The sequence below is a fragment of the Klebsiella sp. MPUS7 genome (assembly GCF_009905335.1).
GTDB classification, from domain to species: Bacteria; Pseudomonadota; Gammaproteobacteria; order Enterobacterales; family Enterobacteriaceae; genus Klebsiella; species Klebsiella grimontii.
In genome coordinates, this window is sequence record NZ_CP047604.1 from 2298169 (window position 1) to 2755627 (window position 457459).

435 protein-coding genes, 3 tRNA genes, 1 other RNA gene and 4 pseudogenes (2 of these 443 running past the window's edge) are annotated in these 457459 nt (G+C 56.2%); 231 read left to right on the forward strand and 212 right to left on the reverse strand.

Translation table 11 applies throughout. From position 1 onward, the window contains the following. A protein-coding gene (gene ppsA, locus GUC22_RS10800) for a phosphoenolpyruvate synthase (protein ID WP_049088739.1) crosses the window boundary here: on the forward strand, nt 1-1671 show its 3' portion. Its footprint begins 708 nt before the window's first position; the window shows 1671 of its 2379 coding nt (coding positions 709-2379); its start codon lies beyond the left edge, outside the window; its stop codon occupies nt 1669-1671. Between the two features lie 79 nt (nt 1672-1750). On the opposite strand, the gene rprA is transcribed toward ppsA, so the two are convergent. Beyond that, nucleotides 1751-1858, reverse strand: an RNA gene (rprA, locus tag GUC22_RS10805) — antisense sRNA RprA. Nucleotides 1859-2071: 213 nt separating this feature from the next. After that, nucleotides 2072-3193, reverse strand: coding sequence for an AI-2E family transporter YdiK (gene ydiK / locus GUC22_RS10810; RefSeq protein WP_064342833.1), 1122 nt, complete (start codon nt 3191-3193; stop codon nt 2072-2074). Between the two features lie 203 nt (nt 3194-3396). Here ydiK and GUC22_RS10815 point away from each other — a divergent pair, with 203 nt between their 5' ends. The 3 genes from GUC22_RS10815 to GUC22_RS10825 all read left to right on the forward strand — a co-directional run bounded on the left by GUC22_RS10815 (nt 3397) and on the right by GUC22_RS10825 (nt 7445). Further along, entirely contained in the window at nt 3397-6453 is a 3057-nt protein-coding gene (locus tag GUC22_RS10815) for an FAD-binding and (Fe-S)-binding domain-containing protein (protein WP_024357892.1), read from the forward strand. After that, on the forward strand, nt 6450-6860 hold the full coding sequence (gene menI / locus GUC22_RS10820; RefSeq protein WP_004132130.1) for a 1,4-dihydroxy-2-naphthoyl-CoA hydrolase: 411 nt from the start codon (nt 6450-6452) through the stop codon (nt 6858-6860). Before GUC22_RS10815 ends, menI begins: the two co-directional genes overlap by 4 nt. Nucleotides 6861-7196: 336 nt before the next feature. Continuing rightward, the gene (locus GUC22_RS10825; RefSeq protein WP_004102935.1) at nt 7197-7445 is read left to right on the forward strand and encodes a GlsB/YeaQ/YmgE family stress response membrane protein; all 249 of its coding nucleotides are present in this window, start codon (nt 7197-7199) and stop codon (nt 7443-7445) included. Nucleotides 7446-7962: 517 nt separating this feature from the next. Here GUC22_RS10825 and GUC22_RS10830 read toward each other — a convergent pair. Both GUC22_RS10830 and GUC22_RS10835 read right to left on the reverse strand, forming a co-directional pair. Beyond that, nucleotides 7963-8592, reverse strand: coding sequence for a helix-turn-helix domain-containing protein (locus tag GUC22_RS10830; protein ID WP_004132907.1), 630 nt, complete (start codon nt 8590-8592; stop codon nt 7963-7965). Between the two features lie 79 nt (nt 8593-8671). Further along, a complete protein-coding gene (locus GUC22_RS10835) occupies nt 8672-9331 on the reverse strand; it encodes a winged helix-turn-helix transcriptional regulator (protein WP_004132909.1) in 660 nt (219 codons plus the stop codon). A 432-nt stretch (nt 9332-9763) separates the two neighbouring features. On the opposite strand from GUC22_RS10835, the gene GUC22_RS10840 reads away from it, so the two are divergent. From GUC22_RS10840 to ldtE, 12 genes are all read left to right on the forward strand, one after another. Next, nucleotides 9764-10294, forward strand: a complete 531-nt coding sequence (locus GUC22_RS10840; protein WP_082237049.1) for a fimbrial protein — start codon at nt 9764-9766, stop codon at nt 10292-10294. 58 nt (nt 10295-10352) lie between these two features. Next, nucleotides 10353-11030: a molecular chaperone gene (locus GUC22_RS10845; RefSeq protein ID WP_098363474.1), complete on the forward strand. Its 678-nt coding sequence runs from the start codon at nt 10353-10355 to the stop codon at nt 11028-11030. A 44-nt stretch (nt 11031-11074) separates the two neighbouring features. Then, nucleotides 11075-13618: a fimbria/pilus outer membrane usher protein gene (locus GUC22_RS10850; protein ID WP_154932451.1), complete on the forward strand. Its 2544-nt coding sequence runs from the start codon at nt 11075-11077 to the stop codon at nt 13616-13618. Between the two features lie 2 nt (nt 13619-13620). Further along, complete coding sequence (locus GUC22_RS10855; protein WP_049088735.1) at nt 13621-14568, forward strand: fimbrial protein; 948 nt, start codon at nt 13621-13623, stop codon at nt 14566-14568. An 11-nt stretch (nt 14569-14579) separates the two neighbouring features. Further along, a complete protein-coding gene (locus tag GUC22_RS10860; protein ID WP_049088734.1) occupies nt 14580-15092 on the forward strand; it encodes a fimbrial protein in 513 nt (170 codons plus the stop codon). A 442-nt stretch (nt 15093-15534) separates the two neighbouring features. Further along, the gene (gene sufA, locus GUC22_RS10865; RefSeq protein ID WP_004119171.1) at nt 15535-15912 is read left to right on the forward strand and encodes a Fe-S cluster assembly scaffold SufA; all 378 of its coding nucleotides are present in this window, start codon (nt 15535-15537) and stop codon (nt 15910-15912) included. 2 nt (nt 15913-15914) lie between these two features. After that, nucleotides 15915-17402: a Fe-S cluster assembly protein SufB gene (gene sufB / locus GUC22_RS10870; protein WP_049085414.1), complete on the forward strand. Its 1488-nt coding sequence runs from the start codon at nt 15915-15917 to the stop codon at nt 17400-17402. Between the two features lie 16 nt (nt 17403-17418). Then, nucleotides 17419-18165, forward strand: a complete 747-nt coding sequence (gene sufC, locus GUC22_RS10875; RefSeq protein ID WP_148865701.1) for a Fe-S cluster assembly ATPase SufC — start codon at nt 17419-17421, stop codon at nt 18163-18165. Beyond that, nucleotides 18140-19414 carry a Fe-S cluster assembly protein SufD gene (gene sufD, locus GUC22_RS10880; RefSeq protein ID WP_101867915.1) on the forward strand — a complete coding sequence of 425 codons (1275 nt, stop codon included), beginning with the start codon at nt 18140-18142 and terminating at the stop codon, nt 19412-19414. The genes sufC and sufD overlap by 26 nt, the downstream gene beginning before the upstream one ends. Further along, nucleotides 19411-20631: a cysteine desulfurase SufS gene (gene sufS, locus GUC22_RS10885; RefSeq protein ID WP_064342828.1), complete on the forward strand. Its 1221-nt coding sequence runs from the start codon at nt 19411-19413 to the stop codon at nt 20629-20631. Before sufD ends, sufS begins: the two co-directional genes overlap by 4 nt. An 11-nt stretch (nt 20632-20642) precedes the next feature. After that, nucleotides 20643-21059: a cysteine desulfuration protein SufE gene (gene sufE / locus GUC22_RS10890; protein WP_024357900.1), complete on the forward strand. Its 417-nt coding sequence runs from the start codon at nt 20643-20645 to the stop codon at nt 21057-21059. A gap of 101 nt (nt 21060-21160) precedes the next feature. Beyond that, entirely contained in the window at nt 21161-22144 is a 984-nt protein-coding gene (ldtE, locus tag GUC22_RS10895; RefSeq protein WP_049086017.1) for a L,D-transpeptidase LdtE, read from the forward strand. A 64-nt stretch (nt 22145-22208) separates the two neighbouring features. On the opposite strand, the gene lpp is transcribed toward ldtE, so the two are convergent. Further along, entirely contained in the window at nt 22209-22445 is a 237-nt protein-coding gene (lpp, locus tag GUC22_RS10900) for a murein lipoprotein Lpp (RefSeq protein WP_003029373.1), read from the reverse strand. Between the two features lie 311 nt (nt 22446-22756). Further along, nucleotides 22757-24169: a pyruvate kinase PykF gene (gene pykF, locus GUC22_RS10905; RefSeq protein WP_004119183.1), complete on the reverse strand. Its 1413-nt coding sequence runs from the start codon at nt 24167-24169 to the stop codon at nt 22757-22759. A gap of 509 nt (nt 24170-24678) precedes the next feature. Between pykF and fumD the strand changes: the two genes are divergently transcribed. Continuing rightward, entirely contained in the window at nt 24679-24891 is a 213-nt protein-coding gene (fumD, locus tag GUC22_RS10910; RefSeq protein ID WP_004132406.1) for a fumarate hydratase FumD, read from the forward strand. Nucleotides 24892-24917: 26 nt separating this feature from the next. Here fumD and GUC22_RS10915 read toward each other — a convergent pair whose 3' ends face one another. Continuing rightward, nucleotides 24918-25556 carry a TetR/AcrR family transcriptional regulator gene (locus GUC22_RS10915; RefSeq protein WP_004132404.1) on the reverse strand — a complete coding sequence of 213 codons (639 nt, stop codon included), beginning with the start codon at nt 25554-25556 and terminating at the stop codon, nt 24918-24920. 126 nt (nt 25557-25682) lie between these two features. On the opposite strand from GUC22_RS10915, the gene GUC22_RS10920 reads away from it, so the two are divergent. The 3 genes from GUC22_RS10920 (at nt 25683) to GUC22_RS10930 (ending at nt 29803) form a co-directional block, all read left to right on the forward strand. Then, nucleotides 25683-27536, forward strand: coding sequence for a bifunctional sugar phosphate isomerase/epimerase/4-hydroxyphenylpyruvate dioxygenase family protein (locus GUC22_RS10920; RefSeq protein ID WP_154948035.1), 1854 nt, complete (start codon nt 25683-25685; stop codon nt 27534-27536). Nucleotides 27537-27615: 79 nt separating this feature from the next. Continuing rightward, nucleotides 27616-28935, forward strand: coding sequence for an MFS transporter (locus GUC22_RS10925; protein WP_024357903.1), 1320 nt, complete (start codon nt 27616-27618; stop codon nt 28933-28935). 31 nt (nt 28936-28966) lie between these two features. Then, nucleotides 28967-29803, forward strand: a complete 837-nt coding sequence (locus tag GUC22_RS10930) for a shikimate dehydrogenase family protein (protein ID WP_064342825.1) — start codon at nt 28967-28969, stop codon at nt 29801-29803. A 63-nt stretch (nt 29804-29866) separates the two neighbouring features. Here GUC22_RS10930 and GUC22_RS10935 read toward each other — a convergent pair whose 3' ends face one another. After that, nucleotides 29867-30673, reverse strand: a complete 807-nt coding sequence (locus tag GUC22_RS10935) for a DNA-binding transcriptional regulator (RefSeq protein ID WP_049088730.1) — start codon at nt 30671-30673, stop codon at nt 29867-29869. A 190-nt stretch (nt 30674-30863) separates the two neighbouring features. Here GUC22_RS10935 and GUC22_RS10940 point away from each other — a divergent pair, with 190 nt between their 5' ends. From GUC22_RS10940 to GUC22_RS27415, 9 genes and pseudogenes are all read left to right on the forward strand, one after another. Beyond that, nucleotides 30864-32531, forward strand: a complete 1668-nt coding sequence (locus tag GUC22_RS10940) for a bifunctional 3-(3-hydroxy-phenyl)propionate/3-hydroxycinnamic acid hydroxylase (RefSeq protein WP_160183509.1) — start codon at nt 30864-30866, stop codon at nt 32529-32531. A gap of 1 nt (nt 32532) precedes the next feature. Then, entirely contained in the window at nt 32533-33477 is a 945-nt protein-coding gene (mhpB, locus tag GUC22_RS10945; RefSeq protein ID WP_004132396.1) for a 2,3-dihydroxyphenylpropionate/2,3-dihydroxicinnamic acid 1,2-dioxygenase, read from the forward strand. Between the two features lie 17 nt (nt 33478-33494). After that, nucleotides 33495-34361, forward strand: a complete 867-nt coding sequence (gene mhpC, locus GUC22_RS10950; RefSeq protein ID WP_064342823.1) for a 2-hydroxy-6-oxonona-2,4-dienedioate hydrolase — start codon at nt 33495-33497, stop codon at nt 34359-34361. A 9-nt stretch (nt 34362-34370) separates the two neighbouring features. Next, nucleotides 34371-35177, forward strand: a complete 807-nt coding sequence (gene mhpD / locus GUC22_RS10955; protein ID WP_024357908.1) for a 2-keto-4-pentenoate hydratase — start codon at nt 34371-34373, stop codon at nt 35175-35177. Beyond that, on the forward strand, nt 35170-36120 hold the full coding sequence (gene mhpF / locus GUC22_RS10960) for an acetaldehyde dehydrogenase (RefSeq protein WP_064342822.1): 951 nt from the start codon (nt 35170-35172) through the stop codon (nt 36118-36120). The genes mhpD and mhpF overlap by 8 nt, the downstream gene beginning before the upstream one ends. Continuing rightward, the gene (gene mhpE, locus GUC22_RS10965; protein ID WP_024357910.1) at nt 36117-37133 is read left to right on the forward strand and encodes a 4-hydroxy-2-oxovalerate aldolase; all 1017 of its coding nucleotides are present in this window, start codon (nt 36117-36119) and stop codon (nt 37131-37133) included. The genes mhpF and mhpE overlap by 4 nt, the downstream gene beginning before the upstream one ends. A 74-nt stretch (nt 37134-37207) precedes the next feature. Continuing rightward, nucleotides 37208-38404 (forward strand): 3-(3-hydroxy-phenyl)propionate transporter MhpT, encoded by a 1197-nt coding sequence (gene mhpT / locus GUC22_RS10970; protein WP_160183510.1) that lies wholly within the window; start codon nt 37208-37210, stop codon nt 38402-38404. A gap of 177 nt (nt 38405-38581) precedes the next feature. Beyond that, entirely contained in the window at nt 38582-39316 is a 735-nt protein-coding gene (locus GUC22_RS10975) for a polyphenol oxidase family protein (protein ID WP_101868162.1), read from the forward strand. Nucleotides 39317-39322: 6 nt separating this feature from the next. After that, nucleotides 39323-39575 (forward strand): annotated as a pseudogene (locus GUC22_RS27415) (DUF1996 domain-containing protein); the annotation flags it as partial. Between the two features lie 259 nt (nt 39576-39834). On the opposite strand, the gene GUC22_RS10985 reads toward GUC22_RS27415, so the two are convergent. Further along, nucleotides 39835-41415 carry a rhodanese homology domain-containing protein gene (locus tag GUC22_RS10985; protein ID WP_160183511.1) on the reverse strand — a complete coding sequence of 527 codons (1581 nt, stop codon included), beginning with the start codon at nt 41413-41415 and terminating at the stop codon, nt 39835-39837. Nucleotide 41416: 1 nt separating this feature from the next. Next, nucleotides 41417-42013 (reverse strand): cysteine dioxygenase, encoded by a 597-nt coding sequence (locus GUC22_RS10990; protein WP_049088724.1) that lies wholly within the window; start codon nt 42011-42013, stop codon nt 41417-41419. 107 nt (nt 42014-42120) lie between these two features. On the opposite strand from GUC22_RS10990, the gene GUC22_RS10995 reads away from it, so the two are divergent. From GUC22_RS10995 to GUC22_RS11025, 7 genes and pseudogenes are all read left to right on the forward strand, one after another. Then, nucleotides 42121-43014 (forward strand): LysR family transcriptional regulator, encoded by an 894-nt coding sequence (locus GUC22_RS10995; RefSeq protein ID WP_160183512.1) that lies wholly within the window; start codon nt 42121-42123, stop codon nt 43012-43014. Between the two features lie 145 nt (nt 43015-43159). Then, nucleotides 43160-44264: pseudogene (locus tag GUC22_RS11000) on the forward strand (LLM class flavin-dependent oxidoreductase). Nucleotides 44265-44298: 34 nt separating this feature from the next. Then, nucleotides 44299-45387, forward strand: coding sequence for an acyl-CoA dehydrogenase family protein (locus GUC22_RS11005; RefSeq protein WP_049103592.1), 1089 nt, complete (start codon nt 44299-44301; stop codon nt 45385-45387). Between the two features lie 11 nt (nt 45388-45398). Then, entirely contained in the window at nt 45399-46373 is a 975-nt protein-coding gene (locus GUC22_RS11010) for an ABC transporter substrate-binding protein (protein ID WP_049086804.1), read from the forward strand. Then, nucleotides 46370-47407, forward strand: a complete 1038-nt coding sequence (locus GUC22_RS11015) for an ABC transporter substrate-binding protein (protein ID WP_004139957.1) — start codon at nt 46370-46372, stop codon at nt 47405-47407. The genes GUC22_RS11010 and GUC22_RS11015 overlap by 4 nt, the downstream gene beginning before the upstream one ends. Further along, complete coding sequence (locus GUC22_RS11020; RefSeq protein ID WP_024357917.1) at nt 47388-48383, forward strand: ABC transporter permease; 996 nt, start codon at nt 47388-47390, stop codon at nt 48381-48383. Before GUC22_RS11015 ends, GUC22_RS11020 begins: the two co-directional genes overlap by 20 nt. Beyond that, entirely contained in the window at nt 48377-49165 is a 789-nt protein-coding gene (locus GUC22_RS11025; RefSeq protein ID WP_098065622.1) for an ABC transporter ATP-binding protein, read from the forward strand. Before GUC22_RS11020 ends, GUC22_RS11025 begins: the two co-directional genes overlap by 7 nt. A gap of 195 nt (nt 49166-49360) precedes the next feature. Here GUC22_RS11025 and GUC22_RS11030 read toward each other — a convergent pair whose 3' ends face one another. Then, nucleotides 49361-51382 carry a TonB-dependent siderophore receptor gene (locus tag GUC22_RS11030; protein WP_171820841.1) on the reverse strand — a complete coding sequence of 674 codons (2022 nt, stop codon included), beginning with the start codon at nt 51380-51382 and terminating at the stop codon, nt 49361-49363. Nucleotides 51383-51938: 556 nt separating this feature from the next. On the opposite strand from GUC22_RS11030, the gene GUC22_RS11035 reads away from it, so the two are divergent. The 8 genes and pseudogenes from GUC22_RS11035 (at nt 51939) to GUC22_RS11070 (ending at nt 59093) form a co-directional block, all read left to right on the forward strand. Further along, the gene (locus GUC22_RS11035) at nt 51939-52760 is read left to right on the forward strand and encodes an ABC transporter ATP-binding protein (RefSeq protein WP_024357919.1); all 822 of its coding nucleotides are present in this window, start codon (nt 51939-51941) and stop codon (nt 52758-52760) included. Further along, on the forward strand, nt 52757-53782 hold the full coding sequence (locus tag GUC22_RS11040) for a FecCD family ABC transporter permease (RefSeq protein WP_160183513.1): 1026 nt from the start codon (nt 52757-52759) through the stop codon (nt 53780-53782). The genes GUC22_RS11035 and GUC22_RS11040 overlap by 4 nt, the downstream gene beginning before the upstream one ends. Next, a complete protein-coding gene (locus tag GUC22_RS11045; protein WP_049131282.1) occupies nt 53779-54831 on the forward strand; it encodes a FecCD family ABC transporter permease in 1053 nt (350 codons plus the stop codon). The genes GUC22_RS11040 and GUC22_RS11045 overlap by 4 nt, the downstream gene beginning before the upstream one ends. Continuing rightward, nucleotides 54822-55795, forward strand: a pseudogene (locus GUC22_RS11050) (ABC transporter substrate-binding protein); the annotation flags it as partial. The gene GUC22_RS11045 and the pseudogene GUC22_RS11050, both read left to right, overlap by 10 nt. Continuing rightward, nucleotides 55792-56691, forward strand: coding sequence for a MurR/RpiR family transcriptional regulator (locus tag GUC22_RS11055; protein ID WP_049131281.1), 900 nt, complete (start codon nt 55792-55794; stop codon nt 56689-56691). The pseudogene GUC22_RS11050 and the gene GUC22_RS11055, both read left to right, overlap by 4 nt. Nucleotides 56692-56786: 95 nt before the next feature. Next, the gene (locus GUC22_RS11060) at nt 56787-57554 is read left to right on the forward strand and encodes a basic amino acid ABC transporter substrate-binding protein (RefSeq protein WP_004139585.1); all 768 of its coding nucleotides are present in this window, start codon (nt 56787-56789) and stop codon (nt 57552-57554) included. Between the two features lie 65 nt (nt 57555-57619). Beyond that, on the forward strand, nt 57620-58384 hold the full coding sequence (locus GUC22_RS11065) for an amino acid ABC transporter permease (RefSeq protein ID WP_004113535.1): 765 nt from the start codon (nt 57620-57622) through the stop codon (nt 58382-58384). Further along, nucleotides 58371-59093 (forward strand): amino acid ABC transporter ATP-binding protein, encoded by a 723-nt coding sequence (locus tag GUC22_RS11070; RefSeq protein WP_024357923.1) that lies wholly within the window; start codon nt 58371-58373, stop codon nt 59091-59093. The genes GUC22_RS11065 and GUC22_RS11070 overlap by 14 nt, the downstream gene beginning before the upstream one ends. A gap of 100 nt (nt 59094-59193) precedes the next feature. On the opposite strand, the gene GUC22_RS11075 is transcribed toward GUC22_RS11070, so the two are convergent. Beyond that, nucleotides 59194-60399: an MFS transporter gene (locus GUC22_RS11075; protein ID WP_004139588.1), complete on the reverse strand. Its 1206-nt coding sequence runs from the start codon at nt 60397-60399 to the stop codon at nt 59194-59196. A 283-nt stretch (nt 60400-60682) separates the two neighbouring features. On the opposite strand from GUC22_RS11075, the gene GUC22_RS11080 reads away from it, so the two are divergent. Further along, nucleotides 60683-61834, forward strand: a complete 1152-nt coding sequence (locus GUC22_RS11080; RefSeq protein WP_064342815.1) for a M20 aminoacylase family protein — start codon at nt 60683-60685, stop codon at nt 61832-61834. 151 nt (nt 61835-61985) lie between these two features. On the opposite strand, the gene fdhF is transcribed toward GUC22_RS11080, so the two are convergent. The 7 genes from fdhF to ptsP (GUC22_RS11115) form a co-directional block, all read right to left on the reverse strand. Next, nucleotides 61986-64136 carry a formate dehydrogenase subunit alpha gene (gene fdhF, locus GUC22_RS11085; RefSeq protein WP_160183514.1) on the reverse strand — a complete coding sequence of 717 codons (2151 nt, stop codon included), beginning with the start codon at nt 64134-64136 and terminating at the stop codon, nt 61986-61988. Between the two features lie 237 nt (nt 64137-64373). Beyond that, entirely contained in the window at nt 64374-65456 is a 1083-nt protein-coding gene (locus tag GUC22_RS11090) for a malate/lactate/ureidoglycolate dehydrogenase (RefSeq protein ID WP_049087086.1), read from the reverse strand. A 281-nt stretch (nt 65457-65737) separates the two neighbouring features. After that, complete coding sequence (gene tal, locus GUC22_RS11095) at nt 65738-66688, reverse strand: transaldolase (protein WP_024357927.1); 951 nt, start codon at nt 66686-66688, stop codon at nt 65738-65740. Between the two features lie 86 nt (nt 66689-66774). Continuing rightward, complete coding sequence (locus GUC22_RS11100; RefSeq protein ID WP_024357928.1) at nt 66775-68028, reverse strand: class II D-tagatose-bisphosphate aldolase non-catalytic subunit; 1254 nt, start codon at nt 68026-68028, stop codon at nt 66775-66777. Between the two features lie 9 nt (nt 68029-68037). Next, complete coding sequence (locus GUC22_RS11105) at nt 68038-69141, reverse strand: PTS fructose transporter subunit IIC (protein ID WP_024357929.1); 1104 nt, start codon at nt 69139-69141, stop codon at nt 68038-68040. A 163-nt stretch (nt 69142-69304) separates the two neighbouring features. Then, a complete protein-coding gene (locus tag GUC22_RS11110; RefSeq protein WP_024357930.1) occupies nt 69305-69625 on the reverse strand; it encodes a PTS fructose transporter subunit IIB in 321 nt (106 codons plus the stop codon). A gap of 44 nt (nt 69626-69669) precedes the next feature. Next, nucleotides 69670-72180 (reverse strand): phosphoenolpyruvate--protein phosphotransferase, encoded by a 2511-nt coding sequence (gene ptsP, locus GUC22_RS11115; protein WP_049131285.1) that lies wholly within the window; start codon nt 72178-72180, stop codon nt 69670-69672. A gap of 336 nt (nt 72181-72516) precedes the next feature. Here ptsP (GUC22_RS11115) and GUC22_RS11120 point away from each other — a divergent pair, with 336 nt between their 5' ends. The 3 genes from GUC22_RS11120 to GUC22_RS11130 are packed head-to-tail and all read left to right on the forward strand — an operon-like array spanning nt 72517 to nt 75973. Continuing rightward, on the forward strand, nt 72517-73182 hold the full coding sequence (locus GUC22_RS11120; RefSeq protein WP_024357932.1) for an HAD-IA family hydrolase: 666 nt from the start codon (nt 72517-72519) through the stop codon (nt 73180-73182). Further along, nucleotides 73183-75177, forward strand: a complete 1995-nt coding sequence (tkt, locus tag GUC22_RS11125; protein WP_024357933.1) for a transketolase — start codon at nt 73183-73185, stop codon at nt 75175-75177. 55 nt (nt 75178-75232) lie between these two features. Then, on the forward strand, nt 75233-75973 hold the full coding sequence (locus GUC22_RS11130) for a phosphatase (RefSeq protein WP_116943542.1): 741 nt from the start codon (nt 75233-75235) through the stop codon (nt 75971-75973). An 81-nt stretch (nt 75974-76054) separates the two neighbouring features. Here GUC22_RS11130 and GUC22_RS11135 read toward each other — a convergent pair whose 3' ends face one another. The 4 genes from GUC22_RS11135 to ptsP (GUC22_RS11150) are packed head-to-tail and all read right to left on the reverse strand — an operon-like array spanning nt 76055 to nt 80841. After that, nucleotides 76055-76444, reverse strand: a complete 390-nt coding sequence (locus GUC22_RS11135) for a PTS fructose transporter subunit IIB (RefSeq protein WP_024357935.1) — start codon at nt 76442-76444, stop codon at nt 76055-76057. After that, nucleotides 76441-77295: an AraC family transcriptional regulator gene (locus tag GUC22_RS11140; RefSeq protein WP_024357936.1), complete on the reverse strand. Its 855-nt coding sequence runs from the start codon at nt 77293-77295 to the stop codon at nt 76441-76443. Before GUC22_RS11140 ends, GUC22_RS11135 begins: the two co-directional genes overlap by 4 nt. 1 nt (nt 77296) lies before the next feature. Next, a complete protein-coding gene (locus GUC22_RS11145) occupies nt 77297-78280 on the reverse strand; it encodes a PTS fructose transporter subunit IIC (protein ID WP_236044171.1) in 984 nt (327 codons plus the stop codon). Between the two features lie 59 nt (nt 78281-78339). Beyond that, nucleotides 78340-80841 (reverse strand): phosphoenolpyruvate--protein phosphotransferase, encoded by a 2502-nt coding sequence (ptsP, locus tag GUC22_RS11150; protein ID WP_160183515.1) that lies wholly within the window; start codon nt 80839-80841, stop codon nt 78340-78342. A 548-nt stretch (nt 80842-81389) separates the two neighbouring features. Between ptsP (GUC22_RS11150) and GUC22_RS11155 the strand changes: the two genes are divergently transcribed. The 3 genes from GUC22_RS11155 (at nt 81390) to GUC22_RS11165 (ending at nt 85382) form a co-directional block, all read left to right on the forward strand. Beyond that, entirely contained in the window at nt 81390-82478 is a 1089-nt protein-coding gene (locus GUC22_RS11155) for an ABC transporter substrate-binding protein (protein WP_024357939.1), read from the forward strand. Nucleotides 82479-82549: 71 nt separating this feature from the next. Continuing rightward, nucleotides 82550-84319 (forward strand): ABC transporter permease, encoded by a 1770-nt coding sequence (locus GUC22_RS11160; protein ID WP_024357940.1) that lies wholly within the window; start codon nt 82550-82552, stop codon nt 84317-84319. Then, a complete protein-coding gene (locus GUC22_RS11165) occupies nt 84312-85382 on the forward strand; it encodes an ABC transporter ATP-binding protein (RefSeq protein WP_049085105.1) in 1071 nt (356 codons plus the stop codon). The genes GUC22_RS11160 and GUC22_RS11165 overlap by 8 nt, the downstream gene beginning before the upstream one ends. A 57-nt stretch (nt 85383-85439) precedes the next feature. Here the strand turns inward: GUC22_RS11165 and GUC22_RS11170 are convergent, their stop codons facing one another. From GUC22_RS11170 to budA, 3 genes are read right to left on the reverse strand one after another with little or no spacing between them, the layout of a single operon-like run. After that, nucleotides 85440-86210: a (S)-acetoin forming diacetyl reductase gene (locus GUC22_RS11170; protein WP_049085106.1), complete on the reverse strand. Its 771-nt coding sequence runs from the start codon at nt 86208-86210 to the stop codon at nt 85440-85442. A gap of 23 nt (nt 86211-86233) precedes the next feature. After that, entirely contained in the window at nt 86234-87913 is a 1680-nt protein-coding gene (gene alsS / locus GUC22_RS11175) for an acetolactate synthase AlsS (RefSeq protein ID WP_024357943.1), read from the reverse strand. 10 nt (nt 87914-87923) lie between these two features. Beyond that, nucleotides 87924-88703: an acetolactate decarboxylase gene (gene budA / locus GUC22_RS11180; RefSeq protein ID WP_004119304.1), complete on the reverse strand. Its 780-nt coding sequence runs from the start codon at nt 88701-88703 to the stop codon at nt 87924-87926. A 106-nt stretch (nt 88704-88809) separates the two neighbouring features. Between budA and GUC22_RS11185 the strand changes: the two genes are divergently transcribed. Further along, entirely contained in the window at nt 88810-89682 is an 873-nt protein-coding gene (locus tag GUC22_RS11185) for a LysR family transcriptional regulator (protein ID WP_024357944.1), read from the forward strand. Between the two features lie 48 nt (nt 89683-89730). Here GUC22_RS11185 and cspF read toward each other — a convergent pair whose 3' ends face one another. Further along, complete coding sequence (gene cspF, locus GUC22_RS11190; RefSeq protein ID WP_004136705.1) at nt 89731-89943, reverse strand: cold shock-like protein CspF; 213 nt, start codon at nt 89941-89943, stop codon at nt 89731-89733. A gap of 170 nt (nt 89944-90113) precedes the next feature. Further along, a complete protein-coding gene (locus GUC22_RS27420; RefSeq protein ID WP_216356110.1) occupies nt 90114-90284 on the reverse strand; it encodes a YnfU family zinc-binding protein in 171 nt (56 codons plus the stop codon). A gap of 468 nt (nt 90285-90752) precedes the next feature. On the opposite strand from GUC22_RS27420, the gene GUC22_RS11195 reads away from it, so the two are divergent. Both GUC22_RS11195 and GUC22_RS11200 read left to right on the forward strand, forming a co-directional pair. Continuing rightward, nucleotides 90753-91940 carry a trans-sulfuration enzyme family protein gene (locus tag GUC22_RS11195; protein WP_024357945.1) on the forward strand — a complete coding sequence of 396 codons (1188 nt, stop codon included), beginning with the start codon at nt 90753-90755 and terminating at the stop codon, nt 91938-91940. Then, nucleotides 91933-93351, forward strand: coding sequence for a Na+/H+ antiporter NhaC family protein (locus GUC22_RS11200; RefSeq protein ID WP_160183516.1), 1419 nt, complete (start codon nt 91933-91935; stop codon nt 93349-93351). The genes GUC22_RS11195 and GUC22_RS11200 overlap by 8 nt, the downstream gene beginning before the upstream one ends. A gap of 92 nt (nt 93352-93443) precedes the next feature. Here GUC22_RS11200 and GUC22_RS11205 read toward each other — a convergent pair whose 3' ends face one another. Beyond that, entirely contained in the window at nt 93444-94781 is a 1338-nt protein-coding gene (locus tag GUC22_RS11205) for a serine dehydratase subunit alpha family protein (protein WP_004136709.1), read from the reverse strand. A gap of 277 nt (nt 94782-95058) precedes the next feature. After that, entirely contained in the window at nt 95059-95199 is a 141-nt protein-coding gene (locus GUC22_RS11210) for a hypothetical protein (protein ID WP_098067567.1), read from the reverse strand. A 306-nt stretch (nt 95200-95505) separates the two neighbouring features. On the opposite strand from GUC22_RS11210, the gene GUC22_RS11215 reads away from it, so the two are divergent. After that, the gene (locus tag GUC22_RS11215; RefSeq protein ID WP_004136711.1) at nt 95506-96414 is read left to right on the forward strand and encodes a DUF535 family protein; all 909 of its coding nucleotides are present in this window, start codon (nt 95506-95508) and stop codon (nt 96412-96414) included. A gap of 792 nt (nt 96415-97206) precedes the next feature. Continuing rightward, entirely contained in the window at nt 97207-99612 is a 2406-nt protein-coding gene (locus GUC22_RS11220; protein ID WP_049088711.1) for a membrane-bound PQQ-dependent dehydrogenase, glucose/quinate/shikimate family, read from the forward strand. 74 nt (nt 99613-99686) lie between these two features. Here the strand turns inward: GUC22_RS11220 and GUC22_RS11225 are convergent, their stop codons facing one another. The 11 genes from GUC22_RS11225 to GUC22_RS11275 all read right to left on the reverse strand — a co-directional run bounded on the left by GUC22_RS11225 (nt 99687) and on the right by GUC22_RS11275 (nt 110596). After that, nucleotides 99687-100652, reverse strand: coding sequence for an ABC transporter ATP-binding protein (locus GUC22_RS11225; protein ID WP_160183517.1), 966 nt, complete (start codon nt 100650-100652; stop codon nt 99687-99689). After that, nucleotides 100649-101629, reverse strand: a complete 981-nt coding sequence (locus GUC22_RS11230) for an ABC transporter ATP-binding protein (protein WP_160183518.1) — start codon at nt 101627-101629, stop codon at nt 100649-100651. The genes GUC22_RS11225 and GUC22_RS11230 overlap by 4 nt, the downstream gene beginning before the upstream one ends. Continuing rightward, complete coding sequence (gene opp4C, locus GUC22_RS11235) at nt 101626-102573, reverse strand: oligopeptide ABC transporter permease (RefSeq protein ID WP_049131269.1); 948 nt, start codon at nt 102571-102573, stop codon at nt 101626-101628. Before opp4C ends, GUC22_RS11230 begins: the two co-directional genes overlap by 4 nt. Next, complete coding sequence (locus GUC22_RS11240; RefSeq protein ID WP_004136715.1) at nt 102573-103532, reverse strand: ABC transporter permease; 960 nt, start codon at nt 103530-103532, stop codon at nt 102573-102575. Before GUC22_RS11240 ends, opp4C begins: the two co-directional genes overlap by 1 nt. Nucleotides 103533-103574: 42 nt before the next feature. Next, nucleotides 103575-105278 (reverse strand): ABC transporter substrate-binding protein, encoded by a 1704-nt coding sequence (locus GUC22_RS11245; RefSeq protein ID WP_064411041.1) that lies wholly within the window; start codon nt 105276-105278, stop codon nt 103575-103577. Between the two features lie 149 nt (nt 105279-105427). Continuing rightward, entirely contained in the window at nt 105428-106474 is a 1047-nt protein-coding gene (locus tag GUC22_RS11250) for a methionine ABC transporter ATP-binding protein (protein ID WP_024357951.1), read from the reverse strand. Nucleotides 106475-106536: 62 nt separating this feature from the next. After that, nucleotides 106537-107313, reverse strand: coding sequence for a MetQ/NlpA family ABC transporter substrate-binding protein (locus tag GUC22_RS11255; protein WP_004136719.1), 777 nt, complete (start codon nt 107311-107313; stop codon nt 106537-106539). A 22-nt stretch (nt 107314-107335) separates the two neighbouring features. Continuing rightward, nucleotides 107336-108010, reverse strand: a complete 675-nt coding sequence (locus GUC22_RS11260) for a methionine ABC transporter permease (protein WP_004136721.1) — start codon at nt 108008-108010, stop codon at nt 107336-107338. Nucleotide 108011: 1 nt separating this feature from the next. Further along, nucleotides 108012-109235: an SfnB family sulfur acquisition oxidoreductase gene (locus tag GUC22_RS11265; RefSeq protein ID WP_098140769.1), complete on the reverse strand. Its 1224-nt coding sequence runs from the start codon at nt 109233-109235 to the stop codon at nt 108012-108014. Nucleotides 109236-109543: 308 nt separating this feature from the next. Continuing rightward, nucleotides 109544-110182 carry a CatA-like O-acetyltransferase, family 1 gene (locus GUC22_RS11270; protein ID WP_024357953.1) on the reverse strand — a complete coding sequence of 213 codons (639 nt, stop codon included), beginning with the start codon at nt 110180-110182 and terminating at the stop codon, nt 109544-109546. A gap of 30 nt (nt 110183-110212) precedes the next feature. Beyond that, nucleotides 110213-110596 carry a VOC family protein gene (locus GUC22_RS11275; RefSeq protein WP_004136727.1) on the reverse strand — a complete coding sequence of 128 codons (384 nt, stop codon included), beginning with the start codon at nt 110594-110596 and terminating at the stop codon, nt 110213-110215. A gap of 93 nt (nt 110597-110689) precedes the next feature. Here GUC22_RS11275 and GUC22_RS11280 point away from each other — a divergent pair, with 93 nt between their 5' ends. After that, complete coding sequence (locus GUC22_RS11280; protein ID WP_004136729.1) at nt 110690-111460, forward strand: DeoR/GlpR family DNA-binding transcription regulator; 771 nt, start codon at nt 110690-110692, stop codon at nt 111458-111460. A gap of 9 nt (nt 111461-111469) precedes the next feature. Here GUC22_RS11280 and GUC22_RS11285 read toward each other — a convergent pair whose 3' ends face one another. Then, entirely contained in the window at nt 111470-112099 is a 630-nt protein-coding gene (locus GUC22_RS11285; RefSeq protein WP_049131263.1) for a LysE family translocator, read from the reverse strand. A gap of 225 nt (nt 112100-112324) precedes the next feature. Between GUC22_RS11285 and GUC22_RS11290 the strand changes: the two genes are divergently transcribed. After that, the gene (locus tag GUC22_RS11290; protein WP_004136733.1) at nt 112325-112960 is read left to right on the forward strand and encodes a carbonic anhydrase; all 636 of its coding nucleotides are present in this window, start codon (nt 112325-112327) and stop codon (nt 112958-112960) included. An 88-nt stretch (nt 112961-113048) separates the two neighbouring features. Next, nucleotides 113049-113855: an MBL fold metallo-hydrolase gene (locus tag GUC22_RS11295; RefSeq protein ID WP_024357955.1), complete on the forward strand. Its 807-nt coding sequence runs from the start codon at nt 113049-113051 to the stop codon at nt 113853-113855. An 18-nt stretch (nt 113856-113873) separates the two neighbouring features. Here GUC22_RS11295 and GUC22_RS11300 read toward each other — a convergent pair whose 3' ends face one another. After that, complete coding sequence (locus tag GUC22_RS11300; protein WP_160183519.1) at nt 113874-114758, reverse strand: SDR family oxidoreductase; 885 nt, start codon at nt 114756-114758, stop codon at nt 113874-113876. Nucleotides 114759-115131: 373 nt separating this feature from the next. Between GUC22_RS11300 and GUC22_RS11305 the strand changes: the two genes are divergently transcribed. Further along, the gene (locus tag GUC22_RS11305; protein WP_004136740.1) at nt 115132-115524 is read left to right on the forward strand and encodes a YdeI family stress tolerance OB fold protein; all 393 of its coding nucleotides are present in this window, start codon (nt 115132-115134) and stop codon (nt 115522-115524) included. A gap of 21 nt (nt 115525-115545) precedes the next feature. After that, a complete protein-coding gene (locus GUC22_RS27270; RefSeq protein WP_165775015.1) occupies nt 115546-115695 on the forward strand; it encodes a hypothetical protein in 150 nt (49 codons plus the stop codon). A 27-nt stretch (nt 115696-115722) separates the two neighbouring features. On the opposite strand, the gene GUC22_RS11310 is transcribed toward GUC22_RS27270, so the two are convergent. Both GUC22_RS11310 and GUC22_RS11315 read right to left on the reverse strand, forming a co-directional pair. Continuing rightward, nucleotides 115723-117333 carry an FAD-NAD(P)-binding protein gene (locus GUC22_RS11310; protein ID WP_064342806.1) on the reverse strand — a complete coding sequence of 537 codons (1611 nt, stop codon included), beginning with the start codon at nt 117331-117333 and terminating at the stop codon, nt 115723-115725. Between the two features lie 182 nt (nt 117334-117515). Beyond that, on the reverse strand, nt 117516-117665 hold the full coding sequence (locus GUC22_RS11315; RefSeq protein ID WP_223226848.1) for a carbohydrate porin: 150 nt from the start codon (nt 117663-117665) through the stop codon (nt 117516-117518). Between the two features lie 325 nt (nt 117666-117990). Here GUC22_RS11315 and GUC22_RS11320 point away from each other — a divergent pair, with 325 nt between their 5' ends. From GUC22_RS11320 to GUC22_RS11335, 4 genes are read left to right on the forward strand one after another with little or no spacing between them, the layout of a single operon-like run. Next, on the forward strand, nt 117991-118494 hold the full coding sequence (locus GUC22_RS11320) for a hypothetical protein (RefSeq protein WP_160183520.1): 504 nt from the start codon (nt 117991-117993) through the stop codon (nt 118492-118494). Nucleotides 118495-118503: 9 nt separating this feature from the next. Continuing rightward, complete coding sequence (locus GUC22_RS11325; RefSeq protein WP_004136748.1) at nt 118504-118950, forward strand: DUF421 domain-containing protein; 447 nt, start codon at nt 118504-118506, stop codon at nt 118948-118950. Between the two features lie 12 nt (nt 118951-118962). Then, nucleotides 118963-119481 carry a 2-oxo-tetronate isomerase gene (locus tag GUC22_RS11330; RefSeq protein ID WP_004136749.1) on the forward strand — a complete coding sequence of 173 codons (519 nt, stop codon included), beginning with the start codon at nt 118963-118965 and terminating at the stop codon, nt 119479-119481. Nucleotides 119482-119505: 24 nt separating this feature from the next. Beyond that, complete coding sequence (locus GUC22_RS11335; RefSeq protein ID WP_024357959.1) at nt 119506-120495, forward strand: SDR family oxidoreductase; 990 nt, start codon at nt 119506-119508, stop codon at nt 120493-120495. Here the strand turns inward: GUC22_RS11335 and GUC22_RS11340 are convergent. From GUC22_RS11340 to mdtK, 11 genes are all read right to left on the reverse strand, one after another. Next, a complete protein-coding gene (locus GUC22_RS11340) occupies nt 120492-122117 on the reverse strand; it encodes an alpha-amylase family protein (protein ID WP_049088703.1) in 1626 nt (541 codons plus the stop codon). The genes GUC22_RS11335 and GUC22_RS11340 overlap by 4 nt on opposite strands. An 8-nt stretch (nt 122118-122125) precedes the next feature. Beyond that, nucleotides 122126-123136 carry a cytochrome d ubiquinol oxidase subunit II gene (gene cydB / locus GUC22_RS11345; protein ID WP_024357961.1) on the reverse strand — a complete coding sequence of 337 codons (1011 nt, stop codon included), beginning with the start codon at nt 123134-123136 and terminating at the stop codon, nt 122126-122128. Further along, the gene (locus GUC22_RS11350) at nt 123136-124539 is read right to left on the reverse strand and encodes a cytochrome ubiquinol oxidase subunit I (RefSeq protein WP_024357962.1); all 1404 of its coding nucleotides are present in this window, start codon (nt 124537-124539) and stop codon (nt 123136-123138) included. Before GUC22_RS11350 ends, cydB begins: the two co-directional genes overlap by 1 nt. Nucleotides 124540-124610: 71 nt before the next feature. Beyond that, complete coding sequence (locus GUC22_RS11355; protein WP_004136760.1) at nt 124611-125483, reverse strand: manganese catalase family protein; 873 nt, start codon at nt 125481-125483, stop codon at nt 124611-124613. A gap of 19 nt (nt 125484-125502) precedes the next feature. After that, a complete protein-coding gene (locus GUC22_RS11360) occupies nt 125503-126009 on the reverse strand; it encodes a ferritin-like domain-containing protein (protein WP_004136762.1) in 507 nt (168 codons plus the stop codon). A 32-nt stretch (nt 126010-126041) separates the two neighbouring features. After that, on the reverse strand, nt 126042-126539 hold the full coding sequence (locus tag GUC22_RS11365) for a ferritin-like domain-containing protein (protein ID WP_004136765.1): 498 nt from the start codon (nt 126537-126539) through the stop codon (nt 126042-126044). Between the two features lie 90 nt (nt 126540-126629). After that, nucleotides 126630-126815: a general stress protein gene (locus tag GUC22_RS11370; protein ID WP_004136767.1), complete on the reverse strand. Its 186-nt coding sequence runs from the start codon at nt 126813-126815 to the stop codon at nt 126630-126632. 442 nt (nt 126816-127257) lie between these two features. Then, a tRNA-Val gene (locus GUC22_RS11375) sits at nt 127258-127334 on the reverse strand. 4 nt (nt 127335-127338) lie between these two features. After that, nucleotides 127339-127415, reverse strand: a tRNA-Val gene (locus GUC22_RS11380). Between the two features lie 4 nt (nt 127416-127419). Then, nucleotides 127420-127496: transfer RNA gene (locus GUC22_RS11385), tRNA-Val, on the reverse strand. A 197-nt stretch (nt 127497-127693) separates the two neighbouring features. Further along, the gene (mdtK, locus tag GUC22_RS11390; protein WP_024357964.1) at nt 127694-129067 is read right to left on the reverse strand and encodes an MdtK family multidrug efflux MATE transporter; all 1374 of its coding nucleotides are present in this window, start codon (nt 129065-129067) and stop codon (nt 127694-127696) included. 230 nt (nt 129068-129297) lie between these two features. Here mdtK and GUC22_RS11395 point away from each other — a divergent pair, with 230 nt between their 5' ends. After that, nucleotides 129298-129939 (forward strand): riboflavin synthase, encoded by a 642-nt coding sequence (locus tag GUC22_RS11395; RefSeq protein ID WP_024357965.1) that lies wholly within the window; start codon nt 129298-129300, stop codon nt 129937-129939. Between the two features lie 31 nt (nt 129940-129970). Here the strand turns inward: GUC22_RS11395 and cfa are convergent, their stop codons facing one another. Both cfa and punC read right to left on the reverse strand, forming a co-directional pair. Continuing rightward, nucleotides 129971-131122 carry a cyclopropane fatty acyl phospholipid synthase gene (cfa, locus tag GUC22_RS11400; RefSeq protein ID WP_004136772.1) on the reverse strand — a complete coding sequence of 384 codons (1152 nt, stop codon included), beginning with the start codon at nt 131120-131122 and terminating at the stop codon, nt 129971-129973. Between the two features lie 298 nt (nt 131123-131420). Next, the gene (gene punC / locus GUC22_RS11405; protein ID WP_024357966.1) at nt 131421-132605 is read right to left on the reverse strand and encodes a purine nucleoside transporter PunC; all 1185 of its coding nucleotides are present in this window, start codon (nt 132603-132605) and stop codon (nt 131421-131423) included. A 111-nt stretch (nt 132606-132716) separates the two neighbouring features. On the opposite strand from punC, the gene punR reads away from it, so the two are divergent. Next, nucleotides 132717-133628, forward strand: a complete 912-nt coding sequence (gene punR / locus GUC22_RS11410; protein ID WP_004119464.1) for a DNA-binding transcriptional activator PunR — start codon at nt 132717-132719, stop codon at nt 133626-133628. Nucleotides 133629-133646: 18 nt separating this feature from the next. On the opposite strand, the gene purR is transcribed toward punR, so the two are convergent. Further along, nucleotides 133647-134672 carry an HTH-type transcriptional repressor PurR gene (gene purR / locus GUC22_RS11415; RefSeq protein WP_004119465.1) on the reverse strand — a complete coding sequence of 342 codons (1026 nt, stop codon included), beginning with the start codon at nt 134670-134672 and terminating at the stop codon, nt 133647-133649. A 296-nt stretch (nt 134673-134968) separates the two neighbouring features. Between purR and GUC22_RS11420 the strand changes: the two genes are divergently transcribed. After that, entirely contained in the window at nt 134969-135058 is a 90-nt protein-coding gene (locus GUC22_RS11420; RefSeq protein ID WP_049250536.1) for a YnhF family membrane protein, read from the forward strand. A gap of 165 nt (nt 135059-135223) precedes the next feature. Beyond that, complete coding sequence (locus GUC22_RS11425; protein WP_064371808.1) at nt 135224-136390, forward strand: MFS transporter; 1167 nt, start codon at nt 135224-135226, stop codon at nt 136388-136390. 56 nt (nt 136391-136446) lie between these two features. On the opposite strand, the gene sodB is transcribed toward GUC22_RS11425, so the two are convergent. Both sodB and GUC22_RS11435 read right to left on the reverse strand, forming a co-directional pair. Continuing rightward, nucleotides 136447-137028, reverse strand: a complete 582-nt coding sequence (sodB, locus tag GUC22_RS11430) for a superoxide dismutase [Fe] (RefSeq protein ID WP_004119467.1) — start codon at nt 137026-137028, stop codon at nt 136447-136449. A 121-nt stretch (nt 137029-137149) separates the two neighbouring features. After that, nucleotides 137150-138004, reverse strand: coding sequence for a C40 family peptidase (locus GUC22_RS11435; protein ID WP_049130938.1), 855 nt, complete (start codon nt 138002-138004; stop codon nt 137150-137152). A 339-nt stretch (nt 138005-138343) separates the two neighbouring features. Here GUC22_RS11435 and grxD point away from each other — a divergent pair, with 339 nt between their 5' ends. Continuing rightward, nucleotides 138344-138691 (forward strand): monothiol glutaredoxin 4, encoded by a 348-nt coding sequence (grxD, locus tag GUC22_RS11440; protein ID WP_004119469.1) that lies wholly within the window; start codon nt 138344-138346, stop codon nt 138689-138691. Between the two features lie 52 nt (nt 138692-138743). Here the strand turns inward: grxD and rnt are convergent, their stop codons facing one another. The 4 genes from rnt to GUC22_RS11460 all read right to left on the reverse strand — a co-directional run bounded on the left by rnt (nt 138744) and on the right by GUC22_RS11460 (nt 141732). After that, nucleotides 138744-139388 (reverse strand): ribonuclease T, encoded by a 645-nt coding sequence (gene rnt / locus GUC22_RS11445; RefSeq protein ID WP_004136784.1) that lies wholly within the window; start codon nt 139386-139388, stop codon nt 138744-138746. Nucleotides 139389-139494: 106 nt separating this feature from the next. After that, the gene (gene gloA / locus GUC22_RS11450) at nt 139495-139902 is read right to left on the reverse strand and encodes a lactoylglutathione lyase (protein ID WP_004119471.1); all 408 of its coding nucleotides are present in this window, start codon (nt 139900-139902) and stop codon (nt 139495-139497) included. Between the two features lie 79 nt (nt 139903-139981). Further along, on the reverse strand, nt 139982-141079 hold the full coding sequence (locus tag GUC22_RS11455; protein WP_024357970.1) for an alkene reductase: 1098 nt from the start codon (nt 141077-141079) through the stop codon (nt 139982-139984). A 53-nt stretch (nt 141080-141132) separates the two neighbouring features. Further along, a complete protein-coding gene (locus GUC22_RS11460) occupies nt 141133-141732 on the reverse strand; it encodes a TetR/AcrR family transcriptional regulator (RefSeq protein WP_024357971.1) in 600 nt (199 codons plus the stop codon). Nucleotides 141733-141853: 121 nt separating this feature from the next. Here GUC22_RS11460 and GUC22_RS11465 point away from each other — a divergent pair, with 121 nt between their 5' ends. The 3 genes from GUC22_RS11465 to sodC are packed head-to-tail and all read left to right on the forward strand — an operon-like array spanning nt 141854 to nt 143640. Beyond that, nucleotides 141854-142114, forward strand: coding sequence for a DUF1289 domain-containing protein (locus tag GUC22_RS11465; RefSeq protein ID WP_165909784.1), 261 nt, complete (start codon nt 141854-141856; stop codon nt 142112-142114). 48 nt (nt 142115-142162) lie between these two features. Further along, a complete protein-coding gene (locus tag GUC22_RS11470) occupies nt 142163-143059 on the forward strand; it encodes an aldo/keto reductase (RefSeq protein ID WP_064342803.1) in 897 nt (298 codons plus the stop codon). 59 nt (nt 143060-143118) lie between these two features. Next, complete coding sequence (gene sodC / locus GUC22_RS11475) at nt 143119-143640, forward strand: superoxide dismutase [Cu-Zn] SodC (protein ID WP_049085879.1); 522 nt, start codon at nt 143119-143121, stop codon at nt 143638-143640. Here the strand turns inward: sodC and GUC22_RS11480 are convergent. Genes GUC22_RS11480 through GUC22_RS11490 form a run of 3 tightly spaced genes read right to left on the reverse strand, consistent with a single transcriptional unit; the run spans nt 143633 to nt 146800 of the window. Then, a complete protein-coding gene (locus GUC22_RS11480) occupies nt 143633-145657 on the reverse strand; it encodes an FUSC family protein (RefSeq protein WP_064342802.1) in 2025 nt (674 codons plus the stop codon). The two genes, sodC and GUC22_RS11480, sit on opposite strands and share 8 nt — an antisense overlap. Beyond that, on the reverse strand, nt 145657-146553 hold the full coding sequence (locus GUC22_RS11485) for an HlyD family secretion protein (RefSeq protein ID WP_004136796.1): 897 nt from the start codon (nt 146551-146553) through the stop codon (nt 145657-145659). The genes GUC22_RS11480 and GUC22_RS11485 overlap by 1 nt, the downstream gene beginning before the upstream one ends. A 10-nt stretch (nt 146554-146563) precedes the next feature. Next, nucleotides 146564-146800 (reverse strand): DUF1656 domain-containing protein, encoded by a 237-nt coding sequence (locus GUC22_RS11490; RefSeq protein ID WP_004119481.1) that lies wholly within the window; start codon nt 146798-146800, stop codon nt 146564-146566. A gap of 171 nt (nt 146801-146971) precedes the next feature. Here GUC22_RS11490 and slyA point away from each other — a divergent pair, with 171 nt between their 5' ends. Further along, a complete protein-coding gene (gene slyA, locus GUC22_RS11495; protein WP_029669661.1) occupies nt 146972-147412 on the forward strand; it encodes a transcriptional regulator SlyA in 441 nt (146 codons plus the stop codon). 41 nt (nt 147413-147453) lie between these two features. Here the strand turns inward: slyA and GUC22_RS11500 are convergent, their stop codons facing one another. Beyond that, nucleotides 147454-148806, reverse strand: a complete 1353-nt coding sequence (locus GUC22_RS11500; RefSeq protein WP_024357976.1) for a GGDEF domain-containing protein — start codon at nt 148804-148806, stop codon at nt 147454-147456. A 225-nt stretch (nt 148807-149031) separates the two neighbouring features. After that, nucleotides 149032-149499, reverse strand: a complete 468-nt coding sequence (slyB, locus tag GUC22_RS11505; RefSeq protein ID WP_004851450.1) for an outer membrane lipoprotein SlyB — start codon at nt 149497-149499, stop codon at nt 149032-149034. Between the two features lie 270 nt (nt 149500-149769). Between slyB and anmK the strand changes: the two genes are divergently transcribed. The 5 genes from anmK (at nt 149770) to pdxY (ending at nt 154474) form a co-directional block, all read left to right on the forward strand. After that, on the forward strand, nt 149770-150894 hold the full coding sequence (gene anmK, locus GUC22_RS11510; protein WP_160183521.1) for an anhydro-N-acetylmuramic acid kinase: 1125 nt from the start codon (nt 149770-149772) through the stop codon (nt 150892-150894). 92 nt (nt 150895-150986) lie between these two features. Beyond that, complete coding sequence (mliC, locus tag GUC22_RS11515) at nt 150987-151310, forward strand: C-type lysozyme inhibitor (protein ID WP_004136809.1); 324 nt, start codon at nt 150987-150989, stop codon at nt 151308-151310. 57 nt (nt 151311-151367) lie between these two features. Beyond that, nucleotides 151368-152024, forward strand: coding sequence for a pyridoxamine 5'-phosphate oxidase (gene pdxH, locus GUC22_RS11520; RefSeq protein ID WP_004119519.1), 657 nt, complete (start codon nt 151368-151370; stop codon nt 152022-152024). Nucleotides 152025-152277: 253 nt separating this feature from the next. Further along, nucleotides 152278-153552 carry a tyrosine--tRNA ligase gene (gene tyrS, locus GUC22_RS11525; protein WP_024357979.1) on the forward strand — a complete coding sequence of 425 codons (1275 nt, stop codon included), beginning with the start codon at nt 152278-152280 and terminating at the stop codon, nt 153550-153552. Nucleotides 153553-153613: 61 nt separating this feature from the next. Further along, entirely contained in the window at nt 153614-154474 is an 861-nt protein-coding gene (gene pdxY, locus GUC22_RS11530) for a pyridoxal kinase PdxY (RefSeq protein ID WP_004136812.1), read from the forward strand. Nucleotides 154475-154521: 47 nt separating this feature from the next. Here pdxY and gstA read toward each other — a convergent pair whose 3' ends face one another. From gstA to blr, 13 genes are all read right to left on the reverse strand, one after another. Further along, nucleotides 154522-155127, reverse strand: coding sequence for a glutathione transferase GstA (gene gstA, locus GUC22_RS11535; protein ID WP_004136813.1), 606 nt, complete (start codon nt 155125-155127; stop codon nt 154522-154524). Nucleotides 155128-155235: 108 nt separating this feature from the next. After that, nucleotides 155236-156741 (reverse strand): dipeptide/tripeptide permease DtpA, encoded by a 1506-nt coding sequence (gene dtpA / locus GUC22_RS11540; protein WP_024357981.1) that lies wholly within the window; start codon nt 156739-156741, stop codon nt 155236-155238. Between the two features lie 596 nt (nt 156742-157337). Further along, nucleotides 157338-157973, reverse strand: coding sequence for an endonuclease III (gene nth, locus GUC22_RS11545; protein ID WP_004132317.1), 636 nt, complete (start codon nt 157971-157973; stop codon nt 157338-157340). Nucleotide 157974: 1 nt separating this feature from the next. Then, nucleotides 157975-158673 carry an electron transport complex subunit E gene (locus tag GUC22_RS11550; protein WP_160183522.1) on the reverse strand — a complete coding sequence of 233 codons (699 nt, stop codon included), beginning with the start codon at nt 158671-158673 and terminating at the stop codon, nt 157975-157977. A 3-nt stretch (nt 158674-158676) separates the two neighbouring features. Beyond that, nucleotides 158677-159297 (reverse strand): electron transport complex subunit RsxG, encoded by a 621-nt coding sequence (gene rsxG, locus GUC22_RS11555; protein WP_004132321.1) that lies wholly within the window; start codon nt 159295-159297, stop codon nt 158677-158679. Between the two features lie 10 nt (nt 159298-159307). Then, entirely contained in the window at nt 159308-160360 is a 1053-nt protein-coding gene (gene rsxD, locus GUC22_RS11560) for an electron transport complex subunit RsxD (protein WP_024357983.1), read from the reverse strand. Beyond that, complete coding sequence (rsxC, locus tag GUC22_RS11565) at nt 160361-162625, reverse strand: electron transport complex subunit RsxC (RefSeq protein ID WP_160183523.1); 2265 nt, start codon at nt 162623-162625, stop codon at nt 160361-160363. Beyond that, nucleotides 162618-163196, reverse strand: a complete 579-nt coding sequence (gene rsxB, locus GUC22_RS11570) for an electron transport complex subunit RsxB (RefSeq protein WP_024357985.1) — start codon at nt 163194-163196, stop codon at nt 162618-162620. Before rsxB ends, rsxC begins: the two co-directional genes overlap by 8 nt. Beyond that, nucleotides 163196-163777 (reverse strand): electron transport complex subunit RsxA, encoded by a 582-nt coding sequence (gene rsxA, locus GUC22_RS11575; RefSeq protein ID WP_004102633.1) that lies wholly within the window; start codon nt 163775-163777, stop codon nt 163196-163198. Before rsxA ends, rsxB begins: the two co-directional genes overlap by 1 nt. A 77-nt stretch (nt 163778-163854) precedes the next feature. Beyond that, complete coding sequence (locus GUC22_RS11580) at nt 163855-164295, reverse strand: DUF2569 domain-containing protein (RefSeq protein WP_024357986.1); 441 nt, start codon at nt 164293-164295, stop codon at nt 163855-163857. A gap of 79 nt (nt 164296-164374) precedes the next feature. Next, complete coding sequence (gene ydgT / locus GUC22_RS11585) at nt 164375-164590, reverse strand: transcription modulator YdgT (protein ID WP_004134363.1); 216 nt, start codon at nt 164588-164590, stop codon at nt 164375-164377. A gap of 220 nt (nt 164591-164810) precedes the next feature. Continuing rightward, nucleotides 164811-166181, reverse strand: a complete 1371-nt coding sequence (locus GUC22_RS11590; RefSeq protein ID WP_160183524.1) for a GH1 family beta-glucosidase — start codon at nt 166179-166181, stop codon at nt 164811-164813. Between the two features lie 103 nt (nt 166182-166284). Next, on the reverse strand, nt 166285-166434 hold the full coding sequence (blr, locus tag GUC22_RS11595; RefSeq protein WP_004119556.1) for a division septum protein Blr: 150 nt from the start codon (nt 166432-166434) through the stop codon (nt 166285-166287). A gap of 177 nt (nt 166435-166611) precedes the next feature. Between blr and GUC22_RS11600 the strand changes: the two genes are divergently transcribed. After that, nucleotides 166612-167652 (forward strand): oxidoreductase, encoded by a 1041-nt coding sequence (locus GUC22_RS11600; RefSeq protein ID WP_024357988.1) that lies wholly within the window; start codon nt 166612-166614, stop codon nt 167650-167652. 56 nt (nt 167653-167708) lie between these two features. Here GUC22_RS11600 and add read toward each other — a convergent pair whose 3' ends face one another. Then, nucleotides 167709-168710: an adenosine deaminase gene (add, locus tag GUC22_RS11605; RefSeq protein ID WP_154915212.1), complete on the reverse strand. Its 1002-nt coding sequence runs from the start codon at nt 168708-168710 to the stop codon at nt 167709-167711. A gap of 272 nt (nt 168711-168982) precedes the next feature. On the opposite strand from add, the gene metQ reads away from it, so the two are divergent. Next, nucleotides 168983-169795 (forward strand): methionine ABC transporter substrate-binding lipoprotein MetQ, encoded by an 813-nt coding sequence (metQ, locus tag GUC22_RS11610; RefSeq protein ID WP_024357990.1) that lies wholly within the window; start codon nt 168983-168985, stop codon nt 169793-169795. A gap of 77 nt (nt 169796-169872) precedes the next feature. On the opposite strand, the gene yedF is transcribed toward metQ, so the two are convergent. The 5 genes from yedF to malX all read right to left on the reverse strand — a co-directional run bounded on the left by yedF (nt 169873) and on the right by malX (nt 174841). Further along, complete coding sequence (yedF, locus tag GUC22_RS11615; protein WP_004134369.1) at nt 169873-170106, reverse strand: sulfurtransferase-like selenium metabolism protein YedF; 234 nt, start codon at nt 170104-170106, stop codon at nt 169873-169875. Next, nucleotides 170103-171314, reverse strand: a complete 1212-nt coding sequence (gene yedE / locus GUC22_RS11620) for a selenium metabolism membrane protein YedE/FdhT (protein ID WP_004134371.1) — start codon at nt 171312-171314, stop codon at nt 170103-170105. Before yedE ends, yedF begins: the two co-directional genes overlap by 4 nt. 188 nt (nt 171315-171502) lie before the next feature. After that, on the reverse strand, nt 171503-171706 hold the full coding sequence (ydfZ, locus tag GUC22_RS11625) for a putative selenium delivery protein YdfZ (protein ID WP_004134374.1): 204 nt from the start codon (nt 171704-171706) through the stop codon (nt 171503-171505). 315 nt (nt 171707-172021) lie between these two features. Beyond that, nucleotides 172022-173200, reverse strand: coding sequence for a MalY/PatB family protein (locus GUC22_RS11630; protein WP_154915213.1), 1179 nt, complete (start codon nt 173198-173200; stop codon nt 172022-172024). 48 nt (nt 173201-173248) lie between these two features. Continuing rightward, complete coding sequence (gene malX / locus GUC22_RS11635; protein ID WP_004134377.1) at nt 173249-174841, reverse strand: maltose/glucose-specific PTS transporter subunit IIBC; 1593 nt, start codon at nt 174839-174841, stop codon at nt 173249-173251. 174 nt (nt 174842-175015) lie between these two features. On the opposite strand from malX, the gene GUC22_RS11640 reads away from it, so the two are divergent. Then, the gene (locus tag GUC22_RS11640) at nt 175016-176044 is read left to right on the forward strand and encodes a Mal regulon transcriptional regulator MalI (RefSeq protein ID WP_024357992.1); all 1029 of its coding nucleotides are present in this window, start codon (nt 175016-175018) and stop codon (nt 176042-176044) included. A 25-nt stretch (nt 176045-176069) separates the two neighbouring features. Here the strand turns inward: GUC22_RS11640 and GUC22_RS11645 are convergent, their stop codons facing one another. Together GUC22_RS11645 and manA are read right to left on the reverse strand one after the other, a co-directional pair. After that, nucleotides 176070-177632, reverse strand: a complete 1563-nt coding sequence (locus GUC22_RS11645; protein ID WP_024357993.1) for a YdgA family protein — start codon at nt 177630-177632, stop codon at nt 176070-176072. Nucleotides 177633-177730: 98 nt separating this feature from the next. Further along, entirely contained in the window at nt 177731-178909 is a 1179-nt protein-coding gene (gene manA, locus GUC22_RS11650) for a mannose-6-phosphate isomerase (protein WP_024357994.1), read from the reverse strand. A 197-nt stretch (nt 178910-179106) separates the two neighbouring features. Between manA and fumA (GUC22_RS11655) the strand changes: the two genes are divergently transcribed. Beyond that, complete coding sequence (gene fumA / locus GUC22_RS11655) at nt 179107-180753, forward strand: class I fumarate hydratase FumA (protein ID WP_024357995.1); 1647 nt, start codon at nt 179107-179109, stop codon at nt 180751-180753. Nucleotides 180754-180895: 142 nt separating this feature from the next. Then, a complete protein-coding gene (fumC, locus tag GUC22_RS11660; RefSeq protein ID WP_024357996.1) occupies nt 180896-182296 on the forward strand; it encodes a class II fumarate hydratase in 1401 nt (466 codons plus the stop codon). Here the strand turns inward: fumC and tus are convergent. From tus to iraM, 5 genes are all read right to left on the reverse strand, one after another. Then, nucleotides 182286-183218, reverse strand: coding sequence for a DNA replication terminus site-binding protein (tus, locus tag GUC22_RS11665; protein WP_004134391.1), 933 nt, complete (start codon nt 183216-183218; stop codon nt 182286-182288). The genes fumC and tus overlap by 11 nt on opposite strands. A 74-nt stretch (nt 183219-183292) precedes the next feature. Continuing rightward, nucleotides 183293-184594: a two-component system sensor histidine kinase RstB gene (gene rstB / locus GUC22_RS11670; protein ID WP_024357998.1), complete on the reverse strand. Its 1302-nt coding sequence runs from the start codon at nt 184592-184594 to the stop codon at nt 183293-183295. 479 nt (nt 184595-185073) lie between these two features. Beyond that, entirely contained in the window at nt 185074-186846 is a 1773-nt protein-coding gene (locus GUC22_RS11675; RefSeq protein WP_131929830.1) for a GGDEF domain-containing phosphodiesterase, read from the reverse strand. Between the two features lie 251 nt (nt 186847-187097). Further along, the gene (gene rstA, locus GUC22_RS11680) at nt 187098-187814 is read right to left on the reverse strand and encodes a two-component system response regulator RstA (protein WP_116943529.1); all 717 of its coding nucleotides are present in this window, start codon (nt 187812-187814) and stop codon (nt 187098-187100) included. A gap of 337 nt (nt 187815-188151) precedes the next feature. After that, complete coding sequence (gene iraM, locus GUC22_RS11685) at nt 188152-188499, reverse strand: anti-adapter protein IraM (protein ID WP_049085423.1); 348 nt, start codon at nt 188497-188499, stop codon at nt 188152-188154. A gap of 991 nt (nt 188500-189490) precedes the next feature. Here iraM and GUC22_RS11690 point away from each other — a divergent pair. Further along, entirely contained in the window at nt 189491-189826 is a 336-nt protein-coding gene (locus GUC22_RS11690) for a GlpM family protein (protein ID WP_004119621.1), read from the forward strand. On the opposite strand, the gene folM is transcribed toward GUC22_RS11690, so the two are convergent. The 3 genes from folM to ydgH form a co-directional block, all read right to left on the reverse strand. Further along, nucleotides 189823-190548: a dihydromonapterin reductase gene (gene folM / locus GUC22_RS11695; RefSeq protein WP_004134410.1), complete on the reverse strand. Its 726-nt coding sequence runs from the start codon at nt 190546-190548 to the stop codon at nt 189823-189825. The genes GUC22_RS11690 and folM overlap by 4 nt on opposite strands. Nucleotides 190549-190584: 36 nt before the next feature. Then, entirely contained in the window at nt 190585-191967 is a 1383-nt protein-coding gene (locus tag GUC22_RS11700) for an amino acid permease (RefSeq protein ID WP_131929832.1), read from the reverse strand. Nucleotides 191968-192146: 179 nt separating this feature from the next. After that, nucleotides 192147-193097, reverse strand: a complete 951-nt coding sequence (gene ydgH, locus GUC22_RS11705; RefSeq protein WP_004134413.1) for a DUF1471 family protein YdgH — start codon at nt 193095-193097, stop codon at nt 192147-192149. Nucleotides 193098-193619: 522 nt separating this feature from the next. Between ydgH and pntA the strand changes: the two genes are divergently transcribed. From pntA to GUC22_RS11720, 3 genes are all read left to right on the forward strand, one after another. After that, complete coding sequence (gene pntA / locus GUC22_RS11710) at nt 193620-195149, forward strand: Re/Si-specific NAD(P)(+) transhydrogenase subunit alpha (protein WP_024358002.1); 1530 nt, start codon at nt 193620-193622, stop codon at nt 195147-195149. 10 nt (nt 195150-195159) lie between these two features. Next, nucleotides 195160-196548: a Re/Si-specific NAD(P)(+) transhydrogenase subunit beta gene (gene pntB / locus GUC22_RS11715; protein ID WP_148865653.1), complete on the forward strand. Its 1389-nt coding sequence runs from the start codon at nt 195160-195162 to the stop codon at nt 196546-196548. A gap of 145 nt (nt 196549-196693) precedes the next feature. Next, nucleotides 196694-196882, forward strand: coding sequence for a YdiH family protein (locus GUC22_RS11720; protein WP_004102581.1), 189 nt, complete (start codon nt 196694-196696; stop codon nt 196880-196882). A gap of 127 nt (nt 196883-197009) precedes the next feature. On the opposite strand, the gene uspE is transcribed toward GUC22_RS11720, so the two are convergent. The 6 genes from uspE to GUC22_RS11750 form a co-directional block, all read right to left on the reverse strand. Beyond that, on the reverse strand, nt 197010-197960 hold the full coding sequence (uspE, locus tag GUC22_RS11725) for a universal stress protein UspE (RefSeq protein ID WP_024358004.1): 951 nt from the start codon (nt 197958-197960) through the stop codon (nt 197010-197012). Between the two features lie 138 nt (nt 197961-198098). Beyond that, nucleotides 198099-198851, reverse strand: coding sequence for a fumarate/nitrate reduction transcriptional regulator Fnr (gene fnr, locus GUC22_RS11730; RefSeq protein ID WP_004102577.1), 753 nt, complete (start codon nt 198849-198851; stop codon nt 198099-198101). Between the two features lie 194 nt (nt 198852-199045). Next, nucleotides 199046-199561 (reverse strand): methylated-DNA--[protein]-cysteine S-methyltransferase, encoded by a 516-nt coding sequence (ogt, locus tag GUC22_RS11735; RefSeq protein WP_064342792.1) that lies wholly within the window; start codon nt 199559-199561, stop codon nt 199046-199048. A gap of 453 nt (nt 199562-200014) precedes the next feature. Then, nucleotides 200015-201541, reverse strand: a complete 1527-nt coding sequence (gene abgT, locus GUC22_RS11740; protein WP_049085797.1) for a p-aminobenzoyl-glutamate transporter — start codon at nt 201539-201541, stop codon at nt 200015-200017. Nucleotides 201542-201652: 111 nt separating this feature from the next. Beyond that, a complete protein-coding gene (locus tag GUC22_RS11745; protein WP_024358007.1) occupies nt 201653-203098 on the reverse strand; it encodes a M20 family metallopeptidase in 1446 nt (481 codons plus the stop codon). Continuing rightward, nucleotides 203098-204408, reverse strand: a complete 1311-nt coding sequence (locus GUC22_RS11750; RefSeq protein WP_024358008.1) for a M20 family metallo-hydrolase — start codon at nt 204406-204408, stop codon at nt 203098-203100. Before GUC22_RS11750 ends, GUC22_RS11745 begins: the two co-directional genes overlap by 1 nt. 166 nt (nt 204409-204574) lie before the next feature. Between GUC22_RS11750 and GUC22_RS11755 the strand changes: the two genes are divergently transcribed. Together GUC22_RS11755 and smrA are read left to right on the forward strand one after the other, a co-directional pair. Further along, the gene (locus GUC22_RS11755) at nt 204575-205483 is read left to right on the forward strand and encodes a LysR family transcriptional regulator (protein WP_004135566.1); all 909 of its coding nucleotides are present in this window, start codon (nt 204575-204577) and stop codon (nt 205481-205483) included. Nucleotides 205484-205584: 101 nt separating this feature from the next. Beyond that, a complete protein-coding gene (gene smrA, locus GUC22_RS11760; RefSeq protein ID WP_004135568.1) occupies nt 205585-206148 on the forward strand; it encodes a DNA endonuclease SmrA in 564 nt (187 codons plus the stop codon). Here the strand turns inward: smrA and GUC22_RS11765 are convergent. Next, complete coding sequence (locus tag GUC22_RS11765; protein WP_004135569.1) at nt 206145-206951, reverse strand: IclR family transcriptional regulator C-terminal domain-containing protein; 807 nt, start codon at nt 206949-206951, stop codon at nt 206145-206147. The two genes, smrA and GUC22_RS11765, sit on opposite strands and share 4 nt — an antisense overlap. A 167-nt stretch (nt 206952-207118) precedes the next feature. On the opposite strand from GUC22_RS11765, the gene GUC22_RS11770 reads away from it, so the two are divergent. The 6 genes from GUC22_RS11770 to pcaC are packed head-to-tail and all read left to right on the forward strand — an operon-like array spanning nt 207119 to nt 212177. Continuing rightward, nucleotides 207119-207805: a 3-oxoacid CoA-transferase subunit A gene (locus GUC22_RS11770; protein WP_024358011.1), complete on the forward strand. Its 687-nt coding sequence runs from the start codon at nt 207119-207121 to the stop codon at nt 207803-207805. Between the two features lie 10 nt (nt 207806-207815). Beyond that, nucleotides 207816-208472, forward strand: coding sequence for a 3-oxoacid CoA-transferase subunit B (locus GUC22_RS11775; RefSeq protein ID WP_004119648.1), 657 nt, complete (start codon nt 207816-207818; stop codon nt 208470-208472). A gap of 10 nt (nt 208473-208482) precedes the next feature. Then, nucleotides 208483-209685, forward strand: coding sequence for a 3-oxoadipyl-CoA thiolase (gene pcaF, locus GUC22_RS11780; RefSeq protein ID WP_102649682.1), 1203 nt, complete (start codon nt 208483-208485; stop codon nt 209683-209685). 9 nt (nt 209686-209694) lie between these two features. After that, entirely contained in the window at nt 209695-211047 is a 1353-nt protein-coding gene (locus GUC22_RS11785; RefSeq protein ID WP_049086808.1) for a 3-carboxy-cis,cis-muconate cycloisomerase, read from the forward strand. Further along, a complete protein-coding gene (gene pcaD / locus GUC22_RS11790; RefSeq protein ID WP_098362760.1) occupies nt 211037-211804 on the forward strand; it encodes a 3-oxoadipate enol-lactonase in 768 nt (255 codons plus the stop codon). The genes GUC22_RS11785 and pcaD overlap by 11 nt, the downstream gene beginning before the upstream one ends. After that, entirely contained in the window at nt 211794-212177 is a 384-nt protein-coding gene (gene pcaC, locus GUC22_RS11795; RefSeq protein ID WP_049086811.1) for a 4-carboxymuconolactone decarboxylase, read from the forward strand. The genes pcaD and pcaC overlap by 11 nt, the downstream gene beginning before the upstream one ends. An 83-nt stretch (nt 212178-212260) precedes the next feature. On the opposite strand, the gene fumA (GUC22_RS11800) is transcribed toward pcaC, so the two are convergent. Together fumA (GUC22_RS11800) and GUC22_RS11805 are read right to left on the reverse strand one after the other, a co-directional pair. Beyond that, nucleotides 212261-213916: a class I fumarate hydratase FumA gene (fumA, locus tag GUC22_RS11800; protein WP_134878421.1), complete on the reverse strand. Its 1656-nt coding sequence runs from the start codon at nt 213914-213916 to the stop codon at nt 212261-212263. 52 nt (nt 213917-213968) lie between these two features. Continuing rightward, nucleotides 213969-215474 carry an anion permease gene (locus GUC22_RS11805; protein ID WP_024358016.1) on the reverse strand — a complete coding sequence of 502 codons (1506 nt, stop codon included), beginning with the start codon at nt 215472-215474 and terminating at the stop codon, nt 213969-213971. Between the two features lie 627 nt (nt 215475-216101). Here GUC22_RS11805 and GUC22_RS11810 point away from each other — a divergent pair. Then, nucleotides 216102-218879 (forward strand): flavocytochrome c, encoded by a 2778-nt coding sequence (locus tag GUC22_RS11810; RefSeq protein WP_160183888.1) that lies wholly within the window; start codon nt 216102-216104, stop codon nt 218877-218879. A 67-nt stretch (nt 218880-218946) separates the two neighbouring features. Then, a complete protein-coding gene (locus tag GUC22_RS11815) occupies nt 218947-219897 on the forward strand; it encodes an FAD:protein FMN transferase (protein ID WP_160183525.1) in 951 nt (316 codons plus the stop codon). Here GUC22_RS11815 and dcuR read toward each other — a convergent pair. The 3 genes from dcuR to GUC22_RS11830 all read right to left on the reverse strand — a co-directional run bounded on the left by dcuR (nt 219878) and on the right by GUC22_RS11830 (nt 223217). Beyond that, nucleotides 219878-220597, reverse strand: coding sequence for a two-component system response regulator DcuR (gene dcuR, locus GUC22_RS11820; RefSeq protein ID WP_004119659.1), 720 nt, complete (start codon nt 220595-220597; stop codon nt 219878-219880). The two genes, GUC22_RS11815 and dcuR, sit on opposite strands and share 20 nt — an antisense overlap. After that, nucleotides 220594-222213 carry a sensor histidine kinase gene (locus GUC22_RS11825; protein ID WP_032711022.1) on the reverse strand — a complete coding sequence of 540 codons (1620 nt, stop codon included), beginning with the start codon at nt 222211-222213 and terminating at the stop codon, nt 220594-220596. The genes dcuR and GUC22_RS11825 overlap by 4 nt, the downstream gene beginning before the upstream one ends. A 107-nt stretch (nt 222214-222320) precedes the next feature. Further along, nucleotides 222321-223217, reverse strand: a complete 897-nt coding sequence (locus tag GUC22_RS11830; protein ID WP_098065847.1) for a LysR family transcriptional regulator — start codon at nt 223215-223217, stop codon at nt 222321-222323. Between the two features lie 107 nt (nt 223218-223324). Here GUC22_RS11830 and GUC22_RS11835 point away from each other — a divergent pair, with 107 nt between their 5' ends. From GUC22_RS11835 to GUC22_RS11850, 4 genes are all read left to right on the forward strand, one after another. Beyond that, nucleotides 223325-224065 (forward strand): SDR family oxidoreductase, encoded by a 741-nt coding sequence (locus GUC22_RS11835; protein ID WP_049088930.1) that lies wholly within the window; start codon nt 223325-223327, stop codon nt 224063-224065. Between the two features lie 222 nt (nt 224066-224287). After that, nucleotides 224288-225193: an N-acetylmuramic acid 6-phosphate etherase gene (locus GUC22_RS11840; protein WP_160183526.1), complete on the forward strand. Its 906-nt coding sequence runs from the start codon at nt 224288-224290 to the stop codon at nt 225191-225193. Nucleotides 225194-225523: 330 nt separating this feature from the next. Beyond that, complete coding sequence (gene mqo, locus GUC22_RS11845; protein ID WP_236039683.1) at nt 225524-227134, forward strand: malate dehydrogenase (quinone); 1611 nt, start codon at nt 225524-225526, stop codon at nt 227132-227134. A 215-nt stretch (nt 227135-227349) separates the two neighbouring features. Further along, on the forward strand, nt 227350-228276 hold the full coding sequence (locus GUC22_RS11850) for a LysR substrate-binding domain-containing protein (protein WP_004135593.1): 927 nt from the start codon (nt 227350-227352) through the stop codon (nt 228274-228276). Here GUC22_RS11850 and mdcH read toward each other — a convergent pair. The 9 genes from mdcH to GUC22_RS11895 form a co-directional block, all read right to left on the reverse strand. Further along, nucleotides 228266-229168, reverse strand: a complete 903-nt coding sequence (gene mdcH, locus GUC22_RS11855) for a malonate decarboxylase subunit epsilon (RefSeq protein ID WP_082237101.1) — start codon at nt 229166-229168, stop codon at nt 228266-228268. The two genes, GUC22_RS11850 and mdcH, sit on opposite strands and share 11 nt — an antisense overlap. Then, nucleotides 229165-229785 (reverse strand): malonate decarboxylase holo-ACP synthase, encoded by a 621-nt coding sequence (locus GUC22_RS11860; RefSeq protein ID WP_024358024.1) that lies wholly within the window; start codon nt 229783-229785, stop codon nt 229165-229167. The genes mdcH and GUC22_RS11860 overlap by 4 nt, the downstream gene beginning before the upstream one ends. A gap of 2 nt (nt 229786-229787) precedes the next feature. Continuing rightward, nucleotides 229788-230747, reverse strand: a complete 960-nt coding sequence (locus tag GUC22_RS11865) for an AEC family transporter (protein ID WP_148855182.1) — start codon at nt 230745-230747, stop codon at nt 229788-229790. Nucleotides 230748-230876: 129 nt separating this feature from the next. Beyond that, nucleotides 230877-231677 carry a biotin-independent malonate decarboxylase subunit gamma gene (mdcE, locus tag GUC22_RS11870; RefSeq protein ID WP_049086383.1) on the reverse strand — a complete coding sequence of 267 codons (801 nt, stop codon included), beginning with the start codon at nt 231675-231677 and terminating at the stop codon, nt 230877-230879. After that, on the reverse strand, nt 231677-232510 hold the full coding sequence (locus GUC22_RS11875; protein ID WP_004135604.1) for a biotin-independent malonate decarboxylase subunit beta: 834 nt from the start codon (nt 232508-232510) through the stop codon (nt 231677-231679). Before GUC22_RS11875 ends, mdcE begins: the two co-directional genes overlap by 1 nt. Further along, a complete protein-coding gene (mdcC, locus tag GUC22_RS11880) occupies nt 232503-232802 on the reverse strand; it encodes a malonate decarboxylase acyl carrier protein (protein WP_004135606.1) in 300 nt (99 codons plus the stop codon). Before mdcC ends, GUC22_RS11875 begins: the two co-directional genes overlap by 8 nt. 17 nt (nt 232803-232819) lie before the next feature. Continuing rightward, nucleotides 232820-233662 (reverse strand): triphosphoribosyl-dephospho-CoA synthase, encoded by an 843-nt coding sequence (locus tag GUC22_RS11885; protein WP_064342759.1) that lies wholly within the window; start codon nt 233660-233662, stop codon nt 232820-232822. Then, nucleotides 233662-235317, reverse strand: coding sequence for a malonate decarboxylase subunit alpha (gene mdcA / locus GUC22_RS11890; protein ID WP_064342758.1), 1656 nt, complete (start codon nt 235315-235317; stop codon nt 233662-233664). Before mdcA ends, GUC22_RS11885 begins: the two co-directional genes overlap by 1 nt. 320 nt (nt 235318-235637) lie before the next feature. Further along, nucleotides 235638-236672 (reverse strand): AI-2E family transporter, encoded by a 1035-nt coding sequence (locus tag GUC22_RS11895; protein ID WP_004135610.1) that lies wholly within the window; start codon nt 236670-236672, stop codon nt 235638-235640. A gap of 525 nt (nt 236673-237197) precedes the next feature. Here GUC22_RS11895 and mdtJ point away from each other — a divergent pair. The 3 genes from mdtJ to GUC22_RS11910 all read left to right on the forward strand — a co-directional run bounded on the left by mdtJ (nt 237198) and on the right by GUC22_RS11910 (nt 240138). Next, nucleotides 237198-237560, forward strand: a complete 363-nt coding sequence (mdtJ, locus tag GUC22_RS11900; RefSeq protein ID WP_004135616.1) for a multidrug/spermidine efflux SMR transporter subunit MdtJ — start codon at nt 237198-237200, stop codon at nt 237558-237560. Next, the gene (mdtI, locus tag GUC22_RS11905; protein ID WP_004119685.1) at nt 237547-237876 is read left to right on the forward strand and encodes a multidrug/spermidine efflux SMR transporter subunit MdtI; all 330 of its coding nucleotides are present in this window, start codon (nt 237547-237549) and stop codon (nt 237874-237876) included. The genes mdtJ and mdtI overlap by 14 nt, the downstream gene beginning before the upstream one ends. A 105-nt stretch (nt 237877-237981) precedes the next feature. After that, the gene (locus GUC22_RS11910) at nt 237982-240138 is read left to right on the forward strand and encodes a putative bifunctional diguanylate cyclase/phosphodiesterase (protein WP_142476390.1); all 2157 of its coding nucleotides are present in this window, start codon (nt 237982-237984) and stop codon (nt 240136-240138) included. Between the two features lie 4 nt (nt 240139-240142). Here GUC22_RS11910 and GUC22_RS11915 read toward each other — a convergent pair whose 3' ends face one another. From GUC22_RS11915 to GUC22_RS11935, 5 genes are all read right to left on the reverse strand, one after another. Then, the gene (locus GUC22_RS11915; RefSeq protein ID WP_004135618.1) at nt 240143-240955 is read right to left on the reverse strand and encodes a trypsin-like serine peptidase; all 813 of its coding nucleotides are present in this window, start codon (nt 240953-240955) and stop codon (nt 240143-240145) included. 576 nt (nt 240956-241531) lie between these two features. Then, the gene (locus tag GUC22_RS11920) at nt 241532-241750 is read right to left on the reverse strand and encodes a hypothetical protein (protein ID WP_004135619.1); all 219 of its coding nucleotides are present in this window, start codon (nt 241748-241750) and stop codon (nt 241532-241534) included. Nucleotides 241751-241995: 245 nt separating this feature from the next. Then, nucleotides 241996-242130: a hypothetical protein gene (locus GUC22_RS27510; RefSeq protein ID WP_255256974.1), complete on the reverse strand. Its 135-nt coding sequence runs from the start codon at nt 242128-242130 to the stop codon at nt 241996-241998. An 18-nt stretch (nt 242131-242148) separates the two neighbouring features. Further along, nucleotides 242149-242574 carry an acid resistance repetitive basic protein Asr gene (gene asr, locus GUC22_RS11930; protein ID WP_004135622.1) on the reverse strand — a complete coding sequence of 142 codons (426 nt, stop codon included), beginning with the start codon at nt 242572-242574 and terminating at the stop codon, nt 242149-242151. Between the two features lie 176 nt (nt 242575-242750). Further along, a complete protein-coding gene (locus GUC22_RS11935; protein ID WP_004135623.1) occupies nt 242751-244238 on the reverse strand; it encodes a carboxypeptidase M32 in 1488 nt (495 codons plus the stop codon). Nucleotides 244239-244529: 291 nt separating this feature from the next. Between GUC22_RS11935 and GUC22_RS27425 the strand changes: the two genes are divergently transcribed. Next, nucleotides 244530-244622 (forward strand): KPN_01571 family protein, encoded by a 93-nt coding sequence (locus GUC22_RS27425; RefSeq protein ID WP_004119695.1) that lies wholly within the window; start codon nt 244530-244532, stop codon nt 244620-244622. 35 nt (nt 244623-244657) lie between these two features. Here GUC22_RS27425 and GUC22_RS11940 read toward each other — a convergent pair whose 3' ends face one another. Next, nucleotides 244658-245908, reverse strand: coding sequence for an MFS transporter (locus GUC22_RS11940; RefSeq protein WP_004135626.1), 1251 nt, complete (start codon nt 245906-245908; stop codon nt 244658-244660). 118 nt (nt 245909-246026) lie between these two features. Between GUC22_RS11940 and GUC22_RS11945 the strand changes: the two genes are divergently transcribed. The 3 genes from GUC22_RS11945 (at nt 246027) to bioD (ending at nt 249097) form a co-directional block, all read left to right on the forward strand. Then, nucleotides 246027-246920 (forward strand): LysR family transcriptional regulator, encoded by an 894-nt coding sequence (locus GUC22_RS11945; RefSeq protein WP_160183527.1) that lies wholly within the window; start codon nt 246027-246029, stop codon nt 246918-246920. 133 nt (nt 246921-247053) lie between these two features. Next, nucleotides 247054-248274 (forward strand): sugar metabolism global transcriptional regulator Mlc, encoded by a 1221-nt coding sequence (gene mlc / locus GUC22_RS11950; RefSeq protein ID WP_004135633.1) that lies wholly within the window; start codon nt 247054-247056, stop codon nt 248272-248274. A 127-nt stretch (nt 248275-248401) separates the two neighbouring features. Continuing rightward, nucleotides 248402-249097, forward strand: a complete 696-nt coding sequence (gene bioD / locus GUC22_RS11955; RefSeq protein ID WP_004119700.1) for a dethiobiotin synthase — start codon at nt 248402-248404, stop codon at nt 249095-249097. On the opposite strand, the gene clcB is transcribed toward bioD, so the two are convergent. The 6 genes from clcB to GUC22_RS11985 all read right to left on the reverse strand — a co-directional run bounded on the left by clcB (nt 249050) and on the right by GUC22_RS11985 (nt 255457). Then, nucleotides 249050-250345 (reverse strand): voltage-gated ClC-type chloride channel ClcB, encoded by a 1296-nt coding sequence (clcB, locus tag GUC22_RS11960; protein WP_154926016.1) that lies wholly within the window; start codon nt 250343-250345, stop codon nt 249050-249052. The genes bioD and clcB overlap by 48 nt on opposite strands. A 139-nt stretch (nt 250346-250484) precedes the next feature. Continuing rightward, entirely contained in the window at nt 250485-251093 is a 609-nt protein-coding gene (gene dmsD / locus GUC22_RS11965) for a Tat proofreading chaperone DmsD (RefSeq protein WP_154948783.1), read from the reverse strand. Nucleotides 251094-251134: 41 nt separating this feature from the next. Then, nucleotides 251135-251992, reverse strand: a complete 858-nt coding sequence (locus GUC22_RS11970) for a DmsC/YnfH family molybdoenzyme membrane anchor subunit (RefSeq protein WP_004135637.1) — start codon at nt 251990-251992, stop codon at nt 251135-251137. Between the two features lies 1 nt (nt 251993). Continuing rightward, on the reverse strand, nt 251994-252611 hold the full coding sequence (locus GUC22_RS11975; protein ID WP_024358034.1) for a DMSO/selenate family reductase complex B subunit: 618 nt from the start codon (nt 252609-252611) through the stop codon (nt 251994-251996). Between the two features lie 10 nt (nt 252612-252621). Continuing rightward, nucleotides 252622-255057, reverse strand: a complete 2436-nt coding sequence (gene ynfE, locus GUC22_RS11980) for a selenate/tellurate reductase subunit YnfE (RefSeq protein WP_024358035.1) — start codon at nt 255055-255057, stop codon at nt 252622-252624. A 148-nt stretch (nt 255058-255205) separates the two neighbouring features. Continuing rightward, nucleotides 255206-255457, reverse strand: coding sequence for a DUF1161 domain-containing protein (locus GUC22_RS11985; protein WP_004135639.1), 252 nt, complete (start codon nt 255455-255457; stop codon nt 255206-255208). A gap of 102 nt (nt 255458-255559) precedes the next feature. Between GUC22_RS11985 and GUC22_RS11990 the strand changes: the two genes are divergently transcribed. Continuing rightward, a complete protein-coding gene (locus GUC22_RS11990) occupies nt 255560-256270 on the forward strand; it encodes a YnfC family lipoprotein (RefSeq protein WP_004135640.1) in 711 nt (236 codons plus the stop codon). Here GUC22_RS11990 and speG read toward each other — a convergent pair. Beyond that, nucleotides 256264-256824: a spermidine N1-acetyltransferase gene (speG, locus tag GUC22_RS11995; RefSeq protein WP_024358037.1), complete on the reverse strand. Its 561-nt coding sequence runs from the start codon at nt 256822-256824 to the stop codon at nt 256264-256266. The two genes, GUC22_RS11990 and speG, sit on opposite strands and share 7 nt — an antisense overlap. A 60-nt stretch (nt 256825-256884) precedes the next feature. After that, a complete protein-coding gene (locus tag GUC22_RS12000) occupies nt 256885-257226 on the reverse strand; it encodes a DUF1283 family protein (RefSeq protein WP_004135642.1) in 342 nt (113 codons plus the stop codon). 136 nt (nt 257227-257362) lie between these two features. Here GUC22_RS12000 and GUC22_RS12005 point away from each other — a divergent pair, with 136 nt between their 5' ends. The 6 genes from GUC22_RS12005 (at nt 257363) to GUC22_RS12030 (ending at nt 263961) form a co-directional block, all read left to right on the forward strand. Then, on the forward strand, nt 257363-257689 hold the full coding sequence (locus tag GUC22_RS12005) for a YnfA family protein (RefSeq protein ID WP_024358038.1): 327 nt from the start codon (nt 257363-257365) through the stop codon (nt 257687-257689). Between the two features lie 208 nt (nt 257690-257897). Further along, nucleotides 257898-259112, forward strand: a complete 1215-nt coding sequence (gene rspA / locus GUC22_RS12010; protein ID WP_004119717.1) for a starvation-sensing protein RspA — start codon at nt 257898-257900, stop codon at nt 259110-259112. A 14-nt stretch (nt 259113-259126) separates the two neighbouring features. Beyond that, entirely contained in the window at nt 259127-260143 is a 1017-nt protein-coding gene (locus GUC22_RS12015) for a Zn-dependent oxidoreductase (RefSeq protein ID WP_024358039.1), read from the forward strand. A gap of 46 nt (nt 260144-260189) precedes the next feature. After that, a complete protein-coding gene (locus GUC22_RS12020; RefSeq protein ID WP_071830661.1) occupies nt 260190-261566 on the forward strand; it encodes an MFS transporter in 1377 nt (458 codons plus the stop codon). A gap of 223 nt (nt 261567-261789) precedes the next feature. Next, the gene (locus GUC22_RS12025) at nt 261790-263253 is read left to right on the forward strand and encodes a mannitol dehydrogenase family protein (RefSeq protein WP_024358040.1); all 1464 of its coding nucleotides are present in this window, start codon (nt 261790-261792) and stop codon (nt 263251-263253) included. Between the two features lie 276 nt (nt 263254-263529). Then, nucleotides 263530-263961, forward strand: coding sequence for a universal stress protein (locus tag GUC22_RS12030; RefSeq protein ID WP_004119728.1), 432 nt, complete (start codon nt 263530-263532; stop codon nt 263959-263961). 51 nt (nt 263962-264012) lie between these two features. On the opposite strand, the gene GUC22_RS12035 is transcribed toward GUC22_RS12030, so the two are convergent. Both GUC22_RS12035 and ydfG read right to left on the reverse strand, forming a co-directional pair. Continuing rightward, nucleotides 264013-264699: a GntR family transcriptional regulator gene (locus GUC22_RS12035; protein ID WP_004136262.1), complete on the reverse strand. Its 687-nt coding sequence runs from the start codon at nt 264697-264699 to the stop codon at nt 264013-264015. Nucleotides 264700-264789: 90 nt separating this feature from the next. Then, on the reverse strand, nt 264790-265539 hold the full coding sequence (ydfG, locus tag GUC22_RS12040) for a bifunctional NADP-dependent 3-hydroxy acid dehydrogenase/3-hydroxypropionate dehydrogenase YdfG (RefSeq protein ID WP_004119732.1): 750 nt from the start codon (nt 265537-265539) through the stop codon (nt 264790-264792). Between the two features lie 172 nt (nt 265540-265711). Between ydfG and dcp the strand changes: the two genes are divergently transcribed. Further along, nucleotides 265712-267754, forward strand: a complete 2043-nt coding sequence (gene dcp / locus GUC22_RS12045) for a peptidyl-dipeptidase Dcp (RefSeq protein ID WP_160183528.1) — start codon at nt 265712-265714, stop codon at nt 267752-267754. Nucleotides 267755-268182: 428 nt separating this feature from the next. On the opposite strand, the gene GUC22_RS12050 is transcribed toward dcp, so the two are convergent. From GUC22_RS12050 to GUC22_RS12060, 3 genes are all read right to left on the reverse strand, one after another. Beyond that, nucleotides 268183-268794, reverse strand: a complete 612-nt coding sequence (locus tag GUC22_RS12050) for a hypothetical protein (protein ID WP_049089007.1) — start codon at nt 268792-268794, stop codon at nt 268183-268185. Nucleotides 268795-269119: 325 nt separating this feature from the next. After that, on the reverse strand, nt 269120-269596 hold the full coding sequence (locus GUC22_RS12055; RefSeq protein WP_004136265.1) for a cold-shock protein: 477 nt from the start codon (nt 269594-269596) through the stop codon (nt 269120-269122). Between the two features lie 114 nt (nt 269597-269710). Beyond that, nucleotides 269711-270250: a DUF2058 domain-containing protein gene (locus tag GUC22_RS12060; protein WP_004136266.1), complete on the reverse strand. Its 540-nt coding sequence runs from the start codon at nt 270248-270250 to the stop codon at nt 269711-269713. A 163-nt stretch (nt 270251-270413) separates the two neighbouring features. Here GUC22_RS12060 and GUC22_RS12065 point away from each other — a divergent pair, with 163 nt between their 5' ends. Further along, nucleotides 270414-270725, forward strand: coding sequence for a hypothetical protein (locus GUC22_RS12065; protein ID WP_049089008.1), 312 nt, complete (start codon nt 270414-270416; stop codon nt 270723-270725). Nucleotides 270726-270787: 62 nt separating this feature from the next. On the opposite strand, the gene GUC22_RS12070 is transcribed toward GUC22_RS12065, so the two are convergent. Beyond that, nucleotides 270788-271060: a DUF883 family protein gene (locus GUC22_RS12070; protein ID WP_004136268.1), complete on the reverse strand. Its 273-nt coding sequence runs from the start codon at nt 271058-271060 to the stop codon at nt 270788-270790. A 380-nt stretch (nt 271061-271440) separates the two neighbouring features. Here GUC22_RS12070 and GUC22_RS12075 point away from each other — a divergent pair, with 380 nt between their 5' ends. The 3 genes from GUC22_RS12075 (at nt 271441) to GUC22_RS12085 (ending at nt 273175) form a co-directional block, all read left to right on the forward strand. Continuing rightward, the gene (locus tag GUC22_RS12075; RefSeq protein ID WP_004136271.1) at nt 271441-271695 is read left to right on the forward strand and encodes a hypothetical protein; all 255 of its coding nucleotides are present in this window, start codon (nt 271441-271443) and stop codon (nt 271693-271695) included. Nucleotides 271696-271723: 28 nt separating this feature from the next. Then, complete coding sequence (locus GUC22_RS12080) at nt 271724-271984, forward strand: hypothetical protein (protein ID WP_004136273.1); 261 nt, start codon at nt 271724-271726, stop codon at nt 271982-271984. Nucleotides 271985-272086: 102 nt separating this feature from the next. Continuing rightward, nucleotides 272087-273175, forward strand: coding sequence for an AAA family ATPase (locus GUC22_RS12085; protein ID WP_049086495.1), 1089 nt, complete (start codon nt 272087-272089; stop codon nt 273173-273175). Between the two features lie 62 nt (nt 273176-273237). Here GUC22_RS12085 and GUC22_RS12090 read toward each other — a convergent pair whose 3' ends face one another. Together GUC22_RS12090 and GUC22_RS12095 are read right to left on the reverse strand one after the other, a co-directional pair. Further along, on the reverse strand, nt 273238-274488 hold the full coding sequence (locus GUC22_RS12090) for an MFS transporter (RefSeq protein ID WP_160183529.1): 1251 nt from the start codon (nt 274486-274488) through the stop codon (nt 273238-273240). 55 nt (nt 274489-274543) lie between these two features. Next, nucleotides 274544-277651, reverse strand: coding sequence for a beta-galactosidase (locus tag GUC22_RS12095; RefSeq protein WP_160183530.1), 3108 nt, complete (start codon nt 277649-277651; stop codon nt 274544-274546). A gap of 209 nt (nt 277652-277860) precedes the next feature. Between GUC22_RS12095 and GUC22_RS12100 the strand changes: the two genes are divergently transcribed. The 3 genes from GUC22_RS12100 (at nt 277861) to GUC22_RS12110 (ending at nt 281109) form a co-directional block, all read left to right on the forward strand. Continuing rightward, complete coding sequence (locus GUC22_RS12100) at nt 277861-278931, forward strand: LacI family DNA-binding transcriptional regulator (RefSeq protein ID WP_024358044.1); 1071 nt, start codon at nt 277861-277863, stop codon at nt 278929-278931. 386 nt (nt 278932-279317) lie between these two features. Continuing rightward, nucleotides 279318-279752: a GNAT family N-acetyltransferase gene (locus tag GUC22_RS12105; protein WP_064342750.1), complete on the forward strand. Its 435-nt coding sequence runs from the start codon at nt 279318-279320 to the stop codon at nt 279750-279752. Nucleotides 279753-279891: 139 nt separating this feature from the next. Further along, the gene (locus GUC22_RS12110) at nt 279892-281109 is read left to right on the forward strand and encodes a diguanylate phosphodiesterase (RefSeq protein ID WP_049085585.1); all 1218 of its coding nucleotides are present in this window, start codon (nt 279892-279894) and stop codon (nt 281107-281109) included. Nucleotides 281110-281304: 195 nt separating this feature from the next. Here the strand turns inward: GUC22_RS12110 and iraP are convergent, their stop codons facing one another. Beyond that, nucleotides 281305-281616 carry an anti-adapter protein IraP gene (iraP, locus tag GUC22_RS12115; RefSeq protein WP_024358046.1) on the reverse strand — a complete coding sequence of 104 codons (312 nt, stop codon included), beginning with the start codon at nt 281614-281616 and terminating at the stop codon, nt 281305-281307. A 593-nt stretch (nt 281617-282209) separates the two neighbouring features. Here iraP and GUC22_RS12120 point away from each other — a divergent pair. Together GUC22_RS12120 and GUC22_RS12125 are read left to right on the forward strand one after the other, a co-directional pair. Continuing rightward, nucleotides 282210-283187: a DUF1852 domain-containing protein gene (locus tag GUC22_RS12120; protein WP_024358047.1), complete on the forward strand. Its 978-nt coding sequence runs from the start codon at nt 282210-282212 to the stop codon at nt 283185-283187. 27 nt (nt 283188-283214) lie between these two features. After that, the gene (locus GUC22_RS12125; protein ID WP_004136288.1) at nt 283215-284246 is read left to right on the forward strand and encodes a methionine synthase; all 1032 of its coding nucleotides are present in this window, start codon (nt 283215-283217) and stop codon (nt 284244-284246) included. A 145-nt stretch (nt 284247-284391) separates the two neighbouring features. Here GUC22_RS12125 and GUC22_RS12130 read toward each other — a convergent pair whose 3' ends face one another. After that, nucleotides 284392-284670, reverse strand: a complete 279-nt coding sequence (locus GUC22_RS12130) for a hypothetical protein (RefSeq protein WP_004136290.1) — start codon at nt 284668-284670, stop codon at nt 284392-284394. A gap of 144 nt (nt 284671-284814) precedes the next feature. Beyond that, a complete protein-coding gene (locus tag GUC22_RS12135) occupies nt 284815-285303 on the reverse strand; it encodes a DinB family protein (protein ID WP_116954145.1) in 489 nt (162 codons plus the stop codon). A 413-nt stretch (nt 285304-285716) separates the two neighbouring features. Between GUC22_RS12135 and GUC22_RS12140 the strand changes: the two genes are divergently transcribed. From GUC22_RS12140 to GUC22_RS12165, 6 genes are all read left to right on the forward strand, one after another. Continuing rightward, nucleotides 285717-287393, forward strand: a complete 1677-nt coding sequence (locus GUC22_RS12140; RefSeq protein WP_116943639.1) for a ShlB/FhaC/HecB family hemolysin secretion/activation protein — start codon at nt 285717-285719, stop codon at nt 287391-287393. A gap of 53 nt (nt 287394-287446) precedes the next feature. Continuing rightward, nucleotides 287447-292714, forward strand: coding sequence for a DUF637 domain-containing protein (locus GUC22_RS12145; RefSeq protein ID WP_224393339.1), 5268 nt, complete (start codon nt 287447-287449; stop codon nt 292712-292714). 11 nt (nt 292715-292725) lie between these two features. Continuing rightward, a complete protein-coding gene (locus tag GUC22_RS12150; RefSeq protein WP_064342747.1) occupies nt 292726-293007 on the forward strand; it encodes a hypothetical protein in 282 nt (93 codons plus the stop codon). 288 nt (nt 293008-293295) lie between these two features. Then, a complete protein-coding gene (locus GUC22_RS12155; RefSeq protein ID WP_224375422.1) occupies nt 293296-293841 on the forward strand; it encodes a hypothetical protein in 546 nt (181 codons plus the stop codon). A gap of 324 nt (nt 293842-294165) precedes the next feature. Further along, nucleotides 294166-294471: a DUF596 domain-containing protein gene (locus GUC22_RS12160; RefSeq protein ID WP_102649760.1), complete on the forward strand. Its 306-nt coding sequence runs from the start codon at nt 294166-294168 to the stop codon at nt 294469-294471. Nucleotides 294472-294739: 268 nt separating this feature from the next. Beyond that, nucleotides 294740-295075, forward strand: coding sequence for a hypothetical protein (locus tag GUC22_RS12165; protein WP_049089017.1), 336 nt, complete (start codon nt 294740-294742; stop codon nt 295073-295075). A 192-nt stretch (nt 295076-295267) separates the two neighbouring features. On the opposite strand, the gene mgtS is transcribed toward GUC22_RS12165, so the two are convergent. Continuing rightward, entirely contained in the window at nt 295268-295363 is a 96-nt protein-coding gene (gene mgtS / locus GUC22_RS12170) for a protein MgtS (protein ID WP_049089018.1), read from the reverse strand. A 556-nt stretch (nt 295364-295919) separates the two neighbouring features. Between mgtS and GUC22_RS27515 the strand changes: the two genes are divergently transcribed. Next, nucleotides 295920-296045, forward strand: a complete 126-nt coding sequence (locus tag GUC22_RS27515) for a hypothetical protein (RefSeq protein ID WP_098065871.1) — start codon at nt 295920-295922, stop codon at nt 296043-296045. 196 nt (nt 296046-296241) lie between these two features. Here GUC22_RS27515 and ftrA read toward each other — a convergent pair whose 3' ends face one another. Next, entirely contained in the window at nt 296242-297249 is a 1008-nt protein-coding gene (ftrA, locus tag GUC22_RS12175) for a transcriptional regulator FtrA (RefSeq protein WP_064342744.1), read from the reverse strand. A gap of 67 nt (nt 297250-297316) precedes the next feature. On the opposite strand from ftrA, the gene GUC22_RS12180 reads away from it, so the two are divergent. The 7 genes from GUC22_RS12180 to urtE all read left to right on the forward strand — a co-directional run bounded on the left by GUC22_RS12180 (nt 297317) and on the right by urtE (nt 304647). Continuing rightward, nucleotides 297317-297709, forward strand: coding sequence for a rhodanese-like domain-containing protein (locus tag GUC22_RS12180; RefSeq protein ID WP_004136302.1), 393 nt, complete (start codon nt 297317-297319; stop codon nt 297707-297709). 149 nt (nt 297710-297858) lie between these two features. Then, nucleotides 297859-298962, forward strand: coding sequence for a cobalamin-independent methionine synthase II family protein (locus GUC22_RS12185; RefSeq protein ID WP_004136304.1), 1104 nt, complete (start codon nt 297859-297861; stop codon nt 298960-298962). A 176-nt stretch (nt 298963-299138) separates the two neighbouring features. Next, nucleotides 299139-300410, forward strand: coding sequence for an urea ABC transporter substrate-binding protein (gene urtA / locus GUC22_RS12190; RefSeq protein ID WP_004136305.1), 1272 nt, complete (start codon nt 299139-299141; stop codon nt 300408-300410). A gap of 84 nt (nt 300411-300494) precedes the next feature. Beyond that, a complete protein-coding gene (gene urtB, locus GUC22_RS12195) occupies nt 300495-302069 on the forward strand; it encodes an urea ABC transporter permease subunit UrtB (RefSeq protein ID WP_004136307.1) in 1575 nt (524 codons plus the stop codon). Next, nucleotides 302069-303142, forward strand: a complete 1074-nt coding sequence (gene urtC, locus GUC22_RS12200) for an urea ABC transporter permease subunit UrtC (RefSeq protein WP_024358055.1) — start codon at nt 302069-302071, stop codon at nt 303140-303142. Before urtB ends, urtC begins: the two co-directional genes overlap by 1 nt. Beyond that, entirely contained in the window at nt 303142-303939 is a 798-nt protein-coding gene (gene urtD / locus GUC22_RS12205) for an urea ABC transporter ATP-binding protein UrtD (protein WP_024358056.1), read from the forward strand. Before urtC ends, urtD begins: the two co-directional genes overlap by 1 nt. A gap of 9 nt (nt 303940-303948) precedes the next feature. Then, nucleotides 303949-304647, forward strand: a complete 699-nt coding sequence (urtE, locus tag GUC22_RS12210; RefSeq protein ID WP_014229495.1) for an urea ABC transporter ATP-binding subunit UrtE — start codon at nt 303949-303951, stop codon at nt 304645-304647. Between the two features lie 115 nt (nt 304648-304762). Here the strand turns inward: urtE and GUC22_RS12215 are convergent, their stop codons facing one another. Both GUC22_RS12215 and ydeE read right to left on the reverse strand, forming a co-directional pair. After that, nucleotides 304763-305233 (reverse strand): helix-turn-helix domain-containing protein, encoded by a 471-nt coding sequence (locus GUC22_RS12215; RefSeq protein ID WP_024358057.1) that lies wholly within the window; start codon nt 305231-305233, stop codon nt 304763-304765. A gap of 117 nt (nt 305234-305350) precedes the next feature. Further along, nucleotides 305351-306544, reverse strand: coding sequence for an efflux MFS transporter YdeE (ydeE, locus tag GUC22_RS12220; protein ID WP_024358058.1), 1194 nt, complete (start codon nt 306542-306544; stop codon nt 305351-305353). Between the two features lie 192 nt (nt 306545-306736). Here ydeE and eamA point away from each other — a divergent pair, with 192 nt between their 5' ends. Beyond that, complete coding sequence (gene eamA / locus GUC22_RS12225) at nt 306737-307636, forward strand: O-acetylserine/cysteine exporter (protein WP_024358059.1); 900 nt, start codon at nt 306737-306739, stop codon at nt 307634-307636. A 32-nt stretch (nt 307637-307668) separates the two neighbouring features. On the opposite strand, the gene marB is transcribed toward eamA, so the two are convergent. Genes marB through marR form a run of 3 tightly spaced genes read right to left on the reverse strand, consistent with a single transcriptional unit; the run spans nt 307669 to nt 308750 of the window. Then, on the reverse strand, nt 307669-307887 hold the full coding sequence (gene marB / locus GUC22_RS12230; RefSeq protein WP_004119836.1) for a multiple antibiotic resistance protein MarB: 219 nt from the start codon (nt 307885-307887) through the stop codon (nt 307669-307671). A 30-nt stretch (nt 307888-307917) separates the two neighbouring features. After that, nucleotides 307918-308298, reverse strand: a complete 381-nt coding sequence (marA, locus tag GUC22_RS12235; protein ID WP_004102351.1) for an MDR efflux pump AcrAB transcriptional activator MarA — start codon at nt 308296-308298, stop codon at nt 307918-307920. A gap of 17 nt (nt 308299-308315) precedes the next feature. Beyond that, nucleotides 308316-308750, reverse strand: coding sequence for a multiple antibiotic resistance transcriptional regulator MarR (marR, locus tag GUC22_RS12240; protein WP_004102349.1), 435 nt, complete (start codon nt 308748-308750; stop codon nt 308316-308318). A 261-nt stretch (nt 308751-309011) separates the two neighbouring features. Here marR and GUC22_RS12245 point away from each other — a divergent pair, with 261 nt between their 5' ends. Further along, on the forward strand, nt 309012-309680 hold the full coding sequence (locus GUC22_RS12245; RefSeq protein WP_160183531.1) for a MarC family NAAT transporter: 669 nt from the start codon (nt 309012-309014) through the stop codon (nt 309678-309680). 73 nt (nt 309681-309753) lie between these two features. Here GUC22_RS12245 and GUC22_RS12250 read toward each other — a convergent pair whose 3' ends face one another. Then, nucleotides 309754-310953: a sugar transporter gene (locus tag GUC22_RS12250; protein WP_024358060.1), complete on the reverse strand. Its 1200-nt coding sequence runs from the start codon at nt 310951-310953 to the stop codon at nt 309754-309756. A gap of 205 nt (nt 310954-311158) precedes the next feature. Here GUC22_RS12250 and GUC22_RS12255 point away from each other — a divergent pair, with 205 nt between their 5' ends. Continuing rightward, complete coding sequence (locus GUC22_RS12255; protein ID WP_160183532.1) at nt 311159-311950, forward strand: PhzF family phenazine biosynthesis protein; 792 nt, start codon at nt 311159-311161, stop codon at nt 311948-311950. Nucleotides 311951-311959: 9 nt separating this feature from the next. Next, nucleotides 311960-312748: a PhzF family phenazine biosynthesis protein gene (locus tag GUC22_RS12260; RefSeq protein ID WP_004132759.1), complete on the forward strand. Its 789-nt coding sequence runs from the start codon at nt 311960-311962 to the stop codon at nt 312746-312748. 142 nt (nt 312749-312890) lie between these two features. On the opposite strand, the gene GUC22_RS12265 is transcribed toward GUC22_RS12260, so the two are convergent. The 6 genes from GUC22_RS12265 to GUC22_RS12290 form a co-directional block, all read right to left on the reverse strand. Then, nucleotides 312891-314171 carry an SLC13 family permease gene (locus tag GUC22_RS12265; RefSeq protein ID WP_004132757.1) on the reverse strand — a complete coding sequence of 427 codons (1281 nt, stop codon included), beginning with the start codon at nt 314169-314171 and terminating at the stop codon, nt 312891-312893. 19 nt (nt 314172-314190) lie between these two features. Beyond that, a complete protein-coding gene (locus GUC22_RS12270) occupies nt 314191-314661 on the reverse strand; it encodes a YhcH/YjgK/YiaL family protein (RefSeq protein ID WP_049131136.1) in 471 nt (156 codons plus the stop codon). Further along, a complete protein-coding gene (locus GUC22_RS12275) occupies nt 314658-315830 on the reverse strand; it encodes a sialidase family protein (protein WP_049131139.1) in 1173 nt (390 codons plus the stop codon). The genes GUC22_RS12270 and GUC22_RS12275 overlap by 4 nt, the downstream gene beginning before the upstream one ends. A gap of 28 nt (nt 315831-315858) precedes the next feature. Beyond that, nucleotides 315859-316620 (reverse strand): TerC family protein, encoded by a 762-nt coding sequence (locus GUC22_RS12280; protein WP_160183533.1) that lies wholly within the window; start codon nt 316618-316620, stop codon nt 315859-315861. 111 nt (nt 316621-316731) lie between these two features. Continuing rightward, complete coding sequence (locus GUC22_RS12285) at nt 316732-317616, reverse strand: dihydrodipicolinate synthase family protein (protein WP_004132750.1); 885 nt, start codon at nt 317614-317616, stop codon at nt 316732-316734. 18 nt (nt 317617-317634) lie between these two features. Then, entirely contained in the window at nt 317635-318780 is a 1146-nt protein-coding gene (locus tag GUC22_RS12290) for an iron-containing alcohol dehydrogenase (protein ID WP_004132747.1), read from the reverse strand. 176 nt (nt 318781-318956) lie between these two features. Between GUC22_RS12290 and dtnK the strand changes: the two genes are divergently transcribed. The 3 genes from dtnK to GUC22_RS12305 are packed head-to-tail and all read left to right on the forward strand — an operon-like array spanning nt 318957 to nt 321937. Beyond that, entirely contained in the window at nt 318957-320195 is a 1239-nt protein-coding gene (dtnK, locus tag GUC22_RS12295; RefSeq protein ID WP_116943642.1) for a D-threonate kinase, read from the forward strand. Beyond that, a complete protein-coding gene (locus GUC22_RS12300; RefSeq protein WP_024358065.1) occupies nt 320188-321174 on the forward strand; it encodes a D-threonate 4-phosphate dehydrogenase in 987 nt (328 codons plus the stop codon). The genes dtnK and GUC22_RS12300 overlap by 8 nt, the downstream gene beginning before the upstream one ends. A gap of 1 nt (nt 321175) precedes the next feature. Next, nucleotides 321176-321937, forward strand: a complete 762-nt coding sequence (locus GUC22_RS12305) for a DeoR/GlpR family DNA-binding transcription regulator (RefSeq protein ID WP_024358066.1) — start codon at nt 321176-321178, stop codon at nt 321935-321937. A 12-nt stretch (nt 321938-321949) separates the two neighbouring features. Here GUC22_RS12305 and GUC22_RS12310 read toward each other — a convergent pair whose 3' ends face one another. Next, nucleotides 321950-322894, reverse strand: a complete 945-nt coding sequence (locus tag GUC22_RS12310; RefSeq protein WP_049085886.1) for an L-lactate dehydrogenase — start codon at nt 322892-322894, stop codon at nt 321950-321952. A 145-nt stretch (nt 322895-323039) separates the two neighbouring features. Between GUC22_RS12310 and GUC22_RS12315 the strand changes: the two genes are divergently transcribed. Beyond that, nucleotides 323040-323522, forward strand: a complete 483-nt coding sequence (locus GUC22_RS12315; RefSeq protein WP_049085887.1) for a GNAT family N-acetyltransferase — start codon at nt 323040-323042, stop codon at nt 323520-323522. On the opposite strand, the gene ptrR is transcribed toward GUC22_RS12315, so the two are convergent. Next, nucleotides 323476-324354: a putrescine utilization regulator PtrR gene (gene ptrR / locus GUC22_RS12320; protein WP_004135506.1), complete on the reverse strand. Its 879-nt coding sequence runs from the start codon at nt 324352-324354 to the stop codon at nt 323476-323478. The genes GUC22_RS12315 and ptrR overlap by 47 nt on opposite strands. 102 nt (nt 324355-324456) lie before the next feature. Between ptrR and sad the strand changes: the two genes are divergently transcribed. The 7 genes from sad to GUC22_RS12355 all read left to right on the forward strand — a co-directional run bounded on the left by sad (nt 324457) and on the right by GUC22_RS12355 (nt 331799). Then, on the forward strand, nt 324457-325845 hold the full coding sequence (gene sad, locus GUC22_RS12325) for a succinate-semialdehyde dehydrogenase (RefSeq protein ID WP_177897790.1): 1389 nt from the start codon (nt 324457-324459) through the stop codon (nt 325843-325845). Nucleotides 325846-326049: 204 nt separating this feature from the next. Further along, nucleotides 326050-326976, forward strand: a complete 927-nt coding sequence (glsB, locus tag GUC22_RS12330; RefSeq protein ID WP_004135510.1) for a glutaminase B — start codon at nt 326050-326052, stop codon at nt 326974-326976. Next, nucleotides 326976-327350, forward strand: a complete 375-nt coding sequence (locus tag GUC22_RS12335) for a DUF4186 domain-containing protein (RefSeq protein WP_064342739.1) — start codon at nt 326976-326978, stop codon at nt 327348-327350. Before glsB ends, GUC22_RS12335 begins: the two co-directional genes overlap by 1 nt. A 107-nt stretch (nt 327351-327457) precedes the next feature. After that, the gene (locus GUC22_RS12340) at nt 327458-328870 is read left to right on the forward strand and encodes a GGDEF domain-containing protein (protein ID WP_024358070.1); all 1413 of its coding nucleotides are present in this window, start codon (nt 327458-327460) and stop codon (nt 328868-328870) included. A 90-nt stretch (nt 328871-328960) separates the two neighbouring features. Then, the gene (locus GUC22_RS12345; protein WP_004135516.1) at nt 328961-329491 is read left to right on the forward strand and encodes a GNAT family N-acetyltransferase; all 531 of its coding nucleotides are present in this window, start codon (nt 328961-328963) and stop codon (nt 329489-329491) included. A 111-nt stretch (nt 329492-329602) separates the two neighbouring features. Further along, nucleotides 329603-331054 (forward strand): tagaturonate reductase, encoded by a 1452-nt coding sequence (locus GUC22_RS12350; RefSeq protein WP_024358071.1) that lies wholly within the window; start codon nt 329603-329605, stop codon nt 331052-331054. Between the two features lie 304 nt (nt 331055-331358). Next, nucleotides 331359-331799 carry a GNAT family N-acetyltransferase gene (locus GUC22_RS12355; RefSeq protein ID WP_024358072.1) on the forward strand — a complete coding sequence of 147 codons (441 nt, stop codon included), beginning with the start codon at nt 331359-331361 and terminating at the stop codon, nt 331797-331799. A gap of 244 nt (nt 331800-332043) precedes the next feature. On the opposite strand, the gene tam is transcribed toward GUC22_RS12355, so the two are convergent. After that, on the reverse strand, nt 332044-332796 hold the full coding sequence (tam, locus tag GUC22_RS12365) for a trans-aconitate 2-methyltransferase (protein ID WP_004135522.1): 753 nt from the start codon (nt 332794-332796) through the stop codon (nt 332044-332046). Nucleotides 332797-332980: 184 nt separating this feature from the next. Here tam and GUC22_RS12370 point away from each other — a divergent pair, with 184 nt between their 5' ends. From GUC22_RS12370 to GUC22_RS12395, 6 genes are all read left to right on the forward strand, one after another. Further along, nucleotides 332981-333781 carry an MBL fold metallo-hydrolase gene (locus tag GUC22_RS12370; RefSeq protein WP_049089030.1) on the forward strand — a complete coding sequence of 267 codons (801 nt, stop codon included), beginning with the start codon at nt 332981-332983 and terminating at the stop codon, nt 333779-333781. 240 nt (nt 333782-334021) lie between these two features. Next, nucleotides 334022-334441 carry a hypothetical protein gene (locus tag GUC22_RS12375; protein ID WP_004135527.1) on the forward strand — a complete coding sequence of 140 codons (420 nt, stop codon included), beginning with the start codon at nt 334022-334024 and terminating at the stop codon, nt 334439-334441. A 72-nt stretch (nt 334442-334513) separates the two neighbouring features. Beyond that, a complete protein-coding gene (locus GUC22_RS12380) occupies nt 334514-334882 on the forward strand; it encodes a copper-binding protein (RefSeq protein WP_004135529.1) in 369 nt (122 codons plus the stop codon). Nucleotides 334883-334895: 13 nt separating this feature from the next. After that, nucleotides 334896-336143, forward strand: coding sequence for a TolC family protein (locus GUC22_RS12385; protein WP_160183534.1), 1248 nt, complete (start codon nt 334896-334898; stop codon nt 336141-336143). After that, entirely contained in the window at nt 336143-337612 is a 1470-nt protein-coding gene (locus GUC22_RS12390) for an efflux RND transporter periplasmic adaptor subunit (protein ID WP_160183535.1), read from the forward strand. The genes GUC22_RS12385 and GUC22_RS12390 overlap by 1 nt, the downstream gene beginning before the upstream one ends. Further along, entirely contained in the window at nt 337609-340722 is a 3114-nt protein-coding gene (locus GUC22_RS12395; RefSeq protein ID WP_160183536.1) for an efflux RND transporter permease subunit, read from the forward strand. Before GUC22_RS12390 ends, GUC22_RS12395 begins: the two co-directional genes overlap by 4 nt. A 35-nt stretch (nt 340723-340757) precedes the next feature. On the opposite strand, the gene GUC22_RS12400 is transcribed toward GUC22_RS12395, so the two are convergent. Then, on the reverse strand, nt 340758-341048 hold the full coding sequence (locus GUC22_RS12400; protein WP_004119983.1) for a hypothetical protein: 291 nt from the start codon (nt 341046-341048) through the stop codon (nt 340758-340760). 300 nt (nt 341049-341348) lie between these two features. Here GUC22_RS12400 and GUC22_RS12405 point away from each other — a divergent pair, with 300 nt between their 5' ends. The 5 genes from GUC22_RS12405 (at nt 341349) to GUC22_RS12425 (ending at nt 346758) form a co-directional block, all read left to right on the forward strand. Next, nucleotides 341349-341795, forward strand: coding sequence for a VOC family protein (locus tag GUC22_RS12405; RefSeq protein ID WP_004135534.1), 447 nt, complete (start codon nt 341349-341351; stop codon nt 341793-341795). After that, nucleotides 341792-342370 (forward strand): GNAT family N-acetyltransferase, encoded by a 579-nt coding sequence (locus GUC22_RS12410; RefSeq protein WP_201746410.1) that lies wholly within the window; start codon nt 341792-341794, stop codon nt 342368-342370. The genes GUC22_RS12405 and GUC22_RS12410 overlap by 4 nt, the downstream gene beginning before the upstream one ends. Next, a complete protein-coding gene (locus tag GUC22_RS12415; RefSeq protein WP_004135538.1) occupies nt 342364-342582 on the forward strand; it encodes a hypothetical protein in 219 nt (72 codons plus the stop codon). The genes GUC22_RS12410 and GUC22_RS12415 overlap by 7 nt, the downstream gene beginning before the upstream one ends. 668 nt (nt 342583-343250) lie before the next feature. Next, the gene (locus GUC22_RS12420) at nt 343251-344492 is read left to right on the forward strand and encodes a multidrug effflux MFS transporter (RefSeq protein WP_004135540.1); all 1242 of its coding nucleotides are present in this window, start codon (nt 343251-343253) and stop codon (nt 344490-344492) included. Nucleotides 344493-344496: 4 nt separating this feature from the next. After that, nucleotides 344497-346758 carry an ATP-binding cassette domain-containing protein gene (locus GUC22_RS12425; protein WP_160183537.1) on the forward strand — a complete coding sequence of 754 codons (2262 nt, stop codon included), beginning with the start codon at nt 344497-344499 and terminating at the stop codon, nt 346756-346758. Nucleotides 346759-346845: 87 nt separating this feature from the next. Here GUC22_RS12425 and GUC22_RS12430 read toward each other — a convergent pair whose 3' ends face one another. From GUC22_RS12430 to GUC22_RS12450, 5 genes are read right to left on the reverse strand one after another with little or no spacing between them, the layout of a single operon-like run. After that, nucleotides 346846-348360 (reverse strand): 4-hydroxyphenylacetate 3-hydroxylase family protein, encoded by a 1515-nt coding sequence (locus tag GUC22_RS12430; protein WP_154975815.1) that lies wholly within the window; start codon nt 348358-348360, stop codon nt 346846-346848. 38 nt (nt 348361-348398) lie between these two features. Beyond that, nucleotides 348399-350354 (reverse strand): anthranilate synthase family protein, encoded by a 1956-nt coding sequence (locus tag GUC22_RS12435; RefSeq protein ID WP_224232389.1) that lies wholly within the window; start codon nt 350352-350354, stop codon nt 348399-348401. Between the two features lie 23 nt (nt 350355-350377). Continuing rightward, nucleotides 350378-351010, reverse strand: a complete 633-nt coding sequence (locus GUC22_RS12440) for an isochorismatase family protein (protein ID WP_004135549.1) — start codon at nt 351008-351010, stop codon at nt 350378-350380. A gap of 18 nt (nt 351011-351028) precedes the next feature. Further along, complete coding sequence (locus GUC22_RS12445) at nt 351029-351814, reverse strand: 2,3-dihydro-2,3-dihydroxybenzoate dehydrogenase (RefSeq protein WP_004135551.1); 786 nt, start codon at nt 351812-351814, stop codon at nt 351029-351031. After that, nucleotides 351804-352973 (reverse strand): 3-deoxy-7-phosphoheptulonate synthase, encoded by a 1170-nt coding sequence (locus GUC22_RS12450; protein WP_102649771.1) that lies wholly within the window; start codon nt 352971-352973, stop codon nt 351804-351806. The genes GUC22_RS12445 and GUC22_RS12450 overlap by 11 nt, the downstream gene beginning before the upstream one ends. Nucleotides 352974-353429: 456 nt before the next feature. Between GUC22_RS12450 and GUC22_RS12455 the strand changes: the two genes are divergently transcribed. The 7 genes from GUC22_RS12455 (at nt 353430) to GUC22_RS12485 (ending at nt 363092) form a co-directional block, all read left to right on the forward strand. Next, nucleotides 353430-354950 (forward strand): amino acid adenylation domain-containing protein, encoded by a 1521-nt coding sequence (locus tag GUC22_RS12455; protein ID WP_004135553.1) that lies wholly within the window; start codon nt 353430-353432, stop codon nt 354948-354950. Nucleotides 354951-354952: 2 nt separating this feature from the next. Next, nucleotides 354953-355183, forward strand: a complete 231-nt coding sequence (locus tag GUC22_RS12460) for an acyl carrier protein (protein WP_004135554.1) — start codon at nt 354953-354955, stop codon at nt 355181-355183. A gap of 65 nt (nt 355184-355248) precedes the next feature. Further along, nucleotides 355249-359619: a non-ribosomal peptide synthetase gene (locus tag GUC22_RS12465; protein WP_160183538.1), complete on the forward strand. Its 4371-nt coding sequence runs from the start codon at nt 355249-355251 to the stop codon at nt 359617-359619. Nucleotides 359620-359655: 36 nt separating this feature from the next. Continuing rightward, a complete protein-coding gene (locus GUC22_RS12470) occupies nt 359656-360048 on the forward strand; it encodes a nuclear transport factor 2 family protein (protein WP_024358088.1) in 393 nt (130 codons plus the stop codon). 114 nt (nt 360049-360162) lie between these two features. Next, nucleotides 360163-360660: a MarR family winged helix-turn-helix transcriptional regulator gene (locus GUC22_RS12475; protein WP_024358089.1), complete on the forward strand. Its 498-nt coding sequence runs from the start codon at nt 360163-360165 to the stop codon at nt 360658-360660. A gap of 429 nt (nt 360661-361089) precedes the next feature. Then, on the forward strand, nt 361090-361710 hold the full coding sequence (locus GUC22_RS12480) for a LysE family translocator (RefSeq protein WP_049086540.1): 621 nt from the start codon (nt 361090-361092) through the stop codon (nt 361708-361710). Between the two features lie 194 nt (nt 361711-361904). Beyond that, nucleotides 361905-363092 (forward strand): YbfB/YjiJ family MFS transporter, encoded by a 1188-nt coding sequence (locus tag GUC22_RS12485; RefSeq protein ID WP_049130281.1) that lies wholly within the window; start codon nt 361905-361907, stop codon nt 363090-363092. Here the strand turns inward: GUC22_RS12485 and GUC22_RS12490 are convergent. Further along, entirely contained in the window at nt 363075-363911 is an 837-nt protein-coding gene (locus tag GUC22_RS12490; protein ID WP_160183539.1) for a LysR substrate-binding domain-containing protein, read from the reverse strand. The genes GUC22_RS12485 and GUC22_RS12490 overlap by 18 nt on opposite strands. Nucleotides 363912-364003: 92 nt before the next feature. On the opposite strand from GUC22_RS12490, the gene GUC22_RS12495 reads away from it, so the two are divergent. After that, a complete protein-coding gene (locus tag GUC22_RS12495; RefSeq protein ID WP_024358093.1) occupies nt 364004-365050 on the forward strand; it encodes an NAD(P)H-dependent flavin oxidoreductase in 1047 nt (348 codons plus the stop codon). 31 nt (nt 365051-365081) lie between these two features. Here GUC22_RS12495 and GUC22_RS12500 read toward each other — a convergent pair whose 3' ends face one another. From GUC22_RS12500 to GUC22_RS12515, 4 genes are read right to left on the reverse strand one after another with little or no spacing between them, the layout of a single operon-like run. Further along, nucleotides 365082-365741, reverse strand: a complete 660-nt coding sequence (locus GUC22_RS12500; RefSeq protein ID WP_162685384.1) for a methionine ABC transporter permease — start codon at nt 365739-365741, stop codon at nt 365082-365084. Then, nucleotides 365738-366529: a methionine ABC transporter ATP-binding protein gene (locus tag GUC22_RS12505; protein WP_004134108.1), complete on the reverse strand. Its 792-nt coding sequence runs from the start codon at nt 366527-366529 to the stop codon at nt 365738-365740. The genes GUC22_RS12500 and GUC22_RS12505 overlap by 4 nt, the downstream gene beginning before the upstream one ends. Then, entirely contained in the window at nt 366526-367332 is an 807-nt protein-coding gene (locus tag GUC22_RS12510; RefSeq protein ID WP_004134110.1) for a MetQ/NlpA family ABC transporter substrate-binding protein, read from the reverse strand. The genes GUC22_RS12505 and GUC22_RS12510 overlap by 4 nt, the downstream gene beginning before the upstream one ends. Before the next feature lie 29 nt (nt 367333-367361). After that, the gene (locus tag GUC22_RS12515; RefSeq protein ID WP_160183540.1) at nt 367362-368390 is read right to left on the reverse strand and encodes an isopenicillin N synthase family dioxygenase; all 1029 of its coding nucleotides are present in this window, start codon (nt 368388-368390) and stop codon (nt 367362-367364) included. 270 nt (nt 368391-368660) lie between these two features. Here GUC22_RS12515 and GUC22_RS12520 point away from each other — a divergent pair, with 270 nt between their 5' ends. Further along, nucleotides 368661-368936, forward strand: a complete 276-nt coding sequence (locus tag GUC22_RS12520) for a VF530 family DNA-binding protein (RefSeq protein WP_049130285.1) — start codon at nt 368661-368663, stop codon at nt 368934-368936. A 41-nt stretch (nt 368937-368977) separates the two neighbouring features. Here the strand turns inward: GUC22_RS12520 and GUC22_RS12525 are convergent, their stop codons facing one another. Both GUC22_RS12525 and GUC22_RS12530 read right to left on the reverse strand, forming a co-directional pair. Beyond that, nucleotides 368978-369166: a hypothetical protein gene (locus GUC22_RS12525; RefSeq protein WP_004134116.1), complete on the reverse strand. Its 189-nt coding sequence runs from the start codon at nt 369164-369166 to the stop codon at nt 368978-368980. A gap of 71 nt (nt 369167-369237) precedes the next feature. Continuing rightward, the gene (locus GUC22_RS12530; protein ID WP_004120044.1) at nt 369238-369447 is read right to left on the reverse strand and encodes a YdgH/BhsA/McbA-like domain containing protein; all 210 of its coding nucleotides are present in this window, start codon (nt 369445-369447) and stop codon (nt 369238-369240) included. Nucleotides 369448-369782: 335 nt separating this feature from the next. On the opposite strand from GUC22_RS12530, the gene GUC22_RS12535 reads away from it, so the two are divergent. Genes GUC22_RS12535 through GUC22_RS12565 form a run of 7 tightly spaced genes read left to right on the forward strand, consistent with a single transcriptional unit; the run spans nt 369783 to nt 374912 of the window. Next, nucleotides 369783-370523, forward strand: coding sequence for an amino acid ABC transporter ATP-binding protein (locus GUC22_RS12535; RefSeq protein WP_154911030.1), 741 nt, complete (start codon nt 369783-369785; stop codon nt 370521-370523). A gap of 8 nt (nt 370524-370531) precedes the next feature. After that, a complete protein-coding gene (locus GUC22_RS12540) occupies nt 370532-371230 on the forward strand; it encodes an amino acid ABC transporter permease (protein ID WP_024358098.1) in 699 nt (232 codons plus the stop codon). A gap of 9 nt (nt 371231-371239) precedes the next feature. Beyond that, entirely contained in the window at nt 371240-371992 is a 753-nt protein-coding gene (locus GUC22_RS12545; RefSeq protein WP_064342730.1) for an amino acid ABC transporter permease, read from the forward strand. Then, a complete protein-coding gene (locus GUC22_RS12550; RefSeq protein WP_049130288.1) occupies nt 371982-372824 on the forward strand; it encodes a transporter substrate-binding domain-containing protein in 843 nt (280 codons plus the stop codon). Before GUC22_RS12545 ends, GUC22_RS12550 begins: the two co-directional genes overlap by 11 nt. A 4-nt stretch (nt 372825-372828) precedes the next feature. Beyond that, the gene (locus tag GUC22_RS12555) at nt 372829-373359 is read left to right on the forward strand and encodes an L-2-amino-thiazoline-4-carboxylic acid hydrolase (RefSeq protein ID WP_024358100.1); all 531 of its coding nucleotides are present in this window, start codon (nt 372829-372831) and stop codon (nt 373357-373359) included. Then, on the forward strand, nt 373356-374111 hold the full coding sequence (locus tag GUC22_RS12560) for a VOC family protein (protein WP_024358101.1): 756 nt from the start codon (nt 373356-373358) through the stop codon (nt 374109-374111). Before GUC22_RS12555 ends, GUC22_RS12560 begins: the two co-directional genes overlap by 4 nt. 12 nt (nt 374112-374123) lie before the next feature. After that, complete coding sequence (locus GUC22_RS12565; RefSeq protein WP_024358102.1) at nt 374124-374912, forward strand: pyrroline-5-carboxylate reductase family protein; 789 nt, start codon at nt 374124-374126, stop codon at nt 374910-374912. On the opposite strand, the gene GUC22_RS12570 is transcribed toward GUC22_RS12565, so the two are convergent. After that, nucleotides 374909-375865 carry an AraC family transcriptional regulator gene (locus GUC22_RS12570; protein WP_004134130.1) on the reverse strand — a complete coding sequence of 319 codons (957 nt, stop codon included), beginning with the start codon at nt 375863-375865 and terminating at the stop codon, nt 374909-374911. The two genes, GUC22_RS12565 and GUC22_RS12570, sit on opposite strands and share 4 nt — an antisense overlap. A 108-nt stretch (nt 375866-375973) precedes the next feature. Here GUC22_RS12570 and GUC22_RS12575 point away from each other — a divergent pair, with 108 nt between their 5' ends. Then, nucleotides 375974-377173, forward strand: a complete 1200-nt coding sequence (locus GUC22_RS12575) for an MFS transporter (RefSeq protein ID WP_004120066.1) — start codon at nt 375974-375976, stop codon at nt 377171-377173. 217 nt (nt 377174-377390) lie between these two features. On the opposite strand, the gene GUC22_RS12580 is transcribed toward GUC22_RS12575, so the two are convergent. Genes GUC22_RS12580 through celB form a run of 3 tightly spaced genes read right to left on the reverse strand, consistent with a single transcriptional unit; the run spans nt 377391 to nt 381129 of the window. Continuing rightward, on the reverse strand, nt 377391-378848 hold the full coding sequence (locus GUC22_RS12580; protein ID WP_160183541.1) for a leucyl aminopeptidase family protein: 1458 nt from the start codon (nt 378846-378848) through the stop codon (nt 377391-377393). 3 nt (nt 378849-378851) lie between these two features. Then, a complete protein-coding gene (locus GUC22_RS12585; RefSeq protein ID WP_004134354.1) occupies nt 378852-379805 on the reverse strand; it encodes a N(4)-(beta-N-acetylglucosaminyl)-L-asparaginase in 954 nt (317 codons plus the stop codon). A 4-nt stretch (nt 379806-379809) separates the two neighbouring features. Then, the gene (gene celB, locus GUC22_RS12590; protein WP_004120071.1) at nt 379810-381129 is read right to left on the reverse strand and encodes a PTS cellobiose transporter subunit IIC; all 1320 of its coding nucleotides are present in this window, start codon (nt 381127-381129) and stop codon (nt 379810-379812) included. Between the two features lie 154 nt (nt 381130-381283). Between celB and GUC22_RS12595 the strand changes: the two genes are divergently transcribed. Next, on the forward strand, nt 381284-382132 hold the full coding sequence (locus tag GUC22_RS12595) for an XRE family transcriptional regulator (protein ID WP_154930693.1): 849 nt from the start codon (nt 381284-381286) through the stop codon (nt 382130-382132). 138 nt (nt 382133-382270) lie between these two features. Here the strand turns inward: GUC22_RS12595 and GUC22_RS12600 are convergent, their stop codons facing one another. Continuing rightward, nucleotides 382271-382600 (reverse strand): NIPSNAP family protein, encoded by a 330-nt coding sequence (locus GUC22_RS12600; protein ID WP_049085317.1) that lies wholly within the window; start codon nt 382598-382600, stop codon nt 382271-382273. A 288-nt stretch (nt 382601-382888) separates the two neighbouring features. Here GUC22_RS12600 and GUC22_RS12605 point away from each other — a divergent pair, with 288 nt between their 5' ends. The 5 genes from GUC22_RS12605 (at nt 382889) to ompC (ending at nt 388593) form a co-directional block, all read left to right on the forward strand. Next, on the forward strand, nt 382889-383698 hold the full coding sequence (locus GUC22_RS12605) for an ABC transporter ATP-binding protein (protein WP_004136324.1): 810 nt from the start codon (nt 382889-382891) through the stop codon (nt 383696-383698). Nucleotides 383699-383722: 24 nt separating this feature from the next. Next, nucleotides 383723-384679, forward strand: a complete 957-nt coding sequence (locus GUC22_RS12610) for an ABC transporter substrate-binding protein (RefSeq protein WP_160183542.1) — start codon at nt 383723-383725, stop codon at nt 384677-384679. Beyond that, the gene (locus GUC22_RS12615; protein WP_024358107.1) at nt 384676-385683 is read left to right on the forward strand and encodes a FecCD family ABC transporter permease; all 1008 of its coding nucleotides are present in this window, start codon (nt 384676-384678) and stop codon (nt 385681-385683) included. The genes GUC22_RS12610 and GUC22_RS12615 overlap by 4 nt, the downstream gene beginning before the upstream one ends. Before the next feature lie 427 nt (nt 385684-386110). Further along, a complete protein-coding gene (locus tag GUC22_RS12620; RefSeq protein ID WP_004136330.1) occupies nt 386111-386617 on the forward strand; it encodes a hypothetical protein in 507 nt (168 codons plus the stop codon). Between the two features lie 890 nt (nt 386618-387507). After that, nucleotides 387508-388593, forward strand: a complete 1086-nt coding sequence (gene ompC / locus GUC22_RS12625; protein ID WP_004136332.1) for a porin OmpC — start codon at nt 387508-387510, stop codon at nt 388591-388593. Between the two features lie 120 nt (nt 388594-388713). Here ompC and GUC22_RS12630 read toward each other — a convergent pair whose 3' ends face one another. The 13 genes from GUC22_RS12630 to GUC22_RS12685 all read right to left on the reverse strand — a co-directional run bounded on the left by GUC22_RS12630 (nt 388714) and on the right by GUC22_RS12685 (nt 402672). Further along, nucleotides 388714-389976: a PTS galactitol transporter subunit IIC gene (locus tag GUC22_RS12630; RefSeq protein ID WP_004136334.1), complete on the reverse strand. Its 1263-nt coding sequence runs from the start codon at nt 389974-389976 to the stop codon at nt 388714-388716. Nucleotides 389977-390063: 87 nt separating this feature from the next. Further along, nucleotides 390064-391059 (reverse strand): 2-hydroxyacid dehydrogenase, encoded by a 996-nt coding sequence (locus GUC22_RS12635; RefSeq protein WP_004136336.1) that lies wholly within the window; start codon nt 391057-391059, stop codon nt 390064-390066. A 16-nt stretch (nt 391060-391075) separates the two neighbouring features. Beyond that, nucleotides 391076-391837 carry an SDR family NAD(P)-dependent oxidoreductase gene (locus GUC22_RS12640; protein ID WP_024358109.1) on the reverse strand — a complete coding sequence of 254 codons (762 nt, stop codon included), beginning with the start codon at nt 391835-391837 and terminating at the stop codon, nt 391076-391078. Nucleotides 391838-391848: 11 nt separating this feature from the next. After that, nucleotides 391849-393387 carry an FGGY-family carbohydrate kinase gene (locus GUC22_RS12645; RefSeq protein ID WP_004136338.1) on the reverse strand — a complete coding sequence of 513 codons (1539 nt, stop codon included), beginning with the start codon at nt 393385-393387 and terminating at the stop codon, nt 391849-391851. Between the two features lie 20 nt (nt 393388-393407). Further along, nucleotides 393408-393959 carry a glycerol-3-phosphate responsive antiterminator gene (locus GUC22_RS12650; protein WP_004136340.1) on the reverse strand — a complete coding sequence of 184 codons (552 nt, stop codon included), beginning with the start codon at nt 393957-393959 and terminating at the stop codon, nt 393408-393410. 16 nt (nt 393960-393975) lie between these two features. Further along, complete coding sequence (locus GUC22_RS12655; RefSeq protein WP_004136342.1) at nt 393976-394764, reverse strand: class I fructose-bisphosphate aldolase; 789 nt, start codon at nt 394762-394764, stop codon at nt 393976-393978. Nucleotides 394765-395077: 313 nt separating this feature from the next. Next, complete coding sequence (locus tag GUC22_RS27280; protein ID WP_165775014.1) at nt 395078-395218, reverse strand: hypothetical protein; 141 nt, start codon at nt 395216-395218, stop codon at nt 395078-395080. Between the two features lie 219 nt (nt 395219-395437). Continuing rightward, entirely contained in the window at nt 395438-396382 is a 945-nt protein-coding gene (locus GUC22_RS12660) for a carbohydrate kinase family protein (RefSeq protein ID WP_064362157.1), read from the reverse strand. Further along, nucleotides 396382-397749 (reverse strand): hypothetical protein, encoded by a 1368-nt coding sequence (locus tag GUC22_RS12665; RefSeq protein WP_049100439.1) that lies wholly within the window; start codon nt 397747-397749, stop codon nt 396382-396384. The genes GUC22_RS12660 and GUC22_RS12665 overlap by 1 nt, the downstream gene beginning before the upstream one ends. Nucleotides 397750-397826: 77 nt before the next feature. Further along, a complete protein-coding gene (locus tag GUC22_RS12670) occupies nt 397827-398846 on the reverse strand; it encodes an ABC transporter permease subunit (RefSeq protein WP_004120114.1) in 1020 nt (339 codons plus the stop codon). Beyond that, on the reverse strand, nt 398833-400365 hold the full coding sequence (locus GUC22_RS12675) for a sugar ABC transporter ATP-binding protein (protein WP_004136348.1): 1533 nt from the start codon (nt 400363-400365) through the stop codon (nt 398833-398835). The genes GUC22_RS12670 and GUC22_RS12675 overlap by 14 nt, the downstream gene beginning before the upstream one ends. Before the next feature lie 66 nt (nt 400366-400431). Further along, on the reverse strand, nt 400432-401385 hold the full coding sequence (locus GUC22_RS12680) for an ABC transporter substrate-binding protein (protein ID WP_160183543.1): 954 nt from the start codon (nt 401383-401385) through the stop codon (nt 400432-400434). Nucleotides 401386-401640: 255 nt separating this feature from the next. Beyond that, the gene (locus tag GUC22_RS12685; RefSeq protein WP_160183544.1) at nt 401641-402672 is read right to left on the reverse strand and encodes a LacI family DNA-binding transcriptional regulator; all 1032 of its coding nucleotides are present in this window, start codon (nt 402670-402672) and stop codon (nt 401641-401643) included. Nucleotides 402673-403038: 366 nt separating this feature from the next. Here GUC22_RS12685 and GUC22_RS12690 point away from each other — a divergent pair, with 366 nt between their 5' ends. Beyond that, nucleotides 403039-403665 (forward strand): DUF1062 domain-containing protein, encoded by a 627-nt coding sequence (locus GUC22_RS12690; protein WP_064371774.1) that lies wholly within the window; start codon nt 403039-403041, stop codon nt 403663-403665. Nucleotides 403666-403873: 208 nt separating this feature from the next. Next, nucleotides 403874-404476 carry a DJ-1/PfpI family protein gene (locus tag GUC22_RS12695; protein WP_155037206.1) on the forward strand — a complete coding sequence of 201 codons (603 nt, stop codon included), beginning with the start codon at nt 403874-403876 and terminating at the stop codon, nt 404474-404476. A 180-nt stretch (nt 404477-404656) separates the two neighbouring features. On the opposite strand, the gene GUC22_RS12700 is transcribed toward GUC22_RS12695, so the two are convergent. The 3 genes from GUC22_RS12700 to GUC22_RS12710 all read right to left on the reverse strand — a co-directional run bounded on the left by GUC22_RS12700 (nt 404657) and on the right by GUC22_RS12710 (nt 406354). Then, nucleotides 404657-405049 carry a VOC family protein gene (locus GUC22_RS12700; protein ID WP_004136358.1) on the reverse strand — a complete coding sequence of 131 codons (393 nt, stop codon included), beginning with the start codon at nt 405047-405049 and terminating at the stop codon, nt 404657-404659. A gap of 133 nt (nt 405050-405182) precedes the next feature. Further along, nucleotides 405183-405755 carry a DUF1349 domain-containing protein gene (locus tag GUC22_RS12705; protein WP_004136360.1) on the reverse strand — a complete coding sequence of 191 codons (573 nt, stop codon included), beginning with the start codon at nt 405753-405755 and terminating at the stop codon, nt 405183-405185. Beyond that, on the reverse strand, nt 405755-406354 hold the full coding sequence (locus tag GUC22_RS12710; RefSeq protein WP_004136362.1) for a dienelactone hydrolase family protein: 600 nt from the start codon (nt 406352-406354) through the stop codon (nt 405755-405757). Before GUC22_RS12710 ends, GUC22_RS12705 begins: the two co-directional genes overlap by 1 nt. Nucleotides 406355-406564: 210 nt before the next feature. Between GUC22_RS12710 and GUC22_RS12715 the strand changes: the two genes are divergently transcribed. From GUC22_RS12715 to GUC22_RS12735, 5 genes are all read left to right on the forward strand, one after another. Then, nucleotides 406565-407473 carry a LysR family transcriptional regulator gene (locus GUC22_RS12715; protein WP_004136364.1) on the forward strand — a complete coding sequence of 303 codons (909 nt, stop codon included), beginning with the start codon at nt 406565-406567 and terminating at the stop codon, nt 407471-407473. Nucleotides 407474-407571: 98 nt separating this feature from the next. Beyond that, entirely contained in the window at nt 407572-408168 is a 597-nt protein-coding gene (locus tag GUC22_RS12720) for an NAD(P)H-dependent oxidoreductase (RefSeq protein WP_024358121.1), read from the forward strand. Nucleotides 408169-408189: 21 nt separating this feature from the next. Continuing rightward, nucleotides 408190-408990: a carboxymuconolactone decarboxylase family protein gene (locus GUC22_RS12725; RefSeq protein WP_154932979.1), complete on the forward strand. Its 801-nt coding sequence runs from the start codon at nt 408190-408192 to the stop codon at nt 408988-408990. A gap of 4 nt (nt 408991-408994) precedes the next feature. Then, complete coding sequence (locus GUC22_RS12730) at nt 408995-409429, forward strand: cyclophilin-like fold protein (RefSeq protein ID WP_024358123.1); 435 nt, start codon at nt 408995-408997, stop codon at nt 409427-409429. Nucleotides 409430-409731: 302 nt separating this feature from the next. After that, the gene (locus tag GUC22_RS12735) at nt 409732-410568 is read left to right on the forward strand and encodes an alpha/beta fold hydrolase (protein WP_004136371.1); all 837 of its coding nucleotides are present in this window, start codon (nt 409732-409734) and stop codon (nt 410566-410568) included. A 45-nt stretch (nt 410569-410613) separates the two neighbouring features. Here the strand turns inward: GUC22_RS12735 and GUC22_RS12740 are convergent, their stop codons facing one another. After that, entirely contained in the window at nt 410614-410838 is a 225-nt protein-coding gene (locus tag GUC22_RS12740) for a YdcH family protein (protein ID WP_004136373.1), read from the reverse strand. Nucleotides 410839-410984: 146 nt separating this feature from the next. On the opposite strand from GUC22_RS12740, the gene GUC22_RS12745 reads away from it, so the two are divergent. Next, entirely contained in the window at nt 410985-411878 is an 894-nt protein-coding gene (locus GUC22_RS12745) for an oxidoreductase (protein WP_064342724.1), read from the forward strand. 36 nt (nt 411879-411914) lie between these two features. Here the strand turns inward: GUC22_RS12745 and GUC22_RS12750 are convergent, their stop codons facing one another. Then, entirely contained in the window at nt 411915-412163 is a 249-nt protein-coding gene (locus GUC22_RS12750) for a hypothetical protein (RefSeq protein ID WP_004136375.1), read from the reverse strand. A 435-nt stretch (nt 412164-412598) separates the two neighbouring features. On the opposite strand from GUC22_RS12750, the gene GUC22_RS12755 reads away from it, so the two are divergent. From GUC22_RS12755 to GUC22_RS12785, 7 genes are read left to right on the forward strand one after another with little or no spacing between them, the layout of a single operon-like run. Then, nucleotides 412599-413570, forward strand: a complete 972-nt coding sequence (locus GUC22_RS12755) for a phosphotriesterase (protein ID WP_024358125.1) — start codon at nt 412599-412601, stop codon at nt 413568-413570. Nucleotides 413571-413579: 9 nt separating this feature from the next. Beyond that, nucleotides 413580-414320 (forward strand): creatininase family protein, encoded by a 741-nt coding sequence (locus GUC22_RS12760; RefSeq protein WP_024358126.1) that lies wholly within the window; start codon nt 413580-413582, stop codon nt 414318-414320. Next, nucleotides 414313-414756, forward strand: coding sequence for a PTS sugar transporter subunit IIA (locus GUC22_RS12765; protein WP_004136382.1), 444 nt, complete (start codon nt 414313-414315; stop codon nt 414754-414756). The genes GUC22_RS12760 and GUC22_RS12765 overlap by 8 nt, the downstream gene beginning before the upstream one ends. A 25-nt stretch (nt 414757-414781) precedes the next feature. Further along, complete coding sequence (locus tag GUC22_RS12770; RefSeq protein ID WP_004136384.1) at nt 414782-415069, forward strand: PTS sugar transporter subunit IIB; 288 nt, start codon at nt 414782-414784, stop codon at nt 415067-415069. After that, the gene (locus GUC22_RS12775; protein ID WP_049089761.1) at nt 415066-416376 is read left to right on the forward strand and encodes a PTS ascorbate transporter subunit IIC; all 1311 of its coding nucleotides are present in this window, start codon (nt 415066-415068) and stop codon (nt 416374-416376) included. Before GUC22_RS12770 ends, GUC22_RS12775 begins: the two co-directional genes overlap by 4 nt. Nucleotides 416377-416392: 16 nt before the next feature. Further along, nucleotides 416393-417133, forward strand: coding sequence for a sugar isomerase domain-containing protein (locus GUC22_RS12780; RefSeq protein ID WP_064342721.1), 741 nt, complete (start codon nt 416393-416395; stop codon nt 417131-417133). 14 nt (nt 417134-417147) lie between these two features. After that, nucleotides 417148-417903 (forward strand): GntR family transcriptional regulator, encoded by a 756-nt coding sequence (locus GUC22_RS12785; protein ID WP_049086351.1) that lies wholly within the window; start codon nt 417148-417150, stop codon nt 417901-417903. A gap of 126 nt (nt 417904-418029) precedes the next feature. Here the strand turns inward: GUC22_RS12785 and GUC22_RS12790 are convergent, their stop codons facing one another. Next, on the reverse strand, nt 418030-419085 hold the full coding sequence (locus GUC22_RS12790) for an SDR family oxidoreductase (protein ID WP_024358130.1): 1056 nt from the start codon (nt 419083-419085) through the stop codon (nt 418030-418032). A gap of 96 nt (nt 419086-419181) precedes the next feature. Between GUC22_RS12790 and GUC22_RS12795 the strand changes: the two genes are divergently transcribed. Further along, a complete protein-coding gene (locus GUC22_RS12795; protein WP_049089764.1) occupies nt 419182-420069 on the forward strand; it encodes a LysR family transcriptional regulator in 888 nt (295 codons plus the stop codon). A 73-nt stretch (nt 420070-420142) separates the two neighbouring features. After that, nucleotides 420143-420811 carry a class I SAM-dependent methyltransferase gene (locus tag GUC22_RS12800; RefSeq protein WP_064342720.1) on the forward strand — a complete coding sequence of 223 codons (669 nt, stop codon included), beginning with the start codon at nt 420143-420145 and terminating at the stop codon, nt 420809-420811. A 112-nt stretch (nt 420812-420923) separates the two neighbouring features. Here the strand turns inward: GUC22_RS12800 and GUC22_RS12805 are convergent, their stop codons facing one another. Beyond that, complete coding sequence (locus tag GUC22_RS12805; protein WP_064342719.1) at nt 420924-421160, reverse strand: tautomerase family protein; 237 nt, start codon at nt 421158-421160, stop codon at nt 420924-420926. A 61-nt stretch (nt 421161-421221) separates the two neighbouring features. On the opposite strand from GUC22_RS12805, the gene GUC22_RS12810 reads away from it, so the two are divergent. The 3 genes from GUC22_RS12810 to map all read left to right on the forward strand — a co-directional run bounded on the left by GUC22_RS12810 (nt 421222) and on the right by map (nt 422755). Continuing rightward, nucleotides 421222-421689: a winged helix-turn-helix transcriptional regulator gene (locus GUC22_RS12810; protein WP_024358132.1), complete on the forward strand. Its 468-nt coding sequence runs from the start codon at nt 421222-421224 to the stop codon at nt 421687-421689. Nucleotides 421690-421776: 87 nt separating this feature from the next. Further along, nucleotides 421777-421995 (forward strand): ParD-like family protein, encoded by a 219-nt coding sequence (locus GUC22_RS12815; RefSeq protein WP_004102160.1) that lies wholly within the window; start codon nt 421777-421779, stop codon nt 421993-421995. Next, entirely contained in the window at nt 421976-422755 is a 780-nt protein-coding gene (gene map, locus GUC22_RS12820; protein ID WP_160183545.1) for a type I methionyl aminopeptidase, read from the forward strand. Before GUC22_RS12815 ends, map begins: the two co-directional genes overlap by 20 nt. 49 nt (nt 422756-422804) lie before the next feature. Here map and GUC22_RS12825 read toward each other — a convergent pair whose 3' ends face one another. Continuing rightward, complete coding sequence (locus GUC22_RS12825; RefSeq protein WP_004136405.1) at nt 422805-424127, reverse strand: NAD(P)/FAD-dependent oxidoreductase; 1323 nt, start codon at nt 424125-424127, stop codon at nt 422805-422807. Between the two features lie 919 nt (nt 424128-425046). Here GUC22_RS12825 and GUC22_RS12830 point away from each other — a divergent pair. The 13 genes from GUC22_RS12830 (at nt 425047) to GUC22_RS12890 (ending at nt 436451) form a co-directional block, all read left to right on the forward strand. Then, a complete protein-coding gene (locus GUC22_RS12830; RefSeq protein ID WP_004136407.1) occupies nt 425047-425592 on the forward strand; it encodes a fimbrial protein in 546 nt (181 codons plus the stop codon). Between the two features lie 67 nt (nt 425593-425659). Then, complete coding sequence (locus GUC22_RS12835; protein ID WP_024358135.1) at nt 425660-426193, forward strand: fimbrial protein; 534 nt, start codon at nt 425660-425662, stop codon at nt 426191-426193. 111 nt (nt 426194-426304) lie between these two features. Continuing rightward, on the forward strand, nt 426305-428806 hold the full coding sequence (locus GUC22_RS12840; RefSeq protein ID WP_160183546.1) for a fimbria/pilus outer membrane usher protein: 2502 nt from the start codon (nt 426305-426307) through the stop codon (nt 428804-428806). 19 nt (nt 428807-428825) lie between these two features. Further along, a complete protein-coding gene (locus GUC22_RS12845) occupies nt 428826-429560 on the forward strand; it encodes a fimbria/pilus periplasmic chaperone (protein ID WP_160183547.1) in 735 nt (244 codons plus the stop codon). A gap of 32 nt (nt 429561-429592) precedes the next feature. Then, the gene (locus GUC22_RS12850; protein ID WP_004136415.1) at nt 429593-430186 is read left to right on the forward strand and encodes a fimbrial protein; all 594 of its coding nucleotides are present in this window, start codon (nt 429593-429595) and stop codon (nt 430184-430186) included. Beyond that, a complete protein-coding gene (locus GUC22_RS12855) occupies nt 430186-430710 on the forward strand; it encodes a fimbrial protein (protein ID WP_004136417.1) in 525 nt (174 codons plus the stop codon). Before GUC22_RS12850 ends, GUC22_RS12855 begins: the two co-directional genes overlap by 1 nt. A 12-nt stretch (nt 430711-430722) precedes the next feature. After that, a complete protein-coding gene (locus GUC22_RS12860) occupies nt 430723-431475 on the forward strand; it encodes a fimbria/pilus periplasmic chaperone (protein WP_142476417.1) in 753 nt (250 codons plus the stop codon). 13 nt (nt 431476-431488) lie between these two features. Beyond that, nucleotides 431489-431995: a fimbrial protein gene (locus GUC22_RS12865; protein WP_148677672.1), complete on the forward strand. Its 507-nt coding sequence runs from the start codon at nt 431489-431491 to the stop codon at nt 431993-431995. Between the two features lie 10 nt (nt 431996-432005). After that, a complete protein-coding gene (locus tag GUC22_RS12870) occupies nt 432006-432521 on the forward strand; it encodes a fimbrial protein (protein WP_004136423.1) in 516 nt (171 codons plus the stop codon). Between the two features lie 44 nt (nt 432522-432565). Beyond that, nucleotides 432566-433525: a hypothetical protein gene (locus GUC22_RS12875; RefSeq protein WP_141528278.1), complete on the forward strand. Its 960-nt coding sequence runs from the start codon at nt 432566-432568 to the stop codon at nt 433523-433525. A 105-nt stretch (nt 433526-433630) separates the two neighbouring features. Next, a complete protein-coding gene (locus tag GUC22_RS12880) occupies nt 433631-434053 on the forward strand; it encodes a hypothetical protein (RefSeq protein WP_224231806.1) in 423 nt (140 codons plus the stop codon). Next, on the forward strand, nt 434050-435336 hold the full coding sequence (locus GUC22_RS12885; protein WP_160183548.1) for an FKBP-type peptidyl-prolyl cis-trans isomerase N-terminal domain-containing protein: 1287 nt from the start codon (nt 434050-434052) through the stop codon (nt 435334-435336). The genes GUC22_RS12880 and GUC22_RS12885 overlap by 4 nt, the downstream gene beginning before the upstream one ends. Before the next feature lie 140 nt (nt 435337-435476). Continuing rightward, nucleotides 435477-436451, forward strand: coding sequence for a helix-turn-helix domain-containing protein (locus tag GUC22_RS12890; protein WP_024358139.1), 975 nt, complete (start codon nt 435477-435479; stop codon nt 436449-436451). 314 nt (nt 436452-436765) lie between these two features. On the opposite strand, the gene GUC22_RS12895 is transcribed toward GUC22_RS12890, so the two are convergent. Next, a complete protein-coding gene (locus GUC22_RS12895) occupies nt 436766-437269 on the reverse strand; it encodes a hypothetical protein (RefSeq protein WP_160183549.1) in 504 nt (167 codons plus the stop codon). A 176-nt stretch (nt 437270-437445) separates the two neighbouring features. Here GUC22_RS12895 and ttrS point away from each other — a divergent pair, with 176 nt between their 5' ends. The 4 genes from ttrS (at nt 437446) to GUC22_RS12915 (ending at nt 443003) form a co-directional block, all read left to right on the forward strand. Continuing rightward, complete coding sequence (gene ttrS, locus GUC22_RS12900) at nt 437446-439218, forward strand: tetrathionate respiration histidine kinase TtrS (protein WP_148865844.1); 1773 nt, start codon at nt 437446-437448, stop codon at nt 439216-439218. Next, nucleotides 439193-439780: a tetrathionate respiration response regulator TtrR gene (gene ttrR / locus GUC22_RS12905; RefSeq protein ID WP_024358141.1), complete on the forward strand. Its 588-nt coding sequence runs from the start codon at nt 439193-439195 to the stop codon at nt 439778-439780. Before ttrS ends, ttrR begins: the two co-directional genes overlap by 26 nt. Nucleotides 439781-439939: 159 nt before the next feature. Continuing rightward, nucleotides 439940-440998, forward strand: coding sequence for a YncE family protein (locus tag GUC22_RS12910; protein ID WP_064371771.1), 1059 nt, complete (start codon nt 439940-439942; stop codon nt 440996-440998). Nucleotides 440999-441038: 40 nt separating this feature from the next. Then, nucleotides 441039-443003, forward strand: a complete 1965-nt coding sequence (locus GUC22_RS12915; protein ID WP_413773954.1) for a TonB-dependent receptor domain-containing protein — start codon at nt 441039-441041, stop codon at nt 443001-443003. 62 nt (nt 443004-443065) lie between these two features. Here GUC22_RS12915 and tolA read toward each other — a convergent pair whose 3' ends face one another. The 7 genes and pseudogenes from tolA to GUC22_RS12950 all read right to left on the reverse strand — a co-directional run bounded on the left by tolA (nt 443066) and on the right by GUC22_RS12950 (nt 449800). Next, nucleotides 443066-443494 (reverse strand): cell envelope integrity protein TolA, encoded by a 429-nt coding sequence (gene tolA / locus GUC22_RS12920; RefSeq protein WP_154963562.1) that lies wholly within the window; start codon nt 443492-443494, stop codon nt 443066-443068. 140 nt (nt 443495-443634) lie between these two features. Then, nucleotides 443635-444778 (reverse strand): annotated as a pseudogene (locus GUC22_RS12925) (M20 family metallopeptidase). Next, on the reverse strand, nt 444778-445533 hold the full coding sequence (locus GUC22_RS12930) for a glutamine amidotransferase (protein ID WP_024358145.1): 756 nt from the start codon (nt 445531-445533) through the stop codon (nt 444778-444780). Before GUC22_RS12930 ends, GUC22_RS12925 begins: the two are co-directional and overlap by 1 nt. Nucleotides 445534-445546: 13 nt before the next feature. After that, nucleotides 445547-446626 (reverse strand): phosphotriesterase, encoded by a 1080-nt coding sequence (locus GUC22_RS12935; RefSeq protein WP_160183552.1) that lies wholly within the window; start codon nt 446624-446626, stop codon nt 445547-445549. A 3-nt stretch (nt 446627-446629) separates the two neighbouring features. After that, nucleotides 446630-447631 carry an ABC transporter permease gene (locus GUC22_RS12940; protein ID WP_004136967.1) on the reverse strand — a complete coding sequence of 334 codons (1002 nt, stop codon included), beginning with the start codon at nt 447629-447631 and terminating at the stop codon, nt 446630-446632. Between the two features lie 18 nt (nt 447632-447649). Then, complete coding sequence (locus tag GUC22_RS12945) at nt 447650-448396, reverse strand: ATP-binding cassette domain-containing protein (protein ID WP_024358147.1); 747 nt, start codon at nt 448394-448396, stop codon at nt 447650-447652. Nucleotides 448397-448777: 381 nt separating this feature from the next. Beyond that, nucleotides 448778-449800: a LacI family DNA-binding transcriptional regulator gene (locus GUC22_RS12950; protein ID WP_024358148.1), complete on the reverse strand. Its 1023-nt coding sequence runs from the start codon at nt 449798-449800 to the stop codon at nt 448778-448780. A 344-nt stretch (nt 449801-450144) separates the two neighbouring features. On the opposite strand from GUC22_RS12950, the gene GUC22_RS12955 reads away from it, so the two are divergent. Beyond that, on the forward strand, nt 450145-451098 hold the full coding sequence (locus tag GUC22_RS12955; protein WP_160183553.1) for a substrate-binding domain-containing protein: 954 nt from the start codon (nt 450145-450147) through the stop codon (nt 451096-451098). Nucleotide 451099: 1 nt separating this feature from the next. Here GUC22_RS12955 and GUC22_RS12960 read toward each other — a convergent pair whose 3' ends face one another. Next, on the reverse strand, nt 451100-451972 hold the full coding sequence (locus GUC22_RS12960) for a PfkB family carbohydrate kinase (RefSeq protein WP_049130314.1): 873 nt from the start codon (nt 451970-451972) through the stop codon (nt 451100-451102). Between the two features lie 26 nt (nt 451973-451998). Here GUC22_RS12960 and GUC22_RS12965 point away from each other — a divergent pair, with 26 nt between their 5' ends. From GUC22_RS12965 to GUC22_RS12975, 3 genes are all read left to right on the forward strand, one after another. Continuing rightward, nucleotides 451999-452844, forward strand: coding sequence for a BtpA/SgcQ family protein (locus GUC22_RS12965; protein ID WP_024358151.1), 846 nt, complete (start codon nt 451999-452001; stop codon nt 452842-452844). Continuing rightward, nucleotides 452844-453488, forward strand: coding sequence for a TenA family protein (locus GUC22_RS12970; RefSeq protein ID WP_160183554.1), 645 nt, complete (start codon nt 452844-452846; stop codon nt 453486-453488). The genes GUC22_RS12965 and GUC22_RS12970 overlap by 1 nt, the downstream gene beginning before the upstream one ends. Before the next feature lie 88 nt (nt 453489-453576). Next, nucleotides 453577-454137: a nucleotidyltransferase family protein gene (locus GUC22_RS12975; protein WP_049089790.1), complete on the forward strand. Its 561-nt coding sequence runs from the start codon at nt 453577-453579 to the stop codon at nt 454135-454137. A gap of 28 nt (nt 454138-454165) precedes the next feature. On the opposite strand, the gene GUC22_RS12980 is transcribed toward GUC22_RS12975, so the two are convergent. Then, nucleotides 454166-454699 carry a cysteine hydrolase family protein gene (locus tag GUC22_RS12980; RefSeq protein ID WP_004136989.1) on the reverse strand — a complete coding sequence of 178 codons (534 nt, stop codon included), beginning with the start codon at nt 454697-454699 and terminating at the stop codon, nt 454166-454168. A 476-nt stretch (nt 454700-455175) separates the two neighbouring features. On the opposite strand from GUC22_RS12980, the gene lysM reads away from it, so the two are divergent. Continuing rightward, entirely contained in the window at nt 455176-455625 is a 450-nt protein-coding gene (lysM, locus tag GUC22_RS12985; protein WP_004136991.1) for a peptidoglycan-binding protein LysM, read from the forward strand. Between the two features lie 161 nt (nt 455626-455786). Here lysM and fyuA read toward each other — a convergent pair whose 3' ends face one another. Further along, nucleotides 455787-457459 carry the 3' portion of a siderophore yersiniabactin receptor FyuA gene (fyuA, locus tag GUC22_RS12990; protein WP_160183555.1) on the reverse strand. Its footprint extends 349 nt past the window's final position, so 1673 of the gene's 2022 nt are visible here — the last part of the coding sequence; its start codon lies off the right edge, out of view; it ends in the stop codon at nt 455787-455789.

Sequence of the window (457459 nt, forward strand, 5' to 3'; positions counted from 1 at the left end):
AACCCCGATGAGTTCTACGTCCATAAACCGACGCTGGAAGCGGGCCGTCCGGCCATCGTCCGCCGCACCATGGGGTCGAAAAAGATCCGCATGGTTTACGCCCCTACCCAGGAGCACGGCAAGCAGGTGCGTATCGAAGACGTGCCGCAGGCGCAGCGCGACGTTTTCTCGTTGACCGATGCGGAAGTGCAGGAGCTGGCGCAGCAGGCGCTACAAATCGAAAAACACTACAACCGCCCAATGGATATCGAGTGGGCGAAGGATGGTCATACCGGTAAGCTATTTATCGTGCAGGCCCGTCCGGAAACCGTCCGTTCGCGCGGCCAGGTCATGGAGCGTTATACCCTCCATGCGCAAGGACAGATTATTTCGGAAGGGCGCGCTATCGGCCATCGCATCGGCGCGGGTCCGGTAAAGGTCATTCACGATATCAGCGAAATGAACCGCATCGAGCCCGGCGACGTGCTGGTGACCGACATGACCGACCCGGACTGGGAACCGATCATGAAAAAAGCGGCGGCGATCGTCACCAACCGCGGCGGGCGTACCTGTCATGCGGCGATTATCGCGCGTGAGCTGGGGATCCCGGCGGTGGTTGGCTGCGGCAACGCCACCGATCGCATCCAGGAAAACCAGAACGTGACCGTCTCCTGCGCGGAAGGTGATACCGGCTACGTGTATGCCGAAATCCTCGACTTCAGCGTGAAGAGCTCCAGCGTTGGCACGATGCCGGATCTGCCGCTGAAGATCATGATGAACGTCGGCAACCCGGACCGCGCCTTTGACTTTGCCTGCCTGCCGAACGAAGGCGTAGGCCTGGCGCGACTGGAGTTCATCATCAACCGTATGATCGGCGTCCACCCGCGCGCGTTGCTGGAGTTCGACGATCAGGAGCCGGGTTTGCAGAACGAAATCCGCGAGCTGATGAAAGGCTACGACTCGCCGAGAGAGTTTTACGTCGGTCGCCTGACGGAAGGGATCTCGACGCTGGGCGCGGCATTCTTCCCGAAACGAGTGATTGTGCGTCTTTCCGACTTTAAATCTAACGAATACGCCAATCTGGTCGGCGGCGAACGTTATGAGCCGGAAGAGGAGAACCCGATGCTGGGCTTCCGCGGGGCCGGCCGCTATGTGTCCGAAAGCTTCCGCGACTGCTTCGCGTTGGAATGTGAAGCGGTTAAACGGGTGCGTAACGACATGGGGCTGACCAACGTCGAAATCATGGTGCCGTTTGTCCGCACCGTCGCGCAGGCAAAAGCGGTAGTTGAAGAGCTGGAACGCCAGGGCCTCAAGCGCGGCGAAAACGGCCTGAAGCTGATTATGATGTGTGAAATCCCATCGAATGCGCTGCTGGCTGAACAGTTCCTCGAATACTTCGACGGCTTCTCTATCGGATCTAACGATATGACGCAGCTGGCGCTGGGCCTGGACCGTGACTCCGGCGTGGTCTCCGAACTGTTCGATGAGCGTAACGACGCGGTGAAAGCGCTGCTGTCGATGGCCATTCGCGCGGCGAAGAAACAGGGCAAATATGTCGGTATCTGCGGGCAGGGTCCGTCCGACCACGAAGATTTTGCCGCCTGGCTGATGGAAGAGGGGATCGATAGCCTGTCTCTGAACCCGGATACGGTCGTGCAAACCTGGCTCGGCCTGGCGGAATTGAATAAGTAAGTTCGCGCCGGATTCTCGCTAAAAAGACCATCCCCGTCAGCAGTGGCGGGGATTTTTTTGGGGGGGGAGCAGAAAACGGACAAAAAAAAGCCCATCGTGGGAGATGGGCAAAGACTACACACAGCAATTCGTTGTTTCACTCAGGGGATTTCCATGCTTATAAATCAATATGTTGATTTATAACCGTGAGCTAATACTAGGCACTGAGGCTTTTTGCGTCGATCGGATTCCTCTCAATAGTTAAATTAAGGTAAAGAATCTGTGCAGCAAATAGGGTTAGCAGGCAGAGGAATGCGGGATGCGGTGAGAGATAGATTAGTATTTCTTAATATTTTAGATTGTCCCGCTCGATGGCTATCACGGGCGCAATGGGGAAAGGCGGGTTTCCCCGCCTTTTCGCTTACTTCTCCTGCGAGGCTCGCGTATTCAGCTCGCTCAGTTCTTCAAGCACCAGATCGGGGTCTTTCGGCGGCGGCGGCGCTTCGTTAACCCACGCATCGTACAGCCGCCAGGAGACCGCCAGCAGTACCGGACCGATAAACAGTCCTATCATGCCGAACGCCACCAGACCGCCGATAACGCCGGAAAGAATCAGAATCATCGGCAGGTCGGCGCCCATGCGAATCAGCAGCGGACGAATAAAGTTATCCATGGTGCCGACGACGCAGCTCCAGACCAGCAGCACGGTGCCCCAGGTGGTATCGCCGCTCCAGTACAGCCAGATAATTGACGGTACCAGGACCAGCAGGGGTCCCAGCTGTACGAGGCAGGTGAAGATCATCACCACGGTGAGCAGCGCGGCGTAGGGCACGCCGCTGACTGCAAGGCCAATACCGCCAAGCACCGCCTGGGCCAGCGCGGTAACGACCACCCCCAGCGCTACGGCGCGAATCGCCTGTCCGGCGAGGATCACCGCCGCGTCGCCGCGTTTGGACGCCAGGCGGGTGGCAAAATGACGGAAGCCATAGGCGACCTGTTCGCCGCGCCAGTACAGCAGGGCGCTGAACAGCAGCATCAGTCCGCAATAGACCAGCAGCTTGCCGATATGCGCCGCCTGGCCGACAAACCACGTGGTGGTGGTGCCAAGATAGGGGCGAATTTTGACCATAATCGCCGTTCCCCCCATCTCCAGTAAGTTATGCCAGCCGGTATACAGCTTATCGCCGATTAGCGGAACGCTATTTAGCCACGCCAGGTCCGGCGGCGTAAAGTTGCCGCTGGTAATCACTTTTATTAATGGCGTGCTGTTATCGACCAGGCTATTGACCAGCAGCGCAATAGGGATAACGAACAGTAAAAAGAGCAGTAGCGTCATCACCAGCACCGCCAGGGCGCGCTTGCCGAACAGCAGGCGCTGCAGGCGCAAAAGTACCGGCCAGGTGGCGATAACCACGGTACCGGCCCAGGCGAATGACAGGATAAAAGGCTGCACGACCCACAGACAGGAAATAATAATCAGGGACAAAAACAGCACCGACAGCAGAACTTGCGGTATGTCCCGGGGCTGATTGGGGTTAATCATAGTGAAGTTTTACCTTTGCAGTCGCGTCAAAAGGCTGACGCAGCGTAATTCCATGTACTGATAATAATATCAATATGTTCGCGCGCCTGATTTTGCCCTTAATTCTGGCGGGCGCATATGAAAAAAATGTGATAAAAAGTTGAGGGCACTACGCAAACGTTTAATCACTTACAACACAACATAGTCAGGCAGGGTCGAGCGTCATGATCCCACAGATTTCTCAAGCGCCAGGTGTCGTTCAACTGGTGCTGAATTTTTTGCAGGTACTGGAGCAACAAGGTTTTACCGGGGATACCGCCACCAGCTATGCCGACAGGCTAACGATGGCGACTGATAACAGTGTATATCAACTGTTGCCGGATGCGATTATATTCCCTCGTTCCACGGCGGACGTGGCTCTGCTGGCCAGGCTGGCGGCGGAAGAGCGTTTTAAATCACTGATCTTTACCCCGCGCGGGGGCGGTACCGGCACCAACGGTCAGGCGCTGAACGCCGGGATCATCGTCGATATGTCCCGCTATATGAACCGCATTATAGAAATCAACCCGGAAGAAGGGTGGGTGCGGGTGGAAGCCGGGGTCATTAAAGACCAGCTTAATCAATTCCTTAAGCCATACGGTTACTTTTTCGCGCCGGAGCTGTCGACCAGCAACCGCGCCACGCTTGGCGGGATGATCAACACCGATGCTTCCGGGCAGGGCTCGCTGGTCTACGGCAAAACGTCCGACCACGTGCTGGGGGTGCGCTCGGTGCTGATCGGCGGCGACATTCTTGATACCCAGCCGATTCCGGTAGCGTTGGCGGAAACGCTAAGCGCTCAGCAGTCGGCTATCGGGCGTATTTACCGCACTGTCTATCAGCGCTGCAAAGCGCAGCGCCAGCTGGTTATCGATAAATTTCCCAAACTCAACCGCTTCCTCACGGGCTACGATCTGCGCCACGTCTTTAATGACGAGATGAGCGAATTCGATCTCACCCGCATTCTGACCGGTTCCGAAGGGACGCTGGCGTTTATCACCGAAGCGCGGCTGGATATCACCCGTTTGCCGAAAGTGCGTCGACTGGTCAACGTGAAGTACGACTCCTTTAACTCCGCGCTGCGTAACGCGCCGTTTATGGTTGAAGCCAGGGCGCTCTCGGTCGAAACCGTCGACTCGAAAGTGCTTAATCTGGCGCGCGAAGATATCGTCTGGCATTCGGTCAGCGAGCTCATTACCGACGTGGCGGATAAAGAGATGCTGGGGCTGAATATCGTCGAATTCGCCGGTGACGACGTCGAGCTGATTGATAGCCAGGTGACGGCGCTGTGCCAGCGTCTGGATGAGTTGATATCGCGCAACGAAGCGGGCGTCATCGGCTGGCAGGTTTGTCACGATCTCGACGGCGTGGAGCGCATCTACGCGATGCGTAAAAAAGCGGTCGGCCTGCTGGGTAATGCCAAAGGGGCCGCCAAGCCGATACCGTTCGCCGAAGATACCTGCGTGCCGCCGGAGCATCTGGCCGACTATATTGCGGAATTTCGCGCGCTGCTCGACGGCCACGGGCTGAGCTACGGCATGTTTGGCCATGTGGATGCCGGCGTGCTGCACGTGCGTCCGGCGCTGGATATGTGCGATCCGCAGCAGGAGATGCTGATGAAGCGGATCTCCGATGACGTCGTAGCGTTAACCGCTAAGTATGGCGGCCTGCTGTGGGGGGAACACGGGAAAGGCTTCCGCGCCGAATATAGTCCGGCGTTCTTTGGCGAAGCGTTATTTGGCGAGTTGCGCAAGATTAAAGCCGCCTTTGACCCGGATAACCGCCTTAACCCGGGTAAAATCTGCCCGCCTGAAGGCGTTGACGCGCCGATGATGAAGGTGGATGCGGTTAAGCGCGGCACATTCGATCGGCAGATTCCCATCGCTGTGCGCAGCTCATGGCGCGGGGCGATGGAGTGTAACGGCAACGGCCTGTGCTTCAACTTTGATGCCAAAAGCCCGATGTGTCCGTCGATGAAGGTCAGCAATCACCGTATCCACTCGCCGAAAGGCCGGGCTACGCTGGTGCGCGAATGGCTGCGGCTGCTGGCGGACCGCGGTATCGACCCCAATCAGCTGGAAAAAGACCTGCCGGAAAAGCGCGCCAGCCTGCGTACCCTGGTGGAACGTACCCGCAATAGCTGGCATGCGCGGAAGGGAGAGTACGATTTCTCTCATGAGGTTAAGGAGGCGATGTCCGGCTGTTTGGCCTGTAAAGCCTGCTCGACCCAATGCCCGATTAAAATTGACGTCCCGGAGTTTCGTTCGCGTTTCCTCCAGCTTTACCACAGCCGCTATTTGCGCCCGGTCCGCGACCATCTGGTGGCGACGGTTGAATCCTACGCGCCGCTGATGGCGCATGCGCCGAAGACCTTTAACTTCTTTATTAACCAGCCGTGGATGCGCAAGCTGTCGGAAAAGCATATCGGTATGGTCGATCTCCCGCTGCTCTCCGTGCCGTCGCTGAAGCAGCAGATGGTTGGCCACCGTTCGGCGAATACCACGCTGGAGCAGTTGGAAGAACTGAGCGCAGAGCAGAAAGCGAAAATGGTGCTGGTAGTTCAGGATCCGTTTACCAGCTACTACGATGCGCAGGTGGTCGCCGATTTTGTTCGCCTGGTTGAGAAGGTGGGCTACCAGCCGGTATTGCTGCCGTTTTCGCCAAACGGTAAGGCGCAGCATATTAAGGGCTTCCTGACGCGATTCGCGCGCACCGCGCAGAAAACCGCCGATTTCCTTAACCGGGTGGCCGAGCTCGGCATGCCGATGGTGGGGGTCGATCCGGCGCTGGTGCTCTGCTACCGCGATGAATATAACCAGGTCCTCGGCGACAAGCGCGGCGATTTCCGCGTCATGCTGGTGCACGAGTGGCTGCCTCAGGCGCTGTCGGAAACCGCGGCCCAGGATAAAGGCGGCGAGTCGTGGTATCTGTTTGGCCACTGTACCGAGGTGACGGCGCTTCCCGCGTCCACCCGGCAGTGGGCGGATATCTTCGCCCGCTTTGGCGCGAAGCTGGAAAACGTTAGCGTGGGCTGCTGCGGCATGGCAGGTACCTACGGTCATGAAGTGAAGAACCACGCCAACTCGCTGGCGATCTACGCGCTCTCGTGGCAGCAGGCGATGGAGCGGTTGCCGCGCAATCGCTGCCTGGTCACCGGCTACTCCTGTCGTAGCCAGGTGAAGCGTATTGAAGGCAGCGGCGTACGCCACCCGCTGCAGGCGCTACTGGAGATTATGGGATGATTTGGAAACGTCACAGCACCCTGGAACAGCTGAACGCGATGGGCGAGGGGAACATGGTCGGTCTGCTGGATATCCGCTTCGAGGCGATAACCGACGACGCCATCATTGCCACCATGCCGGTAGATAGCCGCACCCATCAGCCGTTTGGCTTGCTGCACGGCGGCGCGTCGGTGGTTTTAGCGGAAACGTTAGGTTCGGTCGCGGGCTATCTGTGCAGCGAAGGCGAGCAGAAGGTGGTGGGGCTGGAGGTGAACGCCAACCACATTCGTTCGGTGCGCAGCGGCAGGGTTCGCGGCGTGTGCCGGGCGCTGCACGTTGGCGCCCGTCACCAGGTGTGGCAAATCGAAATCTCTGATCAACAGGGGCGCCTTTGCTGTTCGTCACGGCTAACCACCGCCGTGATCTAAGTTAACCAGGGGGGATTCCCCCCCTTACAGCTTTTGTATCCCCGGAACAACTATCATCGAAACGCCCGGGCGTTTTTACTAAGCCTCATTGCGTTGCCACTTCAACTATTCATACGAAAATTCCTGGTATATCTCCGTTCCGCGCAAGTTTAATAGCCCGCGGCGCGATGCCTACGCGTGCTGCTTATTTGACCGCCACGCTCGCAGGGCGTAGACCATTATCTCTCCGGTGGCAAGTATATAAATATCAAATATAAATTTCTCAAACATCACTAATAATTATGCTAATCTTTTATATACCAGAGATTTACAAGTAACGAGAGGATGGAGTTAGCTATGGGTATCATTTCATGGATCATTTTTGGCCTTATTGCCGGTATTTTAGCCAAGTGGATTATGCCGGGGAAAGACGGCGGCGGATTTATCGTTACCGTAATTCTCGGTGTCATCGGTGCAGTTGTCGGGGGTTGGATTAGTACTTTCTTCGGCTTTGGCCGTGTAGATGGTTTTAATTTCGGCAGCTTTGTCGTGGCGGTGATTGGCGCGCTGGTGGTCCTGTTTATCTACAGAAAGATCAGGAGCTAATTCGCGCTCCGTATCAGCTATGCCATAAAGTGAAGAGGCTGCCGCCATTGTCGGCAGCCTTTTTTAATATCCTGCCAATGCCTGTCCGGGCAATATCGCCTCTCTGAATCCTTGACCCAATATGCGCTCACCGGCCCGGTACGACGTCGGCCGGGGCCTGTTCCTTCATCAATATAAAGATCTGTCCGGCGACGGCGAGGCTCACGGATTTTTCGAGGGAAGAGGTTAATCGAGCAAAACGCTAATAATTAACAATACGACCATACACATCGACATGACATCTGTTTCTATTTCCATAATTCAGTACTACACAGGTTCCCGAACGGTCGCCGTTGCGACATTGCGTTAAAAGATGAAGGAAATTTAGCAGCGCATTCTACATGAGCCAGCCAGCAGTGAATAAATCTTTATTTTTGTGAAACGACAATACTTATAATGAAAACGAATAGAATTCGTTTCATGAATGCATTGGGCTGGCGACCGGATTGAGAGAAGAGCGCATGCTCAATCCTGTTAATCAGTACTTAGCAGGAAGCTTGTTGATTTTTATCAGTTTTCCCTCTTCCATTTCGATGAAGCCGCCGGTTTTTAGATCGGCCAGAATGCGCATAACGCCGCTACGGGAAAGCTGGGTTTTCTCCCGGATATAACGTTCAGCCGTCACGCTGTGCCGATAATCCGCTTCTTCCTCCATTAGCCTGAGCAACTGCTGGCGAATCATCTCGTAGGCCGTTGGCGCCCCCTGGGGCATGACGTTGTGATAGAGGCGGTTATAGACAAACATCAGCTGTTTAGAAAGTAATCCCCATAGCGCCTTCTCTTTAATAATTTCCTCGACGCGATCGGTGGTAAGAACGCCAATCAGGCACGGCGTGACGGTTTTAAAATAATCATTGAAGTAAATGTCTGTCAGGTTAGCGAGGCCGAAAATCGCGGGGCTGCGCGAAGTGGAAAGCATCATATCGTCACTTCTGCGGTATAACGCTATTGTCCCTTCAAGAATGAGATAACACATCCCTTGACCCTTCACCTGAAGGTCAAATCGCTCACCACGCCCTGTACTGTACGGAGTGCAGTATGGCTGTAAATGAGAAATAAACTCCTGTGCGTAAGGTGAGCCGCGAAATGCTTGCTTTGCCGATGACATAGTCAGAAATTCCTGAAGAGGATCGGACTTATTATAACCTTGCGCTTATCTCTTGCCACCCCCGCAGTTAATGGCACAATCAGTATTTCCGCGGTAGGTGGTGGATGTCGATCAGTACGCCGCGTTCCATCGTTATGTATTTACCCGTTCTTAGCTCCGCCAGAATGCGCATCACGCCGCTGCGGGAAAGATAGGTTCGGCTTTTGATATAGGCCGCCGCGGTGGTATTTTTCCTGATAGCTTCGGGCTCTTGCATTAATTCAACAAGTTGAAAGCGGATGATATCGTAGGCCGACATTTGCGATATCTGGGCGCAATGTTCATAGACCCGTGATGCGGTATAGATCAGCAGCTTTGAAAAATGCTCCCATAGATTTTGCTGCGCCACCACGCGATTAAAACAGTCCAGCGAAACGGCCGCGATTTCCGATGTTTCCAGAACTCTGACATACAGGCGTTCGGAGGAAAACTGGCTACATACGCCGAGAAGAAAGGGCGATGACTCGGAGTTTAAAACAATACCATCGCCACGACGATGCAAAGCAACGCTGCCGTGGATAAGTAAAAAACACTGCCGAACTTCATTATCGTAATAATGGACGATATCGCCTTTTGATACAATTCGCCTCTCGGCATGCGGCAGAATATTATCGATTAACCTTTCAATGTGCTTAAAGGGTTTTATACTCAGAACCTCAGCAGGCTCATTGCAGAGTTCAGGAATAATTCGCGTATTCATAAGATACCTCACTAACTTATGCGATCGTTTTTTGATCGATGTTGGGAATTATCTTAAAAAACATCATTTCAGGGAATGTTTACGTTAGGTCTATTAATAGACCGATCATGAATTTTCTCTTAACTAATTGATTTAATTGTTTTCGTGTTTTGGTCCAAAAATAGACTGGGAGACGTTTGATTAAGGAGTTCCTTAATTTAATTGTTTTATTTTTGTTAACTTTGAGTCTACGGGTAGACCGCGAAATAGATTGTGTGCTGAAAAGTAGTTGTATAAATTTTGTCTCGTCGGCAGGGGTAATCCGGTTTGAATAAAGCGTTTCAGTGGTGAGTGATATACCACTGGTTCCCGGCAATATATTAAAGCAATGGCAAGATGCGGACATTAAGTGTTTTGCCTGAATGTCAATAAAGTAAAACAGGATATGGCGTTATGAAAAAGACAATTGTTATTGCTATGCTTGCAGCAGGTTCTGCATTATCTATGAGTCATGCTTTCGCAGCAGCGGGTACCGTTAATTTTAATGGCAATATTTTGGATGCCGCCTGCGACATCGATGTCGCGTCTAAAAATCAGGTCGTGGTGTTGGGCGATTATTATAAAACTGAATTCCCGGCAGCCGGTTCCAGAACCGCCGCGACGAAATTCGATATTATTTTGAAAAACTGTCCGGCAACTGTTATCAATGCCAAAGTGCGCTTCGATGGAACCCCCGATTTAAGCAATTCCAGCCTGCTGGCAATTGATTCGTCGGTTCCTGGCGCTGCCACCGGCGTCGCAATTAACCTAATGACGGCGGATAAAGCCGACCTGCCTCTGCACGGCAGCAACGGTTATTCTTATACTCTCAGCAGCACCGCTGATAATACGCTGAATTTTTATGCTCAGTATCAATCGACTAATGCGGCGGTGGTCGCCGGTCCAGCTAACTCGGTCGCTAACTTCTCCGTAGTTTATAACTAAGTTTTTTGCAGTAATCAGTAGGGGGCCGGCCCGGCCCCTTTGTTTTAAGAGGTATACAATGCGTTTTATCAGAACATTTGGCCTGGCGATGACAATATTAACGCTGATGCAGGCGAGCGCTATCGCCGGAGTTATTATTGGCGGCACGCGGATCATTTTCGATGGTGCGAAAAAAGAATCCTCCATCAGCGTTAATAATCCTGACACGACGCCTTATTTAATTCAATCATGGATAGATGAGCGAGACGGGGGGGCTGGTAAAACGCCTTTTATTATTACGCCTCCGCTGTACCGTCTGGATAGCGGACAAAAAAATATTGAACGAATTGTCGCGATAGGTTCACTGCCTCAAACGCAAGAAAGCTTGTTCTGGGTGAATATTAAAGCAATTCCCTCGGCATCAAAGCAGATGAACTCCCTGCAAATTGCCGTGAAAACGCGGATCAAACTGATTTACCGACCCGTCACTCTTCGTGGGTCAACGCCGGAAGAACAGGCGAATAAGCTCACCTGGCAAAGAAGCGGCGATGAACTTCAGGTGAATAACCCAACGCCTTACGTCATTAACTTCAATGAAATTAGCGTGGGCGGGAAAGCGCTGGCGCAGGTGTCGTATGTTTTGCCTGCTTCGACAGCCCGGTTCCCATTGCCGGAGGGGGCCGCCGGTAATGCCCTGACATTTAAAATCATTAATGACTATGGTAGCCCCGGAGCATCACATCAAGCCAACTTGTAACCCCTGAACACATGGCCCGTCCTGCGTTAAATAGGTTAATAGCGATGACAATAAAAAATAATAAATTGCGACCTGCGCGTCTGGCGACGCTTATCGCCTTCGCGTTTACCGGTATTTCACAGGAGCTGTATGCCAGTGATTCGTTTAATACGGCGCTGGTAGAACTGGATAACCCCGGGGTGGGCAAAGCGGATTTATCGGCTTTCGAGTCTGGCTCCCAGGCGCCGGGAACATACCACGTGGATATTATTCTTGATGACCAGCTAATGGATACCCGGGATATTCCTTTTGCGATGGCAAAGACCGCTGACGGTAGTGAAGCATTACAGCCCTGTTTGAGCATTGAACTCTTAAAACAGTGGGGCGTGAAAACCGATCTTTTTCCCCAGTTGGCGGTAGAAGAAAGTGATTGCGCCAATCTCCAGGCGATTCCGCAGGCCAGCGCCGATTTTCAGTTTGGCGCCCAGCGGCTGGTCATCAGCATTCCCCAGGCGGCGATCAGCCTGCCGGCAAGGGGCTATGTGCCGCCGGAAATGTGGGATGAGGGGATTACTGCGGCCATGCTCAATTACAGCCTGAGCGGAGCAAACAATTGGGCGAAAACGGGTCAAGGCGCCAGCAGCGACAGCCAGTATGCGAACCTGCGTCCGGGTATCAATATCGGGCCGTGGCGTTTTCGCAACTACACCACCTGGTCACGGGAATCCTCCGGCCAGGATAAATGGGATACCGTTTATACCTACGCACAGCGCGCCATTATTCCGCTGAAAGGCCAGCTTACCGTCGGGGACAGCTCCGCGCCTGCCGATGTGTTTGACAGTATGCCGTTTCGCGGCGGCCAGCTGGCGTCAGATGACGATATGTTACCGGATTCTCTTAAGGGCTATGCGCCCGTGGTGCGCGGTATTGCTCGAACCAATGCGCAGGTCGTGGTGCGCCAGAACGGCTATCAGATCTACCAAAGCTACGTTGCGCCGGGGGCGTTTGAGATTAGGGATATGTATCCCACCGGCGGCGCGGGCGACCTCGACGTGACGATTAAAGAAGCCGATGGCAGCGAACAGCACTTCACGCTGCCCTACGCCTCGCTGCCGGTATTGCAACGGGAAGGGCGCTTAAAATACGCCATCACCGGCGGGCAATATCGCTCCTATAACAGCAGCGTGGATAAGACCCCTTTCGGGCAAGCCACCGCAATTTATGGTCTGCAGCACGGCATTACCCTCTATGGCGGCCTGCAAGAGTCAAGCAAATACCAGTCGCTTGCCTTTGGCGTGGGCAAAAATATGGGAGCGTTAGGCGCTATCTCCGCCGACGTTACTCAGGGCTGGTCAACGCCGGATAAAAAGGAAAAATCACAGGGCCAATCCTGGCGAGCGCGTTATAGCAAAAACTTCGCCGGGACCGGGACCCACTTTTCCATTGCGGGCTACCGCTATTCGACCAGCGGCTATTACGGGATGCAGGAAGTCCTCGATTCATATGGCGACAGCAGCGCGCTGCAGGAGCGCAGGCGCAACCGCGCGGAGCTGACGATGAGCCAGACGCTGAGTCGTGAGCTGGGGTCGCTTACCCTCAGCGCGGCGCGGGAAGACTACTGGAATTCCGCCAGGTCGATGGCTTCCTGGAGCGTCGGATACAACAACTACTGGCGCAATATTAGCTACGGCCTGACCTGGACATACAGCAGAAATGGCAGCGCTGCGTCATACGACGGCGGGCGCGGGCGAAACAGCGACCATGACCAGCAGTTGGCGTTTAACGTCAGCGTACCGCTGGAGAAATTCCTCCCGCAAACGTGGGCCAGCTATGGCATGAACGCCAGCAAGAATAACGGAACGACGCACAACATCGGCATCAACGGCGTCGCGCTGGAAAACAACTCGCTGAACTGGAACGTACAGCAGGGTTACGGTACGAATGGCGTGGGTTACATCGGCAATATGAACGGTGACTATAAAGCCACGTACGGCGAAGTGACGGCGGGCTATAGCTACGACAGAAATAGCGAGCGGCTTAATTATGGTCTGCAGGGCGGCGTTATCGCCCACGCCGACGGCATCACGCTTTCTCAACCGCTCGGTGAAACCAACGTCTTAATCAAAGCTCCCGGCGCGTACGGCCTGAATATTCGCAATCAACCCGGCGCGCGCACCGACTACCGGGGATATACGGTGGTCAGCAATATTTCCGTCTATCGGAAAAACGACCTGACGCTCGACCCGCAAAGTATGCCTGATGATGTCGAGCTGGAGATCAACACCGATACGGTCACGCCGACGCGAGGCGCGGTGGTGAGGGCCGATTACCTTGCAAAAGTGGGGCGCCGGGTACTCATGACCTTAACGGACAATAACCACTTTGTGCCGTTTGGCGCCGTGGTGACGCTTGCTGATGGTAATCAAAGCAGCTTTATCGTCGGCGATCGCGGCCAGGTTTTTTTAAGCGGAATGCCCGAACAGGGGGCGATAGTCGCAACATGGGGCCGCCAGTCCAGCCAACAGTGCCGTGCTGATTTCAGCCTGCCGCAACAATCAACCTACGCTGGAATAACCGAAGTTAGCGCCAGTTGTCATCAGGAACGTTAAAAATGAGATTGATTTATTCTGTTATTTTGCTCGGCTTAATGGCCGGATGGAATAGCGCGCGTGCCGGAACCTGCACGACAATTATCCCGCAGCTCTCCACGCTGTCTGTGGGAACCCTTACCGTACAGCGTGATGCGCCGGTCGGAACGGTTATTTTTTCTCGTAACGCGACGATAACCAGCTCTTATTTAACCGGATGCACCAACCCATTAATGCTTGGGTTTAGCATGCGCTACCTTAGCGCGACGCCGAGTAGCTACGGTAATCATGTTTACGCCACCAATGTCGCGGGGATTGGTATTCGCTTCTCTTCCGGGAATTACTTTGAAAACCCGAGTAATACCTTTTCTTATGAAGCGCAGTCCTCCTACGTGGAGTGGTGGGGCGGTAAAATTGAGCTGGTGGTCACCGGCCAGGTGTCGTCGGGCGCATTAACGCCGGGAACGATCGGCGTGGTGACGCTACAGGGCAGCGACGGCGTCTACCGTGACGGCCTGACCACCAACCTCACCGATGGGACCATTAACGCGCTGGCCTGCAATATCACGACGTCTCAACTGACCTTCCCGATTGGCGATATTTCAGCGGCAACGTTCGGCTCGGCCGTCGGCACCACGCCTGCGGGCGCGCAGAATACGCAGAATCTGGGATTAAGCTGCAGCGCCGGAACCAATATTAATGTATCGCTGAGCGGCGTACAGCATCCGGACGTTGCCGATACCAGCGTCATGGCATTAACGGGGCAGGGCAGCGCCGGGACGGCAAAAGGCGTGGGAGTCCAGCTTTTATATAACGGCGCTCCGTTGGCTATCAATAGCCCGCTGTTCTTAAAACGCTCTGCGGGCGGCCAGGAAACGCTGCCGTTGACGGCCCGTTATTACCAGACCTTAACGTCCGTTGAGTCAGGCTCGGCAAACGCGACCGCCACGCTGAATTTGACGTACCAGTAACAGGTGAAAAAATGAAAATACTCCACAAAAAAATGCTTCTTCTGGCTTTTCTGTGCTGGAAAGCGTTTTCTGCCGACAGCGTGAGCGTAGGCGTAACGGGAAATATTGTTGCCTCGCCCTGTATATTTAATGGCGGAAATAGCAACCTCAATGTCAATCTTGGCGATATTCAGGCAACAAATATGGTTACGCCAGGGTCATCCTCCGACCCGGTGGCCTTTAATTTGCTGTTTACCAACTGCCCGGCGGGAACGCGCAGCGTAACGACCTCCTTCACCGGAAACCCGGATCCGGTTGCCGGCCCTGACTATTATATGAATAGCGGTACCGCAACAAACGTGGCGATCGCGATGAGCGAAGCGGGCAGCGGCGCGCTAAAGGGGACGGGTTCCAGTATTATGCGCAACATCGCGGCAGACAGAACCGCCACCCTGGCCATGCAGGCCTCGGTTAAATCGATGTCAGGGGGCGCGACGCCCGGCAGCGTGAGTGCCGTTGTGGTCATGACGCTACAGTACAATTAAACCGGCAACCGTGTCAGCGCGACGCCGGTTACGTATTTTTTTATGGAATCGTCGTGACGCTGCGTCGTTCTATTCCCGCCGTTAGTCAGGCCTTTTCGGCCTCATAGCCGGTAAAGCTCCCACTTTTCTACCCGTAATAGGCGACGGTAAGTCTGTTGCCTTCCACGGCGGGTTGTATGCAAGGCAAATCATCTATCTCAAAAATAGGTATTTTCGATGCATATTTTAATTTTCCAGCAACTTCTGCCTTCCACCCCATAAAATACATTATTAATCAAAGTATTGAACAATTTATTCCATCTCCGATATCTCTCCTGTCAGGGTCTATGCTTATAAAAAGAGCCTGATGGGGGAATACCCCTTCTTCGGATGGGTTGAAGTGATAATCATTATCACTAACATAGCGGTATGTCCCGATGGCGTCAACCTATGAGGTAGAGCGATGAATTCACATGCAGGAACTTTCAATCCCGAAGATTTTAGCTGGCGTGGGCTGGTCATGACTCCAGCCGCCGCCGCCCATATTCGCGATCTGGTCCGCAAACAGCCTGATATGCAGGGGCTGCGCCTGGGGGTTAAAACCAGCGGCTGCGCCGGTTTTGGCTACGTTCTCGAATTAATCGCTGAACCGGCGAAAGACGACCTGCTCTTTGAGCGCGACGGCGCGAAGCTATGGGCGCCGCTGCAGGCCATGCCGTTTATTGATGGCACCGAACTCGATTACGTTCGCGAAGGCTTAAATCAAATCTTCAAATTCCATAATCCAAAAGCCCAGCACGAATGCGGCTGCGGCGAAAGTTTTGGCGTTCAGGCGGAGTAACTATGTCTCGTAATACTGAAGCAACCGACGATGTCAAAACCTGGAGCGGCGGGCCACTCAACTATAAAGAAGGCTTTTTCACGCAGCTGCAGACCGATGAGCTGGCGAAAGGCATAAACGAAGAGGTGGTTCGGGCGATTTCCGCGCGCCGCAATGAGCCGGAATGGATGCTGGAGTTTCGTCTGAACGCGTTTAAGGCCTGGCAGGCGATGGAAGAGCCGCACTGGCTGAAGGCGCACTACGACAAGCTGAACTATCAGGATTACAGCTATTACTCGGCGCCCTCCTGCGGCAACTGCGATGACGGCTGCGCCTCTGAGCCTGGCGCTTTGCAGCAGACGGGCTCCAGCGCGTTTTTGACCAATGAAGTTGAAGAGGCGTTCAATCTCCTCGGCGTGCCGGTGCGCGAGGGGCGGGAAGTGGCGGTCGATGCCATTTTTGACTCGGTTTCCGTCGCTACCACCTATCGCGAAAAGTTGGCGGAGCAGGGGATTATCTTCTGTTCGTTCGGCGAGGCGATCCACGATCACCCGGAACTGGTGCAGAAATACCTCGGCACCGTGGTGCCGGGCAACGACAACTTCTTTGCCGCACTCAACGCGGCGGTGGCCTCCGACGGGACCTTTATCTATGTTCCTAAAGGCGTACGCTGCCCGATGGAGCTGTCGACCTATTTCCGCATCAACGCGGAAAAAACCGGCCAGTTCGAGCGCACCATTCTGGTCGCCGACGAAGGCAGCTATGTAAGCTACATTGAAGGCTGCTCGGCGCCGGTACGCGATAGCTACCAGCTGCACGCGGCGGTGGTTGAAGTGATCATTCATAAGGACGCCGAGGTGAAGTACTCCACGGTGCAAAACTGGTTCCCCGGCGACAACAACACCGGCGGGATCCTTAACTTCGTCACCAAGCGCGCGCTGTGCGAGGGCGAGAACAGCAAAATGTCGTGGACCCAGTCGGAAACCGGCTCGGCGATCACCTGGAAATATCCAAGCTGTATTCTGCGCGGGGATAACTCCATCGGCGAGTTCTTCTCGGTGGCGCTGACCAGCGGCCATCAGCAGGCGGATACGGGGACCAAGATGATCCATATCGGTAAAAACACCCGCTCGACGATTATCTCGAAGGGGATTTCTGCCGGCCACAGCCAGAACAGCTATCGCGGGCTGGTCAAAATCATGCCCACCGCAACCAACGCGCGCAACTTCACCCAGTGTGATTCGATGCTGATTGGTCCGGACAGCGGGGCGCATACCTTCCCTTACGTGGAATGCCGGAACAACAGCGCGCATCTGGAGCATGAAGCGACCACGTCGCGGATCGGCGAAGATCAGCTGTTTTACTGCCTGCAGCGCGGCATCAGCGAGGATGATGCGATTTCGATGATCGTCAACGGTTTCTGTAAGGACGTTTTCTCAGAGCTGCCGCTGGAGTTTGCCGTAGAAGCGCAGAAATTACTGGCGATTAGTCTTGAACACAGCGTCGGCTGATAACAAAGGAAATAAGATGTTAAGTATTAAAAATTTGCAGGTCGCCGTCGAAGACAAAGAGATCCTGCGCGGACTGAATCTGGACGTTCGCCCCGGCGAAGTGCACGCCATTATGGGGCCGAACGGCTCCGGGAAAAGTACGCTCTCCGCCACCCTGGCCGGACGCGAAGACTATGAAGTGACCGGCGGTAGCGTGGAGTTTAAAGGCAAAGATCTGCTGGAACTCGCCCCGGAGGATCGCGCCGGCGAAGGCATCTTTATGGCCTTCCAGTATCCGGTGGAAATTCCCGGCGTCAGCAATCAGTTTTTCCTGCAAACCGCGCTGAACGCCGTGCGTCGCTACCGCGGCCAGGAGCAGCTTGACCGCTTTGACTTCCAGGACCTGATGGAAGAGAAAATTAAGCTGCTGAAAATGCCCGAGGATCTGCTGACCCGTTCGGTTAACGTCGGCTTCTCCGGCGGCGAGAAAAAGCGCAACGATATCCTGCAGATGGCGGTACTGGAACCGGAGCTGTGCATCCTCGACGAGTCCGACTCCGGGCTGGATATCGACGCGCTGAAGATTGTCTCTGACGGCGTTAACGCCCTGCGCGACGGCAAGCGCGCGTTTATTATCGTCACCCACTATCAGCGCATTCTCGACTATATCAAGCCGGATTACGTCCACGTGCTGTACCAGGGGCGGATCGTCAAATCCGGCGACTTTACTCTGGTCAAACAACTGGAGGAGCAGGGCTATGGCTGGCTTACCGAACAGCAGTAACGCGCTGCAGCAGTGGCACCATCTGTTTGAGTCGCAAAGCGGGCAGCGCAGCCCGCAGGCGCATCAGCATCTGCAACAGCTGCTGCGGCTGGGCCTGCCGACGCGTAAACATGAAAACTGGAAATATACGCCGCTGGACGCGTTACTGAATCAGACCTTTGTCGCCGCTCAGCCGCAGGCGCTGACGGCGGCCCAGCGAGACGCGCAGGCGCTAACGGTGGAGGCATGGCGCCTGGTGTTTGTCGACGGTCAGTTTAGCGACAACCTGAGCGACGATCTGGCCGCCAGCGGCTATGAAGTGCAGGTGGATAACGAGCGTCAGCATCTGCCTGACGCCGTTCAGCCCGAAGTCTTTCTGCATTTGACCGAAAGCCTGGCAACCACCGTCACCCACATCCGGGTCAGGCGCAACCAGCGCCCGCAAAAACCGCTGCTGATTATGCACCTGACGCGCGGGCTGGCGAGCGATGAAATGAATACCGCCCACTATCGCCATCATCTGGAGCTGGAGAGCGGCGCGCAGGCGACCATCATCGAACATTATCTGAGCCTCAACGACCAGCGCCACTTTACCGGCGCAAGGCTGACGATGACCGTGGCGGATAACGCCCACCTGCAGCATATCAAGCTGGCGTTTGAGAATGCGCAAAGCTACCACTTTGCCCACAACGACCTGGCGCTCGGGCGCGACAGCTCCGCCTTCAGCAGCAGTTTTCTCCTCGGGAGCGCGGTGCTCCGCCACCACACCAGCACGCGGCTGAACGGAGAAAACAGCAACCTGCGGATTAACTCGCTGGCGATGCCGGTCAACGGCGAAGTCTGCGACAGCCGCACCTGGCTCGATCATAAAGTCGGATACTGCAACAGCCGCCAGCTGCATAAAACCATCGTCAACGACAAAGGGCGGGCGGTATTTAACGGCCTGATAAACGTCGCGCCGCATGCGATCAAAACCGATGGCCAGATGACCAACAACAACCTGCTGCTTGGCCGCTTATCGGAAGTGGATACCAAACCGCAGCTGGAGATTTACGCTGATGACGTGAAGTGCAGTCACGGCGCGACCATTGGGCGCATCGATGATGAACAGCTGTTTTATCTGCGCTCGCGCGGCATTACGCAGCAGGCGGCGCAGCAGATGATTCTTTACGCCTTTGCCGCCGAGCTCACCGAAGCGATCGATGATGAGGCGCTCAGGCAGCAGATACTGGCGCGTATCGGCCAGCGTCTGCCGGGAGGTAACCTATGACATTTTCTGTGCAACGCGTGCGCGCGGATTTTCCGCTACTCCACCGCGAGGTGAACGGCCAGCCGCTAGCCTATCTCGATAGCGCCGCCAGCGCGCAGAAGCCGGAAGCGGTAATTAACGCCGAGGCGGGATTTTACCGCCACGGCTATGCGGCGGTGCATCGCGGCATTCATACGCTCAGCGCGGAAGCCACGGCGCGCATGGAGCAGGTGCGCCAGCAGGCGGCGACGTTCCTCAACGCCAGCTCGGCGGAAGAGGTAGTGTTTGTTCGCGGCACCACGGAAGGCATTAACCTCGTGGCCAACAGCTGGGGGAACGCCAACGTCGGCGCCGGCGACAATATCATCGTCAGCGCGATGGAACATCACGCTAATATTGTGCCATGGCAGATGCTGTGCGCCAGAGTAGGCGCGCAGCTGAGGGTGATCCCGCTGAATCAGGACGGTACCCTGCAGCTGGATGCGATCCCCGGCCTGTTTGACGATCGCACCCGCCTGCTGGCCATCACCCAGGTGTCTAACGTGCTGGGAACCGAAAACCCGATCGCCGCCCTGGCCGCTTTAGCCCATCAGCATGGCGCGAAGGTGCTGGTGGACGGCGCGCAGGCGGTCATGCACCATCCGGTTGATGTTCAGGCGCTGGACTGCGATTTTTACGCCTTCTCCGCGCACAAGCTGTATGGCCCCACCGGGATCGGCGTACTCTACGTCAAACAGGACATTTTGCAGGCGATGCCGCCGTGGGAAGGGGGCGGATCGATGATCGCCACCGTCAGCCTGACGGAAGGCACCACCTGGGCAAAAGCGCCGTGGCGCTTCGAGGCGGGAACGCCGAATACCGGCGGCATCATTGGACTGGGCGCGGCGCTGGATTACGTCAGCGCGCTGGGGCTGACGCAAATCGCGGAATATGAACAAACCCTGATGCGCTACGCGCTGCAGGCGCTGGAGAGCGTGGCGGATTTAACCCTGTACGGCCCGCCAAATCGCCTGGGAGTGATTGCCTTTAATCTCGGCAAACATCATGCCTACGATGTCGGCAGCTTCCTGGATAACTACGGCATCGCGGTGCGGACCGGGCACCACTGCGCCATGCCGCTCATGGCGTTCTACGGCGTCCCTGCCATGTGCCGGGCATCGCTGGCGATGTACAATACCACGGAAGAGGTGGACCGGCTGGTAGCGGGCCTGCAGCGGATCCACAAATTATTAAGCTAAAGGAAGTGACTATGGCGGCGTTACCGGACAGAGACAAACTGCTGCGCAACTTTAGCCGTTGCGCGAACTGGGAAGAGAAATATCTCTATATTATTGAACTGGGACAGCGCCTGGCGCCGCTGAGCCCGGAGGAACACAGCGCGCAGAACATCATTCAGGGCTGCCAGAGTCAGGTGTGGATCGTGATGGCGCAGGAGCCGGGGGGGGCTATTGCGCTTCGCGGCGACAGCGACGCGGCCATCGTGAAAGGACTTATCGCGGTGGTATTTATCCTTTATGACCAGATGACGGCTAAGGATATCACCGCTTTTGACGTGCGCCCGTGGTTTGAAAAAATGGCCTTGACGCAGCATCTTACCCCCTCGCGCTCGCAAGGACTGGAAGCCATGATCCGCGCAATTCGCGCGAAAGCTGCAAATCTTAGCTAGAATAAAACAGTAGATTTCATTCTGTTATGCACGACGGGAGGCTAGCCTCCCGTCGTGCATAACAGGCTTGGCGTTTTATCAGCGAAAGAAGGAATCTCAGTATGAAACGCGCTTCTCTTATCACCCTGGCTCTTCTGAGCGCCCTCAGCGCGTCACACGCAGCCTGGGCCGTTGATTACCCCCTTCCTCCTGCCAATAGTCGTCTGATTGGTGAGAACCAGTTCTGGACGGTACAGGAGGGCGACCGCAACCTGCAGGCGATTGCCCGTCGTTTTGATACGGCGGCGATGCTGATCCTCGAAGCGAACGATACCATTGCGCCGGTGCAGCCTAAACCGGGTACACAGGTGCTGATACCCTCGCAGATGCTGCTACCGGACGTGCCGCGTGAGGGCATCGTCGTCAACCTGGCGGAACTGCGCCTCTACTACTTCCCGCCGGGAATGAATCAGGTGCAGGTTTATCCCCTGGGGATTGGTCAGCAGGGGCTGGAGACGCCGGAGATGACCACCCGTATCGGGCAGAAAATCCCGAACCCCACCTGGACGCCGACGGCGGGCATCCGCGCCCGCTCGCTGGAGAAGGGGATTAAACTGCCGCCGGTGGTGCCCGCAGGGCCGAATAACCCGCTAGGTCGCTATGCGCTGCGTCTGGCGTACGGCAACGGTGAATATCTTATTCATGGCACCAGCGCGCCGGACAGCGTCGGTCTGCGCGTAAGCTCCGGCTGCATGCGCATGAACGCGGCGGACATCCAGGCGTTATTCAATCAGGTGAAAAGCGGCACCCCGGTGCGGATAATCAACCAGCCGGTCAAATTCGCCGTGGAGCCGGACGGTAAGCGCTATGTTGAAGTTCATCGCCCGCTGACGCCGGATGAGAGCAGCAACGCGCAGACCATGGCCTATACGCTTCCGGCGGAGTTTCATCAGTTTGCGGGGGATAAAGCGGTTGACGAGGCGCAGCTTAAACGCGCGCTGACCAGACGAGCAGGCTATCCGGTGGCGATCTCCGCGGGTGAAAGCGCCGCGTCGGGCCTGTCGGTACAGAATACGCCGCTGGATGAAGCGAAAAGCGTGCAGTAGGCGGGGATGCGGAAGACAAAAAAAATGGCGCACAATGTGCGCCATTTTTATTACACAGATACTATTACTTACGGTATTTAGTAGCTGCGTTGTCCAGACGCTGGTTAGCGCGAGCTGCGTCATCTTTAGCAGCCTGAACGTCGGAACGCATTGCGTTCACGTCGTTGCTCAGCTGGTCAACTTTAGCGTTCAGAGTCTGAACGTCAGAAGACAGCTGATCGATTTTAGCATTGCTGGAGCAACCAGCCAGCAGAGTAGAACCCAGGATTACCGCGCCCAGTACCAGTTTAGTACGATTCATTATTAATACCCTCTAGATTGAGTTAATCTCCATGTAGCGTTACAAGTATTACACAAACTTTTTTGTGATGAGAATATTTTTTTACCTGAATACGCTTATTTTTGATCGTTCGCTCAAAGAAGCATCGAAATCATCACGTAACTTTAAAAAGGCGAGTGAAAACAGCGCGCTTCCATCGGATTCATCTTAGATAATCTCGCGTTAAATAGTAAATTCCGATTTGCATTTTTATTAATAGCGGCTAGTGCCGGAATAAAAAAAAGCGCCCCGAGAGGCGCTTTTAAAGGAAATACTAATTAACCTGTAAATTATTACAGCACGTGCACGGAAGCGGTATTGGTGGTTCCGCTCGGGACTAACGCGCCGGAAACCATAACAACCACGTCGCCTTTACGCGCCAGACCGCTCTGCAGCGCCAGTTCTTTACCCTGGATGTAGAACGCATCGGTAGAGGAGATATCTTCAACCAGCTGTGCCACAACGCCTTTGCTCAGCACCAGCTGACGCGCGGTGGTTTCGTTGGTGGTCAGCGCCAGGATAGTGGCATCCGGGAAGTATTTACGTACGGCGCGCGCGGATTTACCGCCCTGGGTTGCCACAACGATCAGCGGCGCTTCCAGTTTTTCAGCCGTTTCTACCGCACCGCGGCACACCGCTTCGGTGATGCGCAGCTTACGGTTGTCGTTGTTGTACTCAAGACGGCTGGTCATGACGCGGTCGGTACGTTCGCAGATGGTCGCCATGATGGTGACCGCTTCCAGCGGGTATTTACCTTTCGCGGATTCGCCGGACAGCATAACTGCGTCGGTGCCGTCGAGGATGGCGTTGGCCACGTCGCCTGCTTCCGCACGGGTCGGACGCGGGTTTTTGATCATGGAATCCAGCATCTGGGTCGCGGTGATAACGACTTTACGCGCGCGGATACATTTCTCGATCATCATCTTCTGCGCGAAGATAACTTCTTCAACCGGGATTTCAACGCCCAGGTCGCCACGGGCTACCATGATGCCGTCAGAGGCTTCGAGGATTTCGTCGAAGTTGTTCAGGCCTTCCTGGTTTTCGATTTTGGAGATGATCTGGATCTTCTCGCCGCCGTGGGCTTTCAGGTGCTCACGGATTTCAACAACGTCAGAACGCTTACGGATAAAGGATGCCGCAACAAAGTCAACGCCCTGTTCGCAACCGAAGATCAGGTCCTGTTTGTCTTTTTCAGCCAGCGCCGGCAGCGCGATAGATACGCCCGGCAGGTTAACGCCTTTGTTCTCGCCGAGGTCGCCGTTGTTCAGCACTTTACAAACAACTTTGTTGCCTTCGATAGCGGTCACTTCCATACCGATCAGACCATCGTCAACCAGTACCGTGTTGCCAACGCTCAGGTCGCTGGTGAAGCCTTCATAGGTCACCGCAACGATTTCGTTATTACCGACAACGGATTTATCGGTGGTGAAGGTGAAGGTCTGGCCTGCTTTCAGGGAGACGTCGTTGCCGCCTTCCAGCTTAATGGTACGGATTTCCGGACCTTTGGTGTCCAGCAGGATTGCCGCTTTCTTACCGGTTTTACTCATCACATTGCGCAGATTCTGGATGCGCTGACCGTGTTCCGCATAGTCACCGTGAGAGAAGTTCAGACGCATAACGTTCATGCCCGCGTCCAGCATTTTGGTCAACATCTCTTCGGATTCGGTTTTCGGACCGATGGTGCAAACAATTTTGGTCTTTTTCATGACAGTTTAATCTTTAAGTTGTGAAGGATAGGGATGGGGAATCTGACTCCGTGGGCGCACTGCCGCAGAGTTAAACCTGTATTACGAAAGTTGCTATGCCACGCTCTAAGGATAGGTGACAACAAAAGAGCGTGCAGAAGAATGTGTGCTGGCGGTTCAGCCCATGAAAAGAGGCAACGTGTTATGCGTTTAGTCATGCAATCCAATGCGCTGAAACCATTCAATAAGAATTTGTTGGGCATTATACGTTGCCCAATCCAAAAAAGAAAATGAAAACCATGTTTCATTTCTATAGTTACATACTTAACAAAATGCAAACTAATCCTATGCTTATGCGCAACACATTTTTTCATCACCTGACAAGATAAAGAGGGTGGAAACGCGGGTTTATTCACAAGTTTGGCCGGGAAAATCGGTCTCTGAGGCGAAAACGGCGCGCTGGTTTGCTTTAAGCGGGAAATATATCAATAATGATTTGATTGATAATGAAAATTTGAGAGCGGAATACGATGGGAAACACAGCCAAAGATGAGGCGTTGTATCAGGAAATGTGCCGGGTGGTCGGTAAAGTCGTGCTGGAGATGCGCGACCTGGGCCAGGAGCCGAAGCATATCGTTATCGCCGGCGTGGTGCGTACCGCCCTCGCGAACCCAAAGGTCAAACGTTCCGCCCTGACGCAGGAAGCGATGGAGAAGGTGGTCCACGCGCTTTCCGGAAGCTAGACGCCTCCGGGCACTACCCGCGCGCTTCAGGAAATCACGAAGCGGATCACCGCTTTTACCGCAATATCGCAGTGGTGGGCGACCATGGCCTCATCATCGATCGCCGGCATCGGATCGTCCAGGTACAGGCTGCTAAAGGTATAAAAGTTCGACACCTGATAGAAGCTAAAGCTGCTGATCAATCGATGCACATCGCGCGCTTCCAGCCCCGCCTGAAACACGCCTTGTCGCTGACCGCGCTGAAGAATATCTTCCAGAATCGACAGGGCGGTGCGGTTTAGCGGTTTCAGCTGGCCCGAGCTTTTCAGCCACTTCCCGCGCTGCATGTTTTCCATACAGATGACCCGCATATAGTCGGCGTGGGTGGCGTGATAGCGCACGCTCCACTTCACCAGCTGCACCAGCGCCTCGACCGGCGGCACGTTTTCCAGCCCAAGCTGCTGCTCGGTTTCGCGGATCCTTGCGTAGACGTGCTGCAGCACGGCCTGATAAAGCTGCTCTTTGGTCTTGAAGTAATAGACCACCATGCGTTTGGTGGTCTGCGCTTCGGTGGCGATTTGCTCCATCCGCGCCCCCGACAGTCCATGCTCGGCGAAAACGGTAATGGCGGCGGCGAAGATCCGCTCTTTCAGAGACTGCGCTTCATCATGAGCAACGACGGACATAACGGCTCCTTTTCTTGAGATGCAAAAAATACACATATTGATCACAATTTAGCAACCAATCATGGCGCGATTGAACCAAATGATACATATTCAGGTCATTACCTCAGCCAATGACCCGAGGACACTATGTTGCGCTCCATCGCCACCGTCTCGATCTCCGGTACCTTACCCGAAAAGCTCCATGCCATCGCGGCGGCAGGCTATCAGGGCGTCGAAATCTTCGAAAACGATCTGCTCTATTATACCGGTACCCCGGCTGATATCCGCCACCTGGCGGCAGATTTAGGGCTAAAAATCACGCTTTTTCAACCGTTTCGTGATTTTGAAGGCGCCAGCCGCAGCCAGTTCGCCGTCAATATGGAACGCGCCAGGCGCAAATTTGCGCTTATGCATGAGTTGGGCTGCGACACTATGCTGCTGTGCAGCAACGTTCAGCCGGACTGTTCCGCCGACGTCGAGCTGCAGATCGCGGATTTGCGCGCCCTGGCTGAACTGGCGGAGCAGGAACAAATCCGCATCGGCTACGAGGCGCTGGCCTGGGGCACCCACGTCAACCGTTGGCATCAGGCCTGGTCACGGGTCAAAAGCGTCAACAGTCCGGCGCTGGGCATTGTGCTCGATAGCTTCCACGTGCTGGCGCGCGGCGACACGCTGCAGCGGCTAGGGGAAGTACCGCCGGAGAAAATCACCTTTGTGCAGATGGCCGATGCGCCGCTGATGAAAATGGATATTCTGGAGTGGAGCCGGCACTTCCGCTGCTTTCCCGCTCAGGGGCAGCTGCCGCTGGTGGATTTTGCCTGCGATCTTACCCGCTGCGGCTATCGCGGTCCCTGGTCGCTGGAAATTTTCAACGACAGCTTCCGGGCGTCGCCCAACGGCGCGACGGCGAAAGATGGCTATCGCTCGCTGCTGTGGCTGGAAGAGCAGGTCCGTCAGCGGCTACCGGAAAGCCGGGCGCCGCTTTTTGCTCCCGTTGAACTGCCCCTCTACGCCGGGCTGGAGTTTATCGAGTTTGCCACCGCGCCGGCGCAGGCGGGCGAGCTCGGACAAAGGCTGGCGCAGCTCGGCTTTGCCGAGGAGGGGAGCCATCGCTCAAAACGGGTCTCCCTCTGGCGCAACGGCGGGGCGCGGGTGGTAGTCAACGCCCAGCCGCACAGCTGGGCCGACCATTTTCACCAGCGTCACGGGGTTTCCCTCTGCGCCATGGCGCTGCGCGTCAGTCAGAGCGCGGCGATCGTGGAACGCGCCCGCGCATACGGCTACGCCACCTGGCAGGGCGATGCCGGGCCGAATGAAAGCCCGATCCCGGCGGTTTGCGCGCCGGACGGCAGCCTTATTTATCTGATTGAGGTGGGGGATGACATCTATACCCGCGATTTTCATCTGCGCGCGAACCTCACGCCGCGCGACGATTATCAGGGTATCGATCATCTGGCTCTCGGCATGGAAGCGGACAGCCGCGATAACTGGATCATTTTTTTCCGCAGCGTTTTCGGCTTTATCCTCGAGCATGAACAAACGCTACCCGATCCGTACGGGCTGGTGCGCAGCCTGGCGGTACGCAGTCCGCAGGGCGACATTCGCCTCGCGCTCAATATTTCGCAAAGCCGCGCCACGCAAATTGCCCGTTCGGTCGCCTGTTATCAGGGCGCCGGTTTACAGCACGCGGCGTTTGCCTGCCGCGATTTACCCGCCACGCTCGCCAGCCTGCCGCAGATTGCGGTCGAGGCGCTGCCCATCCCGGCGAACTATTATGACGATCTGCTGGCCCGTTTTGGCGAAGACGCTCAGGTTAACCTTTTGAAGAATCATCAGATTCTTTATGACCGCGATGGAGACGGCGGGGAGTTCCTGCATCTTTATACCCGCCCATTTTCTGCCGGACGCTTTTTCTTTGAATTGACCGAGCGGCGCAACGGTTACGCACTTTATGGTGCTGTAAATGCAGCTGTACGCTTGTCAGCAATGCAGTACACCTAGTAATGTAGCAGATGGTTCACAACCCAACGTCGCAAACACAATAACAACATCCGGCTGTACCCTATGACAGGAAACGACTATGAACTCTTATAGCCATAATCAGACGACGGCGGCCTCCGCGTCCGGCGCGCGGCCTTCCCGGCGGCGTATCGGTATCCTTGCGCTGCTGGCGGTCGGCACCATGATCAACTATCTCGACCGCACGGTGCTGGGTATCGCCGCGCCGCAGCTGACCGCAGAGCTGGGGATTGATGCCGCGATGATGGGCATCGTATTCTCCGCCTTCGCCTGGACCTACGCGCTGGCGCAGATCCCCGGCGGCATCTTCCTTGACCGCTTTGGTAATAAAGTCACCTATTTTCTGGCGCTGACCCTGTGGTCGTTATTCACCCTGTTCCACGGCATGGCGGTTGGCCTGAAAAGTCTGCTGCTGTGCCGCTTTGGCCTCGGCGTCAGCGAAGCACCCTGTTTCCCGGTAAACAGCCGGGTAGTGAGCGCCTGGTTTCCGCAGCAGGAGCGCGCCAAGGCGACGGCGGTCTATACCGTCGGCGAATATCTCGGGCTGGCCTGCTTTGCGCCGCTGCTGTTCTGGATAATGGGCAGCTTCGGCTGGCGAGCGCTGTTTATTAGCGTCGGCGCCGCCGGGGTGTTGTTTGCGCTGGTGTGGTGGCGCTGCTACCGCGAGCCGCATGAGGATAAACATCTCAATCAGCTGGAGCGCGAGCACATTATCAACGGTGGCGGAATGTCCACCGGCGCGGAGCAGCATACCGCCTTTAGCTGGCCGCTGGTTCGCCAGCTGCTGGCTAAACGGCAGATCCTCGGCGCCAGCATCGGGCAGTTCGCCGGTAATACGGTGCTGGTCTTCTTCCTCACCTGGTTCCCGACCTATCTGGCCACCGAGCGCCATATGCCGTGGATCAAAGTCGGCTTCTTCGCCATCATGCCGTTTCTCGCGGCGGCGGGCGGCGTCATGTTCGGCGGCTGGGTCTCGGATAAGCTGCTGAAGGCCACCGGCTCGGCAAACCTCGGGCGTAAGCTGCCGATTATCGCCGGTCTGCTGATGGCGAGCACCATTATCGCCGCCAACTGGCTGACCAGCGATCTGGCGGTGATCCTGGTGATGTCGTTCGCCTTCTTTGGTCAGGGGATGGTTGGACTGGGCTGGACGTTAATCTCCGATATCGCGCCGAAGGGCCTTGGCGGACTGACCGGCGGCCTGTTTAACTTCTGCGCTAACCTTGCCGGGATCCTGACGCCGCTGATTATCGGTTTTATCGTTGCGGCCTCCGGCAACTTCTTTTACGCGCTGATTTATATCGGCGGCGCCGCGCTGCTGGGCGTAGCGGCCTATCTGTTTATTCTCGGCGATGTTAAACGTATCGAACTTTCGCAGTAGCGCAGTAGCGCAGTAGCAAAAGGAGCAGCAAATGGTGATTAGTGGAAATACGCGGCTGATAGCGCATCTTGGCTACCCGACCGCGAAGTTTAAAGCGCCGATGATTTACAACCCGTGGCTGGTTCATCAGCAGGTTGACGCCAAAGTGGTGCCGATGGGCGTGAAGCCTGAGGATTATGCCGCCTTTGTGCCGATGCTGTTTAAGATGACCAATATTATTGGCGCGCTGGTCACCATGCCGCACAAAATCGCCACCTGCGGGCTGGTGCAGCGTCTGAGCCCGACGGCGGCGATAGCGGGGGCGTGCAACGCGATTCGTGCCGAAGCCGACGGTACGCTGAGCGGCGATATGTTTGACGGCGAAGGCTTTGTCCTCGGTATTAAACGTAAAGGTTTCCAGACGCGAGGGGCGCGGGCGCTGGTGGTGGGCAGCGGCGGCGTCGGCTCGGCTATTGCCGCTTCGCTGGCGGCGGCGGGCGTCAGCGCGCTGACGTTGTACGACGTCCGTTCGCGGACGGCTGAAGCGCTGGCCGGGCGTCTGCTTCAGCACTATCCTCGGCTGGATATTACGCTGATGCGGCGCGATCCGCAGGGGCACGATCTGGTGGTCAACGCCACGCCGCTGGGGATGAAAGAGGGCGATCCGCTGCCGTTAGATCCGCAGCGCCTGACGCCGGGCACCTTTGTCGGCGAAGTGGTCATGGCCCAGGAATTCACCCCGTTATTGCAGGCGGCGCGGGCGGCGGGCTGCCCCATACAGCGCGGCACCGACATGCTGTTTGAGATGATCCCCGCTTACCTTCGTTTCTTCAATCTGCCGGTGGCGACGCCGGAACAGCTGCGCGAGCTGGCGGAAATTCGCTACTGAAGCCGGAACTGCGCCAGGCCTGCCGGAGATATCTGCCAGGCCTGGGTTCCTTTCAGAACCAGCCTATCCGTAAAAAACCTCTTCATCGGACATCCGTTCCTCAATCTGACCGGCGACCTTTTGCAACGAGGCGAGGTACTTTTGCGCCGCCTGGTCGATAGTCATGGCCTGGGCCATATACACCAGGTTCAGGCAGCCGATAACCCGCAGCTGGCGGCGAATGGGGACGGCAATGGAGGCGATTTTCTCCTCCTGCTGCCAGCCGCGAAAGTTTTCACCGTAGCCGTTTTGCCGGGTGCGTTCGAGGATGGCGGCCAGCTTCTCCGGCTCGCGCGCCAGCTGATACTCCGCTTCCGGCCGGGCGGCCAGCATCTCAACGATCGGGCTTCGTTCATGCTCCGGGGCGAAGGCCAGCCAGGTTAATCCGGAGGCGGTCAGCAGCAGCGGCAGTCGGCGGCCGACCATCGCCCGGTGGAAGGAGAGGCGGCTGAAGCGGTGGGTAGTTTCGCGCACGACCATCGCATCGACGTCGAGAGTCGTGATATCGGTAGGCCATAAAACCTCCCGCAACAGCTCGCCAAGCAGCGGCGTGGCGAGGGCAGAAATCCAATGTTCGTCACGAAATCCCTCACTTAACTGACGCACTTTAATCGTCAATCGGAAGCTGTCATCGGAGCGGCTGCGGCGCACATATCCCTCATCCTGTAGCGTTTCCAGTAGCCGCCTGACGGTGGTGCGGTGCAGGCCGCTAAACTCGGCCAGGGTGCCAACCGTCGCGCCTCCGTCGAATTTATTTAACAAATTTAATAACAATAAGCCGCGGCTTAAACCGCGTACCGTTTTGTAATCCGCCGACGCATCTTGGTCCATACTGCCTCAATAAACATCAAATTAAACAATGATGTGCACCTGGTGCACGTTAGGTGATGTTTTGATTGTAGCGCAAATCACCGCCCCTATACTGACCTCACTATAAAAATAAATTCACATTTAGTTAACAAATTACCGCGTTGATTTTTCTGCAATGTTGGTAATGCGTCCGAAGCGTGAGGTTTTGAAAATGACAACATCTAATCCTGATATTCAACCGGCCGTACAGCACACCGCCCAGGTTGCGATTGTCGGCGCCGGTCCGGTGGGCCTGGCGATCGCCAACTACCTCGGGCAAATGGGCGTGAGCGTCCTGCTGATTGAGAAGCTCGAGTCGCTGATCGACTATCCCCGCGCCATCGGTATTGACGATGAGTCGCTGCGGGCAATGCAGGCGGTGGGGCTGGTAGACAAGGTGTTGCCGCACACCACGCCGTGGCACGCGATGCGCTTCATGACGCCGAAAGGGCGCTGCTTTGCCGATATCCAGCCGATGACCGACGAGTTTGGCTGGTCGCGGCGTAACGCGTTTATTCAGCCGCAGGTTGATGGGGTGCTGTACGCAGGCCTGAGCCGCTTCCCCAACGTGCGTTGCCTGTTTTCCCGTGAAGTGGAGGCTTTTAGCCAGAATGGTGACAACGTCACGTTAAATCTCAAAGGCAGCGCTGGCGAACATGAAACCGTACGCGCCGACTGGCTGGTGGCCTGCGACGGTGGAGCGAGCCTGATTCGCTGCACGCTCAATATCCCCTTCGAAGGGAAAACCGCGTCGAATCAGTGGATTGTTATCGATATTGCCAACGACCCGCTGGCGACGCCGCACGTCTATCTGTGCTGCGATCCGGTGCGCCCGTACGTGTCAGCCGCGCTGCCGCACGGGGTACGGCGCTTTGAATTTATGGTGATGCCCGGCGAAACCGAGGCCCAGCTCAGCGAGCCGCACAAGATGCGCCAGCTGCTGAGCAAGGTGCTGCCGGACCCGGACAACGTCGAACCGATCCGCCAGCGCGTCTACACCCATAACGCGCGTATCGCCGAACGCTTTCGCGTCGATCGCGTGCTGCTGGCGGGCGACGCCGCGCACATCATGCCGGTGTGGCAGGGGCAAGGCTATAACAGCGGCATGCGCGACGCCTTTAACCTGGCGTGGAAGCTGGCGCTGGTGGTGAACGGCAAAGCTGGCGAAGCGCTGCTCGACAGCTACCAGCAGGAGCGGCGCGATCACGCCAAAGCGATGATCGACCTGTCGGTGACCGCTGGCAACGTGCTGGCGCCGCCGAAACGCTGGCACGGCACGGTGCGCGACGGCATTTCGTGGCTGCTCAACTATCTGCCGCCGGTCAAACGCTACTTCCTTGAAATGCGCTTCAAGCCGATGCCGCAGTATCGCGAAGGCGCGCTGCTGGTGGAAGGCGAAGGCAAAACGTCCCCGGTAGGCAAAATGTTTATCCAGCCGAAGGTCACGCTGGAGGACGGTCAGGTGACGCTGCTGGATGAGGTGATTGGCGCGAACTTTGCCATCATCGCCTGGGGCTGCAACCCGCTATGGGGGCTTAACGACGAGCAGATAGCCCGCTGGCGCGCCGTCGGCGTGCGGTTTATCCAGGTGGTGCCGGAGGTGCAGATTCATTGCGATCAGGACAACGTACCCGGCGTCATCCGCCTTGGCGATACGCAAAACCGCCTGAAAAGCTGGTTCGCGCAGCACGATACCGCCATCGCCGTGGTGCGTCCGGACCGCTTTGTCGCCACCGTGGCCATCCCGCAAACCCTGAGCAAAAAGCTCGACGCGCTGGCAAGCAAGATGCGGCTGGCGGCCTCCGCGCAGGCGGCAACGACGATTGAACAGGTGGCCTGATATGAACGCGTATCTTCATTGCCTCTCGCATACCCCGCTGGTGGGCTACGTTGACCCGGAACAGGCGGTGCTGGACGAAGTGAACGGCACCATCGCCGACGCGCGGGCGCGCATTGCCGCCTTCGACCCGGAGCTGGTGGTGCTGTTTGCCCCCGATCACTACAACGGCTTTTTCTACGATGTGATGCCACCGTTTTGTTTAGGCATCGGGGCGACCTCTATCGGCGACTTCAGCAGCGCCAGCGGCGTTTTGCCGGTGCCGACGGCGCTGGCGGAGGCCTGCGCCCACGCGGTGATCAAGGACGGTATCGATCTGGCGGTTTCCTACTGCATGCAGGTGGACCACGGCTTTGCGCAGCCGCTGGAGTTCCTGCTCGGCGGGCTCGACAGGCTGCCGGTTCTGCCGGTGTTTATCAACGGCGTCGCCTCGCCGCTGCCGGGCTTTCAGCGTACCCGCATGCTGGGCGAAGCCATCGGCCGCTTTCTGACCACCCTCAATAAGCGGGTATTAATTCTCGGCTCCGGCGGCCTGTCGCATCAGCCGCCGGTACCGGAGCTGGCGAAGGCCGATGCCCCTATGCGCGACCGGCTGCTGGGCAGCGGCAGGCAGCTGCCGCCGGACGAGCGTGAACTGCGCCAGCAGCGGGTGATTAGCGCGGCGAAACGGTTTATCGAGGACCAGCACTCGCTCTATCCGCTCAACCCGGTCTGGGATAACCGCTTTATGAGCCTGCTGGAGCAGGGGCGGCTGACGGAGCTGGACGCCATCAGTAACGAAGAGCTGTCGGCGATGGCCGGGAAATCAACGCACGAAATTAAAACCTGGGTGGCCGCATTTGCCGCGCTATCCGCATTTGGCCGCTGGCGCTGCGAAGGTCGCTATTACCGACCAATCCCCGAGTGGATTGCCGGGTTTGGCTCGCTGAGCGCCGCCGCGCAGAACTGAATTAACGGGAGAAGATGATGAGCTACCAACCGCAAACCGAAGCCGCCACCAGCCGTTTCCTCAACGTTGAGGAGAACGGAGAGACATTACGCATCCATTTTAACGACTGCGGGCAGGGGGATGAAACCGTGGTCCTGCTGCACGGTTCAGGTCCTGGCGCCACCGGCTGGGCCAACTTTAGCCGCAATATCGACCCGCTGGTGGAGGCGGGCTACCGGGTCATTTTGCTGGACTGCCCCGGCTGGGGAAAAAGCGATTCAATCGTCAATAGCGGCTCGCGTTCCGACCTGAATGCCCGGGTGCTGAAAAGCGTCGTCGACCAGCTGGATATCAGCAAAGTACATCTGCTGGGCAACTCGATGGGCGGCCACAGCGCGGTGGCTTTCACCCTGACCTGGCCGGAGCGCGTCGGCAAACTGGTGCTGATGGGCGGCGGAACCGGCGGCATGAGCCTATTTACGCCGATGCCGACGGAAGGCATCAAGCTGCTGAACGGCCTGTACCGTGAGCCGACCATCGAAAACCTGAAAAAGATGATGAATATCTTTGTCTTCGATACCCGCGATTTGACCGACGCGCTGTTTGCAGCGCGCCTCAACAATATGCTGTCGCGCCGGGAGCATCTGGATAACTTCGTCAAAAGCCTGGAAGCCAACCCGAAGCAGTTCCCGGATTTTAGCCCGCGTCTCGGCGAAATCCGCGCGCAGACCCTGATCGTCTGGGGGCGTAACGATCGCTTTGTACCGATGGACGCCGGGCTGCGCCTGCTGGCGGGCATTAACGGTTCCGAGCTGCATATCTATCGCGACTGCGGCCACTGGGCCCAGTGGGAGCACGCGGAGAGCTTTAACCAGCTGGTGCTCGATTTTCTGGGGCGTCCCTGAGGAATCCTGATGACAACTTTATCTCTTGAACAACTGGCGCAGCGGCTGCGCGATGCCGAAACGCGCGGCCAGGCCATTGAACCGCTGCGCGATACGCTCGGCGTTGACAATGCGGAAGCGGCCTACGCCATCCAGCGGATGAACGTGCAGCACCACGTGGCGAACGGCCGCCGGGTGGTGGGGCGCAAGGTGGGACTGACCCACCCGAAAGTGCAGCAGCAGTTGGGCGTTGATCAGCCGGACTTCGGCACCCTGTTTGCCGATATGTGCTACGGCGATAACGCCGAGGTCCCGTTCTCCCGGGTGCTGCAGCCGAAGGTGGAGGCCGAAATCGCCCTGCTGCTGAAGCGCGATCTGCCGCATGCCGATACCACCTTTGATGAGCTGTACGCCGCCATCGACTGGGTACTGCCGGCGCTGGAAGTGGTCGGCAGCCGTATTCGCGACTGGTCGATTGGCTTCGTCGATACGGTCGCCGATAACGCCTCCTGCGGCGTTTACGTGCTGGGCAGCCCGGCGCGGCGCCCGGACGGGCTGGACCTGAAAAACTGCGCGATGCGCATGACCCGTAACGAGGAAGAGGTCTCCAGCGGGCGGGGCAGCGAATGTCTCGGTCATCCGCTGAACGCGGCGGTGTGGCTGGCGCGCAAAATGGCCAGCCTCGGCGAGCCGCTGCGGGCGGGCGATATCGTGCTCACCGGGGCATTAGGCCCGATGGTGGCGATTAACGCCGGCGATCGCTTTGCCGCCCATATCGACGGTTTAGGTTCAGTGGCGGCGACCTTTGTCGCCAAAGAGGAAGAGAGTGATGAGTAAACGTAAAGTCGCCATTATCGGCTCCGGTAATATCGGCACCGATTTAATGATCAAAATTCTGCGCCACGGGCAGCATCTGGAAATGGCGGTAATGGTCGGCATCGACCCGGAATCCGACGGCCTGGCCCGCGCCCGGCGCATGGGCGTCGCCACCACGCACCAGGGGGTGGGCGGCCTGATGCAGATGGCCGAATTCGCCGATATCGATTTTGTTTTTGATGCCACCAGCGCCGGGGCGCATGTGAAAAACGACGCCGCGCTGCGCGAAGCTAAACCGGGGATCCGGGTGATCGACCTGACCCCGGCGGCCATCGGCCCGTACTGTGTGCCGGTGGTCAACCTCGAGGCCAACCTTGCGGAGGGTAACGTCAATATGGTCACCTGCGGCGGCCAGGCGACGATCCCGATGGTGGCGGCGGTCTCCCGGGTGGCAAAAGTGTACTATGCGGAGATCATCGCCTCGATTGCCAGCAAATCCGCCGGGCCGGGGACGCGCGCCAATATAGATGAGTTCACCGAGACCACCTCGCAGGCCATCGAGAAAGTCGGCGGGGCGGCGAAAGGCAAAGCGATTATCGTGCTGAACCCGGCGGAACCGCCGCTGATGATGCGCGATACCGTTTATGTTCTGAGCGAAGCGGCATCACAGCAGGACATTGCCGCTTCGATCGCCGAGATGGCGGCGGCGGTGCAGGCTTATGTGCCGGGGTATCGCCTGAAGCAGCAGGTGCAGTTTGAGGTGATCCCGGAAGATAAACCGGTAAACCTGCCGGGCGTCGGCCGCTTCTCCGGCCTGAAAACGGCGGTTTACCTTGAGGTCGAAGGGGCGGCGCACTATCTGCCAGCCTACGCGGGCAACCTCGATATTATGACGTCGGCGGCGCTGGCGACGGCGGAGAAAATGGCCCAGGCGATGAACGACGCGGCGGGAGAAGCAGCATGAACGGTAAAAAACTCTATATCTCGGACGTGACCCTACGCGACGGAATGCACGCGATTCGCCATCAGTACTCGCTCGACAATGTGCGCCAGATTGCCCGCGCGCTGGACAGCGCGGGCGTTGATTCGATAGAAGTGGCCCACGGCGACGGGCTGCAGGGCTCCAGCTTTAACTACGGCTTCGGCGCGCACAGCGACCTGGAGTGGATTGAAGCGGCGGCGGAGTCGGTCAGCCAGGCGAAAATCGCCACCTTATTGTTGCCCGGCATTGGCACGTTGCACGATCTGAAAAACGCCTATCAGGCCGGGGCGCGGGTGGTGCGGGTGGCGACCCACTGCACCGAGGCGGATGTCTCGGCGCAGCATATCGCCTTCGCCCGCGAGCTGGGCATGGACACCGTCGGCTTTCTGATGATGAGCCATATGACAGCCCCGGAGCAGCTGGCGCAGCAGGCGCTGAAGATGGAGTCCTACGGCGCGACCTGTATCTACGTGGTCGATTCCGGGGGGGCGATGAATATGCGCGATATCCGCGATCGCTTTCGCGCCCTCAAGGCGGTGCTGAAGCCGGAAACCGCCACCGGGATGCACGCGCACCATAATCTGAGCCTCGGCGTCGCCAACTCGATCGCCGCGGTGGAAGAGGGCTGCGACCGTATCGACGCCAGCCTGGCGGGAATGGGGGCCGGGGCGGGCAACGCGCCGCTGGAGGTGTTTATCGCCGCCGCCGACAAGCTCGGCTGGAATCACGGTACCGATCTGTATGCGCTGATGAACGCCGCCGATGAGCTGGTGCGCCCGCTGCAGGATCGCCCGGTGCGGGTTGACCGCGAAACCCTGGCGCTGGGCTACGCCGGGGTTTACTCCAGCTTTCTGCGCCACAGCGAAGCGGCCGCCGGGCGCTACGGCCTGAGCGCGGTGGATATTCTCGTCGAACTCGGCAAGCGGCGGATGGTGGGCGGTCAGGAAGATATGATCGTCGACGTCGCGCTGGATCTGCTTAAGCGTAAAAAATAAAAGCAACGCGCGGCTGGCAACGTATCAGCCGCCATGCACCTGCTCCGCTTGTCCGGATATCGCAAAGGTACCCTATGACCCAAACAACGACTGCAAGCAATTCGCGCCAGATGGTAACCGTCGGGCTCTGTTTTATGGTGGCCCTGATGGAAGGGCTGGATCTGCAGGCGGCGGGGATTGCCGCCGTGGGCATGGCGCAGGCGTTCGCGCTGGATAAAATGCAGATGGGCTGGATTTTCAGCGCCGGGATCCTCGGCCTGCTGCCCGGCGCGCTGGCGGGCGGCATGCTGGCGGATCGCTACGGCCGCAAGCGTATTCTGCTGGGCTCGGTGCTGCTCTTCGGCCTGTTCTCGATCGCCACCGCGCTGGCGTGGAACTATCCGACGCTGCTGCTGGCGCGACTGCTGACCGGCGTCGGGCTGGGCGCGGCGCTGCCGAATCTGATTGCGCTCACCTCCGAGGCCGCTGGTCCACGCTTTCGCGGCAGGGCGGTCAGCCTGATGTACTGCGGCGTGCCCATTGGCGCGGCGCTGGCGGCGGCGCTGGGCTTTTTCGGCCTCGCCGCCGCCTGGCAAACGGTATTCTGGGTCGGCGGTATCGTTCCGCTGCTGCTGGTGCCGTTGCTGCTGCGCTGGCTGCCTGAATCGCCGGTTTTTCAGCGCAGCGCGCAGGGCGTGCCGCTACGCGCGCTTCTCGCGCCGGGCAACGCTACCGCCACGCTGCTGCTGTGGCTGTGCTACTTCTTCACGCTGCTGGTGGTCTATATGCTGATCAACTGGCTGCCGATGCTGTTAGTCGGCCAGGGATTCAGCGCCAGCGAGGCGGCGGGGGTGATGTTTGTCCTGCAGTTTGGCGCCGCCTGCGGCACGCTGCTGCTGGGGGCGCTGATGGATAAGCTCAGCCCGCTATGGATGTCGCTGCTGATCTACAGCGGTATGCTGGCGTCGCTGCTGGCGCTGGGCACCGCGACCTCGCTCGCCGCGATGCTCTTTTCCGGCTTCGTCGCCGGGCTGTTTGCCACCGGCGGGCAGAGCGTGCTTTACGCGCTGGCTCCGCTGTTCTATCGCACCGAAATTCGCGCCACCGGCGTGGGGACGGCGGTGGCGATCGGTCGTCTCGGCGCGATGAGCGGCCCGCTGCTGGCGGGCAAAATGCTGGCGTTGGGCACCGGCACGGTTGGCGTGATGGCAGCTTCCGCGCCCGGCATTTTGCTGGCAGGCGTAGCGGTGTTCTGGCTGATGAACCGCCAAAAGCGCGCCGCGCTGGCCTGAGCATTTTCGTTTATTCCCGGGGGCGGCGCGGTAAACCCGCGCCTTGCCCGGGCTACCGGCCCGCAGAAGCTTGTTGCTTGTAGCCCGGCTAAGCGTAGCGCGAGCCGGGGAGCCGCCTTGCGCATCTCTCCACTTTGGCATACGTTAAATCATCATCCACTGATTCTTCCGGGCATCATGTCTTTTACCTCCCGTTTATTAAGCGATATCCCCGGCATCCGCTACGCCTTCCTCGACGTGCATGAAACCGCCGCCTTTCCCTATAGCGAAATGGCGCCGGTTAAACTGGTTCACGGCAATATCGTGCATGAGTATCGCGCGCCGCAGGTGGAGCGACCCCACGCCGATGCGATGTTTACCGCCGTCAGCGGGCAGAAGGTGGGCGTGGTGACCGCCGACTGCCTGCCGCTGCTGATGGCGTCGCGCGACGGGCGCTATGTCTGCAGCGTGCACGCAGGCTGGCGCGGCGCGGCCAGCGGGATTATCGAAAATAGCCTTGCGCTGTTTCAGCGTTATCACGTCGACCCGCAAGATCTGGTGGTGGTGAGCGGGCCGCATATTCATGCCTGCTGCTATGAAGTCACTGGCGACTTCTACCCGGCGCTGCTGGCGATGCCCGCCGGCGAACTGGCGAAACGCCATCGGCAACAGCTTTTCCTGCCCCAGCAGGCGGCGTCCGTGGGACAACAGGCGAAAGCGAGCGGTGACGACAATTTTTGGTTCGATCTGCGGGCCTTTGCGCGTCTCCTGCTGCGCGGGGCGGGCGTGCCGGATGAAAATATGGAGTGGCTGGGGAGCTGTACCTACTGTACGCCCCAACTGCTGGGGTCGTTTCGCCGGCGTACGCATTTTCCGGCGCCGAAGTCATTTCAGTATTCATGGATCATGCGCGAGCCTGATGAGACGAAATGATGTTTGATGATGTGTAACATCGGCGGTCGTTGGCTATCAGACCTCCCGGAAACCACCTGCGATAACAAAGCCGATAGCTCCGCCTACTGGGCTCCGTCGCTGAAGCTGCCGGCTGGACAGGCGAAACCTACTATCAGACAAGCAAAGTGGAACAGCATCCGCTGCAAGCGTTCCCGGCGGGTCTCAAACTACGTGCGGGCGACCATCGCGGTTCGGTCTCCCGCTAACGGAATACGGTTTTTGCGCCAACGGCAAAGGTAATGGACGGCGATAAGCGTCAAGAGCGCTGGGGCATTATTGATACCGCCCCGGAAACCTGGCGGTCAGCGATAACGCCGCAACTTGCCCGGGCTAGCGGATCGTAGATGGCGGTGGGCTTGTAGCCCGGGTAGGCGCTTTGCGCCGCCCCCGGGAGTGAGGGTATTTCCCGGTGGCGATGCTGTGTACCTGCCCAGGCGACCGGATCGCAGATGTCGGTGGACTCGTAGCCCCGCTAAGCGCAGCGCGAGCGGGGGAATTTACAACACCGTAAACCCGTGCGTGTCATCGCGCTTGAGCTGTTCAACCAGGCCGAACTCCCAGTCGAGGTAGGCCTGCATTGCCGCGGGGGAGTTATCGGTGCCTTCATACGGGCGTTGATAGCGATCGCTGCGCGGCGTCGCCAGATGCGTCTCGCCGTGCTCCAGCGCCAGCCCGGCGTCAATCCACGCCAGGGTGCCGCCGCTCAGCAGCCGCACCGGTTTACCGGTTAACGCCGCCACCTCAGGCGCCGCGTAGCGGGCCAGCAGGCTGCTGCCGCAGGTGACAACGTAACGTTCGGCTGAAGGGATAACCTCCAGCGCCTGGCGCAGCTGCGAACGTATTAGCCAGTAAGCGCCGGGAATGTGCCGGGCGACATAGTTGGCGCTGGTGGTGAAATCTAGCACTACGGTCCCCGGTTCTCGCAGCTGTTGCGCCAGCTGCGGCGCAGAGATCTCCTCCACCTGCGAACCCGGCGGTACGCGGCCCGCTGGGGTTCCGCGCTCGCTAAAATCTTCCGCGCGCGCATCGCGCAAGACCGCCACCTCCCAGCCCATCTGCGCCAGCCAGGACGCCGTTATCGGCGCGCGAATCTCGTCATCGGCAACCAGCACAATACGCGCCCCGCGCACGCTGGCGAAATGGTCGGTCTCCTGCACCAGCTGCCCGCCGGGCGCGCTGACGCTCTGTGGCAGATGGCCCGCGGCGTACTCTTCCGGACTCCGGACGTCGAACAGATAGGTGGTGCGTGCGGGCTGCCGCAGCCAGCGCTGGAGGGTGGGGCTATCGATAAAGGCGACTCCGGCGCGCTCCGCTACCTGTCTCACCGTCGCCGCGCGTTCGGCTGGGGCGCGAAAATCGGCGTCATAGCGCCGCTGCTGGCCGCGCTCAAGGTCAAACCCGGCTAAGGTCCAGCCGATGGTGCCATTGCGTAGCGCATAGACCGGATTGGGCAAACCGGCATTGCGCAGCGACTGCGTGCCGATAATGCTGCGCGTGCGCCCGGCGCAGTTGACGATCACCGTCGCCTGCGATGATGGAACCAGCCCCTCAATGCGCAGCGCCAACTCCCCGCCGGGCACGCTGATGCTGCCGGGAATATTCATGGTTTGATACTCATCGAAACGGCGCGCATCGACCACCACCACCTCCTGTGAGCTATCGAGCAGCGCTTTCACTTCCCCGGCGCTCAGCGAAGGGGTATGCCGCTCGCTCTCCACCAGCTCGCCGAACGCTTTGCTCGGCGAATTGACGTCCTGAAACAGTTCCCCGCCGCTGCGCTGCCAGCCCGACAGGCCGCCTTCCAGCAGGGCGACATCTTCGTAGCCCCAGCTCTGCAGGCGTTCAACGGCCCGCTCCGCCAGGCCTTCGCCGCCGTCATAGACGGTAATCGGCGTCGTCAGGCGCGGTACGCGCCGAAAAATGTCCAGCTCCAGCTTGCTGAGCGGCAGATTGGCGGCAAACAGCGGATGGCTGCGGGCAAAGTCGGCCTCTTCGCGAACATCGATCAGCGCCAGCTCCGCGCCGTCAAGCAGAGCCTGGCGCAGCTGCGCGGCCGGACGATAAGAACAGGTGGGCATATTAATTATCCTTTGAGAGATCCCAGATATTGGGTAAGTGGCGGTTGGAGTAACCGGAGACAAAAGGTTTGACGAGGCCTTCCGGGGTATATACCGCGCGCCTGACGCCGCCGATATTGCCGCCGTAAACGTGGATACTGATCGAGACCCGGTCCGCCAGGGCGTTGCTCACCCGGTGAATATCGCCGTCGCGGGAAGAGACTTTTTCCACTTCGCCGGGGGAGAGGCGTTCGGCAACGCCGCTAACCACCGGCAGGCCGCGCTCGTCCAGGCGGTAGCGCTGATTCTCCTCCGCGCCGCGCAGCATGCCGATGGCGCCCCACACCCGATGGTCGTGAATCGGCGTCGATTGCCCCGGTCCCCAGACGAAGCTGACGATAGAGAAACGCTGTCCGGAGTCAACATGCAGCAGGTACTGCTGATAGTGATGGGGATGCGGCAGGGTGTACTCTTCCGGCAGCCAGTCATCTTTTTTCACCAGCGCGGCCAGGCGCAGAGCTACGGCGTCGAGCAGGGCCGTCTCGTCGGCAAACTCGCGATGCAGGGCATCAAGGTCTTGAATAAACTGGCGTAATTTTTCCACTCGCGGTGCGGTCATGGTCGCTTCCTGTTGTCGGGACTGGTCTTTACGCTAGCAAAGGCGTTAATATAATTAAAATGCAATTTCCGCATATATTAATATGCAAAAATCACATTAAGGACGCTATGCGCATTGACGACATCGACGCACTGCTGGCCACCGTGCAGTTTTCCTCGCTTAACCAGGCCGCGGAATATCTTGGTATTACCCAATCGGCGATTACCCGTCGTCTGCAGCGTCTGGAACACACCCTCGACGTGACGCTGCTGGAGCGTCAGACCCGGCCGCTCACCCTGACCGCCGCCGGGCACCGGGTTTACGAGCAGTGTTTGAGCATCAAGCGGGAGACCAAAAAGCTGTACGGCCTGCTCGACCCCGAAGCGGAGCCGCACGGTATTCTGCGTCTCGGCGTGCCGCAGAGCGTGGCGGAAATAGCCCTGCAGCCGGCGCTGACCGCGCTGCGCCAGCAGTTTCCCGCCCTCCAACCTCAGGTAACCTGCTGCTGGAGCGGTCTGCTGCAAAAGCGCCTCGAGAGCGTCGAGCTGGACGGGGTGCTGGCGATGGGGCCTGAGCAGCAACGCTTTGCCGAAGGCTACGGCGGACGGCTGCTGTGCCCGCTGGATATCGTGGTGATAGCGGCAAAAAGCTGGCGCCTGCACGCCGGGGCGCTGCGCGACTGCGCGGAAAAAGGCTGGGTGCTCAATCCCGACGGCTGCGGCCTGCGGGCGGGGCTGATCCGCGAGCTGCAGTCCCAGGGGCTGCGCTTAGCGCTGAATGTCGAGACCGCGGGCGCCCAGCTGCAAATCAGCCTCGTGGCGCAGGGGCTGGGGCTTGGCCTGGTGCCGCGCGCCGCGCTGGCCGCCAGCCCGTGGCGCGATGACGTCGCCGTGCTGACCCTCGCTGACTTCCAGCCCGCGGTGCATCTGTGGTTGGTTCACGCGCAGAATCTGGCTAATCTGAGCCAGCCGCTGACTTTTTTCGCCGGCAAAGTCGTTCAGCAGCTAAACGTATCTGACTGAAACCTAAATACAATTTTTATTAATGCTTATCTCGCATATTAAGATATGACAAAAATGCATTTTGTTCATTAAGGGCCCGTGTATAGGGTAATGAAAACGCGCCGCCGCGGCGGTCCACTCATTATCCTGCTACAAGGAGTTCTGCATGAGCATTCAGTTTCTCGGCATGATCGGCCACCGCCTGTCGTCGGAAACCATCGCCCCGGTCGGCCCGATTTTTGACCGTGATTACATCGTGCGTTTCGCGCAAACCCACGAGGCTGCCGGGTTTGACCGCCTGCTGGTGGGCCACTGGTCCGATCAACCCGACGGCTTTCTGGTGACCGCGCTGGCGGGGCTGTCGACGCAACATATCGGCTTCCTGCTGGCTCATCGTCCCGGTTTTGTCTCGCCGACCCTCGCCGCGCGTAAGTTCGCCACCCTTGAACATCTGCTGGGCGGCCGCCTGGCGGTACATATCATCAGCGGCGGCAATGACGCCGAGCAGCGCCGCGACGGCGATTATCTCGATCACGACCAGCGCTACGCGCGAACCGATGCCTTCCTTGAAACCGTCCGCAAGGTGTGGACCGCCGAACAGCCGGTGGATATCGCCAACGATTTTTATCAGGCTGAACAGGCGTGGTCGGCGATTCGCCCGCTGCAAAAGCCGCATATTCCCCTCTACTTCGGCGGTTCCTCGGAAGCGGCCATCGCCGTGGCCGGTAAACATGCCAACGTTTTCGCCTTGTGGGGGGAGTCGCTGGCGCAAACCGCGGAAACCATCCAGCGCGTGCGGGCCGAGGCGGCGAAACATCAGCGTGAAATCGGCTTTAGCGTCTCGTTCCGGCCGATTATCGCCGCCAGCGAAGCCGAGGCCTGGGAGAAAGCCGAGCATATCCTGCACGTCGCCACCGAGCGGGCGGCGCAGAGCGGGGGCGGTTTCAAAGCTAAGCCCGACAGCGTCGGGGCGCAGCGTCTGCGGGCCACGGCGGCGCAGGGCAAGGTGGTGGATAAACGCCTGTGGACCGGGATCGCGCAGCTGGTGGGCGGCGGCCATAACTCCACCGCGCTGGTGGGCACCCCGGAACAGGTCGCCGACGCGCTGCTCGACTACTACGACCTCGGCGTGCGCAACTTCCTGATCCGTGGGTTCGATCCGCTCAACGATGCTCAGGAGTACGGTAAGGCCCTGCTGCCGATAACCCGCGAAAAAGCCGCCCTGCGCGCCGTCGCGGAGCGCGCATCGTGACCGGGCAAGCCACCGATGACTGGACGCGGCGGCTGACGGAGATCCGCCAGCTGATGGCGGAGCAGGCGGCCAGCCTTGACGCCTGCGGCGACTTTCCCCGCCACAATATCGCGCATCTGCGCCAGCGCGGCTTTTTGAGCCTCGCCGTGCCGCAGCAGTACGGCGGAGCGGGGGCCGGTTTAGCCGAACTTCAGCAGGCGGTCGCCGCCATCGCCTGGGGCGAACCGGCGACCGCGCTCATTGTTTGCATGCAGTATCTGCATCATCTGCGGCTGGCGGAAAACGCTGGCTGGGCCGAGCCGCTGCGTCAGCGGGTTTTTCACGATGCCGTCGAGCGGGGCGGGCTGATCAACAGCCTGCGGGTGGAGCCGGAGCTCGGCTCACCGGCGCGCGGCGGCCTGCCGCAAACCGTGGCGACCCGCCGCACCGGGGGCTGGCAAATTAACGGTCACAAAATCTATACCACCGGCATTGAGGGGCTGAGCTGGCTGGCCGTCTGGGGACGCAGCGACGACGCTCGTCCACTGGTCGGCACCTGGCTGGTTCCAGCCGACAGCGAGGGCGTCAGCGTGGTGAAAAGCTGGGATCACGTCGGAATGCGGGCAACCGGCAGCCACGAAGTGGTGCTCAACAATGTGCGGGTGGCCGATGAGTACGCGGTGGACGTGTGGGCGGCCGATGCGCCTCCCGCGCCGGACGCCGAGCAGTTTCGTCTGTTTGCCAATCGCCATACGGCGCTGCTGGCGGCGATCTACGACAGCGTGGCGCGCGCGGCCCGCGACTGGCTGGTGACGTGGCTGGGTACGCGTATTCCGGGCAGCCTTGGGCAACCGCTTTCCAGCCTGCCGCGGGTGCAGGAAAAAGTTGGCCAGATGGACGGATGGCTGCTGGTCAACCGCAGCCTGCTGGAAAAGGCCGCGCAGCTGGGCTTTTCCGCCATTGAGGCCAATCTGGCGAAAGTGACGATTACCGACAACGCCATTCAGGCGGTAAACCTGGCGCTGGAGCTGACCGGCAACCATGGCCTGAGCCGGCAAAATCCTCTGGAACGCCACTATCGCAACGTCCTGTGCGGGCGGGTACATACCCCGCAGAACGACAGCGCGTGGCTGGCGGCAGGCAAATACGCTTTTCAAAAATAAGGATAATTCATATGCGCAAACTTCATTTTACCCGTGTAGCCGGGGCGCTGATGCTGCTGGCGCTGAGCGGCTATACGGCGGCCCAGGAGCGAATCACCCTGCGAATCGCCGATCAAAAGGGCGGCATGCGCTCGCAGCTGGAGGCCGCCAACGCCCTGCGGGATCTCCCCTACGAGATTAAATGGGCCGAGTTTCCGGCCGCCGCGCCGCTGGCGGAAGCGCTTAACGCCGGGGCGGTGGATGCGGGGATTATCGGCGATGCGCCGCTACTGTTCGCGCTGGCTAACGGCGCGCCGGTCAAAGCCATCGCCGTCGATAAAAGCAACCCGGCCGGCACCGCGGTGCTGGTCTCGCCCGACAGCGCATTGAAGAGCGCCGCGGATTTAAAAGGCAAACGCATCGCTACCGGTAAAGGATCGATTGGCCACTTTGTGGCGCTGAAAGCGCTGGAGCAGGCGGGAATTTCGCCGAAAGAGGTGCAGTGGGTGTTTCTCGGCCCGGTGGACGCCAAAGTGGCGCTGCTCAACGGTTCGGTGGACGCCTGGGCGACCTGGGAGCCCTATACCACGCAGCTGGTGAAGACCGCGGAAGGAAAGATTCTGGTCAGCGGTAAAGGGCTACTGCCGGGCAACACCTTCCTGGCGGCAACCGATGATGCCCTGAAAGACCCGCAAAAACGCGCGGCGCTGCAGGATTACCTTACCCGCCTGGCCGGCGCCGAGCGCTGGGCCTACGCCAACCTTGATAGCTACGGTAAAACGCTGGGGGAGATTATTCGTTTCCCGGCGGATATCGCCCGCGCGCAGTTTGCCAATCGCCAGTCGCAGTGGCAGCCTCTGGACGCGCAGACGGTCGCTCAGCAGCAGTCGACGGCGAATTTTTACCTCGCCAACGGACTCATCCGCGCAAAGCTGGACGTGACGCCGACCTTTGATAACGGCTTTAGCGTGCCCGCCGCCCAGGCCCATGCGGAGGTGGCGCCATGATGAAAGCCGCTTTTTCCCGCCGTCGTTTCTTACGCTTGACCGGCGGTCTCGCGCTGGCGGGAGCATCCCTGCCGCTTTGGGCTCACGATATGGCGGCCATGGCGAGCGGGGATGAACACCCGGCGCTGCGCCTGGCGCAGCCGTATAAAATCAAGCTGGCGATCAACAAAAGCGCGGTGTGCCTGGCGCCGGTTGCCGTCGCCGAGCAGCAGAAGATCTTCAGTAAATACAATCTCGACGTGGAGTTCGTTAACTTCGGCAACTCGACGGACGTGCTGCTGGAGGCGATTGCCACCGGTAAGGCCGACGCCGGCGTCGGGATGGCGCTGCGCTGGCTGAAGGCGCTGGAGCAGGGCTTCGACGTGAAGCTCACCGCCGGAACCCACGGCGGCTGCCTGAACCTGCTGACGGCGAAAAACTCGCCGTTCGGCGGACTGGAGAGCCTGAAAGGGCAAACCATCGGCGTCACCGATATGGCCGGGCCAGATAAAAACTTCTTCGCCATCTTGCTCAAGCGCCACGGCATCGACCCGATAAGCGATGTGCAGTGGAAAGTCTATCCGGCGGATCTGCTCAGCGTGGCGCTGGATAAACGCGAAATCGCCGCCATCAGCGGCAGCGAGCCCTTTAGCTATCGCCTGCTGGCAACCGGCAAGTATCAGCTTATCGCCAGCAATATGACCGGCGATTACGCCAACCTGAGCTGCTGCGTACTGGGCGTCAGCGGTAGCCTGGCCCGCGATCATAAACCGGCCGCCGCCGCGCTCACTCAGGCGATTCTTGAGGCGCACAGCTATGCCGCCGCGCATCCGGAAAGCGTGGCGCAATCCTTCCTCGCCCATGCGCTGAATACCAATGAGGCGGAGGTCAGCGGCATTCTCCACGGCCAGGGGCACGGCCATCACGCGGTGGGCGAGGCGTTTGTCAAAGAGCTGACCCAGTACGCCGTGGATCTTCAGCGGGTGCAGGTCATTAAGCCGGGCACCGATCCCCATCAGTTTGCGGAGAGCATTTATGTCAACGTTTTCGCCTGAACGGGCGCTGGCGCGTACGACAAGCGGCAGGCCGCTGTGGACGGAAGGCCTGCTTGCCGCCGCGCTATGGCTGCTGGGGGGCCTGTTTACGCTGGCCTGGCCCGATGCCGGGCGGCGCTGGCCGTTTAGCGAAGGGTGGGCGCTGGCGCAGTTCACCCTCGGCGGCGGGCTCTTGCTGCTGGCGCTGAGCTACCGCTACTGGCGGCAGCGCGGGGCTCGCCTGCAGCATGCCGGAAAGTGGCTGGCGCTGCTGCCGGTACTCTTTGCGCTGTGGGAGGGGCTGACGGCAAAGACGGCCTTTCTGCCGGTGCCGTTTTTCGCACCGCCGCAGGCGCTGATTGAGGTACTGCACGATGACTGGCCGCGCCTGCTCGATAGCCTTCTGCATTCGCTGGGGCTGCTCGGGCTCGGGGTGCTTCTGGGCACCAGCTGCGGCTTTATCAGCGGGCTGGCGATCGGCTGGTCCCAGCGGATCGGCTACTGGGTGCATCCGGTGTTGCGTCTGCTGGGGCCGGTGCCGTCCACCGCGCTGCTGCCGCTGTGCCTGTTTATTTTCCCTTCCAGCTTCGGCGCCAGCGTGTTCCTGATCGCGCTCAGCACCTGGTTCCCGGTGACCGTGCTGACCTGGTCCGGAGTGATCGGCATCGATAAGGCATGGTATGACGTCGCGCGGACCCTGGGCGCCAGCCAGCGCTTCCTGATCCTGCGCGTGGCGATCCCCGCCGCGCTGCCGAACGTCTTTGTCGGCCTGTTTATGGGGCTGGGCGCATCGTTTTCGGTGCTGATCGTCGCCGAAATGGTCGGGGTGAAATCGGGTATTGGCTTTTATCTGCAGTGGGCGCAGGGCTGGGCCGCCTACCCCAATATGTACGCGGCGCTGCTGGTGATGGCGCTGCTCTGCTCCGGCCTGATTAGCGGACTGTTTATGGTCCGCGACCGGCTGCTGAGCTGGCAGCGGGGAGGCATGCAATGGTAACCGCGAACGCAAGACCTCAGGCGGTTTCGGCCGGAGCGGCGGTGTCGATAAGCCACCTGCATCATGCTTTTAGCCTTGGCAAACAGATGGTGCCGGTGCTGGAGAATATTAGCCTGCAGCTGCGGCCCGGAGAGAGCGTCGCGCTGCTCGGCCCCTCGGGATGCGGTAAATCCACTCTGCTGCGGCTGCTGGCGGGACTGGAGCCGCAGCAGTCCGGGCAAATTCAGATTGATGAGGCGGCGATGGGCGGACCGGGGCCCGAACGGATACTGGTGTTTCAGGATCCGACCCTTTATCCGTGGCTGACGGTACGGCAAAACGTGCTGCTGGGGCCGCAGGCGCAGGGGAAAAAGGGGCTTGAGCCCAAGGCCGACGCGCTGATTTCACGCATCGGGCTGCAGGGGTTTAGCGAGGCGTGGCCGCGCCAGCTCTCCGGCGGCATGGCGCAGCGTGCGGCGCTGGCGCGAGCGCTGCTGAACGAACCGCGCCTGCTGCTGCTCGATGAGCCGCTGGGCAAGCTGGATTCGCTTACCCGCATCAGCATGCAGCGGGAGCTGATCGCCCTGTGGCAGCAGCAGGGCTATACCAGCCTGCTGGTCACCCACGATATTGAAGAGGCGCTGCTGCTCTGCGAGCGGGTGCTGGTCATGTCGCCGCGTCCGGGGCGGATTATCGCCGAATTTGCGCTTCCGCTGGCGTTTCCCCGCCATCGCGACAATCCGCTGCTGGTGCAGCATCGGCAGGATATTTTGCGCATTCTGGGACAGGAAGAGGATTGGTAAAGCAACGCGCTAACCGGGGGCTGCTGGACGGCCTGCGTTTGACGGAGCGCCGGGATATTCCCGGGGGCGGCGCGGTAGGGCCGCGCCTTGCCCGGGCTACAGGGAGCGCGCTGATTCTTGCCCGGACGGCAAGGAGTAAGGGGGCTGTAGCCCGGATAAGGCGCAGCGCGCCGCGATCCGGGACAGGGATAAGGCTTAAAAATCCATCTTCAGCGTAAACTGCACTTCCCGCGGGTCGCCGATCTGGTTACCGAGGTTGTTGGTACCGATGGAGGAGGTGTAATAGGTCTTATCAAACAGATTCTTCACGTTAACCTGTAGCGTCACCGGATATTGCAGCTTCATCTTATAGGCCGCAAATACATCCGCCACCGCATAGCCCTGCAGATAATAATCCGCGCCGTTGGTACCGGAACGTTTGCTTACCGCGCGACCACCGCCGCCCACCGTCAGGGTATTGCTGTCGTAGACGTTATGAATGTCGTAGCTCAGGAACACAGAGCCGGTGTGTTTCGGCACGTTCGGCAGCGGTTTGCCCTTGTAATCCGGATCGTCGGTGACTTTCGCATCGGTATAGCCGTAGCTGGCGATGACGCTCAGGTTATCGGTCAACGATCCGGCCACGTCCACTTCGACGCCGCGGGAGCGCACCTTACCGGCGGTTTTCGCTACGGTTTCATCGCCCACCGATTCGGTATAGAGGACGTTGCGCTTATCAATATCAAACAGCGCGATATTGGCGGTAACGCCGTTGAAGAGCTCGAACTTCGCGCCCAGCTCGTAAGAGGTTGACTCTTCCGGCGGCAGATTGCCGATATAGCTGGCGATGGAGGACTGCGGCATAAACGACTGCGCCACGTTACCAAACAGCGAGACGGACGGCGTCAGCTTATACACCAGGCCCGCTTTCGGCGTCCATTTCTGGTCGCTGCTGTCGGTATTGACGTTAAACGGGCGGCCTTTCCCGGCGTACTGGGTGTAATACTGATAGCGCACCCCGGCAATGGCGATCCACTTATCGCTAAGATAGAGCGCGTCCTGGACGTAGCCCGCATAGCTCTCCTGCTGAGTACGCTGATCGCTATCGGATGCCGAAACGCTGGAGCATTTGTCGAGCGTACCATAGACCGGGTTATAGATATTAAATCCCTTGACGTTCTTACAGCGGATCATATCGGTACGCAGCAGATCGTAGTTCTCGTAAGCCAGGCCGGTGAGGATCTCGTTGTAGAAGCCGCCAATGACCACGTTACCCTGTAAATCCGCCCGCGTAGCGTGCATTTTCTGGGTTGAACCGTGGGTGGCGTCGACGCGGCGGGTCAGGTTGCCGGTCGCCGAATCGTAGGCCATTACCCGGGCCTGATCGTCGTTGTAATGATCCTGGCTGTAGCTGTAGTCGAAGCGGGCGGTCCAGGCGTCGCTGAGCCGGTATTCGGCATTCAGCTGCGCGAGGTCGGAATAACCGTCGGTAATATTAAACGGTTCATCAAAACGCGTTTTGCGATCGACATTCACCGCATGACCGGTGTTCAGATCGAAGATGGTGCCGCGATCGAATGGGGTACTGTAGTTACGGTGCGAATAGGAGACGTTCACCGTTGCCCGCTCGCCGAACCAGGTCAGGGAAGGGTTGATAAAGCTGGTCTTCTGTTTGCCGAAATTACGCCAGTAATCTTCATGCTGATATTCGCCAATCACCCGATACGCCAGCGGCGTCCCGTCGATGGGGCCGGTGACGTCGAACTGCCCGCTACCGCCGCCAAAGCTGGTGGAGGTGGCGGAGACGGAGCCGCCGAAGCTGCGCTCCGGGCGTTTGGTGACGACGTTGATTAATCCGCCGGGGTCGAGAATGCCGTACAGCGTTGAGGCCGGGCCTTTGAGCACTTCAACGCGTTCGGTGGCAGCGGTAAAGCTGCGCGGCAGCACGGTGCGCAGGCCGTTGGTCATGATCGAGCCGTCGCGGTTGGCGCCGAAGCCGCGGCGGCTAAAGGCGTCCTGGGTTCCGCCGAGGGTATTGGTTTGTACCACGTTGGCGACGTTATACAGCGCTTCGTCGAGGTTCGTCGCATGCTGATCCTCGAGCACCTGCTCGCTGACGGTGTTGACCACCTGCGGAATATCCAGCATCGGCATGGTGGTCAGCGTGGCGGTCGAGGTATTGACCGGCTGATAACCGTTGGTAGCGCTCTGCCGTGAACCGTCGGCGACGACCCTCATCGTTTCGTCAGTCGTTTTTTTTGTCTGAGTGGCGCTATTTTCCGCGGCCACTAATCCCGGTGAGGTGAAAAAAATCAGTGAAAAAAGCGCACGCCCTTTTAATGCCGAAAAAGGGACATTTAATGGAATCATTTTTGTGTCTCGTGAACGAACCTCGCCTTTGCGCAGAGGTAAAGCCAATAAAATCATTGCCCTGAAAAAGAAAGCTATCTGTTATTAACGCCAGAAGGCGTGCAGATATGTAATTGAGAATCATTCAATCACGAAGGAATGTAGTAGTAAACGTTATGTAAGATAAAAAATCGCCGACGCAAATAACCACGCAATCAGCGCTGAACGAGCAGAGTGGATATAAATGAATTTATTGTTTTTATTAGTTATTAATTCATTTTCTGGAGGTGCGGTTGTCGGTAGTAGACCGCCGTTATCGATGCGGTCGCGGGGTATTGACTACTACATTCATCCGCCGCATGATCAAAAGAGAATGAGATTTATTTTTGTTTGAGTGCGGAACGAGCGGGCCTGGCGCCACGCCGTTGCGGCGCGGGAGCGAGTTATGCCACAGCGGGTGTTGCCTGCAGAGCAGGGGATCGTCCTCGATTCCCTGTCGGCCGGATATGGCCAGACGCTAATTGTCGATAATATTCATCTGACCATCCCCCACGGGAAAATGACGGTACTGGCCGGCGCCAACGGCTCGGGGAAATCGACGCTGCTGTCGACCATCGCCCGGATACTCAAGCCGCTGGGCGGCTGCGTACGTCTGGACGGCGAGGTGATTCATCAGATGCCGACCCGTGAGGTCTCCCGGCGGCTGGGGATTCTGCCGCAATCGCCGCTAACGCCGGAAGGGTTGACGGTGTTTGAACTGGTTTCCCGCGGGCGCTACCCCTGGCAGGGTCTGATGCGTCAATGGTCCGAGGCCGATGAACGGGCGGTCGAAGAGGCGCTAATGCTCACCGGCACCGCCGAATTTGCCCATCTAGCGGTTGATAGCCTCTCCGGCGGCCAGCGTCAGCGCTGCTGGATCGCGATGGCCCTCGCTCAGCAAACGGCGACAATTCTGCTGGATGAACCCACTACCTGGCTCGATCTGCGCTATCAGGTCGACATTCTCGAACTGCTGCAAACCTTAACCCGCGATCACGGCCGCACGGTGGTCACCGTCCTGCACGACCTGAACTTCGCGGTGAACTACGCCGACCTGCTGGTGTTTCTTAAAAAAGGACAGATCGCCGGGGTGATTAATGAACAGGAGATCTGTACGCCGGAACTGATCAAAACTGTTTTTGACGTGGACGTGCAGATGTCGCTCAACCCGCAGACCGGCAAGCCCTTTTTTATGCCGTTCCGCGCCCGTGAGGAGAAGGCGTTATGAGCGCCTCCGCGCTGCTGCTGCCGCGCCGACAATCCCGGCCCCGGCTGGCGCTGGTACTGCTGAGTTTACTGCTGCTGGGCGGCTCGCTGGTACATCTCGGGCTCGGCGCGCGCTGGATTGCGCCGCAAACGGTGCTTCAGGCGCTGTTTCACTACGATCCGCGCAACTTTGACCACCGCATTATCGTTGATTTACGCCTGGTACGTCTCGCGGCGGCGCTGCTCACCGGCGCGGCGCTCGGCGTGGCGGGGCTGCTGCTGCAAACCGTGATCCGCAATCCGCTGGGCGAGCCGCATATTCTCGGCCTTAACGCTGGCGCTTCGCTGGCGGTGGTGGCGACGTCGGCGCTCGGAATCAGCCTCGGCGGCGTGGTGTTAGCCAGACCGCTCACCGCCGCCTGCGGCGCGGCGCTGCTGTTTGGCGGCGTGATGCTGCTGTCGTCATCCGGGCGCGGTGGCGTGACGCCGCTACGCATTACCCTCTGTGGGGTAGCGCTGTCGGCGTTTGCCTCGGCGGTCACGGCGGCGATTCTGATCCTCGATGAACAAACGCTACTGGCGATGCGTACCTGGCTGGCGGGCGATCTTGCCGGACTGAACTGGCAAACGCTGCGCGCGGCGCTGCTCCCGGCGCTGGCGGGAGTGACGGTCGCGCTGGCCATCGCGCCGCGTCTGAACGTGCTGGCGCTGGGCGATAAAGTCGCGCTGGGGCTGGGGGTGAAGATTGTTCAGACCCGCCTGCTGGGGCTGGCCGCCATTGCGCTATTGTGCGGCTCCGCGGTGGCGGTGGCCGGGCCGATCGGCTTTGTCGGGCTGGTGGTCCCCCACGCGGTGCGTCGGCTGATTAGCGAAGATATTCGCCTGGCGCTGCCGCTGGCCGCCCCGGTTGGCGCCCTGGTGCTGCTGCTGGCGGATATCGCCGCGCGTACCCTGGTCGCGCCCCAGGAGCTGGCAACCGGCGCGATGACCGCGCTGGTGGGGGCACCGGTATTTATTTTTATCGCCGCGAGGTTTTTTAAATGAAAAGCGCCGCCCGTCGCGCCGGTTTTCAGCCGCTTGCCTGCGGCGGCAGGCATTTTTTGCTGCGGCCCGCGGCGTTAAAAATCGCAGCCGGCATGCTGCTCGTTATTCTGCTGCTGGCGCTGTTTGGCCTGACCCACGGCAGTTTCCCGATGCCTTCCGGTACCCTGTTTCGCGCGCTGCTGGGCGCGGAAAACGTCGCCGAACAGCCGCGTTTTATCCTGTTTGATATCCGCCTGCCGAGGCTGTTGATGGCGCTGCTGTGCGGGGCGATGCTCGGCCTGGCCGGCGCGGCGATGCAGAGCATTACCCGCAACGGTCTGGCGGACCCTGGGCTTATCGGGGTGAAGGAGGGGGCCAGCATTGTGGTTCTGGCGCTGGTGCTGTTCTTTCCGGCGGTGGGCGTCATCTGGCGGCCGCTGGCGGGGATGCTCGGCGGCGTGCTGGTGGCGCTGCTGGTTCTGGCGCTGGCCCGCGACTGTTCGCGCCCGCGCTTTATTCTCATCGGCATCGGCGTCTCCTGGACGCTGGCGGCGGCGGTCGGCATTTTTATGACCACCGCCGACGTGCGCGATGTACAGACGGCGATGATCTGGCTGGCGGGCAGCCTGCACGCGGCGACCTGGCCGCTGTTGGCCGTCGCTTTCTGCTGGGCGCTACCCGGGGCGATGATCCTTTTTTTGACCGCCAGGGCCGCCGATGCGGCGCTGCTCGGCGACCGCACGGCCATCGGCCTCGGGGTACGTCTGCAGCAGCTCACCCTGCTGCGCTTTTTCGCGCCGGTGCTGCTCACCTCCGCCAGCGTCTCCTGCGTTGGTAGCCTTGGCTTCGTTGGCCTGATGGCGCCGCATATGGCGCGTTTTCTGCTGCGCGGCGGCCAGGTGGCGCTGCTCTGCGGCAGCGCGTTGATCGGCGCGCTGCTGGTGTTAGCCACCGATACCATTGGCCGGCTGGCGTTCGCGCCGCTGCAGATCCCTGCGGGGATCGTGATTGCTTTGGTCGGCTGTCCGTTTTTTATCGTTCTGCTCTGGCGTCGCCGTGACGCCCTGTAAATCAAAAAGGATCGCTATGCGTTGGTTCGTTTCTCTGCTGGTGCTGCTGGCGGGCGTCGCCTCGGCCGCCGATACGCAAACCTTCACCGACGACTTAGGTCGCGCGGTGACCGTTCCGCTGCACCCGCAGCGCATTGTGTCGATGCACGATCTGGATATCACCATTCCCCTGATTGAGCTTGGCGTCCCGCCGGTCGCCAGCCACGGGAGGACGCGTCCGGACGGCAGCCACTTTTTACGCTCCAGCGCACAGCTGACCGGGATTGATTTCGATAACAGCGCGATTCAGTTTATCGGCACGGCGGATATCGACCTCGAAGCGGTGGCCGCCGCGAAACCGGACCTGATTATCACCGAGCCGAGCCGCCACGTCTCGGTGGAGCAGCTGGAGAAGATTGCGCCAACGGTCAGCATCGACCATTTGCAGGGCAGCGCGCCGCGCATCTACCGCAAGCTGGCGCAGCTCACCGGTACCCAGCCGCGGCTCTTAATCCTCGAACGCCGCTATCAGGCGCAGATAGCCCAGCTAAAGGCGATGGTGGATACGCAAAACATCGTTGTCTCGGTGATTCAGGCCAACAACGGCAAGGTGACCGTGCATCACTCCTATCATGCGCTGGGCCGCGTGCTGCGCGATGCCGGATTCCGCTTCCCGCCGCTGATTGACAACATCCCCGAGGGCCAGCGCATTGACGTCAGCGCCGAGCAGCTACCGGAGCTGGATGCCGATTTTGTGTTTGCCACCTGGCGCTCCGATACCGGCGGTAAGCCGCAGGATGAGCTGCGGGCGATGGAGGGCGTGATGCCGGGCTGGTGCGACTTTATGCGCGCCTGCCGTACCGGGCGCTATATTCTGCTGCCGCGCGAGGAGGTTATCTCTAACTCCTACGCCGCGCTGTCGCTGATGGTCGCCCAGGTGCAGTCGCACATCGCCGGGCGTCCTCTACCCGAGGGGCTGAAATGAAAATGGCGGTTAAGAGAGAGAAGGGGCGGGTTGACCTGTTCGGCGAACGTTTTCGCGCCCGCGCGCATCAGCTTTCGCCGCGTCTGCTGGTGGTGGCGAGCTATATCAACGATAACCGGGAAGCGGTGCTGGAGCGCACGGCCATGGAAATCGCGAGCGCGACCAACACCTCGGACGCCACAGTGGTACGCGCCATCCAGGCGCTCGGCTTCGCCGGACTGCGGGAACTGAAGCAGACCATGGAACGCTGGTTTGGCCCATCGGCGACCTCGTCGGAAAAGATGATTTCAACGGTGAGCGCGCTCTCCAGCGATGTCCATTCGAGCATTGATTTTGTCCTTGAGGGGCATCAGCGGGCCTGCGAAGTGCTGTCGCGACCTGACAACCGCGCGGCGGTGGCTCAGGCGGTGGCGCTGCTGACCGGCGCGCGCCAGGTGGGCATTTTCGGGATCGGCGCCTCGGGCATACTGGCGGAATATACCGCCAGGCTACTGAGCCGCATCGGCCTGCCTTCGTACGTGATGAACCGCACCGGCTTTAGCCTCGCCGAGCAGCTGATCGGCCTGCAGCGCGGCGATGTGCTGATTATGATGGGGCAAAAGTCGCCGCACCGGGAGGGGATGACTACCCTGCGCGAGGCCCGGCGCCTGGGGATCCCGACGATCTTGCTGACTCAGGCGCTGGACTCCCGCTTTAGCCAGCAGGCGCAGGTGGTGATTGAGGTGCCGCGCGGCGGCGATAACGGGCGGGTGCCGCTGCACGGGACGGTGCTGGTATGCCTGGAGATGATCGTGCTGTCGGTGGCCTCCACCGCGCCGCAGAAGACGGTGAAATCGATGAAGCGGATCAATGAATTGCATCGGGCCATCGGGAAATCCGGCGGTAAACGAAGCTAAACGGCAGATAATTTACCCTCGGCAAGGTTTCCGGTTGCATGCCATGCTGACTCTGTGTATTTTTATGCAAAATTAATGCATAAAACGGAGTTGTCATGGTTAAGAACTGGATGAAAGCATGCTGCCTGGTCGCGGCGATGATCGGCACCGCCCACGCGGCTCAGCAAACATACGTGGTGGGCTCCGGCGGAACCTATCGCCCGTTTGAGTTTGAGAACAGCCAGAAACAGCTGGAAGGTTTTGATATCGATATCATTAAAGCGATCGCCAAAGCGGAAGGCTTTGATATCAAACTGGTCAATACGCCGTGGGAAGGGATCTTCGCCACCCTGAGCACCGGCGATCGCGACATTATTATCTCCGGGATCACCATCACCGATAAGCGTAAGCAGATGGTGGATTTCTCCGCCCCTTATTTCCCGGCCGAGCAGTCCATCGTCGTGCCGGCGGATTCAAAAGTCACCTCCCTTGAGGCGCTGAAAAGTGAGAAAGTCGGGGTGGTGAACTCCAGCACCGGCGATATCGTGGTCTCCGACGTGCTGGGCAAGAACAGCACCTCGATCAAGCGTTTTGATAATACCCCGCTGATGCTGCAGGAGCTGTTTGAAGACGGCGTCAGCGCGGCGGTTGGCGACGTCGGCGTGGTGAAATACTACATCAAGCAGCACCCGGAGAAGCAGTTCAAGCTGGTGCCGGATGCCAAATTTGAGCGCCAGTATTTCGGTATCGCGGTGGCGAAAGGCAACAGCGAGCTGCAGGCGAAAATCAACGCCGGTTTACAGAAAATCATCGCTGACGGCACCTACGCCAAAATCTATAAAACCTGGTTCGACGACAACGTCCCGACGCTGCCAGCGCAATAATTCGCATATTTGTTTTCATCACGGCTATCGACTCTGGCGATAGCCGTATTTTTTAGGGAAGGGTTATGACGGGATTCCGTTGGGAGATCATTGAGGAGTACGGTCCGCTGTTTATGGACGGTGCCCTGATGACCATTAAATGTACCATTATCTGCGTGATCCTTGGCACCCTGTGGGGGCTGACTCTCGGGCTGGGGCGGATGGCGAAAGCCGAGCACGGGGTATGGAAATACGTTCTGCGTTATCTGGTGCAGTTTCCGGTGCGTTTTTACGTCAGCGCGTTTCGCGGCACGCCGCTGTTCGTGCAAATTATGGTGGTGCACTTCGCGCTGGTGCCGCTGTTTATCAACCCGCGCGACGGTCTGCTGGTGACCAGCGGCATGATGAGCGCCGATTTCGCCCGCGAGCTGCGCTCGAACTATGGCGCGTTTCTCTCCTGTATCGTGGCGATTACGCTGAACGCCGGGGCCTACGTCTCCGAAATATTCCGCGCCGGGATCCAGTCGATCGATAAGGGGCAGATGGAAGCCTCCCGGGCGCTGGGAATGCCGTGGTGGAAAACCATGCGTCAGGTGATTTTGCCGCAGGCGTTTCGCCGCATTCTGCCGCCGCTGGGCAACAACGCCATCGCCATCGTCAAGGACTCCTCGCTGGCGTCGGCCATCGGTCTGGCGGACCTGGCCTACGCCGCGCGCACCGTTTCCGGCGCCTACGCCACCTACTGGGAACCCTACCTGACCATCTCCCTGGTTTACTGGGTCATTACTTTCCTGCTGGCGCAGCTGGTTAACCGTCTGGAAAAGAGGTTTGGCAAAAGTGATTCACATTAACAATCTGCACAAGCGCTTCGGCGATAGCCACGTTCTGCGCGGCATCAGCTGCGATATCAAACCGCAGGAAGTGGTCTGTATTATCGGCCCGTCCGGCTCCGGGAAAAGCACCTTCCTGCGCTGCATGAACGCGCTGGAAACCGTCAGCGAAGGCGAGGTGGAGGTGAACGGCTTTGCCGCCCACGATCGCGCGACCGATCTGAATAAGATGCGGGAAAGCGTCGGCATGGTGTTTCAGCGTTTTAATCTGTTCCCGCACAAAACGGTGCTGGAAAACCTGATTATGGCCCCGATGAACCTGCGCGGCATGGCGCGCGCGGAGGCGGTGCGTCTGGCGGAAGAGCTGCTGGCGAAGGTCGGGCTGAGCGACAAGCGCGACGCCTGGCCCTCCAGCCTCTCCGGAGGGCAGCAGCAGCGGGTGGCCATCGCCCGCGCGCTGGCGATGAAGCCGTCGATTATGCTGTTCGATGAGCCCACCTCGGCGCTCGATCCTGAGCTGGTGGGCGACGTGCTGGAGGTGATGAAAAACCTCGCCAGCGAAGGGATGACCATGGTTATCGTGACCCACGAAATGGGCTTTGCCCGCGAAGTGGCCGACCGGGTTATCTTTATCGACCAGGGCATCATTCAGGAAGAGGGCAAACCGGCGCAGATCTTTAGCGCGCCGACTAACCCGCGCACCGCCGCGTTTTTAAGTAAAGTGCTGTAATCGATAACGACCCCGGCGCGCGGCTGCGCCGCCGGGGAGAAGATCTTGCGCGGGCGATGAGGGCGCTTTCGTTTTGTCGAACCGTGACTGCCCTTAAGCGCTACTGCGCCGCCTCGCTAATATCATCCATCTCTTCTTCGCGCTCGCGTTCGTCCGCCAGCAGCGCTTTTTCGCTTTTACCCAGGCACTGGATCAGCAGGAACAGCGCGCCGCTGACAAACAGCGTCATCAGCAGACCATCATAGCCCGCGACGCTGATTAACAATCCGCTGACTACCGGCCCGGCCACGCTGCCCGCGGACCAAAAGAATCCCAGCAGGGCGTTGATCATAATCAGCTTTTGCCCGGAGAAGGTTTTCCCGGCGCGGACCAGCGACAGGGTATAGAGCGCCCCCGCCGCGGCGCCGAGAAGCAGGCAGCCGACAATCAGCTGGATATGCGACGCCAGCAGAAACGGCAGGGCCAGCAGGGCGAGGCAGAAGACCACCGCACAGGTCAGATGTACGCGGCGGATGCCGAAGCGGTCGGCAATCCAGCCCAGCGGCGCCTGGAATACGGCGTCGCCGGTCAATACCACCGTCACCAGCAGCACCGCCGTGACTTCACTTAGCCCTTTATCCATACCGTACAACGGCAGCAGCGCCAGAATGCTGGCATCAAAAAAGGCAAAACAGAATACGCCGGAAGCCAGTACCGGCAAAAAAGCGCCGAGGCTGCGCCAGCTGGCGCGTTCCGCCAGCCGTTCGCGGCTGCCGGAGGGCAGATGGCGGAGCATCAGCAGGCAGGCGAGGGTCACCAGTCCGACGAGCAGCAGCGTCCATGATTGATACGCTTCTCCGGCGGAGATCAGCAGCGGCCCCGCCAGCTGACAGCCGGTAAAGGCGGAGGCATAAATGCCGGTCAGGGTTGCCCGGTTTTTCCCCGCCGCGCCGCCGGTGATCCAGCTTTCGCCAATGACGATAATCACCCCCGACGCCAGGCCGGTAACCAGCCGCGGCAGCAGGAGATGAACCATATCAAACGACAGGCAGGAGGCGATGGTTGCCGCCGCCAGCGCCACCAGGCTGACGGAGAGCAGAAGCCCCATCTCAAAGCGCCGGCACAGCGCGGGTGAGAGGAAGGAGGAGATCATCATCCCCGCTGGCGGTAGCGCGGCCAGCAGGCCGACGTAAACGGTATCAATCTGCTGCTGCGCCAGCTCCAGACTGATTAAGGGCACCGTGTATCCGGTGATAAATCCCACTAATGAAGCCGCCATGATCATCGCCAGCGTGGGGGCAAGGCGATTCTGCTCTGGGTTGAACATTTTATTTCCGGTTAAGGAGGTATGAAGAGTGAATTATTCGGTAAAACGCCAGTATAGCTGCATAATAATTAATCGCACGCCTTATGTCACCGTTGATATCACTACAAAAAAGGACGGCGCTGGCGAGGGGGCCGCGTAAAGGCGCGCCGGCGCAGGGTTTGGCGGAAGTTGTCAGCGAGCAGGCGAAAGGATATAACCAATAGGCTGGCGGACTACCTGTAGCCCCAATTTATTGAATAATACACTCGTTCAGCGCTGATGCTGTGCAGGAAAGGAGTATGACATGGCAGTATCCTCTTCACTGATCGCCGAGGCCATTCGCTGGCGACGTGATTTTCATGCTTGCCCTGAGCTGGGGTATCAGGAACAGGAAACCTCGCGTCGGGTGGCTGAACTGCTCGCGTCGTTTGGCCTCCAGGTGCATCGCGGGCTGGCGGGTACCGGCGTGGTCGCGACCCTGGAGAACGGCCCCGGTCCGGTGATTGGCCTGCGGGCCGATATGGACGCGCTGCCGATCGCCGAGCAGAGCGATGTCGGCTATAAATCGCGCAATCCTGGCGTGATGCACGCCTGCGGCCATGATGGTCATAGCGCGATGCTGCTGGCGACAGCGGCGCATCTGGCGCAGACCCGCCGCTTTCGCGGTACCGTGCACTTTGTTTTCCAGCCCGCCGAGGAGAACCTGGGCGGCGCGCGGAAAATGGTAGAGGAGGGGCTGTTTGAGCGCTTCCCGATGGATGCCATTTACGCGCTGCACAACTGGCCGGGTATGCCGCTGGGCCAGGTGGCGATCGGCAGCGGGGCGATGATGGCCTCTCTCGACGCGTTTGAAATTACCCTGACCGGCAAAAGCTGCCATGCGGCGATGCCGGAGCGCGGAGCGGACCCGATTGTCGCCGCGGCGCAGCTGATTATGGCGCTGCAAACCATTCCTTCGCGCCGCCTGTCGCCGCAGGAGTCGACGGTGGTGAGCATTACCCAGATTGCCGGCGGAGAGGCGATCAACGTGCTGCCGGATAAAGTGGTGCTGCGCGGGACCTTCCGCTGCCTGGACAACCAGGTGCGCGCGCGGGTCAGGGGGCTGATTGAGAGCTATGTCGCCGCCCAGCCGCAGGTGTCAGAGGTGGAAGGCGCAATCGCCTGGTATCCCGGTTATCCGGTGACCACTAACCATCCGGCCGAAGCGCAAAAGGTGCGCGAGGTAGCGACCGCGCTGCTGGGGGAGTCGGCGGTGAGCTGGAACGGGAACCCCTCCATGGCCTCGGAAGATTTTGCCTGCATGCTGGAGGCTTGTCCTGGCGCCTATTTTTGGATTGGCGCCGATGGCGAGACGGCGTCAAAGCCGTTGCATAACGCCGGCTATGATTTTAACGATGAGCTGCTCCCTCACGGCGTGGCGCTGTGGACGGCGCTGGTGGAGAAACTGCTGGCGTAAGAGGGCGATCCCGGAGGCGGCGCTGCGCACCTGTCCGGGCTACCGGTCCGCAGAAAGCGGTGAACCTGTAGCCCGGGCAAGGCGCGTTGAGCGCCGTCCCCGGGAACAAAAGTGGCTATGCAGGGAGACGCGCGCATCTCCCTGCGTTGTTTTACACGTTAACCGCCGCTTTCAGGCGGGCTTTCATCTCGCTATAGCTTGTCCAGGCATACTGTTCGGCCCAGCGCTGATCCGCGATAGCCTCCACCTTCACCGCGCAGTATTTGGTTTCCGGCGTTTTCGAGATTGGGTCGAGATTATCCTGCGTCAGCTCATTACAGGCGCCGACCCACCACTGATAGGTCATGTACACCGCGCCTTCATTAATGCGATCGCTGATGTCGGCGCGGGTAATCACCTTGCCGCGCCGCGAGCTGACCCACACCAGCTGCTGGTCGGCGATCCCGAGGCGCTGCGCGTCGGCGCGGTTGATTTGCACCCGTCCTGGCTCATCGGCAAGCGACTGCAGAGCCGCGCAGTTGCCGGTCATCGAACGACACGAGTAGTGGCCGACTTCGCGCACGGTACACAGCACCAGCGGATACGCTTCATCCGGCGTCTCGGCAGGCGCACGCCACGGGGCGGCGAACAGCTGACCTTTACCGGTCGGCGTATCGAAGAGGTTATCTTTATACAGCCACGGAGTACCGGGATGATCCAGCGTCGGGCACGGCCACTGGACGTGGTTCATATCGCCCATTTTCTCGTAAGTGACGCCGTAGAACAGCGGGCAGAGTTCGCGCATTTCGTCCCAGATCTGCTGGTTATTATCGTAATGCATCGGATAGCCCATTTCGCTGGCCAGCAGGCTGATGATTTCCCAGTCGCGCTTAACGTTACCGGTGGCGATAATCGCCTGCTCAAAGCGCTGGAAGCCGCGGTCGGCGCAGGTAAAGACGCCGCCGTGTTCCCCCCAGGAGGTGGCGGGCAGCAGCACATCGGCGATTTCGGCGGTTTTGGTCATAAAGATATCCTGCACCACCACAAAATCGAGCGCCTCAATCCCTTTACGCACCAGACCCAAATCGGCTTCGGTTTGCAGCGGATCTTCACCCATGATGTAGTAGGCTTTGATCTCGCCGGTCAGCGCTTTGTGCGGCACTTCGGTGATCCGGGTACCGACCTGGTCGTCCATGCTCGCCGGATCAATCCCCCAGGCGTTGGCGAATTTGGCGCGAACGCTGGCGTCGGTGACGTCCTGGTAGCCGGGGAACATATTCGGCAGGACGCCCATATCACAGGCGCCCTGGACGTTGTTTTGCCCGCGTACCGGCCCCACGCCGACGTTGGCGCGCCCGAGGTTGCCTGTTAACAGCACGAGGCTCGCCAGCCCTCTGACAACGTCCACCGCCTGGCCGAACTGGGTGACGCCCATCCCCCACATAATGGTGGCGGAAGGCGCGGCGGCAAACATGCGCATCGCCTGGCGAATTTCAGCGGCCGGGACGCCGACGATGCCTTCGACGGCTTCAGGGGAATAGTCTTTCACCATCTCACGATAGGCATCCAGCCCCTCGGTAAAGCGGTCGACGTAGTCGTGGTTATACAGATCTTCTTCCAGCAGGACGTGAGCGAAGGCGTTGACCAGCGCCATGTTGCTGCCGTTATTGAGCTGCAGATGACGATCGGCGATGCGCGCGGTTTCGATACGGCGCGGGTCGCAGACGATGATTTTTGCCCCGTTTTCGCGGGCCTTAATCACCCGGCGGGCGACGATTGGGTGGGAGTCGGCGCAGTTATAGCCAAAGACCAGCAGGCATTTTGAGTTCTCAATATCGCTAATCGAGTTGCTCATCGCGCCGTTGCCGAGCGCCAGCTGCAGGCCGGCGACCGACGGGCCGTGGCAGACGCGGGCGCAGCAGTCGACGTTATTGGTGTTGAGCACCCCGCGGGCGAACTTCTGCATCACGTAGTTGGTTTCATTGCCGGTACCGCGCGATGAACCGGTCGTCATAATGGCGCGCGGGCCATGCTTCTCCTTTATTTCACGCAGTTTTTTCGCCGTATAGCGGATGGCTTCATCCCAGCTTACCGGGGTGAACTTGCCGCCTTTCTGGTAGCGAATCATCGGCTGCTGCAGACGCGGCGTCAGCAGCTGGGTGTCGTTGAGAAAATCCCAGCCGTAATAGCCTTTCAGGCACAGCTGATTTTGGTTGGTAACGCCATCAGCGGCTTCGGCTCGGATAATCTTATTGTTTTCGACGACCAGCTTAAGTTTGCAACCGGCCCCGCAATAAGGGCAAACGCTCGTGATTTTTTTCATCAGTAACAGACCTGTTAACAGAGAATAAACAACAATGGACAGGCCGGGCCCGGCCCGCCCTTGTCAGGGCGTCATGCGCCAGCGTACCGGCAGATGACGGGAGCGTTATGCATAGGATGTGCCAAATTTTAAGTTATTGAATTTATTTAGAATAATCGGGAGTTGCAGGCGGGGCGGCGGCGATGTCGACACTAATGACGATGACATGACGCCCGCTCGGGCGTCATCAAGGGACAATCAGGCCAGCTTCTGGCGCAGCTGCGCGAGGGTGTCGGCGGGTACTCCTACCTCCTCGGCGGCGGCGCAAATCGCCTGCCAGCTTCCGGCGTCCAGCGGAATGCCCTGCGCCAGACGCTGCCGACGGTTCGCCTCTTCCCACTCCCCCGGCGCCAGAATGGGCGCGTCCGGCTCGTGCGGCGACTGTTTACACCAGTCGATAAACGCTTCGGTCTCGCGCTGCATATCCGGCGCATCGAACGCTTCTGGGCTGAGAATAATGGTGGTCATGCAGTTGAAGATGGCGTCCACGCTGCCCTGCAGCGTCTCCTGATGCGAGGTTTTGCCGCCGGATACCGCGCCGCCGATCGCTTCGCACAGCGTCGCCAGCGCGTAGCCTTTATGTTCGGCAAAGGTCAGCAGCGCCCCCAGCGGCGAGGTCTGCATCACCGCCGGGTCGGTGGTGGGGACGCCGCGAGCGTCGATCAGCGACCCTGCCGGTACCGGAACCCCTTTATGCCAGGCAACGCGGGTTTTACCGAAGGCGATGGCGCTGGTGGCGTAATCCAGCAGCAGCGGCGGATGGCCGACGCGCGGGAACACCACGCACAGCGGGTTGGTGCCGAAGCGGCTGTCTTTCCCACGGAACGGGGCGACCATCACGTTGCCAACGACGTTAACGAAATGGATAGAGATCATTCCGGCGGCCGCGCACTGTTCCGCCCAGTAGCCGATGCGGCCAATATGGTGCGCGTTGCGCAGCGCCACGGCGGCCAAACCGTGCTGTTTTGCCTTCTCAATACCGATCTGCATGGCTTCATGGGCCACCACCTGGCCGAATCCGCCGTTGCCGTCCAGCGTGACCACCGCGCCCGCGTCCTTCATCACGCTGGCGTGGCGGTTGAGCTGGAGATAGCCCTGCGCGTGGGAGCGTACGTAGCTTGGGATCATACCGACGCCGTGGGAATCGTGCCCGGCCAGGTTGGCGGCAATAAGGTGGTCGGCGATAAGCGACGCTTCGGTGGGGGAGCTTCCCATATGGGTGAAAAGGGTTTTAACAAATTGATGCAGATCCGTGGCCTGGAAGCGATGTCCTGTTTGCACTGATTCTCTCCTGTGAATGGGTTGCGGATTATTGTTTTAGCGTGTTTGCATTTCCATGCTGCGCTGAGCAACGGCGAAGATCAAGGGGATCCCGACGCAGGTGTTAATAGATAGCCGCGGCACGGCGCTGGGTTGGCGTCGGGGGCGAAGTAAGATCGAGGAATGTGCAAGGGTACTCAGCGAGTCAGGGAAAAATCGCTTCCCCATCCTGGAACAGTTTGATGATTTTGTAGCCCGGGCAAGGCGCCTTAGTGCCGTCTCCGACCCGGGATGCTGTCATCTTACAGATACTGGCTCAGTAACGCCTCCAGGCTGTTCTGATCTAGCGCAAACAGGCGAATACCTTCGGCAAGTTTTTCCACCGCCATCGCATCCTGATGATGCGCCCAGTAGAACTCAGCTTCAGTCAGCGCCGCGGGTTTCGCCTGTATTTCGCCTTCATACGTCAGCGGGGCAGGCACCGGCCCCTGATTTTGCTGCAGCTGCGCCAGTAGCGCCGGAGACACGGTCAGACGATCGCAGCCGTTAAGCGCCAGGACCTGTTCCGGCGTACGGAAGCTCGCCCCCATCACCACGGTGCGATAGCCGTGCATTTTGTAAAAGCGATAGATCTTCTGTACCGACTCGACGCCCGGATCGTTATCGACGGTGAAGGTCGTATCGGGGTTGTTTTTCTTGTACCAGTCGTAGATGCGGCCCACAAAGGGGGAAATCAGGAAAACATTGGCGTCGGCGCACGCTCTGGCCTGGGCAAAGGAGAAAAGCAGCGTCAGGTTACACTGGATACCCTCTTTTTCCAGCATTTCTGCTGCGCGAATCCCTTGCCATGTGGCGGCAAGCTTAATCAAAACCCGTTCTTTACCGATACCCTTCTCTGCATACAGGGCGATGATTTCCTGTGCTTTGGCAATGCTGGCTCGGGTATCAAACGAAAGACGGGCATCCACTTCGGTTGAAATGCGTCCCGGAACGCTTTTCAGGATCAGCGCACCAATACTGACGGCCAGGTAATCGGCAATATCCGACGGCTGTACAGGTTTTCCGCTCTGACGGGACTTCACCGTTGTGACGGCATCTTTCACCACTTTCTGATATTGCGGAAGCTGTGCCGCTTTATAAATAAGCGAAGGGTTGGTGGTCGCATCTTCAGGCTGGTAAGCCATAATGCTGTCAATGTCCCCGCTGTCGGCAACAATCGTTGTCCGCTGCTTTAGTTGTTCAAGTTGATTCATCGCCATGACCTGTTTTTCCAAGAGTTGAGCTGGAAACAACAAGGAGGGGGCGGTGCCCGCTCCTTGTTGTTAAGCTGGATAAATGATTATTTAGCCTGTGCGACGCGGGTGGTCAGGCCTGGCATGTTGAAGCACTCGGCTTCGTTCTGGATCATATCTTTAATTTTATTGATGACGTAGCGCTCAGGCTCGATGCCAAACGACTTCAGATTGGCGAACATGGTCTGCATCTCTGCGACTACCGCCGGTTTTTCGTAGTTGTAGTGGCCGCTGAGCTCAAGAATTTCTTTCAACAATTCCGGTTCGTTAAAGATCTGCTCTTCCGACTTGTTCTTGTGCTCATCTGTCATCCATTTCTCCCATTTATGGCTTAGGACGCACTCGCGGGTGAGAACGGTTTTTAGATGAGACGCTGACTTGATAAAGCCTTTTGCCGCCAGATCTTTCTCAACTTCCGCCAGTTTTAAATAGGCGCGGGTTTCGATGGTGCCGTAGGCCGGTGCGACGTTCATCGCCGTGATGCCCAGACCTGGATGCTTCAGCAGGATCTCATCCGGCAGGTAGTCACCGTTATGCTCTTTCAGACCGACGCCGTGACGGGTACTGATAGCCGAAAGTTCGGCGGACTGTTTATCATTAAAATGGCCAACGTTTTTGGTCAGGCGGGTCAGAGTACCGGTCTGACCGACGATAAACAGCGGCTGCGGCAGCGATTCGGCGGCCAGGCGCTTATTCAGCTCAATGATAAAACCTTCATAGGCGCTGATGTCAGTCAGGCCGCCGTTGGTCTCTTCGGTGCCGACTTCATAGAAGAACTCTTTCAGGTTATTGGCTTTACGGTACTCTTCACAGAAGCGGATCAGTTCAACGGTGCGGCTCAGTACCAGTTCAATATCAATAACTTTACCGACGACATACGGGTCTTTTGTCGGGTCGATATGCAGCAGGTCAAAACCGGCATCCATATCAATCTGATAGGAGCGACGAGCCAGGGCCATCGCTTCGGCTTCCGGAATATGGTCTTTACGCTCTTTATCGCGCTGCCATGGACCGCCATGGTCACGGCAGAGGAAGTAATCGCCGTCAAAGCCGACTTTTTCCGCCATGGCTTTCAGATCGGCGGCAAAGCGGAATTGATCCCAGTTGTTAACGTATCCGGCGCCGAATTCATCGGCGTCGACCTGGTTACGGCTGGCAATAAACATCAGCGGCAGATCTTTTTCTTTACCCAGTTCAAAACAAGCCTGAATTAATGCCGGAGACATTGGTCCAATTCCTAACATCGTGGATTTACCGCCGTTAACAATATAATCGACGTACTGTTTCATTGTGTTTTTCATGTTAATTCCTCAGGCTTTATTCATATCAGAAGTGATGGTTTTTTTAGCCGGGGATTTTTTTACCGGCTCGCTAATATTGGGGCGCAAAATATGCAGGCAGATTGCCGTGACAATAACGCCAATGGCCATATCAATGACGTACCACATCGGTGCTTTATTGACGCCAGCAATAGCAATTAATCCACCATGGGGAACCATGGACTCGACGCCGTGAACCATGGCCAGACCCGCACCGACGGCGCTGCCGATAATAATTGAAGGCAGAACGGTCTTCAGGTTTTTGACTGCGAAAGGAATAGCCCCTTCGGTAATACCGATTAACCCCATAAATGCGGCAGAGGTTCCCATTCTTCTTTCATCTTCCGCCCATTTACGTTGGGAAATAAACGTGGAAAGGGCAATGCCCAGCGGTGGAATAGCACAGGCAATACGGTAAGCGCCGTTCGGGCCATAAATCCCTTCGGCCATTAGCGCGAGGGTAAATGCCGTTGCGGTTTTATTCACCGGGCCGCCCATATCAAAGGCCGCCATTGCGCCGAGGATCAGCCCCAAAATAACGCCGCTGCTTCCTTGCATATTTGAGAGCATGGATACCAGCCAGTTCATGGCAAATCCAATTGGCCCAATCAGTACGTACAGATAAAGCATGCCGACAATGACGCTTGAAACAATGGGAATAATCATGATCGGCATAACCGGCATCAGTGCCTTACCGACTTTCCATGTTTTTATCCATTTAGCGACGTAGCCGCTGAGAATACCGAGCAGCATCGCGCCGAGAAAACCGGTTACCACATGGTCTGCGCCCAACGGTGTGCTGGCCATAAATCCGGTGATTAAACCCGGCGTCAGCCCAGGTTTACCGGCGATAGAGTAGGAGATATAGGCGGCCAGCACCGGGATCATCATTCCCAGGCCTGCGCTTCCGATAGCACCGAGGTTTAATAAAAATGGATTGGTTACCACCATGCCTTTGCCGGCGACCGGTTCGCCGCCCACCAGCGAGAGCGCGAGACAGATACCGCCGACTACCACTACCGGCATCATATATGACACGCCGGTACTGAACGCTTTAACTAAATCGTCCTTAATCGCTTTTGCTTTTTCCGACATTGTTGATCCTCCAGAACGCTATATTTTTATCGGGATGGCGATGATATATATGTGCTGTTATGCCGTGGCACCATTAACGAAATATAGCGCTCGCAGAAATTGAGTTAACGTTATTATTCACCGGTCGCGAGTGTCGAAATAAACTCGCAGCAGATAATTTAATTTATTGTACCAGTTTCTCGGCTTTGTCGATAATTGCAGCCGGATCGCGTACTACCTCTGCCGGGTTAAGTGAAATAACTAGCCCAGCATCTTCTTTTTCTTCAAAACGCTCGACGCCTTCAATACCAATGGCAATCGCCAGAATAACCACGTCGGCTTCAGCAATCTCATCTTCACTTAATTCATTTTCGATTCCCATGCCGCCTTGTGTTTCGACTTTGACGGCATAACCTCTTTTTTTACACTCTTGCTCGATAGCTTCCTGAGCCATATAGGTATGGGCAACTCCGGTAATGCATGCTGCGACTCCGACAATTTTCATAAGTGACTCCTGATTTATTATTTGGCTAAATTTTATATGATTTTTTACATGGCCAAAGTATTGGCCATCAGGTTGTAGAGTACGGTAACGTTTTCGGCTTGCTTTATTTCATTGCGGAAATCCTCTTTCATTAGCTTTCGGGCAAGCGTGGAGAAATATTTCATATGCTCGTTCGGATCGGCCGATCTACTGACCGTTAACATAAATACGGTTTCGACTTGCTGATCGTCCCACATAATTGGCGCAGCAAGAGTGGCCATACTGATAGTGGAGTAGTGAATATGCTCCGATTTAGTGTGCGGAATGGCGAAACCATAGCCCACGGCGGTGGAGAAGGAGTCCTCACGGGCCCAGATATCGTCGGTTAATTGATCCCGGTTATCGGTGCGATGGTGCAGCCAAAGATTGTCGGTCATCTTTTTGATAACTTCGTTTTTATCGCGGGCCTCCAGGCCACAGAGAATAAATTCCGGTGCGAGAATTGGCATAGAGTCGATCGCTTTTACCTCCGGCGAACGCAGCGCGGCTTTGACTTCAGCTGAGCGTTTTAAGGTCACTGACTCCTGGGCCAGCGCCTGACATTTAGCGAAACTCAGCTCCCGCAGGGCATGTTTGACGCCTGGAATTGAAGTGCCGCTCATGCTGAGCTCGTCAAAGCCCATGCCGACGAACAGCGGCAGAAAATCTTTGCTGGCGCCCAACTCCCCGCAGATGCCAATCCACTTGCCCGCGCGATGGGCTTCATTGGCGGCATACTGCATAGCGCGGAGGAATGCCGGGGCATAGTTGTCGTAAACTGCCGCAACCTGGGTGTTTCCACGGTCAGCGGCAAAAAAGTATTGCGTCAGATCGTTGCTGCCCACGCTGAAGAAATCAGCGTATTCTGCTATTTCGCTCATCGCGAAGATAACGGATGGGATCTCCAGCATCACACCGAGCGAGATTCCATCATTGAACGCCAGGCCTTCATCGCGCATCGCGCTTTTGACTTCTTCGAGGACTTCGCGACACCAGATCACTTCATCAACGTTGGCGATCATCGGAATCATGATTTTGGCATCGCCTAAAGCTGAAGCGCTGAGGATGGCCTTAAGTTGCATGGCGAAAAGTTCACGATAGCGAGGGTAAGTTCGCACCGCCCGGAAACCAAGAAACGGGTTTTCTTCTTCGCCGATGCTCAGGTAGTCGACGGGTTTATCGCCGCCAATGTCGAAGGTACGGAAGATAACCGGCTTCCCTTGAGCGACCTGCATAATCTGCCCGTAAAGTTCTGCCAGTTCGCGGTAGTCTGGTGCGGTTTCACGGTCCATGAATGACATTTCGGTACGAAACAACCCGATGCCTTCGGCACCATTGCTGAAGGCTGCCTCGGCTTCCGCCAGGCTGGCGATATTCGCGGCAATCTCAATATTATGATTATCGTGTGTAATCGTCGGCTGGCGGACGTTAGCCAGCATCTGTTGCTGCATACTCTGCTGGATGGCAATTTCATTGTGGTAATAGCGCAGGACCTTTTCATCAGGGGTCGTAATCAAGATCCCCGGATTGCCATCGATAATAATGTTACTTTCGGTGTTCAGCGCCAGGGTCGAAAAATCAATATCCGTCAGGGTCGGGATACCAAGCGAACGTGCGAGGATCGCCGTGTGTGATGTTTTGCCTGTCGCGGATAATACCATTCCGGCGAGGTGCTCTTTATTAATCGCGAGAAACTGACTCGGCGTCAGACTGTCGGCGATAATAATTGATGGCTGCGTTAATTCAAGGCTGCGCTGCGGCAGTATGCCTGCGCCATAAATCGCAGTAAGTAATTGTCCGGTTATATCGAGAACATCGAGCGTGCGCTCTTTAATGTATTTGCTTGATGATTGGTTAAGGATTTCACAAAATTCCATTGCCGCTTTAATGACCGCCTCCCAGGCGTTATCTCCGCTGGCAATGGCGGCGGCGATACGAGTTTGAAAGGTTATGTCGGTGATAATGGACAGGTGCGCTTGTAAAATATCGTGCTCGACGCCTTTTTTTATTTCCAGGGCTGTCTTTTTTTCGTGCTTAAGCGTTTCTAAACCAGCCAGGAAAAGACACTGCTGGTGCTCAGAAGAATATTCACCACCGGGGTTACGCGCCTGCATTTCCTTTAATGACAGGCCCTGGATTCGAACGGGCTTGGCAATGGCAATACCGCCGCTGATGCATGAACCCTGAATAAAACTGAGCTGAGTTTCCCGCAGGGAACGCGGGAGGTAGCCCGTGGGCGCTGCGGTTTCTTGCACATGGCTCACCTCGAAAGAGGGCAGCTTTTTGAGCAGCTCGCTAAGCTGATGAGCCGCTTTTGCAGCATCTTTTCCGCTGAGCGTAATTTCACAGGCGTCTTTGAGCAAAGTATCGGTAGCGACAATCGAGAGCGCGCTTTTACCATTACCCTGAAGGCCGTTGCGAATATTTTTCCAGCACACTACTGATTGAAAAGTATTGCACAATCGTTCGATGTGTCCCGCCGGACGGGCGTGAATACCATCCTTAAGTTCACATTGATAGGTTATTATCTCTGACATCATTGCTGCTCCCGATAATATTTTAGCCAGGGCTAATTAATTTTCTTTGTAGGTATGAATGCCTGCATTTCATGTTTTATATCATTCATCAGCATCGGCAGGCTTTGAATAGAAAAAAAGTGACATTTGCTTGAATAAAAGGGCCGGATTATTATTTTGTGATCGCAGTCGTGAAATTGAATTGTTGGGTCCGGTGTGAGAGCGGTCACATTTTAAATGATATTCGGTCTATGGTCACGCAATTGCTACTAACGTCTCTTTCTTTCTATTTATTGGCTGCTGGTTAATGGAGTACAAAATAAAGCACATTCTTTTAATTTCGCCGTGGTAATTACGATGAATTTTCGAGGTATATTACTGGATTTAGACGGGACGCTGGTGAACTCGCTGGATTTTGTCGAGGCTTCCTGGAGCTTATGGGCTACTAAAAAGGGGCTGGATGTGTGGGGGGTATGCGATTACCTCCATGGCAAGACAGCCCTGAATACGCTGCGCCACTTTATGCCCGATGCCAGCGAACAAACCATTATTGAGGAGTTTACCGCGCTGGAAGCGTTTGAGGCGCGTAACACTGATGGTATTACCGCGGTTGACGGAGCGGTGGATTTTCTCCGCCGACTGGAGCAGTTGCAGGTGCCCTGGGCAATAGTGACGTCGGGGTCGCTGAAGGTTGCTTCGGCGCGGATCCGCCGGGCCGGTTTTCCCTCTCCGCCGGTGCTGGTGACCAGCGAAGATATTGTTAAGGGCAAGCCGCACCCGGAACCGTTCCTTATTGGTGCAAGCCGGCTCAACCTTTCACCTGCTAACTGCTTGGCTTTTGAAGATTCAATAGCCGGTCTGCTTTCCGCGACCGAGGCGGGATGTGCTGTCGTTGAAGTCCTCACCCGTCAGTCCTCCGTTCATGATATCGACACCTGGCAAACCATTGATCGCTACCTTGGCCTGAGCGTAACGCGCCAGGGCGAGGCGGATTTTTTCCTTAAGATTTCGAGGGAGTTTTAAATGTCATCACGAAAGATTCTGGCGAATGCTATTCGTATGCTGAGCGTTGATGCCGTGCAGCGAGCAAACTCTGGTCATCCCGGGGCACCAATGGGAATGGCGGATATTGCCGAAGTACTGTGGCGGGATTTTCTCAACCACAATCCACATAACCCGACGTGGGCCAACCGCGACCGTTTCGTTCTCTCCAACGGTCACGGCTCGATGCTGATTTACAGTCTGCTGCACCTTAGCGGCTACGATCTATCGATTGATGAACTGAAAAACTTCCGTCAGCTGCATTCAAAAACGCCTGGTCACCCGGAAGTGGGTTATACCCCGGGCGTGGAAACCACTACCGGTCCCTTGGGGCAGGGGATTGCCAATGCGGTCGGCATGGCTATTGCCGAGAAAACCCTCGCGGCGCAGTTTAACCGGCCAGGTCACCAAATTGTCGACCACTTTACCTACGTCTTCATGGGCGATGGCTGCATGATGGAAGGGATTTCGCACGAAGTTTGCTCTCTGGCCGGAACGCTGAAGCTCGGGAAGCTGGTGGCGTTTTACGACGATAACGGTATCTCTATTGATGGCCACGTCGAAGGATGGTTCACCGACGACACAGCCAAACGCTTTGAGTCCTACGGCTGGCACGTGGTGCGCGGAGTCGATGGGCACGATCCTGAATCCATACGAGCCGCAATTGATGTCGCTAAGTCGATCGCTTCCATGCCGACGTTAATTATCTGTAAAACGGTGATTGGCTTCGGCTCGCCGCAGAAAGCGGGTACCCATGATGTACACGGCGCGCCGCTGGGCGAGGCTGAAGTCGCGGCGACGCGCGACGCGTTGGGTTGGCCGTATCCGCCATTTGTTATTCCTTCGGAGATTGCTGCGCAGTGGGATGCTCGCAAAGCCGGACAGGTGAAGGAAGCTGCATGGAATGAAGCGTTTGCGGCCTACGCGAAAGCGTTCCCCGAGCTGGCCGCTGAATATGCCCGCCGGATTAAGGGGCAGTTGCCCGCTGAGTTTGCCGGTAAGGCGCAGGCGTTTATTGAACAATTGCAGGCTAAACCAGCAAAAATCGCCAGCCGTAAAGCCTCGCAGAATACCCTTGAAGCCTTTGGCCCGCTGTTGCCGGAGTTTCTCGGCGGCTCTGCGGATCTGGCTCCATCCAACCTGACCCTATGGTCCGGCTCTCAGGCGATTAACGAACAATCCGGTGGAAACTATATTCACTACGGCGTGCGTGAATTCGGCATGACCGCCATCGCTAACGGCATCGCCCTGCACGGTGGCTTCCTGCCCTATACCTCGACGTTCCTGATGTTTGTCGAATACGCCCGTAACGCGGTACGCATGGCGGCGCTGATGAAGCAGCGACAGGTGATGGTTTATACCCACGACTCAATTGGTCTGGGCGAAGATGGCCCGACTCATCAGCCGGTCGAGCAGATTGCTTCATTACGCCTGACGCCGAATCTCAGCACATGGCGTCCCTGCGATCAAGTGGAGTCGGCGGTGGCGTGGAAATATGGCGTGGAACGCCTGGATGGACCTACCGCGCTGATTTTTTCCCGGCAAAACCTGACCCAGCAGGAACGAACCTGGCAGCAGGTGCAGGATATCGCGCGCGGCGGCTATATATTAAAGGATTGCGAAGGGCAACCGCAGCTCATTCTTATCGCGACCGGTTCGGAAACTGAGCTGGCGGTAGACGCGTGGCAAAAGCTGATGGCGGAGGGCGTAAAGGCGCGGGTGGTATCAATGCCGTCAACCGATGTCTTCGATAAGCAGGATGCGGCTTACCGCGACGCGGTATTGCCGCCGGCGGTTTCCGCTCGTCTCGCCGTGGAAGCGGGAATAACCGATTACTGGTTTAAATATGTCGGCCTGAACGGCGCGATTATAGGTATGCGAAGCTACGGCGAGTCCGCACCGGCGGAACAGCTTTATCAGGCGTTTGGTATTACCCTTGAAGCGGTATTGCAGCAGGCAAAAGCGCTTCTGGCTTAACCAGTACGGCCCCTTACGTCCTGAGGGGCCGCTTTTCATTCAGGGAAGGAATCACATGTATCCCGTCGATCTTCATATGCATACCCTGGCCAGCACCCATGCTTACAGCACGGTTCACGATTATATTGCCGCCGCGTTGCGTCACCACATTCGCCTGATTGCGATTACCGATCATGGCCCGGAAATGGTTGATGCGCCGCATCCGTTTCACTTTAATAATTTGCGCGTGCTGCCGCGCATTGTCGATGGCGTAGGGATTCTGCGCGGTATAGAGGCCAATATCAAACCCGGCGGCGAGACTGATTGCAGCGATAAAATGCGCGCATCGCTGGATTTAGCGATCGCTGGGTTCCACAAACAGGTGTTCACCCCTGCGGACATCATTACCAATACCGATGCGATGATTGCGGTGATGGCGAGCGGAAAGGTACATATTATTAGCCATCCCGGTAACCCAGAGTATCCGATTGATATACCGGCAGTTGTGGCGGCGGCGAAAGCGTGTCATGTGGCGTTGGAAGTCAATAACGCCTCGTTTGTCCACTCACGAAAGGGCAGCGAGGGGAACTGCCGTAAAATTGTCGCCGCCGTGCGTGATTGCGGCTGGCTGCTCTCGTTAGGAAGTGATTCGCACAGCGCCTTTTCGTTGGGAGATTTTAGCGCCTGCCAGCATGTGCTAACGGAGGCGGATTTTCCACCATCCAGAGTGCTGAACACCTCTGTGCGACAGGTGCTGACGTTTCTGGAACAGCGCGGAGCGAAGCACATACCTGAACTTGCTGCGCTGGGGGACTGAACCCCCTCACTCTTATAAAAGGATCGGGGGTATGCCTTGCCCGTGTTTTAATGCGGCTGACGCCTAACCGGGGCGACGGATTCACAGATCAATAACGTTGCCTCGCGGCAGATTTAGAGACTTACGCATAGCAGCGATAACCTCCGTCGGTTTAAGCAGCAGCGAGTTAATACAGACGTTCAAAACACGGCAACCGTCAAAGCGTGAGGGATTATCGATAGTAATATCAGAGGCGATGATGGCTAGCTCCGATTCGAAAATATCTTTATCGGTAATCTTATTCTTAAGCCCCAGCACGCCCTGAGTCTCGATTTTGATCGCAAAGCGATACTGCTTCGCGAGTTTCTCCAGTTGCTCCGCGGCCATATAAGTGTGCGCCACGCCGGTCGCGCACGCGGTCACCGCCACAATATGCAGATTCCGTTCGCTGGAGAAGGGCTGGATTTCATCTCTTCCTGCACGAGTGCTCATAAGCTTACTCCCTTATTTTTGCGCCGGTACTCAAGCGGCGTACAGTCGTTGATATCGCGAAATACCTTGCAGAAATAGTTGGTATCAGTGAAACCGCACTTCTCTGAAACCTCGTTAATTTTCAGATTGGTATTGATTAGTAGCGCTTTCGAACGGGTGATGCGGGCTAACTTAAGATACTCATTGAATTTCACGTCTGACTCCTTCGAAAACAGACGCGACAGATAGCCAGGCGAGATATTAAATGTTTCGGCGACGCTTTCCCGGCTAATGTCCGTGTGGTAGTGACTATCAATATGGCTCTTAATTTCGTCCAGCAAAGAGAACGGGCCTCGCTGATTAGTCAGGCCATCCGTAATTTGATACAACAGGTCGTTAATGAGTGCATAGATCACATGGGCGAAAGTCTCGTCGGTGTTATCCTGCGACCACGCCAGCGACTCGGCCAGGTCGAGTAGCCGGTCGCGAACCGTACTACTTGAATTTTGCAAATTGTACTTCTCCACCTCTTTAAACTGCGTGCCGTCCCAGTTACTGATGCTAAAACCGACGTCCTGCTTCCAAAAGACCACCGACATGCAAATAACCGGGCTTTCCCATTGCGGCGAATTCCAGCTGTTAGCGGGAATGTAGGTAATGGTACCGACCGGACGTTCATATTTCACAATGCGGTCCACCCCTTTTGGCAGCAGCATGCTGAGCGCGCCTTTTACCGTTAGTTCTATGCGTGGCACGTGAAGATGATAGGCCATTGCCGGGGCCTGTGCGTTACCGTTAGCCACCAGTACGCTTTCGTTTATTGCCCCCTCGGCGCTAAATTCGCTGAGAATAGATTGAATAAAAGTGCCCATATTATGTCCGCGGTTTGATAACGGTTTTAAGAACCTTCACCGCCACCGCGGTGGCGATGGTGCCGGCGATAATCGAAGCGATGTAGCCAAAATGGTTACCGATCACCGGTAATACGATAAGCCCGCCCCACGGGGCGGCGTTGGCCGCGCCAAACCATAATGAGAGGATTGCCGCGACCGTGCTGCCGAACATTATTGCCGGGATCACCCGTACTGGGTCGGCCGCCGCAAATGGGATCGCACCTTCTGTGATCCCCATAATCCCCATGATCACCGCAGGTTTCCCGGCTTCCCGTTCCACGTCAGTGAAAACGTCTTTAAACAGAAATGTCGCCAGACTCAGACCCAGAGGCGGCGTGCAGACGGCGCTAGCAACCGCCGCCATCAGCTGAGGATTGGTGGAGATCAGCGCCACAGCAAAGAAAAAGGCGGTTTTATTCATTGGTCCGCCCATATCAACGGCGATCATGCAGCCTAAAATGGTGCCGAGGATAATAAACGAGGCGCCCTGCATATTGCTCAGCCAGACGCTAAGCCACTTCATCAAACCGGCAATAGGATCGCCAATAATGTAATACACCGCCATGCCGGTGAGGAATGTGCCGACCAGTGGAATAATAAATATCGGCAGGACCATGCGCAGAAAATTTGGGATTTTGAGCCAGGCTATCAGGTTTAGCAGGAGATAAACCACCAGCCCGGCAATAATTCCCGAGAGCATGCCGCCCAAAAATCCGGCTCCCATCTGATAGGCCATCAGCCCGCCAATAGCGCCCGGCGCGATGCCTGGTTTGTCGACCATCGAATAAGCGATAAACCCCGACAATATTGGAATAAACAGGGTTAAGCCCGCCATGCCAATTTGCGATATGGCCTTTAGAAAACCGTGGTCCGGCACCGCTGCTTCGCCGTTGAACATCACCGCCAGCGCCAGCAGAACGCCGCCGGCGACCACAAACGGAATCATGTAGGAAACGCCGGTCATAAAATGTCGTTTCGTATTTTTTAATAGTTTTAACATGACAGCCTCGTAACGTTTGCTGCTCAGAAGTCCAGCGTTTTGGATATCAGCAGATAAAGGGCTTGCGGGTCTTTCGCCCTTTTAATTTGGCTGACAAATTCATCATTCATGAGCATGCGCGCCAGGGTGGAGAAGTACTTCATGTGCTCATTATCCTGCGCGGATTTGCCGATCGTCAGCATGAACAGGGTATCCACCATGACGCCGCCCCAGGCAATAGGTTGCCTGAGCGTGGCAATACTGACGGTAGAATCCTTGATGTGGTCCGTTTGGGCGTGAGGGATAGCAAAACCCGAACCGACGACGGTAGGAAAGGGCACTTCACGGGCCCAGATATCGTCGCAGAGCGGGTCTCGTGCGTCGGTACGCTGCTGTAGCCACAGATTATCCACCAGTATTTTGATCGCCTCATTTTTATCAGCGGCGTCAATTGCCCATAAAATCATCTCCGGCGACAGCAAGGGTTTTTTCATCGCGCTAGCGCCTGATTTTTGTAGCGCGGCGTTGACCTGTTGAGCGTTCTTCTGTTGCACCAGATTTTGCGCCAGCGGCCGACAATCTGCGAGGCTAAGCTCGCGCAGCGCGTGTTTAGCCCGCGGAATTGTCGCGCAGTTCATACTCAATTCATCAAATCCGATACCGACAAGCAGCGGAAGAATGGCTTCGTCTGCGGCGAGTTCTCCGCACAGGCCGATAGGTTTACCAAGGCGATGGGCCTCGCTGACTGCAAATTGCAGAGCGCGTAAAAATGGCGGCGCATAGCTGTCATAAAGCGCTTTTACCCGGGCATTACCCCGGTCGGCGGCGAAAAAGTACTGCGTCAGATCGTTACTGCCCAGACTGAAGAAGTCGACATGTTCGGCCATTTCAGCCATAGCAAACAGTACCGAAGGCACCTCCAGCATGATGCCTAGCGCAATCTGCTCATCAAACGCCAGACCCGCGTGGCGCATCTCCTGCATGACGGATTCCAGCACCTTCCGACACCAGATAAGCTCTTCCACCCGGGCGATCATCGGCAACATAATTTTGACTGTACCTGTCGCAGAAGCGATAAGAATAGCCTTTAGTTGAGTGGCAAAAAGGTCGCGATGGTGTGGATAGGTACGTACGGCCCGAAAGCCGAGAAATGGGTTGTCTTCCGGGCCGATACTCAGGTAACCGACCGGTTTATCGCCTCCGATATCGAAGGTGCGAAAGATAACGGTCTTGCCGCCCGCCAGACCGACCACCTGCTGATATAGCGCGGCCAGCTCGTCGCAGGTGGGAGGGCAATCGCGACTCATAAACGCCATTTCGGTGCGAAACAGGCCAATGCTCTCTGCGCCATTTTCAAAGGCGGCCTGCGCTTCGGCAAGGCTTGCGATGTTTGCCGCTATCTCTATGCGATGACCGTCGCGGGTTTGTGCCGGCACCAGAGCGTTGGCCCGCAGCCGTCGCTGCATTTCCCGCTGGACGGTAATTTCCTGACGGTAGTAGCGCAGCACCTTCTCATCCGGATGGATAATCAGTATCCCCGGTTCACCATCGATAATGATCTGCTGTTGATCCTCAAGCGCCAGCTTAGAAAAATCGATATCGGCCAGGGTCGGAATGCCCAGCGATCGCGCCAGGATTGCCGTGTGGGAGGTTTTACCCATCGATGACAGCACCAGGCCTGCAAGCTGGCTGCGGTCGAGCGCCAGAAATTGGCTGGGGGTCAGGTTGTTGGCGAACACAATTACCGGTTCATTTAACGCGATCGGACGAGACGCCAGAGCCTGTTCACCATAAACCGCGCTGATAAGCTGCGCTGCGATATCGAGTATATCCAGCGCGCGCTCCTGCAGATAACGGCTGGACGAATTCTCAAGCTGGTGGCAAATGTCGAGCGACGCCCGAGCGATAGCTGACCAGGCATTCATCCGCTCATTAAGATATCCGACTGCGTTATCCTGAAAGGTCATGTCGGTTATCAGCGATAGATGCGCCGCCATCAGGTCGTGCTCAATGCCTTGGGTCTGCCCAAGAGCAGCCTCTTTCTCTGCGCGTAGCGATGCGAGCCCTGTATGAAAACGGTCCTTTTCGTATTCGATACTGCCGATAAAACCTGGATTGGCGTCGATGAGATCGTCGAACGTCAGACCCTGAATAACCTGCGGTTTTGCAATTGCGGCGCCTTTATTAATACGACATCCTTGAATAACCTGCGGATTGAGCTCGCGCAGACAACGGGGCAGATAGCCTTGGGTTGTCACCGATTCCTGCTCAAGGGTGAATGAGGGAAGATCGGAAAGCAGTGCGCATAGCTGGGCCGCGGCCTGCTGTTCATCTTCGCCGCTCAGGGTGATTCGGCATTCATCATTGAGCAGCGTGTCGCTGGCAATCAACGAAAGGGCGCTTTTCGCATTAGCTTTCAGCGCCGTGCGGGTGTTTTCCCAGTCGATCGCAGCCTGGAAGAGGTTACATAGCCGCGCGATATAACCCGCTGGCCGGGCATGAATACCTTCGTTTAGCACGCATTTATAGGTTATAACCACCGGCATGTCGACTCCTGAACGCTTCTGTACCCGTCAATTTATTCACCGCTCCTGATATCTTTCCCTGTTCGTTATAGCGATGACATAGTAAAAAAGTCACCTTTACTTAAAAAAAATGACCTGATTGTGATTTTGTGACTATTGTCATATTTACCACCGCGGCGATTTTGTTTTAGTTCTTTGATTTAAGTTGCTTTTTTTTTGTGGCATTTAAAGAGTAGTTTGCGAGCCAGGTCACAAAATTTAAGCGGTGTTCGACATTATTTAACCCGGCTGATATTCACTGGATGGTTTTTGTGGGCATGTGCCCCGGGTTGTATTTTGATATTTAATGAAACGCCATATTCGATAACCGATAAAATAGAGGGACTTAATGTTTTCTTAATATTCCCGCCGCAGAGCGTTAATCGCTTTCGCTTTATCCCGCGAATCTTCCTTTAAATTACGCCAGCGTCACAAAAGCCGTAAAAAAACAAAATCCGGCGTTGCAAGGCTCTGGCGCCCCGCTATATGTTAAAATTACGCTTAATAATTGACACCTAAAGGTTGATTTTATGTATATGAAAATTAGTGGGTTAATGATTTCACTGACGGCAATATTCTCCGGTCAGGTTCTTGCCGCAGTCCCTGAGGGCTACCCGGCGGATTATCAAAAAGTGGTGGATGCCGGGATTAAAGAAGGCAAAGTGGTTATCTATTCAACGACCGATACCAAGGCCGCAGGCCCGTTAATTAAAGGCTTTGAGGCGCAATATCCCGGCATTAAAGTTGAATATAACGATATGAACAGTACCGAATTGTACAACCGTTATATCAGCGAACAGGCGGCGGGCGGCGGCAGCGGCGATGTGGTCTGGAGCTCTTCCATGGATACGGCGCTGAAGCTTGCCACCGAATACGCCGAAGAGTACGCCTCGCCGGAGCGGGATAAGCTGCCAAAATGGGCGGTCTGGCAACAAAAAGCTTACGGCACGACCTACGAGCCGGTGGTCTTTATCTATAATAAACGGCTGATCCCGCAGGGTGATGTTCCGGACTCGCATACCGCGTTGGCGAAGCTTATCTCCGCTCAGGCCGATAAATTCAAAGGCAAGGTCACCACGTACGATATTGAAAAATCAGGGCTGGGTTTTATGCTGGCGGTGCAGGACAGCAAAGCCGATGCTAACTACTTTAACGATCTGGCGGGCATTGCGAAAGGCGGCCTGACGGTGCAATCGTCCACCGGTACGATGATGGAGCGCGTCTCCTCCGGTGAAAACCTGATTGGCTACAATATTCTCGGTTCCTACGCGGAAGCGCGGGCGAAAACCGACCCTTCGCTTGGCATCTCATATCCGAAAGATTACGTGCTGGTGCTCTCCCGGGTCTCCTTTATTACCGCAGAAGCCGAGCATCTTAATGCGGCGAAGCTGTGGTTTGACTACGTGCTGTCGGAAAAGGGGCAAAGCATCCTCGCGAACCAGGCCGATATTCCCTCCCTGCGCAATGATATCGAAGGTAAAAATGATATTGACGGCATGACCAAAATGCTTGGCAGCGCGCTGAAGCCGATTCCGGTCGATGAAACGCTGCTGGCGTATCTTGAGCCGAAGCAACGTCTGGAATTTATCAAACAGTGGCGTACCGCCGCGGCGAAATAACCCCCCGGCGCTGCGCCTCTTTTCCGGATGCGCAGCCCGCTTAATGCCCGCCAGATTTAAAGGGATCGCTTATGAATGTCTTACGTCGAAAATGGCAGGGTTTGCCGCGCGGTATCGTCGTCGTGATGACGGCGCTGGCGATTTATGTCCCGCTGTTGTTTATCGTGGTGCAGAGCTTTCTCTCGGCGCCTTTTTTTGCCCGCTCGAAGTCGTTCAGCCTCGAAGCCTTCGCGTTTATCTTTAGCGACCCGGATTTTTATCTGGCGCTAAAATCCGGTTTTATTCTCGCCTTCGGTCTGGTGGCGATCGCCATCCCCCTCGGCGGGATCCTCGCTTTTTTAATGGTGCGCACCGATTTACCCGGGCGGCGGTTTATTGAGCCGCTGATTCTGGTGCCGATTTTCGTTTCGCCGATGGTGCTGGGCTTTGGTTACGTGGTGGCGGCCGGACCGGTAGGTTTCTTTTCGCAATGGGCGGAACAGCTGATCGGTTTCGTACCGTGGAATATTTACTCAATGTTCAGCATCGTGGTGATTGCCGGACTGACGCACGTTCCGCATGCCTATCTCTATATCTCTTCCGCCCTGCGCAGCGTCGGGTCGGACGTGGAGGAGGCCGCGCGCACGGTGGGCGCATCGCCGCTGCAGGTGATGACGGCGGTGAGCTTGCCCATGGTGCGACCGTCGATACTCTACGCCTGCGTGCTGCTGTTTTTCCTTGGTCTGGAAGTGTTTGGCCTGATGTTGGTGCTGGGGGACCCGGAGGGCAACATGGTGCTGGCGACCTATCTTTATAAGCTGACCAACAAGCTCGGCACCCCTTCCTATCACCTGATGGCGGCGGTAGCGGTGGTGCTGATCTGCATCACCATTCCGCTGGTAATGCTCCAGCGCCGCCTGATGCGCACTGCCAACCGCTTTGTCACCATGAAGGGGAAAGCGTCCCAGGCCCGCGCGCTGCCGCTGGGGAAATGGCGCTGGGTCGCCGGGATTGTGGTGGTGGCCTGGCTGACGGTCACTATCGGCGTGCCGCTGATCGGCGTTGCGCTGCGGGCCTTTATTTCAAACTGGGGCGTAGGCGTTTCGCTATGGGATGAGCTCTCGCTGGCGACGTTCCGTAGCATCTGGCAGCAGCCGAACCTGCTGCGCGCCATCGTTAACTCCATGGCGATTGGCGTGTTCGGCGGCGCGCTGGCGGTGGTCTGCTATCTGTTCGTGGGCATCGCCATGCACCGTAAACCGGATAACGTCACGCGCTTTCTTGACTACAGCGTGCTGGTACCGCGCGCCGTGCCGGGGCTGCTGGCCGGGCTGGCGTTTCTGTGGGTGTTTCTGTTTCTGCCGATGTGGCTCGATCAGTCGCTGAAAAACGGCTGGCTCTCGGCGCTGCCGGTGGCGGACTGGCTGCGCGAGCACCTGATCGTTCAGCTGCGCGCGCTGCGTAATACTATTTTTAGCGTCTGGCTGGCTTATACCGTGGTGTGGATGGCCTACGGCCTGCGGCTGATCTCCTCGACGCTGCTGCAGGTGGCGCCGGAGCTGGAAGAGGCCGCGCGCAGTACCGGCGCATCGCGCGGGCAGATTACCCGTCACGTCACGGTGCCGCTGTCGCGCTACGGCTTAATCGGCTCATGGCTGCTGATGTTTCTTATCTTCGAGCGCGAATACTCAACCGGGGTTTATCTGCTTTCGCCCGGAACCGAAACGATCGGTTCGATGCTGGTCTCGCTGTGGGCGGCGGGGGCTATCGATATTGTCGCCGCGCTCTCCTTCATCAATATCCTGCTGGTGGTCGTGGGGCTGGGTATCGCGCTGCGCTTTGGAGTGAAATTACATGATTGAATTATCGGTAGAAAACCTGCATCTGACCTACGGCGATAATCCGGTGCTTAAGGGCGTGTCCATGGAACTGAAGCGGGGAGAGGTGGTGTCGCTGCTCGGGCCATCGGGTAGCGGAAAAACCACGCTGCTGCGGGCGGTCGCCGGGCTGGAGAAGCCGACCGGCGGCATTATCACCATTGGAAAATCCCGCGTCTATGACGGCAACCCGCGTAGCGAAATTCCGGCCGAGGAGCGCAACCTGGGGCTGGTGTTTCAGTCCTACGCGCTGTGGCCGCATAAAACAGTGTTTGAAAACGTCGCTTACCCGCTGAAGCTGCGTAAGGTTGCCGCCGCGGAGATCAAGCAGCGGGTCCAGACCGTACTTGAACAGCTGGGGCTGGGGCATCTTGGCAATCGCCATCCGCATCAGCTCTCCGGAGGACAGCAGCAGCGCGTGGCCATCGGCAGGGCGCTGGTTTACAACCCGCCGGTGATCCTGCTGGATGAACCGCTGTCGAATCTGGACGCCAAGCTGCGGGAAGAAGCGCGGGTCTTTTTGCGCGAGCTGATCGTCAAGCTGGGACTGTCGGCGCTGATGGTCACGCACGATCAGAATGAGGCGATGGCGATTTCCGATCGCATTCTGCTGCTTAATAACGGCGTGATCGAGCAGCAGGGCACCCCGCAGGAGATGTACGGCAGCCCGAAAACGCTGTTTGCCGCCGAGTTTATGGGCAGTAATAATCGCCTGCATGGCACCGTCAGCGCGCTGGAGAACGGTCGGGCGCGCATTGAGGGGGCCAGCTGGGCGCTCTGGGGAATGGCGGGGGAAGGGGTCAGCGTGGGGGAAGAGGCGACGGCGGTGATCCGCGTTGAGCGCCTGCGCATCGCTTCAGCGCCTGAAGAGAACATGCTGGCGCTGCCGCTGTTGACCAGCATGTACCTCGGCGACCGCTGGGAGTATCTGTTTCGCACCGAAGGCGATGATTTCGCCATACGCGCCTACGGCAGCGCGCTGCGCGATGCCGAGCGTTGCCATCTGGCGTTGCCCGTCAGCGACCTGTGGATCTTCCCGAAAGGTTGAGATAAAAAAAGCCCCGGCGGTGAAGCCGGGGCAAACCATGTCAGAGCTTATTTATTATTAGTTAAATACCATGCCGCCATCGATCAGCAGCGATTGGCCGGTCATATAGTTGGAGTCTGGACCGGCGAGATAAGAGACGCAGGCCGCGACGTCTTCCGGCTCGGATAGCCGTCCAAGGGTAATGCGTTTGGCGAACTCCTGGGTTCCGTAACCCAGCGGTTTACCCGCCGCTTCGGAAACCTGGCGGTCAATCTCCGCCCACATTGGGGTTTTGACGATCCCCGGGCAGTAGCCGTTAACGGTAATTCCCAGATGCGCCAGATCGCGGGCGGCGGTTTGCGTCAGGCCGCGCACGGCAAACTTACTGGAGCTATAGACCGCCAGCTCCGGGTTACCTACATGGCCCGCCTGGGAGCAGGCGTTGATGATTTTGCCGCCGTGGCCCTCTTGTTTAAACGCCTCGACCGCGGCCTGGATGCCCCAGATAACGCCTTTGACGTTGATATTGTAGACTTTATCGATCACGTCCTCGCGAATCTCCTCGATTGGCGTGGAGGGCGCAACCCCGGCGTTGTTGACGATCACGTCAAAACCGCCGAGGCCCTTGCGCGCCTGTTCGACGGCGGCAAAAACCTGATCGCGTTGAGACACATCCACCTTCACCGCCAGCGCCCGGCCGCCGCTGCGGTTAATTTCATCGGCGACCGCCTGTGCGGTGGCGTCGTTATAATCGGCGATAGCCACGGCAAAACCATCTTTCACCAGGCGAAGGGCGATAGCTTTACCGATACCCTGGCCCGCGCCGGTGACGAGTGCGACTTTTTTCATTGATAGATTCCTTCTGTAGTGACTCAAAGTATTTGACTGAGATGGAGCTGGCCCATCAGCAGCGGGTTATCGCGGTAATCCACGGGGATGGCCACGACGGCGGGGCCGTCAACGTCCATCGCCGCCCGCAGCGTCGGCTCAAGGGCTTCGGCGCTCTCTACCGCAAACCCTTTGGCGCCGAAGGCTTCGGCATAGACTTTAAAATCCACCGGGCCGAACTCAACGCCGGAGAGCCGCTGGTATTTTTTCTCCTCCTGAATCGCCACCATGTTGTAGCCGTTATCGACCCAGATGATATGCAGGACGTTCGCTTTCAGCCGTACGGCGGTCTCCAGCTCCATGCTGGACTGCAGGAAACCGCCGTCGCCGGAAACGGAAACCACTTTGCGCTGCGGATTGACCAGCCAGGCGCCAATCGCCCACGGCAGCGCCACCCCCATGGTCTGTTGACCGTTGGAAATCATCACCTGACGGGCGCGGAAGCTGTAGAGATAGCGGGCGATCCAGATATGAAAGCTCCCCATATCGACGGTCAGGGTGACATCGCTATTGACGATGTCCTGCATGGCGCGAACGATGCGCAGCGGATGCAGGGCGAACTGGTTCAGCTGCGCGCCGCGGCGGTTGAGGAGCTCCCGCTGATGCTGGCGATCGACCAGGATCTCGGCGGCCTGCGGCGACAGCACCAGCTGGTGGTCGATGCGCTGAGACAGTTTGTTCAGGGTGGCGGCGATATTGCCGACCAGCTCGACGTCCGGGGTATAGTTACGCTCTTCGTAAGCGGGCAGCACGTCGATATGCACCAGCGTAGCGTTACCGTTATTCCACATGGCCGGTTCGTACTCCACCGGGCTATAGCCGATGCAGATGACCAGGTCGGCGAGATGCAGGAGTCGATCCCCTGCCTGGTTGTTGAACAGCCCAACCCGCCCGGCGAAGCGGGTAAAGTGGTCCTGATTGACCGCGCCGGCGGCCTGATAGGTACTGGTTACCGGGATATGGCTTTTTTTCAGTAATTCGCGCAGCGCCGCGCTGTTTTCCGTCTGGCTGGCCATCAGGCCGAGCAGAAATATCGGATTTTTCGCGCCGGCAATCATCTTCGCGACTCGCGCAATGGCTTCGTCCGGCGCCGCGCCGGTCTGCGGCGCATCGCCGGCGGGCAGAACCCTGGCGTGGACCGGCCCGTCGACCACGTCCTGCGGCAGGCTGACGAAGGCGCTGCCGGGGCGTCCCTGCTCGGCTGCGCGAAACGCGTTGGAGACAACCTCCGCCAGCGCTTCCGGCGCGGTGACTTCCACCGAGTATTTGGTCACCGGGCTAAACATCGCCACCGTATCCATACTCTGATGCACCTGTTTGGCCTTATCGGCGCGTTTTACCGCGCCGCCCAGCGCCACCACCGGGTCGCCCTCGCTATTGGCCGTTGCCATCCCGGTAATCAGGTTAGAGCAGCCCGGTCCGGACGTGACCAGCGCGACGCCCGCTTTGCCGGTGATGCGGCCAACCGCGGCGGCCATAAAGGCGGCGTTGGCTTCGTGGCGCACCGGGATAATGCGAATGGAGGAGTCGAGCAGCGAATCGAAGACTTTATCGATTTTGGCCCCCGGAATGCCGAACACCTGGCGTACTCCCTGGGCCTCAAGCTGGCTGACGATGAGGTCGGCGCCGTGCGCCCACTGGCGCGGTTGATGTTGATTATCCACGAGAATCTCCTTAGTTTTCGACTGAGCGAATGGCGGCATCAAGATTGTCTGGATGCAGATCCGCCTGCAGAAAGGCGCTATCGGCAGGAAGGTCAATCATCAATTTGTGGATCTCGCCAAAGGTCAGCACGCCGTGGTCGAGCTGATAATCGAGCAGATGGCCGCCGCCCTGGCGGTCATCGGTGATGAAGTGTTCGTGGTAGCCGGCCACGTTAATGCCCTGCATATGCTGCGGCGTTCTGAACCCAACCAGGACCCCCTCGCGCTGGTTGAAGCGAAAAACCGGCTGGTCGTCGAGTACGTCGGTCATCGCCCGATAGGGCGGCGTCTGGCGCGGTACCGTGCGGGTATGGGCGTGGCGAAAATGGCCGTTAATACGCAGGGCGCAGAACAGATTGTCCGACGGGATTTGCTGGTCGATGATGTCGTGCAGCTGTTCGCGGCTGACCGGTTTATCGAACGTTTTGCGATACTGCGGCTGAAACCAGGTCATCACCGCGAACGGCGTACGCTGTTCCATACGGGCTTTGCGGGCGCTGCCGTCGGCGCGCAGCTGGTAAACTTCGCTGCTAAACGCGATCAGCTCGCCGTCCAGTTCATTAAAGGTCCCGAGGCCGAAATCACCGTGGGTGAGCAAATCGGCGATGGTCGTATTACCTTCATAAACGCCGCTAAGCAGCGCGCTCATCAGAGAGGTCTGGTAGATGACGCTATCGGGATGTTGCGCGGAAAATCCTCGTAGAGTTTCACACAGGCTCTCTTCACAAGAGCATTCAGCAGAATGGTTCATTGCCCACTTCCTCGTTCAACGAATATCAGAAAGGTTAAATAAATGTTGACCCGATTCAGCTCACAGTTCCAATATAGAATCTATGATTGTTTGAGACGTTTTCGATATGGAACTTCGTTATTTGCGCTACTTCGTCGCCGTCGCCGAGGCGCGGCACTTCACTAAAGCGGCAAAAGAACTTGGCATCTCCCAGCCCCCGCTAAGCCAGCAAATTCAAAGGCTTGAAAGAGAAATTGGCACACCGCTTTTCCGCCGTTTAACGCGGGGCGTCGAGCTGACGGAAGCGGGGGAGTCGTTCTATGAGGATGCCTGCCAGATTCTGGCGTTAAGCGACGCGGCGCTGGAAAAAACCAAGGGAATTGCCCGCGGGCTGAACGGTCGCCTCTCGCTGGGCATTACCAGCTCCGACGCTTTTCATCCGCAAATCTTTAGCCTGTTACAGCAATTTCAGCAAAGTTACCCGGGGGTGACGTTACATCAGGTCGAGGGCAATATGGCAACGCTGATGGGGGCGCTTGGCGAAGCGGAGCTGGATATTGCTTTTGTGCGCCTGCCCTGTGAGAGCAGTAAAGCGTTCAATCTGCGGATTATCGATCAAGAACCGATGGTGATTGCCCTGGCGCGTTCGCACCCGCTATCGTCCCACCGCGAGCTGACGCTGGAGCAGTTGACGGACGTGGCGCCGATTCTTTTCCCGCGTGAAGTGGCTCCCGGACTCTACGAACTGGTGTATAACAGCTATCTGCGCGCCGGTATTGATATGCAAAGCGCCTATCAGTCATCGCAAATTTCATCGTCATTGAGCATGGTGGAGGCCGGATTCGGCTTTGCGCTGGTGCCGCAGTCGATGACCTGCATCACGCTGCCCAACGTGAGCTATCATCCGCTAATGGGGACGCCGCTGAAAACCGATATCGCTATCGCCTGGCGGCGCTACGAGCGCTCGCGCACGGTGAAGCGTTTTTTGGCCATGTTTTAACCGGCGGGGTGACGACGACAGGAAATATTTAACGCTTTTTAAAACTGTTTAAGAAAGGTAGACGTTGGCGGCGGTTGGGCCTCGCAGTCCGTTGACTCGACGAAATTCGACGCGGATTCCGGGGCTGATTGTGGTTGGTTCGCCGGGCGATAATGCGGAAATATGAACCTGAACGTCTTTACGACCATCGGAGGGGATTATCAGGCCTTTGCCTGTTTTATTATCAAACGCTTTGACAATACCTGTCATTTTTTGGAACAAATAAATACCTTTTAAATATGAAAACCGGCACGACTATACCGTAAGCGCGCGGGAAGTCTATTCAAATCAAAATAAAACCCGCGCAGGCGGGCTTTTTTTGCCAAATGAGTTCGGCGCTGGCTGATTATTGCGCAATCACGCGCGGCAATCGGCATCTGGCAAGGGAATAATTATGCAGCGGATCGTGATGAGGACTGAAAGAGTTTATGGCAGTAGGGGCAAATGAGTTGCGCACCTTTTTGGACTCGGCTGAAGCTGTGTTCTGAGTCCTGAGAGCAGTTAGGGCAGGAGCATTTAACGAGATAATTACGGCGAGTTTTAGCGTCTTTGCGTTCTGACATATGATATTTCCTGATTTATGAGTGTATGACCATACAGCATTTCGCGGCAAATAGCTCTAACTCATTCTGGGCAGCCAGCGGCGCGGGTGACGAGCGGAAGAGCGCGCAAACCCAGGCCTGGCCAGGCGCGCAAGAGAGGAATTTTCCCCTATTTTTTTGTGATTACCATCACCCTCTAAAATTAAATCGTTTTATATCAATGCATTAAAAGATACGAACTTTGGTTGCCAGAGAACGTTTTTCTCCATTTTTCCCTGATTAGAGGGAAAATAGGCAAAATTTTCTTTCCCGCCTGATATATATTTTAACGGTAGTCGGGCAACGCAAATCATGCTGTTAATGATGCGCTAGTCATATTTTTTAGGCTATTAAACGGAGTTTTGGCGGTTGTTTTATTCGCCAGCTGCGCTGACCATGACAATAAGAGCTCATGACATTTTATATCTGATAATAATTTGAGTGTACCCTATGAAAACCAGAACTAAAGATATTGCTACCCTGGCGGTTCATGCTGGAAATCAATCCGATCCGGTAACCCATGCTATATTTACCCCGATCGTCACGGCCAGCTCATTTATTCAACCTAATCTGTATGAAGGTGGCGATTTTTGTTATTCCCGGGTCTCTAATCCAACGCGTAAAGCTTATGAATCGGCTCTCGCCGAACTGGAAGGCGGCATTTACGCCACCGCCACCGCCTCGGGAATGGCGGCGACCAATATCGTTATGGAGCTCTTACCCAAAGACGCCCATATTATCGCGATGAAAGGCGTCTACGGCGGAACCTGGCGGCTGTTTGAAAAATTAAAAACGCATACCACCGGCGTCACGATTTCTTATATCGATCTGAATGATGAGCAATGCCTGATAAACACTATTCAGGAAAATACGGCGTTAATCTGGATTGAAACGCCGACGAATCCCTTACTAGAACTGGTCGATATTGCGAAGGTTTGTCGTATTGCCAAAGAACGCGCTATTACTACCTGCGTCGATAATACCTTTGCCAGCGCCTGGAACCATAAGCCGCTTGAAATGGGTGCGGATATGGTCATGCTCTCTACCAGTAAATATGTCGGCGGGCATTCAGATTTAATTGGCGGCGCGGTGATCACTAATAATGAAGCGCTGGCGTCCCGTCTTGATTTCATTAAAACCACACTCGGCTCTATTGCTTCGCCATTCGATGCCTATCTTGCCCTGCGCGGCATGAAAACGCTGGATCTGCGCATGGCGCGTCAGTGCGGCAATGCGCTACGGGTAGCGCAATATCTGGAAAATCATCCGGCGATAGCCAGCGTCTACTACCCGGGCCTGCCGTCGCACCCGCAGCATCAGCTTTGCAGGCAGCAAATGCGTTCGGGCGGCGCGGTGGTGACCGCGACGCTGAAGGGAGATATCCAGAGCCTGAAACGCTTTATTGGCGGTCTGCACTATTTTGTGCTGGCGGAATCGCTGGGCGGAGTGGAGAGCATGATCAACCATTCGGCTTCCATGTCCCACGGGGCGATGTCAAAAGAGGAGCGGGAAGCCATCGGGGTTTACGACACGACGCTGCGTTTCTCCGTCGGCATCGAACATATCGATGATTTGCTGCAAGACCTGGAGAGCGCTTTCGCCGCTATGGACATCACACAGGATAATCATCATGCATGACTACGGTATCTGGACGATTATTACCCCGCTGGTCACGATTATTCTGGCGATCCTGACCCGCCAGGTGATCCTCTCGCTGCTGACCGGTATTTTTGTCGGCTACGCGGTGATTAACCACAGTATTATTCAGGGGATTGGCGGCACCCTGAACGGGATTATCGAAACCTTCGCCTCCGCCGGTAACGCGCGAACGATTGTGTTTATGGTGATGATCGGCGGCATTATGCGGCTGATCGTGGTGACCGGCGGGGTGCGTAAACTGGTGCAGTTTCTCTCGGAAAAAAACGATTTTGTCACCAATAAAAAATCGGTACAGCTGCTGGCGATGCTGGTGACCTCGTTGATTTTTATCGAGAGCTCGATAAACCAGCTGATCGCCGGCGCTTCGACAAAAAACCTGGCCCGGCGCTATAAAGTCTCGCCGGAAAAGATGTCCTATATTATCCAGACCTCCTGCGTATCGGTCTGCTCGTCGGTGATGATCAACGGCTGGGGGGCGGCGATGATGGGCGTTATCGGGGTGCAGATTGCGCAGGGTTACCTGACCGGCGAGCCTTTTGAAGTCCTGGCAAACTCGATGATCTGGAACACGATGGCCTGGTTTTCATTAGCCTCGGTGCTGTTTTATATTCTCTCCGGCTGCAGCTGGGGGCCGATGAAAAAGGCGGAGCTAAAGTTTGAAACCGCGCTGATGGAAATCGAGCAAGAGCAGGGGGCAGACGAAGCGGACCCGGTTATCGATCACCCGGCCTGTCACTCGCTGCTCAACTTCTTTATTCCGATTCTTTCCACCGTCTTAATGGTTCCGGTGGTGCTATATATCACCGGCGATGGACAGTTCTCCAAAGGCAGCGGTTCGATGTCGGTCTACTCCGGCGTCATGTTTGGTACCGTCGTCTCTTTTATCTGGTTCCGCGCGCGCGGTATTCTGAACGTTGAGAACTTTTTCAAAGAGCTGTATATCGGCTACGCCAGCATGGTGAAAATTAGCTCAATCATGATCCTGGCTTTCCTGATGGGGCATATTTCAGCGGAACTGAATACCGGGCAATATATCGCTTCCATTACCTCCGGCGTGATCCCCTCCGGATTCTCGATCGGCTTTATCTTTCTGATTGCTGCGGTCATGTCGCTGGCGACGGGCACCTCATGGGGAACCTTCGCCATTATGATCCCGATCGGCGTTCAGCTGGGGGTCTCATTAGGCATCGATCCGCACTTTATGATTGGCGCCGCGATTTCCGGCTCAATTTTTGGCGATATGACGTCCCCGATCTCCAGCGATGCTATCGTCGCCTCGATGGCGACCAACTGCGACCATATTGAGCATATTCGTACCCAAATGCCCTATGCCCTGGTGACGGGGAGCCTGGCGCTCATGGTTTATTTAATCGTCGGTTTTACTCTTTAATTCATAGGGTTAAGAACGGGTTACGCCTAAAGTTATTGCTCCAAAAAATGCGCCGCGGTAAATAACGCCAGTGTAGAATATTTCACCCCGCGTTATGCTTCGTTCCCGGCGCTTACCGCCTGATAACGCTTGTGCGCCATAATTTCGATGATTTGCCGGTCGGTGTGCTGCATGGCCCGCCCGGCAATGGCGCAAAGATTAGCAATCGAGTTTTCCACATCGCGATCGACGATGCCGTCGTTGCCGGAAACGACGGAGTTATCCAGCGCCAGCAGAATCGCTTTCCAGGCGGAAGAGATGCTGGTGGAGACCTTCATGGCGCAGCTGCCGGAAGCGCCATCGCAAATGATGCCGCTGACGTCGCCGATCATGTTGTTGATCGCCATGGCGATGGTGTCAAAGCTGCCGTTCATTAACCAGATAATCCCCGCCGCCGCGCCCATCCCGGCGGTGGTGGTGGCGCACAGGGCCGACAGGCGCGGGAGTTTACAATGGATATAGATGGCGACCAGGTGCGAGAGCGCCAGCGCGCGGGCCAGCTGCTGCCGGCTGGCGTTAAGACGTTCGGCGGCCACCACCACCGGCATGGTCGCCGTAATGCCCTGGTTGCCGGAACCGGAGTTAGTCATCGCCGGTAGCGATGCGCCGCCCATCCGGGCATCCGACGCGGCGCTGGTGCGGTAGAGGATCTCGGTAAACATATCGTCGGAAACCAGCCCGTTGTCGACCTGGCGCTTCAGCGTCGGGCCGATATGCAAACCCCACTCCTTAACCAGGCCCTTCTTTGACAGGGCGTCGTTCATCGCGCCCGCCTCGAGAATAAACGCGATCTCGTGCGGCGGAACCTCGCAAACGAAATCATAGATATCGCGCAGTGAGCTGCGGGCAACCAGCGTCAGCGGGTCGACGCCACGATCGCTGGCCGCGCTTTCGTGCTTGATAAACAGGGAGTGGCCCATTTTTTCAATGGCCACGACGTTGGTGTGGTCGCCGATGATGGTCACCGTCGCGTGCTCATCCCCCGCGTAGACCTTAGCGCGAACGTACAGAATCTCATCGCAGGGCTCCTGCAGTACCACGCGCACGGCGCCGGCCTCAAGCAGCGCCCTGGCGGCTTCCATTTCCCGCCGGGTGGCTCTCTTCAGCACCTCGAGCTTCGCCTGCGGATCGCCGGCGATGGCGCCGAGGGCCGCGGCGATAGGCAGGCCGGTCATTCCCGTCCCCGGGATAGTCACGCCCATGCCGTTTTTCATTAAATTCGGCGAAACCGCCGCTTCAATACGCACCACCGCGCCGGAGAGCTGCCGCGCGGCCACGGCGCAGGCGAGGGCGACGGAGACCGGTTCGGTACAGCCCAGCGCGGGTTTGACTTCCTGTTTCAGGGCGTGAATAAAGGCGTTCCATTGAGCATGATTTTCCCGGTATGACATGACTGAGCCTCTGGGTCGGTACAGAAAAATGTCCGTCGAGCGAAGGCGTCCTTTCCCGACGTGGATTTACGCCTGTGGGCCGAGGGAGGGCAGTATGGCCGACAGGGACGATAGTCAGATATTACCGCACCCGGCAGAGAAAAAAGTTGCAGGTTAAATTTGTAAAATGGCGTATCCGGAGAAAAATTTTCTTTGAAAGACGCGCTGAAGACGCTTTTAAGACCGACGGGGGGCGGCGAGGTGGGCAAAAAAACCGGCAGGATTGCCGGTTTAGCGGTTAGATCTTACAGGCGTCGCCGCAGTCATCATCGGCAACAATGGCCTGCGCTTTTTTATCGGCATCTTCAAGACGTTCAGCGTTGCGCTCTTGCGCTTCTTCCAGTCCGTTAAAGACCAGGTTATCGAGATCAATTTCCATGCGTTACCCACTTAAGTTCAGTTTTGACCGTGAGCAAGTATAGGCAAAACGGCTGGGGGATGCACCCGGCGCGCGCGCCGGCAGCACAGAGCGGTAAGTGCGGGTAGGTTCTGTTAAAGCAGGAAATAACCGGCAACCTACCAATAATAATAGTTGAAAGACTATTTCAGAATCTGGCGGCGCTTATTTTAGCGCTGAGCAAATTATTTATTAAACGAATCGACAACGACCGGTAAGTTAAACATTGACTTGTATAAACTATGCTAATATTGGCGGGCTTATGGATGTATCTATGGATTATGGTCAATGGCTTCGACAACCGCAGTAGCCGCTATCAAAGAATGGCGGAAAAATAATAAATTTATTTGTCACGTTAAACTCAACTATAAAAAGGCATTGCGTAAATGCCGCGAGATATCGCTAATCGGAGGGAAATATAAGGAATATCAGACATTATGTGAAAACTACGCTTGCGCGAAATTAACCGGCGCAACCGAGGGGCTGGTTAACTTTGAAGATAAACCCTTCAAAGCCTATTTAAATAAAAAAATGTCAAAAAGAGCGAAACTCAATATTGCTCATGGCGCATTGAATTTTATAGAGAAAACCTTCCGTCCCGAGGCGTTGCCGCAGCTGTACGATATGGCGGCGTTCGGTCGTTCATTAATCGCTATTCCGCTGAAAAACGGTACCTGTATTGATGTGAAGCTTCTGGCATCGCCTTTTCAGGAGGAGGGGGAGCTGATGCTGTTAATGTTCCTCGGCGATAGGCGCGTCTACAGTATCTGTTTTTCCTGTACCGCAGATGGTCAGGCGTGGATTGGCGGGATCCAGGGGGGGAAAGACATTGATAATGAAGAAGTGAAGGCGCTGACCAAAGAGCTTTACGGCATCCGCCCTAAAAACTTAATTATCACGCTGCTGTACGGCTTTTTGTCGCATTTCAATATCAAGGAGATCTATGCGATTGACAGCCATTATCATGTTAAAAGTGAGAGAGTAAAAACCAGTTATTCTGAGCTTTGGCTGGAAATTGGCGGCGAGAAGCATCGTCGCGGCTGGTATAAATTACCGCCGAGCGAGATAAAGAAAAGCCTGGAAGAGGTTAAAAGCAAGCACCGCAGCCAGTTTATCAAGCGAGAAGGCTTGAAAGAGCTGGCACAGCTGGATCTTGCCGCCGCGCTACGCGATATTTGCGTCAAGCGTAACGGCTAATTACCCTCGCTGCGTATTTGCCGGCGGGCGGGGGCTGCCCACCGGCAATATCGGGGTAAACCTGCGCTGATGGACAATAATTTCATAACAGGAAAGCTGAGAAACCTTAAAGCAATGGGCATAGTTAAGAGAGATAAGGCCAATTGTAGAGATCTCCTGGGGGCGCAGATAATATGACGATAAAAACGCATCTGGCTATTCATGCCAAAAATGAAAGGATCCGTTTCAGCATTACTGACGCGTCCGTCGTTGTTGCGATTTAAAGACATGCTGCCTCTGAATATTGATGCATCCAGTCAGCGAATCGCCATTCGGCGTTTTAAATAACCGTTGCGCCGTACGGCACCGCGAGCCGTTGCTGTTGCGCTGATTCAACAGTCCCCGTTTCCGGAGGCGGGTTTTCACCAGCGCCATCGTTCAGGGTTTCGGTATTCAGCGAGAGATCGTTTTGCGATGGAGGCTGGGTTAGCTGGGTTTTACTCGTTCGCCATCGCAGGCACGGCTGATATCTCCGGCGCCAGGGAGGCTGAACGTCGGGCGCCACGCGGCCCTGCGGCAGTCGTTATAGCCTGGTATCCGCGCAACTTACTTTTATAAATTAAAAAATTTTAAACATTTCATGCGTGATAGTTTTACATTATTTTTACAAATGAATATAATTCCTTACGTTCTTCGCTCTGTCCGGGAGCGTCCAACCAACATGATATGTGGTCTGTGCTCTTATCTGTTCGATAAGGCGCTATTTATATTAGATGTTTTGGTTTTTTCGACTGAAGTCGTATGGAATGAACTATGGACGAACGACAAGGTAGCGGGAGAGGGGTTTTCTTCACCGTTTACCGATTACTTTTTGTATTACTCAGCTTTGGCATTGGACTCTTTTTCACTCTCTGGGGGGGCAAACTCCTCTCTCTCGGCGGCAGCGCCTGGTACCTGTTAGCCGGTCTCGCTTATCTGCTCATCGCCGTCGGTTATCTCATCCGCAGCCGCTATGTCCTGCCTTTTGCCATTCTGACTTTCCTGTTGACCCTTTGCTGGGCGCTGTATGAAGTGCAGTTCAGCTACTGGGGCCTGATCCCGCGGCTGGTGGTTCCCGCGCTGATGCTGATGCTGGCCCTGTGGCTGGCGGCGACGCTGCCGATGCGGCCTGCGCGGCGGCGCTACGCCAACTGGAGCGCCTCGGCGATTTTCCTCGTGCTGCTGGCGACCCTGGTATCGGCGTTTTACCCGCACGGCGCCATTCATAACGGCGTAGTCAACGCGAGCGGCGACGCAACGCCGACCCTCGCGTCGAAAAGCGATAACTGGGCGTTTTTCGGTCGCGATGCCTCCGGCACCCGTTTTGCGCCGTACGATGAGATTACCCCGCAAAACGTCAAAAATCTGAAAGTCGCCTGGACGTACCACACCGGCCGCCGTCTTACCGGCGCCGGCATTGGCGTCGATGAAAATACCCCGCTACAAATTGGCGACACGCTCTACTCCTGTACGCCGCTGAACGTTGTCACCGCGCTGGATGCGGATACCGGTAAAGCGCGCTGGCGTTTTGACCCGCACGCAGGTACCGCCGAACACGTCACCTGCCGCGGCGTTGGCTATTACGATGTACAAAGCGATGATTCGCTGAGCGCGGAAGAGAAGGCCAGCCCGGCGCTGCTGCAGTGCCCGCAGCGTATCCTGGTGTCGACCGTCGACGCCCGGTTGATCGCCCTGAACGCCAAAACCGGTGAACCGTGCGACGACTTCGGCGATCACGGTAGCGTCGATCTGAAGCAGGGGATGGACAATACCGAAAACAGCAAACGCTACCACCCGACCTCGACGCCGGTGATTATGGGGCATATTGCGGTCCTCGGCGGCTGGGTGCGCGATATCGTGCACGGCGAACCTTCCGGCGTGGTACGGGCGTTTGACGTACGAAACGGAAACGTGGTGTGGGCGTGGGACGTCGGCCAGCCAGAAAACGTTACCGACCCGGTTAAAGGCCGCGTCTACACCCTTGAAACGCCGAACGTCTGGACGGTGCCGGGCTTTGATAAAGAGCTGAACCTGATTTATCTGCCGACCGGTAACGGTCCGCCGGACTACTGGGGCGGCGATCGCAACGCGGCCAAAGAGAAATACGGTTCTTCCGTGGTGGCGGTGGACGCCAGCACCGGCGAGACGAAGTGGGTCTTCCAGACCGTGCATCATGATATCTGGGATTACGACCTGCCGTCGCAGCCGGTGCTGTTCCATATGAAAAATGAGCGGGGCGAAGAGGTTCCGGTCCTGATCCAGACCACCAAAACCGGGCAAATCTACGTGCTTGACCGGCGCACCGGTAAGCCGGTGACCCGGGTAGAAGAACGGCCCGTCGCCCACGACGGCGCGGAAGGCGAACACCTCTCCGCCACCCAGCCGTTCTCCACCGGTATGCCGCAGCTGGGCGTCGAGCCGCTCACCGAGAAATCCATGTGGGGCGTGACGCCGTTCGATCAGCTGATGTGCCGTATCGATTTCAAAGAATCGACGTATCTGGGGATGTACACGCCGCCGTCAGAGAAGCCGTATATCGAATGGCCGAGCCTGCTGGGCGGCATGAACTGGGGCGGCATCACTATCGATGAGCGTACAGGAACGCTGTTCGTCAACGATATGCGTATGCCGCTGAGAATGTCGCTGGTGCGTAAAGAGGACATGGCGAAATATAAAGTCTCCACCGACGAGGTGCCGGGCTTTATGGGGACCGTGCGTCCGCAAATCGCCGGGCCATACGGCGGCGTGCGGATCGATATTTTGCAGTCGGCGCTGGGCGTCCCCTGTAATACCCCGCCGTTTGGCACCATGAGCGCCATCGATCTCAATACCCGTCAATTGATGTGGCAGGTACCGATGGGATCGGTGGAGGATACCGGGCCGCTGGGGCTGAAAACGCATATGCATATCCCGCTGGGGATGCCGACGCTGGGCGGCCCGACGTCAACCGCATCCGGCCTGGTGTTCTTCGCCGGAACCCAGGATAACTACCTGCGCGCGCTGGATTCCGCCACCGGTAAAGAGCTGTGGCGCGCCCGTCTACCGGTAGGCGCCGTGGCGGCGCCGCTGATCTATAAATCACCGAAAACCGGTAAAGAGTACGTGGTGATCTCCGCCGGGGGCGCCAGCCACTCGCCGGACGTGGGCGATGATATTATCGCCTTCGCGCTGGAGGAGTAATTAACCCCGATTTGCACTTACGAAGCAGCCGCCCCTTGTGGGCGGCTTTTTTATGGTCTGAAGCCTGGCCGATGCTAAACCGCATGGCAGGCGACGCGGTGGCCGTCGGCGACCTCCCTTAATAGCGGGATCTCGCGCCGGCAGCGGTCGCTGGCCTGCGGACAGCGGGAGGAAAAGCGGCAGCCGGCGGGCGGCCTCGACGGATCGGGTATTTCACCTTGCACCACCGCCAGCGGCTCGCTGTCCGGGTCGAGGGTCGGGACCGCCGCCAGCAGCGCCTGCGTATACGGATGCAAAGGTCGGCTGAATAGCGCATCGCGACCGGCGGTCTCCACCAGCTGGCCGAGGTACATCACCGCCACGTCATCGCACAGATGCTCTACCACGCCGAGGTCGTGGGAGATAAACAAAAACGTCACCCCGTGGTCGTCGCGCAGATCGGAAAACAGATTAATAATCTGCGCCTGAATCGATACATCGAGGGCCGAAATGGGCTCATCGGCAATAATAAAATCCGGGTTTAAGATCAGCGCCCGGGCAATGCCGATGCGCTGGCGCTGGCCGCCGGAAAACTCGTGCGGAAAGCGGTGGTAGTGCTGCGGCGCAAGACCGCAGATGCGCATGACGTCAATGGTTTTGTCATACAGCTCCTCCCGGCGACACAGCTTGTGCTCCAGCATCGCTTCACCGATGGCGTCACCGATGCGTATGCGCGGGTTTAACGAACTGTAGGGATCCTGAAACACCAGCTGGATTTTCGGGCGCAGCGCGCGCATCGCCTGCGGCGACAGTTCGGCAAGCTCCTGACCGCGAAACTTGACGCTACCGGCGGTCTTCTCATACAGCCCCAGCAGCGTACGGCCAACGGTGGTTTTCCCGCTGCCGGATTCGCCCACCAGGCCAAAAATCGTGCCCCGGCGAATCTTAAAGCTCACGCCATCCACCGCCCGCAGTTCGCCGGTCTGTTGACCGAATAGCCCATCGCGCAGCGGGAAGTGCTTTTTCAGCCCATCCACTTCAATTATGTATTCATGACTCATACCACGGACTCCGCGAGTTCACTGTAAAAGCAGGCCGCCTGTTGGGTTTGACCCACCAGCGGCGGAACGCCCTGGCGGCAGCGTACAGTCGCGTTGGCGCAGCGTTCGGCGAAGGCGCACCCGACGGGCAGGGCGGCGAGGTCCGGTACCTGACCGGGGATTGAGTAGAGGCGTCGCCGCCGCTCCCCCGGCACAGGGCGCGAGGCAATCAGCCCCTGGGTATAGGGATGCTGGGGGTTGCGCAGAATGTCGGCAGTCGCGCCCTGCTCGACGATCCGCCCGGCGTACATCACCACCACGTGTTCGGCCATCTGCGCGATAACCCCGAGATCGTGAGTAATCAGCATCATCGCCATCCGGTTGGCCCGCGCCTGGTCGCGCAGCAGTCGCAGGATCTGCGCCTGCACGGTGACGTCCAGCGCGGTCGTCGGCTCATCGGCAATCAGCAGCTTCGGCTGGCAGCTCAGCGCCATGGCGATCATCACCCGCTGCAGCATGCCGCCGGAGAGCTGATGCGGATAGCTGGCCATCAGGCTATCCGCGCGCGCCAGTCCGACATCCGCCAGAAGCTGGATAGCGTGCTGCCATGCGAGCTTCGGCGACTCGCCGCGGTGGCGAATAAGCGGCTCGCACAGCTGCTCGCCGACGGTGAGTACCGGATTAAGGGCGCTCATCGGTTCCTGAAAAATCATCGCCAGCTGATTGCCGCGGAGATCGGCCATGTGGGCCTTATTCAGCCGCAGCAGGTCCTGTCCCGCGAAAAGGATCTCCCCGCCGTCAATGCGCGCCGCCTGCGGCGGCAGCAGGCCCATCAACGACAGGGCGGTGACGCTTTTACCGCAGCCGGATTCGCCGACCACGCCGACGGTCTGCCCGGCGTGGATAGAGAACGATACCTCCTGCACCGCGCGTACCCGGCTTTTGTCGGCGGCAAACGAGACCGAAAGCTGATTAAACGTAATTAACGGGCGACTCATTTCAGCCTCTGTTTCATTTTGGGATCCATCGCGTCGCGCAGGCCGTCGCCCAGCACGTTGATGGCAATAACGGTGATAAAAATGGCGATCCCTGGCGGCATCCACAGCCAGGGACGGCGCTGAAAGTCGATCAGGCTGTTGGCGGCGTCCATCATATTGCCCCACGATGGCGTCGGCGGCACCACGCCAAGCCCGAGGTAGCTAAGCGCCGACTCGCTGAGGATGGCGTTAGCCACCGCCATGGTCGCCATCACCACCAGAATCGGTACCGTATTCGGCAGCAGATGACCAAACAGGCGGCGTCGCGCCGACAGCCCCAGTACCTGGGTCGCCAGCATAAAGTCGCGCTCGCGCAGGGAGAGGCACTGTCCGCGCACCAGCCGCGCCAGCTTCGGCCACTCCAGCAGGCTCAGCATAATCACCACCATATAGATGCGTGAGTCCGGCGAGAAATCGAGTTCGGAGAGCATCGCGCCCGCGACAATCAGCAGCGGCAGGCCGGGGATGGTCATCACCAGGTCGGCAAAACGCATGATGAGTTTATCGGTCAGGCCGCCGGCGTAGCCCGACAGCGCGCCGAGCAGATAGCCAAGGGCCACCGACAGCAGCATGGTCAGCAGGCCAATAATCAGTGAAATGCGCCCGGCCAGCAGCAGGCGGGTATAGATATCGCGACCGAGAAAGTCGGTGCCCAGCCAGTGCGCCGCGCCGGGCGGCTTGTTGATCATCAGGGCGTCGGTGGCGTCGTCTTGCCACGGCGACCACAGTGGTCCCAGGACGCACCAGAGGGCCATAACCGTCAGCAGCAGCAGGCACAGCATCGCCAGCCGGTTGCGGCGCAGCGCCCGCCAGGCCTGACGCCAGGGGGATGGGGTCACCTGGGCCAGCGCCGGGATTTCCGCCTTGCGCAGGCGTCGGTTGGAAGAGAACAGAGAGCTAAGCATCAGGACCTCACGCGAATGCGCGGGTCGGCCCACGCGTAGAGCACATCGGCAATCAGGTTGCCAAGAATGGTGAGCACCGCCAGAAACAGGGTGAAGCCCATTAATACCGGGTAGTCGCGGGCGGCCAGCGAATCGATGTGAATATGCCCGGCTCCCGGCCAGTTAAACACTTTTTCGGTGATGATCGCCCCGGAGAACAGTCCCGGAAGCTCGAAGCCGAGCAGGGTGATGATCGGCAGCAGGGCGTTACGCAGGGCGTGCTTGAGGATAACCGTGCGTTCACGCAGCCCTTTGGCGCGGGCGGTGCGGATAAAATCCATTTTCACCACCTCGAGCATGCTGGCGCGAAAATAGCGGGTCAGGCTGCCCGCCTGAAGCATCACCAGCGCCAGTACCGGCAGCGCCAGATGGGCGGCGACCTGCAGCACATACTCCCAGCCGCTGTCGTCGCTGCCGGTATTGGTCATGCCGCCCACCGGCAGCCAGTGCAGATCGACGGCGAACCATTTGATCAGCAGCAGGCAGAGGAAAAAGGTCGGGAACGACATGGCGGCGAAAACCGCGACGCTCACCAGATGATCGAACGCAGAATTGGGCTTCAGCGCCGAGATCACGCCCACCGTCAGGCCAATTCCCCAGTAGAACACTAGCGCCACGCTGGCCAGCAGGAAGGAGTTCCAGATGTACTGGTTGAGCAACTGACTGACCGGGATCTGGTACTGCAGCGAGAACCCCAGATCGCCGCGCAGCAGCTGGCCGAGCCAATGGAGATAGCGGGTGAGCAGCGGCTGATCCAGGCCGTAAATGGCTTTCAGTTCGGCGGCGCGAGCGGCGGTGAGGGTGATATTGCCATCGATAAAATCGCCCGGCGTTTTGGCAAACAGCATAAAAATGATAAAGGAGGCCAGCAGCAGCATCGGCAGCGTTTGCAGCAGCCGTCTCAGGATGAAATTTCTCATGACATTCTCACGTCAGCCGCCGGGAGGCCCGGCGGCTCAGGATTACTTAACGATTTTGACATCCGGCAGGCTGCCGGTCAGGCCGTTGTAGATATCCGGTTTGAAGCCGCTAACCCGGGCGCTGCTCGCCGAGAGAATTTCGCGGTAGCCGAGAAGGATCACCGGCGGGTCCTGCGCCAGCACCTGATACAGCTGGTGGTAGATAGGCTTACGTTTTTCCACATCGAGCACCGAGTTGCCTTCGGTTATCAGCTTATCAACCTGCGGGTTGTTATAGCCGGACTCTTTCGCTTCCGCGCTGTAAAAATCCCAGACGCCATCGTGCGGGTCGTTAAGGGTGCTGGTGCTGAACGACGCCAGGTCGTAATTACCCGATTTACGCTGCGCCATCAGGGCGTTGAAATCGACCACCTGCGGTTTTAACAGCACGCCAATCTGCTGCCAGTTCTCTTTGGCGATGGGGATTAGCGCATCGTTGAGCACTTTTTTGCTGACCAGCAGGGTTAACTCGAGGCGTTTGCCCTCTTTAACGCGGATACCGTCCGCGCCCGGTTTCCAGCCGGCTTCGTCAAGCAGCTTTTTCGCCTGCGCCGGGTCGTAGTGATACGGGTTAACCCCGTCGGCGTTGTAAGCCCAGGAGATCGGCGCGATAGGCTCAATCGCCACTTTACCGTAGCCCTGGTAGACCACATCGATCAGCTTCTGGCGGTCAAGGCCGTAAATCAGCGCCTGGCGTACCTTGACGTCCTGTAAGGCCGGGCGGCGGACGTTAAATTCCACCTGGCTGTAGTCGCTGGAGCCGTAGAGGTTGATATTGGCAAAGCCGAGCATTTTTAGCTGTTCGATATCGTCAGGACGCGAGGTAAAGGCGTCGTAGTCGGTTTCGCCCGTTTGGAAGAGCTGGAAATTGGTCGACGGGTTGGTCACGCGATAGATAAAGCGCGGAGTCGGCGGGGTTCCGCGATAAAAATGGCTGTTAGCGTGGAAACGAATCTCCTGGCCGGGGATGTATTTGTCGTAAACGTAAGGACCGTTGCCCAGCGGTTTGCCGTGCAGGGTGCGCAGATAATCGAGATTGCCGCGCTGGTAGCCTTTGCCGTAATAGGCTTTGGAGAGGACCGGGCCGCCAATTTTTGCCAGCGTCGTCGCGCCCGGTTGGGTGGTGGTTACCTGGAGCGTTAAGGGGTCAACCACTTTCAGGCCGCTGACGCTATCGGCTTTGCCCGCCTTGTAGTCCGCGCCGCCGGCGATATTGGCGAGCGTAATATCGGTATCGCCATCGTATTTCGGGTCCAGCAGCACGGTGAGGGTAAAGGCGACATCCTCGGCGGTCAGCGGCGAACCGTCGCTAAAGGTCAGATTGGGACGCAGCTTGATGGTGTAGACCTTGTTATCCGGACTGACCGTCCAGCTTTCGGCGAGGCCCGGCACCAGCTTGCCGTGGCTGTCCCAGTCGATCAGGCGCGAGAAAATGACGTTGGTGACGTTCTCATCCCAGCCGTTGACGAAGAAGTAGGGGTTAAAAATACCCTGCGGCTCGGAGATGCCGGCCACGACGGTATCTTTGCGCAGCTTCGCGGCCGCGGGGATCTGGCTGGCATCGCTGGCCGGGGTGATCCCTTCTTTTAAAATGTCGTCGGCGATGGCGACAGAAGAAAATGCCACCGCGCCGCCGAGCAACGCTATCTTCAGAGCAAGCGCGAACCGCGTTTGTTTGGTTTGTAACCCGTGCAGTAGTCTGGACAAAAGTGCTCCCTCATCAATTGATTGCGTAGAGTATTTACAAATCATGACGAAAGATAAGAGGCGCACCGCGGCCTGTCTAACAACGAAAGGCTATGGCTTATAGCAATTTAGCATTAGCCATAATTTGGCATTAATCTGCCATTTTTGTGCTAAGCGTCAGCATTCTCTGCTGCCGTATCGCCGGAAAGGGTTAAGCGGTCCGCCACCCAGCCGGCATGCTGCTGTAAATGAGGATTTGCCAGCGGCTTCGCCAGGCGTATCCGCAGCTGCCCAATCACCCGTCCCTGAATCTGCTCGCAACTGCCGTATAACAGGCGGGCATCGGCGCCCAGCAGCGCGGCGATGCGCTGTAAATCCGGTTCCTGCCCGCTGCTGCCGTCAAAATGCAGCGTGACCAACTGCTGGTTTTCGCTCAGCGAGAGTCGTTCTTCCGCGCGGTCATGATGGAGCGTGCCGAGCAGGCTTCGCGTGACAGCATGTCCGGGATGACCAAATACTCGCCACACTTCGCCCTGTTCGATAATTTCTCCGTGCTCAAGCACCGCGACCCGGTCGCAGAGGGTGCGAATAACGTCCATCTCATGGGTGATCAGCACGATGGTCAAACCAAGGCGCTGGTTGATCTCTTTAAGCAGTTTCAGCACTGCATGGGTATTTTCCGGGTCGAGGGCCGATGTGGCTTCGTCGCACAGCAGGATCTCCGGCTGCGTGACCAGCGCGCGGGCGATACCGGTACGTTGCTTCTGGCCGCCGGAAAGCTTGGCCGGCCAGCTGTCGCGCAGGGCGCTGAGGCCGACCAGCGCCAGGATCTCATCAACCCGTTTCTGCCTTTCCGCGCGCGGTACGCCGGCCATTTTCAGCGGCAGCTCAACGTTCTGCGCCACCGTTTTGGTCGCCATTAAATTAAAGTGCTGAAAGATCATCGCGACCCGCCGGCGCAGGTCGCGCAGCTGGCTGCGGGAGTAGTGCCGCGTATGTTCGCCGTGAATGGTAATCTCACCGCTGTCGGCGTTTTCCAGACGGTTGAACAGGCGCAGCAGGGTTGATTTTCCGGCGCCGCTGCGGCCAATAATGCCGAAGATTTCTCCCTGAGCTATCTGCAGATTAATATCCCGCAGCGCCTGCACGCCGTTGGGGTAGGCTTTACTTATCTGGCTCAACTGAATATGCGTTGTGGGGTTGGGTTTTTGCGTCACGATGGCGGCTCTGTTAACGAAATTAAGCGGCAGCCCGCAGGCTGCCGATGAACATCCGGCGATTAAAAACCGGGCAGGATTTTGCCTTTATAGCGGGTGAGAATGAAGCTGCGCACGCGGTCTGAGTTCAGGGCTTTCGCCAGCTTCTGAATGCCGGGATCGTTGATGTTGTCGGGACGCGCCACCAGATACTCGACGTAAAGATCGCTACCTTTTTCCACCAGCAGCGCCTTATCGGTATCAATTCCAGCCTCCAGCGCATAGTTGGCGAAGATAAATGCCAGATCGACCTGATTCACCGCCCGCGCCAGCATCGCGCCTTCCAGCTCGCGAATTTTAAAACGGTGCGGATTGGCGGTGATATCTTTGGTCGCCGACTGCGGATCGCGCGGATTTTTCAGGGTAATCAACCCGGCATTGCTGAGCATCACCAGCGCGCGCCCGGTATTCACCGGATCGTTCGGGATGGCAACGGTGGCGCCATCCGGTACCTCTTTGATAGTTTTATATTTGCTCGAATAAGCGCCAAACGGTTCAATATGCACGCCGACCACCGGCAGCAGATGGGTGTGGCGGGTCTGGTTGTAGTTATCGAGGAAAGGGCGGTACTGGTAGTAGTTGGCGTCCAGATTTTTCTCCGCCAGCTGCTGGTTGGGCTGGATAAAGTCGTTGAAGACTTTAATTTTCAAATCGACCCCCTGTTTCGCCAGCTCGGGCTTAACGAACTCCAGAATTTCGGCATGGGGGACCGGCGTCGCGCCCACGGTCAGCGTCTCGTTGGCGCTGGCGGATAAAGCGAAGAGGGCCAGGAGCCCGGCTGCGAGTGTTGTTTTTTTCATTGTCTTATTCCTGAAGCTATTGTTATTTGCGGCTCATCGCCTTCACCAGACGATCGCCGCTCATCTGTACTATCTGCACCAGAGCAATCAGCAGCAGAACGGTTATTACCATCACGTCCGTCTGGAAGCGCTGATAGCCAAAGCGGATGGCCAGGTCACCTAGCCCGCCGCCGCCGATGACCCCCGCCATGGAGGTATAATCGACCAGTAAAATCGCCGTCACGGTCACGGCGGCAATAAGCCCGGCGCGCGACTCCGGCAGCAGGGTGTGCCAGATTAGCTGCCAGGTGTTGCCGCCCATCGACCAGCTGGCCTCCACCAGACCGTGCTCCACCTCGCGCAGCGCGGTCTCAACCAGCCGGGCAAAGAAGGGCGCGCAGCCGACAACCAGCGGCGGAATGGTGCCTTCAACGCCCAGCGAGGTGCCGGTAATCAGCGTCGTCACCGGGATCATCACAATCAATAAAATGATGAAGGGCAGCGAGCGCAGAACGTTGACCCCCAGCGACAGCAGGCGATAGAGGCGCGGAGCATGGAGCAGGCGAGGCTGGCCGCTGAGATAGAGCACAATTCCCAGCGGTAGGCCAATCAGCACGGTAAAGCCCAGCGACCAGCCCAGCATGGTCAAGGTATCGAGGCTGGCCTGCGCCACGTCGCCCCAGTCGATAGCAGCGAAAAAAGCCAGCGCGCCGTTCATCTCAGTTCCAGTCATGGCGTTGTGGAGGAATGCCGTTCAGCACCCAGTTGCCCAGCAGCTGATATTTCCAGCGCACCGGATCGTGCAGGGTGTGGACGCGGCCGTTGCGCCAGTGGCGATCGAGATTGAGGGCGATGCTGGTTGAGCGGGTGCCGCTAAGCTCAAACAGGCGGCTGGCGGCTTCCAGCGCCGCTTCGGTGGTAAAGACCTTGGCGCGCGCCACGGCGATAGACGCCTGAGCAACGTTATCCTCGCTCAGTTCGTATTTATAGCGATCGAGCACTTTACCGGCCCGCTCCAGCAGCGCATCGGCGGCGGCCAGCCGGCTGTCAAGCTGGCCAATATGGTAGATAGTCAGCGGGTCTTCGCTGGCCCGCTCCACGCCGGCATCGATCCACGGGCGGGCGAACTGGCTGACAAAGTTCACCGTGTCGTTAAGCGCCGCGCGGGCAATTCCCAGGTCGATAGCGGCGGTGGTGAGCTGGGCAAACGGCCCGGCAAGGGTTGGCGTCGCGTAGGATTTCCACGTCGGGAACAGGTGGAAAGGCTCGACGACAAGATTCTCCGCCAGGACCGTTCCGCTGGCGGTGGTGCGCTGGCCGAGGCAGGCCCAGTCGTCGATGACCGTCAGCCCTGACGATTCGCGCGGCACAAACGCCAGCTGCGCGTTATTCTCTGCATCGAGCGCCAGAATGCCGATCCAGTGGGCGTAGAGCGAACCGGTGCAGTAGCCTTTTCGACCGGTAATGCGCAGACCGCGTTCGCTGGCCTCCAGGCGAGTGCGGATATCGAGTACCGTCTTGCCGCCGGTTTCAGAAAGGGCATTGGCAAAGCGATAGCCTTGCAGCACCTGATCGAAGAAAAATGCCTGCTGCTCTTCGCTTCCCTGGAGGCGGATATCCTCGAGAAGACAGTAATGGTTCTGGGGAATTTGCCCCAGCGACGGGTCAGCGGCGGAAATAATCGCTATCACCTGGGCCAGCGTGGCGGCGGATACCTCGGCTCCGCCCCATTGTCGCGGGACGGTGATACCCCACAGGCCGCTGTTGGAATAGGTGTCGATAATTTCCGCCGGTACGATGCCGCTGCGATCGCGTTGTGCAGCGTCGGGCTGCAGCACCGCGGCAATCTCATGGGCGATAGCGATAGCTTCGTCATCGCTGCGAATAACGTGCGCCTTTGGAAGCTCGCGGGTGTAGTGAATGATTGGTTTATCGTCGGGCATAGTCACTTCTCATGGTTAAACAAACGGCATATGCTAAAAATAGCTAAGTAAATACTTAATAATTCCTGTGGGTTATATGACAGCTAAAGCAAAGGCTATGCCAGAACGTTTTTGAGATTTAAAAGATTAATAATCAATGAGATGGATTTTTTTCTGGGCTTATGCACTGCTGCAATTGCAACCTGAATTCACCAGGGTGTTGGATTTGCAACAGTGTGGAAATCAGAGGGAGCGCATATCGCCCCGGAAGACCGGGGCAGGATGTGGATGAAAGAGGAAGTGATGCCGTGCTGGCGTAACCGGTTTGTCTAGCGCGAATGCCAGAGGATATCCGGTTCGGCAAACCCCTCTTCGACGCGGGCGAAAAAACGACTGGCGTGCAGGCCGTCGACGAAGGCGTGATTGAATCTGCCCGCGACCGGTATAATGCCGTTTTTCAGCTTGCCCCAGGTGAGGGCGGGCACCGCCGCGCCAACGTAATACTCGGCGTGAGTCATGGCGCTGAAATGCAGCCACGGCAGGCAGCTGGCGCAGAAGAAGTTCTCGCCGTTGACGATAAGCGGCGCCGGCGCGGTCCGTTTCGCCGCGTCAATCTTCGGCGTAGCGGCAGCGCTAAAGGCGGCAAAATCGGCGGCGTTATCGCACCAGACCTGGCGAAAACCTTCCTGCGCGGTCATTACCGGCGTCATCACCGCCAATTGGTCATATTCGATAATCTCGTCGTCCAGCAGCCGCTGTTTAAGCTGCGGCACGTCGTTTGCCGCGCGCACCAGCCCGTAGAGCGCCAGCTGGAAAAAAGAGACGCCGCGATCTTTCGCGCATTCGTATAGCCGCTGCGCCTCGACGGGAACGCAGAGATTAAAGCTGGGGTTGGCAAAACCGCGATAAAAATCAAAATGATCTTTTCGCGGCCAGCGTTGTTTGTCGATTATGCGATAGTTGGCCACGGGCCTCTCCTGTTGGCTGACTTTCCTTCACTATGCGACGATTTCGATCAGGTTGCCATCGGGGTCTTTGATCACCGCTTCGTAGTAGCCGTCACCGGTGGTTCGCGGCGGGGAAACCAGTATTCCCTGGGCGTCGGCGCGTTTCGCCAGCCTGTCGACATTTTCCGCGCCGCCAACGCTTATCGCCAGATGCACCCAGCCGGTATGGTTATTATCCGCCGTCAGTGCGACCAGTCCCGGCTTGGTCATCAGCTCGATAGCAATGTTGTCGCCAATCTTGACAAAAAAGGACTCAAAACCGGGGTTGGTTTGGCTGCAGTACTTCTCATTGATCTCGCCGTCGAAGAACGACACCCAAAAACGGGCCTGTTGCTCAAGCTGGCGGGTCCATAGGGCGATGTGGGCAATTTTCATAGCAAACCTCTTGATAGGGTGAGTTGACAGTCAGGGCCGTAATGCACGATTATGCGCTTTGTTGCTCGATGAAGATTTAATCAGGAGTTATTTGTGCTCGATTATGCTGCTTTCCCCAAACAACGACAAGCGCTTATTTGCCAGATCCTGCAGGAGAACGGCAGAGTGGTTTGCGCCGAGCTTGCCGACCGCCTTAACGTCTCCGAGCATACTATTCGCCGTGATTTACATGAGCTTAGCCGGGAAGGGTACTGTAAAAAGGTTTACGGCGGCGCGGTGATGACCCTGCCGGAGGCGGGTGATTATAGCGAGCGCAAAGAGAAAAATACGGCGACAAAAAGCAGAATCGCGCAGAAGTGCGCAAAGCTGGTGAAACCCGGCGGCTGCATTTTTATCGATACCGGCACCACCAACCTGGCGATGGCGGAAGCGCTGCCGGCGGAGCTGGCGCTAACGGTGGTCACCAATTCTCCCGAGATCGCTGCCGTCCTGCTCAAGAAACCGCTGTACGATGTGGTGATGCTTGGCGGTCAGATCCAGCGGGCCAGCGGCGGCTGCGTGGGCGCCTCTGCCGTGGCGCAGATTCAGGGCATGCTGTTCGATCAGGGCTTTATCGGCGGCTGCGCTATGGCGCCCGAGTCCGGCCTGACGGGCTTCGACTACGCCGATTGCGAATTTAAAAAAGCGGTGATAAAGCAGTGCAGCGAAATCATCGTCGGCCTCACCTCCGATAAGATCCCGGCGGTGGCGCGCTTTGTGGTGGTCGAAAGCAGCGCCATTGACGTGCTGGTGGTCGAGGAGAACATCAGTCGCGAATATCGCGACGCGTTCAGCGAACACGATATCCGTATTTATACCGTTTAGCGCGGAGGCTTACTTCGACAGCGACGTGGCAATCAGGCGCAGGCCGAGGGCGCCCAGCACCGTGGCGGTGACGATATCGATCTTACGCTTCATGCGCAGGTAGACGCCGCGCGGCCTGGCGGAAGAGAGCACCAGGGCCACCAGCGAATACCAGCTGACGTCGATCACAAAGCTCATCAGCGGCACGATATAGTAAAAGGCCAGCGGGATGCGTTCCGGCAGCAGGGCGGTAAAAATAGAGGCGAACACCAGCGCCGTTTTTGGGTTGCTGAGCTGGGTATACAGACCATCGCGGAAGGTCTTCAGCAGCGAATGTTCCGCCGCCATGCCGCCTGCCGCAAAATCCATCGACTGCGCCGCGCCGCGGTAGATTTTATACCCCAGCCATAGCAGATAGAGGCCGCCCGCGACCTTCAGGCCAATAAACATTTCCGGCACCGCCGTCAGAACTTTTTGTAACCCCAACATGGCCATAATCGAAAAGATGGCGGCGCCCGCGCCGGTGCCCAGCGCGGTGACCAGACCGTGCGTTCTTGAGCGCGCAACGGCGTTGCGGGCAACGTAAATAAAGCTCGGACCGGGGCTAATCACGCCCATAATGAGGACGGCGGCAAGGGCCATCAGGCTGGATAAGAACATAAACGCTCCTGGTTGACGTTGAGCGCTAAAGTCGTATCTGGCTCCGGCTCATGATGGATTTCGCTCTCAAAAAATAAACAATCTTTACCCCGCTGTCACCCAACTTTACGGGGGGACGTTTAATCGCCCGTTCGAATAACGATTCCCATTTCGCGCGTCGGTGATAAACTGACTAAATGTGATCTTTGTCATATCGTCATTAAAACAGAGAAAAGAGACACTGCTATGCAACATATCATTGAGGGCTTCCTCAACTTCCAGAAAGAGATCTTCCCGCAACGTAAAGAGCTCTTCCGCAGCCTGGCCTCCAGCCAAAATCCTAAAGCGCTGTTTATCTCTTGTTCAGATAGCCGCCTGGTGCCGGAGCTGGTGACCCAGCAGGAACCGGGGCAACTGTTTGTGATCCGTAACGCCGGGAATATCGTGCCCTCTTTCGGTCCTGAGCCGGGCGGGGTTTCCGCAACTATCGAGTACGCCGTCGTTGCCCTGGGCGTGACCGATATCGTCATTTGCGGCCACTCCAACTGCGGCGCGATGAAAGCCATCGCCACCTGCCAGTGCCTGGACCCGATGCCTGCCGTCTCCCACTGGCTGCGCTACTCCGACGCGGCGAAAGCGGTCGTGGAGAAGAAAACCTGGGCCAACGAGACCGATAAAGTCAACGCAATGGTGCAGGAAAACGTCATCGCCCAGTTGAACAATATCAAAACCCACCCGTCGGTTGCCGTCGGCCTGCGCGATAGCACGCTGCGTCTGCACGGCTGGTTCTACGATATTGAAAGCGGCGATATTCGCGCGCTGGATAAAAACAGCAAAACCTTCGTGTCGCTGTCGGAAAACCCTGACGTCTATTTCGAATAAACCTCCCGCAGGGCACGGAAGCCCTCGTTCCCGCCTTATCTGCCATACTCATTACTCCTGCGTAGTCTGTTTTTTTTAAGGGGAAGTCATGATCAAGCTGTGCGCGACCTGCGGCACTTCTTACGACGACGGCGACAACACCCTGAGCCGGTGCCGTATCTGTGAGGATGAACGTCAGTACGTCCCGGCCAGCGGCCAGGCATGGATTGAATTAGAGACTCTGGTTCGCACCCATGTGAATAAGTGGCAGCAGCATTGCGGCGAGCTGTTGAGCATCAAGACGGTACCGAAATTTGCCATCGACCAGCGCGCGTTTCTGCTGCTCACCCCGCAGGGGAATATTCTGTGGGACTGCATCGCCAATCTGGACGCGGCGACAAAAACGCTGATAGCCGCGCTGGGCGGGATAAAAGCGATCGCCATTTCTCATCCTCATTACTACACCACGATGCAGACGTGGGCGGAAGCCTTCGATGCGCGAATCTACCTTCATGCCAGCGATCGCGAATGGATTATGCGCGATAGCCCGGCAATCACGCTGTGGGAAGGGGATGCGCTGGAGATCCTCCCTGCGGTGCGGCTGCTGCGGCTGGGCGGGCATTTCGCCGGTGGGACCGTTCTGCACTGGGCAAAAGATGACGGCATCATGCTGGCGGGCGATATTATCCAGGTGACGCCGGGGGCGCACGCCGTTTCGTTTATGTGGAGCTATCCCAATTTGCTGCCGCTGGCGGCAGCCAGCGTTGAGAAGATCGTTGAGCGTCTGGGCGATACGCCCTTTGAGGCGCTGTACGGCGCCTTCGAGGGGCAGAACGTCACGAAAAATGCCCGGCAGATCGTTTTAGATTCAGCGCAGAAATATCTCGCCTGCCTGAATACGACGGCGCACCGCTGAGGGCGCGCCGCCTGCGGCTTATACCACGCCGTCACCGCCGTCGGAGCACCACACCTGGCCGGAGGTGAAGGAGCAGGCGTCGGAAGCCAGGGTTACGTACAGCGGCGCAATCTCTACCGGTTGGCCGGGGCGGCCCAGCGGCGTATCGGCGCCGAACTGACGAACTTTCTCATCCGGCTGGCCGCCGCTTGACTGCAGCACTGTCCAGTAGGGGCCGGGGGCGACGGCGTTGACCCGAATGCCCTTCGGCCCCAGCTGTTTGGCCAGCGACTTGGTGAACGCCACCAGGCACGCTTTGGTTTGCGCATAGTCCAGCAGGATGGGGCTTGGCTTAAAGGCCTGGACTGATGAAGTATTAATGATCGCGCTGTGTTCTTTAAGGTGACGCAGGGCGGCTTTAGTGATCCAGAAGGCCGCATAAACGTTGGTTTTGAAGGTGGCCTCAAAGTCGGCGGTGGTTAATTCTTCCAGCGATTCGCAATATTGCTGGCGTCCGGCGTTATTGACCAGAATATCCAGCCCGCCGAGTTCGCTGGCGGCCTGTTCGACCAGGGTTTCGCAGAAGGACTCGTCGCGCACATCTCCCGGAATCGCGACGGCCTGACGTCCTTCGGCCTCAATGAGGGCAATCACGGTTTGCGCATCGGATTCCTCTTCCGGCAGATAGTTGATCGCCACATCGGCGCCCTCTCGGGCGAAGGCGATCGCGACCGCACGGCCAATCCCTGAATCGCCGCCGGTAATCAGGGCGCGTTTACCAGCGAGCCGACCGGAACCGACATAGCTCAGTTCGCCGTGGTCCGGCTGCGGCTTCATCTCTTCGGCAAGACCCGGCGGCGATTGCGGCTGGTCAACAAACGGGGGACGGGGATACTTCGCGGTATTATTAGCGTAATCGCTCATACTGACCTCCTCGTGTTAAAAGAGTAAGCGTAGTTGCCTGGTCAGCCTGCCGTGGAATATCGGGGAATATTTGAACGGCTTCGCTTTTATAATTGTTGCGCTTTTATTCATCTCCGAACGGTAATTTACTGATTGCCGGGAAACTTTTTAAAATGTGAAGCGACGGCAGCGTTGGCCATTTTAGGATTATTCTATGATAAGCCTGACGGTATATTTAGCGCAGATATATTGCTCCGCCTCGCTTATATTTACGCGCTTTGAGAAGGCGTCAAAAATATTTCTCGGATGATTCATAACATGTCCGGCTTGTGAAAATGAACAGCAGCAACCAGACTTATTAAGACAAAAGAACAATACGCTGGAGGTAGTGCTGATGAAAAAATTACTGGCTGTTATTTTCTGTTCGCTGATGGCGCAAGGCGTGTATGCCGCAGATGAAGGCGGATTTAAAAAAGATGCCGCACCGCCACCGCCGCATAAAATTGATGACGGCTATCGCGGGACTGAAGATGGCCGGATCATGACCGTGCGCCAGGCGCTGGATATGCACGACGGGGCAACCATCTCATTACGCGGCAATCTTATCGAGCAGCACGGCGACGATCGCTACAGCTTTCGCGATAAAACCGACACCATTGCGCTGATTATTCCCGCCGCGGTTTTTGATGGCCGCGAAGTGAAACCCGATCAGATGATCAGCATCAACGGCAGCCTCGATAAAAAAATGACGCCGCCGGTGGTGCGGGTGGACCGGATCCAGAAATAATCGCGTAGCCAGGAGAAATGCATGTCCGTAAAAAATCCAGCCGACCCGGATAAGCGGGGCCGTCATCCGTCGAAAGAGGACCCGCGCGAACAGGGTGAAGTGCCAAGAAAAAGAGATGACAGCGAAGATCATAAAAAAGATCCCTGGCACCCGCAGCCCGGAAAGCGCTAGAACGGCCGCCCGCGAGGGCGGCCCGGGTTAAAGATCGATTGGCGACAAGCGGCGGCGGGAGCGGCTCGCCGGCGCGGATATGGCCTTCGCTATCGCCGCGCCGATTTCCGCGCAGGCGGTGATCCCCTGCACAAAAGGCTGGTCGTGCATCAGCCAGGGGATGGCGGCAAAGGCGATGCGTCCGCGCACCTCGGAGGGCGCCAGTAACGTATAATCGTCTCCGACTTCCGGGATATCTTCGCCGGTCGCCAGCAGCTGCTCCCTTAAGTGCGGAAAGGGCAGGTCTTTATTTTTCAGCGCTTTTTGCCCTCTGGCATCAATAAACACATCAAACGTATAGCGATTTTGTTCGCTGGTAATCACCGTTTTTTCCTCCTCAACCGCCATCTCATAGTCATGCCCTAAGGCGAGAATACTGATGACGCCCGCTTCGCGCAGCGCCAGCAGCCGGCGAATAGACTCTGAAGGAATGGCGGCATAGCAGTCGATAAAGACCCGCGCAAGGCCATTTTTGAAACGCTCCCGGTCATGGTCATTAAGATGAGGGACCATCGCCTGCACGGCTTCATGCAGCCGCAGGATCGCGTAGCGCCAGGGAACCGTGTATCGCGCGCGTTTGTTGCGTTCGACTTCCTCAAGGTTTGCCTGCGCCCAGTTGAACGGGTTGTGCTGCTGGCGCTTTGCGAACCACGCCTCGCTAAAGCTGTCGGCATTCAGGCTGTGAAGGGCGATATTTTCGCTCCATAGGGGGTCGGCAAGCGCGATTTCCTGTGCTACCAGCTCAAAGACGCGATCGAGCAGACCGTCGCTGCCCGCGGCGATGGCGTGTTCCATCGCGCTTTCGCTGACGATGTTCAGCGGCTCCCAGGGAATGGGGCAGTAAAAATCCGCTTCCGGCAGAATGCCGGAGCGCGACATCAGCACGATGCTTAGCGCCTCGCTTGCCTCGTCCAGCCTGAAGGCGAGGGCGTCATCGTCGGACCCGATAAACCAGCCGTGCTGGACGGCGACGGCCATCGCGGCGTCAATCCCGCTGAGCGAGGTGCCCATAATCCCCACCCGGCAGGGGGGAATGCTGGCTTCCATAAGGCCAGACCACGGGCTGGGAAACCAGGTGCGGGTCGACTCTTCTTCATCGGGCCAGACGTGGCCGGTGGCAATCACCGCGAGGTCGAAGGCTTCGGCGACCGGCCCATCCTCGACCCACAGTCTGACCCCTTCTGTGGTCGCCTGCAGGTCGCTGACCCGGCAGGACTCATTGACCTGGATGTGAAAGCCCTGTTCCCTGGCCTCGACGACCAGGCCAAGGAACTGGTCGCGAAAGTATTCGCCCAGCAGGATGCGCGGCAAAAACTGGCGATCGTGCAACGCCTCATAATCGACGCCATAGCGCGCAAGGTGCGTCCGGCTCTGGGCCTTCAGCCAGTCGAGATAGGTGCTCTGCAGAGGCGGGATTTCAATACTGGCGATATTGGCCAGCATCATACGCGAGTTTTCTTCATCGCTATAGGGCATGCCCACGCCCGCTTCCTCAGCCTGTTCGTAAATGGACACGTCCAGCGGTTCACCGCGTTTAAGGAGTGAAAACAGGGTATAAATCCCGGTTGGACCGGCGCCGATAATGGCAATTTTCTTCATATCACTGACCCGCCGTTGTTGTTATCACATTTGTTGTCGGTGGCCTTCCGCCAGTTGAAAAGCTCCACGATAGATCATTTCCGGGTAACGGAAATCTGGCAGGATAATTGTGGTTCAAAATAAGGAAGAGGGCCAATCGCTGGCGCGTCTCTTCCTTGTCATTAGCCGACGAGGCGCGGTTTTCAGAACCAGGTTTCGAGCTGGGCGCCGAAGAATAGCGTACCCGCGCTGTGGTATCCGGCGCTGCCGAAGGTGTCCGTTGCGCAGTAGTTATCCAGCGCGTGGTCCCAGCGCATCCAGGTGGCAAAAAAAGCGGATTTCCGGGCGCTCAAAGAAGTCCGTCACGTTCTGCAGCAATCTTATCGACTTAATGGGCTGGATAATGTTGATAACACATAGCGAATGGGGATTTTTCCCGCCAGGATTCAGAGGGTTGCTCGTCCCAGTGAAACCGGATGGCACCACCGGGTTTTGTATTCACCTGATATATACCCCCTCCGGTTGCAACCATGGCGGCCAAGTGACGAACCATGAATAACAAGCGGGCTGTACCATTTGCTATTAATCCGGGTTTACCGTGACGAACTTGACATATTAATCGGGCTTGCTATTCCTTAAACTGGCGCCCCGATAATAAGCGCAACGGCGAGGTGAAGAATGGCGAGTGAAAAAGAGAGGTTGCCCGGGATAAAAGAGAGTGAATTTTTTCTTAATTTTGAATGTGCTGCCCGCAAATATGGCCTCGGGATATTATTAGGGATAATTCTGGCGGCACTGTTGGGGATTTTTTCAGGTGGCTATTTCAGTACGGCTGAAAAAACAAACGCGCCGGGTAATTTAACGGTGACCTATGAGCGCTTTGGCCGTTTACAAACCGAGTTCAGGCTAAAAATTACCGCCCGGCCCCGCGTCGCCGATAAATATATTTTTAGCCTCGGCGGTGATTTTACCTCTTCCTTTGAACCAGGCAGCATCTGGCCCCGGTCGGATCGGATGTACAGCCAGAACGATCGGCTGTTTTTGGTGTATAATGATTTGAAAAGCATGAATAATTTTTCTATATGGCTTTACGTTACGCCGATCAGTCCGGGAAAATCGAACCACTCTTTACAGCTAAACGGCGAACCCGAAATCCGCTTCTGGCAATTTATTTACCCTTAGGAGGACGCGATGGAGATGGTCTTGCGAGCGTTAGCGATTTATTTAATTTTGCTGGTGGTATTTAAAATCGCCGGCCGCCGGGCGCTATTACAAATGACCAGCTTTGACCTGATTCTGTTGCTTATTATCAGCGAGGCCACCCAGCAGGCGCTGCTGGGAAACGATTTTTCGGTGACCGGTGCGATGCTGACGATAATGACGCTGGTCGTGGTGGATATGCTTTTCGGATTAATGAAAAAATATACGGCGGGCGCGGAATCAGCGCTCGATGGTTGCCCGGTTATATTGGTCGAAAATGGCGTTCCGTTAATCGATAAGCTGAAAAAAGTGGACGTCTCCTGCGATGATATTTTGGTCGCCGCCCGGCAGAATCAGGGGATTACGGAATTAAGTAAAATCAAATATGCCATACTGGAACGGAATGGCCACATTTCTATTATTCCTGCTGAGAGTTAAAAAGGTCTTTTTATGTCAAATAACCCTTATAACCAGGCGAAAACCACCGGCGAGCTGACCAAACAGGTCGCCAGCGCGCTGATTGACCGTCGTTTACGCTTAACCACCGCGGAGTCTTGCACCGGCGGTAGCCTGGCGGCAGCGCTGTGCGCGGAAGCGGATACGGCCGCATTTTACGATATTGGCTTAATCACCTTTAGCGATCGGGCGAAGCAAAAACTTCTCGGCGTCAACGCATCGACGCTGGAAAAATATAGCGCCGTCAGCCGTCAGACCGTTGAAGAGATGTCGACGGGAGCGCTGGCGCGTTCCGGGGCGGATATCAGCATTGCTATTAGCGGATACGCGGGACCTGACGGCGGCGATGACGGGACGCCTGCGGGCACCGTGTGGTTCGCATGGAACTTTCGCGGCGAAATCGACGCGCATAAGACGCTGTTTTCCGGCGAGTGCCAGGACGTGGTGGAAAAAGCCGTGCGCTATTCGCTGGCGATGCTGATGGAAAAGCTGCCCGGCTGGCAGAGCGCATAACACACCCTTATTGCGGAGGTTTGTATGGCAGTCATGGCGATCACTGGCGGTACTGCGGGAGTCGGCAAAGCAACGGCCCTGCGCTTTGCGCAGGCAGGCTATGACGTCGGCATTATTGCCCGCGATGATCACAGCCTGGAAGCGACGAAACGGGAGCTCCTTCGCTATGGCGTTCGGGTTCATACCGTCGAGGCCGATGTGGCTCATGCCGATGCGCTGCTGGCGGCCGCCGGCGAAATTGAAAATCGGCTCGGGGCGATCGACGTGTGGGTCAATAACGCGATGTGCGCGGTGCTGGCGCCTTTCCGGGCGATGACGCACGACGAATTTTTGCGGGTCACGGAGGTCACCTATCTGGGCTACGTCAACGGGACTCGCGCCGCGCTGGAGCTCATGACGCCCCGCGATCGCGGGGTGATTATCCAGGTCGGCTCCGCGCTGGCCTATCGCTCAATTCCGCTACAATCCGCCTACTGCGGGGCGAAGGCTGCGATTCGCGGCTTTACCGATGCGGTTCGCACTGAACTAATGCATGAAAATAGCGGCGTGAGCATTGCCATGGTGCAGATGCCGGGGCTGAATACGCCGCAGTTTGAGTGGGCGCGCAATAAGTTCGCCTGGGCGATGCGCCCGGTGCCGCCGGTATTTCAGCCGGAAGTGGCCGCGCAGGCTATTTTCAACGTCGCGCGCAGGCCCGTACGTGAACTTTGGGTGGGGAGCAGCACGATCCAGTCCATTGTGGGGCAATTTCTTTTCCCCGGCTTGCTTGACCGGCTGATGGTCAAAAAAGCATGGGAAGGGCAAATGACACGCCATTTGAACGCTGATGACCGTCAGGACTACCTCGAACAACCGGTCAGGGGATTACATAAAACCCACGGGCGTTTCTCCTCCGAGGCGAAATATCGCGCCACCGCCATTACCTCCGGCGTGCCGGGAAAAACGCTGCTGGGCGGCGCGGCGGTGGCCGGATTGCTCCTGGCAAGATGGTTGACCTCGCGCAAACACCGCTAACGCAGCGCGCTGCTATTGGTCCAGAACCAGCGGTAACCATACGCGCTAATCTCCAGCTCAACGCGCTTACCGGGGATAAGCGCGTCAGCGTAGGTTTTGTCGGCCAGGCAGGGCGTCCAGACCGCCTCGTCGATCCCTTTCGCGGTAAAGCGCAGCGCTTTTTCACTGAAATTAAGAAAGGTGATGACGCTACGCTCATGGTTATCGTAGCAAATCGCCAGAATCGCCTGCCGATCGGTGCTAATGATACGAAAAGGGGCAACGGCGATTTCCGGGAACTCGGAACGCGTATTGGCGATATCCATTATGCGATGCAGGAGGGAATGGCGGTGCAGCAGTGAATCAGCCACGTTGACTTTCTGATAGCGAAACGGCCCCCGGTCAATCATGGGGGCAACAAAGGTATCGGGGTCGGCTGCGGAGAAGCCGCCGCCGGCTGAACCGGCCCACTGCATCGGCGTACGTACCGCGTACCGCTCTTCGAGCGCCAGATCGTCACCCATGCCGATTTCATCGCCATAACGCATAATCGGTACGCCGGGCAGCGAAAACAGCACGGCGTGACAGAACGCCAGCCGCTGCCGATTGCCGTTTAGCATTGGCGCGAGCCGACGGCGAATGCCGCGCTGATAAACGTTCATCTTTTCATCCGGCGCGAAGGCCTCCAGCACGGTCTGCTTGTTCTTGTTGCCGATACCCTCCAGATCCAGCTCATCATGATTACGCAACCAGTTAGCGAAGCAGCAGGCGTCGGGAGGGACGATGGTTTTCTTTATTGCGTTAATCAGCGGGCGCGCGTTCTGGCTGGCGAGACTGACGTAAAAGTATTTGTTCAACCAGAAGTTAAGCACCATGTTAAGCCGGTTATTATCACCGAAATAGTCGCGGTACTGCTCGACGTCAACGTCAACTTCGCCCAGCAGAATGGCCTGCGGGTTATGCCGCTCGACAAGCCGGCGCAGATGTTCCAGGATCCACAGCCCCCGTTTCTCCTCGCCGCGTCCGGCCTGCTTTGTGAGATGCGCAGCGGCATCCAGACGAAAGCCGGAAACCCCCAGCTTCAGCCAAAAGATAATGATATTTTCGACCTCTTTAATAACGGCAGGCGAGGCCAGGTTGAGATCGGGTTCGTGACGATAAAACATATGGCGAAAATATTGCCCGGCTTCTTCATCCCACGTCCAGATGCTCTCCTCGACGCCGGGAAACATCGGCGGCGTATCGTCATCATCGCTATCCGCCCATAGATAATAGTCGCGAAACGGCGAGCTGCGGCTGCGGCGCGCCCGTTGAAACCACGGATGAGCGTCGGAGGTGTGCTGAATCAGCAGTTCAATAATGACCTGCATCCCTAATTCGCGGGCCTGCTCGATAAAGGCGATGATATCCGCCAGTTGACCAAATCGCGGATCGACCTGCAGGTGGTCGCTGACATCGTAACCTTCGTCCAGAAATGGCGTCAGGTAGAAGGGGGTTATCCAGATTACCGTCGCGCCCATTCGGCGAATATAGCGCAGCTTGGCCGTAATCCCGGCGATGTCGCCGCAGCCATCGCCGTTGAAATCATAAAAGAGGGCGGAATCAATCTGATAGATAATGGCCCGTGTATGCCAGTCAGCCATAGCGTACCTCAGTGATAGCCTTCATTTCCGGAAACTTTGCCGCGGAATACGTAGTAGCTCCATGCGGTGTAAACCAAAATCACCGGAATGATGAGCAGGGTGCCTACCAGCATAAAGAGCTGGCTGGCTGGCGGCGCGGAAGCCTCCCACAGCGTGATATGCGGTGGAATGATATTGGGCCACAAACTGATGCCCAGACCGCTGAAGCCGAGAAAAATGAGCCCAAGCGTCAGGAGGAAAGGACGGGCATGGCTGTTGGGGTTAGCGCTCAGGCGCCAGATCCACAGGCTAAAGACGAGAACCAGAATGGGGACCGGCACAAACCAGTAAAAATTGGGCAGGGTAAACCAGCGTTCAGCAACGGAATGCCAGCCCAGCGGCGTCCAGACGCTGACCACGGCGATGACCGCCAGCAGCGCCAGCAGCGTACGGCGGGTCAGCTCGCGCATACGCTGCTGCAGCGCGCCTTCGCTTTTCATAATCAGCCAGGTCGTGCCAAGCAGCGTATAAGCCACCACCAGCCCTAAGCCGCAGAACAGGCTGAAGGGCGTCAACCAGTCCAGCGCGGAGCCGATGAACCTGCGGTCGGCAACGTCAAAGCCGCTGATGACCGCGCCCACGACGATCCCCTGGCTAAAGGTGGCCAACAACGATCCGCCGACAAACGAGTAATCCCAGAACTTTTGGTGGGAGGGGGTGGCCTTAAAACGAAACTCAAAGGCCACGCCGCGAAAGATCAGACCAATTAGCATGGCAGTAAGGGGAATCGTCAGCGCGTCGGCGATCACGGCGTAGGCCAGCGGAAAGGCGCCGAATAGCCCCGCGCCGCCCAGCACCAGCCAGGTCTCATTGCCGTCCCACACCGGGGCGACGCTGTTCATCATCACGTCACGCTCATTGGCGTTGGGGACAAAGCTGAAGACCATACCGATGCCCAGATCGAAGCCGTCCATCACGATATACATCAGGGTGGCAAACACAATGATGACAAACCAGATCACGGGAATATCGATGCCCATTAGCTTTTCTCCTCTTCAGGCACGGCTTCTGCGGCGGAAAGGGGGCGCGCCGGCGTGCCGGAGGTTGACGACGTTAATTCGCTGACGGGCTGCGGCCCTTTTTTAATCAGCCGGATAATATAGTAATAACCGACGCCGAAGACCGAACAGTACACCGCGATAAAGACCAGCAGGCTGACGATCATTTGCGCTGTGCTATGCAGGGAGACCGCGTCCCGGGTGCGTAAAAAACCATAGATAACCCAGGGCTGGCGGCCCGCTTCGGTCGTGATCCAGCCGGCCAACAGCGCCAGCAGCCCCGCTGGACCCATCGCCAGCGCGGACCACTGAAAGGGGCGGGAGTGATAAAGACGCTGCCGATAGCGCAGCCAGAGGCTCCATACGCCAAGGGCTATCATCAACATGCCCATACCCACCATGATGCGAAACGACCAGAAGACGATAAGGGAGTTTGGCCGATCCTCTTTCGGGAAATCTTTCAGGGCAGGGACCTGTTTATTCAGGCTATGGGTGAGGATCAGGCTGCCAAGCGCCGGGATTTCCAGACCGTATTTGGTGCGCTCTTCCGCCATGTCCGGCACGCCAAACAGCAGCAGCGGGGTGGCTTCGCCGGGTTTATTTTCCCAGTGGCCTTCAATGGCGGCGATTTTTGCCGGCTGATGCTGAAGCGTATTAAGGCCGTGCATATCGCCAACCAACGCCTGGATCGGCGCGACCAGCAGAGCCATCCACATCGCCATTGAGAACATTTTGCGTATCGCCGGCGTATCATTGCCGCGAAGAAGATGCCAGGCGGCGGAGGCGCCGACAAACATCGCGCTGCTGAGAAAAGCGGCGATCGCCATGTGCGACAGGCGATACGGGAAAGAGGGGTTGAAGATAATCGCCAGCCAGTCCTGGGGAATAATGTGACCGTTTTCAATGGTAAAACCCTGCGGCGTCTGCATCCAGCTATTGGACGCGAGGATCCAGAAAGTTGACATCAGCGTGCCCAGCGCCACCATGCAGGTGGTGAAAAAATGCAGTCCTGGGGGGACTTTGTTCCAGCCAAAAAGCATGACGCCCAGGAAGCCCGCTTCGAGGAAAAACGCGGTGAGGACTTCGTAAAGCAGCAGGGGACCGGTAATACTCCCGGCAAACTGAGAGAAACCGCTCCAGTTGGTGCCGAACTGATAGGCCATCACCAGGCCTGAAACCACGCCCATGCCGAAATTAACGGCAAAAATTTTCAGCCAGAAATTATACAGCGAGCGCCAGACGTCGTCTTTTGTCCGCAGCCACATCCCCTCCAGCACCACCAGATAGCTGGCAAGCCCAATGGTAATTGCCGGGAAAAGAATATGAAAAGAGACGGTAAATGCGAACTGCAGCCGTGCCAGATTAAACGCGTCGAGTTCAAACATGATCCGGACCCCATCACATAACAACCCCCCGAACCGAGCAGGGGGGAGTGATTAACAACAGGTGCTGATGATTAAGGCTTTTTCTTACCTTCGCCGAGCTCAGCGCCGGTAAGAGGATCGCCCTCGGGGTCGGATTCGGTCCGTTCCGCCATGGCTTTAACCAGAGCCTTCTGCTCGGCTGTTAACCTGACGCTGACGCTCCCGTCTCCGCCGTCTACTGCAGGCTGCGGATCCGCGACATAGTCGAAGTGCCGATCGCTATTCCAGCTACCGCGTATGTCATCGCCCTCCGACATATTGTAGTAGGTGCTGGCGTATTCGGGGAGTGGCGGTAATTTACCGGGCGGATAGTTGTTTCTGATGGACTGAAGCGCTTTTTCAAAAGAGAGCTGGTGGGCGGCTTCCCGGGTCATCAAAAAGGCCAGCGCATCCTTTACTCCGGGGTCATCAGTGACGTTGATCAGGCGCTCATAGATGATTTTGGCTCGCGCCTCCGCCGCCACGTTGGAGCGTAAATCCGCGGTGGGCTCACCAATGGTGTCAATGTAGGCGGCGGTCCAGGGTACTCCGGCGGAGTTGGTCAGCGGCGTACCTCCACCATATAACAAAGAGGTAATATGGCTGTCGTTACCGTTGGCGGTGAGCGAACGGTACAGGTCGGCTTCGTTTTCGGTTCCCTCCGCAAGGGCACCTTTCGCCCCTTTATTGAGCATGCCAACCAGCGAGCCGATAATTTCAAGGTGGCTCAACTCCTCGGTAGCAATGTCCATCAGCATATCTTTACGACCCGGATCGTCATCGCTCAGACCCTGAGTAAAATAGCGGCATGCGGCGGCCAGCTCACCCTGAGGGCCGCCGAATTGTTCCAGAAGGAGGTTCGCCAGTCCCGGATTTGGCTCCGCGACCCTTACGGTATACTGAAGTTGCTTAACGTGTCGGAACATAGGCTCTTATCCTTATTGCTTATTTTTTAGCTTCGACGCCTTCGGCTTCAGATCGCAGAAGGAACTCCTCCGTCGTTTGCGGAATATGCTTCAGCAGCCAGTCGGCCATTGCCCGCTCCTCTGCCAGAATTGATTCGATGGCCGGGATCGATGCGACGTCGCCAGCTTTATTCGCAGCGGCAAGCAGGGAGGTATAACAAGCGATTTCAAACTGCTCAAAGACATAACCGCTAATTGACCCTTTAACAATTTCATCGGAAGGGAACATGCCGCCAATGGATTGTCCGAAGGCGGCCATTTTGCTCATTGAATCCTTCAGTACCGAACGCGATATATTATTACGGTCGAGAATCTCCTCCAGCACGGTAATTTGGCGTTTGGTTTCAGTTACGTGCTGTTCAATTCTGCTGCGCAGGTCCGGGTAGTTATCGATGCGGCCCGCCATGGATTCCAGCATGGATTCTGCTTGCTTTTCCATTGCATGCGCATCGCGTAGCCAGTCGTGATAATGTTCAAGGTGATTCATAATCAACTCCTTAATATCGGATTATTATCTGGCTATTTATTTTGTGCGTCTTTATTAATATTACCGACCGCCAGGTCAGTTAATTTAAGATCGGTTGATTTTTCTTCTTCTAACGTTTCCGCTAAAAGCTTAACCGCTTTTTTATAACCCAGCTGTTGTGCTAAGGTGGCGAGAGTGCCGTAGCTGGCAATTTCATAATGTTCAACCTTTTGCGCAGCGGCAATTAACGCAGCATCCCGCACTTCATTTTTCTCTGTGCTCTCAATCACTTCGTTAGCTTCTTCAATAAGTCCCTCCATCGCCACGCATTTCATACGTTTAATTTTGATGGCAGGTTCTTGCTCGACAATTTGATCGATACGCTCAATCTGCCCCTGGGTCTCTTCAAGGTGGGCCTTGAACGCGGCGCTGAGCTGTTCGCTTGACGCTGCTCTGGCCAATTTAGCCAGTCCGCGGGTTAATTGTTTTTCAGCGCTGTAAGTATCCGATAAAAGATGAATAAATACGTCTTCTATGCTCTTCATATTCATATGGAAATACCTTTTACACAGGAGAATAACTGCGAGTCCGCAGACCCGCAGGATACTCTTTTATTTACAAGAGAACGAGGCGATTAATAATCAGGAATTATCAGATTTACGTCCGCCACCATGACTATTTTGTCCGCCTTTTTTACCGGCTTCAGATGCACGTTGCGGATCGTTTTTAAAGTTCCCACCGCTGTGCTGACCGCCTTTACGTCCAGCTTCAGATGCTTTATCACGGTCTTCAGCGAAATTACCGGAACCACCACGATGTTCTGCCATATTTTCATACCTCTATTGAGTTTATGTCAGGAAGATACGATTTAGATACGTATCCGTTGTCGTTCAGGAATTAAATTTAGCTGTTATTTCCGAACAGTCAAACCGGTTACTGGTGATATTTTTTTGAAATATTCTGAATTATGCAGCGGTTACCGTTTCGCTTGTTTTTAATGAATATCAGCATAACGGGTTATGATCTAACGAAAGATTTTTATCCGCGAGGGAATATATCCGTGGCCGCTGCGTTAATAAATGCAGGGCAGGCCCGGCGCAGGGCTTTACGTCACTTTACATAACTGCGAAGAATAACTTAGCGGATACTGAACGTTATTAGCAGACGAGTTGAGAAAAATCAGAAAATAATGAATTTACAGAGAAAGGGTGATTTTCGGATATTTCAATGCGGGAGATAAAACAGGCACCAGATCACGAGGCTGTGAAATGGTGCGTCCGAGTGGACTCGAACCACCGACCCCCACCATGTCAAGGTGGTGCTCTAACCAACTGAGCTACGGACGCATTATGGTGCGTTTAATTGGACTCGAACCAACGACCCCCACCATGTCAAGGTGGTGCTCTAACCAACTGAGCTATAAACGCATTATGGTGCGTTCAATTGGACTCGAACCAACGACCCCCACCATGTCAAGGTGGTGCTCTAACCAACTGAGCTATGAACGCAATGTTGCAGCGGCAACGGGGACGCATATTAGCCGGAGGGAGGGGTTGTGGCAAGAGGCAAACGTCACTTTTCTTCCAGTTTTCTCGCGATCGCAGAAGTTTTACCCATATTGCTGATATTTTACTGATGCAAAAGAATATTTCTTCATCAATAAGCGATAACGGCGCCGAATCAGCGCCGTTGGTTTCGCCGCGGGCTAGCGCGCCGCGCGCTGTAAAATGATGCTGGAAGGCTGACGCTGCAGGAAACGCATACGCAGCATCATCATCACGGCGGCGGAGGTGAGACCAATAATAAACCCGCACCAGAAACCGGCGGGGCCCATGCGCGGCACGACCAGATCGGTCAGGGCCAGCAGGTAGCCGCTCGGCAGACCCAATACCCAGTAGGCGGTAAAGGTAATAAAGAAGATGGAACGCGTGTCTTTATAGCCGCGCAGGATCCCGCTGCCGATCACCTGAACGGAGTCGGAAATCTGGTAGATGGCCGCGAGCAGCATTAGCTGGGACGCCAGGGCCACGACCTCGGGATTGTCGTTATACAGCAGGGCGATTTGCTTACGCATCAGAATGGTGAACACCGCTGTGAAAACGGCCATGCATACCCCAACGCCGACGCCGGTTCTGGCCGAGGTCTGCGCCTCCAGCGTTGACCCCTGCCCGAGACGGAAGCCGACGCGAATGGTCACCGCGGCCGCCAGCGAGAGCGGCAACACGAACATCAGCGAGCTGAAGTTAAGGGCAATCTGATGCCCGGCCACGTCAACGATCCCCAACGGCGAGACCAGCAGCGCGACGACGGCAAACAGCGTGACTTCGAAAAACAGCGCCAGCGCAATCGGCAGGCCCAGCTGTACCAGACGCTGGATGACGGCGAAATCCGGTTTGCTGAAGCGCTCCTGGAGATGAATATCGCGCATTGAACGCGCGCGGCGCACCCAGAACAGCATGCTGAAAAACATCACCCAGTAAACCGATGCCGTCGCCACGCCGCAGCCAATCCCGCCGAGTTCCGGCATACCGAAGTGACCGTAGATAAAAATGTAGTTCACCGGAATGTTGACCAGCAGGCCGATAAATCCCATGACCATTCCCGGCTTGGTTTTCGCCAGCCCTTCACACTGGTTACGGGCAACCTGAAAGAACAGATAGCCGGGCGCGCCCCACAGCAGCGCGCGCAGGTAGCCGACCGCTTTGTCAGCCATCGCCGGGTCGATGTTATGCATTGAGCTGATAATGTAACCGGCGTTCCACAGCACGACCATTACCAGGATGGAGACGAAGCCGGCCAGCCAGAATCCCTGGCGCACCTGATGGGCGATACGCTCGCGGCGACCAGAACCATTCAGCTGGGCAATAACGGGCGTCAGGGCCAGCAGCAGGCCGTGGCCAAAGAGGATCGCCGGTAGCCAGATGGAGGTGCCGATGGCAACGGCCGCCATGTCGGTGGCGCTATAGCCGCCCGCCATCACGGTATCGACAAAGCCCATGGCGGTTTGGGCGACCTGGGCAAGAATAACGGGTATAGCCAGTGCTAATAACTGACGCGCTTCAATAAAATACTTCTGCACGTGAACACCTATATATTGTTGTTATTGGGGGACTAAAAAAGCCGCCATCGAGGGCAGCAAGAAGAAAAAGCAGAGGGATTTGCCAGACTATTGTAGCGAGGATTAGCCATTTAGCCAGTGAAAAAATTCCTCTGCACGTTGTGCGCTGGCAACCTGTTTTGCCAGCTGTTATTGTTCGTCATAGCCTAAAACGGTACTGATACCGTCACGAATTTATACAGGAGCAAAATATGTTTACCGGTATTGTGCAGGGGACCGCCAAAGTGGTGGCTATCGATGAAAAACCCAACTTTCGCACCCACGTTGTGGAGCTGCCTGAGCATATGCTCGCGGGGCTCGAAACGGGCGCTTCGGTAGCGCACAACGGCTGCTGCTTGACGGTCACGGATATCAATGGCCCGCGAGTGAGTTTTGATCTGATGAAGGAGACCTTGCGGATAACCAATCTGGGCGCGATCCGCGAGGGCGACAGCGTCAACGTTGAGCGCGCGGCCAAATTCAGCGATGAAATTGGCGGCCACCTGATGTCAGGTCATATTATGACCACCGCGGAGGTGGTGAAAATTCTGACCTCGGAAAATAATCGCCAGATTTGGTTTAAGGTTCAGGACCCGACGATGATGAAATATATCCTCTATAAAGGATATATCGGCGTAGATGGGATTAGCCTCACCGTCGGTGAAGTGACGCCAACTCGGTTCTGCGTGCATTTAATTCCGGAAACGCTGCAGCGCACCACGCTTGGGGTGAAAAAGCTGGGCGATCGGGTGAATATTGAAATCGATCCGCAGACGCAGGCGGTCATCGATACCGTTGAGCGCGTGCTGGCGGCGAAAGAAGCAGAAGCGGCGCTGAAAACGACGGCCGAATAATAAAATCCCCCCGCCGAAGCGGGGGATATTTTTAGCGGGCCACGCGCAGGCCGTGTTCGGCCCCGCGAGAAAAAACCACCTGCCACAGTTGGATATCGCGCGCGCGGAAAGCGCCGGCACAGGCATTCAGGTAATAGCTGAACATGCGTTTAAAGCGTTCTGAATAGTTGTCGGCAATATCCGGCCAGCTATTAAGGAAGCGTTCATACCAGGCCATAAGCGTCGTGTCGTAGTCGGCACCGAAATTATGCCAGTCTTCCATAACAAAATGCGATTCGCTGGCTTCGGCAATATGGCGTACCGACGGCAGACAGCCGTTAGGGAAGATATATTTGTTGATCCAGGGATCAACGCTATGGTCGGTTTTTTTCGAGCCGATGGTGTGGAGCAGGAAACGACCGTCGGGCTTCAGATTACGATCGACCACATCAAAATAGGTGGCGTAATTTTTAGGCCCGACGTGTTCGAACATGCCGACTGAAACAATACGATCAAAGCTTTCGTGCAGGTCGCGATAGTCCTGGAGGAGGATGGTGACGTCGAGGTCCGCGCAGCGCTCCTGCGCCATTTTCTGCTGCTCTGCCGAGATGGTAACGCCCACCACGCTGACCTGGTAATTTTTGGCCATGTAGTAAGCCAGCCCGCCCCAGCCGCAGCCGATATCCAGCACCCGCATACCGGGCTCAAGCTCAAGTTTACGGCAGATCAGATCCAGTTTAGCCTGCTGCGCGTCATCGAGAGTTTCCGCGTCTTTCCAGTACGCGCAGGAATACTGCATATAAGGGTCGAGCATGCGGCTGAACAGATCGTTGCCTAAATCATAATGCTCTTTGCCGACAATCCAGGACCGTTTTTTACTTTGCAGATTGAATAAGCGTGCGCTGGCGATACGCAAGGTATCTTTGAAATGATGGGGAAGCTGATTTTCCAGTCCGGCGCGTAAAACTTTATGGAAAAAAATATCCAGCCGTTCACAATCCCACCAGCCGTCCATATAGCTTTCGCCGAGCCCCAGCGACCCCTCCTGCAAAACGCGCTTAAAAAAGAGCGGGTTTTTAATCCGTAGATCGGAGGGCGCAGGACCATTAATTTCGATGCCCGCACGGCCTAATAATTCAGCTGCAATTCGGTACCAATCATCATTTGGTACACTGACTACTTCTTCTATACACGATGAACTCATAGCTTCTCCATCACGCCCAAGTGATCAGAACCTTAAAACAGCGTAGACGCTTTTTTGGCTTTGTGAGAAATCTCACGGTTAATCCGTGAGGCTGCTATCCGACGTAGAACAGAGGAAGGGAGGTAACCCTTGCCGAAAGGCCTTCCATGGTGAAACGGGATGCATCCTGCTCCCGTTAAATCAATTAATCTTTCTATTTATGTGATGCCGGATCCAGTATAGGCCGCTAAAAACACGCTTTCAACAAAAATATCTTAGCAAGCTAATTACTGGATTCTTTAACTATCAGTAGAATAGCTTACGCATGTGACGATTCTGTTGCCGGATGCGCGGCTTTATACTGCATGCGGTAGCCTATGCCGGCCAGCACGATGGAAACCAGCATCACGCTGGTGGTCGTTTGCAGCGGCGTGGCAATCAGCGTGGAGACCAGCAGGCTGGTCAGGAAGCAGAGGCCAAGCTGCAGAGTGTTTTGCAGCGCCGCGGCACGGCCGGTCGCCTGCGGGAATGGCTTCAGGGCCTGCGCGACGACGATAGGATAAATACCGCCGTTCACCACCGCCATGGCGCAGAACGGAATCATCAACCCAACAAGCGTCGCGTTCTCCTGCAGGCCAACCAGCCAGGTGGCGGCGACGCTGACGGCGAAAATCGCCAGCAGCCAGGGAAGAATTTGCTGCCCCTGCCATTTTTGTAGCGCCGCGCGGCAACCATAACCGCCCACCAGAAACGCGATAGTCTGCGGAACATAGCTCAGGCCAATAACGGTCGGACCGTAGCCCATGTCATGGAGGATAAACGGCGAGCCCGTGAGCCAGGCGAAAAAGCTGGCGGAACAGGCGGCGTAGATCAGCACGTTACCGCTATATTCCCGCGAGCGCAGCAGGGCGAGGAAGGTGAGCTTCTGCTGGACGCTGACGATCGGTTTATTCGCTGGCTTCAGGCGCAGGGCAGGCAGCATCAGCAGCAGGGTAATGGCGAACAGAACGGCAAAAATGGCCTGCCATTCGAAGTGGACCAGCAGCCAGCTGCCAAGCAGCGGCGCCAGCGCCGGCGACAAACCAACCAGCGGCATAATGGCGGCGAAAATACGGTTGGTTCTTTGCGCAGGGTAATAATCGGTTACCATTGCCTGCCAGGTCACCGCGGCGGCGCAAACCCCCAGAGCCTGGATAAAGCGCAGCGCCAGCATCAGGCCGGCATCGCGCACCCACAGCATCCCCAGGCAGCCGACAGCAAAGATAGCCAGACCGCTCAGCAGCACCGGCTTACGGCCATAGCGATCGGAAATGGGGCCCCAGAAGAGCTGCCCAAGCGCAAAGCCCGCCAGGAACAGGCTCAGGCTGGCGCTGACTGAGGCGGCGGAAGTATTCAGATCCTGTTGCATGGCGGCGAAAGCCGGAAGATACATATCGGTGGCCAGAAAGCCCAGTACGCTGAGGCCAGCCAGCCAGACTAAAAATCCTTTCCCAGGTTGTTGCATAACATTCTCTTTTTATTGTGCAGGTACGATGGCGCAGAGTGTAGGGAGTGCATTAAGGCTTGTGAAACGCTAATATTTGTCAGATGAGTTCAAAAATTTTGCAGGCAGAAAATGTGGTCTGAATACTCGCTTGAAGTTGTCGATGCTGTCGCCCGAAACGGCAGCTTTAGCGCCGCCGCCCAGGAACTGCACCGCGTACCCTCGGCCGTCAGCTATACCGTACGTCAGCTGGAGGAGTGGCTGGCGGTACCGTTGTTCGAACGCCGCCATCGGGATGTGGAATTAACGCCGGCCGGCGTCTGGTTTTTACAGGAAGGGCGATCTGTTATCAAAAAAATGCAGATCACCCGCCAGCAGTGCCAGCAGATCGCCAACGGCTGGCGCGGGCAGCTCTCCATCGCGGTTGATAACATCGTTAAACCCACGCGTATGCGGCAGATGATCGTTGATTTTTATCGCCATTTTGATGACGTCGAGCTGATCGTCTTTCAGGAGGTGTTCAACGGCGTCTGGGATGCGCTCGCCGACGGTCGCGTGGAATTAGCCATCGGCGCGACGCGCTCCATTCCGGTAGGGGGACGCTACGCCTTCCGCGATATGGGGATGCTGAGCTGGGACTGCGTCGTTGCGAGCCACCATCCGCTGGCAAAAATGGCGGGGCCTTTGAGCGATGACGTGTTGCGCAACTGGCCGTCGCTGGTCAGAGAGGATACGTCACGCTCGCTGCCGAAGCGGACCACGTGGCTGCTCGATAACCAGAAGAGGGTAGTCGTGCCGGACTGGGATGCTTCTGAAACCTGCCTCTCCGCCGGACTGTGCGTCGGTATGGTGCCCGGGCATTTAGCGCGTCCGTGGCTGGATAGCGGCGAATGGACGGCGCTGGAGCTGGAGAACCCCTTCCCGGATGCCGCATGCTGCCTGACGTGGCAGCAAAGCGACGCTTCGCCGGCGCTGCTCTGGTTACTGGATTATCTTGGCGATAGCGAAACGCTAAACCGGGAGTGGCTGCGGGCGCCGGAATAACCGACGCCGCAAGCAGGGCTAACGGCGATAATCGACAAACGGACCATCGGCCACGGAACGGCGCTCGACCAGGCGCGGATGGACTTCAATCGACTGCGAGACTTCACGCTTATTGACGATACGGTCCAGCAGCATATTAAAGGCCGCTTCGCCAAGAGAGTCCTTAGGCTGATGAATGGTGGTCAGTGCCGGGCTAAAGTAGCGGGCGTTGCGCACGTTATCATAACCGATCAGCGAAATATCCTGCGGCACGCGCAGGCCCATTTCATCCGCCGCGCAGATGGCGCCCATCGCCATAATATCCCCGCCGCAGAAGATGGCCGTTGGGCGAGGGTGCTGGGCGAGAATTTGCTGCATGGCGCGGTAGCCGGATTCCGGCTCGAAATCACCCTGTACAATCCAGTTTTCCGGGACGTTAATCTGCGCCTCTTCCATCGCTTTCATAAAACCCGCCAGCCGGCCTGCGCCGGTGTTACGCTCCAGCGGGCCGGGGATCACGCCGATGTCGCGATGGCCGCGTTCAACCAGGTAGCGTCCGGCGATATAGCCGCCCTCGAAGGCGTTATCGACGACCGAATCGGTAAAGTCGGCTTTTGCCTCGCCCCAGTCCATCACCACCATCGGGATATGGCGATACTCTTCCAGCATGCTTAACACCGATTCCGGATACTCGGAACACATCACCAGCAGGCCGTCGACGCGTTTCTGCGCCATCATTGACAAATAGGCGCGCTGTTTCTCCGGGTCGTTCCACGCGTTGCCGAGGATCAGGGTGTAGCCCTTCTGGAAACAGCTTTTCTCAACGGCTTCGATAATCTCAGCGAAATAGGCCGCTTCGCTGCTGGTCGCCAGCAGACCAATCGACTTGGTGTGATTGACCTTCAGGCTGCGGGCAACGGCGCTGGGGGAGTAATGCAGCTCTTTTATTGCCGCCCATACCGCATTGCGCGTCTCTTCCGCAACAAAACGGGTTTTGTTAATCACATGTGACACTGTTGTAGTGGAAACGTTTGCGCGCTTCGCTACATCTTTAATAGTTGCCATTACTTCTCACTCCAGACCTTGACCTGATCGTCTGTTTATCGGTACGTAAACGTTTGCCTGTACACACCCTGACGCCAAAATTGAGCATGGCATCACGTCGGGAAAACGACACAGAACGACAGGAAGGGGTCAATGGCCGATACGCTTTCAAATTAGCGTGGGATTTTGTCCGATCTTGGGGCAAAGGGGAAGAGCAAAAATGTGCATCACTCTAAATCTCGGAAGATTTTTACGCTATTCTGTGTAAAAATGAGCAAGCTCACTTTTCATGTGGGGATAATCAGGGGGAAAAATTGATGGATATAAATTTAAAGTTTTCGCTGACAACAACGATTATTGTTTTGGGTTTGATTGTTGCCGCAGGTTTGACCGCAGTACTGCACTAGTTCTGCGATAAGGGAGGGGCCGCTCTCCCTTTTACTCCACCTATTATTATCATTTTCGCAAAAATCTTTTGCCATTTCGTTCACTTTTGTTTTTCTGTGATTGATGTCATGCTTTTGACTTCTGATGAGATGCCGTCGCGGAAGGCGGCCTGATGGAGTCCCTGCATGAAAATCAACTTTCCCCTGCTCGCGCTGGCGATCGGTGCCTTTGGCATCGGCACGACCGAGTTCTCCCCGATGGGGCTATTACCGGTTATCGCTAAAGGCGTTGACGTTTCGATTCCGGCGGCGGGAATGCTGATTAGCGCCTATGCCATCGGCGTAATGGTTGGCGCGCCGCTGATGACGCTGCTGCTCTCCCACCGCGCGCGCAGAAACGCGCTGATCTTTCTGATGGCGATTTTTACCCTCGGCAACGTGCTCTCTTCCATTGCGCCGGATTACACCACGCTGCTGCTGTCGCGGATCATTACCAGCCTTAACCATGGCGCTTTCTTTGGCCTGGGCTCGGTGGTGGCGGCAAGCGTGGTGCCAAAACATAAGCAGGCCAGCGCGGTGGCGACGATGTTTATGGGGCTGACGATCGCCAACATCGGCGGCGTACCCGCAGCAACCTGGCTGGGTGAAACCATCGGCTGGCGAATGTCGTTCCTTGCAACGGCGGGGCTGGGCGTGGTGGCGATAATCGGCCTGTGGTTTTCCTTACCGAAGGGCAGCGCCGGCGAGCGCCCAAATGTGAAGCAGGAGCTTTCGGTGCTGATGCGCCCGCAGGTGCTGTCGGCGCTGCTGACTACCGTGCTGGGGGCAGGGGCGATGTTTACGCTCTATACCTATATTTCCCCGGTTCTGCATACCATTACCAACGCCTCTCCGCTGTTTGTCACCGCGATGCTGGTGCTGATCGGCGTGGGCTTTTCGCTGGGCAACTATCTTGGCGGTAAATTTGCTGACCGCTCCGTTTCCGGGACGCTGAAGGGCTTTCTGCTGCTGCTGATGGTTATCATGCTGGCGATCCCGCTGCTGGCGCAATCGCAGGTGGGCGCGGCAATCAGCATGGTGGTCTGGGGCGCGGCGACCTTTGCGGTGGTGCCGCCTTTGCAGATGCGGGTGATGCGCGTGGCCCACGAAGCGCCGGGGCTGTCGTCGTCGGTCAATATCGGGGCTTTCAACCTTGGAAACGCGCTGGGAGCGGCGGCGGGAGGCGCAGTCATTAGCGGCGGCCTCGGCTATGCGTTTGTCCCGGTGATGGGGGCGATTATCGCGGGCGTTGCGCTGCTGTTGGTGCTGTTCAGCGCGCGGGGGCAGCCGGAAGAGGCGTTCGCCAACCGTTAAGATCGCGTGCTGTGAGAGAATAACCGCAGAAGCCGAAAGGCATCTGCGGTTTGCTTTTATGCTGCCAGGTTAGCGGCAACAAACTTCCAGTTTACCAGCGCCCAGAAGTGTTCCAGATAGTTTGGACGGGCGTTACGGTAGTCGATGTAATAAGCGTGTTCCCAGACATCCACGGTCAGCAGCGGAGTCGCGTCGCTGGTCAGCGGCGTACCCGCGTTGCTGGTGGAGACAATGGCCAGGCTACCGTCGGCGTTTTTCACCAGCCAGGTCCAGCCTGCGCCGAAGTTTTTTGCCGCCGCGTCGGTGAATTTGGCTTTGAAATCAGCGAAGCTGCCGAAGGATTTAGCGATAGCGGCCGCCAGTTCGCCTTGCGGCTCGCCGCCGGCGTTTGGCGCGAGGCAGTTCCAGTAGAAGGTGTGATTCCAGACCTGCGCGGCGTTGTTGAAGACGCCGCCATCGGAAGAACGCACGATCTCTTCCAGGGTTTTCCCTTCAAACGCGGTGCCTTTGATCAGGTTATTCAGGTTGGTGACGTAGGCCTGGTGGTGTTTACCGTAGTGGTATTCCAGGGTTTCTGCGGAAATGTGCGGCGCCAGGGCGTCTTTTGCATATGGTAATGCAGGTAATTCGAACGACATTGCTACTCTCCTTTTTATAGTTTGTACGCGCAATAACCATGTATTACGCAGGGTAATAGTAGCAAATTAAAAGATGTGGCAAAAGAGAGAGTTACCCTGCCGCCCAAGCGGCAAGGCATATTTAGCGAATGGTTTTCGGCGTCATAACGCGACGCGCGCCGACGTAGTGGCGTACCCAGTAATCGTCGCTTAATGAGGTGATCTGAATATCGCGGCCGGTGCGCGGAGACTGGATAAATTTGCCGTTGCCAACGTAAACGCCGACGTGATCGGCAGTCCCGCGCCCGCGGGTGCGGAAAAAGACGAGATCCCCGCTCTGCAGCTCGCCGCGATCCACCGGACGGGCGTCGCGCAGGTGATACATCTCATTGGCGGTGCGTGGAATATGGATTTTAACCAGATCTTTATAGGCGTAATAGACCAGGCCGCTACAATCAAACCCGGTGCGCGGGGAAGTACCGCCCCAGCGATAGGGCTTACCAATCTGATCCATCAGCTTTGACATCGCGGTGCTTTGCGCTTTTTGTACCCGCGCCTTATGCGCATCGGCGATAGTCAACTGCGGCTCATCGGCGATGGGTTTGCAGCGGGTTTTATAGCCTTTACGCACCACGCATTTTTTCTGCACGCTCGCCGTTGCCATCTTGCTTTCCGCTATTGACCTTGTCGAGCTGGCGCACAGTTTTTTATAGCCTTTGCGCAGGACGCATTTTTTGGTGACGCTGGCGGTCTGGCGTGACGCGGTTGATTTGCTGCGGCTGGCGGTCGACGTTTTCTTGCTGGGGGTTTTGGCGGCGGTTTTACTTTTGGAATTGACTGCTTTTTTCTTACGCTCCGCGGTCGTGCCCTTGGCCGGATGCGCTTTTGGCGTGGCCGAAGCGTGCGTATGCCCGGAAGCATGCGCCAGCGGCGTAAGTGAAATAGATGTGAAAAGTAATGCACAGAGCGAAATCGCGATTTTGTTAAGACGCGCCACTGAGCACTCCCCTGATTAAATTACAGACATATACAGATGCCTGACGATGAATGACAAACCGCATCGATTCTAAAGCATAAAATCGTGGAGAGTTACTACTCTTTTGTATCTAAAGTCTCGTTTGGTTAACATTTGCAAAAAAATGCTTCCGTCAGCGCCCCTGACGCATGAAAAACGCGCAACGCGTTGCCGCGTATAGCAATAAAATGATATTTTTGAGGCAACTTTGGCCGACAGAAGATAAAATGTGGCAAGTGAAAAAAATGTTATTATCGGTCCTGCGTTCAGGGCGCTACAATGACAAATTACTGCCGTAGAGAAGTTTGAGGAAGCACGACAATGAGCACGACTTTAGAAAAAATCCAACATCAAATCGCTGAAAACCCGATCCTGCTGTACATGAAAGGATCACCGAAACTGCCAAGCTGCGGTTTCTCCGCGCAGGCCGTTCAGGCGCTCTCCGCCTGTGGCGAACGTTTTGCCTACGTCGATATCCTGCAAAACCCGGACATCCGCGCAGAGCTGCCGAAATACGCTAACTGGCCAACCTTCCCGCAGCTGTGGGTAGACGGCGAACTGGTCGGCGGCTGCGACATCGTGATTGAAATGTATCAGCGCGGCGAACTGCAGCAGCTGATTAAAGAAACGGCCGCTAAGTATAAAACTGACGAGCCGAAAGCGGAGTAATTCTGCTGCTATTAAAAAAGCGACTTCCGATGAAGTCGCTTTTTTTTATCGTTTATTCTTCGGCCACCGGTAATGGCCAGCCGCCGAGACGCTTCCAGCGGTTGACGATTTCGCAGAACAGCTGGGCGGTTTGTTCGGTATCGTATAGCGCGGAGTGCGCCTGGGTACCATCAAACGCCATCCCTGCGGCAATACAGGCTTTCGACAGCACCGTTTGCCCCAGCGCCAGGCCGCTCAGGGCCGCGGTATCAAAGGTGACGAACGGGTGGAACGGATTACGTTTCAGCCCTGCGCGCTCTGCCGCCGCCATGGTAAAGCTGTGATCGAACGTGGCGTTATGCGCAACCATGATCGCGCGGCTGCAGTCGCTCTCTTTCATCCCTTTACGGACCATTTTGAAAATCGCGTGCAGCGCATCGTATTCGCTCACCGCGCCGCGTTCGGGGTCGTGGGGGTTAATACCGTTAAAAGCCAGGGCTTCGGGCTGCAGGTTGGCGCCCTCAAAAGGTTCAACATGAAAATGCAGCGTTTCGTCCGGCATCAGCCAGCCTTCTTCATCCATTTTCAACGTAATAGCGGCGATCTCCAGCAGGGCGTCGGTTTTGGCATTAAATCCGGCGGTTTCAACATCGATTACCACAGGATAAAAACCGCGAAAACGGTCGCACAGACCATTAAGTTGAACGTTCTCGGACATCAGATTCTCTTAGCTGGAAAAAAGTAGCGCGCATTATGGCAAATTTTGCCGCGCCTTGCAGCAGGCAGGGGGATAAAACAGCGGGCACCGCGGGTGCCCGAGCAGATTAATTGCCGAGGCCTTTACCGGCGTCTTTCTCTTCGATCAGTTCGATTTTATAACCATCCGGATCTTCGACGAAGGCGATAACGGTGGTACCGCCTTTCACCGGACCGGCTTCACGCGTCACGTTGCCGCCGTTCTGGCGAATACGCTCGCAGGCTTCCGCCGCGTTTTCAACGCTCAGCGCGATATGGCCATAAGCGCTGCCGAGATCGTACTTATCAACGCCCCAGTTGTAGGTCAGCTCAATCACGGCGGTATCGCTCTCTTCGCCGTAACCCACGAATGCCAGCGAGTATTTATACTCCGTGTTTTCGCTGGTGCGCAGCAGTTTCATGCCCAGCACGTTGGTGTAAAACTCAATCGAACGTTGCAGGTCGCCAACGCGCAGCATGGTGTGAAGTAAGCGCATAATGTCCCCTATGCAGTTTATGTTGATACAGCAGAGCGTTGAGTATAGCGGCGATAACCCGCCGCTATCAATGGAGGGATTACAGGGTCGGGTAATCGGTATAGCCTTCCGCGCCGCCGCCGTAGAAGCTTTCCGGACGCTGTGGATTCAGAGCGGCCTTTTTCTGCAGGCGCGCGACCAGATCCGGGTTGGCAATGTAGTCGCGACCGAAGGCCACGGCATCGATCAGGCCTTTACCGATCAGATCGTTTGCCTTTTCGACCGTGTAGGCGCCAGCGCCGATAATGGCGCCGGGGAAACGGTCGCGCACTTTCTGACGGAACTCATCGCTGTACGGCTGGCCGCCGGCCCAGTCCGGCTCGGACATGTGCAGGTAAGCGATGCCGCGTTTGGCCAGCTCTTCGATCAGATAGAGCGCGTCGGCCTCTTCATTCGCACCGTTATCGACGTTCTGGAAGCTGCCAATAGGCGAAACGCGAATACCGATACGGTCGGCGCTCCACTCTTTACTTGCCGCATCAACCACTTCCAGCACCAGGCGCGCGCGGTTTTCCACGCTGCCGCCGTACTGGTCAGTACGGTGGTTGGAAGAGGGGGAAAGGAACTGGTGCAGCAGGTAGCCGTGCGCGGAGTGCAGTTCGACAAGATCAAAACCGGCATCGCGGGCGTTGCCTACCGCCTGACGGAAATCATCAACGATCCCCGGGATCTCATCGGTGTTGAGCGCGCGCGGCATCGAGGTGTCGACGCGAATAGCATGGCCGTTTTCATCGCGCAGCGAGGTACGGGTACCCGCGCTAATGGCCGACGGCGCCACCGGGGCGGCGCCGCCAGGCTGGATGCTGCTGTGCGAAATGCGCCCGGTGTGCCACAGCTGAACGGCAATACGCCCGTTTTCGGCGTGTACGCCGGCGGTGATTTTTTTCCACGCGGCAATCTGTTCCGGGCTGTGCAGACCAGGCGCGCCCGCGTAGCCTTTAGCCTGAGCGGAGATCTGGGTGGCTTCGGAAATAATCAGGCCGGAGCTGGCGCGCTGACGGTAGTATTCACCCATTAGCGGGGTAGGGATATCGCCCGGTTCAATGCTGCGCAGACGCGTCAGCGGAGCCATAAATACGCGGTTGGGCGCGGTTACCGCACCTACTTTCAACGGGGTAAACAACTTTGATTCTGACATAGTGACTCCTGAGTAGACCGGTCGTCTTGAAACTGATGAAATAAAAACGCCTGTTAAACGCCAGGCGCAGCAATAATATTTTTAGCGTGGGCAAGGGCGCTTTCCAGCGGCGTTGCGCTACGCGTAATCTTGGCCTGCAGATTCGCCCCCAGCCACAGGGAGTAGAGCACCTGGGAAAGGGTGAACGCGTCGCCGTCAAACTCAAGGCTGCCTTCCTGACGGCCTTTCTCCAGCGCATCGCCCAGCAGGATAATGATTTGGCTGGCGCCTTTATCCATCGCGGCGCGCATATCTTCCGACAGATCGCAGACCTCCGCCGACAGCTTCACCGTCAGACAGCCGCTAATAATGCCCTGCTGGCAAAATTGCGTCAGCGTATGCTGATAATAGGCCAAAAGGCGATCGCGGTAGTTTCCCTGACCGTGGTCAAAATGCTCCACCAGGCGCTGAAGGTATCCGGCGTAATGATGCTCGAGCAGCGCAACGCCAAAGGCTTCTTTTGAGCGAAAGTAGTGATAGAAAGAGCCTTTCGGCACTTCCGCTGTTTTCAGCAGTTCACTCAGCCCCATGCCGGTAAATCCCCGATGCATGCAGAGCTGCTCGCCGGTGACCAGGATATGTTCGCGGGTGTTGCATTCACTGTGCTTGTTCATAGCGCTCACTGTAATAGACCGATTGGTCTAATGCAAGTCATAATTAAAAATGCCGCCTGGCGCAGAGGGCGATGAACAAAATTTGCGTACGGCGAATGAAACGTCTTCAATAAAGAAAGAGATGAGCGGCAGGAGAGGCGAAGTGGCTGAACAACTGGAGTTCTTCCCGGTGCAAAGTCCGTGCCGGGGGATTTGTCAGTCTGATGAACGTGGCTACTGCCGGGGGTGCATGCGCAGCCGCGACGAGCGTTTCAACTGGCAGAAAATGAACGATGCGCAAAAGCAGGAGGTTCTGCGTCTGTGTCGCCAGCGGCTGCTGCGCAAATTACGCGCGGCTAAGCAGGATAGTGCGGAAGAACCGCAGCAACCCTCACTGTTTTAAGCATAAAATTGCGTATACTCAGGGCACATTTTTGTTGAGGAAGCTGTTATGGTTCAGCGTATTGCTATGGCTCCGCAGGGGCCGGAATTTTCTCGTTTTGTGATGGGCTACTGGCGTTTGATGGACTGGAATATGTCCGCGAAAGCGCTGGTGAGCTTTGTTGAGCAACACCTGGATCTGGGCGTCACCACTATCGATCACGCCGATATTTACGGCGACTATCGCTGTGAGGCGGCGTTTGGCGAAGCGCTAAAGCTGGCTCCGCATCTGCGCAGCCGGATGGAAATCGTCACCAAATGCGGGATAGCCACTAAAGCGCGGGCGGAAAACACCATCGGCCACTATATTACCGACCGCGACCATATCGTTCTCAGCGCCGAACAGTCGCTGCGTAATCTGGCAACCGACCATCTTGATCTGCTGCTAATCCATCGTCCGGACCCGCTGATGGATGCGGATGAAGTCGCGGAGGCGTTCCTTGCCCTCCACCATAGCGGCAAAGTTCGCCACTTCGGCGTATCTAACTTTACTCCCGCCCAGTTTACCCTGCTGCAGTCGCGCCTGCCGTTTACGCTCGCGACCAACCAGGTGGAAATTTCCCCGGTCCATCAGCCGCTGCTGCTGGACGGTACGCTGGATCTGCTTCAGCAGCTGCGTATCCGGCCGATGGCCTGGTCCTGCCTCGGCGGCGGACGTTTATTTAACGATGACAGCTTCCAGCCGCTGCGCGATGAGCTGGCGCGCGTTGCTCAGGAGCTAAATGCGGAGAGCATTGAGCAGGTGGTGTACGCCTGGATCCTGCGTCTGCCATCGCAGCCGTTGCCGATCATCGGCTCAGGCAAAATCGAGCGCGTGCGCTCCGCGGTGATTGCTGAAAAGCTAAACATGAGCCGCCAGCAGTGGTTTCGCATTCGTAAAGCGGCGTTAGGCTACGACGTTCCGTAAACACCGACACCTCAGCAATGGCCTACACTTAGTAGCGATAGAGCCATTAAGGAGGTGTTATGCAACGATGTATTCTCGCCATACTTACCCTGGCCGCGTGCGCAGGCGCGCAGGCGGCCAGTGAAAGCGTCGATATCAATCTTGTTACCAGCCAGAGCGTCGGTCAGGCTATCGGTAGCGTTAAAATCAGCGAAACCGAGAAAGGTCTGGAGTTTACGCCAGACCTGAAGGCGCTGCCTCCCGGCGAGCACGGCTTCCATATCCACGCCAACGGCAGCTGCCAGCCCGCGATTAAAGAGGGCAAAGCCGTCGCCGCTGGCGCAGCCGGCGGGCACTACGATCCGCAAAAAACCGGAAAGCATGAAGGTCCTGACGGCGCCGGGCATCTCGGCGATCTGCCATTCCTGGTGGTCAACAACGACGGTAAAGCCACCCAGCCGGTGGTGGCACCGCGTTTAAAAACGCTGGATGAGGTGAAAGGCAAGGCGCTGATGATTCACGTGGGGGGCGACAATATGTCCGATAGCCCGCAGCCCCTTGGCGGCGGCGGCGAGCGGTTTGCCTGCGGCGTGATTAAGTAGTTCTTTCCGTCAGGGTTCCGGCAATCGGCGCCTGCTCCAGCTGCGACAGCGCGCACCATAGCCGCCAGATAACCGCCGCCAGCTCTTTGGCCGCCGGCTGGTGGTGGTGATTAAGCGCGTCGCAGATGCGCTGCAGCTCCTGGAGCGTAGAGGCGAGCGGGCGCTGCTGTACCCCGCGCTCGCTCATTACATCCCGCAGCAGGCTGATACATAAATCACGCACCTGCGATAGCGGGTCGGAACGGGTTTCCCACTCGCGCAGCTGCCACACCACGTGGGAACAGTTGAGCAACACCACGCCCCAGCGCAGCAGCCAGCGGCGCGCCAGCGCATCCTGGCTATTGCTGAGCTGGCTAATATGGTGGTAAACCAGCGATTCAAATTCGTGCTCGCTGTGCTGCGGGCGGCGGCTGAGCTGGTCAACAAAGTGACGCCGTAACGCACGGATATGGCGGCGGCTTTTACGCGCGTCCGAACCCGGGCTGATAATGGCGAACGCCAGCCAGGCGAGGCCTACGCCAATGATTTTCCCCAGATTATCGTTAAGAAACGACGCGTAGTCGTAGACCGGCGGGTTGGTGACCGAAATAAACGACCCCATAAAGACAATCAGCTGACCCCATAGTCCGGCGAGCTTAGGCATCTGTAGCTTCAGCAGCTGCATGGTCGTCAGCAGCGGAAACAGGAACAACAGAAACTGCCATAAATCGGTGATCTGCACCATCAGGCCAAACTTCACAACAAAGCTAAAGAGCGAAAGCAGGATCAGGGTGCGCATCAACAGCGTTAAGGACTTAAACGGTGAAGGAGAGACCGAATAGAGGACGCAGCAGATAGCCGCCAGGGTCAGAGCTGCGGCGCAGGCCTGCCACTGGGTGCTAATTCCCCATGCGCCGACCATTACCAGCGCGCAGAAAGTGCGAACGCCGTTCCACAAGGCTTCGGCCTGGTCGGTATGGCGGGCCAGCGCTGGCGCGGAAGGCACGTTAAATTCAGTCACCGCGGTGGCGTTTTCGATGCGCGTGAGCCAGCGGCTGCTCACCAGGTAGAGACGACAAAAGTAGCGCAGACGCTTCCAGAAGGCGATATGCCGGTAATCAGCATCCGCGGGCGGCGCCAGCGGGGCGATGATGCGGGCGACGCTCAAGGCATCGGCGTTTGTATACGCTAATTCGTTAAGCAGTGACTCCAGAATCTCGCGGGTGCGGGCGGGCGCGGTGGGCCAGTTGAGCAGCATCCGCCGCAGGCTCGAAATCACGCTGGTCATTCGCAGCTGCTGATGCAGCAGATAGTTCAGCAGCGGGTTTTGCCGACGAAAGCGATAGTGGCTCCAGAAGGCCTGGATACGCAGCAAATTCATGGTCAGGATTTGCCCAATCACGCTCTCGTGCGCGGTGCGGATCGCATCGGTAGTTTCCGGCACCCACAGCAGGCTGGCGTGTTCCAGCAGGCGCGCGTGCATGTTTTTCAGCGCCGTCAGCAGCGTAGCGCCATCGGACGTGCTCGGTAAAATCATCATCATCAGCCCGCCGCACAAAATACCGACGATAACCTCGCAGACGCGCGACTGGGCGATAGTCCACAGTTCGTTGGCGTCAGTGATATTGATAACCGGAAAAGCGATGATCGCGCAGGTATAGCCCGCGAGCTGGAAAGCGTAGGCGACGTTATTGGTGAACATCGCGCAGGCCCAGGTACAGAGGGCTATCCACGCTGAAATGCTGAAGAGAAACAGCCACGGATCGTTGAGCGTGTGCCCGGCCAGCAGCAGCGCCGCGCAGGCGCCGAGCAGGCTGCCGGCAATACGCCCGAAGCTTTTGCTGATCACGCCGCCGACGGTGGGAAAGCTGACCACCGCGGCGGAGGTCATTGCCCAGTAGGGTTCGTCAAGATTCAGCCAGTAGGCGACGCTCAGCGCCAGGCACATGGCAATCCCGTTGCGCAGGGCATAGCGCCACTGCGGACGGCTGGCCTTAATCCACGGGAGCGCGCGCCACGACAGGGCCTGCAGCTTCATTACTGCGCGCCGATGGCAACGGTACAGGTGGTACCGGAGACCAGGGTGGTATCCGGCGGCAGATGGTCAAACTCAATGCGTACCGGGACGCGCTGAGCAAGGCGGACCCAGGGAATATTCGGTTTAATATTCGCCACTAGCCCGCCGCTGCTCTCCACGCTCTGGTCGACTATCGCGCGTCCGATGCTGCCAACGTGACCCTGTAACTTTTGCTTGCTGCTATAAAGAATAATCTGCGCGCTATCGCCGGGACGAATATGACGCAGTTTCGTTTCTTCAAAATAACCCACCACGTAGAAGGAGTGGCTGTCGACGAGGGCGAAAACCGGGTGGCCAACGGCGGCGTAGTCGCCAACGCGGGTCGAGAGATTGGTGACCCAGCCGTCAACCGGCGCTTTGATTTCCGTCTGCGTGAGCTGCCATTGGGCATGATCGAGCGTGGCCTGCGCCACGCCAACCACCGCCTTAGCGGCTTCGAGGTTGGTCGTCGCGGTATTCAGCGCGGTATTGGCGTTTTCTAAATCTTCTGCTGAGATGAAATTCTGGGAAAGATGACGCCGGCGGTTAGCATCGCTGGCGGCTTTTTTCTGTTCCGCCTGCGCGCGGGCGACTTCTGCTTTGGCTTTAGCGAGCTGCGCGCGGGCGTTGAGCAGGGCAATTTTATACGGCGTGTCGTCGATTCTGAACAGCACCTCTCCGGCCTTCACCAGCTGGTTATCGCGCACGTTTAGCTGCAGGATGCTGCCGGAAACCTGCGGCGTAACGCCAACCTGTTCGGCGCGCACCTTGCCGTCGCGGGTCCACGGGGATTGCGTGTAGTAATTCCAGACCAGCCAGGCGGCAATAATGGCCAGCGCGGCGACCAGCAGCGTGGATAAGTATTTTAGTTTCTTCATGGAATGAACATTACCAGATAGTCAGTAAAACCAGCGCCAGACAGACGGAAAGCGCAAAGAAGGAGAGGTCCATTAACAGGGGATGCCAGATCTCGCCTGCGTACATCCAGTCCCGCAGCTGGCGATGGACAATCAGCCAGATAAAAAAGCCCAGCAGAACCGCTTTAAAGACAGGAGGGAAATAGACAGAAGCGCCGAACACCAGGTCCTGGAGCGACAATCCGGCAGTGTTAAGACTCAGTTTCACAAGCAAAAATCCTTTGCCGTTGCAGGAAGAATGTTCAGGTGATGCGATTATTCACATTGTAAATCATTGTTCTGATTCTAGTGAATCAGGTAATTCATTTGTTTTGGTAATTTAAATGCTGCACACTATTCTAAAATCAGTATAATAACTTAGCAAGCTAATTATAAGGAGATGAAATTGGAATCGCCACTTGGTTCTGATCTGGCACGTTTGGTACGCGTCTGGCGCGCGCTAATCGACCATCGCCTGAAACCTCTGGAGTTAACGCAGACGCACTGGGTCACGCTGCATAACATTCACCAGCTGCCGCCTGAACAGTCGCAGATTCAGCTGGCGAAAGCCATTGGTATTGAGCAGCCGTCGCTGGTTCGCACGCTCGACCAGCTGGAGGAGAAAGGGCTTATTTCTCGCCAGACCTGTGCAAACGATCGGCGGGCAAAACGTATCAAGCTTACGGAAAAGGCCGAGCCTCTGATCAATGAAATGGAAGAGGTTATTGGCAAAACGCGTGATGAGATTCTGGCAGGCGTTTCCAGAGAAGAAGTGGAAACGTTGCTTAATTTAATTCGTAAACTTGAACACAACATCCTCGATCTCCAGGCAAAAGATTGACCTTAACGGGGCCTTGAAGAAACTCAAGGCCTCTTTTTTATCTATTCATGCCATACCACAACGCGGTTACGACCGCTGTTTTTCGCCTCGTACATCGCGGTATCCGCGCGCTTAACGCACTCTTCTGCCGAAACACGCGTATCCTGCGTCGTGAAAACCCCCATGCTGATAGTCATTCTTTCGGGTAATCCTTCCTGCTTCTCGCTAACGGAGAGGCGGATGCGTTCGGCGACAGCCAGCGCTTCCTTTGCGCCGATATTGACCAGCAGCAGGGCAAACTCTTCCCCGCCGATACGCGCGGCGGCATCGTCCTGGCGCACGTTGTTCTGCAACACGCTGGCAGCAAATTGGATCACCTTATCGCCCTGCACGTGACCGTAGGTGTCGTTGATGCGCTTGAAGCGATCGAGGTCGCAGACGATCACCGATAGCGGTTGTGAAGCGGAAACCTTCGGCAATCGTTGATTCAGGGTGTCATAAAAATAGCTGCGGTTATACAGCCGGGTCAGGGGATCGCGAATCGAGTTCTGGTAAGAGCGGACGTATCTTTCGTTCGATTCGCGATAGAGCATAAAAACATCGCACAGCAGGACTAAAATCAGAAACAGGGTGCTAAGCGTTTCAAAGAATCGCGCCTGGTTCCAGGCGTGACTGCTATCACCTGCGGTTGAGAGTAGAACCATTAACGTAAATATATAGGCGGTACAAAAAAAGGCCCCGCTGTACCAGAATATATTACGCAATTGAGTCAGGCTAATCAGTAAAATCAGCGTTACTGACCATATGATAATTAATAACCAGCCAATACGATTATGCCACAGCGGCGTAAAAGTGTAGGTCAGATTGTCAAGGAATTCAATACTCAACAGCGGGGAGTTGCTGGAATGAATCCACGATAATATAAGCACTGCGGCAATAAAAACAAAGCAACCTGTCAGTACCGTTCGGTGAATTTTACCTGAGCTAAGGGTGATGTTGCGAAAACGGTATAAAACAATCGATGTTATAAATAAAATGGCCATCATCACGTTGCGGAAAAAATAAAAAATCAGCGCGTCATTTTGGTTAATGGCGCGACCCTGTCCGCAAATCAACCAGTCGGGATAGCTGCCTATCGTTCCCAGCATCAGCATGGCCGAGCAGGCAAAGGCGAAGGTAATCGGAACCAGGTACAGCCGTTTTTTATCGCACAGATATTTCATTCCCATAAAACAGGCAATCATAATATGAAAAGTCATCAGCGAAATCGTCAGTACAGGAAAAAGCATGGATGATGTTGTAGGTATACGATGAATTAACGAGTCGCTGAGGTAATTAAGCGTGGTAATCGCAAGGATACACACGGCAGCGTAAAGAAATATCCGTTGGGGTAAGCTTTTTATATTAGCGCGCATAGTCAACATCCCTGAAAAATGCGAGGATAAACGACGATGTTGTCGTAAATGATTTAAATAGTACTCATTGAAGATTACTTGATGGCAGCAGGGGGGATATTGCGCGGGCGCAAAGAGTTGAGGTGCGGCAGGAAAATATAAATATATTTATATCGTTTATTTATGTTGGTAAATGATACATCTTTTATATAAATAAGCGGCCCGTCAGGGCCGCAGGGATAAGGTTTAGCGTGGGGATACCGTAACCTGGCTGCCGCTGCCGGCAATGGCCACGCGCTGGCCAACCGAGAACGGCGTGCTGCCTTGCTTCTGCACCACCATGATGGTGTTACCGTCATCTTTGCGGATTTCCAGTTCAACGCCCTGGGTTTTGTTCATCGCACCCTGTACGCCCTGACCGGCTACGCCGCCGGCGACAGCGCCTGCCGCCGTTGCCAGTGAGCGGCCCGTGCCGCCGCCAATGGTGTTACCCAGGAAGCCGCCGAGAACCGCGCCGCCGATGGCGCCGATAGCATTGCTGTCATCTCCGCCCTGAATCTGCACCGCGCGGGTATGGACAATAGTGCCGTAGGTCACGCTCTGGACCTGTTTGGCTTCGGATGCGGAGTAAACATCGCCGGACAGACCGCTGCTGCTGACGCAGCCTGCAAGCGTAAAACCAATCATCGAGACAGCCAAAACACGTAAAATCATTTATGAATCTCCTGTTCACCAAGAAGCGTTCTGTTGAACTTCCTTGTAGCCAATTATATGGCATTTAAGCGTCTGCTGGCATAGCAGATGCAGTGACTATACAAAAAATAATAATCAGAGTCGTCTCAACCTAAACTAAACACAAGTTCTTTACCCTACGAACGACAGCGCTGCTTGTATTGTTAAAAAGTATTATAGCAGCATAGCATTGCCCCCTCGTTTATGGTGGAGTGTGGGGATATACGAGAGTCATGGAATGAAGGAAAGCGTATGAAATCAGGCCGCTTTATCGGCGTAATGTCCGGCACCAGCCTTGATGGTGTTGATGTTGTCCTCGCAGCAATTAATGAAAATATGGTCGCCCAGCAGGCCAGCCTGACCTATCCCATCCCCATTGCTATTAAAGAAGACATTCTGGCCATCTGTCAGGGCCAGCAGCTTACGCTATCGCAGCTGGGGCGGCTTGATACGCGTCTGGGACGGCTGTTTGCCGATGCGGTTCAGGCGTTGATGACGCAGGAAAAGTTACAGGCGGCGGACATTATCGCCATCGGCTGCCATGGCCAAACGGTCTGGCATGAGCCTACGGGCGACGCGCCGCATACCCTACAGATTGGCGACAATAACCAGATTGCCGCGCGTACCGGCGTGACGGTCGTCGGCGACTTTCGTCGTCGCGATATGGCGCTCGGCGGGCAGGGCGCGCCGCTGGTTCCGGCGTTCCACCACGCGCTGCTGGCGCATCCGGTAGAGCGTCGAATGGTTCTTAATATTGGCGGTATCGCCAACCTCTCCCTGCTGGCGCTGGGGGTACCGGTGCGCGGCTACGACACCGGGCCTGGTAACATGCTGATGGACGCGTGGATCTGGCGACAGTGTGGTAAACCCTACGATAAAGACGCGCAGTGGGCCAGCGAGGGTAAAGTGGTGCTGCCGCTGCTGCAGGATATGCTAAGCGATCCGTGGTTTGCGCTACCGGCGCCGAAGAGTACCGGTCGCGAATACTTTAACTACGGCTGGCTATCGCAGCATCTGGCGCGTTATCCGGGGCTTCGCGCCCAGGACGTGCAGACCACCCTGGCGGAGCTGACCGCCGTCAGCATCAGTGAACAGGTGCTGCTCAGCGGGGGATGCGAACGTCTGCTGGTCTGCGGCGGCGGCGCGCGTAATCCGCTGCTGATGGCGCGTCTGGCGGCGCTGCTGCCGGGAACGGAAGTGTCGACCACCGATGAGGCGGGGATCAGCGGTGATGATATGGAGGCGCTGGCTTTCGCATGGCTGGCGTGGCGGACGCTTGCCGGATTACCCGGTAATCTCCCTTCGGTAACCGGCGCGTCGCAGGCTTCCGTGCTTGGCGCGATTTTCCCGGCAAATCCGCCGCAAAATCAGAGTTAACTGAAATCACCCGCGCCGGTTTCTTCGTAGACTGGACAGCGTTGAGGGAGGGCGTTATGCCTTCCCGGACCGGGAAAGTCGAAGGCAAATTAATGAAAAAAATACTTATTCTTGCGGTACCTTTTATGCTCGCGGGCTGTAGCTACTACAATCAGTTTGTCGAGCGGATGAATACGGACACACTGGAGTACCAGTGCGACCAGAAGCCGTTGACCGTCCATCTTAATCATACTCGCCAGCAGGTCAGCTTTATCTACGATAACCAGCAGCTCAACTTGCAGCAGGGGTTATCCGCATCCGGAGCGCGCTATACCGACGGCGTTTACGTCTTCTGGTCGAAGGGTGATAACGCGACGGTCTATAAACGCGACCGTATCGTGCTGGAAAACTGTCAGCTGCAAACCGCCAAACGTTGAGATTTCGGTCATGGGGGCGCACAATGACGCTACCCTTTGATTATTGTCTCAATTGCCATGTCTGATAACGACGAATTGCAGCAAATCGCGCACCTGCGCCGCGAGTACACCCGTGGCGGCCTGCGTCGCCACGACCTTCCCGCCGAACCTCTGGCGCTATTTGAACGCTGGCTGCGTCAGGCCTGCGATGCGAAGCTCGCCGATCCAACGGCGATGGTGGTCGCCACCGTTGATGAAAACGCCCAGCCTTACCAGCGCATCGTTTTGCTTAAGCACTATGATGAAAAAGGCCTGGTGTTTTACACCAACCTTGGCAGCCGCAAAGCCCACCAGATTGAAAAAAATCCCCGCATCAGCCTGCTGTTCCCATGGCATATGCTGGAGCGCCAGGTGATGGTTATCGGCAAAGCAGAACGCCTTTCAACGCTGGAAGTGGTTAAATATTTCCACAGCCGTCCGCGCGATAGCCAGATTGGCGCCTGGGTGTCGCAGCAGTCCAGCCGTATCTCGGCGCGCGGCATCCTTGAGAGTAAGTTCCTCGAGCTTAAGCAAAAGTTCCAGCAGGGCGAAGTTCCTCTGCCGAGCTTCTGGGGCGGATTCCGCGTCAGCATCGAGCAGATGGAGTTCTGGCAGGGCGGCGAGCATCGTCTGCACGATCGTTTTCTCTACCAGCGGCAAAACGGCGGCTGGCAAATCGACCGACTGGCGCCATAAAGCACGCAAAAATGTTGTGTTAAGCGCTGGTGCATCGTGGCCCGGCGCTTTATTCTATACGCTTCATTTTTCAAGCTGCATCTTTGTTAGCCGCGCCTGTCTGGCTCTGTCGCTTACCTGAGTAAGTTCCCTGGGCTTTTACATGCTTGCCGCCGCGATGCAGCTTGAATAATTTTGCGTAGATGTTTTTTTTCGCGTCTGGCGAAAAGTCGTGTACCGGCAGAGGTGCAGTCGTTTATAGATGGAGAATTTGATGGCAAGCAGTAACTTGATTAAACAATTGCAGGAGCGGGGGCTGGTAGCCCAGGTGACGGACGAGGAAGCGTTAGCAGAGCGACTGGCGCAAGGCCCGATCGCGCTCTATTGCGGCTTCGACCCTACCGCCGACAGCTTGCACTTGGGGCATCTTGTTCCATTGTTATGCCTGAAACGCTTCCAGCAGGCTGGCCACAAGCCGGTTGCGCTGGTCGGCGGCGCGACGGGGCTGATTGGCGACCCGAGCTTTAAAGCCGCTGAGCGTAAACTGAACACTGAAGATACCGTGCAGGAGTGGGTGGATAAAATCCGCAAACAGGTCGCGCCTTTCCTCGACTTTGATTGCGGGGATAACTCGGCCATTGCCGCGAATAACTACGACTGGTTTGGCAGCATGAACGTGCTGACCTTCCTGCGTGATATCGGCAAGCACTTCTCTGTAAACCAGATGATCAACAAAGAAGCGGTGAAGCAGCGTCTCAACCGCGACGACCAGGGCATCTCTTTTACCGAGTTCTCCTACAACCTGCTGCAGGGTTACGACTTTGCCTGCCTGAACAAGCTGCACGGCGTGGCGCTGCAAATCGGCGGTTCTGACCAGTGGGGCAACATTACCTCCGGTATCGACCTGACCCGTCGTTTGCACCAGAACCAGGTCTTTGGCCTGACCGTACCGCTGATCACCAAAGCCGACGGCACCAAATTTGGTAAAACTGAAGGCGGCGCGGTGTGGCTGGATCCGAAGAAAACCAGCCCGTACAAGTTCTACCAGTTCTGGATCAACACCGCGGATGCTGACGTTTATCGCTTCCTGAAGTTCTTCACCTTTATGGACATGGCTGAAATCAACGCCCTGGAAGAAGAAGACAAAAACAGCGGTAAAGCGCCGCGCGCCCAGTATGTGCTGGCCGAGCAGGTGACCCGTCTGGTGCACGGCGAAGAAGGACTGGTGGCGGCAAAACGCATTACCGAGAGCCTGTTCAACGGTAACCTGAGCGATTTGAGCGAAGCCGATTTCGAGCAGCTGGCGCAGGATGGCGTGCCGATGATCGAAATGGAAAAGGGTGCCGATCTGATGCAGGCGCTGGTGGATTCTGAGCTGCAGCCGTCCCGCGGCCAGGCGCGTAAAACCATCGCCTCCAACGCGGTGACCATTAACGGCGAAAAACAGTCCGACCCGGAATATGTGTTTGTCGATGGCGACCGCCTCTTCGGGCGCTACACCTTACTGCGCCGCGGTAAGAAAAATTACTGTCTGGTCTGCTGGAAGTAATTGCGTAAAGGCAGGGGCGTGGGAAACCGCGCCCCTTATTTTTTGCTCTCAGGTAATCAAGATGAAGAATATCCTCGCCATCCAGTCCCACGTTGTGTTTGGCCATGCGGGCAACAGCGCCGCTGAATTTCCGATGCGCCGCCTTGGCGCCAACGTCTGGCCGCTTAACACCGTACAATTCTCCAACCATACCCAATACGGAAAGTGGACCGGCTGCGTCATGCCGCCGGCGCATTTAACGGAGATTGTGCAGGGGATAGCCGATATTAACCAGCTGCAGCGCTGCGACGCGGTATTAAGCGGATACCTGGGGTCGGCGGAGCAGGGCGAACATATTCTTGGCATCGTGCGTCAGGTGAAAAGCGCCAATCCGGCCGCGAAATATTTCTGTGACCCGGTGATGGGGCATCCTGAAAAGGGCTGCATCGTGGCGCCTGGCGTCGCGGAGTTTCACGTGCGCTATGCGCTGCCGGCGAGCGATATTATTGCGCCAAACCTGGTTGAGCTGGAGATCCTCTGCGGGCACCCGGTGGCAAACGTTAACGAAGCGGTTTTGGCCGCCCGCGAGCTGATTGCTCAGGGGCCGGAAGTGGTGCTGGTGAAGCATCTCTCACGCGCCGGGCTGAGCATGGATCGTTTTGAAATGCTGCTGGTCACCGGGCAAGAGGCCTGGCACATCAGCCGTCCGCTGGTGGATTTTGGCATGCGCCAGCCGGTGGGCGTCGGCGATGTCACCAGCGGGCTGCTGCTGGTTAAGCTGCTGCAGGGCGCGAGTTTGCGCGATGCGCTGGAGCACGTCACCGCCGCGGTGTATGAAATCATGCTGGCGACAAAAAATATGCAGGAGTATGAGCTACAGGTTGTGGCGGCTCAGGATCGTATTGCCCAGCCGGAGCACTACTTCAGCGCCACGCAGCTTTAAGAGGCGTGAGAACAACTTGCCCGACCTGCGTCGGGCAAGGATCGGCGTTACTTCAGCCCTTCAGCCTCGAGGGCGGCGGCTACGGCAGGCCGCGCGGCAACGCGCTTCATCCAGACCGCAATATTGCTATAGCCTGCCATATCCAGCTTCACGGCGTACGCCCAGCGCAGCACGGTGAACAGGTAGCCATCGGCGATAGTGAAACGGTGCCCGTTAATCCACTCTTTATCTTCCAGGCATTCGTTAACGTACTGCATTTTTTTGTCCAGCAGCGCGCGAGCGACAGGTTTGTAATCCTCCGGCGTATCAGGACGAAACAGCGGGGTAAAACCTTTATGCAGTTCCGTCGCCACGTAGTTTAGCCACTCCAGCGTCTGATAGCGCGCGATGCTTCCCACCGGTGCCAGCAGCTGGCGATCCGGCACGCGATCGGCGATATATTGCATAATGGCCACACCTTCCGTCAGCAGCACATCATCGTCCAGCAGCAGCGCCGGCACCTGACCTTTCGGGTTTACCAGCAGATAATCATCCCCGTTTTCGAGACGTTTTTTCATCACGTCAACGCCCTGCAGGGTGAAGTCCAGGCCGCTCTCGCGTAGCGCGATATGCGAAGCAAGAGAACAAGCGCCGGATTTGTAGAACAGTTTCATCGGTAACTCCTCGTGGCTGCGGTTTTCTGTATGTTAGTCCGCCCAGGGGCAAAAAAAAACCGCTAACAGCGCGTTAGCGGTTTAAATTTATGGGTTTTCCCGGGGAGCTTAGGCCGTAGCGGTATCGCGGGCTTTTGCCGTTTTATCATCGTCCTGGGTCATGCGGTTCAGCTTAGGCGCCGTCAGCAGCATCAGGATGGCGATAATGCCGGTGGCGACACCAATATGCAGGAATACGCGACCGTAAACTTCTAGCGACATCAGCGGGTCAGTCACGTTATCCGGCACCGCCATCATGTTCGCGACGTAGCCGCCGATCAGGTTGGCGCCAGCGGTAGTCAGGAACCAGCTGCCCATGATGAAGCCCATCAGACGCTGAGGAACCAGTTGCGCAACCATCGCCAGACCCAGGCCGGAGATCATCAGTTCACCGATACTTTGCAGGCCGTAGCTGATAACCAGCCAACTGACGTTCACGATACCCGCGTCGCTGGCAAACTTAGCGCCCAGCGGCAGTACGAGGAAGGCGCCGGAACAGAGGACCATACCAATAGCAAACTTCATCGGCATCGGCAGGGTATCGCCCATTTTGTTGTAGATAGCGGCCAGAATCGGGCTACCGATAATGATCCAGAATGGGTTCAGCGCCTGGTACTGCTCAGGCTCGAAAGCGATGCCAAGCAGAGAGTGTTCAACGTTGCGAATCGCAAAGAAGTTAAGGGAGGTCGGCATCTGGCTGTACAGAACAAAGAAGATAATCGCCTGCAGCATCAGGATGAACGCGACGATCATTTTGCGCCGCGCGGCGCCCTGCATCGCGAAGGCTTCTTTAGCGAAGATAACGATAATACCCAGCGCAACCACGCCCAGCGCCATACGTGCAACACCCTGGTTGTGCAGCAGCCAGGTTGCAATCGCGATGAGAACCACCACGCCAACGATTGTCGCCAGCAGCTTGCCTACCTGCAGCGGGGCGAAGTCAGGCTTCGAGCCGTACTGTTTAACCCAGCGCTGGCAGAAAGTGAAGTTGACAATGGTGATCACCAGGCCGACAAAGCTCAGGGCGAAAGCGACGCTCCAGCCGAACTTCGCCGCCAGCCACGGCGTGGCCAGCATAGAGAAGAAGGAACCGATGTTGATGGACATATAGTACATGGTAAATGCACCGTCCAGACGCGGGTCGTTCTTTTCATAGCAGGTTGAGAGCAGGGAAGAGGGGTTAGCCTTAAACAGGCCGTTACCGACGGCAATCGTCGCCATACCTATATAGACGATGCCCGCATCGTGCCCGGACCACGCTACCAGGCCATAGCCGATGGCCAGAACAATGGCACCGAGCATAATGACGCGCTTGGTGCCCAGCACCTTGTCGCCCAGCCAGCCGCCAATCGCCACCAGGCCGTAGACCAGGGCGCTAAAGGAGGAGAACAGGGTGATAGAATCCGCTTCTGACATACCCAGCTGTTTAACCAGGTAAACGGCCATGATCCCTTGCAGGCCGTAGAAACCAAAACGCTCCCATAGCTCAATCGAGAAGATGAGATAGAACGATCGTGGTTGTTTGAAAGCGTTCAAGCTGACGCTTTCTGTTGGTTTATTGTTTGCAGTCGACACAAATACCTCTTTTTTTACATCCCATATTAACGGGGGGTGCTCGGGGCGCAATCTTCTCAGACCGCCGCCTTTATAGTTATTCTGGAGGGAAAACGGCAGGTAATGTTCACTATCCTGTCCCTTCAGGCAATAGCTTTGCAATAATCTGTTACACATATTTTGTGCGGAATAATACACCGCATACACAAATGTTATTCAGAGTTAAATTTCAAGCTTTGGTGAATGGGAGCGTTTTTATCTGCCGCAATGGAAAATTTTTCGTATAATGGCGATATGTTCTGCTGAGTGCGCTTGCATCCAGTGATATAGCCCATAATCCTAAAAATTGATGGGTTATTGTGTTGGTATTTAAGTTGAGGGTATTTGAATCAGCAGGTTTGGGTACAATTACGTTAACAATTAACCAACAACAAAATGACCAGGTGATCCTGATCACAAATGTATAGAAATTTTGACTCTAAAAAAAATGAATACCCTGGATGATGATTATATAACCGCATAATCACCCGCAGCCGGGGCAAAACCATGGCGTGAATGTCGATAAAGCCGGGGGAGGCAGAGTCATCTCTTTGGGAGGACAATGACTCTGCGCGTCGTCAGGAATAGACCTTCTCTTTATACTCGCAAAGATCTTCTATCAGGCAGGAGCCGCAGCGCGGTTTACGGGCAATACACGTATAACGACCATGCAGGATTAACCAGTGATGGCAGTCGACTTTAAATTCCGCCGGAACCACCTTTAACAGCTTTTCTTCCACCTGTTCCACGTTTTTACCGGGCGCAAATTGTGTTCGATTACAAACGCGGAAGATATGCGTATCGACGGCGATTGTCGGCCAGCCGAAGGCGGTATTCAGCACCACGTTTGCCGTTTTGCGTCCCACGCCGGGAAGCGCCTCAAGGGCCGCCCGATCTTCCGGAACTTCGCCATTGTGCTGTTCAAGCAGGATCCGGCAGGTCTTGATAACGTTTTCGGCTTTACTGTTAAACAGACCGATGGTTTTGATATACGCCTTCACGCCCTCAACGCCCAGCGCCAGCATGGCTGCTGGCGTATTGGCGACCGGATAGAGTTTTGCCGTGGCTTTGTTGACGCTGACGTCGGTGGCCTGCGCCGAGAGCAGAACGGCGATCAGCAGTTCAAACGGCGAGTTAAAATGCAGCTCCGTGGTGGGGTGCGGGTCGTTATCCCTGAGCCTGGTGAGGATCTCCAGGCGTTTACTCTTATTCATCCTATGCTTTTCCCGTCACATCAGACGGCGCAATGAGATCGGCTTGCGCCGCTTTGGCTTTGCGCTGTTTGCTACGTTCATCGATGAGGTATTTTACCGCCAACATCATGCCGAGGCCAATAAATGCGCCCGGTGGCAGCATCGCCAGCAGGAACGGCGTATCGGTATGGAATACTTCAATGCGCAGAACTTTAGCCCAGCCGCCGAGCAGGCTATCGGCACCGTCAAACAGGGTGCCGTTGCCGAGGATTTCGCGCATCGAACCGAGCACAAACATTGCGCATGTCGCCCCCATCCCGATGGAGAATCCATCCAGCGCCGAGAGCGCCGGGCCTTTTTTCGCCGCAAAGGCTTCCGCGCGGCCAACCACGATACAGTTGGTGACGATCAGCGGGATAAAAATCCCCAGAGACTGATAAAGGCCGAAAGCGTAGGCGTTAATCAGCATCTGCACGACGCTCACTACCGACGCGATGATCATCACGTAAATCGGGATACGGATTTCCGTCGGCGTCCAGCGACGCAGGCTGGAAATGGTCAGGTTCGTCAGGGTCAAAACCAGCGTCGTCGCCAGCCCAAGACCGAGAGCGTTGGTGGCGGTAGAAGTCACGGCGAGCAGGGGACACATCCCCAGCAGCTGAACCAGCGCGGAGTTGTTTTTCCACAACCCCTGAACAATAACGTCTTTAACTTCGCTCATGGTCTAGTCTCCACAGGGAGTGAATGCGGAAATCTGCGCGGGCAGCGTTTGGGCGTACAGGCCCGCGCGTTTGACGGCGTTGACCACCGCGCGAGGGGTAATGGTGGCCCCGGTAAACTGGTCGAAATCGCCGCCGTCTTTTTTCACGGCCCAGTGGCTGTCGTCTTGCCCATGGATCGTTTTACCGGCAAAGAGGGTGATCCAGTCGGAAATTCGGAGCTCGATTTTGTCGCCCAGGCCCGGCGTCTCATGATGTTCGGTAACGCGGGTACCCAGCACGGTGCCTTTAAAATCGGCGGCTACCAGCAGCTGAATGGCGCCGGAATAGCCGTCCGGCGCGGTAGCTTCCATCACCGCAGCAACCGGCTTCTCGCCGTCCTGCGCGATCCATACCTTGTGCTGGCCCTTGCCCAGCTCCGGCGCGCTAACCTGATAACAGCTTTTCAGCAAATCGTTATTGTAGAGAGCGGCTGGCATCACCTGGTCGAATAGGGCTTTTTGCTGCTGGGCGGCCTGGTCTTCAATGGTACTTTTGGTCAGCTCGTTAATCGCCGCCGTCAGCCCGGTAGAACCTGCGGCGAAGAGTGCCAGCGTGATACCGTGTTTGCGCATGCTTTGTAACATGTTCGGGTCCTCAGCGGTGGCCGTACGCGCGCGGGCGCGTGTAGTAATCGATCAACGGAACGGTGATATTGGCCAGCAGGACGGCAAAGGCCACGCCATCCGGGTAGCCGCCAAAGCTGCGAATCAACCATACCAGTAATCCCGCCAGCGCGCCGAAGATCAGGCGTCCGCGATTGGTGGTGGAGGCGGTCACCGGGTCCGTCAGGATAAAGAAGGCGCCGAGCATGGTGGCGCCGGAAAGCAGATGCATCTGCGGCGAGGCGAGGCTTTCCGGGGAGAACAGCCATCCCAGGGTGGCGCAAACGGCGAGGCTCAGCAGGAAGCTCAGCGGAATATGCCAGCGGATAGCCTTCTGCCACAGCAGGAACAGACCGCCCGCGAGCCAGGCCACGTTCACCCACTGCCAGCCGAGACCGGCGAGCTCGCCGCCGTAGATTGGATACTGCAGGATCTCGCCAACCGGATGGCCGGCGTGAAGCGACGTTTTAAAGGTATCCAGCGGCGTGGCCTGACTGATACCGTCAATGCCAATTCGCAGGCTATTCATGTCCCCACCGGTCGCCGTATGGCCGGTGAAAATCATCCGCAGCGCGTCGCTAAAACCTGGAACATGGGCGGCTATTTCATGGGGCGGAAGCCAGGAGGTCATCTGCACCGGGAAAGAGATCAGTAGCACCACGTAGCCAATCATTGCCGGGTTAAAAGGATTGTGACCCAGTCCACCGTACAGCTGTTTGGCGATAATCACCGCAAACGCAGTGCCCAACACGACCATCCACCACGGGGCGAAAGGCGGGATACTGACGGCCAGCAGCAGGCCGGTGAGCAGCGCTGAGTTATCGGCGAGGATCGCGGGAATATTTTGTTTGCGCAGTCTAAGGATGGCCGCTTCGGCCCCCCACGCCGTGAGGGCGGCAAGGATAATCTGCAACACGGTACCCCAGCCGAAAAACCAGGTCTGCACCACGATGCCGGGTACCGCGGCGAGCAGCACCAGCAGCATAATCCGCGAAGTCTGGCGCTGATTGTGGGTATAAGGGGAACTTGCGATTCTGAAAACCATTTAATCCTCGTTAACTGCCTGCCGGGATGCTTTCCGGGCCTGAACGCGGGCGATTGCTTCAGCGACTGCCGCTTTGCGGGCGTCGTCATTGGCTGCCGACGGGGGAACTGCTTGTTGCTGTTGTTCTGCTTTGCGCGCTTTCGCTCGGGCGATAGCGGCCTCAACGGCGGCCCTGCGCGGATCGGCGGCTATCGGTTGTTCGGCGGCGGCATTTACTGCCGGAGCCGTCTGCTGTTCTGCTTTACGCGCTTTCGCTCGGGCGATAGCGGCCTCAACGGCGGCTTTGCGCGGATCGGCGGCTATCGGTTGTTCGGCGGCGGCATTTACTGCCGGAGCCGTCTGCTGTTCTGCTTTACGCGCTTTCGCTCGGGCGATAGCGGCTTCAACGGCGGCTTTGCGCGGATCGGCGGCTGCCGGTTGTCCGGCGGCGGCATCTACCGCGGGAGCCGTCTGCTGTTCAGCTTTACGCGCTTTCGCTCGGGCGATCACGGCTTCAACGGCGGCTTTGCGCGGATCGGCGGCGGCATCTACCGCCGGAGCCATCTGCTGTTCAGCTTTACGCGCTTTCGCTCGGGCGATCGCGGCTTCAACGGCGGCTTTGCGCGGATCGGCCGCGGCATCTACCGCCGGAGCCGTCTGCTGTTCGGCTTTGCGCGCCCGCGCCTCGGCCTTGCGGGCTTCGCGGGCGGCAATGGCTTCGCTGTTATCCGGTTTGGCGCCGGAGAGCACGATAATCGGCTGCGCCGCGTCACGCTGTTTTTCACGCACCCGGGCAAGGGCGGCGTTAATGGCGTCCTGATCTTTCGCCGCAGGCTGGACCGCGGCCTGCTTATGACGCTCCAGACGCGCCGCTTTATCGCGCTCCAGGCGAGCCTGACGCGCCTCAAAGCGAACTTTGGCCTCCGCGGCGCGTTTCTCTTCTTGCGCGATCGCGGAGATCTCGGCTTTCTCCTGGCGGAAGTACTGCACCAGCGGAATATTGCTTGGGCAAACCCAGGCGCAGGCGCCGCACTCGATGCAATCTGCGAGATTATGGCTGGTGGCTTTGTCGTGCTGCTGGCCTTTGCTGAACCAATAAAGCTGCTGCGGCAGAAGATCGGCCGGGCAGGCGTCCGCACAGGCGCTGCAGCGGATGCAGCCTTTTTCCTCTTCCGGCTCGCCCATTTCGCTCGCCGACGGCGCCAGCAGGCAGTTGGTAATTTTCACGACCGGCACGTCGAGCCACGGCAGGGTGAAGCCCATCAACGGGCCGCCCATAATCACCATCGGGTCAGCGCTCGGGCAGAAACCGGCATCCTTTAGCAAATGGCTGACCGGGGTGCCGAGGCGCGCCCAGACGTTACCCGGACGCGAGACCGCTTCGCCGGTCAGGGTGACGACGCGCTCCGTCAGCGGCTCGCCGTCGATTACCGCGCGTTTCACCGCATAGGCGGTGCCGACGTTCTGCATCAGCACGCCGATGTCAGAGGAGCGTCCGCCGTGAGGCACCTGCTTGCCGGTGAGGATCTGCGTGAGCTGTTTCGCGCCGCCGGAGGGATATTTGGTGGGGATCACTCGCAGGGAAATACCGTGCGTGTCGGCTAATACCGCGCGCAGCATCGAAATCGCCTGCGGTTTATTATCCTCGATGCCGATCAGGACCTGACCCGGCTGCAGAATATGGGCAAGGATACGAATACCCTCAACGATCTGCGCCGCGCAATCCTGCATCAGACGGTCATCGGCGGTGATGTAGGGCTCGCACTCGGCGGCGTTGATAATGAGTGTGTCGATTTTGTCGCCGCCGCCGCGCAGCTTGGCGCCGGTCGGGAAACCCGCGCCGCCCAGTCCGGCCACGCCAAACTGGTGAATACGCTCAATCAGCGCTTCGCGGGATTTATTCTGATAATCGTACCAGCCATCGCGCTCAATCCAGCGGTCTTCGCCATCGGCATCAATAATGACGCTCATTTCCGCCAGCGCGGAAGGGTGGGCGGTAGAGTGGGGGGCGATGGCCGCCACGATCCCGGACGTTGGGGCGTGCACCGGCAACATTCGGCCCCAGCCGCGCGTCAACGGCTGGCCGCGCAGGACGCGATCGCCCGGCTGCACGCACAGCTCACCTTCCGCGCCGATATGCTGCTTTAGCGGGATGACGAAACGCTGCGGCAGCGACACCTGACGCAGCGGGGTACCGTTGGACTGGGTTTTCATCTCTGGCGGATGGATGCCGCCGTTGAAGTCCCAGACTTTATCTTTGCGAAAAGCGGAAAATAACTTAAACATGTTGTTCCACGGGAATAATGCGTACCGGGATGGTCTGAAGATCCCATTTCCAGGTTTCTGTCGTCGCCGCCACCGGGCGCAGTTCAATACATTGCGTTGGACAAGGCGCGACGCAGAGATTACAGCCGGTACAGAGATCGCTCATCACCGTATGCATGGCGCGGGTGGCGCCGATGATGGCGTCGACCGGGCAGGCCTGGATGCATTTTGTGCAGCCGATGCAGTTCGCTTCGTCGATCGTCGCCAGCATTCGTGCAGGTTCGGCTTCTTGCGCGTCGCCGTCTGTCGGCTGCGGATCGACGTTCAACAGCTCGGCGATTTTAAGCATTACCGCTTCGCCGCCGGGGGCGCAGCAGTTGATTTTCTCACCCTGGGTCCCGACCGCTTCCGCGTAGGGGCGACAGCCGGGGTAGCCGCACTGGCCGCACTGGCTCTGCGGAAGCAGGGCATCTATTTTTTCCACCACCGGGTCATCTTCTACCGCAAAGCGGCGGGAGGCGTACCCCAGAATTAAGCCGAAAATCAGCCCCAGCAGGCTAATGGCGACCACGGCTATCCAGACAGCGTTCATTACAACTTCACCAAACCACTAAAGCCCATAAAGGCAAGAGACATTAAACCTGCGGTGACCAGCGCAATGGCGTTACCGCGAAACGGCGCCGGCACATCCGCGACCACCAGGCGCTCGCGAATAGAAGCGAAAAGCACCATCACCAGCGAAAAACCGACCGCGGCGGCAAAACCGTACAGCGCCGATTGCAGGAAATTATGCCCAAGGTTAATGTTTAGCAGCGCCACGCCGAGCACCGCGCAGTTGGTGGTGATCAGCGGCAGGAAAATCCCCAGCAGGCGATACAGCGCCGGGCTGGTTTTACGCACGACCATCTCGGTAAACTGCACCACCACGGCGATGACCAGGATAAAGGCCAACGTGCGCAAATAGACCAGATCCAGTGGGATAAGGATCCAGGTATCAATTAGCCAGGCGCAAATAGAGGCCAGCGTCATCACGAAGGTGGTGGCGAGCCCCATCCCCATAGCGGCTTCCAACTTTTTGGAAACCCCCATAAACGGGCACAGTCCTAGAAACTTCACCAGCACGAAGTTGTTAACAAGGACAGTGCCAACAAAGAGCAGTAAATAATCAGCCATCATTCGACCTGAAATAGAAAAAGCCGTCTATTATCGAATAAATCGATACCGGCGACAACAGGTTAACTGTGTGGTTATTACGGATTCACAAAGGTCCGTTTAACCCGAGCAGAACGCCTGAAATAGGGTGCAAGCAGCGCAGCGGCGAGAAGAGGGAAAAGCAGCTGGCGCAGCGCGAGCGCGTCAGAAATCGGGGAAAAGGCAAAGGCTTTCACCGCCAACAGCAGCGTGATCAGCAGCCAGATGATGTAGTGTTTCGGTACCCCTTTCCGCCGCTTAAAAAAGGCGATGGTCAACCACAGCGTGTAGTACCACATGGCGATAGCAAAAGCTAAGGAAGCAATCCACAGGGCGAGATGTTCGGCACTCATATTGCCCAACAATGTATAAGTCTGGGAAGACATCAAAGCCTTAGCAAAAAACAGCAGCGACAATGAGGCGCTAAGCAGGGCCACCAGGAGCCATGCCAGCGGCGCCAAAAGCCATCCGCCAATACGTTCCACAGAGTCAGAGGACATTATTACTCCCAAATTCAACGCCAGTTATCAATAAAAGCAGGGCGGAAGTATAAGCAACTGGCGTGAATGATGACAGTCTTTATTGCACGTAGCGCCACACGGACTTGGGCACTTCGCCGATGTTGAACAATTTGCCGCCGGAAACCAGCTCCGCCCGGCGATGGTCGGCCGCGCGATACATGTTGACGATCTCTTCGTTATCGGTCAGAGAATAGTTAAGGTGATCAAAAAGTTTTTCCAGACTTTCCAGCGAACTGATTTTACGAAATTTTAATAAGTAGTCCTGAACGGTCATTTTGCGTATCCATTTTATAATCGGAATAAATTAAGTTGAATATACCCATATTGAGTAAACCTGTTCTCAACCGGCAGTTCCTTTTTAAGATAAACTGTATGGAGTTATTTCGGTTGTAAATACCTGTGACAAGAACAGACGATGTTTCCGGCCTGGTAAAAAGAAATTTAGGAGTATTCCAGAACTAAATCAGGCGCCGGAAGGCGCCTGGGAGAGAAGATTAACGCTGTTCGCCTCGGCTGGCAATAACGTTTTGATACCAGAAAAAGCTCTTTTTCCGTTTACGCGCCAGATTTTGCTGGTGATCGACATAAACGAACCCGTACTGTTTTTTATAACCGTTCAGCCAGCTCAGCAGATCAATAAAGGACCAGGGGTAGTAACCGCGCACGTCGGCACCCAGCTCCAGCGCTTTTTCCAGCGCCGTGATATGGCTGCTGAGGTAGTCAATTCGCGGGTCGTCGACGATTTCGCCATTGATAATCGGGTCTACCGCCCCCAGCCCGTTTTCGGTGATATAGATCGGAATATCACCGTAGCGCGCTTTAATCATCATGATCCCGTCGGTTAAGCCCTGAGGCCAAATTTCCCAGCCCCATTCGGTATAGGTGCTTTGCGGGTTGCGCACGAAGTAGAAGAGTCCGTCAACTCCCGGCTCGCCGCCGGTCGCGACTTCAGGAGGCTGCGCCGACACGGTTTCACGACGGTAGTAGTTCAGGCCGATAAAATCACAGCGGTTGTCACGCAGCAGCGCATCGTCACCCGGTTCAAAGGCCGGAACGCCCCACAGCGCCTGAGTTTTCTGCAGCAGCTCCGCAGGATAGCCGCCTTTTAATACCGGATCGTAGAGCCAGTGAGTATGGATAGCGTCCGCCATCTCCGTCGCTTGCTTATCTGCTTCGCTGTCGGTTAATGCAGTGTGCGGCTGCAGCACGTTGACAAACCCTATCTCTCCCGCGACGCCCATTTCACGAAACGCTTTAACCGCCAGCGCATGGGCGATAAAGACGTGGTGGCAGGCCTGAATGGCCCGCGCCGGGTCCCGCACCGCAGGGGGATGAATGCCGTTAATATAACCGTGGCCAATAAAAACGATCGTCTCGTTAAAGGTGGCCCACAGTTTGACGCGAGAGCCAAAGCGTTGATAGCAAAGACGCGCGTACTCAGCGAAGGCTTGCGCCGTACTGCGCGCCTCCCAGCCGCCTTCATCCTGTAGCGCCTGGGGGAGATCCCAGTGGTACAGGGTGATCATCGGTTCAATGTTATGCGCCAGCAGCTCGTCAATCAGGTCGCTGTAGAATTGCATCCCTGCTTCATTCACCTCGCCGCGGCCAGTGGGCAACAGGCGGGGCCAGGAAATAGAGAAGCGATAGCTTTGCAAACCCATTTCCGCCATCAGCGCCACGTCTTCGCGAAAACGATGGTAGTGGTCAACGGCGACGTCACCGGTCGTCCCCTGATAGGTAGTGCCAGGAAGATGGGAATAAGTATCCCAGATAGAAGGGCCTTTGCCGTCGGCATCGTGTCCGCCTTCAACCTGCCAGGCTGCGGTAGCGGCGCCCCATAAAAAGTGTTGCGGAAATCCGGACATGAAAAAACTCCTTATCGATTGATAAAGAGAGTGTAATCAATGCGTGTGCAACTATGCAACCGGTTTCAGAAACCGGTTGCATAGTTGCGAAGCGGGTCACTGTTTATTTCGACAGCGGCTTCGTCTGAACAACATCAACGGAAGGCGGGGACTGGTAGTTATCAATATGATGAGCGATAACTAAAAGCAGGGCCGAAACGCCCAAAACAATCCAGCCAATAAGTTCTACAATACGGTTAAAAACGTTTTCCATAACACTACTGCAAATTGTGAAACCAGACTGAAATGGTACTCAACGACTGAAGTAACGCAAGTGTTACATGATCTTAGCGACGCAAATGGCGTAAAGCTGAGCAACGTTGCGGGTTAAAAGAGTGAGCAAGCCGCGGCATCAACGCGGCCACCATCTTCTCGTTAAGAGGGCAGAAAAATGAGTGACGCTATCCGGGTAGGATTAATCGGTTACGGCTATGCGAGCAAAACCTTTCATGCGCCGCTCATCAGCGGTACGCCGGGGATGACGCTGGCGGCGGTGTCGAGCAGCGATGAAAAGAAAGTGCTGGCCGACTGGCCTGCGGTGCAGGTGGTGGCCGCGCCGCAAGCGCTCTTTAGCGATCCCAATATCGACCTGGTGGCGATCCCCACCCCAAACGACACCCATTTCCCGCTGGCCAAAGCCGCGCTGGAAGCGGGCAAGCATGTGGTGGTGGATAAACCTTTTACCGTGACGCTGGCGCAGGCGCGCGAGCTTGAAGCGATTGCCAAAAGCGAGGGGCGCTTGCTTTCGGTGTTTCACAACCGCCGCTGGGACAGCGATTTTCTGACGGTGAAATCGTTGATTAATGAAGGGCTGCTGGGAGAGGTAGTCTATTTTGAGTCACATTTCGACCGCTATCGACCGCAGGTGCGGCAACGCTGGCGCGAGCAGGGCGGGCCGGGCAGCGGCATCTGGTACGATCTTGCCCCGCATCTGCTGGACCAGGTGGTAAATCTCTTCGGACTTCCGGTTAGCATGCAGGTCGATCTGGCGCAATTACGTCCGGGCTCGCAGTCCACTGACTATTTTCACGCGGTATTAACCTGGCCGCAGCGCCGGGTGGTACTGCACGGAACCCTGGTGGCCGCCGCGGAAACGGCGCGCTTTATCATCCACGGCTCGCGCGGAAGCTACGTGAAATACGGCCTTGATCCGCAGGAAGAACGGCTGAAAAGCGGCGAGCGCCTGCCGCAGGAGGACTGGGGATATGATATGCGCGATGGGCTGCTGACGCGGGCCGAAGGCGAGGAAATAACCGAAGCGTCGTGGCTGACGCTACCGGGCAACTATCCGGCCTATTATGCCGCCATTCGCGATGCGCTTAACGGGGTCGGCGTTAATCCGGTCCCGGCAAGCCAGGCGATTCAGATAATGGAACTGATTGAGCTGGGGCTGGAGTCGGCCAGGCATCGGGCGACGCTGTCTCTGAATTAGATCGCCCTGACGAAACGAGGCGGTAGCAGAACCCCGCGTTGCCGCGGGGGTAAACATCAAGCCTGCTGTACGCGCTGAATCAGCGCCGCTTTCTCCTGGGCGCTTAAAAAGGCGAGCTCCAGACCATTTTTCTGCGCCTGGCGAATTTGCTCCCGGCTTAAGCCGGCAGCCGGGGCGGCGAAGGTGTATTCGTGGATAATATCGACGCCCTGAACGGCGGGGTCGTCGGTGTTGATACAGGCCAGCACGCCGTGTTCGAGGAACGTTTTCAACGGATGCTCGGCCAGGGATGACACGGTACTGGTCTGAATATTGGATGTCAGACAGGACTCAATACCGATTCGCTGCGCGGCGAGATAATCCATTAGCGCCGGATCCTGCACCGCCTTCACGCCGTGGCCGATACGCTCGGCACCCAGTTCGCGAATCGCCTGCCAGATGCTTTCCGGGCCAGCGGCTTCGCCCGCATGAACGGTGATGCGCCAGCCGGCATCGCGCGCGCGGCGGAAGTGATCCATAAACAGGTTTCCCGGGAAGCCCAGCTCATCCCCGGCGAGGTCGAGGGCGGTGATGCCGTCGCGGTGGGCGAGCAGAGCCTCAAGCTCTTCCTCACAGGCCGCCTCGCCGAAGGTGCGGCTCAGGATGCCGATCAGGCGGGCTTCGACGTTAAAGTCGCGGCTGCCTTCTTTCACTCCGGCGATCACCGCCTCGACAACGCCGGCAACGGGCAGCTGGTGAGTCATCGCCATATAGCGTGGAGAGAAACGCAGTTCGACGTAGTGCAGGCCGTTGCGCGCGGCATCTTCGAGGTTTTCATAGGCGACGCGGCGGCAGGCCTCCAGCGAGGCCAGCACTTTTACCCCCCAGTCGAGCTTAGCGAGGAAGCTGACCAGGTCCGGCTCATTGCTGGTGACCTGCACGTGAGGACGTAAAGTATCGAGGGTGTCTGCCGGGAGTGCGAGATTAAACTGACGGCCAAGATCGAGAATAGTTTGGGCCCGGATATTGCCATCGAGGTGGCGATGGATGTCGGTTAATGGCAAAGTTAAATCAATCATGGTCGCACTCTTTTTTTAGTTAAAGTGCGCGTCATTGTACATCAGAACGATAAATGGTTTAAAGGGGAGAAAAATACCGAACAATCCAGGGGAAAACGTTGAGAGGAGGGAGGATTACCCTGTCAAATAGAGGAATGACCAAATCGCTCATAGCAAAACGCTATTAATCATAGTCAATCAGTATTTAATTTCGCCCGTGAGATTTTCTATAGTCTCAGGCGCTGGTTTTCCTGCAATGAATGGCAGGCAATTTTTAAAAGGACCCTGGGAATATGGTTTTCACGTTAAAAAAAATCGCGGTACCGCTGATTGTCGCAAGTTCACTGCTGCTGGCCGCCTGCAAACCTGGCGAGGACCCCAACCACATCAAGGTGGGCATTAGCGCGGGCGTCGATCAGGAAGTGTGGGCGGTGGCGCAAAAAGTGGCGAAAGAGAAATACAACCTCGACGTAGAGGTGGTGACGTTTAATGATTTCGTTCTGCCTAACGAGGCGCTGAATAACGGCGATCTGGATGCCAATGCTTTCCAGCACAGGCCCTATCTGGACAAACAGATTCAGGAGCGCGGCTATAAGCTGGTTCAGGTTGGCACCACTTTCGTGTATCCGATAGCGGCCTATTCAAAGAAAATCACATCGGTCGCTCAGCTGCCCGATGGCGCGCAGGTGGCGGTCCCCAACGATCCAACTAACCTCGGTCGTTCTCTGCTGTTGTTACAAAAACAGGGGCTGATTACGCTGAAGGACGGCGTGGGTCTGCTGCCCACTTCGCTGGATATTATCAACAATCCGAAAAAGCTAAAAATCGTCGAAATTGAAGCGCCGCAGCTGACCCGCGCGCTGGACGACCAGCAGATAACCATGGCGATCATCAATACCACTTTCTCCAGCCAGGTTGGGCTGTCGCCGTCGCGCAACGGCCTGTTTGTGGAAAGCAAAGATTCGCCTTACGTTAATATCTTTGCCAGCCGTATCGAAAACAAAGACAGCGAGAAGGTGAAAAACCTGGTGAAGGCCTACCAGAGCGATGAGGTCGCCGCGGCGGCTGAACGGCTATACAAAGGCGATGCGGTGAAGGGCTGGTAGAGACGCTCGGCCAACTCTGACCGCGTGCAGTCACGATCATTGCAGCCGGTAGCGACCCACTACCGGCTTTTTTCTGGCTACTTTTGAATCAAATAGCGGATGGTTGGCCCATCCTGCTGAATGTCGAGCACGGTGTAGCCGTGGTTTTTGGCATCCAGCGGGATATTGTTAATCGACTGCGGACAGTCGCTGACCACTTCAAGTATCTCGCCTTTCTTCAGCGAAGGCATGGCTTCCAGCGTGGCGATGGCCGGATAGGGGCAGGGTTCGCCAACCATATCGAGGCGATAATCGGGAACGAAAGTTTTCATGCGCTTTCCTTAACGGTCGAGGCGGCGAGAGATTGACGGCGGAAGAAACGTTTTTCCCAGCCTATCACCAGAACCAGCGCGAGCAGCAGCAGGAGATAGGTCGCCAGCAGGCCGCCGAATGGCCCGAAGGTCGCCAGCAGGTTGATTTTATCCCAGCTTGTGGCCAGCGCCGGGGAGAGCCCGTCCCAGTAGTATGCGAGGATCGTTGAACCGATCACGTTGCCCAGCCCGACCCACCAGTAGTGCACCTGACCCTCCACCGCGCGGTACATCCAGCCGGTTTCGCAGCCGCCCGCCAGGACGATGCCAAAGCCAAACAGCAGGCCGCCGATAACCGCGTTAGGGCCCGCCCACATGATTTTCGGCTCCATACCCAGCTGCACGTAGCTGAAGATGCCAATGGCGCTGGCGGCCATACCGAAGATAATCGCCTTCGCCATATTGGTGCGTCCGGTTATCCACATATCGCGAAAGGCGGAGGTAAAGCAGATCTGCGCCCGTTCGATAAGCAGGCCAAACCCCACGCCAAACAGCAGCGCCAGGCCGAGCTTCGGCTGGTTCGCCGCGGTGAGCAGGCCCCAGGCGATCATGGCGAAAAAGACCACCATCCCGAGACGGAACCGGCGCCGCGCCTGGTCAGGTTTTTGCGTCAGCGGCGACGCCTGCGACACTTTCTGCATTTTTACCGGAATACGAAAGATGGGCAGTAAGGTAAAGCGCGCGCCGAACCAGGTGCCGATAGCAGTAGCGATGGCGAAGAACCAGGCGTGCAGAGAAAACTGCGGGATACCGGTAAAGAACGCGGCCAGATTGCAGCCCATCGCCAGGCGCGCACCGAAACCAGCAATAATTCCCCCGGCGACGGCCTGCAGAATGCGGATCCGGCTGCGAGGGAAGCGCAGCTTCACGTTATTCGCCCACAGCGCGGCGGCGAAACAGCCGCCGAACATGCCGATGATCATCATGCCGTCGATACGGGTGAGCGGGGTGCCCTCGAGATGAATGAGTTTATAGTAGCCCCACTCTTCGCTGTGCACGCCGACGAGCTGCAGTAATTGCCCGCCCCAGCGGGTGAATTCGCCGGTGACGGCCCAGAAAGTGCCGGTAATACCGAAGTAGTAGGTTGAGAGAATACCCGCGGCGATAACGGCGGGTACCGGCGACCAGAATTTAATCAGCCACGCCTGTTTGAACTGTTGCCATGTCATGAAGATGCCTCTGAACTCAGAAGGTATATTACCCGTAGCGGGTTAAAGAGCAGCGATAATACGCGGCTTATTCGCTGAAAACGCTCGATGGGATCAAATTGACCGATAAAGAGAATACAAAAGGCCACACCAGAGTGGCCTTTCACGCCCGCCGAACCGCGGTCAACTCCCGGTGACGGTTTTGGCGATTAGTTAAAGCCCAGGCGAATAAGATTCAACGGGCAATATAATCCCTGATGGCCGTCTATTTCCACGCAATCGGCGCGACGGATCTGCTCCGCCGTTTTACCCTCGGCGTGGATGGCTTTGATGACGCCCGTCGCGCCGCTGTCGGCCACCATAACCATGCTGCCGGTAGAGATAGCGTTACGGTTACGATCGTAGGTGTTCATTTTTTTTCCTCCTGATGAATGCTTTGACGGGAATTAAAAACGGCATTTAAATACACCTTTGCGAAACGGCTTTTTTTGAGTCTCGTCAAAATATCGGCTAATTATGTCCGGAGGACGGATGAGCGAGCGGGGAGTCGGCAATTAAGCGAAGGCAGCGGCGGTAAATAATCCCGCGATGCCGCGCCGCCGTGTGCTAAATAGATCGTGTACTCCGGCGGCGCGGAAAAATAGCGCGGGATGATGATATTTCCGGCTTAATTTTTTAGCCGCGAAAAACCGGCGGCGATATTGACCTCTGAGCTAGCGGACAGGCCGCTAGCGCGTTGGCGATCGGCGCAACGCGGCGATTAACCCCTGTACGCCTTTTTCCAGCTTCTCGCGCGGACAGCCGGCGTTCAGGCGGACAAAGCCTTTACCCGCTTCGCCGTAGGTATCGCCGGGCATAATGGCGATCTTTTGCTCCTCGATGAGCGCTTTTTGCAGGGCGCGATCGTCAATCGCCAGCGGCCGCAGATCAATCCACGCCAGGTAAGTCGCCTGCGGCGGCTGCCAGTTAAGCTCGGGAAACGCCTGGTTCAGCTCATCGGCGATGTAGCGCATATTCTCCTGCAGATAGCCGCGCAGGGCATCCAGCCAGGCCGCCCCCTCGCGATAGGCGGCGATATGCGCCACCAGCGCCGGCACGGAAGGGGAAGAGAGGCCATCGCGGCTCTTCAGAGCGTGCAGATAGCTTTCGCGTGCGGCGGCGTCGTCAATCAGCCCGTATGCGCCGGTAAACGCCGGAATGTTGAAGCTTTTCGAACCGGAGGTAAAGAGCGCCCAGGGGCTGCGCGCCACCTCGCACCAGGGGATGTGCTGATGCCCGTCCCACGCCATATCCATATGGATCTCGTCGCTGATCGCCTTCACGCCGTGTTTTTCACACAGCCGCGCCATGGTTTCCAGCTCTTCACGGGTCCAGACCTTGCCGGTGGGGTTATGCGGACTGCATAGCAGCAAAACGGTATTGCGCGGCTCGGCCAGCGCCTGTTCCAGCTGCGCCATATCGCAGCGCCATTGGCCGCTGTCGAGGGTGAGCGGGACGGGGGCGACGCGCCGCTGATTGCCTTCGATAGTTTTATAAAAGGCGTCATAGGCCGGAGCGTGGACCACAATGCCGTCTCCCGCTGCCGACCACTGGCGAATCATCTCCGCGACCATATAGATAACCGACGGGCCGTACACCAGCGCTTCGCGATCGATTGAGCTATGAAAACGGCTGGCGAACCAGTGGCTCACCGCGCCGAGGAACTCGTCGTTTTTCCAGCGGCTATAGCCAAAAACGCCGTGTGCCAGGCGTTTGCTGACGGCATCAAGAATGCAGGGGGCGGTGGCGAAATCCATATCGGAGATAGTAAATGGCAGCAGGTCGGCTGCGCCAAAGCGGTCGGCGACGTAATCCCACTGGGTACACCAGGTGCCATGACGGTCGACCGGCGTTGAAAAATCAAACATCTGCACTTCCTTCATTATGAACCCCCTCCCGTAGGGAGGGGGCGGAGCTTATGCCTCGACGGTATTCATCAGGACAGCCATTTCATCTTTTACCGACTGCACCTGCGGGCCAATCACCACCTGCAGGTTGTGCTGGTTGAGCTGCACCACGCCGATGGCGCGATTCGCTTTCAGCGCGGCGCTGTCGACTTTGCTCATGTCGTTAACCGACAGACGCAGGCGGGTGATGCAGTTATCGAGCGAAACGATATTTTCGGCGCCGCCGAGCGCGGCCAGAATCGCCGGAACGTTATAGCCTGATTTTCCGGTCACGCCGGTGACGGCCTTTTCGAAAGCGCTATTAGTTTCAATATCGCGTCCCGGGGTTTTCAGGTTAAAACGGGTGATAGCGAAACGGAAGATGCCGTAGTAAACCGCGAACCAGATAGCCGCGACCACCGGCACCAGATACCACTTGGTGGACAGACCGTGCAGAATGCCGAACACCACAAAGTCGATAACGTTGCCGTCGGTGTTGCCGATAGTCACGCCGAGGATAGCCATCATGGTGAAGCCCAGCCCGGTCAGCAGCGCGTGGATAACGTACAGCACCGGTGCGACGAACAGGAACAAGAACTCCAGCGGTTCCGTGGTACCGCCCACCACGCAGGCGATAACGCCGGAAATCAGCAGTCCCTTAATTTTATGCCGGTTTTCCGGACGCGCGCAGTGGTACATCGCCAGCGCCGCGCCCGGCAGGCCGCCGAGAAATGCCGGCATTTTCCCCTGCGAAAGGAAACGGGTCGCGCTTTCGGAGAAGCCGTGGGTGGTCGGACAGCTGAGCTGGGCCTGGAAAATCGTCAGCGCGCCGCTAACGCTATGACCGCAAACGTCCATGGTGCCGCCCGCCTCGGTAAAGCGGATCAGCGCCACCAAAATATGGTGCAGGCCGAACGGCAGCAGCAGGCGTTCTCCGGTGCCGAAGATCATCGGTCCGAAATCCCCGGCGCTATTGATGACCTGGCCGAGGGCATTAATTCCCATGGCGAAAACAGGCCAGATCAACGGGATCACCAGACCGACCAGGCCGAGAACCACGGTAGTAATAATTGGAACAAAGCGGGTGCCGCCAAAAAAGGCCAGCGCGTCGGGCAGGCGGATATTGTGAAAACGCTCATGCAGCATCCAGACGATGATCCCGGCGATCACCGCGCCAAGGATCCCGGTATCGATAGACTGAATACCGATAATATTCTGAATGTTATTCGCTTTGAGGACGGCGGCATCGGTGGTCGGCAGAATGCCTTTGGCCGTCAGCCAGAAGTTAACCGCCAGATTCATCACGGCGTAGCCGACAAAACCGGCAAACGCGGCGACGCCCTTGTTTTCCCGGGCCAGGCCCAGCGGAATGGCGATACAAAACATCACCGGCAGAAAGCTGAAGGCAAAAGAGCCGACTTTGCCCATCCAGATGAAAACGGCCTGCAGCAGCGGCACGTCCAGCCACGGCAGAAGCGTCAGGACATCATGGCTGCTCAGAGAGCTGCCGATCCCCAGCATGATCCCGCAAAAGGAGAGCAACGCCACGGGTAACATGAAGGTTTTCCCTAACTGCTGGAAAAACTCCCATAAGGTAATTTTGCTTGCTGTTTTCGCCGTCATAACATGAATCCTGGTTCTTAAAGTTAGCGGTAGGATGAAGCGCAACGGAAAGATAAAACGTTTTACCTAATTTTAGTGCGATAAAAATCACATATTCCGGCGATAATAACGTTTATAAAGAGAGTATCTTGATAAAACGTTTTATCGACAGCCAAAGGGAGCCAGCCTGCAGTTATGGCTATCGCGAAAAAAATCACCATTAATGATGTCGCCCAGGCGGCGGGGGTATCGGTCAGTACGGTATCGCTGGTACTGAGCGGCAAGGGGCGTATTTCCTCGGCCACCGGCGAGCGCGTCAATCATGCTATTGAGCAACTGGGCTTCGTGCGTAACCGTCAGGCGGCGTCTCTGCGCGGCGGGCAGAGCGGGGTGATCGGTCTGATCGTCAGCGACCTATCGAAGCCTTTCTACGCCGAGATGACCGCCGGATTGACCGACGCGCTTGAGTCGCAGGGGCGAATGGTGTTCCTCACTCAGGGGGGACACAGCGGTGAAAAAATGCTTCAGCGTTTTGATACCCTGGTGGCGCAAGGGGTCGACGGCGTAGTGATTGCCGGAGCGATCGACCAGGGAGCGGAGCTGCGCGATCGCGCGGCGCAGGCCGGGATGCCGCTGGTGTTTGCTTCCCGCGCCAGCTATCTCGACGATGTTGACCTGATCCGCCCGGATAATATGCAGGCGGCGCAGATTGTCACCGAACACCTGATCCGCCGCGGCCATCAGCGCATTGCCTGGCTGGGAGGGCAGAGCTCGTCCCTGACGCGCGCCGAACGGGTGGGCGGCTACTGCGCCACCTTACTGAAGTATGGCCTGCCGTTTCATAGCGAGTGGGTGCTCGAATGCGAGTCGAGCCAGAAGCAGGCGGCGGAGGCGATGGCGGCGCTGCTGCGGCAAAACCCGACGATTAGCGCCGTGCTGTGCTACAACAGCGTGATCGCCACCGGGGCGTGGTTTGGGCTGATGCGCGCCGGGCGGCAGAGCGGCGAAGCTGGCGTCGAAAGCTATTTTGAACAGCGGATAGCGCTGGCGGCATTTGCGGAACTGCCCGAGGATGCGCTGGACGACCTGCCGCTGACCTGGGTGACGACACCCGCCCGGGAGCTGGGGCAAAGCCTGGCGGAGTGCATTTTACGCCGAATGGAAGAGGGCCAGGGCGCGGCGAGAAACCAGATCATTTCTCCGCGACTGATTACCCGAAAATAGCCCCTGGTAAGGGGCTATTTGTCGTTTACTGCTGCGGCGCTGCGGGTGGAACTACGTCTTGCGGCGCGTCATCTTGCGGCTGAGTTTCCTGCGGCGCTGCGGGTTCAGCGACGGCGGGAAGCGCTAAACCGAACATTCCGGCAAACTCATCCAGCGGCATTTTCTGCCCGTTCAGCGTGACCTGGCCGTCAGCGTACTGCAGGCTTGAGGTGATCGCGTTATCTTCCATGGTCGTGATGCGGAACATCTGGCCCATCGCCGCCAGGCCTTTCACCTGCTGATCCGCAAGCTTAGCGGCGTCGGCGGGCTGATAACCTTCCAGCCCGGCAATCTGGGTCATAAACGCCGTCGCCATATCGACCGGGATCACCAGCTTGCCGTCGAGAGATTTAACGCTACGATCCACTTCATCCGCCAGCGTCTGCGGCGGGGTAGTGGTCAGCGACGGGTCTTTCAGCAGAATCGACAGGTTAAGGGTGGTTTCGCCTTTCGCATTGCGCCAGCTCAGCGGCGAAATGGTCAGGGACGGGCTGCCTTTCAGCATCATCGGCAGCGCGCTAAAGAAGGTCTGCGTCAGCGCCTGCTGATAGAGCTCAGGATTCTGCGCCAGCTGCGGATCCGCCATCAGCGCCTGCGCTTCGGCGTTGTATTTTTGACTGAACTGATGGAAGGCTGCGCCGTCAATGTTATCCAGTTTCAGGGTCAGCCGGCCGCTACCGATATCCTGATTTTGCAGCTTCAGGCTGTTGACGGTGTAGTCCAGCTGGCTGTTAATGCCTTTACCGTCGGCAGTCAGCGAGGAGTTACCGTCAATTTTCATCCCTTCGAACAGCGCCAGCTCTTTGCCTTCCACGCCAATCGCCAGTTTGTCCAGCGAGATAGCCTGTTTACCGATACGTTCGTTGAAGCTGGCCATTTCGGTGGAGCCATCGGTTTTCAGATTATTAAAGGTGAGCTGAACTTTCTGGTTGTACTCGTTGACGGCGTTAATCTGCCCGCTACCGGCTTCGCCGCTCAGGCTGAGGGTTTTCCCCTCGCGGTCGGCATTCAGCTGGAACTGTCCGCCGCTAAACGTCACTTTCTCATCGCCTTTCGCGTAATCAAGCGGGTTGAGCACGATAGCGGATTGGTTGTCGCCGCTATAAGCGATACGGGTATCAATGGTGAACGGCGTTTCGCCTTTAGCGATGTCGAACAACGCCTTGCTGGCGTCGTTATTGGTCAGCGTGGTTTTGACGGACGCCATCGCCGGAGCGAGGTTAAAGGATTTCAGCGAAGCCAGCGGGAAAGGACCGTGATCGACGACTTCATCAAACACCAGCGATTGCCCGGCGGCGAGCCAGCGGGGCTCTTTGCCGGCAATGGGCTTCAGCACCAGCTGTAAATGGCTGCGGAACAGTCCGCGCTGATAGCCCTGATATGTCAGCTCCACGCCAGCCTGCGGCGCGCTGCTTTGCAGCTGAGCATTAGCCTGCTGCACCATGTCGGCAATGCGGCTTTCCAGCTGCTTCCCTGTGTACCACGCGCCGCCAGACCAGACGACGCCCAGCGCGATGATAACTCCTGCTGCGACCAGCGATTTTTTCATAGCATTTGTCCATAAATGAAACCAGGCGGATCGGGCCGCCTGGTTGTGTTGTCATGATGGGTGAAAGTCTAGCAACTGTGGCTAAAAAGTTCAGTAACTTACTGGAGCTTATTAAACACGCGCGCGACGCGGCCATAGCCGCTGACCTGCACCGGAGATTCATTACAGCCGATAAACGCGGATTCACCCGGCTTCAGCGTCAGGCTGTGCTTGTCTTTGGTGATGACCGCTTCGCCCTCGACGCAGAACAGGATCGCCGCGCTATCCTGGGCGATGGTTGACGCCTGCGCCGACAGGTCGTGCAGAGAGAAGGCAAAATCATCAACCGGGATCGGGAAGTCCAGCTCCGCGCCGCGGCTGACCGGCTGGGTCAGCAGCTCGCCTGCGGGTTTGGGCGTAAATTTGACGTTCGCCACCAGTTCCGGAATATCGATGTACTTCGGCGTCAGACCCGCGCGGAGCACGTTGTCCGAGTTGGCCATCACCTCCAGCGCCACGCCCTGCAGGTAGGCGTGCGGCGTTTCCGCAAACAGGAACATCGCCTCGCCGGGATTCAGTTTGACCACGTTGAGCAGCAGCGGAGAGAAGAGTCCGCTATCGTCCGGGTAGAACTCGGCGATCAGGCGGATAGTCTGCCAGGGCTCACCCTGCTCGCTGTCCAGCGCCGCCTGCAGCACGCGCAGGGCGTGCGCTTTTTCTTCGCCCTTCATATTCAGCAGGCTGGCAAACAGCTGGCTCAGATGCTCGCCGTTCGGCTGCGCGAGGAATTGCGCAATTGCCGGATGGGCATCGGCGACCGGCTGCAGCAGATTGACGATATCGGAAAACTCACGGAAGGCGTTCATGGCGAGGAACGGCGTTAAGGCGAAAACCAGCTCAGGCTTGTGGTTCGGATCTTTATAGTTACGTTCGGCGGCATCAAGCGGGATCCCGGCGGCGTTCTCTTTGGCAAAACCGATTTCCGAGGCCTGCTTGTTCGGGTGCACCTGGATAGAGAGCGGCTGCGCGGCGCACAGGACTTTGAACAGGAACGGCAGTTCGCCGAAACGCCCGGCGACTTTCTCGCCAAGCAGGGTCGCTTTATCGCTGTCGATCGCGTCGCGCAGAGAACGCGGAGTTCCGCTATTGTCCAGAATCTGCGAGCTGCTCTTCGGATGCGCGCCCATCCACAGCTCCGCCATCGGCAGGTTGTTCGGATTAGCAATCCCATAAAGTTCGGTTAAGGCGGTATGGCTTCCCCAGGCGTAGTTTTGCACTGAGTTAATGAGCTTTTGCATTCTCAATCCCTGTTTCCACTTAATAGTCATGGCACTATTAAACCAGCAATCGACCGATAAGCAACCGGCGCGAAGAAAAAGTCGTCCTTGTCTCAGTTTTTGTTAAAAAATTGTGTAAAATCGATCGACTCGCTTTTCCACGGGCAAATGGAGTGTCTGCCTGAAATATAATCAGCTAAGCAGTAAGTGAGAGCACAATGTCGAATAAACCGTTTGTATATCAGGATCCTTTTCCACTGAAAAAGGACGATACCGAGTATTACCTCCTCAGCAGTGATTACGTCTCCGTCGCCGAATTCGCCGGCCAGGAAGTGCTGAAAGTTGAACCTCAGGCGCTAACTTTACTGGCACAACACGCTTTCCACGACGCCTCCTTTATGCTTCGCCCGGCGCATCAGCAGCAGGTCGCCGATATTCTCAACGACCCGGAAGCCAGCGAAAACGATAAGTACGTGGCGCTGCAGTTCCTGCGTAACTCGGATATTGCCGCTAAAGGCGTGCTGCCGACCTGCCAGGATACCGGCACGGCGATTATTACCGGCAAGAAAGGCCAGCGCGTGTGGACCGGCGGCGGCGATGAAGCCGCGCTGGCGCAGGGCGTTTATAACACCTATATCCAGGATAACCTGCGCTATTCGCAGAACGCGCCGCTGGATATGTATAAAGAGGTCAACACCGGCACTAACCTGCCTGCGCAAATCGACCTCTACGCTACCGACGGCGAGGAGTACAAATTTCTCTGCATCGCCAAGGGTGGCGGCTCGGCGAATAAAACCTATCTGTACCAGGAAACCAAAGCATTAATTACGCCGGCGAAGCTGAAAAACTACCTCGTCGAGAAGATGCGCACCCTGGGAACCGCCGCCTGCCCGCCGTACCATATTGCGTTCGTCATTGGCGGCACTTCGGCGGAGTCCACCCTGAAAACCGTTAAGCTGGCCTCAACCAAGTATTACGACGGCCTGCCGACCGAAGGCAACGAGCACGGCCAGGCCTTTCGCGATATTCAGCTAGAGCAGGAACTGCTGGTGGAGGCGCAAAACCTCGGTCTTGGGGCGCAGTTCGGCGGCAAATACTTCGCCCACGATATCCGCGTTATCCGCCTGCCGCGCCACGGCGCGTCGTGCCCGGTGGGCATGGGCGTCTCCTGCTCGGCGGATCGTAATATCAAAGCCAAAATCAACCGCGAAGGGATCTGGCTGGAGAAACTGGAGAGCAACCCGGGCAAGTATATTCCCGAACATCTGCGTCAGGCCGGTGAGGGCGAGGCGGTCAAGGTCAACCTCAACCAGCCGATGAGCGATATTCTGGCGCTGCTGTCGCAGTACCCGGTGTCAACGCGTCTATCGCTGAGCGGTACGATTATCGTGGCCCGCGATATTGCTCACGCGAAGCTGAAAGAGCTTATCGATAGCGGTGAAGAACTGCCGCAGTACGTCAAAGATCACCCGATCTACTACGCGGGTCCGGCGAAAACGCCTGACGGTTACGCTTCCGGCTCTCTTGGTCCCACCACCGCTGGCCGTATGGACTCCTACGTCGATTTACTGCAATCCCACGGCGCAAGCATGGTGATGCTGGCCAAAGGCAACCGCAGCCAGCAGGTCACCGACGCCTGCCATAAGCACGGCGGTTTCTACCTCGGCAGCATCGGCGGTCCGGCGGCGGTACTGGCGCAGCAGAGTATCCGTAGCCTGGAGTGCGTGGCGTATCCGGAGCTGGGGATGGAAGCTATCTGGAAAATCGAAGTGGAAGACTTCCCGGCGTTTATCCTCGTGGATGACAAGGGCAACGATTTCTTCCAGCAAATCCAAAGCTCGCAGTGCGCCCGCTGCGTGAAATAATCCCAGCCGCCCTTCGGGGCGGTTTTTTTATGCCGCTTAGCGGCACGAACGACTAAAACAACATATAAATCTGACCCATACTTTACGCTTTAAGCAGGTGAGCTTTGTCGCGATTTCGCACTTTGAATCCAAGGAGACAGTCATGACAACGTATCGCAGTGAAAAAGACTCAATGGGCGCCATCGACGTGCCTGCTGACAAGCTATGGGGCGCGCAAACCCAGCGCTCGCTGGAACATTTCCGCATTTCGACGGAAAAAATGCCGGTCGAGCTTATCCACGCGCTGGCGCTGACCAAGCGCGCGGCGGCGAAGGTGAATAACGATCTCGGCCTGCTGGCCGCGGAGAAAGCGCAGGCGATTATTCAGGCCGCGGATGAAGTGCTGGCAGGCCAACATCCGGACGCCTTTCCGCTGGCTATCTGGCAAACCGGCTCCGGCACGCAAAGCAATATGAATATGAATGAGGTGCTGGCCAACCGCGCGAGTGAGCTGCTGGGCGGGGCGCGCGGGATGGAGCGTAAGGTGCACCCGAACGATGATGTCAACAAGAGCCAGAGCTCTAACGACGTTTTCCCGACGGCGATGCACGTGGCGGCGATAATTGCCCTGCGGGAGAAGCTGATTCCGCAGCTCAACGTGCTAAAGCAGACCCTGAACGATAAAGCCGTTGCCTTCAGCGACATCGTCAAAATCGGCCGCACCCACCTGCAGGACGCCACGCCGCTGACCCTCGGCCAGGAGATCTCCGGCTGGGTAGCGATGCTGGAGCATAATTTAAAACATATCGACCATAGCCTGCCGCATCTGGCGGAGCTGGCGCTGGGCGGGACGGCGGTGGGAACCGGGCTCAACACTCATCCGCAATACGCGGTACGCGTCGCCGCCGAGCTCGCGGCCTTAAGCGGCCAGCCGTTTGTCACCGCGCCGAATAAATTTGAAGCGCTGGCGACCGTGGATGCCCTGGTGCACGCCCACGGGGCGCTGAAAGGCCTGGCCGCCTCGCTGATGAAAATCGCCAACGATGTACGCTGGCTGGCTTCCGGCCCGCGCTGCGGGATTGGCGAAATTGCGATCCCGGAAAATGAACCGGGATCGTCGATTATGCCCGGCAAAGTCAACCCGACCCAGTGCGAAGCCCTGACTATGCTGTGCTGCCAGGTGATGGGTAACGATGTCGCGGTAAATATTGGCGGCGCATCGGGCAACTTTGAGCTCAACGTCTACCGCCCGCTGGTGATCCACAACTTCCTGCAATCGGTGCGGCTGCTGGCGGATGGGATGGAGAGCTTTAACGAGCACTGCGCGGTGGGGATTGAACCGAATCGTGAACGCATCAGCCAGCTGCTCAATGAGTCGCTGATGCTGGTCACCGCGCTGAATACCCATATTGGCTATGACAAAGCGGCGGAAATTGCCAAAAAAGCGCACAAAGAGGGGTTGACCCTGAAGGCATCCGCGCTAGCCCTCGGCTACCTGACGGAGGACGAGTTTGACCGGTGGGTTCGCCCGCAAGAGATGGTGGGCAGTCTGCCTACTCGTTAGCCAGCCACAGGTGCAGCCGCGGGATCAGAAGCCTGAGCGACTGCGCCTGCGGTTTATAGCGATACTGTACGTTCTCGGCGTCATAGTTCAGTAACTCACCGAGGTCCGGCACGCTGACCCCCTTCGTGCCGGATATCAGCGCAATCATCGGTCCCGGACAGGCGTATTGCACCTGTTTTTGTTCGCCGCTGTACCAGACCCGGGCGATGGGCTGCACTTTCACCGGCCGCTTTATCTTCAGCTTTGCCCGCTGCGGCAGGGCGGCAATATCCTGATACTCTCGCTCCAGCTTGCTTTGCCACTGCTCGCGCGTCCACGGCGGCACCGCTCGCGGCGACTGCAGGCTTTTTTCCAGCTGCATCAGCACCCGATCACGGGTAAGGTTTTTAATCACGTGCTTATTGGCCCAGCCAAAGCGAATGGTGCTCGGATCGAGCAGCGGGGTCAGGGTACGGTAGGCGCTAAGCGTGATAAGCCCCGGCAGGTGGCGATGGACCCACTCAAACCGTGCGGCGGCAGGCAGGCCGGAATCGACGGTAATAATCTTCTCAAAGGTTGCTTTGAGGGCGTTGATATGGGCAATTTTGCCTGCCAGCTCAGCCTGTTGGTTGGCGTCAGTTTGCAGGCAAATCGCGCCGGGCAAGCGCACGGCGGCCTTACTGCTGCGGGTTTCCGACTGCTGCTGGATAAACAGATGGCTGTAGTGCCTGAGCGCCATCTCCAGCGCGGTTTTGCCGGTATGCTGAACCACATTGATGCTGTCGAGCGGCTGGTGTTCCGCATCCTTGCTTACCGGCGGCAGCTCAAAGACGCGGGCGGCCAGCAGGCGGCATTGGCTCAGGGACTGTTTCAGCTCTTGCAGTTCGCGCTCGAGCTGGCGAAAGGTGCCGTTCAGACGTTCAACGAGGTCATAGCTGGCCATATTTTCCACCTTAGTTACAACATGCTTGACATTTTTTTAACTATAGCAGACCTCAGCATCTGCGCAAAGGCTCGTCAGGCGGAGGTAAAACTCGGCAGTTGATGATACACCGGCCAGCTAAAGCAAAAACAGGCTCCGCCCAGCGCGCTCTCTTCGCAATGGACTTCCCCGGCCATAGCCTGGGCGATACTGTGAACGATAGCTAAACCGAGGCCACAGCCGCCGGTGGCGCGATCGCGGCTGGGGTCGAGGCGTACGAAAGGCTCGAAAACTCTCTCGCGCTCAGCAGGCGCGATACCGGGACCATCATCTTCGACCCGCAGCGTCGCCCGCGAACCCTGCAGCGTCAGGCCGACCTGAATTCGCCGATTGCTGTAGCGCAGGGCGTTGTTCACCAGATTATCCAGCACCCGTTCCATCAGGCGCATATCCAGCGCGCCGTAATTGCCGGCCAAAATGTCGCCTGGCGCAACCTCGCGCTGGGGATTAACCGTTTGAATATCTTCCACATGATCGCGGATCCACGCCGGGAAATCGGGGGTCGTCAGCTTCAGTTCGTTCTGCGGCCGGTCAAGCCGCGCGTAGGTCAGCAGCTCTTCAATCAGCGCTTCCAGCTGGCCGATGTCGCGGTTCAACGCCAGAGATTCGGCTTCGGTGAGGTTCTCGCTCATCTCGAGACGATAGCGCAGACGCACCAGCGGGGTTCGCAGCTCATGGGCGATACCATCGATCAGCTGTTTTTTGCTGGCGATAAGCGCGTTGATATTATCGGCCATCTGATTAAACGCCACGCCCAGCCGTTCGAAGCTGGACATGCTGTCGAAATGAATGCGTTCGCTAAGATGTCCGTCGCCGAAGCGCTGGGCGGCGGTCTCAATACGCAGCATGTCCTGCCAGTGCGGACGCATCCAGATAAATACCGGGAAGGCCAGCGAGATGGCGATAAAAGCCATCAGGGCCAGATCGAGCAGGCGCATCTCGTGCAAAAAATAGAGATAGGGCACCGGGCCGACGGAAAGCACGTAGTGGCTGCGCGGGATGCGCTGGATAAAGGTGTACTGATCGTCGAGAGCGACGATATCCCCGGCGCGCAGATGCTGCATCGAGTTCTCCGACAGCTTGAATTTGCTGATGGGTTCGATATGCAGATCGAAAGAGAGATTGAGATCCAGCTCTTTAAGCGTTTTGCTCCAGTCGCGCGGCGGGATCTCCCGCAGCTCGCTGCGCATCAGATACAGCGAGCTTTTCATTAAATCGTCCAGAGACTGACGCCCGGCGCGTTCGGCGGTGAATTTGTACACCAGGCCAACCATCATAGTCATCACCAGGAAGCAGACGAACAGCAGCAGGTAAAACTGCACAAACAGCTTTTTCATTAAATCTCACTTAAAAAAGGTTAAATGCCTTTCTCATACCCTCAGAGGCATCATGAGGGCATTTTCCCCGGCAGAAACTTCGTGAAAACCCCTTTCTGCATTTTCATCCGCCGCTGGATTCGCTATGAAAGCAGGGTTCGCACCGGCTGACAACATCCGCTCTGCATAAGTTATGCGGCGGGCAGTCGACACACCCGGCAATCATGATCGCGCACAATCGAGGAGACCATAGCAAGCGAGTGCTGACGCCGTCGCGTAAGCTTGTCAAAAAACCATTATAAGAAAGTGGTTATAGGTGAGGAGGGTTCAACTTGATATAACACCTTTTCTCATCTCTGCTGGAGGTTATATGGCAATTTCGGCTAGAAACCAGCTGGCTGGTACGGTTAGCGCGACTGAACGTGGGGCATTTTGGTCAGCAAGAACCTTGCGTAACCGCCGATGCGTCCGATCATTTGCTACGAAAACGGCGATGCCCTTCAGGGGGTTATTTCCGGCGCTGCGTTTCTGGCGCGGGACCATGCTGCAAAATCTGCAGAAACCATTGGCCTGGCATAGAAATAGCCCTGAACCTCATCGCAGCCGAGGCTTCGCAAGATCTCGACCGTTTTGCGATCCTCGACGCCTTCGGCCAGGACGATGTAATCGAGCTGCTTGAGAAGCTTGATAACGTTACGCACAATAATGCGGCTGGCTTTTTCGTCGACAATATGACTCACAATAGACCGGTCGAGTTTGATGATGTCCAGGGGCATTTGCCGCAGGTAATTAATGTTGCTGTATCCCGAACCAAAGTCATCCAGAGAAATTTTAAATCCACGTTTTTTAAGCATGTTCAACCCGTTAAGCGCGGCCGGACTTTCAAGCATCTTCTCGGTTTCCAGACATTCCAACCCCAGCAGCGCCGGCTCAAGAGACGCATTCCGCAGTTTCTGTTCGAGCTCCTCAGCGAAATCGGGCCGAGAAAAATCACTGGCGGCCAGATTAATTGACACCGGCAGAGTCAGTCCCTGGTCCCGCCACTCGCTCAGCTGCGCGATAGTGCGATCGATAACCCAGGCCGTGAGCTCACGCATCAGGCTGGTCTTTTCGACCAGCGGGATAAATTCGCCGGGCAGGATTTCGCCGTTTGTCGGATGCTTCCATCTGACCAGCGCTTCAGCACCCGTCACGCGCCCGGTCGCCAGCGAGATTTTCGGCTGATAGACCAGATATAAGCCCTGGTTTACCTGCAGCGTTTGTCTGAGTTCGGTCAGCAGGCTGAAATCCCTCTTTTTGCGGGTATCCAGGGCGTCATTATAGGTGGTAAAACGGTGCCCCTGGCTTATCGCCTCATGCAAGGCGCTCACCGCACGACGCAGAATTTCATTCGGCGTCAGGGTGCTGTCGCACAGCCCGGAGTCACCCATGTGAATATCCAAATCCAGGGGAACTTCAGGGCCAATCCTGGCCTGGGTTCCCTGAAGGTTTTGTGCAATGTTTTCCAGCGACAGAGCCGTTGGCTCAGGCGTTAAAAAAGCAAATCGTCCGACCGCCACGGCGTAAAGCTGGCCCGCGAGAGGCAGACGTGCCTGCAGCTGAGCGGTCATGTCGCGAAGTAAGTTTTCTACGGCAATCATCCCCAATGAGCGGGCCATCTCGTAGGCAAAGGGCATATCAATGCAGTCAATGATGACCAGCCGGAAGGCGCTCACCGCCGACACCTCAATGTCCTTCAGCAGGCGCTGACGATTGGGTAATAGCGTGACGACGTCGGTATAGCCTACCGAGTGCCAGGAGGCTAAGAAGTCCGATACCAGCTCGGCCAGCGTGTTAAAGATAGCGACCTGCTCGTCGGAAAGTTCCCTGGGTTGCGTATCAAGGATACTCAAGGTACCCACGGCCACCCCATCCCGGGTTGTCAGCGGGCATCCCGCATAAAAACGAATGAACGGCGCTTCTCTGACGGCGCGATCGCGCTGAAAAACCGGGTGCTGATGCGTATCACGACAAATGAACGTTTTACCCTGTTTCAAGGTCTGTTCGCAAAATGCGTCGCCCAGGCGGGTTTCCGTGGCGGCGATATTCTGAGCGGATTTGATATATTGCTTTTCATCATCCAGCACCGAGACAAAACTCATCGGCATTTTCAGCAACTGGCAGACCAGATGCGTATACTTCTTTAATGCTTCGTCCCGTCCCTCGTCGGGATTTTTTAACAGGTCAATCGCCGCGCGTCTTTTACTTTCATCGTTGCTGAGATCGCTCAACATTTAAATACCCCCGTACAGTAGATATTTCGGTCATCCCAACCCACTCATGGTGTGAAGCTCTATACTCGCGGCGGGTATCGATAGTGGCACAATCGCCATGGTTACCACCACATTAGAATGTTTTGCGCCGATCGGTTCCGGATTCGCCAGTTTTGCATTAAGCGCAACGCTTGTTTTAAGAATAGTTAATCATTAACAGGAGGGTGCAGTGACTGTGGCGACTTAACCCGCACTCACAGCTGACCCGTGAATTAATTGTCCCAGGCGTGGGGGGCGAACAGATAGCCTTTATTGCGTACCGTTTTGATGCGATAGGGCTCGGTCGCATTGTCGAGAAGCTTTTTGCGCAGCCGCGAAATGGCAACGTCGACGCTGCGGTCCATACCATCGTAGCTGACGCCGCGCAGGTTTTTTAATAACGCGTCGCGATCCATAATTTGTCCGGCGTGCGTCGCCAGCTCCCACAGCAGATCGAAATCCGCGGTGGATAACGCGACGCTTTCGCCGCTGAGCATGACCTGGCGATTGACCGGATCGATGCTCAGGGAGCCAAAGGTGATGGCTTTATGCGGGGTGAGGGAGGAGGGGACGCTACCTTCCGGCACGGCGACGTGCTGACGCAAATGCAGGCGCAGGCGGGCTAACAGCACCGCGGGCGGCGTGGTTTTCAGGATATAATCGCTGGCGCCCATTTCGAGAGAGAGAATATGGTTCATATCGCTGTCCAGCGAAGTGAGCAGGACGATGGGGCCCAGCCATTGGCCGCGCAAATCGCGGCACAGCGTCATACCGTCTTTACCCGGCAGCATGATATCCAGCAGCACCAGATCGGGCTTTTCGCGCGCGATAACCTCTTCCGCCCGGTCGCCGCGCGGTTCTACCACCACGTCCATATCGTGTTTGCCAAGGTAGGCGGCAATCAGTGCTCCGACCTCGGCATCGTCCTCAACGAAAACAATTTTATTCATATTGTGTATGCTTGTACTCATCTATCATCGTTTGAATCGCTTTGCCAGAATCGCGGCTGAGACGGCGCATGAGGCATCATAAGGTCAGCAGCCCATTCATCGCTATCGCCATTGTAAACCATTCGGGCATTAATATGAGCTATGTATTAGTGACGAAATTCGCTATGCTTCCCGGACTTGTGGTTCAGAGCTATGCTTTCACGTGACCAGACAATGATTGCGTTAATGACGAAAGCTCTGCGTATTATGCTCACGGGGTGCGGCAAAGGTGGGCAGCGTCTGTCAGAACAGCCTCTGCCCGTAGAGAAATAGGCTGAGCTTGAGCCAGGAGAGAGCCTTATTCTGGCCTCTTTTGCCTCGCACCGTAGGGGCACAAGGCGAATTTGCAGAGACTTCTTCGATGGCAGATGAGCAACATAGGATCCTCATTGCCCGGACAATCGATATACCGGGCAAACGTTGACCACAGGATTTCCGTATAGGGGAAAGCGTGAATAACCTGTAAATCGCCGGGCTCGCCGTTAATGAGCACTTCATTTTGAGTGATGTTAATAACCGAACCAGTGTTCAAAAAATAATCACCATTATACCATATGATTAATTTGAGATTTTTAGCACTTGCCGCAACTGAAAATCCTGTTCCGGTTACAGGACATACAAGGCTATTTTCAATATTCCACTGCATGCTTAATGCGCTCCAGTAATTTATGAGCATTTTCGCGTTGATGTATATAGTTTGATAAGGTTTAAGGGGCTTTTTATTGTGCCTGAAGCGGATCCAAACATGGAGGTTCCTTTAGCTGACGCTGACTTAGTTTAATATGGAATAATTGCACTTACATGAGTGTCTAATACTGATATTGATAATAGAAACAAGTAAAAGATTCGAAAAACCGACCGGAGATGAACTAATAAGCTGCATTGTTGGTTGTGAATAGAATAAAATTCCGCACTGGATATCAAGATTAGATCGAAAGATCGTAAAATCATATAATTACGATCATATCTACTACGCTGCATGTCATTAATGGCAAAGTATGCTTCTTTATGAAATCGGTTTTATTTTGATATAAATCAATATAACGGACTTTATTCTGCTGTTTTTCTAAAAAGTGTCTACGCGCGCTTATTGCTAATGAGTGCAGAAAGAATAGATTTAAAGTCATCAGTTATGCTAAAAACCGCCTATATCAATTAACCGTTGTCAGGCTATTTTATCAGTATTGATTTGCATCACTTACTGCGGATTAATGGTGCGAGTAAACTGATGAGATTATTGAGTTAACATCTGCTAAATATCATTCAGGCGTTCATGTTGCGCTTTAAAATATGTGTAAACCCTTAAAGGTGATGTGCAGGAAAAATATACCGTGGTGATAATTTCAAAAATAACGATATAAAAAATGTTATACGTATAACCAGGTAATTAGAGCATGCAGATGCTTTTCGCAGTAAAAACAAATGCGTTTGTGCAAAAGATGTTCAAAATAGGGTTAATTGATTTCAAATAGCACGGTCTTTGTCAGGGGATATCATCACCTGCCATAACCACCGTTATGGAGTAGTCAAATAGGTCTTTCGCCTGTTCAGTCTGCTCGCCGCTTTTGCGCATTTATAAATTCCCGCGCTTCCGTTATGCTGCGAATACATGTTGTTTAAATGTTAAGGCAAAAGGAATGGGGCTGTTGATAAAAGCGCTGCTCGGGGCACTGGTTGTCGTCCTGATTGGCGTGCTGTCCAAAACGAAAAATTACTATATCGCCGGGTTAATTCCGCTTTTTCCCACTTTCGCCCTGATTGCGCACTACATCGTCGCCAGCGAGCGGGGTATCGAAGCGCTGCGCACCACCATCGTCTTTGGGATGTGGTCTATCATTCCGTACTTTATCTACTTGCTTTCGCTATGGTATTTCACCGGCGTTATGCGCCTGCCGTTTGCCCTGGCAGGCGCAGTGGTGTGCTGGAGCTTATGCGCGTGGCTACTCATTATTGGCTGGAGCCGTTTCCACTAGCGCAGATGGCGGCCGCCGTCGACGGCAAATGAGCGCCCGGTCACGTAGCTACTGCTGAACAGGTATTCAGTCAGGTCAATGATCTCTTTTTCGCCTGGGGCGATTTTCATCAGCGATTTATCGAGCGCCTGCCTGCGGTACTCCGCGTCATCCCCTTCATTAAATAAAATCAGCGAGGGGGCGATGGCGTTAACCTTAATTTCCGGCGCCAGCTTGCGGGCGAACGAGCGGCTCATATTATCCAGCGCCGCTTTGCTGGCGGCGTAGGCGATATGTTTGTCGCTGCCGCGCTCCACGACGTAGTCGGTGATATGGATAATATCACTGGCGGCATGACCGTGGCCGCGCAGCAGGCTCTCCAGGGCATGGTTGAGCAGGTAGGGGGCGTTGACGTGAATTTGCATCATGCTGGCGAGCACCGTGGTTAACGGGATCCCGGGCTTTTCCGCCATCCAGCCGCTGGCGTTATGAATGATGGCGCGCAGACCGCCGCTGGCGTGCGCTTCCACCTCTGCGGCGAACGCCAGAATGCTTTCATCCGTGCTGAAATCCGCGTGCAGGCAAACGGCTCCCGCTTCACGCAGCGCGTCGATGGCCGGATACCAGGTGCGATAGCTGATGATAACGGGCTGCTGGCGGGCCACAAAATGGCGGGCCAGGGCGAGGCCGATGCGACGGCCCCCGCCGGTAATCAGGATCGGGCGAGGCTGGATGTCAGCCATGGAGATCTCCTTTGAGTTCAGCGGCAGGGTAACCGCTTACCCTACCAACATCCACGTTGCCGGTACGGCGGCAACCAGCAAAAAACCAATTAATGCCAGGTCACGGCGTTTGAGCGGGCGATCGTGCTGGTGTGTACGACGGGCATACAGGAAAACCAGAAGACCCGGAGCGTAAAGTATCACCGACAACAATAAATGCACAGGGCCGGACGCATATAATAACCATAAGCCATAAATGCAGGCGCCGACACCGACCGCCTTGTGCAGCGGGCGCCGGGCAATCTTCAGCAGAAAGGCGCCGACGAGAAAGTAGGGGACCAGGATCATCTCTGAGGCGATGGTTAGCAGCGTGCTGTAATCTGAGCCGGTAAGCCAAATCAACACCAGCGAAGCCTGTACGCTGATATTGGTGAGCCACAGCGAAGACGACGGCGCGTTGTTTTTATTGGTTCGGGCAAACAGGCGCGGGAATGCTTTATGCTTCGCTGCCAGATAGGGCACCTCCGCCGCCATAATCGTCCAGCTCAGATACGCGCCGCAGACGGAGATAATCAGCCCGGCAGCGATCACAATTTCGCCCCAGGAGCCCATCATGTTGACCATCAGGCCGGCCATTGACGGGTTGCGGATTTCCGCCAGTTCGCTACGCGGCACAACCCCTAACGAGAGAAGCGTCACCAGCAAATAGACCGCCAGCGCGGAGAGTACCGCCAGCAGCGTCGCGCGCCCGACATCCTGTTTATTACGCGCGCGGGCGGAAACCACGACCGCGCCTTCGACGCCGATAAACACCCACAGGGTGATCAGCATGGTGTTTTTCACCTGCTCCCATACCGGTACGCCCAGCGCCAGGCCGCTAAAATCGAGGCGAAATGTCTCCATACGAAACGCCATAGCGGCCAGCGCGATAAACGCCCCGAGAGGCAGCAGCTTGGCCAGCGTCGCGGCCAGGTTGATACCGGCCGCCGTTTGAACGCCGCGCAGAACCAGGAAATGGACAATCCACAGCAGGACCGAGGCGCCGATGATGGATTGCCAGGTATTGCCATCGCCGAACAGGCGCAGTTCGGGCGTATCGGTAAAGAAGCTGAGCGCCGAGAAGACGATAACCAGGTAGGAGACGTTGGCGACAACCGCGCACAGCCAGTAGCCCCAGGCGGAGCAGAAGCCAATCAGCTCGCCGAAACCTTCCCGGGCGTAGGTGAAAATACCGCCGTCGAGGTCGGGGCGAATCCGCGTGAGCAGCAGCATGGCAAAGGCGAGGAACAGGATCCCCACGCCGGTGATGCCCCAGCCGATAAGCAGCGCGGAAGGGCTGGCAACGGCTGCCATGTTCTGCGGCAGACTGAATACACCCGCCCCCAGCATCGAGCTAAGTACCAGCGCGGTCAGGGCGCTAAGGCCCAGTTTCTTTTCCATTGCATTCCCGAGGTGATAATCATCAAGCTAAGAATATTTATTTGGCGAAATCGCATAAAAATGGAGGATTGCGCTAAGGCGCGGGATTTTACGGAGTGTTTTGTATGCATGCAATGGAGAGAAATGAAAAAAAGAAAAAAGGCGACTAATCGCCGCCTTTTTGTTCAGCTCAGCTACCGTTATTTATACAGGTCGGCGCTGATGGTGATGTTGCCGCCTCGTTCCTGCCACTGACGGGTAATGTGGTAGTACTTCGCGCCTTTCTTCGCGGCGCGCTTAGCCGTCTGGTAGGAGATTTCCGTCATGTTACCGTAGTTACCGGTGAACTTGATGCTGTCGTAAGGAACCATCTGCGCGGCGGTGATTTTATTCACTTCCTCGACCCTGGTGCCGTCCGGCAGCGTGACGGTGTAACGCCCGCCTTTAGACGATTGCGTTTCAAAGAAACGGCCTACGCCGGTGCCGGAACCGACCGCTGCGGTCGTTGCCACGCCAGGAATTTCAACTTTCTTAGCAGCCTCTCCGCCTTCGGCCAGCGCTGCGCGACCGGCTTCTGAATCTGCCGGGATCGCATCCGGGCTTTGCAGAACGCGTTTTTTGGCATCCGCTTTGTAGATATAGGCGGTGATGCGCTGGTTGCCGCCCTGGTTGGCATCAACCTGGCGTACGATAAAGAAAGAGGCTGCGCCCTTGGCTTTCGCGGCTTTGGTAATGGCGTCGTTGACTTCCGGCTGGCTGCGGTAGAAGCCCTGTACGGTGACGGTATCAAACGGCTCCAGCTCAACGGCCTGATCCTTCGGTAATTCCATTATGCCGTTGATAATGCGGTTTTTTGGCGCGTCGGCCTGCGGGGCATTTTCTTTATAAAAATCGGCCGTTACGCGCAGGTTGCCGCCGCTGCCAAAATCGGAGGTGTCGACAACATAAAAGGAAGCTGCGCCTTCTTTGTCCGCTTTACGGGAAACTGCCTGCACCGCATCGCCAATGGCGTTAAAACGACCGGTCACCACAACGCGATCGTAGGGCTTCAGCGCTGCCGCCTGCTCCGGAGTCAGCTCGGTCGCTGCATGGGCAGACAACGCGGTGGTAGCCAGAAGAGCAGACGCCAGGAGTGAGTTCTTAAGCTTCATAAAAATAATCCTTTGCCTTGCGCAAACCATGTACGGGTATTGTTGTTGACTGAAAACATTTGATTATTGCATTTATCGTGAGTGACTGTCTGCGTCAATTTTCACTTGCCGCTCTAAACGTATACTGCAGAAATATAACATTTTTCGATATGTTGAAAAAACAGCCGCTTGACCAGCAAAATCGATAATCGATATCACTTTCATAAGTTAACATAATGTTAACACGCTGATCCAGACGGCGATAAATGGTGAATTAACCCTTCTGCCAAGCGGATTATCAGGCGCTGGCATAAAAATAAGGTAAATATTGCTGCCTGACACGGTAAGCCGGGCGTTTTACCAATAAAATCAAAATTTCTGTTTTATTGCTGTAGATCACAATCGGTATTTTCAGTAGGTTATAAAAAGTTTGTTACTGTTTTATTTTTTCAGACATATGTTGGGGGGCGCGTTCATCCGCCTTTGCGACGGTCGCTTGTAAGAAAAGTAAACCATCATCAAAAACCGATGGAAGGGAAAACTATGCGTATTGGTGTACCAAAAGAGAGACTCGCCCAGGAAACCCGGGCCGCCGCCACGCCGAAAACGGTGGAGCAGCTGCTAAAGCTTGGGTTCAGCGTCGCGGTAGAAAGCGGTGCCGGTAAGTTGGCCAGTTTCGACGATGAAGCCTTCGTTCAGGCTGGAGCGGAGATCGTGAGCGGTGATGACGTATGGCAGTCTGACGTCATTCTGAAAGTGAACGCGCCCGATGACGATGAAATCCTGCTGCTTAATCCCGGCACGACGCTTATCAGCTTTATCTGGCCGGCGCAAAACCCGCAGCTGATGGAAAAACTGGCGGCGCGCAACATCAATGTGATGGCGATGGATTCGGTGCCGCGTATTTCGCGCGCGCAGTCGCTGGATGCGTTAAGTTCAATGGCTAACATCGCCGGCTACCGCGCGATCGTGGAAGCCGCCCACGAGTTTGGCCGTTTCTTCACCGGGCAGATCACCGCGGCAGGTAAGGTACCGCCCGCGAAGGTGATGGTGATCGGCGCCGGGGTTGCTGGTCTGGCGGCCATCGGCGCGGCCAATAGCCTCGGGGCAATCGTCCGCGCGTTTGATACCCGTCCGGAAGTGAAAGAACAGGTGCAGAGTATGGGCGCCGAGTTCCTTGAGCTGGATTTTAAAGAGGAAGCGGGCAGCGGCGACGGCTATGCCAAAGTCATGTCTGAAGCCTTTATTAAAGCCGAGATGGCGCTCTTTGCCGCCCAGGCGAAAGATGTCGACATCATCGTCACCACCGCGCTGATTCCGGGTAAACCGGCGCCGAAGCTGATTACCCGCGAAATGGTCGACTCCATGAAGCCCGGCAGCGTGGTGGTTGATCTGGCGTCGCAAAACGGCGGCAACTGTGAATACACCGTGCCGGGTCAGGTAATTACCACCGCCAACGGCGTGAAGATTATCGGTTATACCGATCTCCCTGGTCGTCTGCCAACGCAGTCTTCGCAGCTGTACGGTACCAATCTGGTCAACCTGCTCAAGCTGCTGTGCAAAGAGAAAGACGGCAATGTCGTTATCGATTTTGATGATGTCGTTATCCGCGGCGTTACCGTGGTTCGCGAAGGTGAAATCACCTGGCCCGCGCCACCCATTCAGGTATCTGCTCAGCCGCAGGCGGCAGCGAAAAAGGTTGAAGCGCCAAAAGCAGAGGCGAAACCGAGCTCGCCGCTGCGCAAGTATGCGCTGATGGCGCTGGCGATTATTCTGTTTGGCTGGCTGGCCAGCGTGGCGCCAAAAGAGTTCCTCGGCCACTTTACCGTCTTTGCGCTCTCCTGCGTGGTCGGTTACTACGTCGTCTGGAACGTATCCCACGCGCTGCATACGCCGCTGATGTCGGTCACTAACGCCATTTCCGGCATTATTGTGGTCGGGGCATTGTTACAGATAGGCCACGGCGGCTGGGTCAGCTTCCTGAGCTTTATCGCGGTGCTGATCGCCAGCATTAATATTTTTGGTGGTTTCACCGTCACTCAGCGCATGCTGAAAATGTTCCGCAAAGGATAAGGGGTAACAAATGTCTGGTGGATTAGTTACAGCTGCATACATTGTTGCCGCGATTCTATTTATTTTTAGCCTGGCGGGGCTTTCTAAACACGAAACCTCGCAACAGGGCAACTACTACGGTATTGCCGGGATGGCGATTGCCCTGGTGGCGACCATTCTGGGGCCGGACAGCAGCAACGTCGCGTGGATCCTGCTGGCGATGGTTATCGGCGGCGCTATCGGTATTCGGCTGGCGAAGAAAGTTGAAATGACCGAAATGCCGGAGCTGGTGGCGATTCTGCACAGCTTCGTGGGCCTGGCGGCGGTGCTGGTAGGCTTTAACAGCTATCTGCAGCATGAAACAGGGATGGAACAGATTCTGGTCAATATTCATCTGACCGAAGTGTTCCTCGGCATCTTCATCGGCGCGGTGACCTTCACCGGCTCCGTCGTGGCGTTTGGCAAACTGTGCGGCAAGATGTCTTCAAAACCGCTGATGCTGCCGAACCGTCATAAGCTGAACCTGGCGGCGCTGGTGGTTTCTTTCCTGCTGCTGATCGTTTTCGTACGTACCGACAGCATCGGCATGCAGGTACTGTGCCTGCTGGTGATGACCGTTATCGCCCTGGCGTTTGGCTGGCACCTGGTGGCCTCCATCGGCGGCGCGGATATGCCGGTCGTGGTGTCAATGCTGAACTCCTACTCCGGTTGGGCGGCGGCAGCGGCGGGCTTTATGCTCAGCAACGACCTGCTGATCGTAACCGGCGCGCTGGTAGGTTCTTCCGGTGCGATTCTGTCGTACATCATGTGTAAGGCGATGAACCGTTCGTTCTTCAGCGTGATTGCCGGTGGCTTTGGTTCTGACGGCACGGCCTCCGCGGCGGAGGAAGAAGTGGGCGAGCACCGTGAAATTAGCGCCGAAGAAACCGCAGAGATGCTGAAAGGTTCGCAGTCGGTGATCATCACCCCGGGCTACGGCATGGCGGTGGCGCAGGCCCAGTATCCGGTCGCGGAAATCACCGAGCGACTGCGCGCGCGCGGAATCAAAGTACGTTTCGGTATTCACCCGGTTGCCGGGCGTCTGCCGGGCCATATGAACGTACTGCTGGCGGAAGCGAAAGTCCCGTATGACATCGTGCTGGAGATGGATGAGATCAACGATGATTTCTCCGATACCGACACCGTGCTGGTGATCGGCGCTAACGACACCGTTAACCCGGCCGCGCAGGACGATCCGGGCAGCCCGATCGCCGGTATGCCGGTGCTGGAAGTGTGGAAAGCGCAGAACGTGATTGTATTTAAGCGTTCGATGAACACTGGCTACGCCGGCGTACAGAACCCGCTGTTCTTTAAAGAGAACACCCACATGCTGTTTGGCGATGCCAAAGCCAGCGTCGATGCGATTCTGAAAGCACTGTAGAGCCTGGTCTTTTAAAACCTGTGCTTCTTAAGCCGTCTCCTGTGAGACGGCTTTTTTATATAGGTTATCAAGTGATTATTTGCTCATAAAATAATCAGGCGAGAGTGTTATAATAGGCCTGTTTTTCACTCAAACTGAGGATATTATGGATACCGAGTTAACCCCCACGCAACTGGCCATCGAATTTCTGCGCCGTGACCCCGCTGCTTTAACCCCCGCGCAGTATCTGAAAAAGCTGAAACTACTGGAACTTGAGTTTGCTGACTTAATGGCGCTTTCGTCCATGGAGCTGAAAGAAGAGATCGATCACGCCTGGCGTTTAGGTATCCACTAACGTTTTCGTTACCGATAAAGCGATAGAAGATAAGGGCCGGGCGGCCCTTTATTTTGTTAATAAAATGCAAAAAAATCCCCCGCGCGGGCGGGGGATGAAGTTTTTTACTCTTACTGAAGGCGAGTGACTAATCGTCTTCTTCGTCGTCCAGCTCAACCGGCGTCTGGTATTGATCCGGCTTCAGCGCCAGCAGGTCGCAGCGCAGGTGGTCAATCACCTGCTCGGCGGTATTGCCGAGGAAGGCCGCCGATAGGCCGGTACGACCCACGGTGCCCAGCACCACGATGCCCGCCTGCAGATGTTCAGACAGATCGGGGATCACCTCTTCAGGAAGACCTTTTTCAACGTGGGTGCGGCCTTCATCGATGCCGAATTTCTGCCGCAGCGCTTTCATGGCCAGCAAATGCTGACCGCGAATGGCGTCGTTATAAACGCTGGGGTCAAAATCAGGGAGCTCAATCGCGATATTGATGGGCGTGACGGGATAGGCGCCCACCAGATGGACCTCGGTATGGTTAACCTGTTCCGCCAGCTCAATCGCTTCGCGTACCAGCTTTTCATTGAGCGCGTTGTGGTAGTTCTCTTCGCTGGCGAGATTGACCGCCACCAGCGCTTTACCCCCTTCCGGCCACGGCTGATCTTTGACCATCCATACCGGGCACGGGCATTTGCGCAGCAGGTGCCAGTCCGTTGGGGTGAAAATCACTGCTTCCAGCTTGTCGTGCTGGTGCGCCATTTTCAGCACTAAATCATGCTTGTCGCTAATGATTTCCTGGATAATGGCTTCGAAGGGACGATTGTGCCACACCACTTTGATATCAATGGGCACGCCGGATTCAATATAGAATTTTGCCTGCTCGCGGATCCAGGCGGTACGCTGGCCGATGACGCCCTGGCGCATGGCCGTGCGTTCGTCAGGAGACAGCAGGGTGGTCATTTCATAAGAAAAATCATAGATCGGCAAAAAGGCTTTGATGCGTCCACCAATCCGTTGGTGCAGATACACCGCGCGCCGCAATGCAGGCTGGTCGTCCTGATTGGGGTCGATTACTACCAGCATGTTCTGATACTTCGCCATACAGGGTCTCCTTACAACTGTAACTACAGTTTGTCCTTAAAAAGATAACCTATATGGATGAAATGAAACAGGGGAGGAGCCTGGCCAGATCAACAAATTAGAAAAAAATTCGCGATCCGGCCGGATACAGAGGGACTATCAGGCGACGTTGCGGGCCTGGCCAGCAAGCTGCGCCAGCAGGTCGCTGTTTTCAATGGTGATATATTTACCTTTAACCGCCAGCATACCGCTTTTCTGGAAACGCCCCAGCAGGCGGCTGATGGTTTCCACCGTCAGGCCCAGATAGTTGCCGATATCGCCACGGGTCATGGTGAGGCGGAACTCACGCGGAGAGAAGCCGCGCTGCGCAAAACGGCGGGACAGGTTGTAGATAAAGGCCGCCAGGCGCTCCTCTGCGTTCTTTTTGGAAAGCAGCAGGATCATATCCTGATCGCCTTTAATCTCGCCGCTCATCAGACGCATCATCTGCTGACGCAGATTCGGCATCTTACCGGAGAGATCGTCCAGCGTTTCAAAAGGAATCTCGCAGACCATTGAGGTTTCCAGCGCCTGGGCAAAGCTTGGGTGGTGGCCGGTGCCGATGGCGTCAAAGCCGACCAGATCGCCCGCCAGATGAAAACCGGTGATTTGCTCATCGCCCTGTTCGGTGATGGTGTAGCTTTTAATGGTGCCAGAACGAATTGCATACAGCGATTTCAGCTCATCACCGGCTTTGAACAAGGTTTGTCCTTTCTGGATAGGCTTTTTCCGCTCGATGATGTTATCAAGCTGATCAAGCTCATGCTCGTTCAGAGTAAAAGGGATGCAAAGCTGGCTAATGCTGCAATCCTGGCAATGGATTGCACAACCGCCAGACTGAATGCGTCGTATAATTCGCTTTTCCGGGATCATAAGTCTGCTCAGGCTTTAATTGATATTGGTCAATTTTAACATCTTTTTGGTGAGCAGGTAAGTCTCGAACCCCTGAAACACGTAATATTAAAAGGGTAAATCAGTTACCTGATTTATCCAATTGATTATAATAGGTTTATCTGGCGAGACATGATTGTAAAATTACCGGAAGATTCCAAAAAAGGCACTTACAGTCAAAGGAGCAGATAGCCTTCGTGGCGCAACAGCCACTCTTTACGCTGCACGCCGCCGGCATAACCGGTCATGGTACCGTTACGCCCGATCACGCGATGGCAGGGCACCACAATACTGACCGGATTTGAACCGTTAGCGGCACCCACGGCGCGCGCGGCGCCCGGTCGCCCCAGCGTCTCCGCGAGCTGACCGTAGTGCATGACCTGGCCGCAGGGGATGGTGCGCAGCGCTTGCCAGACCTGCCGCTGAAACGGCGTGCCGCCGGTGGCGGTCGGTAAGGTGTCGATAATGGCGAGATCCCCGGCGAAGTAATCGCTGAGCTTACTGCTCAGCCCTCCCGGGTTACTGGAATCAACGCGTTCGTAGCCTTCACTCCGATAATGGATATCCAGCAGTTGCTCCATGCGGTCGCGGTGCTGATCCCACTCAACGGCCCGCAGGTTGAACTGCTCATCACAAATTACCCACAGCGGCCCCAGCGGGGTGTCAATTTTATCCTGCAACAGCGTCAGCATCGGTAATCCTTCATCGCGGTTATATTGGCAGGGCATCACCATACCACGACGCGAGGTTAGCAAACTATACCCCGAAAAGGTCAACAAACCGGGCCAGCATGGACTATTAATTATGGAGTGGGGTAGCGATGTTTATTTTTGTATTCACTCGCAGGCGCGGCGGCAAAGCGATTTTGCTACCTTCAACCGGCGGCGAATTCAGCGGTAAGCATCCGACGCCGCAGATAAACAGACTGGCTTTTCTTGAGTCAATGATTTCCCGGCGTTGCTGTGCGGGTTCTTACCAACAAAGGTGGTGATATGCAATATATGATGACTGGCGTTGTAATCGTGATTATCAGCGGCTTAGTGATTCATCTGGTCTCTTTGGCGATTGAAGGGTTGTATAAAAAGATCAGTAACCGAACGACATGGCGTTAACGGTTTCATGGCCTTCCCTGGCCGGTGGCGACATTATGGTAATCGTGGATAAATACCCGGCCCGATAGGCAGCCCCACCAGATACCAGCCCACCAGCAACAGTAGCCAGACGGCCAGGAATATTAACGGATAAGGCAAGACCAGCGAGTAGTAGGTTCCCAGTTTAGCCTCGGGCCGGTAGCGCTGTAAGAAGCCGAGAAACAGCGGCACAAACGGCGATACCGGCGCCAGCGGCAGCACCGATGAATCGGCGATACGGAACAGAATCTGCGCAAATGCCGGGTGAAAGCCCAGCAGCATAAACATCGGCACGAAAATCGGCGCCAGAATCGACCAGATCGCCGAGCCGCTGGCGATAAACATGCACAAAAAGGCGGATAGCAGCGCGAGGCCGACAAACGCCGGTACGCCGTTCATTCCCGCGCTCTCCAGCAGATCCGTCAAGCCGACGGCCATAAATTTCCCCATGTTGCTCCAGTTAAACATGGCGACGAACTGGGCCAGCGGGAAGACCATCACGATAAAGCCTGCCATCTCCTTCATCGGCTCAATCATCAGCTGCGGCAGATCGGCCTGACGGCGAATTTTGCCGGTGGCAATGCCGTAAGCCAGTGAAACGACAAAGAAGAAAAAGATAATGAGCGGGACGATCCCTTTTATAAACGGCGAAGGCATCACGGTATGCTTGATGGGATCGCGCAGGATACCGTTTTCCGGTATGACCATCAGCGCGATAACCGCCACGAATAACAGCGCGGCCACACCGGCCACGCGCAGGCCGAAGCGCTGTTCAGCCGTCAACGTCTGCAGCGTTTCATCGCTGCCGCCTTGCCACTGACCTAATCGCGGTTCCACCAGTTTATCGGTAATCAATCCGCCAACCAGCGTGAGAACGATCACCGAGGTTGCCATAAAATACCAGTTATCAATCACGCTGACGTGGAGCGAGGCGTCAAGGGTTTTGGCTGCTTCGGTGCTGATGCCGGAGAGCAGGACATCGGTGGTGACGATGAGCAGATTGGCCGTGAAGCCGCAGCCGACGCCGGCGATGGCCGCCAGCAGCCCGGCCACCGGGTGACGGCCGACGGCGAGAAACATCAGGGCGCCCAGCGGCGGCATAATCACCAGCGCGGCATCGGAGGAGATGTGGCTGAAGAAGGCGATAAACAGCACCATATAGCTGGCGTAACGGGCGCTAACGTGCGATGACATTTTCACCATCAGCGAAGGCAGCAGGCCCACGCGTTCCGCAAATCCGGCCCCCAGCACCAGCGCCAGAATGGCCCCCAGCGGCGCGAAACCGCTGAAGTTCTTAATGACGTTCGGCAAAAACCAGTGCAACCCTTCGACGCTAAGCAAATTTTTCACCACCACTCGCGAGCCATCGGTGGGGTTCTGTACGCCAACGTTCAGCGCCGACAGGATGGCGGTGGCGGCCATCAACGCCACAATCAGGTAGATAAACAGTAAAAACGGATGCGGGACCTTGTTACCTATTTTTTCAACCCAGCCATAGAGCTTACCGCTGGGGGAAGGCGAGGGTATGGATGACATACTCATGGGCGTTCCTCAGTTGTCGTTGTTGTGTTGGTTGTCTCTTGACCCCAGGGCGTGTCAGCCATTGTTTTTTGGCGATGACCGCGTTGCTGTACTCCGTCCAAAGGGCTTTTATTATTTTAAAATCGAAGGCTTGACGTCCTGCGGGATGGGGCACCGGTAGGGCCTTTCGGCTAAGACCTGCGCCAGTTCCCGCCGGCTGGCTGTCAGTAACGGTCTGTCGCTGAACAAACGAATGGCCGTTGCCGCCAGTATTTTCCCGGCCAGAAGCATCCCTTTGTGAGCGATGGAGGTTCTGCCCTGGCTCACCAGTTGCCAGCTATGCAGCGGCGTCCCGACGGCAAAGCAGGGGCTGAAGCATTGGGCTACGGGAGCTTTCCAGCTTACGTCGCCGACGTCGGTAGAGCCCGCAAGGATGTTATCGGTAGCCGACCAGGGCGCCACTTCATCGATCAGGATCGTCTCGCGGTGGCGGCGGGCGAACGCTTTCCCTTCTTCGTCACCGGTGCCGGCAATGTTTTTCAGGCTGTTATTGATATCGTTCGCGCTCAGGGTGGCGCGAATTTCGGCGGCGAAAGCGCGCTCTTCCTCGCTCCAGTGCGGCGTGCCGTAATGGCATACCGCCTGATACATCGCCGCTTCCAGCGTGCGGTTGGGGAGATAGCTGGAACAGGCCTTTTCGAAGCGGCAGCTAACGCTGGTCTCGGTCATCAACGCGGCGCCCTGGGCGATTTTTTCGATCCGGGCGAAGATTTGCTGGGCGTCGGCCATTTCCGGGGCGCGAATGAGATACAGCACTTCCGCCTGCGCCTGGACAACGTTAGGAGAGACGCCGCCGGTATCGGTGATGGCGTAGTGCACCCGCGCCTTTTCGATAATATGTTCGTTAAGGAAGTTGCTGCCGGTGGTCATCAGCGTCACGGCATCCAGCGCGCTGCGGCCCAAATGCGGCGAGTTCGCCGCGTGCGCCGCGGTGCCGGTAAACCGCCATGCCGCCTGAATGTTGGCAAGGGTGCTGGTGCTGAACATCCCGGCCCAGGCTTCCGGGTGCCAGGTCAGGGCGGCATCGACGTCGTCGAATAATCCCTCGCGAACCATAAAGGTCTTGCCGGAGCCGCCTTCCTCACCGGGACAACCGTAGAAGCGCAGGGTGCCGGTGCCGCCGTGCTGCTGCAGCCAGTTCCTGGCGGCGACCGCGGCGGCGAACGCCGCCGTACCGAGCAGATTATGCCCGCACCCGTGGCCGTTTTCCCCCGGCGTTGGAGACGCGGGCGCTGCGCAGTGAGCCTGTTGGCTGAGCCCCGCCAGGGCGTCAAATTCGCCGAGCAGGGCAATCACCGGCTGGCCTGCGCCGAAGCTGGCTATAAAGGCGTTGGGGATCCCGCCGGCATTGCGGGTCAATTGAAAACCTTCCGCTTCCAGCGCATCGGCCAAACGCGCGGCGGACCAGAACTCCTGGAAGCGGGTTTCCGGATGATCCCAGATATCATCGGCAATGGCGCAAAAATCGTTGCGCCGCCCCTCAATAACGTCATCGACAAATTGATAAACCTGTTCCATTACACACCTCGCTGCCAGGGAAAGTTCAGGGCGATGCGCGCTAACGTGGCGACGGCCTGGGTCATCACGCTTTCGTCGAAATCGAATTTTTCGTTGTGGTGGCCGGCGCTCAGTTCGGTGCCGAAAATCATGTATGAAGCGAGACCGCCGCGTTCCTGGACCCGGGCCATCATCAGGGTGGCATCCTCGGAGCCCGCCGGGGCAGCGATACGATCGACGGCCTGTTTAACGCCGGGGACCTGGGCCGTCTGCTGGCGCAGATAGTCCACCCACGCCGGCGACGGGGCGCTGGAGGTGGCTGCGCCCATCAGGTGCAGCTGGTAGCTGGCTTCATACATCGTCGCCGCGCCGGCGATCGCCTGTTTGGCCCGCTCAAAGACGTACTGGTTAATAGCGTCGGTTTCGCCCCGGGTTTCGACTTTTAATAGCGCGGAAGAGGGAACCACGTTACGCCCGGTACCGGCCTGCATGACCCCGACGTTAACCCTTGACGCCCCGGCGCTGTGCGGCGCGATGGCATGCAGGGCAAGGGCGGCCTGGGCCGCTGCCAGCAGCGCATTACGTCCATCTTCAGGTTTACCGCCAGCGTGGGCGGCGACGCCGCTGAACTGCACATCGAATTTGGTGGTGGCCATAAAGTTATCGCCACCGCAAACGACGGTGCCGGCAGGGACGCCGGTACCGATATGAATGGCGGTGAAGTAGTCCACGTCATCAAGTACGCCCGCAGCCACCATGGCGCGCGCGCCGCGGGTACCTTCTTCAGCCGGCTGGAAAATCAGCTTGATCGTCCCGTTGAGCTGCGCGGCATATTCCTTGAGCACGTGCGCCAGCCCCAGGCCGATTGCGGTATGACCGTCGTGGCCGCAGGCATGCATCATGCCTTCGTTGCAGGAGGCAAAACGATCGCGATGCGGACGGTGACTATCGTCATGCTGCTCGTTGAGATCGAGCGCATCCATATCGACGCGAAACGCCAGCGTCGGCCCCGGCCGCCCGCTGTCAAGCGTCGCCACTACCCCGGCGAAGCCCCCTTCAAACGCCGGCAGCCAGCGCTCCGGCGCACCCTGCGCGCGGGCGCGCTGGAACGCCTGCGCCAGGGTCTCTTCATCAGGCAGGCCCATACGGCTATCGGCATCGATAACGTCGCGACCCAGCGCCAGTTGATAACCCAGATCGTCAAGTATCTCCGCCACCTTGCTGGCGGTGCGGAACTCCAGCCAGCCGGATTCCGCATGCAGGTGAAAATCGCGACGCCATTCGGTCATTTTTGGCGCCAGCTGGTTGATGAAATCATAAAGTTGCGGCATAACCTTTCCTGTCATAATCAAAAACTGTGATGGTGTTCACGAAGTGATAGCTTTTACTTATCACTGCCGTATTTCATGCGCTCTCATCCTTAACCTGCCACAGCACGATCGATTACAGTAGATGTCATTTTCTTCTGTCTGATAAACACTGGTTATCACTTGCGATATGTCATTTCAGATCAAATTTCATCACATTCGCGCCTTCGTTGAGGTTGCGCGTGAAGGGAGCATTCGTGGCGCCAGCCGGGCGTTGGCGATTTCGCAGCCGGCGTTGACCAAAGCGATCAAAGAGCTGGAAGAGGGCCTCTCCGCGCAGCTGTTTGTGCGCCGTAGCCAGGGGGTGGCGCTGACTGAAAACGGCGAAAGCTTTTATCAACATGCGAGCCTGATCCTCGAAGAGCTGCGGGCGGCGCAGGATGAATTGCTGCAGCGTCAGGGCGAGCAGGCGGGGCAGATTAATATCGGTCTTGGCGCCAGCGTAGCGCGCTCGCTGATGCCGTCGGTCATTTGCCGCTTTCACCAGCAGCATCCGCTGGTGAAGGTGCGGATTATGGAAGGACAACTGCTGGCGATGATTAATGAACTGCGCCAGGGTGAGCTGGATTTCACCATCAATACTTACTATCCCGGCCCGTACGATCATGAATTCAGTTTTGAAAAGCTATTTGAGAAACCCTTCGCGGTATTCGCCCGCGCCGGTCACCCGGCGGCAAAAGCCACTTCACTGACGGCATTGCTCGATCGCCACTGGACGATGCCGACGCCGCGCGGCAGCTACTTCAAACAGCTGCAGGAGATGTTTAACCAGGCCGGACTGGCGCCAAAGGTGGATATCGTTTGCGAGACCTTCTCTTCGTGTATTAGCCTGGTGGTGAAAAGTGATTTTCTCAGCATTTTGCCGGTCGAACTTGGCAATGACCCGATGATGGCGGATAAGCTGGTGATGATCCCCATTCGCGAAGCGTTACCCAAAGCCACCTATTATCTGATTCAGCGCCGCGATACGCGGCAGACGCCCTTAACGGCGTCATTAATCACGCTGTTTCGTCGTCAAAGCCGTCAACTGTTTCCCTGATCGCGTCGACGCCCGATTTACCGGCGGAGGGTGTTAAACGCGTTGAGGGGTAAGCGCGAGGCGGCTATAGTAACTTCCCGGTTGTAGCTGGAGGAGCGCGCATGAACCTTGACGACAAATCCCTATTTCTTGGCGCCATGGAGGACGTTCAGCCTCTGAAACGTCATAACGACGTTCACTGGCATCCCGAGCGCAAGACCCGCGCCGTGCAGCGGGTTGACACCCTGCAGCTTGATAACTTCCTGACCACCGGCTATCTCGATATCGTGCCGCTGGCAACCGCCCTGGAATTCAAGCGCGAAGGCCTGCAAAGCGGCGTGCTGGAGAAACTCCGGCGCGGCAAGTACGGCCAGCAGGCAAGCCTCAATCTGCTGCGCCAGCCGGTCGAAAAGTGCCGACAAATGCTGTTTGCTTTTGTGGTTCAGGCGCGAAAGGAGGGGCTGCGCAATGTGCTGATCGTTCATGGCAAAGGGCGCGACGATAACGCCCACGCCAATATTATTCGCAGCTACCTGGCGCGCTGGCTGGTGGAACTCCCGGAAGTCCAGGCGTTCTGCGCAGCGTTACCGCACCACGGCGGCAGCGGCGCCTGCTACGTGGCGCTGCGTAAATCGGCGGAGGCTAAGCAGGAAAACTGGGAGCGCCACGCTAAACATAGCCGCTAGCGCATCAGCAGCGTCAGTTCCCGGGCTGCTTTTTGTAGCTCGGGTAACACCCGCGCCAGCATCTCTTGCGCGGAAACCTGTCCGGCATGCACGCCGACGTTAAGCGCCGCCTGAATCTGCCCCTGGGGATTAAACAGCGGCACCGCCAGCGAGCGCAGCCCCATCTCCAGCTCCTGATCGTTAAGCGCGTACCCCTGCTGATGGACGCGTTTAAGCTCGGCGCGCAGCTTCGCGACGGAATCGACGGTTTGCGGGGTATAGCGAATCATGGTGACCCGGCCCAGCATATCGTTCAGCTTCTCCTCCGGCTGATAGCTCAGCAGTACGCGCCCCATCGAGGTCGCCCAGGCGGGCAGACGGCTGCCGATATCGAGATCGATGGTCATAATGCGCGAGCTGGATGCGCGAGCGATATAAAGAATATCGTCGCCGTCGAGAGTGGCGATTGAGCAAGACTCATTGAGCATTTCGCTTAAATGCTTCAGCACCGGCTGCGCCGAGCGCGCCAGCGGCGTGGAGGCCAGCCACGCGTGGCCCAGCGCCAGAATTTTCGGCCGCAGCTGGAAGTTTTTACCATCTTCGGCGTACACAAAGCCCAGTTTGCTCAGCGTATACAGGCAGCGGCGCACCGCCGCGCGCGGAATGCCGGTCTTTTGGCTGATTTGCGAAATAGAGAGCAGCGGGCGCTGCGGCGTAAACGCCTGGATCACCTCCAGCCCGCGCGCCAGCGAAGCCATAAAGTTCGGATCGCCCTTAAACGGATCGCTATCGCCCGTCAGTAAATCGTCTGGATGTTTCTCCATGCTCTTCTCCATATTTGCCGCCGATCACATTCTTTCGCTAAACATACACGATGTTCGATTATCGCACCATATTTCGATTATCGCCCTTGACCGACATCGTTAAGCGGGTCACATTTTGTGCGAACAACGAATAAAAGTGCGATTACCGCACATACAGGAGCGACCTGATGATTGATAAAAGCGTGTCGACGCTACGTGATGCCATCGCTGGGATCCACGACGGAGCGACCATAATGATTGGCGGTTTTGGCCCCGCCGGGCAGCCGACGTACCTGATAGATGCCCTGATAGAACAGGGGGCCCGCGATTTAACCATTATCAACAATAATGCGGGCAACGGCGAAGTTGGCCTGGCGGCGCTGCTGAAGGCCGGGCGGGTGCGCAAAATGATCTGCTCGTTCCCGCGTCAGGTCGACTCGCAGATTTTCGACGATCTCTATCGCCGCGGCAAAGTCGAGCTGGAGCTGGTTCCGCAGGGCAACCTCGCCGCGCGTATTCAGGCGGCAGGGGCTGGCCTCGGCGCGGTTTTCACTCCAACCGGCTACGGTACGCCGCTGGCGGAAGGGAAAGAGACTCGCGAGATCGACGGGCGTCACTATGTGCTCGAATATCCCATCAAGGCTGACTTCGCGTTGATCAAAGCCCACCAGGGCGACCGCTGGGGAAACCTGGTATACCGCAAGGCGGCGCGCAACTTCGGTCCGATTATGGCGACCGCCGCGAAAACCACTATCGTGGAAGTCTCGCAGCTGGTGCCCCTCGGTAGCCTTGACCCGGAGAGCATCATTACCCCGGGCATTTTTGTTCAGCGCGTCTTCTCCCTGGAAAACCTGATTGCCGCTAAAAGCGCCTGAGGACCCCATTATGCAAAAACTGACTCGCGATGAGATGGCCCAGCGCGTAGCCCGCGATATTCCCGAAGGCGCTTACGTCAACCTGGGGATCGGCTTACCCACCCGTATCGCCAACTACCTTCCTGCCGATAAAGAAATCTTCCTGCACAGCGAAAACGGCCTGCTGGGAATGGGGCCAAAGCCACGGCCTGGTGAAGAGGACCCGGAGCTGATTAACGCCGGAAAAGAGTATGTGACTCTGCTGCAGGGCGGCTGCTATTTCCACCACGGCGACTCCTTCGCCATGATGCGCGGCGGCCATCTCGATATCTGCGTGCTCGGCGCCTATCAGGTTTCCGCCAGCGGCGATCTGGCGAACTGGAGCACCGGCGCGCCCGACGCGATTCCGGCGGTTGGCGGGGCGATGGATCTGGCCATTGGCGCTCGTCAGGTCTTCGTGATGATGGATCACCTGACCCGCGACGGGGAATGCAAGCTGGTAGAGCACTGCACCTATCCGCTGACCGGCGTTGGCTGCGTCAGCCGGATTTACACCGACCTGGCGGTCATCGATATCAGCGAAAGCGGCCCGGTGGTGCGGGAAATCTTCAACGGCCTCTCTTTTGAGGAACTGCAGCGCATCACTCCGGTGGCGCTGACTTTTGCACAACTGGCGGAAAGCGCGTAAGGAACCTATGATGAATCAGGCATTTATCTGTGATGCGGTGCGCACGCCGTTCGGTCGCTTTGGCGGTACCCTGGCCACCCTGCGCGCCGACGATCTGGCGGCGCTGCCGCTGAAAGCGCTGCTGGAACGCAACCCGGGACTCGATCCGGCGCGTATTGATGATGTGATTTACGGCTGCGCCAACCAGGCGGGGGAAGATAACCGCAACGTCGCGCGTATGGCGCTGCTGCTGGCCGGACTGCCGGAAAGCGTACCGGGCAGTACCGTTAACCGCCTGTGCGGTTCCAGCCTTGATGCGATCGGCATCGCAGCGCGCGCGATTAAAAGCGGCGAAACTCAACTGATGATCGCCGGCGGCGTAGAAAGCATGTCGCGGGCGCCATTTGTGATGGGCAAGGCCGAAAGCGCCTTTAGCCGCACGATGCGGATGGAAGATACCACCATCGGCTGGCGCTTCATTAACCCGCAGATGAAAGCGCTGTACGGCGTGGATTCGATGCCGGAAACGGCGGAAAACGTGGCGGACGATTTCGCCGTTTCGCGGGCGGATCAGGATGCGTTTGCGCTGCGTAGCCAGCTGCGTACGGCGGCGGCGCAGGAGGCGGGGCGTTTTGCCGACGAGCTGATCGCCGTCTCGGTGCCGCAGCGCAAGGGCGAACCGCTGCTCTTTAGCCGCGATGAGCATCCGCGCAGCACCACGGCGGAAGCGCTGGCCAGGCTTCGCGGCGTGGTTCGCCCCGACGGTACGGTGACGGCGGGTAACGCCTCCGGGGTTAACGACGGCGCCTGTGCGCTGCTGCTCGCCAGCGAGCAGGCGGTGGCCGCCAATGATTTACAGCCGCTGGCGCGCGTAGTGGGCGTCGCGACGGCAGGCGTTGCGCCGCGAATTATGGGATTTGGCCCGGCGCCGGCGGTACGTAAGGTGCTGGCGCAAACCGGGCTAACGCTTGGGCAGATGGACGTCATTGAACTAAATGAAGCCTTTGCCGCTCAGGCGCTGGCGGTGACGCGCGATCTGGGCCTGCCCGACGATGCGGCGTACGTCAACCCTAACGGCGGCGCGATTGCCCTCGGGCATCCGCTGGGGGCTTCCGGCGGTCGTCTGGCAATGACCGCAGCGTATCAGCTGCGCCGTACCGGCGGGCGCTATGCGCTGTGCACCATGTGTATCGGCGTCGGTCAGGGGATCGCGCTGATTATTGAACGCGTTTAAGGAGCCACAATGAGTTTGTTGACCCCGATGATGCGCACCAGTCCGCTGACCGCCTGGTTCAGCGACGCGCAGCGGGTGCAGGGGATGCTGGATTTTGAAGCCGCGCTGGCGCGCGCCCAGGTCGAATGCGGCCTGGTGCCGCAGGCGGCCCTGACCCCGATTCTTGAGACTTGCCGGCACGAAAACATCGATTTTGCCGCGCTGGGGCAGGCCGCCGCCAGCGCGGGAAATCTGGCGATCCCGCTGGTTAAACAGCTGACCGCGCGGGTCAGGGAACGGGATGAAGCGGCGGCGCGCTACCTTCACTGGGGGGCGACCAGCCAGGACGCTATCGATACCGGCTTTATCCTGCAGCTGCGCGGGGCGCTGGCGGAAACGGAGTCCCTGCTGCAGCGTCTGCTCGACGCGTTGGCCAGCCAGGCACAGCGATATCAGGATACGGTGATGCCGGGGCGGACCTGGATGCAGCACGCGCTACCGGTGACCTTTGGCCTTAAGCTTGCCGGGACGCTGGATGCGCTGCTGCGCTGGCAGACTCGCCTGCGGGAGATGCGCTCGCGGGTGCTGGCCCTGCAGTTTGGCGGCGCGGCGGGTACCCTGGACTCCCTTAAAACCCAGGCGCCGCAGGTCGCCATCGCGCTGGCGAAAACCCTCGACCTGCAGCTGCCGGACACACCCTGGCACAGTCAGCGTGACCGGCTGCTGGAGGTGGGAGCGTGGTACGCGGGGGTCTGCGGCACGCTGGGTAAATTCGCCAATGATTTTTCGCTGCTGATGCAAACCGAAGTGGCGGAAGTGGCGGAGCCGGTCGCTGAAGGGCGCGGCGGGTCGTCCACCATGCCGCACAAACGCAATCCCATCGCCTGCGCCGCTATTTTGACCGCCGCCCAGCGTACGCCGGGGCTGGTGGCGACGCTGTATACCGGGCAGATCCAGCAGCATGAGCGGGCGCTGGGCGGCTGGCAGGCGGAGTGGGAAACGCTGCCGGAGCTGATGACCCTCGTCGGCGGCGCGCTGGCGCAGAGCGAAGCGCTGGTGCGCGATATGCAGGTCTTCCCGCCTAAAATGCGCGCCGACCTTGAGATCACCCATGGCCTGATTATGGCGGAGGCCGTGACCCTGGCGCTGGCGGAGTTTATCGGCAAAGCCGATGCTCATCATCGCATTGAGGCGCTGTGTCGTCAGGCGCTGGATACGTCATGTTCGCTGCAGAGCGTACTGGAAAACGATCCGCAGGTCAGCGAACATCTCTCCGCCGACCGCTTAACCCAACTGCTGGATCCGACGACGGCGACCGGCAGCTCGGCACTCTTCGTGCGCCAGGTTGTGGCGCGCTATAAGGAACAACTTCATGAATGTTGATTATCAGATTGATGGGCCGCAAGACGCGCCGGTCATCGTGCTCTCCAACTCGCTGGGCACCACCCGGGCGATGTGGCAGCCGCAGCTTGAGGCGTTGACGCAGCATTTTCGCGTGCTGCGCTACGATACCCACGGTCATGGCGCCACGCGTAAAAACGGTAAAGTGACGCTGGCGCAGCTCGGCGAAGATGTGGTTGCGCTACTCGATCATCTTAATATTGCCAAAGCCTGGTTTTGCGGAATTTCCATGGGCGGTCTGACCGGTCTGTGGCTGGGACGCTTTGCTCCGGAACGTTTTTACGGGCTGGTCGTCGCCAACACCGCCGCGCGTATTGGCGACCAGGCAAGCTGGCTGTCGCGCGCCCGCGCGGTGCGTCAGGAAGGTATGGAAGTGGTGGCCGCAGGCGCGGCGGATCGCTGGTTTACCCACGCGTTTCGTCAGAAGACGCCGGAAGTGGTGGCCGCGCTCTGTCACCAGTTGACCCATATCGATGCGGAAGGCTATGCGGCCTGCTGTGAAGCGCTGGCCGCCGCCGATCTGCGCGCTGAGGTCGGGCAGATCCCGATTCCGGTGCTGATTGTCGCCGGGGAAAGTGACCCTGTCACAACGGTGGCGGATGCCGACTTTCTGCATCAGCAGATCCCGGTCTCTGAAGTGGTTGTACTGGCGGCATCGCATCTATCGAATATCGAAGCGCCGAAAGCGTTTAGCTCGGCGCTGCTGGGTTTTGTTCAGGGGGAAAAGCATGGACGATAAGCAGCGTTATCAGCGGGGAATGGAGGTACGGCGCAAGGTGCTCGGCGATGTCCATGTCGATAAGACGCTGCAAAAGCTGACGCCGCTGAATGAAGAGTTCCAGGATTTCATTACCCGCTACGCCTGGGGAGAGACCTGGACCCGGCCGGGGCTCGATCACCATACTCGCAGCATGATCACCATCGCCATGCTGATCGCCCTGAACCGCGAAGCTGAGCTAAAAATGCACCTGCGAGCGGCGTTTAACAACGGCGTCACCCGCGATGAGCTAAAAGAGCTGATTATGCACTCCGCGCTCTACTGCGGCCTGCCCGCCGCCAACGCCACGATGCACCTGGCGCAGCAGGTATTTGATGAGATGGATGCTGTTTAGCCGCCACCCGGCAGGTTTGTCGCTTATCTCAGGCCGTCATGCGACGGCCTTCGACAGTGACCCGCCGCCAGGGGCGGTTAATATCACCCTCTTTGCTGTGAACAGCCCGCGCACTGCTTATTCTGGATCTGTTGGAAGAAGTCATTGCCTTTGTCATCCACGAGGATAAACGCCGGGAAGTTTTCCACTTCGATTTTCCAGATGGCTTCCATCCCCAGTTCAGGATAGGCCACGCACTCTAGGCTCTTGATGCTCTGCTGCGCCAGCACCGCCGCCGGGCCGCCGATGCTGCCGAGGTAAAAACCGCCGTGCTTATGGCAGGCGTCGGTGACCTGCTGGCTACGGTTGCCTTTGGCCAGCATCACCATGCTTGCGCCGTGGGATTGCAGCAAATCGACGTAAGAGTCCATGCGGCCAGCGGTGGTGGGGCCAAGGGAGCCGGACGCATAGCCTTCCGGGGTTTTCGCCGGACCCGCGTAGTAGATCGGGTGATCTTTGACGTACTGCGGCAGTTCCTCACCGTTATCGATAAGTTCCTTCAGCTTCGCATGGGCGATATCGCGGGCCACAATAATGGTGCCGTTGAGGGTCAGACGCGTCGAGACCGGGTGGGCGGAAAGCTGGGCCAGAATCTCGCTCATCGGCTGATTAAGATTGATGCTGACGACCCTGCCTTCACCCTGCTGGCGCAGGTGTTCAGGGATATACTGTCCCGGGTTGCTCTCCAGTTTCTCAATCCAGATACCGTGGCGGTTGATTTTGGCTTTGATATTGCGATCCGCCGAGCAGGAGACGCCCATGCCCACCGGGCACGACGCGCCGTGGCGCGGCAGGCGGATGACGCGGATATCGTGGGCGAAGTATTTGCCGCCGAACTGCGCCCCAAGACCGAGGTTTTGCGCCTCCGCCAGCAGTTCCTGCTCCAGCTGAATATCGCGGAAGGCCTGACCGTGCTCGTTACCTTCGGTCGGCAGTTCGTCGTAATAGTGGGTAGAGGCCAGCTTAACCGTTTTTAGCGTCGCTTCTGCCGAGGTACCGCCAATCACAAAGGCGATATGGTACGGCGGGCAGGCGGCGGTTCCCAGGCTACGCATCTTCTCGACAAGGTAGTTTTTCAGCTTCGCCGGCGTAATTAACGCTTTGGTTTCCTGATACAGATAGGTTTTGTTGGCCGAGCCGCCGCCCTTGGCCATACAGAGGAATTTATATTCGTCGCCGTCGACGCTGTAGAGGTCGATCTGCGCAGGGAGGTTAGTGCCGGTGTTGACCTCTTTATACATATCCAGCGGCGCATTCTGCGAATAGCGCAGGTTGTCCTCGGTATAGGTGTTATAGACGCCGCGGGCGAGGGCCGCTTCATCGCCGCCGCCGGTCCACACGCGCTGGCCTTTCTTGCCCATAATAATCGCCGTGCCGGTATCCTGGCAGGTGGGCAGCACGCCTTTGGCGGCGATGTCAGAGTTGCGCAGGAACTGCAGCGCCACATACTTATCGTTATCGCTGGCTTCAGGGTCGAGAAGGATCTGCGCGACCTGTTTCTGGTGGGACACGCGCAGCATAAACGCCGCATCGTGGAAAGCCTGCTGCGCCAGCAGGGTAAGGGCCTGAGGGTCTACTTTGAGGATCTCCTGGCCTTCGAATTCGGCGATGGAGACGTGCTCTTTGCTTAGCAGATAGTATTCAGTCTTATCTTTTGCCAGCGGAAACGCTTCCTGATAGACAAACGGTTTAGTCGACATTGCTTTGCTCCCTAAGAGTAAAACCGCCGGGGTTCAGCCCGACGGTTATGAATCAGAACATCATGGACATCCACGGATAGCCAATCAGCAGCAGGGCGGCCAGGAAGATGGCGCCGAAAATCGTGCCGAGACGCCAGTAGTCTTTGGTCGGCAGATAGCCGCTGCCGTAGTAAATTGGGCTGGGGCCGGTGCCGTAAGGGGTGATGATCCCCATCACGCCGAGCGAAGTCACCATCAGCAGCACGAAGACCTGCATATTCATCCCCGGAATGGTGGAGGCGATAGTCAGCATCGCCGGCAGCAGTGCGGTGGTGTGCGCGGTGGTGCTGGCAAACAGATAATGCAGCAGATAGAACGCCAGCAGCAGGACGACGGTCGCGACGCCCGGGGAGATGCCGCTCATCAGCGCGCCGCCCTCTTTACCCAGCCAGGCGATAAAACCGGTGGAGGAGAGGCCGTCGGCCAGCGCCACCAGAGTGGCGAACCAGGCAAAGGTATTCCACGCCGCTTTGTTGCTGGTGATATCGTTCCACGAGAGCACGCCGGTCCACAGCATCAGCACGATAACCAGCAGGGCGGCCAGCGCTGGTTCAATCCATTCGGCGGCGAAGATCCACATCATCAGCGCGAAGCAGACGAAGACCAGCAGCAGGATTTCATTGCGCGACAGGCGGCCCAGTTTTTCCAGCTCGCGGGCGGCCCACAGCGGCACTTCATCGTTGACCTTTACTTCCGGCGGGTAGAACCAGTAGGCCAGCAGCGGCATCGTCAGAATCAGCAGGATACCCAGCGGCAGGAAGGCGATAAACCAGGTGCCCCAGGAGATATTAATGCCGACGATGCTTTTCACCAGCGCCAGCGCCAGCAGGTTCGGCGCGAGCGCAGAGAGAAACATCGAACTGGTGATACAGGCGGCGGTGATCGCCACCCACATCAGGTAGGAGCCGATGCGGCGCGCGCTTGGGTCGTTAGGTTTAGAGCCGTACAGCGGCGGCAGGTTAGCGATAATCGGGTAGATGGTCCCGCCGCTGCGCGCGGTATTGGACGGCGTGAACGGCGCCAGCAGCAGGTCGGCGAAGGTAATGGCGTAGCCCAGCGTCAGGCTGCGGCGGCCGAGATATTTCACCAGAATCAGCGCCAGACGGCGGCCAAACTGGGTTTTATCGTAGCCGGCGGCAAACATGAAAGCACCGAAGATAAGCCATACGGTGGAGTTACCGAAACCGCTCACCGCCCATTTGAAGGAGGCGCCGGCAAGCTTAAAGTTCGGCGCGGCCAGCTGTTCAGGGCTAAAGAGTAGCCATTGGCTGCACAGGGCGATGACCACGACGCCGGTAATACCAATCACCGCGCCGGGCAGCGGTTCGAAGATCAGACCGACGATCACGCCGACGAAAATGGCAAAGTAGTGCCAGGCGTAAGGGGGGAGCCCTTCAGGCACCGGGACGAATAAGAGTAAAACGGCAACGATAATGGGCATCGCCATCATCAGCAGACGTTTATAAGCAGCATTTTTTGCTGCACCGGCAGGCGGTATGGTTGTCTTTTTCTCTTTCATAATGAGTATCTGCAAGTAGTTAAAAATAAGGTTTTGTCACCGGCTAACCGTCCGATTTCTTTAGTTTCGAAAGTTTCTTTAATTATTAATTGTCGGTTGTGGTTATTGCGCTGACCGTTATTTAACGCAGTTTACTGAGCGCTAAATTAAAATATTTGGTTATTTATATATTGCGCTTTCATGCGCCGTTGCAATTGATTGAGATCAAGAAAAGCGGGTTGTCAGACACTTTTTTATTATTGCGGATAACCCTGTTTAGTGAGGTGTTAATTTGTGGGGAATATGACTAAATGTTAAATTTTAATTGATTTGCATAATGAGTTTTAATTTTATCTATTTGAATTATAATATTTTTATTTTATTTTGCTTGAGCTGGATGTGTTAACAATGGTTTCCGATTTGTTATCGTTTATCTCTGTTGTGTGAATAAAATATTTTTAATTAATAATACAAAGGAGGTAGTGATGTTATTGCTGGTATTAAATAGTTTTTTAACTAACGTAATTACTTTGGTAACTAAAAATAGCGTTATATTATTGGCATGACTTAAGGGATTACTAAATACAAGTATAAATAATTCCGTCACCCAATTCTGAATTTTCAATATTTAAAATCTGGAGCGTCATGATGACCAGTAACCAACGAATTTTACACCCTTTTACTTTACCGAACGGCACCGAGCTAAAAAACCGCCTGTTGATGGCGCCGATGACCACCTGCACCGGTTATTTTGACGGTACCGTGACCAGTGAACTGGTGGAGTACTACCGCGCTCGCGCCGGCAGCATCGGCGCCATTATCGTTGAATGCTGCTTTATCGATGATTACGGTCTGGCGTTCCCCGGCGCTATCGGTATCGATAATGATGAGAAAGTGGCCGGTCTGGCGAAAATCGCCGCGGCGATCAAGGCCGAAGGCTCAAAAGCGATTCTGCAGATCTACCACGGCGGCCGGATGGTCGACCCGCAGCTTATCGGCGGACGCCAGCCGGTCGCCCCGAGCGCAATTGCCGCGCCGCGCGATGGCGCAGCCACGCCGCGTGCTCTGAGCGGGGTAGAAGTTGAAGGTATGATCGCGAAGTTTGGCGAAGGCGTACGCCGCGCCATTCAGGCCGGTTTTGACGGCGTCGAAATTCACGGCGCGAACACCTATCTGATCCAGCAGTTTTATTCACCAAACTCTAACCAGCGCGACGACGAGTGGGGCGGCAGCCGCGATAATCGCGCCAGGTTCCCGCTGGCGGTGCTCGACATCACCCACAAAATGGCCCGCCAGTACGCTGACGACGCCTTTATTATCGGCTACCGTTTCTCCCCGGAAGAGATGGAAGTCCCCGGCATCCGTTTTGCTGACACCATGTACCTGCTGGAAAAACTGGCCGCCCGCGGCGTGGACTATCTCCACTTCTCGGTTGGCGCCACGCTGCGCCCCTCTATCGTGGATACCAGCGATCCCACGCCGCTGATTGAAAAATACTGCGCCATGCGCTCTGAAACCCTGGCGCAGGTGCCGGTGATGGGCGTGGGCTGCGTGGTTAACGCGGCCGATGCCGGGCAGGGGCTGGATCACGGCTACGACCTGATGGCGGTTGGCCGCGCCTGTATCGCGTATCCTGACTGGACCGCGCGCATTGCCGCTGGCGAAGAGCTGGAACTATTTATTGACAGCACCCAGCGCGAAGCGCTGAACATTCCGGAACCGCTGTGGCGCTTCTCGCTGGTGGAGGCGATGATCCGCGATATGAGCATGGGCGACGCCAAATTCAAACCGGGGATGTTCGTCGAAACCGTTCAGGACGACGCCAACGAACTGGTGATCAACGTCAGCCTGGAAAACGACCGCATCGCCGATATCGCCCTGGCGGCGAGCCCGGTACAGACCGTCGAGTTCACCACCAGCTTTGAAGAGATCCGCGAGCGGATCCTCAGCGCCAACACCCCGCATGTGGATGCGATTTCCGGCGCGACCAGCCAGAGCGAAGCGGTGAAAAAGGCGGTTTCCAAAGCGATGCTGAAGTCCAGTAAAGCGCTGGCCGCCGAAGAGGGCGCGGGCGATGCGGCGCCGAAAAGCTACGATGTGGTGGTGGTCGGCAGCGGCGGAGCCGGTTTGGCGGCGGCGATCCAGGCGCACGATGAAGGCGCGAGCGTTCTGATCGTTGAAAAAATGCCGACCATCGGCGGCAACACCATCAAAGCCTCTGCCGGGATGAATGCCGCAGAAACCCGCTTCCAGCGCGTAAAAGGCATCGAGGACAGCAAAGAGCTGTTCTACCAGGAAACGCTGAAAGGCGGCAAAAACAAAAACGATCCGCAGCTGCTGCGCCGCTTCGTGGAGAATGCGCCGGAAGCCATTGAGTGGCTGGCGCGTCGCGGCATTATGCTTAACGATATCACCACCACCGGCGGGATGAGCATCGACCGTACCCACCGTCCGCGCGACGGGTCGGCGGTCGGCGGCTACCTGATCAGCGGCCTGGTGCGTAATATCACCAAACGCGGTATCGATGTCCTGCTGGATACGTCGGTGGAAGAGATCCTGATGAGCGGCGATGAGGTCAGCGGCGTGCGCCTGCTCACCGATGAAAACGAATCGGTTGTGGTACAGACGAAGAGCATTGTGGTGGCCACCGGCGGCTTCAGCGCCAACAGCGCGATGGTGGTGAAATACCGCCCGGATCTGGCGGGTTTTGTGACCACCAACCATAAAGGGGCCACCGGCGGCGGTATCGCGCTGCTTGAACGCATCGGCGCGGGCACCGTGGATATGGGCGAAATCCAGATCCACCCGACCGTCGAGCAGCAAACCTCGTATCTGATTTCCGAATCGATTCGCGGCGGCGGGGCGATTCTGGTGAACCCGCAGGGCAACCGCTTCTTCAACGAAATGGAGACCCGCGATAAGGTCTCCGCCGCGATTATCGCGCTGCCTGAACACTTCGCGTATATCGTCTTTGACGAGCACGTGCGGGCGAAAAACAAAGCCGCCGACGAGTACATCGCCAAAGGTTTCGTCACCAGCGCCAGCTCGCCGCGCCAGCTGGCGGAGAAACTGGGGATGGATTACCATGCTTTCCTCAATACGCTGGAGCGCTACAACGGCTTCGTTGAAAAACAGCATGACGATGACTTTGGCCGTACCACCGCGCTGCGCGCGCCGATCAATGAAGGCCCTTACCATGCGATTCGTATCGCGCCGGGGGTTCACCACACGATGGGCGGCGTGACCGTTAACACCGATACCGCGGTGCTAAACGCCGGTCATCAGGTGATTGCGGGCGCTTTTGCCGCGGGCGAAGTGGTGGGCGGCATTCACGGCGGTAACCGCATCGGCGGCAACGCGGTGGCCGATATCATTATCTTCGGGACCCTCGCGGGCCATCAGGCGGCGAAACGCGCCAGAAGTTAAGCGTCAGCGACCCCCGCCGGGCTGGCAAATTGACGGCCCGGCTTCTTATCTCTCTGAGGAGGGCAATATGTCCGACAACCGCGTCTACAGCTACTCCGCCGTACTGATGGGGTCGCCCATTCTCCTCAAGCTCTACGTTCACGATGAACCGCTCGCCTCCCGCGTCTTTCAGCTGATTAAAGGCTATGAAGATCTTTTCACCGTTAACCGCGCGCAGTCCCAGGTGATGGATATCAACCATGCCGCCGGGCGGCATCCGGTGACGGTGAGCCGCCCGGTGTATGCGCTGATTAAATGCGCCAAAGCCGCTAGCATGGTACGGGACAGCGCCTTTAACCTGGCGATCGGTCCGCTGGTGAAGCTGTGGCGCATCGGCTTCCAGGGGCAGAGCGTGCCCGCCGCGCAGGACATTGCCGCTCGCCTGACGTTAACGCGTCCGCAGGATGTGATCCTCGATGACGCCGTCGGCAGCGTCTATCTTGCCCGCGCGGGAATGGAGATTGACCTGGGGGCCATCGCGAAAGGCTATATCGCTGACCGGGTGCGCGATTATTTGCGGCAACAGGGCGTGAGCGCCGCGCTGATTAATCTCGGCGGCAACGTCCACACGCTGGGCGAATGGTCTATCGGGTTGAAAAAACCGTACTCGGCGGCGGATGCGCTGATTGGCAGCATTGCGGTGGCGGGGCAATCGGTGGTGACCTCGGGCATTTACGAACGCTACTTCGAGCAGGACGGCAAACGCTGGCACCATATTCTCGACCCGCGCAGCGGCTACCCGCTGGATAACGAGCTGGAAAGCGTAACGATTATTTCCGCCGACTCGCTGGACGGCGATATCTGGACCACCCTGATCTACGGCCTCGGCGTAGAGAAGGGATGCGCGGCGCTGCGCCAGCGCGAGGATATCGAAGCGATTTTCGTCACCAAAAACCGCGACGTTATCCTCTCTTCACAGCGCCATTTCCGCTTTCAACTGCTGGATGACGGCTACCGGCTTACTGGCTGTACTGCTTAAGCAGGCCGTACTGCTCGGCTATCAGGTGGTAGCGATACACCGGGCGTCCGGTGGCGCCATAGTGAATGCTGGTATAAAGAATGTTAATTTGCGCCAGCCAAATCAGGTATTTACGGCATGATACCCGGGATATATTTACCGCTGCCGCCAGCTCGTCGGTGGAGAACTCCACGTCCGGATGGGCATCAATCCACTGACAGAGGGTACGCAGCGTCTGCGGCGTCAGGCCTTTTGGTAACTTGCGCGAATCGGCGGCTTCCGGCACGCCGCCGTGGAGCAGCCGGTCGACGTCCGCTTGTTCATAATAGGGTTGACCGGTCATCAACTTGCGTTTTTCGCGCCAGGCGGTCAGCGCCTCTTCAAAACGCGGAAACTGGAAGGGTTTGATCAGATAGTCCACCACGCCGTAGCGCATGGAAGCCTGAACCGTCGCGGCGTCGGCGGCAGAGGTAATCATTATCACGTCGATAGCCCGCCCGGAAGCGCGAATGGCGGGCAGCAGATCGAGACCGCTATCCTGCTGCATGTAGACATCCAGCAGCACCAGATCGATCTCCAGATCCTTGTCGTTAACCATCTCCCTGGCTTTACTCAGCGTCGACGCCGTGCCGCTGCAGCGGAAGCCGCTGACTCGCCCCACGTACAGGCGGTTCAGTTCGGCAACCATGGCATCATCGTCAACAATTAATACATTTATCACGCACTTTTCCTTTTACTGTCCCACGGGAGATGAACGAAAAATTGGGTAAACACGCCGGGTTCGGATTCTACGGCCAGCGATCCGCCGAGTTCGCGAAGCTGCTGGCTGGCGAGAAACAGCCCGACGCCGCGGTTTTCGCCTTTAGTCGAGAAGCCCTTATTAAAAATATCATCGATAAAGGCTTCCGGGATACCGGGACCATCATCGCTGACTTCGCCGCTTAGCCAGCCGTTCTGATAGTGCAGCAGCAGGCTGACCTCGCCTTCGGCCTGGCCGCTCATGGCATCCAGCGCGTTCTCGATTAAATTGCCCAGCACCGTGACCAGCACGGTGATCTGTTTTTCATTCGGGCAGTCGGGCACCAGGCTCTCTTCGGCGAGGGTGAGGGTAAAACCCCGCTCCTTAGCGCGCTGAATTTTGCCGATCAAAAAGCCGGCCACCACCGGTGATTTAATCCGGTGCTGGATTTCGCCGATATCCGCCTGATAGGTGTGGGCGGTCTGCAGCACGTACTCCTCCAGCTTGTCGTAGCTTTTCATATTCAACAGGCCGAGAATCACGTGCAGCTTATTCATAAATTCATGCGACGTGGTGCGCAGGGCATCGACATAGTTCACCATCCCGTCGAGCCGCTGCAGCAGCTGGCTAACTTCGGTTTTGTCACGAAAGGTGCTGATCGCGCCGACCACGTCATCCTCGTCGCGAACGGGAACCGTGTTGCTGATCAGCAGCAGACCGTTGCACCCCAGCTCGCGATCGTAAATCGGCTCGCCGGTTTGCAGAACCTCCTGCAAATCCGCCAGCAGCGGCGTTTGCGCGATGTCGCTATCGGGGCCGCTGAACAGGATATCGCGCGCGGCGGGGTTAATCAGCGTCACCTGGCCGTCGGCGTCCACCGCCACCACGCCCTCTTTTAAAGAGTGCAGCATCGCCTGGCGCTGCTGGAACTGCGTTGAGATCTCCTGCGGCTCGAGGCCCAGCAGAACACGCTTCAGGCCGCGGACCAGGCTCCAGGTGCCGACGGCGCACACAACCGCGCTGAACAGCACGGTCAGGATCACGTCCCAGCGGCTGGCGGCGATCTGTGTATCCACTTTGCTCAGCGAAATGCCAATCGCCACCACGCCGATTTGCCGGCGGCTGTCGTCAAACACCGGGGTGAAGACCCGCAGCGCCGGAGCCAGCACGCCGTGGTTGACGGCGACGTTCTCCTTGCCCGCCAGCGTGGGCTGGATGTCCTCGCCGATAAAGGGTTTGCCGATAATCTGGCTATTGGGATGCGAGTAGCGAATACCGTCCATATTGGTGACGACGGCAAACAGCAGGCCATTGCGTCTGGCGACGGCCAGCGCCAGCGGCTGGATAATGCCGCTCTCCGGCGGCAGCGTCAGGCCGCGCTTGACTTCCGGGGCGTCGGCCAGCGTCCGCGCCACCGCCAGCGCCGTATCTTTGACGCCGTCGCGGGTTGCGCCGCTAATCTGCATAAACCACAGGGCATAGACCAGAATCAGTACTGAACCGATGACGCTGCCGATCATTAAGGTCACGGCGGTGCTCAGCTTCATACTCATTGCGCGTTTACGCGCGGGCGATGCCGGCTGCGCGAATTCATTCATACCCACCCCAGGACAAAACGTTTAGACAGGTATTATCGCTGAACCAGCACCTTTCATAAAGCCGTGTAATAAAAGCAAAATCAGCCTGATCGCCAAGCAGGCGGTCGCTATCTGCCGCCGACGGCCAGCAGATAGTCGATAAACGCCCGCAGCGGCGATGCCATTTGCCTACGGCTGGGGTAGTAAACGTAAAAACCGGGGAAAGCCGGGGTCCACTCTTTTAATCGCTGAACCAGCTGGCCCGTCGCCAGCCAGGGATCAACCTGATGGGCAAACTGATACGCAACGCCTGCGCCTGCGAGCGCCAATGGCGTCAGCATGGCCGGCTCATCGACCACGATGGGGCCTTTGACCGCAATCTCGCAGCTTTCGCCGTCGCGCTGAAACTCCCAGCGATACACGCTGGCGTCGCTTGGCCTTCGATAGGTCAGGCAGGGATGCTGCAGCAAATCCTGCGGTTTATGAAGCTGCGGCGCCTGCGCCAGGTAGCGCGGCGAGGCGACGACTTTCATTTCGAGGTCACCGCTCAGCCTGACGGCAACCATATCCTGATGGAGCTTTTCACCGAGACGAATTCCGGCATCGAAACCTGCCGAAACGATATCGACCAAAGCGTCATCAGTGACGATATCCAGCTCAATTTTGGGGTAGCGCTGCATAAAGCCGCCCAGTACCGGCGCCAGATAATGAATCGCGGCGATGCGCGAAACATTGAGGCGCAGGCGGCCCGCAGGCGCGCTGGCCGTCTGGGCATCGGTCACCGCGTCCTGGAGAGCCGCCAGCGCAGGGGCCAGCCGCTGCATCATGCGTTTACCGGCCTCGCTCGGCGCGACGCTGCGCGTGGTTCGGTGTAATAAACGTACGCCGATGCGCTCCTCAAGTCGGCGGATGGTTGCGCTTAAGGTGGAGGTCGTAACGCCGAGGTGCGCCGCCGCCCGGGTAAAGCTGCCTTGCTCAACGACCATCGCGAAGGCTTTTAATTCCGCAAAATCACTTCCCCGCATTATGGCGATTTCTCCAAACAGTCTTGTTGATAATAGGCATATTATCAAATAGTCCCTCGCTGGTTACCATCCTGATGAATATCATTTAACGGACAGGGGAAACGACGATGGCGAGATTTAGCGCAAAAAGAGTTCTTATCACCGGCGCGACCAGCGGGATCGGGCTTGCCGGAGCACAGCGTATCGATCGCGAAGGCGGTTGGGTGATTGCTACCGGGCGCGATCCCCGGCGGCTGGCGCTGCTACGCCGACAGCTCTCGGATCGGGCCAGGGTCATCGACAACGATGCCAGCGATCCCCTGACCGGCGCGGCGCTGGCCGAGGAAATTCACGCCTCCGGCGGGCTTGATGGTCTGTGGCTCAATGCTGGATATGCCGCCGTTGGGGAGCTATCGCAGATTGATGCCGCGGCCTTTGATCACATGATGGCGACCAACGTGCGCGGGCCGGTTCTTCAGATGGCGGCGCTCGCCGGGAAGCTTAATCCGGGGGCCTCGGTGGTGGTGACGGCATCCACTTCCGCTTATGAGGGGGCCGCGGCGGCGAGCCTCTATTCGGCGACAAAAGGGGCGCTGATTTCATTAACCCGCTGCTGGGCATCGGCGTTAGGGGAAAAAAATATCCGCGTCAACGCCCTGGTTCCCGGTCCGATTGATACCGATTTTCGTCATTTTATGCGCGATGAGGCGCGCCGCGAGTTTGAAGCCTCGGTGGTCAGTCGCCTGGCGCTTCACCGTCAGGGGACGGCGGCTGAAGCGGCTGAAGTGGCGCTGTTTCTGCTTTCCGACGCGGCGTCATTCGTCAGCGGAGGCCAGTACGCCGTTGATGGCGGGCTGACCCTGCGCTAATTCATCCTTGACGTCTTAGCTTAACCTCGTCGCGCCTGTGGTTGGATAACGACCAATCGGCAGCTGAATGGCTTCAGGGGGGCGAAAACTGTGACTTCGGTGGCGGTAAAGCGCGTCGCTTAAGCTTTACACTGCCATTAATAGCCATGGTCAATGAAAGGGTTTGCCTCAGGCCTGCGCTTTCGTCCCAGAAGGTTCTTTCGCGTTTAAATGGAGGTTTTTATGAGCAGTAAGCCAACCGCTTCAATGATGGAACGACGCCACCCTGAAACCACCCATATTGATAGTCTTGCCACCCTCGATATGCTGACGCTGCTGCACAAGGATGATAAGCGGATTGCCGATGCCATTGAGGCCTGTTTGCCGGCGATCGCGCGCCTGATTGATAACGCGACGGCGACGCTCAGCCGGGGAGGGCGGCTGGTGATTGTGGGGGCCGGGGCATCGGGCCATGCCGCCGTGCAGGCGGTGAGTGAATTTACCCCGGAGGGAAAACATTCGCTGGTCGGGCTGATTGCCGGCGGGCCGACCGCCGCCCGCCAGGAGCGGGACGCCGCGGCGAATAACTACAACCTTGGGGCTTTTGAACTTCAGGTGCTGCAGTTCAGCAACCAGGATATGCTGCTGGCGCTGACGGTCAGCGGTAAAACGCCATGGGTCTGGGGCGCGATGCGCCACGCCTGGTCGCTGGGCGCGCCGATTGCGGTTGTGACGCAGCAGGCCGCGAGCGAAGCCGCGCAGCTGGCGGATATCATCATCGCCCCGCAAACCGGGCCGGAGGCGGTGGCGGGCTTTGGTAATCCGAAAGCGCAAATCGCGCAGCGGCAGATCCTTAACATGCTGACCACCGGGCTGGCGATTCGCGCGGGACGGGTATATCAAAATCTGCGGGTCGATCTGCAGGCCAGTACCCCGCACGAGGCCGAGCGGCAGATAGCCATCGTGATGGCGGCGACGGCGTGCTCGCGCAGCGAGGCCAAAGCCGCGCTGGCCAGCTGCAATCAGCACTGCCGGACGGCGATATTCATGTTACTCAGCGGGCTGGATGCCTGGCAGGCGCGCGAGCTGCTGGCAGAGCATAACGACCATCTGCGGATTGCGCTGCGCGCGGCGCAGACGGTCGCCTGAATGAACGCACCCGGCGCGTATTCGCGCCGGGTGATAATTTAATTCGCCTATAGCGCTGGCGTTATTCCCCACCTTTTATCCTTTTATTTTTTTATTCCTGCGCGGGTAAATCGCTATTGCTTTCCCTATTCTCCATGTCGGCGTTGTTTTTACTTTTTTAAGTTAAAAAACCAGGTTAATGGTAATTAGCTATGTGTGCGAAAGTGTAAATGATATTTTAAAATAAAGTAAAAGTGCGTTAATATGTCCGCTCTTATTACACTTGTGCTATGTGATATTTCTATTATGCCTGCAATTAAAAATACGATTATATCTATGACCGCATTAGCGATGTTCGTCAGTACGGCGACTTTCGCAAATGACGATACCTCGAAAAAAACCGATTTCCTGCTGATTGGCGGCGGCATTATGAGCGCGTCGCTGGGGACCTGGCTGCATGAACTCCAGCCGGACTGGAAGCAGGTCATGGTTGAGAAGCTGGATGGCGTCGCGCTGGAGTCCTCTAACGGCTGGAACAACGCCGGTACCGGACACTCGGCGAATATGGAGCTGAACTATACGCCGGAACGCCCGGACGGCACCATCGACGTCAGCAAAGCGCTGGATATTAACGAACAGTTTATGATCTCCCGCCAGTTCTGGACGGCGCAGGTCAAACGCGGCATTTTGCACGATCCGCACTCCTTTATTAACTCCACCCCGCACATGAGTTTCGTCTGGGGAGATAACGTCGATTATCTGCAAAAACGCTACGCTGCGCTGCAGCAGACTACGTTATTCCAGGGGATGAAATTCTCTACCGACCACGCGCAAATAAAAGAGTGGGCGCCGCTGGTGATGGAAGGGCGCGATCCGCAGCAGCGCGTTGCGGCGACCTGGACCCCGGTGGGTACCGACGTTAACTATGGGGAAATAACCCGCCAGCTGATCGGTAGCCTGAAGAAAAATAACAACTTCACGCTGCAAACTTCTTCAGAAGTCACCGATTTTAAACGCAACGCCGATAATTCCTGGCACGTCACGATTAAAAACGTGAATAGCGGCGAGGAGCAGGCGATCGATGCGAAATACGTATTTATCGGCGCCGGCGGCGGCGCGCTGAAATTACTGCAAAAAACAGGTATTCCGGAAGCGGATAATTACGCCGGCTTCCCGGTAGGCGGTTCCTTCCTGATGACCGAAAACCCGGCGGTGACCAAAGCGCACCAGCAAAAAGTTTACGGTCAGGCCTCGGTGGGCGCGCCGCCGATGTCGGTTCCGCACCTTGATGCCCGTTTCCTCGACGGCAAGCGCGTGGTGCTGTTTGGGCCATTCGCCACTTTCTCGACCAAATTCCTGAAAAACGGTTCGTTCCTCGACCTGCTGAGCACCACCACCACCGATAACGTGCTGCCGATGACCCACGTGGGTCTGGACAACTTCGATCTGGTGAAATACCTCATCAGCCAGGTGATGCTGAGCGACGACGATCGTTTTGCGGCGCTGAAAGAGTATTACCCAAGCGCGCGTAAAGAGGACTGGAAGCTGATTCAGGCCGGTCAGCGCGTACAGATCATCAAAAAAGACGCAGAGAAGGGCGGCGTGCTGAAGCTGGGCACCGAAGTGGTGGTCGACGAGCAGAAAACCATCTCCGCGCTGCTGGGCGCTTCGCCGGGGGCTTCTACCGCCGCGCCGATTACCCTGAACGTGATTAAGCAGATGTTCCCTGAGCAGTTTAATTCGGCGGAATGGCAGCGCCGTATTCACGATATCGTACCGAGCTACGGTCAGAAGCTGAACGGCAACGTCGCGCTGACCCAGCAGGTTTGGGATGACACCGCGGCTGCGCTGCAGCTGACCAAACCGCCGGTAATTGAGATGAACGCCACCGCGCCGGTGATGACCGCCAAACCGGCAGAGCCGAAGGCGGAAACGTCGCCGCAGCACGATATGGCGCTGTAAGCCCGCGCCGTTGACATTGCCCGGTGGCGGCTGATGCCTCACCGGGCTCACGGGCCTCCCTTCGCCGTCCCGGCGAAAACGATACATTGTCATTATCCCTCTCCTCGCGCTGTTATCCCCCTTCCGGCTAATCCTTCATTCGTTAATTGCGGTTATACTGTCTTGAAATTACGAAAGAAAATGCAGGTGAAGACCGAAATGCGGAGCGCAGGGCAATGAAAGACGACATTAATCAGGACATCACCTTCCGCAAGCTGTCGGTATTTATGATGTTTATGGCTAAGGGCAATATCGCCAGAACCGCTGAAGCTATGCAGCTGAGCGGCGTCAGCGTTCACCGGGCGCTGCATACCCTGGAAGAGGGCGTCGGCTGTCCGCTGTTTATTCATAAAGGGCGCAATCTGCTGCCGCTGCCGGCGGCGTGGACGCTGCTGGAGTACTGCCAGGATGTGATGAGCCTGATGACCCGCGGGCTGGAGGCGACGCGCAAAGTAGCCGGCGTCGGGCAGGGGCGGCTGCGGATCGGTACGCTGTACTCGCTGACCCTTGAAACCGTGCCACGCATTATTATGGGCATGAAGCTGCGTCGTCCGGAACTGGAGCTGGATCTCACCATGGGCTCCAATCAGATGCTGCTGGATATGCTCGAAGATGACGCGCTCGATGCGATCCTGATCGCCACCAATGAAGGTGAATTCAATAATTCGGCGTTTGATGTGGTCCCGCTGTTTGAGGATGATATCTTCCTCGCCGCTCCGGCGACGGAGCAGCTCGATACCACCGCCCCCGCCGAGCTACGCGATTACGCCAGGCGTAAGTTCGTTTCGCTGGCGGAAGGTTTCGCCACCTATGCCGGATTTCAGGACGCTTTTCAGGTGGCCGGATTTGAGCCTGAAATCGTCACCCGAGTGAATGATATCTTTTCGATGATTAGCCTGGTGCAGGCGGGGGTAGGCTTTGCCCTGCTGCCGGGCCGCATGAAAAAGGTCTATGAAAACGATGTTCAGCTGCTGAAGCTGGCGGAGCCGTATCAGATGCGCCAGCTGATCTCCATTGTCTACTCGCACCATCGCGAGCGCGACGCCGACCTGCTGGCGCTGGCGGCTGAAGGGCGGATGTACGCCCGCAGCCTCAGCCGTTAAGCCGGTTCGCAAGGTGACGGGCGACGTCGATACCGCTGCGCTCCAGCGAAATGCACTCTCCCTGCCAGCCCGCCTGGCGGGTGAGGCAGGTCAGCACGCCGCCGGGGGGCATCTCGATCGCCAGCCGCGCGTCCCGTTCATCGGCGGCGATCGTGGCCTCCTGCCAGCGCACGGTTCGCGCCATATTCAGCGCCAGATCGTCGGCTATTCGCAACGGGTCCCATAACACGCGCGCCGTGGAGCCGCTCAGATACGCGCAGCGCGGTCGTTGCAGCGTGACGTCAGAGAAGGCTTTTGCCAGCTTAGCCGCCGGTTCATTCAGCAGCGCGCAGTGGGAAGGGACGCTAACCGCCAGCCGCTGAGCTTTACTGGCCCCAGCCGCCAGCGCCAGCTGGGCCACGCGCGCCATCTCGTCGTCGCGTCCGGCAATCACAATCTGCGTTTCAGCGTTAAGGTTGGCGATATAGAGGTCGCTGTCGGCAATCAGCTGTTCCACGCGGTCGAGCGTCAGGCCCATAATGGCGGTGAGCCCGTAGCCGTGGGGATAAGCCTGCTCCATTAAATCGCCGCGTAGCGCCACCAGCCGCAGGGCGTCGCTAAACGCCAGCGCATCGGCAATCACCGCCGCCGGGAAAGCCCCAATCGACAGGCCGCTGACCATGTCCGGATTCACTCCGTGACGCCGCAGTTCTCGCGCCCAGGCGATGCCTGCGATCAGCAGGCACAGCTGCACCGCGCGCGTGTGTTTTAACGCGGCGGCGCTATCTAAATGGTCTACTTCTTCGCCGAGCACGGTCCGCGCTTCGGCGAGAATATTCTGGCGGTCGGGAAGGTCGGCCAGCATATCCGGCCGCTGGTTTCCCTGACCGGGAAAGGTAAAGAGAATTTTCATGCTTCCTCCCTGTTCCACGGCGACGCGGTCAGGCGCGCGCCGCGGGACGTTTTCAGCAGGACGCGGCCATCGCGCAGCCACTCGTTTAGCGCAAACGCCCCGACGGGCGTTTCGACCTGGGTATCCGCCCGGCACGGCAGCTGCGCGACGCGGGACTGCCAGGCGAGCAGCGCCTCGCGGGGAAGCGGCAGCGGCGCGCGGATCAGCAGATCGAGATCGCTGGCGGCGTGCAGCACGGGAATTTCGGTGGCCAGCGCGTAGCCGGTACCGCCGGTAATGCCCCAGCGCCACGGCCAGGGATGTAAGGTCAGTGATATCGCCGCCTGAACCGGCGGCTGAGAGACAAACGGCGAGCGCAGGAGCAGCTGGCGGTCGGCGAGGGCTTCCGGGCTGACGGTACGGACGATATTTTCCCTCTGTACCCAGCCTGCGGCCCGCTGCTCGCGTTTCATACCCCGTACGCCCACCGGAACGCGGGCGTCGGCGTCAACGTCGCGTCGTACCACCACCGGCAGGCTAATACGCCAGTGCTGTGCGACCCAGGGCTCCTCAATCGCCTCCAGCGCGGCGGCATTATTCAACCAGATTAAATCGTGAGGACGCGGCGTTGATGACATCGTTAGATCCCTGACGTTAAAGTGATAAACAGCGGCAGCGACAGGATACACAGAACCGAGCTTAACAGCAGCACCGCTTCCGCATCCGGCGACTGCACGTCAAAGCGGTTGCCGAAGACCACGCCGAAGAAACCGGCCGCGAGGGCAATCATCAGAATCGCGGTAATGGCGATTGAACCGTGCAGCCCCAGCAGCATCACCAGACCCCAGGCGATAAACGGCTGCACCAGCAGTTTAACCACGGTAGAGGTGGCAATCAGCGTATTGAGCTGCAGCTTGCGCGCTGACAGGATTACCCCGGTGAGGAACAGCGCCGCGGCGGTCGCCGCCAGGCCCAGCGGCTTGATAGCGGCCAGCAGCAGATCCGGCATTTTGATACCGATCGCCGAGAGCACAACCCCCAGCAGCGGACCCCAGACAATCGGTTTTTTCACCGAACGCCACATCAGTACCGGCAGCATCGCCAGCGTCGAACCGCTGTTCTCTCCGGCGGCGAGCGCTTTTTCACGCTCCAGAATCAGCAGGCAGAACGGCGTCATCAGTACCGAGCCGCAGGCGATGGAAACGGCCACGGAGAGGGAGGTTGACGCGCCTTCGCCGAGCACGCTGCCCAGAATCGGCAGGCCAAGGGCGGCGTAGTTCGGCAGCGCGACGGTCAGGGTTAGCACGGCGGCATCCTGCGGCGAGCGCTTGAAGACGCGGGTGGCGAGGAAGTAGATAGCCGCATAGGTAATCCACATCGCTCCGGTGAGCACCAGCACCAGCGGCGATTGCGCGACAATACCGCTCCACGGCGTTTGCACCGTGGCGCTAAACAGCGTCGCGGGCAGGGCGAAATCCATTACGAAAATGTTGAGTAACGAGACGTTTTTGTTATCGACCATTTTGGCCTTACCGGCCCAGAAGCCCAGCAGCATAATGACAAAAATCGGCGCGAGGGCATGAATAATCACATAAGTCATAAATCACCTGTTAATAAAATAGAGTACTGGCGCGATTGTTATAATTTCTAAAAGCGGTCTCTTCCTGAGGCACGCAATCGGTGCCTCAGGCGGCCGCTTCCGGCAGGTTTTCTTCTACTTAGGGACTGACTACCAGCTGGCGCGCATGCGATCGCGCACCTGTTGGGAACTACGGCGGTTCGCCGCGCCAAGGCGGCACTTCAGCGAGGCATCCCGGCGGGCGTCAGCGATGGCGTCGCGCAGGGTGTCGGTGACCAGCGTCAGATCGCGGGCGTCCGGCGCGTCAGGATTGCTGATATCCAGCAGGGCGGAGAGCAGGCCGAGCGTCGCGTAGTTGCTGACGTCATAGGCCATCGGCGGAATGGTGGCCGCCAGTTTCTCCAGCGCCTCAACGCTACGTAGCGTGATACGCGCGGCGGATTCTTTGCCCATGGCGTGCACCAGTACGCCGGCGTCGTTAAAGGCGATCAGGCGATTGGCCTGGTAGCCGTGGGCCAGAAACGCCCCGGACATCGCTTTGCCGACAATCAGGCCAATCACCGGATGCCCGGCAAGACGCGCCTTCGCATACGCGCCCGCCGCGCCGGCCAGCGCCTGATGAATACCAAAGGCTTCTTCACGACGGCCGTAGGCCTGGCTGGGTACATCAATGACCGCAATAATCGGGCGCTTTACCGTTTTATCCGCATCGGCGTCGATGGTTTCGTTGACCACTTTCGCCAGCGTCCAGCCTTCAAGCAGGCCGACTTCGCCGTTGGCGGCGCGCGGGTAATGGTTGTTAGCATCCGGCACCACGGCGATAAAGCGCGCGGTTTCACCGTTAAAATCGGCGTCGGCAACCTGCACCGAGGGGCACAGACCGGTCATTAGTGGTGCGTTCGGCGCCAGCTGGTTTAGCCATAGCGCGGCGCGATGAGTGAACTGGCTCATTATTTCTCCTCCCGGGCGAATAGCCGTTTGATCTGCGCGGTGTCCGCCTGCTGGCGGGTATCGAAGTGGGTCAAACGGGTCAGGAAATCCTCATATTTGTCGCTGCGATGCCGGGCGGGAACGCCTTTGGCTATCGCTTCGTTCATTGCGGCTTTCACCGCGTTAACGCCGTCGCCGACCAGGGCATCCACCAGGCCGCTGGCGTAGCGAATTTCGCCGCCGGTCATGCTCCAGATAAACGGACGGTCGCGGGAGTCGTACTCTTCAATCCCCGCCTCCTGTTCGATAACCTGCGGTCCGTTGAGCCCCAATCGCGCTTCGCGGGTGACAATCAGGTAACTGCACAGCGCCGCGGCGATGGACATCCCGCCGAAGCAGCCAACGGTACCGGCGACAATGCCGACCACCGGGGTATAACGGCGCAGGTCGACAATCGCGGCATGAATATCGGCGATGGCGGCAAGCCCCAGGTTGGCCTCCTGCAGGCGCACGCCGCCGGTTTCCAGGCACAGCACCGCCTGGGTAGGAATACCGTTGCGGTTATCTTCCGCCGCCAGCTCAAGGGCGGCGGCCATTTTCGCGCCGGAGACTTCGCCCATGCTGCCGCCCTGGAAGGTGCCTTCGATGGCGATAACCACCGCCGGCTGGCCGTTAATGGTGCCTTTCGCAACCACCATGCCGTCGTCAGACTGCGGGACGATGCCCTGCGCGCCCAGCCACGGCGACATGATGCCTTCGAACGGGTCCAGCAGTTCGCGATAGCTGCCGTCATCCAGCAGGAAACGGGCGCGTTCGCGGGCGCGGAGTTCAATAAAGCTGCGATCGTTACGCATGAGCCACCTCCTCAAATACCTGTTCAATGCGGATCCGCGCGACGCCGGGGGTGGCGCCAAAGTCGTGGATCACCAGATCTCCGCCGGGCAGACCGTTAATCAGGCTCAGCCGTTCGAACAGCGCGCTCCAGCGCGCCTGGCTGTTGTCCACGGAGGTGGTGATCTCCACATTGAGCGTATTGCTCTGCCCGGCGGTATAGAGCACTTCCATATCGCCGGAGCCTACTACGCCTGCCAGCGCTTTGCCGCTGAGGGCGCGGTTGGCAGGGAATGACAATTTAATCTGTTCCATAACATCCTCTGAATGCGTTAAGCGGAAACCCGGTCGAGAAACAGGGTGGCGGCAAGCAGGTCCGCCGCGCCACCCGGCGAGGCGTTCTGCGCCAGCATCTGCGCATCAAGGCGCGCCAGCGCGGCCCGACCCTGAGCGGTCGCGCATCCTCCTGCCACCAGTACCTCGCCAGCGCCTTGTTGCATTGCGATAAGGCCCGCCATTCCGGCGCGGGAGAGCACGCAGGTATCGCTAAGCGAGGTCATAATCGCCATCAGCGCGTCAAGACGGGCCTGCTCCTCGCTGGCCCCCGCGGCCCGGCTGCGCAAAAGCTGCGGCAGCGCCAGGGTGGTGATATGCGGAAAAGCGCGCTGCGCTTCTTCCCGCGCGCCCGGAACCTGCCAGCGGCGGCTGGCGCGCAGGCCTTTACTAAAGGTCTTCGGCGCGCCGGCGTCCGGCAGACGGGCGAGGGCGGCGGCGGTTTCCGTAATCTTCTGTGCATGACTTTCTCCCCCCAGCATCGCCGTCGCGCTCACCAGCAGGCCCAGCGCCCAGATAGCGCCGCGGTGGGTATTGACCCCCGAGGTCGCCTGCATCATCTGCGCTTCGCCTTCGCGGCCCAGACGGCCGACGGTTTCGCGCAGGGCGATGTCCGCTGGCCGCCGCCAGCTTTGCTGTGCCAGCGCATGAAACGTTGGCTGCAGGCTACGGGCGGAGCGCTCCATCAGCGCCAGGTTCAGGTCCTGATGCGCGCCGTTGCCGCGACTGTCGACCAGACCCGGTTTGGGGCTGAGTCGCGCTTCGGCAACCAGGCAGGCGCTGGCGGTCTGGGCCAGCCAGCGGGCGCGGGTTTCGGCAATTTGGGGAGAGAGTTTTTTCATTACCAGCTCCGGAATTTTGCCGGTGGGTTGTAAAGCCCGTCGGACCACTCAACCAGGTCGGCTACGCTGCCGGCGGCGAGCAGGGAGCGGGTGGCGTCGCTGCGGCGGATACCGATATCTTCCGGATAGACGATTTTGCCGCTTTGGCGCAGTTCGGCCACGCGTTTGGCATCCACGCCGAGGCCGATGTCGGTGATCCCCGCTACCGCTGCGACCATTGCCCGGCGCTCTTCGAGACTTTCCGCGCGGTAGAGGTAAGCGATACCTTCTTCGGTCAGCACGTGGGTGACGTCATCGCCGTAAATCATTACCGGCGCCAGCGGCATGCCGGAGGTTTTGGCCACCTCTACGGCGTCGAGTTTTTCCACGAAGGTCGGTTTCACGCCCGCCTGGAAGGTTTCCACCATTTGCACGACCAGCTTTTTACCGCGCTGCATCGGGTCCGGTTCGGTAATCATGTTGAGCCATGCCGGGGTGGCGTGGCGGCGACCGTGCGGGTCGTGGCCCATATTCGGCGCGCCGCCGAAGCCGGAAAGACGACCACGGGTGACGGTAGAGGAGTTGGCATAGCCATCCACCTGGAGGGTTGAGCCGATAAACATATCCACCGCATACTGCCCCGCCAGCTGGCAGAACGCGCGGTTGGAACGCATGGAGCCGTCGGCGCCGGTAAAGAAGATATCCGGGCGCGCGCGAATGTACTCTTCCATCCCCAGTTCGCCGCCGAAGCAGTGCACGCTCTCGACCCAACCGCTTTCAATGGCCGGAATAAGGGTCGGATGCGGGTTTAGCGTCCAGTGTTTACAGATTTTGCCCTTCAGGCCGAGCTGTTCGCCGTAGGTCGGTAGCAGCAGTTCGATGGCGGCGGTGTTAAAGCCGATCCCGTGGTTGAGGGATTGCACCTGATGCTCGGCGTAGATGCCTTTAATCGCCATCATCGCCATCAGGATATGTTCCTGCTTAATCAGGCGCGGGTCGCGAGTAAACAGCGGCTCGATAAAAAACGGTTTATCGGCGACAACGATATAGTCAATCCACGAACCGGGGATATCCACGCGCGGCAGATCGCACTCGTCATCAACCAGTTCGTTGACCTGCGCAATGACGATGCCGTCGTGGAACGCGGCGGCTTCCACCAGCGCCGGAGTGTCTTCGGTGCTCGGCCCGGTGTAGAGGTTGCCCTTGCGGTCGGCTTTATAACCGGCGATCAGCGCGACGTTCGGCGACAGGTCGACGTACAGACGAGAGTAAAGCTCGATATAGGTGTGAATCGCGCCGATTTCCAGCAGGCCATCTTCCAGCAACTGCGAAATGCGCAGACTTTGGGTGCCGGAGAAGGAGAAATCGAGCTTGCGGGCGATGCCTTTTTCGAAAAGGTCCAGGTGCTCGCTGCGCCCGACGCTCGGCATAATCATATGCAGGTCGTGAATTTTTTGCGGGTTAACCTCCGCCAGCATCCGTGAGAGGAAATCTGCCTGTTTCTGGTTGTTGCCTTCCAGTACCACCCGGTCGCCGGGGGCCAGCAGATGTTCCAGTACGGCAACCAGCTGGTCAGTGGGGATCACTTTGCCCGAGATTTTCGCCTCGGCCAGTCGCCGCTGTTTTTCCGTACGGCGACGGTTCCAGACTCGCCCCGTCGTTTGTTCGGCATTCATTATTAACCTCCTGATTCGACAAATCGTTTTGATTGCCCTGGTGTGGGAGTAAGTGTGCGTCCCGAGGTGGCGGGCATCAATTAAGGCCGATGGCGAATCGTTAGCGTAAGAGTAATGATTGGCGGGGCAGAGATGTGATGACGATCAATAATGATTGCGAATGATTGGTCTACGAGTGGGGGACGTACTGGGTTGAGGCATTGACGCGGCTTCCCGGCTCGCACTGCGTTTAGCCGGGCTACAGGTTAAAGGTCGTCTGCGGGCCGGTAGCCCGGACAGATGCGCCAGCATCGCCTCCGGGGGAACTGCGAGCAATCTCGTTAGTTTTTACTTAAATCACTCAGCAGGAAGGCGATGCTTTGCCCGGCCACCGTCTGTTCGAGGGCGATTTTGACAATAATCGTCAGCGGTACCGAGAGCAGCATCCCCACCGGCCCCAGCAGCCAGCCCCAGAAAATTAATGACAGGAAGACCACCAGCGTCGATAGCCCCAGCCCGCGGCCCATAATGCGCGGTTCAAGGATATTGCCGAACACCAGGTTGATCGCCAGATAGCCCGCCAGCACCACCAGCGCCTCATACAGACCGCCAAATACCAGCACCTGCAAAATCGGCGGGATGGCCGCGAGAACCGAACCGATATTGGGAATGTAGTTGAGCGCAAAAGCCAGCAGTCCCCACATAAAGGCAAAGCGGACGTCCAGCAGCACCAGCATTCCCCAGACCACCAGCCCGGTCACCAGGCTGATGGCGGTTTTGAGCACCAGATAGTGAGAGACGCTATCCAGCGCGCGCTGAATCGCGCCCATTCCCTCCACCGGCCGCGACATCAGCTGCTGCAGCTTCGCGGGAAGCTGCGGTACTTCCAGCAGCATAAACACCACCGTCAGCAGCAGCAGGAAGATAGAGGACATCGCGTTGGAAAGCTGGGTAAGCAGCCCGGTTACCAGGGTCATCACCGCGTTGGGGTCTATATATTTATTCAGCTCCACCACCGACACGGTAAAGCCGAAGCGCTGCAGCCACGGCGCGACGGTCTGCATCGGTTCATAGAGATAGTTGCGATACTGCGGCAGGGTGCGCGCAAGCTCGTTAAGCGAGGTGCCGAGCGAGGCCAGCAGCACCACGGCCAGCAGGACAATCACCCCGACCAGGAGCGAAATCGCCAGTACCCGCGGCACCCGGCAGCGCACCATCAGCTGAACCAGCGGGTTAATCACCACCGCCAGAAAGATCGCCAGCACAAAAGGCACGATAATATCCGCCGCGAAGCGGATGCCTGTAAGGATGATAACCAGCATGCCGAGCATGATGACTATTTTTAAGCCGTTAAGCGTGATGATGGGTTTGGCCATACCGCTCCCTGCGCGAGAAAAAATGGGGTCTAATAGGAGTCATTGTAGACGTTGGCAAAGTCGGCGTCTCAACGCGTCGCCTCAGTTAAAATGAAAAAAACCGACCCATTAATAAATAATGACTGGAACGATATCATAATGGCGTTTGCTATCGGAAAAAACTAATCCAAATCAAATAGCAGAGGTAAAGAACTGCAAAGTCTTTGAGTTAAATGTAGTGTTATGGTACAAATCTGCGTGTGTATAACTACAGAGGACAATTTTCATCCGCAAATGATGAGAAGCAATACCGCGGATAATTGTAATTTTATGGACAATCAGTTCAGGATGTATATTTCGCTTCACCCTGCAGTCTCCCACTCCAACTCCCGCTTCCTCGGCGAGCAGCACTGGCGCTCGGCGCTTTAGTCTTCTTCTCTCTGCCTGAGCTGGCGCGCTGCGCACGGCTAAAATAACGTCAGAATTTTTCCGGTTTACTTCGCTGTAAGCCGTAATGGATTATATTCTCAAGCAGGAGAAGGGATCATGTTTTATTGGATTTTATTAGCTTTAGCAATCGTTGCTGAAATTACCGGCACTTTGTCGATGAAATGGGCAAGCGTAAGCGGCGGCCACACTGGTTTTATTTTAATGCTGGTGATGATTGCGCTTTCCTATATTTTCCTGGCTTTCGCCGTGAAAAAAATCGCCCTCGGCGTGGCCTATGCCCTATGGGAAGGGATCGGCATTTTACTGATCACGATTTTCAGCGTTCTGCTGTTTGATGAAACGCTGTCGACGATAAAAATTGCCGGTCTGGTCACCCTGGTCGCCGGGATTGTATTGATTAAATCGGGAACGCAGAAAACGGTGAAACCGGGCAAGGAGAAAACTCATGCAACAGTTTGAGTGGGTCCATGCCGCCTGGCTGGCGCTGGCTATCGCGCTGGAAATTATGGCCAACGTTTTTCTTAAGTTTTCCGACGGTTTTCGACGTAAGTTCTATGGCCTTATGTCGCTGGCGGCGGTTCTTGGCGCCTTCAGCGCGCTTTCGCAGGCGGTCAAAGGGATTGACCTGTCGGTGGCCTATGCGCTGTGGGGCGGTTTCGGCATCGCGGCGACCATTGCCGCCGGCTGGGTGCTGTTTGGCCAGCGTCTGAATCATAAAGGCTGGGCCGGCCTGCTCCTGCTGGTGGTCGGCATGGTGTTAATTAAACTCGCCTGATATGATGCCGCCTGTGGATGCGGGCGGCAAATTCTGCTCTCTGTATTACTCTTAAAAAAGAGCCAGTTCGGCGTATTTCGCTACCGGCCGACATGAGGGCAGAACATGATCCATTTGCCAGGCTGGCGCAATATTCCCTCCGCCAGAACGCTTTCCATCATGATTGTCCTCGCCGGGATTGGCTTAATCGTGTCCATTATTTCGCTCCTCTACCTCAGCCAGCACCTGATCGGCCTGAAAGCAAACGAAATTGATAAGCATCGTTCCGTGCTATCGGTGGATGGCGCGGTGCAAACCTCGGTGAATCGCGTGCTGTCGCTGGTGATGGATAACGCTATCTGGGACGATGCGGTGCATCAGACCTATACCGACCGGCTCGATCCGCAATGGCTCTATAACTCCTGGGGTTCCGGCTTTAAGATCAATAACCTTTATGACGGCACTTTCGTGCTCGACCAGCACTATCGCGTGCTGTGGGGATCGTTTCGCAGTGAGAGCTTTACCGAACAGGATACCCAATTTCTCGGCAACGGTTTTCATTCGCTCATCTCGCAGCATGCCGCCGCCCTGCGCAGCGGCAAAAGCGCTTATGCCGGCATCACCCGAACCCGCGCCGGTATCGCCTTTATTGCCATTGGCCTGATTCGCCCGACGACAGGACGGCTGCAGGTCTATGATGATACGCGTCGCTATCTGGTGATCACCCGTCATATTAACCCGCAAATGCTTGAGCGGCTGGGCGATACGTTTCAGATCCGCAACCTCCACGTCACGCCAGGCGGCGGCGAATACAGTATCCCGCTCCGCACCCAGTCCGGGGAAATCGTTGGCTATCTGAGCTGGCATCCGGGGCTTCCCGGCGCTGAAGCCGCGCGGGCGGCATCAAACAATATTCGGCTGATCGCCGTCGTGGCAGCGGGGCTGATCCTGCTGTTTATTCTCTTCAGCTGCCTCGGGCTTTACAAGCTGGCGCGCGGCGAAAAGCTGGCGCGCAATATTGCCATGACCGACTGGCTGAGCCGCTTGCCAAACCGGCGGGCGCTGATCGAACGTCTTAATCAGGTATGCGAAAACGCGCAGTACCAGACGCAAAGCGTGGTGTTTATCGATCTCGACGGCTTTAAGGATGTTAACGACAACTACGGCCACGATGTAGGCGATGCGTTGATTATTCATATTGCTAAAGAGCTTCGGCAGCGCGTGCCTCCCGAAGGGATGCTGGCGCGAATGGGCGGCGACGAGTTTGCGATGACCGTAAGCGGCGAACAGGCGATAAATCAGGCGTTGGCCTTTGCCTGGGCGGTGCTGGAACTGTTAAAAGCCCCCGTTATCCTCAACGAACGAAAAATTTATATCAGCGCCAGCATCGGCATCGCCAGCGGCGTCCCGGCAAGCTGTTCCAGCACCGAGCTTTTTCGCCGCGCCGATATTGCCATGTACCACTCGAAAAAAACCGGTAAAGGGCGCACCACCTGGTATGACGAAGCGCTCAGCGACGCGCGGCAGTATCAGCTGAATATCGAAAACGGCATCCGCCAGGGGCTGGAGAACGAAGAGTTTGATGTCTGGTACCAGCCGATCGTCAACGCCGATACGCTGGTTATGGAGGGCGTGGAAGCGCTGCTGCGCTGGCCGCGACGTCCGCAGGGGGCGCTGCCGCCGGACACGTTTATCGGTATTGCCGAAAGTAGCGGTTTGATCTACGCGCTTGGTCAGTTTGTTCTGCAACGCGCCTGTAGCGAGCTGCAGCCTTTAGACGATTTGCTGCTGTCGGTGAATATCTCTCCGGCGCAGTTCCGCGACCCGGAGTTTGAGTCGCGGGTGGTGCAGGTGCTGGGCCGCTGCCATTTCCCGGCCCGTCGGTTACAGCTTGAGGTTACGGAGAGCTACGTTCTGGAGAATCCCGAGCGTGCGCGGGCGGCGATTGAAAATTTAAGGTCGCTGGGGATCGCGGTGGCGCTCGATGATTTTGGCACCGGCTACTCCAGCATCGGCTATTTACGCAGCTTTAGCTTCGACAGTCTCAAAATCGATAAATCACTGGCCGGGCTGGTGGATGTGGATACCCAGGCGGCGGAGCTGGTGCGCGGTACCGTGCGCATTGCCGGGGCGTTGGGGATTACGGTTGTGGCGGAAGGCGTTGAAAATCAGCAACAGCTGGCGCTGCTGCGACGGGCGGGATGCGACAAATTGCAGGGCTTCTTCTTCAGCGAGCCGATGCCCGTCGCATCGTTATTGCAGCTGCGCCAGCAGCAAGGCTGACCGCTTACTGGGCGGCCAGCGCCTCAAGCTTATCGCGAAAGCCGGTCACCGAGATGGCGCGGTTGTCCGCCCGCCAGCGATCTTTTGCCCCCGGCGCCGAACTCTGTACCGCGATCACCTGCCAGCCGTCGTCGGTTTTCAGCAGCAGCGGCGAGCCGCTATCGCCGGGTAGCGTATCGCATTGATGGGAGAGCACCGATGTTTGCGCCCAGCCGGTGACCACGCAATCTTCGTGGGTGTAGAGATTATCCAGATGATCTTCCGGATAGCCTGACTGAGTCACTTTTCGTTCTGCGGTCTTGAGCGCCGCGGTCAGATCGGCTTTGCTGCCGCTAAAAATCGGCACCGGCGTAATACCGGAAGGGGCGTAGCGCAGCACGATCAGGCCAAAATCCCACGGCGCCGCGGCGCTGGGAACTATCCAGCCATCGCCGTCGGCCTTAAGCCGTTTGCCCAGCGAAGGGTCCACGCGGCCTTCAATACCGTGAATTTCGTACACCCAGCCACCTTTGCGCGAGATAAAGCGCAGCGCGACGGGTTTATCCGGCTTGCCTTTGGGCGGCGTCAGCAGGCAGTGACCGGCGGTGAGCGCCAGGTTGGGGGCGATCAGCGTCGCGGTACAGAGATTACCGCTGGCGGTTTCCAGTTGCCCAATCGCATCCCAGGGATCGTCCGTGGGGTTGCTGACCGGTTTTCGGTCGTCATGACCAAAAAACAGCGTCTTAATATCTTTTGCACTCATGCCATCATCATCGGCCTGGACCAGCGCTGGAAACAGGGAAATGGAACACAGTAATAACAGGACGTCTCTACGCATATCACTCTCTGGGGAGATAATTATGTCTATTGAAAGTAGCAGCAGATTTAAGTTTATGAAAGTTAAGAATAATTTTAATTAAGCCAGACGGCGGGCGGAATCAGCAAAAATCGCCAGTCGCTTACGGATGAATGGTGTGAATTCAATATGTTAACACCATTTTCCTGTGGCGTTATTTCCGCAGAAAAGGGCAACGGAAGCAACAGAAATCGTGTATCCGAACGTACAACCAGCGGGTAGCGATAAAATGATTCCCGCTTCAGCTTTTTCTCAAGTCCCTAATGACTAAACAGCGCCAATATTGCGGGAAAAAGAGATTTCTTTGCAGGATAAGCGCACTTCTTTACCTGTTTATCAATTACTTTCAAAGCGAAACATTTTCTCACCGTAAACGTTGTTATTGCTACCACCTTGTTGAGCAAACAGAGATGTTATCCCGGCGATGATATCTGCAATATCAAACACCCGATATACGGGAGGATTTATGTCTAAGCAAGGTATTCGCGCATTAGTTTACGTTTCGCTGGTGTCAGCAATGATTTGGGGCGCCACGGGCTATCTGCTGGTGACGGCGGTTCACGTACTGTAATCCGGGGCCGCGCCCTGGCGGATAACGTCAGCGGAGAGCGGACCGGGAATATGCTGGTTTAAAAAACGCTGCAATAGGGCGATCGGCTGCGGGCTGAGCGTATTTTTCGGCCAGACAAAATAGTAGCCTTCGCCGGTGGCTATCGTGGTAGAGAAGGGCAAGGCCAGCAGTCCCGCGCGGATCGCGGGCAGATTAGGCAATCCCAAAGATATTCTCTTTTTTGCCGTTTTTTTCCGCAGTTTATTCATCTCACCAACAGTTTCGGCTGCAGTCTGGGGGTATTGACGGCGGTGTGGGTGCCGATCGATCTGAGCGTGCTTTCGCTTTACATTCTGGCGGTTCGTCGTTGGTTAACGGCGCGTTGCGCCAAACGCTTGACGAGGGTCTCGGCGCTTTTTCTGCTACTTCTGGCGATCTATGGGTTGGGATATAACGTGTGGCAGCTACATCTTTAGTAAAGGAAAAAACGGCTGGCGACCAGCGCGCAGATAATCAGCAGGATCAGGATGAGCTCAAAACGATAGCGCCGCAGCATGGTGCTCTCCAGAAAAAAACGGCGCTGAAGACAGCGCCGATATCGTATCACACAACTTAACCCGGGAGATTAAGCAGCCGGTTGTGCAGCTGGTTTAGCGGTATGATGTTTAGTGGTTTTGTGGTGTTTTTTAGCTGCCTGCGCTTTCTGAGCTACAGGTTTAGCAGCGGCTTTTTTGTGTTTCTTAGCGGCCTGGGCTTTCTGGGCGGCAGCCGGTTTAGCTTCCGCTTTTTTGTGCTTTTTAGCGGCCTGGGCTTTCTGGGTTACAGCAGGTTTAGCTGCGGCTTTTTTGTGCTTTTTAGCCGCCTGCGCTTTCTGCTCAGCAGCCGGTTTGGCAGCGGCGGTATGGTGTTTCTTATGGTGGGTCGCTTTAGCGGTGGTGCTGTGAGTTGCAGCAGCCGGCGCCGGAGTTGTGGTGGTGGCAGCATCGGCAGCGAAAGCAACAGAAGACAGACCCATAGCAGCGGCAACGACCAGAGCTAATACTTTTTTCATTCTGATATCCTCGAAAAGGTTTCTTGTTTCAACCCCACTGCGGGGCCGTTGAAAGAACTATATGCTTGTCTTATCGAGGTTTCCGTGAGTGTTTGGTATCGGCGTGTAACCGTATGTACAACGTGCTGCGACCAAGGTGGAACACGGCGTCGGGAGCGGGGCCCGACGCCGGTGATTTACAGATAACGCGAGGTAAGGTGCTGGCGGAAATAGGCGCTGTTAAGGTCTTCTCCGGTAGCATGCTGAATCAGCTGCGAGGTGGTAAAACGGCTACCGTGCTGCCAGATATTTTGCCGCAGCCAGTCAAACAGGGCGCTGAAGTTACCGTTGGCGATATCGCTTTCCAGCTGCGGTAGCGCCCGTCTGGCGGAAGCCATCAGCTGAGCGGCGTACATCGCGCCAAGCGTATAGGAAGGGAAATAGCCAAAACCGCCGTCGGTCCAGTGGATATCCTGCATACAGCCGTCGCGGTAGTTGCCGGTGGTGGAAAGTCCCAGCCAGTGCTGCATTTTTTCGTCCCACAGTGCCGGAATATCATCGACCTCGATGTCGCCATCAATCAGCGCGCGTTCAATTTCATAGCGCAGAATGACGTGTGCCGGATAGCTCACCTCATCCGCGTCGACGCGGATAAAGCCCGGCTTGACGCGCTGATTCCAGGCGATGAAGTTTTCGCGGCTAAAGGCCGGCTGTTCGCCAAAGTACTGGCGTACCGTTGGCAGCAGGCGCTGCAGAAAGGCGTCGCTGCGGCCAAGCTGCATCTCGAAAAACAGGCTTTGCGACTCATGGATCGCCGTAGAACGGGCGAGGGCAATGGGCTGATCGAGCCAGTTACGCGGCAGATTTTGTTCATAGCGCGCGTGGCCGGTTTCGTGAATCACGCCAAACAGCGCGCTGAGCAGGTCGTTTTCGTTGTAGCGCGTGGTGATACGCACATCCTCGGGGACGCCGCCGCAGAACGGGTGGGCGCTGATATCCAGGCGTCCGCCGTCAAAATCAAATCCCAGCACGCGCATCGCTTCCAGTCCCAGCTCGCGCTGGTCGGTAATCGGAAACGGCCCCTGAGGTTCGATGAGCGGCGTCTGTGCCTGCTTCTCAACCGCTTTTTCCAGCAGCGAAGGAAGCCAGGATTTCAGGTCCGCGAACAGCACGTCCAGACGGGCGCTGGTCATATCCGGTTCAAAAATATCCAGCAGAGCGTCATAGCGGGAGCCGCCTTTTGCCGCCGCGCGAATCTGCGCCTCCTCGCGGCTCAGTTTGACGACTTCACGCAGGTTCTCGGCAAAACCCTGCCAGTCGTTCGCCGGACGCTGGCTGCGCCAGGCGTGCTCGCAGCGGCTACCCGCCAGCGATTTCGCTTCCACCAGGCTTTCCGGCAGCAGCGCCGCCTGTTGGTACTGGCGAGTCATTTCGCGCAGGTTGGCCTGTTCCACATCATTTAGCTCTTCCTGAAGCGCGTTCTGTAGCCATTCACCCACTTTCTTGTCGGTGAGGATCTGATGCTGCAAAACGCCGAGCTCGGCGAGCGCCGCGCCGCGGGCCGCGCTGCCGCCGGGCGGCATCATGGCGAACATATCCCAGCCGGCGATGGCCGAGAGATGCGAGAAGCGGGAGAGTCGCTGAAAGGTGCGGGTAAGCTGATGATAATTTTTGTTTTCGGTCATGTTTACACTCTGACGGTGGCAAGTGAACAAAAGAGGTTTTCGTTGGCCTCTACACTATCGTGATACGCCGATGGGGTCGAGGGATGCGGGGCGTTCCGCCACAAATCTCCTGAGGCAATCGGACATCGCCGCCCGCATCGGCTCGCCGGCCATTAGCATAATGTAGGGATTAATCGATTGCGTATTTTATGTTTGGCTCGAAATAATCCGGATGTGCGTAAAGTAACAGACGCTTTCTCTGAACCGCGGCTAAACTTAATGCAGGCACAGCCCGCCTATGCGAGGTGAATTATGAATCCGTTTACCTGGCTGTTTATTGCTCTGCTTTCTATCGATGCCGTTAGAGAGGTGTTAGGAATGTCGTCGGTACTGGGGATGTGGTGAATAGCGTGGCCCGCGACAGGCCACGTTAACCCGCGTTATTTCAGCCGTTTATGCAAACACGCGCCGGTGAGCAGCGCCGCCAGCAGCATCAGCGCGATAAACCCGCCGACGCCGTTCCAACCGTAGTGATGCCAGAACACGCCGCCTAACGTCCCCGCCATGCTGGAACCCAGATAGTAGCTAAACAAATAGAGCGATGACGCCTGACCGCGGGCGCGACGGGCGCGCGGGCCGATCCAACTGCTGGCTACCGAGTGTGCCGCGAAGAAGCCCGCGGAGAACAGCAGCATGCCGATAAAAATTAGCCATAGCGACGAGAACAGGGTCAGCAGCAGGCCGCCGAGCATTACCGCCGTGGAGAACAGCAGTACCGGGCCGCGACCGTAGCGAACGGTCATCGCCCCGGCTTTCGGCGAACTCCAGGTTCCGGTCAAATAGGCCACCGACAGCAGGCCAACCACCGCCTGGCTGAGCGACCACGGTGAGAGCATCAGACGATAGCCGATATAGTTAAACAGCGTTACGAATGCCCCCATTAATAAGAAACCTTCAAGAAACAGCAGCGGCAGTCCGCGATCGCGCCAGTGCAGGCGGAAGTTGATCAGCAGCGATTTTGGCCGCAGCGACGTTGGACGGAAGTGGCGCGACGCCGGCAGGATGCGCCAGAACATCAGCGCGGCTGCGAGGGCGAAGCCGCTAATGACCGCCAGCGCGATACGCCAGCCGAAGAAATCGGTGAATACCCCGGTCAGCAGACGGCCGCTCATGCCGCCAATCGAGTTTCCGCTGATATACAGCCCCATTGAGAACGCCACGACGCTGGGGTGGATCTCTTCGCTCAGATAGGTCATGCCGACCGCCGCCACGCCGCTCAACGACAGGCCGATCAGGGCGCGCATAATCAGGATCCCATGCCAGCTGGACATCATCGTCGACAGCAGGGAGCAGCAGGAAGCCAGCACCAGCGCGGTCACCATCACCTGTTTGCGGCCGATGGCGTCGGATAGCGGACCGGTAAACAGCAGGCCGACCGCCAGCATCGCCGTGGAAATCGACAGCGAGATACTGCTGCTGGCCGGCGAGACGCCGAATTCGCTGGAGAGCACCGGCAGAATCGGCTGAACACAATAGAGCAGCGCAAAGGTCGCCAGTCCGGCGGAAAAGAGGGCGAGGGTGACGCGAATAAATTGCGGGGTACCGCGTTTGATAAACTGGTTTGGCTGAGGAGCGATAATGTCGCTGACGTCGTTTGCCGGGACGGTGTCAGCGGTAGTTGTACGACTCACGGAAAAATCCTTGGTGATAAACAGAGAGTTGAGCGACCGCAATGGCCACTTATTCAGAGTAGGAAAATGTAAATATTCTGTCTAATATATTAATAATCTCAAATAAGACGTTTTAGATATGAATATTGAACTACGTCATCTGCGCTATTTTATTGCCGTGGCGGAAGAGCTCCATTTTGGCCACGCGGCGGCGCGGTTAAATATCTCTCAGCCGCCGCTTAGCCAGCAGATTCAAATCCTTGAGCAGCAAATTGGCGCACGTCTGTTTGCCCGGACGAACCGCAGCGTCAGCCTGACGGAAGCCGGGAGGCAGTTTCTCGCCGATAGCCGGCAGATCCTCTCCCAGGTGGACGATGCCGCCGCGCGGGCAGCCCGTCTTCATCACGGCGAAACCGGCGAACTGCGCATTGGTTTTACCTCCTCGGCCCCCTTTATTAAGGCGGTATCGGACACGCTATCGACCTTCCGATGCCGCTATCCCGATGTGCATATTCAGACGCGGGAAACCAACACGCGCGAGCAGATTGTGCCGCTGAACGAGGGGGCGCTGGATCTGGGGCTGATGCGTAATACCCAACTGCCGGAAACCCTGGTCTGGGAAAGAGTGCTGCGCGAACCGCTGCTGGCGATGGTGCCGCGCGATCATCCGCTGGCGAGCCAGCCGCGCGTCAGCCTGCGGGAACTGGCGCGGGAGCCGTTTGTGTTTTTCGATCCCCATGTCGGTACCGGGCTGTATGACGATATTCTCGGCCTGCTGCGCCGCTACGATCTGACGCCAACGATCGCCCAGGAAGTGGGGGAAGCGATGACGATTATCGGCCTGGTTGCCGCCGGGCTTGGGGTGTCGATTTTGCCGGCGTCGTTCAGACGGGTTCAGCTATCGGAAATGTGCTGGCTGCCCATCGAAGAGCAGGATGCGGTATCGGAAATGTGGCTGGTGTGGTCGAAACATCGTGAACAGGGGCAGGCGGCCCGGCGTTTTCGCGAATCGCTGCTTGCCAGCGCCACGTGAGTTATTTAGGACAAATAACGGCTAAAAATGTGCGGTAAATCACAAGGCTAAGCAAAAATTTGACGATTACCGTTGAAGTGCTTCACCATAGCCGTCAGTTTATTTCGAAGCGCGAAAATAAAGGGAGTCAACGGTGGTAGCGGACAGTCAGCCAGGCCATATCGATCAAATTAAGCAGACCAACGCGGGCGCGGTTTATCGCCTCATTGATCAGCTTGGCCCGGTGTCGCGCATCGACCTCTCGCGCTTCGCGCAGCTGGCGCCTGCCAGCATCACCAAGATCGTCCGTGAAATGCTGGAAGCGCATCTGGTCCAGGAGACGGAAATCCAGGAGCCGGGTAGCCGGGGAAGGCCTGCCGTTGGCCTAATGGTGGAAACAGAAGCCTGGCACTATCTCTCTATCCGCATCAGCCGCGGCGAGCTCCACCTCGCGCTGCGGGATTTAAGCAGCGCGCTGGTGGTGGAAGAGCAGCTTGAACTGGCGTTACAGCACGTTCAGCCTTTTGCGACCCGGCTACTCGATCATGTTGACCAGTTCTTTATTCGTCACCAAAAGAAGCTGGAGCGATTAACCGCCATCGCCGTCACCATGCCGGGGATCATCGACACCGAGCACGGTATCATCCACCGGATGCCTTTTTATGAAGACGTTAAGGATATGCCGCTGGGCGAGATCTTAGCCAACCATACCGGCGTATCGGTCTATATTCAGCACGATATCAGCGCCTGGACCATGGCCGAATCGCTGTTTGGCGCCTCGAGAGGCGCGCGGGATGTCATTCAGGTGGTGATAGACCATAACGTCGGCGCGGGGGTGATCACCGACGGCCGTCTATTGCACGCGGGCAGCAGTAGCCTGGTCGAGATCGGCCACACCCAGGTCGACCCGTATGGGAAACGCTGCTATTGCGGCAACCATGGCTGTCTGGAAACGATCGCCAGCGTGGAGAGCGTGCTGGAGCTGGCGCAGATCCGCATGGCGAAGTCGATGAGCTCGATGCTGCACCAGCAGCCGCTGAGCGTTGAATGGCTATGTCAGGCCGCGCTGCAGGGGGATTTGCTGGCGCGGGACATTATCAGCGGCGTCGGGAACCACGTCGGGCGGATTCTGGCGATTATGGTTAACCTTTTTAACCCGCAAAAAATTCTTATCGGCTCCCCCTTCAACCTGGCCGCGGATATTCTGTTTCCGGCAATATCTGATTGTATTCGACAACAATCGTTACCAGCCTATAGCCGACATATTGCCGTGGAAAGCACCCAGTTTTCTAACCGGGGAACGATGGCTGGCGCGGCCCTGGTTAAGGATGCCCTCTATAACGGATCGTTGCTGATACGACTGTTACAGGGTTAACATTTTTTCATATTCACACCAAAAATTGCGCTATCTCAAGCTGGCTTCCGGCGGCATCGCGTAGACTTTTTCCACAGTTGATTATTTCTCTCCCGTATATTTCATCAACATAACTGTGGGGTTAGTGATGTTTAAGCGTTTCTTCATAACAGGTACTGACACTGCCGTCGGCAAGACGGTGGTTTCCCGTGCGCTGTTGCAGGCACTGGCTGCCTGCGGCAAAAGCGTCGCCGGATACAAGCCTGTGGCGAAGGGCAGTAAAGAGACGCCGGACGGACTGCGGAACAAAGATGCGCTGGTCTTACAGAGCGTGTCATCGCTGGTGTTACCGTATGAAGCTGTCAATCCCATCGCGTTAAGCGAAGATGAAAGCAGCGTGGCGCACAGTTGCCCGATCAACTACGGCCTGCTGTCGGATGGCCTCCAGCGGCTCAGCGGCCAGGTTGAGCATGTAGTGGTTGAAGGTACCGGCGGCTGGCGCAGCCTGATGAACGACCTGCGTCCGCTTTCGGAATGGGTAGTGCAGGAACAGCTGCCGGTGCTCATGGTGGTGGGGATTCAGGAAGGCTGTATCAACCACGCCCTGCTGACCGCGCAGGCGATTGCTAACGACGGCCTGCCGCTTATCGGCTGGGTGGCCAACCGCATTAATCCGGGCCTGGCGCATTATGCTGAAATCATCGACGTGCTGAGCAAAAAGCTGCCGGCCCCGCTTATCGGTGAACTGCCTTACTTGCCGCGCGCGGAACAGCGCGAACTAAGCCAGTATATCGACTTATCGATGCTCGGCGAGATGATGGCGGTAGATAGAATCTCGGCGTAGCGTCCGCGATAGCACCGATGCCAGCACGCTGGCAATCAGTAAACCGGGCAGTAAAACGTACTGTCCGGTCATTTCACAAATCATCAGCGTTGACATAATCGGCGCATGGGTGGTGGCCGCCAGAAACGCCGCCATACCGGTTAAGCCAATCACTATTGCGATCGCCTGGCCATCAGGAAGCCACAGCCCGGTCAGGCTGGCGAACAGCATACCGATCCCCAGCCCAATAAATAGCGTTGGCGTAAATACGCCGCCCGGCGCCCCGGAGCCGCTGCTGGCGAGTACCGCAAGCAGCTTGCAGACAAACACCGTAAGTATTGCGCTGAACAGCGGCGGCGACAGGAGATAGCTCTGGACAACGCTATAGCCATTCCCCCAGACGGCTGGCGCGATCAGCGACAGCAGCCCGACAATGAGACCGCCGAGCGCCAGCTGCCAGGGGGGCGACAGGCGCAGCCGGACAAAGCAGCCATGGCTATAGCCCATCAGCCAGATAAACAGCGGCCCGCAAAGCCCGGCCAGCAGAGCCGTCGCCAGCATCAGCGCATAGTGCGTCGCGCGCAGGGTTTCGTGCAATTCAACGTGATACAGCGGGGCCGAACCGCCGTTCAGCAGATTGGTCAGCAGCAGGGCGACCACCGCGGCAATCACGACCGGGCCTAGCGACGCCAGCATCAGGGTGCCGAATAAGATCTCGGCGATAAACAGGCTTCCGGCCAGCGGAGCGTGGTAGGCGCTGGCCATCCCGGCGGCGGCGCCGCAGGCTACCCACAGCTTCCACTCGTCTTTGGGCGTAAAGCAGCGGGCGAACAGCGACGCGGCCAGCGCGGCCAGCAGGATCATCGCTCCCTCGCGGCCTATGGCGCTGCCGGTGGTCACCACCAGCAGGGAAGCCAGCGATTTTACCAGGCTGGCGGGCGTATCAAACACGCCGTCGCCGGTCTCGAGGGCTTCCATATAGTCGGTTGGCGCATGGGGTCGTGCACTGGTGCGCCGCTGCCAGAGCCAGAGCAGGGCGCCAGCCGCAAAACCGCCGAGCGCGGGCGTCAATAACCGACGCCATCCGGCCATCGACTCGGCGGCGTTGACCAGGCTTCCGCTGTCATTGCTCAGGAACAGGCTTTCCAGACCGGCCATCGCGTGGCGAAACAGGGCAACCGCGAGCGCGGCGAAGACGCCGATCAGCATGGCAATCAGCAGGCGGCGAAACATAACCTGAATATCAGGATAAGCGTGAAGACGATGCATCAGCGAATACGATTAGCGGGGGACATGGCTTATTTTTACCGGGTATAAGCATAGACGCAAAAGCGATAAGTGCGAAAACGGCAGAAAGTGACGTTGTCACCGATAGGCTATGCCCGCCGGGCGGGCATAGCGTCAGGGGTTAACGGTAGAGCGGTTTATCGGCGACCGCGCAGGGGAGTTGCGCCTGCCAGCGCGCCAGCGTCTCTTGCGCCAGCTGGCCCAGAGCCTGATAAAAAGGATTTTCCGCCCCGGCGATAAACACGCTCAGAAAGCGCCCCGACCACGGGAGAAGATGCCAGGCCTGCAGCTGGTTAAATGCCTCATCCTGAGCGGATTCACAAAGCCAGGCCGCCAGCAGCAGCAGCGTCCCGAAGTGGTCTTCCGGCTCGGCTCGGCGCTCAGACAGGCTGATGCCGGTTGCCCGCATCCACTCGCGCAGCGCCAGCGTCGAGTCGCCGAACAGCACGCTTTCTTTGTCCAGCCAGACGGAGCCCCACGGCGGCGCGGGCAGCGCCCACGGGCCGATAAACAGCCGCTGCCAGGCTTCCGCCAGCGGTTCATCGCTTGCGATAGCGAACTGTGCCGCCAGGCCGTCCGCGACCGGCCAGGGCCACTGGCACTGCCAGCTGCCGTCGCGCAGGGCCGCGATTAGCGGAGCCACCTGCTCGCTATCCGGAGCAAAAGAAAACAGCGCGCCCAGCGTACGGGCGCTGAGTGCGACGGCGTCGCGGTCTTGCGCTTGCATCATACCTATTCCTTAACAGCAGAGGGTGCCGCGGCACCCGTTGATTAACCAGCAATCGCCGTACCGACGGTCATATGTAGGCCATAAAACAGGCCGCGACCGATAAACTCGCCGAGTAATACCAGGATCAGTCCGAGCAGCAGGCTGGCGATGCGCGGGTTTTTCTTTCTTGCCAGCGGGCAGATCCAGCACCCAAGGCCCAGCGTCAAAAATACTAAACGCAGGATTTGTAGCCAGCCGTAGTTTGGCAGCAGGGCGCTGGCCTGCTGCACGGAGCTGCGGATCTCTGCCAGTTCGCTGTTCTGCAAAATGACCACCGCCAGGCTTGCCAGCAGCGCAAGGACGCTCATCGACGCGAAGACGGTGCCGTTAAAAGGCACGTTGGCTACCCGCAGCAGCAGGGCGGCGAAAAGCGGCCCGCACAGCACCATCGTCAGAAAGAAGGCGGCGGTGGTGTAGGCATTATACCAGGTCGGCACGGTATCAATTTGATAGACCAGGGTCATCTCAAGGACGAACAGGCAGCCGAGCAGCATGGTGAGCAGGAGCCAGGCTTTGGCCAGCATATTCGGCATTTTGCCGAGTATCGTCAGCAGCCACCAGAAACCCCCCACGGCGAAAAACAGCGCGCCGCTGGCAATTTCGTTACTTAACGCCGATGCGCCTACCCGGTTAAGCGAGTTAAACGCCCGCAGCGGCGAGCCGAGGTGGATGATTGACGCCAGAAAGCCAATCCCCATCACCAGCCAGATAAAAAACATGCCGCGCACCAGACGCTGGCGGGCTTCAGAGTTGTTATTCAGCGAAAGCCAGCCCAGCCCGCTGACGATAATCGCCCCTGCAACGCTTTGCCCCAGCACCGTAAACAGCACCAGCGGCCATTCATGCCATCCATTTCCCACGTTACACCTCCTTCGGGTTGGCCAGATAGCCGGTGGTATCACCCGTCGGACGGCTGTTGGCGTTAGGTTTAATCACAATGCTCGGCTTTGTGAAGTGCGCGGACGGCAGCGGCGCGACGGCGGCAAGCTGGCCGTGCTTTTCGCGCAGCTCTTCGATGGGGCCAAAGTCGAGCGCCCGCAGCGGACAGGATTCGACGCAAATCGGCTTTTTACCGTCAGCAACCCGGTCGTAGCAGCCGTCGCATTTGGTCATGTGGCCTTTCGCCGCGTTGTACTGCGGCGCGCCGTACGGGCAGGCCATATGGCAGTAGCGACAGCCGATGCATACCTCTTCGTTCACCACCACAAAGCCATCATCGCGCTTATGCATGGCGCCGCTGGGGCACACTTTAGTACAGGCCGGGTCTTCGCAGTGGTTGCAGGCAATGGAAAGGTAATAGGCGAAAACGTTTTGATTCCACACGCCGTTATCTTCCTGCCAGTCGCCGCCCGCATATTCGTAAATGCGGCGAAAGCTGACGTCAGGCGTTAAGTTTTTATAATCCTTACAGGCCAGCTCGCAGGTCTTACAGCCGGTGCAGCGGGCGGAATCGATAAAAAATCCATACTGAGCGCTCATGGTTTACTCCTTAAACCTTCTCGATTTCGACCAGATTGGTGTGCTGGGGATTGCCTTTCGCCAGCGGCGAAGGACGATGCGTCGTGAGAGTATTGATACAGGAGCCGCGATCGATGCGATCGCCGTTCATATTGGCGTCATGCCAGGCGCCCTGGCCCATCGCCGATACGCCGGGCATGATGCGCGGGGTCACCTTAGCCGGAATGCGCAGTTCGCCGCGGGCGTTGAATACGCGCACCATATCGCCATTTTTAATCCCGCGCTTCTCGGCATCCAGCGGGTTAAGCCATACCTCCTGGCGGCAGGCGGCCTGTAACACATCGATGTTGCCGTAGCTGGAGTGGGTGCGCGCCTTATAGTGGAAGCCGAACATTTGCAGCGGGAATTTCTCGCGCAGCGGGTCGTCCCAGCCTTCGAAAGTCGACGCGTATACCGGTAATGGACTGATGGTTTCGTCCTTTTCCAACTGCCATTTGCCGGCGATATCCGCCAGACGGCTGGAGTAGATCTCGATTTTACCCGATGGGGTTTTTAGCGGGTTGGCGACAGGGTCTTTGCGGAAGTCGCGATAGGCGACAAAGTGGCCGTTGGGGTCTTTACGCTTATAAATCCCCATCTTTTTCAGTTCGTCGTAGCTCGGTAGCGCCGGGTCTTTCGCCAGCATTTTCGCGTACAGATGCTGCAGCCACTGCTCCTGGGTACGGCCTTCGGTAAACTTCTGGTGGATATCATCGCCAAGGCGCTTTGCGACTTCGCTGAGGATCCAATAGATCGGCTTGCGCTCAAATTTAGCGGAGGTGACCGGCTGAATAAAGATGAGATAGCCCATATTGCCGGCGTAGTCGTTGGGAATAATATCTTCCTGCTCGACGGTCATCAGGTCCGGCAGCAGAATATCGGCGTATTTGGCCGATGAGGTCATAAAGTTGTCGATAACCACGATCGTTTCGCACTTGCTTTCATCCTGCAGGATATCGTGGGTTTTATTGATATCAGAGTGCTGGTTGATGATGGTGTTGCCGGCGTAGTTCCAGATGAATTTAATCGGCACGTCCAGCTTCTCTTTGCCGCGCACGCCGTCGCGGGTCGCGGTCATTTCTGCGCCGCGATCGATGGCATCGGTCCAACTGAAGCAGGAGATCTGCGTTTTCACCGGGTTTTCCGGCAGCGGCATGCGTTCGATGGTAATGGTGTAAGTTGACTCGCGCGCGCCGCTGTTGCCGCCGTTAATCCCCACGTTACCGGTCAAAATAGGCAGCATGGCGATCGCCCGGGAGGTCAGTTCGCCATTAGCCTGACGCTGCGGTCCCCACCCCTGGCAGATGTAGGCCGGTTTTGCGGCGCCAATTTCGCGCGCAAGCTTAATGATGCGATCCGCCGGAATGCCGGTGATGCGTGACGCCCACTGGGGCGTTTTGGCGGTAGCATCGTCGCCCTGGCCGAGAATATACGCTTTGTAGTGTCCGTTGGCCGGGGCCCCTTCCGGCAGCGTTTTCTCGTCGTAGCCGACGCAGTAGGTATCAAGGAACGGCTGGTCGACCAGGTTTTCGTCGATCAAAACCCAGGCGATACCGGCCACCAGCGCCGCATCCGTACCCGGGCGAATCGGGATCCATTCGTCCTCGCGCCCGGCGGCGGTGTCGGTATAGCGCGGATCGATAACGATCATCCGAGCATTAGAGCGCTCGCGCGCCTGTTCGAGATAGTAGGTGATCCCGCCGCCGCTCATGCGCGTTTCCGCCGGGTTATTGCCGAACATCACCACCAGTTTGCTGTTTTCAATATCGGAGGTGCTGTTGCCGTCATTGCTGCCGTAGGTATAGGGCATCGCGCAGGAAATCTGCGCCGTACTATAGGTACCGTAGTGGCTTAAAAAACCGCCGTAGCAGTTCATCAGACGCGCCACCAGCGAGGCGTAAGGGGAGGAGCGGGTGATATTGCCGCCGACAATCCCGGAAGAGTAGTTAATGTAGACCGCTTCGTTGCCGTATTTTGCCACCACGTTTTTCAGGCTGGCGGCGATGGCGTCCAGCGCCTCGTCCCAGCTGATACGTTCGAACTTGCCTTCCCCGCGTTTGCCGACGCGTTTCATCGGGTAGTTGAGGCGGTCGGGGTGGTTAATACGACGACGAATAGAACGCCCGCGCAGGCAGGCGCGCACCTGGTGATCGCCATAGCTGTCCGTGCCGGTATTGTCGGTTTCGACCCAGACCACTTCGTCATCGCGAACGTGTGAACGCAGCGCGCAGCGGCTGCCGCAGTTGACCGAACAGGCGCCCCAGACGATCCGTTCCTCGCCGTGGGTCGCTTCTTGTACAGCGGCGGCGGCGCGGCGCAGGCTGAAAGGCAGGGATAAACCGCCGGCCGCGAGAGCCAGCGAGCCGAGGGCGGATGATTTAATTAGCGTTCGACGGCTAAGGCCGCCGGTATGTTCCTGGTTAGACATAGCTCACTCCATGATTTTGTTATAATGGCGTAATGCCAACGCCTGCGTAAGGTCGGCGTGGAGAGTGAGGGATCATACTTAAAATGGAGTAGAGAGATCTTATCCCTGGTCAACCGAGGGATAAGACTTCTCCAGTCATGCGGCGAGGTTACTGCGCGCCGCTGTCGCGGGTGTAGATGATTTTAAAGGTGTCGTTGGCGCAGTGGCCGACAACCTGCGCGCCGGGCTGATCGGGCTGGTCGTTCGGGACAATGGTCAGGCTGAAGCCCGATTCCGGGACGCCGTTGTTGATGATTTTCTGCTGAATATCGCTTTTTACCCGCTCGCAGGAATCCGGCGCCGCGAAAGCAGCTGTCGAACCCAGTAGCAGAGCCGTACATAGCCAGGGTGATAGTTTCATCATAAACTCCTTATTAACGTTATCCAAAGTTAAGCATAGCAGAAGTGGTGTAAACAATTGTATTTGCTAATATGATTGCACTATGCACAAAAGGAATCGCGCGTGAAAAAACGGTTTTTGCTGCTGTTGGCAGTTGGGGCGCTTAGCGCCTGTGATGAAAAGGGCGCGCCGCAGGCCTTCACCCCGGAAATGGCCAGCTTTTCTAACGAATTTGAGTTCGATCCGCTGCGCGGGCCGGTAAAAGCGTTTAGCCAGACGCTGTATGACGAACATGACCAGGTGGTGAAGTGGGTCAAAGGGCGTTTGTCCAGTGAAGGGTGCTTCGACCTGCTGGCGTTTGAGGATCTGGAGAACAAAACCGGCGCGGCGCTGGTGCTGGACGCGAACTACTACCTGGATGCGCAAAGCCACGAAAAGCGCCTGCGTGTGCAGGGCAAATGCCAGCTGGCGGAAATGCCCTCGGCGGGCGTGTCGTGGGAAACCGATGAGCACGGGTTCGTCGTCACCGCTCGCGGTAAAGAAAGCACCGCGACATACCGCTACGACAGAGAAGGCTACCCGCTGGGCAAAACGACGACCGCCAAAGGGGAACGCTTTACGGTGGCCTCAACGCCATCATCCGATCCGCGCAAAAAAATGGACTACACCGCAGTGAGCACCTTCAATGACCGCACGCTGGGCAACGTCAGCCAGACCTGCGATTACGACCGCCACGACAACCCGGTAAGCTGTGAGCTTCAGGTGGTTGACGACAGCGTGCAGCCTTCGCTAACCCGGCACTACACCATCAAAAGCACCATTGAGTATTATTGAGCCGTAGGTTTCAGCAGTGTCTGTCCCGGCGTTTTATGCTCGGCCAGGTATTGGTGCTGAAACAGGCACATACGGATGGTATTGCGGTATTCGCCGTTAATAAAGAATTCATGAATCAGCTCGCCTTCTACCATAAAGCCGAGCTTGCGGTAGATGTGGATCGCTTTTTCATTTTCTTTATCGACGATGAGGTACAGCTTATACAGGTTGAGCACCATAAAACCGTAGTCCATCGCCAGCTTTGCGGCGCGGGTGGCCAGGCCTTTTCCCTGATAATCAGGCGAGATAATAATCTGAAACTCGGCGCGGCGGTGCACATGGTTGATTTCAACCAGTTCCACCAGTCCGGCCTTTTCACCAGCGCATTCAATGACAAAGCGGCGTTCGCTCTGATCGTGAATGTGTTTGTCGTACAGGTCGGACAGTTCGACAAAGGCTTCATAGGGTTCTTCAAACCAGTAACGCATAACGCTGGCATTGTTGTCGAGCTGGTGGACAAAGCGCAGGTCTTCGCGCTCGAGCGGACGGAGTTTGACGTGAGATGCGTCAGTCATGGAAATACCTGTGAGTGATTGCGGAGCTTTATAGGTTGTGGCGCCCGCGGGCGCCATACATTACGGGGTAATGGTGCGTCCGGTGCGGCGGTCAAGGCAGCGCAGGGTGTTAGGTTCCCAGTAGGCGTTGACGTTCGCGCTCTTCTGGCAGTTATCCTGGGCGTCAAAAGCCACGTCGGCTTTATCCCACTCTTTTTCAGCACGGGTGTTGACCTTCTGGCGTAAAGAGCGGGTGTCGTTCCACTGCTCTTTTTCCATTGCGGCCTGCTGGCGGCTCTGGGCGCTGTCGCCGGACTCAATCACCAGCTTGTCGGTTTTGGCAAATGACGAGGCGGTAAAGACCATCGCGCTCAGCGCCAGCAGAGCGGTCAGGCACCAGCGTTTATTCAGTGTTGTGTTCATCACGATTTCCTTTAAGTGATTCCCTCGGACTAAGTTTACTACATCTCCTTTCGACGGCATACCCGACAAAACGGAGTAAACGACGGCCATTATTGCGTAGAATGCGTTAACGCTTGCTCAACTCACGACGCTTTATATGTTAAAAACGACGCTGCTTTTCTTTGCCACCGCGCTGTGCGAAATCATTGGCTGCTATCTTCCCTGGCTATGGTTAAAACGCGGGGCCACGCCGTTACTATTGATTCCGGCCGCCGCTGCGCTGGCGCTTTTTGTCTGGCTACTGAGCCTGCACCCGGAGGCAAGCGGACGGGTGTATGCTGCTTACGGTGGGGTATATGTCTGCACCGCGCTGCTGTGGCTGCGCTTTATCGATGGCGTCAAACTCAGCCACTATGATTGGGCCGGCGCGCTGGTTGCGCTGTGCGGCATGCTGATTATTGTAGCCGGCTGGGGACGCGCATAGACCTTTTTTACTGCATGGCGTCGGGATAGGCGGCGCCAGCACACCCCTGTGCGGTAAGGCATTCGCGTTCACGTTCTCTGTTTATTCCTCCTTTCTGTCCGGCGCGATAGTGTGATCTGTCGCGTCTTTTTCGATCGTTATACTTGTATGGTAGTAGGTCTGATGGTTTAATTTTACCCACTAACCGCATAGAAGTAAGGAATGAGAAATGAAGATCGTTGCCGCTGAAGTTTTCGTCACCTGTCCGGGGCGCAACTTCGTCACCCTTAAAGTCACCACCGATGACGGTATTGTCGGTCTGGGTGACGCGACGCTAAATGGTCGCGAGCTGTCCGTCGCATCCTATCTGCGGGATCACCTCTGTCCGCAACTGATTGGTCGCGATGCGCATCGCATTGAGGATATCTGGCAGTTTTTCTACAAGGGCGCCTACTGGCGTCGTGGTCCGGTCACGATGTCGGCGATTTCCGCCATCGATATGGCGCTCTGGGATATTAAGGCGAAAGCCGCAGGCATGCCGCTATACCAACTGCTGGGCGGGGCTTCGCGGGAAGGGGTGATGGTTTACTGCCACACCACGGGTCACTCCATCGATGAAGTCCTGGACGACTACGCTCGCCATAAAGAGATGGGGTTTAAAGCGATTCGCGTGCAGTGCGGCGTGCCGGGGATGAAGACCACCTACGGGATGGCGAAAGGTAAGGGCCAGGCCTACGAACCGGCAACCAAAGGTCAATGGCCGGAAGAGCAGCTGTGGTCTACCGAGAAGTATCTCGATTTTACGCCACAGCTGTTTGCCGCCGTACGCGAAAAATTTGGCTTTAACGAGCATCTGCTGCATGACATGCATCACCGCCTGACGCCGATTGAAGCGGCGCGTTTTGGCAAGAGTATCGAAGATTACCGCCTGTTCTGGATGGAGGATCCGACCCCGGCGGAGAATCAGGAGTGCTTCCGGTTAATTCGCCAGCATACCGTCACGCCGATTGCCGTCGGCGAAGTCTTCAACAGCATTTGGGACTGTAAACAGCTGATTGAAGAGCAGCTGATCGACTATATCCGCACCACCATTACCCACGCGGGCGGGATTACGGGGATGCGTCGGATCGCCGATTTTGCCTCGCTTTATCAGGTACGCACCGGCTCGCACGGGCCGTCCGATCTGTCTCCAGTCTGCATGGCGGCCGCGCTGCATTTCGACCTGTGGGTGCCGAATTTTGGCGTCCAGGAATATATGGGCTATTCCGAACAGATGCTGGAAGTCTTCCCGCACAGCTGGACGTTTGATAACGGCTATATGCATCCGGGGGAAAAGCCGGGGCTGGGCATCGAGTTTGATGAAAAACTGGCCGCGAAATATCCCTATGAACCGGCTTATCTGCCGGTCGCGCGTCTGGAAGACGGTACGCTGTGGAACTGGTAAAAAAGGAAGCCAAAATGAAAAGTATTGTGATTCGTCAGCCCAATGAACTGGTGATTGAAGAGCGGCCGATCCCGCAGCCTGCCGCGGGCGAAGTGCGGGTAAAAATTAAGCTGGCGGGAATATGCGGTTCCGATAGCCATATTTATCGCGGGCACAATCCGTTTGCCAAATACCCGCGCGTCATTGGCCATGAATTTTTTGGCGTCATTGACGCCATCGGTGAAGGGGTGACCGACAAAGCCGTCGGCCAGCGGGTTAGCGTTGATCCGGTCATTAGCTGCGGTCATTGCTACCCTTGCTCGGTGGGCAAGCCGAACGTCTGTACCTCGCTGGTGGTGCTCGGTGTGCATCGCGACGGCGGCTTCAGCGAGTACGCGGTGGTGCCGGCGAAAAATGCCTGGCAGGTTCCGGACAACGTTTCGGACAGCCACGCGGTGATGATTGAGCCCTTTACCATCGCGGCTAACGTGACCGGGCACGTTTCGCCTACCGACCAGGATATCGCGCTGGTCTACGGCGCCGGGCCGATGGGCCTGACGACGATTCAGGTGCTGAAGCGGGTGTATCGCGTTAAGCAGGTTATCGTTGTCGATCGCATTGATGAACGCCTGCAGATGGCGCAGCGTAACGGCGCGGACTGGGTGATTAACAACAGCGATGAGCCTCTGGCGGAAACGCTGAAGGCGAAGGGGATACTGCCGACGCTGATTATCGATGCCGCCTGTCATCCCGCAATTCTCCAGGAGGCGGTCAACCTGGCCTCCCCGGCAGCGAGAATTGTATTGATGGGATTCTCCACGGAACCTTCCCAGGTTGCGCAGCAGGGGATTACCGGGAAAGAGCTTTCTATTTTCTCCTCGCGTCTTAACGCCAATAAATTCCCGGTCGTCATCAAGTGGCTGGAACAAGGTTTAATTAATCCGGAGGAGTTGATTACTCACCAATTTGCGTATCAACAGGTTATCGATGCGCTGGAGCTTTTTGAAAATGACAGGAAACGGTGCTGTAAGGTTTTATTAACCTTCAGCTAATAACAACAGGTGCGGACTCTGTATTCTACAATTAGAGATAATCATTATGACTACCGTAAAAAATGAGAGAACCACTTCCGATCTCATTCGTGCAGCCGTATCTGGTTGGTTAGGCACTGCACTGGAGTTTATGGATTTCCAGCTCTATTCCCTCGGGGCGGCGCTGGTTTTCCATGAAATATTTTTCCCGGAACAATCCGCCGCGATGGCCTTAATTCTGGCAATGGGAACCTACGGCGCGGGATATATCGCGCGAATCGTCGGCGCTTTTATTTTTGGTAAAATGGGCGACAGTATTGGGCGCAAAAAGGTCCTGTTTATTACCATCACCATGATGGGGATCTGTACGACCCTCATTGGCGTACTGCCAACCTATGCTCAGGTCGGTATTTTAGCGCCGGTGTTGCTTGTAACCTTACGTATTATTCAGGGGCTTGGCGCAGGCGCAGAAATATCAGGCGCCGGTACCATGCTGGCGGAATATGCGCCGAAAGGTAAGCGCGGGATTATCTCTTCGCTGGTGGCGATGGGCACCAACTGCGGCACCTTAAGCGCCACGGCTATCTGGGCGGTCATGTTCTTCGTGCTCGATCGCGAGCAGCTCGTCGCGTGGGGATGGCGAATCCCGTTCCTGGCCAGCGCAGTGGTGATGATTTTTGCCATCTGGCTACGTCTTAATCTGAAAGAGAGCCCGGTCTTTGAGCAGGTTAGCGAAGACAGCGGCCTACAGAATGAGATGGCAACGCAGGAAGGGACCTTTAGCGCCATGCTAAAAAGTAAATCCTTCTGGCTGGCGACGGGTCTGCGCTTCGGACAGGCCGGAAATTCAGGGTTATTGCAAACGTTCCTCGCGGGCTATCTGGTGCAAACCTTACTGTTTGATAAGGCCATTCCTACCGATGCGTTAATGATCAGCTCTGTTATTGGCTTTATTACCATTCCATTCCTCGGATGGCTGTCAGATAAGGTGGGGCGTCGCATACCGTATATTATCGTCAATATTTCAGCCATTATTCTGGCCTGGCCAATGCTGTCGATTATTGTGGATAAGAGCTACAGCGCGAGCACTATTATGGCGTCATTGATCGTCATTCATAATATTGCGGTGTTAGGGCTGTTTGCGCTGGAAAATATCACCATGGCGGAAATGTTCGGTTCGCGTAACCGCTTTACCCGCATGGCAATTTCAAAAGAGGCGGGTGGCCTCGTCGCCGTAGGATTTGGCCCGGTGCTGGCCGGTATTTTCTGTAATATGACCGGTTCCTGGATGCCGATTGTGATTATGCTGGTGTGCTATTCCATTATTGGCTTAATTTCCGCGATCCTGATGCCTGAAGTCCGCGACCGCGATCTGAGCCTGCTGAATGATGCCGCAGACTGCGCGCCAAAGCCTAAAAGTGTCCGCAGCGGGCAATATATTTAAAACGCATCAAGTCCGCACCCTAAGATGATAGCCGTAAACAGGAAACTGCCGGGCTTTTAGCCCGGCAGTTTTACCTCTTTTGCCAGCGGTTATTGCGAAAATCTAGCCATCCAGCTTCTTGTATGGTAGTTGATGAATATCAAAGATGTCATACCAATTGCGTGAGATGGTTTATATCCACCCCCTCCGTGGGAAATCAGAAATCATAACTATGAGAGCCATCATGGAAAATATGCTTTTAACAGCTAACGCCACGCTGCCGGCATACGATCGCAACCGCCTTATTCCGCGTATCGTTCATTTGGGCTTTGGCGCATTTCACCGCGCTCACCAGGCCGTATACGCCGATATTCTGGCGACAGAACACGGCAGCGACTGGGGCTATACCGAAGTGAACCTGATCGGCGGCGAGCAGCAGATCGCCGATCTCCAGAAGCAGGATTTACTTTATACCGTCGCTGAAATGTCAGCGGATGCCTGGACCGCCCGCGTGGTTGGCGTGGTCAAGCAGGCGATGCACGCCCAGGTCGATGGTCTGGAGAGCGTGCTGGCAAAAATGTGCGAGCCGCAGGTCGCGATTGTGTCATTGACCATTACCGAAAAAGGCTACTGCCACTCTCCGGCCAGCGGTGAGCTGCAGTTGGATCACCCGCTGATTGCGGCCGATTTACAAAATCCCCGGCAACCGAAATCCGCGCCCGGCGTCGTAGTCGAAGCCCTGGCTCGACGCAAAGCGGCAGGGCTGCCGGCCTTCAGCGTGATGTCCTGCGACAATATGCCGGAAAATGGCCACGTCATGCGTAATGTCATCTGCGCCTATGCTCGCGCCGTTGATGCTGATTTGGCCGAATGGATTACGCGCAACGTCACGTTCCCCTCGACTATGGTTGACCGTATCGTTCCGGCAGTGACTGCCGATACGCTGGATAAAATTGCACAGCTCACCGGCGTGCGTGACCCGGCAGCAGTCGCCTGCGAGCCGTTTCGCCAGTGGGTCATCGAAGACAACTTTGTCGCCGGGCGTCCGCAGTGGGAAAAAGCCGGCGCCGAGCTGGTGTCGGACGTGCTGCCGTTTGAAGAGATGAAGCTGCGCATGCTTAACGGCAGCCACTCTTTTCTGGCTTATCTGGGGTATCTGGCTGGCTATCAGCATATTAATGACTGCATGCAGGACGAAAACTATCGCCGCGCCGCGCATACGCTGATGCTGGCTGAACAGGCGCCGACGCTGAGCGTGAAGGGTGTGGATTTGGCACGCTATGCCGGACTTCTGATTGAGCGCTATAGCAATCCGGCGCTCAAACATCGTACCTGGCAGATCGCCATGGACGGCAGTCAGAAACTGCCGCAGCGGATGCTGGATTCGATTCGCTGGCACCTGGCGGATGGCGGCGACTTTCCTCTGCTGGCGATGGGCGTCGCGGGCTGGATGCGCTATGTGAGCGGGGTGGATGACCAGGGGCAGGCGATTGAAATCTCCGATCCTATGCTGCCGGTGATTACGCAAACCGTTCAGAACAGCGAAGACGGCGAAGAACGCGTACGGGCGCTGCTGGGTATTGAGGCTATTTTTGGTTTGAGCCTGCCCAAGGAGAGCCGTTTCGTCAACGCGGTGGTTCGCGCTTATTTATCGCTGCAAGCGCACGGCGCAAAAGCTACCGTAGCGGCCTGGGCTCAGGCAAATTAATCTATTTCGCCCGCGTGCCGCCGATCCCGGCGGCTCTGCCATCGCGCTTTATCAGTGGGCGCTTTACCCGCCTGAAAATATTTCCCGTCTGGAATAAACTTTGATCCAGATCGTTGAATATACATAACTTTATCTAACAACAGTTAAGTATAAATAAGTGGAATTTATTTTAATCAATTAAATATTTATCTGAGTGATTATTCGTTCTCCTGCTGCAGTAAATATGGCATGATGAGTTAACCTACTAAGTTTCCTCAGAAAAAAGGAGAACGGACTATGTACAAAAAAATTTTGCTACCCGTAGACGTTTTTGAAATGGATTTAAGCGATAAGGCGGTTCGCCATGCCGAGTTTTTAGCATCAGCGGATGAAGGGGAAATTACGCTGCTCAACGTTCTGCCGAACAGCAGCAGCTCGATTTTACGCGGTTTTGCCGCCGATATCCGTAAGTTTGAAGCCTATATGCGCGAAGAGTCAGAGAAAAAGATGAAGACCCTATCCCGTCTGTTCTCGATACCCGCCGGGCGGATTCATTCCAGAGTGGTATTTGGCAACGTGCGCGATGAAATCCTGGCCATGAGCAGCAATGAGGAATTTGACGTTATTGTTATTGGTTCCCGTAAACCGGGTATATCAACTCATCTTCTTGGTTCAAACGCGGAGTCGATTTTACGTCACGCCAAAATACCGGTTCTGGTGGTCAGATAGTCCGCATAATAAACCCAGAGCGGCAGACCGTATATTCTGCCGCGACGCATTTTATTCCTCGCTAAACCAGTCGCTATTTTCCTGACGTACCAGCAGCACGGATTCGCTAATTTCTTGCAGATGTAAGCTCATCGCTTTTTCCACCGCGTCCGGGTCACGGGCGACCAGCGGCTGGAAAATATCGTAATGCTGACGCAGCATCATATCGGGAGGAGTCACATGATCGAGGCTCATATAGCGCACCCGGTCGATGGTAGCTTTAATATTTTCGACGGTATCCCAGGCTAACTGGCAGTCGGCGATTTGCGAGAGCTTCTGGTGAAATTCGTCATCCAGCTGGAAAAAATCGGTTAACTGCTGGCGTTCGACCGCCGTACGCTGCTGATTTAGATTTTGCTCAAGCTGGTAGAGCTGTTCATCGTTCACCATCCCGGCGGCGCGCCGCACCACGGCGCATTCAATGGCCTGGCGGACAAAACAGCCGTTGCGCACCTGCGAGAGAGAGATCTTATTCACGTAGCTCCCGCGCTGCGGGCGGATCTGGATCAAACCGTTCTCGGCCAGTTTAATAAAGGCTTCGCGAACCGGTTGACGAGAAACATCAAAGCGCACGGAGACTTCCTTCTCCGAAAGCGGGGTGCCTGGCGGGATCAGACAATGGACGATATCCCGACGAAGGATACGATAAATTTGCTGATTGACGGGCTGTGTCGGATTCAGTTGTGCTTCTGCGGCCATGGATAATTACTTTTTTATGAGGTATTTGCGCTATTTTACGTGTTTTTTCTCTTTCAGCCCAGACCCGGCCTGCTGGCCGGGTCACAGAGCTTAGCCCTGGCGGTGAACGTTCAGCCCGGCAAAAGTTTGGCTGACCGGCATGAGTTCCAGGGTGTTGATGTTGACGTGTTTTGGCAGGGTCGCGACCCACCAGACCGCTTCGGTCACGTCCTCCGGCGTCAGGGCCTGGGTATTTTCGTAAGCTTTCTCGGCTTTAGCGTCATCGCCTTTAAAGCGCACGTTGGAGAATTCGGTGCCGCCAACCAGGCCGGGTTCAATATCGGTCACGCGAAGGGCGGTGCCGTGAAGGTCGGTACGAAGATTGAGGCTGAACTGGCGCACAAAAGCTTTGGTCGCACCGTAGACGTTACCGCCGGCATAAGGCCAGGCGCCGGCGACCGAACCAATATTGATAATATGGCCGCGGTTACGTTCAACCATCCCCGGCAGGACGGCGCGGGTCATATAAACCAGCCCTTTATTATTGGTATCAATCATGTCTTCCCAGTCTTCAAGGCTGGCTTTATGCGCGGGCTCAAGACCCAGCGCCAGTCCGGCGTTATTGACCAGAATATCAATCGCCTGCCACTCGGCGGGCAGCCCGGCGATCGTCTCTTCAATGGCTGCGCGATTGCGTACGTCCAGTTGGGCGGTATAAAGGTTGTCGCCCAGCTCATCTTTCAACGTTTTCAGGCGCTCTTCGCGGCGCCCGGTGGCAATCACTTTGTGACCGTTAGCGATAAAACGGCGAGTAATACTTTCCCCAAAACCCGCTGTTGCTCCGGTAACCAGAATAATCATCTTACTGTTCCTCAACGCTTTTTGTGTCTTCATACCATAGCACGCGATCCCGGTGGCGGGTAATGGAAATCATCGGGCAAAGGAGGCCGATCGCGGCGGTTAACAGAGTAATCATTGCGGTCAATCAATGAGTTGCCTAATCTTACAGAATAATCGTATTCAGGAGATGAAGATGTCGGAGAACAATCCTTTTTTCAGCGTCAGCCTGCTGCCTTATCAGGCGCCGCGTTTCGATGTGATTGACGTGAGTCATTACCGTCCGGCCTTCGACGAGGGCGTTCGCCGCCAGCGCGCGGAGATTGCCGCCATCGTTAATCACCCCCAGCCGGCTGATTTTGCCAACACGCTGGAGGCCCTGGAGCAGAGCGGCCAGCTGCTGGCGCGGGTGACGAACGTCTTTTTCGCGATGGCGGGAGCGGAGACCAACCCGACTATTCAGGCGCTTGATGAGCAGTTTTCCGCCGAGCTGGCGGAACTGGCGAATGATATCTGGCTTAACGATGCGCTTTTTCAGCGGGTGAAGCGAGTGTGGGAGCAGCGGGATTCGCTCTCTCTGGATAGCGAATCCCGGCGTTTGCTGGAGGTGACCTGGCAACGTTTTACCCTTGCGGGCGCGATGCTTGAGGATGAGCAAAAAGCGGCGCTTCGCGCGCTGAATACCGAAGCGGCAGCGCTGCAAAGCCAGTTTCAGCAGCGCCTGCTGGCGGCGGTAAAATCTGGCGGTCTGGTGGTGGAGGATGTCCATCAGCTCGCGGGACTTAGCGACGAGGAGATAAGCGCAGCGGCAGAGGCCGCGCAGGATAAGGGATTAAGCGGTCGCTGGCTGCTGCCTTTACTCAATACCACCCAGCAGCCCGCGCTGCTCTCGCTGCAGGAGAGGCAGACGCGAGAGAACTTGTTTGCGGCCGGTTGGACGCGCAATCAGAAGGGCGATGCGAATGATACCCGCGAGCTGGTGCTGCGGCTGGCGGAAATTCGCGCGCGTAAAGCGCAGCTGCTGGGCGCGGACGACTTTGCCAGTTGGTCAATGGCCGATCAGATGGCGGGAGGGCCGGGGGAGGCGTTTGCCTTTATGCGACGAATCGCCCCGGCGGCAAGGGCGCGGGCCGAGCAGGAGCTGGCGGAAATCCAGCAGGTTATTGATAATGAAGGGGGCGATTTCCGCGCGGCGGCCTGGGACTGGCTCTATTACGCCGAGCAGGTGCGCAGGGCGAAATTTGCCATCGATGAAGCGCAGTTAAAACCCTATTTTGCCCTCGACCGCGTCCTGCGCGATGGCGTGTTCTGGACGGCGACACAGTTGTTCGGTATTCGCTTTATCGAACGATTCGATATTCCGGTTTATCACCCTGACGTACAGGTATGGGAAATTATCGACGCTAACGGCGAGGGGATCGCGCTGTTCTACGGCGACTACTTCTCGCGGGATAGTAAAAGTGGCGGGGCATGGATGGGCGTGTTTGTCGAACAATCGACCCTGCGAGCGCAGCATCCGGTTATCTACAACGTCTGTAACTATCAGAAACCCAAAGCCGGACACAGCGCGCTGCTTTCCTGGGATGAGGTCATCACTTTATTCCACGAATTTGGTCATACCCTGCACGGCCTGTTTGCCAGCCAGAAGTATGCCAGCCTGTCAGGAACCAATACCCCGCGCGATTTTGTGGAGTTTCCTTCGCAAATTTATGAACATTGGGCCAGCGAGCCGCAGGTGTTTGCCCACTATGCGCGGCATCATCAAACCGGGGAAGCTATGCCGGAAGCGCTGCGCGACAGCATGTTCCGCGCGGCGAAGTTTAATAAAGGCTACGATATGAGCGAACTGCTCGCGGCGGCGCTGCTGGATATGCGCTGGCACAGCGTTACGGTGGATAAGCTACCCGAGGACGTGGATGCGTTTGAAGCCGCGGCCCTGCACGCGGAGAGTATGGATCTTGCCGCGGTGCCGCCACGCTATCGCAGCAGCTACTTCTCGCATATTTTCGGCGGCGGCTACGCCGCGGGTTATTACGCTTACCTGTGGACGCAGATGCTAGCGGACGACGGCTACCAGTGGTTCGTTGAGCAGGGTGGTTTAAGCCGTGAAAACGGCCAGCGCTTCCGCGAAGCGATTTTGTCTCGCGGTAATAGCACTGATTTAGCTGAACTTTATCGCCAGTGGCGCGGACACGATCCGCAGATTGAACCGATGCTGGAAAACCGCGGGCTGAGTTAGTCGAGCGTTTTGACGAGTAGAAGAAGACCGGGCACAGCGCCCGGTTTTTTTGTCTTTTTTCCCGAAAAGGAATGCTCAGACTCGTCAGGATTTGCGAGGTTACTCTGCAGCAGTGCCCGGGCATGCCCGGCACGCATTTGCATTTTTCACTGCGGGTGAGGTTGCTCACCTGCGAACCGTATGCAAGAGCTGCAGGTGAGCAATTTGCTATGGAGGCAGTACCATAGCAGCGAAATTTTATCCTCGCGCTGCGGGCAAAACCATTAAACAGTTAAGCGCTGAGAATATTTAGGACTTACCTTACTTATGACATCAAGGCGTTACGCCTGCCATCAAGATTGGCAGAAGGAACCTGGAGTAGGGAAGCGTTCGCCCCCTCAACTCGGCAAAACCTCTGTTTTGCGGGACAGCCGTTAAGAGCGGATGGTTCAATATGATTTCTGCGCTAACGTTTCGCGAAAAGTGCAAAAATAGCCAATCGAGGCGGTGAGACAAAGCATATAACCGAATGATTCGCAGCCTTCCTCTACGACGTTTTTTACCACCCGAACGTAACCGCCATCGAGAATGGCCAGCCATAAGGCTTGCATGCCGAAGAGTCGGGAGAAGACCAGAATAGCCAACAGGCCGCTGATTAATAGGCCGTACCAGGGGGTACGAGTATATTGTGCTAGCTGGTGCAGGGTCTGACGATAATGAATAACTGGATGAATTAAGGCTAAAAGAGCTGCAATCAGCGCAAACCATACCCAGCTACCGTGAGCAATGAGATCAAAAAGGGCGTCCAGTTCGCGAATTAGCATGGCAAGGAAAAAACCGCCAACCAGAATATTACAGTAGCGCATAGCTTTATACCGCCAGGCAAGCAGGAAATGAATAAATACGATGGCTGTTAAAACGGACTCCTGTACAATTTCGGTCAGTGATAGTTCCGAAATATTATAATCCCAAAAGTATATATCGACCCACAGGCTAAGTACCACAAATGCGCTGGCGCAAGCCGCACCAAGAAAGGAGAGTAAGCTTTTAAATATAGTCATCAACATCACCAAATTTGTTTTTGGCTACGAGGATAAATGATGCGAATCTAAATGCTGTTCACTTTGTGCTGTATAATAACCCTGGTTTTAACACATGATGCGAATTAGCTTATTCTGAGGAATTTAATTTACGGAGATAGAGCGATCGCGCGCAGGAGCGTATATAAATATTGCGTTTAGCTCAGCGCTGCAATTAATTTCGCCTCCTGGGTTTTGGCGCTACCGGTTAGCCACCGCCCGGCTGAGATATGGGGCAGATGTTGAAAACGGGTGGGTCATAAGTCTCAAACCGGGCGCGGAGCCCGGTTTGGTTTACTGTATGTTGTTACACTTTAAGCAGTTTTACGGTGGCCTCAATATCAATCTCATCTTCCGAGAAAATGAGGGTGCTCCCCTGGAAGGTGGTGATAGCCAGCTTTTTCACCGAGCGCATTTCGCCGGGCTTCGCGGCGGATTTTGGCCTGATATTTCCCATCAACAGGCCCACGGAGAGTACCGCATTCTCTTTATCAATGCGGGCATCGGCGGGCTCTTCCTCGCTGTATACCAGGAAAGATTTGATCGACGTAAGCTTAATCCGCTCGCCTGCAATATAGATATATTTGCTTTCCGGCAGGACTTTCACCGCGTAAGCTGACAAACCCTTGTTATTCGTGGTGGGTTCGAACGTAACAGCCGCATCTTTTTTAATCAGTTCAGGGTTGGCAACTTTAATCACATGAAAATAGCGATTATCGCCGTTTTCATCTTTGATAAATCCAAAACCTTTATCTTTAAACCATGTTGTGATCGTTCCGTTCATCGCCGTTACCGCCTGGTTAATCGTTTATCTACTCAATTTTTGCCGCGGGCAGCGTAAAGCACAATGCCCGCATAGACTACGCCTGAATCTCCGGTTTGCGGAGGCCCGCGTTGCTTACCACATCAAATCATCGGGAACTTTAAAATCAGCATACGGATCGTCTTCGTCCTGCTCTTCCGCACTCAGCGCGCTGTTTAAAACAATGCTGCTGGCGTCGCGCTGGGCGATTTTATCCGCTACGCTCGCCGGGATAATCGCGTATTGGCTCTCACCGTCATTATCACCAGCCAGACGGGCAATGGCGAGACGGCCGCTAATCAGCTGCGCCTGGGTCAGTTTATCCACGGCGATTTTTTTAATAAAGTTGTTATCCGTGAAGTTAAAATCAATATTGCCTTTGGATATATCGATTTTATTCATTTCAATAAGCTGCTTAACCTGCGCTTTATACTCTTTCGATAGCGCGGCCTGCTTTTGTTGCTCGCTAAGCTGCTTATCTCGCTCAAGCTGCGCTTTTTTATTCTCTTCCACCGCCTCTCTGGCTTCACGGGCCTGAACGCGGGATTTTTTCGCCGTCCTCTGAACTTTGGCCATTTTTTTGCTGGTCACGAGTCCGGCTTTTAGCATCTGCTCTTGTAAGGTGAGTTTTGTCATCTTGGTATCTGAATCCGCTGAATAATGAGTGAGATTATACCTGCAAATGTCGGGTATGTACCATGCGGTATGGTTTGCTTGTTATGAAGTGCATAAAAATTCTCTTTTTTTGCTATTTATTTGCTATAAATGCACTTTGTGTAATTGATTATGGAGATTGGTGATGATTGTCAGAACCTGGCACGGCTGTGTTCCCGTGGCGTTTGGCGATGCGTTTGCGCTTCATCTGCAGGCGACAGGCGTGCAACATTCTCGGGACATCACCGGCAACGCGGGGGCGTTTGTCAGGCGGGAAACGCAGGGGGAGTGGGAACATTTTTTTCTGGCCACGTACTGGAATAATCTGGATGCCGTCATCGCCTTTGCCGGTGAAGACTATCACGTGGCGGTAACCTATGCGGATGATGAGCGGTATCAGCTGCTCTCCGACCCGTACGTTTTTCAGTTTGAGGTTGCTGACGTTGTGGCGATCTGAGTTGGCTTATGCATAAGGGTGTGCTTGAGGTTCAAAAATTAAGGCCCAAAGGGCCTTATAGGTTATTTCCTTCCCGCCAGCAAGCCAATCACCAGCCCGATGGCGCCGGCCGCCAGCAGCCCGGTTAGGGGATTTTCCCTGACGCGCTCAGAGACCTCTGAAACGGCATCCGAAGCCTGAGCAGCGTATTTCCGGGCCGCGCCTTTTAGCTGATGTTTCGGCGAATCAACCGCATCACCAAATTGCTGCTGGGCTTCCCCGGCAAATTCATTCACTTTATTACCGACTTTGTCGGCCAGATTCTGCGCGTCGTTTTCATAATCTTGTGATGACATGGGAGTCTCCTTTCGTTTGACTTATTTAAGTCTAGTGGCTGACAGGCGAAGTACCAATGCTCAGCCTGCGGTATAGCCCACTCCAGGAATTTTCTACAACGTTTGGGATATAAACCAGGCTGCTGTTTCGACCTCAGAAGCGCTAAGTTGATTGCGCAAAAACCTGGCCAGAATGAGTAGCAGCCCCATTATTTCAATTGATTAAGTTAATTCCTGGCGATAAGATCCGCAAACGCCGTTGCGGGAAAGGTGGCGATTCATAAATAAGAACTATTGATATTCACAATTCCTCTTTTTTCCTTCATCATTTGTCAGCTTTTGCTACTAATAATCAGCGCTTAGCGCAGCATAAGAAAGAAATTTTTTAACTCAAGGCCGGTATGAACTATAAGAATGTACTGAAGAACGCGATATGGCTTGCTCCCCTGGCGATCCTGAGTCTGCAAACGCCTGCGTGGGCCGCAGATGCCAGCAAAACGGCGACCTGCCGGACGGCGCCGCCTGCGGTGGACAAAGACGGTGTGCCGTTACCGCCCGTTGTGGGCAAAGAGGGCGCTCAGCCGGTCTCTGCTAAAGACAAGTCCGGCCACAGCGGCTCAACGGCCAACTGCCAGCCCAAGGCCATCGACAATTAATCATTGACCTCAACCCGGGAGGGACATGGTGCACCCGTTAATTAAGGTGATGCTGGTTGGAGGGAAGGGCGACGGCCTGATGGTTAGCGTTGCCGATAACGCGACGGAGGTTTCCGTGACCCCTGCGCAGTACGGTGCGAAATCCGGCCAGCCGCTGAGCTACAGGATCGTGTCGCAAACCATTGATGATGAATGCTATTTTTTTGGCGTTTTCAACGAGAGCCATGAGGATACGGACAAACTCAAACGCGTGGCGCTAACCCGCGGTATGAAAAAATTCTTCAGTTGAGCCGGTGCCGGGCGGCGATCTGTCGTCCGGTCGGATCATATTTCGTTTTTCTTGTGCCTCCGACACCGTAGCGCAAAACGCTTTTCTCAGTTTCGGGAATCTATGATTAACCATATTCGGATAAAAAATTTCAGATCGGTCAGGGATATTGAGCTGGAACTCGGGGCGCTGAATATCGTCTTTGGCCCCAACGGCTGCGGTAAATCCAATATCTACAAAGCCATCCACCTGTTAACCGCCTGCGCCGACGGGAAGTTCTCCGGCTATATCAGCGATGAGGGCGGTCTGGAAAATATTATGTGGTGCGGGCCGAGCGCACCGACCGACCGCTTTCCGCGACGGTTGCAGATTGGCTGTCTGACCGATGAGTTTGACTACCAGCTGCAGGTGGGTTTTCCGGAAAAACTGCCTTATCCCACCCAGTTTCAGCTGGATCCGATCGTTAAAGAGGAGTCGATCTGGCTGGCGGGATTTTCCCGACGCCCGTCATCGCGCGTGCTGGAGCGTAAAAATCAGGCCGCGTTCCTGGTCGACGTCAACGGGGAGCGCAGCACCTTTACCGACGCGATTTACGAGAACGAATCGATTTTTGGCCAGTTGGGCGAGCCGCATCGCTTTCCGGAAGTCTCGCGGGTCAGGGAAACCATGCGCCGCTGGCGCTTTTATCACGAATTCAATATCGGCAGGCTCTCGCCGCTGCGCCATCCGACGGTCGGCTATCGCTCGCCGGTGCTCGACAGCGATGGACACAACCTCGCCGCCGCCTTTCAGACCATCGTGGAAATCGGCGCCGAAGAGCTGCTGCATGAGATCCTCGGCGAAGCCTTTCCGGAGTGCACCTTCTACTGTGAAAACGAAAACTCGCGTTTCTCGGTAAAGATGCGCCGCAACGGCGTCTGGCGGCCTTTACTGGCGGCGGAGATGTCCGACGGCACCCTGCGCTTCCTGTGCCTGGCGGTGGCGTTGTTGAGCCCGCGTCCTCCGGCATTTCTGGCCATTAACGAGCCGGAAAACAGCCTGCATCGCCAGATGTTTCCCGCGCTGGCCCGGCTCATTGTCGAAGCTTCGCGCTATAGCCAAATCTGGTTGACCAGCCACTCCGCCGAGCTGGCGGAGCTAATTTCGTCCATGGCGCAAGCACGACTTTACGGGCTGGAAAATCGCGACGGGGAAACGCGGATCGCCGACTAGCGGCACGGGCCTAATCCGGCCCGGAAACGAATCGCCGCCGGAGGCTTTCCGGCGGCCTGGTGTTATGCCGTGGCCGGCAGCAGCGTTTTGCTGCCTTTCAGGGTAAACAGCGAAATAACGGTAAAGCTCAGGGTGATACAGCCCAGGATCAGATAAGCCTGATGGAAGCCGACGGTATCATACATCCGTCCTACCCACGCCGAGAGCACCACGCCTGAAAGCTGTTTCGATAAATTAAAGCCGATCAGGAACAGCGTCGCCGAGAGTTTTGGGTTAAATGCCGAGGAGATATATTTAAAGGTGCCGACCAGCAGGAACGGGAGCTCAAACATATGCAGCATTTTTAATATAATGACTTCCACCGCCGAGGTGGCGAAAGACGAGCCTAAAATTCGCACTGACATAATCAACCCGGCAATTAACAGGGCATTCTTGGCGCCAATTCGGTTAATAATCGCCGGCGCGCAGAACATGATCAGCGCATTGAGTAATTCCCCACCGGTGGTCACGAAGCCAAAGACTTCGGTGCCGCGCTGTGGGCTGGAGAAGAAGCCTTTAAAAAAGTTGGCGAACTGCTGGTCGAAAACGTCATAGACGCTGGCGACGCCAACCACGTAAATAATAAAGCCCCAGAAGCGCGGCATCCGCAAAAGCTCGGCGGCGGTACGCATTGAGAAGGCCTGACGGTTGGCGCCCAGGGCGTCAATAACCTCAGCGCTATTGCTGCTCTCCGGTTTTGAGACCCACAACAGCACGCCGAGGATCAGCGCGAAACCGGAGGCGATCCAGAAGGTAATATTGGGGTCGATACTAAACAAAATACCGGTGATGGAGGCGCACAGCGCCCAGCCGACGCAGCCTGAGACGCGCACTTTACCGTATTCAAAACGGTTGGCGCGGCTGACGCGTTCAATATAGGCTTCTACCGCCCCGGAGCCGCTGGAGAAAACGATCCCCAGATATACACCGCCCACCAGCGCGCCCGCGATGATATTCATCTGCAGCAATGGCGAGAAAACAAAAATAAAGAAGGGGGCAAACAGGATTAATAAAATCGTAATCGTCCACAGCAGATGCTTGCGCAGGCCGAGCTTATCGGAAATCAGGCCAAATACCGGCTGGAAAATGATGGCGAATAGCGAAATGGAGGAGAAGACGATCCCTGTCTCGGTTTTGGTTAAATGGTTAACTTCCGCCAGCCACACCGGAAAAAAAGGAAAGTAGGCTGACATAATGAAATAGTAAAAGAAAAAGAACAGCATGAAATAAATAAAGTTATGCCGTTCTCGTGGCGCGAGTTCAGAGAGTTTCATTGTGAATATTCCATATTATTATGCCTGTCAGGTTGGGGGCTTTCGCCCCCGATTATTATTGGAAGTGAATCGTTAACTGATACTGCCATTGTCTTTCAAGCAGCAGCCACTGTTGCAGCACGCTGGGTGTCCAGGAGTCGTCGCCGCCGATGCCCATGTGTTGAGCATCGAGCGCAATCCAGACGCCTTTTTCTGGCTTCATCCGGTGCCAGTGGTCGGTCTCCATTAACTGCGCGGTGCTATAGGGCTGGACGGAGAAGTGGAAATCGCCCCCTACGTGCCAGCGCCCCCAGTCCAGCGCCTTGCTATCGCAGCGCAGGCCGTTTTCCGTCGGGAAAATGTAAGGGGTGGTCATCTCTTCCAGCGGCAGCTGCCAGCGGGAGAAACAGGCGCTGGTGCGGCGGTCCGGATAGTTCTCATGCGGGCCGTAGCCCAGCCAGCTGACCGGCTGCTGCTGGTCGGGAACCTGGAACGTCAGCCCGATGCGCGGCAGCGGCGGCAGGGTGCCGGCGCGTTCGCCATCGACCGCCAGATGCAGCTTGCCTTCGCTATCAAACGTCATCCGCCAGTGGCTGACAATCACCACTTCGTCGCCGCGCAGATAGTGCCAGCGGCTATCGATAACCACTTCATGGGCCAGACGCTGCGCGTCGCACGCTACGCAGCGGGCCCTGAGGCCGTACAGCCCGGCGCTTTTCCAGCGTTCGACCCAGGCGTTGGGGTCGATACGCTCCACTTCACTGACGCCAATATCGTTATCCAGCGGCGCGCGCACAAACTGATCGCGCAGCGGCGTCAGCAGCTGTTCCACGCCGTCCACCTGCCAGCGGGTTAACAGGCCGCTTTCCCGGTCGACCGTCCACTGCTGCGCGCCGCTGCGCACCGTCCAGGCGGCGTCGCTGCCGTCCAGCGCTGGCGCCGTGCCGGTAGGGGCAGGGCGACGCAGCGCCAGCGGGGCGGCGATCGGGAACTGCTGCCAGGCGACGCGATGCCCGGCGTCGGACCAGGCGGTGGCCTGCGGCTGGACGACCTCCAGCGTTAGCCATATCTCTTCGGCGCCGGCGGGCAGCGCCAGCGCCTCGCACAGCGTCAGCTCGCTCTGGCCTTCAGGGCTAAGCTCAAGCTTCACTTGCCCCTCGGCAAAGGTTTCTCCGGCGGCCTGAACCTGCCAGCGCAGCTCTTCGTTATCGGTGGCGCGGAACAGATATTCGCTGCTGACGCCGATCCGCAGCGGGGATTGCGCGAGCAGGGCAAACTGGAAGTACTGCTGCGCGTGTTTGGCCTCAATTAATGAAGGGTGCGGGCGACGGTCGGGGAAAACCAGTCCGTTCATACAGAACTGGCGATCGTTCGGTTTATCGCCAAAATCACCGCCGTAGGCATAGCCAACGCTGCCGTCGTCGAAGGTTTTGCTGATGGCCTGATCCGCCCAGTCCCAGATAAACCCGCCCTGCAGGCGCGGATAGTCGCGAAAGGCCTGCCAGTAATCGGCAAAGTTGCCGAGGCTGTTGCCCATCGCGTGGGCGTATTCGCAGAGGATCAGCGGTCGCTGCTCGCCCGGCAGACTGATCCACTTTTTGATCCCCCATTTTGGCACCGTCGGAATCAGCTGGTCGCGTTCAACGCGGGCGTACATCGGGCAGATAATATCGGTGGTGGTGCTGTCGGCGCCGCCGCCTTCGTACTGCACCGGGCGGGAGGGGTCGTTGCGCTTCAGCCAGTGATACATCGCTTCATGGTTGCCGCCGCCGCCGGATTCATTTCCCAGCGACCAGATAATAATCGACGGGTGGTTGCGGTTGCTTTGCAGCATGCGGCTGACGCGGGCGCTGAAGGCCGGGAGCCAGGCCGGATCGTCGGAAAGACGATTCATCGGCACCATGCCGTGGGTTTCAATATTGGCTTCGTCAACGACGTACAGGCCATAGCGGTTGCACAGCTCATACCAGCGCGGAGCGTTTGGATAGTGCGAGCAGCGCACGGCGTTGAAGTTGTTCTGCTTCATCAGCAGAATATCCTGCACCATGTCCTCTTCGGTCACCACCTGGCCGCGCTGGTGGTGATGCTCGTGGCGGTTGACGCCGCGGATCAGCAGCGGTTTGCCGTTCAGCAGCAGCAGGCCGTTTTTGATTTCAACGCGGCGAAAGCCGATATCCCAGGCTTCCGCCTCGATCGTTTCATCGCCGCGCCACAGGGAGACGACTGCCCGATAGCAGTTTGGCGTTTCCGCGCTCCACAGCGCCGGTTTTTCTACCGGCAGACGAATCGCCGCGCGTTCGGCATAGTTGCCGCGCTCATCGATAATCGGCGAACCCGGCGGCTGGCGGTGGCTGGCGACCAGACGATCCTCATCCCACAGCTCAACCTTCACCGTCAGCTCTTCCAACTGCGCGACCGGCGCGGCAACGCTTACGTTCACCAGCAGTTCGGCATCGCGGTAAAGCGCATCGAGCTGCGGCGTGAGCTGAACGTCGCTGAGGTGCAGGGTCGGTTTGTTCAGCAGCCAGACCGAGCGAAAGATCCCGCTCATGCGCCACATGTCCTGATCTTCAAGCCAGGTTCCCGCGCTCCAGCGCATCACCATGACGCAGATGCGGTTATCGCCGGGCTGAAGGAATGGCGAGAGATCGAAGGCCGCGGGCAGGCGACTGTCCTGCGAGTAGCCGACCCATTCACCGTTGCACCACAGATGAAAAGCTGAATTAACGCCGTCGAAGATTATCTGCGTCTGGCCGTTGGCCTGCCAGTCCTCATCAACGCTGAACGTCAGCGAGTAGCAGCCGGTCGGGTTCTCCTCAGGCACGCGCGGCGGCGTAGTATCGATTGGATAGCGAACGTTGGTGTAGATTGGGGCGTCGTAGCCTTGCATCTGCCAGTTTGATGGCACCGGCGTACTGCGGCTGTCCGGCAGATCGTCTTCCAGCCAGCGGGCATCCACCGCAAACGGGCTGCGGTCCAGGGAAAACTGCCACTGGCCGTCAAGCCGGCGACGAGACGCCGAAGGCCGGTTTTCCCGCGCCGCGTCGGGATCGCGCCAGCTGGCGAACGTCGGGTGGGCCGGTAAACGGTTGAGATGGGTAATGGTCTGGTTTTGCCAGTCTTCGCGGACGAGAACCTGATGAAATGTCGCTCCTGCGGCGGAGATTGAGTCGTGTTGTTGCATACGCATACCTGACGGATAAGTGAGAAAAATGTCATTCGCTAGACAATGTAAATTTGTTATCAGTTATTTTCGTCAGGGCCGCAATAATGGCGAAAATGAAACCCACCGGCGATCACGAAAAGCTGGGAAAAGGGCTGATTTTTGTCGTCCTTTAAACATAAAATGTTAGCGGGCGACATTGAGGGTTCAAAATAGGGAAGGAGCGCGCTATGCAGCGTCGATCGGCAACGCTAGAAGATGTGGCCCGCGAGGCCGGGGTATCCCAGCAGACGGTCTCCCGGGTGCTGAATAATCCGGACGTGGTGTCTGAAAAAACCCGCGATAAAGTGATCCGCGCGATGCAGGCGCTGCGCTATGTGCCGAACCGTTCTGCGCAGCTGCTGGCGGGTAAATCCGCGCCGTCGATTGGGCTGATTACCGCCTCGCTAACGCTGCACGCGCCTTCGCAAATCGCCGCGGCGGTGAAAAGCTATGCGGGTTTGCATCAGCTTGAAGTTTCCATTGCGATGCCGGTGCAGATCGATTATCCGTCGCTGCAGGCCAGGCTCAATGAGTTTCGCGCCCAGCATATTCGCGGCGCGATTATCAGCCTGCCGCTGGAAAGCAGTCTCGCGGAGCGGCTGGTGGCGGAGAATCCCGATATTGCCTGTCTGTTTCTTGACGTCTCGCCGGAGGCCGACGTTTGCAGCGTGCGTTTCGATCACCGCGACGGCTGCGGCGCCTGCGTGCGTCATCTCTGGGACGCCGGGCACCGCGAGTTCGGCCTGCTCGCCGGGCCGGAAAGCTCGATCTCCGCGCGCATGCGCCTGAGCAGCTGGCGCGAGGCGCTGCACCGGCTGGGGGTCAGTAATGCGGTGACGGTATTTGGCGACTGGAGTGCCGCCAGTGGCTGGCACAAAACTTTTGAGCTGCTGCATCACCATCCGCGCATCAGCGCCATCGTGGTGGCTAACGATCAGATGGCGCTTGGTGTACTGAGCGCGCTGGCGCAGCTTAACCGCACCGGCAGCCAGGCTATCTCGGTCACCGGCTATGACGACACGGCGGATAGCCTCTATTTCCAGCCGCCGCTGACCACCGTCGCCCAGGATTTTAATGTTCTCGGGAAGCGGGCGGTAGAGCTGCTCATCCAGCTCATGGCCGCTCCGCAGATAAAAATTCGCGAGCTGCTGCCGACGCACCTGATTATCCGTCATTCCACCTGGCCCTATGCGGGAGATGAGGAGAGGGAGAAAGGCGAGCTCATTGCGCAGCTCAAAGCGCTGGTGGAAAAGCTGTAAGCAACGGGCCGTTTAGCTTTCATTGATGTTGCGTGTGATAGCTTATTCAACAAACGTACTCAGGAGATTTATCCCCTGAACGTAAAAATGCAAAACACAATCTATCCATGCAAGCATTTATTCACCGCCAGTCACATGGCGGTTTTTTTTGGCCTTTTTTTGCCAACGGGAAATGACGTTATTTTATTTAATTCTGCTGGTTGCGCGTTAAATCGGCTGGGTAAAGCATAAATACGCTGTTTTGTCGCCCGCGTGTCAAAAAGTTTCCCGGGGCTATAGTTTCTGCCCCAGCATAAAATGCTGTAGCGCATGAAGCGACAGAATGCTCTTCTTTTAGCACCATTCGGCTATGCTGAAAGCCAATAGCGGCGAGTAAAGGCAAGGTCATGATGATATTAAAAGGAAAAGAGCACGTTGACTCGGTTGACTGGCAGACGGTGGCGGAGACCATCGCCGCCGCAGGGCTTAATCAGCGGGACGTTGCGCTGGTTGAACGCGCGTTTCGTCATAGTACCTTTTGCTGGTTCGGCTATGAAAACGGTCAGCTCATTGCCGTTGCCCGGGCAATTAGCGACCTGACCTGGTGCAGCTATCTGGCGGATGTCGCGGTGCACCCGCGCTGCCAGGGTAAGGGATACGGCCAGCAACTGATGCGGGCGGTCAGCGATGAGCTGCGGCCGTACGGCAAAACCTTTATCTACTCGGTGGTGGATAAAATAGATTTCTATCGCCGTTTCGGTTTTGAAATGCTGGCGACGGGCATGGTTTGCGCCAGCGAAGAGACGATAGCGCGTATGCGGGAACAGGGATTTGTTGGCTAGCAAATACCGCTTAAAAAAATGCATATACCAAACCTGAGTCGGCTATAGCCGGCCCAGTTAATGATGACAGATAGCCTGGGTTAAAAGGGTAAACTGTGTTACACAGTCTCATTCTCCTGGCAAACATCTGGATGGGATTATGCTGACCACTCTGATTTACAGAAGTCAGATGCATTTAACACAAGAAACCGATCTCATACTGCTGGTTGAAAAAGCGAATGCTGAGAACGCAGCACGCGGGATTACGGGCATACTTCTTTTAAAAGATAATGTTTACCTTCAGATACTTGAGGGCGATGAGTGCGTGCTTGAGCAGCTATTCAGCAAGATCAAGCAAGACGAACGCCACTCTCAGGTTGTCGAGCTGATGCGTGATTACGCGCCGCGCCGGCGCTTTGAAAACGTAGGGATGATGTTTTTTGACCTGAATAAACTGCAAACCGCTGACGTCCTGAGAAAGGTGCGTCAGCTTAGCCAGCTGAAAGGTTATCTTTCCACCGAAGAGCGCGTCTATAAATTTATCCATACTTTTATCAGTCAAAAAAGCGTTGCCGCGCCGTCACCCTTTTTACGGCCTGACCAATGGTCGCTTCATTCGCGTAAACATACATTTCATGTGCCGCAAGAATCGTTTTTTGCCGGTCAATGCTGTCAGTTTGCTTTCCAGCCCATTATCGAACCGTTGGCCGGGAATATCACTTCGCTTGAAGCGCTTATTCGTGATAAAGAGGGCGGCAGTCCTGCTAATTTCTTTGCCTCGATTCCGCAAGAGCAACGTTATGAAGTTGATCTCAAAGCGAAATCAGTTGCCTTTGCCCTGGCGAAAGAAATCAATATTGGCGACCATAAAATATCCATTAATATCCTTCCGATGTCGCTGGTTGTTATTCCTGACGCCATTGAATACCTGTTGCAGGAAATAAAAAAACAGGGGCTGGTACCCGAACAGGTGATCGTGGAGGTGACGGAAGATGAAATGATCTCCGGTTTTAGCCAGTTCAGCAGCGCGATAAAAAAACTGCGCGTCTCTGGTATGGGGCTGGCAATTGATGATTTTGGCGCCGGTTATGCTGGACTCTCGTTGTTGACAAAAATTCAGCCTGATAAAGTTAAAATCGATCGCGAGATTATTACCGACATCCATCAGAGCGGCCCTAAACAGGCGGTGGTAAGATCGATCATCAACTGCTGCCGTGAACTTGAGATTGCCGTGGTTGCTGAAGGCATAGAGCGGATAGAGGAGTGGTGCTGGCTCGAATCTGCGGGTATCAAACGTTTCCAGGGCTTTTTATTTGCCACGCCGAAAGTCAACGGCGTCGGTGACATACGCTGGCCTGTGAAAAAAAGTGAAGTCTGATATGCCTTAATATACTGAGCGGTTTGCCTCCAGCAGCAGCGCAGGCGAGTAGAAATGGAGTATTCAACCTGGATCATCCCTGTTTTCTGAAGCTGAACGGTATTTGCTGAACCGGCCAAGCGTTGATGATGGCCGGTAAGCTCATGCCTAACTGCAAGCTATGCCTATTCTCAATCTATAACAAACTGACCTTTGTTAATCATCGAGCACGTCATGACTGATTTCATCTTCGTGGGTGTTTATCAACTGCGTGAGCGCTATTTGTTCCTGAAACTTGGTCAGAAGCAGTTCTGCGTCCGTCTTCAGAACGTCTTCAGATGATTCCAGTACCGAATTTATCGCTTTCGTTACGCTGCTAACTAATTCCGCGACGCCGCCTTCCTTGCCAATAGCAAGCATCAGAGCGCTAATGAGCAAAGACTGCGCCTCGACCTGGGCAGCAAGCTGCTTACTTTCGGCATCCATGGCAGAAATTTTAGCAATTATGCTGAGAATGACATTATTCATTGTATCCCTCAAATCAATCAATTAGAGCGGGTTGTTGATGGCTATATTCGACGTTGACAGTCCGAAATAACCATAGAACATAAATATGCCAGAAAAAATATCAGTAGCGATAGTCAGGTTTTAGACATCACCAAAATAAAGCATGAAAACGCGCCGCTCCCTCTTCCATTTTTCCTCCAGCGATCGCGCCCGACAGCGCGCAAGAGAGCATGAAGAGAGCGGTTGTTGACAAGAAAGACGGCAGACTTGAAGTTGTGTTAAGCCCGGCCGACCTCTGATGTTTCTTGCTTCAGCATCAACGCGTAGCGGGCGAAGCGGAAAATTTTAGGATGTTTGGCCGGAAGGATAAACGCGTTTGCAAGAGCGGCTATCTCTGTCCATCAAGCTGCGGCATGGTCTGACGCCCGACCATGAATATGGCTCATGTTGTAATGAAATTAACTCGCTTTTACTCATCTAATGACTCTGGCATAACATGCTGTATTCGATATAGATAATATGAAGATGAAGACCGCTTATGGAAGCGTGCGCCAGCCTGCAACCATCAGAAAGGACTGCGGTTTTTCTCTCAGAACTTAGGATGCACATCTGCGATGAATCAACAATTTACCTATACTATTAAACGCACTTTGTTTGATGAAAACTATAACCCCTCTGAAAATACGCGTATTACAACCAACTTTGCTAATTTAGCCAGAGGGGAAAATCGCCGGGAGAATCTGCGCAACACGTTAGCCATGATAAACAACCGTTTCAACAACCTGGCGCATTGGGATAATCCCAAAGGCGATCGCTACGCGGTTGAGCTGGAAATTATTTCAGCCGAAATGAAGATCAACGCCACCGGCGATACTTTTCCGGTGATTGAAATATTGCAAACCGGCATTATTGACAAAAAGACGGATAAACGCATTGACGGTATTGTCGGCAATAATTTCTCCTCGTACGTTCGCGATTACGACTTTAGCGTAGTGTTGTTAGAACATAATAAAGGGCGAGCAGGTTTTAGCATTCCCGAGGGGTTTGGCGATTTACACGGCAATATATTTAAAGATTTCGTCAATTCAGCGCAGTACAAGGCCAATTTCAAAAAAACACCGGTCATCTGCCTTAGCGTCTCCAGCAAAGACACCTATCACCAGACCGGAAATCAACACCCGGTGTTGGGCCTCGAATACCGGCCTACCGCCTCATCGTTGACTGAGCAATATTTTGGCAAAATGGGCCTGCAGGTTCGTTATTTTATGCCGAAAAACAGCGTCGCGCCTCTGGCATTTTATTTTTCGGGGGATTTGCTGAGCGATTATACGAGTCTTGAGCTGATTAGCACCATCAGCACGATGGAGACGTTCCAGAAGATATACCGCCCGGAGATTTACAATGCGAACTCTGCTGCAGGACTCTGCTACCAGCCCGATCTGCATCATCAGGACCATTCGTTAACAAAAATTGTTTACGACCGTGAAGAGCGCAGCCAGCTGGCGGTAGAGCAGGGGAAGTATACCGAAGAGCATTTTATTAAACCGTATAAAAATATTCTGCAGCAATGGTCTGCTCATTACGCTCTTTAAGACATCGCATAGATAAGGTTATCGATAATGAAAAAATTATTACCAACTTCAACGGCTGGCAGCTTACCGAAACCCTCCTGGCTTGCTGAGCCGGAGAAACTGTGGTCTGCCTGGAAATTACACGATCAGGAATTAATCGACGGCAAAAAAGATGCGCTGAGTTTGTCCTTATTCGACCAACTGCGCGCCGGTATCGATATCGTCAGCGATGGCGAGCAAACGCGTCAGCATTTTGTCACCACGTTTATCGAGCATCTCAGCGGCGTTGATTTTGAAAAACGCGAAGTCGTTAAAATCCGCAATCGCTACGACGCGAGCGTACCAACCGTGGTAGGGGCCGTTGAGCGACAAAAACCGGTATTCGTTGAAGATGCGCGTTTTTTGCGTCAGCTGACCAAACAACCGATTAAATGGGCGCTGCCGGGTCCCATGACCATGATTGATACGCTTTATGACGCTCATTATAAAAGCCGCGAAAAACTGGCCTGGGAATTTGCGAAGATACTTAACCAGGAAGCCAAAGAGCTGGAGGCCGCCGGCGTCGACATTATTCAGTTTGATGAGCCAGCCTTTAATGTGTTTTTTGATGAGGTCAATGATTGGGGCATCGCGGCGTTAGAAAGAGCGATCGAAGGGCTTAAATGCGAAACCGCGGTCCATATCTGCTATGGATACGGCATCAAGGCCAATACCGACTGGAAAAAAACGTTGGGAACCGAGTGGCGCCAATATGAAGAAGCGTTCCCTAAGCTGCAAACATCCAACATCGATATTATCTCACTGGAGTGCCATAACTCGCGGGTGCCTATGGATCTGCTCGAGCTGATTCGCGGTAAAAAAGTCATGGTTGGAGCCATAGATGTGGCAACCAATACCATTGAAACGCCGGAAGAGGTGGCCGCGACTTTACGCAAAGCGCTCCAGTTTGTGGAAGCTGATAAACTCTATCCGTCAACCAACTGCGGCATGGCGCCGTTATCTCGCCGGGTTGCTGCAGGTAAACTGCAGGCGTTAAGCGCCGGGGCGGAGATTATCCGCAGGGAGCTCCAGGGAAAATAGCCCGCTGGCAAAGGGCAGGAAAGCATCGCCGTTGCTGGCAGATGTCCAGCGAATGCAACAGCGGCAGCGGCGCTGCTGCTGGCTCTGCTTTAATATCTCACGGAGCGGTTATCGGCAGGGAAATACTCATACGCAGCGTCGCTAGTTATTTAAAATATTTATCCAGTGGATCGTAATGGCGGTATTTTCTAAAGAAAAACAGCCAGTAGATAAAGCCCAGAATAGCGCCCAGCCCGGCAAACTGCAGATAAAGCGTTTTACGCCGGACAAGCAGGTCGACAAATGAATACGCGCTTTTCCACATATCAATAATGCCACCGTTTATCACCAGATCTGTAAACAGCGCAAGCGCCGGCAGGGCAACGGCGTACGCGGCCATAAGGTATAAAAGGGCCGCAATCCTCATTTTGGTATTGATGTGCATGTGCCGTTCCTTGTCCGAGTTTTTAAAGCATAACATAGCTTATCAAGAACCAGCCTGCGATCGGCATTAGCCGATGCGGACACGATCGTTGGCTCCGAAAGGACCATTTGGATATGAAATCCAGATGGTCCTTACTGCCTGCTGCTAGTGATTATGATCTCTGAGAAAGACGGTTAATACATCCTTAGGCGGGGTCACGCCACATTCAGAAAGCAACCAACCGAGAGCGCCGCGATGATACGTACCATGAAAAAGTACATGATTGAGCATATCCAGTGCTTTCATTTCACCCTTCCCGCCATCGACAAAGCGGAATTCTATACTATGCGAAAAATCAACGGCGCTCATGGTGCTCACATATTGAATATTCCAGTCTGTACATTCGGTCATCTTTGACAAAAGTTCATCAGCAGACGGTGTCTCTGGCGTATTAAGCGCTGTGTAACCGTGTTTTTGCCCGCTAATATTAGCCCTGAAAATCATATCCACCACATAAATATGATTCATGAGCCTGAGCATAAGATGGTGTTTATGGGCATAAACCGAGGTATCAACACGTTTTATTGCTTGTAACGTTTCTGCGTCTATCCATTGCTTATACTTAAATAACGTAACTACCTGATCCGCACCCATATATCGCCTCCGTTTTACATTAAACCATCATATCAGCAACATATGCAGAGGGAAATCTTCTCATCCTGACAGGCAGCACCCTGCAGTAGAAATTATGTCATTCCTTTGAATCAGCGTGTCGTTTTTCCTGCGAATGCAATACGGCTGCTTTTTGTCACCTCGTTTTTTCATTCAAACCCGCTATCAACAAATAAAGATAACCCAACCATGTACCCTGGCGGCGTGAAAAATCCGCTGCTTGTCGCATGCATAAGATCTATCGAGCAATATTTTGTATTTAAGGTGAAGGTTAATTTCACATCATGGAGGCTGAATTTTCGGCGCAAATATCGAATAAATGTGAAAATCAAATGGACATCAGATTACAAATCATTACATTAAATTGCACAACATTTCAGAAAACGGAGTTTTTGATGTCGTGTGTGTCATTTCCCAGGTATGGGATTCTGCTGGGCAGCCTCACTGCAACAGCCCTCCCGGCAGCGCCCCTGAGTCCTGCGGACCAGAATGCCATTGAGCAACAACAAAAGGCATTGCTGGAACAGACGCAACAGCAGCGCGATATGCTCCGCCATTCCACATCCGCGCCCTCTCTCCCGGAAGCACCCCCTTCAGAACCAGACGGTCAGTGTTTTCAGCTCCGGTATATCCGGCTGGAGAACGTCACAGTGCTCCCGCGCTCTGCCGTGCGAAAACTGACGACCATCCCGTTACAGGGCTGTATGACGCTCCCGGATATCCGGGAGCGGGTGCGGGATGTCACCCAGGACTACCTTTCCCGGGGATTCATCACTTCACGCGCCTGGCTACCGGAACAGGATATTTCCGGAGGAACGCTGGTCATTGCCGTCACAGAAGGGAAGGTGGAAGCCGTCACGCTGGAGGGGCATGAGGAAAATGCCATCAGGATGGCTTTTCCCCGGACGGAGGGCCGGGTACTCAATCTCCGGGATACTGAACAAGGTCTGGAGCAGCTTAACCGTCTGAACTCACGTCCACTGACCGTAGATATTCTGCCGGGGAGCCGGGAAGGTTTTTCCCGGGTAACGCTGGTACCGGTCAGCCAGCGTTTTCCCGTCAGTCTTGATGTGGGCGCAGATAACAGCGGGCAGAAAAGTACCGGCAGCGGACAGCTGAATGCCCGTCTGACAGCAGACAATCCGCTGAGCCTGGCGGACCAGTGGACGCTGGCCGCAGGCAGGGACAGTGAGTTTCACCATGACAGACGCAGCCGTAATATTCAGGCCGGCGTTTCGGTTCCTTACGGGTACTGGTTGTTCAGCGCGCAATATGCGTGGTCCGATTTTTATCAGACGCTTTCTGTTAGTGGGGCCCCGCAGCGCTGGCGCTATGAAGGCACCGTGCAGTCACAGCGGCTGGCCGCCAGCCGGACGCTACTGCGTGACGGTAAGCAACGTCTGGCGCTGGATGTCGCCTTATCCCGCCGGAAAACCGAAAACCGGCTGGGCGGCGTACGTCTTGACGTCAGCAGCCCGACGCTCAGCAGCGTGACTGCCGGACTGAGCTACAGCCGGAGTATCGGTGGAGGCTATCTCACGCTGGGTCCGTCCCTTTCTCACGGCGTCCCGTTCGCCGGCGCGACACGTGATGACCCGGCGCATCCCGGCCTGCCCCGCAGCGAATTCCGGCGCTTCAGCGTTAGCGTAAGCTGGTTTTACCCCATGACATCCTCTGTGTACTGGCTGACCTCAGCCTGGGGGCAGACCACGCCTGACAGACTCTACGCCAGTGAGCAACTGTCCGTCGGAGGGCAGTATTCGGTCAGGGGGTTTAAAGAGCAGTATCTCAGCGGTAACCGCGGCAGCTACTGGCGCAATGAACTGACATGGCAATGGATGACGGTGCCGGGCGTGGGGGCATTCTCAGCAACGGGTGCACTGGATACCGGGCATGTCATGCGCCAGGAAGGGATAACCGACGGCGGAACGCTGACAGGGGCTTCCGTCGGACTGGAGCTGGCTGGCCGCTGGTTCAGCCAGTCCCTGACGCTGGGGGTGCCGCTGTCGTACCCCGACAGACTCACTCCGGATAAACACGTGGTTTACTGGCAGGCCACCGTTTCACTTTAACTGCCGGCACACAGCAGGGGCTATGACGGCTCCTTAATACAGGATGTTCTGACATGGATAAACTCGCACATCCGCTGGCCCGTGGGGCCAGCTGGCTGCTGATATACCTCACCGCCGTTCAGCCTCTGCATCCCGCTATTGCCGCGGGTATCACTGCCGCGAATGGCAACACTCAGGTCGCGATGAAACCCGGTAATGTCCCGGTGGTGAATATCGCCACGCCCAACGCGGCCGGTATATCGCACAACACCTACCAGGATTTTAACGTGGGAACGCCGGGCGCGGTGCTGAATAACGCCACGCAGGGCGGGAAAACACAGCTTGGCGTCACCATCGACAACGGCAATGCCAGACTCAAAGGTAAACCGGCCGAACTGATTATTAACGAGGTGACCAGCGGCAACCGTTCTGAACTGAAAGGCAGGCTGGAAGTCTTCGGCAATAAAACCGGCGTGATGATTGCCAACCCGAATGGCATCACCTGTGACGGATGTGGTTTCATCAATACCCCGTCAGTCACTCTGACGACGGGCAAACCGCAGTTTGATAAACAAGGGGCGCTCGATGCCCTTGAAGTCAAAAAAGGTGCGGTGATTATCGGCGGTAACGGCCTGGATGGGGCCGGTGCTGAATATGTTGATGTCATCAGCCGGGCCACTGAACTGAACGGCAAAATTAACGCGAAAACCCTCACCCTGACTCAGGGAGCGAACCGGGTCAGCTTTAAGGACGGCACGGTAAAACCCATTGCTGGTGAGGGTGCAAAGCCTCAGCTTGCTGTCGATACAAAGGCGCTTGGCGGCATGTATGCCGGTAAAATCCGCCTGGTCGCCACTGAAGCCGGGGTCGGCGTCAACCTGAGCAATGTGACATCCACTCAGCGGGACATTTCCCTGACGACGGCCGGAAAAATCACCCTCAGTAATGTCAAAGCTCAGACAGACCTGAATATCAGCGGCCGGGAAATCGTTACGCTAGCCGGCAGCAGCGTGCGTGCAGAGCGTGATCTGACGCTGGCGGCGACCACAGTGGATAACCGCAGCAGCACCACAGCCCACGGGGATATGCGGGTATTTGCGTCAACGGTGCGCAACACGGGAAACGGTGCGTCATTACACAGCCATAAAAATCTGTGGATACAGAAGGATGCTCAGGGTAATAAAGCCAGTCTGGTGGAGAACCGGTCGGCGACGATAAAAACGAACACGGGTGACCTGGTTATCAGGACTGACCGTCTGGAAAATACGATAAGTAAAGCTGACACCGTCGTCCGGACCGAGCGACCCACGACAGCACAGGTTTCAGACTCCCGACTGGGCTGGCATCCTTTCAACAGCGGCAGAGGGCAGGGTATAGCCCATGTCGTGGGAGATATGGACGCTGGCGAGCCGGATAAGTGGTTTGGTAGTGTCGATTTCAAAAACCTGGCTGTCCTCCAGACTGAAAAACAACATTATACGGCGCAGACAGAAGGAGCCCGCCCGGTTATCAGTGCAGGAAATAATCTTTATCTCAATGCCGGCGACCTCATTAACCGTCTGGGGGACATCTCCGCAGGCCGGGATGCGGTGCTTACCGGTCGCAGTCTTGTCAGTGAAAGTCGTTTCGAAGGTGTGCTGGGTAAGTATCTGACCTATGTATATAATCCATATATTGGCAGTCTGTCCCCGGAGCCACAGGGCGGCGGGACTTTCCCCGGCGATTTAATTCACACCAAGGAAGTTGTTAAATTTCGCCATACCGGAGAGACAACAGACTGGATACCAGGCCGGTTGCTGGTTTCACGCATCAGTGCCGGAGGAAATCTGGTTGCTGATTTTTCTGAACGTATTGAGAGTAAAGAGCCCTACGTCACGAACGTTCAGTATTCGGGAGTGATAGCCCGGCCTGACACGATGACGGCAAAAAATATCCTGCTGCGCGCCGGAAGCATTGTTACCACCGATGTGATGAAGGCCTCAGGGGATATTACCTTACAGTCAGACCGTGGCACAAAAATGGCGCTGGCGCTGATGACGGCCGGAAAGGATATCTCGGTTCTGGCGGGCGTAAGTGTTGAATCCTGGCAGAGTGAGCTCAAAGGACAGAACATTACCCTGGTCAGTCGCGGCGGAGATGTCACCTCTCATACCAGCGAGTGGCCCAACTTTTTCCATTCTGACGGGCTACGCTGGCTGGGAAGCCTGGAGGCTTCACGTGATTTATCACTCACCGCAGGTGGCAATATTCTGCTCAGGAACACACGTTTTCCTGTTCTGAGCCAGAATATTTCTCTGGTTGCGAACGGGGATATCACGTTTGATAAAAATGACGCCATGCTGTGGCACGGGCGACCTGGCACAGTCCTGACCTACGCCCGCAAGCAGGAACTGTTTAACCGGATGTTGCCCGGAGAGCCGCTGCGTGCTTCGGGTGATATCACCCTGAGCGGCCGGCGTCTGTCTTTGTATGGCGCAGGGCTCGAAGCCGGCGGGAATATCAGCCTCTCATCGGCTGCCAATACTGACCTGAACATGCGGAGCCTGAGTGACCTCTACAGTGAGTTTTTTCCGGACAGCCGGATACCTGAATTACGCAGCAACCTGAAAGCAGGAAGTAATCTGCTCATCAGCTCAGCGGCAGATATCGGCGTGCAGGGCGCTCATATTGTCGCCGGGAAAACTGCGACGCTGCAGGCAGGGAAACTTCTCTGGCTGGGCGCATACGGATATGGCGTAACGGACAGTAGTAATGACAATAACAGGGATGAACTCAACGTACTGACCCGCCTGCACGGTGCGAAAAGCCTGACTCTGGCGGCAAACGGGGGTATCCAGGCTGACGGCAGTACGCTGACCTCTGACGGTAACATCACGCTGACCTCCGGCGGGAATATGCAGTTTCAGTCCGCCCGGGGGACGGTATACCGTGAGTCCAGGAACAGCTGGACGGAAAGCGTTAGCCAGACAGGCGTCACGCTGAATTCAGGTGGAGCACTGACGGTTATCTCGGGTGGCAGCATTCTTTTTCAGGCATCGCGTTTACTGGCAAAGGGGGCGATGGATGTTGCAGCAAAAGGTGGCTGGCTCTATGCCCAGGCGATGGAAGAGTTCAGTCATTACGAACGTCAAACTACGAAGAGAAAGTGGTGGGGTAAAAAAACCACTGTCAAACAAACGAAACATACCACCACCAACCGGGTGACGGAGTTTATTGCGGGAGGCAATCTCAGCCTGCTGAGTCGCGATGATAGTACCTATGAAGCCAGTAAAATCGAGGCAAAAAAGAACGCCACGCTGACCAGTACCAACGGCAAAGTTAATTTCCTGGCCGTGAAAAACACCACTTTCGAGCAGACTGTCAGCACCTCGAAAGGCTTCTATATCAAACAGGCAAATAAAGGCTACAGCGAAGGTAAATGGGTGCTTCCGTCTATTCATGCTGGCGGAAAATTGACGGTCAACGCGGCCAGCGGCATCAGTGCCGATATCAAAGCGAAAAATGGTCAGGCTTTGCAGGGCGCGATTACTGCTCTGGCGGCGTTACCCGGTACAGAGTGGCTGAAGGGACTGAATTCACGCAGCGATGTTCAGTGGAATACGGTTAAAGATGCTTACGACAGCTGGAATTATAAAAGTCAGAGCCTGAATCCGGCAGTGGCGGCAGTAATCGCTATCGCAGCAGCTGCGGCCACCGCAGGCAGTTCACTGGCGGCGACAGTTGCATCTTCAGTAACTTCCACCGTGGGTGGTGGCGCAGTAACGACCGGAGCGGTTACAGCCGGGATGTCTTCGCTGGCTGCACAGGCCGCCGTGGCACTGGTGGAAAATCAGGGAAATCTGTCAAAAACGCTGTCGGCGCTGGGAAGCAGCAGTTCGGTCAAATCGCTGGCCACCTCTATGGTTATCGGGGGCGCGCTGGCGGGCTTTGATAAGGTCATGAATATTGATGTTCCGCCCGACAAGGCCCAGTTACCGGCGCTGGTCAAAAACGAGGGATGGGGAAAAATCGTCCAGCGCGTGGCCGGCCAGTCGGTTATCAGCTCAAGCCTGAACACAGCCATCAATGGCGGCAGTTTTAAGGATAACCTGACTAATGCCCTGCTGGCGAATATTGGCAACCAGATTAATGCCGAAGGGGCCGGGCTGATTGGCGATAACGGCGAGATACTGGGCGTGCCGGGTAAATCGCTGAGCCATGCGGTGGTCGCGGGTATCAGCGCTGAAATTGGTCGTGGTGACGGGAAAGGAGCGGCGGCTGGGGCGTTAGCGGCGGAGCTGGCCGGGGTTATCATGCAAAGTTCTTTGTTTGAGCCGGCTAATCTGAATGAACGGGAACGTCAGTTACTGCGGTTGCAGGAAGCCTTAAAGGGTAACGAGGCAAAAGAGCAGACGGCACGCGTGATTGGCGCGTTGACTGGTGCGCTGATTACGCACACACCAGAAGGTGTATACAGCGGTGCGGATAGTGCTCAGAACGTATTTCGCTACAACATGACGGAACATATGTTGCAGCAGTATGCCCTGGATAATCAGCGGGATATTCTGGCAGCCAGTAAAGGAGATACGGCGGCGGTGAAGCGTGTTCAGGCCCGGCTGGAGGCTGCCACTATGGTTGCTGTTACTGCTGGCGGTGGCTTGGCTGTCACCGCCGGAGGATTAACAATCCTGGGGGCTGCGCCCGAAATAGTTTTAGCCGCTCGTCTGATTATTGCAGGATGTAAAACTAACCCAGCAATATGCGTAAATCAGGCGGGTATCTATGCTGTCGACATTATCGCGCCCGAAGCAATAATAGGAACAGGACCAATCGTCGCCGGTACCACACTGGTTGTGGGAAAAACCATTGACAGTACGAAAAAACTAGCTCAACAAGCTACAAATACAGCTGAGGATGCTATAAAAAACATGGCATTCAATGTTCAGCCTGTTACTGAAATTGTTAATAAAGAAATTGCTGGTTTTAGCTTATCGGCTAAAACCATATCTTCATTAAATGATGCTACAAAAAATGTTAAAGAAGCAACATTCTCTCGTGTGGGGAGATGGATGTCGCCTGCTGAGTTTAATAAAATGCAACTTACAGGAAAAGTTGTTCAAGGGGGGGGAGGGCAAACTTTTGTGTCTACCAATGGCGTTTTAGATTATAAGGGGGCTGCATCTCCTGGATCGATTTATGTTGAGTTTGACGTTCCTACGAGCAGCTTATTAAAAGGTGGAAAAGATGGTTGGTTCAAACTAATTGGGCCAGATGCAAATGCTTCACAGCAATTATTGCTGAACAAGCAAGGGGGCACTCAGTCACCCGATGTTAAGAATATTGTGATTTTGGACAAAAAATAGGTAATCATTTTATGATGAGAGTGGAATATTTTAAAGAAAATATAGAGCCACATTTGGAAGGATATGAGTTTACATATTCTACCTTCCCCGAAGGAGATTTTGGAAAACTGGAACGTGTTGAATTTAAAGGGAAAAATAAAGTTGGAGCGATTGATTTTTGGTCGCAGGGATGGGTGGGGATGGATATCTATGACTTGGAGTTGGATGACCAAGTTTTTAACTTGTTGCTAGATCCAGATGAAGAAAAACACGATGCCATAGCAAAGTTAATTAACATCTTGAATAATAGGTGAGTTTAAAACTGGTCAGGGAACAGGAAATATTTCAAAGTTTTTCTGACCATGTTTTTTGATTAGAACTAGGTTTTTCCCTTACGGGGAGGAGGAGAAGCAGCTAACGCGTGAGATGCGGCGGTCTCAGCCCGGAACAGTTTGAAAACCAGAATCTCGCTTAGGGCTGTGTCCACATTACGTGGGTAAGATCAGTATGCCCTGGATAATCAGCGGGATATTCTGGCAGCAAGCAAAGGAGATACGGCGGCGGCGAAGCGTGTTCAGGCCAGGTGGGAAGCAGCCTCGATAGTGGCAACCATAGGTGATGGTGGTCTGTTACTCGCTGTGGGAGGTGTGACTCTGGTGGGAGCTGCGCCAGAATTGGTTCTGGTCGCACGACTGGCGATTGCCGGGTGTAAAACCAACCCCGCGCTTTGTCTGAATCAGGCGGGTATTTATGCGGCAGACATTGTGGCACCAGAGGCCATCATTGGTACAGGCGCTATAACGGCTGGCAGCACATTTATTCTGGGTAAAACCGAAGACAGCATGAAGACGCTGGGTCGACAGCTGGTGAACGTTTTCGATGAGTTTAATCAACCAAAAAGGTTCAATACCCAGCCTGTTGCCAGCTTTATCAAAGGAGAAACAGCCTCCGGGGCTAATCTTTCTACGAAAACGGCAGATTATGTCAAAAGCCTGCAAAGAGATAACACCGCCAAATTAGTAGGTGTTTTTAATAAACAAAACCCAAACGCTGAATTAAATGTTTTTGGGAAATCTTTACAGCAAGTTTTGGCCCCGGAGGGAGTGACACAAGGGGTAGGACTAAAGTTTTTGCTTCAGAAAAATTGACTGAGGATGAAATTATTAGTTTTGCTACATCTTTAACTGGTGGAATACCATTTAAAGAGAGCGTTCTTTCTGAAGGGAGGCTGATGTATGCAAAGATAAACGATAATCAGACAATCAACATTCTGGAATTTTTCAACTTCCTCAGAGATAACTGGAGCAAGATGGACAATTGAAATCATTGAGAATGCTGATATTAAATCTGTCTCTAAGACATCATTGAATAGATTTGAAGTGGGATTTAGATAGGGGAGAGGTACAGTGACATATTTAACCGAAGAACAATACCAGGATCGGAAAGAGTTACTGCGAGGGGCTTCTACGACTATGTTATGGAAAAATATCGACCCAGATAGTGTTGATGGCGCCTGTAAGCTAACCTATCAAGAAGAAAAATCGCTTTATATCTGGTTCATTTGGCGTTTATTGGAAGATGGTGAGATCAAACTTGCTCGCCACGGGAAGTTTCTCCCTGGAAGCATCGACAAGCAGATCGAGGTTTTTGAAAGGGCATTTCCTAAAACTGAGGATGATATGAATTGTGATGCATTTGAGGGGTTTTGGTTTTTAAGTGAAAATTGTCCGGCTGGAATTTTCTGGATTCATGAAAACGGCTATCAGGATTGGACTTAGTAAAGATATTTTAACCTACTACCAAGTTTTTTAAATTCCCGGGCTAGATGGTATTATGAAAACTGTGACAAAAATAAGAGTATTCTTTATCCTTCTCAGGTGAAAAGGATTTCTTTGTTATTTGCTATGGTTCCCGAAGAAATGAAAGGGTTGCTTGAATGGAATGGCCCTTGCTGTTAGACGTTTTAAGTGTTTAATGCTAAAGATTGTTTAGGCTCTCAGGGGTGAAGCAATTAGCGTGTAATTCAAGTATGAAGGCATAGGAAGTATGGAAAAAAAAGACGTATACCTTGAGATTTACCAGAGTTCTATACAACAAATAAATCGTGTTGCAACCAAGAGTGGGTTATTAAAATGTTTAGATAAATCAATATATTATGAGGCCCAGCTTATTCATAAGTTTTCTTTTTTACTTAAGAATGAGTATTTTAATGATATGGACATTGATTTTTTAAATTGGGGGGCGAAGAACTACTATGAAATGTGTGATGTGAAAAAGAGCGTACTTTATAACGAGCAGTTGCAACGACTTTCAATGCTCTTCTCTCTTGTTCCGGAAGAAATGCGGCATAAACTTGAGTGGGATGGGCCAGAAATAAAATAGGATTCATATATACCGTAATGATAACAATTAAGTTAGTACCCAGCGCTGATGGAAAGATCGTCTTGAGTCAGGGTCTACAGGAAAACGACGGATATGAGTTTCGTAGAGAAATAACGACGCTAGCCAAAAAAGGAACGCCCCCTGGAGCATCGGCAGCAGGGGGCGTTTACGGGTGAGGATTATCGTCGTTCATCAGTCATCCCATTTGTGGCTTAAATACGCGGCAAGAAATCCAAAGAACACGATGGTTCCCAGAACCGCCATAAATACATGCATATTTCCCAGCATGATTAACCTCCATTAGTTTTGCTATGCGCTAAGTTGTCCTCATTCAACAGGTTTACGGTTGTTGAATATATCTTAACCTGCGCAATCTAAACAAATGCTTAACAAATTGCCGGAAGTGACTATTTTACAGGCGAAAAAGCCGAATTTCCGTCAGGCTGCACACTTTTTAGCTACTGCGATGGGCTAAGCGCATACTGCTGGCGCAGGTTGTGGCGTTGGCGAAACCACACCGAACAGCTGTAAATTAATAATTAACAAGCATAAGCGGTAAAAAAATACTTTATAAATAATCTTTAACGATATCAATGCTGATATTAAAAATTACGGTGTTGAACAATGATTTATTGAGTAAGGCCGCAATTAAAAATAATTATGCTCTATAGTTAACGAGTAGCACAACGCTGCATATCCTAATGGAGTTGCCCATGAAATCTTCAACTGTAAATTCAGAGAAAGATCAGCCTAAACAGCCTCAAAAAATGCCTAAAGATGATAAAGGCAGCCAGAAACCGAACAAAAGTAAATAATTCTTACATAAGTTGTTTAAGGAGGCATTATGGTAGAACGTCCTGATATTACTGAACCGCTCCCGGGTACAGACCCTTTACCTGACGAAGATTTACCTGAAAGTCCGGACGTAAACGATCCGGTAGATCCTGAAGACCCGGATGAGATTAAATAATTACCATCTGGCTATTCATAAAAACCGCCCAATATTATGGGGTCAGTTCACCCGGGCGGTTTATTTCTATTACAACGACCCTTTCCGTAGGCTAATTTAAGCGCTGTAAAGGAACACCACATCTGCGGCGACATTCAGCCTAATGGTGGAATTAATAAGCGGTTTAAAGCTTTTGGTCTACATCAACGCGTTGGCACTAGTCTGTCCGGTCAGTTTGCTCCCTTTTTCGATACTGCAACGGGCTAAGATCAAACTGCTGGCGAAAGTGGTGGCGCAGGGTGCTGGCGTTAGAAAAACCGCAAAGCTCGGCAATCTGTTCAACGCTCAGCCGGCTGTGGGTTAAATGCTGCGTGGCGCGCTGCAGGCGCTCGTCAAGCAGCCAGCGGGCAGGGGTTTTGCCGGTGGCGTCTTCGAAACGGCGCAAAAACGTCCTGGGGCCCATGCCGGCTCTTGCCGCCAGAGATGCCACGGTGTGGCTAGCGGCGAGATTCTGATGTAGAAAATCAAATAATTGCCCCAGCCGCAGACTCTCCCGCGCTTTAGCCACCGGGCGAACAATCTGCTGCGCCTGCCCGCCGTCGCGATGGGGGGAAACCACCAGGCGTCGGGCGACAAGATTCGCCGCGTCGAGGCCAAAGTCCTCGCGCACCAGGTGCAAACATAAATCGATACCCGCGGCGCTGCCTGCCGAGGTCATTACGCCTTCTGCGCCGACGTACAGCACGTCATCGACCACTTCAATCTGCGGAAACCGCGCCCGCAGCTGGTCGGTATAGCGCCAGTGGGTGGTCGCCTGGCGGCCGTTCAGCAACCCGGCGGCGGCCAGAACGAAAACCCCGGAACAGATAGAAATGATCCGGCAGCCTCGCGCATGGGCGGCGACCAGCGCTTCGCACAGCCGCGGCGGCACGGGGGAGTCGATACCGCGCCAGCCCGGCACCACGATGGTGTCCGCTTCGCCTAACAGCGCCATGCCGCCGTCGGTCATCAGCCGAATCCCGCCGGTCGCCCGCAGCTCGCCTTCGTCGACGGCGGCCACGGCAAAACGATACCAGCGCTCGCCCATCTCAGGGCGCGGCAGGCCAAAGATCTCGACGGCGACGCCAAATTCAAAGGTACACAGGCCATCGTAGGCCAGAGCAACAACCCGATGATGTGACAACGTCACGGATGGAATTGTCATGATTTCAGCGTTTTCAGTCATGGTTCTCGGCAGATGTCGCGCAGGCGGTTAATTAAAGTAGTGGTATCACAGACAAGGAGAAGATGCCATGAGTGTTGTAACCGCGATTGCCCCCGCCAGTTCTACCGACGCTGCCGCCTGGTTTCGTCATAAGCTAAGCCTCGAGACCGACTGCGCCGATGTCTACAGCGCGATGCGCGAAGGAGATGTGGATTTTGTTCTGCTACATGTCGTCGGCAGTGAGGAAACCTTTGCCCGTCGCCACCTCCCGGGTGCTCTGCATTTACCGCACCGGCAGATTGATGAAGCCAGAATGGCGCAATGGCCTCAGGAGACGCTGTTTGTGGTCTACTGCGCCGGGCCGCACTGCAACGGGGCGGACGTCGCCGCCATGAAGCTGGCGCTACTGGGGCGTCCGGTCAAAATGATGCTCGGTGGCCTGACCGGCTGGGAAGATGAAGGCTTGCCCTTCGCAAAATGAATTTATTTCATGTGCCATGAAATATTGTCGTTTGCCGATGAATCCTCAGCATGCCAGTATCTGGACATATAGCCATCCAGAAGTCTAAAAATTCAAATAATGAACTATCACGGTGGGCAACTAACCTTGCCCGCCGCTAAGGAGACACCATGCAACGTCATCAGGCCCCGTTCCGCGCAGATATCGTCGGCAGCTTTTTACGTCCGGACGCCATCAAACAGGCCCGCCAGCAGCTGGCCGCAGGCGCTATTGACGCGCAGCAGCTGCGGCAGATAGAAAATGAGGCGATTCGCCATCTGGTGCAGCAGCAGTGCGAGTGCGGGCTGCACGTGGTGACCGACGGTGAGTTTCGCCGCGCGTGGTGGCACTTTGATTTCTTTGACGGTTTACAGGGCGTTGAGCGCTACGATTCAGAAAAAGGTATCCAGTTCAACGGGGTACAGACCAAAGCGCACGGGGTTCGCGTCACCGGTAAACTGGCCTTCGGCGATCACCCGATGCTGGAAGATTTTCGCTATCTGAAGAGCGTCAGCGGCAGCGCGCAGCCGAAAATGACCATTCCCAGCCCGAGCGTGCTTCACTTCCGCGGCGGGCGCAAAGATATCGACGCGACGGTATATCCGGACCTCGCCGACTATTTCGATGACCTGGCGACCACCTGGCGCGACGCCATTCGCGCCTTCTACGATGCGGGCTGCCGCTATTTACAGCTCGATGACACCGTCTGGGCCTACCTGTGCTCTGATGAACAGCGTCAGCAGGTTCGCGATCGCGGCGAAGATCCGGATGAACTGGCGCGCATTTATGCCCGCGTCCTGAATAAGGCACTGGAAGGGAAGCCGGAGGATCTGACCGTTGGCCTGCACGTGTGTCGCGGTAACTTCCGCTCGACCTGGATCTCCGAGGGCGGCTACGAGCCGGTAGCCGAAGTGCTGTTCGGCGGCGTTAACATCGACGCGTTTTTCCTCGAATATGATAACGACCGCTCCGGCGACTTCGCGCCGCTGCGCTATATTCGTCCCGGCCATCAGCAGGTGGTGCTGGGGCTGATCACCACTAAAAACGGCGAGCTGGAAAACCCGGAAGGCGTGAAGGCTCGCCTGCGGGAAGCGGCGCAGTACGTCCCGCTGGCGCAGATCTGCCTCAGCCCGCAGTGCGGCTTTGCCTCCACCGAAGAGGGGAATTCCCTGACGGAAGCCCAGCAGTGGGACAAAGTCCGCCTGGTTACCGGCATCGCCGCACAGGTCTGGTAATCTCTTCATAGCGCAGCGTTGCACTATTTTAAGGCAACGCGGCGCACTCCCTTTTATTTCCCCCATATTCCGCCGCGCTTTCAGGCTATTTCGCAACCTGGCATTGTTTTTGCCTTATCACTTCCGGTTAGTCGTTAATTCATTTTTTGTCTTTGCGCTATTCAGGAGTGACACACATGCAGCGTCGTACATTATTAAAAGCTTTTGCTCTCTCCGCCTCTGTTATCAGCATGGGCTTCTCCCTGCAGGTTTATGCCGCCGACACCATTAAAGTCGGCATTATGCACTCGCTTTCCGGGACGATGGCGATTTCTGAAACCCCGCTGAAAGATGTTGCCCTGATGGCTATCGACGACATCAACGCCAAAGGCGGCGTGCTGGGTAAAAAACTGGAACCTGTCGTGGTGGACCCGGCGTCAAACTGGCCGCTGTTCGCCGAAAAAGCACGGCAGCTGCTGACCCAGGATAAGGTGGCGGCGGTGTTCGGCTGCTGGACCTCCGTATCGCGTAAATCGGTTCTGCCGGTGTTTGAAGAGCTGAACGGTCTGCTCTTCTACCCGGTACAGTACGAAGGCGAAGAGATGTCGCCGAACGTGTTCTACACCGGCGCGGCGCCAAACCAGCAGGCAATTCCGGCGGTGGAATACCTGCTGAGCGAAGACGGCGGCGGGGCGAAACGCTTCTTCCTGCTGGGTACCGACTACGTCTATCCGCGCACCACCAACAAAATTCTCCGCGCTTTCCTGCATGCCAAAGGGATTCAGGATAAAGATATCGAAGAAGTCTATACCCCGTTCGGCTACAGCGACTATCAGACTATCGTCGCCAACATCAAGAAATTTTCCGCCGGCGGCAAAACGGCGGTGGTTTCTACCATCAACGGCGATTCCAACGTCCCGTTCTATAAAGAGCTGGCCAACCAGGGCCTGAAAGCGACAGACGTGCCGGTGGTGGCTTTTTCCGTGGGGGAGGAGGAGCTACGCGGCATTGATACCAAACCGCTGGTGGGCAACCTCGCGGCGTGGAACTACTTTGAATCCGTTGATAACCCAACCAACAAACAGTTTGTCGCCGATTATCGCGCGTACGCCAAAGCCCACAAGCTGCCGAACGCCGATACCGTCGTAACCAATGATCCGATGGAAGCGACGTGGGTTGGCCTGCACATGTGGGCGCAGGCGGTGACCAAAGCGGGCACCACCGATGTGGACAAAGTGCGCGAAGCGATGGCCGGGCAAACCTTTAAGGCGCCGTCAGGCTTTACCCTGACCATGGATGCCACCAACCACCATCTGCATAAACCGGTGATGATCGGCGAAATCGAAAGCAACGGCCAGTTTAACGTGGTCTGGCAGACCGAAGAACCGGTACGCGCCCAGCCGTGGAGCCCGTGGATTGCCGGTAATGACAAAAAGCCGGATCACCCGGTGAAAACCGCCAGCAACTAAGCGCCAGACCCCGGCGCTGCGCCGGGATGATTGACTCAGTCCTCCGGGCCCAAAGCCCGGATTTCCCCGAAAAGGAGAACGACCATGAACGCATTGCGCCTCATGTGTTACTTCGCGCTGCTCATGGTATTGCTACCGTGGCGGGCGCAGGCAGCGGACGCCGACGATTTTGTGGCGGCCAATCGCAGCCAGCAGGCTCAGCTGCTTGAACGGTGGGCCGCCGCGCCCGAAGCCTCGCGTTTACCGCTGCTGCGGGCGCTGAAGAGCGAAACATTACAATCGGACAGCGGCGGTCATGCGTTCAGCAAGCAGGGGGAAACGCTGCTGGCGCTGGGCGCGGTTGCGGCGCCCGAGGGGGCGACAAAACCGGTACGCCTGACCAACCGCCTGCGTAACCTGGCGGCAGGCGCGCTGGCGACGCATTTACTGGTAAGTGACAACGTCACTGAAAGGGCGGCGGCGGTGAAAACCCTTCAGCGCGAAGCGACGCCCGAGATGGCGGGTCTTCTTCAGCAGCGTCTGACGGCGGAAAGCGACGGCGCGGTGAAATCGCAGCTGGAAATTGCGCTGGCCCGTTTACAGCTTGCCAGCCCGCAGCCCGCGCAGAGGCTGGCGGCCATCGCGCTGCTCGGCCACTCCGGCGACCCGGAAACCCAGGCGCTGTTGACGCCGTATACCGATGCGCAACATGAGCCAGACCCGGCGATTCGCGCGGCGGCCCAGGAGAGCCTGAGCAAAATCCAGCATCGCCTGCTGTTGGGCGATCTTCTCGGCCAGGCTTTTATGGGCCTGTCCCTCGGCTCGGTCCTGCTGCTCGCTGCGCTCGGCCTGGCCATCACCTACGGTCTGCTGGGGGTGATCAATATGGCCCACGGTGAGATGCTGATGATTGGCGCCTACAGCTGCTGGCTGGTGCAGCAGGCGCTGGCGCAGCTGGCTCCGCAGTGGCTGGCCTTCTATCCGCTGATTGCGCTGCCGGTGGCATTCCTGATCACCGGCGGTATTGGTATGGCGCTGGAACGCACCGTGATCCGCCATCTCTACGGGCGCCCGCTGGAGACGCTACTCGCCACGTGGGGCATCAGCCTGATGCTCATCCAACTGGTGCGAATGCTGTTCGGCGCGCAGAACGTTGAAGTCGCCAATCCGGCGTGGCTCTCCGGCGGCGTGCAGGTTCTGCCGAATCTCATCCTGCCGTGGAACCGTCTGGCGGTGCTGGCCTTTGTGCTACTGGTGCTGCTCTTCACCTGGCTGACGCTGAACAAGACCCGGCTGGGGATGAACGTGCGGGCGGTGACGCAAAACCGCGCGATGGCGGCCTGCTGCGGCGTGCCGACCGGGCGCGTCGATATGCTGGCGTTTGGCCTCGGCTCGGGGATTGCCGGGCTGGGCGGCGTCGCGCTGTCGCAGCTCGGCAACGTCGGGCCGGAGCTGGGCCAGGGCTATATTATCGACTCCTTCCTCGTGGTGGTGCTCGGCGGCGTTGGGCAGCTGGCCGGCAGCGTGGCAGCGGCATTCGGTCTTGGCATCTTTAACAAAATCCTTGAACCGCAGATGGGGGCCGTGCTGGGCAAAATCCTGATCCTGGTCTTGATTATCCTGTTTATCCAGAAACGTCCCCAGGGACTGTTCGCCCTCAAAGGGAGGGTTATTGACTGATGAGCCAACCTATTACCTTAACGCTGGCGCGTAAAGCGCCGCGCCCGCTACGCTGGCTCGGCGTCGTGCTGCTGCTGGGGCTGTTGAGTATGCCGTTTCTGGCGCTGCTGCCGGCCACGCATCCGCTGGCGGTCTCCACCTGGCTGCTGACGCTGACCGGCAAGATCCTCTGCTACGCCATTGTCGCCGTGGCGCTGGATTTGGTCTGGGGCTATGCCGGGATGCTCTCGCTCGGCCACGGGATCTTTTTTGCCCTCGGCGGCTACGCCATGGGCATGTACCTGATGCGCCAGGCGGCGGGCGACGGATTACCGGCCTTTATGTCGTTTTTATCGTGGAGCGAACTGCCGTGGTTCTGGTGGGGCACCCAGCATTTCGCCTGGGCCATGCTGCTGGTGGTGCTGGTGCCCGGTCTGCTGGCCCTGGTGTTCGGCTGGTTTGCCTTTCGCTCAAAAATCAAAGGCGTCTATTTTTCGATCATGACCCAGGCGCTGACCTACGCCGGGATGCTGCTGTTTTTCCGTAACGAAACCGGCTTTGGCGGGAACAACGGTTTTACCGGCTTTACCACGCTGCTCGGTTTCTCCGTCACCGCCATCAGCACCCGGGCGACGCTGTTTATGGCGACGGTGTTGCTGCTGCTGCTCACCCTGTGGATTGGCTATCTGCTGGCGCAGAGTAAATTTGGCCGCGTGCTGACGGCGGTGCGGGATGCGGAAAACCGCCTGATGTTCTGCGGTTACGATCCGCGCGGCTTTAAGCTGCTGGTATGGACGCTTTCAGCCGTACTGTGCGGCCTGGCGGGGGCGCTGTACGTGCCGCAGGTCGGGATCATCAACCCCAGCGAAATGTCGCCAACTAACTCTATTGAAGCGGCGATCTGGGTGGCGCTCGGCGGGCGCGGAACCTTAATCGGTCCGGTGCTCGGCGCAGGTCTGGTCAACGGCGCGAAAAGCTACTTTACCGTGGCGATGCCGGAGTACTGGCAGCTCTTTCTCGGGCTGATTTTTATTATCGTGACGCTATTTTTACCGCGTGGGGTCATTGGCCTGCTGCGTAGAGGAGATCGCTGATGCAACCGGATGAGGAGCTCTTCACCCGCCAGCTTCCGACGGACCGTTTTCGCGAGCAGACCGATCCGGTGCTGCAGCTGGAAGAGATTAACGTCAACTTTGACGGTTTTCAGGCGCTGACCAACCTGTCGCTGCAGATTGGCGTCGGCGAGCTACGCTGCGTGATCGGGCCGAACGGCGCCGGGAAAACTACTCTGATGGACGTAATCACCGGTAAAACCCGGCCGCAGAGCGGCAGGGCGCTTTACGATCAGTCGGTGGACTTAACGACCCTCGATCCCATCGCGATCGCTCGCCAGGGCATCGGGCGCAAGTTTCAGAAACCGACGGTTTTTGAGGCGCTGACGGTGGCAGAGAATCTCGAACTGGCAATGAAAGGCGATAAGTCGGTGTGGGCCAGCCTGCGGGCGCGTCTGAACAGCGAGCAGGCTGACCGAATCAGCGAAACCCTGCGCCTGCTGCGGCTGGAGGGCGAACGCTATCGACCGGCGGGATTGTTGTCGCACGGGCAAAAGCAGTTCCTTGAAATCGGCATGCTGCTGGTGCAGGAGCCGCATCTGCTGCTGCTGGACGAACCCGCCGCCGGGATGACCGATGCGGAGACAGAATATACCGCCGAGCTGTTCCGCACCCTGGCCGGGCAGCATTCGCTGATGGTGGTTGAGCATGATATGGGCTTTGTCGAGACTATCGCCGACCGGGTGACGGTGCTGCATCAGGGGCAGGTGCTGGCGGAAGGATCGCTGCGGGAAGTGCAGGCCAACGAACAGGTGATTGAAGTTTATCTCGGACGCTAAGGAGCGCGGATGCTACAGGTTAATCAACTACACCAATACTATGGCGGCAGCCACATTCTGCGCGGAGTGGATTTTGCCGCCCGCCAGGGCGAGATCACCTGTCTGCTCGGGCGCAACGGGGTGGGGAAAACCACTTTGCTGAAGTGTCTGATGGGGCTGATCCCGGCGCGCAGCGGGGAGGTGCTGTGGCAGGAGAAGAATATCACCCACCGTAAACCGCACCAGCGGGTACAGTCAGGAATCGCCTACGTGCCCCAGGGGCGGGAGATTTTTCCACGCCTGACGGTCGAGGAGAATCTGCTGATGGGGCTGTCCCGCTTTCCCGCCCGCGACGCGCGCGCGGTGCCGGAAGAGATTTATCAGCTGTTTCCGGTGCTCAAAACCATGAAGCAGCGGCGCGGGGGCGACCTCTCCGGCGGCCAACAGCAGCAGCTGGCGATTGGCCGGGCGCTGGCCAGCCGTCCGCAGCTGTTGATTCTTGATGAACCGACGGAGGGTATTCAGCCGTCGGTGATTAAGGAGATTGGCGAGGTTATTCGCCAGCTGGCGAACCGCGGGGATATGGCGATTCTGCTGGTGGAGCAGTTCTATGATTTCGCCGCTGGTTTAGCGGATCGCTATCTGGTGATGTCGCGCGGCGCGATTATTCAACAGGGCAACGGCGGCGATATGGAAGCCGAAGGGGTCCGCGGGATGGTCACCATTTAACCCTTCCCGGATGGCGGCTGGCGCCTTATCCGGGCTACGGGTCCCCATCAGTCTGCAGTCCTGTAGCCCGGGCAAGGCGCGTTAAGCGCCGCCCCCGGGAAAAACGCTCAGAGGGCTATTTGCGCAGCAGCCGCTGCAGACGCGCCTGACGCCAGCTGTTGATCCATTCGCCAAAAACAAACAGGCGCAACCCTTTAACCGCCAGCAGCGTCCCCCAGATGATGGCCACCCATGCGGACCAGTAGCTGTCTGCGCCAGTCAGCCAGTTCAGCAGCGCCAGCAGAACGCACACGACCACGGCTACCGTCAGAGAACGAAAAAAACGGCTCTCGCGTTCGACGCGGGCTTTAGCTTCCTCAATGCGCAAATCCAGCGACTCCTCATGACCCTCCGGCGACTCGCCGCTAATCTCGGCGACGTTGACTTCAAACACCGCCGCAAGCGCGCTGAGCGTCTCAAGGCCGGGACGGTCGCCGTTCTCGATGCGCTGAATGGTGCGCACGCTCAGGCCGGCCAGTTCGGCAAGCTGCTCCTGTGACCAGGCGCGCTGCAAACGTAATTGTTTAACCTGATTGCTGTTGTTCATTGTTTCTATCTCCGGGTGAAAACCTGAGATGGAGTATTATCGAGCGGGCTGTCGGGCACCACGATCGGAACCCGACAGGGACGCGACAGCAACCTGACAGCCGCACGGCGCCTGACCTCAGGCGCTGGCGACCGCGTTGCCGTTCCACGGACGAACGTTCATCCCACGGAAAATCATCAGCCATGCGGCGATAATAGCCAGCATCAATATCGCAAACAGCGACCAGTGCGGTAAATGAGTCAAAATCGTCCCGGTTAACATCGGGTTAAAGGCCGCTCCCAGCCAGCCCAGCGACTGGGCGGAAAAGTAGCTGGCTTTCATGCCCGGCGGCGCAATGTTATCGATCAGCATATATTCACCCGGCGCGTAGATAACCTCCCCGAGGGTAAAAATGGCGGCGGAGACGCCCCACAGCAGCAGGCTATTATCGGAAATGACAAAACCGCCCAGTCCGATCACAAAACAGACCGTCCCAAAGGTCATCAGCGGGCGAATATTGCGAGCGGTCAGGCGACGGCCGACGGCATACTGCAGCGCCACCACCACGGCGGCGTTGACCGGCAGCACCACGGCAACCACTTTTTCGGCAAAGTCGCTATCGGCAACCACCAGCACATACTGGGAAATACAGGAGGCGAACGAACCGCCGACAAAAGAGGCCAGCAGGCCGGAGAGGGTAAACCATAGCAGAGCGCGATCGCGCAGCAGCACCGACGGCGACCACTGGACCGCGTTATCCTGAGCAACCGCGGCGCTGGTGCGCTGAACAAACAGCTGAATAAATACCAGCGGTAGGGCGGCGCAGCCGGCGGCCAGCCAGAACGGCAGGTTAATGCTGTGCATCACCAGCAGGGTGCCGATCGGCGGCCCGACGGTCCAGCCAATATTGAGGAAGGTGTAGTTGAGGGAAAATATTTGCGCTTTCTTCTCCGGCGAGAGTACGTCGGCGAACCACGCTTTCAGCACGGTTGAGAATACGGAGTAGGCGCAGTTAATCAGCGCGAAGAAAAAGACCACCAGCGCGACGCTGTTAACCAGCGGAATCGCGATAAAACCGCCAATAAACGCCAGCACGGCCAGGGTCATATAGCGCTTTTTATCGAACTTATCGGCGAGAATGCCAAAACCCATGCTGAACAGCACCCCAACGATCAGCGCACTCGACAGCGCATAGCCGATTTTATCCACCTCCAGCTGATATTGACGGGTGAGGTAGATCGTCATAAAAGGCAACGTTGCGCCACGGCCAATGGTTAACAGCAACGACGAAGCCAGCAGCGCTGCGGTTGAGCGCCTGAGTGTCGGTATCATTTTTTCCTTGCCTGATGTGATGTTATTTTTGTTGTCACGATCACAAATAGCATGCTAATCGAGGCTTGTATAGTTCCCATCGGTAATGAAAAGCACGCCAGCGCCCTACCGAAAATAATGATCTATGCGGCGGGCGAATTATTCGTTACTTTGATTTTGTTCACAAAAATTCCAATAACAACCGAGGCGGGTATGACGCGTAAAGACGGGCTGCTGGCATTGCTGGTGGTGGTGGTATGGGGGCTGAATTTCGTGGTGATCAAGATGGGGCTGCATAATATGCCGCCGCTGATGCTTGCCGGGCTGCGCTTTTTGCTGGTGGCTTTCCCGGCGCTGTTCTTCGTCGCGCGGCCAAAAATTCCGCTAACCCTGCTGCTGGGCTACGGCCTGACGATTAGCTTCGGTCAGTTTGCGTTTCTGTTCTGCGCAATTAGTCTCGGCATGCCAGCCGGGCTGGCATCGCTGGTGCTGCAGGCCCAGGCCTTTTTCACCATCATTCTCGGGGCGTTTATTTTCGGCGAACGTTTGCAGGGGAAACAGCTGGCGGGGATCGCGCTGGCGATTTTCGGCGTGCTGGTGCTGGTCGAAGCCAGCCTCGGCGGCCAGCACGTGCCGCTGGTGGGCTTTATGCTAACGCTGGCCGCGGCGCTGAGCTGGGCCTGCGGCAATATCTTCAACAAGAAAATTATGTCGCATGCGAGCCGGCCGCCAATTATGTCTTTGGTGGTATGGAGCGCGCTGATCCCGGTGCTGCCGTTTATGCTGGCGTCGTGGATCCTCGACGGTCCGCAGGTCATGGCGGCAAGTCTGCTGGATATCGACCTGCTGACGATTCTGTCGCTGCTGTATCTGGCGTTTATCGCCACGATTGTCGGCTACGGGATCTGGGGAGCGCTGCTCGGCCGCTATGAAACCTGGCGCGTGGCGCCGCTGTCGCTGCTGGTGCCGGTGGTCGGGATGGCCAGCGCCGCCTTATTGCTCGGCGAGACGCTGAATAGCCTGCAGCTGCTGGGGGCGGTACTGATTCTGGCCGGGCTGTATATCAACGTGTTTGGCCTGCGGATCGCGCGTCCGGGCGCGGCGCGGGGGTAAAAAAAAGCCCCGGTAACGGGGCTAAAGGGATTTTACAGGCCTTGCTGGTTGTAATACGGTACGCCCAGTTCATCTGATTTATCACTGCCCGAAGCCATGTGATTGAAATCAAAAGGCGAATCATTATGTTCGGAAGGAATAATCATCGCATCCCGGTTGTTGTGACGAACAGGAGTGCTGGTTTGCTCCGCGTAACTTTGGCCTGAGGCCAGCGCCAATAGCACGATGGCGGCGGAAGCGAATAGTTTCATGATTTCCTCAATACGTCTTTTTGCAGGCGGTTAACAACAGTTGTTTAGTGGGAGCAGGTAGCGCGACTCGCCCGGTACGTTGGTAATACGGTACTGGTGCGGCGGAACATCGAAATAGTTTTTGAAAGTTCGCGTCAGCGTTTGCTGCGATTCAAAACCGTAGCGCTCGGCCAGGTATAAGATAGGCTCGTTGCTCTGCTTCAGCTTCTGCGCGATCTCGGTCAGCTTACGGCTGCGGATGTACTGTCCCAGCGAGTGACCGGTCTCTTTCTTAAACATTCTTTGCAGGTGCCACTTGGAGTAACCTGAGCGCTCTGAAACCTTCTCCAGCGACAGGGGCGATTCCAGGTTATCCTCGATCCACGACAAAATACTATGGATAGTGATGGCGTCGTTATTGCGTCTGGACATCATCTTACCTCTTCTTATTACGACAGAACTTTTTTGAGTAAACACTCAAGAGTGGCCACTTCATCCGTCGACAGATTTTTTGTTAGTTCCTGGTGCAATTTCTGACCCACAACCTGATGACATTGCTCACAAAGGGCTGCGCCGTCTGGCGTCAACTGCACCAGCACCCCGCGCTTGTCAGTCGGGTTGGGTAACCGTTCAATCCAGCCTTTACAGACCAGGCGGTCGAGCATGCGCGTCATCGCGCCTGGATCGACCGAAAGCACGGTTTTCAGCTCAACGGGGGTAATACACACTTCGCAACGAATGGAACAGAGCACCCGGAACTGGGTGGAAGTAATATCCATCGGCGAGAGATAGTCGTTGAGCAGGCGATCTTTTTTCTGGTTAACCATCTGGATCAAGCGACCAAGGGGGATCATTTCGTTAAACAGGTCGCTTGTACTTTTCACAATGGTTGCCCAGGCAATGACTTAGTTGCGGGAGATATTATTGCCTAGGCAAATATAAGTCAACCTGATGAATTGCCCGATGCCACGATTTGCTAAAACGAAATGATGTGATGCAGGTCACTCTATTTCGCGTTGTTGTCTTATGATTTGACTGAATGATGAATGCGTACTGCGGAGAACGGGTACAATCTGGCCGCAAACGATATACTCAGCGCGCGTCATTTTTTGCTAATCCAAATATTTACAGGACCTTAATTCTCTATGATGGATCTTTTTAAAGCGATAGGCCTGGGGCTGGTAGTGATTATACCGCTGGCGAACCCGCTGACTACCGTGGCGCTGTTCCTAGGCCTGGCCGGGAATATGAACAACGCCGAGCGTAACCGTCAGTCGCTGATGGCCTCGGTTTATGTGTTCGCCATCCTGATGGTCGCCTGGTATGCCGGCCAGGTGGTGATGAACACCTTCGGCATATCGATTCCCGGTCTGCGTATTGCCGGCGGCCTGATTGTCGCCTTTATCGGCTTCCGCATGCTGTTTCCGCAGCAAAAAGCCCACGATTCGATGGAAGCCAAGCTGAAATCGGAAGAGCTTGAGGATGAACCGACCGCCAATATCGCGTTCGTTCCGCTGGCGATGCCGAGCACCGCCGGGCCAGGGACTATCGCGATGATCATCAGCTCGGCGTCGACGGTAAAGCACGGCGCCAGCTTCCCGGAGTGGGTGGTGCTGGTGGCGCCGCCGATTACTTTTGCCCTGGTCGGGATTATCCTCTGGGGCTGCCTGCGCAGTTCCGGCGCGATTATGCGTCTGGTCGGGAAGGGCGGCATTGAGGCGATTTCGCGCCTGATGGGCTTCCTGCTGGTCTGCATGGGCGTGCAGTTTATTATCAACGGCGTGCTGGAGATTATTTCGACTTATCACGCCTGACGACTTTGCGTCGCCAGAAAAATAAAAAAGCCTGCCGATTTTGCAACCGGCAGGCTTTTTTTACGCCGAACTATCAGGAGTGATGCGGCTGGTGGTCTTCCAGCGACACCGGCCAGCGGCGGAAAATCATCACCGCCCAGATTAACGCGACGACGGCAGGGATCGCGCCGACGTAGCCAATAGACGCCATCGACAGATGGCTGCTGACCTGGCTGCCGACCAGCGCGCCCGCGCCGATGCCGATATTAAATATCCCCGAGAACAACGACATCGCCACGTCGGTGGCGTCCGGCGCCAGCGCCAGCACTTTCACCTGCATACCGAGCCCGATAATCATGATCGCCACGCCCCAGAAGACGCTCAGCAGCATCAGGTGATTGGCGTTGTGCGAAGCGGGCAGCAGCAGCAGCAAACACGCCAGCAGCAGGCCGATCGCGGCGTTAATCAACCCTGAAGCGTGCAGGTTGCCGAGTTTACCAAACAGGATGCTGCCGACGATCCCCGCGCCACCCAGGGTCAGCAGCAGCAGAGTGGCGAAGTTGCCGCTCAGCCCGGCCACCGTCTGAACGAACGGTTCAATATAGCTGTAGGCGGTATAGTGCGCGGTCACCACGATGACCGTCAGCAAATAGATGCTCAGCAGCGCAGGGCGGCGGAACAGCACCGGCAGGCTTTTCAGCGATCCTGAGTGTTCGCTCGGTAGCTTAGGCAGCAGCTTGATCAGGCAAACCATGGTGACCAGCGCACCCAGGCCGATGACCAGGAAGGTGGTGCGCCAGCCAAAATACTGCCCGACGATACGGCCGATTGGGATGCCGAAGACCATCGCCAGCGCGGTACCGGTGGCAATCAGGCTCAGCGCCTGCGCCCGTTTACCGGCAGGCGCCATACGAATCGCCAGCGCTGAAGTAATCGACCAGAACACCGCGTGGGCAAAAGCGATACCGATACGGCTGATCACCAGCACGTTAAAGTTCCAGGCCAGGAACGACAGCACGTGGCTGGCGATAAACAGGATAAACAGGCCAACCAGCAGGCGACGGCGCTCCATCTTACTGGTCAGCAGCATAAAGGGCAGCGACATCAGGGCGACAACCCAGGCGTAGATCGTCAGCATGATCCCTACCTGCGCCGTTTCCATGCCAAAGCTGTCGGCGATGTCCGACAGCAGGCCCACGGGCGCAAATTCGGTGGTATTAAAGATAAATGCCGCAATCGCAAGCGTGACTACGCGAAGCCACGCGACCTTGCGTGAAACCGTATTTGTCATCATAAGTTCAGGGCTGGTTACAAAGAGGAAAGAAGTGGGACGATCTTAAAACGATTGCTGCTGAAAATACAATCATTTTGTGATCTGTGTCTCATTTTTGTTGAGGGGAGGTTTCTGCGACTAACGGATTAATTTTTCTATTAAACGTGTGGATTTCTCGCGTTTATGTCATGTTATCGATAAGTAAAAAAAACAGAGGGACAGAACAATGCAGGAAATTAGCTTTTATCTGGTTGATGCCTTCAGCGATCGCAACTTTGGCGGTAACGCGGCGGCGGTATGCCCGCTCACCGAATGGCTGCCGGACGAAACGCTGCTGAAAATGGCCCAGCAGCATAATCAGTCGGAGACCGCGTTTTTCGTCCGTACGGATGAGGGGTATGAGCTACGTTGGTTTACGACGCTGGACGAAATCAACCTTTGCGGCCACGCGACCCTGGCGGCCTCGCACGTCATTTTTGAATATTTCGACCACCCCTCGTCGACAATCGTGTTTAGCACCCGCTTTGTCGGCGAGCTTCGCGTAACGCGCAGCGGCGACTGGCTGACGCTGGATTTCCCGGCCTGGGCGACGACGGTCGTTGAACAGCCGCCAGCTGAACTTTTGGCGGGGCTCGGGCTGAGCGACGCGGTGGACGTTCGCGTGGCGCGCGATTATCTGGTGATTTTAGCCGACCGCCAGCAGGTGGAGGCTGTGCGTCCGGACATGCCTATGCTCCAGCGCCTCGGCAAAATGATCTGTGTCAGCGCCGCGGATGAAGAGTATGACTTTGTTAGCCGTTTCTTCTGCCCGGGCGAGTCGGTGGCGGAAGATCCGGTCACCGGGTCCGCGCACAGCATGCTGATTCCCTACTGGGGTGAGAAGCTCGGCAAAACGGAGATGCAGGCGCGGCAGGGGTCGGCCCGCGGCGGCGACCTGCGCTGTCAATGGCGGGGCGATCGGGTCCTGATCGGCGGTCAGGCAACGACCTACCTCATCGGCACCATAACATTACGCTAAGGAGACCCGGTGACTGACGTTCCTGTCTATCTGGTGGCGGCTTTCAGCGAGCAGCCTTTTGCCGGTAATCCGGCGGCGGTATGTCTGCTCAGGGAGTGGCTGCCGGATGAGCTGCTGCTCAAAATGGCCCAACAGCACAACCAGTCGGAAACCGCGTTTGTGGTCCCTGAGAGCGATGGTTTTGCGCTGCGCTGGTTTACCACCCGTAACGAGGTCAATCTCTGCGGCCACGCCACGCTTGCCAGCGCGCACGTGATTTTTCATCACCTGGATTTTCCGGATGCGGTGATTCACTTCGCGACCGCTTCCGGTCGGCTGACCGTAAGCCGTGAAGGCGACTGGCTGACCCTGGATTTTCCTGCGGGTGAAAGCGAAGAGCGCGAACCGCCTGCGGTGATGCTCTCCGCGCTGGGGATCGACAGCTACCTCCACGCCCGCAAGGGGCGCGCGTGGATTATCGAACTCGCCTCTCGTGACCAGGTCGAAGCCCTGCGGCCCAACATTGCGGCGATGACGCCCGGCGAACATAAAGTGACCGTGACTGCGGCAGGCAGCGGCGAATATGACTTCGTCAGTCGCTTTTTCTCCCCCGGCGAAGCGGTGTGGGAAGATCCGGTAACCGGTTCGGCGCATACCATGCTGATCCCTTACTGGAGCGCGAAGCTGGGCAAAACCCAGCTGCTGGCGCGTCAGGTTTCCGCGCGCGGCGGCGATATTCGCTGCCAGCTGAAGGGAGAAAGAGTCTTGATGAGCGGCCAGGCGGTGACCTATTTAAACGGCGTCATCACGCTGCGCTAACCAGGCCGTAATAATAAGACGGGATCGGCGACAGGCCAGCCGATCCCGAGCCTGAGTGGGTGACCAGGCGGAAGTATCCTGCGTACGCGACGAAAAGCCAGCGCCACGAGCGGGTAAAACGACGATGGGGCTTATCCGTTAATTACATTGGGAATATAACGATCGCGCCGACGCACAATGCCAGAATACGAATTAAGTACATCGGTACCGAGAATAGCCAGAATTCCGGCAGTTTATATTTACCCATTCCCAGAATCATTGCCGGCATGCCGTCAATTGGCATATAGCCGCCGTTCCAGCCTGAAATCACTACGGCAATAGCGGCCGCGGTTGGGTTAAGGCCGAGGCTGGTGCAGGCGGCGATCGCAATCGGCGCGAAGATATAGACCGAACCCATGTTCGAGCCGGTAAAGGTGGCGCAGGTACTGGTCAGTAGCGCAAAGATAAAAATAAACACGAACGGCGAGACGCTGGAGCCGAGCACGCCCGCAACCGCATCGCCCACCATTGCCGTAAACCCGGTGCCCGCCAGCGCGTCGGCGACGCCGATAACCCCGGCCATCATCAGGATAACCGGCGCGCCCATATGATCGCGCACCTCTTTGAAGTCGACGACATTAATCATCATGACGAACGCGGCGGCAAGACCCGGTACCACATAGGCGATATTGCCTAACTGATTCATCAGCATCATGCCGACCACGCTGACGGCAAACGCCCCGACGGTGCAGTACTCTTTCCACGCGGGCAGAGTGACGGTTTCCTCTTCGCGTACCGCCATTGCTTCCTCGGAGGCGTCGGCGATCGGGTGATCGGGTAAAAAGCGATACGAAATCAGGCACCAGGCCAAAAACGCCAGCGACATCACCAGATTGACCAGCGCAAATTTCACCATCGAAATTTCTTCGTTGAAACCGGCGGTTTGCAGCACCGTTGCGGTGACGCCGAACAGCAGCGCGACGTTAACCGGCAACAGCGGATGGTTGGTGGCGAATCCCAGCGGCATCATCAGCTTCGAGGTCGGCAGCTTCTTGCTGTAGGGAATGGTCGAAACCAGCGACAGAATCAGCACGTAGTAGCCGGTTGAACCGGTACCCGCCAGGCTGGCGCCGAGCATCACAATCAACAGCAGCAAAGCATAGCTTTTGTAGCTGCCTCTGTTCACCAGACTCACCATCGCGGACTTGACGTTGCCTATCAGCCGCGTTTTCTGCAGCGCCGCCATCACCACCATAAACCCGGCGATCATGATGACGCTGGAGTTGACAAACCCGGCGAAAGCCTGTTGAACGTTGGCGAGCCCTGTCACAACCAATAGCAGACAGGCGAGCAGTGGCGGTGCGCCAAAGGCCATTTTGTCTGACATAATAAGAACTATCATTAGCACCAGAATGCCCAGCGCCAGAATCATTTCCATTGTCATTGTTATTGCTCCTTCTTATTTACCCTTCCAGCATGTCGCCCGGCACTTTAAATACGGCTTTGCGTACCGTTGCCGGCGCGTCTACCGCGCACAGCGCCTGGTGGGGTTCGCCGGGCAGAAATATCGCAAAATCACCGGCATGCAGGGTGATGGCCACCGGCAGTCGGCAATCGCGGGCGATAAACAGATCCGGTTTGCGCTCTTCATCGTCATCCTGCGCGACGCAGAGCATACCGGCGTTAATCACCTCGCAGCCCGCCAGCATCACCTGAATATCGGCCCACTGCTGGTGATATTCGGCGTGGCGCTGGGCGGTCGGCTGGGTATGCGCTTCGCCAATATTGCAAAACCAGCGGCAGCCCTCCGGCTGCCAGCGCCCGTCCGGCCTGCCGCTTAGCGCCGCTAGCGTGGCCTGCGGATGGTCGAGAATTTGCCGCAGCGCTGGGGGAAGCCCTGCCAGTGGCAGAGCGTTAAGGTTGCCGACGATCATCGCGCGGACTCCTTCACCCATTCGGGCGTGATATGCACGTATTTAATCGCCTGACGGAACCAGGTGTAGGCAATGTGCAGCGTGCCGTCCGCCCCTTGTTTGATGCTCGGATAGGAGAATTCGCGGTTGCGCTTATCCAGCGAGTTGTTGGTCATGCAGTAGCCATCGCCTTCGTCGAGATTGCGCTGCCACGGCCAGGTTTTGCCGCCATCCGCAGAGATGGCTACGGTCATCGGCGCGCGCGGCGCGCCCCAGAACGCCGAGCGGCCGCTGGTGACTTCCGGCTCTTTACGGCTGTTATCGCCATCGTCGATTTCATCATAAAGCGACGCGCGGCGTTCCAGCGCGCCGGCGGCGCTCATGTGGTTAAATACCAGCGCCAGTTCGCCGCTGACGAGGGTGGTGACCTGAATGGATGAGTTGTTATTGGGCAGCTCGGTCGGTTCCGGCACTGACCAGCTTTCGCCGTTATCTACGGACTGGCTGTAGTAGATGTTGTCGGCCCAGCGGCTGCGGAACAGCGCGACCAGCGTGCCGCCTGGCAGGGCGGTGATATTCATATGCACGCAGCCGAGGCTTTGCGGTACTTCAATGTCGCGCCAGGTTTTGCCCTTATCGGCGGAGATTTTGACGGCGCTGATATCGTCGTTGCCGACCCACTTTTCGCCCGGCTGCGTGCGGCAGTAGAAGACCGGCAGCAGCCAGTTGCCGTTGTCCAGAACGGTCACCGGTTGGCGAATAAAGGTACCCGGTTTATCGAGCAGGGTAGCAATGTCGCCCCAGGTCTGGCCCAGATCCGTTGACTGGCGATAGCGCACGATGGCGGTATCCTGGTTGCCGGAGATCTGCGCGGTCCACAGCAGCCACAGCACATTATCCGGCGCCAGAAACAGCACCGGGTTTTGCTCGGAGCGGCTGGCGTCGTTGGACAATTTGACCGCCTCGCTCCACTGGCGACTCCCGGGCAGCAGGCGCGATCCCCAAACGGAGATATCGGCCACGCCTTCCTGGGTGCCGCCGAACCACACGCACATCAGCGAGCCGTCCGGCAGCGGCAGCAGGTTCGCCGCGTGATTTTGCGGGCAAGATGAGGGGAGCATGGCGGTTTCCACGCGCTCATCCCGCGGGTGCTGAGATATAATTCCGTCACGAACTGCGGTTACAGACATATTCACTCTCCGTTATTTCAGTAGGGTTCTATTTATTGATCGGTAATGAGGCGTAAGCGTCTTGATGTTGTGAAACTTTAATGATTTTTCTGCTGCGAATAATATTGAGCGTTTCTACCGCCAGCGAAAAGAAAATGGCAAAATAGAGATAACCTTTCGCAATATGTATTTCCAGACTATCGGCCACCAGTAATAACCCGACTAATAGCAGGAAAGTTAAAGCGAGCATTTTCATCGTTGGCGTGTTATTGACAAAATCGCCGATGGTTTTTGCCGCGAACATCATAATGCCAACAGCGATAATGACTGCCGTAATCATAATGAAAATATGTTGCGACAAACCGACTGCGGTAATAACAGAATCAAGGCTGAAGACGATATCCAGCAACATAATCTGGATGATGGCCCCGGCCAGCGAAAGCTGACGCTGGCCGCCGCCGTGCGACTCTTCTGCCAGCTGGAGTTCACCGCGTATCTCCTGCAGTGACTTGTAAATAAGGAAACAACCACCGACAAATAAAATGATGGTGCGCACCGATACGACAAAATGCGCAATAGTAAACAGCGGCAACGTTATATGCGCCAGCCAGGCAATAGATACCAGCAATAGCACGCGCATAACCATTGCGCCGCTTAATCCCAACTTACGCGCAACATTTTGCTGATGCGGCGGGAGCTTGGCCACCACCAGCGAGAGAAAGATAATATTATCGACCCCGAGAATAATCTCCAGAAAGGTGAGCGTTACCAGCGTCAACCATATTTCAGGATCAAGCATCCATATAAACATTGAAACATCCCTTACGCTACGTAAGACGTTATATACAAAACATTAAATATTGCCAGCACTGATTTTTGTTTAAACCAGCGCCGGGAATTTAATTAAATATTTCCGCTATCTTCAGGAAATATATTTGGCAATAATATGATTAATTTCCTCGCACTGCGCCGAGGTGAAGCTCACCGCATAGCGGCTGTCGCCAACATCGTGGCCCATCAGCTGCAGCGCCTTTTTTACCGCCGCCGGCGAGAACGCAACTTTATAAAGATCGGTGCGCAGGCCGGTGACGCTCTCCTGAGCCTGGCGGGAGCCCTCAACATTGCCCGCTTTAAAATTTGCCCAGATGGCGTTGATCTCTTTTGGCGCGACGTTGGCCAGCCCGGAAATACAGGCGGAGCAGCCATCAACAAAACCCTGGTGTATCAGCGAATCAGGGCCGTTCAGCACGTCAAAATCGGCGATATCCCGGACCGCATCGAGGAAACCCTTCAGGCTTTCGTAGCTGCCGGCGCTGTCTTTGACGCCGATAATGTTCGGATGCTGCGCCAGCGCACGCGCGGTTTGCGGTTCAATGGTGTTGCCGGTACGCGCCGGGATGTTGTAGAGAAATACTGGTACGCTCAGGGCGTCAGCAATGGCGGTATAGTGGGCGATCAGCTCATCCTGTTTTAGCGGCACAAACCAGGGGGTGATGACCGAGACCGCGTCAACGCCCAGTTGTTCGATCTGTTTACCCAGGCGGATCGTTTCGCGAGTCGACACTTCACCGATATGCGCCACCACCGGCGCGCGACCAGCGACTTCTTCCACGCAGGCTTTAGCGACAGCGACTTTTTCCGCTTCATTGAGCACAAAAAACTCGCCGTTGGTCCCGCCGCAGAAAATACCGTTGCCCGCGGCGAGCTGGCGCTGCACCTGCTGCTTCAGCGCCGGAATATTTACGGCTCCCTCGGCGGTAAAAGGCGTGACGATGGCGGTCAGAACGCCGGTAATTGAATTGCTCATTTCATCTCTTCCCTGGTGTTATTGTGCTGGGAACAGGGTGCGGTAAACCGCCTCAACCTGCTCCTGGTTAACGCTGCATGGCGCATTATTCAGTAAACGTTTGACGTTCAGCGCCGCTTCGCTCAGTTCGCCGATACTCTCCTGCGGCACGCCCAGCGCGGCGAGGTTGTCGGGCAGCTGCAGGCGTTTCACCAGCGCGGCCAGCCAGGCGACCAGCGCATGAGATTTTTGTTCTTCGCTAAGCGTCAGATCGGCGTCAGGGATCAAATCCCATACTTGCGCGAATTTCGCCACCGCGTGCGGGCGCACCACCTTCATACAAGGCGCCAGCAGGATGGCGTTAGCCACGCCGTGCGGCAGGTGATATTTGCCGCCTAACGGATAGGAAAGGGCATGAACCAGATGAGTGCCCGCATGGTTAATGGCCACTCCGCCATAATAAGAGGCCCACAGCATCTCCAGCTTCGCCGCCAGATTGTGCGGCTCGCTCACCGACAGCTCGATGTTGCGCACCAGCTTGCGCAGGCCAATCAGCGCCGCGTTATCGCTAACCGGATTGGCAACGGTCGAAGTAAAGCACTCAATCAGGTGGCACAGCGCGTCGATGCCGGTAGAGGAGGCGATGTGCGCGGGCATGCTGGTGGTCAATTCCGGCAGCAGGGCAACGTAGTCCGGCAGCAGAACCGGGGAGATAATCCCCACCTTCGTATTCTGTTCCGGGATCGCCAGGATCGCGTTCGGCGTGGCTTCGGAACCGGTGCCGGCGGTGGCGGGAATTAATAACGAGGTCACCTTTTGCTGCGGCTTTTCGCCGGCCAGCAGCGCATCCAGCCCCGGCGAGCGGGGATGCAGCAGAACGGAGAGCAGCTTGGTCACATCCAGAACGCTACCGCCGCCGATCCCGACAATAAGCTCCGCTTGGTTAGCGCTGACGAGGCGCAGAATTTGCGCCATATCATGCTGGCTCGGCTCAGCCGGTACGGAATCCATCACCTGCAGCTGACGCCCCTCATCTTCCAGAAGCGCGCGGATCTGCTGCGCGGCATCGAGTTTGCCCACGTTGGCGTCGGTGACCAGCAAAATGCGCCTTTTGCCCGCTAGCAGCGGCAGCAGGGCGGTAAAGGCGCCCGCGCCGCTAATCAGAGTGCTGTTAATGGTTGCCACTTTTTTCTCCTCTGTAATGAATGATTAAATTTAATCATTTTTTCTGCGTGCCACTCACATTGTGGGATGAAGTTATAATTTATAGCGAGATTTAATAACTTGAGCTTGCTCACATTTAATCAATTGTGATTGAATATAATCATTATCAATATCGAACAGCTTGAAAAGGGAAAACGATGGGCAGCGGCGATAACAAGGTGCTGGTTCTGGCTGATGACTTTACCGGCGCAAATGACGCGGGAGTCAGCCTGGCGGAGACGGGGATGCGGGCGGAAGTGGCGTTTACCGCCAGCTATCAGGGGGAGGCGCAGGCGCTGATCCTCAATAGCGACAGCCGCGCGCAGCCCGCCGCAGAGGCGGCACGGCGCATCACGCATCTTTTACAGGCGGTGTTGCCGCGTTTTCAGCCGCGCTGGACGGTGAAAAAAATCGACTCCACGCTGCGTGGCAATCTCGGCGCCGAGCTGGAAGCAACGATGCGCGCGCTGAACTGCGCCGTAGCGGTTCTGGCGCCCGCCTTTCCGGCGGCAGGCCGGGTGACGCGCCGGGGCCTGTGCTATGTGCACGGCGTGCCGGTCAATGAAACCGAGTTCGCGACCGACCCGAAAACGCCGGTCAGCAGCGCGGATATCGCCGTCGTGGTCGCTCAACAAAGCGATGTGCTGTGCCGCGGGACAACGGTCGCCGGGCTGGCGGCAGAGCTGGAACAAACGGTTGAGACGCCGCGGGTGCTGATCGTGGATGCCGAAGAAAACCAGCAGCTGGACGCCATTATCGCCACGGTCGCTGTGTGCGAGCAGCGGGTGCTGCTGGTGGGGGCTGCGGGGCTATGTGACGCCCTGGCGCGTCGGCTGGCCGCCGTACCGCGCGGACCGCTGCTGGCGATTGTCGGTTCAATGAGCGAGATTGCGCAACAGCAGGTCGCCCGGCTTGAGGCGCATTCGCGCGTTGTTCGCGTAGAAATTGATGTCGCGAGGGCGTTTGGCGGCGATGCCAACGCTGACGCCCGATGCATCGCCGCGGTATTGAGTGAAAATAATCATTGCGTCGTCACCACGCGTCCCGATAGCGAGGCGCGAAAGGGTATTGAAGCCCTGTGCCGGCAGCACGGGGTCGATCGCACCGCGCTTGGCGAGCGGATCTGCGCCTATCTGGCGCGCGTGAGCGAGCTGGCCATCGCGCAAAGCCAGCCGGGGGCGCTCTATTTATCCGGCGGCGACGTGGCTATCGCCGTGGCGCTGGCGCTGGGCGCCAGCGGATTTCATATTACAGGCCGGGTGGCGCAATGCGTGCCGTACGGCAATTTTCTGGGTAGTAGCTGGCAGCGGCCGGTAATGACCAAGGCAGGCGGATTCGGAACGGAAACCACCCTGCTGGAGGTCGTGAACTTTATTGAGGAGAAAATGAGTGACTAACATCATAGCGGTAACGATGGGAGATCCGGCAGGCATTGGCCCGGAAATTATTATTAAATCGCTGGTTGAGGGGAAACTCAACGGCGCGCCGGTAGTCGTGGTGGGCTGCGCGCAGACGCTGCGGCGGATCCTGGCGCTGGGGATCACCCCGCGCGCCGAACTGCGAATCATTGAGAACCCGGGGCAGGCGCAGTTCAGCGCGGGCACGATTAACGTGATCGACGAACCGCTGGCCGATCCGCAGGGGCTGCGCCCGGGCGAAGTACAGGCACAGGCGGGGGATTTAGCATACCGCTGCATCAAGCGGGCGACCGACCTGGCGATGGCCGGAGAGGTGTTCGCGCTCGCCACCGCGCCGTTAAATAAAGAAGCGCTGCATCTGGCCGGGCACAACTTCCCGGGGCATACCGAAATGCTCGCCCATCTGACGCAGACCAAAGATTTCGCGATGGTGCTGTATACCGATAAGCTCAAGGTTATCCATATCTCCACCCACGTGGCGCTGCGTAACTTCCTCGATAACCTGAACCAGCCGCGGGTGGAGACGGTGATTGGTATTGCCGATAGCTTCCTGCGCCGGGTGGGTTATAGCCAGCCGCGTATTGCCGTCGCCGGGGTTAATCCTCACGCCGGTGAAAACGGCCTGTTTGGCGATGAAGAGATCCGTATCGTCGGGCCGGCGGTAGAAGCGATGAAAGCCAAAGGTCTTAACGTCACCGGACCGTGCCCGCCGGATACGGTGTTTATGCAGTGCCACGAAGGCCTGTTTGATATGGTCGTGGCGATGTATCACGATCAGGGACATATTCCGCTAAAATTGCTTGGGTTTTATGATGGGGTGAATATTACCGCCGGACTGCCGTTTATTCGCACTTCCGCCGACCACGGCACGGCGTTTGATATTGCCTGGACAGGTAAAGCTAAGTCTGACAGCATGACTACCTCTATTGAGCTCGCCATGCAAATCGCACAGGAATAACATGAAGGGATATAACCGGTTAGAGCAGATTATGGATTATCTCAAGAGCCATAATCTGGTGACAGTGGACCAGTTGGTGGCGGTGACCGACGCCTCGCCCGCGACCATTCGCCGCGACCTGATTAAGCTCGATCAGGAAGGGGTGATCAGCCGAACGCACGGCGGCGTGACCCTCAACCGGTTTATTCCAGCACAACCGACCACGCAGGAGAAATCCCAGCGTAGCCAGCAGGAAAAATACGCCATCGCCAGCGCGGCGGCGGCGTTGGTCAAGGCCGGGGACGCCATTGTCCTCGATGCCGGGACCACCATGATTGAACTGGCCCGGCAAATTACCCATCTGCCGCTGCGGGTGATCACCAGCGACCTGCATATCGCCCTGTTCCTGTCGGAGTTTAAGCAAATTGAAGTGACGATCATCGGCGGGCGCATCGACGACAGCAGCCAGTCCTGCATCGGCGATCACGGGCGCCGCCTGCTGCAGAATATCTGGCCCGATCTGGCATTTGTCAGCTGCAACGGCTGGGACCTGGAGAAGGGCGTCACCTCGCCAACGGAAGAAAAAGCGGCGCTGAAGCGCGACTTAATCGCCAACGCCCGGCGGCGCATACTGCTGGCGGACAGCTCTAAATACGGCGCCTGGTCGCTGTTTAATATCACGCATCTCGACTCACTCACCGATATCATTACCGACAGTCATCTGCCGGAAGCGACGCGCGAAGCGTTAACGCATATTCATCCCCGGCTGATCGTGGCCGGCTAACCGGGAAGCGGCTTACGGCAGACGGGCGATACTGGCTTTAATCACCTCGATAGCGTGGCGAAACTTCTCCGCTTCATCATCGGCCAGCTGCAGCTCAATAATTTGCTGCACGCCGCTTTGCGTGAGCACCGCCGGAACGCCGGCCGCCGCGCCGGTTACCCCGTACTCGCCATCAAGAATGCACGATACCGCCAGCGCACGATGGCTGCCGGTGAAAATATTGCGACAGATTTCGGCGATGGTCCCAGCGACGCCGTACTCCGTGCAGCCTTTGCCGGCGTAAATCTCAAACCCCAGCTTACGCACCTTGTCGGCAATCAGATCCCGGTCGAGGGCTTTACCGGTATGTTTCTGGTAAACATCGGCGATGGCGGAGCCGTAAACCGCCGAGTGCGACCATACCGGAAACTGGGCATCGCCATGCTCGCCCAGAATAAAGGCGTCGATGCTTTGCGCGCCGATATCCAGCGCCTGGGCCAGCACCCTGCGTAAGCGGGTGGTATCTAACCAGACGCCGGTTCCCAGCACCTGGCCGCGCGGCAGGCCAGAAAGCTGCCACACCTGCCAGGTGATGATGTCGCAGGGATTGGTGGCAACCAAAAAGATGCCGTTGAAGCCGCCGTTCATCATCTGCGGGACAAGGCTTTTGACGATTTTCGCCGTGTTGGTCAATTCATCCAATCGGGTCTGGCCCGGCTTGAGCGCGCCGCCGGAAACGGTGATCACCGCGATATCGACATCGGCGCAGTCGCTGGCTTCGCGGGTGGAAATGGTCATCATTCCCGGCATATAGGCGGCCGCGTCGCTCAGGTCCTGAGCGTGCGCTTCGGCGCGTGGTTTATTGAGATCGACAAGGATCAACTCCTCGCAAACCGACTGGTTTAACAGGGCGTAGGCCGCAGAGGCGCCGACGTTTCCGGCCCCGATAATCATCACCTTGCGCGCTTTGGTATTCATCGTTTTATCCTGATAAAAGACATCATGCCGCAAAATTACTGCCTCCCAAGGGGTTAGCGCAAGCGGGGCCGGAAGCTATAAGTTAATGCTATGGCGGCGCTGCGGACGCTGCGCGCTACAGTACGCTCAAAAAAGGAGCTTATTTATGTACACCATCGCCGCGACCCCGCTAAACCACCCGGACCTCACCGCTTTAATTGCCGAACTGGACGCCTACCAGCAGACGCTCTATCCGGCGGAAAGCAACCATCTGATCGACCTGAGCGCGCTTCCGGCGGAGTCGGTTATCGCGCTAATTATCCGCGATACCCGGCAGCAGGCCGTTGGCTGCGGGGCGATCGTGCTCGGCGAAGAGGGGTTTGGCGAGATGAAACGGGTGTTCATTAACCCGGCCCATCGCGGCCAGCAGCTGGGAGAAAAACTGCTGGCGGCGCTGGAGAAAGAGGCGATAAATCGTGAATGCCATACCCTGCGCCTGGAAACCGGCATCCATCAGCACGCCGCCGTTGCGCTATATACGCGCAATGGGTATCAGACCCGCAGCGCCTTCGCGCCGTATCAGCCGGATCCGTTAAGCATCTTTATGGAGAAACTGCTGCTTGTCGATCTTCGTTCAGCAGCGCTATAAACGCTTCGAGCTGGCGAGTTTTCGCCCCGCGCCGCCAGACCAGCCAGGTCGTTAACCAGCGCCACTCTTCGGCCAGCGGCCAGGCGGAAACCTGCTGGTGGCCCGGCATGCTCTCGAGCATGCTGCGCGGGATCAGCGCCAGCCCGGCGCCGGCAATGACGCAGGCCAGCATTCCGTGGTAGGACTCCATCTCATGGATCCGCCCCGGGGTGGCGCGATCGGCGTGGAACCAGCTCTCAAAATGACGGCGGTAGGAGCAGTTGGCGCGAAACGCGTAGACGCTGGCGCCGTTCACTTCGCTGGCCCGGGCGATGGGCGGATGGCCAAATGGCGCGACGATCATCATCTCTTCCGGGAACACCGGTAACCCTTCAAGCCCCGGATGCACCAGCGGGCCGTCGACGAACGCCGCACTCAGGTTGCCCTCGAGTACGCCGTCGATCATGGTGCCGGACGGGCCGGTGGAGAGGGCCAGATGGATCTTCGGATAGCGCTGATTAAAGTGCGCCAGGGTCGGGGAAATACGCACGGCGGCGGTACTCTCCAGCGAGCCGAGCGAAAACAGTCCCTGAGGCTCGTCCCCCGCGACCACCATCCGCGCCTCATCAACCAGCGCCAGGATCTGCTGGCTATAGCGTAAAAAGCTGTGTCCGGCGGGCGACAGGCGCAGGCGCTGGTTTTCGCGAATAAACAGTTCGACGCCGAGATCCGCCTCCAGCTGGCGAATGCGCGTGGTCAGGTTCGACGGCACGCGATGCACCTTCTGCGCGGCCTGGGTAATGCTGCCTGTGCTGGCGACGGCGTTAAACATCTCAAGCTGGGTCAGATCCATAGCGTTCTTCTTTTGTGAAAGGGTTGCTCAATATTATTCATTTTTAATGAAGGGAAGGGTAAGCCAGAATAAGGTCACTTCGCAATCAACACAGAGAGAAAAATGATGAATTTATCTGCCACTCATGCGGTTTCCGTGAACCCAACGACAGGTGAAACGCTGTCGTCTCTGCCATGGGCCAGCGAACAACAGGTTGATTCAGCCATTGCCCTTGCGGAACGGGGTTATCGCCAATGGCGCAAGGTCAGCGTGGCGCAGCGCGCGACGACGCTGCGTAACGTCGGCGCCGCGATGCGCGCCCGGAGCGAAGCGCTGGCGCAAATGATTAGCCTTGAGATGGGCAAACCGATTGCCCAGGCGCGCGGCGAAGTCGCTAAATCCGCCAATCTTTGTGACTGGTATGCCGAACACGGCCCGGCGATGCTGAATACCGAAGCGACGCTGGTTGAAGACAATAAAGCGGTAATTGAGTACCGTCCGATGGGCGCTATCCTCGCGATCATGCCGTGGAACTTCCCGGTGTGGCAGGTGCTGCGCGGCGCGGTGCCGATTCTGCTGGCGGGCAACAGCTATCTGCTTAAGCATGCGCCAAACGTGCTGGGCAGCGCGGCGATGATTGGCGAAATTTTTGCCGCAGCGGGCGTGCAGGAAGGCGTGTTTGGCTGGGTGAACGCCACCAACGACGGCGTTTCGCAAATGATTAACGACCCGCGCATCGCCGCGGTGACCGTCACCGGCAGCGTGCGCGCCGGGAAGGCGATTGGCGCCCAGGCCGGCGCGGCGTTGAAAAAATGCGTGCTGGAGCTGGGCGGTTCCGATCCTTTTATCGTCCTTAACGACGCCGACCTTGATGAGGCGGTGAAGGCGGCGGTGATTGGCCGCTACCAGAATACCGGGCAGGTCTGCGCAGCCGCGAAGCGTTTCATCGTTGAGGCGGGTATTGCTGAAGCCTTTACGCAGAAATTTGTCGCCGCCGTCGCCGCGCTGAAAATGGGCGATCCGCGCGATGAGCAGAATTATATTGGACCGATGGCGCGTTTCGACCTGCGCGATGAGCTGCACGAGCAGGTTCGGGCAACCCTAAAAGAGGGGGCGACCCTGTTGCTGGGCGCGGAAAAAATCGAAGGCGCTGGCAACTACTATGCGCCAACGGTGTTGGGGAACGTCACCGCTGAGATGACCGGCTTTCGCGAGGAACTGTTTGGGCCGGTGGCGACGATTACCGAAGCCCGCGATGCCGATCATGCGCTGGCGCTGGCTAACGAGAGCGAATTTGGCCTTTCAGCAACGGTTTATACCACCAGTGAAACGCAGGCCCGGCGCTTTGCCGATGAGCTGGAGTGCGGCGGGGTGTTTATCAACGGCTACTGCGCCAGCGATGCCCGCGTGGCGTTCGGCGGCGTGAAGAAAAGCGGTTTTGGCCGCGAGCTCTCCCATTTTGGCCTGCATGAATTCTGCAACGTGCAGACTGTCTGGAGAGATCGCCGCTAACCCTACAAACTGCCCCCGGAGGCGGCGCAATGCCCCTGCCCGGGCTACGGGTCACAGCCATCTGCGATCGCGTAGCCCGGGAAAAAAGCCCCGATATGATTAAGCTATTCACTTAGCGGCACCGAAGCGAGAAAGAGGCTGTTTCTTCGCGCCGCGTGCGCCTATAATTACCGCCCTAATTTTGTTGTTGGCAAGGAGCCGCGCGTGGCGACGGTAATAAATAACGCAATGCTCGATGCCATTTTGGCTGAAGTCAGGCCGCTGATTGGACGCGGTAAAGTGGCGGACTATATTCCGGCGCTGGCCAGCGTCAGCGGCGATAAGCTCGGCGTGGCCATCTGTACGGTCGACGGTCAGCACTACAGCGCCGGCGACGCGCACGAGCGTTTCTCCATTCAATCGATCTCGAAAGTCCTGAGCCTGGTGGTGGCGATGAATCACTATCAGGAAGAGGAGATCTGGCAGCGGGTGGGGAAAGATCCCTCCGGCCAGCCTTTTAACTCGCTGTTGCAGCTGGAAATTGAGCAAGGCAAACCGCGCAACCCGTTTATTAACGCCGGGGCGCTGGTGGTCTGCGATATGCTGCAAAGCCGTCTTAGCGCGCCCCGCCAGCGAATGCTGGAAATCGTTCGTCGTCTGAGCGGGGTGGGCGATATCGCCTATGATCCGGTGGTTGCCCGCTCGGAGTTCGATCATTCGGCGCGCAATGCCGCTATCGCCTGGCTAATGAAATCCTTCGGCAATTTCCATAACGATGTCGCCACGGTACTGCAAAACTATTTCCACTACTGTTCGCTGGAGATGAGCTGCGTGGAGCTGGCGCGCACCTTTCTGTTTCTTGCTGACCGAGGTATCGCCCCGCACCTTGAGACGCCGGTGATTGCGCCGATTCAGTCGCGGCAGGTCAACGCCCTGATGATGACCAGCGGCATGTATCAGAACGCCGGTGAATTTGCGTGGCGCGTCGGTTTGCCGGCGAAATCCGGCGTCGGCGGCGGGATTGTGGCTATTGTCCCGCAGGAGATGGCGATCGCGGTGTGGAGCCCGGAGCTCGATGAGGCGGGGAACTCGCTGGCCGGGATTGCTTTACTGGAAAAACTCACCCAAAAGCTGGGGAGGTCGGTGTTCTGATGGTGCCAATCGAAAGCCTGTTTGCCCGCCTGCAGCGTTCCACTTTTCGCTCCCGTTTTCGCCTCGGCGTGAAAGAACGGCAGTACTGTTATGATAAGGGCGCGGAAGTTATCGACCAGCACGCGGCGGACTTTATCGCCCGGCGGCTGGCGCCCGCGCACATTCCTAACGACGGCAAGCAGACCCCGATGCGCGGACATCCGGTGTTTATCGCCCAGCATGCCACTGCGACCTGCTGTCGCGGCTGTCTGGAGAAGTGGCACGCCATCCCGCGCGGGCGCGGGCTCAGCGATGAAGAGCAGCGCTACGTGGTGCAGGTTATTCACCACTGGCTGGTGATCCAGATGAATTCGCCGGATCGCGGCAGACCGTAATTCATCGGGCGGCAGTATATGCCTGATAATTATTCTCATGATATGATGAACCGCTTACTCATTATTAACATAATAATTGCCTGAAACATTTAGACGGATAATCATGAATGTCTCCACTGTCGATTCGGTCATTCACGCTGTTTCGTGAGGAACAGCCCGTGCGTGATGCGCTGGTGTTGTTCACTTTAACGCTACTGCTGCATTTCTTCGGCGCGATGCTGCGTCTGGTACAAGAATTGTCGTTCTTCTGGCCGCTTAACGCGGTGATGGCGGGGATTTTCGCGCGTTATATCTGGCTAAATCGCAGCTATTTTTACGCCATCTGTTTTGCCGCCATGCTGGTATATGACGGTTTAACTTCGCGTTGGGGGATGGGGCTCGCCTCCTTTCTGATCAATTTCTCCAATATCGTATTTATCGTTACCCTGGCGCAGCTCATTTTGTGGGATAAGCGGCGGGCGGATTCGATGCCGGGACCGATCAACGCGCTAAGCCTGTTTTGCTATTGCCTGCTGGCGGCGCTGCTGTGCGCGGCCGTTGGGGCGCTGGGTTCGGTAGATGTGGAACGCGCCACGTTTATTCCCCAACTGGCGGACTGGTTTAGCGAACAGTTTTCCACTGCCGTACTGATCCTGCCGTTCATTTTAACCCTCACGCTCCCTTCGGCGTTCGGGCGTTTTCGCCTGCGTCAGCTGTTACCGGCGATTGCGCTGGTGCTGTCAATTGTGCTCGGCGTGGCGGTGGGCGGGGCCGGGAGCATCACCTTCCCGCTACCGGCGCTGATCTGGTGCGCGATTCGCTACCCGCTGCCGCTGACCTGCCTGCTGACCTTTATTACCGGGATTAGCGAAATTCTGCTGGTGGCGAACTCGCTGATTCACCTCACGCCCGACACACGAATGCAGCCGTGGCAGCTGTTTTCGACGCGTCTGGGTATCGCGGCGATGCTGATCAGCCCGATTATCGTCGCTTCCAGCGTCGAGGCGATAAATAATCTTGTCAAACAGCTGGCCCTGCGCGCTGACTTTGACTTTCAGACCCGGGTCTATTCTCGCTCGGGGTTAAGCGAAGCGCTGAAACGTCAGCCGCTGTCGGAAGATAAGCGGTTAACGGTCATGGTGCTGGATATCGACGGCTTCAAGCAGGTCAACGATCGCTGGGGCCATGAGTGCGGCGACTGCGTGCTGGCCCAGTTTGCGCAGCAGGTAAGGCTACTGGTGGGCGAAGAGGGCATGGTGGCGCGCATTGGCGGGGAAGAGTTTGCCGTCGCGGCGCTGACCTCATCAGAACGGGACGGACAGGTGCTGGCGGAAAAAATTCGTCAGGGAATCGAATCGCAGACCTTCACCTGGGGGCAATACAAAATCCAGCTGACCGTCAGCATGGGGCTGGAGAGCCAACCGCTCGCTACCGCCAGGGTTACGGATCTGTTCAACCAGCTGCTGATGGAAGCCGATGATTCGATGATTCGGGCGAAACGTGCCGGGCGCAACCGGATTTTTACGCACGAAATGGCCTGAATAACCCCATAAGAAAACGCGATGATAATTTTGCTTGTGTTAAATATAAGTTAAAAACATAGTGATGTGGTCAATTTCAAGGAGTTACCTATGACCACATCTTTCACTCTGCGCACGCTGTCGCGTGACGATATTCTCGAACACCTTTCTGAATTAACCGATATCCTCGTCAGCTGCGTCAACGGCGGGGCCTCGGTGAGCTTTATGCTACCTTTCGCCCCGGAAACCGCGACGGCGTTCTGGCTGCGAATGGCGCAAAGCGTTGCCGCCGGGGAACGCGTTGTCCTCGCCGCGGCGGATGCAGAGCAGCGGCTCGTTGGTACGGTACAGCTGATTACCGACCAGCCGGAAAACCAACCGCACCGCGCCGATGTTGCCAAGCTCCTGGTTCACCAAAATGCGCGTCGTCAGGGGCTGGCGAATGCGCTGATGACCCGGCTGGAAGCGATCGCGCGCGAGCAGGGCAAAAGCGTTCTGGTGCTGGATACCGCAACCGGCAGTGGGGCAGAAAACTTTTACGTGCAGTGCGGCTGGGAAAAAGCCGGGGAAATCCCCCGCTATGCGCTGATGCCGGACGGCGAGCTGACGGCAACGTCGCTGTTCTATAAATTTCTGTCTTAAATTTGATATTGCATACAGCTTTGATCAAAACGGGGTTTCACTTAGCTAAAAACCTGATAACTTATTGGACCAATTACTCAGGTTGTATGACTACTCTATGAGGGAACCCTTGTGAAAACACTAAACCGTCGCGATTTCCCGGGCGCGCAGTACCCTGAACGTATCATTCAGTTTGGCGAAGGCAACTTCCTGCGCGCGTTTATCGACTGGCAGATCGATCTACTAAACGAGCATACCGACCTGAATGCCGGGGTGGTGATTGTGCGTCCGATTGAGAGTACGTTCCCGCCGTCGCTCAGCGTCCAGGACGGTCTCTACACCACGATAATTCGCGGCCTGAATGAGAAGGGTGAAGCGGTCAGCGATGCGCGCCTGATTCGCTCGGTCAACCGCGAAATTAGCGCCTATGCGGATTACGATGAACTGCTGCGTCTGGCGCATAACCCGGATATGCGCTTTGTGTTTTCCAATACCACCGAAGCGGGAATTAGCTACCATGCGGGCGACCGTTTTGACGATGCGCCCGCGGTAAGCTATCCGGCTAAACTGACCCGTCTGCTGTTTGAACGCTACAGCCATTTCTCCGGCGCGGCGGATAAAGGCTGGGTCATCGTTCCCTGCGAGCTGATTGACTATAATGGCGAAGCGCTGCGTGAACTGGTGCTGCGCTATGCGCAGGAGTGGGCGCTGCCGGAAGCCTTTGTGGCATGGCTGGATGAAGCCAACGCTTTTTGTTCTACGCTGGTAGACCGCATTGTGACCGGCTATCCGCGTGATGAAGCCGCGCAGATTGAAGAGCAGCTGGGATATAAAGACGCTTTCCTCGATACCGCCGAACACTTCTACCTGTTTGTCATTCAGGGGCCGAAATCTCTGGCCGCCGAGCTGCGACTCGATAAACTGCCGCTTAACGTCCTGATCGTGGACGATATTAAGCCGTACAAAGAGCGTAAAGTGGCCATTCTTAACGGCGCGCACACCGCGCTGGTGCCGGTCGCCTTCCAGGCAGGGCTGGATACCGTGGGCGATGCGATGAACGATGCGGAAATTTGCGCTTTCGTCGAGAAGGCGATTTACCAGGAGATCATTCCGGTTCTCGATCTGCCGCGCGATGAGCTGGAGTCTTTTGCCAGCGCGGTAACCGGTCGCTTCCGTAACCCCTATATCAAGCATCAGCTGCTGTCTATCGCGCTTAACGGGATGACTAAATACCGTACCCGTATTCTGCCGCAGCTGCTGGCGGGACAGAAGAAAGCGGGGAAACTCCCGGCGCGTCTGACCTTTGCGCTGGCGGCGCTGATCGCATTTTATCGCGCCGAGCGTCACGGCGAGAACTATCCGGTACAGGACGACGCCGAATGGATAGAGAGCTATCAGGCGCTGTGGGCCCAGCATCGGGATCGTCAAATCAGCACCCGCGAGCTGGTAAACGCGGTGCTTTGCGTTGAGTCCCACTGGGAGCAGGACCTGACGAAAGTTTCCGGCCTGGCCGAGCAGGTGGCGCAGGATCTGGATGCTATTTTGCGCGACGGTATGCGCGCCGCCGTTAAGCCGCTGTGCTGATATCCTGAAACGACCGGATTGCGGCCGGGTAAGGCGCCAGCCGCTACCCGGCAAGAATCCCGGCACCGTGCCGAACGCGATTGGTTATCGAACGCAACCCGGCCGCTGCCGGGTTATTTTTTCCCTTCATTAGTTACAACATCCTTTTTGCTTTTTTGACTGGCGCAGGTCTGTAAGAACGCGCCAATTTCGTCCAGCAGCGATCATCAGGGCAAATAAGAGAAAAAGATGAATTGTGTCCCTGACGCTTGATCAAATTATCCGGCAGGAAAATAATGCCTTATCCAAACGAGAGGTTAGACCAATGGTCATCGAAATTCGTGAAGTGGGCCAGCAGGATAAAGCGCAGTGGCTACGGCTATGGGAAGGCTATACCCGTTTCTACGGTAGCCCGCAGCCGCCGGACGTCACGGAATACACCTGGCAGCGCATGCTGGATCCCGCTTCTCCCATGTTGGGGCGCGTGGCCCTGGCGGATGGCAACGTCGCTGGATTTGCGATTTGTGTCCTTCACGAAGGCACCTGGGTAAAGATGCCTGTTTGCTATCTGGAAGATCTGTTCGTTGCCCCGCCGATGCGCGGAAAAGGCATCGCCAGGGCATTGATGCAGGCGCTGCAAGCGGAAGGGAAAGAGAAAGGGTGGTCGCGTCTGTACTGGCACACTCGTACTGATAATCCGGCCCGGCGTCTGTATGATGAATTTACGCCAGCCGATGACTATGTTCGTTACCGCGTGACGCTCTGAAAATCTGAGATTAAGAAGTTATTAAGATTTCCCCTGTAAAACAGGGGAAACGACTCAGGAGTAACAAAATGGAAAAACGCATAGAGACGGTTGTGAATCTCATCATGTTTCTTTCGCTGCTGGCCACCGCGTGGGATCTCTCCCTGGTCCATCACCTGTCCTGGTAAACCTGAACGTACGGCGCCAGAGCCTGGCGCCGCAACGTTAGTTCCTACTTTAACATCAATACGTTATGCCAACCACGCTAGCGGCGCGCGACGATAAACAGGCGCGGAAATAGCAGTAGCACCTTTCCGTTACACTGTAACGGATAGTGCTGTTTCAGACGTGCCAGATAGCGTTCGAGAAAAGCCTGGCGCTGCGGTTCATCAAGAGGCTGTAAAAACGGGCGTAGGCCCGTTGACTGCAGCCATTCAATAATGGCCTGGTGCGATGCCAGCGGGTGAAAGTAGGTGGTGCGCCAGATATCCACCTCGCAGCCGCAGGCGGTCAGCATATCGTAATACTCCGGCACATCCGGCAGCGGCGGCCGCCCGCTGGCTGGATATCCCAGCTCTTCCGCGACCTCACGCATCAGCGCGTGCGAGGGTTCCTGCCAGTTAACCGGCATTTGCACCGCCAGTACGCCGTTTTCCGCAAGATTGCTGACCAGATGGGGAAAAAGCCGCTGATGATCCGTTAGCCATTGCAGCGAAGCATTGGCGTAAATAACGTCCGCCGGGCGCTCGGGGCGAAACCCGGCGATATCTCCTTCGACAAAGCGGCAGTCCGGGAGCCGCTGAGCGGCTTCTTCCAGCATGGCCGGTGAATTATCGACGCCAATAATTGTTGCTTCTGGCCAGGCATGCCGTAGCAGAGCGGTACTGTTGCCTGGCCCGCAGCCCAAATCAACGGCCAGCGCTACGGGATGGTGGGCGATGCGGGCGAGAAGCTCGGCGGCGGGCCGCGTGCGCTCCGCGCCGAATTGCAAATACAATGAAGGATTCCAGTCAGCCATAGCACGCTCCGGTTAAGAGAAACTCGTTCATCAGCATAGACGGCAATGCTTAACTGGCAAATAAACAACAGCTATATGCAAACGAAATGTGACGGTGTCACTTAACTTATGCCGGGTTCGTCACGGTAGACCCGGCGGAGGTTGGCTAGAGTAGGCGTCGCAAAAAAGGGGGGATGGTCATTAAATGGCGTTAATCATTAAGGTGTTACTTGAAAACCGGCTCGGCGAGGGGCAGGACAGCCTGCTGCAGGCGAAACCCGGATTAAGCCTGCTTGTGGAAGATGAAACCAGCCGGGTGCTGTTTGATACCGGGCCAGACGGCAGTTTTCTTCATAATGCGCAGCGGATGGGCGTCTCTTTATCTGACTTGACCGCCACGGTGCTCTCCCACGGTCATTACGACCACTGCGGCGGCGTGCCATGGCTGCCGGATAACAGCCGTATCATTTGCCATCCGCTGATCGCGCAACAGCGCTACTCGGCGTTATCCCTTGCTGGACGTCGCTGGAAAGTCAAAAAACTGTCGCGAGAAATTGACTACTCCCGCCACCGCATGGAGTACAGCCGCGAACCGCTGGCGATCGGCGAACGACTGTTGTGGTCCGGCGAGATTGCGGTCGCGCGTCCGCGAGCCTATGGCGTCCTCGCGGGTCAATCGCCGGGGGAAGATTACCTTGCCGACGAAGGCGTGCTGATCTACCGCTCGACGCGGGGGTTAGTCATTATTTGCGGCTGCGGGCATCGCGGATTGATCGATACGATTCGCCACTGTCAGAAGATCACCGGCGTCCAGCAGATACGCGCCATCATCGGCGGCCTTCACCTGCGCAGCGCGCCGCCGTGGGTGATACGTCGGCTAAAGCAGTTCTTGCGCCAGCAGAAGGTCGAGGAGGTGATGGCCTGCCACTGCACCGGTTCATGGGGGCGCTGGTGGCTTGCCGCGGATAGCGCCCCGGCCACCGGCGATACGTTGGTGCTGGAATAACAATCGCATTCACTTTTGCTAATTACATATAAATAACATTTTTGCTATTTATTAAATACATTAACCGTCGGCTATACACCTTCCCCCAGGGGGAAGGTCAAATACTGATATCCCTTTTTGGTGTAAATATTTATAGAGAAACTTCATTCTATTTAACGTGGGTTTTTCTCTTTGAAATATCATTTAATTCTGCCGATGAGTGTGATTTAATTCAGCGGTCTTCTTATTGCGAATATCTCTATGATTGCGTCACTGCAGGCATTATTAAAACAAGCAACCCGGCGTCGGCTTCGTATCCGCGCGGGGCTTGTTATTGCCTGTTGGCTACTGCTCAACCTTCAGCTGACCGTCGCGGCGCACCACGGCGGCCAACAGCAGCCGGTGGCGCCGCAGGCGCAGATTCACCATATTGTCGATGGCGTGATGAGCATGCCCGGCATGGAAAGCGTCGGTCAGAAAGCCATCTGCGAGAAGCACTGCGACCCCGATACCGCGCAGCCAAACTCATTAACCTCTTTACAGCTGAACGCGCTTCCCTCCGAAACCGCGCTATTAGTGGTTTCCCCGCAGCAGGAGACCTGCGCTGAACGTATGGACTGGCGGACGCCGCCGGTCACCGGTCCGCCGGCTGAAATACGCTTCTGCCGTTTCAGGGAATAAAACGCCGTTAAAAACATCCATCAGATCTGCCCGGTCTGCGGGCGACTTTATGTTTTTTTCGGAGACTTTATTATGCGTTCGACCTCTATTTTTCTGCTTATTACCAGCGTTCTGACCTTTTCCCTCACTTCATTTTCCGCCAGCGCGGAAGACGGCGCGATGCATCACCATAATATGTCCGCGATGGCGGAGATGCCGGGGATGAATAAGCCGGATGATTCCGCCCCCCTTTATTCAACGAACGGGGTCATTAAAGCCTGGCGCGACAATGCCGTGGTGATTGCCCACGCTCCGGTTGCCGAGCTGAACTGGCCAGCGATGACCATGAGCTTTGCGCTCGGCGATAACCACGATAAAAAGCTGGCGGTGGGACAAAAGGTTGATTTCACCTTCCGTCAGACGGACTCCGGCTACGCGCTCGTTTCGATGACCGCGCACTAATTCCGGAGTCATTATGTCCATCTTAAATAAGGCGGCCCGCGGGCTGCCGCTTTTACTGTCGCTGATTTCCGCCAACGGCTGGGCGACGACGCTGGCTGAGGCCCTGTCGGCGGCGGAAAGCTACTCCGCCGAGCTCTCCGCCAACGATCATCAGGTGAATGCGTTAAAAAACAGGGCGGATTCCGCCATGCAGCTTCCCGATCCGAAGCTGAAGTTCGGCATTGAAAACGTTCCGCTGGGCGGCAACAACGCCAGCCGACTGACCCGCGAGGGGATGACCATGCAAAGGGTCGGCGTGATGCAGGACTACGTCAGCAGCACCAAGCGCGAACGAAAGGCCGACTCGATAACCGCCGAAGCGCGCCAGGCCGCCGCCAATGCCGATGTGATCCGCGCCCGGCTGCAGCGGGAAACCGCGCAGGCGTGGCTGGCGCTGGCGGTGGCGCAGAAATCACTGCGTTCAGTACAGGCGTTGATCAGCGAAACCTCCCGGCAAATCAACGTACAAAAGGCCGGCGTAAGCAGCGCCAGCGCCAGTCCCGGCAGCGTGCTCGACGTTCAGCTGGCGCTGAATGCCATGAAAAATGAGCAAGATAACGCCCGCCGCGATGTGCAGATTGCCCGGGCGCGCCTGTTGCAGCTTACCGGCAAAGAGGTCCGCGATATCTCCGGCCCGCTGCCGCGCATTGAACGCCTACCGGCCGATGAAGCCGCGTTAATGGCGGGGATTAAGCTACATCCTGAGGTGATTCAGGCCGCGCGCGAGGCCGATTTGGCGAAAGCGAAATCAGGTCAGTCGGAAGTCGCGGCGATCCCTGACGTTGGCGTCGAGGTCTATTACGCCCGGCGCGGGGACGATTACGACGATATGGTGGGCGTCATGTTTACCGTCGATATGCCTATTTTTCAGGGCAAACGCCAGGACAAAGAGCACGCCGCCGACGTCTCCCGTACCTATGAAGCCAACGATCGGCTGACGTTATTGATGCGCGAGCATCAGGCCCAGCAGTATCAGCTGATCTCGCAATATAACGCCGCGAAAGCCATTTACGATCGTCAGCATAGCGAGGTGCTGCCGCTGCTGCGCAAGAAGGTGAGCCTCGTCAATGCCCAGTATCGGGGCGGCAGCTCGGCGCTGGCGGAGCTGCTCGCCGCCCGTCGCGATCTGCTGAGCGGAGAAATTGCCAGCAACGACGCGGAGAAAGCGCTCGCTGATGCGTGGGCCGCCATTCGCTACCTTATTCCTCAGGATGTTAAATAATGAAGCCAAAATCTGTTATTACCCTTGTGGCGCTGGCCATCGCCCTGGCCGCCGCGGGCGGATACTGGCTCGGTTCGCGAAACGCGCCGACGCTTTCCGCGGACGGGGCTCAGACCGAAATGGGCCGCAAAGTGTTGTACTGGTACGATCCGATGGCCCCCGGCACTCGCTTCGATAAACCGGGAAAGTCACCGTTTATGGATATGGATCTGGTGCCGCGCTACGCCGACGAAGGGGCGGGAGAGGAGGCCGGGAGCGTGCAGATTAGCGCCCGCCAGCAGCAAAACCTCGGCGTACGCACGGCTGATGTTGCCCGGCGGACGCTGGCGCAGAAGCTCAGCGCTTTCGGCACCGTCGCGATTGACGAGCGCAGCGTTGAAACGGTTCCGGCGCTGGCCAGCGGCCTGATCGAGAAACTTTACGTCAACGCCTCCCAGCAGTTTGTGAAAAAGAACGAGGCGCTGGCCGAGCTGTGGATCCCGCAGTGGGCGGCGGCGCAGCAGGAGTATCTGGCGGTGAGGCTGCTGGGCGATAGCGGTTTAACCGCCGCCGCGCGCGGCCGTTTGCAGCTGCAGTTTATGCCGGAAGCGATCATCCGCAGCGTTGAGCGCAGCGGTAAACCGCAAACCCGCATAACGGTACGCGCGCCGCACGATGGCTACGTCAGCAAGCTTGACGTGCGCACCGGCGCGCAGGTCACGGCAACCCAGCCGCTGTTCGAGCTGGCCAGCCTCGACCCGGTCTGGATCGTGATTGATTATCCGCAAAGCCAGGCCAGCCTGCTGCGCGTAGGTAGTCAGGTAACGGCCGCCACCAGCAGCTGGCCCGGCACAACGTTTCAGGGAACCGTCAGCGAGCTGCTTCCCGACCTCGAAGCGACCACCCGTACTCTGAAAGCCCGCGTAGTGCTCAATAATCCGCAGCATCAGCTCAAACCGGGCATGTATTTGAACGTTGAGCTGGCTGAGGCGCAGCAGGGGCGCGAGGTGCTGACTATCCCGGAAGAGGCATTAATTGCAACAGGCACCAGCAACCGGGTGCTGATCGCCGACGGCGAGGGGTATTTCCGTCCGGTCGAGGTGACCGCGGGACGAACGCAGGATGGTCTGGTTGAGGTAACTTCCGGCCTTGAAGAGGGGCAAAAGGTGGTCACCTCAGGTCAGTTCCTGATTGACTCCGAAGCCAGCCTGCGCAGCGCGCTGCCGCAAATGGCCGGGCAGAATGAAGAGATACAAAGCTACTCGGCGCAGGGCGTCATCAAGGCGGTGAGCGATGAGGCGGTAACGATCGCGCACCAGCCGGTCCCGGCGCTGAAGTGGCCGGCGATGATCATGGACTTTGCCATTACGCCGCCGCTGCGGGAGCAGGTGCGTCCCGGCGAGTCGGTGATGTTTCATTTCGTGCTGACCGATGAAGGGGCGCGGGTGACCTCAGTGATGCCGATGAGCGGCGCTAAGGAGCAGCCATGATTGCCGCCGTTATCCGCTGGTCGTTGCGCAACCGCCTGCTGGTACTGCTGGCGACGCTGATTATGGCCGCCTGGGGCGTCTGGTCGATACAGCAGGCGCCGCTGGACGCGCTGCCGGATCTTTCCGATACCCAGGTGATCATTCGCGTCAACTATCCGGGCAAAGCGCCGCAAATTGTCGAAGATCAGGTGACCTATCCGCTGACCACTACCATGCTGTCGGTGCCGGGGGCGAAAACCGTGCGCGGTTTTTCCATGTTCGGCGATGCTTACGTTTACGTACTGTTTGAGGACGGTACCGACCCGTACTGGGCGCGCTCCCGCGTGCTGGAGTACCTGAGCCAAATCCAGAGCAGCCTGCCGCCGGAAACCAAAGCGTCGCTGGGGCCGGATGCCACCGGCGTCGGCTGGGTATTTGAATATGTGCTCACCGACAAAAGCGGCCAGCATAGCCTCGGCGACCTGCGGGCGATTCAGGACTGGATCCTTAAATATGAACTGAAAACCGTACCGGATGTTTCGGAGGTGGCCAGCGTCGGCGGGATGGTGAAAGAGTATCAGGTGGTTCTTAACCCAGACCGGCTGCGGGCGCTGAACGTCACTCACCAGCAGGTGATTAGCGCGATCCAGAGCGCCAACCAGGAAGGCGGTGGCTCGGTACTGGAACTGGGTGAAGCGGAATATATGGTACGCACCACCGGCTACCTGAAATCCATCGACGATTTTAACCAGGTCGTTATCGCCGCGCGCGGCGGCGTGCCGGTGCTGCTCTCCGACGTCGCCAGCGTGCGCCGGGGTCCGGCGATTCGGCGCGGCGTCGCCGAGCTCAACGGCGAAGGCGAGGTGGCGGGCGGCATTATCATCATGCGTTCGGGCAAAAACGCGCTGACCACCATTGACGCGGTGAAGGCCAAACTGGCGGAAGTGCAAAAAAGCCTGCCCGCAGGGGTAGAGATTGTCCCGGTGTACGACCGCTCGCAGCTGATTAAAAACTCGGTCGAAACCCTGACCCATAAGCTTATCGAAGAGTTTATCGTCGTGGCGGTGGTCTGCTCGCTGTTTCTGTTCCACTTCCGCAGCGCGCTGGTGGCGATGATCACGCTACCGCTGGGGATCCTCGGCGCGTTTATCGTGATGCACTATCAGGGCGTCAGCGCCAATATGATGTCGCTCGGGGGGATTGCGATCGCTATCGGGGCCATGGTCGATGCGGCAATCGTGATGATTGAAAATATGCATAAGGTGCTGGAGCAGTGGCGGCACGAGCATCCCGAACGCCAGCCGTCTTCCGCCGACTACTGGCAGATTGCCCAGCACGCGGCGTCGGAAGTGGGGCCTGCGCTGTTTTGCAGCCTGCTGATTATCACCCTGTCGTTTATTCCGGTGTTCACCCTCGAGGCGCAGGAGGGCAAGATGTTCTCGCCGCTGGCCTTCACCAAAACCTGGTCGATGGCGGTGGCCGCCGGGTTGGGGATAACTCTGGTGCCGGTGCTGATGGGCTACTTTATTCGCGGCAAAATCCCTGATGAAACCGCCAATCCGCTCAACCGCTGGCTGATCCGCGCCTATGAACCGCTGCTGGATAAAGTTCTGCAGTGGCCGAAGGCGACGCTGGCGGCGGCGGGGCTGCTGCTGGTCGCCACGCTGTGGCCGCTGGCGCAGCTCGGCAGCGAATTCCTGCCGCAGATTGACGAGGGCGACCTGCTGTACATGCCCTCCACGCTGCCGGGGATCTCCAGCCGCGAAGCCGGACGTCTGCTGCAGCAAACCGACCGCCTGATCAAGACCATCCCTGAAGTGCAAAGCGTATTCGGTAAGGCCGGACGGGCGGATAGCGCCACCGACCCGGCGCCGCTGACCATGCTGGAAACCACCATTCAGTTCAAGCCGAAAAGCGAATGGCGGCCCGGCATGACCATGGATAAGCTCATTAGCGAGCTGGACAATACGGTGAAGGTGCCGGGCATCGCCAACGTCTGGGTGCCGCCGATTCGTAACCGCCTGGATATGCTGGCGACCGGTATTAAAAGCCCGGTCGGCATCAAAGTGAACGGCAACAATCTGGCGGAGATCGAAAAAACCGCCGAGGAGATTGAGCGTATCGTACGTAACGTACCGGGGGTGACCTCGGCGCTGGCGGAGCGTCTCGACGGCGGTCGCTATATCGATATCACTATCGACCGGGTGAAAGCCGCCCGCTACGGCGTGTCGGTGAAGGAGCTGCAGTCGATCGTCGCCAGCGTGGTCGGCGGCGATAACATCGGTGAAACCATCGAGGGGCGAGAACGTTACCCGATCAGCGTCCGCTATCCGCGCGAAATGCGCGACTCGCTGCAAAAGCTGCGCGATCTGCCGGTGGTGACCAGCGGCGGGGCGCAGGTGGCGCTTTCCGAACTGGCGGATATCGCCATCACCGACGGCCCGCCGATGCTGAAAAGCGAAAACGCCCGACTATCGGACTGGATCTACGTTGATATTCGCGGACGTGACCTGAAATCCGCCGTGGACCAGATGCAGCGTGAGGTCAGCGAACAGGTCAAGCTGCCGGAAGGCATCTCGCTGACCTGGTCCGGGCAGTATGAGTATCTGGAGCGCGCGACGGCAAAGCTAAAAATCGTGCTGCCGTTTACCCTGATGATTATCTTTATTCTGCTTTACGTCACCTTCGGTCAGGTCAAAGACGCGCTGCTGATTATGGGTACCTTACCGTTTTCGCTGGTAGGCGGCGTCTGGCTGCTTTGGCTGCTGGGCTATAATCTGTCGGTGGCGGCCGCCGTGGGCTTTATCGCGCTGGCCGGCGTGGCGGCGGAGTTCGGGGTGATTATGGTGCTCTATTTAAACCAGGCGATCGCCAAACGCCGCGGATGGCTTGATGACCAGACGCTCAACGAGGCGATTCATGAAGGGGCGGTGCTGCGCGTGCGCCCGAAAGTGATGACCGTGGCGACGATTATGGCCGGGCTGCTGCCGATTATGTGGGGAGGCGGCACCGGATCGGAGGTGATGCAGCGTATCGCCGCGCCGATGATCGGCGGGATGATCACCGCGCCGCTGCTGTCGATGCTGGTGATCCCGGCAGTCTATCACCTGACGCACCGTAACAAACGCTAAAGTACAACGCCCGGGCCAGGCGGCTCGGGCGTGAATCAGTCGGCGTTCTTAAGATCTTCCGCGCGTTTGGCGGTTGCGTAAACAAAGTCCAGCATCGGCTCAAGGTCGGTATCGTAGCCGGCCTGAATGATTTTACCGCGCAGCCATTCGATCTCGCTGGTGATATCCGGGTGGAATATATTGTTGTCCTGCGCTTTGCGCAGCCATTTGAGCAGGAAATTATTTTTCCCGCGAACTCCGCCCGATTTCTTTGATTTTGCGTGCATTTTCAGCGCCACCAGAATGCAGTAATAGAAATGAACGCGCTGATTAAAACTTTGGTGCATGTCTTTATTTCCCGCCAGAATCAGGTTGCGGACGGGCATGGACCTTAAGCATGCGGTCTCTGATATTCACCCGTACCACCTACGCGCCGCTTGCCGGGCGCCGAGGCGATGGTGGCACGGAAGCCGAATTACAGTCAAATATTGATTAGTTTTATAGCAATATTTATTTGCGTCGATCGCCGCCTGACGGTCAGATTTATGCCCCGATGTGCAGCCGTAGTGAACACAGAAGGCTGGGCAAGTCGCGCGCGGCAGAGTATAAAATTTGTTAACGCATCATGGACAACGACGGGAGAGGGTATGGAATACGATTTAGACGGAATGGATGTACTTTTTGTCGCCGGCTTTGGGCCAATAACGCAGTCGGCCGCAGCCAGCCGTGACTTCTATGTCGCCGCGCTGGGGCTACCGCTCAAACCGATGCCCGGTAACGAAGCCTATCTGCTGACCGAACATGATGCCCTCGGCGGGGTAAAACATTTTGCCCTCTGGCCGCTGGCGCAGGCGGCGCGCTCCTGTTTTGACGCCGATAGCTGGCCAGACTATCTGCCGGTGCCTCAGGCGTGGATCGAGTTTGAAGTACGCGATATCGATTCGGCAACCGACGCGCTGAAGGCCAGAGGCTATCGGCTGCTGGTGGACAACCGCATTGAGCCGTGGGGGCAAACCGTCACGCGTCTGCTTAGCCCGGAAGGGCTGCTGGCGGGGATCACCGTGACGCCGTGGCTGCGCGAGGGCAAAGCATGATGGCGGCGGAATTGATGACTGAAAGACTCCTGCTGATCCCCTTAACCGCAGACGATGCGCCGCAAATTCAGGTTCTCTTTCCACAGTGGGAAATCGTGCGTTATCTTGCCGCCGGTTTTCCATGGCCGTTCCCGGAGGATGGCGCGTCGCGCTATGTCAATAATGTGGCTTTACCTGCCGCAGCTAACGGCACCGCCTGGTTTTGGACCATTCGCCTTAAAACGGCGCCGGAGAGGGTAATTGGCCTGATTACGCTCTCTGATGAAGTGGATAACAACCGCGGGTTTTGGCTGGATCCGCGCTGGCACCGCCAGGGATTGATGACCGAAGCCTGCCACCGGGTGACCGATTTTTGGTTTAACACGCTTAACCGGGAGGTGCTGCGCGCGCCGAAAGCCTGCGGCAATAGCGGGTCGAAAAAGATTTCGCACCGTAGCGGTATGCGGCTGATTCGTGTTGAGAAAAAGCAGTTCATCTGCGGTCTGCTGGACGCCGAACTGTGGGAAATAACCAAAGCGGAATGGAATGCATTGGCTGCCCAAGCTCCCGCGTCACATAGGGTGACAGGATGCTGATTTATAACGTATTCGGGCGTCATATTGGCGTCCAGCGTCAGGGCGAACGCTGGCAGCTTTTCCGCGTCGATCTTAACGAGGGGAAATTTTCGCCGCTGGCCGGGGTTATCATCCCGGACGATCTTACGGAGGCGGAAATTCCCGGCTGGCTGGGGGATATTTTTCACGAAGCGGCAAGCCCGCGCCATCCTGACGTCCGTCTTGTGGTTTAGGACTTAGGTCGCTACAAAGTGCGTCTTTTTTATAAATACCTTCTTTAACGAGTTAGATTTGTGTCGAAATTATTCCGGCAAGATATCCGACTCGTTGTTTTAGGATAGTTGAGGAGAGTGATTCAGGAAATTCGATGGTAAATGTTGAAAACAAAGCATCATTATATTCTGCAATATCAAACTCAAGCTTACAGACACATTATTAATGCTTCTTGTATAACATCCCCCGTTTTGAAAGAGCGGATGAATATCCCTGGGAAACATTTTTGTCAAACATTAACATAATGCTGCACCCCTTTAAAAGCGCCTTTTTCTAGTTCCGGGGCATAGACTCAATACACTTCAAGTTGCATGTTCGGGCAACAGTGCAGCCCAAACCTTAAGGGTATAAAGCAACACGCGCAACATGCGACGCCTGGTATGGCGAGTATTGGGTTTTCTGGCATAGATTATTGATATTACAACTTTATTTAGGATATGCATGGAAGTGAGTAATCAGTTTTGTAATGCCCTTAAAGAAATTAAAACTCAATAAAATTTTATTCAATCTTTCATATGCTATTGATTTTTATTGATTTATTATCTTGTTGTTATTTTAATTGATTTCGTTTTTGCAATTACTTTGGCTGGTGGTATAGTTATTACAGACCACAGAAGGTAAAGGGATTATGCTCATCATGCGACCAAAAGAAGTTCCAGCACCGACAGCCAGTACGATGTACAGAGATGAAAGTAGAGGTTTGCTTTCCCGTAAAGTCGTTATTGTTCTGGGTTTGCTTAGCGCCGTTGCTGCATTATCCACTGATATGTACTTGCCTTTATTTCCAGCTATCGCCAGTGATTTGCATACGACGCCTGACAAAGTTCAGCTTAGTATCACCGCTTTTATGGTGGGTTTAGGAATTGGGCAGTTATTCATTGGCCCATTGTCCGATCATTACGGCAGACGTAAATTATTGCTAGGCGGGATGACTCTATTAACCATCGCTTCATTAGCTGGCGCTATATCTACGAACATTCAGCTGCTTATTGTTACGCGATTCTTTCAGGGATTGGGAGGCGCGGCTGGTATCGTTCTTTCCCGGGCAATTATTTCCGATCTGTGCCCGGGGACTAAAGCCGCTCGATATTTTAATCTGGTGTTAGCGATACAGGGGATTGCTCCTGTTATTGCACCATTACTTGGCGGCGTGGCTGCATGGTTTATCTGGCCGGTGGTTTTTGTTTTTATGGCTGCAATATCATTAGTCTCCACCTTGCTCAGCAGTCATTTTATTAGCGAAACCTTACCCCGCCATCAGCGATTACCTTTCAACCTCAACGAGTTTATCAGTCAGTTTATCGAGCTGCTTAGCCATAAGAAATATATTGGTTATACTTTAATTTTTGCAATCCAGTTCGGGGCGCTATTTGCTTATATATCAGCATCGCCGTTTATCTATCAATCGGCGTTTGATTTATCCTCAGGGGAATTCGCTGTAATATTCTCTATCAACGCCGCAGTGATGATGTTTGGTAGTATTGTCAGCGCTCGCTATGTTACGAAATTTGGCGAAGATAACCTCATAATAGTGGGGGTAATAAGCACGCTGGTGATATCTATATTACTTTGCATTGTTAACTATATTTCTCATTTCCAGTTTGAGATTGCGGCGGTACTACTGTTAATAATGATGTTTACTATGGCTTTGACATTTGGTAATGCCGCGAGTATGGCCATGGCGGCATCTTCACATTTAAAAGGAACGGGTTCTGCTATTTTAGGGGTTTTTCAGTTTGGTATCGCTGCGATAACCCCATTACTGCTTGGATTTGGCGACCCGTTGTCATTACTGCCGATGTCGCTGATTATAGCGGGATGCTGTTTAATAGCCATCATGGCATTATTATTGACAGGTAAAAAAGGATAGTGTGATGAATACACATGACGCTATAAAAATTATTGGCGCAAGACAAAATAATCTGCAGGATATTGATTTAGAGGTGCCTAAAAATAAAATAACAGTTTTCACCGGTGTTTCCGGGTCGGGAAAAAGTTCTTTGGTATTCGGAACTATCTCGGCAGAATCTCAGCGTCAGCTAAATGACACGTTTCCTCCTTTTATTCGACACCGTTTACCGCATTATGGTAATCCTGAAGTTGATGACATTGAAAACCTGTCGGTGGCCATTATTATTGACCAAAAACGTATTGGTGGCAACGCACGTTCAACGGTGGGCACCGCATCAGATATTTATACCCTGCTACGGCTACTCTTTTCTCGTGTCGGCGAACCTTTCGTAGGTTATTCGAATGTTTTTTCATTCAATCATCCTGCGGGGATGTGTGCGACATGCGACGGGTTGGGGATTGCCAGTACTATTGATATCGACCAACTGATTGATTCAAATCTGTCATTAAATGCAGGTGCTATTCGTTATCCTTCTTTTGCACCGGGTTCATGGCGCTGGAAACGTTATGTTTATTCAGGGCTTTTTGATGCTGATAAAAAAATCGCGGATTATTCAAAAGAGGAACGAGAGATATTACTTTATGCAGATAATCTCACTCCTGAAGCACCGTTAGCCGGTTGGCCTAAGAGTGCAAAGTTTGAAGGCGTCATTACACGCTTTACGCGAAGTTATTTGAAACAAGAAACTAAAGATACTAAAACTGAGGAATTTCAGCGAGTCGTTAGTTTGCAGGTTTGCCCTTCTTGTCAGGGCATGAGGCTCAACGAGAAAATACTTTCCTGCAGGATTAGAGGGAAAAATATTGGCGAATGCGCAACGCTGCCTGTCACAGAGTTAAAGCTGTTTGTAGAAAAGCTCGATTATCCTGAAGTCAGACCGCTGCTCGAAGCATTGCTGGAAAGGTTAGATGCAATGTGTGCAGTAGGCTTGGGATATCTGGATTTGAACCGGACGACCCCTAGCTTATCGGGCGGTGAATCCCAGCGATTAAAAATGGTCCGACATCTGGGAAGTAGTCTGACCGGGATCGTTTATATCATTGATGAACCCAGTACCGGGCTTCATCCAGCAGATATTGTGAAACTGAATGTTTTAATTGGCAAACTACGTGACAAAGGCAATACCATTCTGATGGTGGAGCACGATCCCGACATGATAGCGATAGCCGAGCATGTTATTGATTTAGGGCCGGGAGCGGGTAAGCAAGGCGGGAATATTGTCTTTGAGGGCGACCTGTCGGCACTTAAGCAGTCCCAAACCTTGACGGGAAGATATTTCTCTTCACGGGCAGAGATAAATAACAGACCGAGATGTGCCAAAGGTTATATTTCGGTAAGAAACGCCACATTGCATAATCTACATAACTTATCGGTAGACGTGCCTTTGAGCGTTATGGTCGCTGTGACGGGGGTCGCTGGGTCGGGCAAAAGTTCATTCGTCATGGGAGCCCTGGCGCCACAATGTCCGGACGCGATCGTTATCGATCAAAAACCGATACATACTTCGATTCGATCGCATATTGCTTCCTGGTGCGGTGCATTTGATACGATCCGTTTACTGTTTGCCGAAAAAAACCATGTATCAGCGTCGTGGTTCAGCGCCAATGCCAAAGGCGCCTGTCCGGAATGTCATGGGCTAGGAGTAATACAAACCGATCTGGCATTTATGGATACGGTTACGTTGCCCTGTGAGGCCTGCCAGGGGCAGCGCTATAGCCCACAGGCGCTAAAATATCGTTATCAGGGGAAAAATATTGCGGAGGTATTATCCCTGTCGATTAACGATGCTGGCGATTTTTTCCTGAATGAGCCACAGCTCAGGCCAATTTTTCGTAGTCTGGTCGAAGTCGGGTTGGGATATTTGCGCTTGGGGGAATCGTTAAATCATCTTTCAGGCGGTGAATGCCAGCGGCTGAAGTTAGCCTCACAATTAAATCATGATAGTGACATGTATATTTTCGATGAGCCAACCACCGGACTTCATCCCAGTGATGTTGCCTCGCTGCTGAAACTCTTTAACCGACTGGTAGATCGCGGAAACACCGTCATTATTATTGAACATAATATGGAGTTGATCGCTCAGGCTGACTGGATTATTGATATTGGACCCTATGCCGGGCAAGAAGGGGGAAAATTACTGTTTAGCGGTACACCTGAATCGATGCTGGCCTGTCGCCATTCTTTAACCGCGGAGTGGTTGCGCAAACATTGCCAGGTGGAGTGAGAAAGGGTGGTCGGGACAGCCAGAAGAGACTGGCAATAATGTGATGCATACCCATTATTATACGGATGTATTGTCCCGATAATCTTATTAGTCTACAGGCCAGTGGTAATCGCGATCCAGCCAGCCATCCAGGTCATAATCCATCATACATTGTTCGGCAAAACCTTTATATTCTTGTACCTGCCCCGACATCTGTGCGGCGAGCAACAGTTCGATACGAACATTTTCATGACTGCCGGTATAATTTCGTTCATAGAGTTCGTGTCTGCTGGCGAATTCTGTTCCTACCGAGTCCCAAATTAGCTTCATGAGCTTGACCCGTTCCACGGCATCCATTCCGTTGGAACCGCGCATATATTTTTTCAGATAAGGCTCCAGTTCCGGCGCGGCAAAATCTTTGGCATGCGAATTGATATAAATAAGCGCGCTGCCAAGATCTTGCTCAATAATTTCTCTGATCCGTGGATAGCCGAGACTCATAAACCAACGGTAGGCTAAACCATAATCCAGATTAGGCAGGAGGGCGCCGTTGTGCCAGGGATTCGGCGATTTAGCCATTGCATCGCTTATGGCCCAGAAGAGGTTGCGCCAGGCCAGCATTTCCCCAACGCGGGTCTGTATACCGCGGAAATCGGCTACGCCGGTGGCCTCCACGCCTTTAATGAATAAACCACAGATAAAATCGATTTTTACCGCCAGACGCGTCACACCGTGGAACGTAGAGCGGTGCAGGAAGCCTGAACTGGGTAAAAACGTGGCCGCTTTAGCGGTATCGCCATAAATAAAAATGTTTTCCCAGGGAATTTTCACCTTATCCAGAATGAAGATCATGTCATTCTCGTCGTAGCGTGAGGAGAGTGGATAGTCAAAAGGACTGCCGATCTTTTCGGCGGCTAAGGAGTAAGAGGGGCGGCAAACCAGCTTCAGCCCTGGGGCATTCATGGGTAATGTGCATACCAGGGCAAATTCTCTTTTTTTGACAGGTAAACCGTAATGCGCGATGAAATTGTAATGCGTCAAGGCAGAGCCGGTAGCAACCACCTTGGCACCGCTAACAATCACGCCATCATCACACTCTTTTTCGACATGAATGCAGATATCTTCAATCTGGTCGGGCGGGAGATTGCGGTCGATAGGCGGGTTAATGATGGCATGATTCCAGTAAAGTAGCTCCTCTTGCGAGCGTTTGTACCAGTGTCTGGCGTTATCCGCATATTCGCCGTAGGCCTCGGGATTGGCGCCGAGAGTCGTAAGAAACGACGCTTTAAAATCAGGGCTTCTTCCCAACCAGCCGTAGCTAAGCTTTGCCCACTGGGCGATTGCGTCGCGATCGCGTATCAGGTCGTCAACAGAATGCGGAACGCGGAAGAACGGATGGGTGACACCACCGCTACCGGTATCACACGGCGTGGTTAAAATAGCCTGATACTTTTCGTCATGGAGCGCGTCGTATAATTTAGCTATCGACAGTGCTGAATTGCGAAACGCTGGATGTGTAATAACATTGTCGACCTTTTCACCATAAGCCCATATTTCTCGTCCATCATTCAGACCCGCCAAAAAGTCATTACCGGTAGGTAACGATACTGATTTATTTCCCATGTCAGCTCTCTCCGAATATCGGTTTTCAACGCTTCCTTTTAAACGGCGTCTTGTTGACTAAGAGTTACCGTTGTTGTTAAGGCGTTCTGTATCAGCCATTGATAAATAGAAAATGCGTCTTGCGTCAGGAATGACTCGTTATGAAATTGTATGGAGGCAACGTTACCTGACGATAATGCAACAATTTCACCGGAAGGGAGTCGCTCCAGCTGGACTGTTTTGTCATGCTCCGGGCTGTACCAGCATGGCCGCTGATGTAGCGCGGAGAAACTGTTATAGAAGCCAACGGTATGAGATTTTCCCTGAATGGATATCTGATGTTGGCTACCCTGACGGTTATTGATCAGCCGCTCGATCGGAATGCCTAATTCGGCGCAAATTAACTGATGTCCCAGACAAGTCCCGATTAGCGGACGCTGCTCCCGCAGCCGTTGCGCAATAATTTTTCGGCCCACGCGTATTTTTTCGAGTTGTATATTGGTTGGATCGCCAGGCCCGGGCCCAATGAATACGATGTCGCGATCGGTGAGCTGCGTTAGCTTGCTCAGGCAGTCATACCAGGGAATGAGGGTAACGGCGCAACCTGCGCTGCGTAACTGATAGGCAATCATGGCGGTGAAGTTGTCCTCCATGTCGATCAGTGTGATGGTATGACGAGAGAGTAAAGCGCACGGGCCCAATTGCGAGTTATCCAGCCAAAAGGCGGAGGCGCATGCATTCCGTTTTGCGAGTATCTGGTCAGCCCGATGGCGAAGTTCTGCAGACAATCCTGTTCGGTTTGGCGTCCCGGCGCTTGTGTCAGAGAAGAACGAATGCATTAGCCCTTGTAATTTGGCGCGTGTTTCTCCGGCTTCATTTTGCGCGATGGAACTTCTGACGATGGTTGAACCCGCCGTAAGCCGAAAATGTCCCTGAGCGGTAATATCGGCCGTGCGGATCATTATGGCCGAGTCCAGATAACGTTTACCTTCTTGCGCACCCGTTATAGCAACGATGCCGCTGTAATAGCCGCGTCCGCGGCGTTCTCGCCGGGCGATAACTTTACAGGCGCTTTCTATTGGGCTGCCGGTCACTGTTGGCGCAAAGAGCGATTGCCTGATGATCTCTTTCAGACTGCGATCTGAGCTGCCATGGATAAAATATTCGGTATGCGCGATGTGCGACATAGCTTTGAGCTTCGGCCCGGTTACCTGAATATCATGCTGACAGATGCTACTCATCATTTTGAGTTCTTCATCCACCACCATAAATAGTTCGTCGCGCTCTTTTTTATCCTGCAGAAAATCATCCAGCACGTGCGCCATATTCCCGGAGTCGGGGTATTTTAACGTGCCGCTGATAGGATTCATCGCCACGTTCTGCTCATCAACCTGGATATGCTGTTCAGGCGAACTACCTATGAAATAGCGGCTGCCGGTGAAGATCATCCATGTCCAGTAAGACCCGCATTCAGATTGCAGTAACCGTTTGTACAGCGTCAACGCGTGGCGGATGCTGAAGTCGGTTATATCGCCTTCCAGGCTGCGTGAAATCACAAAGTTGCTCCCTTCTCCGGAGCTGATTTCCTGATCAATGACGGTATCAACAATGTCGCCATACGTTTGATCATCAAGATCGAAGTGCAGGTTTCGCGGCTTGATATCATAGTCATTAATGGCTGCGATAAACGAATCTATAGGGTAATAATCTTGCCGCTCAATGTGCATGACGATCGTCTGTTCACCATCGTCAATGCAGGCATAACCTTTTTCTTTCAGCTGATTAAATGGTAATAAAATCAATTTGTTAAATGAGTTTTTTCCCTTCCCGTCCAGGGGAGGATCCAGCGCTAATTCTGAAAGGGATTGGTTTAGCTCAATATCCCCTTCAAGAAATAATACTGCCTTGATAGGTTCGCATTGGGGGCGGTAAATACAGGCAAAGGGTCTATCAAGATTGGCCAGATGAGCCGAAAGCTCGTCGGGCTTTGCTGTGCCTTTAGATAACATCATCATCTCCTGGAGTGCCGTGAGGATCTTTAATGTTCCAAAGCGTCGATAGCTTGTCGGGTTGACAGCACGACTGAGCTGGTTTCCGCAGCTATCTCAAGCGCCAGACGATGCTTTTCTTCAGAGAAATCGGCTAGCGCATCGGCAATAAAAAATGTCTCGATATCATTGGAATAGGCCTCTTGCGCTGTGCATAAACAACCGATATGGGCGTAAACGCCGCAGACGATCAGCTGATCGCATTTGAGTTCGTGCAACGTACTCAGAAGGGGGGAGTTAAAGAAGGCGCTGTATCGCCACTTCGTTAATACCCACTCATTTTCCAGAGGCGTCAACGGCGGAACAATCTGTTTATGTTCCTGGCTGCCGTTCATGCCTGAACCCCATAGACTGTGCAGTAAGCCGCGCTGTTGTGGCGTCATGTCGCCGGGTTGGGCAGTATAAAATACGGGTACATGCAGACGTCGGGCGACGCTAAGCAAGCGGTAAATGTTGTCGATAACCTGCGCTATCGGCGGGGCGTCAGCAGTGTAAAAATCGAGAAAATAACGCTGCATATCATGTATGAGTAGCGCCGCTCTTGAACTGTTGGGTCGCCAGTCTGCCATTGATTTGGGTAATTGACGTTCTGTCGGCAACGGATAGGGCTGTATCTTTTCCATGTTATTCTCCTTGTACGCTTAGCAGCTGCCGAGTGCGGCGCCACCGTCGACCAATAACGTTGAAAGCGTGGTTTGCCCTGATTCTTCGCACAGGTAAAAGCAGACCGCGGCAGCAATTTCTTCCGCCGTGGCGACTTTGTTGAGTGGGATACCGATGCGAAATTGTTGTGGATTACCGTTAAGCGTGTTTTGCCTGTCACTTTCGCTATGCCACATGCCGCGCAGCATCGGCGTATCGGTTGAGCCGGGAGCGACAACATTACAACGGATCCCGTACGGAGCGACCTCCAGCCCCAGAGCATAGGTAAATGCCTGGGCAGCGGCTTTTGAGGCGCAGTAGGCGGCCATCGTCGCCCGCGGCACGCGCGCTGCGTTTGAGGCGATAGTTACGATGCTGCCTTTACGCTGAGCCATCATCAGATTGGCTGCATGGCGGCTGGTGTTAAATACGCCAGTCGCGTTGACGGCAAATGTTTTCGTCCAATCTTGCGGCTGTGTTTCGGCCACGCTGGCGTGGCACAGTACGCCGGCGCCGTTGACCAGATAACCCACCGGACCCAGTTGGCGACCGATTGCGGTAAAGGCTTCTGCTACGCTGCGGTCGTCGGCAACGTCCACATTAAAGCCTGCAATGGGCTGCGGATGGTTATTTTGTAGTGTGGCTACAAGGGTTGCCAGCTGAGAGGCGTTATTATCAAGAAGCGCTAGTGAAACCCCTTCTTTCGCCAGCGCGTGGGCAACGGATTCGCCAATGCCACCGCAGGCGCCGGTAATAACGGCAATGTAGTCTTTATCAAAGGTCATTTTGTCTCTCTTTCCAGTGAGTTAATAACATCTGCGTTTGCGCGACGTTCAGGCGCGGGTCGCAGAGAATTTGCTTAAGTTCATGTTCTTCAGGGTGATTATTTTCACAGAAGCATTCGATGACCGGGTTCGGCGTCGCTTCCAGATGGAGTCCAGCGGCGCAGGCGTTATGTGATTTCACCTGCCTCAGGAAACCGGAGATTTCAGCCATCATGTCGCTAAGCTCGCGGCGTTTATTGCCCGCCTGCGTTTTCCCGGTATTCCCATGCATTGGATCGCACATCCATAACACCGGCGTTTCGGTTGCCTGTGCGGCCTGAATCAACGCGCCCAACCGATGAATATGTGAACGGCCAAAACGCGAAATAAAAGTCAGACGTCCAGGAATACGCTGAGGATTGAGTTGTCGGCAAAGTGTCGCGATGAACGACGGCGTTACGGTGGCGTCAATCTTGCAGGCAACAGGGTTGGCGATATTCGCCAGCATGGCGATATGTGGGCTGTCAGGCGCAAGAGTACGAATGCCGATCCAGGGCCAATGAGTGCTGGCTAAATAGGATTCTCCATGGGGATTAGTGCGGATTTGAGTGGTTTCATAGTCCAGCAACAGCGCTTCATGGCTGGTCCAGATGGGATGAACATCGCGAGGATATTCCCGTTCGTAACGTTTAATTTCGGCCAGCGTTTCCGCTGCAGCATGGTAGCTCAGCAGCATCCGTTGCGGATCGTTACGCCTGGCTTCTGGAGTCGCTTCGGGCCTGTTGACGGAATCACCGCGCCACACGGGAAGTACCCTGTCGCCATCGACTTCGTTGTGTTGTGAGCGTGGTTTAGCATATTGACCGGCAATTCTACCGACCGTCAATATCGGCAGTCCCATCAGGGTTGAGAGTTCGCGGGACATTTGCTCCAGGAAGGTCAATTTTTTCCGTACATGTAACGCGCCAGATTCGCAAATTCTTTCAGCGCAGTCGCCAGCCTGAAATATCATTGCTTTCCCTGCATAAACGGCGGCTAATGCTTTATTGAATTCGCTTATTTCTTCAAAACTTAATAACTCTGGAAGAGTGTCTAATTCACTTATGACCAGGGCAAGCATGTCCTTATCGCTCCAGAACGGCTGTTGCCAGTTGGACTTATTGCCAGGAAATGATGTCATTTCTAATCTCTCACTCGAAATTTAACAGGTTTTCCATTTGTTTTTTAACAAAAAAGCGATGAGAAAGTACTATTCCTTGTCTGTTTACCGGACATGAAAGACGATACGTTTTGCACAAAGATTGCACGCCAATGAGTTCCTTATGTCAATCAAAAAAGTTGATTTTTATTGTTGTTTTTTTAATTATTTGAATTTATTGATTATTATTTTTGGTTGTTTTTGGATTTTTCTATATGATTTTTTTTTGGAAATCAAATTGACTGGGGGTCAGGTTCGAAGATAGACTATTGAAAACAACGCTTGGTTATGCTTGTGTTGCTTATATGTTGCTTTCCCTGCTGCGCTTTTTTTTGAGGCGTCTCACGGTAAGCTGGCGGCATTTCTTTAGATCTTTAATTTCTTCTTCAAGAGAAGATTTTATGCGTGTGAACGTTCCTAATTCTCCAGGAGAGAGTGATGACGCATTCAGCATATGTCAATCAGCTAAAGGCTGTTCCTGATATATTTGATGAGATTTCGCAACGTTTTCCGGACAGGGTTGCGTTAATTTTCGATCAAAGACAAATAACCTATCGAGAACTTGCTGAGCAATGTTCAGCGCTGGCTGCAGTATTGCAAAATAATTGCCTGATAAAAGGCGATATCGTTGCAATAAAAATAGAGCGTAGCCCGGAGTTATATATTTTTATGCTGGCGCTCATGAAAATAGGCGCTGTTATGGTTCCCGTGAACTCGAATAGTCCTGAGCGCTATATTGGTGAGGTTTTAAGTGCGGCGGGAGCCAGATACCTGATTAGCGATGATGTAACAAGCGTGCCCGGCGGGTCATGGCAGGTGTTGTCGAGCAGGACGTTGATACAAAACTGCGCTCAACAAAGAAGCGGGAATTATCCGGTATTAAGCGCTGATGATCCGGCGCTCATCTTGATGACCTCTGGATCAACAGGAAAACCGAAGAGCGTGCTGATCGCTCATCGCGGGATTGCCAGACTGAGTTTGCCGGTACCCGCGTTGGGGAATAGCGAGCGGGACTGCTATTTGCAAATTGCAGATGTTTCTTTCGCCGCCTCAGCGAATGAAATCTGGATGGCTTTATTGACCGGCGCGTGTCTGACGATTGCGCCGCCTGGCTTGCCGGATTTGATGGCCCTGGTACGGCAGATCGAATCGGATAACGTGACGATGCTATTCCTCTCTGGCGGGTTGTTCCGGCTATTTGTCGAGGTTTCGCTCGAAACGCTGCATATACCTGCTTGTGTCGTGGTGTCGGGCGATTTTGTCAACCCTCGTCTATTTAGCGTGGCGGCGCAGGCCGGTAAAGCAAAAATATTTAATGGATTAGGATGCACGGAAAATTCAGCGATCTCGTCTCTCTATCATGTTCAGTCGGAGGGGCAATTATCCAGTGATTCTCCTGTGCCTGTTGGTACTGCGCTCCCTTTGGTTGAGATGGTGGTGTTCAATGAACGGTTGCAACCCTGTGCCTGCGGTGAATATGGGGAATTGTTTATCGCAGGAGCTGGAGTGGCTCTGGGGTATTCCGATCCGCAACTGACGGCGGAAAGGTTTATCTCCATACCGTATCAAGGCACAGACGTGCTTTTTTATCGTACCGACGATCGCGCAACGTGCGACCAGGATAGCAATATCGTCCTGGTCGGAAGAGGCAACCATATTTGTAAAATTCGTGGCTTCCGCGTCAATCTCGCCGGTATTGAGCACCTGTTGCGCTTACATCACGCTGTGGAAGATGTGCTGATTGTGGTAGAGGAGACGCCGGATGAACCACGATTACATGCTTGTTATGTCACGCAGGATGACGCGCTATCCGTAGCGGATTTAAAGAATCACCTCGCTATGCATGCTCCTGCCTGGATGATACCTGAAAAATTTAGCCGTCTGGCGGTACTGCCAATGACCGCTAACGGCAAAAAAGATCGTTTACGGTTAAAAAATATTTTACTGGAGCAGGTGTAAATATGGACAACGTTGAGCAACAGCTACTCTCGATTTGGCAGGAGATTATTCATTCAGAGGCGATTAACCCGCAAGATAATTTATTAGACCAGGGTGGTAACTCATTACATTTCATAAAGTTGGCTTCAATGGTAAGCAAGACATTTCATTTGGCTGTCTCGCCGGCGGACATTTTCACTGCCGGAACTATTGCCGCGCTGGCTCAGACCATTCGGCAACGGCAACAGCTCTAATACCTGGAGCTGGGACAGCCGGCAAACAGGAAGGGTTTTACAGGGAATTTTAAGAGGGGGATAAAATGCCATCATTTAATAGCGACGAGTCAAATAAGGGCTGTTTGAACAAGGCGTGTGGAGAAAGTGCGGTAACGTATCTGGCAGCGACACCCGGCCAGCAGGCAATGTGGTGGCTGGATAATACGCTGGATCAGCCCCAATGCTATAACGTGCCGGTGCTGCTGACCGTTAATGCGACACTGGACGCTGAGATTATGCAGCGCGCTGTGGCTGAGCTGACCTTGCGCCATGAAATATTCAGAACGCGTTTTGTTTATCTTGACGGTAAATTACAACAGCGTATCGGCGCTGATGGCTATCTCTCTTTTTCCCATCGACAACCAGAGCAGACGGAAACCCCTGAATCGGTGACTGCACAACTGGCGGCTAGCCGTTTATCATTAGCTGAGGGTCCGTTGAGTATCATTAATATGCTCAGTTCAGACTCGGGTACAACCTGGTTAGCATGCTGTTTCCACCACATCATTATTGATGCCCCCTCAGTACGTATTGTCTTGCATGATTTGCTGCGCATATATTGTGAGCTTGACGAGAAGCGCGCTCTGCCAGCGTTTAACGACACGGGAAGCTATCAGGAATTTACTCGTTGGCAGGCCGCATCCCTTGCGGCGGCGGAGTGCGAAGATATGCGGGATTACTGGCGGCAGGCACTGCATCCGGCTCCGCCACTGTCGGACCTCCCGGTCGATTTTCCCCGTCGTCTTCGGGAAGATACCAAAGCCGCCTATACCATGCTGGCGCTGAACGAACAGGAAGCGGACTCACTGCAGCGGCACGCGAGATCGTTGTCAATGACTCCATTTATGTATATGTCGATGTGCTGGCAATTTTTCCTCAGCCGCATGAGTGGGCAGAACGATATTACCGTTGGCGTACCTTTTACTCTGCGGGATCGCAGCGAGTTTGCCGAAACGCCGGGATATATGATCAATACTCTGCCGGTTCGCGTGCAGGTCAATGAAGATGACACGGTCAGGGCGCTGGCTGCAAAGGTGCGTCAATCTTTTATTGGCGCGCATTTCAATAAGCTGCTCCCTTTCAATGAAATTGTCGCACTGTCGCGTGAAAACGCGGGGCAGGACAGTCCACTATTCAGAACGCTGTTGGTTATGCCCGATACCCGGGGCGATATTTTCAACGACTTGCCTTTTAAAGTCATGCTGGATGACTATTTTAGCCAGATGGCAAAATACGATCTGACGCTGTTCTTTGAAGCACAACCGCAGTGGAAGCTGACGCTGGAGTATAAGACGGCGTTGTATCATCCGCAGACCATTGACTACTGGTTGAAAATCTTTCGCCATTTATTGAGCGCGATGGGCGAGGACGGCGAGGTATTACTGTCATCCCTGAAGCTATTGGATGCACCGTTAAGTCGTGAACTGGTTGTTCGATCTAGCCTTAAGCCGTGCGCGGAGGCCTGGCGATTTGACGCTCTGGCGGCTTTCAATCAGCATGCTGTAAACCACTCTGCGGATACTGCGTTAATTACCGCTAATGGCACGCGATCGTATGGTTGGTTAGCGGAACGATCGGGGCAGATTGCCGCTTACCTGCAGCAGCAGTTTAATATCGCTCCTGGCAAACGTGTTGCGTTATTACTGGAAAGGAATGCCGAGGCGATTGCCACTCTGTTTGGCGTATTAAAAACCGGCGCGGCCTACATTCCGGTCGATCCGCAATACCCGCAAGAGCGTATCGGTTACATGTTACAGGACGCCAAGGTGGATTGCATCGCCACGACGCGATCGCTGGTAGCGAGATTTCCAGTGTCTGCCTCCGTACCTCTGTTATTAATCGATGATATTCCCCCGGAGTACCCTGGGGAATGGTCTTATATCAAAAGAATGCCCGACGATGAGCTGTATATCATTTATACATCCGGTTCAACCGGGCAGCCCAAGGGAGTACGGTTATTAAATAAAACGCTCAATAACCTGATTAAGTGGCAACAAGATGTATCTGAGTGCGGTCAGGGAGATTGTACTTTGCATTTTATGTCACTTTCTTTTGATGTATCGGTTCAGGAGATCTTCGGCACGTTAGCCTGCGGTGGGCGCTTATATATCGCCAGTGAAGAAGAGCGGAGAGACCTGGATCATCTGCAAGAGGTTATCCAGGAGCAGGGAATTAATCGGCTCTATTTCCCCTATGTTGCTTTGCAACAGTTCGCGCATTTGAGCGCATTGGCCAACAGGCAATTCCCGAGTTTAAAAGAGGTCTACTCCACTGGGGAACAGCTCGTACTCACTGCGGATATTAAACATTTTTTCAGGCAACCCGTTCGCCTGATTAATCTCTATGGTCCCTCAGAAAGCCACGTCTGTTCCGCATATGTGCTGCCGCCGGAGAGCGATAAATGGGGAGATGCAGCGTCCATTGGTTACCCTCTACCCGGATTCACTCTGCTGGTGGTGGATGCGCATCTGCAGCTGGTTCCCGCCGGCGTCGCCGGTGAACTGCTTATCGTTAGCGATTTTCTCTCTCCCGGCTATCACAATAAAAGTGAAGAAAGCGCTCGACGTTTTATCTCTGCTGAGGGCTTTGCCGCACAAAGTTGCCACGCGTATCGTACCGGTGATCTGGTGAGGCTGGAGCATGACGATCGGTTCAGCTATCTTGGCAGGCTAGACAATCAGTTAAAAATACGCGGTTTTAGGATCGAACCGTCTGAAGTCGAGGCGGCCATTAATGCCCTGGAGGGCGTGCAGGTTTCAGCGGTAGTTGGCAGGGCAGATAATTCAGGAAGCAAGCAGCTCATCGCCTTTATTGCTGGCTTATTGGATGATAAAGGCAATCAAAAGGATAAGATCAAACGCGGCCTTCGCCTGGTGCTGCCGGAGTATATGGTTCCCACAGAGTTGGTCTTTGTGGATAAGCTGCCGACCACGCCTAGCGGGAAAATCGATCGTAAGGCATTGCTTAAGGTGGATATTATTATTGAATCATCCACGCAGATGCCGGAGCGGCCTCTGACCAAAACGCAGGAGCAGGTCAAGGCGCTATGGGAAACGCTATTTCCGGGACGTCAGATCGCACTGCACGATGATTTTTTCGCCATTGGTGGACATTCTTTGTTGGCCACACAGCTGGTTTTTCTGCTGCGTAAGGCGTTCGATTGCGATATTCCTCTACGTTTGTTATTTAATCATCCGACCTTGTCGGCTATGGCTGAGTCCATCGACGGCTATATTGCCAGTGAAAAGGGGCCCGTCGATGCCGTTGATCGTTCCTTTGTTCAGGACGGATACGAACGCATACATTGGCAGGGGGGAGTGCGTTCAACCCCTGGGCTGACGCTGCTCACCGGGGCGACAGGATTTTTGGGCATCTACCTGCTGCGTTCATTGCTATTGGCCGGGACCCAATCCGTGCTCTGTATGGTAAGAGCCAGGACAGATGAGCACGCGTTGGCTCGTTTGCGTGAAAATGCGATGCGTTACGGAATCGCCGATGAGATTGATTTTTCCCGGGTTGAAGTTTGCCTCGGCGATATTGGTCAGCGCAATTTAGGGTTAAGCTCTGAAGCGTATAGCCGTTTGGCAGAGCGAGTAGACACGGTATTCCATGCGGCCGCACAGATTAATTTTTTGCTCTCTTATTCTTCGGTAAAACAGTCAAATGTGCAGGGTACGCTGAATATTTTAGCTTTCTGCGGTTGTGGCGGACGAAAAACGCTGCACTATTTATCCACTATCGCGGTATTTTCTCCACGTTATCCGCAATCGCCTATCGTGGAACATTGTGTGCCGGGGCATCCGGAAGCACTGTCGATAGGTTACACGCAAAGTAAGTGGGTGGCTGAACGCTATGTTATACAGGCCAGAGAACAGGGACTTGATGCTAACGTATTCCGCATAGGACGTATTGGCGGAGACAGCAGAAGTGGGGCCTGCCAGAGCGATGATTTTTTATGGCGACAGATAAAAACTTTTATCCAGATGGGATTGGCACCCGATCCGTCTTCACTATCAACGGACCTGCTGCCTGTCGACTTTGTCGCTGAAGCGATAGTTGCATTAGCGCGTTCAGAAGCTACGCGACAGGAAAACTTCCATATTTTCCATCCGCAGAGCACTCGATTTGACCCGGTGTATCGGGCGATTCGTTCTCTGGGCTATCCGTTGGAAACGACTTCTGACGGCGAGTGGTTGCAACAACTTGAGCTGTGTGTCACCCAGGGGCGCGAGGTTGCGCTGGGGCCGGTCATTCATCTCTTTAAAGAGAATTTGTTGGATACTGGCGATAACGTCTACGGTAATCCAGAGACGACTAAGCGTATTGCACAACTGGGTTTGCGCTTTCCTGAACTGTCGGAGGAGACGTTCAAACGTATGATTGTTTATTTCCAGCGGCAGAACGAAATTGTCTAACAAGACTTTTATCAATTTCATCAAGAGGATAATAAAATGGTTCCGGCGTTATTTGATAAATATATTTCGGCAGTGATGGAGAAGTCATCGGATAAGCTGGCGTCCCTTTTCTCTGTTAACGGGCGTTTGTCGTTGCCTTTTCGTCGCAACAGGGAGGTGATTGTTGGACGTGAGAATATTCGCTTACACTATGCTAATGGCTTTGGCGTTGCGCCCTTACGCTTTACCTCTATAGAGGATGAACGATTTCATTATACGAATAATCCCGATGTCGTCATTGTTGAATATAAACTACATGGGAATACTCTGCCGGATGGAAAACACTTCTCTTTGTTATATGTTAATGTGATTGAAATAAATAATGGTGAGATAATTGAGTTAATAGATTATGAGGATGTTTTGAACAGAGAATATATCTTTCAGGATTAGCAGGATAGTTCTTATGTTGTTAATGGGGGCAAAAGGTATGATGACTTTTCCTTCCTTGAAGGGATGTGGTAAAATAGTAAGCTTAACTTATTGTAAGCGGCATCAGGAGAATGTATGGAAATGAATAAAAAAGTGGCTAGTGGTTCTGAACGCGAAATATCATTGAATCGTCAATTTGAAGATGCTTTAGGAAATTTGCAATGCGTACTTGTTGCTCGTCGCTCGTTGATTAATCCTGATGGTATTAACTGGCCACAATACGATACGTTGTATATTTTACGCCAGTTCCAGCCCATGACTCCAAGCGCAATTGGTGAAAAGCTCGGTTTTGCGCGTAGTAAAATGTCCAAGATCCTGCGGATGTTGAAAGATAAGCACTTTGTTGAACAGGAATCGGCAGAAAGCGACAAACGAGAAATGCTGACGCGGATTACGGAAAAAGGTATTGAGTTCCTGCATTCTGCAGAATCCAGCAGGCGCATAATGGCTGAGCAGGTGGCATCGTGCATGTCGCAGGGTGAAATTGCTATTTTCGCTGAGCTTTGTACAAGGGCTGCAAATATATTACATGAGAATATTAAAGGTAAACTCGAAGACACCAGCGAAAATTAATAAGGTTTATGGTGATAAAACGCTAAACTGGTCGCTGGCGTGGAGTTCTCTTTGCCCAATGTCCAACCCAATATATGGCATAAGGATTGTGCTAAAACATTACTATGGGATGATGTTGGACGCCAATTATATATGTCAAAAATGGGAAGGTTTTTACCGCAGGACATAAATAAAGTTAGACTAGACTGGTATAGTTAGTGTGTTATTCGCCAAACGTTGCATCATCGTATTGAGATTTTACTTATTTTTGATTAAGCGTCATAACAACCTGTGCTGATAAACGCGTCGTCAAATAACTGTACCGGCTTTGGCGTTAGAGACTTGTCGCGAAGAACTTTTATGCAAAGCGCGACGCGCCCGGCGAAGGGTATATCAATGATTGCGTTTTCAACGCGTTTTATCTAGAATCCTCGCTTTCGGAGATAGAAAATGTCCGTCGCAGATTCCCTTCTTGCTTATTCCTTTGCCGCGCTGCTGCTCACGCTGACCCCGGGTCTTGATACCGCGCTCATTTTGCGCACCTCCACCGTTGAAGGCGGAAAAAAGGCCTTTCAGGCGGCATTGGGTATTGATACTGGGTGTTTTATCTGGGGCGCGGTGGTGGCCTTCGGCCTCGGGGCGCTGCTGGCGGCATCGGCCCTGGCGTATGACCTGCTTAAATGGTGTGGGGCCGTCTATTTATGCTGGCTGGGCATTCAGTTAATTCTCAAACCGCGCAGCCACTTTAACAGTCAGGAAATAGCCGCTCCGTCGGCCAGCAACTGGTTTTTAAAAGGGATGCTGGGCAATGTGCTGAATCCGAAAATGGGGATATTTTATGTCTCTTTCCTGCCGCAGTTTATACCGGCGGGCCACTCGCCAACCATCTGGACATTTCTGCTGGTCGCTATTCATGTTGCGATTGGTACGCTCTGGTCGTTAACGCTGATTCTGGCCAGCCGGTACGCCGCCGGTCTTCTGAAAACACCGACCTTCATCCGCTGGATGGATCGCGCAACCGGCGGCGTCTTTATGCTGTTTGCCGCCAAACTGGCGCTCAGCCACCGCTAAAACATGCTGGACATGGACGTCCAGCCCTCACGTCATACTTCGTCGCCCGGCGAAGCGTTTCCCGGCATTCCCCGTAAAGTCATCGGCAGACAGGCCCATACGTCGCTTGCGCGTTGGGTTGACCGATATCATAATAAAAAGAGAATTATATAAATTTATAATTCTCTTTTTGAGAATAATCGCGGAGGTAGCGGGTGAACGTTTTTGAACTCAGGCCGGGGTTAAAGGCCTTTCTGCTAGCGCTGGCCGGTTCGGCGGTGCTGATGATTGGCATGGGCTACGGGCGTTTCGCCTATACCGGGATCCTGCCACTGATGCTGAACGAGCAGGTGCTCTCGCTGCGTGAAGGCAACCTTGCCGCTTCGGCCAACTATGCGGGTTACCTGGCCGGCGCGCTGCTGCTGGCGAAAGCCAGGCCCGCGGACGCCAGAGTGTTAAATCTGCTTTCCGTATTGCTCACGCTGCTGTGCCTGGCGTTACTCGGCTGGCTGGTTTCGCCGCTGGCCATTATCGCGGTACGCGGAATAGCCGGACTGTTAAGCGCGGTTACGCTGATTGCCGCCTCCCTGTGGCTGCTGCAGCATATGAAGCACCATAACGGCGCGCCGGTGCTGTATTCTGGCGTCGGCATGGGGATATTTTTGTCGGCGGAATGTATCTCGCTGGGCAAGACCCTGGCGCTCTCCAGCCAGCAAATATGGCTGCTGTGCGCAATAAGCGCCGGCGCGCTTTTCATCCTGGCGCTGCGCCTGTTGCTGAGCCCGGCAGACTATCTTATTGCCTATCAATCGCCTGCTGGCGTACAGGACCAGCAGGCGCAAGGCCGCGTGCGTGAAGCGTGGAAGCTGCTGCTAGTTTACGGCCTGGCCGGCTTTGGCTACATCATCACCGCCACCTACCTGCCGCTGTTTCTCAGCGGCTCGCTGAACGCTATCGATCCGGTGCAGATCTGGGCCATTTTCGGTCTTGCCGCTGTGCCCTCGTGCTTTATCTGGCACCGGCTGGTCATCAGGTTTGGCTACCGTCGCGCGTTCACCCTTAATTTGCTGATTCAGGCCGTCGGCGTCATTCTCCCGGCGTGGAGCCACGCATTGCCGTTTTGTCTGCTGAGCGCGCTACTGGTCGGTTTTACTTTTATGGGAACGGTGACTATTGCGCTGCCGCAGGGAAGGCGGCTGAACCATCTGGTCTCGTTCAATATGATTGCCGCCATGACCGCGACCTATGGCGTCGGGCAGATTGTCGGCCCGCTGGTTGCCGGCGCGCTGTATGAGCGCAGCGGGTCGTTTAATCCTTCGCTCAGCGCGGCGGCAGGGGCGCTGGTGGTGGCCGCCGCGCTGGTTGCCGCCGGAGGGCGGCGAGCGTCAAAGGTCGGAGGCTGATGTGAGAAGCTGGCGCATTTTATCGAGGGCGGGGGACGTGTAGCCTTTACGCCAGATAAGCTGCGTGACCGCCTGACCGACCGGGCGCACCCGGCTGGCTTCAGGCAGCGTCAGCGTATCGAGCACGCTCTGCGGCAGTATGCCGGCGTAGCCGCCGGAGGCGATACAGGCGAGCATCGCGTGATAGGAGCCGACGTCCTGGATCTCGCTCTCCGCCGCCTCGGATTGCGCCAGATACGCTTCACCCATCGCCCGGTAGGTACAGCCCTCCGCGAAGGCGGCAAAGCGAAAGCGTTGGCGATCCGCGGGAAGCACCAGTACCAGCTGTTCTTGAAAGAGCGGCAGATATTCCAGGTCTTCGGCGGGGGAAGTGCCCTGCGGCAGGCATACCAGCGCGCAATCGAGCGCGGCGTCCAGCACCTGCAGGGTCAACTGGCGGCTGGGTTGGGTTTTGAGCGTCAGTATCACCTCCGGGCACTGGGCATGAAACCGGGTAAGCAGCGGCGGCAGGCGGCTGGCGGCGGTGGCGTCCATCGCCCCCATGCGTAAATTACCGCCCGGGGTGGCGGGGTGCAGAGCCTGCCGGGCCTCCTCGGCAAGGCTGAGGATTTTCAGCGCATAGGCCAAAAAACGCTCCCCGGCGGGCGACAGCGGCATCTTCTTGTTACCGCGGGCAAACAGCTCAACGCCCAGCTCTTCTTCCAACTGGTGAATGCGGGTCGTAATGTTGGACTGCGCCCGCCCCAGCAGCTTTGCCGCGCGGGTGACGCTCTGTTCTTCCGCCACCGTTTTGAAAATCTGTAATGTGGTGTGGTTCATACTTTTATTCTTAATTTGAAAATAATGTTGATCTTATCATCTCTAAAAGAGATTTTAATTGCCTCAACGCACAAATTTTGTCAGGGCACACCATGAGCAACCGGCTTACGCAGCAGCTTGATATTGATTATCCCATTATTCAGGCGCCGATGGCCGGCGTGTCGACGCCGGAGCTGGCGGCCGCGGTTAGCGACGCCGGCGCGCTCGGCTCGCTGGGGCTGGGATCCTCCACGGTAGAGCAGGCCGAGGCGCTTATCAACCACACCCGGCGCTTAACCACCCGCCCGTTTAACGTCAACGTTTTTTGCCACGCCCCGGCAATAAGGGACCCGCAGCGTGAAGCGCAGTGGCTGGCGCGACTGCGCCCTGAGTTTGCGCGCTTTGGCGGCCTGCCACCGGAGACGCTGGCGGAAATCTACCTGAGTTTTCAGCAGCAGCCGCGGATGGCCGAGCTTTTGCTCGATCTTACTCCGGCGGTGGTCAGCTTCCATTTTGGTGTTCCGGAGCGAGGGGTCGTTGACCGGCTGCGTGAAAAAGGCATCGTTACCCTGGCGAGCGCCACCAGCGTGGAGGAGGCGCTGCTGGCCGTAGAGCAGGGCATCGATATGGTGGTGGCGCAGGGCTATGAGGCCGGCGGTCATCGCGGCATCTTCGATCCCCAGGCGCCCGATGGGCAGATGAGTACCTTTACCCTGATTCAGGCGCTTAAGCGGCGCATTGATATTCCGCTTATCGCCGCAGGTGGCATCATGGACGGCGCGGGAGTGAACAGCGTAATGCATCTCGGCGCCGAAGGCGCGCAGCTGGGAACGGCTTTTCTGCTGTGCCCGGAATCGGCAGCGGACGCCGGCTACCGCGAGGCGATTAAAGGCGCGACTGACGGACACACCGTGTTAACGTCGGCGATTTCCGGGCGCCCGGCAAGATGTTTGGTTAACGGCTGGCGCGCAATAAACGATCGCCACCTCGTACCGGATTATCCCGTGGCCTATGACGTCGGGAAAGCGCTGGCATCGGCGGCGAAAGCGCAGGGGGACCGCCAGTACGGCGCGCACTGGGCCGGGCAGGGCGTCAGCCTGATTCGCGAGCTGCCGGCGGCGGAGCTGATTCGGACCCTGGTAAACGAATGCGGGTTTTAAGCGCGGATGGCGCGCTGCCATCCGCTTAGCGTTAACGCCGGTGGGCGAGGCCGCGTACCAGACGGTCGCCGGCCATCTGCACGCCCTGCACCAGCGCGACCAGAATGAGCACCGTGCCGACCATCACCTCGTTATTAAAGCGCTGATAGCCGTAGCGAATGGCCAAATCGCCCAGCCCGCCGCCGCCAATCACGCCCGCCATCGAAGAGAAGCCGATCAGCATGACGATGGTCAGCGTGATGCCTGCCAGTAGGGTCGGCAGCGCTTCCGGCAGCAGCGATTTAAAGATAACGTGCCAGATGTTGCCGCCCATCGATAAAATCGCCTCGATACGCCCGTAATCCACTTCATCCAGCGCATTCTCCGTCAGCCGCGCAAAGAACGGAAAGGCGCCAATGGTGACCGGAACCACCGCGGCGGTACTGCCGAGGGTGGTGCCGATAATCAGCCGGGTAAAAGGGATCAGGGCGATCAGCAGGACGATAAACGGCAGCGAACGACCAAAGTTGATAATCGCGCCCAGCACGGCGTTGAGTTTCGGCATCGGCGCCAGGCCATTGCGGCGCGAAACAAACAGCAGCACGCCGGTCGGCAGCCCGAGCAGCACGGTAAACAGCGCCGCCAGGCCGACCATATAAACGGTATCTACCGTGCCCTGAAGCAGCAGCGGCCAGAGATCTTCCCAACTCATGCTACTCCGCATAATGGTCTCCCGTGAAAACCGTGGCGGGCGAGGAAATCCCGCTCCGCCTGAGGATCGTGCAGCAGCGACTGCCGTAGCCGCGACCATGGCGCCACCAGCAAATCGGCGATTCTGCCGCTTTCAATAATCTCCCCGTGCTCCAGCAGCGCCGCGTGGTCGCAGAGGGTTTTCACCACGTCCAGTTCGTGGGTGATCAGCACGATGGTGAGGTTCAGCTGTTGATTGATATCCGCCAGCAGGCTGAGCACCGAGGCCGTGGTCTCGGGGTCGAGGGCGCTGGTGGCCTCATCGCACAGCAGCACGTCCGGCCTCGCGGCCAGCGCGCGGGCGATCCCGACACGCTGTTTTTGCCCGCCGGAAAGCTGTGACGGAAAGGCGGCGGCTTTGTCCGCCAGCCCGACCAGTTCCAGCAGCTCCGCCACCCGCGCCTGCCGCGCCGCTTTCGGCACTTTGGCTATCTCCAGCGGCACCGCGATGTTGTCGGCGACGCTGCGGGCGTGCAGTAAATTAAAGTGCTGGAAGATCATCCCGGTGCGCAGCCGGTACTCGCGCAGCGCGGTTTTATCCATCCGGGTAATATCGTTCCCGTTCACAATAATGCGGCCCGACGTGGGCCGCTCCAGCAAATTCAGGCAGCGTATCAGCGTACTTTTGCCTGCGCCGCTGCGCCCAAGGATGCCGTAAACGGCTCCTTTCGGCACCTGCAGAGAGACATCGTTTAGCGCCGGTCGGCCTGTTCCGGCATAGGTTTTACTCAGCCCGGCAATCTCAATCATGACTGAGGGGCAACCGGGATCACCGAGCCGTTATACTGCTTACGAATAAATTCGGCGACCTGCGGCGAAGTGAGGTCTTTGGCCAGCGCCTTGATGCGCGGATCGTTTGCCAGCGCCGGCGTTGTCACCAGGATATTGGCGTACGGGTTGTTGGTCGCGCTCTCCAGACCCAGCGCATCTTTGGCTGGCACCAGCCCGGCTTCCAGCGCGTAATTGCCATTAATCACCGCCAGGTCGACGTCATCCAGCGACCGCGGGATTTGCGGTGATTCAATCTCAAGGATTTTCAGGTGCTTCGGGTTTTCCACAATATCTTTCGGCGTCGCCAGGGTGGTCGCCGGGTCGGTGAATTTGGCCGCTAGCTTAATCAGCCCCTGATTTTGCAGCAGAAACAGCGCGCGGCTCAGGTTGGTGGTGTTATTCGGTACCGCCACGGTGGCGTTCTCGGGCAGCGATTTAAAATCTTTATGCTTGCGCGAATAGATCCCCAGCGGCTCAATATGCACGGTCGCCGCGACGGCGAAGGTTTTACCCAGCGCTTTCTCCTGATCTTTCAGATAGGGCACGTGCTGGAAATAGTTGGCATCGACGTCGCCGTTGGCCAGCAGTTCGTTGGCGTTAACGCCGCTGGTGAGTTCGACAATTTTCAGGTCGAGGCTGGGATCGATCTTTTTAATGTAGTTAAGGATTTCGGCGTGCGGCACCGGGTCCGCGGCGACGCGCAGCGCGGCGGCCTGGGCGGAAGTCCATGCCAGAGAGAGAGACAGTGCAACCCCTGCCAGTTTAAATGCGGCATATTTCATCATCTTATTCCTTGTGTTTGTTGTTATGTTTAAACGATCAATTGCTCGGCGCGTTCGCGAAAAACATCCTGGTAGTAGCGTTCGGCGACATCAGGATGCGAACGCAGACGCCCTTTCAGGTAATTCCAGCCCACTTCGCGTAGCAGCGGGTTTTGCGGGTCGCTATCCGGTCCGAGGGCTTGGCGGGCCAGCTCGTCAGGTAGGGTGTAGACGGGGACCACGGCATCCAGCTGGGCGCCGAGGAAAAAGGCTATCGACAGCCGCTGCTGGTCGGCGGGCGGCGAAACGACCCGGTGCACCGTTGCGCGCAGATAGCCATTGGTCGCCAGCTCCAGCAGTTCGCCGATATTCACCACAAAGCTGCCCGCCAGCGGGGTGGCGTCAATCCAGCGGTCGGGGGAGACTTCGACCTGCAATCCTTTCTGCTCATCCTGCAACAAGAAGCTGAGGAAACCGGAGTCCTTATGCGCGCCAACGCCCTGGGCGCTCTGGGTTTCCTGCTGGCCGGGATAGCGGATTAGCTTGATATGTTCGTTGGGTTTTTCGCCGTACAGGCCATCAAAGGCATCCAACGGCAGGCGCAGCGCTTCGGCGAAGGCGCGCAGCAGGGTGATCCCAACCTGGGTCATTTCCCGTTGCCAGGTTAACAGCGTTGGTCTGAGCGAGGGCAACGCCTCTGGCCAGAGATTCGGCCCCTGCAGGCGCTGCCAGCGCGGAGCGCGTTCGTCAAGCCTGAGCGCCGGACGTTCGGCGCCGATATCGAACTGCTCGCGCCAGTCGGGCTGACCGCGGGTTAATTCCGACGCGGCGCGGTTGTAGCCGCGAAAATGTGGGGAGTGAATCATCGCCACGCTCTGCTTTTGAGCGTCGGGAAGGGCAAAAAAGGCGCGGGATTGCTCCTGTACGGCCTGCTGCAGCGACTCATCAACGCCGTGGTTGATCAGATAAAAGAAGCCGATATCGCGGGCGGCGTGGCGCAGGTCGGCGAGAAACGCCGCTTTTTCAGCGGGATCCGCGTAGCGGGCCAGATCCAGTATCGGTAAAGTTGTCGCGTTCATTGTGTTCTCCGAAGGCGGTATTCAGATGTTTTCGTCGGTACAGGTCCAGGGTTCGGGGACAACAACAGCGCATGATCGATTCCTCAGTCGGGTGGTTGAAGCCAGCTTGCCTTAAGCGAAAATATTCAACCAATAACGTTCTTTTCTAATTTATGACCGGGGAGGGTTCTGTGCTTTTGCGAATTTTGGATAAGGGAGAGGCGGGGCGGTTGCGATTGGCGTCTGGAGCCAGTATGGTGAGCAAAATTTTTAATTCAGGTAAAAGACGCAATGCAGCACCCAAACGATCCTCTGCACGGCATCACGCTGGAGGCGCTATTAAACGCGCTGGTCGCGCAATATGGCTGGGCCGAACTGGCGAAACGCATCAACATTAACTGCTTTAAAAGCGATCCGAGCATTAAATCGAGTCTGAAGTTTTTACGCCGCACGCCGTGGGCGCGTAAAGAGGTGGAAGCGCTGTATATTGATTCGCTGTCTGGTGCCGAGACAGCAAAAGAGGACGCGCCGGCGGATAATCCGTGGGCTCACTGGCAGAAAAAGTAAGGCGCGCAGCGGATAATTCCGCGCGCGCCTTGCGCTGTGTGTTACTGAAGATTGCCTGCGGTCAGGCTCTCTTTATCAAAGGCATGGCTGACATCTATATGATTCTGATGCACAGACGTATCGATATTTGAACCTGCCTCCGGGCGCGCAAAGCTATTCTCTGCGGCCATCGCGCCGGACGAGAGTGTAGCAGCCAGAAGCAGTGCGGTGACTACGCCGATATTTTTCATGTTGTGTTCCTTATTTCATCGTGTTGTCGCTGTCGCCTGTTTCTTGCGGCGGCCCGGCAATGTTGTCGATTTTATTTAGTCAGCTCAGCGGTCATATGTACGCGGTTATTGAACTGTGCGCTGGTGATTTTGTAGGACGCGCCTTGTTCTGCGGCCTGAGCGGCAATTTTGGCTTCTGCGCGGTCCAGAGTGGACGCGCTGGCGCTGATGCTCTGGGCAAAAGAGCCGAAAGAGATCAGGGAGAGAGCGGCAACTGCAACGAAAGTTTTGATGGATTTCATGGTCGTATTCCTTAAGTGTTTTATCAGTGTTGGAGCGTTGTTGCCCCGATGTGATAAATGATAGGCCGACATGGTGATAATAAAAATCGAAACAATTTGCTCTCATCATTCAGTAAATTTGAATGATAAATGACGGTTTCCGCCATCCTGTTTTGCTAAGAAGATCTGATTACAATCCCGCCTCATTGTCATAACAAATATATAAAAAGTTATTTTTTAACTTTCGATAGACTATTTTCTTGTTTGCTATCGTCTGAACCCCGGCAATATAGTTTTTACACAGCAATCAATGCCGATAAGCAGCGGTTTTTTAAATCCTTCACGACTATCTCATTATGATGACTCTCAATAAGATCAGTAAAAGTTTCTCCGGGGAAAGCGTACTAAAAGAGGTATCGCTTAGCGTTAATTCCGGTGAGATTATTTGCATTATTGGCCCCAGCGGCTCAGGAAAAACCACGTTGTTGCGCACGCTTAATTTCTTAGAGCCCGCCGATAGCGGGAAAATAAAAATAGATGATGTGGCGCTGGATTGCGCAACGGCGGGGAAAAAAGAAATTGAAAAACTACGCGGTAAAACCGCCATGGTTTTTCAGTCGTGGAATCTGTTTCACAATCTCACCGCAGTGCAAAATATTACCGAAGGATTGATTTACGCTAAAAAACGTCCGCGTCAGGAGGCGCTCAATATTGCTGAGCGGCTTTTAAAGCAGGTGGGTTTGCTGCATAAAAAAGACCACTATCCCCACAGTCTTTCCGGTGGCCAAAAGCAGCGTATCGGGATTGCGCGCGCGCTGGCGATGAGCCCCGCCGTGCTGCTGCTGGATGAGCCGACCTCCGCGCTGGATCCTGAAAAAGTGGGTGAGGTGCTTGAGCTTATTCAGACCATTGCCGCCGCGGGCCAGACGATGATCATCGTCACCCACGAAATGGCGTTCGCCCGCCAGGTCGCTTCCCGGGTGGTATTTATGGAAAACGGCGAGATTGTCGAACAGGGTCCGGCGGAACAGATATTTGGCGCAGCCCAGCAGGGCCGCACCCGGGCTTTCCTTGCGCAACTGCACTATCACGCCTGAGGCTGAAGATGAACAATAACCCGCTGTTTAGCTGGCAGGATATTGCCGGGATACTGCCGAAGCTGCTGGAAAACCTGCCCGTGACCCTCGGGATAGCGCTGGCGTCGCTGCTCCTTGGTTTGACGATCGCGCTGCCGATCGTGGTGCTGCAATTTAGCCGCATTAAGCCGCTCAGAGCGGCGGCAAACGGGTATACCGACATTCTGCGCGGCGCGCCCCTGGCGCTGCTGATCCTGCTGTTTTTCTTCGGCGGCAAATTAATCCTCACCGCGCTGTCGCTGCCGCCGCTGCTGATTAGCGATACCACCTTTGCGATTTTGTCTATTTCGGTCAGCATTAGCCCTTATTTTGCTGAAATGATGCGTTCAGCATGGGGCGCGGTGGATAGCGGCCAGAAAGAGGCCATTACCAGCCTGAATATCCCCTGGCATACCGGGCTGCTGCGGATCATATTCCCTCAGGGATTCATTATTGCCGTCCCGGTGTTTGGTAATCTTTTAATTAACCTGGTGAAAATGACCTCACTGGTCAATATTATTGGCATTGTTGATGTTTTTGGTCGCGCGCAAAAGATTTCGCAAAATAGCTATGGAGCTAAACAGGTGGCGGCCTTTATCAGCGTTATTATCGTCTACTGGGTACTGAATAGTTTTATTCTCTATTTGACTACTCGTATTGAAAAGAAATATCAGTTCCTGCTGGAGTGATAGATAAACATGTTTAGCCTGACGTTCATTCGGGATAATTTTACTTTTATATTAAGCGCGTTGCCGGTCACGCTGGCGATAACATTATTATCATTGCTGTTTTCCACGCTGCTGGGCGCGGCGCTGGCGTGGGCGATTATTCGTCAGATTCCGGGCGTTCAGGTTGCGGCGAAGGTATTCCTCTCCTTTGGCCGTTCGGTCCCGGTACTGGTGATGCTGTATTTCTTCTTTTACGTCTGGCCGTGGGTGGCCGTCGGGCTGTTTGGCGGCCCGCAGGACACTATGTTCGGCTATAAACTCTCGCCGCTGGCGGCGGCGGTCACTGCGCTATCGTTGATTTTCAGCGCTTATTTCGCTGAAACCTTTCGCGCCGGGTGGAACGCGGTTGATAAGGGGCAGCGGGAGGCAGCATGGTCAATTGGGCTAAGCGGATTCACGCAGTTCCGACGCATTATTTTGCCGCAGGCGGCGGTATCCGCGTTGCCGAACTTTACCAGCGTGCTGATCGATCTGATTAAAGACACCTCGCTGGTTTACACCATCACCGTTATTGATCTGATGGCGAAAGCCAATATCGCCGCCGCACGCGGGTTTCATTTTGTCGAAGCCTATTGCGTGGTGTTGGTGATTTATATCCTGCTGTGCCTGGCGATTGCCAGAGCATTGCGCAGTGCAGAAACGTTTCTGAGCGCCCGCTGGCAAGGAAACGGACAAAAAAGTGGTCCACGGTTATCATTTTGGGGAAAGTATTTTGAAAAATAAAATATTACTGGTGAGTTCGCTCGCGTTGGTAATGGGAATTACCGGCGCGCAGGCGGTTGAGAAAAGCGCTAATGCCAAAACGGTTGAGGTGGTCGTCAATGCTAACGGTTTTCCCTTTAGCTTTGTTGACGATAACAACAATATTACCGGTTACGATGGTGACCTGTTAAAGGTGCTGGACCAGCGGTTAACCGACTATACGTTTCATTTTAATGCGGTCTCGCGCGACGCGATGATCGTCGGCCTATCGACCGGCGCCTATACCCTCGCGGCGGATCACTTTTATCTCACCAAAGAGCGGGCGGAAAAATACGACCACTCAGGCGAGCCGACCGGGATCAGCGATTTGCGTCTGATTGTGCGTAACGATGAGAACGATATTCATAACCTTGGCGATCTTGCCAGCGGTAAGAAAAAACTGGTGCCGATCCACACCTCCGACGCCCGGTATACGGTGATTGAAAACTACAATAAAAAACATCCGGGCCAACAAATTAACCTCCAGCCCAACGGCGAACAGTCCGCCGCCGATATTTTCAAAGCCGTGGCCTCCGGAGAATACGATGCGGCGATTTATCCCATTGGCGCGCTGCTGGCGCTAAATAAGGCGCTAAATCTAAATCTGAAAGCTTCGGATTCCGTCGGCCTGTTTCCTAACGTCTATTTGTATAAAAAGAATACCGACCCGCAGCTGATCAAAGCGATCGACGCGCAGCTGGTTGCCCTGAAAAAGGACGGCACGCTCGCTGAGCTCTCGCGAAAATGGTACGCCGAAGATGTGTATGCCCTGCCGGGCGCCAGCGACGTGAAAGTGAATACCGACTGGGAATAAGCGCATGACGCCAATAAGTTCCGAAACGGCGCATAACGCCGCCACCTTAAACGATGAGGTGACCCTGGCGCTGCGCGCCATTACTGAAAAACGCGCGGCAACCATCGGTTATTTGTTGGACGAAAGCCGCCAGCGCCAGATCGCCGATGATTTTGCCCGCGAGGCAATACGTCATTATGGCCGCGATCTCGGGTATAAGATCCGCGCGCAAATGGAGGATGAACGGGATTTGCAGGCGTTTGCCGGGCTGTTTACCCGCGGTCTGGAATCTCAGGTTTATGAGATGGAACCCGTCAGCATCGGCCGGGCCGAGTTTATCGTGCTGTTTCACTACTGTCCTTATGTCAACTGCTGGCGGCAGCAGGGGCGAGGCGCCAGCGACATTGCGACGTTGTGCGATATCTGCATGGAAGGCGATCATGCATTAACCGACGCGTTTCCGGGGCTGCATTTAGAGGTGCAGACCGCGCTGGCCCGCGGCGATGCCGCCTGTCGGCTGCGTTTTTATCAGGCAGAGGAGCGGGAGGGAGAATGACAACCTTAACGTGGGACCACGCGGTCCAGTTTGTTAATCAGCCTGAAGCGGCGATAGAGGCGCTGAGCGGGCAAAAGCTCAACGCGGTGGCCGGTGGGCGCCATCCGGGCTGGGGGACCCGGAATGCGCTGAGCTATTTCGGCCTGACCTATATCGAATTTCTGGCGATTGCCGATGGCGCAGAGCTGCTCTGCGCCGCAGAGACGTTTTTACTCTCCCGGGATGCCTCACGGCTGCTGCCGGAAAATGAAGCGCTGTATCGGGTGGCGCTGCGTAGCGACGATATTGCGCGCACGCATGCGGAGCTACATCAACAGGGCCTGCGGGTTTCGCCGATCGTCAACGGCCAGCGCAACGATCCGCAGGGCAACGTTATCAGCTGGCGGATCTTCACCATTGACGGCGACTTTGATGGCCTGGTCTATCCGTTCGTTCTGCAATGGGGCGAAGAGGATGACGCCCGGTTGATCCGCCTGCAGGCCCAGGGTCTCGCTGCGCCGCATCCGCTGGGGGAGATAGAGCTGCAGCGCGCGGTTTTTGCGGTTCACAATCCCCGGGCGGTACGCGACCGCTGGCAGCGGCTGTTTGGTTTTACCCCGCAAGGCGAACTCGGGCTGGAGGTGGGCGGCCGTGAGTTTATCTTCCGCCACGGCGCGGCGAACCAGCTGACTGAACTGGTGTTTCGCGTTGCCGACCCGGCGCTTAAAGGCCGGCGCTTTCGCGTTGGCAACGGCGAATATCTCTTTGAATAAGGAGCAGGAACGATGGCAAAGATCCATTTTATCGGCGCCGGACAGATGGCGGAGGCGATTATTCGCGCGTCATTAAGCAACGGCGCGCTGCGGGCGGACGCGATCTCGCTGGAGGATATCGACAGCGCGCGAGCCGAGCATCTGTACGCCCATTATCGGTTGTCGGGCGACGGCGGCGTAAACGAGGCCTCTTTGCTGGTGCTGGGGATCCGTCCGCAGGACGATCTGGCGGGGGTGGCGAACCGCGTGCGCGCGCAGCTTAACGGTTTGACGACGGTGGTTTCTCTGATCGCGGGAGTGACCCTGGAAAAGCTGGCCTCCTTGTTTGGCGAGGCCACGCCGATTGCCAGAGCGATCCCCAATACCCTGACCGATACCGGATTTGGCTATAGCGGCGTGACCTTAAACGCTCACGCCAGCGCGGCGGAAATCGAACCGTTTCTGCGCGGCTTTGGCAAGGTACTGTATCTGCCTGAACGGCTGATCGACATCTTTACCGGCTTTGCTGTCGCGGGCCCCAACTATATCTACTATTTTATCGAGTCCTTTACCGACGCCGGCGTGCTGGCGGGGCTATCGCGACCCCAGGCAACGGAGGTGGTGCTGGAAAATCTGCTCGGCGCGGTCGAGATGCTGCGCCAAAGCCAGAAGCATCCGCGCCAGCTGTTGGATATCAATAATTCCCCGGCGGGAGTCGGGATCCACGGTCTGTACGAGCTGAATAACAGCGATTTTGCCGCCGGGCTTCAGCGTAGCGTACTGGCGGCGGTCAGGCGAACCCGTGAACTGGGACAGCGCTAAGCCTCTTGCTCCCGCGCCGGCTCGCGCAGCGCGCCCGGTGCTTTTCCGATAATGCGTTTAAAGGCGCGGCTGAAGGCGGCATGGGAACTGTAGCCCAGCCGGAAGGCCACTTTTTCCAGCGCCTGACCCTCATGGGAAATGTACTGCACCGCGAGGCGCATACGTAGCTCGGTCAGATAGCGGGCGGGCGTGGTGCCGGTGGCGGAGAGGAAACGTTCAGCAAATACCGAACGCGAGATCCCCGCCTCGCGGGCCAGATCCTCGACTTTCCAGTTAATGCCGGGCTGCTGATGCATCACGTAAATGGCCTTGGCCAGCTTAGGGTCGCGCAGCACCTGCACCCAGCCGGTGGCGTTGCCGCAGCCACACTCCACCCAGCCGCGGACAATCAGCGCGGCGACCACATCGGCCAGCCGCGCCAGTATACCGGCGTAGCCCGCCTGCCGAGTGAGGCTTTCGCGTTCCATCGCCGCCAGCATCGGCGGGATCTCCGGGCGGCTGGTCAGCAGGCTGCTGACCATCATCACTTCGGGCATCGCTTTGACCAGCGGCTGCATGCCGCCCAGCTCAAAGTCCATACAGGCGCTAAAGATAATGGCGCTGTCGTTTTTCGCGTCGTCGCACGCGTTTTTGACGCAGCTTACCGAGTCGCAGACCGGTTCGCTAGGCAGCCTGGACACATTCACCACCGCCGCCTGGTCGTCGGAGAGCAGCACGTGGCCATCGCCGTTGGGAATAAACAGCGCATCGCCGCTCTGCAGCATCAGGCGCTTGCCGCTGACCATGCGCAGCAGTACCGGCCCCCGGCTGATAAAGTGGAACTGCGCTTTACCGGGCACGAAGCCGAACTCGACGCCGAACGGGCGGGAAGTTTCGATGCGCCGGTAGTTGACGCCGGACAGGCGCATGCCGCGCAGGAGTTCGCTGGTGAGATCGAGGGCGTGCTGAGTCATCACATCATTCCCGGACGAATTATCAATAATCAAGGAGTATGCATCATAGATCGTCCGAACAGAAGCGCTTAACCTTAACGAAATGTTAATTGTTCTGGAGAGATGTTTATGAGTTCCTGCATTGCAGCTGAAGAGAGCCAGGCTAACGCCAGGCCCGCGTGGCGCGCCGTCTATGCGCTGGCGCTGGGGGTGTTTGGCCTGATTGTCGCCGAGTTTCTTCCTGCCAGTTTGTTAACGCCGATGGCGGCCAGCCTGGGCGTTAGCGAAGGTATGGCGGGGCAGGCGGTGACCGCGACGGCGCTGGTGGCGTTAGTGACCGGGCTACTGATCACTACCGCGACGCGAAATATTGACCGCCGCTGGGTGCTGATGTTCTTCTCGGTTTTGCAGATTATCTCCAGCATGATGGTGGCCTTCGCCGGTTCGCTGGAGTTTTTGCTGCTGGGTCGTCTGCTGCTGGGGATCGCCATCGGCGGCTTCTGGTCGATGTCGACCGCGACCACCATGCGCCTGGTCCCGGCGGCGATGGTGCCGAAAGCGCTGGCGATTATTTTTTCCGCCGTTTCAATCGCGACGGTGGTTGCCGCGCCGCTAGGCAGCTATTTCGGCGCGCTGATCGGCTGGCGCAACGTGTTTCTTATTTGTGCGCTGCCGAGCGTGGTTGCGCTGCTCTGGCAGCTGTGGGTTCTGCCCTCCATGCGTCCGGAGAGCGCCGGCAGCTTCGCTACGCTGTTTAAGGTACTGCGCCGTCCCGGTATGATTGGCGGGATGCTGGCGACCATCCTGATTTTCAGCGGCCATTTTGCTTTCTTTACCTATCTGCGCCCGTTCCTTGAAACCGTGGCTCAGGCCAGCGTCGAAGGGGTCTCCTTGATCCTGCTCGGTTTTGGGGTAGCGAACTTTATCGGAACCTCGATTGCCGGACATCTGTTAGCCCGAAGCCTGCGCTTGACGCTGGCGCTGGTGCCGCTGGCAATGAGCGTGCTGGCGCTGATGATGGTGGCGTTCGGCCACGTGGCGCTGCTGGATGGTCTGCTGGTGGCGATGTGGGGCTTTGCTTTTGGCCTGGTGCCGGTGGGCTGGTCGACCTGGCTTGCCACCACGGTGCCGGATGAAGCGGAAAGCGCCGGCGGCCTGCTGGTGGCGTCTATTCAGCTGGCGATTAGCGCCGGTGCGGCTGGCGGTGGGGCGGTGTTCGATCTCAACGGCGCGAGCGGCGTTTTTGTCGGCAGCGGCGTGCTGCTGGTCAGCGCCATGGTGATTGTGCTGTTTGCGGTAAGAGTCAAACCGGTTGTGAGCGAGGAGTAGGGCATTTCCCGGGCTACGGATCCTGCTGATTTTGTAGCCCGGACAGGTGCGCGAGCACCGCCTCCGGGAAATTCTGCTACTCCGCGCTCTTCCCCCGGGGGCGGCGCAGAGCGCCTGCCCGGGCTACAGGACCGCAGATTGCGGGTAATCCGTAGCCCGGGTAAGGCGTTTTCGCCGCAACCCGGGATAGTGCGCGAACATCGCCTCCAGGGAGACATTAAATCTCGCCGATATCGTCGAGCAGATGTTGAATCAGCAGCGGAATCGGCCGGCCGGAAGCAACGCTTTTGCCGCCTTCGCGCCACAGCGCCGTGCCGCTGACGTCGAGATGGGCCCAGGGGATCTCCGGTGGGCAGAAATGCTGTAAAAGCCAGGCGGCGGAAGCGCTGATCGCCGCATTATTGCCCGGCGTGTTGCACAGGTCGGCAATGGCGCTTTCGGTCTGTTTCTTCAGCCTGCTATCCAGCGGCAGCGACCAGACTTCGTCTCCGCTCTTCATCCCTGCCTGGGTCAACGCCGCCCGCAGCGTTTCGTTTTGCGTCATCAAACCGCTTAAATCGTAACCCAGCGCTTTAACCACCGCGCCGGTCAGGGTTGCCATATCGATAATATAGCGCGCCTGCGGATGCCGCTGGCTGGCCCAGGCAATGGCGTCGGAAAGCACCAGCCGACCTTCGGCGTCGGTGTTATTGATCTCTACCGTCAGACCGTTACAGGCCCGGGCGACGCTGCCCGGTTGCATAGCGTCGGGACCAATCGCGTTTTCCGCCAGCGCCAGAACGCCCATCGCTCGCACAGGTAGCGCCAGCTCGGCGATGCTCAGCATCAGGCCGAGGACGTTGGCCGCGCCGCACATATCGTACTTCATGGTGTACATCCCGGCGCCTTCCTTCAGCCACAGCCCGCCGGTATCAAAGGTGACGCCTTTACCGACGTAGCAGCGAACCGGGGCATCGCCGCCACCATCATAATGTATCGCCAGCAGGCGCGGCGGACGCGCGGACCCTTTCCCCACCGCATGCAGCAGGCCGAGCCCCTGTTCAACAATCGCGTTTTCATCGAGTACTTCGCAGCGCAGAACAGGGATATCGATGCACAGACGCCGGGCCTCGTCCACCACGTACTGCGGGGTACACTGCTCCGAAGGCAGATCCGCCAGCCGTCGTGCGGCAATCATGCCGTGCGCGATCGCCTGCTGTTGACGCACAAGGGTTTCCAGCGTCGGCCGCTGTTCAGGCAGGGCGTAGAGGGCGAGCTGGCGCAGGCGTGGCCTGACGGCTTTCACCTGATGCAGGCCTAAGTCATCAAGCTGCCAGTCGAGGTTAAACAGTTCGCGCAGCGCTTTGGTTAGCGTGCCGTTGCTCTGTTCCAGCGAACAGTCGAGGATAAGCGCTTCGCTCAGCGGCTTTTTGCATAGCGGCCGCAGCGCCTCGGCCAGGCCGTCGTTCAGCGCATCCTGCCACAGCGGCCGCGGAATAAGGGTGATGCGCGCGAAGGGGGAGCAGCCGAAGCGGGTATCCGCCACCTCGCCGCGGGCGGCCTGTGCCACCATTTCCGCGAGCAGGGGACTTGAGTTGAGGGGGGCCTGGGTTAACAGCGTGCTGCCGGGCCAGGTCACCAGATGCGCGCCATGGCAGGCGCTATCCAGTCGGTTGATAAAGCGGTAATCCAGCATGACTTACTCCTCGATGGGGGCGCGAATACGTGCGGCGTAGGCCTGCATCCATTCGTCGTCCACCGGACGGTAGTGGGTTTTCTCCTGCACGCGCTCGGCGCAAAACACGGTGAGCGGCTGGGTCGCGCTGGCGACGACAAAGGAGAAGGTTTTGATATTGGTGGCGGCGCCGAATTCGCCGCGGCGGTTCATGCACACCACCGAAAGGTCGCCCGCGCGGCCAAAGCGCGACATCAGTTTGTCTTCCAACTCGTAGACTACCGAGTCCGCCGCCTGTTGCGGCGTCATTCCCTGGGCCATGCGCCGGACGATTTCGTAGCTGGCGCAACCCTTCATCAGATCTTCACCGACGCCGGTGGCCGTGGCGGCGCCGGTCTCGCTATCGCAGTAGAAGCCTGAGCCGATAATCGGCGAATCGCCCAGCCGCCCGCGTTTTTTCATAAACAGGCCGCTGGTGGAGGTGGCGACGCTCATGGAACCCTGTTTGTCGAGACCGATAATGCCCACGGTATCGTGGCCGTCGTAGGGGCTGAGGCCTTTATCCAGCGTTTCGCGGCAGCGTTTGCGGTAGTGCTGCATGGCCCGCTCGGTCAGCATTGATTTGGCGGCGAAGCCCTGGCTTATGGCCCACTCTCGGGCGCCCTGGCCAACCAGCAGGCTGTTATAGCGCTGGCGGCTGAGGGCGTGGGCGACTTTCACCGGGTTGGCGATATCCACCAGGTTGCCGACCGCGCCGAAGGCCAGGGTATCGCCATCCATAAAGGCGGCATCCAGTTCGACCTCGCCGTTTTCCGTCGGCAAACCGCCGTAGCCTACCGATTTGTACAGCGGAAAATCTTCTACCGCCGCCACCGCATTGACCACGGCGCTGGCGGTGTCAGCGCCGGAGGCCAGCGCCGTCGCGGCTTCGGTTACGCCTTCCAGCGCCATTCGCCAGGTGGCAATCATTCCCCACATTGGTTTACTCCTGTTTAGCAAGCGTGTTGTCCGTTTCGGCTCGGGCGGTGATTTCCGCGGCGCGATACTGCTTATCGACGATGCGCATGAAGGGCAGGTACAGCATGGCGCCAATCAGCAAATTAAGGATCTGCATCACGCTGCCGCTAAGATGCCCGGTGACGATAAAACCGCTGATCACCGGCGGCAGCGTCCAGGGGATAAAGACCCCGGTGGTGACGGCCACTGCGCCGATTTTCATCGCTGCGTACTGCACGGTGACCAGCACTAGCGGCACGAGGTTAAACGGGATCAGCATGATCGGGTTCATGATCACCGGCAGGCCAAAGAGGATAGGCTCATTGATATTAAAAATGGAGGCGCCGGCGCCGAGGCGGGCGACTTCGCGCATATTTTTGCTGCGGGCGAAAATCAGCATCGCAATGACCAGCGACAGCGTTGCGCCCGCGCCCCCCATCCAGATCATGTCGAAGAACTGCTCGGTAATAATGTGCGGCGGAGTGACGCCAGCCTGAATAGCCGCGATGTTATCGGTCTGATTTTCCATCCACAGCGGACGAATAATGCCGTTAATCATCGAACCGGAGTTGATGCCGACCGACCATAGAATGGTAATGCTGAAAACGGTCATCAGCGCGCCGAAGTAGGAGGTACCGTAATGGCGTACCGGCGAGGCGACGACTTCATAAATAAACTGGTGGATGGTGGCGTAGTGGGTGTGCTCAAACCCGATACGAATCGCCAGGATCAGAATCATTACCAGCAGCGCCGGGATCAGCGCGGCGAACGACTCCTGCACCGCGGGCGGCACCCCGTCCGGCATCTTAATCACCAGCTTCTTGCGCTTAAGCCAGCAGAACAGTTCGGTCCACAGCAGCGAACCGATCATGGCGACGAATAATCCTTTGGTGCCGATCCATTCCACGGGGATCACCGTGATGCCGCCGTTTTCAGCGACTTTAATAAATGGCGTGAGGATCAGAAACCCCACCAGCGAAAGGATGCCGCAGGAGATGCGGTCATCGCCGTAGTGCTCCGCCAGACGATAGGCCACCAGGAAGCTGATAAACAGCGACATCGTCGAAAAGACCGCGTTGAACGGAATTTCGATAATCGCGCTCCAGCTGGCGCCGAAGGTGCTGGCCATAAACTGCTGATAGCTCTGGTTGGGGAACGACGAGATCACCAGCAGAATAGAACCGACAATAATAAAAGGCATAAATGAAACATAGGCGCCGCGAATAGCGCCGAGGTGACGCTGTTGGGCGGTTTTCGCCGCCAGCGGCATCAGTTTGGCTTCAAGAAATCCCAGAACATTGTTCATTGTGAACTCCGTACAAGATCGACAGGGGATGAGTGTGTTATCTATGGCGGATTATGAGAGAAAGCGGTGGGCTTAAAGGTGAAGCGGTTCACATTGTGTTCTCTACAATAATATATATCTCATATGATTGGTTATATTTTCTGTCGAGGATCGTATGGAAATTAAGCTGCACGCCAACGCAACCACCACGCCAAGAACGCGCAAATATCTTCAGGAGTCGACCAAAAGCGACCGCGAACTGGCGCAGGAACTGGGGATTTCTATTACTACGGTGCGCCGCTGGCGCAACCGCAGCCAGATTTCCGATAACCACACCACGCCGCATTTGATACACAAAGTATTGAGACAAGAGCAGGAGAACCTGATAAATGCCCTGCGCGATGCGCTGCGCGCGCCGCTGGATGAGCTGCTGTTTATGGTGAATGAGGGGCTGGGCATCGCCATCTCTCGGGCCACCCTGAACCGCTATCTGCGCCCGGCCCATGAGGGGCGGAAAAGCGCCGCGCCGCAGGGAAAGAAAGCGTTAAAGGCAGGGATGCGCGCCGATACCCTGACGCTGCACTACCGCCAGCTGGCGCTGTCGATGGACGACGGTGGTGAACATCATCTGCTCTGGGCGCAGGAGCCGATCAGCGGCTGGTGCTTTGGCCGCATCTATTCGGGGATCTCGCCCGCGCTGGTCGATAGCTGGCTGAGCCAGGCGCTGGACGCCTGTCCGGCGCGGATACAATGTCTTGAGATTTATGCTCATGCCGGCTTTCAGCCCGCGCGCGCGGATCTGTCGTGCGCAACGGTGGCGATGGCGGAGAGCGGGGCGGTGCAGCTTCGCGAGCGATTAGCCGACGTTATTCCGGCGCTGGACGAACCGGATGCGACGCTGCAGCGGCTGTGCGCGCTGTGGAACCAGGGACGGACGCAAAAAAAGCTCGGCAACAACACGCCGCAGGGCTTTCTTGCGTCGCTGAATCACAACTCATGGCGGAGTCAGGGGGACGCGCAGTAGCCGCATTTTTGCCGGGTTACACTGACTCATCGTTGGCACGGTAAGGCGTCGGCCGCCAGCGGGCAACGCCTGCAACCCATGAATGTCTGCGCCAGAAAAACGAACCGCCGCCGGCTCAGCCGTTGTTGCCCGCGCGGGTCAGCTGTTTCGTAGGCCATCAATCGCGCTGTCGCTCAGCTCCATCACCGTTTTTACGCTGACGCTGATTTTATCGATGATGGCCTGTCGCGGGCCTTCGCGCCACGCCGGGCTACGATAGAAGCGCTCCTGCGAGGTATTTAAATGCGTCAGGTCGTCATAGGCCCGTATCAGATAATAAGCGTCGTTGTCCTCGACTGAGTTGCCGAAGGCGACGATATCCATGCCGGCTGCACGGTGGCAGGGCGCGCTTTGTTCTTTCATTAGCCGGTGAAAATCGTTCCCGGAACCCGGTTTAAGGGTATAAAGCAAAAACTCTACCGTTTTCATCCTGACATTTCCTGTGCAAATCCGTTGAAGGTTGCAGCAATACACCACAGCGCCGCGCTGAGCACAACTCCCCATGTTTCGGCGCTTGGCTTTGGCCAGCCCCGAAGAGCAGTTGCAAATCATCGTTAATAATTGTTATGTTATAATATAACAATTAAAGCATTATAAAATATGTGACTATTCACCTTTCTTTTTAAATGATAATGATTATCATCTATTTTCTGCGGTGAAAATGAACAAGAGAGTGCGTTTCGCTAATCCGCGCTTAAGAGCAAGGGAGAACGGCTAATGGAGGAGAGTTTGACAAAGGGTGGTACGACCAATGTCCCGGTGCTTAGCGTCAGTATCGCATCGTTGCCGCGTCCCGGCGGCGGGGACATTCTCGCCGACATTCATTTTAGTGCCGGTAAAGGGGAGTGCCTGGCGGTCATTGGCCCGAACGGCAGCGGAAAAACCTCTTTATTGCGCGCGATAGATCATGAACTGACGGTGCGGGAGGGCGACGTTCGCTTATATGGCCGCTCCGTCTCCGCATTAACCCGGCAGCAGCGGGCCCGGCAGATAGCGGTACTGGCGCAGAACGACGCCCCTGATATGCGTCTGGCGCTTGAGGATTATGTCGCTCTTGGACGTATTCCCCACGCCCGGGATATGTCACGGCGCGAACATGAAAGCATCGTAACCCGGGCGATTAACGATACGGGATTGCAGAAGCTGCGCACGCGCTCGCTCTCCGCGTTATCCGGCGGCGAGCGACAGCGGGCGGCGCTGGCGCGGGTGCTGGCCCAGTCGCCAAAACTGGTGCTGCTGGATGAACCGACCAACCACCTCGATCCGCAGGCCAGGGTGGAACTGCTGGCATTAGTGAAAAGCCTGGGGATCACGGTCGTTGCGGTACTGCACGATCTTTCCCTGATTGAGTCCTTTGCCGACCGGGTTTTGCTTTTATCGCAAGGGCGCGCCCTGGCCTGGGACGTGCCGGAGCGCGTACTGGTTTCAGAACGGCTTTACCCGGTCTTTGGCTTGACCAGCTTTACCGTACCGCATCCCGAAACGGGGAAAGCGCTGCGGATTTTCGAGGTTCCGGGCTATGCGTAATACATTATTGAAGGATAACGAAGCATGAAAAAAGGGTTTGCAGGCATGATGGCGGTTCTTTCCATTTCAGCGGCGAGCGCGGCTGATTTCCCCGTCACTATTGAGAGCTGCGGAACGCCGGTGACCTTCACCCAGGCGCCGAAAAGGGCGGTTATACACGACCTGAATATGTCTGAAATGGCTTTTGCTCTCGGGTTGCAGGACCGCATCGTGGGCTTAACCGGCATTACCGGGTGGTACAAAATGACCCCGGAATTTAAACACCAGATGGGAGCCATTCCCGAGCTGGCGCCAAAATATCCCTCTCTGGAAACGCTGCTGGCGGTGAATCCTGATTTCTTTTTCGCAGGCTGGAATTACGGCATGAAGGTCGGCGGCGAGGTCACGCCTTCCGTGCTCGATAAATACGGCATCAAAACCTTTGTGCTGAGCGAGAGCTGCGTCTTTACCGCGGAGCATAAACGTAAAGCGAGTATGGACCTGCTGTACAACGATGAGCTGACGCTGGGCAAAATTTTTGGCAAGCGGCATGAGGCCCAGACGCTGGTTGACGGCTGGAAGAAAGCGCTGAACGCGTTGCCTAAGCCGCCGCGGGGCGTACAGCCATTGAAAGTGTTTGTCTATGACTCTGGCGAAGATAAGCCCTTTACCAGCGGACGGTACGCCATGCCGACCGCGATTATTGAAGCGGCCGGTGGGAAAAACGTGATGGACGACCTGGAGATGAGCTGGGGAACCACCTCCTGGGAGAGCGTGGCGACGGCGGAGCCTGACTTTATTATTCTTCTCGATTATCAGACCGGCAGCGGCGCTGATTCGCTGCGCCGTTTCCTCGAAAATCATCCGTTAATGAAGCAGACACCGGCGGTGAAGCAGCAGCGCTACCTGAAGCTGCAGTATGCTGAATTGACGCCCGGCCCGGCGAATATCAACGCGGCGGAAAAGCTGGCTCATGCGCTGTATCCAGCGGCTAACCAATGAGGGGCACTCAATTTCGTTACTGCTGGGCAATGTGGGGCGCGCTGCCGCTGTTAGCCGGTTTGATGCTGCTCAGCGTTGCCAAAGGGAGCGTACCGTTATCGCTGGCCCAGGTTCTTGGAGCCTTGCGGCTGCTGGATGTGCCGGTATCGGAGATGATCGGGCGTATTGTCATTGATTTACGCGTGCCGAGAACGCTGCTCTCGGTGCTGGCGGGCGCCGTGTTGGCGATCGTGGGCGGCCTTTTACAGACCACCACGCGCAACGATCTGGCCGATCCTTTTTTATTTGGTCTCTCCTCCGGCGCATCGGCGGGCGCGGTGCTGGTGATTACCCGATTCGGCGAGCGGCTTGGCGCGCTGACGCTGCCGGTATCGGCATTCGTTGGCGGACTCTGCTCGGCGGTGGCGGTGATGCTGCTGTTTCATTTTAAAAAGCAGCGCGGCGCCGAACACTTAGTGATTTGCGGGTTGGCGATCTCCTTTTTATTCGGCGCGCTGACCAGCTATCTGATTTTCTCCGGCGATCAGCGGGCCGCCAGTTCGGTACTGTTCTGGTCGTTGGGAGGGCTTGGTCTGGCGCGCTGGGATAATTTACCGTATGCCGTATTCAGTCTGCTGTTTCTCGGCGCGTTCGTACTGTTACGCTGGCGCTCGCTGGATGGCTTACTGGCCGGCGAGCAGACCGCGCAGTCGCTGGGTATTAACGTTGGCCGCCTGAGAATGGAGGTTTTTTTCTGCTGCGCGCTGGCCACCTCGCTGCTGGTGGCTTTAACCGGAGTGATTGGCTTTATCGGCCTGATGGTGCCGCATATGTGCCGCTACTTTTCCGGCGTCAAACATCTGTTGCTGCTTCCTTTATGCGGCCTGTGGGGGGCCGTGCTCCTGTGCGGCGGCGACATTGTCAGCAGGACGCTGTTGGCCCCGCAGGAGCTGCCGATTGGGATCATTACGGCCGGAATCGGCGGATTGTTTATCATTATCCTGCTTGCCAGAAACCGGGCGTAAACTTCTTCGCGCCGGGCCATCACCCGGCGCAGACTTAAACGAATGGCAAATAAACATTGGTAAAATGAATAAACGCTTTACGTTCCTTCGCGGGTAGTCTTGTTAATGTGAAATAATATTTCGATAAATATATTTATTTGATTTAATCAATCGAATTTACATAAAATATCAGTGTATTGTTCTGCTTATTGCGCTTATTCCGATGTCTAATGAGAAAATTCTTAAAATAATGATTGATTGAATCGCCGTGCGCGGGCTGACGCAAAATTAATCAGCGCGGTTATTGCGGGATTTTTCTGAAAAGCGCGCGTCTGGACAATAAATATTAAACAAACTTATAATTCACCCACTTCACTCATGGGTAAATCCCCATGGCGCGTATTTTCGCCTTTTTATAAGGATTATTCGGCTTTCGTGAGGGAAAGGAATGGTGACGATTGTCAGCCACAATCATTTTTTTAAAAAAGCCATGCGGCTGAAAATAAATGACGTAAAAGCGGCGAAGCAGGCGAATCTGGTCGATTTGTGCTTAACAAGGTACCCAACCAGCAGGCGCGCGCAGTTTCATTTTCTGATTAACAGCTTTGAAATGAAAAAGAATTTTGTTTGCTTTAAGGTCGAAGATAATATTGTTTGTTTGATAAATAAGAGGCGCACCGCGCATATCGCCAATATCATCGACAGGGTAACTGACGGGATCCCGGTGGGGGAAGATATCACTTTAACAGAGCGAGAGTTTCAGTATATTTTTGTAATGAAGTTTAACGTGCTGGCAAAGGATTATCCGGAACTGCTCGGCATTTCACCGAAGGCTTATAGCTGCAATAAAAGAAAAATAATTGAAAAGTTTGGCTTTCATTCATTTCATGCGCTACTGGCGCTGTCTAATTATTTACACGCTTTTTCGCTGATCGATAAATTCATGCCGGAGTAATTGCCGCACGTTACCGTTATCTGCGCACTTTCATTTTATTTTTCCGCCTGCGGCGCTTTTCAGGATGGACACGTTGAGCCAACGTGTCTCATATCATTACCCGGAACCGGTGAAGAGGGATAACCACTCTCCTGGGCTTCATTTGCTTATCTGACCGATGGTTTGAATCAAACTCAGCCGTTTAGCCGTCTTTTCACCTCTCTGGCGATGTCGGCTGGCGACTCCCGCCCAGCCTTCGTCCCGCCGTCATCGGCCTTAACATATTCGCCTCCATCGCATTCCGATAGGCATAATCCTTTGGACTCTTCCAGAACTATATTTATTCATCACTTCCCCATCCCTTGAAAAAACTGTCGTGACTATCCCTTTCACAAAAAGATTAAACAAACCTTAAACCGCAGTGCTATAATTGCCATGAGTTTTGTCAAGAAATCAAAATAACGTAGAGGGTACCCATAACACCAGGTTTTATTTTAAGGAGAAAAGTCTGAATATACCTTATAGAGGAAGTTATGGAGAATGAATCTGTTTATGGATGAGAATATTCGCATTGATATTAAAATTATAACTATATGATTTTGCTGTCATTTAACAAAATGCAATCTTTAATTTATCTTATCATTAGAATTTACTTATAGAAAATCGTCTCCTTTAGTTAAATCTTCTGGTTTAACCGGTTGCAACGGATCTTATTCAGAATAATTACAGGTCAGCGGTAAGATTAATTGATCAAGGTCAATTAACAACCCCTGACGCCGTCACAATTATCGGAATTGGCATAAAAACCAGGAACTTTTAATTTTAAGTCTCTTTGCGAATTATCGCATAATAGGTTCGCTCAGAAGGCATCTGAGATTTGATATTTTATTAATAGTTAGGGACGAAATAATATGAAATTAAAATTACTTACAGTGGCCGTCTCTACACTTCTTGCTGCAGGAACCGTGCAGGCAGCAGAGGTGTATAACAAGGACGGAAACAAACTCGACCTCTACGGGAAAGTGACCGGCCTGCATTACTTCTCCAGCGATAAGTCTGAAGATGGCGATCAGACCTATGCGCGTCTGGGCTTCAAAGGTGAAACGCAGATCAATGACCAGCTGACCGGCTACGGCCAGTGGGAATATAACTTCAGCGCCAATAACGTTGAAGGCGACAATTCCGGCGACAAAACGCGTCTCGCCTTCGCTGGCCTGAAGTTCGGCGAATATGGTTCACTGGACTACGGGCGTAACTATGGTGTCGCCTATGACATCGGCGCCTGGACCGATATGCTGCCGGAGTTCGGCGGCGATACCTGGACGCAAACTGACGTCTTCGCCACCGCGCGTACCACCGGCGTTGCTACCTACCGTAACAACGGTTTCTTCGGGCTGGTTGATGGTCTGAATATCGCCGTACAGTATCAGGGTAAAGAAGAGGGCAACGGTCGCGATTTGGCGAAACAGCATGGCGATGGCTGGGGTCTGGCCTCTACCTATGAGTACGAAGGTTTTGCCGCAGGTGCAGCCTACGCGGCGTCCGATCGTACCGATGCGCAGGTTAAAGCGGGTCGCGACAATCCGAACGCATACGCCCGCGGCGAGAAAGCGGAAGTATGGGCGGCCGGTCTGAAGTATGACGCCAACAACCTCTACCTGGCGACCACCTATGCTGAAACCCGCAATATGACGAAGTTCGGTAGCGGCTATATCGCCAATACCGCGCAGAACTTTGAAGTCGTGGCCCAGTATCAGTTCGATTTTGGTCTGCGTCCGTCCATCGCCTACCTGAAATCGAAAGGCAAAGATCTGGGCCGCTACGGCGACCAGGATCTGGTTGAATACCTTGATGTCGGCGCGACTTACTACTTCAATAAAAACATGTCTACCTATGTGGACTACAAAATCAACCTGCTGGATGAGACGAAATTCACCAACGATGCCAAAATCAGTACCGACAACATCGTTGCCGTGGGTATGACCTACCAGTTCTAAGCACAGACGTCCATTGTGCCATGCCTGCCAGCTTACCCTCCTGGCAGGCATTTTTAATGACGGACGGGGCGAAAAAAGCCCGACGCCGTTTCCCGCGCCGGGTAGAGTGAGAAGGGCGATTTATGGCGCGGTACTGAAAAACTCGCCGAATTTTAGCGCCAGCCAGCCAACCGGCGTGGTTGCTCCGCCAACGATATTGGTAATTTCAGACATGCCTTCCGGTACCGGAATATGAGAGTTGACCGCGGCCTGGGTATACTCGTGCGAAATATCCGTCCCAACGTACAAAATACAACTGACCACCAGGGTGCCGGTAATGAACATGCGAAACATGTTGCGCTTGCAGAAGGGCGTCACCATTGCCAGCAGGAACATCAGTGAGGCCAGATCGACAAACGGCAGCACGCGGTTGCCTGGAAGAATAATCGCCAGCACCACCGCCATGGGGATCAACAGCAGTCCGGTCGCCAGCACCGAGGGTTCGCCTATAAGCAGCGCGGTATCCATGCCGATATAGAAGTCGCGGTCAGGAAACTTAGCCTTCAGCTTCGCTTCGGCGGCGTCGCGCACGATCAGCAGGCCCTGAACCAAAATTTCGATCATTTTCGGCAGCAGCAGCATGGCGGCGGAAACTTTAATCGCCAGCGAGACCGCAGCGGAAACGTCGTATCCCGCAAGGAAGGCCAGCAGCAGTCCCAGCACGAAGCCCAGAGTCAGCGGTTCACCAAAGACGCCGAATTTTTTATTAATACTTTCCGGGTCGAAATTAATTTTATTGATCAGCGGGATCTTATCAATAATGTAGTTACAGGCAATCCCAAAGGGGACGTAGGTTATACAGGTAAGATGGGGAAACGAAATCCCCTGGAGATTATAGTTTTTTTGTAAATAGGGAGCGGTTAAATCCGCCGCCAGCAGGGTTAAGATAAATATACCGAAGGTGATACCGACGGAGAGCCAGTAGTTACCGGTTCCGGCATACACCACCGAACCCATAATCAGGAAAATCCAGTAGTTAAATATATCAATATTTACCGTTTTGGTTAATTTCAGCAGCAGCATGGCGATATTGATAACGATAAACCCCACCACCACCGGCAGCATCAGCGGCGAACCCCAGCCGATAGTCGAGGCGGTCGGCCAGCCGGTATCCACCACCGTCAGGTGCAAACCGATACGCTCGACCATGGCCTGCGACGCCGGGCCAAGGTTGGTCAACAGCAGACCGATCACCAGACCCACCCCTTCAAAACCGATCCCCACCAGCATCCCGGCTTTAAATGCGGTGCCCACTTTTACGCCAAAGCACAGTGCGATAATAAAGAATATTACTGGCATCATTACTGATGCCCCCAGACTAATAATGCTGTTGATAATATCCATAATATTTCCTTAAAAGGCGGCCGAATTGGGCGCGAGCGAACCCGTGCCCAATGGGCCCGATAAAAGCGTAACTGGCTCTTTTAATCGTTAACCGATTTTTTTCAGCAAGATCTCAGAAAAAAGCTTCGGTGAATTGCTGAAGGCATCAATAGTACTGCCGGCGATATGCGGCGTTATCGTGACGTTATTCAGCGAATAAAACGCGCTATCGTCCGGCAGGGGTTCATCATCAAAAGTGTCGAGGGCGGCGCCCATGATTTTACCCGCCCGAAGCGCGGCAATCAGATCGGCTTCGTTAATGAGGCCGGAGCGAGCCGTGTTGACGATAATGGCGCTCTCCTTCATCAAGTCGAAATGATGCGCGTTGATCAGGTTTTCGGTTTCCGCCGTCAAGCGGGCGTGCAGCGAAATCACATCCGCACGTCGAACCAGCTCATCAAGAGAATCCACCTTTTCATAGCTGTCATGGCCAGCGACGTACTTATCGTAAAAGATAATCTCGCTGCCAAAACCGCGCAGGAAGCCAGCCACCAGCTGAGCGATATGCCCCAGCCCGACCAGACCTACCACTTTGCCGCCCAGTTCAGGAATGGCCCGGTGGTTAGGGCTCTCTTTGCGCCAGAACTTATCGCGCAGCGCATCGTGCGAGCGGGCGATGTTGCGCATCTCCGCCAGAATCATGCCGACGGTAAACTCAGCCACGCTGCGGGCATTACGCCCCGGCGTGTTCATCACTTCAATCCCGCGCGCTTTGGCCTCCGCCTGATTAACGTTTTCAATGCCGCCGCGCAGCACGCCGACGTATTTAAGCTTTGGCAGCTTGTCGAATACCGCCGCGTTAACCGGGGCGAACTGGACTATCAGGATCTCCGTCTCCTCAGCGCCCTGAAGCAGGGCGGCAGGCAGCGCCAGCGCCTCTGAACCTTGCTGTTCCACCAGCAAATTATCCTCCTGCAGTTTTTCAATCGACTCGTGCGACCATTCGCGCACTTCCACTGCAATACCTTTATCTTTCAGCGCGTTCAGACCCGCGTCCATCATCGCTGCATTGATAAAAAGATCGGCAATTGCCAGACATTTCATAGACATTCTCCATAAGTTAACGCATCAACATACCGCCGGTGACATCCAGAGTCGCTCCCGTCATATAGCTGGTTTTCGGAGAGACCATGAAGACGCCGATATCGGCAATTTCGTGCGGCTGGGCCACCCGGCCTACCGGAATACGGCTGACGTAATAGTCAGGATTCTGTTCAATGTTTTTACGGATCATCGCGGTATCCATAATGCCGACGGCGATGTTGTTGACATTGATTTTCTGTTTCGCCACTTCGCGCGCCAGCGAAATGGCGAATGCCACCAGGCCCGCTTTACTGGCCGCGTAATGAGCATGACCGGTGGTCGAACCGTGAAAGGCCGCCTGAGAGGTGATATTCAGAATGCTGCCGGCCCGATCTTTCGCCAGGCAGTGGTTTACAAACAGCTGGCTCAGGTGGAATACCGCCTTCAGGTTGATGTTCATCACCTTATCCCAGTCCTGTGGGGTAATTTCAGTAACGTAGCCGCTCAGCCAGATCCCGGCGTTATTGACCAGAATATCGGCATTTCCCAGGCGGTCGATACAGGTGGCGAACAGATTCTCACGGCTTTGCTCGTCGGAAAGATCGGTTTTCACCGCAACGATCTCGACGTTGGTAGTGCTTTTCACCGTTTCGACCAGCAGTTCAGGGTGCTCGTCTTCATGCATATAGGTGAAGCAGATATTGACTCCTTCTCTGGCGAGGGAAAGGACAAACTCTTTGCCGAGGCCCGTAGCGCCTCCGGTAACGATAGCCGTGCGGTGGTGTAAATTCAGATCCATACTTTCCTCGCTTAATGCGTGATGTAGTTGCTGCAGCTTTTCCACGGAGACTGCATTTCCGCTAACAGATTTTTGTAGAGCTGATACTTATCCTGATAGACCTTGTTGTTGTCGGGGTTCGGCGTGACGGTTCGCGAGACGCGCACCATTGCATTTGAGGCGTCGAAAACGTCATCAAACCAGCCAACCATCACCGCCGCGGTCATCGCGGTGCCGAGCGTGCCGTGCTCTTTCACGTCGACAATTTCCAGCGTGGACTGAAAAATGTCGGCAAATACCTGTAACCAAACCGGAGAGTGGGTGACGCCGCCTGCAATCCGAATGGTGCGGCTTAACTGTGGGTTGATGTTGCGTAAACGTTCGGTGTGATAAAGGTGGCTGAAGGCGACGCCTTCATAGATAGCGCGCAGAAAATGCGCTTTTTTATGGAAACTATTCAGGCCGATAAACCCCGCAGAAGCATCCGGGATGGTGTTAGAGCCGAAGACAAACGGGAAGAACAGCAGGTGGCTCTCAGCGGGCGTCGTTGTGGAAACCAGCTCATTGCACAGATCGTAGACGGACATACCTTGCGCGGAAGCGGCCGCGCGATCGCCCTCCATAAAGTTATTGATAAACCACTCCAGATTGCTGGCGGAAGTGGGGCTGGCCTCGGTGATTAGCCATTTACCCTCAATCGGATAGATCGAGGTCATAAACAGATCCTGATCAATAACCGGATGGTCGGTCACGTATTCGTTAATGCTCCAGGTCCCGGTAATAATAGCCAGCTTATCCAACGTATTGATCCCGGAAGCCACGGAAGAAGCCGAGATATCAAAAACGCCGCCGGAAACCGGCGTCCCGGCGCACAAACCGGTCAGCTGCGCCACCTCGTCGGTTATGTAGCCGCAGCAATCGGTGGAGCGTTTAATCGGCGGAAGCTTGTCGCGCAGATCGCCGAGCCCCCACCAGGCCAGCAGCGAGGCGTCATAGTCGCGGTCGCGAACGTTAATCAGGTTGGTTCCTGAGATATCGGTAAGTTCGAGAAAGGCTTCACCGGTCAGGTAAAAACGAATCAGATCTTTGACCATGAAAATGTAGCGCGCTTTGTTCAGCGTTTCCGGCTCGTACTCTTTTAGCCAGGCGAGGAGGGCGACGGGCTGCCCGGCCCAGATGGACTGCATGGTTTTGGGCAAAATATCGCTAACGAACGTCGGCTCGCGGTACCACTTTTCAACCCAGGCCTTAGCCCGGCTGTCGGTGGAGATAATTCCGTTGCGCACCGGGGCACCGGTTTCATCCACCATATACAGCCCGTTGCCGTGGCCGGTTACCGCCACGCCTTTGATTTGGCTGGCGTCGATACCCGACTGCGCGATGGCTTTTTTAATGACTTCAACGTTAGCCGCCCAGAGTTCGTTGATATCGCGCTCGGTATGAAATTCTTTTGGCGTCAGCATTTGCGTTGACTGCGACGCGATAGCGACCACGTTGCCGCTTCGATCGTAAATCGCCGCTTTTGTAACGGTTCCGCCATTATCAATGCCCATGACATAGTGTTCTTTCATTCGCGTGGACTCCTTATGAGTTACCATAATCCGGGTTCGCTGCTGGTAATTCCTTTAAATCCGGCATGGAATATTTTATCTACAAGGTATTTCCGCTTAACAAAGCCTCCGGCGATGAATATCACGTCAAAGCCTTTTAAATTCCGGCTAATCAATTCCAGACACTGGCAGGCATATTCAGCAGGTAAGATCTCAATGGCATCCGGCGGGTTATGCTTAACAATATCGATGGACTGATCCAGCGAACGTGAGTCGATCAGCAGTACCCGAAAGATAGTTAACAATCCCTCTTTTTTTGCATGGCGTAGGGCCGAGAGATTGGAAGAAATAACACCATCAACCTTGTAGTAATTTTTGAGCAGACTAATCCCCGCCTGGTCGGGTTTAAAACCGCCCAATAGCTCCAGGTGAATAAGTACTTTTTTGCCGCTTTGATGACATTTACCAATCAGCGACTGTAAGTTGCCGATATTCGCTTCGGATAACAGTACGTATTCTGATGAACAAGACAGCGCCTGCTCAAAATGTTTATATTTTCTGACGGAAGGAATGATGGTGTTATTTAAGTGCATATTAATACCCGTATGTTTAAACCATGTAGAGGCTGTAAGCATCTTCCGCTGTGGCATTTTCATGGATGATGGCATTCAGACCTGCTACTACTTTTTCTGGCCGTGGGTCCTGCGTAATATTGCGACCCACCGCCACGCCTTTTGCTCCCACCTGCATACAGTGATGAACAAATTTAAAATAGCCGTCGATGCCGGTTTTAGGGCCGCCGAGCGCGAGCACCGGCACTCCGGCGGCTTCGACGATGAGTCTATCGTCTTCGGTACCGGTAAAGCGGGTTTTGATGACATCCGCGCCGAGCTCAACGGCGACGCGGGCCGAGGCGGCGATGATAGCCGGATTATTGGAGTCGTCGCTGGTGACGGGATAGCCATAGGGCAGAGATTCCACTATCAGCGGCATGCTCCAGCGATCGGCCGCCTGCGCCAGCTGCATGGCCATGATATGCGTTTTCTCTTCATTGAACGCGCCGGGGAAGGTCATGCACACCACGCCATCAGCAGCCACTTTCAGCGCATCTTCGATAGAAAAAACAGGGGTGGTATCGGGAACGGTATTATCAAAAATACTCACTGTGCTATCGACGCGTAATACAACGGGAACGCTGTTGAAAATTTCGCGAAAATTTTTCAACATACCCCAGGTCACCAGCGCGCAATCCAGGCCATTTTCGACCAGTACCGGGAGCTGCTTTATCGTATTATCAATACCATTTGTGTTGCTGGAAAAATAGTAGCCATCCAGCGCCAGAGTGACTGATTTACCATCTTTTGCGAAAATTCGGGAGAGACGACGTTCTTTAGACATTGATTAACTCCTGTGAGAGAAAAAAACAAAAAGGCCCTCAGAAACTTTCGTCTCTGAGGGCCTTCGATTCACTTACCCTTTTGATAATCGTTCAGTAAGCCAAACCATTATCAATTAATTTTTCAGCCTTATGGGTAGGGTTTAAATGGCGTTTAATTTAAATCCGTTCCCTTGCTTGAATTAATTACTAGCATGCCTGAGTTCTTTCTGTCTAGCCGTTGTTGATAAACTGAGATGCTTATCACGAATTAGATTTGAGTTTAATCTTATTAGTGCTGGCGCGCTTTGACACTAAAGCCCATTTTTATTGTGCTTATACCGAGAGCAAAGACTCTACCGCCAGCTGCGCCAGCAGCAGCAGAAAGGCGATCAGCGTCAGCCATTTCGCCGGATGCAGCTTGCGCTGCGGAATGGGAGTATTACGCAAACGTACAAACCATTGATTCATTTTCATTATTGACCTCCTGTCCCTGATGTCCATTAGCGAGAAGGGCAAAAATTGAATGCCGATCTAATTGCCTGATATTAATGGATTAGTCGGCAATAACCCATGAATAAATGAAGCTGGTTTAGCTTTCATTCAATAATTGGGACCTAAATCATATCCATAAAAACTAATGATAAGGGTCTGTCGATACGCGCGGTTGCAGACCCTCATCCGGTTTTCCGTTGTTTACAGGCAAGGTCTCTGCTGACTTCGGAGTTCATGGTCCCAGGGCGGGTTAGCTCCTGGCCTGGAAACCGTCACCGCGGCGGCGCGCATCCCCAGATCGACCGCGCGGCAAACCTGCTCACGTGACAGTGTCACTAGCTTCTCTTTTTCAAGAAGCCCGGCCTGCGAGAGGCTGGCGAGAATACCGGCATTCACCGTATCTCCCGCGCCGACGGTATCGGCCACCGCGACGCGAATCGCGGGCACGTGAAGATGAAAATCTGCGGTCCAGGCATCGGCGCCGTCTGCCCCGCGTGTAACCACAATAAGCTTTGGTCCCAGCGCCAGCCAGCGGCGGATGACCTCATGCTCTTCGCCGGGTTCGGCAAACCACGCGAGGTCTTCATCGGAAAGCTTGACGATATCCGCCAGCGCAATCATGCGCCTCATGCGCGCCAGGTGCTTCTGCCGATCCGCGATGAAAATTTCACGGATATTGGGGTCGAGGTACATCACCCGGCGCGGCGCCTCTCGCGCCATCAGCGTTTCATAAACGCTGCCGCACGGCTCCGCGATGAGGCTGATGCAGCCGAACAACACAGCGGCGACATCATCTCCGAGTTCCGGCAGGTCGCTTTCCCTCAGCATTCTGCCGGCGCTATTTTCATCGTAAAAGGTATAGCGGGCCTGACCGCCTACCAGCCTGACGAAGGCCAGCGTGGTTGGCAGCGGCGCGCGGGTTGAGGGCGAATAATCCACGCCGGATGCGTCAAGCGTGTGGCGCAGCATATCGCCCATAAAGTCATCCGATAAACCGGAAAACAGACTGACCGCCATCCCCTGACGGCCCAGGGCGACGGCGGTATTAAATGCCGCTCCGCCGACGCAGGGAGTAAAAGCGGGGTCATTTTCGCGGCTCTGGCAGGGCAGCATGTCGATGAGGGCTTCTCCGCAGCAGAGGATCATCAGTTATCTCCTTTACGTACCGTGACCACCGGCGGGGTTTCCAGCCGATCGGCGATCTGCATCCAGTTTTCGGCGAAGATCCCGCAGGCGGTCTTGATCTCGACGCCGACGGGGAGCTCCGGACACTCATTTTCGCCGTTGCTGCCCCAGTTAACCCATCCGGACTGGCGGCGCTGGACTATCTGAAACGCGCCGGAGGGGCGGGAGGTCCACCAGATCATCGCCCGGCCGCTAGCCGAATCATACTCGACGGTTTTACTGGCCGGCCCGGGGAAGATGGTTTCATCCGCGACGGCGGAAACGTTAACCGGCGAATCGGTCAACAGCCATTCCCGCTCGGTCAGATCGGCCCGAAGATGCGCTCGGGCGCGCACCTGACTCAGCCGTTCGCGAATCTCCGCTTCATCCAGCACGTGCTCCCAGCGACAGAACATCCGCCAGTAGAGATCCCAGTGGGCAGAAGCCATATCGGTGAGCTGTTCGCGGAATTCGGCAAATTTCGGGCTTTGATTTTCCGATGTGGCGACGGTATTGGCCACCATCGCCGCCAGCTCTTCGGCGTAGGGGTCGCCCGCGCGGTAGCGGGTGCCGCCGTAGGCCGCGAAGCGGTCGAACAGCAGGTTTCCCGGACCGCTCTCAAATTCGTCGCCGACGGTGATCTTGTTGGTCACCGAACGGCCGTTGATCACCGTCGAAAAGTCATCCACCCAGTAGCGCCGCTGAAACCACGGCGTGTTCCAGCTAAATTTCCAGTCGATGGCGAAGCGCTTACCGCGCAGCTCCGGTAATAACCCGTCGGGGATCGCGCCGCGCATGCGGTAGTGATGATAGACCGGACCCTGTTCAACGACCTCAATATCAACGACGGTATGCTCCGGCGGGTTAATCAGTCCGTTCTCCGGGGTAAAGAACGGACCGTAAAAACCGCCGATGGCGTTATTCCCCGAAGGAAGCAGTTCGACGCCGTCCTGCAGAGCGCGGAAATGGCGCAGCCCCCATTTTGATGAACCGACGCCCTGGGCGGTTCCCCGACACATTTCCAGATCGAAACAGCCGGTATTGAGGCGCGCAAAACAGTCGCTCTCCCGGCCGGGCAGCGTCTGGATACCGGATATGTCATCGACTTCAGCCGTCGTGAGCGGCCGGTCAAGCCGCATCTTAAGGGTACCGCTGAAGCTGACCGTCGCGATAAAAGCGGTACTGCTTACCGACGATTCATGCTCGAGGCGCTGGCAAAGGATCCGCTCGTCCTCGTCGGTAATGGCCCACCACAGAGGTTCCGCCAGCCTTTCCGGGAGGGTAAACGTAATCGGTTCGCGATCCCGGGGGCCATTCATCGGGTCCGTCAGGGTAATGTGGTATGTCATGGGCGTGTACTCCATCAGATTTTAAGCAAACGAAAACCCGCCGCCGATGCGGCGGATAAACAACGCGTCAGGGAAAGCTAGCGGGGACGGGCGATCTCTTTTTTCCGCCAGAAGGTAAACAGTTCCGGATGCTGCTTCAGTCCGTCAATCGCCACGGCGAGGATGATGACGATGCCTTTGATTAAGAGTTGGGTGAAAAAGGGCACGCTGAGCAGAATCAGACCGGTACTGAGTACGCCAAGTATTATCGAGCCAATCAGGGTGCCGATAATTCGCCCGCGGCCACCGGCGAGGCTGGTGCCTCCCAGGACAACGGCCGCAATGGCGTCCAGCTCATATCCCGTTCCGGCAGTAGGCTGGGCGGAAATCACCCTGGCGGCGAAGATAATGCCCGCCAGACCCGCGCAGACGCCGGCAATCATATACACCGCCGCCAGCACGCGTTTGACCCGTACGCCGGCCAGGCGTGCGGCCTGGGCGTTGCCGCCGACGGCGTAAATGTGACGGCCAAAGCGGGTGCGTTCGAGAATGAACCACGCCAGCAGGTAAACCACCAGCATGATAATGACCGGGATGGGGATCCCAATAAGATAGCCGTTGCCCAGCTCGCGGAAGCTAAGGCTACTCGAAACAATAGGCTGCCCTTCGGTAATGGTGTAGGCCATACCGCGCAGGAAGGTCATTGTCCCGAGGGTGACGATAAACGGCGCGAGGGCGAGATAGGCGGTGAGAACGCCGTTAAGCAGACCGCAGAGCGCGCCAACGCCAACCCCGGCCAGAATCGCCAGCGGCGCGGGGATCCCGGCCATCGCCGCCACCACCGAGACCACGCCGGATACGGCGACGATCGACCCGACGGATAAATCGATACCGCTGGTTAAAATGACGAACGTCATACCCGCCGCCAGAATGGCGTTGACGGAAATCGAACGGGCGATATTCAGCAGATTATCGACGCGGTTAAAGTTTGGCGCGAAGGTCGACATGAGGATCAGCAAAACCAGCAGGACGATTAAGATCCCCACCCGGTCCCACCATTTGGCAAAATCAAACGGCGCTTTGACCGGCAGTTCCGTCACAGGTTTATTGTTGTCCATGGCATTCTCCGGATTGACTGGTAAAGGTTCCTGTTGCGTGCAGCATCACTTCTTCTTCCGTGGCTGAACATGAGGGGAGCTGGTGGACGATTCGCCCGCCGCGCATGACCAGCACGCGGTCGCTGATGCCGATGGCCTCCGGCAAATCGGAAGAGATCACCAGGATGGCTTTGCCGGCGCGAGCGAGCCTGTCTATCAGCTCGTAAATTTCCCTTTTGGCGCCAATATCTACGCCGCGGGTCGGTTCATCGAGGATAAGCAGCCTCGAATCGCGCAGCAGCCAGCGCGCCAGCGCCGCTTTCTGCTGATTTCCGCCGGACAGGGCGCTGACGGGCAGTTCAACCGCGTTTTCCCGCAGCCGCAGCCTGCGCATCTGCTCAAGGACGGCGGCGCGGATGGTTTTGCGTTTAACCACGCCGCCGGCGACAAAGTTATCCAGCGAACTGATATCAATGTTGTGCTCAACCGAATGACCGAGAAACAGTCCCTGGGTTTTACGGTCTTCGGTCACCATTCCAATACCGTCGGCAATAGCGGCGGTGGGGTCTGACGGCTGGCTCTCCCTGCCGGCAAGGCGCACGCTTCCCTGGCTGCGCGGATCGGCGCCGAAGAGCAGGCGGGCAACTTCGGTTCGCCCGGAGCCCACCAGACCGGACATGCTCACCACTTCGCCCGCGCTGACCTCAAAGGAGACCGGGCCGGTCGCACTGCCTGCCAGATCCCGCACTTCCAGCAGGACGTCGCCGGGCGTACGCGGCTCGTGCTGATAGAGATCGACGATTTGCCGGCCGACCATCATGCGCACGATATCGGTGGTTGAGACGTTGCCGAGGTTTTCCGTGCCGATCCACGTGCCGTCGCGGAACACCGTGACCCGGTTTGCCAACTGCCACACCTCTTCCATGCGGTGCGAGATGTAGACCATGCCGACGCCGTCCTGGCGCATCTGCGCGATCAGCCGGTATAGCTGGAGAGTCTCCGCCCGCGACAGGGCGGCGGTCGGCTCATCAAGCACCAGTACTTTCGCGTTTTCACTGACGGCGCGGGCGATCTCCACCATTTGCTGACGCCCGATGCTCAATGACCCGAGCGGCGCCTGCGGGTCGATATCCGCGTTAATTCGATTCAGCTTCTCTTTGGCCTCCCGGTGCATCCGTTTGCGATCGAGAATACCGGCGAAAGAGGTGGGCTCCTGGCCGAGAAACAGGTTTTCCGCCACCGTCATATCCGGCACCGTGTTCAGCTCCTGGTGGATAATGGCGATACCATATTTGCGCGCGTCCCGGGGCGTGCGAATATCAATCGCTTGTCCATCAATAAAAATAACGCCGCTATCGCGCTGCTCGTTGCCGGAGAGGATTTTCATCAGCGTGGATTTACCCGCGCCGTTTTCCCCCATCAGGGCATGGACCTCTCCGGCGAATAAATCAAAGCGTACGTTGTTCAGCGCGAGCGTCGCGCCGTAGCGTTTTGAAATCCCTTCCAGCCTGAGTAAGGGAGGTGATGATATGTCGGCCATTGTCTTTGCCCTCAGGGATGAGCCTGAGGGTCATCCCGTTTGTTGCTGCTTAGAGTGACGATGTGATTACCAGCCCGGATAGCTACCCACGTTATCGCGGGTGACCAGTACGCTCGGGATCAAAACGGTACGGGAGGCGATCGGCTTACCGTCGACCATATCCTGAGCAAGCGATATGGCCTGGCGAACCATTTCTCCCGGGTTTTGCGTCGCGGTGCCGATAAAAGGCGAGCCGCCGCGCTTGAGTTCTTCAACCGCCTCCGGGCTACCGTCGACGCCGGTAACGTTGATCGCGCCCGCTTTGCCCGCCTGTTCAACCGCCAGCACCGCGCCAAGGGCCGAAGGATCGTTCATACCGAAAATACCGGAGACGTCCTGGTTGGCCGTGAGCATATCGGTGGTGACCATCAGGCCCGATGCGCGGTCGTTGCGCGATGCCTGCTGGCCGACAATTTTGATATCCGGGTATTTTTGCGCGACGTTTTTACAGCCTTTAATGCGGTCGATAATGGTCTGAATTGGGGTCCCATCGACCAGCAGCACTTTGCCTTTGCCGCCCATCTGGCTGAACAGGTACTCGCAGGAGGTCTCCCCGGCCTGAATGGCGTTGGTCATGATCGCCGCGTCAGCGCCTTTAGCGGGGGTATCGACTGCGATAACGATAATGCCGGCGGCTTTTGCCCGCTGTATCGCCGGTTCGATCCCGGACTCATCGACGGCGGAAATAATAATGAGATCCACTTTCTGCTGAATAAAAGCGTCAATCTGCGTGTTCTGGTTTGCCAGATCGACCTGCGCATCCTGGACATTAAGGGTTGCGCCGATTTTAGCCGCAGCCTGCTTAGCGTTTCTCTCCATCGCGGAGAAGAACGGGTTGGACATGTCCTGCACCATTAATCCGATACGGGCGATTTTTTTGCTTTCCTGCGGCGCGGCGCTGGCTGCGGGAGCCAAGCCTGTCATGGTGGTGATTACCGCGGCAACCGCGACAGCCAGCCATGCTTTACGAAGTTTGGTCATATTCTGCTCCTTTCATTTTCTTGTGGTACGAGGTACGGCCAGGTGTGGGGATGCCTCAGAAATAATCCCCTGATGTTGTTTTTTAATCGCGACTGAATAATTCAGCCGTTATTTAAAACGCTAAAACGATGAAAGAGTGGCGGCAAAATTGTTTCGCTCGGGTTAGCCGCTTTTTGGCTGGAAGGACAGAACCGCAAGAGCAATGTCTGTCGGCCCGTACAATGCCGTCTGGGCAGCCATCTCAATCGTGTCTTTTTAAGTGTTATAGGCTTTTCTACAGCCGCAGGACTGGCGAATCACCAGCTCGGCGGGAACTTTAAGTTGGGTCTCTATCTCGCCTTTTCCTTCCTGATTAATTAAGCGAATCAGCATCTCTGCCGCCTGCCTGCCGATCTCTTCACTGTTTTCATTGAGCACCGTGAGCGGTGGATTTAACAGCGGCGCCCAGTCGAATTCGTCATAGGCAATAAGGGCCATATCGCCGGGAATGGCTATCTGGCGCTGCTGGAGTTGGTTGAGCGAACCCAGCAGAATAGGGTTGTTCCCGGCAATAAGCACGTCCGGCAGCGCTTCCCCGCGCGCCAGATATTGGCTCAGTTTTTCAGAGGCCGACTGCGCGTCGTTTTCCGTTTCCAGGACTTCAAGCGTGGCGCCGCACTGCTCAGCGGCTTCGCGGATCCCGCGCTCGCGTTCAAAACGCGTGGTCCAGCGGTCCGGGTAGATCAGCAGCAGCCAGTTTTTATAGCCGTGCTGCGCCAGATGGTTCCCCACCAGCAGGCTGGCATGGTAATTGTCGGTGGTGACGCTGGGAAAATTGTGCTCGCCGCGGGGAGGAGAGTCGACAAAGACCACCGGGATATCCCATTTCGCCAGCAGGCTCAGGCTCTCCGGCTGGAGCGTCACCGTCGAAATGATCCCGGCCATCCGCGATTCGATCAGGCGGTTAATCATGCGATCTTCCTGCGCCCGGTCGTAGATCCCGTTTACCGCGATATCGCCAAGCACCACGGTCCACTGCGAAGGCTGCAGCATCTGCTGAATCCCGGACATCAGGTTGAGGTAGTAAGAGTTCGACGCATGGGCCGTAATCACCGCCACCGAGTCTCTGCTCGAACGGCGTAGCGCCTGTGCCGCGCGGTTAGGGACGTAGCCGAGCTCGCGCGCCACTTTTAAAATCAGCTCCCGGCTATCATCAGCTACGCCATCGCCACCGTTAAGCGCGCGTGAGACGGTGAACATTGAAAATCCCGTCGCCTCACTCACGTCCCGCATCGTCGCTTTTCGCATTTTTCGCTCTCTGCATTTATGAAAATTACCCGTGATATAAACGGTTATTTCCTTAACCTAAACGTTTATGAGACAAAACATAAACGTTTAGGTTTGTTTGATCAGTGAGCCGCTTCTCGTTTTGTGAACAGAAGGTAAACAATGCTGTTTATGAATGAATTCTCTGTATTTATTGATTTAATGCATGCCTTTACCCTTAGCCGCTTTGTTACGCTTAGGCCCATTCATTGGCGGTCAGACAGGGTAGTCGTGTTGGAAATCTTTTTTTAACCCACTGAAAAGTATCCTCTAAATATTTTTCACATCGCAAAAATCACGGTCCGTTATCGACGGATCCGCTTTTGTATAGGTTAAAAAAGGTTCACCATGAAAGTCACATGGAACGTCAGCCCCGTGGGCTACCAGCTGATTAGCAAATGCTGCCCCGCCTGTCATGGGCAGCAGGATTTCACCCCATCCGGCGCCTTCCGGGTCAATTCACAAAAAAAGATGCTTGATGTCTGGAGTATCTATCAGTGCGTCCGCTGCGCGTATACCTGGAACATCAGCCTGTTCTCTCGTTTACCGATCAGCAAAATCAATCCGCAGCTCTACGAGCGGCTTATCGCTAACGATAAATCTGCCGTCGAGGCTTATTCTCACGATCTGCTGGTGCTGCGGCGTAATCGCGCGTCGCCGTCAGGATCGCCTGAATTCATGGTCAAGGAGCGCTGGCGAATCAGCCTTGTTCGCGCTTCTCAGGTGAGAGTGGAGGTTACCGTCGCGCGAGCCTTTCAGACCAGCCTGCTATCGGTGCTGCGAAGTCAGCTGTGCCTTAGCGGTAGCGCTGTCCGTAAGCGCCTTGCGTCGGGAGATATCGGCGGCATCACCCTGAAGGCGTTGCGATCGCCCCGGCTGAGGCCGGAGGGATATACGCTTTATATCACCAGGGAGGTTCTCCTCGCCCGCAGGCGCATTCCGTTGTCTGCAGGCCCGGATCGCAGAAGACGATAGCCAATGTCCCCGGATAGTGGTTCTATCCGGGGAGCAGGCTCGCAAAAATGAGTGCGGATTGCCATAAGGGGAAAATTAACCTTGCCTTCATTACTGTGTATTTATACAGTTTGTAGCGGCGGCACGACGAGAATATCGATCGCGACAGCGAAGGGCTTGGCGGATGCCGCGACGGCTAATTCCGTTGACCAGGGAGTGAATGAGATTTATGGATACGCGTAAAGAAGTGTTGTTTGTGCTCATCGAGGAGTATGCCGACTGGGAGTTTGCCCTGCTGGCGCCAGGGCTGCGGCGGGGGTTTGGCATATGGGCGCCGCAGTATGATGTCAGGACCGTTGCCGCGGATGCGGGGCCGGTGATGTCCATTGGCGGGGTCCGTTGCCTGCCGGATTATACCTTCGAGACGATACCCGATGATTACGCCGCGCTGGTGTTGGTGGGCAGTATGAACTGGTGGGGAGAAGAGGCCCGGCGGGTGGTGCCGCTGGTAGAGCAAGCGCAGGCCCGGCAGATCGTGGTTGGCGCGATATGCGATGCTTCGGCATTCCTCGGCGCGCACGGCTTTCTCAATGATGTCGACCACACCTCGAACGGGCTGGCCTACCTGCAGAACAGAGCGGGCCCCGCCTACAGCGGCGCTGCGCGCTACCGAAGCGTGCCTTCGGTTCGCGACGGCAATCTGGTGACCGCCAATGGGGTTGGCTTTGTGGATTTTACCTGCAATATGCTGGCGGCATTAAACGCGACGCAGGCGGGCGAAATCGAAGCGATGCGGGCGGCGTTTACGTCGGGAATGTTTACTGAAGGCTGAGTCAGAAACGACCGCTGCTGTACGGCAACGGGCTGAAACAAAATGCCTTTCTCGTGGGCGCGCCGTGAATGACCGGTGAGCGCCGAAGGTGAAACAGGCGGCACGAGCCCTGCGCGATGTTCAGCAACGCGCAGGGTTTCGCCATGCGCGAACCCTGCCTTAACCTCCCGTTCTGCGGGCTTAGCCTGCGTTTGCGTAATACACAAACGCCAGCTTATTGCCGTCCGGATCTCTGACGTAGGCGCTGTGGAAGCCCTCACCGTACTGCGGACGGTGTCCAGGGGCGCCTTCATCAGTTCCCCCGAGGTTCAGCGCCAGCTGATGCAGCTGCTGAATATGATCAACTGAACGAGCGTTCAGCGCTACCATCACGCCGTTACCCGTCGTCGCCTGCTGCTGGTTAAACGGTCTGCCAACGCACAGTCCGATGGTGCTGTTTCCGCTGAATGTCCCCCACGATGCGCCTTCATCGCTCCGACCGCTCTGGGGATGCCCCAGCATTGCCATCAGCGGGTCGTAAAAACGCAGCGCGCGCGGCAGATCGTTGGTGCCGAGCATGATGTAAGAAAACATGGCTCCTCCTCATAGTTGGTCTGAAGGTCGATGCCAATCTAGCAGCAAGGAGGAGGCCATGCAGGCCGGGGGGCTAAAAATCATACCTTCATCGCGATTATTCCGCGATTTTGCCCGTGCGCGAGCTGGCGACTCAGCTCAGGTCGTGCAGATCTTTCTCGTTTGGCGGCAGCAACGCTATATCGTGGAAATTAACCCGTAGTCCGCTACGCTGCGGCGTGCAGCACATGACGCCGATCTTCACCGCTCCGCTGGGAAAAGGGCACAGCCGCAGCAGCGGCCACTGACGGCCATCCGTAGAGTACTGCAGGCGCAGCGCTTCCCCCCGACGGGTCAGACGCAGCCAAAATTCGCCGGGGTCGCCCGGGAAAACACCGGTCGCCCAGTCTGATTTCCCCTGCGTCAATACGCTGCCGATAGCGGGCGCGCCGTCATTGTACTCAATACCGGCCTTGAGCCAGCGTTGCGCGTCCTGCATAAGCAGGATCCCCGCCTGGTCATACAGGGTGCTGAAGTCGGCGCGGACCCGCACCTGAAAGGTGAAATCCGCTGCGGCCTCCGTCGCGTAGATATGGCCGGAGAAGCGCTCAAATCCGTACCAGGTTTCGCGCCAGAAGTCGGTTTGCGCATCGGTGACTACGCGGAGTACGCCGTCCTCTTCCGACCATGTCGCGGGTTCGTTAATCCAGTGAAATACCTGATGCATTAGGCCTCCTGTGTTTGCTGAATAAGCGTTAAAAAGCGCAGCGTGTCCTCGTCTGCCTGCTGAGCGAGGCGCGCGTCCCATGCCGGGCTGTCGGCATCGCAAAAACCGTGCAGCGCATTGAACATCCGGCAGGTCACGGAGGGAATTTTCTCCAGCTCGTTTTGCATGACGCGGGGATCGAACGCCGGTTCATCGCGGGCGATGATAACAAGCGTCGGGCAGGGGGGCGCAACGTCGCTGTACAGGCGGATCCGCGATCCATAATGGCACACCGCGGCGTCGCAGAGCCCGCTCCTGGCGGCCAGCCAGGCTAAAGTGGCGCCCACGCTGTAGCCGATAAGAATTAGCGTGCCGTATTTCGCTCTAAGCTCGGCCAGCAGCGACACAATGGCGGCGGTATCAAATCCGACGTTATCGGAAAAGTGGCGCCAGGCCTCGTCCTGCTGGTCATAAGCAAAAGGCGCAGAGTGGGGAAAAAGCGCGGGCGTAAAGACAGCGTAACCGCGGCTTCTCCAGGTCGCGGCGGTTCGCTGAATATGCGCGTTGAGGCCATAGATTTCATGCAGCAGGACGATGGCTTTATCGCAATCAGGTAACATAAACGCGCCTCTGGCGGACAAAATAGGGTTTATTACCGGTCGGATGGACAGTTTATCAGGGCTGAAGCCTGTAGTATAAACCTACCGCCCGGCAGGTTGCTCGTGCATTAAGGTCTTTGATTTTCCTTCGCGGACGATCGCCACGATGCGGCATGACATCAAGGTACCGTTATTTTTTTAGCTTATCTTTTACCCCGTTAGCGAGGCCGTATGAATGTGAACCGTGCCGATATGGCCGACCTTATCTATTTTTGCGCCATCGCGCGCCATCATAGTTTTAGTAAGGCTGCCGTCGAACTTGGGGTGAGCGCCTCGACCCTAAGCCACGCCCTGAAGGGGTTTGAGGCGCGGCTGGGCGTACGCCTGCTGAACCGCACGAGCAAAAGCGTCACCCTGACGGCGGCAGGCGAGAGCCTGGCCAGCGCGGTAAGCGAGCCGGTCGCCTCCATCGATGCCGCGATGGAACAGCTCAACCAGTTCCGCGATTCGCCGGCGGGGCATATTCGGCTTAACGTCGCCGTTGAGGCCGCCACGCTGCTGCTGGCTCCGGTACTGCCGGTTTTTGCCGAACGTTATCCCGATATTGAGCTGGATATCGTGGCCAGCAATCGCATTGTCGACGTCACGGAACAGCGCTTCGACGCCGGGATCCGCTATGGCGGAACCGTGCCGGAAGATATGGTGGCGCAGCGCCTGTCCGCCGATGTGCGCTGGGTGGTCGCGGCGTCGCCGGAATATCTTGCCCGCTTTGGCGAACCCCGGCATCCCAACGATCTTCACCAGCACCGCTGCGTCAGCAATCGTCTGGGAAACAACCGGATTTATAAATGGGAGTTTGAACGCGGCGAAGAGCAGCTCACCGTCAAAGTGCCGCCGCTGTTAACGGTCGATCTGGCGGAGACGGGCGTAGTGGCCATTCTGCAGGGGTTCGGCCTGATGTACCTGCCGGAACCGCTGATAGCAGAGCACGTCAGCGCCGGGCGCCTGCGTCTGGTGCTGACCGACTGGGCCTCATACGGACCGGGATTCTATATCTATTACTCCAGCCGTCATCAGCTTCCCACCGGGCTGCGCCTGTTAATCTCCCTTGTGCGGGAAATGAAGCCGCTCGGTCTGTAGCCCGATTGATGAAAATAACTCACAGCCCCATTCGATAGCGAGGGCTGGCTCCTTCTTATTCCGCGCCTTAACCTGTGGCAAAAGAGAAGGAGAGCTTGATGAACTATTCGCACCGCTGTATTCCCGGTCTGTTCTGGCTTTTGGCCGTCACCGCGTTTCTGTTTAGCTTTACCCCTACCAGCCGTGCCGCCGAGGCTAACACGCTGGTTATTGTCTCCCATCCTTATCCTGAACAATCGGTCATGACCAAAGGTCTGGAGGAGGCTGCGCGAAGCGTGCCCGGCGTGACCGTACGCAATCTCGAGGCGCTTTACGGCTTTGACAGCCGAAACATCAATGCCGATGAAGAGCGACGGCTTATGCGGGAACACGCGCGCGTCGTTTTTATTTTCCCGACCCACTGGTTCAACATCACGCCGATGATGAAGGCCTGGCTGAACAATACCTGGGGTAGCGTGGGGCCGGGGATATGGCAGGGCAAAGAGATGATGATCGTGACGACGGCCGCGGGAGGTGAATCCACCTACGGCGAGTCCGGGCGGATCGGCGTCAGCCTGGCCGACGTCTTTACGCCGATGAAGGCCAGCGCGCTGCATGCGGGCATGACCTGGCTTCCCCCGCTGGCTTTTGAGAATGCCAGCCGCCGCCGGCTTCCTGAGTACCAGCGCCAGCTGGTGGAAAGGTTGACGAATTAATATGCCGATGAGGAATTTATCGTGAAAGCTTTTATTACCGCTGCCGCCATGTCGTTGATGCTGGGCGCTCCCGTCCTGGCTGAAGAAAAAAGAGGTGAAAAAATGGCTCTATTTAGCCCAACCCAGTTGTCCGTTGAAGATGTTCAATCCGTCGCGCCCGCGCTTGCCCGTTTCGGCAGCGAGGTGCTGACAGAGGATCTCTGGGCGCGAAATGAACTCTCGCGCCGCGATCGCAGCATCGTGACCGTAGCGATCCTTATCGCCCGTCACCAGCCCGCGGAGCTAAAACATTACGTTGACGTTGCCCTGGATAACGGGGTCACAGCGGCTGAAATCTCCGAGATCGTTACTCATCTGGCTTTTTATTCCGGCTGGCCTAACGCGATGTCCGCCGTTGCGGTGACGAAAGATATTTTTATCGCGCGCGGTATTGGCCGCGAGCAGCTGGCTTCGGCGTCCCCGGAGCTGCTTCCTCTTAATCAGGCGATGGAAAAGCAGCGCTCAACAACGGTAGAGCAGAACGTCGGCGCGATTTCCCCCGGGCTGGTGAAGTTCACAACGCAACCGCTGTTTCTTGACCTGTGGCAGCGCCCGGGGCTGAAGCCGCGCGACCGCAGCCTGGTGACGGTCAGCGCGCTGATTGCCGCCGGGCAAAGCGCGCAAATTGGCTACCACCTTAACCGGGCGATGGATAACGGCCTCACCGCGGAAGAGGCGGGAGAGGTCGTTGCGCATGCCGCTTTCTATGCCGGCTGGCCAAACGCCTTTTCGGCGGTAGCGGTGGTCAGTGAAGTCCTGCGCGCTCGCGGCCTGGCAGGGTGAGCGGATGTTCAACTCTCTTAGCGCCACGCTAATCATTTTTATGGCAACAACGGGCGCGGCATTCTCTGCCGGGCAGGAGAACGGAGTGAAGATTCAGTTTGCGTTTAACGCAACGACGGTAGTCGGTTTGCTGGATGAGAGCGCAGCGGCTAATGAGTTCCTGGCACAGCTGCCGATGACGGTGAAGCTTGAGGATTATGGTTCCACGGAAAAAATCGCCTGGCTGCCGGCTAAGTTGCGCCAGGCGGATCCTGGCGCATCGCTAACCCCACGGCGCGGCGACATCGCCTATTACGCGCCGTGGGGCAATCTGGCCATTTTTCGCGAGGATTTTCGCCAATCGTCCGGGCTGATAAAGCTTGGCCGGGTGGTCGAGGGGCTTAAATCGCTTGACCAGCCGGGCACAGCGACGGTGACCATCAGCCGGTATGTTGAGTAGGCATAGCGCGTTAAATAAACAGATCGTTATTTCACTTCAGCATGATGAATGAAACTGTCCAGGCTCTGGACAGTTTCATTGCGTTGCGATATCCCATTCTGCCGTAGCCATTGCCGCCCGCTGAGGATTATCTGCCAACCGCGCCTCCCGCATCGGCGAAAATCATCTACACTTTTCCAGCCAGGTCGTTTTCAAACCTAACGAGACACTATCGTCATCGGACAGAACATCCAGCCTTTACCCCCGACTAACTGCAGGCGTCAGGCCCGCAGCCTTGTTTTCTCAATAGAGGAGTTTGTAACATGGCATTTGTGACAACCAAAGACGGCGTCAATATTTTCTTTAAAGACTGGGGCCCGAAGGAGGCGCAGCCGATCGTATTTCATCACGGCTGGCCGTTGAGCGCCGATGATTGGGATAACCAGATGCTGTTTTTCCTGGCAGAAGGCTTCCGGGTGATTGCGATTGACCGACGCGGTCACGGTCGTTCCGATCAGGTAAGTGAAGGTCATGATATGGACCATTATGCCGCCGATGCTTCGGCGGTGGCGGAACATCTGGATCTGCATAACGCCGTGCATATCGGCCATTCTACCGGCGGCGGGCAGGTTGCGCGCTACGTTGCGCAGTATGGTCAGCCGCAGGGGCGTGTGGCCAAAGCGGTGCTGATCAGCGCGGTTCCGCCGCTGATGGTAAAAACGGAGAGTAATCCTGGCGGTACGCCAATCGAGGTATTTGATGGTTTTCGCAAAGCGCTGGCCGCCAACCGCTCACAGTTTTATCTCGACGTGGCGTCCGGGCCGTTCTACGGCTTTAACCGCGATGGCGCGGAGGTGTCGCAGGGCACCATTCAGAACTGGTGGCGTCAGGGAATGACCGGCAGCGCGAAGGCGCATTATGATGGGATTAAGGCGTTTTCTGAAACGGACCAGACCGAGGATTTAAAAGCCATTACGCTACCGGTGCTGGTGATGCAGGGCGATGACGATCAGGTTGTGCCTTATCAAAACGCCGCCATTCTGCAGGATAAGCTGCTGCCGAACAGCCAGCTAAAAATTTACCCCGGCTTTCCGCACGGTATGCATACCTCGCACGCCGATGTCATTAACGCCGATCTGCTGGCGTTTATCCGCGCGTAGCTGCGGGATAAGAAAGGCCGCCATCCGGCGGCCTTATCACACACTTCAGGCCTGATTCAGGCTTTCATGCTGGAGGATTTTCAGCATTTCATCCTTCAACAGAAGTTTTTCTTTCTTCATATGTACGAGCTCGAGACTGTATCCTTTGCCATCGACTCCTTCTATGCGGGAAATGTCGTGATCGAGTGCATTATGTTTTTCGAATAGCGACTGAAAGCGCGGGTGCGTGGTTTTCAATCGAGAAATTAGCTCTCTGTATTCTGGAAACATGTACCTTCCTTGTTGATGGTGATAAGTGTGTACGCTGACACACACATTCAGATTACCCATATGAATAAAATGGTAATGAGAACGAAGTCGCGTTTATGTTACATACCCATTGAATCTCAGGGGCCGGAAGCGGCCTGGAGGCATAGATGACAGTTGAAGAACCCACCATTGCGCTGATAGGCCCGGGCGCAATTGGTACCACCATCGCCGCTGCGCTGCACGAGGTTGGCCGTACGCCTCTGGTATGCGGTCGCCGCGCGCACCCGCAGCTGTCGCTGCGTTTCGATGGCGGGAAGATTGTGGTGCCGGGGCCCGTCGTGACGGAACCGGCATCGGTCGTCGCGCCGTTCGACCTGGTCTTTGTGGCGGTAAAAGCGACGCAAATTACGGCGATTGCGCCGTGGTTGAAAGCGCTATGCCACGATCGCACGGTTGTCTGCGTGCTCCAGAACGGCGTTGAACAAAAGACGCAGTTCGCACCGTACGTAGCGGAAGCGACCGTGCTGCCATCGGTCGTCTGGTTCCCGGCGCAGCGTGAACCCGAGGCGTCAGTCTGGCTGCGGGCGAAACCGCGGCTGACGCTGCCCGATGTCCAGGGGGCTGAACGGGTGAAGCATGCGCTACGGGACACCCGCTGTGAAGTGGACGTTAGCGCTGATTTCCTCTCCGTTGCGTGGCGGAAACTGCTGCAAAATGCGGTCGCTGGTCTGATGGTGCTGACGGGGAGGCGGGCAGGGATGTTTGCCCGCGAAGATATCACGGCGCTGGCTTTAGCCTATCTGCAGGAGGGGCTGACGGTGGCGCGCGCCGCAGGCGCCAGCCTGGGCGACGGCGTGCCGCAGGAAATTCTCGCCGGTTTCCATCGCGCGCCCCCGGATTTAAGCACTTCAATACTTACGGATCGCGAGGCCGGGCTGCCGCTGGAGTGGGATATTCGCAACGGGGTCGTGCAGCGATATGGTCGTATTCACCATATCCCCACGCCGCTCAGCGATGTGATTGTGCCGCTGCTGGCCGCCGCCAGCGACGGCCCGGGCTAAAGGCGCGGGACACTACCGTGATAACGTTTCCCGGGATCAGATTGATTCCGCCAGCCGGTCGACAACCACGTTGCCGCTATTATCAAACTGGGTGATGCGGTAATTCACGCAATAGGAACGACGGGTGGTAAATTGATTGAATAACGCCACCCGGCCTTTTTTATCGCCATTTTTATTCACAATAATCCATTCGGTGACGTCCGTTGAATTAACTTTATCGCTGCTGGCGTCCTGTTGTTCGACCAGACGATCCTCTTTTTCTACCTTCAAAAAATCACGTAACATTTATTTATCTCCACTCATCATTGTTTTTAACAATACTCTTTTTATCGATTCATTCAATTAAACATTTTAATCAATGATATTGATTATTAGCCTGAGATGAAATGTGCTGATGATATATTTAACTTATTGTTTATAATAAATAAAATTCGTCACGACCTTGTGGGGAATGCATTTTTTTCCATAAGCAGCGGTATTCCCTTTGAAGAGTTTATATGTGACAACGTCACTTTATCGTCCCCGGCACGATCCTCTTACAGATATTATTTCTGTTGCCTGAAAGTCACCGGTGTACTGCGCCGTTATCGCGTTTTAAATATCTACCGCCCTCACAGATAGAAATTTTATATGACCGATGCGAACTTGATCACTTGACTGGTCAAGTGGGGCGGGCCTATGTTGAAAGCACCTTCTTATCCGTTCCGGGGAGTAAGTAACATGGGCATCATTCGAACGTTAAACGGGGATATTTCCGCTCATCAGCTGGGTGTCACCTACAGCCACGACCATATCTACTGTATTCCGCCCTATTGGGCCGAGCGTCAGGATGACGATCTGTTACTCGACGATCCACAGGCATCAGAGCGTGAATTAAGCGATTTTCGTGAGGCGGGCGGCCGCGCCATCTATGACGCCACCGCGCCGGACTATGGTCGTCAGGCCGCAGCCGTCGCCGCCATGGCGCAGCGCCAGCAGCTGCACATCATCGCCACCGCCGGTTTCAACAAAGGTTTTCTCTGGAGCAGCAAGCGGCCAGGCTCAGCGCAGACTTTTGCCGAGTGGATCGAACATTCAGAGATTGATGAACTGGTTGAGCACGTCTGTCGCGAGGTCACAGAGGGAATAGAGGGCACCGCGCATCGGGCCGGCGTGGTGAAGTGCGGCACCGGCTACAACACCATTTCCCCGCTGGAAGAAAAAACCATGGAGGTGATCGTTCGCGCCCAGCAGCGCACCGGCGCGCCAATGCACAGCCATACGGAAATGGGGACGATGGGACTCGAGCAGGCGCGGATCTTCAAAAAATGGGGGCTGGATTTATCCCGCTTATGTTTTGCCCATATGGATCGCAACCCCGATCCCTGGCTGCACCGTCAGATCGCCAACACCGGGGCGTTTCTCTCTTTCGACGGTATCAGCCGCATCAAATACCACCCTGAGCATATCCGCACCCAGGCCATCCTGGCGCTGTGCCAGCGGGGTTATCAAAAACAGATCTTAATCGGCGGTGATTTTGCCCGTAAATCAATGAGCGCGCACTACGGCAAGGGGGGGCTGGGGCTGAAGTTCATCCTTAACGACTGGCGGCCAAGGTTCCTTGAAGAGGCGCGGGAAGCCGGATTTGACGGCGAAGCGCTGCTGCACGATTTTTTCGTCGACAACCCGGCTCGTTACCTCGCTTTTGCCTGAGGAGGCGTGATGAAGCTGCATCATTTAAACGAACGCGAGGCCAGGCGGGCGCTACAAAAGGCGCGGATAGCCTTATTGCCGCTCGGCGCCGTCGAACCGCACGGCGACCACCTGCCGCTGGATACCGATAACCTGCTGGCCGAGCGGTTCTGCGCGCTGCTTGATGACCAACTGGGCGAGTGCGCCCTGAGCCTGCCGGTCGTTTCCTACAGCCAGGTCTGGTCCCTGCGCGGCCACGCGGGCGCGATTGATATCGGTAATGAGCGGCTGACCTCGCTGCTGGTGTCGCTGGCGGAAAACATGGCCAGCTACGGTATCACCACCACGGCGGTGATTAACGCGCATTACGGTAATTTCGACGCCATTAAAGCCGCTTCCCGTCAGCTTAAGGAGCAGGGCATCACGCTACTTGGCTACAGCTGGGCGGGGATGGATGAGGAGGTAAAAAAGCGGCAAACCTCGGCGGTGGCTTATCCCGGTTATATGCATGCCGACGAAGTCGAGACCTCATTGATGCTGGCGCTGGCGCCGGAATTCGTCAACATGACAAAAGCTCGGCAACACTATCCTGATTTTCCGCAGAATTTTCGTTATCAGCCGATACCCTGGACCGCGTTCTCTGATTATGCGGTGCTGGGCGATCCGACTGCCGCCAGCGAAGAGAAAGGGCGCGCGTTTGTCCAACGGGCGCTGGAGACCACGCTGGTTTCCATCCGCCAGCATTTAGCGCAAGGAGCCTCTCATGATTGAGCGTCAGGCAATAAACGTCGACTGTGCGGCCAACAGCCCGGAAGAGGCCATCCGCGAGGCGGGGAACGCGCTGTGCCGCGCGGGAGCCTGCAGCCCGCAATACGTCCAGGCAATGGTCGATAGCTACCGCGAGCTGGGCCCCTATTTTGTCATTGCCCCCGGGCTGGCCCTGCCGCATGCCCGCCCGGAACAGGGGGCGATGAAAGCGCAGATCAGCGCGATCAGGCTGCGCGAACCGCTGGCGTTTGGTCATGCGGAAAACGATCCGGTGCAGGTGGTGCTGGGCCTGTCGGCAACCAGCAGCGATGCGCATATCCGCCTTATCCAGCATATCGTCACCGTACTCAGCGATGAAAATAACCTGCATACCCTGATGCATTCTCGCGACCCAGAACAACTTTATCGGCTGTTAGCCAGCGGCTCGCAGCGTTTGTAGCGTGATTAACACGGAGTGAATAGCGATGAAAATTCTGACAGTCTGTGGTTTAGGTATGGGCTCCAGCCTGATTTTAAAAATGAACGTTGAGGCGGTGTTAAAACAGCACGGGATTCAGGCCTCCGTGGAACATATGGATGTCTCTTCCGCCGCGTCGGCCAACGCCGATGTGGTGATAACCAACGCGGAACTGGTAGATAACCTTAAGCATCTGTCCTGCCCGGTGGTGGTGGTGAACAACTATATCGACAACGCGGAAATCACCGCGGCGCTGACGCAGGCGAACATTCTGCCCGCGGGAGAGCCATCATGAGCGAGTTTCTTGGCGTACTGCGCTGGATAACCATCAATATCTTTGGTGAAGCGTCGATTTTAATTGGCCTGATTGTCTTGCTCGGCCTGGTGCTGCAAAAGAAATCGCTGGCGGATATTGTGTCCGGCACGCTGAAGGGGATCCTGGGCTTTCTGATCATCGGCGCGGGGGCCGGGATTATCGTCTCCGCGCTGTTGATATTTCAACCGATCTGGACCGAAGTCTTCGGGCTGAGCTCGATGAACCTGACCAATATTATCGGCCAGGCGCGCTTCAGCGAACGCTACGGCAGCAGCGTGACCATCGCCATTGCCGGCGGATTCGCCATTAATTTGCTGCTGGCCCGGCTGACGCGCTTTAAGTACATCTACCTGACCGGACATATGATGTTCTGGACCACGATGATCTTTGCCGGAGTGATGGTGAACACCGCGCCCGCTATTTCCGCAGTACAGCTGACGCTGATGCTGACGGTTATTATGGGCGTGTACTGGACCTTACAGCCCGCGCTGGTTCAGCCCTGGGTGCGGAAAATCACCGGTAACGACAACGTGGCCCTGGGGCATACTTCCGCCTCGGTCGCGCTGCTGGGGGCGATTTTCGGCCAGATATTTGCCCGCAACAAAATCAGCTCCGAGGATATTAAAGTTCCTAAAAAGCTCGGTTTTTTGCGCGATTCCAACGTAGTGACCGCGTTAACCATGGCGCTGTTGTTCTTTATTGGCACCTTTATTCTGCAGATAAAAGGTACGCCGAAAGCCGCGGAGATCCTGGCGCAATCCGGCGATCTGAGCTTCTACATTTATGCCCTCAAACAATCGCTGATGTTTACCGGCGGCATCGCCGTGGTGCTGCTCGGCGTACGGATGTTTATTGGCGAAATGGTGCCGGCGTTTAACGGCATCGGCTCGCGGCTGGTCCCCGGCGCAAAACCGGCGCTCGACTGCCCGATACTGTTCAACTTTGCGCCAAACGCGGTGGTGCTGGGGTTTGTCGGCGCGTTTGTTGGCTCGCTGCTGTGGCTGACCCTGATAGGCCGCTATACCGGCTACGTCTTTATTCCCAGCATGATCGTGATTTTCTTTCACGCCGGGACGGCGGGGGTCTTCGGCAATATTACCGGAGGCTATAAAGGCGCGCTGCTGGCGGGGTTTATCACCTCCACCGTGGTCGCCTGGGGGCAGTATTTCTGCGTCACCGGCTTTATCGACAGCACGATCCCGGATACCGCGCTGTGGGCGGGCGACAGCGATATGTTTGTCCTCGCGCCGGTCATTCATCTTTTAACCCGCATGCTGACGTTCTGATATCGGGAGGAAGTCTATGAGTCAGGCACTGAAACAGTACTACAGCCAGATCCGCCAGAAGCTGGCGTTGCTTGAGCAGCGCCCCGATGATCTCACCCGGGCGGCGGAAACCATGACCGCAAGCATTCTGGCCCAGCGCAACATCTTTGTCTTTGGCGCCAGCCACGCAGGAATTCTGGCGGAGGAGATGAGCTATCGGGCGGGCGGCCTGGCCATTATCAATCCGCTTTTCACGCCTGCGCTGATGCTTAACGTCAGGCCATTAACTCTCACCAGCGCGGTGGAAAATGTGGAAAATCTCGGCCGGGTACTGGTGGAGCAGTCGCCGCTAAGGGCTGACGATACGCTGCTGATCCACTCGGTTTCCGGGCGGAATGCCATTACCATTGACGTCGCGCTGGCGGCGAAAGCCTGCGGCGCAAAAGTTATCGCGATTACCAGCCTGGCGACGGCGGCGCGCGTGACCTCTCGCCACTCCAGCGGCAAACTGCTGGTGGATATTGCCGATATCACCATTGATAACCACTGCGAGTATGGCGATGCGGCGGTGAGCCTGCCGGGGATGGCGCAGAAAGCCGCGCCGCTCTCTACCATCATGGGCGCGGCTATCGCCAACAGCCTGGTATTACGTATTTGCGAAATCATGTTGGAAAATGCGCGCACGCCGCCCATTCTCGCCAGCGCAAACATAGACGGTAATCAGGCGATAAATCAGGATATACTGAGCGCTTACAGGAGCCAGATACACTACCTCTGAGTTGGAGCACAAGTATGTTTGAGTCGGATGGACTCCCTCTCTATTTAAGGATAAAAGACGTTATCCTGCAGCGGATCCTCTCTTTTACCTATGACGATAAGCTCCCGGGCGAACTGCTGCTCGCCGGGGAGTTCAAGGTCGCGCGCGGCACCATTAAACAGGCGATAGATTCGCTGGCCAGTATTGGCATGGTGTACCGCGAGCAGGGTAAAGGGACGTTTATCAACCGCGATGCACTGCAGAAATACTACACCGACCTCCCGGACGTACTGACGAGCTTTGCTGAGCCCGGTGAGATAGCCGTAGAAGTACTGTCGCTGATTTCGACTATGGCCGACCGCCAGGTGGCGGAGCAAATGGGGCTGGATTTAGGCTGTCAGCTGATGCGTCTGGAACGGTTGTTAGTGCAGGGCGATCGGCCGGTTGGCCATGTGCTGACGTGGCTTAATGGCCGTATTTACAACGATCTCAGCCACGTGGACGGCAGCCGATCGCTATACAAGCAGCTGCGGGAAACGTTCGGCTACTCGCCGGCCAACGCCACGGAGCGCTATACGCCGGTGTGCTGCGATAGCCGCACGGCGGGATTGTTAAATATCACACCGGGAGCGCCGCTGTTTCGCATTGAACGGGTGGCCCGCGATCTGGATGATGTGGTGCTTGAATACAGCGTCACGCATACCCTTGACGCCAGCCTGTCGCTGCAAATCGCCACCAGCCAGAGCAGCATGAGCCAGCAGTGGGCCTGCACCATCGAAAAAGGGCGTTAATCCGCCTCCCAGGCGAGAATATCGGCTGGCAGATTTTTGCCAGCGTATCGAAGCGCGAGGAAGAGGCGAAAAACTGAATCGTAGGTTGCTCGCGCGACGCCGGCTGACGGTTAAAAGCATGCTGTTTCAGGGGATAACGCGTGCGGCTCTCAGCTGCGCGAACAGGCGGAAAAACATGTCGTCGGTGGCCTGCATGTCCGTGAAGCCCGCCCGGCGCAGTTTGCTGCCATCGCCAAACATGTCGTAGTTCCAGCTAAAGACGAAATCGGCAAACGTACCGTCGTTCAGCCGTAAAATATCCGCCTCCACCAGATCCTGCCCGGCCAGTTCGCGCCACTGCGCGCGGTAATCGACAAACAGCTGGTGAAAGGAGAGCCTGACCGGCGGCGCGGAAGGCAGTTCAAACCAGTCCGCGATGCGCGGCCACAGCTCGCACCAGCGCCAGAGGTCGCCGTTATTGACGTTGAACGCCTGATTTTCCGCCTGCGGCGAGGTGGCGGCCCACAGCGTGGCCTCCGCCAGCAATCCGCCGTCAGTATGATCGACGATACTGCGCCAGGTTTGTTCCGAGCCGGGGAAGCGCAGCGGTAAATTCTGCGCCCGACACAGCGAGGCGTAGAGCGCGATGCTCAGCGCGAGATTCATGGCGTTGCCGGGCACCGTGCTGCCGACCACGCCCGGCCTGAGCGCACTCCAGCGCCACGTTTTTCCGCGCTGGAACTGGCTGAGCCACGTGAGCTGAGCGGCATTAAATTCGGCCCCGGGTACGCCGGGATCGCTTTCTCGCGCCGGGGTTTTGAACGGACCAAGATGCGCGCCATAAACTTTATATCCCTGCATCAGGCTTACCGTGCGCAGCGGTGAGGTTTTCTCGATGTTGCTGACCAGATTGCGCAGCATGGCGACGTTCGGTTCAACCATTTCCGTCCAGTTCGCCGCGTTCAACCATGCGCTGTAAAAAATGTGGGTGATGCCGTTGAGCGATTGCAGTTTCTGCGCGCTGTCCCGCGCATCGAGTAAATCGACGTTAATAACGGGAATGTCATCCGGGTGAGGCGAGGCATGGCGGCTGAGGCCAATGACCTCCCACCGATGGCGCAACAGCGTTTTCACTAGCTGTCTGCCTACAATGCCGCTGGCGCCGGCGACCAGCGCGATCCTGGGTTGCGGTTTCTTATTCACGTTGCTTCTCCAAAGGGGGGACGGAGGCAGTGTGATATATTATTTTTTTCACGCATATCCCATAAATTCGATGGTACTTATAAGAAGAATCATTAAATGAATAATAAGCTCAACGCCATTGCCACCTTTCTGCGCGTCGTCGAAGCGGGATCTTTTTCGGCGGCGGCCCGCCAGTGCGGGATGAAACAATCCGCAGTCAGCCAGCAGATCGCGGCGCTGGAGGAGGAGCTCGGGGTGGTCTTGCTGCATCGAACGACGCGGGCGATGGCGTTGACCGAGCAGGGGGAAAGCTACCGGCGCGATATGCAGCTTTTGCTGGAAGCGATGCGCGACGCTGAAAGGCGCTTAAACCCCAGCGAGAGTCAGCGGCAAGGCAGGGTACATGTGCAGCTACCGAGCGGCCTGGGACAGATCTTTTTGCCGCACCTGCTGGCGCTGCAGAAAATGACCCCCGGACTGCATCTGACGCTTTCACTTGATGACCGCATTGCCGATCTGGTTACTGAAGGGGTGGATGTCGCGCTGCGGTTAAGCAGTGAACCGCCTCAAGGGCATGCGGCGCGCGTGCTGGCGCGTATTGAAACCGCGCTATTCGCCGCCCCGGGTTTTAAAGAACTGCATTGCGTGAGCGAATTGGCTGCCCATCCGCACGTACGTTTCAGCGGCATCGCGCAGGACGCGCCGCTGCGGCTGGTCTCGGGTGATAAAACGGTCGATGTGAAAGTCAATACCGTGTTTCGGGCTAACACCAGCGAAGCGCTGCTGCAGGCGCTGGAGTCCGGTATTGGTATCGGTGGCATGCAGTTGCCCCTCGCGGCCAACGCTTTACAATCCGCCAGGCTGGTGCCGGTCTTACCCGCCTGGCGATTACCCGATCGCTTCCTCTATGCGGTTTACCCTGACGCCCGCTTTATTCCGCAGCGGGTCAGAAGCATTATCAGCGTGATTGAGCAATTACTGCCCAAGATAACGGGGAGTCGCTAAAAACGGGGGGATCTCTTCTTGCGCGATAGGGAGTAGAGTGGCCTGTGTTGTTGCTGAAAAAGGCGTCTTTACGATGAATCCCTATGAAAAAATGTACCGCCAGCTGCTGGAAAATGGTGCCATCGCCTGGGCTGGCGAGGGTTACTTAAGGGCAAAGAAACAACAGGAGCGGGTGTTTAGCTGGCTTGATTTACAGCAGTACTTTCCCCAACCCGGAGCGCCAGTCCTTGAGCTGGGGTGCGGGAATGGCGCCATGGCAGCGCAGTACTTTGCTGAACGAGGCTATTCCGTGTGGGGGATGGATTTGTCCGCAACCGCGATCCGCTGGGCAGAAAATCGTTTTCAGCAAGCGGGGCTGGCGGCTCAATTTTTTGTCGGGGATGTCTGCCATATTCATCAGTGCCAGGATGCGACGTTTGAGCTCATTATCGATGGCAGCTGTACGCATTGCCTGATTGACGAAGCTCGCCACCTTTGCTTTACCGAAGTCAGAAGATTGCTCAGGCCGGGAGGACGGTTTGTCGTCGGTTCGATGTGCGGAACCCCTCGCCACCCGGAAGACGTGGCCGCTTACGATCCCATTCGCCATCATTTATTTAAAGAGGGTCAACCCTGGCGTACGCTGCGACCGCTCCAGGCTCTCCTGGACGAGATCCGCGATGAACATTTTGATGTGCTTGAGGTGAACGTCAATGAGAACCCATGGTGGGATCATGCGACCGTGGTATGTTGCGTAAAATAAGCCCCGGAGAGTCGGTTTATGGCCGTTTTGAGCACCAGACGGGCGGTGTAAAAGCGGACATCAAGGTTGTCCGCAATTTCCCGCAGGTATGACGTGTTAAAACGCCATCAGGTTATGACGCCTTAGGCGACGAAAATTTTGCCGCGATCGTTTCAGCCGTGGGCTGAATACCGCCCAGACTCCACTGTTCCGGCTCATGCTCGTCAATACGCACCCAGACTGAACGCCGAAATTCAGGATCGCCTTTCCCTTCGATTTCGACAATCAGATCGGTCATGCGGCGTAAAAGTTCTTTTTTTTGCTCCGGGTTCATAATTCCTTTAATGGTTTGTACATTGACGAAGGGCATTGTATTCTCCTTAATAATCTAGGTCTAAAATTCATACTCAGATTAGAGAGCGAAAGCGGACATGTCAAAAAATAATTCAGTAACGTACTTACTACCGGAGCTGTGCGGGCTTTCTGCGGCAGCGGAAATCCTGGGAGATCAGTGGGTTTTGTTGATTTTAAGAGAGGCTTTATACGGCGTGACCCGCTTTGAAACGATCCGCTCGCATACAAAAATGCCTAAGCAGACGTTGGCAAACCGGTTAAAGAAAATGACGGAGCTGGGTTTACTGAGCAAAACGCCCTATCAGGAAGAAGGGGCGCGCGAACGTTATGAGTATATTCTTACGCCAAAAAGCCGCAGCCTGGCGCCGATCCTGTTTTCCCTGATGGCGTGGGGGCATAAAAATATCCTGCATGATGAGCCTCATATTGCCCTGGTGGATAAAGAGAGCGGGGACTTTGTCCACAACGCCTTTGTGACGACAAAAGGCACCGTTGTTGACTCTCAGAACATCCAGATAGTGACTCTTAAGGTTAGCAACCCGTAGCGCTGGCAACAAAAGCGGCAAACGTTGTCAGCTTGAGCGGGGAGGCGTAATATACGAAACATATATAAAACGTTATGGTATGTATAAATGGGTATTGTAAAAATTTCCGACCTGCTGCACGACGATATTCGTGATGCCAGCAAGGCGATGTCGCGTTCGGTCAACGCCCAGGCGGAGTACTGGATCCGTCTGGGTATGATGAGCGAACTCTATCCCGAACTTAACCATCAGCAGATCAAGCTGATGATGCTGAAGTCCGGCTCAGACCGCTTGCTGGAGGTGATCAATGCTATCAATTCCCATTAAGACCGCGGACGAACTGGCCAGACAGCGCCGCGCAGGCAAGCTGTTGGCCTCGGTTTTCGACATGCTGGATACATTTATTCAGCCCGGTATCTCCACCATGGCCATCAACAACCGGGTGGAGGATTTTATCGTCAACGATCTGCATTCACGCCCGGCCAGCAAAGGGCAGTATGATTTCCCCTACGTGCTGAATACGTCGATCAACGAAGTGGTTTGTCACGGTATGCCAAAGGAGAGCGAGCATCTGAAATCCGGCATGATTGTGAACGTGGATATTACGCTGGAAAAAGAGGGGCTGATTGCCGATTCCAGCAAAATGTACCTGATTGGCGACGTTTCGCCGCTGGCCCGTCGGCTGGTGCTGAAAACCTACGAAGCGATGTGGAAAGGGATCAAGGTCGTCAGGCCGTGCGCGACGCTGGGCGATATCGGCCATGCGATTCAGACTTATGTCGAAGGCAACGGCTATAGCGTGGTCAGGGAGTACTGCGGCCACGGCGTGGGGAGAGAGATGCATGAAGATCCCCAGGTGCTGCATTACGGCATACCCGGCACCGGCGCCGAACTTAAGGAAGGGATGGTGTTTACCATTGAACCGATGGTGAATCAGGGCGATAGCCGCATTAAAACCAAAAAAGACGGCTGGACGGTGGTCACCCGCGATAAAAAACTGTCCGCGCAGTGGGAGCACACCGTCGCCGTCACCGCGGAGGGATTCGAGGTTCTGACCCTGCGTAAAGATGAAGTGATTCCAGACTAGCCCCAACAACAGGTTTCACGCACGGGCAGTGAAACCTGTCAGACCGCGACTACACGGGCATCTCTTTACGGCCCATGTAGCGCTCTTTCCATAATGCCCCGGCTACGCCGATATCCAGGAACGGGGAAGGCGGCATAAAGTTTGCCTGGCCGAGCGACTGCATGGCGGCGATCAGCGGGTTGTCCTGTCCCATCGCCAGATCGGCAAGTAGCGTCCCGGCGATGGTTTGTTTGGATACCCCGGCGCCGTTACAGCCTCCGGCTGTCCATACCTTCGGCGCAAGCTCTCCCCAGACCGGCGCGCCGTTGCGGGTGACGCTGATGGTCCCGGACCAGGTTCGCTCCAGCGTGACATCCCGTAGCTGCGGATAGGCCGTGTGGAACAGCGCCAGATGCTGGCGCGCGGCGGTGGCGGTCTGCCCGGCGGTAATCACGCCGCGCAATGCCGGATCGACATGCTGGCGAACCAGGAAACGATGATCGTGGGTATAGCGTAGCGTTGCCCCGGCGATAGCATTGACCGGCGTTAACCCCCAACTTTCCATTTCTGGCAGGCGCTGACGCTGCTCCGCCGTGAGCGGGGCGGTAATGCTGGCGTAGGTCGCCATTGACGCCTGACGGCTCACGGTGGGCGAGAGTTCGCGGGAGAGGGCATTGGTCGCCAGCATGACCTGGGCGGCGCGGATTGTACCCTGCAGCGTCGTCACCCTGACGCCGCCGTTTTCCTGGCGCATAGCCAGCGCCGGGGTCTGATGGTAAACGGTGACGTTTTCCGGCAGATGCCGCGCGAGGCCCGCGATCAGTTTTGCCGGGTTGACCAGAATACAGCCGGGAGTATAGATCCCTTTACTGTAGAGGCGGGTTCCCAGCTTCTGGTACAGCGCTTCGCCGTCCAGCAGGCTGTAGGGCTCCTGCATCAGCTGCAGGTTATCCACGTACTCCTGCATAATGGCTTCGCTGGACGGATCTATCTGGCAGTGGTATTTGCCGACGTTTTCCCATTCGCAGGCGATCTGGTGCTCGGTCACCGTTTCATCGAGCAGGCGGATCCCTTCCTGCAACAGGGCGCGGTAATCCTGCGCTTTTTTCAGCTCGGCGGTAGAGCTGCCGATATTGTGCGGCAGGCCGATAATAAAGCCGGAATTTCGCGCTGAGGAGCTGGTCGCGGCGCATTCAGCGTCGATGAGCACGATATTCAGCTGCGGATTGAGGCTAGCCAGCCGGCGGGCAAAGCTGACGCCGGCATAGCCGGAACCGACTATCACCCAGTCGGCCTGGATGTCGCCGCTCAGCTGCGGTTGTCTGTGATGGTCAATGTCGTTGAGCGGCCATCCCACCTGATTCTGATTGAAAGGAACTGATGCAAATCTCACGATAATTCTCCCTGTAGAAAAAAACACCTGCGCGTCAGGTGTGAATAAGCTCGCCGTTCTTCCTTTTATTGGTTTCAATATTGAGCTGGCAAGAATAGCGCCGTGGCCAGGAGAGTTTCTGCAGCAGCGTAATGCTGAATGATAATCACCTGGACAACAATTCAGCAGAATAACAAGGAACGGGCAAAATAACACCTCTTGATGTACGGGTTTAACTTTATCTTTTGCTTGCGATTTAACCTGGAGCGGTTAGTCGGTTCTATCAGCTGCCGCGATAGTGCAACAATTCATATCTTGTCGCTTCCTGTACGAAATTCTGTAGAAATTTTTGCTGTGGATCATGATCGTCCTGGCCACATATCTATAATGTAGCCTCGTCTATAAGGCGTATTTTTGACCAGGTGGTAAAAATATCGCTCCTTCTCGCTCTTCTCTATATAGAACGCCCATCCATTTCATAGGATTTTTCGTCTTTTGAACCCCCTTTTTTGCATTATGTATTAGGAATTTTCTCATGGAAAAATCCTAATGTTATTAAATTCCTGGGCATTTGTCCAAACGTCTGAAAAATAACAGTTTTTATTTTTGTGTAACTATGCGTGCGATCTTTTTAAATTATACAAATAGTTTATTTTAAATTATTAGTAATATTTTCACATGCGTTGTCGTATTACCTTACACGCACGGGATTTTATCCTGTTGGATATTTTTTTATAAAATTATTAGCTCGTAATGATCGTTTCAGCAGGTGCATATATTTGATTGTAAGATTTTTCGCGTTAGTATGAATTCGCTGTCAGGAATAAGCGTAACTCGAGAAGAAATATAGAGGTTTTTATCCCTCTATCTGCGTTCAGTCTCTTTGAGGGTTATTTTTCAGGATGGTTATCCAGTAACTTTTAATATAACGGAATGTATTATGAAAATTAGCAAAATTGCATCTGCTGTTGTTCTCACTATGGGTGTTGCCTCTTTCGCAGCTCAGGCCGATCAGGGAAGCGGCAAGGTCACCTTCTGGGGTTCGATTATTGATGCTCCATGCTCAATTAAAAATGGCTACGGCGATCAGCGTATCGAACTGGGTCAGATTTCCAATACGCATTTGGATAACGGCGGTATCTCTACTCCTCGTCCGTTCGACATTGAGCTGGAAAACTGCTCCTTCGCGAAGGATTCAAACGGCGACCCGATGTTTAACACCGTCACTGTCACCTTCAATGGCGGCAACGTTCCTAATGACATGACCATGCTGGCTATTACCGGTCAGGCTGCGGGCGCTGGCGTTCGTATCCAGGATTACTCAGGCACGATGGTGACTTTAGATAAGCCTACTGCCGGGCGCGTTCTTGGCATTGGCGACAACACTCTGAGCTTTAGCGCTTACCTGGAAAAAATCGCGTCAGTGACTAACGTCACTCCGGGTGATTTTGAGGCGGTGACTAACTTTACCCTGGCTTATCAATAAGTCTTAGCCTGTTCTCAAGTAGTTTTATTCGGGCTGCGTCTGCAGCCCGATATTCAGGAGCACAGTCATGGTAAAAATTACGCGTTGCCTGACGTTGAGTCTTTTATTGGCAATATCTTCTGGCGCTGTGGCATCCGATCAGGGCAGAGGGCTTGTCACAATGAATGGTCAAATTCAGGAATCAGCTTGCTCTATTCATACTGATGATATCTGGCAGGAAATACCCTTTGGGGTGATTTCTTATAATGACCTCGACGAGGAAGGTAAAGCGATTATTAAACCCTTCGCTGTTCGTCTGGTGAACTGTTCACTGGAAAGAAGTCATGGCGATTTATGGCAAAGCGTGAACATCACTTTTAGTGGGGAAACGGAGGTATTTCGTCGCGATATATTTAAAGTTTATGGCAATGCTCAGGGGCTTGGGCTACGTATTCACAGCCAGATCGGCGATGTGGCGCAAGACGGCATTCCGATGCCAGCCGTCATGTTACAAAATGACAATAATGAATTGCGTTATTTATTATCGCTGGTGCGCGGCGGAAAATCGTTGTCGGAAGGTGACTGGTACGGAATTATTCGCTTTATGGTAACTTATCAGTAAGTTAAAGCGTTATTAAATGGCTGGGAATCTTTATTCCTCCTCATCCATTTTTCCCGTAATAGATACTTTCCCACTGGTGAATTCTGGTAGGCAATAAATGGATTTAAAAAAATGAAAAAAAGCAGACCACCAGCTTATTACCTGCGGCGTCTGGGTATTTACATTGCTATTGCCATTTTTGGTTCTACATCACCCGTTGTGGCGGTAGAATTTAATGTGGATATTCTGGATTCTGAGGACCGCGAGAATATTGATTTATCCCGCTTTTCTCGGGCCGGATATATTATGCCCGGGACCTACACGCTGAGTATGCGACTTAACGATCGCGGGATTTCCGATCAGGATATTACTTTCGTTGAAAGAACACGCGAGGATCAACTGGTTGTCGAAGCCTGCCTGACGCCTGAACAAGTCGATTTACTTGGGCTGCGTGAAGACGCGCTCAAAATGATTCAGTGGCCTGACGGCGGTCGTTGCGCCGATTTCAGCGCGCTTGAAGGTATTGTCTTACGCGGCGACCTGTCCGAATCCTCCTTGCAGGTTGCCATGCCTCAGGCATGGCTGGAGTACCAGGATGCTTCCTGGCTGCCTGTTTCCCGCTGGGAAGAGGGTATTCCTGGCCTGCTGTTTGATTACAACCTCAACACTAACGTCACCTTCCCACGGCGCGGGAATCAGAGCCAGAGTGCCAGCGTCAGCGGCACCACCGGGGTGAACCTGGGTCCATGGCGCTTAAGAGGGGATTATCAGGGAAGTTATTACAACACCACTGGACGGCCGAACAGTACCAACCGTGACTTTGACTGGAGCCGATTCTACGCCTATCGCGCGCTGCCTGGCATTATGTCAAAGCTTACCGTTGGTGAAGATTATCTCACTTCCGATCTTTTTGATTCGTGGCGCTACACCGGGTTATCGCTGGTCAGCGATGAAAGCCAGCTGCCGCCGAAACTGCGCGGTTATGCCCCTGAAGTTTCGGGTATCGCGCGGACGAACGCGAAGGTTACGGTCACCCAGCAAGGGCGAGTGATCTATGAAAGTACCGTTGCGGCGGGGCCGTTCCGTATTCAGGAACTGAGCAGCGCCCTGACCGGCAGGCTGGATGTGCGGGTTGAAGAACAGGATGGCTCGGTGCAGACCTTTGCCGTGGATACGGCTCAGGTTCCTTATCTGACGCGTCCCGGCCAGCTTCGTTACAAGCTGACCACCGGTCGGCCAAGGGACTATCGCCACAGTACACAGGGACCTTATTTTGCGACCGGTGAGCTCTCCTGGGGCCTGACGAATGCCTGGTCGGTGTATGGCGGCGGTATTTTCTCGCAGGACTACAACAGCGTGGCACTCGGGGCAGGTCGTGATATGAGCGTCTACGGCACCTTGTCCGCTGACGTTACCCATGCCAGCGCCCGCTTCCCGGGCGATAAAAACCGTCACGGAAGATCCTGGCGGCTCAGCTATTCCAAACGCTTTGATGAACTCAGTAGTGAAGTCACGTTTGCCGGCTACCGCTTCTCCGAGCGCAACTATCTCACCATGGGTGAGTATTTAGATATTCGCTACCGGGAAGGTTATATCGGTAACAGTAAAGAGCTGTATACCCTCCAGGCGACCAAGAATTTCGAGGACCTGCGCCTCTCCACCAGTATTAACTGGTCGCATCAGACTTACTGGAACCGCCCGGCGACCGATCGCTACAGCGTTTCTCTTAACAAGTATTTTGATCTGGGCGACTGGAGACATCTTTCGTTATCGCTCAACGCGGCGCGCAGCGAGTTTAACGGACGTAAGGACGACACGGCCTATATTTCGCTCACCATGCCATTTGGTTCAGGCACGGTAGGGTACAACGGAAGCATTAACCGCGACCGCTATACGCAAAACGCCAGCTGGAGCGATCGTCTGGAAAATAATGATTATTACCGCATTAACGCCGGTAACAGCATAGGCGGCGGGCAGGGAACGCGCAGTCAGATGAGCGGCTATTACTCGCACCCTGGCAGTATGGCCGATGTTACTACCAACTTTAACTGGGCACAAAGCCAGTATACCTCTTTTGGTATCTCAGCCAGCGGCGGTATGACCGCAACGGCTGAAGGCGTGGCGCTGCACTCAGGTGGGGTACAGGGGGGGACACGGCTGATGGTCAGCACCGATGGGGTGAGCGGAGTGCCTGTGGGGTATCAGAGTTACACCAACGCCTTTGGTATCGCGGTGATCCCTGGCGTGCCGAACTATTTCCGCACCAGTGCCGAAATTGACGTTAACCGCTTACCAGACGACGTTGAGACTTCAGGCTCGCCAATTGCTGAGCTGGCGCTTACCGAAGGCGCCATCGGGTTCCGCCGTTTCGATGTGTTAAAGGGCGCGAAAGTCGTCGCCATCCTCAGCCAGGAAGATGGTCGTCATCCGCCGTTTGGCGCGACGGTGCATAACGCCAAAGAGCGCGAGCTGGGAATGGTCAGCGATGGCGGACTGGCCTGGTTGACCGGCGTGAATCCGGATGAGCATTTAACCGTGCACTGGGGCGGTTCCGCCCGGTGTGAAGTCGTACTGCCGCGAGTCCTCCCTGCACAGCAGCTGTTACTGCCATGCAAACCGATATCTCGCGGCTGAGAAAGTGGATGGTGAAGGAATGAAAGTAAATAAAACGACGATGGCTATTCTGCTGGGAACGCTGACGTCAGGTCTGCTGAATGATGCACAGGCGGCGATCGCCCTGGACAGAACGCGGGCGATTTTTCCCGGTTCGCAGAAGAGCATTTCCCTGAACATTACTAACGACAGCACGTCAATGCCTTACCTGGCCCAGGAATGGATTGAAGATGAGCAGGGGAAAAAAATAAGCGGTCCGTTGGTCGTGGTCCCCCCGCTCCAGCGGCTCGAGGCAAAGGGAAAAAGCGTTTTGCGCATTAATGCAATGCCGGACGCGGCGTTATTGCCTCAGGACAGAGAGAGCCTTTTTTATTTCAACGTGCGTGAAGTACCGCCTAAGAGCGACCGACCTAATGTGATGCAGCTGGCGCTGCACACCAAAATAAAGTTGTTTTACCGGCCAAAAGCCATCCTGCCGGAGAAGTATAGCCGTTGGGATAACCAACTGGTGCTGCAGAAGGTGAACGGCGGATATCGGGTGGAGAATCCGACGCCGTATTACATGACGGTGATTGGCATTACCCCCGCGCCGAACATGGCCGTGGCGAAGGGGTTTCAGTCGGTCATGGTCGCGCCAAAATCGACGGCGATGGTGAGCAGTTCGCACTTTACGACGCCGCACGTCACCACGATTAACGACTTCGGCGGTAAACCCACTTTGCCGTTTAGTTGCAACGGTAATGTCTGCCGTGCGACAGCCAAACCCGCATCCTGATGGAAGCGGGTGTTGGACACAGGAGATGCCTGATGAAACATGGATTCGGTCGTACCACCTTGATTCTGTGGCTATTAACAGCCGGGGTCGTTTCTGTGGCTAGCGCCGCAAACTGGGACACCGACGGCCTCAACGGTGGGATTCGCGCCACGGGCACGCTGGTTGCGTCTCCGTGTGTACTGTTGCCGGAATCGGCGGAACAAGAGATCGATTTGGGCAGTACCGTCGCCTGGGGACTGGATCAGCCAGGTTCGGTTACGACGCCGGTGGCGATATATATCAAATTAGATCGCTGCCCCGGCGAGTATCAGTTTATGCGAGACCATCAGTTGATGCGGGGTTCGCTGATGCTTAACGGGCAATCCGCCGTAAGAATGACGATTTACGGGGAAACAGAACCTACGGATAGTCGGTTCTTCAGGGTTCATGGAGGCGTGAAAGGGGTGGCGCTGCGATTGAGCGACCCGCGGGGCGAGCTTCTGCGTCCTGGTATGTCAAGCCGGCCGCAGATCCTGACTCCCGGGCGCAACGATCTGGTGTTTCAGGCGCAGCTGTGGCGTCTTCCTGCGCCGCTGTTGGCCAATGAATGGCGCAGCGTAGTGAATGTCGGCCTGGAGTACGAATAATGAAAAGACACATAGCGCGAGCGCTAAGCCTGATGGTTTTTCCCATGCTGCTGCTGGTCAGTGTACCGGCCACGCATGCTGATACGGATGTTTACTTCACCGGTAATCTGGTGGCTGACCCGTGTGAACTGCACGTGGATTCAGAAGATCAGATCGTTGATTTTCGCAACATACCGTCGAAAACGTTTATCAAATATCACCTGAGTGAACGCGAGCGTTTCTCGATCATGCTCATCAACTGCGACCTGTCTTTGGGAAGCACGGTAAAGGTCACGTTCATGGGCACAGAAGATGTCGATCAGCCAGGACTTTTCGCGGTTACCGGGACAGCGGGCGGGATCGCTATCGCCGTTGAAGACGCGGATGGTACGCCGGTATTACCTAATACCGCCATGCGTCCGGCAACCTTGACGGCGGGTGACACCAATTTAAATTTTCAGGCCTTTGTCTCCGCGCCGGTCCATAGCCGGGTGCGTGAAGGGGATTTCGAATGCGTGACAACATTTTTGCTTGAGTACGACTAGAGGTGGCTCGTTATGAAGAAAACGCTCGTTTTTGCCACGGTTGCAGTGTTATCGGCGAGTTCTTTGTTACCCGCTGAGGCGGCATTAACGGTTAGCCGTTCACGGGTGATCGTTAATGAAGGGGACAAAAGCGTCAGTATGAGCGTGACGAATCGGAATACTCAGGAACCCTATCTGGCGCAGACCTGGATAGAGGATGAAACAGAGGCCAAGGTCACGAGCCCATTGATGGTATTGCCGCCGGTGCAGCGCATTGAAGCCGGTTCCAAAAGCGCGGTGCGGGTTCAGGTTCTACCGGATATCGGCAAGCTGCCGAAAGACAGGGAGAGCGTGTTCTGGTTCAACCTGCGCGAAATTCCGCCGCGCAGCGATAAGCCAAACGTGTTAACGCTGGCGCTGCAGACCCGGCTGAAAATTTTCTGGCGTCCGGCTTCTATAAAGGTTGATGCGAAATCCGAATCCTTTCCCGGCATCCAGAACGTGACGCTGGCCAAAAATGGCAATCGCTACACGCTGAATAACCCGACGCCGTACCATCTGACGTTTGTTGAAGGTCGTAGCAGCGTGAAGGGAAAGGGCAAGGAAGGATTTGAACCGATAATGGTGGCGCCAAAGGCCCAGACGGCGCTGAACGTGGGCGCAGCTGACCTGGGCGCAACGCCAGTTCTGGTTTTTGTGAATGATTACGGTAGCTTACGTTTGCTGCCATTCCAGTGTACCGGTTCCGCCTGTAAGGCGCAGCCGGTTATCACGCCTGAAAGCTGACGGGAGGCAGAAAGTGAAAACATGGAAATTAGGGCGCCTTGCCGTTCTTTGCTGCCTGATAGCCGCATCACCATACGGCCTGGCATCAGACGGTGGAACAACCACGTTGACTATCACCGGCAATATTGTCGAACCTGAATGTGAAATCAATGACAATCAACAGATTGTGGTCAATTTTGGTGAAGTACTGACCACCCGAATTGATGGTGCGAACTACGAAACGCCGATTGTCTATACGCTGAAATGCACAAACCTGCTTCGTAATACGTTAAAAATTAATCTCAAAGGTAACGGCGCGTCATTTAACGGCCAGCTGTTTACCACCGATGTAACGGGCCTTGGGATAAAAGTGTACGACGCGAGTAAAACGACTATCGCTCCCAATAGCGGAGTGCTGAGTTTTACCTATGCCGAAAATAAACCTCCGGCTCTGTATGCGGTTCCGGTCATGCAGACCAACGCCTCGCTACCAGACGGGGCATTTAACGGTTCAGCGACTATGGTGTTTAGCTATCAATGAGGATTATCTAATGCGTCAGCTAACAACAGCCGCGCTTTTACTCAACATCCTTTTCGTTGGCGTTAGTCCGGCGATGGCCGCCAATGAAGCCGACGTCATCTTTAAAGGGATGCTGGTCAATCCGCCGCCGTGCTCGATAGACAACGATAAAACCATTCACGTGCCGTTTGGCGATCGTCTGTCGATCAAAAAGGTCAGTGATGGCGTTTATCGTCAGGATGTGCCGTACAACCTGGTATGCGACAGCACTGCCGGTAGAGACTGGAAACTGATGCTTAGCGTTCGGGGAACCCTGGCGACATTTGATACAACCGATCGCGCGACGGTTGCCACATCGATGGGCAATATCGGCAATCTTGGGGTGAAGATCTTTCGTGACGGTCAGCCTTTTCAGTTTGATTCGCCGATAGAAATCAGCCTTTCGGCGATACCCAAAATCGAAGCATTGCTGGTGCAAAGGCCGAATATTGAGTTGGCTGAAGGGCCGTTCGAGGCGACGGTGACCTTGAAGGCGGAATATTTGTAACGGAGTCCCGTGGTCGGAATACTATTTAACGCGGTAGGGTGCTTATGGAAAAGAGAAACTTAAAAAGATTGATACTGACGGCGGGGATCGTACTGGGCAATGCTCTGCTATGGTCTGAAACTGCTTCGGCGGCGGATTGTAATGCCTTTGGTAATCAGGGGGGAGGATGCCCGACGGTACAGTCTCTCACGGCAAACGGGGGTTCCGTCGCGGTCAACTGGGCTACAGATTTAAATGCGCAGACTTTCGCCTCGATAGAAGCTACCAGGGCCGCAACCTGGGGGCTATATATGATTTATGGTTGGACAACGTCAATGAACGGTCACTGGTTTGGCGGGGGAACCAGGCAACCAATTATGACCGTAAGCAATACCGATCCTGTGCGTAAATCTGATGGCAGCACTACAACAGATTATTGTACTGATAATCCGTTTTATTGTACGCATCAGATGATGGCCGCGCGCTTCTATCAGAAATATGGTTTCTCCGGTACCGCCAGCGTCGCGTTGCCCTCATCGTACCCTGCTCACGCACCGCCGTGCCTGATTTTTGGAGCAATAAACCCGGGGACCGGTGATTTCTACACCGTTTATGCTCCTGGATTAGCGGAACCTTGTCAGCCAGGATTCCCTGGGACCGTTGATCCTGAACCCGATCCGGAGTGGTGTGGCATGAGCACCAGCGCGCTGTCCTTTCCATTTGACGATATGGCGCCGGGGGCCGTATCAGGGCAATCGCTGACAAGAAGCGCAACGATGGCCTGTAGCGATGCAGGGGTGACTTACAGCTTATATCTGAGTAACGTTTCTACCACCGGCAGGGACACCATTGATTTGGGACGTGGCGTTACCGCGAAGGTTACTGTTAATGGTCTGGCGCTACAAACAAACAGAGTTTCATCCGGTAAAACAAATAACTTAAATGTTACGGTAACCCTGAATGGTACGCCGACCAGTACCGGTCCAATTAGCGGAACCGGGATACTGGCTGTAAATTATTTATAATTAAAATCGCCCTGAATGTGTTTCAGGGCGGTATTGAATGGCATATTCTTCACCATCGCAACCTTCATAAATATTCATTGTCACGCTGGCGATGAAGAAATAGCGATGAATATTAATTCTGGAGTTAAGAAAATAATGATTAAATCAGGCGTTGTCGCGGTTATCATTGCGGGATTTTTTTTAACCGGCTGTGTTCCTAAAAAAGCACCATCGCTGGTGACTTCCTCAGGGGAAGCGGTTGCGCCGCCGACAAATCCGGAAGGAGAAGTCGATATGGTACAGTGTGAAAAAGAGTTAAACGCATTGGGAACTGTTAATCAACTCAGATATGCCGAATTAAAGGCCCGGTTTGAGCGTGTCATGCACGGAGCTTCCGGATATACCACCGTGCGTAACTCAGTAAATCCAGAAACGCGTCATGCCATTGATGCTTTATATAAGTTCCAGGCGGTAAAACTATGTTCAGAGATCCGTGGAGAAATGCTAAATAGTCTGGCAGTCAAACCAACAGGGGATAAACTCGAATGAGTCATCGAGCAGGGAATGCAATCGTCTTCATTCTCGGTGTCACGATGATTCCATGCGTTCAGGCTGATGTTTTAAACTATGCCAGGGATTGGACCCAGCGCGAAGAAGTCAATAAAAGCAGCGAGCAATCGCAGGAAGAGAGACGTCCTGCGCCGTGGGAAAAATCAAAGACGCCGCCAAAAGCGTCTGCTAAAGAAAAGATTAACGCCAGGCCGTCCGTCGCGGTGAAAGCCACAACGGCGCCGGCAAAAATAAAAGAGAGAGATGAAAAATCTGCGAAAACTCCTGATATTCCGCCTTCTGGCGTTATCAAATATCCGGAGGTGAGGAGGGAGCAAAAAACAATAAACAAGAACGAAATAGACGTTTATCTTCCTGATTCTCGTATTTTAGGTCGCTGGCTGAAATCGGTTATTCAACATATTTCCGCCACGCCTTCAGAGCGAATGATAAAAGAGCTATATCTGAAACAGAAAGACGAAATAAAAAGCATGCGCGATAAGTTAGCCCAGCGTGAGGGTGAAAATGTTATTTTAAAAAATAACGACAAAGAACGTCATTTAATTATGTCAAAGCTCGGCAAACTGGAGGCGGAGAATGGGCAGTGGAAGCGTTTGACGCAGGAAATGCAAAAAAATCTGAAGCTGGCAAAGTATCCACCACTCCCTACAAGTGAACAAGATTTAGCGGATTTTGCCGCCGGTATGGCGATGGGTGTTGATATTGTTGAACTGCTTGAACAGCGAAATGAACAAGGTGTTCAGATTGATCGTAAATTATTTCTGGCGGGGATAACGGAAACGCTACGCGGAGAACGCCGCCTCTCTCAGGAGGCGTTTGAACAACATCTTGCCAGGGCTAATCAGCGCGTCAGCGATGCTATAAAGAAAACCATGAAAAACAGGGAGGTACGCGACAAGGAATGGTTACATAACTTTATTAAACAGGAAAATACATTAGCCGCCGGTAACGAAGCCTGGTTCCGGGTCATCCATACCGGTAACGAGGTATTACCCGACAATGAGTCGGCAACCGAATTAACGCTTTCGTTTATACGTCGTCTGACTGACGGAACCTTGATTGCAGACTCCGATCTTTCTGGTCTGGTACTGCAAGAAAAAATTAGCGAGCTGCCGACCTGGCTGCGGGTGGTTGCAAAAAAAATACGCTTGAATGGTGAAGCCGAATTAGCGGTGAAAGTAAATGAATACGGCGACCCGGCAGAACGGGGAAACTATGTCGAGCATTGGAAAGTTCGAGTGGTTAAACAACGTACAATGTAAATGTAAAGGTTAAATATTTACTTTTCTTTTAATATATAATTCGTGTACTCGAGAGTCTTTGTACTAATTCAATTGTATAATTAACTTAAGCTCATATATGTAAACAGGACGAGCTGAATCAAACCGGAAGGAGGTTCATTATGGTACCTACTGCTAAACCACTACACTTGCCAGTGCATATAGCAACTGAGAATAATTATTTTTCCATGGGGCTTATATTCCTGTTGAAAGAGTTGTTTGAAGAGGAGTATCAGGGCGGAGTGATTATCTCTAAGACTAGCGAGCCTATGGCCGCGGATCTGATCGTGAAATTCCACACGCCGGGTGAAAAAGTGTTTGATTGGGTGGGGTGTCATGAGTTCCGTACACACAATGAATATAAGTTCAAAATGTTAGGTAAAAAATGGTTAAGCGTATATCCGCGTAGCGAACATTACGATCGGAATATTAACTGTCCGGTCATCAATGCCGTTATTACCATGAGAAACTCCGTGGCCACTATTCGCAGAAAATTGTTTACTTTATTTTTCGCTGACTCGATGAGCGGCCCTCCGGATCTGCGTAAGCCAAACTGCTCTAAATGCCCAGGGCCTTACCAACTGGCATGGCGAGAACAGTTGATGCTAGGGTATTTAAGTCAAGGCTTGGGGCATTATGAGATTTCGCAAAAAATGGGTTGTTCTATAAAAGCATTGAGCAGCTATCGCCGTTCTATTATGCGTAAAATCAATATAAAAAGGTATAGCGACTTCGTACTGTGGTTAGGCTCTCAGGCTGTTTCAAAAAAATACGCTGAAATTGTCCAGCATCATGTTCCGGAATATGCTGACGATCGGCTTATCTGGAAAACAAAACTTTCTCCTGAAGGCGGTGATGAATCAGATGATAAGTACCGTACGTTGCAAAGCATGAAACGCCTGACGACCAGTCGTTTACATTTAAAACAATCCGAAAGTGAAATCTGGCTGACGACACGAGAGATCGCCAACGAAATGGATATTAGTATTTACAGCATGCGCTATTTATTATGCCAGATGGAAAACTCCGGAGCCGTAATAAGCATTAAAACCGGGAGCGGGAGAAGTAATACGCTACGCTGGAAATTAGCAAGTTAAGCACAGGACAACTATACAATACGCTGTCTCGTTTGAATAAGAATATCGTTAACTCATTTTTTCATAAATGATTAAATATACTAATGCTATTATTGCGCCTTATCAGAAAAAACGGCGCGCAGTGGTGTTGAGGTTATAAAGAAGAACGTCTCATTCAGGAGGCGGGTGCTCAGGCTCTATCTCTTATCAATTTAACGCTTTATTTATCATCAGAAATACGCCAGCCGGCGGGGAGGTCCCTGGCCGGTAACCAACGCCATGCCCCCTCACGAGCGGATCCGCATGGCAAAAAAATCGGTCAGTGAGTCAGCGCGCTAAGCCGCGGCTGGCAGGTCCCGCAGCCCGGAACGGTGGGCTGGGGATAGAGGGCAAAAATATAACGACACAATACCATGTGCCAGAACATCAGCATGCCGAGCGCGGAAATGGCCCGCGGTATAAATCCGCCGATCGATGACGGCGTAACGTTTAGCAGAAAATGGTGCCGTAAACGCCCGGCTGAATAACAGAGTCAATGGTGCACTCCGGGGCATCTTCGACTTCGGAGTTGAAGAGACATAAAAACACCCGGAACAGGCGGTTTGATGAAGGTCCACGCGTCTCTCGCGCAGCGGCGTCAGCTTTTTGCTCCCGCAGCGGACAGAGACAAACAGCGCCACGCCGATAAAAAAAACATACTGTAACGCCCACAAGAGCCAGCCGATCTCCTGGGAGCTAGACCGAACCTGTTCTTTTTTTGCCTGGATGTGCGGAACCCGAGAAGCGTCGGCGCTCGCAATGCCCGACTGCCCAAGAAACGGTAGTTTACTTTTGCCCATATTTTCCCCTCGCGCGGCGGCTAAGAAATATTTACAACATCATTGACTTGCTTGTGATACATAAACAGTGTTGATGATTCGTAGTGTAAAAATCTCGGCGGGGGGATCGCTATTGTGGTTAACCACATACCCGTCTAATAGTTGATTTAAATCAATATAGTGAAAGGGATGGTTGAGTGGGAGCGAAAACGATGGGGCGTTTGGCGCTGCTGATCTCTACATTACTGCTGATCTGTCCGGCACGGGCGGACTCATGGTATATCGGTCTGCTGTCGATTCGCGGCGATGCCATTGCTCGCAGCAGCTGGCAGCCGCTGGAATCATTTCTGAATCAGCAGATGCCGGATCAGCAGTTCCATATTCGTCCGCTGGATCTCCATGAGATGCAGGAAGCGGTCAAGAACGGTAGCGTGCAGTTTGTCGTGACCCACCCTGGGCAGTTTGTTCAACTAAATACTCATTTCCCCTTACGCTGGCTGGCCTCATTGCGCGCTTCTCATGGCGTGAAGAACATAATAGGAAGCGTCATCCTCGCCCGTCGCGACGGCGAAATTAAGACGCCTATGGATTTGATCGGGAAAACGGTTGGCGCCATCGATCCCCTGGCTTTTGGCGGCTACCTGTTGGGATACAAAGCGCTGAGCGATGCCGGATTGCGGCCAGACAGCGATCTCCATCTGCGCTTCACCGGATTTCCAGCCGATGCGCTTATTTATCTGCTGCGCGAAAATGCCGTGCAGGCAGCCATTGTTCCGGCGTGTCTGCTGGAAATGATGGATGAAGAGGGGCTGATTGATAAAGTTGATTTTGTCGCGCTGATAACACGCCCGGAATCCGCACCTTGCGTAACCAGTACCCGGCTTTACAGAGACTGGTCTTTTGCCGCGCTGCCCACCGTAAGCGACGAGGTAGCCGATCGCGTGACCCGCGTGTTGCTTAATGCGCCTGATAATGCGGTTTTTCGTTGGGGCGCGCCTGCCTCAACCAGCCAGGCCGAAGCGCTCATGCGCGAACTGAAACAGCATCCTCAGCAGCGACTGTTATGGATGGATGTCAGGAACTGGTTTGTTCAGAATCGCCTGCTGGTGGCGGGAGCCGGGCTGATATTGATACTACTGATACTCAATTATATCTGGGTGATGCTGCTGGTGCGACGGCGCGGCAGGCAGCTTGAACGCAGCGCCATCCGGCTGCGCGAGCAGGAGCAGGCCCTTGAAACGGCCCGTCAAATAAGCGTACTCGGCGAAATGACTTCAGGTTTCGCACATGAGTTAAATCAGCCGCTGTCGGCTATCCGGCACTATGCTCAGGGCTGTTCGATCCGCTTGCAGAAGCAGGATCCGCAGCACCCTTTACTGTCGGCGCTGGAGAACATTGATCTTCAGGCGCAGCGCGGGGCGGAGACGCTGCGTAATCTGCGGCTTTGGGTGAGCCAGGCGCAAGGAGAATCCGTTACGGCCGAAAAGTGGGAGAGCGTTCGCATTGTTCAGGCGATTGATAATGTCTGGCAGTGGCTGCACGTGCCGCGACAGTTTCCCGGACTTCGGATGATAAGCAGCATAGACCACGCCCTGACCATCGTCTTACCGCCTGTTCTGCTTGAGCAGGTGCTGGCGAATCTGATCCTCAATGCGGCGCAGGCCGGAGCGAATATGCTGTGGATTGATGCCGTTCGCGATGCCGGAAGCGTGAGGATCGTCCTGCAGGATAACGGCGGCGGTATCGATGACGCGCAGCTAGCGCAGGCATTCCAGCCGTTTAAGAGCAGCCGGCAAGAGGGAATGGGGCTGGGGCTGGTTATCTGTCAGCGGCTGGTGCGTTATGGCCGGGGAGAGATCGGCATAAGGAATCAAACGGCGCCCGATGGACGGCCCGGCGCGGTAGTGGTACTGGCATTCACGCATCAAGAAGAGCGGAGCGACAATGGCGATAATTCATCTCTTAGATGACGATCCGGCAGTGACCCGGGCATGCGCTTTTTTACTGGAGAGCCTGGGCTATGAGGCGGTGTGCTGGGAAGAGGGGGAACGGTTCCTTGCGCAGGCCGATCTGTATCAGGTCGGTGTTGTGCTGCTGGACATGCGGATGCCGGTGCTGGACGGCCAGGCGGTTCACGAGGCGCTGCGTCAGCGCGGTAGTACCCTGGCGGTGGTGTTTCTGACCGGGCATGGCGACGTGCCGATGGCGGTAGAGGAGATGAAACGCGGTGCGGTGGATTTTCTGCAAAAGCCGGTTTCGCTAAAACCGCTGCAGGCGGCGCTGGAACATGGGCTCACGGTCTCCGGCGAGCGCTTTGCACAGAAAAAAGTCGTCGATTGCTATCAGCAACTTACCCCCAAAGAGAGAGAACTTGCGCTGCTGGTGATGAAAGGGCTCATGAATCGGGAGATTGCGCAGGCGATGAGTATTGCCGTACGCACGGTGGAGGTTCATCGGGCGAGGGTGATGGAGAAAATGCAGGCGGGGAGCCTGGCGGAGTTAGTCAGCAAATTACAGCGGGTTACCCGGTGATGGGTTCTCAACATGGCGGTATGGCCGCCGGCACCTACACCGCAGCGGCGTCTATCACAACACAATAAATGGTAGGGAAGAGGGAGGAGTATGTAATTGCAAACGATATTCATTTTCATTATTGTTTGCATTCCGTAAACTACTGTAAAGAAAAATTACATGTCTATCGCATCCCTGAAGAAAGCCGTGCGCGGCGCGCTGGTCATTTCGTTTTCTCTGCATGCGCTTTCTGCGTCGGCAAAAGATTTCAGCGAGCGGGAATTCCGCTCTCAGCCTCTTGGCCATGGCGTTTATGAACTGGCCTATGATCGCGGTCAGAAGGCGCTGTATGCCGCCTCCGCGCCCTCATTTGATAAAGATAAAACGGCGGGCGTCGTGTTTCGACTGGCGGCCGACTCTCTGCGGATTGATGAGAAAATCGCCACCGAACGCCGCGCCTTTGCGCTCTCTCTGGATGAAGAAAACCATATCCTGTATTTGGGCAATGCGCTGGATGGTTCGCTGACGCTGCTGGATACGCAGACCAATAGGGTGATTAAAACGCTTCAGCTCAGCGATGATTCAGATCCGGAAAAACAGGCCCACGTCCGCGAAGTGGTGCTGGATAAGCTAAACCAGCGTCTGTATGTGTCAGGGATCGGGCGCAAGGGCCAGGGCCTGCTTTGGGTGGTCGATAGCCGCAAGCAGCAGCTAATTGATACGTTGAAGAACATCGACCCGGTGGGGTTTGCCGTTGCTACCGCGGGTGAGAAGGTTTATGCGGTGACCGGCAACGGGGAGTTGGTTATCCTCGATGGCAAAACGTCGAAACTGCTTTCCCGGGTGAAGGTCGACCCGGCTGAATCGGAGCACTATTTCCTCAATATCGCCCTGAACAGCGCCGCCGGAGTCGGATATATCGCCGATACCAATACCCGCGATGTGCTGGTGGTGCGGCTGGACTCCGGCAAGCTGGTCGATCGTATCGCTTCGCCAAACTCCATCGCCGTGCTCTATCACGCCGGGCGCGATGAAATCTATGTGACCCATCGTAACGATCGCTCGATAAGCGTCATCGACGCGAAAACCAACCATCTCAAACACACCATCAAAACGGCGGCCATGCCCAACAGCCTGGTGCTTTCAGCGGATGGCGGAACGCTCTATGCCAGCGTCAAACAGGACGAAAAAAGCGACCAGGCTGACTACGTTCTCAAGATTGATCTAACTAAATTCTAAGGATTTTTTTGTGACGATAAAAACACGCCTGGACGTGGCGATGGCGCTCGCCTTGAATCTACCCGCGGCAGCCTTCGCCGCAGATGGCGCTTCGGTAAACGAAGAGCAGATGGTCGTCACCGCCAGCGGGTTCAGCCAGGAGCGACGCGAGGCGCCGGCGACGATCTCGGTGCTCGATGAGAAGGCGCTGAATACCCGCTCAAACCAGAACATATCCGAAGCGTTGCGCGAGATGCCGGGCGTGCTGGTGGGCAACGGTCACGGCAGCCTGGCGACCGGCGATGTTCAGATGCGCGGCATGGATTCGACCTATACCTCGTATATGGTGAACGGCATCAAGCAATCTACCCGCGAATCTCGTCCCTACGGGCATCATATTGGGACGGAAGCGGCGTTTATGCCGCCGCTGGCCGCTATTGAACGGATTGAGGTCATTCGCGGGCCGATGTCCTCGTTGTACGGCTCTGACGCTATTGGCGGCGTGGTCAACGTCATCACCAAAAAGGCGTATAACCTCGACACCTGGACGGGGGTGCTGGAGGATAATTACTTCCTGCAGGAGAAAAGCGAATACGGCAACACCAACCAGACTAACGCGTTCTTTATGGGGCCGGTAGTGCCGGGTAAACTCGGGGTCAGCGTGGGCGCGGATTATCTTGATCGTCGCGATGATGACAGCCCCACGAAAGAACGTTTTGTTAAACATCAGTCCGGAAATCTGGATGCCACGATTTCTCTGTCGCCAACCGATACCCAGCTCTGGGATCTGAACGCCACCAAAGGCAATCAGGAGAAAACCCATAACGACAAAGAGTGGTACTGGGGTTTTGACCGCGATGCGGCCTCGCTGTCACAGCATGCGTGGTACGGTGATGACCTGCTGGAGGTGAAGAACTTTATCAGCTACGAAAAGGCCCGCACGGAATATCGCGTGCCCGGCATGGACCCGCAGTTTATTAAGCAGAATAATTTTGAGGCCAATAGCGCGAACACCTTTACGCTGGCCGATCACAAGCTGACGTTAGGCGTCAACTTTACGCGCAACGAACTGAATGACACCTTCGGTATCGTGGACAAACAGGCGCCCGGCGTCACCCCGGTCAGTAAAATTACCCGCCACGGCTGGGCGGTATTCGCGGAAGACGCGTGGATGATCGTCCCGGACTTTACCCTGACGACCTCGGCGCGCCTCGATCATGATAGCTATTTCGGTTATCACGTTACGCCTAAGCTGTACGGTAACTGGGCCATTGACGAAACCTGGGCGCTGAAAGGGGGCGTGTCCGCCGGCTATAAAAAACCGGATTTACGCCAGAATAATGCCGGTTTTACCAGCGTCTACGGGGCTTATCCTTATTCTGAAATCGGTATTGGCAACGACGATCTCAAGCCGGAACAAAGCATCAATACCGAGCTGGGCGTGTACTGGCAGCGGGATGCCCTGGCGCTCGACGCCACCCTTTTTTACACCAAATTTAAAGATAAAATCAGCGACCATACCATCTGTACCTCATCGGCTACCCAGAAGTGCCAATACAACGGCTATACCGCCGATAGCGTGTCGCAATATATTAACGTCGGTGATGCGCAGATCTACGGTGTGGAGCTGAACGGCGACTGGCAGGTGACCGCAGCGCTGAAGGCGAACGCCAACTATACCTACACCCACAGCGAACAGAAAAGCGGCGAGTATAAAGGCTATGCGCTAAACGATTTCCCCAGCAGTATGGCCAACGTTTCGCTGACGTGGAACACCACTTCCGATCTGGAACTATGGACCAGGGCCAGCTGGCGCAGCAGATCGCCGGATATCGGCAAGTCCAGCGCAACGGACGCCTACGCGCTAGTGGATTTAGGCGCGCGTTACCACCTGACTAAGCGCGTCACCCTGATGAGCGGGATCTACAATCTGTTTGATGTAAATCCGGTTTACACCACCGTCTACCGGCAGACGGCGATGCTGGAAGGGCGGCGCTATAATTTCGGCGGGCGCATTGAGTTCTGACAATGAAGCAGGGGCCGAATGGCCTCTGCGCAAGGATCCCACAAAGATCCCACAAAGATCTGTCAGGGCCTGAAGTCCAGAACGACATGACTGAATGTTTGATAGGTTTTTTCGTCTGGCGCAGGCGGGATTGTGGCTTGTCTCAGCGCGGACATCACCTCCGCGCATAGCGCCGGATCGCCGTTCTCGACCGTTGGATTCTCCACCGTCCCGTCACGCTGTAGCGTTAAGCGCACCGAGCATGTTTGCCCTTGCCTGGACGCCGGCTGGTCTATCTTAGCGAAGATAGCCTTCTGGATCTGGGTCAGATAGCGTGAGGCATTGGCCTGCGGTGAAGTATCTGAACCCGTTTGATAATCGCGAAGTATCTTATCCACTTCTGCCGATATTTTAGCGTCTTCGGTGCTGTCCGGCGCAGAAGCACTACCCGAGCAGGCGGAAAGGAGTAAAGCGAGGGGGCAAATGAGCAGCGGGCTGATTTTCACGAACATGGTAATGCCTCCTTGCTGGCGATGAGCTATTCCGAATGCGAGGCGGTTATCCTCTGTTATTCCGCGATTTTATTCAAACGCTAATCGCTGATTTTTCCTGCGGCGGATTGAACGCGCGGCAGCGGCATTAAGTGACACTGTCACGTATTTTTTGCCTTCGCCGCGGGCGATTTACGCCATCCAGTCGCGAATCAGGTTCCCGTACAGCTGTTCAGCCTCCTCCAGCCGGCTGAGCAGGCAGTACTCGTCGGTTTGATGAGCCATAGACGGCTCGCCGGGGCCGAGAATGATACAGGGCGGATTGCCCAACGCCGGCAGCAGCAGCGAGGCGTCGGTAAAGTAGGGCACCACCCGCGGCTCAAGCGGCCGATCGTGCAGCGGCTGGCAACGCTGATAAACCTGTTTTATCCACGCGTGATCCTGTTCGCTGAGTACCGCGGGCAGATCGACCAGCGTCGACACCGTGACGCTCTCGCCAAGCAGCGTGGTCAACCGCTGGCGGATGGTGGCGTGCTGTAAATCAGGCGCGCTGCGGATATCGACATCGAAACGCGTGCGGTCCGGCACGGAATTAATATTTAGCCCACCTTCAATACGTCCGACGTTTACCGTGGGCTGCTTCATCAGCGGATGCGGCGCGCCCGGCGAAAAATGTTGGATTTTAGCCAGCGCATCCGCCGCCAGATAGATAGCATTAATCCCCAGCTCCGGCATCGCGCCATGGGCGGTTTTTCCCCGCGTTTCGCAGCGTAGCCAGAGCGCGCCTTTATGGCCGATAACCGGATAATTGGCGGTGGGCTCGCCGACGATCAGCGCGCCCACTTTCGGCAACGGCGCGGAGGCGATCAGCGCCCGCGCGCCGTCGCAGCCCGTTTCTTCCCCGCCGGTAATCAGCAATACCGCGCCGCGCCCGGCGAGGATCGTTTCCCGCTGCTGAACGCAGGCGACGGCAAACGCCGCTATCGCCGCTTTCATATCGCTGGACCCGCGTCCATAAAGGCGCCCGTCTTCCATCTGCGAGCCGAAAGGGTCGTACCGCCACCGGGCATTTCCCAGCGGCACGGTATCCAGATGCCCGGTAAAGGCCAGCGGTTTACCAGGCGTTGCCCCGGGGAGCCAGGCGATCAGATTGCTGCGACTCTCGCCGAATGACGACAGCGAAACTGCAAAACCGTTAGCGTTAAGCCAGTCGGCAAAGTACCGCATGCAGTCCGCTTCGCTGCCCGGCGGGTTGATGGTGTTAAAGCCCAGCAGCTGCCGGGCGAGTTCAAGGGTGGTGGTCATCAGCGATGTTCCGTCAGCCAGTCAAGGCAGTTAATCCACAGCTGGCGATAGCCGGGCCATTTGGCAAACTCTTCCGGCAGCCAGTGTGCCGACATATCGCTGGTCCACACCAGCGAGCGACCCTGTTGATATTCGCGAACGGCCAGCAGCGGATGACCGGTACCGGCGACCGTCGCCAGCAGTTTGCCCTCCGGATGCATTTCGACTTCGTTATAACCCAGCAGCCACGGCCATTCGCCCGGAATATCGTTAAACAGGGCGTGGGATTCCGTCACCTCGGCATAGCAACCTTCCGGCGTTTCAATGCGATCGTCCCATGCCAGGCAGCGGACCGGCAGCACTTTCTCCACCGCGGTATTACGATAACGCGCGCCGCCGTTGATTCCCTGGAAGCTGTAATAGCCGCCGATCATCATCAGCGACCCGCCGCCGGCCACGTAGTCATGCAAAAGCGTCAGACGGTTGGCGGTTCGGCGGCTTTTCAGCCAGGTGTCCGGATGCAGCAGCAGCGTATTGGCGCCGATATCCGACAGAATAATCGCATCCCACTGCTGCAGCGCTTCTAGCGTCAGCGGAAAGTCTGTCGCCGCCGCGTGGGCGGGCATGTAGGTAATGGCGTAGGCACTGTCCGCGAGCGCCGCCAGAAAATCCGTCGCGCCGGTGTGCCAGGTGGCGGTGGCGAACTGATCGAAGCCTTTAACGTGTGTTGACGTGCTGGTCCAGGATTCACCGACCAGTAAGATTTTTTTCTGCATTATGACTTTCCTTTTATCCGCCGAAGACCCGTTGGGGATTTCCAATCATCAAGGTTTCAAGCTGTTCGCCGCTGACGCCGTGGCGCCGCAGGCGGGGAACAAAATGCTTGAGTATGTAGCCGTAACCGTGGCCGCCGTAGCGGGTGAGCATGGTTTTCAGGAAGACGTCCTGCGATAGCAAAATTTGCTGGATATAGCCGTCGTCAATTAGCTCGCGAATTGCGCGGGCGTTCTCCTCGTCGGAGGGCGACTGCGCCGACTCGTCGGCGTAGTAATAGCTCATGCCGATCATGTCGTATTCGAGAAACGCCCCGCGCTGCGCCAGCTCCCGCTGGTAACGCTTATCGGCAAAGCTGGGATTCATATGGCACAGCACCGTATGGCGCAGATCGGCGCCTTCCTGCTCGAGAATGTCCAGTACGCGGTGACCCAGCCGTTCCCAGCCGGGCAGGTGGACCTCGATCGGCACGCCGGTCGCGGCGCTGGCCCGGCCCGCAGCGCGCAGGGATTTCTCCTCATCCGGGGTAAAGCGGCTTGAGATACCGATTTCGCCGATGAGTCCGGCGAGCACCTCCGGTTTCTCTTCCGCGCCGCCAAGATCGTAGATTAGCCGCTCGGTCAGCCGTTCAACGCTGCTGGTTCTAACCCACTCGGGGTGCGAGGGTTCCAGATAGAGGCCGGTGCCCATAATAATGTTCAGGCCGGTCAGACGGGCGATACGCGCCAGCGCTTTGGGATCGCGGCCAATGCCGATATTGGTCGGATCGACTACCGTTTCCCCGCCAAGGGCGCGATATTTCGTCAGCTCTTCAATCGCGACGTCGACGTCAAACAACTGACAGTTATCGCGGCTCATCAGCGGGTTCAGCGACAGTTCGCCGAGGTTTTCCATTTTCACCGGCATTTCGGCAAGATGGCGCTCGCTACAGCAGCAGGGCGGCACCCATTTGCCGGAGGCATCCAGCAGAATATGCTCATGCATCAGCGTCACGCCCATTTCACTTATCGGCAGCGGGCCGAGCACCGTCATCACGTAACCGCTGCTGACGCCGACCGGCAGCGGGTCGGGATGGCGAAAAATTGATCCTTTCATCTGCTATCCTTTTGCCGCGGAGCGCGCGGGGTTGAGAATGCGGGTGTTCAGCCAGATAGCCAGCAGGATAATAGTGCCGGTGGCGATCTGGGTGTAGAACGGCGAAATATGCGACAGGATCAGCCCGTTCTGAATCACCGCAATCGACAGCGCGCCCAGCAGCGTGCCGATAATGGTGCCGAAGCCGCCAAACAGGCTGGTACTGCCGAGCACCACGGCGGCGATGACCTGCAGTTCAAAACCTTCGCCCTGGTTGGAGGAGCCGCTGCCGAGGCGCGCGGTGATAATCATCCCCGCCAGCGCGGCGGCCATGCCGCTGATGATATAGACCTTCATGGTCACCGCTTTGGTGTTAATCCCGCTGCGTCGCGCGCCTTCGGCGTTGGCGCCGATAGCCGTCACGTAGCGGCCAAAACGCATATGGTTGAGAACGATGTGCCCGATAAGCAGAATCATAATGCCGATCAACGCAGGCATAGGGATTCCCACAACCCACGCGCGGCCAATAAAGGTAAACAGGCTGTCAGCCGGAACCGGGATCGAGTAGCCCTGGGTGACCAGCAGCGCGATGCCGCGAACCACAGCCAGGGTGGCGAGGGTGACGATAAACGCCGGTATGCCCTCATAGGCGATAAAGAAGCCGTTGATGGCGCCAACGATGCCGCCGAGCAACAGGCCGCCGAGCAAAACCACCGGCCACGGCAGTCCCCAGTTGTTCAGGGCGATAGCGGAAAGCGCGCCGACCAGCGCGAGGGTGGAACCCACCGACAGGTCGATGCCGCCGGTGGTAATGACCAGGGTCATTGCCGTCGCGACGATCAGCAGCGGGGCGCTTTGACGGATAATGTTGAGCCAGTTGGTGCCGGTGAGAAAGTTGCTGGTGATCAGCGAGAACACCACGCAGCAGAAGACGAAAAAGAGCGCGATGCTGACCACGCCGGAGTGGTTATGCAGCAGGCGGCGCGGCAGCGAATGCTGGATCATGCGGGAGCTGCTTAAGTTCATGATACTCATCCTGTTACCTCAATGTGCGGCCGCAGAGCGGGCGGTGAATTTTTCGCCCACAATCAGGTTAACGATATCGCTCAGGCTGGTGTCGGCCACTCGTCGGTCGGCGACGTTGGTACCTTCATACATCACCATGATCCGGTCGCAGACCAGAAACAGGTCCTGCAGGCGGTGGGTAATCAGAATCACGCTCACGCCGCGAGCGGAAACGCGGCGAATCAGCTCCAGCACCGCCTCAACTTCCGCGACGGCCAGCGCGGCGGTGGGTTCATCCATAATCAGCACTTTCGGGTCAAAGGCCGCCGCGCGGGCGATGGCAATGGCCTGACGCTGGCCGCCGGAGAGATTTCGCACCAGCAGGCGGGTATCCGGAATGGAGATCCCGAGTCCTTTAAGCATCTCCCGGGCGTCGGCGTGCATTTTGGCCTCGTCGAGAAAGGGGATACCGAGGACCGATTTCATCGGCTCGCGGCCCATAAACAGATTGCCCGCGACGTCGACCGTGTCGCACAGCGACAGATCCTGGTAGACCATCTCGATATGGCAGCGGCGCGAATCGGCCGGATTAGCGAACTGCTGCTGTTCGCCGTCGATGCGAATCGTGCCGCCGGAGGGGATCACCGCCCCCGAGAGTACTTTGGTCAGGGTGGATTTCCCCGCGCCGTTATCGCCCACCAAGCCCAGCACCTCGCCCGGAGCCAGCTCGAGATTGACTCCGCGCAATGAACGTATCGACCCGTAGGTCTTGGTGATGTTGATCATCTCCACCCTTGGCGGGGTAGTGTGTGGCTGCTGCATCTGATAACTCCCATCGCTGTTGCCGGGAAAATGTTCGCCATCCTGCGGAAAATGCCCCCCTCCGACACGGTTTACATGCTAGTAAACCGGTTTACCTGCGGAGTGGAGCACTCGCCAACACAGTCAGGACAAACGCTACGTAAGATATTTGTTCGCCAGTAAGAACATTGCAGCATCCGTGCCAGGGCAGGAACAACACAGCAGCCCTGTAACTTAACCATATGTAATCAATAGATTTTATTCATTACATTCCGGTAAACCGGTTTACTGATTATAGTGAACAGATTGTAAATCGATCGTTTTTTGCGCCAAAGCTGGGCGCTTTTGCGCCATTTTGGGACGTGCTTAACAAATCTTGATTGAGTCGCGACCGATCCATTCTACCGGCAGGCGGGTTTCTGCCGGGATATCCTGGTCGTTGTTCAGTAGGCGCATCATGATATTCACCGCGGTGCGGCCCAGTTCGCGGGCGGGCTGGCGGATAGTTGAGATACGCGGCTGGGTGAAATCGGCATAGTTGGCGTCATCGAAGCCGACCAGCGACAGCGCCTCCGGCGCCTGAAGCCCACTGGCGCGCAGCCCGTCAAGCAGACCCAGCACCAGGTAGTCGCTGGCGGCGAAGACGGCGGTCGGGCGAAGCGGCTGGCTAAACAGGTAACGCAGCGCCTGCTGGCCGAACTCGCGCTGGTAGTCGCCGTACATCACCCATTCGGGCGGCCAGCTCAGACCGGCCTGCTCCATCGCGGTGCAGAAGCCCTGATAGCGCTCGCGGACGCTCATCAGCTTGTCGGGACCGCCGACGAAGGCGATATGGCGGTGTCCGGCGGCGATCAGCTTTTCGGTGGCGATCCGCCCGCCCTGAACGTTATCGGCAAACACCTTTGGCACCGTACTGCCGGGTATATCTTCATCCAGCAGGACAATGCGTTCGTGACGCTGGACCTCTTTGCGCAGCAGGCCGTTATCAGGGCGGTTAGTGGTGAACAGCAGGCCATCGACCTGGCAGGTATCCAGCCAGCGGATGAACTGGCACTCCTTTTCCGGATTATTGCGGGTGATGCACAGCACCAGGCTATAACCGCTGGCGGAAGCGGCCTCTTCGGCGGCGTCGGCCAGCTCGGCAAAGAAGGGGTTGGTGATATCGGGCAGCACCAGGCCGAGCGTCTCGCTGCCGCCTTTGCTAAGACGGCGCGCCAGGCTATTACCGCGATAGTCCAGTTCGCGAATCGCCGTTTCGATACGGTCGATGGTGTCCTGCGGCAGCACAATACTGTTGTTCATATAGCGCGACAGGGTGGCTTTCGACAGTCCCGCCAGCTTTGCGACATCGGATAACAATACGCGTTTTATACTCATTTCCTGCGCCATTTCTGCCAGAATCGGCTATCTGTAACATAGTTAAGCGCGCTGGATACAGCAATTTCTCCGCCCACAATCGCCTCAAATAAACGCTTGACAAATTTTAATCTGCGGAGAATTGTATAGGCAGTTTACCGCATCATCCGGGAAGTCATTCCCAAACCCGTTTAAGTCATTCCAGTCGCGCGCCGACACGGACCGGTTGCCGGAATGAAGTTAAACAGGTATTCGCCGAACGATCGATGATGGTTCTGGCCACATAGACGATATTTGCCCGCCAAAAAATAATCATTCTGCGTTCGCATGCGGCGCGGAACTCTGCTGGCTATCACCTATTCCCGACGAGGATACTGATGATGTTATTTAACACCGGAAAACTGCGTTTACTTGCTGTCGCCACGACGATGCTGGCATCAATGAGTTTTATTTCGACCGCCGGCGCGGCCGCTCCGACTTATGCCCTGGTCCAAATCAATCAGCAGGCGCTGTTCTTTAATCTGATGAATAAAGGCGCGCAGGATGCGGCAAAAGCCAGCGGCAAAGATCTAGTGATATTTAACTCTAACGATAATCCCGTGGCGCAAAATGACGCCATTGAAAACTATATTCAGCAAGGCGTTAAAGGCATTCTGGTTGCCGCTATCGATGTTAACGGAATTATGCCCGCGGTAAAAGAAGCCGCCGCCGCTAACATTCCGGTGATTGCGATTGACGCCGTATTACCGGCTGGACCACAGGCGGCCCAGGTCGGCGTTGATAATATTGAAGGCGGCAAAATTATTGGTCAATACTTCGTGGACTACGTGCAAAAAGAGATGAGTGGCCAGGCGCGGCTGGGGATCGTCGGCGCGCTGAACTCGGCTATTCAGAACCAGCGGCAGAAAGGGTTCGAAGAGACGCTGAAAAGCAATCCGAAGATCACCATCGCTAACGTTGTCGACGGGCAGAACGTGCAGGACAAAGCAATGACCGCGGCGGAAAACCTGATCACCGGTAACCCGGACCTGACGGCGATATATGCCACCGGCGAACCCGCGCTGCTCGGCGCGATCGCCGCCGTGGAGAACCAGGGGCGCCAGAAGGACATTAAAGTCTTTGGCTGGGATCTGACGGCGAAGGCGATTTCCGGTATTGACGGCGGCTACGTGACCGCCGTACTGCAGCAGGACCCGGAAAAGATGGGCGCCGAAGCCCTGAAGGCGCTGAACAGCATCACTTCGGGTAAAACCGTGCCGAAAACCATTCTGGTTCCGGCGACGGTGGTGACCAAAGCGAACGTCGATTCCTACCGTTCGCTGTTTAAGTAGGTCAGCGCGCGCCGCCCGTGGTTAACAGGGCGGCAAGCTCATGGCTGCCGGGAAACGCGCTGAGCGTCCCCCGGCGGCTAACGGTAATGGCGGCAGCCCGGCTGGCGTGCGCCAGCGCTAGCGCATCCGGCGCGACGTCGCGCAGCAGGGCGGAGGCCAGCATCACGGCGAGGAACGTGTCGCCCGCCCCGGTAGTATCAAGCGCCTCGGCGGGCACGGCGGGACAAAACCGGCGCTGGCCCTCCTGGAGCAGCCAGGCGCCGGCGGCGCCCTGGGTAATGACTAAGCTTTTCACCCCGTATGGCTGGAGCAGCTCGGCCTCAGATTCATTGACCACCGCGATGTCGATGAGCGGCCACAGATGGCAAAAGTCAGGATTGACGGGCGAGGGGTTGAATACCGTCGTCATACTGCGGCTTTTGGCGTACTGGAACAGCGCCCGCGTTTTGTCCAGGGAGAAATTGCCCTGCTGTAGCAGAATATCGCCGGCGACGGCATCCGCGATATGCGGAATAATGTCATCCAGGCGGAATGTATCCGCGGCGGCGGTAGTGGTAATAATGGCATTGTCGCCGTCAGCGCTATTTAAAATAATCGAGGTATCGCTATGTTGATTGAAATGACCGTCGGGTAGTAAGGTCAGTGGTTCATTTTTTATCTGCTGACGGATCCACACGCCGTTGCTGTCATTTCCCGTGGCGGCAATTAGGCGCGTTTCTATTCCGCAGCGGGCTAATATAATCGCCTGGTTCGCGCCTTTACCGCCGATATCCTGCGAAACTTTAACGCCGTGAATTGAAGCACCTTTTTTCGGTATATCCGGAATGGACCAGGTTTCATCTACGGTAATATTACCGGTAACGTAAACACGCATAGTGTTCCCTTAACAGGATGGATAAGATGGTTGCTATCTCAGCAGAAAAAACGAATGCAATACAAGCTATTTTTTCACGCAGCAAAGCGGTTATTGGAGTTATTCATTGCGATCCTTTTCCCGGCGCGCCTAAATATCGAGGGAAATCAGTCTCTGATATTATTGAGCGCGCGCTTCGCGATGCTGAAAATTATATTTCAGGCGGCGTTCACGGACTGATTATTGAAAACCACGGGGATATTCCTTTTTCCAAACCTGAGGATATCGGTCACGAAACTTCCGCGCTAATGGCGGTGATTACCGAGAAAGTGCGCGAGCGTTTTGCTGTGCCGCTGGGCATTAACGTCCTGGCGAACGCGGCGATCCCGGCGATGGCTATCGCCCTGGCGGGCGGAGCCGATTTCGTCCGCGTAAACCAGTGGGCCAACGCCTATATCGCCAACGAAGGATTTATTGAAGGGGCGGCCGCTAAGGCGCTGCGCTACCGCAGTATGCTGCGCGCTGAGCATATTCGCGTTTTTGCCGATAGCCACGTCAAGCACGGTAGCCATGCCATCGTTGCCGATCGTTCGATTCAGGAGCTGACGCGCGACGTCGATTTCTTCGAGGCTGACGCGGTGATTGCCACCGGTCAGCGTACGGGCGATAGCGCCACGATGGCGGAAATAGACGAGATCCGCGCGGCGACGGAGCTACCGCTGCTGGTGGGCTCGGGGGTGACGCCGGCCAACGTGCGCCAGATCCTCGGACGGACTCAGGGGGTTATCGTGGCCAGTACGATGAAGGTCGACGGCGTGTGGTGGAACGATGTTGAGCTGGCCCGGGTGAAGCATTTTATGTCAGTCGCGCAGGCCGCGCTCGAGGAGGCATAATGGAAGCGTTTAGCGAACGCCTGCTGCGCGAGCATCAGCCGGTGTGGCAGGCGATGCAGCGGCATCGTTTTGTGGTTGATATCGAAGAGGATCGGCTGGCGCCTGCCGTCTTCAACCGCTATCTGGTATTTGAGGGCAACTTTGTCGCGACGGCAATCGCGATTTTTGCCCTCGCGGTCAGCAAAGCGCCGGGTATTCATCAGCAGCGCTGGCTGATTGGCGTGCTGAATGCTCTGGTTGACACCCAGATCGCGTGGTTTGAACAGGTGTTGTCAGAGCGGCGGGTCGATCCCGCTGCGTACCCGGACGATCTGCCCGGCGTGCGGCGCTTTCGCGACGGCATGCTGCGGACCGCCCGGGAGGGCAGCTACGAACAGATCGTGACGATGATGTTCGGTGCGGAATGGATGTACTACGTCTGGTGCCGGGGGGTAAGCGAGCATCGCCAGAGCTACGCGGACGTCCGGCGCTGGGTGGAGATGCACGCCGAGGACGAATTTTATCAGCAGGCGCTCTGGCTGAAGAACGAACTCGATCGCTGCGCCATGACGCTGAGTGAAAGCGAAAAGCAGGCGCTGTCGGCGCTTTACGGCGATGTGCTGCAGTGGGAAATTGATTTCCATCACGCCGCGTACGAAGCGTAGCCGCGAGGTGAATAACAGGGGGCGCCTGAAGCGGCGCCTCCTGAACGCTGATACACTGAGCGGATCGATCGCCGTTTACAGGGAAACCATGAAATATCAGAACCTCTTGCAAAGCGTATTGTTAAACGACCCGATGAGAATGAACGCGCTGTACGCCGTGCAGGCGCTGGAACTCAACGATGGCTGGATTGGCGCCGGCTTTGTCAGAGATGCGGTCTGGGATCATCTGCACGGCTACGGGCAAAGGCCAGTTTCGGGTGATGTGGATGTTGTCTGGTTCGACGCGAAAAGCGCGACTTCCGCCTGTGATAGCGCGCTGGAAGAGAGGCTTAGCCAGCAAAACTCCGTTTTTAACTGGTCGGTGAAAAATCAGGCCAGAATGCATCAACGCAACGGACATCAACCTTATCGTTCAACGGAGAATGCGCTGCTGTACTGGCCTGAAACCGCGACGGCTATCGCGGTAAGATTGGGAGCAACAGATCATGTTGAGGTTATCGCGCCCTACGGGCTGGACGATCTCTTTGAGCTCCGTCTGCGGCCAACGCCGGTATTTGCGCAGCATAAGCTGGCTATTTTCAGCCAGCGCGTCGCGGAAAAACGGTGGCTACAGCGTTATCCCGGCCTGCGGCTTCTCGTCCCGACATAACGCAAAGCCGCTGTTCGCCTGGTTTTCGTCAAAAGCGCCAGTCGGCCGCGGTTGAAAGCGCGACAAACGGGCCCGCCAGCGTTCGGTTGTGATGGCCAATGATGTCCTTAGCGGATAAATGAGGATTATCGATTGTGGTATGCGCATCGGAAATCAGCACGGCCGTGAATCCCAGCTCCGGCGCTGCCCGGCAGGTGGTATCGACGCAAAACTCTGTTTTCATCCCGGCAATCACCAGCTGCTTTACGCCTCTCTGCGTAAGCTGGCGCTGTAATTCGGTGTCGCGAAAGCCGCTGGGATACGTTTTGGTTAAGACGATATCCCGTTCAACGTCCACATCCAGCTCGGCTATCAGCCTGGTTAACGGGCTGCTCGCAGAGAAGGGGGAGCCGTCGGGTCCGACGTGGCGAATAAAAAAGATCGGTACCTGTGACTGCCTGGCTTTAGCGATGAGCAGAAGAATATTTGTCAGAACGGCATCAGCGGAATGAGGAGAAGCCGGACCGCGGAAAAGCCCCTCCTGCATATCAATAATCACTAGCGCATGTTCAGATGAAATCATGGGGCGTGTCTCCATTCAGTATGTGATGAACGGAGAGCTGTTTGTCCCCGTCCGCTTTAACGGGGAGTGAGGTTCTGTTCTGTCAGGTTCCAGCCACAGATACGCACACGCCGCCGCAGGTTGCGGTGGTGGTGGTGCGTGTCGTTGTTGAATAGGCTGGATGAATCATTTTCTGACCTTATTATTCATTGAAGATCAATAACCAGAAACGGACGGAACCGCTTAAAACTACACGCCTTATACGATGAAGGTCAACTGCTGATTTCATGACATGTCGCCCGGCCAGAATACAGACTTTCCTGCCATTGCCGGGCAAATATCCTGCACTTTGACGCTTATTGATTATACTTTGATGGCAGGTTGTGCTGCTTCAGGCGGCCGCCGCGTTGGTGGGGTATCAAAACGTATATCCTGGAATTGACTTAGCGGCTGTTGATGAAAATGCGATCATGAAACAGTTATGGAGGTATGGAACGATGGGATTATTAAATTTTGTCAAAGAAGCGGGCGAGAAAATATGGGACGCCGTCTCCGGCGGCAGCAAGGAAGATAAGGCCGACAAGCTGAAAAAACATATTGATGGTCTTAATCTTCCCGGCGCCGAAAAGGTCAATATCGATGTTGCGGACGACGGCACCGCGACGGTTACCGGCGATGTCGGTTCGCAAGAAGATAAGGAAAAAATTCTGGTGGCGGTAGGTAACGTCACCGGCGTTGGTCAGGTTAATGACAGTGTAAAGGTGACGCAAAGCGGGGCGGAAAGTCGTTATTACACGGTCAAATCCGGCGACACCCTGAGCGCCATCTCTAAAGCGATGTATGGCTCCGCCAATGAGTATCAACGTATTTTTGAAGCCAACAAACCGATGCTGACGCATCCCGATAAAATCTATCCGGGCCAGGTGCTGATTATTCCGGCGAAGTAAGCGGCGAATTCCTTGGGCTGCAGGCCGATGGAATTATCTTCAAGGCCGGCCAGTGACAATATAGATTTTGTTGCTGGCTGGGGTTCAGGCATTCTCCTGACGTCAACGAGTTAAATTCCGTGATGGCAGGGATGCGATTATTGCATCCCTGTATCGTTGGATCAGAAGAAATCAATTCGCGTATTGATACCGACAGTGCGGCCCATATTAACCTGCGCGACGGCGCTGCTGCCGTTCATATATCCATAGGTACGGTAATGACGGTCGAACAGGTTATCGACATAGACGGAAATATTCATCCGTTCCGTCGCCTGCCAGCCAATGCTGCTGTCCAGGGTGGCGTAGGCGCCTTGCCGCAGCTGGTTGTCGCCATCGAAATAATGCGGCCCCACCAGATTAACCGCCAGCCGGGGCATCAGTGCGCCATAGCGCGTATCAATCACGCCATTCACGCTGCTTCCCGCGCCGTAACGCGGTACGAACGGCACCCGGTTGCCGTGGTACAGCTCGCTGTCGTTGGTGAATTCGGAACGGATCATGTTGCCATTGATATCCCATGACCAGCCAGGGGCAAACCGCCATTTCGCTTCCAGCTCAACGCCGGTGGCGTCGGCTCTCCCCGCATTGCTTAAGGTCTGCATTCCGACCGGGCCAGAGTAGAGCTGCATATCTTTGGTGTGGGTATAAAAGGTGGCGGCTTGCAGCGTGACGTCGGCGGTGTCGTAACGGGTGCCAATTTCATAGTTGATGGATTTTTCCGCGTTGAACGGTTTGGCATCAAGACCTGCGGTAGGCACGATATTGTATCCGGAAGGTTTATATCCCTGGGCGACGCGGGTATATACTCGCCAGTCGTCGGTCAGCAGATAGCCTGCGGAGAGCTGTCCGAGCACCCGGTCGTCATTGCTTTTACCCTGGTCGCCAAATGGGTTTCCCAGCATGTTGCCGTGATACTGCGTGCTGGCTTTATCATGCGAGAAACGCACGCCGCCGCCGATGTCAAAACGCTCGGTTAAATGCCAGGTCAGATCGCTGTAGGCGGCAAGGGTTTCAGCGGTGGTATAGCCGGTGCTGCTTAAATAGGGCATCGTCGGCATATCGTAGGCGGAGTTTAGCTTTTCGCGGGTGTTCTGCCGGTACAACCCAAATACCATATCCACGGTACGCGTATCGCCGAGGGTGGCGGCGCGTAGCTCCTGCACATCCTGGTTCCAGCGCTGGGGCATATTGACGATCAACGAGCCGGAAGGGAAGGTCCGGGAATAATTCTGCTGCTGCCAGGCGCCGATCAGATTGAAAACCCAGTCATCGGTAGCGTATTTACCGCTTAGCGTCTGGCTGTCAGTACAGCGCCGTAGGTACGGGTCCGGTGAACCCTCGCTAAGAGACAGCGTACGGCTTTTGAGATCATTCCATGCCACGTAGGCATCCTGTGTAGCGCGAGTGCATTCGCGCGAGGCGGAAAACCCCATTTCCCAGGGCTGGTCGTCCGGCGCCAGACGCAGTTTCACATTCCCGATACTTGCGCGGGTACCGCCTAAATCATCGCTACCGGTCGAGGGGTTAATCATCTCGCCGTCATCAACCTGGCGTAAAAGGGTCACGCTGCCGTATAACAGGCCATCCTGAATCGGGCCGCTCAGGTTGAGTTTGCTTCGATAACTGTCACGACTGCTGACGCCACCTTCAATATAGCCGCGCGGGGTGCTGTCCGGCTGCTGGGTGACGATGTTAATGATCCCGCCCTGGGCGCTTTTGCCATACAAGGTTCCCTGCGGTCCTCTCAGGAGCTCCACGCTCTGCACATCGGTCAGTGCCTGGATGGTGTTGGTCG

Excerpts from the sequence above, each read along its gene's own strand:
- ydiK (WP_064342833.1), bottom strand. The coding sequence starts at position 3,193 with ATGATTAACCCCAATCAGCCCCGGGACATACCGCAAGTTCTGCTGTCG.
- GUC22_RS10815 (WP_024357892.1), top strand. The coding sequence starts at position 3,397 with ATGATCCCACAGATTTCTCAAGCGCCAGGTGTCGTTCAACTGGTGCTG.
- menI (WP_004132130.1), top strand. The coding sequence starts at position 6,450 with ATGATTTGGAAACGTCACAGCACCCTGGAACAGCTGAACGCGATGGGC.
- GUC22_RS10825 (WP_004102935.1), top strand. The coding sequence starts at position 7,197 with ATGGGTATCATTTCATGGATCATTTTTGGCCTTATTGCCGGTATTTTA.
- GUC22_RS10830 (WP_004132907.1), bottom strand. The coding sequence starts at position 8,592 with ATGTCATCGGCAAAGCAAGCATTTCGCGGCTCACCTTACGCACAGGAG.
- GUC22_RS10835 (WP_004132909.1), bottom strand. The coding sequence starts at position 9,331 with ATGAATACGCGAATTATTCCTGAACTCTGCAATGAGCCTGCTGAGGTT.
- GUC22_RS10840 (WP_082237049.1), top strand. The coding sequence starts at position 9,764 with ATGAAAAAGACAATTGTTATTGCTATGCTTGCAGCAGGTTCTGCATTA.
- GUC22_RS10845 (WP_098363474.1), top strand. The coding sequence starts at position 10,353 with ATGCGTTTTATCAGAACATTTGGCCTGGCGATGACAATATTAACGCTG.
- GUC22_RS10850 (WP_154932451.1), top strand. The coding sequence starts at position 11,075 with ATGACAATAAAAAATAATAAATTGCGACCTGCGCGTCTGGCGACGCTT.
- GUC22_RS10855 (WP_049088735.1), top strand. The coding sequence starts at position 13,621 with ATGAGATTGATTTATTCTGTTATTTTGCTCGGCTTAATGGCCGGATGG.
- GUC22_RS10860 (WP_049088734.1), top strand. The coding sequence starts at position 14,580 with ATGAAAATACTCCACAAAAAAATGCTTCTTCTGGCTTTTCTGTGCTGG.
- sufA (WP_004119171.1), top strand. The coding sequence starts at position 15,535 with ATGAATTCACATGCAGGAACTTTCAATCCCGAAGATTTTAGCTGGCGT.
- sufB (WP_049085414.1), top strand. The coding sequence starts at position 15,915 with ATGTCTCGTAATACTGAAGCAACCGACGATGTCAAAACCTGGAGCGGC.
- sufC (WP_148865701.1), top strand. The coding sequence starts at position 17,419 with ATGTTAAGTATTAAAAATTTGCAGGTCGCCGTCGAAGACAAAGAGATC.
- sufD (WP_101867915.1), top strand. The coding sequence starts at position 18,140 with ATGGCTGGCTTACCGAACAGCAGTAACGCGCTGCAGCAGTGGCACCAT.
- sufS (WP_064342828.1), top strand. The coding sequence starts at position 19,411 with ATGACATTTTCTGTGCAACGCGTGCGCGCGGATTTTCCGCTACTCCAC.
- sufE (WP_024357900.1), top strand. The coding sequence starts at position 20,643 with ATGGCGGCGTTACCGGACAGAGACAAACTGCTGCGCAACTTTAGCCGT.
- ldtE (WP_049086017.1), top strand. The coding sequence starts at position 21,161 with ATGAAACGCGCTTCTCTTATCACCCTGGCTCTTCTGAGCGCCCTCAGC.
- lpp (WP_003029373.1), bottom strand. The coding sequence starts at position 22,445 with ATGAATCGTACTAAACTGGTACTGGGCGCGGTAATCCTGGGTTCTACT.
- pykF (WP_004119183.1), bottom strand. The coding sequence starts at position 24,169 with ATGAAAAAGACCAAAATTGTTTGCACCATCGGTCCGAAAACCGAATCC.
- fumD (WP_004132406.1), top strand. The coding sequence starts at position 24,679 with ATGGGAAACACAGCCAAAGATGAGGCGTTGTATCAGGAAATGTGCCGG.
- GUC22_RS10915 (WP_004132404.1), bottom strand. The coding sequence starts at position 25,556 with ATGTCCGTCGTTGCTCATGATGAAGCGCAGTCTCTGAAAGAGCGGATC.
- GUC22_RS10920 (WP_154948035.1), top strand. The coding sequence starts at position 25,683 with ATGTTGCGCTCCATCGCCACCGTCTCGATCTCCGGTACCTTACCCGAA.
- GUC22_RS10925 (WP_024357903.1), top strand. The coding sequence starts at position 27,616 with ATGAACTCTTATAGCCATAATCAGACGACGGCGGCCTCCGCGTCCGGC.
- GUC22_RS10930 (WP_064342825.1), top strand. The coding sequence starts at position 28,967 with ATGGTGATTAGTGGAAATACGCGGCTGATAGCGCATCTTGGCTACCCG.
- GUC22_RS10935 (WP_049088730.1), bottom strand. The coding sequence starts at position 30,673 with ATGGACCAAGATGCGTCGGCGGATTACAAAACGGTACGCGGTTTAAGC.
- GUC22_RS10940 (WP_160183509.1), top strand. The coding sequence starts at position 30,864 with ATGACAACATCTAATCCTGATATTCAACCGGCCGTACAGCACACCGCC.
- mhpB (WP_004132396.1), top strand. The coding sequence starts at position 32,533 with ATGAACGCGTATCTTCATTGCCTCTCGCATACCCCGCTGGTGGGCTAC.
- mhpC (WP_064342823.1), top strand. The coding sequence starts at position 33,495 with ATGAGCTACCAACCGCAAACCGAAGCCGCCACCAGCCGTTTCCTCAAC.
- mhpD (WP_024357908.1), top strand. The coding sequence starts at position 34,371 with ATGACAACTTTATCTCTTGAACAACTGGCGCAGCGGCTGCGCGATGCC.
- mhpF (WP_064342822.1), top strand. The coding sequence starts at position 35,170 with ATGAGTAAACGTAAAGTCGCCATTATCGGCTCCGGTAATATCGGCACC.
- mhpE (WP_024357910.1), top strand. The coding sequence starts at position 36,117 with ATGAACGGTAAAAAACTCTATATCTCGGACGTGACCCTACGCGACGGA.
- mhpT (WP_160183510.1), top strand. The coding sequence starts at position 37,208 with ATGACCCAAACAACGACTGCAAGCAATTCGCGCCAGATGGTAACCGTC.
- GUC22_RS10975 (WP_101868162.1), top strand. The coding sequence starts at position 38,582 with ATGTCTTTTACCTCCCGTTTATTAAGCGATATCCCCGGCATCCGCTAC.
- GUC22_RS10985 (WP_160183511.1), bottom strand. The coding sequence starts at position 41,415 with ATGCCCACCTGTTCTTATCGTCCGGCCGCGCAGCTGCGCCAGGCTCTG.
- GUC22_RS10990 (WP_049088724.1), bottom strand. The coding sequence starts at position 42,013 with ATGACCGCACCGCGAGTGGAAAAATTACGCCAGTTTATTCAAGACCTT.
- GUC22_RS10995 (WP_160183512.1), top strand. The coding sequence starts at position 42,121 with ATGCGCATTGACGACATCGACGCACTGCTGGCCACCGTGCAGTTTTCC.
- GUC22_RS11005 (WP_049103592.1), top strand. The coding sequence starts at position 44,299 with ATGGCGGAGCAGGCGGCCAGCCTTGACGCCTGCGGCGACTTTCCCCGC.
- GUC22_RS11010 (WP_049086804.1), top strand. The coding sequence starts at position 45,399 with ATGCGCAAACTTCATTTTACCCGTGTAGCCGGGGCGCTGATGCTGCTG.
- GUC22_RS11015 (WP_004139957.1), top strand. The coding sequence starts at position 46,370 with ATGATGAAAGCCGCTTTTTCCCGCCGTCGTTTCTTACGCTTGACCGGC.
- GUC22_RS11020 (WP_024357917.1), top strand. The coding sequence starts at position 47,388 with ATGTCAACGTTTTCGCCTGAACGGGCGCTGGCGCGTACGACAAGCGGC.
- GUC22_RS11025 (WP_098065622.1), top strand. The coding sequence starts at position 48,377 with ATGGTAACCGCGAACGCAAGACCTCAGGCGGTTTCGGCCGGAGCGGCG.
- GUC22_RS11030 (WP_171820841.1), bottom strand. The coding sequence starts at position 51,382 with ATGAGGGTCGTCGCCGACGGTTCACGGCAGAGCGCTACCAACGGTTAT.
- GUC22_RS11035 (WP_024357919.1), top strand. The coding sequence starts at position 51,939 with ATGCCACAGCGGGTGTTGCCTGCAGAGCAGGGGATCGTCCTCGATTCC.
- GUC22_RS11040 (WP_160183513.1), top strand. The coding sequence starts at position 52,757 with ATGAGCGCCTCCGCGCTGCTGCTGCCGCGCCGACAATCCCGGCCCCGG.
- GUC22_RS11045 (WP_049131282.1), top strand. The coding sequence starts at position 53,779 with ATGAAAAGCGCCGCCCGTCGCGCCGGTTTTCAGCCGCTTGCCTGCGGC.
- GUC22_RS11055 (WP_049131281.1), top strand. The coding sequence starts at position 55,792 with ATGAAAATGGCGGTTAAGAGAGAGAAGGGGCGGGTTGACCTGTTCGGC.
- GUC22_RS11060 (WP_004139585.1), top strand. The coding sequence starts at position 56,787 with ATGGTTAAGAACTGGATGAAAGCATGCTGCCTGGTCGCGGCGATGATC.
- GUC22_RS11065 (WP_004113535.1), top strand. The coding sequence starts at position 57,620 with ATGACGGGATTCCGTTGGGAGATCATTGAGGAGTACGGTCCGCTGTTT.
- GUC22_RS11075 (WP_004139588.1), bottom strand. The coding sequence starts at position 60,399 with ATGTTCAACCCAGAGCAGAATCGCCTTGCCCCCACGCTGGCGATGATC.
- GUC22_RS11080 (WP_064342815.1), top strand. The coding sequence starts at position 60,683 with ATGGCAGTATCCTCTTCACTGATCGCCGAGGCCATTCGCTGGCGACGT.
- fdhF (WP_160183514.1), bottom strand. The coding sequence starts at position 64,136 with ATGAAAAAAATCACGAGCGTTTGCCCTTATTGCGGGGCCGGTTGCAAA.
- tal (WP_024357927.1), bottom strand. The coding sequence starts at position 66,688 with ATGAATCAACTTGAACAACTAAAGCAGCGGACAACGATTGTTGCCGAC.
- GUC22_RS11100 (WP_024357928.1), bottom strand. The coding sequence starts at position 68,028 with ATGAAAAACACAATGAAACAGTACGTCGATTATATTGTTAACGGCGGT.
- GUC22_RS11105 (WP_024357929.1), bottom strand. The coding sequence starts at position 69,141 with ATGTCGGAAAAAGCAAAAGCGATTAAGGACGATTTAGTTAAAGCGTTC.
- GUC22_RS11110 (WP_024357930.1), bottom strand. The coding sequence starts at position 69,625 with ATGAAAATTGTCGGAGTCGCAGCATGCATTACCGGAGTTGCCCATACC.
- ptsP (WP_049131285.1), bottom strand. The coding sequence starts at position 72,180 with ATGTCAGAGATAATAACCTATCAATGTGAACTTAAGGATGGTATTCAC.
- GUC22_RS11120 (WP_024357932.1), top strand. The coding sequence starts at position 72,517 with ATGAATTTTCGAGGTATATTACTGGATTTAGACGGGACGCTGGTGAAC.
- tkt (WP_024357933.1), top strand. The coding sequence starts at position 73,183 with ATGTCATCACGAAAGATTCTGGCGAATGCTATTCGTATGCTGAGCGTT.
- GUC22_RS11130 (WP_116943542.1), top strand. The coding sequence starts at position 75,233 with ATGTATCCCGTCGATCTTCATATGCATACCCTGGCCAGCACCCATGCT.
- GUC22_RS11135 (WP_024357935.1), bottom strand. The coding sequence starts at position 76,444 with ATGAGCACTCGTGCAGGAAGAGATGAAATCCAGCCCTTCTCCAGCGAA.
- GUC22_RS11140 (WP_024357936.1), bottom strand. The coding sequence starts at position 77,295 with ATGGGCACTTTTATTCAATCTATTCTCAGCGAATTTAGCGCCGAGGGG.
- GUC22_RS11145 (WP_236044171.1), bottom strand. The coding sequence starts at position 78,280 with ATGACCGGCGTTTCCTACATGATTCCGTTTGTGGTCGCCGGCGGCGTT.
- ptsP (WP_160183515.1), bottom strand. The coding sequence starts at position 80,841 with ATGCCGGTGGTTATAACCTATAAATGCGTGCTAAACGAAGGTATTCAT.
- GUC22_RS11155 (WP_024357939.1), top strand. The coding sequence starts at position 81,390 with ATGTATATGAAAATTAGTGGGTTAATGATTTCACTGACGGCAATATTC.
- GUC22_RS11160 (WP_024357940.1), top strand. The coding sequence starts at position 82,550 with ATGAATGTCTTACGTCGAAAATGGCAGGGTTTGCCGCGCGGTATCGTC.
- GUC22_RS11165 (WP_049085105.1), top strand. The coding sequence starts at position 84,312 with ATGATTGAATTATCGGTAGAAAACCTGCATCTGACCTACGGCGATAAT.
- GUC22_RS11170 (WP_049085106.1), bottom strand. The coding sequence starts at position 86,210 with ATGAAAAAAGTCGCACTCGTCACCGGCGCGGGCCAGGGTATCGGTAAA.
- budA (WP_004119304.1), bottom strand. The coding sequence starts at position 88,703 with ATGAACCATTCTGCTGAATGCTCTTGTGAAGAGAGCCTGTGTGAAACT.
- GUC22_RS11185 (WP_024357944.1), top strand. The coding sequence starts at position 88,810 with ATGGAACTTCGTTATTTGCGCTACTTCGTCGCCGTCGCCGAGGCGCGG.
- GUC22_RS27420 (WP_216356110.1), bottom strand. The coding sequence starts at position 90,284 with ATGTCAGAACGCAAAGACGCTAAAACTCGCCGTAATTATCTCGTTAAA.
- GUC22_RS11195 (WP_024357945.1), top strand. The coding sequence starts at position 90,753 with ATGAAAACCAGAACTAAAGATATTGCTACCCTGGCGGTTCATGCTGGA.
- GUC22_RS11200 (WP_160183516.1), top strand. The coding sequence starts at position 91,933 with ATGCATGACTACGGTATCTGGACGATTATTACCCCGCTGGTCACGATT.
- GUC22_RS11205 (WP_004136709.1), bottom strand. The coding sequence starts at position 94,781 with ATGTCATACCGGGAAAATCATGCTCAATGGAACGCCTTTATTCACGCC.
- GUC22_RS11210 (WP_098067567.1), bottom strand. The coding sequence starts at position 95,199 with ATGGAAATTGATCTCGATAACCTGGTCTTTAACGGACTGGAAGAAGCG.
- GUC22_RS11215 (WP_004136711.1), top strand. The coding sequence starts at position 95,506 with ATGGCTTCGACAACCGCAGTAGCCGCTATCAAAGAATGGCGGAAAAAT.
- GUC22_RS11220 (WP_049088711.1), top strand. The coding sequence starts at position 97,207 with ATGGACGAACGACAAGGTAGCGGGAGAGGGGTTTTCTTCACCGTTTAC.
- GUC22_RS11225 (WP_160183517.1), bottom strand. The coding sequence starts at position 100,652 with ATGAGTCATGAATACATAATTGAAGTGGATGGGCTGAAAAAGCACTTC.
- GUC22_RS11230 (WP_160183518.1), bottom strand. The coding sequence starts at position 101,629 with ATGAGTCGCCCGTTAATTACGTTTAATCAGCTTTCGGTCTCGTTTGCC.
- opp4C (WP_049131269.1), bottom strand. The coding sequence starts at position 102,573 with ATGCTTAGCTCTCTGTTCTCTTCCAACCGACGCCTGCGCAAGGCGGAA.
- GUC22_RS11240 (WP_004136715.1), bottom strand. The coding sequence starts at position 103,532 with ATGAGAAATTTCATCCTGAGACGGCTGCTGCAAACGCTGCCGATGCTG.
- GUC22_RS11255 (WP_004136719.1), bottom strand. The coding sequence starts at position 107,313 with ATGAAAAAAACAACACTCGCAGCCGGGCTCCTGGCCCTCTTCGCTTTA.
- GUC22_RS11260 (WP_004136721.1), bottom strand. The coding sequence starts at position 108,010 with ATGAACGGCGCGCTGGCTTTTTTCGCTGCTATCGACTGGGGCGACGTG.
- GUC22_RS11265 (WP_098140769.1), bottom strand. The coding sequence starts at position 109,235 with ATGCCCGACGATAAACCAATCATTCACTACACCCGCGAGCTTCCAAAG.
- GUC22_RS11275 (WP_004136727.1), bottom strand. The coding sequence starts at position 110,596 with ATGAAAATTGCCCACATCGCCCTATGGACCCGCCAGCTTGAGCAACAG.
- GUC22_RS11285 (WP_049131263.1), bottom strand. The coding sequence starts at position 112,099 with ATGTTCTTATCCAGCCTGATGGCCCTTGCCGCCGTCCTCATTATGGGC.
- GUC22_RS11290 (WP_004136733.1), top strand. The coding sequence starts at position 112,325 with ATGCAACATATCATTGAGGGCTTCCTCAACTTCCAGAAAGAGATCTTC.
- GUC22_RS11295 (WP_024357955.1), top strand. The coding sequence starts at position 113,049 with ATGATCAAGCTGTGCGCGACCTGCGGCACTTCTTACGACGACGGCGAC.
- GUC22_RS11300 (WP_160183519.1), bottom strand. The coding sequence starts at position 114,758 with ATGAGCGATTACGCTAATAATACCGCGAAGTATCCCCGTCCCCCGTTT.
- GUC22_RS11305 (WP_004136740.1), top strand. The coding sequence starts at position 115,132 with ATGAAAAAATTACTGGCTGTTATTTTCTGTTCGCTGATGGCGCAAGGC.
- GUC22_RS27270 (WP_165775015.1), top strand. The coding sequence starts at position 115,546 with ATGTCCGTAAAAAATCCAGCCGACCCGGATAAGCGGGGCCGTCATCCG.
- GUC22_RS11310 (WP_064342806.1), bottom strand. The coding sequence starts at position 117,333 with ATGAAGAAAATTGCCATTATCGGCGCCGGTCCAACCGGGATTTATACC.
- GUC22_RS11320 (WP_160183520.1), top strand. The coding sequence starts at position 117,991 with ATGGCGAGTGAAAAAGAGAGGTTGCCCGGGATAAAAGAGAGTGAATTT.
- GUC22_RS11325 (WP_004136748.1), top strand. The coding sequence starts at position 118,504 with ATGGAGATGGTCTTGCGAGCGTTAGCGATTTATTTAATTTTGCTGGTG.
- GUC22_RS11330 (WP_004136749.1), top strand. The coding sequence starts at position 118,963 with ATGTCAAATAACCCTTATAACCAGGCGAAAACCACCGGCGAGCTGACC.
- GUC22_RS11335 (WP_024357959.1), top strand. The coding sequence starts at position 119,506 with ATGGCAGTCATGGCGATCACTGGCGGTACTGCGGGAGTCGGCAAAGCA.
- GUC22_RS11340 (WP_049088703.1), bottom strand. The coding sequence starts at position 122,117 with ATGGCTGACTGGCATACACGGGCCATTATCTATCAGATTGATTCCGCC.
- cydB (WP_024357961.1), bottom strand. The coding sequence starts at position 123,136 with ATGGGCATCGATATTCCCGTGATCTGGTTTGTCATCATTGTGTTTGCC.
- GUC22_RS11350 (WP_024357962.1), bottom strand. The coding sequence starts at position 124,539 with ATGTTTGAACTCGACGCGTTTAATCTGGCACGGCTGCAGTTCGCATTT.
- GUC22_RS11355 (WP_004136760.1), bottom strand. The coding sequence starts at position 125,483 with ATGTTCCGACACGTTAAGCAACTTCAGTATACCGTAAGGGTCGCGGAG.
- GUC22_RS11360 (WP_004136762.1), bottom strand. The coding sequence starts at position 126,009 with ATGAATCACCTTGAACATTATCACGACTGGCTACGCGATGCGCATGCA.
- GUC22_RS11365 (WP_004136765.1), bottom strand. The coding sequence starts at position 126,539 with ATGAATATGAAGAGCATAGAAGACGTATTTATTCATCTTTTATCGGAT.
- GUC22_RS11370 (WP_004136767.1), bottom strand. The coding sequence starts at position 126,815 with ATGGCAGAACATCGTGGTGGTTCCGGTAATTTCGCTGAAGACCGTGAT.
- GUC22_RS11395 (WP_024357965.1), top strand. The coding sequence starts at position 129,298 with ATGTTTACCGGTATTGTGCAGGGGACCGCCAAAGTGGTGGCTATCGAT.
- cfa (WP_004136772.1), bottom strand. The coding sequence starts at position 131,122 with ATGAGTTCATCGTGTATAGAAGAAGTAGTCAGTGTACCAAATGATGAT.
- punC (WP_024357966.1), bottom strand. The coding sequence starts at position 132,605 with ATGCAACAACCTGGGAAAGGATTTTTAGTCTGGCTGGCTGGCCTCAGC.
- punR (WP_004119464.1), top strand. The coding sequence starts at position 132,717 with ATGTGGTCTGAATACTCGCTTGAAGTTGTCGATGCTGTCGCCCGAAAC.
- purR (WP_004119465.1), bottom strand. The coding sequence starts at position 134,672 with ATGGCAACTATTAAAGATGTAGCGAAGCGCGCAAACGTTTCCACTACA.
- GUC22_RS11420 (WP_049250536.1), top strand. The coding sequence starts at position 134,969 with ATGGATATAAATTTAAAGTTTTCGCTGACAACAACGATTATTGTTTTG.
- GUC22_RS11425 (WP_064371808.1), top strand. The coding sequence starts at position 135,224 with ATGAAAATCAACTTTCCCCTGCTCGCGCTGGCGATCGGTGCCTTTGGC.
- sodB (WP_004119467.1), bottom strand. The coding sequence starts at position 137,028 with ATGTCGTTCGAATTACCTGCATTACCATATGCAAAAGACGCCCTGGCG.
- grxD (WP_004119469.1), top strand. The coding sequence starts at position 138,344 with ATGAGCACGACTTTAGAAAAAATCCAACATCAAATCGCTGAAAACCCG.
- rnt (WP_004136784.1), bottom strand. The coding sequence starts at position 139,388 with ATGTCCGAGAACGTTCAACTTAATGGTCTGTGCGACCGTTTTCGCGGT.
- gloA (WP_004119471.1), bottom strand. The coding sequence starts at position 139,902 with ATGCGCTTACTTCACACCATGCTGCGCGTTGGCGACCTGCAACGTTCG.
- GUC22_RS11455 (WP_024357970.1), bottom strand. The coding sequence starts at position 141,079 with ATGTCAGAATCAAAGTTGTTTACCCCGTTGAAAGTAGGTGCGGTAACC.
- GUC22_RS11460 (WP_024357971.1), bottom strand. The coding sequence starts at position 141,732 with ATGAACAAGCACAGTGAATGCAACACCCGCGAACATATCCTGGTCACC.
- GUC22_RS11465 (WP_165909784.1), top strand. The coding sequence starts at position 141,854 with ATGAGCGGCAGGAGAGGCGAAGTGGCTGAACAACTGGAGTTCTTCCCG.
- GUC22_RS11470 (WP_064342803.1), top strand. The coding sequence starts at position 142,163 with ATGGTTCAGCGTATTGCTATGGCTCCGCAGGGGCCGGAATTTTCTCGT.
- sodC (WP_049085879.1), top strand. The coding sequence starts at position 143,119 with ATGCAACGATGTATTCTCGCCATACTTACCCTGGCCGCGTGCGCAGGC.
- GUC22_RS11480 (WP_064342802.1), bottom strand. The coding sequence starts at position 145,657 with ATGAAGCTGCAGGCCCTGTCGTGGCGCGCGCTCCCGTGGATTAAGGCC.
- GUC22_RS11485 (WP_004136796.1), bottom strand. The coding sequence starts at position 146,553 with ATGAAGAAACTAAAATACTTATCCACGCTGCTGGTCGCCGCGCTGGCC.
- slyA (WP_029669661.1), top strand. The coding sequence starts at position 146,972 with ATGAAATTGGAATCGCCACTTGGTTCTGATCTGGCACGTTTGGTACGC.
- GUC22_RS11500 (WP_024357976.1), bottom strand. The coding sequence starts at position 148,806 with ATGCGCGCTAATATAAAAAGCTTACCCCAACGGATATTTCTTTACGCT.
- slyB (WP_004851450.1), bottom strand. The coding sequence starts at position 149,499 with ATGATTTTACGTGTTTTGGCTGTCTCGATGATTGGTTTTACGCTTGCA.
- anmK (WP_160183521.1), top strand. The coding sequence starts at position 149,770 with ATGAAATCAGGCCGCTTTATCGGCGTAATGTCCGGCACCAGCCTTGAT.
- mliC (WP_004136809.1), top strand. The coding sequence starts at position 150,987 with ATGAAAAAAATACTTATTCTTGCGGTACCTTTTATGCTCGCGGGCTGT.
- pdxH (WP_004119519.1), top strand. The coding sequence starts at position 151,368 with ATGTCTGATAACGACGAATTGCAGCAAATCGCGCACCTGCGCCGCGAG.
- tyrS (WP_024357979.1), top strand. The coding sequence starts at position 152,278 with ATGGCAAGCAGTAACTTGATTAAACAATTGCAGGAGCGGGGGCTGGTA.
- pdxY (WP_004136812.1), top strand. The coding sequence starts at position 153,614 with ATGAAGAATATCCTCGCCATCCAGTCCCACGTTGTGTTTGGCCATGCG.
- gstA (WP_004136813.1), bottom strand. The coding sequence starts at position 155,127 with ATGAAACTGTTCTACAAATCCGGCGCTTGTTCTCTTGCTTCGCATATC.
- nth (WP_004132317.1), bottom strand. The coding sequence starts at position 157,973 with ATGAATAAGAGTAAACGCCTGGAGATCCTCACCAGGCTCAGGGATAAC.
- GUC22_RS11550 (WP_160183522.1), bottom strand. The coding sequence starts at position 158,673 with ATGAGCGAAGTTAAAGACGTTATTGTTCAGGGGTTGTGGAAAAACAAC.
- rsxG (WP_004132321.1), bottom strand. The coding sequence starts at position 159,297 with ATGTTACAAAGCATGCGCAAACACGGTATCACGCTGGCACTCTTCGCC.
- rsxD (WP_024357983.1), bottom strand. The coding sequence starts at position 160,360 with ATGGTTTTCAGAATCGCAAGTTCCCCTTATACCCACAATCAGCGCCAG.
- rsxC (WP_160183523.1), bottom strand. The coding sequence starts at position 162,625 with ATGTTTAAGTTATTTTCCGCTTTTCGCAAAGATAAAGTCTGGGACTTC.
- rsxB (WP_024357985.1), bottom strand. The coding sequence starts at position 163,196 with ATGAACGCTGTCTGGATAGCCGTGGTCGCCATTAGCCTGCTGGGGCTG.
- rsxA (WP_004102633.1), bottom strand. The coding sequence starts at position 163,777 with ATGGCTGATTATTTACTGCTCTTTGTTGGCACTGTCCTTGTTAACAAC.
- GUC22_RS11580 (WP_024357986.1), bottom strand. The coding sequence starts at position 164,295 with ATGTCCTCTGACTCTGTGGAACGTATTGGCGGATGGCTTTTGGCGCCG.
- ydgT (WP_004134363.1), bottom strand. The coding sequence starts at position 164,590 with ATGACCGTTCAGGACTACTTATTAAAATTTCGTAAAATCAGTTCGCTG.
- GUC22_RS11590 (WP_160183524.1), bottom strand. The coding sequence starts at position 166,181 with ATGTCCGGATTTCCGCAACACTTTTTATGGGGCGCCGCTACCGCAGCC.
- blr (WP_004119556.1), bottom strand. The coding sequence starts at position 166,434 with ATGGAAAACGTTTTTAACCGTATTGTAGAACTTATTGGCTGGATTGTT.
- GUC22_RS11600 (WP_024357988.1), top strand. The coding sequence starts at position 166,612 with ATGAGTGACGCTATCCGGGTAGGATTAATCGGTTACGGCTATGCGAGC.
- add (WP_154915212.1), bottom strand. The coding sequence starts at position 168,710 with ATGATTGATTTAACTTTGCCATTAACCGACATCCATCGCCACCTCGAT.
- metQ (WP_024357990.1), top strand. The coding sequence starts at position 168,983 with ATGGTTTTCACGTTAAAAAAAATCGCGGTACCGCTGATTGTCGCAAGT.
- yedF (WP_004134369.1), bottom strand. The coding sequence starts at position 170,106 with ATGAAAACTTTCGTTCCCGATTATCGCCTCGATATGGTTGGCGAACCC.
- yedE (WP_004134371.1), bottom strand. The coding sequence starts at position 171,314 with ATGACATGGCAACAGTTCAAACAGGCGTGGCTGATTAAATTCTGGTCG.
- ydfZ (WP_004134374.1), bottom strand. The coding sequence starts at position 171,706 with ATGAACACCTACGATCGTAACCGTAACGCTATCTCTACCGGCAGCATG.
- GUC22_RS11630 (WP_154915213.1), bottom strand. The coding sequence starts at position 173,200 with ATGTTTGATTTTTCAACGCCGGTCGACCGTCATGGCACCTGGTGTACC.
- malX (WP_004134377.1), bottom strand. The coding sequence starts at position 174,841 with ATGACGGCGAAAACAGCAAGCAAAATTACCTTATGGGAGTTTTTCCAG.
- GUC22_RS11640 (WP_024357992.1), top strand. The coding sequence starts at position 175,016 with ATGGCTATCGCGAAAAAAATCACCATTAATGATGTCGCCCAGGCGGCG.
- GUC22_RS11645 (WP_024357993.1), bottom strand. The coding sequence starts at position 177,632 with ATGAAAAAATCGCTGGTCGCAGCAGGAGTTATCATCGCGCTGGGCGTC.
- manA (WP_024357994.1), bottom strand. The coding sequence starts at position 178,909 with ATGCAAAAGCTCATTAACTCAGTGCAAAACTACGCCTGGGGAAGCCAT.
- fumA (WP_024357995.1), top strand. The coding sequence starts at position 179,107 with ATGTCGAATAAACCGTTTGTATATCAGGATCCTTTTCCACTGAAAAAG.
- fumC (WP_024357996.1), top strand. The coding sequence starts at position 180,896 with ATGACAACGTATCGCAGTGAAAAAGACTCAATGGGCGCCATCGACGTG.
- tus (WP_004134391.1), bottom strand. The coding sequence starts at position 183,218 with ATGGCCAGCTATGACCTCGTTGAACGTCTGAACGGCACCTTTCGCCAG.
- rstB (WP_024357998.1), bottom strand. The coding sequence starts at position 184,594 with ATGAAAAAGCTGTTTGTGCAGTTTTACCTGCTGCTGTTCGTCTGCTTC.
- GUC22_RS11675 (WP_131929830.1), bottom strand. The coding sequence starts at position 186,846 with ATGTTGAGCGATCTCAGCAACGATGAAAGTAAAAGACGCGCGGCGATT.
- rstA (WP_116943529.1), bottom strand. The coding sequence starts at position 187,814 with ATGAATAAAATTGTTTTCGTTGAGGACGATGCCGAGGTCGGAGCACTG.
- iraM (WP_049085423.1), bottom strand. The coding sequence starts at position 188,499 with ATGCAGTGGAATATTGAAAATAGCCTTGTATGTCCTGTAACCGGAACA.
- GUC22_RS11690 (WP_004119621.1), top strand. The coding sequence starts at position 189,491 with ATGGGGCTGTTGATAAAAGCGCTGCTCGGGGCACTGGTTGTCGTCCTG.
- folM (WP_004134410.1), bottom strand. The coding sequence starts at position 190,548 with ATGGCTGACATCCAGCCTCGCCCGATCCTGATTACCGGCGGGGGCCGT.
- GUC22_RS11700 (WP_131929832.1), bottom strand. The coding sequence starts at position 191,967 with ATGGAAAAGAAACTGGGCCTTAGCGCCCTGACCGCGCTGGTACTTAGC.
- ydgH (WP_004134413.1), bottom strand. The coding sequence starts at position 193,097 with ATGAAGCTTAAGAACTCACTCCTGGCGTCTGCTCTTCTGGCTACCACC.
- pntA (WP_024358002.1), top strand. The coding sequence starts at position 193,620 with ATGCGTATTGGTGTACCAAAAGAGAGACTCGCCCAGGAAACCCGGGCC.
- pntB (WP_148865653.1), top strand. The coding sequence starts at position 195,160 with ATGTCTGGTGGATTAGTTACAGCTGCATACATTGTTGCCGCGATTCTA.
- GUC22_RS11720 (WP_004102581.1), top strand. The coding sequence starts at position 196,694 with ATGGATACCGAGTTAACCCCCACGCAACTGGCCATCGAATTTCTGCGC.
- uspE (WP_024358004.1), bottom strand. The coding sequence starts at position 197,960 with ATGGCGAAGTATCAGAACATGCTGGTAGTAATCGACCCCAATCAGGAC.
- fnr (WP_004102577.1), bottom strand. The coding sequence starts at position 198,851 with ATGATCCCGGAAAAGCGAATTATACGACGCATTCAGTCTGGCGGTTGT.
- ogt (WP_064342792.1), bottom strand. The coding sequence starts at position 199,561 with ATGCTGACGCTGTTGCAGGATAAAATTGACACCCCGCTGGGGCCGCTG.
- abgT (WP_049085797.1), bottom strand. The coding sequence starts at position 201,541 with ATGAGTATGTCATCCATACCCTCGCCTTCCCCCAGCGGTAAGCTCTAT.
- GUC22_RS11745 (WP_024358007.1), bottom strand. The coding sequence starts at position 203,098 with ATGGAACAGGTTTATCAATTTGTCGATGACGTTATTGAGGGGCGGCGC.
- GUC22_RS11750 (WP_024358008.1), bottom strand. The coding sequence starts at position 204,408 with ATGCCGCAACTTTATGATTTCATCAACCAGCTGGCGCCAAAAATGACC.
- GUC22_RS11755 (WP_004135566.1), top strand. The coding sequence starts at position 204,575 with ATGTCATTTCAGATCAAATTTCATCACATTCGCGCCTTCGTTGAGGTT.
- smrA (WP_004135568.1), top strand. The coding sequence starts at position 205,585 with ATGAACCTTGACGACAAATCCCTATTTCTTGGCGCCATGGAGGACGTT.
- GUC22_RS11765 (WP_004135569.1), bottom strand. The coding sequence starts at position 206,951 with ATGGAGAAACATCCAGACGATTTACTGACGGGCGATAGCGATCCGTTT.
- GUC22_RS11770 (WP_024358011.1), top strand. The coding sequence starts at position 207,119 with ATGATTGATAAAAGCGTGTCGACGCTACGTGATGCCATCGCTGGGATC.
- GUC22_RS11775 (WP_004119648.1), top strand. The coding sequence starts at position 207,816 with ATGCAAAAACTGACTCGCGATGAGATGGCCCAGCGCGTAGCCCGCGAT.
- pcaF (WP_102649682.1), top strand. The coding sequence starts at position 208,483 with ATGAATCAGGCATTTATCTGTGATGCGGTGCGCACGCCGTTCGGTCGC.
- GUC22_RS11785 (WP_049086808.1), top strand. The coding sequence starts at position 209,695 with ATGAGTTTGTTGACCCCGATGATGCGCACCAGTCCGCTGACCGCCTGG.
- pcaD (WP_098362760.1), top strand. The coding sequence starts at position 211,037 with ATGAATGTTGATTATCAGATTGATGGGCCGCAAGACGCGCCGGTCATC.
- pcaC (WP_049086811.1), top strand. The coding sequence starts at position 211,794 with ATGGACGATAAGCAGCGTTATCAGCGGGGAATGGAGGTACGGCGCAAG.
- fumA (WP_134878421.1), bottom strand. The coding sequence starts at position 213,916 with ATGTCGACTAAACCGTTTGTCTATCAGGAAGCGTTTCCGCTGGCAAAA.
- GUC22_RS11805 (WP_024358016.1), bottom strand. The coding sequence starts at position 215,474 with ATGAAAGAGAAAAAGACAACCATACCGCCTGCCGGTGCAGCAAAAAAT.
- GUC22_RS11810 (WP_160183888.1), top strand. The coding sequence starts at position 216,102 with ATGACCAGTAACCAACGAATTTTACACCCTTTTACTTTACCGAACGGC.
- GUC22_RS11815 (WP_160183525.1), top strand. The coding sequence starts at position 218,947 with ATGTCCGACAACCGCGTCTACAGCTACTCCGCCGTACTGATGGGGTCG.
- GUC22_RS11825 (WP_032711022.1), bottom strand. The coding sequence starts at position 222,213 with ATGAATGAATTCGCGCAGCCGGCATCGCCCGCGCGTAAACGCGCAATG.
- GUC22_RS11830 (WP_098065847.1), bottom strand. The coding sequence starts at position 223,217 with ATGCGGGGAAGTGATTTTGCGGAATTAAAAGCCTTCGCGATGGTCGTT.
- GUC22_RS11835 (WP_049088930.1), top strand. The coding sequence starts at position 223,325 with ATGGCGAGATTTAGCGCAAAAAGAGTTCTTATCACCGGCGCGACCAGC.
- GUC22_RS11840 (WP_160183526.1), top strand. The coding sequence starts at position 224,288 with ATGAGCAGTAAGCCAACCGCTTCAATGATGGAACGACGCCACCCTGAA.
- mqo (WP_236039683.1), top strand. The coding sequence starts at position 225,524 with ATGTTCGTCAGTACGGCGACTTTCGCAAATGACGATACCTCGAAAAAA.
- GUC22_RS11850 (WP_004135593.1), top strand. The coding sequence starts at position 227,350 with ATGAAAGACGACATTAATCAGGACATCACCTTCCGCAAGCTGTCGGTA.
- mdcH (WP_082237101.1), bottom strand. The coding sequence starts at position 229,168 with ATGAAAATTCTCTTTACCTTTCCCGGTCAGGGAAACCAGCGGCCGGAT.
- GUC22_RS11860 (WP_024358024.1), bottom strand. The coding sequence starts at position 229,785 with ATGTCATCAACGCCGCGTCCTCACGATTTAATCTGGTTGAATAATGCC.
- GUC22_RS11865 (WP_148855182.1), bottom strand. The coding sequence starts at position 230,747 with ATGACTTATGTGATTATTCATGCCCTCGCGCCGATTTTTGTCATTATG.
- mdcE (WP_049086383.1), bottom strand. The coding sequence starts at position 231,677 with ATGAGCCAGTTCACTCATCGCGCCGCGCTATGGCTAAACCAGCTGGCG.
- GUC22_RS11875 (WP_004135604.1), bottom strand. The coding sequence starts at position 232,510 with ATGCGTAACGATCGCAGCTTTATTGAACTCCGCGCCCGCGAACGCGCC.
- mdcC (WP_004135606.1), bottom strand. The coding sequence starts at position 232,802 with ATGGAACAGATTAAATTGTCATTCCCTGCCAACCGCGCCCTCAGCGGC.
- GUC22_RS11885 (WP_064342759.1), bottom strand. The coding sequence starts at position 233,662 with ATGAAAAAACTCTCTCCCCAAATTGCCGAAACCCGCGCCCGCTGGCTG.
- mdcA (WP_064342758.1), bottom strand. The coding sequence starts at position 235,317 with ATGAATGCCGAACAAACGACGGGGCGAGTCTGGAACCGTCGCCGTACG.
- GUC22_RS11895 (WP_004135610.1), bottom strand. The coding sequence starts at position 236,672 with ATGGCCAAACCCATCATCACGCTTAACGGCTTAAAAATAGTCATCATG.
- mdtJ (WP_004135616.1), top strand. The coding sequence starts at position 237,198 with ATGTTTTATTGGATTTTATTAGCTTTAGCAATCGTTGCTGAAATTACC.
- mdtI (WP_004119685.1), top strand. The coding sequence starts at position 237,547 with ATGCAACAGTTTGAGTGGGTCCATGCCGCCTGGCTGGCGCTGGCTATC.
- GUC22_RS11910 (WP_142476390.1), top strand. The coding sequence starts at position 237,982 with ATGATCCATTTGCCAGGCTGGCGCAATATTCCCTCCGCCAGAACGCTT.
- GUC22_RS11915 (WP_004135618.1), bottom strand. The coding sequence starts at position 240,955 with ATGCGTAGAGACGTCCTGTTATTACTGTGTTCCATTTCCCTGTTTCCA.
- asr (WP_004135622.1), bottom strand. The coding sequence starts at position 242,574 with ATGAAAAAAGTATTAGCTCTGGTCGTTGCCGCTGCTATGGGTCTGTCT.
- GUC22_RS11935 (WP_004135623.1), bottom strand. The coding sequence starts at position 244,238 with ATGACCGAAAACAAAAATTATCATCAGCTTACCCGCACCTTTCAGCGA.
- GUC22_RS27425 (WP_004119695.1), top strand. The coding sequence starts at position 244,530 with ATGAATCCGTTTACCTGGCTGTTTATTGCTCTGCTTTCTATCGATGCC.
- GUC22_RS11945 (WP_160183527.1), top strand. The coding sequence starts at position 246,027 with ATGAATATTGAACTACGTCATCTGCGCTATTTTATTGCCGTGGCGGAA.
- bioD (WP_004119700.1), top strand. The coding sequence starts at position 248,402 with ATGTTTAAGCGTTTCTTCATAACAGGTACTGACACTGCCGTCGGCAAG.
- clcB (WP_154926016.1), bottom strand. The coding sequence starts at position 250,345 with ATGCATCGTCTTCACGCTTATCCTGATATTCAGGTTATGTTTCGCCGC.
- dmsD (WP_154948783.1), bottom strand. The coding sequence starts at position 251,093 with ATGATGCAAGCGCAAGACCGCGACGCCGTCGCACTCAGCGCCCGTACG.
- GUC22_RS11975 (WP_024358034.1), bottom strand. The coding sequence starts at position 252,611 with ATGAGCGCTCAGTATGGATTTTTTATCGATTCCGCCCGCTGCACCGGC.
- ynfE (WP_024358035.1), bottom strand. The coding sequence starts at position 255,057 with ATGTCTAACCAGGAACATACCGGCGGCCTTAGCCGTCGAACGCTAATT.
- GUC22_RS11985 (WP_004135639.1), bottom strand. The coding sequence starts at position 255,457 with ATGAAACTATCACCCTGGCTATGTACGGCTCTGCTACTGGGTTCGACA.
- speG (WP_024358037.1), bottom strand. The coding sequence starts at position 256,824 with ATGACTGACGCATCTCACGTCAAACTCCGTCCGCTCGAGCGCGAAGAC.
- GUC22_RS12000 (WP_004135642.1), bottom strand. The coding sequence starts at position 257,226 with ATGAACACAACACTGAATAAACGCTGGTGCCTGACCGCTCTGCTGGCG.
- GUC22_RS12005 (WP_024358038.1), top strand. The coding sequence starts at position 257,363 with ATGTTAAAAACGACGCTGCTTTTCTTTGCCACCGCGCTGTGCGAAATC.
- rspA (WP_004119717.1), top strand. The coding sequence starts at position 257,898 with ATGAAGATCGTTGCCGCTGAAGTTTTCGTCACCTGTCCGGGGCGCAAC.
- GUC22_RS12015 (WP_024358039.1), top strand. The coding sequence starts at position 259,127 with ATGAAAAGTATTGTGATTCGTCAGCCCAATGAACTGGTGATTGAAGAG.
- GUC22_RS12020 (WP_071830661.1), top strand. The coding sequence starts at position 260,190 with ATGACTACCGTAAAAAATGAGAGAACCACTTCCGATCTCATTCGTGCA.
- GUC22_RS12025 (WP_024358040.1), top strand. The coding sequence starts at position 261,790 with ATGGAAAATATGCTTTTAACAGCTAACGCCACGCTGCCGGCATACGAT.
- GUC22_RS12030 (WP_004119728.1), top strand. The coding sequence starts at position 263,530 with ATGTACAAAAAAATTTTGCTACCCGTAGACGTTTTTGAAATGGATTTA.
- GUC22_RS12035 (WP_004136262.1), bottom strand. The coding sequence starts at position 264,699 with ATGGCCGCAGAAGCACAACTGAATCCGACACAGCCCGTCAATCAGCAA.
- ydfG (WP_004119732.1), bottom strand. The coding sequence starts at position 265,539 with ATGATTATTCTGGTTACCGGAGCAACAGCGGGTTTTGGGGAAAGTATT.
- dcp (WP_160183528.1), top strand. The coding sequence starts at position 265,712 with ATGTCGGAGAACAATCCTTTTTTCAGCGTCAGCCTGCTGCCTTATCAG.
- GUC22_RS12050 (WP_049089007.1), bottom strand. The coding sequence starts at position 268,794 with ATGACTATATTTAAAAGCTTACTCTCCTTTCTTGGTGCGGCTTGCGCC.
- GUC22_RS12055 (WP_004136265.1), bottom strand. The coding sequence starts at position 269,596 with ATGAACGGAACGATCACAACATGGTTTAAAGATAAAGGTTTTGGATTT.
- GUC22_RS12060 (WP_004136266.1), bottom strand. The coding sequence starts at position 270,250 with ATGACAAAACTCACCTTACAAGAGCAGATGCTAAAAGCCGGACTCGTG.
- GUC22_RS12065 (WP_049089008.1), top strand. The coding sequence starts at position 270,414 with ATGATTGTCAGAACCTGGCACGGCTGTGTTCCCGTGGCGTTTGGCGAT.
- GUC22_RS12070 (WP_004136268.1), bottom strand. The coding sequence starts at position 271,060 with ATGTCATCACAAGATTATGAAAACGACGCGCAGAATCTGGCCGACAAA.
- GUC22_RS12075 (WP_004136271.1), top strand. The coding sequence starts at position 271,441 with ATGAACTATAAGAATGTACTGAAGAACGCGATATGGCTTGCTCCCCTG.
- GUC22_RS12085 (WP_049086495.1), top strand. The coding sequence starts at position 272,087 with ATGATTAACCATATTCGGATAAAAAATTTCAGATCGGTCAGGGATATT.
- GUC22_RS12090 (WP_160183529.1), bottom strand. The coding sequence starts at position 274,488 with ATGAAACTCTCTGAACTCGCGCCACGAGAACGGCATAACTTTATTTAT.
- GUC22_RS12095 (WP_160183530.1), bottom strand. The coding sequence starts at position 277,651 with ATGCAACAACACGACTCAATCTCCGCCGCAGGAGCGACATTTCATCAG.
- GUC22_RS12100 (WP_024358044.1), top strand. The coding sequence starts at position 277,861 with ATGCAGCGTCGATCGGCAACGCTAGAAGATGTGGCCCGCGAGGCCGGG.
- GUC22_RS12105 (WP_064342750.1), top strand. The coding sequence starts at position 279,318 with ATGATGATATTAAAAGGAAAAGAGCACGTTGACTCGGTTGACTGGCAG.
- GUC22_RS12110 (WP_049085585.1), top strand. The coding sequence starts at position 279,892 with ATGCTGACCACTCTGATTTACAGAAGTCAGATGCATTTAACACAAGAA.
- iraP (WP_024358046.1), bottom strand. The coding sequence starts at position 281,616 with ATGAATAATGTCATTCTCAGCATAATTGCTAAAATTTCTGCCATGGAT.
- GUC22_RS12120 (WP_024358047.1), top strand. The coding sequence starts at position 282,210 with ATGAATCAACAATTTACCTATACTATTAAACGCACTTTGTTTGATGAA.
- GUC22_RS12125 (WP_004136288.1), top strand. The coding sequence starts at position 283,215 with ATGAAAAAATTATTACCAACTTCAACGGCTGGCAGCTTACCGAAACCC.
- GUC22_RS12130 (WP_004136290.1), bottom strand. The coding sequence starts at position 284,670 with ATGCACATCAATACCAAAATGAGGATTGCGGCCCTTTTATACCTTATG.
- GUC22_RS12135 (WP_116954145.1), bottom strand. The coding sequence starts at position 285,303 with ATGGGTGCGGATCAGGTAGTTACGTTATTTAAGTATAAGCAATGGATA.
- GUC22_RS12140 (WP_116943639.1), top strand. The coding sequence starts at position 285,717 with ATGTCGTGTGTGTCATTTCCCAGGTATGGGATTCTGCTGGGCAGCCTC.
- GUC22_RS12145 (WP_224393339.1), top strand. The coding sequence starts at position 287,447 with ATGGATAAACTCGCACATCCGCTGGCCCGTGGGGCCAGCTGGCTGCTG.
- GUC22_RS12150 (WP_064342747.1), top strand. The coding sequence starts at position 292,726 with ATGATGAGAGTGGAATATTTTAAAGAAAATATAGAGCCACATTTGGAA.
- GUC22_RS12160 (WP_102649760.1), top strand. The coding sequence starts at position 294,166 with ATGTTATGGAAAAATATCGACCCAGATAGTGTTGATGGCGCCTGTAAG.
- GUC22_RS12165 (WP_049089017.1), top strand. The coding sequence starts at position 294,740 with ATGGAAAAAAAAGACGTATACCTTGAGATTTACCAGAGTTCTATACAA.
- mgtS (WP_049089018.1), bottom strand. The coding sequence starts at position 295,363 with ATGCTGGGAAATATGCATGTATTTATGGCGGTTCTGGGAACCATCGTG.
- GUC22_RS27515 (WP_098065871.1), top strand. The coding sequence starts at position 295,920 with ATGGTAGAACGTCCTGATATTACTGAACCGCTCCCGGGTACAGACCCT.
- ftrA (WP_064342744.1), bottom strand. The coding sequence starts at position 297,249 with ATGACTGAAAACGCTGAAATCATGACAATTCCATCCGTGACGTTGTCA.
- GUC22_RS12180 (WP_004136302.1), top strand. The coding sequence starts at position 297,317 with ATGAGTGTTGTAACCGCGATTGCCCCCGCCAGTTCTACCGACGCTGCC.
- GUC22_RS12185 (WP_004136304.1), top strand. The coding sequence starts at position 297,859 with ATGCAACGTCATCAGGCCCCGTTCCGCGCAGATATCGTCGGCAGCTTT.
- urtA (WP_004136305.1), top strand. The coding sequence starts at position 299,139 with ATGCAGCGTCGTACATTATTAAAAGCTTTTGCTCTCTCCGCCTCTGTT.
- urtB (WP_004136307.1), top strand. The coding sequence starts at position 300,495 with ATGAACGCATTGCGCCTCATGTGTTACTTCGCGCTGCTCATGGTATTG.
- urtC (WP_024358055.1), top strand. The coding sequence starts at position 302,069 with ATGAGCCAACCTATTACCTTAACGCTGGCGCGTAAAGCGCCGCGCCCG.
- urtD (WP_024358056.1), top strand. The coding sequence starts at position 303,142 with ATGCAACCGGATGAGGAGCTCTTCACCCGCCAGCTTCCGACGGACCGT.
- urtE (WP_014229495.1), top strand. The coding sequence starts at position 303,949 with ATGCTACAGGTTAATCAACTACACCAATACTATGGCGGCAGCCACATT.
- GUC22_RS12215 (WP_024358057.1), bottom strand. The coding sequence starts at position 305,233 with ATGAACAACAGCAATCAGGTTAAACAATTACGTTTGCAGCGCGCCTGG.
- ydeE (WP_024358058.1), bottom strand. The coding sequence starts at position 306,544 with ATGATACCGACACTCAGGCGCTCAACCGCAGCGCTGCTGGCTTCGTCG.
- eamA (WP_024358059.1), top strand. The coding sequence starts at position 306,737 with ATGACGCGTAAAGACGGGCTGCTGGCATTGCTGGTGGTGGTGGTATGG.
- marB (WP_004119836.1), bottom strand. The coding sequence starts at position 307,887 with ATGAAACTATTCGCTTCCGCCGCCATCGTGCTATTGGCGCTGGCCTCA.
- marA (WP_004102351.1), bottom strand. The coding sequence starts at position 308,298 with ATGTCCAGACGCAATAACGACGCCATCACTATCCATAGTATTTTGTCG.
- GUC22_RS12245 (WP_160183531.1), top strand. The coding sequence starts at position 309,012 with ATGATGGATCTTTTTAAAGCGATAGGCCTGGGGCTGGTAGTGATTATA.
- GUC22_RS12250 (WP_024358060.1), bottom strand. The coding sequence starts at position 310,953 with ATGATGACAAATACGGTTTCACGCAAGGTCGCGTGGCTTCGCGTAGTC.
- GUC22_RS12255 (WP_160183532.1), top strand. The coding sequence starts at position 311,159 with ATGCAGGAAATTAGCTTTTATCTGGTTGATGCCTTCAGCGATCGCAAC.
- GUC22_RS12265 (WP_004132757.1), bottom strand. The coding sequence starts at position 314,171 with ATGACAATGGAAATGATTCTGGCGCTGGGCATTCTGGTGCTAATGATA.
- GUC22_RS12270 (WP_049131136.1), bottom strand. The coding sequence starts at position 314,661 with ATGATCGTCGGCAACCTTAACGCTCTGCCACTGGCAGGGCTTCCCCCA.
- GUC22_RS12275 (WP_049131139.1), bottom strand. The coding sequence starts at position 315,830 with ATGTCTGTAACCGCAGTTCGTGACGGAATTATATCTCAGCACCCGCGG.
- GUC22_RS12280 (WP_160183533.1), bottom strand. The coding sequence starts at position 316,620 with ATGTTTATATGGATGCTTGATCCTGAAATATGGTTGACGCTGGTAACG.
- GUC22_RS12285 (WP_004132750.1), bottom strand. The coding sequence starts at position 317,616 with ATGAGCAATTCAATTACCGGCGTTCTGACCGCCATCGTCACGCCTTTT.
- dtnK (WP_116943642.1), top strand. The coding sequence starts at position 318,957 with ATGGGCAGCGGCGATAACAAGGTGCTGGTTCTGGCTGATGACTTTACC.
- GUC22_RS12305 (WP_024358066.1), top strand. The coding sequence starts at position 321,176 with ATGAAGGGATATAACCGGTTAGAGCAGATTATGGATTATCTCAAGAGC.
- GUC22_RS12310 (WP_049085886.1), bottom strand. The coding sequence starts at position 322,894 with ATGAATACCAAAGCGCGCAAGGTGATGATTATCGGGGCCGGAAACGTC.
- GUC22_RS12315 (WP_049085887.1), top strand. The coding sequence starts at position 323,040 with ATGTACACCATCGCCGCGACCCCGCTAAACCACCCGGACCTCACCGCT.
- ptrR (WP_004135506.1), bottom strand. The coding sequence starts at position 324,354 with ATGGATCTGACCCAGCTTGAGATGTTTAACGCCGTCGCCAGCACAGGC.
- sad (WP_177897790.1), top strand. The coding sequence starts at position 324,457 with ATGATGAATTTATCTGCCACTCATGCGGTTTCCGTGAACCCAACGACA.
- GUC22_RS12335 (WP_064342739.1), top strand. The coding sequence starts at position 326,976 with ATGGTGCCAATCGAAAGCCTGTTTGCCCGCCTGCAGCGTTCCACTTTT.
- GUC22_RS12340 (WP_024358070.1), top strand. The coding sequence starts at position 327,458 with ATGTCTCCACTGTCGATTCGGTCATTCACGCTGTTTCGTGAGGAACAG.
- GUC22_RS12345 (WP_004135516.1), top strand. The coding sequence starts at position 328,961 with ATGACCACATCTTTCACTCTGCGCACGCTGTCGCGTGACGATATTCTC.
- GUC22_RS12355 (WP_024358072.1), top strand. The coding sequence starts at position 331,359 with ATGGTCATCGAAATTCGTGAAGTGGGCCAGCAGGATAAAGCGCAGTGG.
- tam (WP_004135522.1), bottom strand. The coding sequence starts at position 332,796 with ATGGCTGACTGGAATCCTTCATTGTATTTGCAATTCGGCGCGGAGCGC.
- GUC22_RS12370 (WP_049089030.1), top strand. The coding sequence starts at position 332,981 with ATGGCGTTAATCATTAAGGTGTTACTTGAAAACCGGCTCGGCGAGGGG.
- GUC22_RS12375 (WP_004135527.1), top strand. The coding sequence starts at position 334,022 with ATGATTGCGTCACTGCAGGCATTATTAAAACAAGCAACCCGGCGTCGG.
- GUC22_RS12380 (WP_004135529.1), top strand. The coding sequence starts at position 334,514 with ATGCGTTCGACCTCTATTTTTCTGCTTATTACCAGCGTTCTGACCTTT.
- GUC22_RS12385 (WP_160183534.1), top strand. The coding sequence starts at position 334,896 with ATGTCCATCTTAAATAAGGCGGCCCGCGGGCTGCCGCTTTTACTGTCG.
- GUC22_RS12390 (WP_160183535.1), top strand. The coding sequence starts at position 336,143 with ATGAAGCCAAAATCTGTTATTACCCTTGTGGCGCTGGCCATCGCCCTG.
- GUC22_RS12395 (WP_160183536.1), top strand. The coding sequence starts at position 337,609 with ATGATTGCCGCCGTTATCCGCTGGTCGTTGCGCAACCGCCTGCTGGTA.
- GUC22_RS12400 (WP_004119983.1), bottom strand. The coding sequence starts at position 341,048 with ATGCACCAAAGTTTTAATCAGCGCGTTCATTTCTATTACTGCATTCTG.
- GUC22_RS12405 (WP_004135534.1), top strand. The coding sequence starts at position 341,349 with ATGGAATACGATTTAGACGGAATGGATGTACTTTTTGTCGCCGGCTTT.
- GUC22_RS12410 (WP_201746410.1), top strand. The coding sequence starts at position 341,792 with ATGATGGCGGCGGAATTGATGACTGAAAGACTCCTGCTGATCCCCTTA.
- GUC22_RS12415 (WP_004135538.1), top strand. The coding sequence starts at position 342,364 with ATGCTGATTTATAACGTATTCGGGCGTCATATTGGCGTCCAGCGTCAG.
- GUC22_RS12420 (WP_004135540.1), top strand. The coding sequence starts at position 343,251 with ATGCTCATCATGCGACCAAAAGAAGTTCCAGCACCGACAGCCAGTACG.
- GUC22_RS12425 (WP_160183537.1), top strand. The coding sequence starts at position 344,497 with ATGAATACACATGACGCTATAAAAATTATTGGCGCAAGACAAAATAAT.
- GUC22_RS12430 (WP_154975815.1), bottom strand. The coding sequence starts at position 348,360 with ATGGGAAATAAATCAGTATCGTTACCTACCGGTAATGACTTTTTGGCG.
- GUC22_RS12435 (WP_224232389.1), bottom strand. The coding sequence starts at position 350,354 with ATGATGATGTTATCTAAAGGCACAGCAAAGCCCGACGAGCTTTCGGCT.
- GUC22_RS12440 (WP_004135549.1), bottom strand. The coding sequence starts at position 351,010 with ATGGAAAAGATACAGCCCTATCCGTTGCCGACAGAACGTCAATTACCC.
- GUC22_RS12445 (WP_004135551.1), bottom strand. The coding sequence starts at position 351,814 with ATGACCTTTGATAAAGACTACATTGCCGTTATTACCGGCGCCTGCGGT.
- GUC22_RS12450 (WP_102649771.1), bottom strand. The coding sequence starts at position 352,973 with ATGACATCATTTCCTGGCAATAAGTCCAACTGGCAACAGCCGTTCTGG.
- GUC22_RS12455 (WP_004135553.1), top strand. The coding sequence starts at position 353,430 with ATGACGCATTCAGCATATGTCAATCAGCTAAAGGCTGTTCCTGATATA.
- GUC22_RS12460 (WP_004135554.1), top strand. The coding sequence starts at position 354,953 with ATGGACAACGTTGAGCAACAGCTACTCTCGATTTGGCAGGAGATTATT.
- GUC22_RS12465 (WP_160183538.1), top strand. The coding sequence starts at position 355,249 with ATGCCATCATTTAATAGCGACGAGTCAAATAAGGGCTGTTTGAACAAG.
- GUC22_RS12470 (WP_024358088.1), top strand. The coding sequence starts at position 359,656 with ATGGTTCCGGCGTTATTTGATAAATATATTTCGGCAGTGATGGAGAAG.
- GUC22_RS12475 (WP_024358089.1), top strand. The coding sequence starts at position 360,163 with ATGGAAATGAATAAAAAAGTGGCTAGTGGTTCTGAACGCGAAATATCA.
- GUC22_RS12480 (WP_049086540.1), top strand. The coding sequence starts at position 361,090 with ATGTCCGTCGCAGATTCCCTTCTTGCTTATTCCTTTGCCGCGCTGCTG.
- GUC22_RS12490 (WP_160183539.1), bottom strand. The coding sequence starts at position 363,911 with ATGAACCACACCACATTACAGATTTTCAAAACGGTGGCGGAAGAACAG.
- GUC22_RS12495 (WP_024358093.1), top strand. The coding sequence starts at position 364,004 with ATGAGCAACCGGCTTACGCAGCAGCTTGATATTGATTATCCCATTATT.
- GUC22_RS12500 (WP_162685384.1), bottom strand. The coding sequence starts at position 365,741 with ATGAGTTGGGAAGATCTCTGGCCGCTGCTGCTTCAGGGCACGGTAGAT.
- GUC22_RS12505 (WP_004134108.1), bottom strand. The coding sequence starts at position 366,529 with ATGATTGAGATTGCCGGGCTGAGTAAAACCTATGCCGGAACAGGCCGA.
- GUC22_RS12510 (WP_004134110.1), bottom strand. The coding sequence starts at position 367,332 with ATGAAATATGCCGCATTTAAACTGGCAGGGGTTGCACTGTCTCTCTCT.
- GUC22_RS12515 (WP_160183540.1), bottom strand. The coding sequence starts at position 368,390 with ATGAACGCGACAACTTTACCGATACTGGATCTGGCCCGCTACGCGGAT.
- GUC22_RS12520 (WP_049130285.1), top strand. The coding sequence starts at position 368,661 with ATGCAGCACCCAAACGATCCTCTGCACGGCATCACGCTGGAGGCGCTA.
- GUC22_RS12525 (WP_004134116.1), bottom strand. The coding sequence starts at position 369,166 with ATGAAAAATATCGGCGTAGTCACCGCACTGCTTCTGGCTGCTACACTC.
- GUC22_RS12530 (WP_004120044.1), bottom strand. The coding sequence starts at position 369,447 with ATGAAATCCATCAAAACTTTCGTTGCAGTTGCCGCTCTCTCCCTGATC.
- GUC22_RS12535 (WP_154911030.1), top strand. The coding sequence starts at position 369,783 with ATGATGACTCTCAATAAGATCAGTAAAAGTTTCTCCGGGGAAAGCGTA.
- GUC22_RS12540 (WP_024358098.1), top strand. The coding sequence starts at position 370,532 with ATGAACAATAACCCGCTGTTTAGCTGGCAGGATATTGCCGGGATACTG.
- GUC22_RS12545 (WP_064342730.1), top strand. The coding sequence starts at position 371,240 with ATGTTTAGCCTGACGTTCATTCGGGATAATTTTACTTTTATATTAAGC.
- GUC22_RS12555 (WP_024358100.1), top strand. The coding sequence starts at position 372,829 with ATGACGCCAATAAGTTCCGAAACGGCGCATAACGCCGCCACCTTAAAC.
- GUC22_RS12560 (WP_024358101.1), top strand. The coding sequence starts at position 373,356 with ATGACAACCTTAACGTGGGACCACGCGGTCCAGTTTGTTAATCAGCCT.
- GUC22_RS12565 (WP_024358102.1), top strand. The coding sequence starts at position 374,124 with ATGGCAAAGATCCATTTTATCGGCGCCGGACAGATGGCGGAGGCGATT.
- GUC22_RS12570 (WP_004134130.1), bottom strand. The coding sequence starts at position 375,865 with ATGACTCAGCACGCCCTCGATCTCACCAGCGAACTCCTGCGCGGCATG.
- GUC22_RS12575 (WP_004120066.1), top strand. The coding sequence starts at position 375,974 with ATGAGTTCCTGCATTGCAGCTGAAGAGAGCCAGGCTAACGCCAGGCCC.
- GUC22_RS12580 (WP_160183541.1), bottom strand. The coding sequence starts at position 378,848 with ATGCTGGATTACCGCTTTATCAACCGACTGGATAGCGCCTGCCATGGC.
- GUC22_RS12585 (WP_004134354.1), bottom strand. The coding sequence starts at position 379,805 with ATGTGGGGAATGATTGCCACCTGGCGAATGGCGCTGGAAGGCGTAACC.
- celB (WP_004120071.1), bottom strand. The coding sequence starts at position 381,129 with ATGAACAATGTTCTGGGATTTCTTGAAGCCAAACTGATGCCGCTGGCG.
- GUC22_RS12595 (WP_154930693.1), top strand. The coding sequence starts at position 381,284 with ATGGAAATTAAGCTGCACGCCAACGCAACCACCACGCCAAGAACGCGC.
- GUC22_RS12600 (WP_049085317.1), bottom strand. The coding sequence starts at position 382,600 with ATGAAAACGGTAGAGTTTTTGCTTTATACCCTTAAACCGGGTTCCGGG.
- GUC22_RS12605 (WP_004136324.1), top strand. The coding sequence starts at position 382,889 with ATGGAGGAGAGTTTGACAAAGGGTGGTACGACCAATGTCCCGGTGCTT.
- GUC22_RS12610 (WP_160183542.1), top strand. The coding sequence starts at position 383,723 with ATGAAAAAAGGGTTTGCAGGCATGATGGCGGTTCTTTCCATTTCAGCG.
- GUC22_RS12615 (WP_024358107.1), top strand. The coding sequence starts at position 384,676 with ATGAGGGGCACTCAATTTCGTTACTGCTGGGCAATGTGGGGCGCGCTG.
- GUC22_RS12620 (WP_004136330.1), top strand. The coding sequence starts at position 386,111 with ATGGTGACGATTGTCAGCCACAATCATTTTTTTAAAAAAGCCATGCGG.
- ompC (WP_004136332.1), top strand. The coding sequence starts at position 387,508 with ATGAAATTAAAATTACTTACAGTGGCCGTCTCTACACTTCTTGCTGCA.
- GUC22_RS12630 (WP_004136334.1), bottom strand. The coding sequence starts at position 389,976 with ATGGATATTATCAACAGCATTATTAGTCTGGGGGCATCAGTAATGATG.
- GUC22_RS12635 (WP_004136336.1), bottom strand. The coding sequence starts at position 391,059 with ATGAAATGTCTGGCAATTGCCGATCTTTTTATCAATGCAGCGATGATG.
- GUC22_RS12640 (WP_024358109.1), bottom strand. The coding sequence starts at position 391,837 with ATGGATCTGAATTTACACCACCGCACGGCTATCGTTACCGGAGGCGCT.
- GUC22_RS12645 (WP_004136338.1), bottom strand. The coding sequence starts at position 393,387 with ATGAAAGAACACTATGTCATGGGCATTGATAATGGCGGAACCGTTACA.
- GUC22_RS12650 (WP_004136340.1), bottom strand. The coding sequence starts at position 393,959 with ATGCACTTAAATAACACCATCATTCCTTCCGTCAGAAAATATAAACAT.
- GUC22_RS12655 (WP_004136342.1), bottom strand. The coding sequence starts at position 394,764 with ATGTCTAAAGAACGTCGTCTCTCCCGAATTTTCGCAAAAGATGGTAAA.
- GUC22_RS27280 (WP_165775014.1), bottom strand. The coding sequence starts at position 395,218 with ATGAAAATGAATCAATGGTTTGTACGTTTGCGTAATACTCCCATTCCG.
- GUC22_RS12660 (WP_064362157.1), bottom strand. The coding sequence starts at position 396,382 with ATGATCCTCTGCTGCGGAGAAGCCCTCATCGACATGCTGCCCTGCCAG.
- GUC22_RS12665 (WP_049100439.1), bottom strand. The coding sequence starts at position 397,749 with ATGACATACCACATTACCCTGACGGACCCGATGAATGGCCCCCGGGAT.
- GUC22_RS12670 (WP_004120114.1), bottom strand. The coding sequence starts at position 398,846 with ATGGACAACAATAAACCTGTGACGGAACTGCCGGTCAAAGCGCCGTTT.
- GUC22_RS12675 (WP_004136348.1), bottom strand. The coding sequence starts at position 400,365 with ATGGCCGACATATCATCACCTCCCTTACTCAGGCTGGAAGGGATTTCA.
- GUC22_RS12680 (WP_160183543.1), bottom strand. The coding sequence starts at position 401,385 with ATGACCAAACTTCGTAAAGCATGGCTGGCTGTCGCGGTTGCCGCGGTA.
- GUC22_RS12685 (WP_160183544.1), bottom strand. The coding sequence starts at position 402,672 with ATGCGAAAAGCGACGATGCGGGACGTGAGTGAGGCGACGGGATTTTCA.
- GUC22_RS12690 (WP_064371774.1), top strand. The coding sequence starts at position 403,039 with ATGAAAGTCACATGGAACGTCAGCCCCGTGGGCTACCAGCTGATTAGC.
- GUC22_RS12695 (WP_155037206.1), top strand. The coding sequence starts at position 403,874 with ATGGATACGCGTAAAGAAGTGTTGTTTGTGCTCATCGAGGAGTATGCC.
- GUC22_RS12700 (WP_004136358.1), bottom strand. The coding sequence starts at position 405,049 with ATGTTTTCTTACATCATGCTCGGCACCAACGATCTGCCGCGCGCGCTG.
- GUC22_RS12705 (WP_004136360.1), bottom strand. The coding sequence starts at position 405,755 with ATGCATCAGGTATTTCACTGGATTAACGAACCCGCGACATGGTCGGAA.
- GUC22_RS12710 (WP_004136362.1), bottom strand. The coding sequence starts at position 406,354 with ATGTTACCTGATTGCGATAAAGCCATCGTCCTGCTGCATGAAATCTAT.
- GUC22_RS12715 (WP_004136364.1), top strand. The coding sequence starts at position 406,565 with ATGAATGTGAACCGTGCCGATATGGCCGACCTTATCTATTTTTGCGCC.
- GUC22_RS12720 (WP_024358121.1), top strand. The coding sequence starts at position 407,572 with ATGAACTATTCGCACCGCTGTATTCCCGGTCTGTTCTGGCTTTTGGCC.
- GUC22_RS12730 (WP_024358123.1), top strand. The coding sequence starts at position 408,995 with ATGTTCAACTCTCTTAGCGCCACGCTAATCATTTTTATGGCAACAACG.
- GUC22_RS12735 (WP_004136371.1), top strand. The coding sequence starts at position 409,732 with ATGGCATTTGTGACAACCAAAGACGGCGTCAATATTTTCTTTAAAGAC.
- GUC22_RS12740 (WP_004136373.1), bottom strand. The coding sequence starts at position 410,838 with ATGTTTCCAGAATACAGAGAGCTAATTTCTCGATTGAAAACCACGCAC.
- GUC22_RS12745 (WP_064342724.1), top strand. The coding sequence starts at position 410,985 with ATGACAGTTGAAGAACCCACCATTGCGCTGATAGGCCCGGGCGCAATT.
- GUC22_RS12750 (WP_004136375.1), bottom strand. The coding sequence starts at position 412,163 with ATGTTACGTGATTTTTTGAAGGTAGAAAAAGAGGATCGTCTGGTCGAA.
- GUC22_RS12755 (WP_024358125.1), top strand. The coding sequence starts at position 412,599 with ATGGGCATCATTCGAACGTTAAACGGGGATATTTCCGCTCATCAGCTG.
- GUC22_RS12760 (WP_024358126.1), top strand. The coding sequence starts at position 413,580 with ATGAAGCTGCATCATTTAAACGAACGCGAGGCCAGGCGGGCGCTACAA.
- GUC22_RS12765 (WP_004136382.1), top strand. The coding sequence starts at position 414,313 with ATGATTGAGCGTCAGGCAATAAACGTCGACTGTGCGGCCAACAGCCCG.
- GUC22_RS12770 (WP_004136384.1), top strand. The coding sequence starts at position 414,782 with ATGAAAATTCTGACAGTCTGTGGTTTAGGTATGGGCTCCAGCCTGATT.
- GUC22_RS12775 (WP_049089761.1), top strand. The coding sequence starts at position 415,066 with ATGAGCGAGTTTCTTGGCGTACTGCGCTGGATAACCATCAATATCTTT.
- GUC22_RS12780 (WP_064342721.1), top strand. The coding sequence starts at position 416,393 with ATGAGTCAGGCACTGAAACAGTACTACAGCCAGATCCGCCAGAAGCTG.
- GUC22_RS12785 (WP_049086351.1), top strand. The coding sequence starts at position 417,148 with ATGTTTGAGTCGGATGGACTCCCTCTCTATTTAAGGATAAAAGACGTT.
- GUC22_RS12795 (WP_049089764.1), top strand. The coding sequence starts at position 419,182 with ATGAATAATAAGCTCAACGCCATTGCCACCTTTCTGCGCGTCGTCGAA.
- GUC22_RS12800 (WP_064342720.1), top strand. The coding sequence starts at position 420,143 with ATGAATCCCTATGAAAAAATGTACCGCCAGCTGCTGGAAAATGGTGCC.
- GUC22_RS12805 (WP_064342719.1), bottom strand. The coding sequence starts at position 421,160 with ATGCCCTTCGTCAATGTACAAACCATTAAAGGAATTATGAACCCGGAG.
- GUC22_RS12810 (WP_024358132.1), top strand. The coding sequence starts at position 421,222 with ATGTCAAAAAATAATTCAGTAACGTACTTACTACCGGAGCTGTGCGGG.
- GUC22_RS12815 (WP_004102160.1), top strand. The coding sequence starts at position 421,777 with ATGGGTATTGTAAAAATTTCCGACCTGCTGCACGACGATATTCGTGAT.
- map (WP_160183545.1), top strand. The coding sequence starts at position 421,976 with ATGCTATCAATTCCCATTAAGACCGCGGACGAACTGGCCAGACAGCGC.
- GUC22_RS12830 (WP_004136407.1), top strand. The coding sequence starts at position 425,047 with ATGAAAATTAGCAAAATTGCATCTGCTGTTGTTCTCACTATGGGTGTT.
- GUC22_RS12835 (WP_024358135.1), top strand. The coding sequence starts at position 425,660 with ATGGTAAAAATTACGCGTTGCCTGACGTTGAGTCTTTTATTGGCAATA.
- GUC22_RS12840 (WP_160183546.1), top strand. The coding sequence starts at position 426,305 with ATGAAAAAAAGCAGACCACCAGCTTATTACCTGCGGCGTCTGGGTATT.
- GUC22_RS12845 (WP_160183547.1), top strand. The coding sequence starts at position 428,826 with ATGAAAGTAAATAAAACGACGATGGCTATTCTGCTGGGAACGCTGACG.
- GUC22_RS12850 (WP_004136415.1), top strand. The coding sequence starts at position 429,593 with ATGAAACATGGATTCGGTCGTACCACCTTGATTCTGTGGCTATTAACA.
- GUC22_RS12855 (WP_004136417.1), top strand. The coding sequence starts at position 430,186 with ATGAAAAGACACATAGCGCGAGCGCTAAGCCTGATGGTTTTTCCCATG.
- GUC22_RS12860 (WP_142476417.1), top strand. The coding sequence starts at position 430,723 with ATGAAGAAAACGCTCGTTTTTGCCACGGTTGCAGTGTTATCGGCGAGT.
- GUC22_RS12870 (WP_004136423.1), top strand. The coding sequence starts at position 432,006 with ATGCGTCAGCTAACAACAGCCGCGCTTTTACTCAACATCCTTTTCGTT.
- GUC22_RS12875 (WP_141528278.1), top strand. The coding sequence starts at position 432,566 with ATGGAAAAGAGAAACTTAAAAAGATTGATACTGACGGCGGGGATCGTA.
- GUC22_RS12880 (WP_224231806.1), top strand. The coding sequence starts at position 433,631 with ATGAATATTAATTCTGGAGTTAAGAAAATAATGATTAAATCAGGCGTT.
- GUC22_RS12885 (WP_160183548.1), top strand. The coding sequence starts at position 434,050 with ATGAGTCATCGAGCAGGGAATGCAATCGTCTTCATTCTCGGTGTCACG.
- GUC22_RS12890 (WP_024358139.1), top strand. The coding sequence starts at position 435,477 with ATGGTACCTACTGCTAAACCACTACACTTGCCAGTGCATATAGCAACT.
- GUC22_RS12895 (WP_160183549.1), bottom strand. The coding sequence starts at position 437,269 with ATGGGCAAAAGTAAACTACCGTTTCTTGGGCAGTCGGGCATTGCGAGC.
- ttrR (WP_024358141.1), top strand. The coding sequence starts at position 439,193 with ATGGCGATAATTCATCTCTTAGATGACGATCCGGCAGTGACCCGGGCA.
- GUC22_RS12910 (WP_064371771.1), top strand. The coding sequence starts at position 439,940 with ATGTCTATCGCATCCCTGAAGAAAGCCGTGCGCGGCGCGCTGGTCATT.
- GUC22_RS12915 (WP_413773954.1), top strand. The coding sequence starts at position 441,039 with ATGGCGCTCGCCTTGAATCTACCCGCGGCAGCCTTCGCCGCAGATGGC.
- tolA (WP_154963562.1), bottom strand. The coding sequence starts at position 443,494 with ATGTTCGTGAAAATCAGCCCGCTGCTCATTTGCCCCCTCGCTTTACTC.
- GUC22_RS12930 (WP_024358145.1), bottom strand. The coding sequence starts at position 445,533 with ATGCAGAAAAAAATCTTACTGGTCGGTGAATCCTGGACCAGCACGTCA.
- GUC22_RS12935 (WP_160183552.1), bottom strand. The coding sequence starts at position 446,626 with ATGAAAGGATCAATTTTTCGCCATCCCGACCCGCTGCCGGTCGGCGTC.
- GUC22_RS12940 (WP_004136967.1), bottom strand. The coding sequence starts at position 447,631 with ATGAACTTAAGCAGCTCCCGCATGATCCAGCATTCGCTGCCGCGCCGC.
- GUC22_RS12945 (WP_024358147.1), bottom strand. The coding sequence starts at position 448,396 with ATGATCAACATCACCAAGACCTACGGGTCGATACGTTCATTGCGCGGA.
- GUC22_RS12950 (WP_024358148.1), bottom strand. The coding sequence starts at position 449,800 with ATGGCGCAGGAAATGAGTATAAAACGCGTATTGTTATCCGATGTCGCA.
- GUC22_RS12955 (WP_160183553.1), top strand. The coding sequence starts at position 450,145 with ATGATGTTATTTAACACCGGAAAACTGCGTTTACTTGCTGTCGCCACG.
- GUC22_RS12960 (WP_049130314.1), bottom strand. The coding sequence starts at position 451,972 with ATGCGTGTTTACGTTACCGGTAATATTACCGTAGATGAAACCTGGTCC.
- GUC22_RS12965 (WP_024358151.1), top strand. The coding sequence starts at position 451,999 with ATGGTTGCTATCTCAGCAGAAAAAACGAATGCAATACAAGCTATTTTT.
- GUC22_RS12970 (WP_160183554.1), top strand. The coding sequence starts at position 452,844 with ATGGAAGCGTTTAGCGAACGCCTGCTGCGCGAGCATCAGCCGGTGTGG.
- GUC22_RS12975 (WP_049089790.1), top strand. The coding sequence starts at position 453,577 with ATGAAATATCAGAACCTCTTGCAAAGCGTATTGTTAAACGACCCGATG.
- GUC22_RS12980 (WP_004136989.1), bottom strand. The coding sequence starts at position 454,699 with ATGATTTCATCTGAACATGCGCTAGTGATTATTGATATGCAGGAGGGG.
- lysM (WP_004136991.1), top strand. The coding sequence starts at position 455,176 with ATGGGATTATTAAATTTTGTCAAAGAAGCGGGCGAGAAAATATGGGAC.